The sequence below is a fragment of the Anatilimnocola floriformis genome (genome assembly GCF_024256385.1).
Lineage (GTDB): Bacteria > Planctomycetota > Planctomycetia > Pirellulales > Pirellulaceae > Anatilimnocola > Anatilimnocola floriformis.
The window spans coordinates 5,297,695-5,759,067 of sequence record NZ_JAMLFW010000001.1; the positions used below are offsets into that span (position 1 = coordinate 5,297,695).

Below are 461,373 nucleotides of genomic sequence, written 5' to 3' on the forward strand. Positions count from 1 at the left end.
AGGTGCCATAGCTGACCGCGAACAACGCGCAGCCTTCGACAAGGACTTTAATGCCGCCAAGGCGACCGTTGCCGAAGTCAAACGCTATCAGTTGGCCTTAGAGCAGTTGAAGAAAGATCCGCAGGATGTCGCCGCACAAAAAGTGCGCATTGATGGGCAGTTGAATCGCGGCAATGCCAAGGAAGTCTTGGCCGACATCGCCAAAAGTGAACATCCACTGCAGAGTCTGGCACAAGAAACGGTCGCGTTGCTACAGCAAGGCGCTAATGTGGCGGGCAAACCATGTTTTCTCTGCGCCCAGCAATGGGCCAAGGCTGCTGAAGAGTCACAAAAAGCAAAACGGATCGGCCTGCAAGAATTGGCTCGTGAGCTGACCACGCTGGCCATTTCCGCGCAGAAGGATCCACTCGATCCCTTTGCCATGCAAAAAGCCAAACAACTCGAGAGCACGATTTCCAACAACAAACTCACGGCCTCGGAAGCTACTCCAAAACCAACTACGCCGAAAGCAAGCACCACGGAGACCAAGAACAAAGTGGTGGATCTACTGGCCACGGGCGCGAAGACCAGTGTCGTGAAGGGCAAATTAGAAAAGACCAAGAACGCACTCGTCGCCGATCGCGGGATTTTTGAATTTGATCAGGAATTGACCGAACGAACCTATCGTTTGGTAGTGAAGTTTGCCAGAACGAATGGCAGTGATACGACGGGCTTTACGATTCCTGTGGGAACGGAAGCGGTAACCGTGGTTCTGGGTGCCTACAACAACACCATTCACCCTCAGTGACGTGGATCGCAGCGGACCCGATCAAAGTCAAAATCGAACTGGAGTAAGAGGCGTCATCGAGAATAATCGCACTTACACCGCTCAGATCGACGTTCAGCAAGTGACAGAAACAGATTATCACATCGTGGTGTTGCTCGATGGAGCAAAGATCATCGACTGGCAAGGCGCACAAAATCGCCTGGTCCCGTCTGGGGGGACAGAATACGCGGCAACTTCTCGCCGAAAAATTGCCGCGGGTGCCACGAAATGCACGCTGGAAGTGCGCGGCCTCGAAATGTTGGTTCCTCCCGCAAACGTCAAGTCAGCGAATGGTAAGACGCTACCATCCAAGTGAGTTGAGTATTTTAGTTAAGTCAGCCTGCAATTTTGCTCGACACAAATCGATCCGCCATGGGCAAACTTATCCTGTCGATGAACGTCTCGCTCGACGGCTATGTCGATGACCTCGATGGCGGGCTGGTCATGGGGGCGCCGAGCGCGGAAGTGTTCCGTTTCTGGATCGAAGCCATTCGTGATCTCGCTGCCACCATCTACGGCCGGCGGATGTACGAGGTCATGCGTTACTGGGACGAAGACCGACCCGAATGGAACGAATCGCTGCGAGAATTCGCCGTCCTCTGGCGTCGGGTTCCCAAATGGGTCGTATCGAGCACGCTGGCGAATGTCGGCCCAAACGCCACGCTGATCACCGGCGACATCGAAACGCAGGTCCGCGCTCTCAAGGCCCGCACCGACGGGCTCATCAGCGTCTCCGGCCCCCAGACTGCCGGCCTGATGACCCGACTGGGCCTGGTCGACGAATATCATCTGGTGCTGCGCCCCTTTGTCCTCGGCAAGGGCAAGCCATTATTCGCCGACGCCCGCCCGCCGCTGCGGCTCGTCTCCAGCAAACAACTCGACGACAACACACTGCACCTGGTCTACGAACCCCTCTAAGACACTGCCCGACCAGGCTGACACTCAGATCTTTCGTCGGCGTGTCGAGCCCAAGTAGATCTCTCTGGATTCAAAACGTGGTCGTTCGCGCAGGTAATTCGCTGAACCTTTCGCTGTCGAGAAAGTGATCAAAGCCGCGACTTAATCCAAGCGATGTCGGCCGGCGAAAAATGGTTCGCATCAAGATTCAGCTCTTTGCCATTGTCTACTCTGCGCAACTTCACCTTGCCTGCGCCGAATGAGATGAATTCTGCTTCTACAGTGAATTTGCCATCCGCGGATGTCCATGTTCGCACTGGTCGCGTCGGCTTGAGCGTATCTAATATTGGATGCGGATCTGGTTGAGACAGCGGCAATTGATTGTTCTCGGCACCATCGTGTTTGTTTGCCGACGCGGTGTCTACGGTGATCTGCCGATGCAATGTCGACGGCACTGGCAGTTTGCGAGAGTTTTCTGAAGTGCTGATGCGATGTGCCGCAGGAATATCAACGGGCTGTGGCTGCGAGCCAAACGCATTCCTCGGCGAATGCTGATGTGGGAGGTGATCCCGAGTTGTCAGTGCACCGAGACTCAACAAACCTCCGCAACCAACAAACACTCCAAGCGCAAGAACTCCTCCAACGACAACGCAGCCAATGCAACCTGTAGAGACGCCGCCGCCACTTGCTGGGCTCTTGTGGGATTGAGCGTTGGAACCAGCCTTCGCAGCTCCGAGAATTAAACCAACCAAGGCAAATAGGCCGAAAGGACCGAACTTACGACGACGGCCGCCGCGGGTTGTTGGAATTCCCGTAGCCCGCGCAAGTTTCTGCTTCGCGGCCGTGATTCCCAAGGCACGCTTCCAAGAGAAGCTAACACCAGGAATTCGAAATCCTTTTTTTCTACCCATTGTTTGGTGCCAAGTTGATTTCTACAAGTTCTCGCAAAGGCAATACAATGTTGCTGCTAATTTAGTTCAAGTTTTTCTTTGAATCGTTTGAATTGTCGACTCAAACTACACTCATGACCTTAACGGTTGCTTCAGCGACAGCCAGATCCTGAACGGCCGCGGCGATGGCCTCCATCCGCTTGGCCTCGGCCGCGCGGTGCGAAGCTTCTATCACATTGAGATCCTCTATGGCAGACTGCAGTGCCTGCGTGAGCGGTAGTAATAATGGCGCGTAACGGCTACCAACTCGCTTCCTTTCTGATTCGGGCAATCCCTGTTGGGGCCGGAATGTTGAGGCGAGTTTGTCTCTCCACTCGAAGAGACGCTGGCTAAGGACCTTTCCAATCTTGGGCACTTTCAGATCTTTCAATCTTGGCACGTCCTTAGCTGTTTCAATGCCAAAGGATGCTAATGACAGAACGCAGCCGCTATTGATGCCCTTTAGTTTTGCGCGACGTATCAGCGATTTGTCGAGGTGCTCGTCTAACTGAACCATCTTCGAATTCGACTCGGCAAGGCGTAAATCCCTCTCGTAATCCTGTCGCGCGCCTTCATGGGACTTGAGCACCCGTTCGATCTCGACCTTTCGCTGCTGGAATCTCGATACGCTCATGCTTCGCTGCGCTAGGAGCTCATCTTCCAGCCGTTTGATCTCCAACTCAGCGAACGATTTGCGGTCGCGCCATCGTTTCTGCTCGTCAACCCACGGGGCATTTGCGGCCTCCCATGCCGCAGTGGTTTGTCGATTTTCGGCGTCGACCACTGCGCATTTTTGGCGATATTCCAATTGGCGAGAGGCTGTCACTGCCTCCCAGGCCACTGTCCGCTGCTGGTTCTCCAACTCAACCCTTCCACACGCCTGAACATAGGCTGTCCGAATAGCCTCCTTCTGTGCTTCCCAATCTAAGAGGACCCGGCGATTTGCCTGGATGATCCCTTGTGTAATTCGCGCGTGTTCGGCCTCAATCGAAACCTTGATGGTTTCCCAAGGGGCGAGCCTGACGCGATTCTCGGCATCGACAACCTTGCACAACTGAGCGTGTACGTGGGCCTTGGTCGCGTTCGCCGTGTTCCAGGCGTCCAAGATCTTCCTATTCGCATTCTCAATTAACTTGAGTTGCTCGGCATATCCGAAGTCGATATGCGCGCACTCCGCCTTGTACTCTGTTTTCAAAGACTTTAGGAGCATCGCACGACGCAGCCCGTGGGTTACCTTCATGACTAGCCACCACATCCCGAAAGCAAGCATCATCATCAGACCAACGGGCTTGGCGAACAAAAATATCGGCACCCCGGCCAAGGCTCCTGCGAGACTGAGCGTTGCCAAGAAAGGCTCCGACGAAGCCGGTACTGGTGCGGGTGGTGGGTAGACTGGCGGTGAAGGTTTTTCGTGCAGCCTGGGAAGGGGCAGCTTTTCTGGTGCGGGCGGATGGGGCCGAAGTCGGGGAGCCGTTGGCAAAGCAGGAGAGCCGGGCAGGAGGCGAAGTATCGGCTCGGCCAATGGGGTGGGCTGAGGCGGAAGGGGTAGAAGCACGGGCTGCTGCACCGCCGCAGGCGGAAGTGGATGAGTCAGCAATATTGGCTTCGGAATCGAACGCAAACTGGCTGGCAACTTAATCTGGACAGCCAATCGCGGCCTGGGTCGTTTAAGGGATGAAAACACCAGCTGCATGCTGGTGAGTTTAATTACCAGCTTTTGGATGTCTTCGAACTGCAACGTCGCGCCAGCTACGCCTTGGCTGGGGACGAAGAACATCAATCGAGACACCGTGATGAGTTGGCACCATGGGCAATTAGTCCCGGCGGGAAATGAATGTTTGGGGTCGTTCTTACAGCGCTGAAGTCCATTCAACGAAGCATCCAGCGCGTGACGCCACTCTGATGCCGTTGGCCGCTGATGTGAGGCGAACGCCCGCTCGAACAGGTCTCGAACTGGAGCATTCAGCATTGCTAACGGCGGAACATGCGGCGGCGGCTTGAGCTTACTCGCATTCCGCGCGTAGGCGTAAAGTCCGTCCTGAATTGCTTTCTCGATAGGGATGTCAACGTTTACCTGGGGAACGCCCGCGAAGGGGTGTCGTCCCATCATCAGCAGGTGAAAAACCATGACTGCCAAGCCGAACGTATCATGGTTCGCATCGCGATCTACCTCCGTGAACTTCCTGCCGTGAAGTTCCGGCGGCGTGTACTCGGGCACACCCACGCCGCAGCGGAAGATGCGATTTCCTTCTTTGACCTGGAATGAGTCGCAGTCGACAAGGGCGACGATACCCTTCTCCGATACCATCACATTCTTCTGATTGACGTCGCCAACTACGTGGCCGTGGCTGTGAATGCTTTCGAAAGCAATCGCACAATTACGGGCAGTGTGAAGAAGAAAGCCCCAATCCTTGTCTGGAAAATCTTTCTTGCGCTGGGCCACGCTATAGAGATTATGGATCTCTTTGTGGTTGGCGATCCGAGGCATGAGAATGCCTGCTACTGCCGTCGGATTGCCGTTGTTCAGTGTCGCGGTGGGCCAGGCTGCAATCTTCTGTAGATCGGTATTCCACGCCTTCGTCATCGCGCGCAGTTTGTCGCAGCGCTCTTTGCTCTGCGGCTTGCTATACAACTTGGCAACTAGATCGGGCCGGCCCACGACATCGAATACCGCTCCCTCTCCACCTGTAGCGAAGGGTTTGGCCGGTATCGCGACCTCATTCCCAAGATGGTCACGCAGTCGCGTCGGATAAGTTGGGCGAGACATTGGGCGTGATTCGCGCGGCGAGGAGGAGGGTTTTGTCGTCGTCCGTACGTTCGTTTACCCGCTTCGAGTCCATGAATTCCAGGAGCAAGGCCTGTAGAACCGTTTCATCCGGCCCCTTTCTCACCGCCTTGAACAGTGGGGCAAAGAAGCGGTCATGGACTCTGGCTCCGGCCAAATCGAGGGCGAGCATTTGAAGACCATCGGTGAGGACGGCTAATTCGGAAACCTGCCGCGGTATGATTTCAACTCGCAGATGTTGTCGGTAATCTTCGTCGCTCAAAAATCGCGTTGTGTTGGCATACTCACCGTTTTCCGGCCAGAAGGCGAGCTCATAGCCGGCTGGTCCGTCGAACACGATCACACCATCGCCAATTTGCGCAAAGGCTGCCCATCCGTCGCCGACAAGCGCCGCCAGAAATGTACAGGCGAGCTGACGGGGCGCTGAACCGGTCTCCGACGCTGCTTCCAGCAAATTTTCTCGAGCAGAATCGACCCATGCTTCGAGCTGTTCCTTCGTTGGTTCCGCATCGCCGCAGGCCACCTTGATGAAGCGATCCACCGCCGCCTTCGATCCGAGCTGAGAAAGCTCGGCGCTGCCCGCTCCGTCGGCGCACGCAGCCATCACGGTTGTGCCAGAGACAAGACCGGAGCAGTAGTCCTGGCAAGGCATTCCCGACTGGGTATGAGACGTGCCCTGCACGCTGCCAAAGACGAGCTTCCACATGTAATCGTCAGACCTCAGTCCATGTCGGTTGCGTAAGAGCGACCGTGTCACCAGGTGACGATTGGGAGACCGCCTGCATTGATTGAGACAACCACAGAAACATCTCGCGGAAGTTGACTCCCTTGAGCTTTGCCGGCGGGCGAGTTGAGATTTGGGACAGTATGCCCATATTTGCACCCTCAACTGCCACAGTGAAAAAGGCAAAAGACTTTGATGCCTCGCCCTGCTTCACTTGCAACGCGGCTGCCTGCCATGGGTCGCCTGGATCTGGGCCACCGTCAGTTATTAAGAAAATCCAAGGCCGATAGTACGAAATGCCAGCTGCCCGGTAGGTTGCCTTTCGCTTGGCGATCATATCCAAGCCGGCCAAGATTGCTTGTCCCATTGGCGTACTGCCAGAAGTCTGTAGGCGTGGGGGCTGGAAATTCTCGGCAGTTACGAAGTCTTGGATCGTCGTGACAATTCCGCCGAAAGTCACAATCGCAATTTCAGCTCGGCGACTAGCGAGCGAGTCAGAGGCAAGCGTTTCCTTTAGCGTGACTAGCCCCTCGTTCAGCAGTTCGATCCGGGTTTTGCCTCCCGTGACGACGTTGTAGAGTTGCCCGTCTTGCATGACGGTCTCACCGGTAGCGTGCTCATAATTGCCGACCACTTCGTTCATTGATCCGGACGTATCGAGTAGCAGCACGCAGGGTACGCGAGGGTCAGGGTTCTCGGCGAATTCACTCGCTTCAAATCCCGCATATTCAATCTGGTCAGACATAATTCTTCCTATTGGCAGGTAACTAACCCAAAACGAAGGCCGATAAATATTGCGAGAAACCTTATGTAGTCGGCCTGACGCAAAGTTTGCTAGACCAACGGCTCCACGCATTTCTTATTAAAACCGTCGCGGCGGTTGATATTGATGGAATGGAACGCGAAAGTCAACTTGCATTTCTGCTCCCGTGAACTTTCGATTAAACACGAAAACGGGTAAACGTCCGCAGACAATTTTGTGCTTCGGTCACATCGACCTCGGCGCGAGACTGAAGCAGTTATCGCGTCTAGATAGGCATCTTCCGCTCCTTGCCTCCCGGATAGTGCGATGCTCTAACCAGGGAAAGTGAATATCGGAGCGTGCGCTAGCCAGCATACCAGCCAAGCGTGGGAGCCTCGTGATGAAGGGAGCCTGCCATGAAGCCGCGACGGCTGGGGTTTACGTTGGTCGAACTTCTCGTCGTGATCGCGATCATCGGCGTGTTGGTAGGGCTCTTGTTGCCAGCCGTACAGGCCGCGCGCGAAGCGGCGCGCCGTACGCAATGCCAGAACAATCTACGTCAGATCGGCATTGCAACGTTGAATTTTGAGAATGCGCGCGTGGGTTTGCCGCCTCGGCGTCAAACGGTTGCTCCCTTTCAAGGCTGGGGAACCTTCTTGCTCCCCTATCTCGAGCAGACCGCCATCACGAACAAATATGACCTGGACAAGAACTTCTATGATCCCGCGAACGCGCCGCTCATTCGCGTGAAGCTACCCGTGTTTGTTTGTCCGAGTGCCCCCTCGACCAACCGCGAAATCACGGTCATCGATCAAATGAATAATCCGACGGGCGCGATCGGCGCTGCAGGAGATTATTTCGCGGCCAATAGCGTCGATGCAGTATGGTGGCCTGCTGCAGCAAAGGCTGCTGCTGCGGATACGGCGGAGTGCCCCGCACTTGCTGATAACGCTCGGCGACGTTTGTCAGAGATCACCGACGGTACTTCGTCGACGCTCTTAGTCGCCGAGATGGCGGGACGCCCGGACAATTGGATCCGGGGACGCCGGGCCGATACGAATGCTGCGCTGCAGTGGCCCAACTGGTGGGGGCCATGGGCTTCGTACCAGTCTTCGATCTACCGCACGTGGAGCGCCGACGGACTGACGGTGAACGGCGGCAATTGCACCGTGAATTGCAACAACTCCTGGGGCATCTACGCGTTTCATCCCAGCGGCGCCAACGTCCTCTTTGTCGATGGCTCCGTTCGCTTGCTGGCTGTCGGCCTCGATCGAGAAGTCTTTGCCAGCATCGTTACCAAGAGTGGCGGAGAAGTGATTCCTGGCGGCGCCTTCTAAGCAGGACTCGCTGTGCCTTATCCTGTTATCGCTCTGCCACGCAAGTAAAAACTGCCAACTGGAGTTCTTCGAATGAATTCACAATCCCCAGAGAGTCGTCACGCCTTCACGGTGACCGACTTATTGATTGTGCTGATGCTCGGCGCAATGCTGCTCGCTCTTGGCTTGCCAGCGGTGCAGCAGGCCAAAGAAGATGCCGATCGCAAGACGTGCGAAGACAATTTGCGAAAACTCGGTGAAGCCTTTCATTTGCATGCTCGCGACCAAGGAGGCTTTCCTGGTCGACGCAACGGGTACGACATTACGTTTAAAACCTACGGCGGCTGGGGCTCCAACCTCTTACCGTACATCAATCTGGAATTGGCGAAGGACTTCGATCGCGACTACGACTTTTTCGATCCCGTCAATCAGAAGGTCTCACAAACGACAATTCCCACGTTCGTTTGCCCTGCGGCTCCGCGCGATCGGAAAACCACTGTCGTATCGAACGCCTCGGGTAATTCGAAAAATCCCGACAAGGATACGACCTACACCGTGCATTGCGGCCCCAACGACTATCTCGCCTCGAACGGCCTGTTTCTGCCGACTGCTGGTTACGGCGCAATCATCTCCGAAGACATGCGAGCTCGAACTCATCAGGCCCTGACCGACAATGAGAGCATGCGACTGACCGAGATTGTCGACGGCCTCTCCTGTACGTTGCTGATCATCGAGCGCGCTGGCTCGCCACAAACCTGGCACTGGAACAAGCGAATCGATCGGCCGCAGCAGTTTGCGCTGGCCAACAACACGCGCGGCACCTGGGCGGGTTGGGGTTCTTTGTTTTTCGGAGTCTACGACGGGGACGATCCCACCGCGCCGGGCCGCGGAGATGGAAATGATTGCGCAGTGAACTGCAATAACTTTTACGGCATCTATGGCTTCCACGAGAAGGGCGCCAACGTGCTGATGTGCGACGGCTCTGTCCGCTTCATCGGCTTGAAGCTGAACGGACTTACTTTGGCACGGCTGACGAATCGTGACGACGGCCAACTGCTGGCTGACGACGACATTGCGGGTGAGTAAGCAGCCGTTCGGGAAACTCTTTAGCATCAGGCCAAGCCATTTATGATTACCGCCGCTTTGTTGATCCTCTCCGTCGGTCAAGTTCATGCGGAAGGAGCGGCCTCGTTTCTGCGAACCCTGCAGCAGCCGAACGGCGGCTTCATCTCCAACCAACTCAAGCCAGATGAAACTGCCAAGCCCGACCTGCGCACCACGCGCACGGCGGTGCGCGTGTTTCGCTTGCTCGACAGGGAAGTTCCCAATCGCGAGGCGCTCAGCGCCTTTCTCACCGCCTGTTACGACGAGAAAACGGGCGGCTTTGCCGCCGAACCGGCTGGCGTGCCCGATCCGATCAGCACGTCGGTCGGCCTGATGATCATGCAAGAGCTAAAGCTTCCCACCGGCAAGCATCTGCCGCGCGGGCTGAAGTTCATGGATGAACAGACGCAAGGATTTGAACAGATTCGCATGGTGGCTTCCTCGCTGGAGGAGTTTGAAACGACGGTTCCCAGCGCGACGAAATGGGTCCGCGAACTATCGACCAAGAAGCTTGCCAATGGAGCGTTTGGAGAAGGGCCGGGCGCGGCTCGGCAAACCGGTCTGTTCGGAGTCGCCATTCAACGACTGGGAGGCAAGATCGATCGAGACGCCACACTGTCTGTCTTGCGCGCTGGCCAGCGGGCAGATGGTGGTTTCGGCAGTGATTCGCCGGATCTATCAGACCTCGAATCGTGTTATCGAATCGTGCGGCTATTTCACCGCTTGGGAGCGATGCCGGACCGCGTCCACGATCTGCGCGGCTTTGTTGCGAGCTGTAAAAACAGCGATGGCGGCTACGGGCGCACGACGAGCGAACCTTCGTCCTTGCATGGCACGTATTACGCCACGATCATCACTTCCTGGTTGGATGAGCTAGAGCAAGCGGACGTAAATTCCACTCGTCGCCGTTGGCAGTTTGAAGACGTGCCCTTGGGTCAACTCCCCGCACATTGGACGAGCACCAATGCACTGCCAGCGAATTCAGGCAAGTGGGAGGTTGTTGACCGCGCTGGCGATAAGGCTCTTGCGCAGAGTTCCAGCGCCGGAGCCTACAAGCAATTTCATTTGTGCTTGTCCGATTATCGCTGTGTCAACGTCGACATTCGCGTCCAGATCAAGGCAATTTCCGGCGAACTGGACCAAGGGGGCGGCGTGGTCTGGAGGTATGTCGATCCGAAGAATTACTACATCGCCCGTTGGAACCCTCTGGAAGATAACGTCCGTGTTTACAAAGTCGTCGACGGTGTTCGCACGCAACTAGACTCCGCCAAAGTACCTCATCTGGCTGATTGGCAAACGCTCCGGATCGTCACCTACGGTCGCAACATCCGCGGCTACTTGGCTGGCAAGCTGATCCTCGAAGCCGAAGACGAACAATTCTCCCAGCCTGGGTTGATCGGCTTGTGGTCGAAATCCGATGCCGTCACCCAGTTTGACGACGTTCAGGTCGTAGCTGCCTTCAGGAAAGACATCGAAGAGATGGCGACGCCAGCGACCAAATAAGGGCTTCGACAAGCACCAACTTCGCTAATCCCCGCATTTAGCGCAAAACTCATTGTCAATCAAACCGTCCGGACGGTATGATGGCGTACTTGCGTCAACCGGCCCGTCGCCGGGCTTCGCATTCTTCGTTTCCGGAAACTCAACCGTGCAGTCCATTCCAGTTCTGACTTGCCTCACGAATCGCGCTTGGTTGTGGTTCGCAGCTCAGTTGCTTGTGGCGACGATCGTTGGTTGTGCGCCCCCCAATTCATTTCAGCCGCCGCCTCCGCCCGAGGTGCTGATAACGCATCCGACCTTTCAGAACGTCACCAGCTACATCGAACAAACAGGCACCGCGCAAGCGTCGGAGTTGGTCGAAGTGCGGTCGCGAGTCTCGGGTTACATCAAAGAAATCAAGTTCGAGGACGGCGATCTCGTCAAGGCCGACCAGTTGCTGTTCGTCATTGACGAAGAGCCGTTCAGCGTCAAGTTGCAATATGCTCGCGCCAAAAAGAGCGAGGTCTCGGCGAGGTTGCAACGTGCCAAACAGTCGAAGTCACGCGAGATCGCCAAAGCCAATCTCGACTTGGCGAAAGCTGAACTCGAGTTTGCACAGACGTCACACCGACGTATGACCGCTTTGGTCGACCGCAAGGCAACGTCGCAGGCAGAGTACGATCAGACCGAAGCGGCCTTGCAAAAAGCATCGGCGCAAGTGGTCGCGGCACGAGCGGAACAAGATCAAGCCGAAACGTCATTCGAGTCGGATATTTTGGTCGCTGAAGCCGCACTGGCTCTGGCCGTGTCCGAGGAGCGTTCGGCGGAAATCGATTTGGATTACTGTCGAATCAAAGCTCCCTTCAGCGGCTTGATTGATCGCCGGGCCGTCGATGTGGGCAACTACATCGCGATGGATGCTTCCACGGTTCTTTCTCGAATTGTGCAAGTCGACCCGATCTATGCCTATGCCTCGATTAATCAGGCAGATCTGATTCGCTTGAGAACTCGTAGCAGCACTCCCGGCGCTGAGAGCAGCATTCCAGTAACGGTCGGAGTCGATGAGTCGAAAGCGGCGCCGCTCGCGGGCGTGGTCGACTACATTGCCCCGAGCGTTCACCAGGGCACCGGCACCGTGCAGATCCGCGGCATCTTTAAAAATGCTGGCGTCATCACTCCCGGCATGTTCGTTCGCCTTCGCATTCCCGCCGAAGTGGTTGAGGGGGCAGTTCTCGTTCCCGAACGTTCGCTGGGCTACGACCAGGCCGGCACTTATGTCTATGTGGTCAACCTTGAGCAGAAGATCGAACGCCGCTCAGTCACGGCCGGCGACTTGGTGGAGGGGAAGCGAGTGATTCGCGGCGCGATCGACGCCGAGGATCAGATTGTTGCCGACGGACTTCTCAAAGTTCGCCCCGAAATGAAGGTGACCACAAAGTGGCTTGAAACCCGCACGGAAGAGAAACGGGCCGCCCAAAATCAAGCACCGCCCGAGCATGCCAAGCACGCTTCGGCCGGTTCCTAACAAGTCGCCGCCCGTTGTTCTTGCAACGATGCGGCGACCGCACGCTCAGTTCTTCCTATCGCAGTTTGCCTCATTGAGCTCTTCCCATGATTTACCGCTTCTTCATCTCGCATCCGATTTTTGCCAACGTGATTGCGATCGTGACGATGATCATGGGCGTGGTGACGCTGCGCGGCTTGCCCGTCGAGCAGTATCCGCAATTGACGCCACCCACGGTGCAAGTGGTTGCCAACTACCCCGGTGCAAACTCGCGCGTGTTGTCCGATACCGTGGCCGGGCCGCTGGAACTGGCGGTGAACGGCGTCGAGAACATGCTCTACATGAACTCGGTCTGTTCCGACAACGGCACTTACACGATGACGATCACCTTCGAGGTCGGCACCGATCTCGATCAGTCGCAGGTGCTCGTGCAAAATCGCGTTGCGACCGCACTGTCGCGGTTGCCGACCGAGGTGCAGCGGTTGGGTGTCACCGCGCAAAAGCAATCGACCAATATGATCTTGGTTGTTGGTTTGACTTCGCCCGGTGGAGAACATGACGGGTTGTATCTCAGCAACCTGGCCGAAATTCAGATCAAGGACGCCTTGAGTCGCGTTCCCGGCGTCGGCAGCACGCAGGTGTTCGGTAGCAGTAGCTACGGCATGCGGATCTGGCTCGACCCGGGGAAACTGAAAGCCCGCGAACTGACGACCGACGACGTGATTGCCGCCATTGCCCAGCAGAATGTGCAAGTCGCCGCCGGTCAGGTTGGTCAGCGTCCCGCGGCCAGCGAGCAGAACAATCAGTTCACGGTCTCGACGCAAGGTCGCTTCAGCGATCCCAAGCAATTTGGCGACATCATTGTTCGCTCGGTACCCGATGCCGCCTCGGGTGCGCGTATGATCCGCGTGAAGGATGTGGCGCGCGTCGAACTGGGCGCACAAACTTATGCTTCGTGGATGGAAGTGAGTGGGCGCCCCGCAGCCGGTGTGGCCGTCTTTCAGTTGCCCGGCGCCAATTCGCTGCAGGTGGCCACCGCGGTCATGAAGCAGATGGATGACATTCGGCCGACGCTGCCAGAAGGTGTGGAAGTCGATATTCCTTTCAACCCTACCACCTTCGTCGAAGCCTCGATTCACGAGGTATACAAGACGCTGTTCGAAGCCGGCGTGCTCGTGCTGGTGGTGATTCTCATCTTTTTGCAAGACTGGCGGGCCGTGCTCATTCCGGCGACGACCGTGCCGGTAACCATCATCGGTGCGTTTGCAGCCATGGGCGTGATGGGCTATTCGGTCAACATGCTCACCCTCTTCGGCCTCGTGCTCGCCATCGGCATTGTCGTCGATGACGCCATCGTGATTGTCGAAAACGCGGTTCACCATATCGATCGCAATAAGCTTCCGCCGCGCGAAGCCACCATCAAAGCCATGAGCGAAGTGCTCGGGCCGATCATCGGCATTACGCTTGTGCTCATGGCCGTGTTCGTGCCGACGATGTTCATGGCAGGGATCACCGGCAAGCTCTATCAGCAATTCGCGCTAACGATCGCGGCGACTGCGTTGATCAGCGCCTTGAATGCCATCACACTCAAGCCTGCTCAGTGTGCGGTGTATCTCAAGCCGACGCCGGCCAAGAAGAACTTCATCTATCGGGGTTTTAACTACGCTTACGATTGGTGCGAACGGATTTACTTCGGTGTTGTGTCGCGCCTGGTGAAGCACGTCGCGTTGGCGATGATCGTCTTCGTGCTCCTCGCGGCTGGTACGGGTTATTGGTTTCAAAAGCTCCCGACGAGCTTCGTGCCAGTAGAAGATCAAGGTTACGCCATCATGGCAGGACGCCTCGACGACGGCGCCTCGCTCGAGCGGACTGCCGAACTGATCGAGGAGCTCAACGTCGTTTTGCGAGGAACACCGGGCGTCGAAAAATGGTTCACTATCGGTGGCATGTCGCTGCTCGACGGTTCGACGGTTCCCAATGCCGTCACCATTTTTATGACCTTTGAACCGCACGAACACCGCTTGAAAGATCCCAAGAAATCGCTCGGAGCGATTCTCGGGCACGTCGGCATGGCAACCGCGAATATCCCCGAGGCCGTGGTGTTTGCCTTTCCGCCGCCGGCTATCGCGGGCTTGGGACAAACGAGCGGTTTTGAGTTTCGTCTGCAGGATCGCGCCAATCTGGGTCTCGAACAACTACAGCAAGTCGCCGATGAAATGGTCGGCGACGGCAATTCGCAGTCTTCGCTGACGAACCTCCAAACATCGTTCCGGGCGGGTGTGCCGCAGTTGTTCCTCGACATCGATCGCGAAAAAGCGATGAGCCTCGGCGTGCCGCTGCAGACGGTCTTTTCGACCTTGCAAGCTTCGCTCGGATCCGCGTACGTAAACGACTTCAACAAGTTCGGCCGCACCTGGCAGGTGCAAGTGCAGGCAGATCAAAAGTTTCGCCGGCGGGCCGAAGACATTCGTCTGCTTGAAGTACGGAATAAGGATGGCGAAATGATTCCGGTGGCCGCCTTCACCGAGATCCGGATGGCGAACGGCCCGCAAATGATTCCGCGCTACAACATGTTTCCCTGCGTCACCATCAATGGCGAAGCTGCCAAGGGAATCAGCTCGGGGCAAGCAATGTCGATCATGGAACAGATGGCGAGCAAGAAACTTCCGGCCGGCATGGGCTACGAATGGAGCGGCATGTCGTTTCAAGAAAAGCGTGTCAGCGGCCAGGCCATCTTTGTGTTCGGCATGGCAGTGCTCATGGTCTATCTGGTGCTCGCTGCTCAGTACGAAGATTGGTTCCTGCCGGCAGCCGTGATTTTGGTCGTTCCGTTGGCCTTGTTGGGAACGGTGGCGGCCGTCTCACTGCGCGGCATGGACAACAATATCTACACCCAAATCGGCATCGTGCTGATCATCGCGCTCGCGAGTAAGAACGCGATCTTGATCGTCGAATTCGCCCGCGACCTGCGCATGCACGGCAAGAGCATTCTCGAAGCCGCTGCCGAAGCTGCTCGGTTGCGGTTTCGGCCGATCTTGATGACGTCGTTCGCGTTCATCTTGGGCATCGTGCCGCTCGTCATCGCCGAAGGCCCCGGCTCGGCGAGTCGGCGTTCGCTGGGAACCGCAGTGCTGGGTGGTATGCTCGCGGGAACGTTGCTCGCAGTCTTTTTCGTGCCCGTGTTTTATGTCCTCATGCAATCGATCAGCGAAAGGTTGCGACGGCGAAATCGGCCGCTGGAAACAGAAAGTCAGATCGTGAGCACGACTCCTCAGCACGTGACTGCCAGCGAGTAGCAAAGGTAAGTGCGGCCCATGGCCCCCATCAAGCAGCACAAAAAGCAACCTGCCGAAACGCGCCAGCAACTGCTGGCCGTGGCGGGCAATTTGATTCTCGAGCACGGCCTGGTGAACCTGACGCTCGACGCCGTCGCCAAGGCCTCGGGCATCAGCAAGGGAGGTTTGCTCCATCATTTTCCCAGCAAGCAGCATCTGCTCAATGGCTTGATTTTCGATCTGCATGAGCGGTTTCGGCAACGGCTGGCCGAATTGGCTGCGGCCGATCCCGTTCCAGAAGGGCGATTCGCGCGGGCCTATCTAAAGGCCGTGACCATGAACCGCGATGAACCGCGGAACAAGCTGTGTTCGATCTTAGCGATCGAAGCCCGTGGTGAGCCGGCCATGCGTTCCGCCTGGCGCGATTCCACTCGCGAAATGTTGCGAAGACAATCCGAGAGCGGCGCCGATCCCATCGATATGGCCATCATTCACCTGGCGGCAGACGGACTTTGGCTGGCTGATCTGGAAGGTGCCTTTGAGGACTCGCCCGAGCTATTTCAGCGAATTGTGGCGCGTCTCGAGCAGATGACCAGGCGTTGAGTTTTGCTGTTTAGAACCGATACCCGCCGCCGACGTTGGCAAAGAAATTGGGGGCTTGGTCATTGAGGCCCCAACCGACGCGGATGCCGATCTCCCAATCTTGGGTAATCAGGTAATGAATGCCCGGGCTGATAAAATGCTGCGTCGATTCCGTCGCGCGGCCTTCGCTGAACACGCCGAAGTATTCGAGGTGTGCTTTCCAACGGTCACCGAGAGGAACTTTGAGCACGGTGGACGGCGCCCAAACGTTAAAATGATCTTCTTCGAAACTGCCGCTGCTGTAGCGAATCGCAGAGTCCCAAGCCCAGCCGTTGCTCAGCACCCAACCGCTGACATATGTCGCAACGAAATGTGTGTCATTGGCTTCGCCAGCTGTCGGCGTGAAACCTTGCAGCAACAGTGCGGTCCGCGGCTGCCAATCGATCTGCTCGGTCAACGCGAACTTGATCCCGTACGAAACGTTGGCTTCCTCTTCGAGGCCTTTGCCAGGTTCCAGATCATCGGGAATATTCCCGGAAACGGGATTGCCGGCGCCACCTACTTCATAGTTCGTACCGAAGCGGAACTCGATCCAATCCGAAACGCCGTAGCGGACGACGAGTTCGGGCAAGCTGTGCGTCTCCGGAACGCGGCGATTGTCGATGAACGAATACGCCGATTCGACGACCAGCCGCTGCCAACCAACCACCGTGGTTGCTGGCGTGAATGAATCGCGATCCGTTTCGATCTCGTCTTCTTCCTCCTCGGGCTCCTCCAGCTCGCCTTCCATTTCACCAGTCAGATTTGCTTCGGCGGCGAAATTCGGCGACGGCGAGGAAGGTTGCTGCGCAGCCACTGGAACGCAAATCGCCAGCGACGAGATGGCGATGATCCAAGCAGGCAGCGATCCGTGCATGACGACTCCATTCCAGCGCGCAGCCGGCAAGCTCATACCGTTTTATCGGTACTTCAAATGCAGCTTGATACCCTGATAAGGCGGAAAACCCAAGCTTCAGCTGTGTACCGCACACGCAAGGTTTACCCAGGCAGAATACTCGCCTGGATAGTTCGCACGCGGAATGTACAGGCCCTAGCTGGCAAGAAATTAACGTGAAAAAGACCGCCGACGTTGCATAACGACTCGCCCGGCTGGGACTGTTGAAGGATAATCGTTAGTCCCAGGCAAACAGTCAGCCGCAAACAGCCAGCGAAGTCCCAATCACACCCCCTCCTGCCCGGAGTGTTGCGTTCTATGTCCGATGACGTCCGGCGATTACTCGCCGCTTCGGCTGCCGATCGCAAAGCCGCTGCCGGTTTGCTTCCGCTTGTCTATGACGAACTGCGGAAGCTGGCCAGCGCCAAGATGGCGCAGGAACGGTCAGACCATACGTTGAACGCGACGGCCCTCGTGCACGAAGCCTATTTGCGACTTGTGGGAGATAGCGACGAGAATCGCTGGGACAATCGAGGGCATTTCTTCGCTGCCGCCGCTGAGGCCATGCGCCGCATTCTGGTGGAAGCAGTGCGGCGAAAGCAGGCCGAAAAGCATGGTGGCGGCTTGGTGCGGGTGGAGTTCGAGAGCGCAGAACCGATTGCGAACACAACCGAGCATCTGGTGGCGCTCGACGAAGCCCTCACCCGGCTGGCGGTGGACGAGCCCGAGGTGGCAGCCATCGTCGAATTGCGCTACTTCGCTGGACTGACGATCGAACAAGCGGCAGCCGCCACCAAAATCTCGGTGAGCACTGCCAATCGCCACTGGTCCTACGCCAAGGCGTGGCTATATCAAGAACTGGGGCCTTCTCCCTAATTCGAGGTTTTTACTGCGAATTCGCAGAATTCCCGGCTGGCCATGACACAACGGGTCCAGAATTCTCGCATTGATAGAGGAGCCCCTATCTCGGGGTCACAACATGTCTGCACCCAACGTCAAAGCGATTTTTGATCGGGCGATGGAGATAGAATCGCCCGCCGATCGCGAGGCGTATCTAAATTCGGCCTGTGCGGGTCATCCAGAAGTGCGGCAGCGCGTGCTGGCGCTGCTGCGCGCCGCTGCCGATGCGGGAAGCTTTCTCGAAGTTCCGCTCGCGGCAGCCGTGCAAGCGACGGCAGAGTTCACTCCCAATTCCGAAGTGACTCGCAACATTGCGCGCCCAGTCGAACCGATCGACCTTGTCATCGCTGGCAGATACCAGTTGCTCAACCTCATCGGCGAAGGTGGCATGGGCTCGGTCTATCGAGCGCAACAAACCGAGCCGGTCAAGCGCGAAGTCGCCGTCAAGGTGATCAAGGCCGGCATGGATTCGAAGGGAGTGCTCGCCCGCTTCGACGCCGAACGCCAGGCGATTGCGGTGATGGATCATCCTCACATCGCGCGATTGTTCGATGCGGGCTCGACCGACAAAGGTCAGCCATTTTTCGTGATGGAGCTCGTGAAGGGACTCCCGCTCACGGATTACTGCGATCAGCACAAACTTTCGGTCGCTGAGCGGCTGCAGTTGTTTCTGCAGATTTGTTCGGCAGTTCAGCACGCCCATCAGAAAGGGATCATCCACCGCGACTTGAAGCCGACGAACATTCTCGTGGAAACACAGGATGGCCGACCGGTTCCGAAAGTGATCGACTTCGGCTTGGCAAAGGCCACGTCGGGTTTACCGCTCGCCGAAGGGGCGATGCTTACGCTGTTTGGCAATGTGATGGGCACTCCCACCTACATGGCCCCCGAGCAAGCCACGTTCGAAGCGCTCGATGTCGATACCCGCGCCGACATCTATTCCCTCGGCGTGATTCTGTACGAACTCCTCACGGGTTCCACGCCGCTGTCGCGGGCCACGATGAAGCAGGCCGCCGTCGAGGAAATGCTCAAGCTGATCCGCGAACAAGAAACGCCGAAGCCCAGCAGCCGCTTCCAGGACAAAGTTTCCAGCGCCGAAATTGCCGCCCGGCGTTGCCTCGACTCGGTTCAACTCGCCAGGATTCTCCGCGGCGACCTCGATTGGATCGTCCTCAAGGCGTTGGAAAAGAACCGATCGCGGCGGTACGCGACCGCGGGCGATCTGGCCGCCGATATCCTCCGGCACTTGCAACACGAGCCGATTACTGCCCGGCCCCCGAGCAACTTGTATCGCTTGCAGAAAATCTGCCAGCGGAACAAGCTCGCCGTCGCCACTGTGGGAGCCGTCGCGGCTTCGCTGATCTTGGGGATCGCCCTTAGCCTGTGGCAGGCCACGCGGGCGACGATCGCCGAACGGCGAGCAGTCGCCGCCTTGAACGAACTGCGCGAAACAGCACCCGCCTTTGCCGAGCAAGCGCGCGCCCTGACGGCGCAGGAAAAGTTCAGCGAAGCAGTTGCCAAAATCGACTACGCCATCAAGTTGCGTCCCGATCTGGCGGACTACCTCATCACCAAAGGCGATCTGTTGCAAAGCCAGTTGCAACTCGCCGCCGCTGCCGATGTTTATCGCGCTGCGCTACGACTCGATCCCAAATCAACGCGCGCTCAAGAGTCGATCAAAATCTGCGACGAACTTCTCGCCGCCAAACCGACCGCCGAAGGGAAACTCACTAACGAAAGCCTGGCGAAACTTCGCGCGCTCATGCAAAGGCAAAAGCGCTCCGCCGCAGAACTCATGCCCGTCGCGCGCCTCCTGGATAATGAACAGAATCTGCTAGTCGAGTATTGGCTCAAAAAACTCGAAAACTTGCCCGTCGCTGGCGAGCGTCCGTTGCGCAATCGGATCAAGGCATTGGCCGACGGCAGATTGGCGCTCGATCTGCGAGAAACGCAGCTGACCGATATTTCTGCGCTGGCCGGTGCGCCACTGGGATTGCTCGACTTGTCTGAATCGCAGTTCCAAGGAAAGCTGAGCGACATCAGCCCACTCCGTGGCATGGAGCTCGAAGAGCTGAACATCAACAACACGAGCGTGGCCGACCTGAGTCCGCTGCGCGAGATGCGGACGCTGAAAAAACTGGGCATCTCTCAAACCAAAGTCACCAGCCTCGCCGATCTCGCCGACATGCAGCTCAATACGTTGTATATGAAGAACTGCGCGATCAGCGACCTGTCGCCGCTGCGCGGCATGCCACTGGAAACGCTGGACTTGCACGCTTCGCGCGTGACGGATCTAACGCCACTCGTGGGGCTGCCGATCAACGATCTCGATCTGTCGTTCACAGGCATTGTCGATTTCGCTCCCGTCGCTCAGCTGTCGCAACTGGAACATTGCAAATTGCAGCGCAATCGCATTAGCGATCTCACCGTCTTCCGTGGCTTGAAGAATTTGAAAACGCTGGCGCTGTGGATGTGTGCCGACGCGCGCAATTATCGGGTGCTGCAGGAGATCAAGACGCTGGAGAACTTGCTCCTGCCCATCGAGTATCGCAACCTGCCGATCGAGGACTACGAAGCCATCGGCCAACTGCAGCAGCATCCCAATTTGAAGCGACTCGCAGCCAATATCACTGCCCAAAGCACGCTCAACGAGATTGGCCCGAAAGAGGAATTTTGGAAGGACTGGGAGCGCGAGAAAAGTTTCATCCTGCCGCTGCGCAAAGCGGGGATTCAATTCACCTGCGCCAAGTTACCTTCCGGCAAGTATTACGTGGGGATCAAAGATAGCGGGCTGACCGATCTGGCGATGTTCAAGGGAGCGCCCATCGAACAGTTGCACATCGTCAGCGAATTGGTGAACGACCTCTCACCGCTGGCCGGGATGCCGCTCGAAACGCTGTTCATTGTTGGAGATTTTGCCGATCTAAGCCCGCTCCGCGGCATGCCGCTCAAGAACCTCGAAATGGGCGGTCTTAAGGTTACCGATTTCTCGCCACTGGCCGAACTGCCGCTACGGGAACTCTGTGTGCAGTTCTGCGTCAACGCCAGCGATGTGGCGCCGCTGGCGAAGATCGCTTCGCTGGAATTGCTCATGCTCCCGCCCAACGCGGTGAATTTCGACTTGTTGCAATCGCATCCCAAGCTCACTCGCATCGGCTATGAGTTCGGTGGCGATCATTCACCGAAGACCACGACCGCGGAATTCTGGAAACTCTATGGCGAGGAGAGTTGGCTCGGCCAGGTGCGCAAATCCGGCGTAAAGATCAACTCGTTGCGCTGGCATCCTGATGGGACCTGGAATATCGACGTAGCGAATCAGCCGCTGACAGATCTATCGATCTTCAAGGACGCGCCGCTGAACAGCCTGGGAATCGACAACACGAAGGTCACCGACCTGTCGCCGCTGAAGGGCCAAAAGCTCAAGGTCCTGTATGCTCGCGACACGCCGCTGAAAGATCTCAGCCCGTTGCAAGGGATGCCCTGTACCGCCCTATGGTTGAGCGGTTCACAGGTCGACGATCTGTCGCCGCTGCGCGACATGCCGCTGAAAAATCTGTATCTGAACCGGACGAAGGTCGCTGACGTATCACCGCTCCGCGGCATGCCTTTGCAATACCTCGAGATCGTCTACAGCCAGCTCACCGACCTGGAACCGCTGCGCGACATGCCGCTCCGTGACCTGGCGCTGAACGGAACGAAGATTACCGACCTATCACCGCTCGTCGGCTCGCCGCTTACGCGTCTTCGTCTGACCGGTTGTCAGGGATTGACCGACATGTCGCCACTGGAACAAATGAAAGAGCTCGTCGATCTGTCGCTCCCACCCAGAGCTGGCAAATTTGAATTCCTGCGTACTCGTCCGAACCTCGCGCGAATTGCCTTCACGGAGGATCCCGCCAACGGCTATAAACCGGCCACGACTGCTCAGCAATTCTGGAAAGAGTACGACACCCAAGCCTGGCTCCACCCGCTCCGCGATCAAGGCTTCTTGCGCGGCAGCAAACAGTTCCCGGACGGCACGTGGCAACTCATCCTCGACAACGCCCAGCTGACCGACCTCAAACCCCTCAGCGGTCAGCCGATCAGCGATCTCAGCCTCGGGGCAACTCCGATCACCGACCTCACTCCGCTCAAAGGCCTGCCGCTGAAATCACTCGACTTGAAGAACACCCCAGTCACCGACTTGTCTCCGCTCAAAGATCTGAAACTCGAACTCCTCAGCCTGCGCGGCGCCAAAGTCAAGGACTTATCACCGCTGCGCGGACTCCCTTTAAAATCGCTCTGGCTGAGCGGCTGTAAGGAGCTCACCGATCTCTCGCCCCTGGCGGAATGCGAAGAGCTCACGGCAATCACCTTGCCGCCCAAAGCCAAGGACTTTGAATTCCTCCGCAAGCTTCCCAAGCTCGAACGAATCAGTTTTCGTGAAGAAACCAAGCCTGCCATCCGTCCCGCGCAAACGGCAGCCGAGTTTTGGATGGAACGGGATTCGATGAAATAAGCACATGCACTCGCTGATTCAAGAACATTGACAGCCCCCTGGAACCGGCCACAATAGCCCGAACTTGTCGATCACCTTTTTCGAGAACTCGCAGATGAACCGTGGCCTGCTGTTGATTGCTTGGGGACTCCTCTCACTGGTCACTGCGTCTTGTCTGCACGCAGCCGACGAAAAAGATGCGCCACCCAATTGGCTGTCGGATGTCGTGAAGAAGGCCCGCGTCGAATATAACCGCGCCACCGGACAGGCTTTTTACATTCGCAATGAGATTGCCAAGCACCCGCAGGGCAAAGAGCTCGCCAAAAATGCAGCCCTCGAAAAGGCCATTGCGGCCGGCTTGAGAAAAGCCACGGCGCGACAAAAGGAAATCGAAGAAGGGGGCGAGGAACACCCAGCCCCGGAAGTTGCCGCATCGTGGACGATCTTCGACGACTGCAAGGTCAAGCGGCCGAAAGCGGAGTAGACGCACTCATCGGTCTCTCGCGAGCAGTTGCTATTCGCGATCGTTGTCGGTATCGCGCGAGAAAACGGAACCTGAGGAGGCAATTCCCAGGAGCGCTGTCGGCACGTGCACAAAGGGTTGGCCGATGACCAATCCCTTGTCGGTGATGCTGAACTCGTGAAATTGCTTGTCGTGCTGCGAGCCGCGCATCTTGATAATGATCACGCCGCGACTCAGCGCGCCGGCCTTCTCGACATACCGCAACAAGACAATGGCGTCGGTAATGGTCGAGATGTGCGCATCGGTGATCGAATCGCCGCCCGAGAGACTCGGCGACGAACTGGTGAACAGGCTGCAGATTTGATGCTGCTTCACAAAGCCGGTCAAGCCGATCACGAACTCACGAAAGTTCCTGACATTGCCGACGCGTTCGAGCGCCGAGATGCTATCGAGAACCATGCGAGCAGGACGAAACTGCTCGATCTCGCGCTCGATCGAGAATAGATGTCCTTCGAGCCCTTGCGCTTCGGGATACTGGCAAACAATCTTGAGCAGGCCTTTGCGTTCCCATTCTTGAAAATCCATGCCCCAAGAAAGGGCGTTGCGCATCAACTGCGGCCGCGACTCCTCATAACCGAGGAGCAGCACTCGTTCGCCTCGGCTGCAGGCCTCGGCGGCAAAGGTGGTACCCATTAGCGTTTTGCCGCTGCCGGTGGGACCACTGATCAAAATCACGGAGTCCTGGAACAAGCCGCCGCCGGCCATCTCGTCGAGCTTGGGACTGCCGAAGCTGATGCGCTCGGCTGAAGAAGACTGCGTTAGTTCCGCCGCGGAAAGAGGGAGAATGCAGAAGCCCTGCGATTCGATGGTGAACGGAAATTCGTCCTTATGATGGCGATCGCCGCGCAGTTTGTAGATTTGCAGGGTGCGGCGGACTTTCTCGTCGAGCAGCTGATGTCGCAACACGATTACGCAGTCTGAGACGAACTCCTCGATGCCGAACCGGGTAATCGGCCCATACTCTTCGAGCCGTTCGGCGGTCATGAGCGACGTCACGCCCATCTCTTGCAGCTGATCGGTCATGCGCAGGATTTCGCGGCGCAGGATGCCCGGATTTTCGAACTGATAGAACAAGGCTCCGAGCGAATCGAGAATGACAATCTTTGCGCCGACTTCTTTCACCGCGTCGGCAATTTGCGTGATGATGCCCGAGAGATCGTAGCTGCCGGCTTCTTCGACAATGGTGCGGTCCATCGAAGCATCGAGAATGACGAGCTGATTACTTCGCACAAGTTCCGAGAGATTCCACTTCAGCTGTTTGACGTTGCGAATGATGTCCGCGGGTTTCTCTTCGAAGGTGACGAAGACGGCGCTTTGCTTGAACTCGGTGATGGCTCGGTAGAGCAGTTCCGTGGCGAACAACGTTTTGCCGGAGCCGGAGGTGCCGACCAGCAGTGTTGTTCTCCCTTCGACCAGACCGCCCAAACTAATGTGTTCGAAGCCACGAATGCCGGTGGGGATTCGCCTGAGGGGTTCGACGACTAACAGATCGTTCATGCTTACTCCAATACTCATAAGCGAATTCAACTTTCATGACCGGACGAACTATCCGATGGGCGATCGGCCGTCGGCTTGACCATCCGCCTGGCCGTCGAGGTTCAAGAGTCCCAGTTGAGAAATAACCTTCTGCTCTTCGGACAAGTCACCGAGGATTTTCAGAACCGGTGATGGACTCTCGCGGACGAGCATGGGAGTGGCCACGATGCGCTGTTCGCGAGCGCGCCGCGGTTCTTTCACGATGTCCACGATGGTTAACTCGCATCCGCCGGGAATCCGTTGGCGAATGAAGCGATCGAAATTGGCCAGCGCACGCGCGGCAAGGCCGGCGCCGCCGGCGACATAGAGTGTGAATTTGTATTGCTCCATGAATCAAAATCCCTTTGGTGCGGATCCCTACGACTGTGTCGTGGACTCATCCGTCGCGCGCTGCGCATGCATTTCTTGCTGGAACTTGCCGAGGAGCTCGCGCAACCGCGGAAACTCGACGGGCTTAACCAGATGTCCGTAAAAACCAGCGTCGCGTGCCGTTTGCGCGTCGCTTTCGGTGCCGTAGCCAGTAATCGCGATCAGGCGGCACTTGTCGCTGCCGCACAGCTTTTGAATTTGCCGAGCGACTTCATAGCCATTCATTTCCGGCAAGCCGATATCGATGAAGGCAATCTGCGGTTGTTCACGCAGGATCAAGTCGAGCCCCGCGCTGCCCGTGGCCGCTTCCAACACTCGATGCCCTTCCGATTTGAGCAACAGGGCCAACATTCGGCGACCATCTTCGCTGTCTTCGACCAAGGCGATGCTCAGGGGATCTTCTTCCGCCTTGTCAGCTCCATGATCGGCCGGTTCCTGACGATCGTTCGGCAGTAATGGCAATGTCACGATAAAGGTCACGCCGGTGGAACCTTCATTCGCGCGCACTTCAATAGTGCCTTGGTGCAACTCGACAAAGGTGCGCGCGAGCATCAAGCCGATCCCCATACCTCCTTCGCTGCGATCGAGCGTCTGTTCCATTTGCACAAACGGCTCGAAAATCGTCGACATCAGCTCGGCTGGAATTCCGGGGCCGTTGTCTTGAACGCGAACTTCGATTTTGTCGCGCTGAGCGACGGCTTGGAGTTTCAGTTCGCCGGCATTGGCAGTGAACTTTGCTGCGTTGGTGAGCAAATTGACAAACGTTTGTTCCAAGCGAGTTGCATCGCCCCAGACCCAGAGATCATGCCGCGGAATATCGATTTCCAAGACATGGTCGCGTTTCGACACCGTCGGCAGAATCGCTTCGACGGCGTCGCGCAAGACTTGCACCAGATCAACTCGCTGTTGGAGCAGGACGAGTTTGCCGCGCGTAATGCGCGAGATGTCGAGGAGATCGTCGAGAATACGAGTCAGGTGTTTGAACTGCCGTTCCAACACCGATCCCGCATCGCGGCGAGCCGAAGTTGTCAGATCATCGAAGGTCAATAGCTGAGCCGCGTTCTGAATGGCGGCCAGCGGATTGCGCAGCTCGTGCGACAACATCGCCAGGAACTCATCGCGCCGCCGCACTTCATCTCGTGCTTCGGAAAGATGACGCTCGTGAGTGGTAATATCGCGCAGCCGCAGCACCAGTGTGCCGGCGGGCTCGGTTGCCAGCGGCTCGATGCGGAGCTCTACGAGCCGTAACTGGTTGTCGCGCGAGATGACGTTGATCGACGTCGGAAACTCGCCTGGCTTGAGCGGCGAGCCAAACATCTCGCCCACGAGTTCTCGGTGACCATGCCCCAGGAGAAATTCAGCCGCGGGATTGGAATAGCCAATGACGCCACTCGGGTACAAAACTAGCACACCTTCATCTGCGTCGGCGATGATTGCCTCAAAGCAGTGCTTTGCCGAAACGTCGTCACTGCCTGCGAGCCGGTGAGCATGCGCAGCAAACGTACTGTTCTCTTGGTTCATGCGGCCCCATTCACAGTCAAGACGTACTGATCCCTACGACGAAGCCGCTGTCAACGAGCATGGACATGCCGAGCGTCGATTCGGAACGGATCAAAGCAGATTGACGATGGATGGGGCTCCAATCGTCAACTGTTCCGCGACCTTCTCGGCAGCTACGTTGACGCGACATGATGACGCGTGTGCCGCCGTTTTAGCACGCCACACAGCCATTGCAAGCGCCCGGTAGCTCAAACAACAGCAATCGTTGAGTTACTGAGAGATGGCAGCAGCCAACTTGTCGCAGCGGCTCGGCGCATTCCGCGCCGCAAGAAACGAGAGCGGCCTCCAAACTGCGAGAGTAGGAGGCCGCTCGATTTCGCTCTTTGAAAGTTTGCGAACTGCCTCCGCTTTGATCGGACGCTGTTACAACTCTCAAAGAACTAGGAGTTCGTAGTCGGCCCCATAACGGACCTCACTTGTTGCAGACCTGACTGCGTGCATGAGGTCCATGCTCGACTATCTCCTCCGTTCACATCGAGAGAAAAAATACGGCCCAAACGCCCACGAATGCCTCACCTCTCCCAACGGCAAGTTGTTTCACTTGCAGGAGTTAGCTCGGCATCGCCCAGTTAGCGTTTTGGTGAACATCCCTTAGGCAACCGCTGTGCCGCGAACGCACAAACGCGGGTGATGAAGTGCTGCCAAGCCGCAAAAAACGCCGCGTTTTCCGGTCTCAATTCGCAGCCGAAGAAAACCGGTTTTTGCCCTACTCCGAGGAAGTCGCTCGACATCCGGCAAGATCGTGCTGACCGTCCGCAAGCCACGTTGCGCCGCTGCAACTCAGGTTGCTAGCAAGGTTTGCAAAGCAAAAGTCCGTTAGGTGCAAGCCTGCTAATATTGGAGCGGCCGCTTATTTTTCTGCGCGTGCGATCGTTTCGGACGGAAAGTTTCGGCGCTTCGAGCGCGGTGCAAAAGGAACCTACGGAATGTTTGACCGTTGGATGCGCGCAATGCTCGTTAGATCCGGATCCTTCGCGACAACCTGAGCCACTCCGCAATTCGTCATTAGAAAATATTGGCTAATTCCCCAAGATTCTCTCAAGCAGACAATTTGACACCGGAAGAACCTGACATAGGTTTCAAGTGTGCAGGGAGTTAGTGGTCTTCGCGGGCCGCTAACTCTCGGCTCGGTGGTGGTTTGCCTCAATTCCGCTCCGGCGTGAGTTCGCTCTCGTCGGCTGGAGTTCCGGCAGCTGCTGCTGTTGGCCTGCCGCCTCACATCCCCGAAAGGGCAAACCGGTCGTAAGGCCGGGGCGCAAAGCCGTGGGCCGTGGGTCGTGGTCGCTGTTGTCTGTTCTTCGCTCTTCGCATTCCGTTTCGGCGGTGGTGCGGTGGCGGTGTGCGGCAGTGGTGGTTGCGGTTCCCGGAAGCCTGGCTGCCGAACGGATGAACTGTGCTGAGTGGGGTTAAATTCCCTGCTCGGTGCTTCTTTCCTGGCAATTCGATGACGATGGCGAGGCGAGCTTTCTCGTGTTGGATTTTGAGTCAAAACTCGGTGCAAGGCAGGCCGGCGGCGCGTTCTTCGGGGCGCGCCGCAGCACCGGGTGAGGCTCATTTGAACCGTTTTGGTGTCGGACTGGCTCCTGAGAATTCTGCGTATTCGCAGCAACAACGCAGGACCGCCGAACCGGAGAAAGAAAAACAATGAAGAATCTCGCTCTGAAAGTGCAACGTTTTCTCGTCTCTGAAGATGGCCCGACCGCGGTGGAATACGCCGTGATGCTGGCTTTGATCGTGATCGTCTGCTTGACCGCCATTCAGGCGATCGGCACGAACGCGAACGTGACCTTTAACTCGGTCGCTTCGAAGCTCGGCTCGACTGGCGGTTCGTAATCGCGAACCACGCCAGCGAGTCTGCTTCGGCATGACTTGCTGGCCGTCGGCCGTTTGACATCGGGACCCTCTCGTTGCCTTCCTCCGGTTGGCAACGAGAGGGTTCTTTTTCGCGCGCTTGCTCAAGTGCGTGGTCTGCGCTTCACCGTCCGCACCGGACTTCAGCCGCAAACCTCACAACGCGTCCCGCGAAGACGCGTGCGACCGAAGCCCTTCTCTTTTTTGCCAGGGAGTGACAGTGCCCGGCGATTCGCCGCTGCCTGCTTGAAAATTCCTGCCTCTGGTTGTTTTCCCTCAAAGCGTTGTCGTTTTGCCATCGTCTTTGCTTGAAGGATTCAGCCATGAAGTTCTTTGTCTCGGAATCTCTGTCGACCAAACTCGTTCGTTTTTTGAAGTCTGAAGACGGCCCGACCGCGGTGGAATACGCCGTGATGCTCGCGCTGATCGTCGTGGTCTGTCTGACCGCGATCCAGGCCATCGGCACAAACGCCAACGTGACGTTCAACTCGATCGCGTCTCAGCTCGGCTCGACGGGCGGGTCGTAAGGATTCTGACGGTTTTGTCGCGGGGTGGGCGAGAAGCTCTGCTCGACCCACCCTTGAATTGCGACAACCAATCACCAGCTTGCGGCACCTGGCTGCGGTTTCCTGAATGTTTTTTCCAAACAGCGACAAATTCCTGACCTAGTCTTTGGTAAGGGAACGAAGTGTTCCCCCGCTGGATTAGTCGCTTCTCGCCGCGGCTCGCAAAGCAAAAATCACTCATCGAATACAGAGGATCTAGTCATGAAGTTGTTCAATCAAGTGAAGACGTTTTTGAAGTCTGAAGATGGCCCGACCGCGGTGGAATACGCCGTGATGTTGGCCCTCATCGTCATCGTCTGCCTCACGGCCATTCAAGCCATCGGTACGAACGCCAACGTGACGTTCAACTCGGTTGCTTCGAAGCTCGGCACGACCGGCGGTTCGTAATCTGATGCGACGACCAGGCCACTGGCGAAACCTGCTGCCAGTGGCCCGCACGTGGGGCATTCACACTCCATCGGATAACGCGAAACCAGGTACTGCCATGAAGATGTTCCGGAAGATTCATTCGTTTTTGCAGGCTGAAGACGGCCCGACGGCCGTCGAATATGCCGTGATGTTGGCGCTGATCGTGATCGTCTGTCTGACGGCCATTCAAGCGATCGGCACCAATGCCAACGCGACCTTTAACTCGGTCAAGGGCAAGCTCGGCGCTGGATCTTAATTCAGATTTGTTTCGTTACCTAAGACAGAAGTCACACCTATGTATCCCGTAATTCCTGCTGAGGTTTTAATCGGCAGTTGGGAAATGTTGTGCTACGTTTTCACAGCCGCAGCCGCTCTCCTGAGCTGGCTGCTGGCCTGCCGGTGGTAGGAAGAATCGCAGATTGCAGATCGCAAATTGCAGCTTGAAAGACAAGGGCCAACAGGCCTGCTTCTCAATCTGCAATCTGCCATCTGAAATCTGCAACCAGACTTGCAGATAGTTTTTGATTTCAAGGTTTGAGTAAGCGTCAGCGACACGCCCTCAAACAGCGGACTTGCTTTCGGAGATTTGTACGATGCTCGATACAATTTCGGCGCTGGGTGACGTCATCGCCATGCACTGGGAAATTTGGCTGGTCACGGTGGTCATGATTCTGGCCGCGGTGATCGACGGCTTTGAGCTGAAGGTGCCCAACTGGGTCACGTTCCCCTTCATCGCCAGCGGCTGGATCTACAGCGTCGCGGCCTTTGGCTGGGAAGGGCTGTATTGGAGCCTGGCCGGCACAGCGATCGGCCTGCTGCTCCTCCTGCCCGCTTACGCCATCGGCGGCATGGGTGCTGGCGACGTGAAGTTGCTGGCCGGCCTGGGCGCCTGGGTTTACGGCACGCACACGTTGTATGCCTTTGCTTTCACTGCTGTCATCGGAGCGGTGCTCGCGGTGTGCATGGTGCTGGCCAAGAACGCTTGGAAGAAACACCAGGATCAGTTCTGGATGATTCTCAATGAGATCACGGTGGTCAAAAACCCCGAGCAGCTAGCTGCGATTGCGGCCAAACGCAAGCCTTCGATGCTGCTGCTGCCCTACGGTATTCCGATGGCGATCGGCACGATCGTCTACTTCCTGTGGGCCGGCCTGCTGATCTAGGTTCGCTGCGATTACGCAGAGAATCCCCCGCGGTGAGCGAGTGAGTGGCTGGACAGGAAAGACAGAGAAACTTTGATGAAAGGGCTGACTATGCTTACCGCGCAAACTTTGTCACGTTGGGCCGCTCGATTTGTTAAACCCTGCGGATTATTCCGAAAACAACGACGGGGGGCAGCGGCCGTAGAGTTCGCCGTCGTTGCGCCGGTTTTCTTTCTGCTCGTATTCGGCATGGTCGAATACGGCCGGATGGTGATGGTCCAGCAGATCATTGTCAATTCCGCACGGGAAGGATGCCGGGCAGCGGTGCTCGACGGATCGACGACCGCCGGGGTGAAGACCACGACCATCAACGCGATGGCCGCGGGCAACATCACGATCACCACGAGCAACGTAACGGTTAGTCCGGATCCGCCTAGCAGTGCTGAATTTGGCGATCCTGTCACAGTTACGGTAACGGTTCCTTTCAATCAAGTCAGCTGGCTGCCATCGCCAATGTATCTTGGAGGAAAGAGCATGACTGCAGCGACTACCATGCGTCGCGAAACTGTGCAGTAACGAACGAGGATTTGTGGGTTTGGATTCCGGCCACGTAGGGCCGGACAGATTGCACCAAGGATGATCTAACGCGGGCGCACAACGCCCTTCAACGTGGCAGGAAACGATCGATGCGGATGAAATCGCTAGTCTTGATTTTCATTGCCCTGGGCTGCGGCCTGGTTGCGTCGATTGGCATTAGCCAGGTGATGAACGGCCAGGCAAAAGCCGGCGCTCAGATCGAGATGGAACCCATCCTGGTCACGCTCACCGACATCGATATCAATGCCGGTTTCAGCGCGAACAACGTCAAGCTCGAGCCGTGGCCGAAGATGAAGATGCCCGAAGGGGCCATTCGCTCGCTGGACGAAGTCAAAGACAAATTCGCTCGCCAACGGTTCATCAAGGGTGAACCGATCCTGGCGGATAAGATCACCGACAGCAAGCACGGCGTGGCGCTGCAAGTGCCGCCGGGCTTCCGCGTCTTCACCGTCAAGGTGGATGAAGAAAGCGTGATGCGTGGCATCGCTCCAGGCGATCGCATCGACATCAGCCTGTATGTGAAACGGAGCGAGGAAATTTCCGAGCCCGGCACTTACACCATCATGCAAGCCGTGCGGGTGTTCTCGGTCGGCGCCAAGATCGACAAAGAAGTTGATCCCAAGGCCGCCGAGTCGCAGTTCCGCACCATCTCGCTGCTGGTCACTCCCGAACAAGTTCGCCACCTGGCCGGCGCCGTGCAGATCGGCAAGCTGAGCTTTACGCTTCGCAATCCGAACGAACCGATCGATGAAGATGCTCCGGGCGTGACCTCGCTGCCGGACATTCTCAAAGGTAATGCGATCGCCTCGGGTGAAGAACAACCTGCACCAACTGCTCCGCAGCCCGCTCCGGCACCGGCCGCTCCTGCTGGTTCGAGCTTGACTGATATCTTCGGCAAGGTGATCGATGGCCTCAAGACCATGAAGCCGCCAGCTGTCGAAGCCCAGCCGAACAGCGGCTATAAGATGCACATCTACACGAACAGTGAAGTCAAACAGTACGAGTGGCAGGACCGTAATGGCATGCCGCAAGAAAGCACTTTGTTCTCGACCGGTTCGGCCGGTCCTAGTTCATCGCCTGCCGCCGCTCCCGCCGCGGGTGCAGGTGTGAACCATCGTCCTGGCTACTTGCAGGAACGACGCGCTGGTTGGATGACAGAAAACGCTCGCTAAACGGCTTAGGCCTGTCATGACGGCAGGACTATGAACGCGAGTACCACGGAACGGACCCCTTTCGCAACAGATTCGCAAGGAAGCACACGGATGGCAAAGTCATGGCTCCGGGCAGTACATGCCCTTATTGCCGGCGCGGTATTGGCCGCGGGTGCGATCCTCGTAGCGCCCCCCTCCCTCCATGCACAAGAACCTCTCGCCGCTCCCGGCGTGAAGTTTAAGGTCCAAGGTGCCGCCGAGCGGCTCGAGATGACGGTGAATACCAGCCGTATTCTCGAGTTCGAATTCGACGTCCCCAAGATGCTGGTGAATAACCCGGACCTGGTCCGCGTGATTCCCATCTCACCGCGCAGCGTGCAGCTGTCGGCCGTTAAGGCTGGCGTGACGCAAGTCAACGTCTGGGACGACAAGGGGAAAGTTACGTCGATCGATCTCGTCATCCTCGGCGACGTGCAAGAACTCGATCTGATTCTTAAGACCGAGTTTCCCGAAGCGAACATCCGCCTCCGTCCGCTCAACAGCAGCCTGTTCGTCACCGGTTTCGTGCCGAAGGCCGAAATGGTGCCGCAGATCACGCGGATCGCGCAGGACTACTTCCCGCAGATCGTGAATAACCTGACCGTCGGCGGCGTGCAAAAAGTGCTGCTGCACGTCAAGGTGATGGAAGTTAGTCGCACCAAGCTCCGCACGCTCGGCTTCGACTGGGCCGAGCTCAACGGCCAATCGTTCATCTCGCAAGGCGTGAGCGGTTTGCTCAACGGCGTGGGCGTGGTGAACGGTGGTCCTTCGACGGTCCGCTTCGGCATCGTCGACGGCAACAACCAGTTCTACGGCTTCCTCGAAGCTCTACGCCAGAACGACCTGGCCAAGCTCGTCGCGGAACCGACCCTGACCACTTTGAACGGCCGGCCGGCGAGCTTCAACGTCGGTGGTGAAGTGCCGATTCTGGTACCGCAAAGCCTGGGTACCGTAACCATTCAATATCGCGAGTTCGGCACGCAAGTCGACTTCGTGCCGATCGTGCTGGGCAACGGCATGGTCCGCCTCGAGGTTCGGCCGCAAATCACCGAGCTCGATAACAGCTTGTCGGTGACGCTCAACGGCACAAGCATCCCTGGCTTCCGCCAACGCCGCGCCGATGTGGGCGTCGAAATGCGGGCCGGTCAAACACTGGCGGTCGCTGGTTTGATTTATCAACGAACCGAATCGCAAAGTCGTGGTGTTCCATGGTTGGCCGATCTGCCGTACTTCGGTGCTCCTTTCCGTCGCAATACGGAACGTCAGAACGAAGTCGAACTCGTGATCATGGTCACGCCTGAATTCGCCGAAGCCATGGAACCCAACGAAGTGCCGGCTTGCGGCCCTGGTCAGCAGACCACCAGCCCGACCGACACCGAGCTGTACTACAAGAGTTACCTGGAAGTTCCTAAGAAGTGCGACAACTGCAATACGACCGGCAACATCGCTCCGTTCTATCGTGACGATCTGGCTCCGGCTGGCACACAAGCTCGCCGCCAAGCCCCAGTTCAACAGCAGCCGCAATATCAACAACAACCGCAGCAGCAGCAGAATTACGCTCCGATTATCCAATCGTCACAACCGGCCTATGGCGGCGGCACGCCAGCCAAGACGGTGGCGACTGGCTCGGGTGTTCGCACTGCTCTGCAAAGCTCGGCTCCGCAATACTCGCAGCCGCAGCAACAACAGCCCGCTGGCAATGGCAACTTCTCGTACTATGCCGGCAGCTCGCAACAATCGACTCAACCTGCCCGTCCGTCACAACAGGCTCGTCCCACACCTCCGGCCCTTATCGGACCGCTCGGTTATGACGAACTGAAGTAATGCGACAGTTGAAATGATCAAGCGACACGCGTGCCGGTTCTAACGGCGCGCGTGTCGACGTAATTCAACACGATGTGAAAATCTCACCGCCGCTGCAGAGCACGCTCTGAGATTTCGACCTATTTACTAACAGGGCCCGGTAGAGGCAGACGAATTACGTCAGCCCCGCCGCGCTGTGCAAGTAGCCTCGAAACCACGGATTAAGGTTGATCCCGCAGAATGAGCAACGTGCTCCGCATCGCGATTGTCGATCCCAGCGATTCTTCGCGCACCGCGCTGAAGAATATGCTGCTGGGCCTCGATATCGTTTGGCTGGAAGCCGAATGCTCGCGGTATGAATTCTTCGCCGACGTGGTCAGCCAGACCAAGCCCGACATCGGCATCGTCTGCATCGACAGCAATCCCGAAAAGGGTCTGAAGCTCGTCGAAACGCTCCGCGACACTTCGTCGGAGTGTGCGATCCTCGTCGTCAGCGCTTCGAATGACGGCCAGGTGATTCTGCGAGCCGTTCGCGCCGGTGCCAAAGAATTTCTCACCGCCCCAGTCGGTGTGGAAGATCTAGTTGGCGCCGTCGATCGCATTAGCGTTCAAAAATTCGGCGGCGGCAGCGGCGGCACTCGTAGCTGCCAGGTCATCGCTGTGGCTGGAGCTACCGGCGGCGTCGGCACGACCTCGGCGGCGGTCAATCTGGCCTGTGTTCTGGCCGCTGAACCGCGCAACCAAGTGGTGCTCGTCGATCTCGACATGGCCCTCGGCGATGCCGATGTGTTCCTCGACGCCATTCCCGATTACACACTCGTCGACGTCGCGCAAAATATTTCGCGGCTCGACTTCTCGCTCCTCAAGCGGTCGCTCACCAAGCACGCTTCAGGGTTGTATCTGCTGCCGCGCCCGGTGCAGCTGCAAGATTCCTCGCACGTAACGCCCGACGATTTGACGCGCGTGCTGGGTCTGCTCAAGGCGACATTCACGCACCTGATCATCGACCTGTCGAAGAGCTATAGCGAACTCGACTTCGTCGCGCTCAAGAGTGCCAAAGATATTCTGCTGATCACGCAGCTCGACCTCCCTTGCCTTCGCAACGTCGTTCGACTGATGATGTCGTTCGGCGAAACGGACGGTTTGAAGGACAAGGTCAAGATCGTCGTCAACCGCGTCGGTCTCGGCAGTGGCGAAATCAGCTTGAAGAAGGCCCAAGAAACCATGGGCCGAGAAATCTTTTGGCAGCTGCCAAACGACTATCGCACGATGGTCGAAGTTCGCAACAACGGCGTGCCGTTGATCGAACAGGCGCCGAAAGCTGCCATCACGCAGGCCTTCATCACCTTGGCTGACGCTCTCAGCAAGAGTGACGAAAAGGCCAAAGAACCCGACGCCGCCGCGGCTGGCGCCGGAGCCAAGAAGGCCGGCAGCTGGCTGGGCTTCCTCAAGGGTAAGTAGTCGTTACGGCGTGAGCCGATACGGTACTTCAAGCAGCAGCGGCGTGCCGCTCGCTCCCCACATCAATTGCAGCGTCGTCGTCTCCGGCTTCGTCAGCGTAGGCGGCACACGAATCGGCGAACCCGCTGATTCCAACGTCCAGCGATAAGCCCCCGCCGGCAACTGCAACGCGGCCCGAGCTTCATTCGTCACGAGTTGAAACGAACCGTCGCCACCCGTCACTGCAAACCCAATTGCCTGCGGCGCGCCCGATTGCATGTCGTAAATCGTGACCTGCATTTCCGCGAGCGTTTGCTCACCTGACCGCAACACTCCCGCCGTGCCGCCCGTCACCGGCTTTGGTCCGCCGCAACCCAGCAAACAAACCGCCAGGAACGCCGCAGCCGCGCTGCCGATGGCGATGCGCGGCGCTGGCAAACCGAGCCATTTGCGAACCGGCGGAATCCGCCGTAGAAGCAACCATTCGAACAGCAGCACGACAATCAGCGACGTGCCGAACAGCGGCAGGTAAATGCCGAGCGCAACGACGATCGCCAACAGACTGAACGAGACGCGCGGACTAAGAATCGCTGGTGGTGCACCGAGCACGCCTTGGTCGCGTCGTCGCCACCACAGGACCACGCCGCTGAAACAAATCAGCAGCAGACCGAGCACCGTCAGCAAGCCGAGCAATTGATTCGGCCAACCGAATAGCGCGCCTTCGTGCGCAGCAATGCCGATCGCCACGGCTCTGTCGATCCAATGCTTTTGCCGAAAGCCATCGCGGCTGACCACCGTTCCTGTGTCAGGATTGATGGCGATATTCTCCCGCCACGGCCGATTGGCCGTCATCGATTTCACGGCCCAGTTTTTCGATTCACCACTCGGCGGCGCAATGGTGATCGGATGCGCGAGCCCCAGCGGTTGCACGACCGGAATGATGCGATCAACGGCCGATAGTTGATCGGCAGTGAGTTGCTTTCCGGGCCCGCGATTCCGCCCTCCTCCGCCGCCGCCATGATCGCCATGTCCACCAGAGTCGCCGCCGGCAGATTTCTTTTTCGCGGTCGTGTCGCTCGAGTTGCTCCAGTCTTGTTGCGCGACGGCGGTGTTCGTCAATCGCCTCGCCGCTTTCAAATAATTTCCCCACGACTTCGCCCAGGGCAAACCGCTGATGAGCAGAAACAGCGTGAAGCCCGACAGCCAGATGCCGGTCACGGCGTGGATATCGCGCCAGAAAATCTTCTTGCCGCTGGTGAGTCGCGGATAAAGCATGCCGGCGAAACCGGCGTTGCGCGGCCACCACAAATACAAGCCTGTGAGGATCATGATGATCGTCCACGATGCGGCGAGCTCGACAATCATCGAACCGCGGTCCCCCATCAGCAGTTCGCCGTGGATCCGAAAGATGGTTCGGCTGAAGCGGTCGTTGTCGGGAAAGGTGCGCAAGACCTCGAGCGTGCTCGGATGCACATAGCAGCGAATCGCGGCTCCTTGTTTGTCGCGAACAATTACCCGCGCGGCACTCTTCGGCGACTGCGGCAATTCGTATTCGCGCAGCGTGCTATTGGGCACAGCAGCGAGCGCGGCTTGGATTTGTTCGGCCGCGGGTTTCGCCTCGCCAGTGATTTGCAGATCGTCGTAGGCACGTTCGTTCCAGGCTTCGATCTGCGGCTTGAAGAGATAAATGCCGCCGGTGATCGAGAGGATGATGACGAACGGAATGCAAAACAGGCTTGCGTAAAAATGCCAGCGCCAAACGGCGCGGTAATCGGGCCAGGTTTTGGGTTTGGTGGGAGTGGGGACGATGTTGGGAGTCATTTGGTTGAAATATTGGGGGCGATCGCGGCGCGGCCCCTCACTCCAGCCCTCTCCCCGGAGTACCGAGGAGAGGGAGTAGGGAGGCGCAGCTGCGCTGCTTACAAATCTTGACTACTGAAGTTGAGAAGCCTCGCCACCATCGCCACTGTGCAAGGCACGGTGAACGAGGGTGTCGATGCCATTGGGAAGGAGGCGAACGCTGCCGTCGCCCATGGCGGCAACCGCGCCGCCGGCGTGATAGCTCCGCGGCGCGAAGAAGCCCGTGAAGTGAGTCACCACATCCGGGATCGGACTATTTGGCGGCGTGTAGCCGTTGGTGAGCGTGCTCATCGCGCCTGAGTGTGCCCACGATGTGCCACGGCCGCGCAGAGCAGCGCTCGCAGCGCCGCGCCAGTTGGTCATCTGCGGCCAGATGCTCGCCAGGTTCGGGTTTTCAATCACACCACTCGAGCCATTCGTCCAACCGCTCCCCGTGCCGGCGAGCCCTTGCGTCGCTTGCAACGCCGAGTTTACACCCGTCGAGCCATTGAGCGTGGCTTGATAGGGCGCCTTCGGCAGTTGGCCTGCCGGTAGTGTGAAATCGGGACCGACGCTGCGGACCGTTTCGCTCATCAGCACCGTGTTCGACGAACCATCGGTGATGTCGCTGAACCGCACGCCGGAGTTTTCAAACACAAAGCCATCGGTCCGCCAGCGCAGATCGTATTTGGCTCCGCTGCCGCTTCCCATGCTCACCATGTAGTTGATGCCGGAGTACTGCGAACCGCCGGCGCCGGTATTCATGATCGGCGCGGGATCGCTCGGGCAGAGGGCCACTTTAATCTGCGTGGCAAACGCCGCCGCAAACAGCGGGTTCGGCACGAGCGCATTAAACGGCCCGGTAAACGCCGGCTGTGAAAAATCGAACTGGGCCTGCAAGTTCGACTGCTCGATGAACGGCAGGATGCGAGCCTGCGGCGAAAAGCCTTGCACGTTGGGCTGATAGTTCTGCGCATTCGTCATCGCGAAGGCGTTGAACGTATCGTGATAATTATGAGCCGCGAGGGCCCATTGTTTGATCTGGTTGGTGCACTGCGCTCGGCGGGCTGCTTCGCGGGCCGCTTGCACGGCAGGAAGCAACAGCGCCACGAGGATGCCGATAATCGCAATCACCACCAGCAACTCGACAAGCGTGAAGGCACGCTGCCGCTGATGCGGGTGAAACATAAAAACTCCGTCGGTGTGACGAGGCCGATTGGCTGGAGCGCAAAGTCGCCGGGACAGCGAAGCGCGCAGGCGCAATCGAAATGGACCTCGGAAATAAAAAGCAGGTACAACTACGCACTCACGCGCAGCTGCCTACACCGGCCGGAGCAACGGCTCTTGAGCGGGAGAAAAATAGATCGGCAGGACTTCGCTGATAGAGACAGTGGTCAGAACTTCCATCGCGAATTCCACCGGCAACGGCGGCGGAGCAACCATGCCCGCTTGGATCCACTCGACCCCCGTGCCACGGCATTTTTGAGCAGCGATGGCCAGGACCCATTGAAGTTGAACTTCGTCGCTCTTCACTTCACTCTTCGCAACGGCTGACGTACAGCAACTGACTTCTTTCTTCGCACTGCAGCAGCTGGGCTTCTTCGTCTGGCAGCAAGTCTTGGCTGGTTGCTCCAGTTTTGCCGCGAAGGTGAATTCGGTTTTCTCTTCAGCCGTGAGCACGGCGACTTGATCGGGATCGATGTTTCGCTTCACGGCCCAAGCGACTCGTTCGCGCTTGCTATGGCAACAACAACTCGTGCGACATTGATCGGCTGTTTGACAGCCGCAGTTGCTGAACTGGCAAGGAAACGGGCGATCGCTGTTCTTGGCGACGACTTTCCAAACGGGATAGCCGAACTGGGCGAGGCCGAGCGACAGGATCATCAGGAGCGAGGTCGTAGCGCGCAGCGTGAACTGCATTCCCGCCGACCAACCGCTGATGATTCGCAAGATACCCATGGCGGCTAATTTACCTCGCCGCCACGGCTGACACAATCATTCGCCTCAAACCGCGACCGCGGCAGCGTAGTGTCGCGTGATCAAATCGTTCTGCACCCACAGCACCTTATTAAATGCGCGGAGCGTGCGAACTTCCGTCGCCCGGTCGAGGCCCAAGCTGCAAACGGTCGCGATCACGGCATCCGCAACAAAACCCATCAGAGCGTTCATCTGCACCAGCGGCACGTCGAGATCCTTCGAGCCGGCGAGCGGTGTGTGCATGCGGCCGACCATGTCGAGGTAGCTCAGCATCTTGGCGTCGTACGGACGCGTGACGAGTGCGGCCAGGTAACGGCCGAGATGCTGCTTACGAAACTGAATCATCTCGTGATCCGCCGTCAGTGTTTCGACCCCCTCGGGCAACGGCCCGCTGTAGCCCGATTGCCGCGGTACGAAGTGGCGCTTGGTGGCGTCGTAGCTGAAGAGCTTTTCGTAAACTGCGTCGACGAGCTGCGGCACGATCGGTCCGAGAACCGCCGCCGAGCCATGCAGCGCGGCAATGTCGTCGGCGCCAAAGCCCATAAATTCCGTGACATAGCCGACGCGATAAGCCAGATCGGTTTCCAAGCGGGTTTCGTCAATGTGTTTCATCGCCCATACTCCTCACAAGACGTTTGCCTGACACCTGCCATAATTGGACATCGCTGTCCACTTAATGTAATCTATCGGCCTATAATTGGATGTCAATGTCTAGTTTGTGGGTTTGCCGAGGAATTTTCCGTGCTTTCTCAAACCGTTGAATACGCGCTGCGGGCGGTTGTCCACTTGGCGAGCGTTGCTCCCGAGGCCCGCACCACCGAGCAGATTGCCACAGCGACGCTCGTGCCGCGGGCGTACTTGTCGAAAGTGCTGCAGAGCCTGGCCAAGGGTGGCGTGGTCCTTTCGACGCGAGGACTGGGCGGCGGCATGTCGCTGGTAAAGAAGCCGGAGGAACTGACGATTTTGGAAGTAGTGAATGCCGTCGAGCCGATTCAGCGGATCCACACTTGTCCGCTGGGACTGACCGCCCATGGCGTGCATCTGTGCCCGTTGCACCGCCGCGTTGATAACGCTCTCGCCACCATGGAAGAAGCCTTTGGCCAGTCGACGTTGGCCGAGATCCTCGCCGAGCCGACGAAGAGTATTCCGCTGTGTCCATTTCCGAATGAAAAAATGAAAACCAAAAAGGCGAAAGCGTAGTTCCGACCGCGGGACGGACAAAACTGAACTTCTCGGGGCGCTGCTCATGGTGATATGTTGCCGGATGCGGTGAGTGATCAATGCTAGCGTGCAAGGAGTCGCACGATGTTTCGTAATGGATGGACAGCCGTCGTTTCCCTGGGGTTCGCCGTTGCGCAAATTGCGGCCCAGCAACCCGTCGAGCCCAACCGCATCCAGCCCGCGGGCTTCACGGCCAAGCCGATCGATAAAACCGCCCCGCCCGAGCCGCCCGCCGTCGATGTGCCCATCCAGCAACTCGGCAAGCAGTTCCGCTTGCTCGGCAAATTGAAGTTGCCGCTGGGCGAAGTTGCTCGGCTGAAAGGCCTCATCGTTCAAACACCTGGCAAGGGCCCGGAAGATGGCTTGAGCGTGCGCGTCTTCCGCATCAACGGCACGGCCACGCAGGAGTTCATTCAGTTCAAGCTCAGCGATTACTACGGCCGCGATGAATTGCCGGTGCAACCCGGCACCATCTACGAGCTCGAGGGTTTCGAAACGGGGGGCTTCATCGGCATGTCGGCCGAAGCAGTACAGATTGGCGGCCCCGTCACGCGCACCACTGCGTATCGCTTCGTGCACGAGTTCAAAGTCATCCACGCTAGAGAAATCACGCTGCAGCCCTTCTCGCCGGTGGATTTTCTCGGACGAGAAATGCTTGTGCAGGGACAAGCGGTTACCGAAGGTGGCTCGGCTTATATCGCCAGCAACAAGTGGAAGGTGCTCATCGACAACGGCACGCCTTGGCCGAAGAACACCGAGGGAAAAACCGTCGAAGCCCGCGGCGTGATCCGCAACATCGGCAAGTCGGCGACCTACCGCCTCGAAAACGGCGGCAAGAACAACAACGCCCACCTCGTCGATCTCGTCGACCAGGCCGGCAGACAGGTGTCGCTCCGCGGCACGATTATCGAGATCAAAGGCGAAGCCTTCTTTCGCTACCGCGGCGTGGTCATCACCGTCGAAGGACTGCGCCAACTCATTAACCAGGCCGGCTTGGCGATCGATCAGGAAGCGCAATTAACCGGCACACTCGAGTCGAAGCAAACACCCCTGCAATTCAACGACGGCACGACCGAGACTCGCACCAACCTGTTGGTGCGAAAGGGAAACCTCAAAGCAACCGATCCGTTACTGGCAATTGAACGAGCTGAGCCGGTTGAGTAGGGTGACAGGAAGGAGAATCGCATGACCTTCGCTGAGCAAGCCAAACAAGTCTACGAAACCAATTGGCGTTCCGAACTGGAAGCCAGTCATCGTAACCGCTTTGTTGCCATCGAGCCGATCTCACGATCCTACTATCTGGGCGATCAATTCATCGACGCAGCCCTCGCCGCAAAGCAAGCCTGGCCCGATCGACAGAATTTTGTCATTCGCATCGGCCGCGACGCGGCGTTTCATTTGGGAGGCGGAGTTGCGAATTAGTTATCGATGCGGAGATTTCCCCTTTTTCTTGCGTTTGGCCTTTGGGTACTCGTCGCTTGGAACGGTACGTAGCCGCGAAGGTCTGAAGTAGTTCAGCTCGTCTTGAATGGCGAGAGCCTTGGCAGCATCTTCTGCGGTCCACTCGGGCTGATCGAAATGCAGGATCGTAAGTTTGCGACTACCATCCTCTAGGTTCGTAATTCCGATACCGACCACCGCGGAAGTCTGTTTAGCAAGGCTTCTTGCCACGAAGCATCGAAGTTCAAGTTCCTCCAAGGTTTTCTTTTCACCTAACGGCATATTTAGAAACACGTAAGACATCCCGCTCGGCGACTGTGCGAACCGAGCTCGAATCTTCCGGGATTTCACATCATCAACGAAGCTTAGGAATGCGTTTCCTAAACAGCGGCGGCAGAATCGATCCTCACGAGCCATTGCCCTCATGGCTAATTCACACTCTCGCATCCCCGGGCCAACCTCAAGGCCACCTACCAGAATGTCTCGTGAAACCAACTCTATAAGTTCGTCCCATGCATAGCTGTCTTTGTTTGCTGCATCTCTACGCTTAAACTCCGGCCTTTTAATGAGTGCATCCCAAAGGTCGTTTGGCACCATCAAAAAGTCAGCCCCCTTCGGAAAGGAACGTCCTTGGTGCAGGTACAAGGCAAGCAGGTTCTCTTCGCCCTCGAAGATTACCGAAGCTCGCTTAGTTAGGCTTTCTTTTTCGACCAAATATTCCACGAAATCGCTGATTGTATCCAACTCCGAGAGCAGGATCCGAAAAGCGAGTTCGTCGAAGACGTGAACATAACCTTTGCCGAAATCACCGACCGAAAAACCCACTTTACCTTCTGCTCCAAATGCGATTGCAATCCGATGCACGCGCCGGGAGCTTGATTTCGGTATCGCGAGGCCGTTTGAGCCGTCTATTCGAACTACACTCTCTGCGCTGTTGAGCCAACGTTCTGCACCATAAAGCTGCTTCACCGAATCGTCGATCGCGCGTTTTGACCAACGCTCGTGCGCAACTTGCTCACCATCCTGCAGCTTGATGTCCTTAACACTGATGATGATGATGTCCGGGTCGCAAACAATTAGTATGTCGCACAGCTCCTTACCACCCTTTCCTCTCGGGGCAGCGTAGCTCCACAGCGAAAGGAATGACTGCTGGCAAGTCCAGTACACTAATTCCTCGGAAGGATTCAGCTCTTGGGTCATTCATTGGCTCCACGACGTAGTGCTGGACTAATTCAAGGACATCGAAGCTTAGCTTTGGTTCTACTTTGCATGGAAAAAACAACCAAATTCCAATTGCTCATGCCTAGGCACTACCTCTTCCCAAACTTCTCCACCGCCCAATTCTTAAACACGCCCTGGGCTTTGCCGCCGTCGCCGACGAAGCCGGCGTGCTGCACCATCCACACCACGGCAATGCCTTGCTTCGGGCGGATCTCCATGTTGGTCGCATGAGCGCCGCCGTGGCCGAAGAAATCGCCGCCGACCGAGAAGCCCAAGCCGTAGCTGTCTTTCACCGTAGTTGGTGTTTGCCGGGTCGAGTGCTCGCGAATGGCATCTTCACTCAGATAGCGTTTGCCGTTCAGTTCGCCGTTGTTGAGCAACATCTGGCAATAGATGCCGACGTCGTTCGCCGTGGAAAACAAACCGCCAGCCGGCATCGGATAGCGATGAGCCCGGTCCGTTAGCGGATAGATCAACTGCCCGACGGGGAACGCCTCAAGATCGGTCTTCTCTTTGTTGGGACGATACGACTTCGCGACCCGGGCTGCTTGTTCTTCGTTGGGCCAAAACGTCGTGTCCTTCATGCCCAGCGGCGTGAAGAGCCGTTCCTGCATGAAGTCTTCGTACTTCTGCTTCGTCACCACTTCGATGATCCGCGCCGCGGTGTTGATGCCCGCGTTGGAATACTGATACTTCGTCCCCGGCTCGGTTTGCAGCGGCGTCATCGCGTAGGTTCGCACCGCCGTGGCCAGCAGCAGACCATCGAGGGTCGGCTCTTCCGCGGCCGACTTAAACGGCAAGCCGCTCATGTGACTGAGCACATCGCGAATCGTCACCGGCCGCGACGGCTTCTTTAGCAGCACGTGCTCGCCATCCTTCTCAGCAACCACCATCTGGCCGCGAAACTCGGGCAGGTATTTCTCGACCGGATCGTCGAGCTTGATCTTCCCCTCATCAACCAGCATCAGCACTCCGGTCGCAGTGATGGGCTTGGTCTGCGAGGCGATCCAAAACATCGAATCGGCAGTGATCGGCTTCTTCTCACCAATGTCCGCAAACCCGACCGACTCGACCGCGAGCACCTTTTCGCGATCGACCACCAGTGCGACTGCGCCGGCCAATTCATGTTTCTCGACAAACGGCGTGAGCAGCCCAGCCACCTTCGCCGGCGCCTCGGCGTGCAGCGAAACTGGGGCAACAAAAGATCCCAGCGAACAACACCAAACGGCGACAATCGGCAACCAGTTGCGAGACATCGAATTTTCTCACAGAGAGGATTTTCCAGGCAGACACTTTGGCCACCATCATGGGAAGTCAAACTGCGACATGCAACATCCACACGCACTTGTCATCTCGCCACCACCTACACCAGGGGTCACAAGGCCACGAGTTCCACAACAGTTGTTACAGCTTGCGAAATCTCCTAACCCTTTCTCGACCCTAATGTTGCAAAAAACAACCGTGTTTTTCTCACAACCTTTTACAACAACTTTCCCCCGTTTTACAACAACCTGCTGACGTATTCACAACCAAGTGCTAACGAATGCAACACCACGAGCCTCCTGTGACTCTGCGCAGCGGCCATCGGCGGCACGATGCGAGAAACCACACCAGCACGAGCAATCACGGAAGGCCGCAGCGATTTTATACAGATGTCCACTTCCGTCAAGTGACAAATCTGCCAGTCCCGTTTGCCAACCAGTCCACCCGCTGCCCAATTAATTCTAGCGGCCGGATTCGGCTCAAGCCTAAAATGCCTAGATGGACAAGCAGCGAACCGCCTACGCGACGTTAACCCTGACCCTGGGTCTGCTTCTGCCTTCACTTGGCTTGGCCCAGGAAAAATTTGAAGGCGAAGAGCTATTTGGGGAATGGGAAGTTGTGCAGATGGTCTTCAAGGGAAAGAGACAAGCCCCAGAGAAGGGGAAGGAGCACATCAAGTTTGAAAGGGGCGGCATATCGCTGTCTTACGGTGGCGCGCGTGCTTACGCACCAATCAAATGCACATTTCGACCCGGCGAGTTTGACATTACAGCAGAGCCATTTGCGAAGTTCGATATCAAGGCGAAGTACGAAATTGAAGGGAACAGACTGCGAGTCATTTGGCGTGAAGAAGGCGAGCGTCCAACTGATTTTGACGCCCTGAAAGACAAGGGACTGACACTGCGGGTGTTGGAGCGCGTCGCCAAGTGAAGCGCGCTCCGCGAGCTAACTTGTCTGATTTTCGCCGGACACTAGACGGACCTAAAAAGAAAGGCACGCGCAATCAATCGATGCCTGACTCCCACGCAGCAGGCCTCACCTTTCGGTCGATTTGCTCCAAGGGCTACTTCCCAAATACAGCAGCTTAGTTCGGTTGGCTTGCTGCATCGGCCAAATCTTCGGCACGCATCACGCTTGGCAGGCGGCAAAGAACTGCGATCAAAAGCGTGCAGCCAGTCGCCACTTCTATCAGAATGGTGGCGTTCATCGCGAACGTGTGCCGGGAAATATCCGCGATGGCGTAGTGATCCAAGCCGCAAAAACCCAGACTTGCAAACAGAGCCAGCGACAGGTAACCCAACGTCGGCAAACGATTGCGGACGAGGATTCCGCCGATTACTCCAAAGCTTGCGACAAACGCCCACGCGACCATAACTCCCAGCGGAGTGAGCCAGCGAGGCATGTTCGGATAGTCGGCCAAGTAGATCGTGTTGTGAACGTGATGCGCAAAACTTGCAGTCCCGTAGAGGAATGCCAGCGCGAACACGTGGTCGATTTTGGGGTGAGACACGCTAGCCATGATTACTCCCGAACGATGGAGCAGAAAGGTGACAACTAGTCGCTGCCCGCCGCCACGAACTCTAGCGGAGCTTTTTCACGCACTCAATGACTCGTGAACTTCAGCCCCACGATCGCCACTAGCAACAGCGCGAGAAAGAACATCCGGGCAGCATTTATGGGTTCGCCCAGGAGGATGATGCCGAGGATGACCGTGCCGGCGGCGCCGATGCCGACCCACACGGCGTAGGCGGTGCCGATGGGAAGGGTGCGGGCCGCGACCGACAGCAAGTACATGCTGACGACGATGCCCGCGATGGTGGCTACGCTGGGCCAGAGTTTGGTGAAGCCCTCGGTGTACTTCAGGCCGATGGCCCAGCCGGTTTCGAGAAGTCCCGCGACAATCAAGATAATCCACGCCATTACGACGCTCCCTTAGTAAGGGCGTCGTCTTTGCATATCCCGGTACGGCGCGTCTCGTCGGGGGCCAACAGGCCACGTTTCAACTGTAGCAGGCAAGCGGCCGCGGTCAATGTCGGCTGGCCGCAATCACTATGGCTTCGAGCTCAACTCAAAATCAAACTTATTCGAGCCAGCCTTCACTTCGGCCGCAAAGCCGCTCTTGGTGTGCTCGCCATATTTCGCAGGAGTGAGCAACTTGGGAACCGGATCGGCGCCTCCTTCGCCAACGGCGGGCACTTCTGTGGCGCTGATCGCAACCTGGTAGGTGCCGACCGTCAAACCGATCGCCGTGCCGGAGTTGAGCCGGTAGTTTCCGCTCGCATCGCTCTTGCCATAAGCGACCGTACCGCCGCTGGCTGAGGTAGGACGAAAGCTGATGTGCGCATTCGGCAGAGGGGCGCCGTCGAGCATGATCTTGCCCGAAACTGTTGCCGGCAATTCGCCGCAGCCAGTGAGGAGCGCGAGCACGAAACAGACGGCGAGGAGTTGTCCGAGTTTCATCAGGGTTGGGCTTCGATGAAATCAGCCGCAAGGCGCTAGCCCACGGCTTGGTTGTTGGTGGCCGGGTGAAGCCGGAGGCTAGCGCCTGGCGGCTGATGACACAATCCAAAAAACGACGAAGACGAACAACTTGCTACGGCACTTGCACAGCTTCGCCACCCGCGCGTGTGGAGAGCGCGCGCCACAAATCATAGTTGATGTTCTGTTGAATGAACCGCACCGACGCATCGCCGAGCGTGAACTGCAAACCGCCCGGATGCAAGCTGCGAAAGGATATGACGTTTGGCCAATCGGTGGGAGTCGGCGGCTTGGGAAAATAGTTCGGCGGGGCGTGGCATACGGCCCAGTCGCCGTTGGCATTGAAGGCGCCGGAATGGACGTTTTGCGTGGGGAGGTCCTCGCCAATCATCAGCGTGTTGGCCGTGCCGTCGGTGATGCTCTTCAGACCCATCGGCTCGAGATAGTCGTTGCGATAGAACAAGCCGTTGCAACCTTTGGTGTTGTGGCAATCGGGATTGGGGCTCGGGTGAATGCTGGTGTTGTTCAGCTTGTGATCGCCCAGCACCCCTTTGTAATTGGTGCCGGTAATTTCGATGCCCGAAAACTGCGGCTGGCCGGTGACGTACTTCGTGGCGTTGGGATCCGTGGGGCACTGAATCGCCTTCAATCGAGTCTTCAGCAACTCGCGACAATCAGGATGGTTGAGTCCACCGCCGGAGCCAAAGTCGCCGTTAAAAAACGGCTCGAACTTTTGATAGAGGGGCATCTGCTCCATCTGCGGTAGGATGCTGGTGATCCAACCCTTGCCGTTGACCGCAGCGAGCGTGGTGCCCCCTTCGCGGCCGTAGCTAATGCTGATCGGCAAGTAATTCCACGTGTCGTGGTAATTATGAACGGCCAGGCCGAGCTGCTTGAGATTGTTCGCACACTGCGTCCGCCGCGCTGCCTCACGCGCGGCCTGCACGGCGGGCAGCAGGAGCGCCACCAATACACCGATGATGGCAATCACAACCAGAAGCTCAACGAGAGTAAACCCGCGCGAGAAGCGTTGTCGTGGCATGGAGGCGCCAATGCGTCGAGAGAGAGGGGGAGGCAAAGCCCGCGTAATCTACTCCTCGCGCCAGTGAAAATCCATCTGGAAATCACGAAAACCCACCGGGAGCGCGACACCTTCAAGAAACAACTCAGGGGATGCGATCTGGCGATTGCATCCCCTGAAGATTGATTTGGTCGATTCCATCGCATCAGGAAATGATGCGACGGCTGCTTAACTAGGGAGCAGCAGGAGCTGGGGCGGCAGGAGCAGCGCCTTCGGCCGGAGCGGCCGGGGCAGCAGGAGCTTCCGGAGCCGGGGTGGCCGGGGCCGGCGGAGCGGCTGGGTCAACAGCAGGCGTGGCGGGAGCGTCAGCGGGCTTGGCTGGTTCAACAGCGGCCGGCTTGTCGCCTTCCTTCGCCTTCGGCGGGGCCGGATCGCCACCACCGCAACCAACGAACGAAACGCCGCAGCCAGCGATCAACAACAGAGCGAACAACTTCTTCATGTCATCTCTTCCTAGATAGAAACCAAAAACAATACACGATTCGCGGGACGATCCCGCGGAAGTTTCGAATTCGGATAACCGGGGTCAGGCCCACAAAACAGCCCGCTGGAAGTACGAGCCAGCATTTGCCGGCCTTATTCCCAGACCTACGAAAATAATTCCCGGAAATTTCACGGGGCGTTTGCGGGACTAGAATCGCCCCGCTACGGCGAATCTAGGTCGCGGCCGGCGGATCCGTGGCCGTGCTGGCACTTTTTTCCCAAGATCCGTCACCAGCGCGGCGAATTTCGGGAATAATCACGACTTGTAACGGTTCTACCTCCTGAGCGAGGCGGTCAATGGCGGATCGGCCCCGGCCGGATAATACGCATTCCACACCCAACCGAGCGGGTTCTCAGCCCGAGGCGGTTGCGTGTTCGTCGAAAGACGCGTCTGCGGATCCAGCCGACCAAAGGCCATTGCCCGCGCTGCCGGACCTGATCCGCGAGTTTGCCGCGCCGTTGTTTCGTTATGCCTTTCGGCTGACGGGGCAAGCCAGCGACGCCGAGGATTTGGTGCAGCAGACCTTTTTGGTTGCTCAGCAGAAGTTGCATCAGGTGCGCGAAGCCGAGCGGGCTTCGGCCTGGCTGTATGCCGTGCTGCGAAGTTGTTTTTTGAAGTCGCGGCGGAAACCGATTCCGCAAACGATGGAAGACAGCTTCCCGCTCGACAGCCTAACCGATCACCGCGGCGGCGAGCCAGTAAGTGATGACAGCGAACCGTGGCTCGACCGCGAGGCGCTGCAATTGGCGCTGGCCGAGTTGCCTGATGAGTTTAAGATTGTCGTGTTGATGTTTTATTTCGAAGAGCTGTCTTACAAGGACATTGCCGAGCAACTCGAAATTCCCATCGGCACTGTGATGAGCCGGTTGTCGCGCGGCAAAGCTCATTTGCGGCGACGGTTGGAAGTAGAGAAGGGGCTAGGGGCTAGGAATTAGGGACTTGGGAAAGACAGAAAAGCTTTGCATTTCCCCAGCCGCCAGATCCTAGCCCCCAGCCCCTGCCTTAGAACTGACATGATTGAAAAGCCTTCACTTCGCGAACTGCTCGACGCCTGCCGCGCCGATCAGCATGATCCGCAGCGACCTGAGCTCGCCGCGGAACTCGCCCCCCTCGCGCGCGAATTGCAGGCCAATGCTGAGTTGCAACAAGCGGCTGAAAAATCAGAGCGGTTCGATCGCAGTGTGCGCGCCGCGCTCGACGATGTTGCCCTGCCGGCTGGGTTGCTGGAACGAATGTTGACCGGCTGTGAAGCAGCGGTCGTCGCGCCTGCCGAACCTCTTGCAGAAGCCACGGCAACCTCGCGCCGCTTTTCGCGTCGCCAGGCAATCGCCCTGTTCGCCGCGGCTGCGAGCTTACTGATTGCGGTAATGGGAGCCTGGCTGTTTGGGGATTGGTGGAACCGGCCTCGACCAGTTTCGAATGACCAACTGGCCCAATCGGCGATGACTTGGCTCGATCAGTCGGGGCCTGCTGCACAGTGGTCAACAGCTGCCGCGCCGGCCAAAGAATTTCCGCTCGACGCCGCGCTGGTCTATCGGCCTGTTCGCTGGCGTTATCTCGACGCTGCCAAGAAGGACGCCGTCGTCTACGAGATGCGGCACGAGTCGCAACGGGCATTGCTCTTTGTCTATAAGTTGAAGCAACCTCATCCTAACGTTGGGAGCTACCCCTACAGTGCTCTTACGGCCTCAGGTGGCGTTTCGCTTGGAGCCTGGCAGCGCGGCGGCATGGTGTATGTGCTGGCGGTCGTTGGTGGCAACGGGCGACGCCCCGTCGATACCTTTGTTCGCCGGCCGAAATTCACGTAGTTCCGCCGCTGCGGCAGCCTGCTATCACGGCTTTTCGCCGCACTCTTTTCCTAGGCCGTAAAGTTTGACACGACTTTAACGGCTGTGCGCGTTGTATTGGTTTTTTCGCGCAGGACAGGCCGAATTCGAGAAGGAAGCCCGACGCGTAAGCGAGGAAATAGCGGGCGTTAAGTACATCAAAAGATGCTCCCGCAGCAAGGATGTCTGCCATGAAGAAGGTCGTCGTCAGCGTTTGTTTGCTCACGCTCATTTGCGTTTCCGCCGCGCACGGGCAGGATCCGATTCCGTTCGTCGCCCAGGCAATTCCGAGCCCCAGCGACGCGCCTTCCACGCCGCCGTCGATTCCCGGCGTGTCGCCCTCGCAGATGACGCCGCAGATGTATCTCTATCTGCACGAACAAAAACGGCAAGACGACCCGCAGCAGGCCGTTCGCCGCAAAGCCGAACTGAAGACGGCGCAGCGCAATCAGCGACTCGCGGCCCAGAAGTGGTTCGGCGTTTCGAACTCTCGGCCGATGGCTTCGGCTCAGCCCTTCATGGATTTGTACTCGCCCCGCTGGACCGGCAACGGCTACAACTCCTTCGACTGGCAAGGCGCTCAGAACGGCGTGGCTCCGATCGTGGTGGTTGATCCCACGATTCGCCGCTAATTTAGCTGTGAAAACCTATCGCAACTTTTGGCCGCGATAGGTGAATTCCCAGTTGCCCAGCGCCGCGAGCTCTGCCGCGGCGAGCAACTGGTTGATAATCGCTGTGACTCTCTCTGAGCTGAAGTCGCGGTGATTGCGGATCTCGATTTTTCCGGGCGAAACCATGCCGGCCAGCGCGGTGCCGGCCGATTCATCGGCGTAGGAAAGGCCCGGCATTTTCTGGTCTCGATGCTGTTCATGGACCGGAAAGAAAATGGCGCCGTTGTGGTTGAAAACCACTTTCGCCGTGAAGTTTCCATCGGCGATCTGATTTGCCAGAAATTCGACCCCAATGAGTTTCATGGCCTTCTAAACCTGCCATGGCGGCGGATGTAACGAATCGCGTCAGCGATCGTGCGGATCTGGTCCGCATCTTCATCAGAAATCGTCAGCTCAAATTCTTCTTCAAGCTGCATCGCTAGCTCCACGGTCTCGATCGAATCGAAGCCCAGATCGGCAGCCCATTCCAGATCAGGACTGATCGCCGGCAGTCCGAGCTTGTTCCCGAACCAGCCCAGCAGATTCCCACAACTCGGGCAGCAGGCATCTCCTTGCAGCGACGGCTCGATGGCGGTGCGCTCGCCGCAAATCGGGCAATGCAGCGGCGAGCCTTCTGGAGTGCGAGAAGAGATCACGGTGAGGCGGGGCTGGGAACTGGGGAAAACTGCATTCTATCGTCGGTGTGGAATGACGGTCTGCATCCCCTAGATCCTAGCTCCCGGATCTCAGCTCTTTCTCAATCAGACCATCTTTCCTGTTCGACGCAGATTCGTTTCTTAACGTAGCCGTCTCATCTTACCGATATTAAACGTATCAACACCCCGCCAAAGTTGCCTGACCGTCATCCCCCACCGGGTATCCCCGGCAAACTGCAGGCAACTCACCCTTTGATCCTTTCATCTTGCGGAGCCAACATGGTGGCCAGCGCCCTCCCCATCGAAGATCTGGAAGGTTTGCGTCGTTACGTTCAAGAATCCCTGTGTGAGCAAAATCACTTAGAGCTTGGTGCTTTTGAGATGTCCGAACGAATCCTGGTCCGCGGCAAGCGGCCTTGCGGTTTGTTCTTTTGCTTGCACGGTCCTCGCAGCGTCAAGCTGACGGCGATCTGGGAAACCGATCGTAACACGATTTTGTTTTACAACTCGCAAGGCGAGCGAATTCACAAAACGAGCCTGCTGCGGGCTCCGAAGTTCGCTCCGGCGGAAGTGGCCTAAAGCCACGTTGACTTATGGGCCTTCGCGACTGGCGAAGGCAGACGTCTTCTCGCTGCGGGAAGACCTTGGATGGTTCGGTTCGATTGACCCACGCCTTTCGCGGAGCGAAAGGCACAGAAATTCATCACACATTTAATACACGGAGGTAGGTTCCATGCTCGTACTATCGCGGAAAGAGACCGAGAGAATTCGCTTGGGTGATTCGATTGTCGTGACCGTTGTCCGGGTTTCCGGCGACAAGGTTCGACTGGGAATCGACGCGCCCCCGAATGTGGTAGTCCTGCGCGAAGAACTCGAGCCCCTGCCGGCCGCGGATGTGTCGATGGATGAAATGGCGCTGGGGCTGAGCTAGGCCAGTCGTTCGGAGCCGACGCTGCCAGCGTCGGTGATGAATTGGCCATCATTTTGGAGGCGCCGCTGCTGGCAGCAGCGGGTACCAAGCCCCCGCGCCGGCTGCCCTTGTTGGTTGCGGCGCAACATCTTAAGATTACGGCGCGGGGGGAATCTAGCCCGGCGCTGGGCACGGATTTGTTGCTGCGAGTACGCAGGCTTGTTGCTGCGAATGCTTCCTAGCACTGCGTTGCAGCATTGCATTGCCAGGTTCCCGCCCTCGTTGTTTTAAGGAGCGGGTCTTGAGCGGATTGTTAGCTTTTCTCTACCTCAGCACACTGCTGCTCGCACAGGCCTCTGACGACGCCGCGCCGGCCAAAGCCGAAGCGCCGCCAGTTGCCGCCCAGGCACCCGCTGCGAAAGCGCCAGCTACGCAAACGCCGGCTGTCAAAGCAGATGCCAAGCCACGCACCGTCGATGACACGGGCGACCCCAGTTCGGAAGAACCAGCGCCAGCCGCCAATAATGGTGGTGGCGGTTTGACCGACGCTCTGTTCAGCACTTATGCGCTGCCTCTCGGCGCGATGCTGTTGCTCATGTATTTCATGTTGCTGCGGCCTGAGCAAAAGAAGCGGAAGGAAGTCGAGTCGACTCTCTCCAATCTGAAGAAGAACGATCACATCGTCACCATCGGCGGCATTTGCGGCACGGTGGTGAATATTTCGCCGAATTCGACGTACATCACCATCAAGGTAGATGAGTCGAACAACACCCGGCTCAAGATTCTTCGTTCCGCCGTGGCCCGCGTGGGCCAGGTGGAAGATGTGGACAACAAGATCGAAACCAAAAAGGAGTCGGCGTAGAGACGCCCTCCACGAGCAGAGCCTGATCCCAGTTTCGACAGGCCGCTCCTTCTGCCGGCGATGGGCCGGAAGTGTTGATTCATTCCGTTCGTGTTTTGGGATATCGTGACATGCTCTCCCCTTTCTTTCTTTCGCTGCTGGCCGCCGAAAACCGCATTCTGGAGAAACTGCCTCCGATCTTCGGCCTGCCGACGGAACTGCTGCTGCCGTTAGTGCTGATCATCGTGTCGATGATCCTCGGCGTGATGTACGGCAAAAGCATCCGCATGGAAGATCACGGCTGGAAGCTCGGCCTGATCGCGGCCAGCTTTCTGGCTTCGCTGGCCATCATTCTCTTCTGGGAATACAAACTGGGCGTCGACCTGCAAGGCGGGGCGATTCTCGTGTACGAAGTCGACGAAAAACTCACGGCCGACAACCATCCGCAGGGCCGGGCCGACGACTGGAAAATGTCCGACCTGATGGAAGTTCTCAAGCGGCGTTTGAATCCCGACGGTTTGAAGGAAATCGTCATTCGCCCCTTCGGCCCGAAGCAAATCGAAATCGTCGTTCCTGAAGTGGATGCGGCGGAAATTGAAGAGCTGAAGAACAACATCACCAACGCCGGCGTGCTCCGCTTTTTGATTCTCGCCGACAATGCGACACGCGACGGCGCCATCTGGGACGCTGCACGCGAACAATTGCTGTCGAATGAGACGCGGGTCCGCATGGATCGCAATGTGAAAGACCCCAATGATCCCAAGGAAGATAAACGGATCATCGGCTTCTGGGCCGAAGTGAAGCGCAAGCCCGGCACCGCCGAGCCGCAAGACTTTGTCGAAGGCTCGGCCCTCAGCGGCTTGACGTTGCTCCGCGACGGCGACACCGGCGTGCTGATTCCCATCGATCGAACGGTGCAAGATCAACAAGAGTTTGGCGCGAGCCCGGTGCAGTTCTTTTACAAGCGCGGAATCAAGAAGGTGCAGGTCCTGATGGCTTGCGATCCTGAAGTCGACATCCGCGGCAGCGACCTGGCCAGCGCGTCCGAGAGCATGGATGAAAGTGGTCGCCCCTGCATCGATTTTCAAATGAAGGTCGATAGCGTTTGGAAAATGAGCGAAATGACCGGCTCGAATCGCCCGGTTGGCGCGGTGACTCGCAAGCTCGGCATCATCTGGGACGGTGTGCTCGAATCGGCTCCGTCAATCCAAAGCCAAATCAATCAACGCGGTCAGATCACGGGCGCCTTCAGCCACAAGGAAGTGCGTGAAAAGGTCGAACTGCTCCGCTCGGGAAGTATGCCGGTCGTGCTGTCGCATGAGCCGATCAGCGATGACCGCATCGGCGCCACACTGGGCGCCGACACGGTTCGCAAAGGCAGCTCGTCGATCATGATCGCCCTGGCGATTGTGTTCGGCTTTGTGATGTTCTATTACCGCACGGGTGGTGCGATTGCCTGCTTCGCGCTGGGGCTCAACCTGTTGCTAACCGTGGCCCTGATGTTTGCCATGCGGGCGCCGTTCACGCTTCCGGGCTTGGCGGGGCTCGTGCTGACGGTCGGTATGTCGGTCGACTCCAACGTGCTGGTTTACGAGCGACTACGCGAAGAAATGGAACGCGGGGCTTCGCTCCGAATGGCCATTCGCAACGGCTTTGATAAGGCCTTTGTGACGATCGTCGACTCGAACGTGACGGTCTTGCTCACCTCGATCATCTTGTACGTCATCGGTACCGATCAGGTCCGCGGCTTCGGCATGACGGTTATGTTGGGTGTGATCACCAGCATGTTCACCGGCGTGTTCGCCTCCCGCGTCCTGCTCGAAGTGGGCGAGAAGGCTTATCGCTGGACCACGATGGGCATGGTGAAGTGGTTCACGCATCCCAACATCGACTGGATGAAGCTCTTTATTCCGACGTCGATTGCCTCGGCAATCATCATCGTGATTGGCCTCGTGGGCGTCGTTGCCCGTGGCGCCGGCATTCTCGATGTCGACTTGAACGGCGGTACGAGCGTGCAGTTCGTGCTCGATCCCAAGGAATATCCCGATCCGACCGATCCCGAGGTTCGTGAAATCCTGGAGAAGGCCTTTGACAAAGTAAAGGTTGGTAAGGACGGTAAACTTGCCGACACCGGCGATAGCGTTGAACACAACGTTTATCAGACCTTCTCGGGTTCGACAGCCGATGGTGAAAAGGGCAAGGAACTGAAGTTCTGGAAGGTCGACAGTTCACTCACGGAAGTCGCCGATCTGCAAAAGGTCGTCCGCGATGCCTTCCGTAAGGACGGCCGCGAAGGCATTCAAACGTATGCGTTGACGGCTGGCGAAATCAAGGAAGTCGCTGCGGAGACTCCCGTCACCCCGCCAGCCCTTCCTCCTGTCGGCCCAACCACGCCGCCTGACGCTCCGGATTCTCCCAAACTGGAAGCACCGAAGAATGATCCGCCGAAGGTAGAGACTCCCAAGACTGAAACGCCTAAGACCGAAACTCCCAAAGAAGAGCCGAAGGCGGAAACTCCAACGGAACCCAAGAAGGAAGAACCAAAGGCCGAAACTCCGAAAACGGAAACTCCCAAGGCCGAAACGCCGAAGGCCGACGAACCGAAGAAGTCGGAAGGAGAAGATTCGTCCGATTGCCAACCGGCTGAGGAAAAGAAGGACGAACCCAAGAAAGAAGAAGCTAAGTCTGACGACAAGAAACCAGAAGATCCCAAGCCGGAGCCGGCTGCCACTGAACCGGCGAAGCCAGAGCCCGCCAAGCCGGAGCCGACTAAGGTCGAACCGGTTGTCCCGGCTGTTGATCCTGCCGGTCAGATTCCGCCGGTGCCTCCTGTTGTTCCCGCGCAACCGGCAAAGGGCGCCACTGCTCGCTCGCAAGTGCAGATCAACCTCGAAAGCAAGATCAACGCGAACGCGTTGCTCGAACGCATCAGCGCTGCCGCGGAGAAGACGATTGGCCGCAAGGTATCAGCCGAGTTGTCTGCCCGCGGTTGGAACGGCGTCGACAACTCGGCCTACACCGAATGGCAAATCTCCTTGCCGCTCGCCAAGGACGATGCGTCGAAGACGATGGTGCAATTGGAACAAGACCTCGAGAAGGAACCGGTTTGGCAGACATCGAGCAAGATCGGTGGCCAGGTCGCCGGTGACACGCAATATCGCGCGTTGTTCGCGATCATCGGCAGCCTCTTTGTGATGATCCTTTACATGTGGATTCGCTTCCACAAGATCAGCTGGGGCATCGCGGCTGCAGTTGCTCTCGCCCACGACGCGCTCGTGATGCTGGGTGCGATCGCGATCAGCTACTGGCTGGCGCCGGTGCTGGGCTTTATGCAGGTCGAAGAGTTCAAAATCAGCCTTCCGGTAGTGGCGGCGTTTTTGACCCTCATCGGTTATTCGGTCAACGACACGATCGTGATCTTCGACCGCGTTCGCGAACTCCGCGGCAAGAGCCCGGTGTTGACCGGCCAGATGGTGAACGACGCGGTCAATCAAACGCTCAGCCGGACCTTCCTCACGGGCGGTCTGACGCTGGTCGTGGTGATCATCCTGTACTTCTTCGGCGGCTCGGGCATTCACGCGTTTGCGTTCTCGCTCGTGGTCGGCGTGATCAGCGGGTCGTACAGCACGGTGTTCATCGCCGCGCCGCTGCTGGTGTACCTGATCGGTCTCGATCAAGAAGAAGGTCAGAAGAAGAAGCTGCCGCCGAGCGAAACCCGCGGCGCGGCTTAACGACGTAGGCCGGACCGAGCGGTACTCCGCGCTGTTCCGGCATGGACTGCGAAAGAACGTGCAATTGCCAATCCCGCCGGAACCTCGCTGAGTACAGCTAGTTCCGGCCTACAAGGCTACTGCCATGCACGACCGCCGCACCTTTCTCGCCGGAACCGCTGCCACGATCATGGGAGGATCGCTTGTGAGTAGTGCAACAGCAGCGGAAGGGCGCTTCGCAATCGCTCTGCACGGTGGCGCGGGAACCGAGCCCGAAAAGATGACCGCTGACGAACGGAAGGCCATGGAAGCCTCGCTCGGCAAAGCACTCGATGTGGGTCTCGAGATCTTGCAGAAGAAGGGGAGCAGCCTCGACGCCGTCGAGCAAGTGATCCGCGCTCTCGAAAACGATCCGCTCTACAACGCCGGTCGCGGCGCGTGCTTCAACCATGTCGGTAAGCACGAACTCGATGCCTCGATCATGGATGGCAGCAACAAAGCCTGTGGCGCGGTCGCGGTAGTTCGCACCGTTCGCAACCCGATTACGCTTGCTCGCCTTGTGATGACCAAAACGCGGCACGTCCTGCTGATCGGCGATGGGGCCGAGGCCTTTGCCGATGAGATGCAGGTGCCACGCGTCGAGAACAGTTACTTCTCGACCGATTTCCAGCGGAAGAAATGGGAAGAAGCCAAGGCTCGCGAAAAAGCAAAGCAAGCCGATACGACAAAGAAGATGGGAACTGTCGGCTGTGTCGCGCTCGATGTGAATGGGAACCTCGCAGCCGGCACGAGCACCGGTGGCATCACAAACAAGCGCTGGGGCCGCATCGGCGATTCGCCCATCATCGGTGCCGGCAACTACGCCGATAACAGCACCGTGGCCATCTCCTGCACTGGCACCGGTGAGGAGTTTATCCGCCACAGCATCGCCCACGAAGTTGCAGTCCGCGTTGGCTATAAGGGCGAGACGTTGCCCGCCGCCGTTGATCATGTGCTCCGCAAGATCTTGAAGCCTGACGATGGCGGCTTGATCGCGGTCAGCAAGACCGGCGAGATCGTGATGGACTTTACCACCGACGGCATGGCCCGCGCAGCCGCTGACTCGACCGGCAAACGCGAAATCAAGCTCGGCCGGTAGTCGCCGAAGTTTCTGCCGGCAGCAGCGCGAGGGTTTCTCGTAGGCTCGCGCTGAGTTCCGCTGCCGCCGCTTGAACTCGTGGCCAACATTCCGCCACGCGGGCAGCCGAGACTCCTTCCGCGGCAGCTTCCAATTCTTGTGCTGCGTCGACCAATTCGCTGGCATCGAAATTCGCGGCTTGCCCCTTTAGCAAATGCGACGCGCGAGCGAGTTGGCTGAATTGTTGCTGCGTGGCGAATTGCTGGAGCTGCTGCAGACTCTCCGGCAATTGCTCAAGGAAGATCGTTGCTACATCGCGAAACAATTCCCAGTTTCCTTGCAACCGAGCGAGTGTTGCACTCCAGCGCGAGTCATCACGGCTAGCGGTCTCGGATCGCGATTGAACGGATAACTGCTGGCGGAGCTGATCGATGCTCACGGGCTTGATGAGGATGCGATCCACGCCAGCGGCTTGCAGTTTTTCTGCGGCGATGCCTGCCGCGGCAGAGATTGCCACGATCGGCGTGCGCGTCTGCTGCTGCGTTGTCTCCCACGAGCGAATCCGTCGGGCGACATCCAGGCCATCGAGCCCCGGCATGTGCCAGTCGAGCAGGACCAGGTCGAATGACTGTTCCTGAAAGAGGTCCACGGCTTGCATGCCATCGGCCGCCACGACCGCCGTGTGCCCCAGCTTCTGCAGAAAATCGACCAGCAGGCGCTGATTGACAATATCGTCGTCGGCGAGCAACACGCGGCAGCTGGCAAGCGGTTGCTCGACCTCGGTTGCTGCCGGCAAATTCTGTGTGCCTTGCACATCAGCAGTCGGCAGTTCGAACCAAAAGCAACTTCCCGCGCCAGGGCTACTCTCGACTCCGATGCGGCCGTTCATCAGTTCGACGAGGCCGGCGGAAATGGCCAAGCCCAAGCCGACGCCGGAAAACTCCCGCCGCGAACCGTCATCGACCTGCGTGAACGCGGCGAAGATTTTGTGCTGCATCTCGAGCAGAATTCCCGGCCCCGCGTCTCGCACCTCGACTCGCAGCGATTCTTCCTGCTGAGCAATGCTGAGCGAGATGCTGCCGCGCTCGGTGAATTTCACCGCGTTGCCGAGCAGATTCAGCAGCACTTGTTGCACCCGCAGCGGATCGCCCGCCGCGAAGAGTTCTGCAGCAGGCTTCGTATACTCCACTCGCAATTGCTTGCGCGCTGCCAGCGGCTGAACCATCGCGATCGAGCGCTCGGCGAGGGCTCGCAAATCGCAAGCTGTCGGTTGCACCCGCAATTTGCCGGCCTGGATGCAGGCCAGATCGAGCAAGTCGTTGACGAGGCCGAGCAGCGCGCGGGCCGACTCTTGCATGGTGTCGACCTGCATCCGCTGTGCAGGATCCAGCGGCGATTCGAGTGCAAGCTCGGCGTTGCCGAGAATCGCATGCAGCGGATTCCGCAACTCATGGCTGAGCGTGGCCAGGAACCGCGTCTTCTGTTCGTTGGCCGACTCCGCCGCTTCCTTGGCAATTCGCAGTTCGTGGGCAGCTTGATGAATGCTTTGCACGGCGGGGCGGAAGACGAGAAAGCCCTCGCCAATGAGAACGACGAGGGTGAGCGTCAGCAGCAACCACTCGATGCGCTGCAACCGGGCGACGCGAGCCTGGGCCTCGCGATCGAGCTGAAACACCGCCGCATCCATTGCTCCCAGATAAACGGGCTCTCGGGCGAGCAGCGTTTGCAGTTGTGCTTGCTGTACGGCAGGATCTTTCGTGGCGACTAACTTTTCCGCAGCAGCAGCCATCTCATCAATGATCGGCTGCAGTTTGGCGACTTCAGCGCTGGCTGGCTGCAGGCCAAGGTGCGAGCGCTGCCAGAGTTCAAGCGTGCTGCGAATCTCAGTAGCGCGATTGCTTTGTTCGGCCTGGTCAGCAGCGTGTGTCCAAGCCAGCGCGGCCTTGGTCAACTTTTGGCTGAGCATCCGTTGGCGGCCGGATATGTTGACGATCGTCGAATCGCCCCGTTGTTGCTGCAGTGCCCGCTGCACGAGCAATTGCCCCGTGATCGATAGCGCCGCGACGGCGGTGAGAGCTGCGACATAAAGCCAGGTGAGTCGCGCTGTACGGCGATCGAGTCGCAAGTCAGAAGGTGAAGGGCTCATCAACACGGGCCCAGCGTTCACGAGGCGAGTTCTTCGATGTCGTGCGGGCGTTCTTCGTCGGCCGCCTGCTCGTCACTTGTTGCATCATCGCTCGCCGCAGGGAGAATTCCCAGCGAACGGAGCTTCTTCCGCAAATTGCCACGAGTAATGCCGAGGATCCGCGCAGCGCGAGCTTGATTGCCAGCCGTGCTCTCGAGCACGCGGGCGACTACGTGCCGTTCCATCTCGGCGATGGCTTCGCTGTAAACCTGGGTCGATTCGCGCTCGAGTCGTGAATCGACAAACTGCTGCCAGTATTCAGCAGAAAGTTTCCCCGCGGCGGGCGTCGTGGTGCTGGATCCATCGCGGCGGAGCGACTTCAGCAACGAGCCACTGGCGAGAACTGTGCCGGTGTTTTCGATCAACGCCTGATGCAGCACGCTCTGCAGTTCATCGAGATTGCCGGGCCAATCGTGCTCGACGAGAAGTTCGATGGCTTCGGGCGAAACACGCACTTGCTGCTGGTTGTGCTGCGTGCTGAAGTGCATGAACCGCTGCACAAAGTGATCAACCAGCGCCGGCAAATCTTCGCGCCGTTGTCGCAGCGGCGGTAGCGTGATTGAGAGCGAGCGGAGTGCGTAATACAAGTCCGCCCGAAACTGACGTGCGGCAACGAGCGGCTCCAAGTCCTGCGAGGTGGTGCAGAGGAGTCGCACATTGGTCGCAATCTGCCGGCCGAAGTTGCCGCGCTCGAACGTGCCCGTGGTGAGCAAACGAAAGAGCTTGCTTTGGACCAGCGGCGATAGTTCGGAAATTTCTTCCAGCAGCAGTGTGCCATCGTTGCATTGTTCAAGACGGCCGACGTATTCGCCGCTGCCGGGCGTATCGAGGCCGAAGAGTTCTTGATCGAGCTGCAACGGTTCGAAGTCGTTGCATTTGACAACACGAAACGCCTTATCGCTGCGTGCGCTGTTTTGATAGATGGCGCGGGCGGCCAGCGCCTTGCCGGTGCCAGTTTCGCCTTGCAGCAACACGGGCACATCGCGCGCGGACGCACGGCCGATGGCTTTGAAAACTTCCGACATCAGCGGACCGTGGCCGACGAGGGCTTCGAGTGTGTTCTCCCGAGCGGTCATTTCCGCGGCGATGACGACAGGCTCATGCATCAGGCGGCGGGCTTCGAGCGCGAGCTGAACCTGGTGCTCGAGCACGGCGAGATCGAGCGGCTTGTGCAAATAATCGAACGCGCCGCGCTTCATGGCTTCGATGGCAGTCTGACTGGTGCCTCGCGCGGTGATGAAGATCACCGGCAAATGCGGATCCAACTTGCGGGCCTCCGCGAGCACGGCGAGGCCATCGAGATCGGGCAACACATTGTCGAGAATCAACACGCTAGGACGCTGAGCGAGTTGCGCGAGGGCTTGTTCACCCGAGCGCGCCGACAAGTGCGTGAATCGTTCGCCATCGAAGAGGCTTTGCGTCAAACGAATCACCAGCGGGTCGTCGTCGACGACCAGGATGCGGGGAAGACGTTTGCCGCTCGCTGGTTGCATGGGTTGGATTCGCAAATCTAGAAATTGAGACCACCAGCAGTTTAGCAATCGGTATGCCGCTTGCTTGGTAACACACGCAGCACCGCAAAACGGGGCAAAAGTTTGAAAATGAACACTGGCGGCGGGGGAGTGGTGCGCAATTACTGGGCAATACAGCGCAGAGGATGGTCAGCCCCTCTCATCCTATCCCTCTCCCCGTAGTACCGAGGAGAGGGAGCACATTGCGTTAACGTCTTAGAAATTCCAGTGGTACTGCACGTAGAAGAAGTCGGCGCTGTTCGGCAATGCCGGAGCGGTCGAATAGTAGCTCCCCGCCCAGAAGTGCGAATAACCGACGAGCACATCCATGCGGTTGTTGAGCGAATACGTGGCGGTTAGATCGAGCTCATGCCCTAGATCGCGACCACCGCCGGGCGGCGGCACTTGCAAGTAGGGAGTCATGTTCACGTTGTAGGGCGTGTCGTTGCCGTTTTGCAGAAAGAAGTAGTAGTACCACGCGAGCAGCTTCAGCTTCTCGTGCGGCTGGCAGGTGAACTGCACGTTGGGCGTTTCGATGTTGCTCCGGCCGAAGAGATCCATGAAGCCCAGGTACTTGTGAGCCAGCGGAAAGAGTTGATTGAACCCTTGTCCTGCAGCGCGAACATCTCCACCCTCGGCCCAATCGTAGTAGGCCATGATCTGCGGCTTCCAGCAGTGATCGCTCCACTTGCGACCGAAGCCGGCAGTCCAGAAGGCGGCATCGTGACTGCTGCCTGAGGTGTTTTGGCCGAACTGATAGCCCCCTTCGAGTTCCCACAGCCAATCGCAATTGGTACCCAGCCAACGGCCGCCCAGCGTGGTGTACTGAAAGTTTTGTGGGGCCAGCGAATTGTTGAATTGAATCGCGTACAGATCGATCGTTTGATCCTTGATCGCCTTGTAAGTTCCCCACAAGCCGAAGAAGTCCTGCTGTTCGATCGGAGCATCGAAATTGCGTGGATCGACGGCGACCGGCTGCGTATAAAAGCCGTCGATATTCCAATCATCGTCGGTCCACATGAATTTCACGCCGTCAAAGGTGCGGCGAGTATTCGCCCAGTCGAGCGGCGAAATCAAACGCTCGCTGCCGTAAAGAAGTTCCTGCCGACCGACGCGGCCGGTCAACTTGCCACCGCAACAGTCTTCATGAACGACGTAATCGATGAAGCAGTTGAGCAAGTCCGAGCGGTTGACCTCGATCGCCCGCGGCAGAAAGAACTCGTTGTTGCTCTCGGCATCGAGATATTCGACGTAGGCGCGAAAGCGATCACCGATTTTCAAGTTGCCAAAGATCCGTGTGCGTTGCAGCAGAAAGTCGTCATCGTTATTCGACAAACCCAAGCCGCGATGGTTGCGCTCCATGTGGTAGCGGGCCCGATACTGCCCGCCGATATCGAGCGTCGAATTCTGCCCCAGCGGAATCGGAATCTGCTTGAGCGCATCCCCGGGATACCAGTCGTTGTAGAGGGGATTGTTGATGTACGAAAAATTGTTGTCGTAGAAGACGGGCTTGTAGGCCCCCTTCACCGCTTTGGCGAGGGCTTCCTTTTTCTTCTTCAGATCGGCGGCCGCTTTCTTCTTTTGGCATTCCGCGCAGTTGCAGCCGGGCGTCGGTGCCATCTCGGCAAGGTCGGCATGCACTGCCACGGGAAATTCCGCCGTGTCGCCGGTTGGCTCCGCAGACTGGTCTTCTGAGGGGGATTCGATTCCACCCAGGGAAAGGTTCTCGGCCGCAGACACGCGTATCGGGCCGCAGATAGCAACGAGCGACAGGAGCGCAGCAAAGGCGCGCAGCAGGAGACCGGCGTTCATAAGAAACTCTTGGGGGAGTTTGGTGGTAGGTAGTGAACGCTCTCCGCCGAGAGAGACTGGACAAACGCCGAAACGTTTATGCCGGGTATTCCAATCAATCGGGCCGCACGCGCGAAAATTGCATAACCGTGAGCTTGTTGCGACTATCCGGCACAGCCGGCAAACTCACTGCCTGTGAAAGCGCCAGCACGGCAGCAGAATGATTTCGCTGAATCCGCCAGTGGTCTCTTTGACACCACTTTCTACATGACGTAACGGCACGGGTGCTAAGCAACCGTGCTGCGCAACTTTGCAGCAACTGGCGTGAGTGCGCCTGGCGAAATCGCGCAGCAACATTCCGCAACTCGTTGTCGCATCATGGACTTGCTGCATTTCTTGGCGGCACTTGGCGGCTGTGCTTTTTTCTTTGGCACAGTGCTCGCGTAATAAGTGGCAGGCGGATGCGGGCGAGCGCGAAGTAACCAGCCCAGCGCTCGCATCACTCACTTCGAAACTCGGCAGAACAAAAGAATAACGATGCACTCCGCCCCTCGTTCAAAATCACCCTTGCAGCATCGGCGGACGTTTCTCGCAGGCTCGCTAAGCGCCGCAGCTGCCGCACTGCTGGCGGGCTGCGAATCGTCATCCACCGCAACGTCTGGTTCGCCAGTCGCGCCCGGAACGGTGCCCGCCGGCGCCATCGCTGGCGACGCTCCGGAAGTGCCGGAGCTGCGAATCGGCATCATCGCGCTCACCGATTGCTCGCCGTTTGTGATTGCTCATGAGAAAGGGCTGTTCGCGAAGTACGGCATTAAGTCGACGATCAGCAAGGGAGCCAGCTGGGCCGCGATTCGCGATGGCTTGCACAACAACGACATCCAAGCGACGCATTTGCTCTTTGGAATGCCCTTCGCTTCGACCATGGGTCTGCTCGGTGCGCCGAAGCGTCCCGTCGTGATTCCTTGGCTCCTCAATCGCAACGGCCAGGCCATCACACTGAAGGCAGACTTGAAAGGCAAAGTCGCCGCCGATCCGAAGGCTCTCAAGCCGCTGGTCGACGAAGCCAAGGTCGCCGGCAAACCCATGACGTTCGCCATGACGTTTCCACCCGGTACGCATGCGATGTGGATGCGTTACTACTTGGCCGCGGGCGGCATTCATCCGGATCAAGACGTCGCACTGTCGACCGTACCGCCGCCGCAGATGGTGGCCAACATGAAGGTCGGCAAGATGGACGGCTTTTGCGTCGGCGAACCGTGGGGCACACGCGCAATCGGCGATGGCATCGGTTTCACCGCGATCACTACGCAGGAAATTTGGAAGGACCATCCCGAAAAGGTGTGCGCCTTCACCGAGCCGTTTGCAGAGAAGAATCCGAAGACGGTGAAAGCGGTGCTGAAGGCGCTGCACGAAGCGAGCGTTTGGCTTGACGACATGGCCAATCGCCCGGAGCAAGCCCAGATCGTTTCGGCTCCTTCTTACATCAACTGCTCACCGGAAACGATTCTGGGCCGGCTCGAAGGGAAGTGCGACTACGGCGATGGCCGCATCAATAACGACCTGCCATACATGATCTTTCACGATCGCAACTGCAACTATCCACAAGCCAAGTACGGCCTGTGGTGGCTGTCGCAGTTCCGTCGCTGGGGCATGGTCGAAGGTACTCCTGATTACGCAGGCACAGTCAAGCGCGTGTTGCGGGCTGACATCTACGAAGAGGCGATGAAGGAAATCGGCTACTCGCATGGCGGTGCGAATAGCGAACCCGAAACACTCTTTGACGGTGTGACGTTTGATCCAGCGGATCCGGAAGCGTATGCCAAGTCATTCGCTGTAAACAACCTGAAAGGTTGATCGCACTGTAGCTGAATTCGCCAGAATTCAGATCCGTCTTTTTGCGAAAGTCTTCTGAATTCTGGCGAATTCAGCTACTGAGTAACCGCCATGCCTGATAAACGCTTTCCCTTCGATTACATCGTGCTGCCGCTGATCGCCATGATCGGCTGCGTGGTGATCTGGTCACTCATCAGCTCCCACATCGCTCCGGATCTGCCATCTCCGAGCAAAACCTGGGAGCAAAGCAAAGCATACGTCATGGCGCCGTTTGCAAAACGCGGCGAGCTCGATCAAGGGATTCTGCGGTTCACTTGGTACTCGCTGATTCTGGTCGCCAAGGGTTACACACTCGCGATCATCCTCGGCACGCCTCTCGGCTTTTTGCTCGGCATGTCGAAAATGGCCAGTCGGGCGATCGATCCACTGATCCAGATTCTGCGGCCCGTGTCGCCGCTCGCCTGGTTGCCGCTGGGCTTGCTCTTGTTTCAACGCTCAGAGCCCGCAGCCGTCTTCACGATTGCGATTTGCTCGATGTGGCCCACCGTGCTCAACACCGCCGTCGGCGTGCGAGCGATTCCACAGGACTATCTCAACGTCAGCAAAGTCCTGCGACTGTCGAAGTGGACGATGCTTTGGAAAGTGCTCCTCCCCGCCACGCTGCCGTACATGTTCACCGGGTTTCGTCTCAGCCTCGGCATCGCCTGGCTGGTGATTGTCGCTGCCGAGATGCTCACGGGAATTCCCGGCGTCGGTGGTTTTCTCTGGCAGGAATACAACAGCAACATTCACGCTCACATCATCCTCTGCATCCTCACGATCGGCGTTGTCGGCTTCGTGCTCGATCGCCTAATGAACGTCGTCGAGCAACGCCTAAAGGTTTCGATGTCGTCCTAACTACGAACTAAGAACCACGAACAAACAATTCGCATGTCCTACCTATCCCTCAATCACGTCACCAAATCCTTCGGCCCGCCGCAGCGGCGAAACGAAGTGCTGGCCAACGTCAACCTGCAAGTCGAGCGCGGCGAGTTCGTCGCGATTCTCGGCTATTCCGGCAGCGGCAAGACGACGCTCATCTCGCTGATCGCTGGTTTGCAAATGCCCGATCGGGGCGAAGTCCTCGTCGATGGCAAAGAAGTCACTGGCCCGGGCGATGATCGCGGCGTGGTCTTTCAAAACTATTCACTCCTACCCTGGTTGTCAGTTTTCGACAACGTGCTGCTCGGTGTGAACCAATCGCATCCGCACTGGAACACTCAGCAGAAACAGCTGCACGTCGAAAAGTATCTCGCCATGGTCAACCTGGCCGCCGCGCGCAACAAAAAGCCGCAGCAGCTTTCAGGTGGCATGAAACAACGTGTCGCAGTCGCTCGAGCACTCGCCATGAGCCCCGAGATCTTGCTTTTGGATGAGCCTCTGGCCGCACTCGACGCATTGACTCGTTCCACCCTGCAAGACGAGATCGAGCGCATCTGGGAACAAGAACGCAAGACCGTCGTGCTGATTACCAACCACGTCGACGAAGCGCTGTTGCTGGCCGATCGCATCGTGCCGCTCACGCCGGGACCGCGAGCCACTCTCGGGCCATCGTTCGTCGTCGATATTCCTCGCCCGCGCGATCGCAAGGGATTGAATCACGATCGCCGCTTTCAACAACTCCGCAGCGAAGTGACGGAATATCTGCTGAGCGTCAAAGCCAAGAGTTCCGCAGATGGCGTGCGCAACGCAGCTGCCATTGAAGTGCCTCAGCCGATCGAACTTCCTCCGCGTCGTCGCCTGTGGCCTGCATTTTCCTGGAGTGCCTTGACTGGTGCGCAGAAGAGCGTGTGAACAACGAAACTCTCCGCCGAGAGTCGAACTGAATGGCTGGGACTGCCGGGGCAGTATCCAGCAGTCCCAGCCTTCAGCCGTAGCCAGTTAACGAGTAAAGGTTTCCGATCATGGCCGGTTATGTCGAGTTGTTTCGCGTGGGCAAAAGCTATCCGTCGCCGAAAGGACCGGCGGTGATCGTGCACGACTTTTCGCTCAACATCGACCAGGGCGAGTTCGTCGCGCTGATCGGCCATTCGGGCTGCGGAAAAAGCACCGTGCTGAGCATGATCGCCGGTCTGAGCGAATGCACGACCGGCGCCATCGTCGTTGCCAATCGCGAAATCGACGGGCCAGGTCCGGATCGCGGCGTGGTCTTTCAATCGCCGTGCTTGCTTCCTTGGTTGAACGCACTCGAAAACGTACTGCTCGGAGTTGATCGGGTTTATCCGCATATTTCGCGGACGCAGCGGCGCGAGTTGGCTGCTTATCACCTGCAACTCGTCGGCTTGGGCGATTCGCTCGAACGGCGAGCCAATGAAATGTCGCAAGGGATGCAACAGCGCGTCGGCATTGCTCGCGCGTTTGCGATCTCACCGAAGATGCTTCTGCTTGACGAGCCGTTTGGCATGCTCGATTCATTGACGCGCATGGAACTGCAAGAAGTGCTCGCCGATCTGCTGGCCCGCGATCGAAAGACAAGCCTGATGGTGACTCACGACGTTGACGAAGCCCTGCTGATGGCCGATCGCATTGTGATGATGACCAGCGGCCCGGCAGCAACCATCGGCGAGATCGTTGACGTGCCGTTTGCTCGGCCGCGCAATCGCACAGCAGTTCTAAATCATCCCGACTACTATCCGCTTCGCGAACGGCTGATCGAATTCCTCGAAAATCAGGCGCACCAACCAGCGGAGCCCGGTGCCGTCGTTCGTTTTGACTCAGCCGAATCGGCTACCAGTACCCATCAACCTCAAACGGCTGCGGTAGCTCGCCGCGCATAGCATGTCTCTGTTCACTCCACTGCCGAAGATGCCGCCGATCGCAGCGACAAATACTGCGCCGTCGCTCATCGATTTGCTGCTCGCCGAGCAACAGACGTTGCCAGCCGTGCAGCGGTTTGCGGCCTGGCATGACGAGCACGAACAAGCTTGCCAGGTTCCCGCGCCACACGCTGCCTATCGTTCGCTCATCCCCCTCACCACGCCGGGCCCTGGTGAGCAGTACGCTTTTGAAGTTGATCTCGATGCCTGCTCGGGTTGCAAAGCCTGCGTTACGGCCTGCCATAGTTTGAATGGCCTTGATGAACATGAAACCTGGCGCGATGTCGGCCTGCTCCTGAGCAACGACGAGCGTCCCTCGCTGCAATACATCACCTCGGCCTGCCATCATTGCGTCGAACCGGCCTGCCTCGCCGGTTGCCCGGTGAAGGCCTACGACAAAGATCCCGTCACCGGCATCGTGCGGCACTTGGACGATCAATGCATCGGCTGCCAGTACTGCATCCTGATGTGCCCTTACGACGTGCCGAAGTATAGCCATTCGAAAGGGATCGTCCGCAAATGTGACATGTGTCGGCAACGTCTGGCCGCCGATGAAGCACCGGCCTGCGTCGGTGCTTGTCCGAATCAGGCGATTCGAATCACCACAGTGAAGAAGGCCGACATGATCGCCGCGGCGGCATCGGGGGATTTTCTGGCAAGTGCGCCAGATCCTCGGCAGACGATTCCGACCACGCGGTACATCTCGAATGAACTCACGCCAGTCGCGCAACAATCCTGGCAAGCCGCCGATGCAGCGCATGTGAAACCCGCGCACGCACATTGGCCACTCGTGGTGATGCTCGTGCTGACGCAAGCTTCGGTCGGCGTACTGCTGGCGGAGCGAATTCTCAGTTTTGCCACTTCGACTCATTCGCTGATTCTGCTGATCATTGCTTTGATCCTCGGCGGCGCTGGCGGACAAACGGCGGCGTTGCACCTGGGCCGTCCGTTTGGCGCTTGGCGAGCCTGGCTTGGACTGGGGACGAGTTGGCTGAGTCGCGAAATCGTGGTCTTCGGCGCTTACAGCGGACTCTTGGGAGCGGCCGTTGGACTCGAAATTGCTTTCACGCGCGGTTGGGTGGAACGGACTCCACTTACTGCGTGCGTAACTAGCGGTTTGGAATGGACCGCACTCCTGCTGGGTATCGCCGGCGTTTTCTCCTCCGCGATGATTTACGCCGTGACGCGTCGGCCCAGTTGGAACCTACTTCGTAGCGGCGGCAAATTCTTTCTTACTGCGCTGGTCTGCGCCGGTCTGGCCGCTGCCGCCAGCCACGGCGAGTTTTGGTTTGTCGCAATCGGCTTGGCTGTAACCAAGTTGCTGTATGAAGTCATGTGTAACTGGCATTCGCTCGATATGTATGGCCGCGTCAGCGATTTCTATTCGCCACTCGGCCAGGCCGCCCGTTTGGTTCGCGGACCGCTCGAACGATTGCAAGCTTTGCGGACTGCGATCGGTTGCATCTCGATCGGGGCCATGATTTTCACTGCGGCCATCAGCAGCGCAGGTACGAACGACAGGCTCGCTCTGATTGCGGCCGCAATCGTCGCGGTGCTCGTCATCGCGGGCGAAATGTGCGAGCGGACGCTCTTTTTCACGGCGATGTCGGCTCCCAAGATGCCGGGAGGAGTCGCCACATGAGCACTAAGGCAAATCATTTGTTGCGGCAGTGGGATGGCCCGCTCACACGCGATCTGGTTCTTTCGCCCGGCGAGTTCGGTCTCGGCCAGGTGCCGCTGAAGTTGTCGCCGAATCAAACGACGCGCACCGTCTGCGGCTATTGCTCGACCGGCTGCGGTCTGCAGGTTCACCTCCGCGACGGCGAAGCCATCAACCTAAGCCCAGCGACCGATTACCCAGTAAACATGGGGATGGCATGTCCCAAAGGTTGGGAAGCGCTGAGTGTTCTCAGCAGCAGCGATCGCGCCACCAAGCCACTCTTACGAAACGAACACGGCGAACTGCGAGAAACTACCTGGGAAGTCGCTCTCAAGACGTTCTGCGAGCGTTTCAAGCAAATCCAACAAACGCATGGACCAGGAAGCGTGGCACTGCTCGGCACCGGGCAAATCCCTGTCGAAGAAATGGTGTTGCTCGGCATCCTGTCGCGCTTCGGCATGAATTTTCAACACTGCGATAGCAACACGCGACAATGCATGGCCACCGCAGCCGTCGCTTACAAGCAGTCGTTCGGCTTCGATGCTCCGCCATATACCTACGACGACTTCGAGGAATCCGATCTGCTGATTTTCGTCGGAGCCAATCCGTGCGTCGGTCATCCGATCCTGTGGGAGCGCGTCCTGCGTAACCGCCGTGGTGGCAAGATTGTGGTGATCGATCCGCGACATACCGAAACGGCGCAAGCGTCGGACATGCATTTGCCGTTGCTGCCGAAGTCGGACCTGGCGTTGTTCTATGGTCTCGCGAATCAGCTAATTCAGTGCGGCGCGACGAACCACGCATTCATCGACGCGCACACGAACGGCTTCGCTGAATTCGCCGAGTTCGTCCAAGCCTGGCCGATCGAACGCGTCGTTCGAGAGACGGGATTATCTCGCAACGAACTGCATCAGCTCGTCGATTGGATCGCCATGGCCGAGCGAACTTCGTTCTGGTGGACGATGGGCGTCAATCAGAGTTATCAGGGAGTTCGCACCGCCCAGAGCCTAATCAATCTTGCCCTAATGACCGGCAACATCGGCCGACCAGGAACCGGCGCGAATTCGATCACGGGCCAATGCAACGCGATGGGTTCGCGAATTCTGAGCAATACTTCCACCCTCCTCGGCGGCCGCGATTTCGCCAACGCAGATCACCGGCGCGAAGTGGCGAACATTTTGCAGATTGACGAAGCGAAAATCCCAACGAGCAGTGGCTACACCTACGATCAGATTCTCGATGCTGTCGACCGCGGCGAGATTCGTGGGCTGTGGATGATCGCCACCAACACCGCTCACTCCTGGATGCAGCAGGAGAGAACGCGAGCGACGCTCGCCAAGCTCGATTTTCTCGTCGTGCAAGACATGTATCACTCCACGGAGTCAGCCCGGCAGGCTCATCTCGTGCTTCCCGCTGCTGGTTGGGGTGAGAAGGAGGGGACCTTCATCAACTCCGAACGCCGGATTGGCTTGCTGAAAAAAGTGGCTCGCGCGCCAGGGCAGGCTTTGGCGGATTTTTCGATCTTTCGCCTGATCGCGCATTTCTGGGGCTGCGAGGAACTGCTCGAGAACTACGATCAACCGGCGAAGGTTTTTCAGCTGATGAAAGAACTGACTCGCGGCCGCCCTTGCGACTTCAGCGGCATTGACGGCTATGAAATGCTCGAGCGGGCGGGCGGCATTCAGTGGCCGTTGCCGGCGGGAACCGAACTTAAGGAAACGGAACGCCGATTATTCGCCAACGGCAAATTCTTTCATGTCGACGGCCGGGCGAAGTTTCATTTCACCGAACCCCAGGCGATGCCGGAACCGGCCTGTGGGCAATTTCCTTTGGTATTGCTCACAGGCCGGGGCACTGTCTCGCAGTGGCACACGCAGACTCGCACCTCAAAGTCTGCCGTGCTGCGGAAGCTCTACCCCAAAGGCGCCTATATCGAGATTCATCCGCGCGATGCCCGCGAGCGCGGCATCGAATCGCTCGACCCGGTCGAAGTCGTCAGCCGCCGCGGCCGCACCTTGGTGAAAGCAATGGTCACGCCCACCGTCGGTCTCGGCCAGGTGTTTATGCCCATGCACTATCCCGAAACCAATGTCCACACGCTGCCGCATTTCGATCCGCACTCGCGGCAACCTTCGTACAAAGACGCTGCGGTGGAAGTCCGCTTGAGTCAGGAGAAACGCTCATGAGCGACTCAGCTACCGATCAGGGTTTCACGGCCGAACAGCAACAGTACCTGCAAGGGTTTTACGCAGGGTGCGAAGCGCTGCGTGCTTCGCCAGCACTGCCAACATTCGCCGCGACACTGGGCGTTTCGCCCACGGCGAAATCAGATAATTGCCCCGCTGACGAGCGTCGCTTGCACGCGAATGCGCAAGATAAAACCCTCGCCGAGGGAAAGAAGCTGTCGCCGGAAGAGCAAGCGAAGCGATCGAAAGACCCGTTTCAAATGTGGGATGAAATCGCGGCTAATGCTGCGGCCGGCAAGTTTCCCAAAGGGACTGATATCTTCCTGTACAAGTATCACGGCTTGTTCTTTGTCGCGCCGGCGCAGAACTCGTTCATGTGCCGAATGCGTTTCGCCGGCGGCATGACGAACTCGCATCAGCTCCGGGGCGTTGCAGACCTGGCCGAGCAATTCGGCGGCGGTTATGTCGATGTCACGACTCGGGCGAATCTGCAGATCCGTGAGATCAAAGCAGAGCATTCGATGGAGATCATCAACGGCCTGATCGATCTCGGGATCGTCGCTCGTGGCTCCGGCGCCGATAACATTCGGAACATCACCGCCACGCCGACAGCGGGAATCGATCCAGTCGAGCTTTTCGATGTGCGGCCGCTCTGCCGCGAGATGCATCATTACATCATCCAACATCCAGAGATGTACGGCCTGCCACGGAAGTTCAATATCGCCTTCGATGGTGGCGGCACGATCAGCGCGCTGGCCGACACGAACGACGTCGGCTTTTTTTCCGTGCGTGTCGGTGAAGGAAAGTGCCTGCCACCGGGCATCTATTTTCGGATGGAACTCGGTGGCATCACTGGCCATGGTGACTTTGCTCGCGATGCAGGAATTATGCTGAGAGCCGATCAGTGCGTGCAGGTCGCCGCGGCGGTTCTGAAAGTCTTTCTTCGTGAGGGTGATCGCACCGATCGCAAAAAGGCCCGGCTGAAATATGTCCTCGATCGATTTGGTCACGAAGGCTTCTTGAAAGAAGTCGAAAAGCTGCTGCCGCAACCGCTCACGCGGACTCCACTTCACGAATGCGAATCGCGTCAGAAAACAAATCCACTGGCGCACTTCGGCGCTCATCCACAGCGGCAAGAGGGTTTGCATTACGTCGGCGTCGTCCTGCCGGTCGGCCGCCTGCAGTGCGATCAGGTTCGCGGCCTGGCCGATATCGCGCAGCGTTACGGCAGCGGCACCGTTCGGCTGACGGTCTGGCAAAATCTGCTGATCTCCGATATTCGCACGTCTGATTTGCCGGACGTTGAAAAGGCGATCGAAGCCCTGGGACTGACGACGTCGGTGACCAATATTCGCGCTGGTCTCGTCGCTTGCACCGGCAATGCGGGGTGTCGTTTCGCTGCCGCAAACACCAAGTTGCATGCGAAGCAACTCGCCGAATATCTCGAGCAGCGTCTAGAACTCGATCAGCCGCTGAACATCCATCTCACTGGCTGTCATCACTCGTGCGCCCAGCACTACATCGGCGACATCGGGATGCTGGCGACAAAAGTGGCCGTTGGCGAGGAGATGGTTGAGGGCTATCACGTCTTCGTTGGCGGCGGCTATGGCGAGAATCGCGAGATCGGCCGGCAGATTGCGACGGGAGTTCCCGCCAGTGAACTGCCGCAGCTACTCGAGCGAATTCTGCTCCACTATCTATCCCACCGCAGCGACGATGAGCAATCCTTTCGAGATTGGTCTCGCGCTCAAGATCTGACTTCTCTCCTTTCAATCACCTCATCCCTTCAGCTCGCAGGAGCAGCCTGATGCTGACTCAGATTCCCGTCATCCCCGAATCGGCTCCGTTTAATTCGCAGCAGCGCGCCTGGCTAAACGGCTTTTTCGCGGCGATCCTAAGCGGCCAACAGCCGGGAGCAGTTGCCGCGAACGGTGGCATGACATTAAACGCGTCGCCTGCAGTTCCGATTGTCGAAGAAGAGTTCCCTTGGCATGACTCGTCGTTGCCGTTGACGGAACGTTTGTCACTTGCGGACGGACGTCCACTCGAACGTCAGTTGATGGCTGCGATGGCCCAGCTCAACTGCGGAGCCTGTGGCTATCTCTGCCAGACTTATTCCGAAGCCATTGCCCGCGGTGAGGAAAAAGACCTCACCAAATGCTCGCCCGGCGGCGGCGACACGGCGAAGGCGCTGAAACAACTCCTCGCGATCGGCGCGAAGAACGGCACGCCGACGAACGGTAACGGCAAGCCCGTGAATGGAACGGCGAACGGTTCCGCCAACGGACATGTGGCAGCAGCGGCGCAGAAATTCTCGCGCAGCAATCCTTTTGCCGCGAAGCTGGTGAGCAACGAACGTTTGACGGGCATCGATGCGCCGAAGGATACACGGCACGTCGTCATCGATCTCGTCGACTCGGGCTTGGAGTATCAACCGGGCGACAGCCTCGGTATTTTGCCGGCGAATTGTCCGGAACTGGTAAAGGAAGTCCTGCAGCAGTTGTCGGCGACCGGCCAGGAACAAGTGAAGAACGCAGCTGGCGAAATGAAACCGCTCGCCGAAGTGCTTTCGCACGAAGTCACGCTCGCGCGCTCGCGACCCGATCTCTTAGAATTGCTCGCGGGTTGCGCACAAGTCCCCGGTGAGCAAGAACAACTGAAAGTCGCGATCGCAGAAGGGGGTGGCAACCTCCTTGGTTTGGACGTCGCCGAATTACTCGCTGCATATCCTTCGGCGCGTCCGCCCATCGATGACTTTCTTAAAGTGCTCGCCAAATTGCAGCCGCGGTTGTATTCGATCTCGTCGTCGCCACGGCCGAATCCCAAGCAAGTAACGCTGACGGTCGGCGTCGTGAAATACGAGAGCCAGGGCCGCTGGAAGAACGGCGTGGCGTCGCATTTTCTCGGCGTCCGTTCCTTGCCCGGCGATGAAGTGCGAGTCTTCGTGCAGCCGTCGCCAAAGTTTCGATTGCCGAGCGACTCAAACACGCCGGTCATCATGGTTGGTCCTGGCACCGGCATCGCGCCGTTTCGAGCGTTTCTGCAAGAGCGGGCAGCGACCGGCGTGAAAGGTCCAACCTGGCTTTTCTTCGGCAATCAGCATTTTGAATACGACTTTTTGTACCGCGAAGAACTCTCGAACTGGCTAGATCAAGGCTACCTCTCCCGCCTTGATCTAGCCTTTTCCAGAGACCAGGCCGAGAAGATTTATGTGCAGCACAAGATGCTCGACAACGCCGCGGAGTTGTGGCAATGGCTACAGCAGGGAGCTCAGTTTTATGTCTGCGGCGATGCCAAGCGGATGGCTCAGGATGTCGATCAGGCCCTGCAAGCGATCGTCATGACGCAGGGTGGCAAGACCGGCGCCGAGGCAAAGCAGTACGTGGCCCAAATGGCGAAAGACAAACGGTATCATAAGGACGTTTACTAGCGTTCCCTATGCTCCGGAGTCTGCATGTTTCTCGGCATCGAAATTGGCGGCACGAAGCTGCAGCTGGGCGTGAGCGATGGGAAGAACACTCACCTAACTGCGATCGAGCGGCGGGACATTGATGCTCGTCGCGGCGCGGCGGGCATTCTCGATAGCATCGAATCGGTCGGCAGTGCGCTGCTGCAGCGGCACAAGATTCAGCGGATCGGCATCGGCTTTGGTGGGCCGTGTAACGCAGCGACTGGCGTGGTGACGAAGAGCCATCAGATCGACGGTTGGGAGGACTTTCCGCTGGTCCGTTGGTGCCAGGAGATTTTTCAGCTTCCTGCCGTGATTGGCAACGACTGCGATGTGGCCGCGCTCGCCGAGTGGAAGTTCGGCGCAGGTCGTGGCAGCCAAAGCTTGCTCTATGTCACGGTCGGCACCGGCGTGGGTGGCGGTTTGGTTCTGGGCGGCAAGGTGCACGGCAGTGGTCGACCTGCCGTTGCCGAGATTGGTCATCTGCGGCCTGGTTTGCACGACGATCGTCCGGAGATGACGGTCGAGTCGCATTGCAGCGGCTGGGGCATTGCCGCGACTGCGCTCGCGCGCATCAGCGGCGAAGTATCGCGTCGGCTGGAAGTACTGAGCGGCGGTGTCACGGCTGATCATCGACAGCAGATTTTGCAGCGAATGACGCTCGTGGCTGAAACAGAGCGCGAATACATCGCCGATCTCTTGCAACGTTGCCAGCAGGATCCAGAAAAACTCACGGCCAAGATCATCGCGCAGGCAGCCAATGAAGGGAACGACATCGCTCGCGATGTATACGATCACGCTTGCCAGGTGCTCGGTTGGGCGATTGCGCAGACGATTACGCTTGTCGCGCCAGAAGTAGTCGTGGTCGGTGGCGGTGTGTCGCTCGCGGGCGAGCAGACTTTCTTCGAGCCCCTCGGTCAGCAGATCGAACGGTATGTCTTTCCCGCCCTGCGCGGTTCTTATCGACTAGTTCCTGCGGAGCTTGGTGAATTGACAGTGGTCCACGGCGCGCTGGCGCTCGCGGCGACAGCCTAGCAATTTCTCTCTCTTCTCTCGGTGAACCGTGAGACCAACGCAACCAGAATGGCCTGCTTTCTGGTTTCTGGGTGCGATGCTCGCGCTCCACTTCGTCTGGCGGTGCCTCGCCTTTGTCTGGATGCCGATCAATCTGCAAACCTGGCCGGGCGCTTGTGTGGAAGCGTCAGCAATCGCCAGCACCAGTTGCCTGGTCACGTGGCTGATGCTGGCCGATGCGCCGTTGTGGTGGCGGATTGTCATCACACTGTCGCTCTTTGTGCCGCTGCGGTTGTCGCAAGTCCTCGGGATTTATTGGCACGGGTGGCGACTGGAGCAAACGATCATTCCAGAATTAAAAATTCTCAGCGATGTCGACTATCAGGCCGCGGCTTGCTCGTTGGCCGCTGCGGCTCTGCTGCGCTGGCTGACAGGCTGGCGAAACACGCGCTCGTCGAGTCGCGTCACTCAAACAAATGACGAAGCGCCGCTGCAGTTCAAACTGAGCCAACTTTTTCTGTTGACCGCGATTGTCGCAGTGCTGTTCGGCTTGGCTCGCATTAAGTGGCAGAAACAATGGGCCGAGAGCTACGAATCAATCCTCTTTTTGCATGCCAGCACCATCGCCGTGGCCGTTTTGCCGGCGATACTCTGGCTCAGGCCGCGGCTGATTTGGGCGACGCTGGTCCTGGTGATCGTGTGGTTGGTCGAGCCTGTGGCGATCGCTGGCTACTTCCAATTTGCCGGCTGGTTTCCATTCGAATGGGAAATGATCCGGCATCTGATAACGACCGTCGCGGGGCCCGCCGTGACTGCAACGATGCTGGCCTTGGCCTTGCGATCTGCCGGCTATCGCCTCCGTTCATTGCCGCGCGCGACACAGCAGGTTAGCATCGGGGACTCTCCGTAAGTCAGCATTCGTGGAAATCAGCTATGCACTCTCTCCTGATCGTTCTCTCTCTCCTCGCCGCCGATCCGAATCCGCCGAAGATTCATGACGATCGGCTCGAAATCAAGTTGTTTGCGATCGATCCGCAGGTGACCACGCCGACGGGAATCGCGGTCGATGAAAAAGGGATCGTCTACGTTGTCGAGAACAACACGCACTTCAGGCCGAAGGAATACAACCGGCCGGAGCTCGATCGCATTCTGCGAATGCAAGACACCGATGGTGATGGCCGGGCCGACAAGGTCGACGAGTTTTACACCGGCCTGCGGAACACGATGAGCATCGCGTTCGAGGTCGATGGGTCGATGTTGGTCGCCACGCGGATGCAGATCTTTCGCCTGCGCGACAAAGACGGCGATGGTAAGGCCGAAGAGCGAACCGATTTGGTCAAGCTCGATACCAAGGGCGACTACCCGCATAACGGTCTGTCGGGTTTTGCTCTCGATTTCAGCGGCAATATCTACTTTGGCTTCGGTGAAAACCTGGGCGCCGATTACAAGATCAGCGGCAGTGATGACAAAGGCCTAAGCGGCGGCAGCGAGGGTGGCAACATTTATTGCTGCGACCCAGCCGGCAAGAATCTGCGGCTGGTGGCAACTGGCTTTTGGAATCCCTTCCATGTGACTTTCGATACCTACGGCCGGCTGTTCACGGTCGACAACGATCCCGATTCGCGTCCGCCGTGCCGGTTACTGCATGTCGTCGAAGGTGGCGACTATGGCTTTCGCTTTCGCAACGGCCGCAAGGGAGTGTCGCCATTCACGGCTTGGAACGGCGAATTGCCGGCAACGTTGCCGATGGTGGCCGGTACTGGCGAAGCACCTTGCGCGGTGATGGCATATGAGTCGGACAATCTGCCGGCCGAATACCGCGGCGAATTGCTCGTCACCAGCTGGGGCGATCATCGGCTGGAACGCTTCACGCTACAGCCACGCGGCGCTTCGTTCTCGGCGACGATGAAGCCCGTTGTCACCGGCGATCAAAACTTCCGCCCCGTCGGTCTGGCGCTGGCCCCCGATGGTTCGCTCTTCATGAGTGATTGGGTCGACAAGAGCTACCCGATTCACGGCAAGGGCCGCATCTGGCACCTGCGAGCCAAGAATCCCCAGAAGCGCGAACCGCTGAGCGATGATCCCGCGCTCGCGTTGGCCCATCCGCATCGTCCTTGGCGAGAAGCGGCGGCGCGGAAGTTGACTCGCGAGAAGGCGATTGAGATCGCAACTACCGACAAAAATGAACGAGCGCGATCGGCGGCCGCGAAGCAAAGCTTTTCCGACGTCCCGTATTTGGAAGGGGGGCAACCAGCAGAAACCATCGCACGGCTTCAACCACAGTTGTTCGTCACTCTCGCCCGCTTTCACGAGCTCTCCCTCAAAGAGGAACAACGCAAGCAACTTACGCCGGCAGAAAAAGCGGAGTTGGAAAGGCTGGGCCAGAAGGTTGTCAGCGATATTGGCGACTTGAGTAAGCTCGCGGATAAGCCAGAGCTGTTGCAGGCAGTCATTGCGGTCAACGCGCCGCTAGATATGCAGCAACTTCCCACTGCAACCATCTATGCGGATCCTTGGTTGCAACTTGCCGCTTACCGAACGTTCCCGCCGGATCTGCAGAACTCCATTCGCACTGGAAAGGTGTCGCCACTCGATATCTGGGAAGCAGCGGCACTTCAGCAGGTTGACGCGCCGAACTCGAGAGTAATTATTCCTAACCTATTAGATGCCGCAAATGCGGATCTGCGTTTTATCGGCATCCGTTGGGCCGCCGAGAGCAAGCTGACGGATCTCGTTCCCAAGCTCGAAAAGCAGATGGAAAAAGAAGCCGACAACAGCCGTAACTTTGCAGCCCTGCTGCTCGCTCTCGATCGTCTTTCCGGTCGTAATCATGAAAACACCGGCGAGTATTTTGCCGCGAAGTTTTTGATTTCTAATTCCAAGAGCGTGCCTGCCAAGATCATGGCTTTGCGGATGGTCTCGCCGAATCATGCTGATCTGTCGGCCAAGTTTTTGGTCGATCTGTCGAAGCAGGAAGACAAGACGCTGCAGCGCGAAGCGGTTCGCGCCTTGCGATTGCGCGGGGGAGATGAGGCACTCGCGCGACTGCGCGAGATTGCCAGCGATGAAACCGGCGACGTACAACTCCGCAGTGAAGCATTGCTGGCCTTATCGGCTACAGACAAGCAGGATCGTACGCTGCTGCTGGCAATCGCACACCAAGCCAAAAACAATCCGTTGCGAATGGAATCGCTACGGATGCTGACGGGTTCCGAATTGTCCGAGCCGGAGACCCGCGACTTGTTGATATCCATGGGGCAAGTGGATGTGCGCTACAGCGAATTGCTGAAGCGAGTGCTTGAACCCAAGACACCCGCGACAAGGCCTGAACCGAAGGATCAAGCGGCGTGGCAAAAGCTCACCGAAGGGAAAGGTGATCCCACCGTCGGCGAACGACTCTTCTTTCATCCCAAGGTCGCCAGCTGTTTCAAGTGCCACGAGTACAAAGGTCGCGGTGGCAAGATCGGGCCTGATCTATCGACGGTGGCAAAATCGATGACGCGCGAGCGGTTGTTGCAATCGATTGTCGATCCCAGCCGTGAGATCGCGCCGCAGTTCACTCCGTGGGTAATTCAAGCGGCGGATGGCACCGTGAAGACGGGCGTGTATGTCGGCGAAGAAATCGATGGCACGGTTCGCTACGCCGATAGCGAGGGGAAGATTTTCAAGCTGCACCCGCGCGATGTGGAAGACAAAAAAGCCAGCGAAAAATCGATCATGCCTGAGGGGTTAGCGGCGACGCTGACAGCGCAGGAACTGCGCGATCTGCTGGAGTTTTTGCTCCAGCCGTAGTCGTCTTTCCTAGGTATTCCGCAGGTACTTATCCAGCGGATGATCGCCGGTCAGTCGCCACGCGCCGTTCTTTTCCTTACGGCGTGCGCCGGGGCCGGCGTCGTTGTTCGACGTTGAACCCGTCGGTGGCAGCGGTTTGAGTTCGCCGATAAAGCGGAAGCCGGGCCGAGCGCCTTGCCATTGCATCCAATCTTCGAGGAGCCGCTGTGTGTTTCCCTTTTGCGGATGAACGACACGATCCCCTTTTTGGATCACCAGTTCGTGCGCCCCGGTCCAGCCGAACCAGCCGTAGCAAGCAACGTGGACCGGCAGCCAATGGCCTTCGCCTTTGTCATTGGTCAGGTAACACTCGGCCCAATTGTGATTCGGCACCCATACGAGCCGCGCGGGAATCTGCAACGAACGGCAAAGCGCAACAAAGACGGCCGACATCTCCTCGCAGTCGCCCCGTTTGGCTTGCATGGCTTTGGCCACGCTCGTGTAAGCGCCGATTTGGGCTTTGATCGTCTCGCGAATCCAAGCACTGATGGCCAGGGCTTGATCCCAAGGATGCTTGTTTTTTTCGGCGATGGCCTGGGCGACTTTGCGAACTTCGCTGTCGCTGGTTTGAATGCCCGGGCTATCTTGCAGGTAGTTCTTTTTGATATCAACCGGCAGCTTCGGTTGCTTCTCGGGAAACTGTTCCTTGGCGAACCCGTGATACTGCTTGAGCAGCGTCAGCTTCATCTTGGCGATGGCGCGGATGACTTGTCCCTTGGCGATGCCGGGGGCTGCTAGTTCGAGTTGAGCGGCACCGCTGGTGAGTGGTTGCACGCGGGCTTCGCAGCCTTCGGTCAATACTTCGAGAGATTCGATTTTCTGTTCGGGAAATTCGCTCGGGACGGGTGTGGTGGCCTTCAACTGACTCGCCGAGCCGTTGCCCTGAAATTCGAGACCGATCGAGACCTCGAAGGTTCGCGGCTCGAGATAACCCGTTTGATCTTTGGGCGGCTCGTTCCAAATCCATTTGCCATCGCCCACAACGGGCGTGACGCTGTGCGTCGGACCGAGGAAAGACTCATCCTGCAAGCCTGACCATCCGCGCTGAGAAGGCCAGGCAGCAACTGCCGCGCACGCCGCCGCTGTCCGCAACCACGTTCGCCTGAGCATTGCTTATCCTTTTGTTCGAGCCCCGCCAGCCTTCATCGTAGCTGTCGAACCCAAAACCACCAGGACTAAATGTCCGCCCAGGCACATTTGTAACCAAGCAAACGAACTAAGCAGGCTCTGGCGCGCCCGTTCGCAACTGTTCGGCAACCAGCACGAGATCATGGAGCGCCGCTTCGAGTTCCGCGGCCGGCGCCGTGTGCTTGGCTAGTTGTTCTAGCCGGGAAGCGACGGGCGTCAATTGCGGAAAGCCATAGCTGCCGCCGGCGCCTTTGAGCTGATGGGCAAACCGGGCGAGTTCGCTCCAGTTGGCTTCTTCGAGATGCTGCTCGAGCACGGCCAGTCGATCTGGCATCTCCTGGACAAAGAGCTCGATGAGCTCCGTCATGTCCGGATCGTGACAGTAAGTGGAGAAATAACCTGTTGCGACGGCCGCCATGTTCAACCCTTCCACGCAATGTGACTCGCCGCCAGTGACTGACTGCGAGTCGCTGTTTCTGAATCCCAGCCACCAGCGGCGGCGGTTGGGAAGCCTGCCCGAGCAAATCTAGGTCAACGGAATTGGTCCGCCAGCAACCAGCCCGGCAGGAAACGCCGCCGAGCTGGGCGCTTAGAGAGACATTACTGCTAGCAATGGCCTCCCATGCGGCACATTCGGCTCAATCCGGACCGTTGACGTAAGCGGCCCGGGGGCTTGGAGAAAATGGCTGGAAATGTGCCGATTGGTCAAGCAAGGAAAGCGGGGTAGACGATAGCACCTTCAGAACGGTAATTCAAATTACCGGTTCAGTCGCTGAACGTCAGAGTCACGGCTGCCGCACTCCCTTGAGGACTATCAACCCTTGAGCGACGCGGGGCCGGCGGTTCCGGCGACACGTAGTTCCCCGTTGTTTCCGTTTCCGTCTCCCTGTGTTATTGGTTTTTGGAGTTTCCCATGAAGAGCCGTATTGCTGGTTTGTGTGTTGCTGCTGTTATGTTCTGTATCGCGTCGAGCGCTTCGGCGTTTGAACTCCTCGGTGGTTGCGGCTGCGAAGCTGCTCCTTCTTGCCAGCCGACCTGCTGCGTGAAGTACAAGAAGGCTCGTTGCCACCACAGCCGTTGCTGCAAGCCTTCGTGCTGCACGCCGAGCTGCACCGCCGCTGCTCCTACTTGCAGCGCTCCTGCTCCGACCTGTGCCGCTGCTGCCCCGACTTGTGCCGCTGCTGAACCGACCTGCGCCGCTGCTCCTTCTTGCGGTTGCGAAAACAGCTGCTGCAAGCAGAAGTGCTGCAAGCAGAAGTGCTGCAAGACCAAGTGCTGCAAGCAGCCGAAATGCTGCCAACCGAAGTGCTGCAAGCAGAAGTGCTGCAAAGTCAAGTGCTGCAAGCCGGTTTGCTGCGTCGCCGCTGCTCCTAGCTGCGGTTGCGGTGGCTAGTTTGTAAATCACAAGCGACTATCAGCCGCATATACCACTGCGGCTGGTTGATTCGCCTGTAACCATACAAGAAGCCCTCGGTCGCAAGACTGAGGGCTTTTTGCGTTCTTGGTGTCTCAGAACTCAGAACTCAGAACTCAAAACTTAGAACTACTCTCAAAACAGCCCACCGCCGCCGCCGAAGCCGCCCTTCGAGAAGTACGCCTTGTCCACGTTCTCGGCCAGTTCCTTCACATCCGGATCGCTGTCGCGACGAGCACGTTCCACGAGGGGAACCAGATTGGGCGGAATTTTCCAGAGGCCGGACATCTGTGTCGAAGCCGATCGGGCAAACTCTTCTCGCTCGGCGAGAATCTGGCGGATCAGCATGACGGCAGCGCGGCGATTCTCGGGTTGCGAATCATCGAGCGCCTCATCGAGATACGGCGCGATTTCGGTCTGCCAGGTTGCCCGCAGTGGGGCCGTGGAAAGTCGTTGATCACTCGCGCCCAGCAGACTCCACGGCTCTTTTCCAAAGTTTGTGCGGACGATGGGGAGGAGTTCGTTAAAAATCGCCGACCGGTTCGGCGGATCGACGGCGAACATCTTGCGCAGCAAATCGACGGCGGCCTCAGGAGAGTTGATCGCCAACTGGCGACTTTCTTCAAGCAAAGGTCGGAGGTGCTTTTCCCGCGAATTCGGAATGTGGCGATAGCTCTCCCAACGCGCAGCCGCGGCCAATTGCGGCGTGGTCTCGCTGATATTCGCCAAGGCCGCTGCGAACGGCTCGCTCTTGCCACCGACTTGGATCACAGCCAAGATCGCCGCGAACTGCACGTGTGGCTGCTCCCTCTTCGCGGCCCACTTTTCAAGCAACGGCAAAGCGGCGGGACCAAAGTCAACAGCGGTACTGAGCAAGGTCACCTGCTGCGCGATATCTCCCTGCTCGATCCGTTTGGTCAGTTGCTCCAACTGAGCGTCGAACACCTCTTTCGGCAATCCAGATACGTATTGCCGCGCGACGAGCTTCTGCGTTTCGGCAGATCGTTCCTGCCAGTCGCCAGACTTCTTTCCTTGTTGATACTCGCCCGCCGCGATGAGTTCACCTTGCTCGTTCCATTCTTCCCACTTGCCGCTGCGCTCATCTTGATCAAACTTCCCTGCCGCGGCGAGTTTACCGCTCACGTGCCAGTACTTCGCCGGTCCTTGTCGCCGATGGGGTAGCCATTGATCGGAAGTGTGTAGCACATAGGTAACTTCACTCACCTGTTGGCCGTCAACGTCCCACGTCTTCCACACCCCGATTCGCCCGCCGGTCTGCATTCGCCCCTGCACGGCAATTCGGCCGTTGGGATGATAGGTCGTCCACCAGCCATGCTGCTGATCCTGGCGATAGTGACCATCGACGAGCAAGTTTCCTTCGAGATCCTTGATCCGCCAAAAACCGTCGTTGATATGCGTAACCTCAATCGGAGTGGAAAACCCCGCGTTGCCATTGTTCGTGTTCATCACGCCCCGATACTGTCGCTGCAGCACCAAGTATCCGCCCGCGATCTTTTCGTCTTGCTGCTTTGGCAACAGGTAATACCAACACGCCGCGCTGGCAATCGCCATCAGCACCAGCAGCGTCCGCAGGCTGAACTGCCATGGTTTGAAACGGCGGTACCAAGGTTTGGCGACGATGGCCGGTTGATTAATTTCACTCATGAAATTCTCCCACGACCGGAATCGGGCTCGTCCTGTACGGACGCCGTCGTTGCGGAATCGAATTGAAAGGGAGATCGTCAGGCATCGCTGGCAAGGCCTTCCGCTGACCGCTACGCAGTTCACGCAAGGTTTGCTCGATGCGTGCTTTTACTTCCGGTGTACCAAGATGGTAGCAATGCAGCAGGTTGCCGAATTGAAAATGTGCATTCAGAACCGGCTGCCTCGGCGCACTGGCTGCGGAAGAATCCATGGGATATTGAGCCTCTTCCAAAGTGCGGGAAAGTTGCAAGGGAAGCAATGTTCCCCGCGGCGCGACGAGATCATCAACGCAGTACAAATGGGCTACCCAGTCCGGCTGCGGCTCGGCGCCGGTCTTGTCGATCCGCACCACGCCGTCGACGACCACAATCTGCTGTTCACGCGGATCGCCAATTAACTGCTGCAGCACTTCGACGAGCGGCTGTGCTTGCGCATCGATCGAGACCAGATCGGTCACCTTGATGTCGAGTGCCGTAGTTGCATTGGCAGGTACAATCGCATCACCATCGAGGCCGTAGGGCACTTCTTGAAGCACCAGTGGCAAATCAAATTGCCGGGCCAGCTTTAACAGCGCATCACCCCGCGATTCACTCTCGATCTTGAACGTCGCCTTCTCCTGCAACTTCTGGAGTAGCTCGTCCGAACGCTCGACAAACCACTCGCGCTGAATCGCCGCAGCGTCGCTGTCGCCGAATAAATCGAGCGGACTGTTAAGTGCCTCGCCGGCCAACTGCTGGCCTCGCCAACGCTGGTTGCCGCTCGCTGTGTACTCCTCCAACACTTTCAGAAACAGCTTGATGCGAGCCATGACGCGCGGATGTGCACAGACAACCAGGGTCTCTTGAAATTGAGCGCAGCTGCCAAGCCCGCCCAAGTCCTGCCAACTGTCGGGGTCCACTGCGGCGGTTAGCAAATCTCCGACGCTCAACGGTGTATGTTGCGTCGCCAGCCACGGCCGCAGATCAAAGATCTCGCACACTTCCAGCCGAGAGTCGTCGAAGTGGCCGTCGTCGCGCAGTTCCGTAACTTGCTCCAGGTGATGCAGCTCGACATCACTGGCGGCCAGCAGCAGTTGCAGATTCTCCCGCAACGGCCGTTTCGGCAGATGCGCCCACACGCGTCGGGCGTCTGAGAACAAGGCGGCAGGAATGCGAATGTTGCTCGTTTGCGTAGCGTCAGGCTCTCGCACAGCCCGCAGGTCAATTGCTTTTGCCTCGGCCAGCCGCTCTCGCATCGCCGGCAACATTACCGGGAGCGGCCGAATCGGCGAGAGCACTGCGTGACGCACCGCGCCGCTGCGAACTTGTCGCAGCTTCGTAAGTAGCTCCAAGATTGGCTCGCAAGCTTCTAAGTTGTGTGATATCAGCAGCAACTCTCCATCCGCGCAGCTGCTGATCCGACCGGCGCCGCTGACGTCTTTCCACAGTTCAGTACCCAACGTGTTCGTGATTAAGTCGATCAACTCGTCAATAAAGTACTCGCCATCGCGCTTGACCAGATCCGCGACCGGGTACGCAAAAAGTGTTTCCGTCTCAAACCGATACAACTGTCGGCGGTCCTTGCGATCAAAAATGACGAGCAATCGTCCCTCGGCGCCGATTGCAAATTCGAGCTGCAGCTTCGGCTGCCAGGTGCGCAACACATCGCGGAGTGGCACTCCTTGCAGCTCACAGTTGATCAAACCTTGATGGGCAACTTCCTCTTGCGTATTGCGAACCAACACCTCGTTCTCGTGCGAAGTGATTGGGAACTTCGCTTGCGCACTAAGCCGTTCAACAAACTCCGCATAGGGCATGTTGACTGCTTTTAGTATGATTGGGCAATCCAAGGCTTGTTGCAGGCGTTGAAAGGCTTCCCTATCGCAATCGAGGCAGATCGGCTCGCCGGCCACTGCGTTCCACTTCAACGCAGGAACTCGCTCTTTTGCTTGCCGGCAGGCAGCGCTCAGCCGCTGCATAAAACGCTCCGTACGCAGGTGGCCGCGGAGCGGTTGATACGTTGTAACGCCAGCCGGCGTTTCCTCCGCTGCACGCGGTCCACCGACAGAATCCCACTCATCAGGATCGATTTTCGAAGTGAGCAGGTCCAGCCATTCATCAACCGATATCTGGGGACCATCCGGCAGGGCATAGTTCTGCCAGTAACGCGGTTCATCTTTGACTTCACCGTAGAGAATCACATTCCCGTCGCTGCGTTCTCGCCAGGTGAAGTTGCGCAGCTTCCCCACGGTTTCGAGCCATTCGAAGGCAGTCAGAGGCGGCAACTGGCAATCAATCGGCGCCTTCAGATATCGCTTCATCTCCGCACTATCCGAGCGCCAATGGACCTCGATGCCGGTCTGTTGCTTGAAACCCGCAAACAAGTCGAGTAGCGATGTCGCCTTCGAATCGGCGAAGACCACTTCCGTTTGAAATCGCTGGCGCGACTTGACTGCGGCGTTGTACTCCTCGGCCAGGCGTGCCAGGCGCGATCGTTCCGCAATCCAGCGATAGCCAATTACCGTGAGCGCACTCAGCAGCGCCGCGACAATGAGCCAGCGCCAGACGGAACGGAGCGGTTTTTGCGGCGTCTTGCTCATCCAAAGGGATCCAGTGGAATAGGTTTTGGCCTCGCAGGCAGCGGCAACTCGGGACGCACATCGTCTTCTTCCACAGGCAGCGACTGCAACTCACCAGTGCGAAGTGCATGCAGCGTGCGTTGGATTTCGACGAGCTCATCTAACTGGGCGGTCACGCTCAAGAAACGATCGAGACAAAAACGATACTCCGCACGACCTGAGCGAGATGTTTGCCAGTTCTTATTTAGCGTTCGCAGCAATTGCCCCGGCTGCAATGGCCCTGCTGGCTTCACCAAGTCAGCCACATCAAACAAACAGCAGTCTCTCACGCTACCCTTGGCCATGGTGGACTGCCGATCCCAGGTCTGGATCACGCCACCCACGACGATCCATTCTTTGAAACTTCCCGGTCGCAGCAACTGTCGCAGGATTTGGGCCACTGGCTGATCGGTCGCCGTGAGCGAAACCCTTTGATCGGGGTTCACATCGACATAGAGCGAACCTGGGTTCACGACCGGCAAGTGATGTTTGCGAGCGATCTCCAATAAGGCTTCGCGCACGGTAACGTCGGGCAAGGTGACCGAATCGCGCGTCGTCAGCAATTGCTGTTGCAAGTCGCTGAAGGCAGGATCGTTCGATTGGTTTCGCAGCAATTCTCCTCGCAGGAAAGGAGCCGATTGATTCTTGGCCGCGAGCGCCGCCACTTCGGCGGGCTGCAAGAAGTTGTGTTCACGCAGGGCCTGAAAAATGGGCCGTGTGCGCGACAGCACGCGGGGAAAATGTTGCAACACCAGTAGATCGCCCAACCGGTAAGTCTGCCCTTCGCCCCCATTCAGTCGCCAAATGTAAGGATCGAGATTGTGAACTAACTGCTGAATCTGCTCGTTCCTCGCGGGTGCTCCAGCCGTCAATGATTGCAAGTCATGCACTTCGAGGGCGAGCGCTGTGCCGTCGTTGCCACGTGCCGCTTCGTCCTGCGCGGCGATCAGCAAATGATCGTCCTTGACGATGACGGCCAGAAAGTAGGGCTCGAGCAACCGCCGCAGATTGTCGCCGAGCGGCTGCTCTGGCAAATGGCACCACAGGCCTTCACCGGACAAATTTCCTTCGGTCACTTTCTTACTCAGCTTCACGGGCAAGTGAAAGCGTTTCTCAATATCCGCAGCGATCTCAGCGATTGGAACGTTGAGGTAAATCAGCTCGGCGGGTTGCTCGAGCTGTTTTTGCAAGGGATGCGGCGGCAACTCGGGGCGCTCAGACGGGCCGTATCCGGCCAGTGCACGGCGAATCGCGGCGAGCAACTCGCGAACTTGCTGATGTCCTTGCGGAGAACTAGTGATGACTAACGAATCGCCAAAGCGACTCATTTTCTCTTCGGTTCCGCGGCGCGAATCCATCTTCGTGATGGAAATGCTGACTAGTTCGCTGAGTTCACCGAACGACAACGGCTTGTCACCATGCAGCAAGTCGCCAATCGGATACAGCCAGGTCGGCTGACTGAAATCTTTCGATCCTGTGGTTCTCCCGCGGATCACCAGTGCTCGACCATCGCCGGTGGGTGAGATACTCAGCCCGATGTCGCCAAGCCAATCGATCGACGTTGCCTCCTCAACCAGTGTGCGGAGCGTAGCTTGTTGAACATCAACGTTCACTCCCCTGCGCGGTCTCGCAAACGGAAACTCACGGGTGTATTTCGTATCAAGGACGATGGGGAAATTGACTCGTCGCGAGAGTTGCCAGGCCAATTGATCGAATGTCTGATCTTCGAACTGCAAATCAACTCGTTGATCGAGCGCCGCCAGGGCCCGTTGCATTGCCGCGGGATCGGCGCTGATGCAATGCTGCTGCCAAGCCGGATCGTTCGATGAAATGACCGCCAACTGTCGAACTCGCTCTTCCGCTGCTGCCATGCTTTGCAGCCATTGCTCGATCTCCAGTTGAATGGAGCGGCGCTGCCTGACCTGCAACGCGCCGGGCACGGCAATGATCGCATTCGGCTCCGAAAACCAATCGATATGCGCTGTTTCGAGCATCGTGGCCCAATGCTCGGGCGGAATTCCACTGCGCGATAGTGGATAGGTTCTCAGTTCCAGCGGAAACAACTCAGGATTGGCCGTGAGCATGATCCTGCCATCCGCCTGTGGAATCCAATCGAGATAACCCGAGAGTCGCGACAACGCTTGCAGCGACTCACGAGCACTCATCGGCGGCAAGTAAACACGAACGAGGTCTTTCGTGACAATCAACTTGGTACCTGCCGCCAAGTACAACGGCACGCCGGTCTGCCGTTGCCATTCTTTCATCCACTCCTTCAGCTGGAGAGGTTGTTCGGAACGCATGTCAACCGTGACTGCAAGCCGCTCGTCCCAAGCACGCTCGGCCTGCCAGGCTGCGAGTCGCTCGTTGGCGTTGCGACGGGAAAGATAGACGCGGTAGGCACCGACTACCAGCGCCAGAAAGATTAAGACAAGCAACAGCGCGCGAGCAAACGCCGACCGAGGAAGCCGGGCGCTGGCTGCGTTGGAGAGCGCGCGCAGAATCATGCCGCTGTAAGCCGGAAAGAAAGTTGCCCCGGCTGGAGTTTAATCGAGCAGCACGGGACGGGTCAAACTTTCACTGCGGTTACTTCGTGCGGAACTCTGGCAGTTATTCCGCAACTTTTGCCGGCAACAGCAAGTGTTTCCGCGCGAGCGCCGGCAAAGCATCTTCCAGCACCTTCGAGAGAATCACGCGAATCTGATCCATATCGGTGACTGGCTTACCCTTTTCATGCACGACGAGCGTCTTGTCGGCGACGAGCTTCGCCAACGTTTCGATCACGGCCTGCCGATCGCGTGTGCCATCGAGAAGTTTGGCAACCTGCCGTTCGAAATCGCCGAGCTGCACCACTTCGTGCTGCAGATTGGTCACTGCGCCGGGCTGACTGGCTTGCAGTTGCGCGAGGCGCGAGATGGCCGGCAGTTCTGGAACGACCGAAGCCACATCCGGCGGGTCGGCATGCAGGTCGACGTGCGTCGTCGCGTAGCAACGCAATAACGGCCGGGCGAGATTCTTCGCATCGTTGGCGGCCCGCTCGGCATCAATCACCTGCGAACCGGGATGCAACCGGCCGCGGGCTGCCGACAAGAGCTCGCGAAATTGAATGGGCCGCGGCCACGCCGCCCGCAACTCCAGCATCGCGGCTTTCAGCAGCGGCTCTTTAGTCGTGAGGGTGGAACCAGGGCGTTTGAATGTCACCGGATCCCAGCTGCGCGGGTCAAAGTCCTTGCCACCTTCGGCTTCCGAAGACGAAGCAACATACAGATCAAAAATCCGCTCCGCCGGAATCGTTCGATCGAGTACCGCGCTTTTATGACATAGCAGCGTCTGTCGGAAGAGGCGATTGCGCACGAGATCCATGTACTGCTCGGTCTCAATGATGTCATTGGCGAGCTTCTTCAGCGTCGCTTCTACCTCCGGCGGAAAATTGCTGGCCAGCATCGTGCTGTAATCGGCTTCGCCCAAATATTGCAGCTGGTGCGAATGGGCGCGATCCATGAATTGATGGAAGTAATCAGGCTCGTTGACTTCTTCCAGATACTCATGAATGAGATACCAATCCTGCTTCGGCCGAATGTGGTTCACCTCATCGGCCAGCAGAATGCCATACGCGTTGTTCTTGGTCGAAACCGACTCGGCGAGAAAGTCGAGCAGGGCCCGCGATTCGCGGAGCTTTTCGGCGGGATTGCTGATGTTGCGGGCGCGGTAGGTCATGATGTCGCGAATCATGCCGCGCAGCCGCCAACCCGGATTGGTGTTGTAACTGATATACGCAATGCCGTTCGGCGACAGATGCTCCTGGCAGATGCGCAGAATCGCATCTTGCACATTGGCTGGCACCCACGAAAAGACGCCATGCGTGATGATGTAATCGAACTGGCCGTAGTGCTTCGAGAACTTCAAAATGTCTTCGTGCAGCAGCGAGAGATTTTTCAACTGCAGGGCGTTCAGCGTTTCTTTGCCGAGCGCAATTTGCCGCGCCGAAGCATCGATGCCGACGAACTCGCTATCGGGATAGCGCTCGGCCAGCGGCAGGATGTTGCCACCGCTCGAGCAGCCGAGTTCGAGCACCCGGCACTTGTTGAGCGGCGCCGGCGTCATGCCGAAGAGTTTGCCGATCGTCGCCAGCCGGTTCGGATGTGTCTGGGCAAAGGGATGGCTTTCGTACAGCACTTCGTCGTAAGCATTAGGCGACGACATCAACAAATCCTTTAAGGGCTGCAGCGGACAAAAGAGGAGCAACAAACTCTACCCGATTCTTACGGTGACATCGCAATGGAGCCGTTAAATTTTGCCAAACAGTTAAGCCTTATCGATGTTGCGACAAGATGGTGCGCTGAGACGGTTACAACTCGACTCCCCCACATCAAAGGCCTTTCAGTTCGCAGCGGAAATGCCGAAGAATCCTTATATCGGGGAAGGATGCATTCTTCCCGCTAGCTGAATTATGACGGAGGCTGCGAGATGTCGAATGGAATGTGTCTGCCATCGGCTGCGCTAGAAATTCGCGAGCGTCCTCCCGTCCTTCGCGCGCTCGGCGCTCAGGATTTGCCAAGCACCGTCGTCGTGCAGGGCGCAGAGTATCAGTTGCTCGAAACCTTCAAGCACGACACTTGGGCAGCTACGGGCTTGTATGCGGCTGGCGAGCGGCAAATCGTTTGTAAGTTCAATCGCGAGCAATCCATCTTTCTGTTTCCGGGGAGCCTGATCGGCTCGATTCTCGCCCACCAAGAGCGGAGCGTGATGCAACGCCTGGCCGGCATCGAGGGCATTCCGACTGAACTAGGCCCCGTGTACGTAGCCGGCTCGCTCCGCCGCAATGCGGTCGCGCGAACGTTTATTCCCGGCGAGATTCTCACCGGTCAAAAAGTGCCGGCCGGGTTCTTCGGGAAGCTAAGATCGCTGCTGCAACAGTTGCACGGCCGCGGCGTGGCTTACACCGATCTTCACAAAACCGAAAACATCCTGATCGGCGACGACGGTAAACCCTACTTGTTCGACTTCCAGATTTCGCAGATGAGTTCGACCGGCATGCTGGGCATGTTCAGCCTGCCGTCCTTGCTGATTCGGTGCCTGCAACAGAGCGACCTTTATCATTTGCGGAAGCATGTGTTGCGCGATGAACTTGGCGACATTCGAGCCGAGGTCAAGGATCGTCCCTGGTGGATCGAGTTGCACCGCCTGGTCGCGGTGCCGTGGCGCACCTTTCGTCGCCGACTGCTGGTTGCGCTGCGCATTCGCGCTGGCGAAGGCGCAGCGACCAGCGAAGCGCATCCCGAAATGGCCTTTCGTTCCCGAGCGTAGTTCTTAAGCTCACTTCGCGCGCGGCTTCTCGATGCCGCTGTAGGGATACTGCGAAACCGTCTCCCAGGCGATCCGCTGCAAGATCGCGTTCTGCTCTTCGCTCACGCTCCGCTCGATGTTCAGCGGCAGTCCTTCCGGACTCTGGCGATAGATAGCCGCGAAGTTGCAATACGCCGCCAGTGCCATCACGTGACCATTGCCGTGGCCGATCGGATCGCGAAAGAGTTGCGATTGCTTGGTGATGCCCGGAAACTTCTCGTCCACAATCAGCGAGCGGAGTTTCACCACCGCATCGCCGACGGGCACGATGAAGACCGCTTCCTTCTCGTACTTCTTGTTCAAAGCATCGGTCTGCTCTTCGAGCTTCTTCCGCCATTCATCGACCGGAGCTTGCAGGGCGGGAATCTTCGCGGCGTCGCGGGCTGCGTTGTCACGAATAAAGCCTTCCGCCGTAGGAGGCACGTCGTAGGGATACCACGAGGCTTGCAGCAGCAGTCGCAGATTCGGATTGTGCTTCAAGCCGAGTTCCACAAAGTTGTCGATGCCCGGATCGGGAATCATCAAGTGTGGCGCCATGGTGAAGACATCGACTTCACCCGTCAGAAGCGCCTTCTTAGCATTGTTCTTCTCATCCTGGAGATCCCAATGCTGAATCACCTTCGAGCCGCCGATCCCTTGCTTGCCGGCCAGTTTGTGTCCCTCGATCTTGGCGAGCGGCACCATCCGTTCGACCATATCCGGCACGAACATGTGAAAGCTGTGGCCGGTGTAGAAGACGCGCTGACCTTTCGGCGGCGATTGCTTCGCGGCTTCTTGAGCCGTGGCGAAGCTGCTGAGCAAGCACAGAGAGAGGACAAGAAAGTGTCGGCGGAGGTTCATGAGAGGGCTCGCGGAAAATGACGGTGAGAGTTCAACCGTCATACCGCGTTTGCCGGCGCGATGCAAATTTGCAGCGCTGAAGACTAATGCTGGGCTTGCGGCAACTTATCGATGCCGAGCCGCTTCATCTTTTTGTAAAGCGTCGTGCGGTTGATGCCCAGCGCGTCCGCGGTGGCGTTGCGATTCCAGCGGTTGTTCTCGAGCATTTCGAGAATGATCGCGCGTTCGGGAACCGACATCGCTTCTTTCAAAGCCTTGCCGCTAAGTTGATCGAGATTCACCGGCTGACCAGCCGCGATCTGCGGCGGCAGATCTTCGAGCGTGATCTTGTTGCCGCGACCGAGCAGCACAGCCCGTTCGATAGTGTTCTGCAATTCGCGGACGTTGCCTGGCCAGTTATACCGCTGCATCGCTTGCAGGGTTTCATCGGTCAGACCATCGGCCACACGGCCCGCTTCTTCGCAGGTCTTCGCTTGAAAGTGCGCGGCCAGCAACGGGATATCGGCGATCCGCTCTCGCAGCGACGGCAACTCAATATTGATGACGTTGACGCGATAGAACAAATCCTGGCGGAAGCGGCCGTCGGCGACGGCTTCGCTCAGGTCTTCGTTCGTGGCGAGGATCACGCGGCTATCGACTTTGATCGTCTTAGTGCTGCCGACCGGTTCGAACGAGAACTCTTGCAGCACGCGGAGCAACTTGACTTGCAGCGTCGGCGATGCGGTCCCGATTTCGTCGAGGAAGATCGTGCCCTTGTCGGCGTGAGTAAACTTGCCAATCTTTTCACCCACGGCGCCGGTGAACGAACCGGCGGCATGGCCGAACAATTCGCTCTCGAGCAGCGCTTCGGGCATCGCTCCGCAAGCTACTTCGACAAACTGCTGATCGCGGCGGCTGCTGCGGCGATGAATCGCGCGGGCCAGCAAGCTTTTGCCCGTACCACTTTCGCCGGTAATCAAAACCGTCGCGCGAGTATCGGCAATTCGATCGACCAGGTCGTAGACCCGCTGCATGCGATGATCGTGACCAACGATGCTCTCTAAACCGAACCGCAGGTCGAGTTGCTTCTTTAACTGCTGGTTCTCGACGAGCACGCGATTCTGCGAAAGTGCTCGCTGAATCGACATTTCTAATTCTTCATCGATTAACGGTTTTGTTAAAAGATCGAATGCTCCGGCGCGCAGCGCTTCGATGCCGGTCTCGACTGTTCCATAGCCCGTTAGCAAAACCACCATCAGTTCAGGACGGTTTTGGCGCACCCACGCCAACACATCAAAGCCGTCGTCATCGCCGAGACGAATGTCGACGATCACGAGGTCGAACTGTTCTTTGCGCAGTTGCTCGAGAGCCGTCGCGCAGCTTCGCGCGGTCAGGCAAAAATACCCCTGTTCGCGGAGCCAGCTCGACATCGAATCCAGCAAGTGAACATCATCGTCCACCAGCAGGAGACGGCCCGGCTTTGTATTGTCGCGTGCAGCAGTAGCCATAGATTTCTTTTCAGGCAGTAGGGCCGAAACCCGGTAAACGAAGTGCGATTCCCCGCAGATTGGTGCTGACGGGGTACGTCCCGCCCTTGAAGCGCGGTGCTATCAGCGGAACAATAGTGCGTCCGTGGGATATTTAGGTCACACTGACGCGGTGGTCAAATTGCACGCAACTCGTTGCGAATTAGCAACGGATTCATACGAATTGCGGTAGTAAGCGTAACCGCTGTACTGAGTTGTAATTCCGCAATTGAACGGCGGAGAAACCGCATTTTTTCGATACAACCGGATTTTCCCTCGCTTTACCCCCGCAAAAGCGTAGGATATCTAGGTCGATGTCTGCGAATTTCTCACTTGGCGGATTTACCTCGGTAAGAATTATTCCTAGTATTTGTCAGAGCTCCAGCTACGGGAAGAAAAACGCCAATGTGAGCAGATGTGGGGGTGCAGATTTTGCTTTGCAGATTGAGTCGGCTGGATTGACTTTACTGAATCAACCAACGGAATATAGAAGGGCCGCTTATGACCATTAGTTTGCTGATCGCCGATGACCACGAGGTTATCCGCACCGGCGTCAAATCGATGCTGGAAGGTTCGGATATCCAGGTTGTGGCCGAGGCCTCAACCGGAAACCAGGCGATTGAAGCAACGGTTAAGCACCACCCAGACGTGGTGTTGCTCGATGTGCGAATGCCGGAGACCGACGGTCTCGAGGCGCTAGAACGAATCATCGATCGCAGTCCTCGGACTAAGGTCGTCATGCTCACCGGTCACGATAACCCCACCTACATCGCGCGGGCCGTTGCCCTGGGCGCTGCTGGATACCTTTTGAAGGACTCCACTCGCGACGTCATCTTGGGCGCCATCAACCGCGCTCACACTGGCCTGCCGCCAGATGCTGATAGCTTGCTGGGCCGCGTCCGCAACACGATGGCTCGCCGTCGCCCGACCTACGACGACGACATTCCGCTCACCAATCGCGAAGTCCAAGTGCTGCGTCATGTGGCTCTCGGTCTCAGCAACCGCGAGATCGGCAAGTCGCTCGAAATCAGCATCGAAACCGTGAAGGAGCATGTGCAAAACATCCTTCGCAAGCTCGAAGCTGGCGATCGTACCGAAGCAGCTGTTTGGGCCGTGAAAAAGGGCCTCGTTTAGGCCTGTTCGGTTTGCTCGCACAACAACATTGACCTGCAGCTTTGACTCTCCCAAGGCCTCCGGTTTTGCCGGAGGCTTTTTCGTGGAGTGACATTCCCCTAGGAATGCCGTCCTAGAAACTGAGGTGCAGTCACTCACCGACTCGCAACCAAGGCCTTGGACCCAGCGGCACTGCTGCGCGATTCTTGTAATCGCCATGCAGCCCGTACGCGCCAAACCATCGTTGCCGAGTTAGCGACTGACGCGCCTCCAAGATCGTTACGAAATGCGCGCTCGCGGATGAGCGCGCTCGTACACGGCTTTCAAGCCTGCGGTGCTGACGTGCGTGTAGATTTGCGTGGTCACCAGGCTCTTGTGACCCAGCAACTCTTGCACGCTGCGAATGTCAGCGCCGCGGTCGAGCAGATGCGTCGCAAAAGAATGACGCAACGTGTGCGGCGTGGTTCGCCGATCGAGGCCTGTTGTTTTCAAGTATTTTTCCAGCATGCGAGCCACGCTGCGGGTCGTGAGTCGCCGGCCGAACTTATTCGTGAAGATCGGCGCCAGCGGTCCTTGTTTTTCCTTGGGAGAAAGGACCCGTTCTTTCAGCCAACGCTTGAGCGCACCGAGTGCAAACGAACCGAGCGGCGCGAGTCGTTCTTTGCGGCCTTTGCCGCGGATGCGGACGATACCTTCCACGAGGTCGAGATCGCCGCTGTTCATGCCCACGACTTCACTCACGCGGAGACCCGCCGAGTAAGTCGTTTCTAAGATCGCGCGATCGCGTAAGCCCATCGCATTTGCGGGGGGCGCGTCGAGCAGTTTGCCGATCTCTTCGTTCGAGAGAAAGTGCGGCAATTTGCGATCGCGGCGGGGATTCCGCAACGGTTTTGCGGGATTGGCGCTGGCGATCCCTTCGCGCTGAGCAAACTTGAAGAACGTGCGAAGGGACGCGAGTCGCCGCGAGATCGAGGTCTTCGCATAGCCCGCTTCATGCATGGCCGAAACATAGCCGCGCAGATCGAGAGGCGTGATTTCCGCGGGATCTGCAGGCCGTTCGTAGGCTTGGCCCAAGTATTCGTCGAGGGCAGTCAAATCCTCGCGATACGACTTAACCGTGAGCTCGGCCGCGTTCCGTTCGACCTCGAGAAACCGGAGAAACTGCAGAATCGCGGCTTGCATAACCATTACCGGCGGCGCGACGGAAACATTTCTAACGAAACCTAACGGGCGCGACACTTGGGACCCGTGACGCGGTTAGCCGAAATTCGCCTCGCGCACTAATGATTCGCGCGCTAACGATTCTCCGAGCCCGCAAGAACGCGGCTCGGCACGCATGGATCACAGTGACTGCGTCAATGCGCGCCGTCGTGTGCCGCAGCTTATAACTCGTCGTCAGCCAGCTCACTCGCGCTGTCGGCGACGGGAAAATTGAACCGCGGCCGGCTGTGCGGGCGGGGAACCGCCGACGATCCGGAAGCTCCCGGCAGCACGCCAGGATGCCGCTTTTCGATCGCATCATTTTGCGATTCGTGCGACTGTTCGGCGGCTTGTTCATTTTCCGGCACGGTGCTGCGAATGCGCTGGCTGAGAACAGCCGCGTCGTACCAGCTGAAACTCAGCTCGGGATTCGAAGCAAAACGACCGAGGGTCCGCAGGGCTTCGGCACGGCGCTCATCATCGAACAGGAAGATGTAACGCTCTTCGCCTTTGACCAGCGCTAGCACATTGATGTCTGAACTCACGGAGCTGGATCTCCTGGGGGCTGCCAGCGCTATCACTGCTGTGGTTGAACGGGGACCACAGCGGTGAACTCGGGGGAGACTGGCGAAAGAGGATTCCGGTAACCTCTTCCCTATCGACTAATGGGCCAGCGCCACAACACTCGCGATTCCCCAGCCCCACCTCTCGCTGCGAGCGTTTCAGTCACGTGCAAATAGCAACAAAAACGGACGAAGTCGGCGGGACGTTGAAGATATGTTTGCCAACCGCCGAAACGGGCATCGTCGCGCGACTCATAGTAGGCTTCGAGTCGCTGCGTGAACTCTCCGTCTTGTCCGTGAAACAAACGAGTGTGCGTGATGATCGGCTCGTACTGCGGGCGCAAACCTGGCGGGCTTGCTGATGGCGCGAGAGGCACAAAGCCGCGCGGATCAGGCCATGGCGGCACTGGCTCTGCTGCGCCGCCATTGCCATTGACTGCAAGTGATGCGGTTCCTGAGCCGACTGCGTTTTTGCCGTTTTTTCCGGCGTTTTCGACATATTTTGCCGGATCGACGCGTTGTTGATTGAACTGCCGTTCGTCGTACGCTGGCGTTTGTGTTTTCAGTTGCTCACGCGCCAGTGCGAACTCTGCTTCCTTCACTAGCTTGTTCGGAATGAACTCTTCGTCAGCAGTGCCCCACGGCAAGCCGTAGCCTGCGGGGATCGGATGATAGCCCGGATTGGCAGCATACCAATCGACCGAGAGACCGATGCGCGGCGGATAGTAAGGCGAGTAATCGGTGACACTGCCAACAATGACTGCGTCGACGCGCATCAGTCGCGCGAGCTCTTGAAAATCACTCCCCGTCGACGGCCTCATGCGACTCGCTTCGAGGAACCGCTTGGTCACACCCACGGGCATGACTTCGAAGCCCTGGATCGCTTGCAGCTCGTTGTAGTAAGCCAGCGCGATGGCATCGCCATCGACTGTCGGTTCGGTCGACTGATTGAAGAACGGCAAGATCGCGATGCGATGCAGCTGCGGGAACGGGTTATGAAACTCAGGCAAGACATGCCGCGTCGGCACGGCCGCGCAGCCCGATAGCAGCGCAACCAGGGCGCTGATAGCAAGCCAAACGGAAGTTCGTAACGACGAGTGCATGCACCGATACCCCTCACCGCGCGATGACGACCGCTGTAGCAGCAGCGCAATTCACCCGCAGTGTCGGCATTATCGGCAAAGTTTGCCTGACCGCTCCAATCAAACTTTGTTTGTCCGGTTCGCTAGCGATGCCTCCGCGCGCCAATCTCAAGCTCCCTCTCCTCGGTACTCCAGGGAGCCGACTATCCCGTCTGAAAAAACGCCTCCCGCCGAGTCGCTTGCTTGCTGCCAGCTCCTTTCTGAACAGTTCGCGGCGCAACACTTTTGGCCGCCTGGTCACTGCGCGACTGGTCGACGCAACTCATCATGGCAGCTGCAGTTGCCGACTTCTCCACAGGCTCTGCTGACGCCTGTTCACGCTGTTCAGCCGTTGAAAGTGAACAGTCTTTTTCGAGTCGGCTCTGCTCGATCGCTGGCTCGCTCGCGTGCTGACTACCGACTTCGGCCACTACTTGCTGCGGCGTGGGGAGCGACTTTCCCAGCAGGACCAAGCGGGCGGCGAGGGCTAGATACCGGCCGTCGCCGTGGTTGTAGCGAGTCGTGGTGCAGCCCGGTTTGCCTGATTCGTGCGACTTACGCTCGATCGTTTCGGTCCGCTGCGAACGGCGAAAGCATTGGAGGGCCTCGCCGTACAAGTAGTCGAGCCGATCAGCTGCGAATTGTTTCGCTGCCACCAGCTGCCGGGCCTCGTCGTCCTTGCTCAAGAGCGGCGTGGCCGCTGCGACATACGCCGACGTCTCGGCCACGATCTGGCAAACGCGCGTCTGAGAAATTCCATAGATCTCAGCCGCCTGCCGCGTCGACGCTTGCTCGATCTTCACGCAGCGATAAATTTCCCAATCCCGCTCCGTGGGAATCTGTTCGCTGGCTTGCTTCAGATCCTCCACACTGCTCGCAACCTTCCCGCTCATGCTGACTCTCCAATCTGGGGTGAATGGACTCTCACCCCAGATTGAAGCAGCTCGCAGGACAACTTAGGTCTGCCAAAAGGTAGCCCGCAGCGTGAGCGAGGGTTTGGGCGCGCACCCATTAGGTCCACCCAACGTGCGGCAGCACAGCCTTCGCGATTGGAGCTGTCGCACGTTGCCAAGACTACGGTTCCACTCGCCCAAACCCTCGCTCACGCTGCGGGCTACCTTTTCAGCCAACCGCGCGCACCTAAAATGTTGAGATACAACTTCGCACTCCATTCAAATCGCCATGAAACCACACCTGCTACGCATGTTCCGCTACATGACCTGGGCCGATCAGCAAACGCTCGCCGCCGTGCGCGATTGCCCACCCGCGCATGCGGAAGCTTTGCCGCTCTACGCACACATTCTCGCTGCGGAACACGTTTGGCTATCGCGACTCCTGCAGCGCACGCCGCAGTTCAGCGTCTGGCCGACGATCGCGCTCGACGACTGCAGTCGCCTGGCAGAAGAAAACGCGGCCGGCTATCGCGACTTCGTCACGCCGCTCGCCGCCGAAGGCCTGACCGAGATCGTGTCGTATCGCAACATGAAAGGCGATCCCTTCACGACGCCGATCATCGACATCCTCACGCAGGTCCTCACCCACGGCCCGTACCACCGCGGCCAAATCGCCAAAATCCTCGGCCGCCACGGCGGCGCCGTGCCGAGCACCGATTACATCACCTACGCCCGTGAGGTAGAGCCACTCCAGTCCTAACCCGCGGCGTCAGCCAGGGGTTCCGCGAGTGAAGGCAACGCTCATAACCTAGGTGAACTCGATGCGTACGTGTTGGAAAGGTCTGAAATTCACACTGCGCGAAATCGCGCTGGTGATTCTCTTGCTGTGCGTGAGTCTGGCATGGCTGCGCGATCGCAGTAGCCTGGCAGCGAACGTAGACATGTGGAGAGGCAGGGCCCAGTATCCCCTGAGCCAGATGACTGTTGTCGCGATTGAAGATTTCTTGATCCGCGAAGGTTACGCGGTTGAGCACAACAGCAATTCCATCACAATCACCGGCGGCCCGTCCGACGCCGATGTAATGATTTCCAATACCTTTGCTCAATGAGATGTTTGGGCATCCGTAGCCGCTAATCGCAGAATTGCAATTCATTTCTACCTGCGAAATTGCTCGCAATTCTTAGCCACCAGCTTTGGCTGGTGGAACAAACGAATAACACTTCGGCTTTAGCCATCGGATTGAAATGACGCACGGAATGGCTAAAGCCGAGAGAATCTTGTGAGTTTGCCACCAGCTTTAGCTGGTGGCTAAGAGAGTGCGATGCGAAAAAGAAAATGCTTTGGGGCGAATCCTGCGACTTCCAACGCGCTTGTGGGAAGATTGTGCTCTGAAGTGGTGTTAGTCAAGAAACACACTTCCCTCGCCCAATCCCTGGCTGACGCCGCGGGTTGTGACGTGCGAGATGCATTATCCCTCTGCGAGTAAGGTTCGCAGATGCGACCACATGCGAGGTTCGCCGAGGGCACCTAGCGCTGCTTCAAAGTTTGCGGCCTCGGAGCGATACATCTTCAGCTTGTCCGGCGCGCTCCGCGAGGCTTCCACATTGGCGATGCGGTCGGCTAGTTTGAGAGTGGCCGCCGCGGGCAGCGCGCGAATCTTTTCGTAGGCCGAGGCGTTCCGTTCTTTGCGATTTTTGCCAACGCCGGTGACTGCCCATACGAGCGCGGTCACCTCCGGGCCGAACTCGGTTTCGAGTTCCTCACGCGACGTGGGTGTATCCTCGAGCACATCATGCAGCCATGCCGCCACGCAGACGGGCCCCGTGATGGCAAACGACGAGAGGACCGCTCGCACCGCTGCAAGATGCGTGACATACGGCTCGCTGCCGTAGCGTTGATCGGCGTGCCGTTCTTCGGCAAATGCTTTTGCTCGTTGCTCGATTACTTCGCTCATGCGCCGATATTACAGCGAGCATGAGAGAGAGGATACGGGCCCAAATCGCTGTGCACTCGCCCAATCCCTGGCTGACGCCGCGGGTTAGGAACGCAACGCCGCTACGGTGCGCCGCAGGCCTTCGGGGAGGTCGATGGCGGGATTGTAGTTGAGGAAGGCGCGGGCGTGGGAAATGTCGGCGAGGCTGTCGCGGACGTCGCCGGTCCGTTCGGGTGCGAAGGTCGGCGGCAGGTTGGTGCCGAGGACTTTTTGCAGCTGCGAGAGCATGTCGAGCAGGCTGGTGGCTTGGCCGCTGCCGACGTTGAAGGTTTGGCCAGCGGCAGTGGCGACCGTCGAGCCGAGCAGGTTGGCTTGCACGACGTTGTCGATGTACGTGAAGTCGCGCGTTTGCAGGCCATCGCCGTAGATCGTCGGCGCTTCACCGGCGAGCAGTTTGCGAGCAAAGATCGGCACCACGGCAGCATACGGACCGCTCGGATCTTGTCGCGGGCCGAAGACATTGAAGTAGCGCAGGCAAACGGTTTCGAGGCCGTAGCTGTGATAGAACGAATGGCAGTAGTGCTCGGCAGCGAGCTTGGCAGCCGCGTAGGGCGAGAGTGGCGACGGCAGGTCGCGCTCGGTTTTCAGCGGCGTGGGTTGATTGCCGTAAGCGCTGCTCGACGCGGCATAGACGACGCGGCGAACGCCGGCGAGCCGCGCGGAATTCAGCACGTTGAGTGAGCCGGTGACGCAGGCCAGGTGCGTGGCCAGCGGATCGACGATGCTCCGCGGCACCGAGGCGATCGCGGCTTGATGAAAGACCGTGTCGACGCCAGCGACGGCGCGCGTCAACAGTTCGGTGTCGTTGATGTCGCCGACGATGAGTTCGACGTTACGAAGGTTGTCACCGAGGTTCGCCTGGCTGCCCGACACGAGTGAGTCGAGCACGCGCACCGAGTCGCCACGCGCGAGGAGCGCTGCAACCAAGTGAGAACCAATAAAACCGCAACCACCAGTTACAAGAACAGTTGCCATAGTTCGTTACGCTTGCATGCGGAGCCTGCCCGCTCCGAAGAGTTCGTTACGAGTTGGCTGCCTGGGCAGCGATACAGCCTAACACCCTCGCACCCTTACTGCGAAGACGGGCCAGCGTTTGCTGAGCGGGAAGTGCTTCGGTCAAACCGAGCGGCACGGTCAGATAAGTAGCCGTGGCGGCACGTGTGAGGATTTCGAGTCGCGGCTGCGGTGCTTCGATCGCGTTGATCACCACTTGCCGGAACGTGCTGCGCAGACCTTGCAAGGCCTGCGGCCAATCGGCATCGGCAGGCATTTCGCCGTTGCCAGCCGGGAGAAAATAGAGATTGCGAAGGCTCGTTGGTTGAATCCATTTTGACCAGCCGCTGGGCGAGGCGAACCATTGCGACAAGCCAGCCGAGCGCGCGTGACCGAGTTCGAACGACAACGAAGCGCCAGGGCCGCCGCCATCGATCAGCAGGATATCGCCGCCGCGCTCGGCGAGCATGCCGGCAATGCCGAGCGCGAGTTCTGCTTGTCCACGCCACGATTCGATGGCAGCGAGAGCAAAGTTGTTCACATGCCGCTGCGCGATGTCTTGCTCAAGACGATCGATGAGTGCGCCATAGGCATCGGCGAAGCGCGGATCGGCGAGCAATCGCTGAATCGTTTGCTCGAGCGCGGTTGCGGTGGTTTTGGGCGAGTTCCGCTTCCAAGCCGGAGCATCGGCATCGTTCACTTGCGGCGCAGTCACGCTCACGGCGGCCGGAGCAACCGGCGGTGGTGGTGGCTGCGGCGTTTCGACCGTTTCGGGCCGAGGCGTGGTGCGATGCTCGAGATAATCGGCGAGCGAAGGTTGCGGCGGCCGCATCGTCGGTTCGGCGAGAGCAACACGAACGGGTTCGACAATCACCGGCTGTACGACCACTTGCGCACACGACGAATCGACGAGAGCTTGCAGCGGGCCGAAGTAGTGCGGCACGACGGCGGGAGGCAAATCGGTGGGGAATGAGGGCGCGCTCGGAAAGCGTGCTTCGAGATTCTTCAGCGCTTCCCGCATGCGGCTCATGTTTCCACCTTGCTCGTTATCATGTTGTGCGTGTGCTGGACGATTCGTTAGCCGCGCCGCAGATTGCTAAACAGCTGCTTGTAGTCGGTGCGTTTGCCCTTCGCGGCAGGAGCGTGAGCTTTCCGCCGCGGCGTCACTTCTTCTTCGATGATGATCAGGTCACGATCGTCGCTGCCGAGGTCGCTGAGCGGAATCGTCGCGCGGCGAGCCGGTTGTTCGCCGAAGGCGGGTTCGGGATAAACCGGATCCGCGGCAGCAGCGGTGCGCTGTGGGGCAACGATCGGCGCGGGAGCAACCGGTTCGGGTTCGCTCAGCCATTCTTCGCGAATTTCCACGGGCTTCGAAGCCACGACGATCGGCTCGACGAACGTCTTGCTCTCGGTGCGCGCGACTTGCGGCGGCATGACCGATTTCATCGCTTCTTCGCCAAACAGCGCGACAGCCAGTTCGCGGCCTTCGACGCTTTGCACGCGGGGGCGATTGCGGAAGGCGGCTTCGAGTTCGGCGTAGCGATCGATGACCACTTCTTCTTCGTCAAAGCCCTGGCCGAAGGGATCTTTGAAGGTCAGTTCGATTTCAGTGCCGCGTGCCGCGAGCGAATGGAAGTCGTTGGCGTAGCGATTGCCTTGCAATTCGCGATCGAGTTCGCCATCGGGCAGATCGAGCGAGGCGATTTCATCGTCGATTTGATCGAGCAACTCTGTGGCGTGCATGGCTACGTTCGACAGCATGTCGGAATGCGTCGACACCGCGCTCAAACCAGGTTCGTTCAGCTCGCCGAACTCGATGATGCTGCCCATATCGGCTGCGGCGGGAATGCTCTTTTCGCTCCACGGCAGCGGCAGTTGTTGCAGATCGGCCCAGGCTTCTTCGATGCCGGACGAATGCAGCTGTTTGTGGCCGCCGAGCGCGGCGAGGACTAACGAGTGGTCGCACAATTGATTGATCAGCCGCGGCACGCCATCGGTAGCGGTGAAGATGGCTTCGAAGGCCGATTGTGCGAAGAGCGAATCGGGCTTGCCGCCGGTTTGCGTGATTTGTTCGCGAATGTATTGGAAGGTTTCTTCGCGAGTGAGGTGCTGCAAGTAACAACGCGTGGCCAGGCGTTGTTGGAACGACTCGAGCTTCGGGCTGCTGAGGCGTTCTTCGAGCACGGCATTGCCGGCGAGAATAACCCGCACCCGCGATTGGCCACTGTGAACGATGTTCGTCAACTGGCGAATCTCTTCGAGCAGTCGCAGCGGCAATGTGTGGGCTTCATCGATGAGCAACAGCAGGCCGAGCGGGCCACCTTCGCGCGGCTCGAGGTGCTGCATCAGCGACAGGCGAAGCTCACCTTCGTCCATGTCGCGATAGGGAAGCTTCAGTTCAAACAGAATGCTCTGCAGCAGCGCTTTACGCGTACAAAGTTGCGCGCTGTTGAGCATGGCGACGTGAAACTTGTTGCGAAAACCGGCGGCGAGCAACTGCAGCAGCAGCGACTTGCCCGATCCTGCAGGGCCGACGACCAAGCCCACGCCTTCGGCGCGTTCGATGCAGCGCACAAGGTTTTCGACGGCGGCCTGGTGCGTGCCAGTGCGAACATAAGCGGCGGCCGTGGGGGCCGAGGCGAAAGGACGCTGAGCCAGGTGAAACGAGTTTTCGTACATCGGCAATCCTGCAGCTGTTGGTCAGGCGTGACTTGTTGGGTCGAGTCCGGAAACCACGGTGGTCAAGCGAGGGAGACGCCTGTTTGCGTGAGTGATGTGCTGGCTGGCGCTGCTAGCTTGTTGCCGGCAGCGCGGGCCGGCCTACTCACGCTGGACCGAATCACCTTTTGCATCGGCAGTCGCGACTGGCAGACTGCAGCGGCGAGGAAAGAAATCCGGGCAAGACGCATGATGGGGAAAGTTGGTGAATTCGCGCAAGGAAACTCGCGCGAAACGAGCTGAAGGACGGCGACTTTGCGGCGTGCTAGCGGGACTACCCCATCACGCGACGATGCAGCAGGTCGAACGCCTGGCCGAGCGTGCTCAGCGGATCGAGCGTCCACTGCTGGCCGAGGTTGGGATCATTTGTGGTCGCCCAGGCACAGACAATCATCACCGCGAGCAACACAGCAAAGCTGAACTGCGAAACGCGGAAGACCTGCACCGACAAGTTAGTCGGCATGCGTTTGGGTTCCGTCGTGGCGAGCGGAACTTCGCCGATGACGGGGAGCGGCAGGTTTTCTTGCAGTTGAAAGACATCGCTGAGCAAACCGGCCCGGTTAGCGAGGCGGCCGAGTTGCCACACGCCGAGACCACCGGTCACCGCGAGGATGCCGGCGAGCAGCAGTTGAAAAGGAGTCGCGCGGCCACCTTGCTGAGCGTGTGTCCACACGGCGGAAGTGCTCCAGCCCTCGGCATTCAAACCGCGCACCCATTGTTGCTGGGCGTCGTTATATGAAGTTTCAGCCGCGGCCCGGCGAGCGGCAGCGGTCGACCAATCGGCTGAGAGTTGTTGGATTTGTTTCGCGAGCGCCGCGGCTGCATTCGGGGCGTTTTCGCCGGCAGAACTAGCCTGCCGCACAAGTCGCCGCGGTTGGCGAGCCGATTCGGGAATCTCCGGACCACGCAACATCGGGGCGGGAATCGGCGACTTTGGTTCTTCGAGTTTCATCTCGATTTTCGTCGGCTCGCGCGGCGTTTGATCGAGTTGTTCGAGAAGTGTCGTCAGCCGAGTTTGGGCTTCGATCACTTGCGGATGCTGCGCAGTTCGCGCGGCGAGTAGTTGCTCGAGCTTGGCTTGGGCGAGATCCACTTTTTCTTTGAGCTCGACCCAAGCCGGATTCATTTTCACAACGGGCGTGGTCAGCGGCACGTTGGCGACCGGCGGTGGAGTTCGCTCATTGTTTTGCATCGCGAGGGTCAGTTCTTCGTGACGAACGCGGTCGAGCGCGACGCGGGCCACGTCTTCTTCGTCGCGCGCTTGGGCCAACACTTTTTGATAGTGTTGCACGAGCAACTGCGTTTCGGCCTGATCGAGGTTCTTGAGCTGCGACGTGAGCGATTCGCTCAGCTTATTGAGCAAACGACTGGCCAGTTGGCGGTCGTGATATTGCAGATTTAGTTGCCAGCCCGCGCGATTGCCTGCCGTTTCGTGCGGCAGAACTTGCAGGGCACTTCCCAGGGCGGCGATCAGTTGATTTTGGGATGCGAGCGAATCGCGCGGGCAAACTTGCTGCACCGTCGAGGCCAGCACTGCGTCGGACTTCAGCCAGGTGGCAACTTGCTCAGGTGCTAGCGGCGTGTTTGTCGCGGCCCGATCAGCGGAGGCTTGCACGCGCTGGCTGACGACATAGCCGACGAGCGGCGTGCGAGCGAGGATCACGACGATCAAAAAGATCGCGGTGGCGACCAGCAGAATCGGCAGCAGCGGATGCGCTGAGTAGTAGGCGGCGGGCTGCGCAGCGACATTCGAGCCGCTACCGTCCTTTCGCGCCGTCGCTCCATCGTGCATGGCAAGCACATCCTGGCTTGAAGAATCCTGGCGGCCACTCACCAATACGGCCGCTTCCTCGCGTTTCATCGACGCGATAGCAGCCTGCATTGAGTCCCCTGCCAGCACGCGGCAAGACCGTCACAGGCGGCAGGTTGGGCGGCCGGTTATTCCGCGGGCGTAGAGATGGTCGGCGGCGGCGAGACTCCGCCGAGGAACGGCTGAGCATTCGGAGTAGTTGGCGGCGGTGTTGGCATGGGCGGCGCGGGCGGGCAAACGTCTCCCATGAATAGTCCGCCCTGCACCTGTTGCTGGTGGATCTGTTCGAACCGGCTGTGGGCGAGAAACTCCCGCAGGAACGGCACCTTGGCAAACGCTGCCGTCGCCATCGCAAACATCGCCAGCATTAGGCCCGCCGTGGCGAGCGAGAGGCGGACGACTTTGGCCCGGACCGCGGCCAGACCGACCGGGCAATCGCGCGTGATCACCGTGCCATCGGGTCGCTTGAACATGCGAATACAAGTGCGGCCTTCGCGCTGCGCTAGAAACGCTTCGGCTTCGTCGCGGGTCATCTCCGAGATGTTGTAGACTCTCAACTGGCAATCGCCGCAGTGGCGTACGCGATCGTCACCGGCCATGGCCTTCCAGTCGGCCGTGCAGGGCGAGGCGATTTGAATCAGTTCAAGCGACGGAGTTTTACGAGCGACCATTATGAGGCCTCCCTCAGTGACTTCTGATTTGCGCGGTGAACAATCTGCCAGCCGCAGGCCCGCCAGATATATAGTGTGCCGACAGTCACTGCGAACCAAACCACCGACATGAAAGCAACCGGCTGCCAATAAGCGTCCATGTTGAACGCATAGAACTGCCAGAGGCAAAAGAACGTCGCGGCGGCAAACAGCAAAGGGGCTTTCGTGACTGCCGCGCCTGGCGTGCCTGCAGCCCAAACAGCGGCGAAGCAGATGATCGCCGTGATCACGCCATCGACTATCAGGTAAGGAGCGGAACCGGCCGCAGCCCAACCTGCATTGGCACGGAGCCAACTCCCCGCCGCCAGCATCACAGCCACCACCAACGTGACGACCATCAACCAGCGAATGGAGAATTGCCATGGCCCGCTAGTGCTGAGCGCCATTGCATTCCATTCGCCGCGAAACCCGATCAACCGCAGCGTGACAAACGCCACGGCCAACATCGATAGCGGAACGACCATCATCGTGACCGCGTATTCCTGCAGGTAGGGCGGATAAATCAACAGCCACGTTGTGGCCAGAAACGCGAACATCGCAGTTAAGAGGAAGCAACCCCTCCAAGTCAGCCCACCCACCGAAGCGGCAACGATGAGCAGCGTCCATTGACTCGGAAACAGTGAATCCAGCAGCAGCAGATTGTTCCGGCAGCAGAGCCAAGGCGCGACGAGATGCAAAACGACGAGCAATCCCAACAAGATCCGCTGCAGCGCGACAAACCCGGGCCGTTCGATCGGCGAAAAGGTCGTCAGCGGCGTTGGACTTGAGGTCACAGGTTGGTTCTCGGGGCGATCCGCCGGCATGTCTCCACCTGATGTTGACGACGAACCCCCGGCCGTTGTTTCACGACTCCCGACCGGCGGCGTCAATTTTCATTAGAATCAAGGCATCAGGACAGAATAAAGGGAGACAGCTTTGGTGCGGATCAAAATCTGTGGCATCACGAATCGGGACGACGCCACCACGGCGATCGAGGCCGGGGCCGATGCGCTGGGATTCAATTTCTATCCCAAGAGCCCGCGATCCATTTCGCTCGCAACCCTGCAGCAGATCGGCGGCAATCTGGCGGTGAACAAGGTCGGCGTCTTCGTGAATCACGCCGATCCCTTGCAAGTCGCGATTGACGGTGGCCTCGATACGATTCAACTGCACGGTGATGAAACGCCGCAGGAGTTGGTAGAAATCGTCAACGGTGCTCAGTCGCAAGGAAAGCAAGTCTGGCGAGCCTTTCGTTGCAAGGAAAACAGCCTGGCCGATGTCGCCGAGTATCTGGAGCGCTGCGAGTCGCTCGGTGCGTTACCTGCAGCGGTGCTCCTTGATGCTTATGCCCCGGATGCCTTTGGTGGAACTGGCAAAGTCGTCGATTGGAACTCGGTGCGCGAACAACGTCGTCTGTTGCGCGAACTGCCGCTGATTCTTGCTGGCGGTTTGACGCCAGAGAACATCGCCGAAGCGATTCGCACGGCCCAGCCTGACGGCGTGGATGTGGCTAGTGGCGTGGAGAGTTCGCCGGGGAAAAAGGACGCGGCGAAGGTGCGGGACTTTGTCGCGGCGGCGAAGCTGGCGTTTACCGAAATCACCGGCCAATCGTGACATATCTCTGACATCTGCGGTCTATTGCTAGGGTTGCCCATTGGCCCCCTCACTCCCTATCATGGGGCGTTCTCAGTTTCGTGGTTTGCCGTTGTCTTGCAGGAGTTTCCGATCGTGTCTACCGCCGCCGTGCAGCGTCTTCCGTACAAAGTTAAGGACCTCAGCCTGGCCGAACTCGGCCGCAAGAAAATCCAACTGGCCGAAAACGAAATGCCCGGCTTGATGGCCCTGCGGAAGAAATACGGCAAGACCAAGCCGCTTGCGGGCGCCCGCATCGCCGGCTGCTTGCACATGACCATCGAAACGGCTGTGCTCATCGAAACGCTGGTCGAACTCGGCGCCAAGGTGACCTGGAGCAGCTGCAATATTTTCAGCACCCAGGATGAAGCCGCCGCCGCCATCGCTGCCGCTGGCGTTCCGGTTTACGCCTGGAAGGGCATGAACAACGAAGAGTTCGATTGGTGCATCGAACAAACGCTGTTCTTCCCCGACGGCCAACCGCTCAATCTGATTCTCGACGACGGCGGTGACCTGACCAACATGGTCCACGACAAGTACCCCGAGCTGCTTGGCGGCATCAAGGGTCTGTCGGAAGAAACGACCACGGGCGTGCATCGCCTGGCTCAGCGCCTGGAACAAGGCACGCTGAAGGTTCCGGCCATCAACATCAACGACTCGGTGACCAAGAGCAAGTTCGACAACCTCTATGGTTGCCGCGAATCGCTCGCCGATGGCATCAAGCGCGCCACCGACGTGATGATCGCCGGCAAGGTGTGCGTCGTCGCTGGCTACGGCGACGTGGGCAAGGGTTGTGCTCACAGCATGCGGAGCTACGGCGCTCGTGTGATCGTGACCGAAATCGATCCGATCAACGCCCTGCAAGCCGCCATGGAAGGCTTCGAAGTTGCCACGATGGAAGACGCCGCCCCGCAAGGCAACATCTTCGTCACCACCACGGGCTGCTGCGACATCATCCGCAGCGAGCACTTCGAAGTGATGAAGAACGACTCGATCGTTTGCAACATCGGCCACTTCGACATTGAAATCGACGTCGCCTGGCTCGAAGCCCAAGTGAAGGCCGGCAAGGCCACCAAGGTCAACATCAAGCCTGCCGAACTGGGCAAGGTCGACAAGTACACTCTGAAGTCGAACGGCCGCAGCATTCTGCTCCTCGCCGAAGGCCGCCTGGTGAACCTCGGCTGCGCGACCGGCCACCCGGCATTCGTGATGAGCAACAGCTTCACGAACCAAGTGCTCGCTCAGCTCGAACTGTGGCAGCACACCGACAAGTACGAAGTGAGCCTCTATCGCTTGCCGAAGAAGCTCGACGAAGAAGTCGCCCGCCTCCACCTCGAACACATCGGCGTGAAGCTGACGACCCTCACCAAGAAGCAGTCGGATTACCTCGGTGTGGCCACCGAAGGGCCTTACAAGCCGGAACACTATCGCTACTAAATCGAGCGATTGGTCCGTCAACGAACAGAAGCCCGGTCACCAACATGGCCGGGCTTTTTTCGTAATTTCGTTTAGTTCGCAACTCGGCGAAGGCATCCAATTCGTCGAGCACCTTGGCAGCGGACTTTTTCCCAGCTAATTCGCTTTTGTATTCAGATAACGTTCTAGTTAGACTCTGGCGGACGGCAAATTACTTTCGCTGCCGAGTTTTCCTGTCTACACGCTAGGGGTTTCGCATGTCGCAAGGTCCAGTCAATCCGTACGCTTCGCCGCCGCCGGATAATTCTTTTCAGATCAACACATCGGTGGGGCACGACCGCGCGAAGCTGCGCGAGATCGCGACGGCGCAGGTCTTTTTGATGCAGGTTTTGCTGGCTGCGATTGTGGGCGGTATCTTGGCCCGCGTGATTGCGACCTATGCGCAAGGGAATATTGTGATCATTGCTGCAGCAGTTGTCCTGCAGTTGGCGATCTCGGTGCTGCAATCATTCGCCATGTTTCGCCTCGGCAAATCGCTCTACAGCATTGGCGGCGCCATCGGTATGGCGATCATCTCGTTTGTCCCCTGCTTGGGTCTACTCTTTATGTTGATTGCCAATCAGACTGCGACCGGCAAACTCAACCGTGCAGGCATCAAGGTTGGTTTCTTGGGCGCCGACCTGCGGCAGTTCGGCTAAGCGTCGCTGTCCTAAACAGTACTACCGCGCACTCTTTTCATGGTGCGCGTGTGCTGTAGACTCGTGCAAACGCCAACTTTCGCTGACGCCTGGCTTTCGTAGTTGCGAGCCAGTCGGCGCTAGACAGATGGAACACCTGCATGAGCCATGAGCCCAATCCTTACGCGTCGCCCAACTTCAGCGAACTGCCGACAAGCAACTTGGCCGGAGGAAAACCAGAACTCAGTGCCTCGATTCTAGTGCAGCAGCGCGTCATCTCTATCTTGATGATCATTCAAGGAATCTTGTCCGCGATCGTTGGCGGCGGGTGCATCGTCGCGGCCTTCATTCTGCCGAAGATGATCGCCGCCGATATGCGACGTCAGCCAGGCGGGCCGAACCTGGAACAGATGGAACTCATCATGCTGATCACTTACAGCGTGATGGGGTGCAGCGGCATCTTGCCGGGGCTGCTGTTAGTATATGCAGGGTTCCAGAACTTGTGGCTGCGCGGCCATGTGCTGGGAATCGTCGCGATTTGCGGCGGCGTTCTGGCGCTCGGCACTTGCTATTGCCTGCCGACCGCCCTGGCCCTGCTGATCTACGGCTTGATCATTTATCTCAACGAAACCACCAAGCGAGCATTCTTGCTCGCTCGGGAAGGAAAGTCGTACAACGAAATCATGCAGCTAGCAACTAGCTCGCAAAATCGTGGTACTTAGACGCTTAGCGAGCGCCGCCGTAAACATGCACGCCGCCGCCACCAGGGATGGCGCGGTGCAACAACACCGGGGCGACGCGGCTGTGGACGACATGGCCACCCGCGTACGAACGGCCACGAGCCGAGGCCGAGCCAGTGGAAGCGACCGAGGCGGCGAGAACCAGCGCGAGAATCAACAAAGTCTTCATAATCCTGCTCCTAATTGTCTGTTGTGAAATGCTTGTTTAATCAAAAAATGGCAACCGAGTTCACAACGAAGGGCCTCGATTTCACACGGGCAGGTTTGCGCCATCATTAACAATGGCTTGAAACCCTACATCATGATTTTCGGCCCAACTAAACCGCGGGCCAAATCGTAATGCTTAGTCTCTACGCAACCCGCACAACCGCTCGCACCGGCCCCTGAGACCAGGAGCTCTCCCCGAATTGGCCCCCTGCTCAGGTGCACCGGTGAGCGATAAAATCGAACCCTTCGTTGTCACCGCTGCGCCCCGCACCCGCCATGAATCGGGTGGTGGTTAGCATCGGTGACGGCAGACACCTGAAAGCAAGCCGCGGGCCAATCTAGCTCGGCGCCGCGCCAGCCCTTTCCTCTCGTACAACTGGTACCGCAGCAATGCCCACGATCCAAGCCTTTCACGGACTTCGTTACGACCTCGGCCATGTTGGTTCGCTCAGCGATGTAGTCACGCCACCGTACGACGTCATTTCGCCAGAGTTTCAAGACGAACTGTATAAGAAGCATCCGGCCAATTTCATTCGCCTCGAGCTCAATCGCGAAGAGCCAGGCGACAACGATGGCTCGAACAAATACAGCCGCGCGGCGAGGTTCCTGCGCAATTGGCGCAGCGAAGGGGTGATGCAACTAGACCCAGATCCGGCCGTGTATGTTTACCACCAAACCTTTGAAGCTGCTGGGCAAACCTTTACCCGTCGCGGGTTCATGTGCCGCGTGCGGCTTGAGCGCTTCGGCCAAGGCAAAATCTATCCGCACGAAGAAACGCACTCCGGCCCGAAGGCCGATCGCTTGTTGCTCACCAAGGCTTGCAAGGCAAACCTGAGCCAGATCTTTGGCCTGTATCCCGACCCAGCCAACGCCGCGCAGAACCTGCTCGAAGACGCTGTCGCCGGCCAAACGCCGCTGACCGCGACCGACCACCTTGGGGTTGTGCATCGCATGTGGCCTGTAGCGAATATGCGGACCATTTCGGAAGTAGCGGCCATCATGGACGCCAAGCCGATGTTCATCGCCGACGGCCATCACCGTTACGAAACGGCTTGCAACTATCGCGATGAACTCGCCGCGGCAGGTCAGCTCGATGTCAATCACCCGGCCAACTTTGTGCTCACGCAATGCGTCAGCATGAACGACCCGGGTCTGCTCGTGCTGCCGACGCATCGCCTCTTCCGCGGCGTGCAGCCGATCACGTCGGTCGAGCTCGCGGCCAAGTTGCAAGGCAACTTCATTACGCGCCCAATCGGCGTCGGTCCCGAACTGGCTACCGCCCTCTGGCAGGAAATCGCCTCGACCGGTTTGCAGAACAAGCTCGCGTTCTACACCGCGCAAGACGACACCTGGACGCTAGCACTCGCCACCGAAGCCGGCTCGCAGCAGATGGCCAAGCTCGCCTCGGAGCACAGCACCGATTGGCAAGGCCTGGGCGTTTCGATCCTCCATCGCCTGGTGATGGAAAACCTGCTCGGCCTGAAGGAACTGCCGAAGCCCATGTACGTTCACAGCGTGCAAGAAGTGATCGACAACCTGAAGAGCGGCGACCGCGCCGGCCGTGACGCCACCGGCCAAATGGGAACCGGCGGCCGCTTCGAACTCGCCGCCCTCGTGATGCCCGCCACGGTCGACCACGTCCGCCTGATCAGCGAACACGGCGAACGAATGCCGGCGAAGAGCACGTACTTTTATCCGAAGCTGCTGGGCGGCATGGTGGTGCATCCGTTGGAGTAAGACGGGGTGGGACGGGAGGCGAGAGACGAGGGAAACTCAAAGCGTCGCTTCGCGACGTAGTAGCTCCCTCGCCCCGCTTCGGGGAGAGGGCTGGGGTGAGGGGTCTGAAGTGCAACAAGACTCACCTCCAGCCAACGTACCGGAGCCAGGCATCAAGCACTCGCGCTTTGCGCACATTCGCGAGCGTCTCGAAGCCCTCGACCTGCCGCCGGGGCCACTCGCCTGGTCCTACGAGTTCCTCCTCTTCGGTTTCAAGGAAGGTTGGGCCTGTCTCTTCGGCGCCCTGATGCTCGGCCTGCTCTTGGCCACGCGGTTCTTCTATCCCGACAACTCGCCGCTCCATCGCTATGACTTTCTCTCACTCTCGGCGATCGCCATCCAAGTTGGCATGCTCGCCTTTCGCCTCGAGACCTGGCGTGAAGCGCGCGTGATTCTCGTCTTCCACGTCGTCGGCACCGTGATGGAACTCTTCAAGACGCAGGCCGGCTCGTGGCGGTATCCGGGCGTGGAAGAATGCGTCCTCCGCTTCGGCACGGTGCCGGTCTTTTCGGGATTCATGTACGCTGCCGTCGGCAGCTACATCGCCCGCATCTGGCGGATCTTCAACATGCGATACACCGGCTATCCGCCACGCTGGACCACGGTGGTGCTCGTCACCGCGATCTACATCAACTTCTTCTCGCACCACTGGCTGCCCGACATCCGCTGGTTGCTCTTCGCCGCAACCGCCATCCTCTTCGGCCGCACCTGGGTGCTGTTCCAACCCTGGCGAACCACTCGCCGCATGCCGCTGCTGCTCGGCTTCCTGCTGGTGGCCCTCTTCATCTGGTTCGCCGAAAACATCGGCACCTTCGCCCGAGCCTGGACCTATCCCCATCAGAGCGCCCAGTGGGAGATGGTCTCCATCGCCAAGCTCGGCTCGTGGTTCCTGCTGATGATCATCAGCTTTGTGCTCGTGTCGCTTGTTCGCGAGTAGTGTAGTCCTCACGCTCCGCGTGGGGTCGCGCCACACGGAGTGTGGCAACTACGCTCGGCGAGTTGTTTCACGTGAAACTTATCCAGCTACGCTGAGTTTCCTGTTTCACGTGAAACAGGCCAGTCAACCAAACACATGGTGATGCAGCACGCGAATGGCATCGGCGGCGTGCGTGCCCCAGTGAGCTCGAAAATTAAACTCCCATTCCCAGGCAGCCTCGTTCCGATGGCCTGCTCGAAACAGCCGCAGGCCGGTGCACACGTCCCGATAAATGTCGGCGATGTCGTCTGAAAGGCTACCGACCATATACTCGGGCTCGACATCGAGGATCGGCTCGCAGGTGTTGTAGAAGTCGAGCTGCAGCTTTGCAGATCGAGCATAGACCGTCTGCCATTCGTCTCGCGTGACCCGGTAAGGCTCTTCCTGTATATCGCCCGACTCGGGACAGGGCAAGCAAACACCCGCCCCATACAGCCGGGCGATTCGCTGCAGCGCCTCGGTCGCCCCATCATGACCATCCCGTATGCCGCCCTCGGCCCACTGCACAAAGAGTTCGGCTTCGGCAGCAAACTGATCCCACACGTCCATCGAACGCTCCCGGCTCTCGCCTCCCTCACCCCAGCCGACTGCGTTCCCCGTTTTACGTCTTCGCCAGTTGGAGCGAGACACAAGACTTTGAACCTATAGATCGTAGTGGTAAAATGCAAACACGCTATCCATCCCGCGCTTCGGGCAAATACACGATGTCACTCACCACTCAAGAACTCGCTGACTTCAACCACTTCGCTACGGGCAAACTGACGGCGGGGAGCGCAGAGTCGATCGTGGAGTTGGCCCGGCAGTGGGAGTGGGAACGGCGGGAATTCAACGAGACGGTAGCCGAGTTGAGGCAAGGCCTTGCCGACATGGAAGCGGGCAAGGGCCGGCCGCTTGCCGAGTTTGATGCGGAATTTCGGAAGAAGTACAATCTGCCACCGCGCGACTCTAAATGACCCGCCCCGTGCATCAACATTTCCGGGTAGAGGCTGCGCTCGAAGCCGGTTTTTGCTGGTGGGCGAAAAACCGCTCGCCGCAACAGGCGGCTCGTTGGTACTGCGGCTTTATTGATGCGTTGCAGTCGTTGTCAGAAATCGCAGAAAGGCTTCCACTGGCTTCGGAAAATGATTTGTTCCCTTTTGAGGTTCGGCAATTGACCTTTGGCCTTGGAGCGAAGCCCACCCAACGCGCATTGTTCGTGATTCGCCCGGACATGGTCTATGTCATTGCCATCCGCCACCTCTCGCAACAAGCGATCCGCCCAGAAGGTCTTGATTGAGACAAACCGACGAAACCGCTAGCACCTGATCTCTATTTCCAGGCTGTCCGCATCCCGCTACCATCCGCGCAATACGGAGGCAATTGGTGGGAAGGATCCTGTGCATCGCGAATCAAAAAGGTGGCGTCGGCAAGACGACCACCTCCATCAACCTCGCCGCGAACCTTTCGCGCGCCGGGAAGCGCACGCTCCTCATCGATCTCGACCCCCAATGCAACGCGACCTCGGGCTTGGGACAAAAGCCCACGCCGCGGCACTCGCTGGTGCAGCGCACTCCCTTGCATGAAGCCGTCGTGCCCACGACCTACGAGAACCTTTCGCTCCTCCCTGGCAGCCGTTCATTTCAAGATGTCGATGCTCTCGCCAAGAGCGACGACAGCCAGGCCGAAGCCATCCGTGTGCATCTGACGAACGAGCTCGCCGGCTACGACTACGTGCTGATCGATTCACCGCCGTCGCTCGGCCAGCTCACGCAAACCGCCCTCGCCGCCTCGACCGAAGTTCTCATTCCCATCCAGTGCGAGTACTTCGCCATGGAGGGTCTGACGCAAATGATCAACGTCATTCGCGCGGTGATGAAGCGACATCCCGGCCGACTCGAGTTCGGCGGCATCCTGCTGACCATGTACGATCCGCAACTCGAATTGACCCGCGAGGTCGACTCCGAAGTTCGGGATTTCTTTGGTGAGGTGGTTTTTGATACAGTCATCCCCCGCGACGTCGCCGTCGCCGAGGCACCCAGCCATGGACAGGCTGTGATCGACTACGCCCCGCGGGCTCGCGGCACGCGAGCCTATATGGAACTTTGCCTGGAGGTAATGGAACATGAGTAAAGACCGACGACTGGGCCGCGGCCTGGCTGCACTGCTGGGTTCGCCGCTGGACGAAACGGCCGAGATCACGAGCGACACCGCGCCACCGCCGCCGGTGCGCACCACGCCGCGCCTCTTCGACGAAAGCGTACTTGAACACAAAAACGAAGCTGCTAGCAGTGACGAAGACGCCCTGCTGCAACTCGCCGTTGCTGACATTCAGGACAACCCGTTCCAGCCGCGGCGTGAATTCAACGAGGAAGAAATCGCCTCGCTTGCAGAGAGTTTGAAGCAGCACGATCTGCTCCAGCCGATTCTCGTGCGCAAGGTCGACGGCAAGTATCAGCTCATCTCGGGCGAACGCCGCCTCCGCGCCGCGATTCGCGCTGGCTGGAAGTCCATCCCCGCTCGCGTTCGCGAAGCCGATGATCGCCTGGTCGCTGAACTCGCCATCGTCGAGAACCTGCAGCGCAAGGATCTCAACCCAATCGAAAAGGCCCTGTCGTTCAAACGCTATCTCGATGAACACCGCTGCCCGCAGGACGAACTCGCGCGGCGTCTGAGCATTGATCGCAGCACCATCGCCAACCTGATGCGGCTGCTCGATCTGCCGCCGCAAGTGCTCGATAGCCTGCGAAGCGAAAAGCTCAGCGCCGGCCATGCCCGCGCCCTGCTGCCGCTCGGCGACGAAGACGAACAAATCGCGCTCGCGCATCGCATCACCAGCGAAGGCTTGAGTGTTCGCGCAGTCGAACAAATCGTCAGCGAAGCCGTCTCTGCCGACGACGAAGAGACGCCGACGAATTCAGCCGCACCGGCCAAAAAGAAGCGAACCCGCAGCGAGCAAATTGCGTCTCTCGAACAAGAGCTGCGAATTGCTCTCGGCACGAAAGTTGAAATCAAGCAATCGGCCAAAGGCCGCGGCACGGTTGTGATCCACTTCACCGACAGCGACGATTTCGACCGCCTCCGCGACCAACTCGCCGACACGGCCCCGCGCAAACGGGTTGCCTAACGGCATTCCCATCTCCCTCGCCTCGGTACTCCGGGGTGAGGGGCCGAACTGCCGCGGGGGCAAGAACACCGCCATAGTCAAGCCGCCCACTTCACGCTAAACTAACACCACTCGGGATGTAGCTCAGTCTGGCTAGAGCGCTTGGTTTGGGACCAAGAAGTCGTAGGTTCAAATCCTATCATCCCGACTTGAACGTAAGCACAAATCCCGCCCATGGCTGCGAAAGCGACCATGGACGGGATTTCAGCTTTTATAGCTGCGGGCTTTCAACTATCCCGCATCGGGTACGTACGCCGCGATTGACGTTGGCGTCGTTTGCAGCAATCGCTAGATGTGCGGATTGTCGTAGAACTTCTTCAGGCTGGATTCGAGGTTCTCTCGTCCATTCCACACTGAGCGCCACTAACACGTTCCGGTCGGCTCCGCTTTTTGCCGGCGCCATCAGGTGGGTTTGCCCAAACCATTCTTTGAGATTTCGCTGCCCATCACGGCCATTCGCTGCGCGAATTGATTTTGGACCAGTAGCGCGCCGAGAGCCTTTAATGCCCTGCCAGCTACTCTCGGCTAGCAACCAGCTGCCGCGGCTCCGCACTTTGCAAAGGTGAATGGGAAATGAATCTACGATTGTCGCGCACGGCGGCGAGTTTATTGGTCATCGCCGCAGCTCTTCTCATCGCTGGCCGCTGTTGGGCGGTGTTCGTTCCGCTCGGTTCATCGCCGGATGAATGGGGGCTCAAGTACGATATGAAGGTGACTGCCGCGGAAGGTGACAAAGTGAATGTCCTCTTCACCCTCGCGGACGAGGGTCGGCTGAAGCCCGTTTACACGATCACCCTGGTCGCCTTCCATCAAAACTACGATGGTTCGCGAACGTACCTGGCACAGGCCCCGATCGCGATGAAGCCGACGAAAGACGGCGGCCTCGAGGGTCAGACGCAAGTCAGCAAGGAAGTGATCGACCGCACCCAGATTCGAATTCTCACGCTGTCGGTTGATGGCAAGCGGCAGAACGTGGCGGCTTCGTATTACATTCCGCTCAAGCGGTTCCTGACCAAAGCCCCGGCCGCAACTTCGCCCTCGGCAGCACCAGAATCGAGCGCGGCACCGTCAACGGTGAAAGTGCCCGTCTCAAGATAACCCCAGCCGCTATCAGTATTGAAACGATCGAACTGGCAGGCACGCTACTCGCTAACAAAACCGGTTGAACTTCCAACCGCGCGGCCGCGCGATCCCTCCGACTTCGACGGTGATATTCCGTTTTAGGCTTGCGCACCTCCCATCGCCCGTTGATCATCGCCACGCAGCGACGGCGTATAATGCCGGTGTCGCCCGCTTTGTGCGACACGAAATAGGTTTCGGCGCCAGACGGAGAATCGGCCATGGGGTTTGTCACGACCAAAGACGGTGTCGAGATCTTCTACAAAGATTGGGGCCCGCGCGATGGGGAGGTGGTTTTCTTTCACCACGGCTGGCCGCTTAGTTCGGATGATTGGGATGCTCAGCTGCTGTTTTTCGTGCAGCATGGCTATCGGGTGGTCGCCCATGATCGCCGCGGTCATGGACGGTCGAGCCAGGCTTCGGCTGGTCATGATATGGACCACTATGCCGACGACGTCGCTGCGGTGGTGCAGCAGTTGGACCTGCAACGGGTGTTTCATGTTGGCCATTCGACCGGTGGCGGCGAAGTAGTTAGGTACATCGCACGCCACGGCGAGCAACGCGTTTTCAAAGCGGCGTTGATCGCTGCCGTTCCACCGCTGATGGTCAAGACTCCGGCTAACCCCAATGGTTTGCCGAAAGAGAAGTTCGACGAGCTGCAGGCGCAGGTTCTCACCAACCGCGCGCAGTTCTACTACGACCTGCCAGCCGGTCCGTTCTATGGATACAACCGCCCGCACGCCAAGCCGTCGACCGGCACGATTTGGAATTGGTGGCGACAGGGCATGATGGGGAGCGCCCTGGCGCACTACGAAGGGATCGTGGCTTTTTCACAAACCGACTTCACCGCAGATCTGCAGAAGATCACGGTCCCTGTGCTTGTCATGCACGGCGACGATGACCAGATCGTCCCCTACGAAATCTCCGGCCCGCTGTCGGCCAAACTGCTGAAGAGCGGCACGCTCAAAACGTATTCGGGCTTTCCCCACGGCATGCCCACCACGCACGCGCAAACCATCAACGCCGATCTGCTGGCATTTCTGCGGACATAGGTGGTGGTGCGGGTTGGCGTCAGTTTTTTCGGGCAGGTAAGATTCCCTTGCGCCCACAGATAGGTCATCGAGGAGAATCGCATGAAGTTCGGACAAGTCGACGCCCCAGAAGAGTTCGATTTCACAATCCCGCCAGATCCTCCCGAGACCACGAAACTGCTGAAGCAAACTTCGAAATCAGATGATTTCGAAGTTTATGTGGGGTGCGCCAAATGGAATAAAAAGGACCTCAAAAACTTCTTTCCCAAAGGAGTGAAAGATGAGCTCGGTTACTATTCATCGCAATTCAACAGCATCGAGCTGAATGCCACGTTCTATCGCTTGTTTCCCAAGGAAACATTTGAGAAGTGGTATGCAACGGTGCCGGAGAATTTTCGCTTCTTTCCCAAACTCGAACAAACGATCTCGCACTACAAGCGGCTGAAAGAAGTTCAGGAGTCTGTCGACGCGAACGTCAAAAACATGTCGCATCTGCAAGAGAAGCTGGGAATGCCGTTTCTGCAAATGCCCGATAATTTCGCTCCGAAGGATTTCGACCGGGTTGTGACGTTCATTGAGAACTGGACCAATAAAATACCGCTGGCCATCGAGCTTCGTCATACCAAGTGGTACAACGATCCCGAGGTTTCGAACGCACTTTACGCTTTGCTGCAAGCCCACGGCGTGACGAATGTCTTGGTCGATACCGCAGGCCGTCGTGACCTCATGCATATGCGGCTCACGACTTCGACGGCGTTCGTCCGCTGGGTCGGCGCGAACGACGCTGAATCGGATCGCGCGCGACTTGATGAATGGATAAAGCGAATCGTCCAGTGGAAAAAAGCCGGCTTGCAGAAGTTGTTGTTCTTCGTGCATCAAAATGAGGAGCAGGAATCACCCGCTCTTGCCGCGTATCTCATCGAGCGGCTCAATAAAAAGATCGGCACCAATCTGCCTATCCCCAAGACGCTGCCGCCCAAAGGACTCTTCGATTGAGCGAAAGTTGACCTCGAGCTTTGGGCTATTTGCTTACTCCACCTCATCGGGTATTCGACCAAACGCAATTTTTTTCATCGGTTGGCGATAGTTATGACCTGGTCACCGACACAGTACGGAAAGTTCGAAGCCGAGCGCAATCGGCCGATCCGTGATTTGCTGGCCCAATTGCCCGTTGCGAACGTGGCACGCATTGCGGATCTCGGCTGCGGTCCGGGTAACTCAACGGAACTACTCATCGAGCAATTTCCCAACGCGACGGTCATCGGCATGGATAATTCCTCCGACATGCTGACGGCAGCGCGGCAACGGTTGCCCGGTATTCGCTTCGAGGCCAGCGACATCGCTGCCTGGCAAGATGCAGGACCGTTCGACCTGCTGTTTGCCAACGCGGCGCTGCAGTGGGTGCCCAGCCATGAGACTTTGTTGCCGTTCCTCTTTCAGAAACTGGCAACGGCGGGAACGCTCGCCGTGCAAATCCCTGACAATTTGGATGAGCCGGCCCATCGTCTGATGCGGGAAGTAGCCGCGGCTGGCCCATGGGCTGAAAAGTGGCGAGCAGCCACGCAAGATCGCGAGGCGCGTCATTCCGCCGAATGGTATTACCAGATGCTTTCTGGCTTGGGGGCTCGGGTGGATGTGTGGCGGACGATTTACCACCATCCGCTGCCGGGTGGCGTTGCCGCGATTGCGGAATGGTTCAAGGGATCTGGCTTGCGGCCGTTCTTGCAGCCGCTCGATGAAACCGAGAAAGCCGAGTTCCTCACTCGTTACATCGCCGCGCTCGGGCAGGAATATTCAGAGCTGAATGGCGGAGTTGTTTTGCTCCCGTTTCCGCGGCTCTTCTTTGTCGCAACGCGGCTTGCTTAGCAGCTGGCGCCTATTTTTTCTGTCGCGCGACCATCGCCTCGACCCACACGGGCACGAAGGGTGGCGTGCAACCCTTCGACACCGGCCAATCGCGATACAAACCGATCTTCTCGCCGATAGCGATTGCCCGTGGGCGGAGCTCAGCATCGTGAATGCCAATCGCGCCGAGTGTGTTGTTCATGGTCCACTGCACGACGGGATCGGCTTTGAGCATTTCCTTTTCGATGCGATCGAGGAGCTTGGAACAGTCGAGATCCTCGGCCCCTTTGTTCACGCGACTCGCCGTGAAGTGCCAACCCGCGCGGGCGGCCCAGCGATCTTTCTCCTTGGGCTTTTGCCACTTCACGCGGAGGGCTTCTTTCTCCGGATGCTCGGCGACGACGTAGGAGTTCAGCCAATCGGCGACTTGCGCGCAGGTGGTAGAGCGCGTCAGCTTGTCGACTTCGTCAGCAGTCAGCGACGCGGGCTTGATGAGTTGCGTGGCCAGCAACTGGGCATCCACGTTGCCGGTATCCCAAAGCTCGAGCGCGAGTTGCTGATCGGCTTTGGTTTTCTTGGCGAGCGTGCGAATATCACCGAGTTTTACGCCGAATTGATTGTCGGGCGCGCCGGCCTTGGCGTTGTGTTTTCGCCGCACTTCGTTGCCGAGGGTCTTTAGTTGGGCGAGGATTTCTTTGACGTTCATCCGCTGAAGTGTGCCACGGTTCCATTCAGCGTGAAAGTAGGTGCCGGGCGACTTCATTCAGCTACTTTGGGAGATTCCATCAGCGGCTTTTTTGCTGGTAGCGAGCAAGCCGAAGTGCAGCGGCCCGTGAGTCGCAAGCGATTGCGCGCGAAAACTCGATATCCAAGATCGAGCATTTGCGAAACACCGGGCCAACGGCTCAGCCATACCAGCGGACCAAAACCGACTGCGGCATACATTCGCCGAAACACCTCGACACCCTGCACCCAAGTTCCATCCGGCAGGCGACCATGCATTTGGGCCATCAGTTCGTCGTGAGTCTTGCCAGGCTCCGAATTGAGAAAGGCAGGAGCATCGATATCGGTGAAGCGGATCCGGCCCTTGCGATCCCAACGTTTGAGCAGGTTGACTTCGCGCAAGCAGAGTGGGCAACCCCCGTCGAAAAAGACTTCAATCGCAAACGGCTGCGGAAGTTCCTGATTTACTGCGGTCTCCATTTTCCTACCCAGATCGTTGCCTATTCACGAAGAACAATGACTCTTCCTCATCTTAACCGCAACGTCATTTCGCAGTTAACGGGCTCGTTTGCCGTGCAGAACTAGGCTTCACTGGCAGGCTTTTTCCAGATCAGCCGTTCAATCCAATGGCCCTTCCACATCCACAGGCCCGTGATGAGCAACACCGGCATGAAGAAGTATTGAAAGATCGGGCGATAGGGCTCGGTGTCAGCCGATGCGCTATAGACGAGACCGATCAGCGGCAGGCCGAAGATGATGTGAACCCAACGGAGGATGATGCGTTTCATGATGTAGATCAGCTGGTAGATGGAGAATGTAACCAGAGAATTGTTACGAGGGTTTGGCGACCACTTCGGAGAGTGTCTTGAGCATCTTTGCCCAGCCGTACTCGGCGCCCTTGAAAGCGTGCTCGCCGAATGGATGACTCAAGTCGAAGCCGGAATGCTCAAACAGAATTCGCGTGCCTTGGCCGTCTCTTTCGAGTTGAAAGCTGACGTGCGTGTTTTCGACGGGAGCGCCCGCCGACCACGAGAACGCGAGGTGACCGCCGGTGCTATCGCGCGGCGGGTCGCATTCCAGTACTTCGCAGCGGACGGTGAGTCCCTCAAAGTTGAGCTTGGGATTGGCCGGCACGCGGAACGTGAAGTGGTGCCCCACGCGCGGCTCAAAGTCGTTGGGAAACATCCACTCGGCCAGCGTTTCGCTGTCGGTGATGGCGAGCCAGACTTGCTCGCGCGCCTGTGGCACTTGCATTTCGCGGCGAATGGAATTGGTCATGTTCGATCCTCAGTGCTTGTTCTTTTTCGCAAGTAGTTTCTGCAGTCGAGCCAGGCGATCGTCCCAGAACCGCTCGTACTGCGCGATCCATTCCTTCACCACGGCGAGGCGCTCGGGCAAAAAGTGGTAACGACGCTCACGGCCGTGGCGTTCTTCAGTGACCAGGCCGGCATCGAGCAGGATCCGCAAGTGCTGCGAAACGGCAGGGCGACTCATTTCAAAGTGCCCGGCCAGCGCGTTGACGTTGTGATCTTCTTTCGCGAGCAAATCGAGCATCTGCCGCCGCGCCGGATGGCTAATGGCGGCAAAAATATCCGGTTCGGGCTCGGTAGTGGTACGCGACATGGCCTTACTATACGTAAGTAAATGCTTACCAGTCAAGCCCGCCCGTTTTCGCCGGGATGAGGTACACTTACGGTGAATTCTTTTCTGCTCTGCCAAGTCGAAAGGTTCTGCATGAAATTCGCAGTACTCCTCTCCGCCTGCTTGCTCGTTACCACGCTGGCGAATGCCGCCGAACTCGATCGCACAATCTTGCCGATTCCGGCGCCGCCGGTTGTCCCGATCACGACGCTCGACGCTCGCAATGCCGCGGCCCCGCCGCGGTTTCAAGTGACGGCGCCCAAGGGTGCTCCGAACATCGTCATCGTGCTGATCGACGACATCGGCTTCGGCCACAGCAGCGCGTTTGGCGGACCGATCCGCATGCCGACGCTCGAGAAGCTCGCAGGTGGCGGGCTCAAGTACAACCGCTTTCATACGACCGCACTCTGCAGTCCCACTCGCGTCGCGCTTCTCACCGGCCACAACCATCACGCTAACAACGCCGGAGCGATTATGGAACTAGCAACTGCTTTCCCCGGCAACACCGGCGTGCGGCCGAAAGAAATTACCACGCTCGCCGAAATCCTCCGGCAAAACGGCTATAGCACGGCGGCCTTCGGCAAGTATCACGAAACGCCGCCGTGGGAAGTTTCGGTTTCGGGCCCTTACGATCGCTGGCCAACTGGCTCCGGCTTCGACAAGTTTTATGGCTTCATTGGCGGCGAAACCAATCAATGGGCGCCGGCCGTCTTTGACGGTGTGACGCGTGTCGAAACGCCGAAGCGCGACGACTATCACTTCACCGTCGACATGACCGACAAAGCGGTGCAGTGGGTCAGCGCGCAGCAATCCCTGACGCCCGACAAGCCGTTCTACATGTACTTCGCGACTGGCGCAACGCACGCACCGCATCACGCGCCGGCCGATTGGATCGCCAAATACAAAGGGGAATTCAAACAAGGCTGGGATCAACTGCGCGAGGAATCGTTCGCGCGGCAGAAGAAGCTCGGTGTCGTTCCGGCCAATGCTAAACTCACACCGCGGCCGAAAGAGATTCCGGCCTGGGCCGATATGAGCGCGAAGCAGAAACAACTCTTCGAGCGGCAGATGGAAACGTTCGCCGGTTTCGCCGCGCACACCGATCACGAAGTGGGACGCCTGGTTGATCAACTCGATAAGATCGGCGCGCTCGAGAACACGCTGCTCTTCTATGTCGTCGGCGACAACGGCTCGAGCGCCGAAGGTGGCCCGGAGGGAACTTACAACGAAATGATGGCCCTCAATGGCATCCAGGGAAAAGCCGAGCAGATGCTCGATCACATTGATGATTGGGGGAGCCCGAAAACTTTCCCGCATTTTGCCATCGGTTGGGCTTGGGCGGGCAACACGCCGTTTCAGTGGACCAAGCAAGTCGCGAGTCACTTTGGCGGCACGCGCAACGGCATGGTCGTGCATTGGCCGAAGGGAATTGCAGCGAAGGGGGAAGTTCGCAGCCAATTTCATCACGTGGTCGACATCGCGCCGACCGCGCTCGAAGCCGCCAAGATTCCGCATCCGCAGCAAGTAAACGGCGTGAAGCAACGGCCGATGGACGGCGTTTCAATGCTCTATTCGACCACCGACGCCAAGGCGGCCGAGCGGCGGACGACGCAGTACTTTGAAATGTTCGGCAACCGCGGCATCTATCACGAGGGTTGGGTCGCGTGCACGCGACATTCAATTCCTTGGCTGCTCACCAAATTGCCGCCGCTGCAGGACGACACTTGGGAGCTGTACAACGTCGACGAGGACTTCTCCGAGGCCAACAATCTGGCCGCAACGAATCCCGAGAAGCTGAAGGAGTTGCAGGCCGTCTTTCTAAAGGAAGCGGTTCGCAATCACGTGCTGCCGATCGACGACCGCCGCTCGGAGCGCTTTGATCCACGCATCGCTGGCCGGCCCGATCTACTCAACGGGCGCAAGTCACTCACGGTCTATCCCGGTATGACGGGCATGATGGAAAACGCCTTCATCAATGTGAAAGGTGTCCATCACACGGTGACAGCCGAAGTCGAGCTGAAGGACGACAAGACGAGTGGCGTGATCATCGCGCAGGCCGGTTACTTTGGCGGCTGGACAGTTTATTTCAAGGAAGGCAAACCGCATCACGAATACAACTGGTTCGCGATCGAGCGCACGAACATTGCTGGCGATACGGCGCTCGCGCCGGGCAAACATACGATCGGTTACGAGTTCATTCCCGATGCAGCCAGGCCAGGAACAGGCGGCAAATCGATCTTGAGCGTCGATGGCAAGCCGGTCGCCGAAGCGAAGATCCCCAAGACCCAGCCGTTTGCTTTTTCCGCCGATGAAGGGGCCGACGTGGGACTCGATTCGGAAACGAATGTCTCGCCCGACTACAAACAGCACGACAATGCGTTCACGGGGAAAATTATCAAAGTTACTGTCGAGCAAAAATAGACGTCGGCGCGTTTGCTAATTCAAAATCGAGCAGCCACCGTTTATTCTCCATGCCGCCGCCATAACCGGTCAACTTGCCATCGCTGGCGATCACGCGATGGCAAGGAACGATGATGGAAATCGGGTTCCGGCCGTTGGCAGCACCCACGGCGCGCGTGGCTGTCGGTTGACCGACGCGGCGGGCCATCTCGGCGTAACTGATCGTCACGCCGAAGGGAATTTTCCACAGCTCTTGCCAGACACGTTGCTGAAACGGCGTGCCGACGAATCGGAACGGCAGGTCGAACTCTTGTCGCTCACCGGCAAAATATTCCGTTAGCTGCTCGCGGGCTGCAGCGAGCACGTCATCGTTGCGCTGGCAACCACTGGGCAAACCTTTCCAATGCTTGTGAGCGGGCATGTAGAGGCCCAGCAGGGATTTCTGATCGCCCACGAGAGTGATTTCGCCGACTGGTGACTCGAACTGGCTGTAAAACGTTTCCAAAGCTGGCATTCCCGAAAAACATGTCGAAACGGAGTCCGCTCAATCGACTAACTGGCGACGCTGCAATTATATCCCTTTGACTTCGCGGGGCACGCCATGCAAAAGATTACTCCGTTCCTCTGGTTCGACGGCCGGGCCGAAGAGGCAATGAATTTCTACGTCTCGATTTTTCCGAATTCGAAAATCGGCGCCGTCAGCCGCTACGGCGAGCACGGGCCGGGGCCGAAAGGGACGGTGATGGCGGCGACGTTTGAGCTTGAGGGGCAACAGTTTCACGCGCTCAACGGCGGGCCGATGTACAAGTTCACGCCGGCGATTTCGTTCTTCGTCAGTTGTGAGACGCAGCCCGAGGTCGACGAGTTGTGGGACAAACTCGTCGCTGGCGGCCGACCCGACCGCTGCGGTTGGCTGCAGGATAAGTTTGGTTTGAGCTGGCAGATCATACCTCGGGTGCTGGGCGAATACCTCAGCAGTCCCGATCCGAAAAAAGCCGGCCAGGTCATGCAGGCGATGCTGGGGATGGTTAAGCTCGACATTCAAAAACTGAAGGATGCCTATGCCAGCTAAAGTGAAACCCGTCGCAAAACTCGCCAAGCCGACGACCTTCGATGAATGCCTGGCTCGGTTTACTGCCGAGCAGCAGGCAGCCCTTGGGAAACTCCGGCAAGCGATTCGTGCTGCAGCCCCGGCGGCGGTAGAAGGAGTCAGCTACGGCCTGGCCGCGTTTCGTCTGAACGGTAAGCCACTGGTTGCAATCGGCGCGACTAGCAACCATTGCGCGTTCTATCTGATGAGCAACTCGACTGTGGGCGAACACGAGGAGTTGCTTACAAGCTACGACACGAGCCCGGGAACGATTCGTTTTGAACCCGGTTCGCCGTTGCCGTCGGCGCTAGTGAAGAAGCTGGTGAAAGCGAGGATTGTGGAGAACGAACAACTTATCGAAGCGAGGAAGCCAGCCAAGAAAACTGCCAAGCCATCGAAGGCTAAGAGCACGACAGTGAATTACGACGTCGCAAAAGTGCTGGCCGAATTGAAAAAGCTTTCGGCAGAGAAATATCGGCAGGGGATGGAGCGGTTTGCGATTCCCAACGACAACGCGCTCGGAGTGCCGGTGGGCGAAATGCGGAAGCTCGCGAAGAAGATCGGCCGCGATCACGAACTATCGCTAGAACTCTGGAAGTCCAAGGTATACGAAGCGCGGATGATGGCTGCCTTCGTCGGCGAGCCGGAAAAAGTTACCGCGAAGCAAATGGAATCGTGGTGCAAAACATTCGATAGCTGGGCCATTGTCGACACGGTTTGTTTTGCCCTCTTCGATCGCGCGCCGGAGGCTTGGACGAAGGTCAACGAATGGGCCACGCGCAAGGAAGAGTTCGTCAAACGGGCTGCCTTTGCGTTGCTCGCCAGCCTGGTGTTGCATGTCAAGCACTTGGATGACGAGCACTTTGCGGCCGGTCTGCAACTCATCGAGAATGCCGCGGAAGACGAGCGGAACTTCGTGAAGAAGGGCGTGAACTGGGCCCTGCGCACGATCGGCAAAAGGAACAAAACGCTGCACGCCGCAGCCATGGCCGTCGCGAAGAAACTTGGTGACAGCGACAACGCGACCGCGCGCTGGATCGGCAAAGATGCCATCCGCGATCTCAACAGCCCTGCCACCAAACGCCGTTTGGCAAAATGACCCATTGTCGCCTTTCGCTCCGCGAAAGGAAGCATTTTTAGCCCGTCGAGCCCAACCCCGCCGCGAGCGAATTCACGGTGAGGAGCAACTGCGTGAGGAGCGGCTCGGCCTTTGCCGTTTCGCCGGCGTTGTTCAGTGCTCGCCATTCGCGCAGCAGCGTGATCTGCTGTCGATGGAGCGTTCGCAAGCCGTCGCGACGGAGTTGCTGCATCGCGAACCAGTTGGGCCGCCGTTCATCGAGCGGACCGCCGTAGAGTTCTTCGAGAGCGTGCAACGTTCGTTCGTACTCGGTCATGATCAGCTTCATCACACTGTTGCGAACGTTTTCATCCTGCACCAGCCCGGCGTATTCGCGGATCACGTCGAGATCGACAGTGGCGATGCTGGTAGCCGCATTGCTCATGGCGTAATGCAGCGGCGCCCAGGTAAGCAGGTGATGTTTCACGCCGGCGAATTCTTCAGGATGCTCTCGCCGGAGCGTTTCGAGCGCGGTGCCAACACCATACCAACCGCTGATGAAGAACCGGGCCTGCCCCCAGCTGAAGACCCACGGAATCGCCCGCAGATCGGCCAGCGATGGCTTGCCGGTGCGGCGCGCGGGGCGCGAACCAATGCGGCTGTGCTCGAGCACATCGACGGGGGTGGCTTCGCGGAAAAAACTGAAAAAGCCCGGCGATTCGAGCAGTCCTTCGTACGTCTGCCGGCTGACCGCGGCGATTTTGTCCATCGTCGCTTCGAGCGGATGATCCGGATCTGGCGCATACCAATCGAGCAGCGACGCCCGCGTGGTGCCGGCGAGGAGGAGTTCCAATTGATAGACGGCGGTGATCTTGTTCGCGTAGTTTTGCGAAATCGTTTCACCTTGCTCCGTCATCCGCAGATCGCCCGACAGTGCATCGTGCGGCAACGCTTTCAGGAAGCGGTGCGTCGGACCAGCGCCGCGGCTGATCGTGCCACCGCGGCCGTGGAAGAAGCGAGTGCGGACTTTGTGCTTCTTTCCGGTCTCGGTCAAGCGAAGCTGAGCGCGATACAGATTCCACAAGCTGGCGAGAATGCCGCCGTCTTTGTTGCTGTCGCTGTAGCCGATCATGATCTGCTGAACCATGTCGGGCTGGCCGCTTTGTTCGCGTTGAAATTCGAGGCTGCGGCGCACGAGCGGGTGCTGCAGCAGCGCTTCGTAAATGGCGGGGCTTCGTTCGAGATCTTCGATCGTTTCGAACAGTGGCACGACCGGTAGCGGCATCACTGGGCCGGTTGGCGAGGGCTTGAGCAGACCGACTTCGCGGGCAAAGAGATACACGACGAGCAAATCGGACAAACTGCGCGTCATGCTGATGATGAGCGCACCAATGCCATCCGTGCCGTGCAGGCGGATCTCTTCGACGACGACTCGCAAGCTGCCGAGCACAGCTTCGGCTTGTGGACCGAGCTCGGAATCAGGCCGAGTAAATGGCCGCGGCGATTCGAGCTCTCGGCAGAGAAACTCCAACCGCTTCTCTTCGTTCCACTCGTGAAAATCGGAGTCAGGAATGCCCGCCGCGATAAGCAACTGCGAAACGGCCAGGTCGTGAAACCGGCTGTTCTGGCGAACATCGAGGACCGCGAGATGAAACCCAAACGACTGAGCACTGCGAATCACCGGCTCGACCACGAGATCGGCAATCGCCCGCGCACCGCTGGAAAGGAGCGCTTCGTACAACAAGTCGAGGTCTTCGCGCAGTTCGGCAGAACGGCGATAGAGATACTCCGCCGGCTTCGCGGGCAATACATCCGGCGGCATGCGGAGTTGCATCAAATTGCAGAACTGTCGATAGGGCTCCTCGGGATTGCGTTTCACGGCGGCATGCCCCGCATCGCCCAATCGCTCGGCGTATTGCTGCACACGAGCTTCGAATGACGGCGGCGCTTGCCGCAGTGCGCGCGAGATGCTCACACGGCGACCGAGATCGTTGACTTGAAAGCGCAGCAACTTCAACGCCGCGGCGCGCAGCTCGGTTAGCGACTGCTTCGTCACATCGGCGGTCACCAGCGGATGGCCGTCGCGATCGCCGCCAATCCAAGTGCCGAACGAGAGTCGCGGCAGACTGTAAGGCGAGTCGAGTAGTTCGAGCGGGTAGCCCGCGTCTTCCCACGCTTGCCGAATGCGCACATCGAGGAGCGGCAGCACGTCGGGAAAGACGTTCTTCAAATAGTGCAGAATGTTGCGGCGTTCCGACTCGATGTCGGGCTTCTGCAAGTAGATTTCGCCGGTCAGCCAAAGCGTGGTGAGCACGGCTTTGATTTGTTCGCGGGCCTGCTTCTGTTCGAACGGCGTGCGCGATTGATTTTCGAGTTCGACGAGGAGCAAGTACAACCGCCGATGCTGCTCGAGCACCGACTGACGCTTGGCTTCGGTAGGGTGGGCCGTGAGGACGAGCTCGACTTTCATCTGCGGCAGGGCTGCCGTGATTTGCTCCGTGGTCACGCCGCGGTTTTGCAAATCGTCGAACGATTGCCGCCACAACGCTCGCGGCGCGATCAGGCCCTCGTGCGTTTCCAACCCGCGGCGAGCCTGAGCGGCGGCGTTTTCCTCGACCATCGTCAGGAGCTGAAACGCGATCGAATAGGCTTGCACCAGGCGGACCGGTGGATGCAAACCGACGGGCTCGTGCGGCTGATGGGGCGTTCCGCTCCACGGCAGCAGTCGGGCGAGCTCGGCGTCGCCCGCTTCGGCGAGAACCTCGCGAAAGCAGCCCATCAAGAAACGAAGATCGCGTTCGACTTTAGTCGAATCAACGGCGAGCAGGCCGGCTAAATACACGGCGGATTTCCTTCCACTTCGAATGAATTGAGCAAACTCGACCGCCCAGACGAGTTGGCAATCATCCTAATCGAAGAGGCCGTTTGGCAGAACGGGCGGGACGATGAAAATTGCGCAAGGGAGAGTTGACACAACCCGCAGAGTCAGCCCCGGCGATCCAGCAATGGCAATCAGGCCAAATAGTCGAGCATTTGAACACCCGGCTTGGCCGGACGGGTGCGAGGCTTAGTCCGCTTCGTCTTGGATCAAATCATTCTCAGAGAATGGTTGGCCATAGGGCAGTGCAATGCCGTGCTCGTGCAGCACTTCTTGATAGTGCAGAATTCGACGGATGAGCATGTTGTTCAACTCTTCGATGTGCTCGACCATGCTCTCGCTGACAGAATTTCCGACGACAGCCAGTTTTGCCAATCGGCGAACGTCTTCGTACAGCCGCGACAGTGAATCGCCTTGAATGACGCAGCCCGGATAGTTGCGACCGGGTGGTTTAATGATCGCGTAGTTTGAATCCCTTGCGTAAACTTCCAGCGTTTCGTGGAACATTCGATACTCCATTTATCAACCGGTCATAGCGCGAGACCTACTTGCACTTCGGCCCCTCACCCCGACTCTCCCCCGGGAGTACCAAGGAGAGAGAGTTTCCTTGTTGCTAAACCAACAGCAATTCCTACGTAATGTGCGCGCCCTGCGTTTCCACATACACCGCATATAGCGATGTGCTGCCGGTCATGAAGAGGCGGTTGCGTTTCGTGCCGCCGAAGCAGACATTGCTGCAGATTTCCGGCAGCAAGATCTGGCCGATCCGCACGCCGTCGGGTGCGAAGCAATGCACGCCGTCGTAACCGGCGCCGACCCAGCCTGCACTGGCCCAGATGTTGCCGTCGATATCGCAGCGGATGCCGTCGGCCATGCCGGCCTTTTCTTCAACCTTGCCGTTGGCGTCTTTCACCATCAGCTTCATCGAGGCAAACTCGCGACCCTTGACGAGTTTGTTGTCGACGATGTCCCACACCTTGATGTGCTTTTGGGCTTCCTTGTAATGCGATGCGCCGGTGTCGGCGATGTAGATCTTCTTGTAGTCCGGCGAAAAGCACAGGCCGTTCGGCTTGTAGATTTCGTCGGTCAGTTTTTCGACGCGGAGGGTGCGGGCATCAATGCGATAGACGGCTTCCTTTAGTTGCAGGTCGCCTTTGTTCCCTTCGTAATTCATCAGGCTGCCGTAGCCCGGATCGGTAAACCAGATCGAGCCGTCGCCGGGATGAACGACGGCGTCATTCGGGGCGTTGAACGGCTTGCCTTCGAACTTGTCGGCGAGCACCGTGAGCTTGCCGTTGTATTCATAACGCACGACGCGGCGATTGCCATGCTCGCACGAAATCTGTCGCCCTTCGACGTCGAACGTGTTGCCGTTGCTATTGCCAACCGGGCTGCGAAACTTGCTCACGTGGCCATCTTCTTCGAGCCAGCGATATTGCAAGTTGTTAGGAATGTCGCTCCACAACAGATACTTGCCCACGCCGTTCCAAGCCGGCCCTTCGGCCCAGAGCATGTCATTGTTGTGATACAGCCGCTGAATCGGCGTATTGCCGAGCGCGTACTTCTTGAAGCGATCGTCGAGCACCAGGATGTCCGGATCGGGATAACGCACCGGTGCCGCGCCAGGGCTGAAATCGCGCTCGGCGAAGGCGTTGCTGGTGATCGCAGCGGCGGTGACACCCGCGGCTGCGGAAAGGAACGAACGGCGATTCAAAGGTTGGCTCATCGGAGAGGATTCCCAAAGGTGAGAGGCCAGAAATGCTCGCTACAGCTTAGTCAGTGACGAGTGCCGGAAACAACTTTGACCCGGCAATTTTCGCGTGCCCGTGCCGAACATGTTGTGCTGGCGACTGTCTATTCAGCTGCGCACAATACGGTGAAAATCATCCGCAGGGGAGAAAACTCCATGGATCGCTATCTGGAAGTGATTGGAGAAGGTGAGTTCATTGAAACGGCCAAGCGTTTCATTGCGGAAGTCACGTTCGGGGTGCGCGCTGCCAAAGATGAAACGGCATTTCGCGAAGTATCTGCACTCGCTGCCGAAGGAATCGAAGTACTCCGCCAAGCCGGCATCGAAGCCAGTGAACTCGTTGAGGGAGGCTCAGCCTTTCACCAACCCTGGTATTGGAAGAAGCAGGTTGGGCAGACCGTGGAACGGAAGGTCATCCTCAAAGTGTCCGACTTCGGCCGGCTGAACCATGCGCTGGAACAGCTTGAACCACTGCAGTCGCGAAATAAAGAGCGGAGGACCGTCGAGGTTCAAATGCAAAAGCCTGAGTTCGAAGATTCCAGCGACAACAAGGCGACAGTGCTCGCCCGAGCATTCGGGGATGCGAAGACAAAGGCTGCAAACCTGGCCGCGGCGATGGGCTGTACTTTGGGATCGCCGATTTTGGTTGAAGAAGGGGGCTGGAGTCAGCGGAGTTCGGGCTTTGCGGGCGATGCAGACTGGTCTGGCGACAGCGGAAGATTTGGCTATGGCACTGTCATGCTGGCTGCCGCCTGTGGTGGAGCCGCGGAAGCAGCGCCCGATCTGCAACGGCCGACGCGCACCATATTTGTAAAATGTCGTGCGCGGTTCGAGTTGGCCAACGGACCATAAGGCCTAAACATTGCCGGTTGGCTTGAGAATCTTTTCATCGATCGACGACAGCGACCTGGCGATGTTGAAAACGACGATCGCGCATTCGAGCAAGACGCGAATCCAGAGTAGCCAGAGCACGGTAAATGTAAACGAAATCAACAGCATGATGACGCGATAGACCAGTGACATTACCCTGGGATCAATCATTGATTGCTTGGTAGACGAGCGCGGCGGCTGATAAATCGAACGTTGGAACGGGTCCATGCCGACAACGGATTGCGAGCCCGGCCGCTCTGGCTCCAACGACAGAACAAAGTTGATCGTCCAGAGCATGCACCCGATACCGGCGATCGAGAGGACTGCCAACCAAGTAAATCGCACGATCCAGGGCGTGAGATACTTCTCGAACTTCCAGTCAAAAAGATCGAGAGGCGAGGTGGACTCCAAAAAGGGCCGCGGCGCCGCAAGTCGACCCGATCGGCGCGTGTCGGCAGAGGTTTCGATCACGAGATTGGAACTCGGCATCGGCCCGACAACGGGTGGCGGAGCAGGCGCAGGATGAGCCTGGGGAATTGGCTGCGCTGGAGGATGCGGCATTGCTGCGCCAGGTGGCGGGGCATGAGGTATGTTCCGAGGACTGCTAACGAGTGAAATTGGATGGCGGCAGCTAGGGCAGGGAACCGAGCCGGCGAGCGGACCAGGATAGTTCCACTTGCTTCCACAATTGGTGCAGGAAATGATCTGGCTCATACGGTAACAATCCTCAAGACAGAATGGCAGGTTGATATCGCTCGCTGAATATCAGCCATGACATTCTGGATGCCCGCCATGTCAAACTCCACCACAAACGTTTCTATAACCCAATAAAAAATTCTCCTGCGAAATTGACGCTGCCATGCCAGATCCTTTTGACTTACAACGCTTCGTCAACGCGCAGGCCGAAGACTTTGCGAACGCACTCGCCGAAGTCCAAGCGGGCGAGAAAGTCTCACACTGGATGTGGTACATCTTTCCGCAGTTTCGCGGTCTCGGTTTTAGTTCGATGTCACAGCAGTATGCGATCAACAGTCGCGAGGAAGCCGAGGCGTATTTGCAGCACAAAGTTCTCGGTCCCAGACTCATTCGTTGCGTGTTGGCCGCATTGGAAGTGCAAGGGAAGTCTGCGCGGCAGATCTTTGGATCGCCGGACGACATGAAATTGAAATCTTGCTGCACGCTGTTTGACGCCGTTTCGCTACCCGGCAACGTGTTTGAACAATTGCTGGCCAGGTATTACGCTGGCGAGCGCGATGCCAAGACACTGCAGTTGCTCGGCGAACCTTCGTGAAAGCAAAATTGCCATGGACTCTCCTGAGGAAATCACGATCGATATGCGGATCCCCGGCAAATGGTCCGGACCGAAGGAGATCATCGAAGCGATTCCCAAAGACTGCCGGCTGACGGACGAAGCGGAACTCGAACTTCCCGACGGCAAGCGGTTTCTGATGTCACCGGTCCCTGCCGATGGACAGTTCGCCGAAATCTTTCGTTCGTCCTGCCGCCGTGCACCCACTGAGGACGAACGGAATACGATCGTCAACTACACGGCGAATGTACTGATCAGCGGCCCCGGTGGTTCAATGGATGCCGCGCGGTCGATGATGCGGGCCGCGGCGGCGATCATTCGCGCCGGCGGCGCGGGGGTGTTCATCGATAACAGCGTTCTCTCGCACGGAGGGCAGAACTGGCTCGAGTACACCGAAGACGCCAGCATCGAAGCTGTCAGCTTTGCCTTCGTGAGCATCTATCGCGGCGAGCACGAAGTGCACACGATGGGAATGCACGTGCTGGGCTTTCGCGACATCGTGATGAAGCGCGAAGACATCGAGGTGCAGGGCTTCGATATCATCGAAGTCATCCTCTACGTCTGCCGCGACGACAAACCCATCGCCGACGGCCATCTGATCGCCGATCTCGACGGGCCGCGATTTCGAGTCATCTTTCAACCAAGCCCCGCCACTCGACGCGCAAACGCCATGCAGAATCCGTTTGGTCAGATGAAACTGGTGAGCCTGCGCGATATTGCGGAAGGAAACTGACAAGCTCGGCAAGAAACAAAAAAGTCCCCTGACGACAGGCCAGGGGACCATTTGGGTGTAACCGCGGCAGTATTGATGAGCAGATTGTCCCATCAACTGGAAAATCGTAGGGGCTGCGACGGAATTAACTTCCGGCCGAATGCTGAAGGGGCATTGTTTGGTAGCAATCTCAATGGGTCACGGAGATATGTTCTCGGACGTGAGGATCGTCTAGTCGAAAAACTCGACCACCACTGAGATTCGCAATTCGCGTCAAGCGGGCATGTGGCTTCTTGGAAACGACCACATGAATGGTACATCGATCTGACAAGTATTGCAGGAGATCGCAAAAGCCGAGATCTTCCGAGGCAATAATCAACGTATCGAGTCGATTTGCCAAACCGACCAGATCGTAAAGGATCTGACCGTCCGCATTTTCAAACGTATAGACCACTCGAATTCCATGGCGTTCGGCATCGCGAGCTCGCTTCAATAGCGAGCCGCGCGAATCCTTCCGCAAGTAGCCGGCGCCTGAAAAATTCGCGATGCGGAGTTCATTACCTAATAACTCGCGCAGGCGAACGAGTGACCACATAAAGCCGGGTTTCAAGTTGTCGAGATCGACAGCCCAACCCGCATGATGATTGCGAGGAATCGCAATCATCGTTTCATCTCCAAAACGAACATAGATAGGCGCATAAGTTCTCCTTTGCTGCGCCGCGGTCCAACCAATATGCCAAAGATCTGCCCTCATCTTAGAGGGGGCATATTAAAGTTCAAGAAAATGTTGCATTTTTTCTGCCCCGCGGCGTCACGCCGCGGGTTACGGCGGACGACTGCCTGCTTATTTCTTCACCGAGCTCAGCGAAGTCAGGCATTCTTGCGGCGTGATGAAGCCGTCGCCGTCGAGGTCGTATTTTTGAAACTCAGCGGCCGTGGCGTCAGTCCAGGTGGTGGCATACTCGACCATCGCAATCTGACCATCGGAATCGGCATCGCTGCGAAGGAACCAATCGGGTAGGCCCTTCGGCAGGCGATCGGCGGCGGTTTGGAAACGGTAGTCCTTCTTGCTGGCGGTGTTACTCTTGCCGCTCTTGCGTGGGTCTCCGCCGCGAGAATCACCACCGCGCGAGTCACGTGAATCACGCGATCCGTAGCTGCCGCTGCCGCTTCCTTGGCTGGCGCTAAAGGCTTGCAGCTTGACGGCGAGCTCGTCGACCGTGATCACGTTGTCGTTGTTCGCGTCGGCGGCTCGATGTTCGGATTTCAGGTCACCCCATTCATCCCGCTCCAGCTGACCGTTTTTATTGCGGTCGTGCTGCTTGATCAGGCCGGCAGCAAATTCTTTGAACTTGTTGAAATCGCCACCGCCGGAGTTCGAATCCTTCGAAGAGCTGCCACTGCTGGGGCCGCCGCTGCCGGAACCATTGTTCGATCCTGGTGGGCCGGTCAAACCGAACCGGCGGGCAATCCGCTCGCAGAGTTCGGCTTTGCTGAGCTTGCCGTCGCGGTTGGTATCGGACTCTTCAGGCGGCGTCGACCATTTGCCGTCTTTCCATTCGATGTTGTCCACAAAGCCGTCGTGGTTCTTGTCGTAGTCGCGGAGCATCTTGTCAACGTATTCGATGACGCGGGCGTCGTAGCGACTTTCCAGAGATGCGTTGGCGCTGGCGTTCGCTGTCAGCGGCACATCAAAGCCAGATGCCTTCGGCGTGCCAGCGGCAACCCCAAAGCCAGGAGTCGCGGGTGTGGCTGACTTCGACGAACTGCTGCTTCGTTCACGGTCGCGATCGCTGTCGCTCCGTTCACGATCTCCGCCCCGGTAGTCTCCGCCGCGCGAATCGCCACTGCTGGAACCAGGCGAACCTGAACTCGATCCCGGAGGACCACCCGAACCCGGCGGGCCACCTTCGCGAGGAATCTGCGAAGCCGTAATAAACTTGTCGATGGGAACCGGCTGAGTGATGTCGAGGCCACCGCGACGGGCCATGCTTTCGGCAAAGCGGCGCGAACGGTCGTCGAGTTCACTGGGCTCAATAATACCGTTGCCGTTCTTATCCCAGCCTTTGATGATCGCGGTCGCATCGAAGCTACCGCCGCCACCGCGCCAATCGCGTCGTTCGCCGCCGCCCCGATCGCCCCCCCGATCTCCACGATCACCGCCGGGTTGAGCCCAAGCAGCAGTCACCAGCAATGGGCTCGCAATAGCGGCCAACAGCAGCATCCGGCAATTGGTTTTGTTCATGGAAAGGCTCGCGGCGAATAGGCGAGGTTTTGGTCGTATCGCGCAGCGAATAGCGCGATACATCGATTGTATCTGGTTTAAACCCCAGTTACGAGAGAAAGTCTCGCCGCGGCGACCGCATTGCTTCCCCTTGCCAGCATCGATAAACCCAGCTGCGCGTTGATATTAGGCCGCAGCTGTGTTAGCGTGCGATAGTTCGCTCTCTCCCGCCTTGGCCGAGGTTTTTATGCTGCGTTTGACGGATGTCGGCACTGCCCAGACCTGCGACGGCGTGACTCGCCGCGATTTTCTGCAGGTCGGCGCCCTTGGAGCCATCGGCTTGGGACTGCCGGAGTTGCTCGCCGCTCGCGAAGCTGGGGCCGTGAGCAAAGAGCACGACGACCGGGCCTGCATTCTGATTTTTAATCTCGGTGCCCCCAGCCAGATGGATACCTTTGATCCGAAGCCCAACGCGGCGGCGGAAATTCGGGGGCCGTTTCAGCCCATCTCGACTAACGGTGATTTTCAAATCACCGAGATCCTGCCGCGGCATGCTAAACATGCCGACAAGTTCTCGATCGTGCGTAGCTGTTATCACACGGCGGCTGCCGTGCATGACACCGGTCATCAGATGCTGCAGACGGGCCGCTTGTTCTCGGGCGGAGTGAATACGCCGCATGCCGGCAGCGCGGTCGCTTACTTGCGCGGCCGCAAAACCGATTTGCCCGCGTCGGTCATTTTGCCCGAGCCGATGGGCTCGACCGGCGGAAATCTTCCGCACGGCCAGGATGCCGGATTTCTCGGCAAGGCCTTTGATCCCTTCTCGCTGATGGCCGATCCATCGCAACCTAATTTCAAAGTTCCCGATCTGCTGCCACCGCAAGACTTGGGCGAAGCGAGGATGGAACGCCGGCGTCGGCTCCGCAGCGTTGTCGAAGAACAAGTGGCTCAGTTCGAAGCGAGTCCCGCTGCGAAGTTGATGGACAGCAACTTCGAATCGGCTTATCGACTGATGACCAGCCCCCAAGCGCGAGCCGCTTTCGATCTGTCGAAAGAATCGCCCGGCATGCGCGAAAAGTACGGCGTGAATCGCTTTGGCCAATGCTGCCTGCTCGCGCGGCGATTGATCGAAGCTGGCGTGCGATTCGTGACAGTCAACACGTTCCTGACGGTCTTCAACGAGATCACCTGGGACATTCACGGCAGCAAACCGTTCACCAGCATCGAAGGGATGAAGGACATCGTCGCGCCGATGTACGACCAGGCCTATGCCGCGCTGCTCGAAGATTTGCAGGACCGCGGCATGCTCGAGAAAACGCTCGTGTGCAACCTCGCCGAGTTCGGCCGCACGCCGCGGATCAATCCCGCCGGTGGCCGCGACCATTGGCCGCAGTGCTTCAGCGTGTATTTCGCCGGCGGCGGCATTCAAGGTGGTCGAGCGATCGGCAAGAGCGACCCAACCGGCGGCTATCCCGCCGAGCGTCCGACCGAGCCCGCCGAAGTCGTCGCCACGATCTACAAGAGCCTCGGCTTCGACCTGGAAACCGCCCTGCCCGGCCCCGCCGGCCGCCCCTTCCCGCTGGTCGACTTCGGCAAGCATGAAGTGAAAGAGTTGTTTTAGCGTCGGGCCCGCTGCGCGGACCAACTACCGACCGCATCGCGAACGGATCGCTTCAGCGTTTTACTTTTAAGCCTCTGGCTTTAGCCGGTGGTTAGCATTCATCAAGAGTTTCCGGCTTTAGCCATGCCTCGTTTGGGTCGCGCCGCGACTCCAGCAATGGCTAAAGCCGAGCAGATCTTTGAGCCAGAACCGCCAGCTAAAGCTGGCGGCTAAGAAGAACTCCAGGTAACCATTGCCATGTGGCGTTTTTTAATAGCAGCACTTTGTCTCGGCGTGACGACTTACGCGCGGGCGGTTGAACCAGACCTTGTGCTACTGCCGCCGAAGATCTCGCTATCTTCAACCGAAGCACGTCAAACGCTCGTCGTGCAACAACGTGCCGGTGACTTGTTCCAGCATCAACTGCGCGACGGCGTAAAGTTCACCAGCAGCGACGATAAGATCGTCCGTATCGAAGACGGCGTGGCCATTCCTATCGCAAACGGCACGGCAAAGATCATCGCAGAAGCAGGCGGAAAAACAGCCGCCTCGGAGGTAACTGTCGCGAATCTGGAAAAGCCTTTCGCGTGGTCCTTCCGCAATCACGTCGAATCGGTTCTTAGCAAACAAGGCTGCAATGGCGGGGCTTGCCACGGCGCTCGCGCGGGCCAGAAAGGTTTTCGCCTCACGCTGTTTGGCTTCGATGTCGATGCCGATTATTCGTATCTCACACGGCAAGCGATCGGCCGGCGGATTGTGCCCAGCGATCCGGGCCGGAGCTTGATTCTGACGAAGCCAACCGGCCTGCTGCCGCACAAAGGTGGCGTGAAGCTCGACCCGGCGTCGCTAGAATATCGCGTCATCGCCGAATGGATCGCAGCCGGTACGCCGCCACCGCGTGACGACGATCCGCAGATCAAACGGCTTGAAGTGCTGCCGAAGAATTCCCGTCAGTCGCCGGGCAAAGAGCAGCAGCTGATCGTCCTCGCGCATTTCAATGACGGCCATGTGGAAGATGTTTCGCGCTGGGCCAAGTATGTTTCGACCAACAGTTCCGTCGCCGCGGTAAACGAGCGCGGCCTGGTAAAGATCAGCGGCAGCGGCGAGGCAGCCGTGAGCATTTGGTATCTCAATCTCACCGAGATGGCTTACGTTTCGTCGCCGTATCCGAATCAACTCACCGCCACATCGTTTGCCAAGGAAGAGCGAAAGAACTTCATTGATGAGCTCGTGCTCGCGAAGTTGCAATCGCTCGAGATCCCTCCCTCGCCACGCTGCGACGACGCCACCTTCATCCGCCGTGCCTTTCTCGACACGATTGGCACGTTGCCGACGGCGGCTGAAACAAAAGAGTTCCTCGCCGACAAACGCGATCGGCTCGTCGATCAACTCCTCGGCAGGCCGGAGTTTGTCGATTACTGGACGAACAAATGGGGCGATCTGCTCCTCCTCTCTGGCGAACGACTCCGACCGAAGGCGCTCGAGGCGTATCATGCTTGGATCAAGAAAAACGTCGCCGAGAACAAGCCGTGGGATAAGTTCGTCTACGAGATCGTGACTGCGACCGGGAGCACACACGAGAATGGCGCCGCGAATTTTTACGCGCTCCATCAAGATCCCGAGATCATGGCGGAGACCGTTTCGCAGGCCTTCATGGGGCTCTCGATCGGCTGCGCGAAGTGCCACAACCATCCGCTGGAAAAATGGACTAACGACCAATACTACGGCATGGCCAACATGTTCAGCCGTGTGCGAGCCAAGGGCTGGGGCGGCGACTATCGCAACGGCGATGGCCTGCGAGTCGTCTATTCCGATACGCAAGGCGAACTGCTGCAGCCCAGTCGCGGCACGGCACAAACGCCGCGGCCTCTCGATGGCAAAGCAGTCGAGTTCAACGACACTGCCGACCGCCGCGTGAAGCTCGCCGAGTGGCTGGTGTCGAAAGAAAACCCCTATTTCACGCGCGCGATTACCAATCGCGTCTGGGCCAACTTCTTCGGTGTCGGCTTGGTCGAAAAAGTCGATGATCTCCGCGCGAGCAATCCAGCTAGCAACGATGAACTCCTGACTGCTGCGGCCAAATTCGTGCAGGAGCACAACTACGATCTGAAGCAACTCATGCGGCAGATTCTTCAATCGACCACCTATCAACGCAGCAGCCAACCACTCCCCGGCAACGCAGCCGACGAGCGATTCTACAGCCGCTATTACCCCAAGCGTCTGAAAGCCGAAGTGCTGCTCGATGCCATCTCGCAGGTCAGCGGCGCCCCTTCGCAATTCCGCGCGATGAAGCCCGACGGCAAACCCGGCGATGCGGTTGCTGCGAAACGGGCGTTGCAACTCCCCGATTCCTTCGTCGACTCGTACTTTCTCAAAACCTTCGGTCGGCCCGATCGCCTCATTACCTGTGAATGCGAACGAAGCGACGAGCCGAGCATGACGCAAGTCTTCCACTTACTCAACGGCGAAACGGTGAACAACAAGCTGAAGCAAAAAGACAACGCAGTCGACATCGCGCTCAAGCAAGATCCCGCCACGATGCTCGACGATCTGTTCCTCGCAGCGCTCTCGCGTCCACCGACCGAGAAAGAAAAAAGCCAAGCTCTGCAGGAACTGAGTAATGCCCCCGAAGGTGAGAAGCGCGCCACGCTCGAAGACATCTTTTGGAGCGTGATGAGCGGCAAGGAGTTTGTGTTCAATCATTAGCCCATTCCGATTGCGATTAGCCACCAGTTTGAGCTGGTGGTAGCAAAGCAAATGAGAGAGCCGGCTTTAGCCATTCAATGGTAAAGCCGGACGATTGAGAACCTATCCATCCACCATCTAAAGCTGGTGGCTAACGATGCGAGTCCGAAATGTTTCCGAACTATCAAGCGCCAGCTTATCGAGTCGCACTACTGTTCGTTGCTGGTTCAGCAATTCCGAACTTCGCCCAATCCCCCGACTACACCAAACAAATCCAACCGATCCTCAACAAATACTGCACCAGTTGTCACAACAACGAGGACCGCGAGGGGAAGTTATCGCTGGAGAGTTACGACGCGCTACTCAAGGGCGGACCGAAGGGCGCGCTCGTTACAGCAGGCCATGGCGATTTGAGTCGGATGATTCTGGTACTGACCGGCAAGGCCCAACCGGCGATGCCGCCGAAAGATAGCGATCCGCCAACGGCTGCCGAGATCGCGCTGCTGAAAGCTTGGATCGATGCGGGTGCCAAAGGCCCAAGTGGCGCCGCGCCCGATCCGACAATTCTCAACACGCCGCAGATCAAAGTAACCACGCCCGCGCGAAAGAGCGTGAACGCAGTGGCCGTATCGTCCCGGGGAAATGCGGTCGCATTAGCACGCTATGGCGAAGTGGAACTGCAGCGGGGAAACCAATCCCAACTCCTGAGTGGTCATCGCGGTAGTGTGAATGCGATTTCCTTTTCCGACGATGGCCAATGGCTGGTCGCAGGCGCCGGCGAGCCCGGCTTGTTCGGCGAAGCACGCATTTGGAATGTAGCGGACGGCACGCTGCTGAAGACCGTGCAGGGGCACAAGGACAGCATTTACGCGGTGCGTCTAAGTCCCGATCGCAAAGTGCTTGCGATGGGTGGTTACGACGGCTTGATCACGCTGTGGGACACCAACGATGGTAAGCTCCTGAAGAAACTCGAAGGGCACAATGGCGCGGTATTCGAGTTGGCCTTTCGCCGCGACGGTCAAATTCTGGCAAGTTGCAGCGGCGATCGCACAGTGAAGTTGTGGAATGTGGCGAGCGGTGAACGCCTCGAAACGCTGAAGGAAGCGACGAAGGAACTTTACACGCTGGCCTTCAGTCCGACGGGCGATCGGGTAGCCGCGGCGGGTGTCGACAACCGGATCCGCATTTGGCAGGTCAGCGGCGATGGCAAGGAAGGAACCAATCCGCTGCTGACTTCCAAGTTTGCCCATGAAACTGCGGTGCTGCGAATCGTGTGGTCTGCCGATGGCAAGACGATTGTCTCGGCTGGCGAGGATCGGTTGATCAAAGTTTGGAACGCTGCCGATTTGTCGATTCGTCAGACGCTGCCGAAGCAAAGTGACTGGGCCACGGGGCTGGCGAACATGGCGAGCAATACGAAGCTGTTCGTCGGCCGCATTGATGGCAGCAGCCAATCGCTCGACATCGCCCCACCGCCGGCGATCACGACGGCCGAGTTGATTCCTGCTGCCGAAACGCCGCCGGAAGTCGACTACGGCGAACAGCCGGCGATCGATAAGTTGCCGAAGGTGGCTGAAGTCGAACCAAACGACACCCCAGCGGAGGCTGCGGCGTTCAAGTTACCGGGCATCGTCACCGGAACGATTCATCGCGCCGATCGCAACGATGACGTCGATTTGTTTCGTTTCTTCGCCGAGGAAGGCGAGCAGTGGATCTTCGAAACGAACGCTGCCCGCAGCGGTTCGCTGCTCGATAGCAAATTGGAGATCCTCGATACCGATGGCAAACCCGTACCGCGCGTGCTCCTTCGCGGCGTGCGCGATACCGAGATCGAGTTCCGCGGAATGAACAGCGACCAGCGCGGCGTGCGACTCAAGAATTACGAGGAGATGCTTCTCAACGAATACGTCTTTCTCGGTGGCGAGGTGATCAAGCACTTTCAGCAGCGGCGTGGGCCCGATGCCGATGGTAACTTCTTTCCCGAGAACGGCAACCGTTTTACGTTTTTTGAAACGACGCCGCGGGCACACGCGCTGGGGGAACCAGGTTACATGGTGGTTCCTTATCCGGTCGGCACGCAGTTGCCAAATAACGGCTTACCGGTGTTCACGCTCAATTTCGAGAACGACGATCAGTCGCAAAAGAAGTTCGGCAAGGATTCGCAAGTGACCTTCGTCGCGCCGCAAACCGGCGACTATCTAGTGCGAGTCAGCGACGTCCGCAACTTCGCCGGCGACAAGTACACCTATCAACTCATCGGCCGCCGGCCGCAGCCTGGTTTCAAAGTGACCGTGAATGGCATGAATCCGACGGTCAACGCCGCCAGCGGTAAGACCTTTGGCGTGAAAGCCGAGCGGATCGACAACTTCATGGGCGAGATCCGCGTTGATATTTCCGAACTGCCGCCGGGCTTTACGGCAACCTCGCCGCTCGTCATCCCGGCTGGTCTCTACGAAGCCCAGGGTGTGATTAACTGTGCGGAGAGTGCTGCAGCGCCGACGGCAGAGAATGAAAAGCTTTCCAAAGTCGTCGCAACCGCGATCGTTGCCGGCAAAGAACGAACGCAAGAATCTGGCAGTCTCGGCACGATCAAGCGCGCCGACAAGCCGAAGGTCATCGCTCATCTCGAACTTTCCACGCCCGATCCGGTCGCCAATCCCAACAGCCCGCCCGAGATCACTCTCGCTCCTGGCGGCAGCGTGACTGCGAAGCTGCGCATCGAGCGCCAAAATTTCAACGATCGCGTGGCCTTCGACGTGCAGAACCTGCCGCACGGCGTGATTGTTGACGACATCGGTCTCAGTGGCGTGCTGATTGTAGAGGGGCAACTAGAGCGCACGATCTTCCTCCGCGCCGAGCCGTGGGTAAAAGATCAGGATCGCTTGTTCCACGCCCAAGCCAACGTCGAGGGAAATCAGGTGAGCAAGCCGATGTTGCTGAAGATCCGCAAGTAAGATTACTGCAAGTAACGCTTCTCGATCTTCGCCGCCACCGTACCGAAGGCGTAATAGCCGACGCTGATACGGGCCACATGCGTGAGCAGGTCATACGACCGCCAGCGGTCCCAGCCGTAGTCGGCTTCAAGCCAAAGAATCAGCTTCGCAAATGCTTCCGCCGCGGCTCGTTCCATCGGGCAACCGGTGGCGACGGCCATCAGTTCCGTTGGCGATTCAATGCGCGGACCGCTCACTTTCTTGCCCTTGCGCAGTTCAACCGTGATCGTGGTTTCGGCGGGCATTTCCAAACCGCTGGCCGAAAGTTCGCCGTGCCCCATCGCGGCATGTGCATCGCCCAGATAAAGGTAGCCACCTTTGACGAACACCGGCAGATAAATCGTGTTGCCGGGGCAGACCTCGATGATGTCCATGTTGCCGCCATGAATGCCAGCGGGAATCGTCGTCGGCACGCCCCAGTCGGGCGCGGTGCCAATGCAGCCGAGCATCGGCGCATACGGAATCGTGATCTTGTCGCTCCAAAAAATCTGGCCGTCACGAATAGGGCACACATGCGTGCCGTGCGGACACTCCGTCCCCAGCCATTCGGCCAGTTGGCGCGGGTCGCTGGTGCGCGTGGAACACTGCCCGATCAGCGGCTTGATCTCGCGAATGGTCACGGCAAGCGAATCGCCCGGCTCGGCGTCTTCAATCCAGATTGGCCCCGTCTGCGGATTCCCCTGCGGCAACTTCACTTTGTCGCGGCGGTCATCGTTGGTCCGAATCTGGCCGCTGAAGGCGTCTTCGCTTTCGACAACGACGGTTTCGCCTGAGTGGATGTGCAGCCGCGGCTCGTTGTGCCGGCTGTATTCGTAGTAAAGCGGACCGATGGGCAGGCGTTGCATGGGAGTGATATTTCGCTCGCGGCAGAAAATACTTTCACGGAGTGAAAGAAGACAATTGCAAGCAAATGATAGTCGCGATTGAACAGCGTGTTCAAGAACTTCGGATGTCGCACGTCGATCAAACGACGCGCTATCACAGCGTGAAAGACGACAGACCGACTCCGCGGCGTCGGATCAGCGTCAGCCTAGGGTTGCGTTAGCTGCGGCGTTCCCAGGCGTCCTGCAGTCGTCGCAGGGCTTCATGGTTTCGCTCTTTGCGAGTTGCCACGCCGCCGTAGTTGATCTTCAGCGAACCGGCTTTCGACGTTCGCTCTTGCTGGCTCACGAGTCGAAACTCGCCGCCGTATCTTTGGATCTCCCGGGCATGCGTTGTGCATAACCGAGTGTCCGGCAATCCCTCGCGACGGTCCTCATCAATTTCCTCCTGACAGATTTCACAGAATCGTTCAGCCATTCCGTTCTCCTTTCTAGAGTTAGAGACATTACACCGACAGATTCGTTTTGTGACTGCTTTATTCCTGAGTTCATTCGATTACTTCCGTGCGCGCGCGTAAAAAAACCACTGACTTGCTCGAGTCAGTGGTTCTTAAATTTTGTTGTACGTGAAGCAGTCTTGGTGCCTCCGCGTGGGATTATACACAGCGCACGAAGAACGGCAACCGGAAATTCGTGGTCCTTTCCTCCCGAGTATGCATACACTTCAATGTGCGTGCAGTCCCTACACTCGCATTCAGGCGTCATCGCATGCAGCGCATTTGCTTCGCCGTAATTTTTGCTCTGTGGTGCGGCGTCGTCGCTGCACAAGAAGCCGGCAAGGTTACTTGGGATTTCGAAAAACAAACGCTCGGCGCCGAATGGACGGCGGGTGGCAAGATCACGGCGACCCGCGCGATCGGCGAACCGGCACAAAAGCCAAAAGCCAGTCACGAGGGCGATGCGATTCCTGGCGGCCAGGTGGCCACTATCAGCGCACAGCCCGGCGCGTTCTTCGGCTTGAAGAAAGAGTTGCCGCGCGTGCCGTGGGAGCGAGTGCAGCGGATTTCCTTCTGGCTGTCGCGCAGCGAGGAAGAAGCCAAACGCGACCCGGAGTGCGAGTTTGATCTGTTCTTTTTGAATGCGAACAACAAGCCAGTGTTCTCACGCAAGTTTGTCTTCAAGGGAAGCGGCTGGCAACAGTTCGAAGCGCCCACGCTGTGGATCGCGCCGACGACGGGACGCATCGGTTCGTGGTCGGGAGTGCAGCGGTTTACCTTGTCGTTTCGCGAGGAGAGTCATCTTTCACTCGATGCCGTGCAGGTCGATGTCGCCGCGCAGCCGCAGGCTCCCGTCGCGCTCGAAGACATTCTGCCCATCGCCTTTCCGGGCGTGGCGCCGGCTGCGATTAAGACGGCGAAGCGCGGTGGGCTCGTGGTCGCAACCAATGCCACCGATTGCAATCCTGAAAAAGTCGCAGCCATTCTGCAATCGCTGGAAAAGAAAATCGCCGCCGATCTGCCGCTGGGCGATTCTGCGGTGCCGCCGACGCTCTTGATCTTTGCCACGCGCGATGAGTATCAAAAGTTTCCGCCGCGACTGGCCATGCGCTACGGCAAGGACGCAGCCGAGCCACAGAGCGATGGCTTCACCATGCTCGGTTGGGCCACCAGCAGTTGGGATTCGCAACAAGGAGCCGAGCAGCCTGTCTTCGTGCACGAGTTTGTTCATTCGCTGCTCGAACGGCGACTGCAGATCGCCAATCAAGGCGAGTGGTTCCAGGAAGGGATGGCGACGTTCTATCAGCTGCAGCAGTACCCGCAGAAAAACATGGGCGAGGTCATTCAACTCGGGATCTCGCGCGAGCAATATGATCTGGCCGCGGTCACCAGCGGCAAGCACGTCAGCAGCAACGCTTTCTGGCAAGCGGCCACGCTCTGCAGCCTGCTGCTCCGCGATCCGTCGTACGCGCCGAAGCTAAAAGATCTTGTGGCCGGCTTTCAGCGTGAACAGAGCACAGCGCTCGAGCCGCAGTTAGAACCGGTGCTGAAGGTTAGCTTTGAGCGGCTGACGAATGATTGGAAGAAACACTGCCGCGAAGCCTGGCCAGTGCGTTAGCACATTGCCGTCGTTTTCTCCGAAAACGATGGGTTGAGGTTGACCTGATGCATGCCAAGGAACGAGCCCCGCGAAGTTCCGGCGGTGGCGAATATAAGTCAACCTTCGCTCTTAATTCGAACAGACTCCGCTACCACCGATTTCAGAGAAATCGTCGACAATGGAGACCTATTCCTTCGGGAACTTGCTGACCACGTTAAAAGACAGCTGTTCTAGCTCGATCGCGAGATCGACGCCCACGGTGTGGATATGCTTCGGCAATGCCAGCGTGACCGGGGCAAAATTGAGGATCCCCTCAATGCCAGCCGCGACCAGCGCATCGGCCACTCGCTGGGCGACAGGCGAAGGGACGGCCACGATGGCCATGCGGATGTTTTTTTCTTGAATCACTCGGCTGGCGTCGTCGAGGTGAAAAACCTCGACGCCGTCGGTATGCGTGCCGATTTTGGCCGGGTCGGTGTCGAAGCCGGCGACAATTTCAAAGCCCTGCTGGTGGAAGCCGCGGTAGCCGATCAAGGCTCGACCCAAGTTACCCATGCCGACAATGGCCAGGTTCCAGGATTGGTTGGTTCCCAGAATCTTCTTGATCGCGGCGATCAGTTCCGCACAGCGATAGCCGATGCCAGGGTAGCCAAATTGCCCGAAGTAGGCCAGATCCTTGCGCACCTGGGCATCGGTGAAGCCCAGCAGCCGACCGAGCTGCGTTGAGCTCGTCGTTTCGTGGCCGTCGCGCACCAAGTGCTGCAGTTCGCGCAGGTAAAGACTCAGGCGGCTGACAACGGCCTGCGGCACTTGGGGTTCGGCATTCTCTTCGGCGGATTTCTTACCTTCCGTCATGCACCCATCCCAACAAGCACCTATGCGGCCGAAGATGGCCGCCACTGTACTGTAAACCGATTGTGGGAAAGGGGCAAGAAGCCTTGCGTTTCTGCAACAATGGGCCACTTAACCCGCGCGTGGCTCCAAGAAAGCAAAAAGGCCTGATCCGCACGTGCGAACCAGGCCCTGGTTACTTCAACGATGTCTGTTCGTGGCTATGATCGCCGGCCGAACTTACTCGGTGTACAGCGTCGCGTCGTCCAACCACACGTTGCCGGTGGCAGCATGATACAACCAACCGCCGTTGCTGGCGCTCACGTCGGCAGCCGTCGGGGGATTGTTCATGATGGCCTTCACGGTCTGGCTCTTGGTGATCGCATTTTCCGGAATTTCGCGGAGGTACGGGCCATAGATGTGGGCCGTGGTCGTACCGGCGGCGCCGGCCTTGTTCGTTTGCTGAGTCAATTCGATCAACGTGGCGCTCGGCTTCAAACCGTCGTGATTGCTCTTATAGGTTTCGATCTGACCGCGAAGGGTCGACAGATTGAACACAGCCGTTCCCTTCTTGGCATCGGTGGCCGAGTCGGTGAACTGCGGGATGATGGTCGCGGCCAGGATGGCCATGATCACGACCACGATCAGAATTTCAACCAAGGTAAACGCTGAACGGAACTTGCTTTTCATGGGAATCTCGCGAAGGGAAATGTGTTGAACGGTAACCAGTGGTGCAACCGCCTGTCGTCACTCACACTCTCGCCTCAGCAGGAGAGGAAAGTTCGGGGACTGGAGTCGGGTTTGCGGATCAAGGTGTGGAGCAGCAGCGAACCGCGGTGTGTCGCGAACTTGCTCCTGCAATTAATTAGGTTGCAGTCGCAAGGCGGTCAAAAAAATTCCTTGCGAAAACCTTAAGGAGGGGTGCTGGGCGGCGCAGGCGGCAAAGGCGGAAGGGAAAATGCAGAACGAAGAAGGCAGAAGGCAGAATGAAATGCGGACGCCGGATCAGTGGCGCCCAGCCGCAGGCTGCGAATAAATGCAAGAAGTAGCAGAGCGTTCGCGATGCAGAATGTTGTATTTCAATTCTGCATTCTGCGTTCTGCCTCTGCATTTAGAACAGCGGCCGTAAGCGGCCCACCGTCGGCGTCGGCAGATCGGGGGCGGGCATTGGTTTGCCGTAGTAGTAGCCCTGGCCCAGGTCGAAACCCATTTCGCAGCAGCAGCGATGTTCGGCTTCCGATTCCACGCCTTCGGCCAGCGAGGCGCTGCCGAGTTCGCGAACCATTTGCACGAGTTTCGCCACCATCTGCTGATGGCGGGGCGGAGAGAGATGAATGTCGCGAATCAACTGCATGTCGAACTTCACAACATCCGGGCTGACTTCGGCGAGTTCGACCAGACGCGATTGTCCCACGCCGAAATCGTCGTAGGCCAATTTGATGCCGAGCTCATGCAACCGGCGTTTCAGTTCTTTCATCGAAGCCAGGTCGGTCGCCGAAGCTTCGTGAACTTCCAGCGTGATGGCCTGGTTCGGAAAATTCGTGCGGAGTTCGACGAGCGAATCGAAAAGATTCGACGTGACGATTTCCGCCGGATGTGTATTTAAGTAGAGGCTGAGCGAAGTATCGGCCTGCGGCGCGCACTCGAGACCGGCCACTCGCAGCATGGTGCTGAGTTCGGCTTCGAGATCGAGTTGCGAAGCGGCCAGGAACATATCGCGCGGCGTCTTCAAGCCGAAGAGGTTGCTGCGGCCGAGAACTTCGTAGCCGGTAACTTTGCCGTTGCGAATGTCGAGGATCGGTTGAAAGTGTGGCACGACGGCGCGATCGGTCATCAGTTTGTCGAACTGAATGAGCGACAGCGCGCGTTCGGAGGCGCCCGAAGGATCGCACAGGGTCGAGCTTGTGCCTTGCGGCACTTTCATACCAACGCGGAACGGCACGTCGGCAAACTGAATCAGGTCGCCGTCGCTAAGTGTTTCCCATTCGCGCACTTGCTTGCCGTTGACGAACGTGCCGTTCGTGCTGCCGGCGTCGCGAATCTGCAGATAGCCTTCTTCGATCTTGATTTCGGCGTGCAGGCTGGAAACGGTCGCATAAGACAATGACAGCGGCAGGCCATGGCGGCGGCCGACTTGAAACGGCACCACCGAGACGTCAATGCTCTCGACCTTGCCCATGACGCTCAGGCGCCCGGTCAGGTACCAAGTCACTTTCAATGTCGGCGGTGCTACAGAATTCATCATCCAACCGTTACTCGTAAGACTGGCATGTAAAGCCACCGGGTGCAGAACCGGCGCGGCCGTTTCCAGACACCGAAGCCTAGCTCAGAGATTGTCTCCAGGCATAAAAACCCGCCATTCGGTCGATTGCCAGATTCCCGGCTCGGCTAGCTCGGCCTTTGCCCCGTCGCTCCAGAAAAATCCGACACATTCCGCAACTTCTTTGCTTTCGTCACTGTGCATGCATTCGCTAAGGCTCTGCTAGCTGGACGCGATTACCCAATAAAAGAACTCTGCGTAGTTCCCCCATCTCAAGCCAGTTACCCAGACTGACGATGAATTTCCAAGAGAAACCGCTGGGCGGGTGATCTTTTCGTATTACCCGCACAGTCAACGGCCACTTTCTGCCTTCCTCAGGATTGCCAGCGTGTGAGGAGTGCAGGCCAGGCCCCGGAATTCGCCGCCCGGCGAGCGTTTCGCCAACCAGAACAAACAGCGTTTCCCCAGGTACAGCCACAGTGAGACAAGGAGATCGGAAAATGAAAGCCCTCTTGGGTCTGCCGTTGGTAGCGGTTCTGCTGACCGTTATCTCGGTAAACACCAGCTCCGCCGCCTGCTGCGGCGCAGTCAGCTACAAGCACGTAGGCTGCTGCGACCCAGTCGGTTATGAGCCCTGCAAACAGCAGTGCCACACGGTGATGAAAACCGTGCGCGAGACCGTGTACGAACAACAACAGTACACGTGCTACAAGAACGTCTACGAGACGGTCTACGACGAAAAAACCATTGATTGCGTGAAGCACGTCCAAGAGACGCACTACCGCAACTGCGAATACACGGTTTGCAAGCCCGTGTACACCACGCACTACAAAACTTGCTGCTACACCGTCTGCAAGCCTGTGTACACGACTCACCAAAAGGAAGTCTGCTACACCGTTTGCAAGCCGGTCTACGAAACCAAGTACCGCACTTGCTGCTATACCGTTTGCAAACCCGTCTACACCACGCACCAGAAGGAAGTCTGCTACACGGTCTGCAAGCCCGTTTACACGACTCACCAGAAGGAACTGTGCTATACGGTCTGCAAGCCTGTCTACACGACGCACCAAAAAGAGATCTGCTACACGGTCTGCAAGCCGGTGTACGAAACCCGTACGAAGGAATATTGCTACACCGTTTGCAAGCCGGTCTATACGACTCACCAGAAGGAAGTCTGCTACACGGTCTGCAAGCCGGTGTACGAAACGAAGACTCGCACCTACTGCGTGAACGTGTGCAAGCCTGTGTATGAAACCTGCCACCGCGAATGCTGCGAAGTCATTTGCAAGCCGGTTCACTACACCAAGACGATCCAAGTTTGCTGCGGACATTGGGACACGCAAGTGACCGAATGCCCCGGCCCGGTCATCACCAAGTGCGTTCAAGAACCTGGCTGCTGGAGCTGGGATCCTTGCTGCTGCCGTTGCGTTTATTGCCCCGGCGCCTGCAAGCAAGTCCAAGTTCAATGCCCGCCGCGTAAGGTCTGCACCAAGGTGTGGGTCCCGGAAGTGCAAGAAAAGACGATCAACTGCGTTCGCTACGAACGTGAAGTGGTCAAGAAGTCGATCCCGTACACCGTGTGCCGCTACGTGAACGAACAGCAGACCAAGACCTGCTCGTACACCTGCTGCCACATGGTTCAAGAACAACGCACCAAGCTCGTGAACTACACGACCTGCTGCATGGTTCCTGAAGTCGTTCGCAAGACCTGCACCTACCAGGTTTGCACGATGGTTCCTGAAAAGCGGACCAAAATCGTCAACTACACCACTTGCTGCATGGTTCCTGAAAAGCGGACCAAGGTGATCAACTACACCACCTGCTGCATGGTTCCTGAAAAGCGTACGAAGATTGTGAATTACACCTGCTGCCAGATGGTGCAAGAACAACGGACCAAGCAAATCGCTTACCGTTGCTGCCACATGGTGCAGGAACAACGCACCAAGATTTGCACGTATCGCACCTGCTGCATGACGCAGGAACAGCACACGCGCCAAGTTCCGTACACCGTCTGCACGATGGTGGAACAGAAGTGCACGAAGCAAGTTCCTTACTGCGTCTGCAAGCCGGTTCACTACACGCAAGTTGTGAAGTGCCCCCGCTGCGTCTGCAAGCAAGTCCCCTACACGGTGACTCGCTGCGTGCCGAAGTGCGTTTGCACGCAAGTGCCGGTGCAGGTCTGCTGCCCGACCCCTTGCTGCGATCCCTGCTGCGGCCGAGTTCGTCGTAGCTGCGGTTGTGGCTGCGGTTCGTAACTCACTGAAGTAGTTCGCTGGTAACCTGACTGATCTGGTCGAAACGCCGCGGCGGCTCGCTCCCCTGGAACGAGCCGCCGCTTTTTTATTTCTTGGCGATCGTTCCCGCCGCGCGGATCCGCTTTACGGCTTGGCCACAATCGGCAAACGCAAAATCAACGTCTGGGCATTGTGATTGCTGATTGCCAGATGCATGCCATCCGGCGCGAGTGCGCTCGCCGCGATTGACCGATGCATGGCCCCCTCGGCCAATTTGCTGCCGCGGCGCGGTTCTAGTCGCCATTCTTTTTCGATCTTCTCTGCGGCCAGGTTATACAGCACGATGTGGTTCATCGAGCTCACGCACACCGCGTAGTCATTGCCGGCAAAATAAACCGCTCGCGGCCAATGCTCGACTTTGAACTTCGATTTCTCCACCGGCTGTTTGCCGCTGAGATCCCAAATCCGCACGCACTTGTCCAGCGTGCCGCTCGCCAGCCATTTGCCATCGGGGCTGAAGGCCAATGTTTTGAAACCAACGTCAAGCTGAACCAAAACCGTCTCCGCAAGACCGCCGTCAGCAAACTTCCACAATTTGAACTCCGAACCGTACAACGGCCCGTTTCTCGCCTCATTAAAGACGATCGCCGCGAACGTCCCGCCATCCGGCGAAAACGCAAACCCGCTGTTGGCCCCTTCGAGTTTGACCGGCAACGTCTCCAGGCCCGCCGCCGAAATCGCCACGGCCGCGCCGTTGTTATCCTTCTCGCGATAAAACAGATCAGATCGCGTCGGATGAAAGGCCAGGTAGTCGTCGACCGACAACTCATAGCGTGAAGAAAGCTTGGCCCCCTCCGCGGTCACGTCATATACCGAGAGCGCACTCTCGCGCTCATCCCGCCGTTTGGCCAGCACATCCGACTGCACGGCGACCAGGTATTTGCCGTCCGCCGAAAACCGCACCGCGTTGACTGCCGATTTTTTCGAATCGAGTTCAATCGTCTGCGTCTGCCGCGGTTTTGCGCCGCTCAAATCCCACAGCACGGCCTTGCCATCACGGTTGCCGGTCACCAGCCTGCCATCGGGCGCAAAGGCGAGGCTCCAAACCTGCCCCGCCTTTTCTTCCACGCGCGTCGCCGCCACGGTAATGTCGGGCAGCATCGCCGTTTCGAGCGGCGTCAATTCCGCACGATCGAGCTTCGCCAGGGCCGAATGCTTCTCCTGGCCGCCGACTTTGCCGGCGGAGATGCTGGCGATCAGCATCGCCAAGCAATAACCGGTTATGGCCCACTTTGAAAATCGCATCGTAATCTCCTGCCTTGCGCGCTGATTGTAGAAGCCACCCTCATCGACAACAAGCAAACGCCGGCCCTACCAGGCGACGCACCGGTTTGAATTCCTCTGCCGTTCGCGATACCTTCGTGGCATTCCACGAACCTCTGCGATCCAGTTCCGGGAAACTCTCCGATGAAATCGTTCCTCCACTACTTCGCTGGCATGGCCCTCGGCCTCGGCTTGCTGATTCAATCTGCCAGCGCCCAAACTTTTCCTCCCTTCGCCGAGCTCAAACCGCAGAACGCGCTGCCGGATCCGCTGACGATGCTCAGTGGCAGCAAGGTGGAAACGGTTCGCGAGTGGGAAACGAAACGCCGGCCCGAATTGCAGCAACTCTTTCAGCACTACATGTATGGCAAGCTGCCCGCCGCGCCGCAGATGGTCGACGCGAAGACTCTTTTCACGAACGCTAAATTCCTCGATGGCAAAGCCACGCTCCGTGAACTGAGCGTGCGGTTTTCGTTGCCGGGCGTGAAAGCAAACGCGCCGAGCTGGTCGAAGCACACGCTGCACGTCCTCCTCATCACCCCCAACGATCGTCTGACTCCCGCGCCGGCCTTCGTCACCATGAACTTCTGCGGCAATCATTCGATCGTCGCCGACGAGCAGGTGAAGATCCCGGAGAACTGGGTCTACAAATCGTGCAAGGGTGTGGAGAATGATCACGCCACCGCAGCCGGTCGCGGCAGCCAGGCCGATGTGTGGAATGTCGATTTGATTATCGCCAAGGGTTATGCCTTCGCCAGTTTCTACAGCGGCGACATCGATCCCGACACCGCCGATTTCGGCGATGGCCTCGCCGGCGAAATGAAGCCCGATCTGCAATTCGCCCCCGACGATCCCGGCGCCATCGCTTGCTGGGCTTGGGGCTATCACCGCGTGATCGATGCGCTCGAAAAGCAAGTCGCCGCAAAAGCTGCCAATCTAAACCTCAAGCAGGTCGCTGCTGTCGGCCATTCACGTAACGGCAAAACCACGCTGCTCGCTGCCGCCATGGATCCGCGGATCGCGCTGGCCATTCCCACGCAAGCCGGCTGCGGCGGCACGGCCCCGAGCCGTTTTCTCCGCGGCGAATCGGACAAGCAAGTCGAATCGGTAAAGCGGATCAACACATCGTTCCCGCACTGGTTCTGCGACGAGTTCACGAGCTTCAACGACGATCCCATGCGTTTGCCCTTCGATCAGAACTGCCTCGTCGCGATCTGCGCGCCTCGGCCAGTTCTCTTCGCGAACGCAGTAGAAGATGGCTGGGCCAATCCCGATGGTCAGCTCGAAGTGCTTAAGGCGGCCGCGCCGGTTTATGCTCTCTATGGCAAACGGGGCATTGATGCGAATGCAAAACCGGAAGTCGACAAAGTCATCGGCCAAGAGCTGGGCTACTTCATCCGTCCCGGCAAGCACTCGATGAATCGCCAGGATTGGGAAGCGTTTCTGCAGTTCGCCGAAAAACACTTCGCGCCGAATTAGTCATAAAGTATTGCTGAATCGGTACTATCTCCACATCGCATCGGGATAGGAAACTGACTATTTCATGAGGCAAGAATGACCAAGCTATGGAGTCTGAGCACGGATGCAACACTAGTAGGGTATATGATTGCTGAGGACTGGGCATTCATCTTTGATGAGTCGGTGCGATTGTCGAAATGGGTAGTAGATCGCCGGTCTCGAGCAGGTCGCGTTGAGATAAGGTCACGGCGACTACCACCAGATTGGTTCTGTCCTAGCGGAATGTTTGTGGTGTCGCAGCGATTAAAGACGCTGCTTGAGGAGTGGAAGGTACTTGCGGAATTCATAGAAATTCAGCTTGTGAATTCAAAGAAGAGGCCGATCACGAGCGATGGTTTCTTTCTATGTAACATCCTTGACGCTGTCGACTGCTTTGACTTCACTCGCGGCAAATCCACACTTTACGACTCGCCCGTTAAACGTATTGACAGGCTGAAAAAGCTTGTAATTGACGAGAAAAAGGCCGCATCGCACAATCTATTTCGACTTGCCACAGGTGTTGAGGCACTGGCCTTTGCTAGTGACGGGCTTGCGGATGCGATCATCCAACGCGGGATGACGGGGATGCGATTTATTCGCCCAGAAGACTGGCCCAAGATCTGAGTATCTCACGGCCACCCGCACGATCAACAAGGTCAGTGCAGCGAGTTATAGCTGCCAACTTAGCTTCGCAACGTTCGGAAAGGCTCGGCGGGAGCCTCGCCCTCCCTGCGCACGCTACTTCGCCGGATCGACAATCACCTTGAAGTCGTTCGCCCCCTTCTTCACGGTGTAAACCGGCGAGTTGCCGTTGAATCGCGTGTGTTTGGCGTCGATTACCTTGGGAATCTGTTCATCGCCCGATGGCGTGGGGGGCGAGATCACCGCACGATAGTCGCCCACCGGAGCGCCATCGGCTACTGCGTCGGTTCCGAGCGTGAATTTTCCATTCGCGTCGATGAGGCCAGACGGCGAAGGCGTAGTTGCCGATAGCTCACCTTCGCCGACCGCTTTCTGAAACGCGATGGTACCGCCGGCGAGCCCCTTCACGGGTGTGCCGTCGCCGAACACGATTTGCCCCGAAGCAGACTGATGTTTGCTGCCGCAACCTGTCAGCGACAAAACTCCGGCGAGAATCATGAGCGATAGCAGACGGAAAGGAGGTTGCATGGTGCTATTCCTGATGGAGAGGCAGCAGCTGGCTGCGTTGTGTCGAAACGAAGTGGAAGCAAACTTAGTACCGCGCGTGAGCAGGTGGCGGGCGTTTAATTTGCCGACAAAGGCCGCCCCCGTCAATTGATGCGGCCTGCCGCGAATCCCCAAAAGGGGGTTTACGGAGTCGTTATTTTCGGTGATTATCCTTTTTAGGAGCATTTTTCAGAAATTTAGCTAAACTGCTCCTCAGGCCACCTCTCCATCCACGAATTCTCGCGGAGTGCCAGTTCCATGCGGACCCGTTTTTCTTCGAACCGCCAGCGCGGTTTCACCCTCGTTGAGTTGCTTGTCGTTATCGCGATCATCGGGGTCTTGGTGGCGCTGCTATTGCCCGCCGTGCAGGCCGCTCGCGAAGCAGCTCGGCGCACCCAGTGCGTCAACAATCTCAAGCAGATCGGCCTGGCCTGTCAGAACTATCACGATACGTACGGCTTGCTGCCGAACACACGGCATGACGCGAACTTCACCTGGATGACGATGATCCTGCCGCAGATCGAACAATCGGCCCTGTTCGCGCAGTGGAATCTCGGCAACACGACGTTCTATACGCAAACAGCACAATGCCAGCAGGCACGCATCAATGCCTACTACTGCCCCTCGCGCCGCTCCTCTGCAGGCGCAAAATTTGCCGACGAACCGCAAGACAATACGACAGCGCCGTTGTACAAGAGTGCAACGGGCGATTACGCGATCTGCACTGGCGACTCCAGTGTGAACGGCGGCGACTACTGGCAGAACAACGGCGTCGACATTCCGGCCAACGGTGTGGGAATCATCTGGAACGGCAACATGGGAACGACCCCTGCCGTGCTGCCGGGCGGAGCACCCTTCAAGGGCGTTGCCTTCCGCGAAATCACCGACGGCTTGAGCAACACGCTGCTCGTGGGCGACAAGCATGTGTACCTCAAGGAACTTGCCAATCCCGACTACGGTGACGGCGGCGCCTTCAACGGCGACAAGGGCCACTCGCACCGTTGCCTCGGACCGAGCCAGCCCCTCTCGAAGGGACCGCAAGATCCCACGAAACGCCTCTTCGGCAGTTGGCACCCGTCGATCACCAACTTCGTGCTGTGCGACGGCAGCGTCCGCGGCATCCAGAACAACGCCAATTCCACCATGCTTGGCTACTTCGCCGGCAAAGACGACGGCCAAATCGTCAGGCTGGACTAGTGGAATTGGTAGCGGAGTCTGTTTGGATTGAGAGCGAAGGTTGACTTTTATTCGCCACCGCCGGAACTTCGCGGGGCTCGTTCCTTGGCACGCTTCAGGTCAACCTCAACCCATCGTTTTCGGAGAAAACGACGACAATGGCGGCGGCTACAGTTCTGCGACTTCCCCAGTTGTCGTTTTCTGACAAATGCTTAAAATGGTCGCCGTAGTTGGAGCTTGCTCCAGGCTGCGTTCGGGGATGGTGTAACGGTAGCACAGCAGATTTTGGTTCTGCTTGTCTAGGTTCGAATCCTAGTCCCCGAATTCTTCCTGCCTGATTATTGCAGCGGATGCGCTGATTTCTTTTGCTCGCCTTTTTGCATTTATTGCTTTCTCTCTTGGCGGATTCTCTCCCATGAAGCTTCGACTTGGAACGTGCGCGCTCGTCGCTTTTCTGTTCATTTCTTCAGCTTGGGCGGCAGATCCAGCCAAGCCCAATGTCGAAACGAACTCCATCGGTCTGAAGCTCGCCTTGATTCCAGCCGGCGAATTCATGATGGGAAGCCACGAGTCGCTCGAAGAAATCGAGAAGAAATACCCGGGGCTGAATTACAAAGCCAAGCTTGAGCAGAAGATTCTCGATACCGATGAATGGCCGCAGCACAAAGTGCGGATTACCAAGCCATTTCGATTTGGCGTGTATGAAGTGACCATCGGGCAGTTTCGCCAATTCTGCAAAGAGGCCGATTTCAAGTCGCAAGCTGAATCGAAGGAAGTCGATCGCTCCACAGGCGAGATGCGAATCACCGGCGGATACGGGATTTCCGCCAGCGGCAAATTTGAAGGTCGCAAGCCGGAATACAACTGGCAGAACACTGGTTACCCACTGACCGACGACAATCCCGTGGTCAACGTCACCTTCAACGACGCCAAGGCGTTTTGCGAATGGCTGAGTAAGAAGGAAGGCAAAAAATACCGCCTGCCGACCGAAGCGGAGTGGGAATATGCCTGCCGCGCGGGAACCAAGACTCGTTATACGACCGGCGATGATCCGGAATCGGTGGCCAAGGTCGGCAATATCGCCGATGCATCGTCTGTCGAATCCGGCTTGAAGGAATTCAAGGACTACGCGCAGCACGCTCTGAAAGCGAACGACGGCAATTGGACGACCGCTAAGGTTGGCAGCTTTGCCCCGAATGCTTTCGGCTTGTACGACATGCACGGCAACGTGTGGGAATGGTGCCAGGACTACTACGACGAGAACTACTATGGCAAATCCCCCGTTGACGATCCTACTGGCCCCGCCGAAGGCCGGTTGCATGTTCGCCGTGGCGGAGCGTTCCACACGTTTCCGCTCTACGTCCGCTCTTCGTTCCGCAACTGGAACACGCCGCAGACGCGTTATTTGAATTTGGGTTTCCGCGTGGTGCGCGAAGAGTAGTGGTGGTTGCGTTTGAGGCGTAGTTAGGGTGTTCTTTGACGAGACGGGGCTAAACGCGAATTAGCCCCTCACCCCAGCCCTCTCCCCGGAGTACCGAGGAGACGGAGTAATGCAGCTCGCAGCCGCCGAAATTTCCCGTGAAAATTTCGCCAGGGTGGCAAACTGCTCTTGTGGGATTTTGGAGGTTGCACTAAAAGCCTCCCCTCTTCGTATCACTGTCTACCCACAGTGGATTAACTCGTCACAACTGCGTTCGCAAAATCTCGTTCGCCTCACAGCGTTCGCCTCAACACCGGGGAGGGGATCTCGTCGTGCGTCCCTCGATAACATTCGTTCGTATCGTTTTATGCGCTTGCCTCGCTGTCGGTTTGACTTGCGCTGCTGATGCGCAGGCGCAAGCGCCAGCTGCGCGTGGCGGCTCGGCTGGTCCTACACGCAAGGCGATTGCGCAGCCTGCGACTTCGCAAAGCAGTGCGACTGCTCGCGGCGCTCAACGCGCTTCGTATCAAGAGGCCGGCGCGCCGCCAGGAGCAGGCGAATTGCCGGCGCCGAATGGTCCAGCCGTTGTTGACGCGCCGCCTGGTGCGCAGCCCTATTACGATTATTCGCCGGTCGAGCAGACCTGGCTGGATAATGGTCCCGCGCCGATGGGTTATGGCGGCGGAAATTACTGCGGCCCGATGGGCTGTGGCATTCTCGGCGGCTTGTGGGTTCGCGGCGAATATCTCGTCTGGGATACGAAGGGGATGTACGTGCCGCCGCTGGTGATCACCTCGGCAGTCAACAACATTGATCCCGTCGATTTGCACTTAAACGACAACGGCGATCTCGGCGCGACCGATCCCGTGCGAATTCTGTACGGCGGTCAGCAGGTCAATAGTGATGCCCGCAGCGGATGGAAGATCTCGTTCGGCGCGTGGCTCGACAATTGTCAGTCGTTCGGTTTGGAAGCCGACTACTTCACGCTCGAAGATGGCAATGACTCGTTCTTTCGTAATTCGGCCACCGGCACGCCGATTCTGGCTCGGCCGTTTTACAACGTGCTGACCGGTCTCGAGAGCTCGACACTCGTTTCGTTTCCGACGGCCGTCGACGGCGTGACTTATCGCGGTTCGATCGACATCGATACGAACACGCAGTTCTGGGGCGCTGGCGCTCGTGGCATCATCAATCTCGGTAGCAACAGCGGTTGCGGCACGAATTGGTGGAACGGTTGCCCAACGCAAACGATGAGCCGCGTCGACATGGTCCTCGGCTATCGCTACTTGCGGCTCGACGATTCGCTGCGGATCACGGAACGCTCGACGCTCAACCCGGGCGGTGCGTTCAACATTCGTGACGAATTCGGCACCGAGAACACATTCAACGGTTTCGACATTGGCACCATGCTGAAACATCAGCGCGGCTGCTGGTCGGTCGAGTTGCTCTCGAAAATCGCCCTCGGTAATACTCGCAGCCGCGTGAATATCGACGGCGCGACGTCGATCACTCCGACCGGTGGGGCTGCCCAACAGTTTACGGGCGGCATTCTGGCCCAGCGGACGAACATCGGAAATTATCAAGATGATGAGTTCGCAGTGGTGCCTGAATTGGGATTAACTCTGGGATACTCACTAAATCCTTGCTGGAAAGTCACTGCCGGGTACACTTGGCTGTACTGGAGCCGCGTGACGCGGGCTGGCGATCAGATCGACCGGAATTTGAATCCCGATCTGTTTCCTGAGGAAGCCAATCCGCAGACTACCGACCACCTCCAACCGCGGTTCCACATGGTCCACGATGATTTCTGGGCTCACGGCCTGCGGGTTGGTTTGGAAGGTACCTGGTAGTTTTTGTCTGGCATGGAACGTTGTTGCCGCACGCACGGCTTGGAATGAGCGAAAGTTGCCGATTATCGACTGACAGCATGTCGTTGCTATAACTGCGACATGCTGTCGCCCGCATTAATGGCAAAGTTTGCCTCTAGCCCGGGCCGATATCTCCTCCAGGGTTCATACGCGATTGGGGAACGGGGGGCGGCGGTAACAATTTGCTGCGAATGATCTTCGCTTAGCGAGATCTTCTTCAAGCGAGCGGTACTGCCGAAAAAATTCTCTTCCGCGGGAACGCCAGGCGGTTCGTCTACGTCGAACCAGCGCTGCGCGTGCGGGAGAACTTCTCCGCGTCATTCCCATTCGCCACTAGTCACGCAGAATCACTGCGCGCGGCAGTTCATTTGTCGCGGAATATAGTGTTGCGGGGGAGTTTCCTGTCTATGTCACGCCAATCGTCCGGTCCAGAGTCTTCGTTCCTGCGCAGTTTGCTCACCCGGCTGTGGAAACGGCCGGAGTTGAAAGCCGCCTCGCGGCGCACTCGGCGACGGATGTTCATGGAGCCTCTCGAAGGCCGCACGGTGCTGGCGAGCAACCTGGGTGTGATTGAAGGATTGGTGTTCGTCGATACGACTGGCGATGGCTTGAGCATCGGTGAAGAAGTTTCCGGCGCCATCATTAACCTGTACTCCAGCGACGGCGATGCCAATTTCGAGCCCGGCGCCGGCGATGCGCTGATCACCTCGCGCACGACCGACGGCGATGGCAACTACTCTTTCCAAGACCTGCCCGCCGGCACCTATTGGGTGGAACAGCCGGCCCAGACCGTCGGCGGCAAGACACTGCTGGCCGATGCCGTCATTTTGACGATCGATTCGACGATGGCCCAAGGTACGCCGGGGTCGCTGATTGATAGTTTTGCCACGGCTGGTGCGCCCACCGTGGTTGCCAACGATCCGGTAGGAACCACGGCTTCGGGTTTTGCCGATCTTCCCGAGACCGAAACGATCGGTGGCCAGCGCGATTACAAAGTTCAACTTACCGCCAGCACGGGCGGTCAATCGGTTACGTTCACCACCGCCAACAACAAGTTGGAATTGAATCCCAGCAGCGGCGCGCAAGGTAAGTACACCGCCGTGTGGGATGGCGACGCCGATGACGACGGCAACACCATCGACTTCACCGGTCTCGGCAATCGCGACTTGACCGATGCCGGCGAATCGGCGGGCATTTTGCTCGAGGACTTTTTCGTTGACCAGGCCGGCGCGACCGCGACCATTCGCGTTTATACCGACAGCGGAAATTTCTCGACGCGTGTCGTCAATATCCCGGCTAGTGCCACTAGCGACCTGTTCTTCAAGTTTTCTGATTTCACCACGACCGCCGGAACCGGCGCCGACTTCACCGATGTCGGCGCGATCGAACTCGAAATCAATACCACCGTCAACGCGATGGACGGTAACATCGATTTCATCCAAGCCATGGGCTACGACGGTTTCAAGCAGAATGACTTCGACAACTTCGTCGAGAGCGATCTCGAGTTGAGCATGGTGGTCGACGACGCGTCGCCGAATGTGGGCGATGACGTCACGTACACAATCACAGTCGTCAACGGCGGGCCCGATACCGCGCTGAACGTCGCCGTGAAAGATCAGTTGCCCGCCGGCCTGACGTTTGTGTCGTCGAATCCTTCGCAAGGGACTTACAACAGCACCACCGGGATCTGGTCTGTCGGCACGATGACTGCGGGCGCCACCGTCACACTCGACCTTGTGGCCACGGTCTCGTCGCTCGGCGCGAAGACCAACACGGCAGAAATCTCGGCTTCGGGTTCGACCGATTCCGACTCGACGCCGAATAACGGCATTGCCACCGAAGACGACATCGACACCGTTGTCGTCACGCCAGAGCAGATCGATCTGTCGGTGCAGAAGACGGTCAACAATCCCAACGTCACCGTTGGTTCGCAAGTAACCTTTACCATCATCGTCGCCAACGCGACGGGCATGTCGAACGCCACCAATGTGGCGGTGAAGGATCAATTGCCGTCAGGTTTCACGTTTGTTTCGGCCAACCCGCTGCAGGGTACTTACGATAACACCACCGGCATTTGGACCGTCGGCACCGTCAACTCGGGCTCGAATGCCACGTTGTCGATCGTCGCCACCAAGAATGCTGGTGGCGCAGTCACCAATGCTGCCGAAGTGAGCGCCGCCGATCAAGCCGACATCGACTCGACGCCCGACAATCGTGCGACGATTCCTGGCGAAGACGACACTGCTACCGCCGTCGTCAACGATCCTTCGATCGACCTCGTTCTGACGCAGACCGTCAACAACAACAAGCAAGTCGTCGGTCAGCAAGTGACGTTCACGCTCACGCTGGGCAACACCGGCTCGGTGAATGCCACGGGCGTGGCAGTGACCGATCAGTTGCCCGCCGGCTTGACGTTTGTTTCGTCCAATCCTTCGCAGGGCACCTACGACAGCGGCACGGGCATCTGGACCGTCGGCACCGTCAACGCTGCAGGGACCGCCACGCTGTCGATTGTCGCGACCGTCGCTTCCACCGGCGCAAAGACCAACGTCGCTGAAGTAACGGCAGCCGCTCAACCCGACGTCGACTCGACGCCCAACAATAAGGCCACCGCGCCGAACGAAGACGACACGGCTTCGGTTGTGGTCACGCCAGCCACCATCGACCTGGCGTTGACGCAAGCCATCAACAACCCCACGCAGGTCGTGGGACAGAACGTCACCATCACATTGACCCTGGCCAACAGCGGCAGCGGTAACGCGACCGGCGTCGCCGTGACCGATCTGTTGCCTGCTGGTTTGACCTTCGTTTCGTCCAATCCTTCGCAGGGCACCTACGACAGCGGCACCGGCATTTGGACCGTCGGCACCGTCAACGCCGCCGCCAACGCCACGTTGTCGATCGTCGCCAGCGTCGCTGCGACCGGTTCGAAGACCAACATTGCCGAAGTAACTGCCGTCAACGAAACCGATGTCGACTCGACACCCAACAACCGCGGAACAGTCGCGACAGAAGACGACACGACTTCGGCAGTCATCAATCCAGGCGCTATCGACCTGGCGTTGACCAAGACCGTCAACAACAACAAGCAAGTCGTCGGTCAGCCCGTTACGTTCACCATCATCGTTTCGAACACCAGCAGCACCAACGCGACTGGTGTTGCTGTTACGGATCAGTTGCCAGCCGGTTTGACGTTTGTTTCGTCGAACCCAGCCCAAGGCACCTACGACAGCGGCACGGGTGTGTGGACCGTCGGCACGGTGAATGCTGGCGCAACTGCCACGTTAACGGTCACGGCCACCGTGGCTACCGCGGGTGCGAAAACCAACACTGCCGAAGTGACTGCCGCCGGTCAGACCGACATCGATTCGACGCCCAACAACAAAGCCACCGCGCCCACCGAAGACGACACCGCCTCGGTGATCGTCACGCCGGCTTCGATCGATCTGAACCTGACGCAGACGGTGAACAACCCCACGCAGGTCGTTGGTCAGCCAGTGACGTTTACGCTCACGCTGGGCAATACAGGCAGTGGCAGCGCGACCGGCGTTGCGGTGACCGATCAGTTGCCTGCCGGCTTGACGTTTGTTTCGTCGAATCCTTCGCAAGGAACCTACGACAACACGACGGGCATTTGGACCGTCGGCACGATCAATGCCGCCGCCAATGCCACGCTGACGATCACGGCCACCGTGGCCACCACGGGTGTGAAGACAAACGTTGCCGAAGTGACGGCCGCCAATGAAGGGGACGTTGACTCGACCCCCAACAACAAGGCCACCGCCCCCACCGAAGACGATACCGCGTCGGCATCTGTCACGCCCGGCGGCATCGACCTGTCGATCGCTAAGACTGTGAACAACGCCACGGCTGCCGTCGGTTCGACTGTGGTCTATACCGTCGTTGTCACCAACGCGACCGGCGTGAACAACGCGACCGGCGTCGTCGTCACCGACTTGCTGCCGACCGGCATGACCTTCGTCTCGAACACGGCGACGCAAGGTACCTACGTCAGCGGCACCGGTGTGTGGACCGTCGGCGCGATCAATGCCGGCGCGAGTGCGACGTTGACGATCACGGCCACCGTGGCGACCACTGGCGCGAAGACCAACACCGCCGAAGTCACGGCTGCCGATCAAACCGATATCGATTCGACGCCCAACAATAAGGCCACCGCGCCAAACGAAGACGATACGTCTTCAATCGTCGTTACGCCCGGATCGGCGACCACCATTGACCTGTCGTTGACCAAGACCGTCAACACACCCACGCCGAATAAGAACGCCAATGTCACCTTCACGGTCACCGTGAGCAACGCTGCCGGCCAGGCCAATGCCACTGGCGTGGTCGTCACCGACCTGCTGCCAGCCGGCATGACGTTTGTCAGTTCCACGCCTTCCGTCGGTACCTACAACGCCACGACCGGCGTCTGGACCGTCGGCAATGTGAATGCCGGCAGCAGTGCTACGCTGAGCATCGTCGCCACCGTGACCACCATCGGTGCGAAGACCAATACAGCCGAAGTAACTGCCGCTGGTCAAACCGACATCGACTCGACGCCCAACAACAAGGGTACCGCGCCGAACGAAGACGACACTGCCTCAGCCGTGGTCACGCCCGCGGTCGCCGATCTGTCGATCACGAAGACTGTCAACGACTCGACGCCCGATCGCAATCAAAACGTAGTCTTCACGATTACGCTGGCCAACGGCGGTCCGCAAGCCGCGACCAATGTGGCGGTGACCGACGTGCTGCCGGCCGGCTTCACGTTTGTCTCGTCGACCCCGAGCACCGGCACCTACAGCAGCACCACGGGTATCTGGACCGTGCCGACGCTGGCCTCCGCAGCCAATGCCACGCTGACGATCACCGCCACGGTTACCACCGTCGGCGTGAAGACGAACATTGCCGAAGTGACGGCCTCGGATCAATTCGATAGCGATTCGACGCCTGGCAACCGCGCCACCGCGCCGAGCGAAGACGACTCGGCCTCGGTCACACTCACGCCGAACTCCACCGACCTGTCGGTGACCAAGTCGGTGAACGACATCAAGCCCGACATCGGCGACAACATCACCTTCACCATCACGGTGAGCAACACGAGCACGACCGCTGCTACGAATGTCGTGCTGACCGACTTGTTGCCGAACGGTTTGACGTTTGTCTCGTCGAACCCGTCGCAAGGAACGTATGTTGCGGGCACGGGCCTGTGGACGATCGGCACGGTCGCCGCCAACAGCAGCGTCACGCTGACCGTCATCGCCACGGTGACCGACAACAGCACCAAGGTGAACGCCGCCGAAATCACCAGCCTTGATCAATTCGACATCGACTCGATCCCAGGCAACGGTGGCACCAGCGAAGATGACCGCGCCGTAGTCACGGTGCAGCCGTTCATCCTGAGCAAACGCCTCGGCGTGGTGCGATAGTCGGCTTTCACTCCGTGAAAGCACGCATCTTCCGTAGGACGGACCATTGGTCCGCTCCTGGGGGGCGAGTGCGAAAAGTTTAGCTCGGTACCCGCATCCTGGCCGGACCAATGGTCCGGCCTACGCTCGCAGACAAGTTACTTCAGCTCGTTCAGCAATCGCTGACGAGCTTGTTCCAGCGGGAACTTGTCGTAAGTGCTCAGCGACGTAACCTGCGTCGAAAGCGCAATCGTTTTCGTGGAGCTGCCAGTCACGGGGCGTCTGGCCTTCTTCTCCTCAACGCCGACTCGCTTCTCTTTTTTGCCGAGCGCGACGAGTTCCTTGTTCATGTTCTCGAGCTGTCCGCCGAAGTTGGCCTGAGCTCGCGCGGTTCGCTGAGCGAGCACTGCCCGCTGACCTTCCACGGCTTGGCCTTGCCGATTGATGAGCGCAACGTCGCCGGCCAGGCGGTTGGCGAGAAAGGCGAGCTGGTCGATATCGTTGCGGAGTTGACTGCGAATGACTGGATCGCGTTCGCGCGCCGCGCGGGCACTGAGATTGTCGATTTGAATCTGATACGAGGCCAGATCGTTTCTCACGATGTCTTTGCGGGCCTGCAACCGAGCCAGTTCCGCGACCAGCGGCTGATCGAGCTTTTCGATCGCGACAATTTCGTCGTTCCATTCCTTCTGCACGCGAGTGGCATTCGATTCGAGATCATTGGCCCGCGACTCGATCTCGCGACGCGCGGTCTCGACATCCTGCAGCGTCTGATCGGCTTCGGTCTTCCGGGTTTCGACGTTCTTCTTCTCTTCGTCGACCTTGGTATCGGTCATTTCAAAGAACTTCTGCGTCACACCGTCGCGGGCCTGTTCGAAGACTTCCTTGCGCGCGTCGCTCAAACCAATGAGGACCGTTCGCTCGAGCTGCTTGCGCTCGTTCTGATCGATCGAGTCGCCGGCGGGACCGGCCAGGTATCCGCACAGTCGGCCGAGGAAGGCGATTTGATCCTGAGCCATCGCTTCCGCGGCGGCATCTTGCGTGGTTTCCTTCGGCAAGGCGGCGCGGAGTTTCTCCGCCGTGACGATCGCGCTGCCGTAGCTCTTCATGGTCGTTGCCAGCCAAGTCTTGGCTCGCAGCGCGAGAATATTGTCGTCGTCGACGGCCAGCAATTCATCGAGCCGTTTGCCGGCTTCTTCGTAGCGGCGTTGTTGCAGGAGCACGAGCGACGAAGCCGTCAGCAGCCGCACATCGCCAGCCGAGGTCGCTTGCAATTCGATGTACTGCGCATCGGCAGCAGCGCGGGCCGTCGGCGTGACGCTCCAACCCACTTCGAGCATCTTGGTCAGGCCCGCTTTGAGTACCGCATCGTTGGCCGAGGCTGTGCTGCCGAAAGTGATGACGGCGAAAATGGCGATAGCGACAAACGACAAAAACTTGGGACTCACAGCAACCAATTGCCTGGCGTGCATGGCAACGCTCCAAATCGCTGGCGGCGATTCAATTGCAGATTCAAACGATCAGCCCCTGACCACGGCCCTCCGGGGTTCATCGTATCGGGTGGAGCCGTTGCGGGCAAGAAATTGCCGCTCAAGCAAAATCCCGCACCGCCGCAATCAATGCGTCAATCTGTCCCAGCGTCGAAAACGGTCCCCAGCTGGCCCTAACCGTGCCGGCCGGCGTCGTGCCGAGCGCTGCGTGCATGAGGGGTGCGCAGTGAAGTCCCGCGCGCAGCTCCAAGCTCGCCGCAGCATCAAGGGCAGCGGCTACTTCCTGCGGATCGAAGTCGCGAATGTTGAAACTAACCACGCCGACGCAATCTGTGCTGTCGGCTGGACCGTAGAACGTTACATGAGCCATTTCGCGGAGAGAACGAACGAGATGCTCGCGCAACTGCAGTTCGTGCTGATGGATTGCTGGCAGTCCTCGCTCCTGCAGCCAGGCAATTCCCGCACTGAGCCCCGCGATGCCAGGAACATTCAGATTGCCGGACTCGTAGCGATCGGGAAGTGACTCGGGCTGCTCCGGTTCATGGCTCTTTGTGCCGGTGCCCCCTTGGCGAATCGGTTGCAATCGGCCGGTGATGCTCGGCGCGATGTAAAGCATGCCGACACCGAGCGGACCGAGTAATCCTTTATGTCCCGGCGCCGCAAGCAACTGGCAGCCGAGATCGGCGACGTTGACGGAAATGTGGCCGAGCGACTGCGCGGCGTCGACGAGAAACGTTAGCTGGTGTTCTTTCGCGATTCGTCCAACTTCGATCAGCGGTTGAACGGCACCGGTTACATTCGATGAGTGTACGAGCGCGATGAGTTTTGTTTTGGTCGTGATCGCGCGGCGAACAGCGTTCGGATCGATCTCGCCAGCGCCGTTGCAGCCGATGGGCGTGAACTCAATGCCGATCGATTTCTTCAGTGTATGCAGCGGGCGCAGCACGCTGTTGTGCTCGCACACACTCGTGATGACGTGATCGCCGGGCTTCAAGATGCCCTGCAAGGCGAGATTCAGCGAATCCGTGCCGTTGAGCGTAAAAATTATCTGTTCCGGCGCCGGCGCACCGATCAGATCGGCGAGGCGTTTGCGACACTGCGAAACAATTCGCTCGGCTGCTTGAGCAGAGCGATAAACCCCACGACCTGCCGCCGCGCCGTTCGCACGCTGATATTCATCGACAGCGCGGTAAACAGCATCGGGCTTCGGCCAGCTGGTGGCCGCGTTGTCGAGATAAATACGCTGAGGATCGGCCATCGAACTCATCCGCCGATCTGATACATGGCCCGCTGGGGGCGGATGAAGTCAGCCGAATCGATCCCATGGCCAGGCTTCTTCGCCCGCACACAGTCGCGAATCAGTTGCGCTAGTTCTTCATCGCCGACGTTCTTGCGCAGCAGCGTGCGAGCATCCCATTCGACCGTGGAGAACAAACAGTTTCGCAGTTGTCCCTCAGCCGTCACGCGCAGGCGATTGCAGTCATGACAAAACGGCTGCGAGACAGGATTGATGAAGCCGACACTGCCACTGCCATCTTGATAGTTGAAATCCATCGCTGGCTGACTTGGATCGGGGCGCGATGCCGGTTCGAGCGGGCCGATGGCGGTTTCGATTGAACGGCGGATTTCTTCGCCGGTGAGAACCTGGTCGTGTTGCCAGTTTTCCTCGGCATCGAGCGGCATGAACTCGATGAAGCGGAGCTCCATCCCTTCGTGCTTCGCGAATTTCGCCAGCGCGGGAATCTCCGGCTCGGTGATGCCTTTAATTGCCACCGTGTTCAAACGAATCCGCGGAAATCCGACTTCTTTGGCCGCCGCAATGCCGGCCAGCACACGATCGAGACCATCGCGCCGACTGATGCGACGGAACGTTTCTTCGGTCATCGCATCGAGGCTGATGTTCACGCGAGTGAGGCCGGCGTCCTTCAGCGCGCGGGCTTGTTCGGCGAGCAAGATGCCGTTGGTCGTGAGAGCAATCTCGTCGATGCCGGGCACAGCGGCCAATTGTGAGACCAGCTTCGGCAACTCCGCGCGGACGAGTGGTTCGCCGCCGGTGAGCCGCAGTTTGTTCACGCCGAGGCCAGCCATCACGCGGGCCAGGCGGGTGATTTCTTCGAACGAGAGGAGTTCGTGTCGCGGGCGGAAGCGGACGTTTTCCTCGGGCATGCAGTAGAAGCAGCGGATGTTGCAGCGATCGGTGACGCTGATCCGCAGGCTGTTGTGCACCCTGCCGAGGTTGTCGATAAGTGGTCCGCCAGTTGTCATGTTACGTCGTGCCAGTGTCCTTGCCGGGCGTACCCGGATGGACCCATTCGCTCGATCCGTCCTGCCAGTTCTCCTGCTTCCAAATTGGCACGACTTCCTTGATCGTGTCAATGAGCCACTGCCCCGCTTCGAACGCCGCGCCACGATGCGGCGAACTAACCGCGATGGCAATGCTGGCTTCGCTGATCTCCAAATGACCGAGGCGATGAACGATGACGCACTGCAGCAACGGCCATTTCGCGCGGGCTTCGACTTCGAGTTCGACGAGTTTCTTCGTCGCCATTTCGGGATAGCATTCGTAATCGAGCGAAGCCGTTTCGCGACCGGCAGTGAGTTGGCGGGTGACACCGAGAAACAATACAACCGCGCCTGCATGCGGATGGGCGGCCGCAGCGAGGATTTGTTGCGTGTCGATTTGTTCGTTGGTTAGTTGGATCATTGTCACTTTGTTCTCTCGCCCCTGTATTCAGGGGAGAGGGAGTTTCATTATCAACCACCACTCACCGGTGGAATCACTCCAATCTCCTGCGACTCACTCAGCACCACCTCATCCCCGGCAAAATCACAGTTCACTGCAATCCGACAATGCGGCAAAAAATCGGCCAGCGTCGGATACTCCGCAGCTAGCGCCTTGCGCAAATCGGCCACGGTTGCTCCTTCGGCAAAAGCAAAATTCGTCACCTGTGCGCCGGCCCGTTGTTTGGCAGCCGCGAAGAGTTTGACCCAGATCATCATGTAACTAGCAACTCCTCGCCGCGGGCGGTCAGCAGCGCTTCGATCTCCGGCATCAAGCCGTACGCCAGCGCGAGCATCTTCAGCGGATGGATCGTCGGCTTCGTGGTCCCCTGCTCCATCTGTATTTTACATGCACTGCACTCGGTCGTCCCCAAATCAATCAGCGGATCGCGGAGGGCCGAGATAAGCCCCCAGCCGGCGCGAAGACTGGCGCGGTAGTTATCGCGCCGCAAGCCGAAGGTGCCCGCCATGCCGCTGCAACCGCGTTCGATACGGCGGACACTCAGGCCTGGAATGAGCCGCAAGAGGCTCTCGCCAGGCGAACCCACATCGAGCGCTCGCAAATGGCAGGGTTGGTGATAGCCAAGCGTGAGATTGATCGGCCGCAAGTCGAGCTCGAGTCGGCCGACCTCGTGCATCTTCCAAAGATAAGCACAGGCATCGGTCGTATGTTCCGCCACGAGGCGGGCATCGTCATCGTCGAGCAGCGACGGATATTCTTGCGTCAGGCAGAGCGCCGCCGAAGGCTCGGTGCAGACAATTTCGTAACCCTGCCGAACGGCTTCGGAAAGAATCGCGACATTTTTTGCCGCGTGTTTGCGCGCCCGCTCGACATCGCCGAGCGAGATCCGCGCCATGCCCGATTGCAGCTGGCCAGCCGGCACATACACCGCGATGCCGTGATGCTGCATGATCGCAACGAGCGATTCGGCGAGCTGCGTGTCGTACCAATTCGCATAAACATCGACGAAGTACAACACCTTGCCGCCGGTCCGGCGCGCGGGGCGCGTGAGGCGGTTGCGATCGGCGCGGCGCATGAAAGTCGTCGATTGCAGCCGCGGCAGCTTACGTCCTTGGGCGAGGCCTGTCAGTTTTTCGAGCACCCACCGAGTCCAGCGCGTGTGCAAAATCCAATTGGCAATCGGCCCGAAGCGAGCGCCCCAGCGCGAAACCGAATCCAACCGCGCGAGAAACCAATCGGTCGTGTCCAAGCCGTTCGCGACGACGTACTGACTCTTGGCTTCGATCATCAACTTCGGAATATCAACTTCGGCGGGACATTCCAATCGGCATTGATGACAGTTGACGCACAGATCGGCGATTTCTTTGAGCTGTTCGCTGGCTAGCGAACTGGCCGGCAGTTCGCCTTGCAGCACCGAACGCATCAGGTTGGCTTTCGCCCGCGGCGACGATTCTTCGGCCGGTGCATAGCGAAAGATCGGACACATCCGCATTTCGGGCGACATCGTTCGGCAGCGTCCACAGCCGTTGCAGCTGTCGGCTTCGATCTGCGGTAGCTGCCGCCAGACCAGATGCAGATCGACCTTTTCCTTCGGCGGATTGTCGGCGATCTGCGTTTCAGTCAACGGCCGATCAGTGCTTTCGGCCTCAGCCAATCGCAGGTTCTTCGTCAGCGGCTGCGGCACGTCGGCCACAACCTTGCCGGGGTTGAGCAGATTCTGCGGATCAAAAATCCGCTTCACTTCGCGCAGCACATCGTACAGCGCGCCGGTCTGTCGCTTCACGTACCACGTACGACTGAGACCGCAGCCGTGCTCGCCGCTGATGGTGCCGCCGACGGCGAGAACTTCTTCGTAGAGTTGCGTCGCCAGCTCGGGCATTTTGTTCACATCGGCCGTGCTCGTCAGATCGAGAAACGGACGAACGTGAATCTGGCCGTGCCCCGCGTGAGCAAAGAACGACGCGGTAATCTGCCAGGCCTTGAAGACGTTTTGCATCTTCACGAGGAACTCAGGGAGCACGTCCGGCGGAACGGCAACGTCTTCGATAAACGGTACGGGCCGCTCCGAGCCTTGCACGCGAAAGAGCGTGGGCGAAACGCGGCGAGTGAGTCGGCGAAACAAGTCGTATTCGTCGGGCGAGAGCGCGAGGTGAAAGCCAAACGCTAGTCGCCGGCGGCGTTGCCAGCGCATCGCCACTTGCTGCAATGTTTCGAGAACATGGCTCGATTCTTCGGCCTGTTGCTCGACAAGCAGCATGGCTTCGGCTTCGCGCGGGATGGCTTGGGCGTAGCGAGGATCCAAATCGCGAGCCAGCGACAGAATGCGCCGATCCATCAAATCGCAAGCGCTCACGCCGAGCGACTTCGCTTCGCTGGCGGCGGTGGCGGCCGATTCCAGGCGATCGAAGAACAGCAGGCACAAACCGCGCTGCTTCGGAATCGGCTCGATGGCCAGGCTCAACTGCGTGATGAGGGCCAGCGTACCTTCCGAACCGGCGATGAGCTTCGCTAGATCGAGCTGACCATCAGCCAGCACATCGTGCAGTTGGTAGCCGCAGCGATTGACCCACGATTTGGGCTGGTTCGCGCGAATGACCGATTCCTCGCGCTGAATCAATTCGGCCAGGCGGCGGACAAGCTCACGTCGCCGCGGCACCGGATCGAGATACGGATCATCCGTCACCGGATGCCGACCAGCTTCGAACGATTCGCCGTCGGCGAGCACGATTTGCAAGTTCCGCACATGTCGACGGGCAGAACCATAGCGGAGCCAATTGCTGCCGGAGGCATCGAGCGAAACGACGCTGCCGACGGTCGTCACGCCGCCGGTGGCGGGATCGGGAGCGAACTGTTTTCCAAAGCCCGCGAGATAGCGATTCAGTTGGCCGAGCACCACGCCGGGCTGCACAACGACGTGGTCGTGGTTCACACTCACGATCCGCCGCATCCCCTGCGAGAAATCCATCACCAAGCCCGGCCCGAGCGACTCGCCGGCCAGGCCGGTGCCCGCGCCGCGCGCGTGAATCGGCAGCATGTTGTCGGCGGCGTACTTCACGGCCACTTGCACGTCGTAGGCATTCCGCGGCCGCACAACGCCGAGGGGCGCGACCTGATAGATGCTGCCGTCGGTGCTATACATCTGCACGAACGCGTCGTCGCAACGAACCTGGCCGGAGATTAATCCCCGCAGGTCGGCTTGAATGCGTTCGCGCTGTGGATCCATCGGGAGAGCGCCGATTGCTGCAATGCAGTCTGTAGCTGAATTCGCCAGAATTCAGAGCGTGGCCGTGAGACGAAAGTCTGAATTCTGGCGAATTCAGCTACGGCAATCATAGCTACTCGTGCTGCCGCGGCGAACTGCCTGCCGCCACTCCCGCCCGCGCCAGTCGAATCTGTTGTTGACGGTGCTTCTCGTGCACCTCCAGATCAAAGCCCTCGTGATCCTCGAGCGCCCGCAAACCGCGATACTGCGACTGGCATTGATAACACTGCAGGACGTTGCCGACGGTGACATACAAAAGCACATCGATGGCCGCAAACGCAAACAGCGTGGCGTAGGTCCAAACCGGCATGCGATAGAGCCAGAACGCGCTGCTGATGATCATGCCGATCACCACGATGGTCACCCCCATCGTTTGCGAAAAATCCTTCCGCACATACAGTTCGCGGCAAGGGCAAATCAAGCATTGCAGCACATTGCCGTCGCGATAGTTCTCGGCCGAGAAACGGGCCTGGCACGACGAGCAGCCGAAGTCGGCAGCCCCTTCTTCAGCAATCTGCGCCTGGTTGACGGCTTCGCAATGAGGGCAACGAAAGGTGACGTTCATACGGTCGATTATAGCGGAAACGACGCGGCGACGCTGAGCATTTGAGCGCACAGCTCGCCGATGAAAACCAGAATCACGCCGGCGTACAAAATGCCCGTTGCACTCTGCGTATTCGGAATCTTCAGCGTCTGCCAGGTCAGATAAGTCAGCACGAGCGGCAGAATTAGCCCCGCGGTCCACCGCAGGCCAACGAACAGCATCCACGCCGTAGGAATTCCCTCGGCAGTCGCGCTCAGCCGGTTCCCTTCAATCACCGCGCCGATGCCGCTAATCATCATGCGAACGGCAATCGCCACGATGAGCAATACGAGCAGCCGCTTGAGCGGATCGAGTCGCATCGTCGGCGTATTCAAGTACCAGTGGCCGAGCAACATCGCTGTTGTGACGAGGCCAGAAACCGCGCCGCTGGTGATCACTTGCAAGGTGCGCACGGCAGGAGACATGCTGGCCGAATTACTCAAAAAGGCCGGCGCCAAACAAGTGACGAGCGCTGCCGCAGCAACAATGAGCAACGAGGCTTTTCCCGCCGTGCTCGCTTCATACATCCAGATCACCGCGCCAACGTAGCTCACCACGGCAGCGACGATGGCTGCCGAAATTTGCCAGGTCGCGACACTATTACCACTCGGTCCACCACTAAGCGACCAGAGCGCGAGGGCGGCGAAAGTTTGCACGCCCATCAGCACCCAGAGGTGCACGCGAAAGAAACCGCTCGTTACCCACCGCGCAGGAAGCGAAGCCATCGACGCCGCGACGCCGAACGTCAAATGACAAAGAAACTCAACCAGCGTCTGCCAGATCACGACGTTGCCTTTACTTACCGCCGCGAACCGTAAATCAGCTGCATCACTTCCGCCCGGCTCGAGACATTCGACCGGAACAAGCCCTTCATCGCCGAGGTGACGCACGAACTGCCGGGCTTCTTCACGCCGCGAATCGTCATGCAGCTGTGCGAAGCTTCGACGACCACGGCCACGCCTTTGGCGCCGAGTTCTTCGACGAGCAAATTGGCGACCTCTTCGGTCAGCCGTTCCTGCACTTGCGGCCGCCGCGCAACCATTTCGACCACGCGGGCCAGCTTGCTCAAACCGAGCACCTTGCCGTTCGGCACGTAGGCCAGGTGAGCCACACCGGTAAACGGCAGCAGGTGATGTTCGCACATGCTGCAAAAGCTGATGTCCTTCACCAGCACGACTTCGTCGTATTGCTCGGTAAAGACCTTCTGCAAATGGACACGCGGATCCTGATGCAGGCCGGCAAACATCTCGGCGTACATCCGTGAGACGCGGGCCGGGGTTTCGAGCAGTCCTTCACGATCGGGGTCTTCGCCGACCGCAGCAAGAATCTCACGCACGGCCCGTTCGATCCGCGGCAAGTCCATCGGATGCGGCGGCGCAGCCGTGACTGCGGCCCCCTTCAATTGGGCCAGGTCCGCGCTCTTGATGCACGGGTCATCGCTCGCTTCAAAATCCGGAACAGACATCCGCATTCCCCTCAGCCATATCCCCAAGAAATGGGCAATCCTGCATCCTAATTTCGCAGGGCGGAAAGGGGAAGGAGGACCAACCATTCGCCAAGTAGCTGAATTTGCCAGAATTCAGACCGGGCAGTTGAAGGTCACCATCTGAATTCTGGCGAATTCAGCTACATCATTCACGCGGTTTCAATCTCCGCGTACACAATCTCTTCGCCATACAGGCTCTTCGCCGTGGCGATCACCTGGCCGCCGGGGGCGAGGATGGTCGAGAAGCCGTAGCCTTTCCATTTGTTCTTCGGCTTTTGGTCGACGCTCCAGTTGGCGCCGATCACGTAGTGGTTGAAGGGCTTCACGCGCTCGGGCAAGCGGTGCCAGAACCAATCGGCGGGATGCTCTTCATCGACCCAAGCGATCGGATAGAGGAGCGCCCAGATTTTGTGCTTTTGATACTTCTCCAGGATCTCGTGAATGTCGTAACAAATCGCCAGGCCGACTCGGCCATACTCGGTGTCGAACGTTTGCACGCCCCGATCGCCGTCGGTGGCCCACGATTGCTCGGGATGAGGCCAGGGAGTGAGCTTGCGATAATGGGCGACGATCTCCCCTTTCGGCGAGGCCAGACAAACGGTGTTGTAGAGCTTCGGATTGTCGGGGTTGTCGTCAGCCGTTCCCTTCGGCAGTTTCTCGAGAAACGGAATGGTGAGATAAATGCCCAGCCGTTTGGCGAGCGCGGCAAAATGCTCGGTCGCCGGACCGGGAACGGTCTGCGCGAACGGCCGAGGATCTTTGCTGCCGAATTCCTTTTCGATCGGCCAACCGGGAATGTGCCAGTTGGTCTTGAGGTCTTGCGAGAGATAGCCCGTGATCGCGGTCTCGGGGAGCACGACAAATTTCGCTCCCTCGGCAGCTGCCTTCTCGACCAACTTTGTCAGCCGCCGCGTGTTTCCTTCGATGTCGCCCAGATCGCTCGGGCATTGCACCGCGGCGACCTTCACCGTCTTTTTCTTTGGCTCGGAGGCAGGTTTCGTTTCGGCTTGCGCGCCGTTGGCGACCGCCAAGCTGCCGGCCACCACGCTCGTCAAGAAAACACGTCGTTCGTTCATCGCCCTGCTCCACTTGCCCCGTTCGTTTCAAACTAGCTGGACGTGTGGGAACAAGCAATGACGATGTGTATCAACTCGGTAACGGATGGTCAGGTAGCCCGACGCGTGAGCGAGGGTTTGGGCGAGTGGACTCGAGGTTTGCCCTCGTGCGACAGCACAACCGGAAGCGGAGTTGATGCGGATTTCGACAGCGCTTCTTTTGGTGCTATCGCACGTTGGTGGTAACCACGTCGACTTGCCCAAACCCTCGCTCACGCGTCGGGCTTCCTAATTCCTATTTGAACGGGTTCCAGGGCGCGCTCGATCCCGCGAAGATGCGCGAGTATGCCGGCAAGCGGTTTTTTACGCTCGTGAAATTCGTCGCTTGGGCGGTCTTGAATAGCGATGGCATGAGTCGATAGCCGTCCGGCATGCGGCCGAAGCCTTGGTGGTCTTTACGGAGCGGACGCCCAACCAGGCTGGAGTACATGTTGCTGACCGTGACCGTGAGAAAGTCGGAGTCGTCCCACTGCAAACCGTCGGCGGGGTTGTCTTTGTAGCCGCCGAAGTTGTTTTCGAGGACGTGAATCAGTTCGTGCAGCAGCACTTCGTCGGCGCGATCTCCCGCGCCGGCCCCGTTCCATTGCTGCGGCGTGAAGGTAACGGCAGAGTTGGCGTTCTGCTCGGACGATATGAACGGCGTGATGGTGATGTCGCGCACAATGCCGCCGAGCACGGCAGCGCCGAGCGGATTGGCTTTGATCTTGGCGAGGTTGGCTTCGACGGCATCGAGCCAGGCGCTTTCCTTGACTGGCGGATGGCGCTGCTCAGCGCCATGCGGATCGAGAATGAAATTCGGCTTGTGCTTGCTGCGCGGCAGTTTGCCAGCCGCTCGCTCGGTGGCGTGCTTGTCTCCTTTTACGAACTTGACCGGCAGCCACGAAGTAAACTGCCCGCCGCTCGGCAGGAACGCGGCGATCTTGTCGCCGGCTTTCAAGCCGCGGAGATAAAAAGACCGGACCTGGTTTTGATTGCGAAACTCGGCGGCGACAAAGCTGAAATTATTTTCGGCCGCGACCGTGCTGTCGTCCGGCATGCCCCACACACCAATCGCACACGTGCCGTTGGCCGCAGGGAGGACTAATTCCGAAATGCCGGCGTCGCCGGGATTTTTGGGCGCAGGAATGTGCACGAAGTGGGCCATGAGAGCAACTCCGAAAAGAGTGAGGCGGAAGAATAGAGCGTTTGCGGTCGAGCCGTTCCCTGTGAGACACGCAGACGAATAACTAGGCGGGTGACGAGCGAATTTGTTACCGCGTGTCACGCTCTTTTTCTTTCTCTAATCAATGGCTGGCGTCGGCCTTTTCTCTCCCCTCGCCCCGTTTCGGGGAGAGGGGTCGGGGGTGAGGGGATAATGCGCGAGTTTGACTCAATTTTCTGGCGAACTGGTCGGCAATCCATAGTGCGTGCTCATTAGCACACTCTCGCTTCGGTTCACCCCTCACCCCCAGCCCCTCTCCCCGAAGCGGGGCGAGGGGAGCAGGAAAGGATGCTGCCTGCCGAGCGCTCACGATGCATGCATTGCCAGCGTGAAAACGGTTACTCGGCAAAAGAAGTGCGGACCCAAGTTGTCCACGCGGCGTGTCTATTAGATGCCGGAGGCTGGGTGACGACGTGACGCGCGAAGGGGGATGCCATGGGCCAGAGCGAGTTGAAGCGACATGTTCAGGCGATTTTAGACCCGCCCATTTTAACTAGAATACAATGCAATAGGAGAACCCCGATATTGCAGCTGATTTTCGCAGTAAATCGTTTTGGTGTATTACTTTACAGCGAATTCGAAAAGTTGTATCACCTGTTATATTCTAGGGGTATGAAAGGGGGGGTGTTCAGATTGTTCCAAATTGTTGGCTGGCAGCCGGGCCATTCCGTCGCTCGCCGTGACAGCGTCGCTGACGTGAGCGGTTGGGGTTGTTGTGGGAGAAACAATGAAAATAGCGGTTGCGGAATCGCGGGTTCCTTTAAGTGATTTTGATTTAAATGCTTATGACAAAACCAAATGGCGTAAGTGTCGTTTTGTCTGGTTTGGCAAGTGTTGTGGAAAGCCGGCTGCCTTCGAACGTAACACTATATTTTCCAAGGACCTGCGATACGTTTAGCTTCCGCAACAACTGTTGTAACGTCGGGAGCGAACGAAACTTAAGGGAAGATGCATCCGGCAACTCCGCAGTTGGAATTGAGAAATGTTTGCGTAACATTTGGCCCCGGCCAGTACATATCAATCTGTGCCTACCTGAGTCCTTTCCTCCCACCTCCAAAAGGATTTGCCCCATGTTCCAGATCAACTACGGTTCAACCGGTCGGTATTGTGATGGCATGTCGCGGCGGACTGCTTTGAAGCTGGGCTTTGCGGGGTTGGGCGGCATGACACTGGCCGGTCTCTACAGGGCTGAAGCAGCAGCGGGGATTACCTCTTCGAACAAGGCGGTCATCAACATTCACCTGGGTGGCGGGCCATCGCACCAGGACATGTTTGACCTGAAGCCCGAAGCGGCTCAGGAGTTCCGCGGCGAGTTTAACCCGATCAAGACGAACGTCCCGGGCTTTGACATTTGCGAACACTTCCCGCAGCTCGCCAAGATGACGGACAAATACGCCGTCATTCGCTCGCTGATCGGCATGGTCGACGACCACAGCAATTTCCACACGCAAACCGGCTATCCGCGCAGTGACCTGCGGAACATCGGCGGCCGCCCCGGCATTGGCAGCGTGATTGCCCGCTTGATGGGACCAACCGGCAGCGGCGCTCCGCCGTTTATTGCTTACAACGAGAATCCCGTTGGTTATCTCGGCCCCGTGTATATGGCCTATCGTCCGTCCGGCGGCGATCTGCGGCTGACTGGTTCGATGACGGCAGATCGCCTGGAATCGCGGACGAATCTGCTGTCTTCGCTCGACTCGATCAAGCGGGAAGTGGATCACTCGGGCCAAATGAAGGCCCTCGATTCGTTCACGCAGCGAGCCGTGGGTGTGGTTACCTCGGGTGATGTCGCCAACGCACTGGATCTGCAAAAGGAAGACCCAAAAGTTCGCGAACGCTACGGCAAGGACGTCGATTCGTTCCTGACTGCGCGGCGGTTGGTCGAAGCCGGCGTGCGCGTTGTGACCTTTGATTGGGGCGGCTGGGATACGCACAGCGACAACTTCAGCCAACTGAAAAAGCAACTGCCGAAGCTCGATCGGGCCATGAGTGCCCTGATCAGCGATCTGCATGAGCGAGGCATGGACAAAGACGTGAGCATCGTGATGTGGGGCGAATTTGGCCGGTCACCACGGATCAACATGACCTCGGGCCGCGATCACTGGTCGCGCGTGGCCATGTGCTTCCTCGCCGGAGGTGGCATGAAGACCGGTCAGTTCATCGGCTCGTCGACCAAGAACGCCGAAGAAGCCAAGGACCGCCCGATTCACCTGCAGGAAGTCTTCTCGACCCTGTATCACAACATGGGAATCGACTGCAACAAGACCAGCATCATCGACCCCGCCGGTCGGCCGCAGTTTTTGACCGACCACCGCGATCCGATTAAGGAATTGGTGTAGCAAGTCGTCGATCCGCTCCGCGGTCGATGAACGGACTTGGCCGCGGATTTGACTCGGGGTTTTCGTGAACCATCCATCACGATCGTGCGTATTGGGGCTGCCACCAAATACTCGGCCCTGGTGCACCGATGGATATGTATTTCTTCGACGGCAAGCCTAAAACAGCGGCAGCAATTCATCCTTGGCGGTGGCTTAAGCGTCTCACCGCTTTGGCTTTCGGTTGCGTGCTGGTGGCGCACGCCGCTTATACCGCGGCTAGGTTCCCAATCCTCAGGCATGAGCAGAGTATCGCGAAGCTGAAGATCGGCGATACGCGAGCAACAATGATTGAACTGGTTGGCGAGCCGCAATTTTCTAAGTCGAATCCGCAGTGGGGAACCGTTTGCGAATACAGGGTCTATCCGTGGTTCATGTCCCACAGCTACCAAAACAACCGCTTCCGCACTCGGTGGCGAGTTGTGCTCGACGACTCGGACCGGGTTGTCTTTAAAGCACGATTGAATCCCATCGGCTGCTGATTGGGGCGTCAACTCGCCAAAGGCCCCTCACCCCGGCCCTCTCCCCGGAGTACCGAGGAGAGGGAGTAGGAATGACTTCATCGATTCTTCACGCGAGAGCCTCTTTCGGATGAAGACGCTCCATCTTATTGTTGGAGCATGCATCCCCAATCCTGGTTCTGGCGACTCTTGGCATGGCAGGCCATTCTGTGTGTGGGCTTGGTCGTGGCCGCGGCAATGTTGGCCACGCGCAGCGCCGCGGCGGGTTGGTCGTTACCCCGAGTTTTGTTGGTGCTGCTGCTGGTTGCGTTGTGCATTAGCGCGGCCACGATTTGGTTCAGCCTGAAGCGGCTGCATCAGCCGCTCGTCGAACTGGCCCGCTTGGCTCGGCAAATTTCGGCGGGCGATGGCGACTCGGTTCCGTCGTCGCTCCCGGGTGAAGAGCTCAGCGAAATCAGCGGCGCGCTGCAACTCTTTCGCGGCCGGCTTGAGCAGCGGGGCGATCAAGTTCAACAGAACACGCAGCGGCTGCAAACCGTCATGGCGAGCATGATCGAAGGCGTGCTCGCCGTTGGGCCCGATCATACGATTCTGCTCGCCAACCAGGCGGCTCAGCGGTTGCTCGACTTTGCGACGTCACAGCCGCAGGGGCGCTCGCTCCTCGAAGTGACCCGGGCTCGCTCGGTTTATGAAGCCGTGCAACACGCGCTCGAAACGACGAAGGCCGTCGAGCGTGAGTTCGATTCGCCCGGCGTGCAACGGCGAGTGCTGTTGTTGCGAGCCACGCGTTTGCCCGGCGAACCTTGTCCCGGCGTGATGGTCGTTATTCATGATGTGTCGGAACTGCGGCGGCTCGAGAATCTCCGCCGCGAGTTCGTCGCCAATGTTTCGCACGAATTGAAAACGCCGCTCGCCGCGATTAAGGCCTATGCCGAGACGCTGCGGATGGGGGCGGTGAATGACCCGGAGAATAATCTGGCGTTTGTGCTGCGGATCGAAGAGCAAGCCGAGCGGCTGCATCAGCTGATTCTCGACATGCTGCAGATCGCGCGGATCGAATCGGGGCAGCAGACGTTCAACATCATCGACGTCGGCTTGGCCGAGTTAATCGACGAATGCCTGGCGCAATTTGCCGATCTGGCCGCGGCGAAACAGATTGATCTGGTTGGTGAACTTCCCGCCGACGAACTCACGGCTCGCGGTGACGAAGAAGGACTGCGTACGATTCTCAGCAACCTCGTCGACAACGCGATCAAATACACCACGACCGGCGGCGAGGTTTTTATTCGCTGCCAGGCGACGGAAGAGACCGTTACCATCGAAGTCAAAGACAGCGGCATCGGCATCGCTGACAAGGAGTTGGTGCGGATCTTCGAGCGGTTCTATCGTGTCGATCGCGCCCGCTCGCGCGAGATGGGGGGCACGGGCCTGGGCCTGTCGATCGTAAAGAATCTCACGCAAGCTTTCGGCGGCAGCGTGGGAGTGGTGAGCGAACCGGGCAAGGGTTCCACGTTTCGCGTCACTCTCAAACGCTGCAAGCCGGCGACGCCAGCCGTTACGGCAAGTGCTGTCTAAGCACGGCAACAAATTGGGCTGACTTCGCTGGCGCTGAGAGGAAATCGCAGGATGGCGCGGATGCGCATCCGATGAAACGGAAGACTGCCCGCAACTTCGCTGTATTCACTGCTAGCGGATTATTGGCAAGCAGTTTCAAGAAATCACACCTGCCCTCGGTTCTGCCGGCCGAAAAGGATTTCTCGTGTTCATACAACGAATTGCCGCAGCGGCGGCCCTCGTCGTTTGTTGCTGCGTCGCCACGGCAACGGCCCAGGAATATGACGACCTCGGCGAACCAAGCGTGGCCGCGACGGTCTATCAACCAACGGCTTATTGGTACAGCGGCGCCGAGTTTTTGTTCTTGAATGTCAATGCCGACTCTGGCGGTCAGATAACTGTGTCGTTTAGCGATACAACCGCGCCGGGCGTGGCGACGACGGCCTTTCGCGATGGCGAAGGCGTCGCCGATTACGCAGCCGCTCCTCGTTTTTGGCTCGGCCGGCAACTGAACGAAAATTGGGGCCTCCGCGGCAGCTACTTTTCGGCGAGTGCCAGTGAATCGCGCACGCCGCACTTGAATCCCGCGATTCCCACGACAGGCACGAACTTTGGCACTTACACCGCTTGGGGCAACGCACAACTCACCGCCGTCGATCTCGATGTGGTTCGCAGCTTTTACATGTCGGACGATTGGAAGCTCGATGCCTTTGCTGGCGCTCGCTATGGTTCGTTCGACGTCTCCTCGGGCATCGATTCGTTCGGCGTGTTTACAACCGGCAACTTCGTGAACCTGAATCTGCAGAACAACTGCCAGTTTGATGGCGCTGGCGCATCGCTGGGCTTTAGTTCTCGCAATCGATTGTGGGGGAGTAACCTGTACCTGCTGTGGAGCGGGCGGGGCTCGATGCTGTTTGGCCGGTCCGACATGGTGGCCCGCTCGGCTGGCACGGTGGCGAGTTCGCCGAGCGCTCCGCTGGTGGGAGCTGCGAACGATGATCTTGATCGAAACGTTCCCAGCACGCTTGACATCATCGAATCGCAATTGGGTTTGCAATACGAATTTCGTTTGCTGGAGATGCCCTACAACTGCTTCGTGCGCTGCGCCTTCGAATTCCAGCACTGGAATGTCAACAACCAAGAAAATCGTGGCGCCGGCTTCGGCGGCACCATCGGCGAATTGACGACGAATAGCTTTGCTAGCGGCGGCCCCGGAAACGCAACGCTACTCGGCCTGAGTCTGGCGACAGGCTTTACCTGGTAGGCGATTGCTTAAGGCAGCGGTTGTGTGCTGCGTAAGTACGCGAGCAAGTCGCGAACCTGCTGATCGCTGAATTGCTTCAGTAGGCCGGTGGGCATGAGCGAAACGGGCACGGCGCGGAGGTCCTCGATTTCTTCGCGTGGCAGCGAGAGATTCTGGCCATCCACGCCGCGGATGACGACCACCTGCGCATCTTGCTCAGCGATGAATCCACTGAGCGTGCGACCGTCGGCGGTTTGTACGAGGTAATTTTCAAAGCCCTCGCGAATCTCGGCACTGGGATTCACCACGTTCAAGAGAATGCCGCGCAGATCGTCTCGTTTGTAGCTTGTTAGGTCGGGCCCAATCGCACCGCCGTCGGCGAAAAGCTTGTGGCACTTGCCGCAGGAAGTGGCGTAGAGCTTTTTGCCGGCGTAGGGATTGCCGCTGCCGGCCGCAGCGACTTGCAGGAGCTTTTCCACTTCGGCCCGAAGAGCTTCGTTCGACGCACCGGCCAGTTCGCCCCAATGCTTCTTGCAAGCCTCGCGCACATCGGCCTGGTCGCTGAGAAGCAGTCGTCGCACGGTGCTCTCATGAATGCCGGCTGCTTCGATCTGCTTCGCGTCAACGGCAGCGACGAGCAACTTGGCCCAACTGCTGCGGCTAGCGAGAAGCGATTGAGCCACGCCGCGAACCGCTTCTGGCATGTCTTGGTAGGCAGCCACGACCTCCTGGCCGATCTCTGGATTTTTGTAGGATTGCAGCGAACCCAGCGCACTGCTGCGGAGTCCATCGTTGCGAGAATCCTTGACGATCTTCAGCAGCACGGGGACCGATGTCGGTTGCTGAATGGTGCCGAAAATCGCAATCAGCTGTTCGCGCTTGGCGGCATCGAATGACTCATTGCCGATTTGCTTGAGAGCTTCCGCAACTGCGGCGGGATCACCTTGCCGCAACCGCAACGTCGGCGAAGCCGATCCGGCGGCGGCCATTGCGGAGAGCAGTTCCGGCGGCAAGGCATTCATGCTGCGACCTTGAAAGGCTGCTTCGATGCCCGCCATTACTTTGGCTTTGGCGTCTTTGCTCGGCAGTGTGGTGAGCAGCTGCGCGCAGGCGAGCAAATCCTTACGCTGCCCCGACGTTGCAAAACGACGAGCAAGGCGTTCCACGATGTGTTGCGATGCCAGCGGCAACTCATTGTTTTTCTTCAGCCACTCGATCACAGCATCGCGGTCGGAATCGGCTTTCGCTTCGATCGCCCACCACAACAGCAGCGGCAGATGGATATCGGCAGCGTCCTCCTGATGCCCTGCCAATCCCGCGGAGATGGCTAGCGTGTGTTCGCCGCTCAACCGCCGCGAGGATGCGGCGAGTTGACTCCGCACGCGGACGTCTTTTTCCGTTTTCGCCAGTTCGACTAACTGCTGCGCAATGGCCGAACTGATTTCGCCATCGTCGCAGACGAGGCGAATCGTCCACTCTCGCACCAGCGGTTCGTGGTGTTTCAACAACAGTGCGGCCTGCTGATCGCCCAATCCGCCGCTGGCTTGCAAAGCCCACAAGCAGTTTAGCGCGTGCTCGCCTTTCTCGCCGTGGATTTCTCGAATGAGCCGTTCCTGCACACCTTCCGGCCTGCGCTGAGCGAGCACCTGCAACGCCGTTTGTCGCTGCCAGCGATTGGCTTCATATACACCGACATTCAGCAGTTCACTATCGATCTTTTTCGTGAGATCAACGGCCGCTGGCGGTTTACCACCCTTCGCCGAGATCCGCCAGATGCGACCACTCTCTTTGTGCACTCGTCCTTGATAGTGACTGGCATGATCGATTCGCTGCTCGTACATATCGACGACATACACAGCGCCGTCGGGGCCGACTTGAATATCGACCGGCCGCACCCAGGGATCGTCACTCGTCATCAAATGGCCGACGTCGGTGGTCTTGAAACTCGACCGATCGGCTTCGAGCGTGCTGAGCGTGACGTGACTCTGCAGCGGCGCAACGCCCATTAGCAAATTGTTGTACTTCTCGGGCAAGGCAGCGCCGCCGTAGATGACGAAGGCGTGTGTGAACCGCGGCACCTTGGCGTGAGCCATGGCTTCGAAATAGCCAAAGGCGAAGGGATTCGAGAGTTCACCGTGCTTGCCGAATCCCTTTTGATAGTAGCCACCCTGCACGTAATGAAAGCCACGGGTGTTGCCGCCGTTGTGGCCGCTGAAGATTCGGCCTTGATCGTCGAACTCCACTCCAAAAGCATTGCCGCCACCTTCGGCGAAGATCTCATATTTCTTTGTCGGAGGATGATAGCGCCAGATGAGTTGCCCTTGCGAGTGAATCGCCTTTTTCTCGCCAGGCCGTTTCACCGCGCCGGTGACGGTGCTCCCTTGCGCGGCATACAGCCAGCCATCGGGTCCCCAACGCAGGTTGTTCGCGACCGAATGCGAGTCTTCAATGCCGAAGCCCTCGAGATGCACTTCCGGATCACCATCGGGAACATCGTCGCCATTTTTATCGGGATAGAAGAGCAAGTACGGCGGATTGAGCACCCACACGCCACCGTCGCCGAAGGCAAACGATGAGCAGACACTCAAGCCGTCGAGAAAAGTCTTGTGCTGGTCATATTTACCGTCGCCGTCGGTGTCTTCGTGAATCGTGATCTTGTCTTCGCCGCGAAAATGATTCGGCGGGGCCGGCGGAACTTTGTCGTAGACCGTGCGAAGAAATTTATCGCGGCTGATCGCGGTCAAACCGGCGGGATGCGGATACTGCAAGTACTGCACGCACCACAGCCGGCCGCGAGCATCCCATTTGATCGACAGCGGTTGCCGTACATGCGGCTCGCCGACAGCGAGGTTGATCTGTAAGTCATCGGCGACTTTGATCTTGGCCAGCGACTGCTCCGGCGGCAGCGGCCCTTCTTCACCTTGCAGTTTTTTCAGTTCGCGATCGACCACAGCAGCGACTTCGAGTTTGGAAAAAGCCGGGACTTTCGCGAGCGACTCTTTGTCTGCATTCGCCCAGGCAACGTCATCACCCGTTCGCACTTGCCAATCGCCACTGAGGCGAATCGCCTGCTCGCCGCCGAAGAGAACAGGCGCGGCGACATTGAATCCGGATCGGCCATCGACGACGCAGACGCGAATTGCAATCAGCTGCAATTCGCCGGCTTTGATTTTTTCGGCAGGGATTTTGAATCGCTGGGTTTGGCCGATGCCACTCAAGTACTGTGGCGGAAAAGTTCCCAAGCCACCAATCTTTTCGCCGGCGAAGTAGATTTCGCGAGCGTCATCAACGGCTTCGACGGCGAGAGTTACTTCCCGCCCTTTCCACTCGGCGGGAATTTGGACGGCGGCGCGATACCACAGCCGCACGTCCTGGCCCCCGGGCGAAGTCTTCCACGCAGCGGGAACGGGTACGGTCTTCCACTCGCCATCGGCGGCGGCCGAATGCTGCGCGGCCAGAAACGCCACGGACCAAACCAACAAGAGCGTGAGCAAGCGACGCATCGGTGGGCTCCAACGGGAGGGCGGGATAGCGTGATCATACACGCCTGCTAGGCTGCAAGCGATAAAGTCGCGCGGCTCCACCCGCTGGGCAGCGGTGCCGATTTTGTTAAAACCAATGAAGACGTTTCGCCTCATTTTTACTGAGTTCGCATGCCCGAAGTCTGGTTACGCACGAACCGCCGCGCACTATTGCTCGGCCTGGCCTTGCCGGTCGTTATTGCGCTCGTCGGCAGTGGCTTGCTCATTGCTGCCTGGCTGCTGCATTGGCATTGGGGCGTGTGGGCGCTCGCCGGCGCGATGATTCTCGGCGCGCTCTATCTGACCGGCAACATCCTGTGGATGGCAGCCCAGCCGCGGCTGGCTTACGAAGCCGATTCGCTGCTGGTTTACATCGAGCCGAAGGAACCGATCCGCGTGCCGCTCGATATTGTCGAGTGCTTTTTTCTCGGCCAAGGTGGCGCGAGCGAGCTGCCGAAGATCGATGGCATGGAACCAGAGACGAGCAACGTCATCGTGCGGATTGCCGAGCGGGCCAAGGATTGGCATCATCGCGACGTGAAGCCCGCGATCGCGCATTGGTGCGAAGGGTACATCACGCTGCAGGGTGCCTGGTGCGAACCGATCAACGGCGAAGCGCTGAAGGAGCTCAACCATCGACTGGCGGCTGCTCATCGCGAACAACGAGCCCGACAGGCGGCCGGCGCATGAGCAAAAAGAAGCAAGCAAGGACAAAGCTGCTGGTAAGCGTCACGGGCGCCGTCGAAGCGATTACCGCCATGGAGAATGGCGCCGATCTGATCGACATCAAGGATCCGTCGCGCGGTTCGCTCGGCGCTGCGAGCCCCGATGTCTGGCGCGAAGTTCTCGGAGTCGTCAACAAGCAAGTTCCCGTGAGCGCCGCGCTCGGCGAGATTCGCAACATCGACCTCGAAAAACTTGCCACAGAAACTCGTGGTCTATCTTTTGCCAAGGTCGGCATGAGCGATGCCACCACCAACGGCGTGTTCGACTGGCGATATTACTGGCGGCAATGGCGATCGCTGCTGAAGCGTGGTACGCAGCCCGTCCTCGTTGTCTATGCCGACTGGCGCGACTGCGGCGCGCCATCGCCCGCCGAGCTGGTGCAATGCGTGCCGGAGTTTCGCGTGCCCGTTGTGCTCGTCGATACCTACGACAAGAGCAACGGCAACTTGCGCGAGCACTGCAGCGACGCGCAGTTGATTCGCTTCATCGGCGCCGTTCGCGATGCGAAAGCCCAGGTCGTGCTTGCTGGTTCGTTGCAACTCAGCGATTTGCCCGATCTGCTGCCACTCGCGCCAGACTATGTTGCCGTGCGCGGCGCGGTTTGTCGCGGCGCGCGCACCGGCCGACTCGATGGTGCACTCGTGCGCGAATGGGCGACGGCCTTAAGCACTTCGCGCAAGTAGTGTCAAGCGCGAGTCTGTGATTCTCTGCGCAGCGCATCTCGACTGTGAAATTTGTAACTTGACGCGCGCGGTAATTCAGTTCGATACTGCTGAGCGCTGTCCTGCTCTCATCTCAGTCACTTCTCTGCGAGCGCTCGTTTCGCCTATCACAGGAGAACTTCACGTGCCTCGTTCCGTGTTAGAAGCCATTCGCGATGGCGAGTGGAATTACGAACCCGAACTGCAGGCTTCTGAAGGAGTGGAAGCAACGCGTGCCTTGCCAGGCACCACTGAAAAATTGGATGTGCTCGCCAGTCGCCTTCGTCAAGGATTGCCGCTTTGGCATCCGCGCGATCGGATCGATTACGAAACGCCCAGCGAGCGCTAGCCGCGAAGTCGCGCGGACCTTGGCTACAAACTTCGCCCGACATCCACACGGTTGTCGAAATCGCTTTAGAATGAATGCCGGCAAATGTGAGGATGCATTTGCCGTTTTCATTCTTCGATTGCAAAAGTATTCCTATGGCATCGCTCTCCGTGCAAGTTCCCCATCAGCTTCCCGTCGCCGAAGCGGTGCAGCGACTGCAAGGTTTTCTGGAAGAAGTTCGCCGCGATCACGCCGATCGTGTGAGTAACGTGCAAGGCGAATGGCTGGGCGAAACGCTGAAGTTCGGCTTCACGGCGATGGGCATGCAGATCAAAGGTGACCTCGTCGTCGCTAACGATGAGGTCCGCGTGAGCGGCAACCTACCGTTCGCTGCCAGCCTGTTTCGCGGCACGATTGAATCGACGATTCGCACCGAGTTGGAAAAGCTGCTGCGATAGAGTTGCCTTTCCTGCGCAAAGTCGCTTTGGCACGCATAAGCGGCCCGGCGTTGAAACTTTCATCCACTCCTCATCGATTCCCCTCGCGATTTTCTTACTTAACCGGCAAGCTTTGCCGATAGAGAAATTGACTGCGCGCTGTTGGCGGGTGCTGGAGTGCTCCCGGGCGGCGAAATTGGGGCAGTTTTATTTCGCTCAACAGGTATTGAGAGGACGCTGGGGTTATGCCGCTTTTTGACGCTACTCTGGCCGAACGTGTCGGTTCGGCGATCGAGACCAATCCGTACTTGAGTGGCAGGAAGCTGCGGTTCGAGGCCCAGGAAGGGCGAGTGACGCTGAACGGCGTGGTGGCTTCTTATTTTCAGAAGCAGATGGCTCAGGAAGTCATCAAACGCGTCGAAGGCGTGAAGCAAATTGAGAATGAGCTCGAAGTGAGCTGGTGCTAAGCGGTTTGCTTGATTTGTAGGACGGACCATTGGTCCGTCTCGAACTCTGAGTTTACTCGTTCGGCGATTCTGGACGGACCAATGGTCCGTCCTACGGCCGCATTGCACTTCTTCTTTACCGCGGTTTGGGCCGATAGCCCATTACGGCGGCGCCGCGGTCGGCGTATTGCGGAAAGCGATCGTCGAGTCGCACCGTCTTCAGCACTTCGTGATTGCTGTCCGATACCCCGCACATCCGCATCAAGCCGTCGCGCGAGGTAACGCGCTTGTGCAACAGCGCTAGTTGACCGACGAGCCAGCTGCGAAGCATGGGCACCTGATCCATTTCGATCACGACGCGATGGCAGAATTGCTGCTCCATCCGCTCCCAGATCGCCTCGGCCAGTTCCACTTCCACGCCCAGTTTGTCTTTGGGCGGCACCGGGCGAATGAACAGCCAATCGGGCCCACGATCCATCTCCAATGTCCAGCCGGGAATTAAATCGACCACCATGGCGATCCTCCGCGCAAAGAGAGCCAGGCCGAATAGAAGCGACCTGGCGAATTAGAAAGTACCCCTACCCTCTAGGCGTTAATCTTAAGAGGCGTGCGGCGGGATGCAATTCGATTCTGGCGAAGTGGCGACGGATTCTGGATTTGTAATCGTGGGAGTTGCTAGCGAGGCAAGCTCAGCTTCGAGCTTTTTCAGCAAGCGGCGCAGCGAATCAAGCGCCACCTCTACGCCTGGCGTTGGGAACGATTTCAGCAATCGCTCCTTGCGGCCGATTGCTTCTCGTGTTTGGCCGATCGCAGTTCGCAAGTAATCAGACATGTGCTGTTTCCCCTCTACAATCTTAACACGACAATCCCTTGTGGTGAATTATTCCGGCTAGTCCCCCAAAGATTCTTCCAGAACAAGTAGTCGTTTAAAGTCTCTTCATGGCGCGGATCAGTCACAGAAAAGATCGTCGAAATGTACGCGTCGACTCCGTGCGTGATTTGGAGTCTATCGAACCACTTCACTGCTTCACGCTGAATCTTGTTGCCCTGTTCCAGTAGTTCGGCTTTGACGTAAAAACAGACGTCCAGATCACGTGGGTTCAATTTTGTCGTGACGAAACTTCCGTCAACCCAGAGTTCTCCGTTGACATTCGCCAACGTCATTCGCTCGGCAATCATTTCAAGTCTATTCATCCACTTGTCGCGAACAGTTGAATTGCGAAACTGCTCGGCCGTGACGCAGCGCAAACGAATTTGACCAAGATCGCAGAAGTGAAACCCTGCCGGCCAAAGTGAAGTGTAGTTTCCTGGATTTGACTCTGATTCCATCGCATTCCAATTCCATAGTCGACGAACACCCCTCTACGCCCCGCGCTTATACCGGTAGAATTCTGCTCTCGCAACCGCGCGAAATCACCCGTCGTTTCCACGAATTCAAGGATCTCACACATGTCCCGTGCCGCCGCTGTTACGTTCAAAGGCACCCCCATGACCCTCGCCGGCGAAGCCGTGAAGGTCGGCCAAGCCGCGCCTGATTTCACCATTCACTTCTTCGAAGGCGGCCTGAAGACGATCACCCTCGCCGACCTCAAGGGGAAGGCCACCATCCTGAGCGTCGTGCCGTCGCTCGACACTGGCGTGTGCAAGATTCAAACGAAGAAGTTCAACGATGAACTGTCGTCGCTGGCCGGCGGCATCAACGCCGTTGCCGTCAGCCTCGACCTGCCGTTCGCGATGAACCGTTTCTGCGGCGCCGAAGAAATCAAGAATCTGAAGGTCGGCAGCGATTATCAGAATCGCAACTTCGGCCAAGCCTATGGCGTGCTGATCGAAGAGCTGAAGCTCCTTGCTCGCAGCGTGTTCGTGATCGACAAGGACGGCAAGATCGCCTACGCCGAAGTCGTGCCAGAAGTCACCAGCGAACCGAACTACCCAGCCGCTCTCGAAGCACTGAAGAAGTCGCTGTAAGAGTTTTTCTGCAAGAATTTGCTTGATTCACAAAGGGCGAGGCCGTGGCTTCGCCCTTTGTTTTTGCGCATTTTCAAAACTTGGAAATTGCTTGCGTTCTCGTTAGACTCAACGCATCGGTTTGCCACGTTCCTCCCACTCGCAACTGCCAGATTCGTATGGTGAGGCAAATATTCTTTTTGTTTGCGCTGCTGTCGTTCCCGGTATTGAACGCCGTGAATGCCCAGCCCAAGACTGCTCCCCAGCAATCGGCACAACGGCCCGATTTGCGCCCAGGTGACAAGCTCGAAGTGATCGACATGGGCCGGCTGCGCGAAGCCGAGTTCGTCGAGTTCACGCCCGTTGGTTTGATCAAAGTGCGATTCGAAGACGATAGCCAAGTGCCGTTTCGTCCGCAGTATGTTCGCTGGGCGAAAGGGATCAATCCGCGAGATCCGGCTGCCGTGGCTGCCGCAAACAGCAAGCGTCAGAATCCCAATCCGGCCCAAACAGCAAGCAAACTCGAAGCTGCAGAAAAACCGGCCACAACTCCCGCCCCCAAACAGCCACGAAATTTCAAACGTACCTGGCAAGACACCTCGGGCAAGTTCTCCGTGGAAGCGGAATTCATAGGGCTTGCCGATGGCAAGGTGGATCTCAAGAAGGCCGACGGCAAGGTTCTTTCGATTCCACTCGATCGGCTCTCAGAGACCGACCAAGCCGCTGCCCGGGCGATGGTCGAGAGTCTCCCAAATCCGTTTGAATCCAACGTGCAGCAAGGAGTGATCGGCTCATCCTCGCCTACGGCAGTCTGGCAGGGAGTGACGGAAGCGGAGATCTCGTTCGCTAATCTCACCCCGGCGACCTACATGCGAGCAGCGGCTTATGCAGCTCCGTGGAATGTCAAAGCCGATAAGGTTACTCCCCATTTTCCGAGGCTGTCTCCGAAATTCGTCTCGTTCGAAACCGAAGGCGTACGCAGCGACGATATCTACGAGTACTTGTTCAATGAGGCGACGGAAACCATCTGGATATCGCAGGCCAATCGCCAGTGGGGCCTCACTCGAATTCAGCGGGTGGATTTGGTGCAGGGGAGATTGCTCCCCATGATCGAGTTTGCTGGATACAACCACTTACTGGCCGTCAATCCGAGCGGCAATCTCGTTCTTACCAATGGAGATCAGAATCGAATCAATGTCTGGAAGGTGGGAACTCAGGGACTAACGGCAATCAAATCTATCTCTCTAACGGGCAGGAATGACCAGGAATGGGTTGCGCATTTTGTTGACGACAATCGGGCCTTGATCTCGACTTCCCGCGGCTCAGTTTTGGTTTCGCTACTGGACTACACCGCCAGCAGTTCGCGGCCGGTAAATCCGCTTCAATTCAGCCCCAATCGCAAACATTTCCTGACCTGGTTGAACGACCAATTGATCATGGTCGATTCGCTCAGCGGAAAGGTACTTGGCACGTTTGCTCCCGGCGGCAAGACACAAACCACGGCCGCCCAGGACGGCTGCGTTTATCGAATTGCGTTCACGCCCGATGGTAGTCAGGTGGCATATGCATCCACCGACACGCTGTACTTCTTCGACGCCCAAACTGGTAAGGAATTAAAGGCCCTACCGATCCCGAATTTGCCGATGTTCGGACTTCTTTCCTTTAGTCCCCAAGGCTACGCAGTGCTCTCGGGCGAATACGCGATTGAGCCCGTTCAGGGACAAGTGGTGGCGCACGTCAATGTGGGAACTGAGATGAGAGTTCCATACGGCGGACAGCAATGGTATCTGAAACGCTCGACCGCAAACGGCAAGACAACTCTTACCCTGGAACACTGTGAACTTCCCAGCGCGGAGATGATCACTCGGCTCGCGCAGTCGCGGATCGACGACCTCCAGAAAGTTAAACCTGGCTCAACTCTGTCGTTACAAACCAGCCCTGAGTTGCCAGCCGCTGAACAACAACAAATTCGTCAAGCGATGGCGAAGAAATTGGAAGGGACCCGACTTTCGGTCGCCCCAGAAGGCGAGATGGGTGATTGTGTCCTCACCATCGAGCAGGTCAAGCAGGAGAACTTGGGGGTCGAAATCACGTTACGAATTTCCTCAGACAAAGGTGCTTCCTTGTGGACTTTCAAATGCCCCATTCGACCTGAGGAAACGCAATTGCTCACCGGAGAGTATTTTTCGCTGCTCCTGGGCAAGGTCATGCCGCGACAACTCTCCGATGCCATTTTTCAGGCGCAGATCACTCCTGAAGGGTTGAAAATTGAATAGTACTGTCCCTCGCCAATTGTTTGGAAGTTGGCGAATTCCTTTATAGAATCTGCTTCTCGATTCTCGTCGTCTTAGCCGAAGTTGGCTCGCTTTCGAGGAAGGCTCTCTCATGTTTGGTTCCCTCGTGCGTTCCTGTTTGTTGACCGCCCTGCTTTCTTTGCTCTCAGTCAGTTCGCTGTTCGCCCAGCCCGCGGGTGTGAAAGCGGGGGACAAGATCGAATACTTGGATGGCCGCGGCGTCGTGCAAAAGGGCGAATTTATCGAGATGGTCGGCGCGTCGGTAAAGGTCAAGCAAGAGGACGGTCAGACGAAGATTTTTCCGGGTACTCGGGTGCGTCTACCCGGCGGCGCTGCTGCGAACCGGCCGAGGCTCGGGCCCGCTGGCGGCGATATTCCAATTCCTAGTCGACCAGCGGCAACTGCGCCGGCCAATCCCTTTGAAGCGGCCGCCGCTGAGGTTCGCACCTGGACCGATGCCACCGGTAAATTCAAAATCGAAGCATCCTTTGTCAGTCTCGATAAGGACCAAGTCCAGCTGAAGAAGACCGACGGCAAGTTCATCACGTTGGCGATGGACAAACTGAGCGCCGAAGATCAAGTCGCCGCTCGCGAGGCCGCCGACAAGGCCAAAGCGCCGCCGATGAAGGACGAGAATCCCTTCGAAGCCAACGTTACCGACAAGCCGCAGATCGCCGGCCTGGGCGCGGAACGAAAGACGAGCTTGAACGGCGTGCCGTTGCTGACGCTCGACGCGCCGGCTGCCTGGGGTGCGGCAGCGAATCCCTCGACGGTTGCGCTGCCGAAGATCAGCAATCGTGCGGCGTCGATTCCGCCGCGCGCAATCGCTGGTCCGAATGGTCGGGTCGATGACTTCTTCGAAAAGGCCGAAGGGATGATCGTCGATCCCGCCCACGGCTGGCTGTGGATTGGCGTGAAGAACGAGCATGGCGGAAAAAACTGTCGGCTCGAGCGAGTCGAAATCGCCAGTTCTGCGGCGATGCCTCCGCTCACGATGCCGACGCTCCTCAGACCCATCAGCGTCGATCCCACCGGGCGGTTGCTGCTGACGAGTCGCGATGATGATTTTCAAACCCGCAACAAGCACCTCGATATTTGGGAGATCGATGGGAACGAAGTTCGCGCGACATCCAGCTTCAAGCCGTTCGACGATGGCGAAGGGAAGCATTTCAGCGTCAAAGCATTCAAATGGGCCGAGTTCGTCGATTCCACACATCTGCTCACGCTGGGCGACAGCGGCAAACTGGTGATGTGGGACCTCAGCACGGCGGGCGTGATTCGCGGGCTATATCAAATCGATCTCGGCAGCGGTTGGTCACTCAGCTGCGCACTCAGCCCGGGCCGCAAGCAACTCGCCGTCGCCACCAGCAGCGGTGTGTATGTGCTCGAGCCGATCAGCGGCAAGGTTCTCGGCAAATGTGAAATGAAAGACGACGGCGCATCTCGGCTCAGCATTTATCGCATTGTCTTCAGCGACGATGGCGCGCAGCTGGCTGCGGCTGGTCCGCTCAATCTGTGGGTTTGGAATGTCGCCGATGGAAAGAATACGGCGGCTGTTTCCGGCACTTCCATGCACATCAGCCACGAGACCGCCCTCTCTTTCGGCTCGCACAATCATCTCATCATCGACCATCGCTACGCCTTCGATATCGAGCGCGGCCTGATGACCTGCTCGTTCAGCGGCAGCACTAGTTCAACGGCGGTTTCGTTTGCCGGTCGTGAATGGTTCCTGAACGAGGACCGCGGCAGCGGCGGCAAGTCCCGCAGCATCATCAGCTTTGCTTTGCCGGGCGAAGAAGTTGTCCGCAAAGCTGCCACCGTGAAGGAAGAAGAACTCCTTGCCATCAAGCCGGGTTCCAAGATCGGGCTCGATCTGGCCCTGCCGTTTGACGGCGCGGAATCGGAAAAGATCCGCACGTCGATCACCACCGCCTTCGTCAACAACGGCTGGGCGATTGCCGCGCCGGGCGAAGCCAGCGATTTCGTGCTCACCGCCCGCGCGATGCCGGGCGAAACCAAGGAAATCGAATACCGCATGTTCGGCCGAGGCTTCGCCACAACCAAGGTCTCGGTCACTTATCAGCTTGGCGAAATGTCCCTCAAATCGCCAGGCTCCGATAAACCTGTCTGGCAAAACAAAGCCAGTTGGGGTCCTCCCTTCAATATTCATCTGAAGGAAGGCCAGACCATTGAGGAAGCAACCCGCACCACCCCCAACGCGGCGTTCTTCGCCAACCCCGGCATTCCCCGTCGGTTGATGAAGTATCCCAACGGCGTGTCGATTGTCACGGCGACACTGGCGCCGAGCGGTATCACGGTGCAGTGAGGCGAATGCAGAACGCAGAAGGCAGAATGAAAAATGCCAGATAAACACCTGTCTGCATTTTTCCGTTATTCTGAATATTCCTTCTGCTTTCTGCCTTCTTACTTCTGCCTTCCCCTATGCGCCAACTGACCGTTCTCAAGGATGAAGCCGCCGCGCGCAAGTTTGCGGCTTGGCTGGTGGTGCAGAATATCGAAGCTCGGGCCGACGCCGAAGCGGATGGCTGGTCGATCTGGGTCATCGACGAAGATCAGTTGCCAGCGGCCAGGCAACATCTGGCTCAGTTTCAAGCCGATCCGAATGATCCCCGTTTTCGAAATGCTCAGCAGCAGGCCGCGGCGATCGAGCGCGAGGAACAACAGAAGCGCGAGCGAGCCCAGAAGAACACCATCGAAATGAACCGCCGCTGGGGAACTGGCGGGCAGGTCGCCCGTTCTGCACCGGTTGTGCTGGCGATGATTGCCATCTCGGTGGTTGTGTTCATTCTGACTGATTGGGGCGAGCAAGCCGGGCCGGGCGTGAAGTCCTGGGTGCAGTTCTCGAGTGGCATCGCGGATTTCCAGAAAGTGGATATCGATGGCCAAAAGATGATTCGAGGAATCAAAACCGAGGCCTGGAAAGACGTGCAGGCCGGTCAGATCTGGCGGCTGGTCACCCCCATGTTCCTGCACTTCGGCGTCATGCACATCGTTTTTAACATGATGTGGCTGTATGACTTGGGTGGGCAAATCGAGAGCCGAATTAAGAGCCGCTGGTTTGTGGCCCTGGTGCTGCTGATCGCAGCGACGTCCTGTGTTTCGCAGGTCGTCGTCGACTCGTGGCTGGAGGGGACGACGCTGTTTCCCGACATTGGCAACTTCGGCGGTATGTCGGGCGTCAACTACGGCCTGTTTGGCTTTATCTTTGTGCGATCATACGTGCTGCAAGACCGTAGCTACTTCCTGCACTCCACCACGTCGCTGCTGATGTTCGGCTGGTTGCTGGTTTGCTTTGCGAGCAACTACGGCGTGATCAATCTAGGCCTGGGCTCGGTGGCCAACACCGCGCACGTCGCCGGCATGCTGGCCGGCATGGCGCTCGGCTACGTGCCGCAGCTCGTACGCAGGGCATAGCGATTTCGCAGGCAAATTCAGCGGCCAAATCAACTTGTCGCGCTGCGCTGTGTCAGCAGCTCAAACTGCTTCACGATCAGCGACCAGTGTGACTGCGAACTGTTCACGCGCGTTGATCGCAATGTCTCCAAGCTGCAGCGCTGCGCGTTCCTATCGTGTCGTTCAGCGCGATCAAGCATGTCGCGCGGCGCGATGACGGGCCCCGCGCGACCGTGAAGATGCCGTCACAAACGGCAGCGATGGTAAAGTGTGCAGCCTGCACCGGAATGTAATTCTAGAGAAGAGATGCGGACGATAGTTGTCTTTGTCAGGCGATAGCATTGCTGGTAACTACTGGAGTAGCCAGCCATGCGGCGACAAAGTTCAGCTAACCAGGCAGGTCATCTGGTAAGCGAGCCCTGACAAACGAGTTGCCGGTGAGCAAGGTCACTCACCGGGAACAGGCCGCAGCAACCATCCCATCCAATCATCCCGCAGATTCATCATTTCCGCGCCCACCGCGTGGCGTGTGTAGAGGAAGGAGCCCCCCATGTTGGTCTTGTCGAGGCACCGTGACGAAAGCATCATGATCGGCGACAACATCGTCATCACGATTGTCGATATCCGTGGCGACAAAGTACGTCTGGGCATTGAAGCCCCGTCGGACATTCCGGTTCACCGCCAGGAAGTATACGAAGCCATCCAACGCGAAAATCGCAAAGCCAGTCAACTCCGCCCAGGCGACACCAAAGACCTGGGCCGGACGAACACTGGTACGTAAGCGAGGAAACTGTCTCGCGAAGTTTCCCGGTCAGGATGTTGCTGCCAGCCAGCAATTCCTCTCCCTGGCCACAGCCGCGCTTCAGTATTGTCGGTTGGTTTGAAATTCAGGTGACCGGAGCGCCCGCCTCTCGCGCTCCCTTCGCAATCGTCACCCATCACGGAAGGTGGGGTCGGGATTCCTTCGCGCGGCAAGCGATCGTCCCGGCCCCCGTCTCGGCTTTCGACTTGAAACTCGCTTGTAACAAGTCGATCACCAACAGTTGAATCCCCTGCGAGTTCGGCTACGTTAGGTTGGCCGCAGGAATTCCGTCGCGGAAGCTCCGTTGCGGCCCTCTCCTCTCTGGGGCCAGCCGATGAACACCGCGTTTCGCTTCTGCTGTTTCATGTTGCTCGCGCTCGTTTTACTCGCGCTCGGTGCATCTGCCGCCGAATACAAGAACTTCGACGATGCCCTGCGTGAAGGGACGAAGCTCGCGCGCGACAAGCAGTTCGCCGAGGCGCAAACCGCGCTCGAGACGGCGCTCACACTCGCCAAAGATGATGAAGCGCGCTTGAAGGCTTATCAGGCGCTCGTTGTCCCTTACCGCCAGCTTCCTGAGATCGACAAGATGCTGGTCGCGCAGGACTTTATCATCGCACACAGCGATCAGCGTTCTCGGCGCTCGTTGGCCGCTCGCGATCTCGCTTCGTTCCTGCACCAGCGCGGCAAAGTCGATACCGCCGTCGAACGCTACGAAGCTCGCCTGCAAAAGGATCCGCGCGATCTGCTCGCTCTCAACGTCCTGGCCGTCATTCACAAGAACATTCGCGACGACAAATTGAAAGGGAGCGAGTTTCAGCAGCGGCTGGAATCGGTCAATCTCGAGTGGGCCGAAAAACTCGCCCTGAAACACGAAGCAGCCGCCGCGGCGGCCACGCAGTTGCAAGCCTGGCACTGGAAAGAGGCGGCCCTTGCCTGGGTCGATGCCAACGACAAAGAGAAAGCTCTCATCGCCGCGAAGAAGTCAGCCAGCGCTCCGCCGGAAATGCGATCCGACATTCTCGCGTTCTACTGGCGCGAAGGCTTGGGCCAGGCGTTTCTCAAGGCGGGCGATGCTAAGTCAGCGATCACCCATCTCGAAGCCGCGGCCACTCTCGCGCCGAGTAAGATCCATCGGGATGAAGTGGAAAAGAAGATTGCCGAGGCGAAGGGAACTCCATAGACGAGCCACGGAGCGACTCGGCTATGAATTCAGCCACAGCTCTTTGAACCACTTCAGCTCCGTCGCAATTCCGTCGGCGAGTTCCGCAGGCCGCAGTTCTTTCGGCAGCACGGTCCAGGCGTAGGTTTCCACTTCGTAGTGCCGGCAGTTGCTGTATTCCCACGCGGCTTGCAGGCATTGGCCGATTTGTTCTTGCGTCGACGACAGCCTGCCAAGCTCTTGCTGATAGATGGGAACATGGAAATGGATCCGCCATTCCCCCAGCGATCGGCCTTGCCGCAGATTTTCCTGCAGCAGTTGGCTTTCGCCGGCGAGGGCGAGATGCAGGTCTTCGTAGAAAACGTCTTCGTCGATTCCTTCTTCATTCACGCGGCGAACGGAAGTTTGGTGCAAGTACCGCGGCTCGTTAAAGCTCGATAGATCGTTCAGCGGAATACTCGCCGCCGTGGGCCGTTCGAGGGCATTGAGATCCATCCGCAGCGCGGCCGAAACCTGGATCTTGCCGACCTCGATGCCGGCATCCTGGTACCGCCGCAGCACATCGTCCTGATCTTCAAACATGACGGCTGCGTGGCAAACGTCATGACAAAGGCGGATGTGCCGGCGAACAATCTCTTCATCCTCGCCGCGAAACAGGTTCCACTGGAAGAAGTGAATCGCGTCATCGGCCAACGAGAACACGCAGCCGGGCTCAGGCTCGATGCAGATATAAATCAACCGGCCGGTCCGTTGTTCCAGATCATGCAGGTAATGTGCGACCTGCTTGAGCTGCGCCGCCGCGAGTTGATTCTGCTCGCGATCGGGGCACGGCTGCCCCCAGCCGATCGGCAGCGTCGAGATGCTTCCTTCCTCACCGGCCGGCAGCAACGCGTGCAAAATGTCGATCAGTTGCAGCGTGTAAGCGAGTCGATCGGCATCCCACCAGGTCGGATGATACACACGATGCTTGACCACCTGCTGGTGAAAGTCGCCGTACGGAAAACCGTTGAACGTATACGGCAGCAAACCTTGATCGCGCAGCCAACCGGCAAACGCATCGACTTGTTTTGTCTGCACTAGTTCTCGCGCGCTGGCAGCCGACAACCACAGGCCGATCCCCATCGGCGCGTCGGGCGAATACAGCTGCTTCACGCGAAGCGCATGCTTCTGCAAGTTCGCACGAGTCTCGTCAAGATTCGCGCCGGCGTGAACGTTGGTGCAATAACCAAGAGTGGGAAGCGGAGGCATGAGTGCGGCGCGGAGGGATGAAGGTGGAAGAGAGGAAGGGATGAAGAGAAATACAACGGAATGATTGGAGTCGCCGAATGTTGCTTCAGCTCTTCGTCTCTTCCTCTCTTCGTCCCTCTCCAGCCATCCTAACAAACTCGCAGTGACGCGCGCTACGCGGCTTTCCGCACTAACCGTTCGATCGTCTGCACCAGCGGGCCGTAATGAAACGGCTTGGCAATGAAACGATTGGAGGAAGTCGATTGATCTGGGCGAATCGTACCGAGCACAATCAAGCCGCTGTTCGGCTGGCGGGTTTCGGCGGCGAACTCGTTTTGCAAACGATCGTCGACGGCCGGTTGATCGAAGTCGAGCACAATCACATCAGGCCGTTCCTCGCGAGCTAGTTCGAGCCCCCGCTGCGGCTCGTCGGCTTCAAAAATCCGCAGGCCGCGCAGCTGCAAAATGGTCGCCAGCACTTCGCGAGTCTCTGGCGAAGGCTCGACCAACAGCACGCTGGGAGAATCGGTATTGGGAACGATATGCACGGCAGGCTCCAAGGCGGAGTAAATCAGTCGGCGGGATGTTCGGGCGGGTGGGGAGAATAGCTGCCGCCAGCCGGCGTGTCAAAGCGAGTTTTCCGGCGGAAAAATGCGGCCTGAAAGAGAAAGTGCCGCCACTGCCAGGTCAAGAAACCGAGAGCTGTCCCCTTAGTTGCCTTTAGAGAGCTACCAAGGGGACAGCAGGTTGAGTTGTTCGCCGTCGCTATCGTTCGATTTCAGTATGCTTGCCGTTTTTCGGATTTCAAATTCGGTCGACGGATTTTCGAAAATAGGCAGCGGCGGGCACCCTTGGAAGTGGCGAAATCGGCGGCCGGCGACAGCGTTCGAGCCGGGGTTGAAACAGGCAGCGAAATACGTGTCGCAAATGCCCTGATTTCAACCAGTTGCGGCGACCGCAAACTGCGATCGCCCCTTTGTGATTGCTCGCGAAATTTGCTAAAATTCGAGCCTTCTGCGAGCGCTGATTTGGGAAGCATTTTCAGGCTAATTTCGGGCGCTCCTGCCGGTGGGTTTTCTGGCTCGCCGTTGCTGCTGTTTTTGAAAGGACTCGGTCTTGGCTGACGACGATTTGCCCCCAGTGGATCCCACTGATCCGAATGCGGCTGGCGATGCTCTTCCTCCCAAGGATTTTCGCGATCGGGCCACCGACCAACCGATCGAAGACGAACTCAAGGATAGCTATCTCACGTACGCGATGAGCGTTATCGTGAGCCGCGCGCTGCCGGACGTGCGCGACGGCCTGAAGCCTTCGCAACGGCGCATTTTGGTCGCGATGAACGACCTCAATCTCGGCCCTACTGCCGGCCGTGTGAAGTGCGCCAAGATCTCGGGCGACACCAGCGGTAACTATCACCCGCACGGTGAAGCCGTCATTTATCCGACTCTCGTCCGCATGGCCCAGGAATGGAACATGCGCCATGTGCTAGTCGACAAGCAAGGAAACTTCGGCTCGATCGCCGGTCTCCCTGCAGCCGCCATGCGGTATACCGAAGCCCGGTTGTCGGCCGTCGCTTCGATGATGCTCGAGGATCTCGATCGCGACACGGTCGACTTCCTGCCGACCTACGACGAGCGCAATCTCGAGCCCACCGTGCTGCCGAGCAAGTTTCCCAACTTGCTGGTCAACGGCACGCAAGGGATCGCGGTCGGCATGGCCACCAGCATTCCGCCGCACAACCTGCGCGAAATCTGCGATGCCATGGTCCGCGTGATCGATGAGCCCGATGTCTCGATCGACGAACTGATTGAGCTCGTCCCTGGCCCCGACTTTCCCACGGGGGGCATGATCTGCGGCCGCGCGGGCATTCGCCGCGGTTACATGACGGGCCGCAGCACGATCATCGTCCGCGCTCGGGCCAAGATCGAAGAGTACAAGAAGGAGCGCTTCCGCATCGTCATCACCGAGATCCCTTACCAGGCTCTCCGCGATGTGGTGATGGAAAAAATCGCGGCCCTGGTGAACGAAGACAAGATCAAGGGCATTAGCAGCGTCACCGACTACAGCGATCTCAAGCAGCCGGTGCACATTGTCATCGAGCTGAAGACCAAGACCGATCCCGAGGTGGTCCTCGCTCAGCTGTATCAGTTCTCGCCACTGCAAGATTCGTTTTCAATCAATCTGCTCGCCCTCGTCGACGGCAAGCCGCGTCTGCTGACGCTGAAGCAGATGCTGGAAGAATTTATCCGGCATCGCGTGACGGTCATTCGCCGCCGGACGCAGTTCCTGCTCAGCAAGGCCCGCAAGCGCAAGCACACCATCGAAGGTTTGCTCCTCGCGCTGGCCAATATCGACGAAATCATCCGCATCATTCGCCAGTCGCGCACGGTGGCCGAAGCGAAGACCGGTTTGATGAACGTCGAATGCCCCGCACCAATGATGCAACGGGCCCTCGGCGACGAAGGCTTTAAGGTCTTCGCCTCCGAGCGGGGCGTCGCCGATGCTTACCGTCTGACTGCGGTGCAAGCCGATGCCATTTTGCGGATGACGCTCGGTCAGCTCGTCAATCTCGAACAAGAACGCCTCGGCGGCGAACACGCCGAGCTCTTGAAGGAGATGGGCGAGTATCTGCGGATCTTGTCCGACGAAGCCAACATCCGCGCGATCATTCGCGACGACCTGCTCGAGATTCGCAAGAAGTTCGGTGAGGAACGCCGCACCGAATTGAGTGGCGCCGAGATCGGCCACGTCGATCTTGAAGATCTGATCACCGAAGAAAACATGGTCGTGTCGCTCTCGCACAAGGGCTACATCAAGCGGACCACTTCGAGCGTCTACAAGGCGCAGCGCCGTGGCGGCAAGGGCTTGAAGGGGGCCGATGCCGAGGATGAAGATCCCATCGAGCACCTGTTTGTCGCCAGCACGCACGCTTACCTGATGTTCTTCACGAACATGGGCAAAGTATATTGGCAGAAGGTCTACGACCTGCCCGAAGCCAAGCGCGACGCGAAGGGGCGAGCGATCGTCAATCTGCTCAACCTCGCCGAAGGGGAAAAAGTAGCCGAGTGCCTCGCGGTGCGCGATTACGACTTGCCCGATCATTACCTCATCATGACCACCCGCAACGGCTTGGTGAAAAAGACGCCCCTCGCGCAATACAGCCGGCCGAAGAAGACCGGCATCATCGCCATCAACCTCAAGGAAGGTGACGAGCTCGTCAACGTCGCGATCGGCAAGCCCGGCGACGAACTGATTCTTTCGTCCGCCAAGGGACAAGCCGTTCGCTTCAAGCAATCGACGGTTCGCAGCAGCGGCCGCAACGCGCAAGGCGTAAAGGGGATCAAGCTTCGCAAGGGAGACACCTGCGTCGGCATGGTCGTCGCCGACCCCGATGCCACGCTCCTCACGGTCTGCGAAAAGGGTTACGGCAAGCGCACGCCGATCGGCCCCAACAGCAGCATTCCGGATGTTCCTGAAAGCGAGCTGCCCGAAGGCGAAGAAGCCGCCGAACCCGTTGCCGAGGTCGAAGAGCCGGAGGCCGAGGGTGATGAATCGTCGAGCAACCGCTACCCAACCAAGGGCCGCGGCACGATGGGCGTGCGCGACATCAAGACCACCGACCGCAATGGTCCCGTGGTCGCCGTCGCCGTGGTGCGCGAAACCGACGAACTGCTGATGATGACTGCCCGCGGCAAGCTCCAACGCCTCGCCGCCGGCGACATCAGCGTCATCGGCCGCAACACGCAGGGTGTGCGAATCATGTCGCTCGACGAAGGAGACTCCATCGTCGCCGCCGTCCGCGTGGCCAAGGAAGAAGAAGCGGAACCGGCAGCTGGAGAAACTCCGCCGCCAGCTCCGGCGACTTAGTGATTGTCACCGCCCGTGGTGAAATCACGCCTAAAACGATACTATGAAAACTGGCGGTTGAATTTGTTTTTGCTTCTCGAGGTTGGATCATGCCTGCAGACGATATTTTGCTCGATACCGAAGAACGCATGGAAAAAGCCATCAGCGTGCTGAAGAACGCGCTCGGTGGCATTCGTACGGGTCGCGCGAACCCGGGCCTGGTCGATTCGCTGCGGGTCGAGGTCTACGGCTCGCCCACGCCGATGAAGCAGGTCGCCTCGGTTGGCGCCCCCGAGCCGCAGCAGATCGTCATTCGCCCTTACGACGCCGGCACGATCAAGGACATCGAAAAGGCGATCATCGCCAGCGGCCTCGGGCTTGCGCCGCAGAGCGACGGGCGCGTGATCCGCCTCAACATTCCCCCGCTGACGACCGAAACCCGCCGCAAGCTGGTCGCTCGCATCAAGGAACTGACCGAGGAAAGCAAGGTCGCCATCCGCAACGTCCGTCGCGACGGCAACAAAGCCGCCGACACGGAAGAGAAGGACAAGCTGCTGAGCGAAGACGAGTGCAAGACCATCAAGGATCAGATTCAAGAGCTGACCAAGCAGTATGAAAACACCGCGACCGAAATGGCCAAGGCTCGCGAGACGGAAGTGATGGGGGAATAGCACTCCTCCGTCGGCAGTTCTGAGTTCTGAGACAAGATTGGTCGTTGGTTCGCGAATAGCTTTCAAGGTGTTTCTATTTCTTGATCGCGAGGGACCAATCCTGCGATGGAATGGCTGTTGTCGATTTGTCTCGGTGTCGGTCTTTCCGCAGCGTGCGGCTTTCGGATCTTTGTGCCGATGCTCGGCTTGAGCATCGCGGCCCAGGCCGGGCATTTGCAATTTGCCCACGGCTTTGAGTGGATCGGTTCGCCGGCCGCGCTAGTTTGCTTCGGCGTGGCCACGGTGATCGAGATCATCGCCTTCTATGTCCCCTGGCTCGACAACGTGCTCGACACCATGGCCACGCCGGCCGCCGTGGTAGCCGGCACGATTTTGACTGCCTCGGTCGTCACCGATATGTCGCCGCTCATGCAGTGGAGCGTGGCCTTGATCGCCGGCGGCGGCGCTGCGGGCGTGGTGCAGACGGGCACGGTGCTCTTGCGAGGAGCTTCGACAGCAACCACCGGTGGCACGGCGAATTTCATGGTGTCGACCGTCGAAGCCGTCGGTGCAACGGGCACGACGATTCTCGCCATCGTGCTGCCGGTCTTGGCAGCCCTCGGCGTGCTCGCGCTGATCAGCTATGTTCTGTATCGCCTCGTGAATCGTCGGCCGGCTAGCGATCCGGTCGCTGAAAAGTCTCCGCCCAAGCAACTGCTCCTCTAGAAGCGACTCCGCATGCTCAGCCGCCCGGTATTGGCCGATTGGTACGACTACCCACAGTACTACGACCTGGCCTTTCAGGACGATACGAAACCCGAAGCCGATTTTCTGGCGGCGGCGTTCGCGAAATATGCACAGCGGCCGGTCAAACGCGTGCTGGAACCCGGTTGCGGCGGTGGCCGGCTGATCGTGGAACTAGCCAAGCGCGGCTTCTCGATGGTCGGCTTCGATACGAGCGACATGTCGCTCGATTATCTGCAAAAGCAACTTGCGAAGAAGAAGCTGAAGGCCGAAATCTATCGCGACGACATGACGAGTTTCACCGTCAAGAAACCGGTCGACGCGGCGATCTGCACGTTCAACACCTTCCGCCATCTGACCACGGCGGAATCGGCCCGCAGTCATTTGCAAAGCGTGGCCGCATCACTCGCACCGGGAGGCATCTACATCCTCGGCTTGCACCTGCTGCCGCCGGATGCCGACGAGGAGAGTCTCGAACGCTGGACCGCGACAAAAGGGAAAACCAAAGTCGTCTTCACCCTCCGCGTGCTCGATTTCAACCGCCGCAAACGGCTAGAAAAACTGCGGGCCACGATGCTCGTCCGCAACGGGCACAAAGAACTGCGCCTGGCCAGTGAGTTCGAATTCCGTCTCTACACCGCAGCGCAAATCAAACAGCAATTGGCTGAAGTGCCAGAGTTCGAACTCTGCGATGTGTATGACTTCTGCTATGAGATCGATCATCCGTTGAAGCTCGATAACGAGCTTTCGGATACGGTGTTTATCTTGCGGAAGAAGGCCGACTAAGGTTGGGGCGAACGAAACGCAGCCCCTCACCCCAACCCTCTCCCCGGAGTACCGGGGCGAGGGAGCAAGACCTCTTACTTCTTATCCTTCTTCGGCGCACCTTGCGTTTCGGCGTCGATCTTCACCATCTTCAGCGCGCCGCGGGCTTTGTCGAGTTCGAACTTGAAGTTGCCGAGGAACGACATACCGAGCACCGGATTGGCCGCGATCGCGGCGGGATCGAGGACGACGACTTCGACGTCTTCCACACTGAACTTACCAACGCGGATGCTGGCTGCCTTTTTCAAGTAGCCCGGAAGTTCGCGGCCGTCGGCCATCACCAGCGAGATCCGTTCATCGGTGCTGGTCGGTTCCAGGCCCATGTCTTTGGCCATGGGGAAGGGAATGCCGATGAAGGCCGAACCAGAGCTGACGACGAAATCCTTGGTGTGCTTGCCATTGACGACGACCGAGGCCCACAACTGATTGCCGTCGTCGCGCAGCTTGATATTCTCCGAGAGAACCTTGTCCTCATACGTGGCGAGCTGTTTCTCCGCCGCAGTGTAGACCGCCGTGGGCTTGAAGTTGAGTTGCTTCTTTAGGACCTCGTTGACCTTGTTGAGCGCGGCTTGATTCTTTGGATCGGCTGACGCTTTCGACCACAATTCCTGCACCTTGTCCGCTTCGGTGCGGAGGCTGAGGAGCTTTTCGATGTAGGCCTCGCGCGATTCATTGGCTTTGGCGCGGGCATCCTTCACCTTTTCCGCCGACTTCTTTTTCTGTTGCATGCCGAGATCGCGTTGACCCGAAAGGGCATTCAGCGCGCCGACCAGGCGATTGTGATTTTCGATCGTCAAGCCGCCAGCGGCGAGGGCCGAGTTGTATTTGATCTCTTCTGTCTTCAGCTGATTGATCTGAGCATCGACTTGGTCGACTTCCGCTTCGGCGGCGGCCAGTTCTTTTTCGACGGCCAAAAATGTCTTGCGCACTGCGAAGACGTCGCGCACCATCTTGGCAAAGTCGGCTTCGGCTTGAAGAGAAATGCCGGTCACGCTCACCTTGAAGCCTGCCGCCTCGAGCGTGGCTTTGGCTTCGGCGGCGCTCAGGTCTCCGGTAGGTGCCGCTTCTTGCGCTGGCAGTTGATTGAGGAGCGCGAGGAAAGTGAGGCAAGACATGAGCAAAGCTGGCGACTTCATAACTCATCCTTCAGAGGCGGGATCACACTATCAATGACCTCACCAATCTACTTGGAATAACGGCCTGCTTCCAGGGATTTACGCTTAACACTGAAAGTGTATGGAACGCTGCTGCCAAGGAAATTTCAGTACAATAAACAGATAAATTAAATGGCTGCCTCACTCTCCTGCCGCGCCCGCCTTACACCGACTGCCCGCCGTGAACGCTTCTGCCCCTGCCTCTCCACATTTGACATCGCAGCGCTGGCTCGGGACTTTCTTCGGCCTCGCTTCAGCCGTGGTTTATACGGCGGCGAACGGCTTTTTACGGGCAGTCAGCGATTGCGATCCGATTTGGGTCTCGGCAATGAAAGCCGTTCCCACGGCGGCTTGCATGTTGCCATGGCTGATCGTTTCGCTCCGTCGCGGCGAAGGCTTGCCGAAGTTATCGATCTGGCTGGCCATTGGTGGCGCTGCGTTAGTCGGGCAACTGGGCGGGAATACTTCGTTCCAATATGCCCTCGGTCAGATCGGCTTGGCGCTAACCGTTCCGCTGTCGCTGGGCGGAATGATCGTGGGATCGACGCTGCTCAGTCGCATCTGGTTGCATGAGAAGATCAGCTTAACTGCCGCGACGGCGGTGGGCGTTCTCTTATTATCGATCGCTGTTCTATCGCTGGGCGCCGATAAAGCTCGCGAGCGCTTATTGGTCGAGGCGACGGCCAACCCCTGGCAACTGGCGCTCGGCGTGTCGGCAGCCTGCGGCTCGGGACTCGCCTATGCGGTGCTGAATGTCGTGATCCGTTTTTGCATTCAGCGCGGAGCCACATTGCCGGCGACGCTGCTCACCGTTTCGATCGTCGGCATGATTAGCCTCGGCTTGCTGTCGGTGCAAAGAGTCGGCGTGCGCGCGATGCTGGCTACCGACCAGTTCGACTTTGTGATGATGTTGCTCGCCGGCATTTGCAATGCGGTCGCGTTCGTGGCGCTAACACGTTGCTTGCAGTTGACGAGCGTCGTCTATGCGAATGCTCTTAACGCCGCTCAGGCCGCACTCGCAGCGCTCACCGGCGTCCTTATTTTTCGTGAGCCCGCATCGGCGGCGCTCACGGCGGGCGTGGGACTCACCGTTCTCGGCCTGGCGATTCTCACGCGTCAACCGCACGCCGAGATCGATGCTGCCCAGCGCCTGGCCAACAAGACCAACGACTAGGTCAGCCACTTAAGTGCTCGACCTGAGCGTTGTATAATTCCTGCGGCTAATCTGGCCAACGGGCGATTCGTGGAACGACTCGCTAGCGAAGGAGATGTTTGTGGCAGACGACGATGAATTGTTGCCGGACCCGGTGATTCCCCGGTTCAACCCCGAAGGAGCCGCCACCGGCTCCGACGACGACCGCCTGCGGCATATTGAAGACCTGATTCAAACCATCAAGGAATCGGCTGACAAGCTGGCCGCCGATGGGAGCAGTCGCGGCGACCTGAAACTCATCAGCCGCACGCTGCGAGAACTGCGCTACGCGTTCAAGGTCTTTTCGCCCTATCGCAAGCGGCGAAAAGTGACCGTCTTCGGCTCGGCTCGCACCAAGCCGGAAGAACCCTCCTATCAAGAAGCGGTGAAACTGGGCCGGGCCTTTGCCGAGCAGGAATGGCTCGTCGTCACCGGCGCCGCCGCGGGCATCATGGAAGCCGGCCATCAAGGCGCCGGCCGCGAGCACTCGATGGGGCTCAACATCATGCTCCCCTTCGAGCAGGAAGCCAACCCCGTCATTCGCGACGACCATAAGCTCGTGCACATGAAGTACTTCTTCACGCGCAAGCTGATGTTCGTGAAGGAGTGCGATGCCGTCGTCTGTTTACCCGGCGGCTTCGGCACGCTCGACGAGGGAATGGAAGTCATCACGCTGCTGCAAACCGGCAAGCGCGACATGGTGCCGGTCGTACTGCTCGATCCCCCCGGCGGGAAGTATTGGGCCGATCTCAATCAGTTCCTGATCACGCACTTGCTCGGCAATCGGCTGATCTCGCCCGAAGACCAGTACCTCTACAAAGTATGCGACAACTACGAAGTCGCGCTGCAAGAAGTACTGCAGTTCTTCAAGGTCTATCACAGCATGCGGTATGTGAAGCGCGACCTGGTGTTGCGACTGAACGAGCCGCTTGAGCCGATGCTGCTCGATGCGATCAACGCCAACTTCAAAGACATTCTCGTCGAAGGAAAATTCACGCAGCGCGACATGCTGCCAGCCGAAAAAGACGAACCCGATCTGCTGCAAAAAGCCCGCTTGGTCTTCACCTTCAACCGCCGCAACTTCGGCCGGCTGCGGTTGCTGATTGATAGCATCAACCTGGGCGAGATCGCGCCGACGCGATTTGGGAACAAATAAGCTGCTGGCTGAGCCTTCGCTAGCATGTCAACTTTCCATCTAGCTCTCCGCAACGCATCCTTCTAAACTCCGCGCGGTTCGCGGATCCTCGGAGACTGGCCATGCGTTCGATTGCGGTGATGAATCAAAAGGGTGGCGTGGGCAAAACCACGTCGACGGTCAATCTGGCGGCAGCCCTGGCTGCGGCGGGAAAGAAGGTGTGCGTGATCGATCTCGATCCGCAGGCCCATGCCTCGTTGCACCTGGGCGTATCGGTGCGGGACGGCCAGCCGTCGGTGTACGACGTGCTGACCGGCGAAGCCATGTTTCCCGAAGTGCGGCAGCAGATCGACACCAACCTCTGGCTGTTGCCGGCGCATCTCGACCTGGCGGCGGCCGAAGTGGAACTCGCTAGCGAAGTGGGCCGTGAAGTGATTCTTCGCGACAAGCTCGCTCAGGACGATCAGCAGTTCGATTACATCATCGCCGATTGCCCGCCGTCGCTGGGGGTGCTGACGATCAACGCCCTGACCATGGTCCGCGAAGTCTTCCTGCCGCTGCAGCCGCACTTTCTCGCGCTGCATGGTTTGTCGAAGCTACTGAAGACGATCGAGATCGTCAGCAAGCGACTCAATAAAAACCTGCGACTCAGCGGCGTGCTGTTTTGCATGTACGACTCCGGCACGCGGCTGGCCGCGGAAGTATCGAGCGACGTAACCGCCTTTTTCCAGGGCGATCAGGCTCTCGGAATTGCCGCCAACGCCAAGGCGTTTGAAACGCGGATCCGCCGCAATATCCGCCTCGCCGAAGCGCCGAGCTTCGGCCAATCGATCTTTCAATACGCTCCGCAATCGCCGGGCGCTGACGACTATCGCAACCTGGCCGCCGAAGTCCTCAAGATGGCAGTGGCCGAAATGCCGCAGCTCCGCCGCGCCGCGTAAAGCGTTTCAATCCCGCGCTTCAAATGCATTCTTGAAGTGCTCAATCACCGGCTGGCCTTTGCCAGCCTCGGGCCAGGTGATGGCGATCACGTCGAAGCGGGCCGCCGTTTCCATCAAGTCGTGGCGACGGCGATAAGCCGAGGCCGCGCGAGTTAAGCGGCGTTGCTTCTCAGCATCTACCGCATCAGCGGGATGACCGCCATCGTGAGCACTCCGGGTCTTCACCTCGACGAAGACCACGGTTCGGCCATCGACAGCAATCAGATCGATTTCGCCGAACTGATCTCGTTCGCCGTGAGCGATGATCGTGTAGCGCAGGCGGCGGAGATACTTGGCCGCGGCTCGTTCGCCTAGCTGACCAAAAGAGAGTGGCGCAAACCATTTGTTGCGCCACGTTTGTAGAAACTGCGTACTCGCAGCAATCAGGTCGCCCAGCCGTTGCCAGACAGACATGAGGACCTCAACGCAGGCGAGGGCACCAATGATCCTCGCTGAAGTTCGTGATCTCTACAGGCCGACTTAGGCGTCGGACTTGAGAACCTTCTTTTCACGCAGCTTGACGCCCTTGCCGACGCGATCGCGCAGGTAGTAGAGCTTCGCACGGCGGGTAACGCCCGAGCGCTTCACTTCGACCTTTTGCAGGTCGGGGCAGTGCAGCGGGAACTTGCGTTCCACACCTTCGCCGCCGACGATCTTGCGAACGGTGAACATCTCGCGGCTGCCGCTGCCGTTGCGGGCAATGACGGTGCCGGTGAACGTTTGAATCCGGTACTTCGGCTTCTTCGTCTTGGCGTCGATTTCTTCCAAGATCCGCATGTGCACGTCGACGGTGTCGCCGATCGAGAACTTCGGGGCGGCTTCCTTCAAGTAGGGTTGTTCCACAGCGGCGAGCAACGCCTGGCCCTTCAGAGGTTTGTCTTTCTTTGCTTCGTCACTCATGGTGATCCCTAGCGTTTCAAAAAATGATTTGGTTTGTTGGTTTAGGTTTCGCCAGCATCAGTTGGCGGTTGTTGTTTCGCTTTTGTCCGCAGAGTCTTCCGCGGTTGGTTGGCGTTTGGCGTTTGGGGCTGATGGGTGCTTGGTTCGATCAGGTCAGTTCGTTTTTCGGTCGTCTTTTTCAAGCTTTGTTCGGCTCGCCAGCGGGCCACTTCGTCGTGATTGCCGCCGAGGAGGACCTCGGGAACTGCGTGGCCTCGGTATTCGCGAGGCCGCGTGTACTGAGCAAAATCAAGCAACCGGTTGCCGGAGGAAAATGAGTCAAAGGCCTGGCTATCGTCGTCGCCGATCACACCGGGAATGAGCCGGCTGACCGCTTCGATGATGGCCATCGCCGCGACCTCACCGCCGTTGAGGACATAGTCCCCGAGTGACACTTCCATCGGCTGGAGAATGTCGCTCACCCGCTGATCGAATCCTTCGTACCGGCCACACAAAAACAGCAATCGCGGCTCTTGCGCCAATTCCTCCACCAACCGCTGATCCAACTTGCGGCCTTGCGGCGACAGCAGAATCAGCTTGCCCGGCGGCGTGCTCATCGTCTGCACCGCTTCGGCACATTCGACGACCGGCGCCACCCGCAGCACCATGCCCGGACCACCGCCGTAAGGGCGATCGTCCACTTTGTTATGTTTGTCGTTCGACCACTGCCGAATATCGTGCAAATGCACGCTCAGCAGTTGCCGGTCAATCGCCTTCTTCAACAAGCTCTGGCTCACAAACCCGGCGAAAATCGCGGGAAAGAGCGTCAGCACGTCGAAGCGCATTGACGCCCGTCCTTAGCTCGCGGTCTCGGCAGGAGCGGCTTCACCTTCGGCGGGGGCTTCAGCAGCCGGCGCTTCGGGTTCTGGCGGCTTCGGCGGCGGGGCCCACGGGGCCGGAGCGGTTGGACGGCTGACCTTCAACCGTTCGAGCGCGGCCTGCTGTTGGGCCAGGTGCGAGCCATTCAGGCCGTACTTCTTGATCAAAACGCGAACGTTGTCCGAAGGGAGAGCCCCCTTGGCGATCCAAGCGTTGATCCGCTCACCCTTGAGCAGGGCACGAGCGTCGGTGTCTTTGACCATCGGGTCATAGCTGCCGAGTTCTTCCAACACCTTGCCGTCACGCGGGGACCGCGAGTCGATCGCAACAATGCGGAAATAGGGACGATGCTTCCGCCCCAGTTTCTTCATACGAATCTTAACTGCCACTGCCAAAACTCCTTGAAACTCGTTGCCGGTACCCAGCTCGTTGCCAGATGTACCCGTGACATCGAGCGATGCCACGCATGGTTCCCTCGCTCGCAAGCGTGGCCGATTGGGCCGTAGGGAATCCGGTATTGTGCAGCGATTCCGCGGTTTGCGAAAGCCCTAATTAGGGCATTTTCGCGGGAATTTTCCCACGTATGGTGCCTTTGGGGTAAGACAACGGGGCGGAGTCGGTCGCTTGATTTGATAAGTGGACATCCATGCAATTTTCGTTGGCGACGACAGCCCCGAATTAATTCGCTGGCGAATCAATTGCCCGTTATACAGCGGTTATGGCGGGTTATAACGGGGTTATATTTGCCAACGAGGAGATAAGGGATGGCAGTCGTAAAAATCGCCGTAAATCACTGTCTTAAAGAGCTTTACGATCCAGGAATCAGGCACAGCACCTCAAAAACGGCGATGTTATAAAGTGTTATACAGCTTTGCGACCAAATTGACGTAAGTGACGAACCTGATTTGCTTTTCGCACGTTTGAAAAGTGCGCAAGGTGTTATAAAACTCGCGAGCGAAGGTTTTTTATGGCAAAGGCCACCGGCAGCATGCCGGTGGCGAAGACATCAATCGATCGTTCGACGCCTACGGGAACTGCAGCACCGTTGGGGCGAAGGCGAAGACGTTGAACGCGCTGTTCGTCAGCGTGTCGGTTCCCAGTCCACCGTTGACGACTACCGAACTGAAGGTGCGGACGAAGTCGTTGGCGTCGATTCCCAGCCGGATCGTATCGGCGTCGGCACCGAGGTCGATCGATACCACGCTATCGAACCGCGAACCGATACCGTCATTTTGGTTGCCGTTTTCGACGTTCACGGTATCGTTGCCGCCGGCCGTCGTAACGGTCACAGCGCCGCGGAACCGCGAGTTGTCGAGTTGAATCAGGTCGGCTCCTTCACCGGTGCTCACGTACGTCGCGCCCAGCACGTCCAGGCCAAACCCGGTGATTTCATCGGCGCCCCCCAACGTGTTGATGGTCAGGTTGGTCCGAACCGTCGTGGCTCCCTCGTTCATCAGCACTTCATTGTCGCCAGCGCCGAGGTAGAGCGTAATCGCGAGGGCATCGAAGGAGTCGGTGTCGAAGTCGAACGTGTCATTTCCCGAACCGCCGGTGATGGAAACCACCCCGCTGACATTTGCATGCTCCGAAGCAAATTCGATGAAGTTCGTGCCATCCCCCAACGAGGCTGTAATCGAGCCTAGCACGGTAAATTGTGGGTTGGGGCCAAAGTCACCTGGCTCGAAGTTGTCGGAACCAGCGCCACCAGTCACGAGCATACCGCCATTGACCGTGATGTTGCCGTCGAGAAAGAAGCTGTTGCGGCCTTCGCCGCTGTTCACCGTGATGAATCCCGTGGTGACCCGCGTGTCGCCGAGGTCGATGAAGTCCTCGCCGCTGCCGCCGGTGATCGAGGTCAGGCCCAGCACTAGTTCCACGGTGGGATCGAGATCGGTGCTGTTATTGCCGTCGCCATTGAGGGCGATGAAGGCGCTGCTCGCCACGAATCGGGCGTCATCGACGTCGATTCGGTCGTTGCCGGCGCCCATGTTGGCCGTGACTCTGCCGAAGGAGTTGGAATCGCCGTTGTCTTCGCCAAAGCGGAGCTGGTCGTCGCCATTGCCGCCGGTAAAGCTGAGCGCGCCAGCAATTTCCGTTAGGACAAAGGTCGTGGTGTCGTCGCCATCCCCCAGGTCGATGAAGATGTTCTGAATGCCCGCGGCAGTGAGTTGGCCGTTGGCCGTGCCATTGAGCGAGGTGCCAACGCCCGCCACCTCGACCGTGCCGGCGAGAACGCCTTCGATCCGCAACTCATTGGCGAGGGCATCGCCGGTGATGTAGAGGTTGGGGCCTATGACCGAGGCCACGACATTTCCGGCCATGTTCAGCCGGCTTTCGAGCGATTCCAGAACAGGGCGAAAATTCGAACGGGGCGCAGCCTTCTTCGAGCGGAGAATCATCAGTCACTACTTTCTAAATAACGGGTGTGCAGATACCCAGCAAGTGACCAAAAGCGTAGACTCGCCCTAAAGCTGACACAAGCGGCAAACTAGGCGATTTGCACAGATTTCAAATTGGCTCCCGGTGACACCGGGGTCTCAGAATTCGACAGCCTTCGATAACCGGCTATCAGGCCGTCCGCGGCTCGACCAAATCGAAGCAAACGGATCCTCAGAAATCACTTGCGGACTACTCGTCGCCGCTCTCGCCCGGCTTGCGATCTTTCTTATCCCGCTTCAGCTTTCGCAGCATCTTTTCCCGCTTCTTGGCTTCATCCTTGCGCTGCTGTGGGGTCATCCGCTTGCCGGTATCGCCCTTGGCTTTTTGCAGCTGGGCGCCGGGGTTAAAGGCGCCGCCGCTTTGCATTTGCTGCATCATCTTCAAGGCGTTTCCCATGCCGCCGCCGGCCATCCCTTTTACCAGCGGGCCCATGATGTCGAACATCTTGATCACTTCATTGACCATCGGCACCTGCACGCCGGCCCCCTTGGCGATGCGGTTGCGGCGGCTGGGGTCGATGAGCTTCGGATTGCGGCGCTCGGCTTTGGTCATCGCGTCGATGATGCCAATCTGCTGGCCGATTCCCTTCTCAGCGTTCGAATCCTTCATCATTTTGCTGATTTCGCCCATGCCGGGCATCATCATCATCATCTTCTGAATCAAGCCCGGCGACCGGGCCATCATCAGCTGCTTGCGAACGTCGTCGAGCGTGAACTGCCCGGCTTGCAGCCGTTCTTGCAGCTTTTTCTGCTCTTCCTCGTTGACCTGATCCTTGATGACATTGATCAGGCCGACCATGTCACCGAGGCCGAGGATGCGGTCGACCATCCCTTCGGGCCGAAAGGCTTCGAGGGCGTCGAGCTGTTCGCCGGTGCCGAGAAATTTGATCGGCACGCCGGTGACGTGCTTCACTGAGAGGAGCGCACCGCCGCGAGTGTCGCCATCGAGCTTCGTCATGATGACGCCGTCGAGCTCGAGCGCTTCGTTAAACGCCTTCGCCGAGTTCACCGCGTCCTGACCGGTCATGCCGTCGACCACCAGATAGGCCTGGTCGGGCTGCACGCGGTTGTCGATGCGAACGAGTTGCTCCATCAACTCTTGGTCGATGGCCAAACGGCCGGCCGTATCGAGAATGACCACATTGCAGCCGGCTTCCTTGGCTTTTTTCACGCCGTCCTGGCAAACCTTGACGGGGTCTTGCGCGCCGAGCTCCGAATAAACGGGCACTCCCAGTTGCCGGCCGATGACGTGCAATTGCTCGATGGCCGCCGGACGTTGCAAGTCGGCCGCGACGAGAAATGGCTTTTGCTTTTCATTGAGCAACAAGCGCGAGAGCTTGCCGCAGGTGGTCGTCTTGCCCGAACCCTGCAAACCGCAGAGCATGAGAACGGTCGGGCCATTGGCCTTCAAATGCAGGGCCGAATCGACGGGCCCGAGAATCTTCGTCAGCTCATCGCGAAAGATGCTGATGAACTGCTGCGTGGGATTAAGGGCCAGCAGCACTTTTTCGCCGAGAGCCCGTTCGCTGACGCTGCCGACGAAATCCTTCACCACATCGAAGCCGACGTCCGCTTCGAGCAGCGACTGCTCGACCATGGCCAGGCCTTCGCGCATGTTCGCTTCGGAGAGCTTCCCCCGGCCTGCCAGATTTTTGAGAGCTGACGACAGGCCGTTTTGCAGAGATTCGAACATGAGGATCAGTCTTTGCCGGGAGAAAGCCGCAATGTGCGTTGGTCGAAACCACCGATTTTAGACGAAGAGCCCCGCACATCGTAAGGGGAACGGAGCTGGAATGGCTTGAGAGGGCGAGGCAGGCGAAGTTCCCGCTTGCCCTCCCGGCATAATCACTTCTCGAGCACAAAGCACTCGTGCTGCAACCATTGAGGTTGTCCGATATCGCAGCGGAGACTGAGGAACTGCGTTGGCGGCGTCATATCGATCCCTTGGGTTGGCAGCGGGCCGAGGGGCAGAAGGGCGCCCCCTTCGTCGGGCAACGTGATGAACCGCGTTAAGAACGGCTCGATCGTGACTTGGTCGACGGGGCCGGCAGCACTTTCGAAAATGCCGAGCCGTGCGGTGGCGAGCGAGGTGGCTGCATCGAGCGACAACGGGGGCTGTTGGGGAGTGGCCAATAGCTGCTGCTCGAGTTGATCACCGGCCGACTTCAATGCTGCATCGGGTGCAGTGCCGATGAGAGCGAACACGCGCTGTTGATAGCGGGCCACGCGGCGCTGATTGCCAGGACTGATCGGCACGATATCGGTCACGACAATCGTGGGCGCCGGACCGGCAGGGAGAATTGCAGGTAGCACCTGATCGACAGAGTTGACCAGTTGCGCACGGGAAATGTGCTTCGACCGTTCCGGCAGAATCGTCTGCGGATTGGCCGGTGGGCCGGCAACTTTCGTCAGCCAGTCGTGCACAGGCTCGGCTTTGGTCGCAAGTGCTTTGGCCTGCGAGCGAGCAAGGAATCGCTTCCAGCCGAGAAGCGGTTCCATGGCAGTGCGATAAGCGGCGACTTCTTTGTCGAGGCCGGCTTTGGTCGCGAGCGCAGTGAGCGCTGGAGTGAACGCAGTATCGAGCTCTTGGCGTGAGCCAATCGCGCACAAGCCGGCCGCTGCGGCTACGTATTGCGGATAGAGTGTGCTGGCGTCGGGTGCAGCGGCGCGCAATGCATCACTGCTAACAATGGCTGCCAGCAAACCGGGGAGTGATTTGGCGAATTGCTCCTGCGCGGCGGCAAGCGTCTGATATTGATTCGGGTTGGAATCGCGAATGAAGTCGCTGGTCCAAGTCGCCATGGCGGCTCGCTGGAGACCGGCTTGCACCTTGGGCCATTTCAATTGCCAGGCGGCGAGAAACTCCGGACCGCTCAACATCTTCCCATCGGCAGAGACCTGACCGGTGGCGCCGATTTGGGTGGCAGCTTGAGTCAGTTCGTTTTTCAGATCAGCCACCTTGGGCGCTTTGTCGATAATGTCCTGCAGATCGGCGAGGGCCTGATCGCGGCGCTGCTGACGAGGCTGAGGAAAGTCGCGCAGGAACGGCTTGAACATTAAATGGAGATCGGCCCCCGGAAACCAAACGGCGCTTGACGACATTTCGTCGAGGATCTCGAACAACTCCCCTTCAGCTTGCACGAACTTTTGCTGATTGACGAGCGCTTCGATGCGTGGCAACTGCTTCAGGCCCGCCGCATGCGACTTCTCAAGTTGAGCCTGAGGAGACTTGGTGCTCATTCCCGGCAGCGTGAGAATTTTGGCAACGACACTTTCGATCAACCTGTTGTAAGTGGAGACCCGCAAGGCCAGGTCGTGGCCGGAAGCCTCGCCACGCAACGCGAGATAATCGGCATCGCGTTTCAACTTCGCCGTGAGTAAATACAGCGGCGCGATTTGCTTGGCATCGCCGAGAGTCAGTTTGTCGGCAGCGAGTTTGCCGGCAAGTTCATCGGCGATTTTCCTGGCCCGAGCATAGCGTTCGGAGATCACCTTGTAGTCAAGCGTAAGGTAGTCGTTCGCGACTTCTTTGCCGGGATAGATTTTTAACAGCGTTTCAGGAGTTTTGGTGGCTGGGTTGGCGGACAAATTCGCCAAGCCCACCACAAAGCACAGGGCGACGAGCGCAACACAAGAGTATCGATTCATGAATGGTTCTCCAGGTTAAGTGAAATGGCGGAACTAGGGCTGCACCGCGCCGACGAGCGTTCCCGCGACCGGCACGGTCAGTGCCTGGCCAGTGGGAGACGGATCGAGGCTGGTGAGTTCCGCGGCCTGGAGCTGACAGGTCACGATGTTGTTTTCGAGCTTCATGATTTGCAATTGAACCGGCTTGTCTGCCGTCGATTGAAAATGTCCTTGCGATTCACTCTTCGCCACGAAGACTTGCGCGGGAATCGTTTGACCCACGAGTCCTTGCAGACTGGCCGCAGTGGTCGGCGCGTGAATGAACACGGCGGGGAAGCTCTTCGGTCCCGAGGTTACACTGGTGCCGATTTGAAAGACGCCCGGACGACCATTGGCGGGTGCGAGGAAGCGCGCGGCGCAGGTGGTGGCGTTGAGCGGAGTATCGAGTGTCAGTTTGATATCGCCCGCAGTTACGGCAGCGACTGCCCCCGGCAGCTTTTGCATCTCTTGAGCGCCCTTCTGGACACTCTGCGAAACATCGTTCGCTTGTTTCTTGGCTCCTTCGATGCCTTGCTTCGCTTTCGCGGCCAGGTCTTCGAGTTGTTTGTTGCCACAGCCGCTGTTGCCGATCAGCAACAGCAGGAGCAGGGCAATGATGCACCGCCACCGCTCCCAAATCTCATGAGTCATAAAAGCTCCTCGGGTTCGTCAGGCGAACCCCCGCATGCGGGCAGAAAAATAAAAATGATAAATGCAGTGCCCACCCGTGCTGCTACTGCGAATACGCAGACTGCATTACTTTTATAAGCTGCTTCACGGAATGGCTCTATCTTTGCTGGCAGGAAGTCGCCACATTTTTGCCGAGAAAAAGTTTGACTCGATGCAGTCACAGGTCTAGATTTGCGCTTGGCTGATCGTGCTCTCGATTAGTCACTTCGGTCGCTGCTGCTTCGGCAACGGCGGCTCGAAATCCCAGGCGGAAGCAAACGTATTACGGGCTGTTCAGCCCATTAGTTTGAGGGTTGGGCCGGGTTCCGCGGCTTGCCTCCTTGTCTCGCTGGCACATCGCAATTGGCTGGCACAAGGCGTTGCTGCTCTCGGTCCTTTTGTCGCTGCGTGTTCGTTCTGAGCCGCTGCGAGAAGGAGGTTCCCATGAGCAGCGTTGTGATGACCCGCACCGTCACCGTGAATGCGGCGTTTCTGCAGGAGATCAAGGAAGTCAACACCGAGCTCTGGCACCGGCTGGAAGAACTCCGCCATCGTTGCCAACGGCCGATTTCTCCGGCCAACTGTCGAATGTTGGTCGATCGCCTCTCGCAAATGCGCGATCAACTGGCCCTGCACTTTGCCCTGGAAGAAGCCTACGGCTATTTCGACGATCCAGTCGATGTCGCGCCGCGGCTGAGCTATGCGGCTGAAAATTTGCGGAGCGAGCACCGCACCTTGTATCTAGAACTCACCAACATCGTCGATCGGGCCGAACGGCTGATCCACTGCGAACAACTCGCCACGCTGGCCCTTTGGTTCGGACCTGAGTTCTTGGAATTTGATCAAGCGCTGCGCGACCACGAATCGCGTGAGAACGAATTGATCTATGAAGCTTACGAAACCGACATCGGCACCGGCGATTAGCCGGAGCGAAGAAGAAAGTTCTGAGTTCTGAGTTTTGAGTTTTGAGACAGGAAGTTGCGAGCAAGGTTTCTCTTGTCTCAGAACTCAGAACTTCATCCCCGCTTCCAATCGGACCAATGGTCCGGCCTACGTAGGAAGGCGGGCTTCTTCTTGTGCGGGCAGTTCTGTGTCTCAGAACTACAATCTCAAAACTCAAAACTTCTCCCACCGCTGGCAGTTGGCGAACCGCCGATTCCTGGGCATAATGGCGGATTCCCCAGACAGCTGTCTAATTTTTCCGTTCGTGTCGTCCCTGGCTCACGCCATGGCCCATGACGAGTGCGAACGCGTCCGTGAGGAGCCTCTCCCCTGAGTACTTATCGCGTTACTGTTGGTTGGTGGGTGGTCGCGGCGATCGTCGCCCTCCGCGTCGGCGTGGGCATCCACTTCTACATGGAAGGGACCACCAAGCTAAAGGACAAAAAGCCGTTCTCGGGTCCATTCTTTGCCAATGCCAAAGGCCCGCTGGCCGAAGCCTTTCGCGGCCGAGTCTGGGATATCGATGGCACGTGGCGGATGAACTCCAAAGCCACCGAAGCTCATTGGAAAAACTACGAGGAAAAAGCTGCCAGCCACTTCGGCTTCGATGATAAGCAGAAGAAGAAAGCCGAGACGCTCGTCAAGAATTACAGCAAGCGGATGAACTCCTACCTGGGTTCGAAGCGCGACGAGATCGACGAATATTACAAGCAGCTCGATCGCCGCGACGCCGATCGCAATGTCGCTTATCGCCAGGCCATGACTTCGATGCAGGCGCACGACGCCCGTATCGAATCGGATCGCAACGCCCTGAAGATGCCGATCCTCACCTTTGTCGACAAAGTCTGGATCGATCTCCAGAACGACATGAACGCAATCGCCACCGACAAGCAAATGCTGCGGCATGGCGTGCTGAAGATTGGCAAGGTCGGCCAACGCTTCGGCGATACCGAATTCATGGACGCCGTGGTCCCGTACTTCGATCTCATCATCGGGCTGTGCCTCATCACCGGCCTGTTCACTCGCGTGGCCGCGATCGCTGGAGCGATCTTTCTCGCTGGCGTGTGTGCCTCGCAGTGGCCCGGTTACGGCGGAGCGCCGATCTTCAATCAGTTTGTCGAAATGCTCACGCTGCTGGCCCTCGCGGCCCTCGGCGCTGGTCAGTTCTGTGGTTTGGATTACGTGATCACCGGCTTGCGACGCATGACTCGCAAACCTGCAGCCAATACGCCCGCCAAAAATTCAGCAGCCTCTCGACCAGCGCCCGCGCTGGCTTCAGCCAAAGGAGCCTAAGGTATGAATCTCACTCCCGAAGAACGTGCAGTTGGTCAGGATAACTATCACGCCGCGATGGACGCTTACGACCGCAGCCCAGCGGCCGAGCCGTTCAATCGGCGCGACTTCCTCAAGGGCGTGGTCGGCGCAGGGATTGTCTCCGGTGCAGGCCTCGGCGCGACCTATTTCTGGAAGCAGAAAGAAAAGCTCGCCAGCCCCGTTCGCATCGCCGTGATCGGCGCTGGCGACGAAGGCCAGGTGCTAATCAACGCTTGCAATCCGGAATATGTCGACGTCATTCAGATCTGCGACATCCGGCCGTACAACGTCCATCGCGCCTTCCACGGCGACTGGGCTGGCGACGTGGCGCTAGCCAATCGTCAAGGCTTGATCAAGCGGTTTGGCTTTGCGGATGAAGCGGCAGCCAAGGAACACATCAAGGTTACGGAAGACTACAAGGAAGTCCTGAAGAACCCCGAAGTCGAAGCGATCATCATCGCCCTGCCGCTGCACTTGCATGCGATCGTCGCCATCGAAGCCATGCAAGCCGGCAAGCACGTGCTCACCGAAAAGCTGATGGCCCACAACGTGGCCCAGTGCAAACTGATGGGCCGCGTGGCCGAAAAGACCGGCAAGATCCTTTGCGTCGGCCATCAACGCCACTACAGCGTGCTCTATGACAACGCGGTGAACCTGCTCCGCTGGGGCGTCCTCGGCGAATTGCATCACATTCGCGCTCAATGGCACCGCGGCAACTTGCCTGGAAACGACAGCTGGCAACAGCCCCTGCCCTGGGAAGTCGATGCGGTCACTAAGGACGGCAAGGAGACGAAGATCAACTTCGTGCTCAAGAAGCTGAAGGAACTCGAAGCCGAATTGGGGAGCAACCCATCCGACGGTTCGAAGGTTGCCAAGCAAGTGGCTCAGTGGAAGGCCTGGCTGCTCGACGCCGAAGTCGACGCCAAGAAGTACGGCTATCAGGATTTCCACATTGGCAAGGGCAAGCTCCGTGAAGCTCGCGAAGAGCTGGCCCGTTGGCGGTTGTTTGCACGCACGGGCGGCGGCTTGATGGCCGAGCTCGGCAGCCATCAGCTCGATGCCTCGACCATCTTCTGCACCGCCCTCCGCAAGGACGGCAAGAAGGCCCACCCGCTGAGCGTCCACGCAGTCGGTGGCCGGCATACCTTCCCGCTTGATCGCGATGCCGAAGATCACGTCTATTGCATGTATGAGTTCCCGGGCCCGGGTTACGAAGCGGGCTTCGACGTGGGCTATTACGATCCGGCCATGAGCTATCCGAAGGGTGGCATCCCGGCCTACGACGCCGTGCAAAACCCTGAGAAGAAGATCGTCGTCACTTACTCGTCGATCAACGGCAACGGCTGGGGCGGCTACGGCGAAACCGTGATGGGAACGAAGGGAACGCTGCTGCTCGAACGCGAGCAAGAAGTGCTGCTGTTCAAGAACAGCGACACCTCGACCAAGATCGGCGTGAAGGACGACAAGGGTGGCCCGACGCTCGACACGCAAGCCAGCGGCAAGGGGCCAAGTCTCGCTAAGGCCGCAGCCACTTCGGGGCCTGTCAGCCGCGGTTACACCGAAGAAATCGAGCACTTCGCCTGGTGCATCCGCAATCCTGCTCCGGAAAATCAGCCCCGCTGTAATCCGAAGGTCGCCCTCGGCGACGCCGTGATCGCGCTCGCCACCAACGTCGCCATCGACAACGCCAACAAGGGCAAGGGCGGCTACCTGGCGTTCAGCGAAGATTGGTACGACATCCACAACGACGCCACGCCCGACGGCAGCAACATCAAGGAAGAAGCGGGCAAGATGGGCGCCGAAATGGCGTGAGGGGAAATGCAGAAGTGAGAACGCAGAATGCAGAAGTGAATTCCGAATTCAGAAGGCAAGAAGAGGAATTCGCTTTTGCGAATGTTTTGCTCCCTCGCCCCGGTACTCCGGGGAGAGGGTTGGGGTGAGGGCTGAAGCGGAGCGAAACTCACCATCTTCGAGCGACTCCGAAACTGGTGGCGTCGCCTCGCCGGTTGTTGCTCAAGACGTTCGTCGCGATATGATCAAATGGCAAGTCATCCACGGCGATCTGCTTGATATCTCCGCCGATGGCTTGATCTGTTCCGCCAACCCCAACTTGAATCTCTCCGGCGGCGTTGGCGGCGCGTTCTCCATGCGTTACGGCGGCGAGATGCAAGAGTTCTTGCACGCGCATCTGCGGGAACAAAAGCTGCGCGTCGTTCCGCCGGGAACCGTCGTTATTTCGCCCGGCTTCAGTTCGCCTTTTCCTCACGTCGCCCACGCAGTCGCCATTGATGTCTTCTATGACACGAATGCCGAATTGATTCTGCAAACCTATTTCACTGCGATTCAGCAGCTGGCCGCGGCTGGCTGTCGTTCCATCGCCGCCGCTTGTCTCGGCTGCGGCTATGGCCGATGCCCCGAAGCGGAATTTCTAAAATCCATCGAGCGCTTGATCGCCACACTGATTGCCACGCCGCTGGAAAATGTCGACCATATCACTCTTGCTACCACGAACGAAGCGCTCGCCGATTCGCTGCGGCAACTTCCCGCCTTTCATTCTGCATTCTGACTTCTTCATTCTGCCTTTCCGGAATCTCCCATGCCCCGCGCTCTCATCACTCCCGCCGTTTACGCGAACGGCCAAGGTCCTTGGCGTGAAGTTCTCGATGCGGCGGGCGTGGAGGTGGTGATTCCTCCGGTCGATTGCACGACGCTGACCGAAGCCGAGTTCATCGCGCAACTGCAGGGAATCGATTTCACGCTGGCCAGCATGGAGCGCTACACCGAGAACGTGTTCGCCGGTAGCAAACTGCGCGCGGTCGCTCGCGTGGGAGTCGGCTACGACGCCGTGGATGTGGCCGCAGCGACCAGGCATGGCGCCGCGGTTTGCATTACTCCCGGAACGAATGAGCACTCGGTCGCCGAGCAGGCCATCGCGCTCATCACTGCCGTCTTTCGCGACACCTGTCGGCGCGATCGCGAAATCCGCGGCGGCAAGTGGCGTCGCGATTGCCCGCGGCGTCTGGCGGGCAACACCATCGGTCTGGTCGGCCTCGGTCGCATCGGCCGGGCGATGACTCCGCGCTGCCAGGGGCTCGGCTTGAAGGTAATCGCCTACGATCCCTACGCCGATGCTGCCTTCGCGGCCCAGCGCGGCATCGAGCTCGTGTCGTTTCACGAACTGCTCGCCCAAGCCGACATCGTCAGCCTGCACATGCCTTGCACGCCCGAGACGACCGACATCATCAATGCCAAAACGCTCGCCCTGATGAAGCCCAACAGCACACTGATCAACACGTCGCGCGGCGGCCTCGTCGATGAAGATGCGCTTTGCGATGCGCTCGCCAGCGGCCATTTGTTTGGCGCGGGTCTCGACGTTTGCAAGACCGAACCGCTCCCAGCCCTGAGCCGGCTGCGGCAGTTCGACAATCTCGTCTTTGCGCCGCATCTCGGCGGCATCGATCAAGACGCCCTCGATGCCATGGGCCGCCTCGCCGCGCAGTGTCTCGTTGATCTCTCGCAGAACCGTTGGCCGACGGGCTGCGTCGTGAATGAAACGCTGCGGGCCGGCTGGTCTTGGTAAAACACACGTCGGGCGTTTACGACTCATCCGCAGTGGGAGGACCGCCCGCACCCACCAGCACTTTCACCTTCCAGCGATCTCCGCGGCTGGGGGTGAGCACGGCAAACAGCCTGCCGTCCGGCGCGATTCCGGCGACCTCGGCGTCGCTGGCAAATTGGGTGGCCTCCAGCGGTAGATCAAACAGCACACCCGTCGCAGTAAGTTCTGCGACCTGTTGTTCACTCAGCGGCGTGCGCTGCATCGCTCCCACGGCCAGCAGCGACGGCAGCAGATGTTCCAGCAGATTGTCCTTGTTGATTTGCTCGGGCGCAACGGCCTGCGAAAGCAGAAACGGCCCGATGACGGTGCGCGAGAGTACCGACATGGCTGCTTCGCTGCCGACCGCGCGGGCCAGATCGCGCCCCAGCGACCGAATGTACGTGCCGCTGCTGCATTCGATTTCGGCTTGCAGCTCCGGATATTCGTAGCGTGTGATTTCCAGCCGATGAACATCCACCGGCCGAGCATTCAACTCCACCTTCTTCCCTTTGCGGGCCAGTTTATAAGCTCGCTTGCCGGCAACTTTCAACGCGGAAAAAGCCGGCGGTTGCTGCTGAATGGTTCCCAAAAACATCGGAACTGCCGCATCGAGTTCCGCGCGCGACGGAGCTCGCGCGTCCGTCAGCATCGTGACGTTGCCCGTGATGTCTTCGGTATCGCTCGACCGCCCCAGCAGAAATGACGCCCGGTACGTTTTCGGAAAACGATGTAGATAGTCGATCAGTTTCGTTCCGCGACCCACGCCCACTACCAGCACGCCCGTCGCCATGGGATCGAGCGTTCCCGCATGACCGACGGCAAGTGGTTTGAGCGCGTGTTCGAGTTGCGTCACGACATGCCGCGAAGAAACACCGGCTGGCTTGGCGATATTCAGCAGGCCGTGGGTACGGGACGAGTTCTGAGTTCTGAGTTCTGAGTTCTGAGACAAGAGTTGGTCGTTCATCGCAAATTCTCCTTCCTGTCTTCAAACTCAAAACTCAGAACTACTTCCCCACCAACTCCGGCTCGATCACTCGCATCTTCCGCCAGCCGCCGTGCAGGAAGCGCAGCAGATAAACGACCGCCATCGCAAAGATCCAAGCCGTCATCACGTACCACCAACCCATCACGCCGAAGTGTAGGTACATTTCCGCGACGCGGCCGCCGACGATGAACACCGCCGTGAGGGCCACCGCAGCATACAGCACAAACCGTGTGTCGCCCGCGCCCTTCAGGGCGCTGACGAACGTCATTTGCGTAGCATCGAATAAGCAGTAGACGGCCACGAACCGCAGCAGCACGATGGTCAGGTCGCGGACCTTGCCGAATTCGCTGGCGCTCGCCCCTCGCTCGTGAAAATAGATGAACCAATCGGGAACGAACCAATATGCCGCGGCAAACAGCGCGCTAAATCCGAGCGCGAACTGCAACCCGGTCCACGTCGAGCGCGCAGCCAGCTCTTCTTTGTTTTCACCCAAATATTGCCCAACGAGAGTCGACACACCGATCCCCAAACCGATCACCGGCACGAAGGCGACCGCATTGACATTGAAGGCCAGCGAAGTCGCCGCCCCTTCGACATCGCCGATTCCTGTGATGAACCGCGTCAGCAGGGCAAATCCAAACGACTCGATCAGCATCGGCAAGCCGCTCGGCAAACCGAACCACAACAGTCGCGACATTAGCGGCCAGTCGAACCGCAACGAGTCGGCCAGGCCGTACTCTTTCCATTCCACGCGGCGCAGCATGAGCACTGCGAACACGATCACATTGAACCAATGGCCAATGCCGGTCGAAATTCCCGCGCCGATGATTCCCCACGCAGGAAAGCCAAACTTGCCGAAGACCATCGCGTAATCGAGAAATAAATCAACCGAGCTGCCGGCGATATTCACGGCCATCACCAGGCCGGTCTTGCCTCGACCGGTGTAGAACGCGCTGAGCGCGTTGCTGATGACCATCGCCGGCGCACCAAAGAGCAGCGATTGAAAATAAAGCGTCTGAAATTTCACCTGCACCGGATTCTGCGACGCTCCCGCGAAGATGTACGGCGACAACGGTACGAGGAGCGCAAATAGCGGCAGACAAAGAATGGCAAACCACACGCCTTGCCCGACGACGTGGCCGATCCGCCGCTGCTGCCCAGCGCCGTAATACTGCGCGACGAACGTATTCACATACGAAGCCACCCCCGACGGCAAACAAACGATCGTCCAGTGCAGCATGCCCGCTGGCATCGACGCAGCCATGGCCTGGTTGTCGTACCACGTGAGGAACAACCGATCGAAGAACCAACTGATCGCCCAAAAGCTGGTGGAAATGATCAGCGGCAGCGAGAGCGCGAGCACCTCGCGCCCGCCGGCTGGGCGATTCCACCAGTTGAATCCGTTCTGCTTGCTCATGGGCTCTTCGTTCGATTGCCGGCCTCAGCCGGTGAATTGTAGAGTCCGCTCGGCGGACCAAAGACGGCGCGAAGGACGATACGCAGAGCGGACCCTACGAAGCGCGCAAACTATCCCTAAGACTCAGACAACAGCCCTTGCAGCAGGTTCACATACCGCTGATTGAATTCCCCATTCGACATCGTCACGCAGCCAGCCGCGGTCGCCTTCTCTAACAATTCATGATCGACATGCGGACCAAAGGCGATGATTTTTGCATGCGGCGTGGCTTGCTGAATTCCCGTCACCACTGCCATCAGATCGGCGGCAGCGCTCGAACCAAGATCGATCATCGCCAGTCGGCAATCTGCCGGCAGTTTCGTCGCCACCTCGGCGGCAGACCGCAAAATAACCAACGGCAACCCCAGCGTCTTCGCCGCCGCGGCGATTCGCATCGCGAAAAACATCTCACTGGAAATTACGACGGCGGTGGGCATGAGAACGAACCATTTGCGGAATCGAATGCTCTTGATGTCAGCTTCGATCTTAGCCGAAATGCCTCACATACTTCAGGCGGGAGAGGCGAAAGGAGTAACGCTGTGAATGCAATCATTATTGCGAACTCCCTAAATCCGGCACTCCAGCCGAAGGCTCGATCTGTATCTGCTTATTCTCTTCATCAATCGCCAGCCAGCGTGTGACTTCTTCTGTTGGAAGCAATGTCTCCCAAGCAATATCTGCTTGCGCCTCGTACGATTTGTCCAGGAACAAAGTGAACCGCCACTTCTTTTGCTTCGGCCCATCGCAGATCCAGGCCCGACCTTCGATCCTGGGCTCGCCGTCGCCAAGGAGATATCGTTCAGGGATAAAGCCATCACACCACCAATTCCGCCGGTGCCCCTCAGCAAGCCCGGCAAATTCGCGGCCAAGTCGGTATTCGAGCGCGATCCAGTAGTGGCCTTCGTCCATTTTCTCATTCTACCTGCGCTTCAATCCCAGGACTTCGGATCGAGAATTGGTTACATTGAACCTTCCGATTTCGAATTTCACCGGCAGGGATTTGGCACAGATGAGCGAGCAGCCTTGGTATCACGCGGGCTTGCGGTTTGAATGCACGCAGTGCGGCGATTGCTGCACGGGCGCGCCGGGCTATGTGTGGGTCAACAACGAAGAGATCGCCGCGATCGCTGCCGTCGTCATGCCCGAGGATCCCGAAAAATTCGAGGAGCTCTACGTCCGCAAGGTTGGCGTGCGCAAGAGTCTCAAGGAATTTCCCGACGGCGCGTGTGTCTTTCTCGATCCGGTGAAGCGCAATTGCACGGTCTACACCGCCCGTCCCCGCCAGTGCAAAACCTGGCCCTGGTGGGACAGCAATCTCAAGAGCCCGGCCACCTGGAAGCAAACCTGCGAAGTCTGCCCCGGCAGCGGCGAAGGCAAGCTCCATCAGCTCGGGCACATCGAAGAGCAACGGAAGATCATGAAGGTGTAGGTTATCGCACGAGGAAGCCTGTCATCCTCGGCCGTAGAACGCTGTTTCGGCGCCGATGATCGCTACCATGAGAAACCACGTCCACAGCAGAAAGCGATAGTGGAAATAAGGGCCGACGGCGAGTGGCAGCAGGAGCGTTAACAGCCACGGTATCGGAATCATCAACATCATACTTCGGTCCTCTTGGCCAACCGTTGATGTGGAATTCAAACGCGCCGAAATAGGTCGGGCAAACAGGATTAGGCTCGGCAAAGAATCCACGCTCTCGATCGTCGACCAAATAGGTCACCAGGCGAATATTCGCATCGACGCCCACAGCGCTGTAGCTTCGTCCCGTAAAGATGCGGTGCCAACCAAAAACGCAGAAGATGCTCGCAAGCCAAGCCGCGACGAGCACCACCATCATCGCCAGCGGCGAATAGCGTAGCGCGAACAGCAGCAAGTTGAGAACCTTATTCATCGCCTCAATGTAGATTCTGGGCGATCGCTAACCAATCGTTCGCCCGTAGAACGCGGTTTCCGCCCCGACGATGGCGACCATGACGAACCAACTCCACAGCGGAAAGCGATAGCGGACTAAGGGTCCGACGGCGAGCGGTAAGAGGAGCGTGAGTAGCCAGGGAATGGGGATGGAAACGACGTTGGGATGAACGGAATCGTCGTAGATAGTCTCTTTCATCCAAGCCGAAGCCACGAACTCAAATTCGCCGAGCTGTTCCCAGCCGCGGGAATTCACTGCTATCGTCTTGAATCCCGGAGTTTCTCCTAAGGAGTCGATTCCAATGTAGCGCAGGCTGCCGATACGAAAGAACACGCTGTGACTACGTTCCGGCCCTACATATCGCCAACCGTAGATGGCAGTCAGGCTGAAATACCAGCCAACCGCCAACAGCACCATGATCGCCAAAGGCGAGTACCGTAGTGCAAACGACAAACTGGCGCGGGCGAACTTCATCGCCGCATTATACAAGCCTGAAGCGCAAGCGAAGGATCCGGCGTTCCTTCGCTTGCGCTCCAGACGAGTGACATCGCCGAAACTTATTCCAAATCCTTCTTCTCAATCTTATACAGCGGCAAGTAACGGTAGTAAACTTCGAGTGTCAGGCACGAAAGGCTGGTGCACATTAAGCGGCCACCTTGGCGGCCCCAGGCATCGGGCGTGGGCTTGATTGGATCCCAGCTCCCCGCTTCGCAGCCATTCTTGGCTTGCGAGTTGATGAGGAGCGACCGCATGTTGCGATTCCACACATCCCACTCAGGCCCTTGCACGTTGTGCATCACCTGCGTGGCGTAGTACCAGTAGTAAATGTTGCGGCGATCGAGCGACGGCTGATTCTTGGAGAGATATTCGACGCCGCCGGTGATGACCGGATCGTCGCGGTTAGCGCCCAGGTATTGAGTGGCAAGCAAACCGACCGAAGTCATTGGCAGCGTCGGTCCACCGCCCGGCATGTAGCCGAACTGCTCGCGATAACGGCCTCCGGTCGCCACCAGCTTCAAGTAGCTCTTCGAGCCGGCAATTGTTTGCTCGCTGACTTCCAGGCCAGCCATCTGACCACTCTTGAGCGCCATCACTTGCCAACCGTGCACGCTAGTATCGGAATCATCCGAACCATGCGAGTACCGCCACGAGCCTTCTCGATTCTGTCCCGTTTGAATGAAACGAATCGCCGCCTGAGCAGCCAAGCCGATGCGAGAATCTTGCGACATGCCATAGGCTTCGCACAGGGCGATCGTGGCCAGGCCGTGCGTATACATCTGCGAGCTGCTGCCGGCCGAAAGATCGCCATTCTGTTTTTGATTACTGATCAACCAGATGAGCCCGCCTTCGACGTTTCGCCGGTAGACTCCCTTGCCCTGATGCGTTTGTCCCGCCGCGAGAAATGGCAACAGCGCGAGCGCCGTGGCCGCGGCATCGCTGTTGATTTCACCCTGCCCGCTGCAGCCACCTTTGTCGCAACTGGCGCGATGATCGAGGCTCCAACTGCCGTTCTTGTTTTGATGGCGGGCGATCCAATTGAGCGCCAAAGCGACCGCGCGTTCCGTAGGCTTCGTAGCGCCGCTGATTCCAATTCGGTCGCCGGTGCCTCTTGGCCCAAAGCCTTTGCCGTGACCACCTTTCCCCATAGTATCGCCAGACCCACCGCCACCACCGAGGCCCGTGGGCCCGGGAACTCGAGGACCGAAAGGCTTGAATGAGGGGATGCCGTTGCCGGTGCTGAGCGCACGCTCGTTGTCGCCCGCGGTGCCGCCACCACCATACTGAAAGTTAGGGCTGCTATCGTTGTGTTGCGCTTCGATCGTGATTGGTTTGGTGTCGACGATCGTCTCGAGGTCCAGAATTGTTGGCTCCTCAGGGATCGGCGATGATTCAAATGCCATCAAGGTTGGTTCCGGCTGCGTGTCTTCATTAACCGCCGAAAACGATGGCGCGCTCGTCACTGTCCGCACAACTTGAATGGTGCCAAGCACAAGTGCCATGCATAGCAGCACGATGAGATGCAACATCATGCTCGCCAGCCAGGCCTGCGCGCTGGCGCCCATGATCCACTCGCTCAGGCTGTGAGTGAGCGACGGCGAATCAGACTCTTCCACAACAGCATCGTCGGCTGGTTTGGATGCGAAGAACATCAGGACACCTCTGGCGGAGTGTGTGCGCGCAGTTGCAGACAGTTACGAAATCGAGCTGGATCCTGCGCAAGGAAATGGCAGTAAAGGAACGCCGGCGCGCAATGCGGATATGCGCGCACTTAGGCCGAATAGGTTTTGATGAGATCGAATTTAGTTCGAGCTCAATTGCTGAGGACGTGTATTAAGTCCTCGCCCCTTCATTCGCGGGCAGTGCTGGTGTTTATTCCCGCCGCGAACGAAATTTTTGCTACGCGGCTAGCAAGACGATTAGAAGCTGGATCGAGCAAATTGCGCATAGAACGCCAATTCGGCCGCGACGACTGCCATGAAGAAGAACCAAGACCAGAGCGGAAAGCGGAATCGCCAGATGGCCCCCGCGGCGAGCGGAATGAGTCCGGTGAACAGAACGGCGAACGGAATCATGATCACATTGGCGTTGTATGGCCCGTAGAGTCCCGACGGCCGGGCTGCAATTTCGAATTCGAACCTGCCCATCGGCTTCTGATGCAGGAGATACGCGAGCCTTTCGTTCCCGCGCCACTCGGCCACGAAGCCGGGTTTACCGACCATGAGATATCCGCGCTAGCGAGGCGTAAGCTGCCATCGACGCAAAAAACGCTTGCGTGAGTGGACTTGCCCTGCCAGGTCCAGCCATACGAGTAAAACAGGGTGAAGCCCCACAGTACGCACACCAGTACAACCAGCGCGCTGGGAAAATACTGCAGTGATTGTAGAAGCGTCCGCATGCCGACATCATAAGCTCTAAGTTGAATCACAAGAAATAAAGAAGGCCAGGTAGAAATCTACCTGGCCTTCCGAATGGTTAGCTGTTGCGAGTCACGGAGTGACTACGCCTACTACTTCGCGCCGACGAGTTGCTTCGATTGCTTCTTCTTCTCGGCGATGATTTCTTCCTGAACGTTGCTCGGAGCCTTGGCGTACTTCGAAAGTTCCATCGTGAAGGTGCCTTGGCCCTTGGTCATGCTGCGGATGTCCGTTGCATAACCGAAGACTTCGCTCAGTGGCACTTCAGCGATGATCTGGCAGACACCTTCGCGGGTGTCGCTGTTCATGATGATGCCGCGGCGACGGTTCACGTCGCCGGTGACGTCACCCTGATAGTTGTCCGGGCACTCGATTTCGACCTTCATGATCGGTTCGAGAATGGCCGGCTTCGTATCGATGAAGTGCGTCCGCAAGCAGTCTTGAGCACAAATCTGGAAGGCACGATCCGACGAGTCGACGTCGTGGTACGAACCATCCGTCACGACAACCTTGAGACCGACGATCGGATATTCCGCGAGCGGGCCTTTGTTGAGGAGCGCGCGGAAACCCTTTTCGATCGAGTTTTCGAATTCGCCTGGAATGCGACCGCCGGTCACTTTCCATTCGAAGACGAAGTTTTCGGTCGAGTCAGCTTCGAGCGGTTCGAAGTAACCGACGACGTGACCGTATTGGCCCGAACCACCGGTTTGCTTCTTGTGCTTGTAGTTGTACTCATACTTCTTGGTTGGCGATTCGCGATAGCTCACCTTCGGCGCACCGACTTCGAGCTCGACCTTGTATTCACGACGAATGCGTTCGACGTAAATATCGAGGTGCAACTCACCCATGCCCGCGATGATCGTCTCGCTGGTTTCCTCGTCGTTGAAGACGCGGAAGGTCGGGTCTTCCTTGCGGAAGCGTTGCAAAGCCTTACCCATCTTGTCGGAGTCCGCACGGCTCGTCGGCGTGACGGCGACCTTGATCACCGGCTCGGGGACGAACATGCTTTCCAGCGAGCAATACTTGTTCTCCGACGCATAGGTATCACCACTCGCACAGTCGATGCCTGTGATCGCGACGATATCGCCCGCCTCGGCTCCGTCGACAACTTCACGCTTGTTAGCGTGCATCTTGACGATTTGGCTGAAGCGGTCTTTCTTCTGCGTACGTTGGTTGTAGTAAAACTCGCCCTTCTTGATCGAACCTTGATAGATTCGCAAGAAGGTCAACTGACCGAAGGGATCTTCGACGATCTTGAACGCCATGCCGACGAAGGGGGCCTTCGGATCGGGCTTCAGTTCCATGGTCTCGGCCGGATTGTCCCACTTCTTGGCCGTCAGCTCGCGTTCGAGCGGGGAAGGCAAGTAGCGAACGATGGCGTCGAGCAGCAACTGCACGCCCTTGTTCTTATAAGCCGAGCCAATCATGACCGGGGTCATGCCCTGCTGTTGGGTCGCCTTCTTGATCACGTCGTAGACCAACTGAATGGTTGGTTCTTGCTCGCTGAGCAGGATTTCCATCAGTTCGTCGCTGTACATGGCCAGCGCTTCGAGCATTTTGTGCCGCCATTCCTTGACGGGAGCTTCGTATTCGGCGGGGATTGGCTCCTCGCGAACGACTTCGCCCTTGTTGCCGTCAAAAAAGTAGGCCTTTTGCGTAATCATATCGATGACGCCGGCGAAGTCGTCGCCGCCGCCCATCGGATATTGAATGAGCACTGGATTGGCGTTCAGCTTGGTCTTCAGATCGTCGAGGATCGAGAGCGGACGAGCACCGGTGCGGTCCATCTTGTTGATGAACGCGATGCGGGGAACGTGGTACCGCTTCATCTGGCGATCGACCGTCATCGATTGCGATTGCACTCCGCCGACCGCGCACAGCACGAGCACGGCGCCATCGAGCACGCGGAGCGAACGTTCGACTTCAATGGTGAAGTCCACGTGCCCGGGGGTGTCGATGAGGTTCATGACGTGCATGTGGCTCTCATCGCCAGGAAACGCGGGGTCGTTCCATTCCAAGTGCGTTGCCGCGCTGGTGATGGTGATGCCGCGTTCCTTTTCGAGTTCCATGTGATCCATGGTCGCGCCGTCGCCGCCACCCTTGACCTCTTCGATCTTATGGATGCGGCCAGAGTAGAACAGGATCCGCTCGCTGAGGGTCGTCTTACCCGAGTCGATGTGAGCCGAAATACCGAAGTTGCGAACTTTTGTGAGATCCATAACTACACCTAAAACAGAATGTTGCGTTCGTCAGCAACAACGCTGCGACTCGCACCATCAAAACACGACGCCAAAAAAGCATCGAGACGCCAAAACGGCAGTCCCGAATCTTCCAATCTACACGAATCCTCGGCTTAGCAGGGTTACCCAGCCGGAGAGGCTCCGCCTGAGTACGACCAGCCTTGGCCACTCGCACTTAACTCGCTTGCTGGACGAGAGTTGCGACTTTAGCGAGAAACGTTGGCCGAGCTTGGAACCGAAGTTCCTTCGCAGGCGATAAGCCACCTGCAACGCAACGGAGTTTTTGGCCCATTGTTTCTGCTCCTTTCTCAAAGAGCAAAAGTCAGGCCCAGAGTTCGGCCACTCGTCGCGAAAAAATTCGTCCTCGTAACCCTCAATCTTATCCGAAAGCGCCCCCACGGAAAGGTCAAATTCGCAGCCGCGCCAGCGAAGGGAGGGGAATTCGCGGAAGATTTACATTGGGATTCAATCGTTAGCGGCGGGCCAGATCGAGACTCGGAGCAATTCGCTGACTGGACATCCAAACTCGGGCAGCAACGTGCTGGAAAGCTGGTCGCCACCTCTCAAGACCACGTAGTCTTCGGCTCCGCGAAATTGATGAACTTCCTTGCTGCGCGGATAAATGTACCAAACCTCTTGAACTCCGCCTGCAAAGTACGCCATTGCTGAAGAACGACGGCTCACGAAATGGCTAAAGCCGCGTCCGACTTTGATGTAGGTGCCACCGACTAAAGCCGGTGGCTAAGAAGCATTCCCGATGGCGATTTCAATCTCACCCTTAACTTCCAAATGAGGCTCCACGACGATCCTTGCTTGCAGAGCGGTTCTCGCGGCGTCACCTCCGATTTTCCCAAGCGCCCAGGCAGACGCGCCGCGGATCAGTGGTTCGTTGTCATTCAAGCCGCGGATAAGCGCCGGAATAGCCGCTTCATGCTGCTGATTCCCGAGCACAATCGCCGCGTTGCGAAGGATGCCGCGGCGTTTCGATCGCCAGAGCGGGGAGTGGCGGAAGCGGGCTTTGAAACCGGCATCGTCTAGTTCGAACAGGGCGATGAGATCGACCGGGTTTTCATCGTCGCGCGGCTGGAAAGAAAGTTCGCCGGACAACGGCGCGCGGTGATTCCAGGGGCAGACATCCTGGCAAACATCGCAGCCGAAGAGCCAATCGCCGAGGCCGGGTCGCAACTCTTCTGGAATTGCTTCCCGCAGTTCGATGGTCAGATAGCTGATGCACTTCGTCGCATCGAGCACGTAAGGCTGCGGAAAGGCCTGCGTCGGACAGGCATCGAGACAAGCCCGACATGTGCCGCAGTGATCGGTCGCGAACGGCGCGTCGGCGGGAAGGTCGAGATTCGTCAGCAGGGCTGCGAGAAAGAAATAGCTGCCGGCCGGCTTGTTCAGCAGCAGCGTGTTCTTACCAATCCAGCCGAGACCAGCGGCGACGGCAAATTCCCGTTCGAGCAACGGCGCGCTATCGACCACGCCGCGGCACTCAGCGCCGGAAACCTCCGCTCGCAACCAATCGGCCAAGGCGTGCAACTTGTCGTGAATCACATCGTGATAGTCGCCGGGCCCCCACGCATAACGAGAAATGCGTCCTTCACCGGGTTGGCATTCCTTTGGCTCCTCCGTCCGATACGGCATCGCGAGCATCAGCACGCTGCGAACCGACTCGAGCACACTTCGCGGATGCCGATAGGCTTCGGCGCGGTTGCTCAGATAGTGCATCTGCCCGGCGTAACCACTAGCCAGCCATTCCTGCAGCTTCGGATAGCCCGCCGCGTCCCTGGCCGGGCAAACGCCGGCCAGCGCGAAGCCGAGCTCGGCGGCGCGGGCTTTCAAATCGGCAGCGACTAAGGACGGGTTCAACGGAATTTGAGTTTGAAGTTTGCAGTTGAAGTTCGTAGTTGTTACATCTTATCAACTTCGAACTCCAAACTTCGAACTCCGAACTTATTGCGTTACGAAAGCACATCCCGCACAACCTTCCCACCCTGATCGGTCAGCCGCACATTCAGTCCTTTGAAAGGCAAGGCAAGCTGGCGGTGGTCGAAGCCGAACTGGTGCAGGATGGTAGCGTGAAAATCGTTGACGTGAACGGGATTTTCCGTCACCGACCAGCCGAGCTCGTCCGTCGCGCCGTAGGTGAGCCCCGGCTTGATGCCGCCGCCGGCCATCCACAGGCTGAAGGCGCTGGGATGATGATCGCGGCCGACTTTGTCGGGAAGTTTGCCGCCACGATTCTCGGCGAGCGGCGTGCGCCCGAACTCGCCAGCGAAAATCACCATCGTGCTGTCGAGCAGGCCGCGCTCTTTCAAATCCTGCACGAGCGCCGCCAGCGGCTGATCGGCCATACCGGTGTTGTGAGCGAGCTCTTCGTCGAGATTGCTGTGATGATCCCACGAGGCATGCACGAGGGTGACGAACCGCACTCCGCGCTCGACGAGCCGCCGGGCTAAAAGGCAGTTCCGCGCGAATTGCTTGTACACATTGGGCCCGCCGCCGCGATAGCTGTTCTTCGCCGGCTCGGGGCGATCGCAGCCGTAGCGATCGAGCGTGGCTTGCGTCTCCTGCGACAGATCGACCAGTTCCGGCGCCGCCGACTGCATGCGAAAGGCGAGCTCATAACTGGCGATGCGACTTTCAATCTCTGGGTCATGCACTTCCTGCAAGTGACGCCGATTCAACCTGCCGAGCGAACCGAGGCTCCGCTCCTGCATCTCGCGAGTCACTCCTGGTGGATTGCCGAGATTCAATACGGGGTCACCCTTGTCGCGAAACAACACGCCCTGATAAGTCGACGGCAGAAAACCGCTCGACCAGTTCGACACGCCACCACTGCCGCCGCGGCCCGCAGTCAGCACGACATATCCAGGCAGATTTTCCGATTCGCTGCCGAGACCATACGTCAGCCACGATCCCATGCTCGGCCTGCCGAACCGCGGCACACCGCTCATCAGCATCAGCTGGGCCGGGTGGTGATTGAACGCATCGGTGTGCATCGAACGGACAAGTGCGATGTCGTCGGCACACTTGCCGAGATGCGGCAGATAATCCGAGAGCTCCATGCCGCACTGACCATGCTTCGTGAACTTCCGCTTGCTCCCCCACAGAACGGCAGTCTCTTTTTTCAGAAACGCGAAGCGAACTTTTTCGGTGAGCGACGGTGGCAACTGCTGGCCGTGCTGCTCCTGCAACTTCGGCTTGGGATCGAAGAGATCGATGTGGCTCGGCGCGCCTTCGGGCAGAATAAAAATGCAGGCCTTGGCCTTGGCTGGATGATGCGGTTGCTTCGGCGTAAGTGGATTGGCGGAAGCTTCACCCGCCAAGAGGCCTTCGCGTTGCAACAGCGACGACAACGCCACGAGGCCGAGCCCTGACGCACTCGAGGTAAGGAATTTGCGGCGAGCGGATTGAATGAAAGGGTGCATAATAGTCGTCGATTCGCTCCGCGATCGATGAATGGAGGTAGCCATCGGTTTGAAGTACGACCGTGCAGCAAAAACTCGAGTTCTTTCATCGACCGCGGAGCGTTCGACGCCTATTCCCGTGTCACAAATTCATCGAGGTTCATCAGCGTCCGCGAAACATTTACCCACGCGGCAAGCTCGCTGAGAGTCGCTCCTTCGGCAGGTTGATTTCCAGCAACGGCAACAGACGCGGCGCTGTTTGCGCCGGCAAGTTGAAGCTGATCTTGATACAGCGAAATCACATCATCGACCTCGGCCTGGCTGGGAACGCGGCCGATGCATAATCGCAGGGCATGCGTGGCTCGCGCGCGGACGGTTTGTTCCGCGCTCATTCCAGCCGGCACTTCGCGGACAACTCGTCGAGCAAGATGCTGGGCCGATTCGAAGAAGACGGTGTCGTTCCACAGCGTGAGCGATTGAATCGGAGTATTGCTTGTTTGCCGTTTGACGGTGCATTCCGTGGAATCAGGCGTGTCGAAGGTTGCGAGGAGTGGATACGGCGAGGTGCGCTGGAAAAACGTGTACAAACCACGGCGATAACGATCGGCCCCTTTGCTGTCGACCCACTTTGCACTGCCGGCGTAGGTGAGGCTGGCATAATCGGAGGGCTGCGGCGGATGAACGCTGGGGCCGCCGAGTTTGCCGACGAGCAGACCGCTCGTCGCGAGCGACACATCGCGGAGAATTTCTGCCTCGACGCGCCGCCGTGTTTGGCGGGCGAGAAGTTCGTTGTCGGGGTCGCGCATACGCAGTTCGCGGCGGGCTGCTGACGATTGTTGATAAGTGGCCGAGGTGACAATGCGGCGATGGAGTTGTTTTAAGCTCCAACCCTGCGCGCGGAAGTCGTTGGCGAGCCAATCGAGCAACTCCGGATGCGATGGCTTGTCTCCCTGCCGGCCAAAGTCATCGCTGGTGGCGACCAGGCCGCGGCCGAAGAGTTGCTGCCAGTGGCGATTGACAGTCACTCGCGCGGTGAGCGGGTTTTCGTTGCCAACCAACCAGCGGGCGAGATCGAGTCGCGTCAGCTTTTCAGCAGAGTTCACGGCAGGCAGGATCTCGGGCGTACCGCGGTGCACGACATCACCCGGACTCAGAAAATCACCTCGCTGATGCAGACGTGTTTCGCGCGGCTGAGCGAGCTCCGTCACCGTCTGCGCCATCCGTTGCGGCGGCAACTTTGGCGACTTGGCCTGATGATCGGTGAGCGTTTTATTGAGCTTCGTCCATTCCTCATCCAGCAGCCGATGATGCTTTTCTAGCTCGGCTTGCTCCGCCGGCTTGCGATCTTCCTTCGCTTTCGCAAGCGTCTTGATGATTTTCGGCGGGGTTCCTTCCGGCGGTTTGCCGGCGTCTTTCGCCGCTTGCTCCCAGGCTTCGAGCGCCGCGGGTTGCAGGTTCGTTTCATACGCCGTGAGCGCGGCTTTTAGCTCAGTGGTCTTCGCCGAGTGCACTTCCTTGTCGGCCGCGAGCTTGGCTGCTTCTTCGGGCGTCGGCGCTTCGAGGTCGTGTTCTTGAATGCTGTTGAAGAGAGCGTAGAGCGAGAAATATTCGCGCTGCGTGATCGGGTCGTACTTGTGTGAATGGCACTGAGCACAGCCGAGCGTGAGTCCGAGCCAAACCGCGCCGAGCGTATTGGTGCGATCGACCGTTTTCTTCACGCGGTCTTCTTCGGGATCGATGCCACCTTCGGTGTTGTGCAACGTGTTGCGATGCAAGCCGGTCGCTATCCGCTGCTCGACGGTCGCGTTGGGCAGCAGATCGCCGGCAAGCTGCTCGACGGTGAACTGGTCGAAGGGCATGTCGGCGTTGAGGGCTGCGATCACCCAGTCTCGATAGCGATAGGCGAACGGCCGCGGCTTGTCTTTTTCATAACCGTCGCTGTCGGCGTAGCGGGCCTGGTCGAGCCAATGTCGGCCCCAGCGTTCGCCGTAGTGGGGCGAGGAAAGCAGGCGATCGACGAGTTGCTCGAGTGCATCAGGCCGCGGATCGGCGATGAAGGCATCCACTTCCGTTGGCGTCGGCGGCAATCCGAGTAGATCGAGCGACAACCGGCGAATGAGCGTTGCACGATCAGCCGTGGGCGATGGTTCGAGATTTTCTTTCGCCAGGCGAGCAATCACAAAAGCATCGATTGGCTGCCGCTGTTCTTTTGCGTGCGCGACAAGCGGCGGAACCGGCGAACGAATCGGTTGCAACGACCAATGCCGGGCGGCTTGCAGTTGGGCTAGCGATTGATCGGGCCAAGCCGCGCCTTGATCGATCCAGGCCCGCAGAGTGCCAACGTCTTTCGCGCTGAGTCGTTCACCTTTATCAGCGGGCGGCATGATCTCGTTGTCGAGACCGGCCACGAGATGAATCAACCGACTTTCTGCGCTTTTGCCCACCACAATCACCGCGCCACTGTCGCCGCCGGTGAGGGCATGTTTTTTGACATCGAGTCGCAGGCCGCTTTCGGCCTTCTCAGCGCCGTGGCAGTTGAAGCAGTGCTTTTGCAAAATCGGCAGCACGTCGTCGACGAAATCAACCTGGCGATTCGCCGGCGCGGGGAGCTTGCCCGGCTCGGCAGCAATAGTCGCTGCGCAGCAGAGCAAGATCGTCCAGAAGAAGTAGCGAAGCATGAGAGCTTCCTAGAGCGACCGGCGGAGGGAGGGAATAGTGGCGGGACGCAGGTAAGTGAGTTATTAGAACTGGCGTTTTCAGGTGGGGCAAATCAATTTCTGCTGCGCAAACTCGCCAGGCAATTTGCCTACTTGAATCCCTCTCCTCGGGTGGTTGAGAATACCGCCTCTCCTCCGCTTTCTTTCTTTCTCGTAAGGCAGCTCATGATCGCCATTCGTGGAAAAGCGCTCGGAAGAAAAAAGCCGTTGTTTGCCGACTTCTCGATCCCTCTGCCGCCCGACTTGGGCGATGGCGGGGCACTCACGTTGCGGAGTCTCATCGAGCGGATCGTTCGGCAGGAAGTGATCGCCTTCCGGCAGCGACAAACCGACCGGCAACTCCTCAAAGCACTCTCGGCAGCACAGATCGAAGCCGGCACGGCGGCGGGCAAGATTACGTCCGGCGAAAGCGAAGTCGCGCCGCAAGAGGTCGACGAAGACCAGGCGATCGGCACCGCATTGCAAGCCTTTGAGGACGGCATTTATCTGGTTGCCATCGATGGCAACGAGCAGCGAAAGCTCGAAGACCAGATTTTTCTCCGCGACGATTCGACCGTCACGTTCATCCGCCTGACGCTCTTGGCCGGCGGTTGATTTCGATTTTGCTCCGTGGTTTCCATCCTGTCACTTCCTCTCTACCCCTGCGCAAACATCATGCTCAAGCCCGAAGCCGCTCAGAATCAACTCGAAAAGTGGAAAATCGAAGATGGCCATGCCAAGGTCATCGCCGCCATGAAGAAGGAGCCTGCCAAGATCCGCAGCATCGGCATGGCGATTCTTCAACAAGATGAAAAGGGTAAGCCCTACGAAATGAATCGTTGGGCCGAAAAGAGCCGCATCCAGAGGGAACAGAAGGAGGCCCTCGAGAACCTGAGCAAAGGGGATCGAGCGAAGCTGTTCAAGACGCTGTATGGCGCGCTCGGGCCAGCCGTGGAATTGACCTTTGAGCATCTAAAGACCACGCCCTATCAATCGCACGACTCTGGTACGCGGCGGTCCTTTCGCGCGCCGAGTAACCCAGCCGCTTCGCGCGACATGCGGTTCAGCTGGTTGCAAGATTTGATTCACACAACGACCGATTATCAGCCGCAGATTCAAACACCCGAGTGGTATGCGGCCTGGACGCCGCATCATTCGAGCTATGGCGGCGGCGAGATCGGCCGACTGCTGGCCGCGGTCATCGATGGCGGCGGCAAAACGGGCCAGGCCGTGTACGACATTTTGTATCAATCGGCGACCAACGAACACGAAATCGGCATCATGGGCCGGCACGTGACCCACGGTCTGCTCGGAGCCGCCCGCGAGGATGGCTGGCAGCTGATGGAGAAATTGTTGCTCGCAGCGCAGCGACAAGAAGGCTTGCGGCAGGTCGTGCTCGAAGCGGTCGACGAAGCTCATCCCACGGCGTTCCGGCGGATGCTGCGGATCATCGTCGATCAAAAGCTGGCGCGATTTTCCGCCGTCGCCCGCGCGGTCGATGTCTGGTTCGGTCTGCAGTGGGACCCGGCGAGTGTGACGACGATCAACAACACCTGCGAGATCGCGCTGCAATTACTCGACAGCAAAAAGGCCCGCGACGAAGCCCTGCAATCGAAGTCGGCCGAGCAAGTCTTCTATGGGCTGTGGGCCATGGCCTTTGACGATGTTACTCCTTCGATCAAAGCCGCAGAAAAAATTGCCCAGCATCGAGAAGCGGGGCATCGTCTGGTGGCTGCTTATCATCTGAAGCAGGCGAGCATTGACGAAGCTCAGCCGCAACTGCTCAAGCTGCTCGATGACCCGGAACTGCAGGTGGCGCTGCAAGCACTCCAGGGAATCGGGCGCCGCGATGAATTTGGCGACGAAGAACCGACCGGCAATTCGAAAACGGCCGCTGTCACGTTCGCCGCGCTCGAGCGACTCTTCCAACGTTTGCCGACCAAGTCGATCAAGCTCAAGGCTCTCGTCTTTCCCTGGACGGCTCGCGAGACCGATCGGAGCGAAGTCGCGGCCAGCATGATCAACTGCCTGGCCGATTTGCCTCCTTCCAAGTTGCTCCCTTACTTGCAGGAGTTCGATGCTCAGACTCGCTGGCGAGCTTGTCGCTTTTTATCCGAACAAGACAAGTGGGACAACGAAACGCGCGAGAGCCTGGTCGGGTTGATCGGCGATTCGTCGAAAGACGTTCGCTGCTCTGCGATCGAAGCCTTTGCGAAAAAGCCGCTCACGCCGGCCGAAGCGGAGCGGGTCGAAGGATTTCTCAGTCGCAGCGCCAGCGATTTGCGCCAAGGGGCGGTGCGATTGCTGCTCTCGCAAAAAGATGCGCCCGCCCTCGCCAGTTCGCGGCGGCTCGCGAGTTCGAAGAACGCCAGTCAACGACTCTCCGGCTTGGAACTCCTCAAGGAGCTCGCCGAGGCCGATCGCGGGCGCAAGGAGTGCCTCGTCATTGCTCGCGAGTTTCAAACGAGCCAGAAGAAGCTCAGCAAGGACGAAGAAACTCAGCTGAAGGTGATTCTCGCCTCGGGCGAAGAAAAAGTAACGCTCGACAACGGCTTGGGGTTGTTCAACCCCGCCGAGCGCTCGCCTCGCAAACAGCCTCAAAAGCACAAGGTTGCCGCCGTCACCACTGCCGCGATGAAGCTGCTGGCGAGTCTCGACGAGCTCGTTCACAAGCATCGCGCCGAACCGATTCAGACCAAGAATTGGCGAGACGAGGTGAACGAAGAGCCGCTGGGCGGCATTCGTTATGGCTTTCCCACGCCCACGTGGGATAAGTCGGCAAAAGACCAATTGGAAAAACTCCCGCTCAAACAGATCTGGCTCGACTGGGAAAAGAACCGGCCGGCTGCACTCCGCGACGACGACGGCGGTGAACTCTTTCGGGCGCGGTACACGTTGAAAATGCGCGACGGCTGGCGCTGGGATGACAGCAAGGAATGGTTGAAGAAACGGAAAGAACTGCAACAGTTCGTCGTCGGCAGCGCGGCCTTTCCCAAGATCAAGTACGAAAGCGTCGTCGACGATTTGCTCGATTGGTTTGTCCGTCTGCAAGCCGAAACTTCGCAAGGGGCCAAGAACCTCACGCTGAGTCAGGATCTGTGCGAAACCTTCTTTGCCCTGATTCCGCCGAATGACCACAAGTTCCTCGTAGAACTGAGAAAGAAGCGCGGTGGTCGTGATCACGACTACGACGACGATGAGGCCGACTGGCGTGAAGCAGATCTGCACGACGAATGGCTCGATAGTCCGACACGTCTGCTCTTGCCGGCGGGGCGCGACCGAGAATTGCCCGCAGCTCCACGCGCTCGACAATGGCAACTGCTGCATTGGCTCGACGAGCCAGTCGAAGGCGCCGCGCGCAAACGCCCAGGACTGACGGAGCTCCTCGCGGCTTATTCGGCCGGTACTGCCAACCTGGCCGATCTGATGGATCAACTGATTGGTCCCGACAACAGCCGGTTTGATTGCCTGGAATCGATGACCGCGCCGCGACCCAGCGCAGAGCTGGCGAAGTTTTTCAAAGCACATCCGGAAGTGACCGAGGGCATGGATCGTATTCGGGCTCGCGTGCTCGACATCGAGCTGGCCCGCGGCGATTTGCCCACGCCTGCCACCGAGCCAGCGGCGTCGTTGGGTTCACTCTACGGCGTGGCCACTCTAGTGCGAATCCTGACCACGCTGGGTAAGGAACGTTTCAAGCAGGAACGCTACTCGTGGCGGAGCAGCGGCGGAAAAGCCGAGAGCCTGACTTCGCTCGTCAAGGCTTGCTATCCCACCGCAGCCGATACGAGTGAAGTCTTCAATCGCCTACTGAAAGCAGCCATCAAAGAGGGAGCTTTCGGCGAAGAGAAAGTCTTGCAACTGGCGTTTCTCGCGCCGCAGTGGACACAACTCGTGAAGGACTACTACGGCTGGGAGGGGCTCGACGAGGGCTTGTACTGGTTCCTCGCGCATATGCGGTTCGTATCGGGTGGCGAGGAAGCGGCCCTCGCGGCGGGCGTGGAAGACGACACGGCCGAGGAAAGTGAATCGTCGGACGACGACGATGGCGATGATTCGCCGAGCGGAGAAGCCAAGCCCCGCAAGCTATCGGCGTGGGAGCGCTTGGTTCTCGAGCGCACGCCGCTCAGCGACGAGGATCGCAACAACGGCGTTGTTGATGTCGCCTGGTTTCATCGCACTTTTGAACAGCTGGGCCGCAAAAAGTGGGAAGCGATTGCCGAGGCTTCGCGATTCGCGGCTTCTTCGGCGCAGTCGAAGCGGGCGCAGTTCATCGCCGACGTGCTCCTTGGCAATGTCAAGAAAACAGAACTGATTACCTCGATTCGCGACCGCAAGTTGAAAGAACAAGTGCGCTTGCTCGGCTTGTTGCCGCTGGCGGATGGCGCCAAGCGTGATGCTGATCTGCAAGATCGCTATCAAGTGCTGCAGGAGTACAAAAAGTATGCGAAGGGGCTGAGTTCGCTCTCGCGCCCCGATGCGGAACTCGCCGCGCAGATCGGCCTGCAGAATCTCGCGCAGCTCGCAGGCTTTCCCGATCCGCTGAGACTCGAATGGGCCATGGAAGCCGAAGCGACGCAGGACTTGCTGAAGGGGCCGATCGTGCTGTCGAAGAAGGGGCTGACGATGACCCTGTCGCTCGACGACCGCGCGCAGCCGCAAGTCAGCATCGAGAAGGAAGGCAAGGTCATGAAGTCCCTGCCGAAGACGCACAAGGACGATAAGGACTTTGCCGCGCTCGCCGATCGCAACAAGGAACTCAAACGGCAGGCTTCGCGCGTGCGTGGTTCGCTCGAAGCGGCCATGCTCCGCGGCGACGAGTTCACGGGCACCGAGCTAGGCCAGATCGCGCGTCACGCGTTGCTCAAACCGATGCTCGAACGCCTCGTGCTGATCGGCGAAGGGATCATGGGCTATGCCGACAAGCAGGGGAAAGCGCTCCGCAGTCACGATGGTTCGCTCGAACCCGTGAAGAAGAACGAAAAGTTCCGCGTCGCGCACACGCACGATCTGCTGGCCTCGAAGGAGTGGGACCAATGGCAGAAGGAGTGTTTTCAAGCCGAACGGCTGCAACCCTTCAAGCAGATATTTCGTGAGTTGTATGTCGTCACCAGTCCGGAGAAGTCAGATAAGACGAAGTCGCAGCGATACGCCGGTCAGCAGGTGAATCCCAAGCAAGCCTACGCGCTGTGGGGTTCGCGCGGCTGGAAGGTCGACGAAGGCGTGTTCAAAGTTTTCCATGGCGAAGAGATAACCGCGATGGTCAACTTCAACTACGGTGTGACCACGCCCTTGGAAGTGGAAGGGCTGACGCTCGACACCGTGCAGTTCTTCGGCAAGGGATACAAGCCGCTCGAACTGACGAAAGTGCCGCCACGGATCTTCAGCGAAGTGATGCGTGACATCGACCTGGTGGTGAGCGTTGCCCATCGTGGCGGCGTCGATCCCGAAGCCTCGGCTTCGACGGTGGAGATGCGGACCGCGCTCTTGAACGAAACGTGCGAGTTGCTTGGCATCAAGAACGTGAAGCTCAACAAGTCGCATGCGGTCATCAAGGGTCACTTGAGCGACTACACCGTTCACTTGGGAAGCGCGGTGGTGCATCGCATGCCGGGCGGCTCGGTTTGCCTGGTTCCCGTGCATGCTCAGCACCGCGGCCGACTGTTTCTGCCCTTCGCCGATGATGATCCGAAGACTGCCGAAGTGATCAGCAAGACGCTGCTCCTCGCCAAGGACAAAGAGATTCTCGATCCGGCGATCCTGGAGCAACTGCGGGCGTAATCGTTACGTCTCGTCGCTCGGCGATTCGTCGCTGAAGACGCGGAGATGATTTTTCGGCCGCGAGAGCAGAATCTCGGCCTTGCTATGGGCACGAAACGCCTGTTCGTGCTCTTCGGCTTCGTTGTCGCGACCTTGCTGGCGGAGAACCTCGGCCAGCGTGTGATGTGAATCGGCGTGGGTGGCGACGAGTTGCAGTGCGCGGCGAAGGGCTGCTTCGGCAACGTTCCAATCGCCACGATGGGCCGCGATGCTACCGAGGTTGTGCCACGCCATGGCGAAGTTGGGATCGAGCTGCGTGGCCCGCTCGAAGGAAGTTCGCGCGGCAACCTGGCGGCCCAGTTGAAAGAGGACGTTGCCCAGATCGAAGTGCAGCGTCGGATGCTCCGGCTGCAGTTCGAGTGCCCGCTCGTACGTTTGCCGGGCTTCGTCCCAGCGGTTTTCCTCTTCGAGCACGAGGGCCTGATCGCACAGATCGTGAAAATTGCTTTCGATCGATCTGGCGTAGAGCGTTGCTTCTTCGTCCGAGTGATTTTCGAAATCAAAATACTGCTGGCCGGTTTGATCGACGAGCTGATCGCGCAAACGCAGCAACACTCGGCCGTCGTGTTCGATGTTGGCCCATTGCTCGAAGAGAGCTGACCGATGCGGCAGCAGATCTTGCGTTCGTTCCACGCCACGACGAATGGCAGCGAGCGACGCGCCACCTTCGAGCAGGTCCTTCAGGTGCTTGATGAACGAAACCTGGTGGTAATCGAAATAAGGAATGGAATACTGCGTTGCCACCGGCCGCAGCAAACCGGCCCGCAACCAGCGGCGGAGTTGCACCGTCGGGATTTCCAGAATGCGGCTGAGATCGCTGAGCGTGTGAGGGCCGCGGATTGCGTTGGCAGAATTGCCGAGGCCCATCCGATCGAGAAAATCTTCTTCGCTGATGAATTCAACGGGATAGCCGTAGGCTTGCAGTCGGCGGGCACGCGTGACGGTTTGGCCCAGCGAAGGTGTGTGCTCTGGCTCTTCGGAATTACGACGTCGGGCAGCATCGCCCATGACGAGCAGGAAACCGGTTCGCCGCGGATGGTGCAGGAATTCGCCGCCGCAAGCCGTGACAAGTTGACCGAGCTCAGCATGCGTCATCGAAGCCAATCGGCCGGCAACGCAGACGCGGCGGTCTTTTAAAGCTTCGGCGTTGAGGTGCGCAAGGTCATCCATGCGACCATCGTACTCGCGATGATTCGCCGAGTGGACTAACCGAACTGTTGGCGATTGGCTTGCCGAGTGGGAATGCTGCGCGACAGTCGCGGCGCGATGCGGGACGAGGCCTGCTTGGCCGGGTAGTACCACTCGGGCGATTCTCCCGCGCCGGTGCGATAGCCATCCTCGCGGCAGGCTTCCAGCACGCGCTCGGCATCGGCTTCGACGAGCTCCCAAGCCATTTCCTTGCTCACTTCCAATCCATCGGCGGGGATTTCGTTGCCCGCGGCATCGAAGTGATTCACAGCAACAATGTCGACGGCTTCGATCGTTGGCCCCCAGGGAGCATGAGGATCGTCAGTCGGATCGTAGTCGTTCCAGGAGTAATGCACCCGCAGCTCCAGGTTGCGGCCGTGCGGGGCAAAGTCCTCATCCTCCAGAACGTATTCGAGGCAGCCGGCAAACTTGCAGCGGCCTTCCCCACGAGCACGCGGATTGAAATGAGGTTGGTTCATGAGGTTTCTCGCGGGCGTGCGGCGACCTGAACTACAATCAAGCTCTACTTAAAAATAGTGGCTGTTCGCCGCTGCCAGCAATGCTAGCATCGATTATCTGGCAAGACAATTTCGTGGCGGGCGTTGCGTTGTGCGGGCTGTAGGGAAATCGCAGGCTAGGAATCGGATGTCTGAATACTTCGACCGGATTGGCGACGAATGGCGGCAGCGGGCCGCAGACCTGGCCGATTGGTCGATGTTGCACCTGGTGAATCGCACCGACGTCTGGGGCCGCTACCTATCGAAAAAGCAGCGGAAGACGGAGTTCGGCCTGGCGAACACTGCCATCACGGCGCCGTTTCGCGAAGAGCGGGGCAAGGTTTTTCTCAACGCTGAGTCGCTGAAGAAGCACTTCAAAACACGCGACGTCGGCGGCGTGCTCGGCTTGCATAGCATGAGCGCAGATCTGACTTCGCGCTGGCTGGCGATCGACATCGACTTGCACGACGAAGACGACCTGTCGGCGAGCCCGCAGCAAAATTTCGTCGCCGCGCGAGGTTGGCACAAGCAACTCGTCGAGTTGGGCTGCGATCCGTTGCTGTTCGATAGCAACGGCAAGGGCGGCTTTCATCTGTTGACGATTTTTGCCGAGCCGCTGGAAACAAAGAGCGTCAATCGCTTCGGCAAACAGCTGGTCGCTGATTTTGAACTTCGCGGCCTCGATCAGGAGCCCGAGATTTTCCCCAACACCCCGACGTGGGATCATTACGGCGGTTGGCTGCGCTTGGTTGGCCGGCACCACACGCGAGAGCACTATACGCGGGTCTTCAACGATGAACCGTGGGCCGAGGGGGATAATCTTTGGCTCGAAGGGCACGATGCCATCGACCGAATTCTCCGCACGCAACCACTTGCTGCCGAAGCGGCCGAGAAGATCGGCTTGGTGCGGGCACGACGAACGGTTTGTCTCGATTTCGACGGCGTGATTCACTCGTATCGCTCGGGTTGGTGTGGCGCCGAGATCATTCCCGATCCGCCGATTCACGGCACACGCGAATCGATCGCTCAGCTGCGCAAGCGGTTTCGCGTGGTGGTGCATTCGGCCCGTTGTGCAACCGACGCCGGCGTGGCTGCGGTTACGGCTTGGCTGGTGAAGCATAAGATCGAGGTCGACGAAGTCTGCCGCTTCAAGCCGCCGGCTGCCGTTTATGTTGACGATCGCGCCGTGCCGTTTCGCGGCGACTGGCAAGCGGCGATTGCCGAGATTCATGAGTTCCGTAAATGACGGCGAACCTGCGACGTCACCGTTTGAAATCGATCTGGCTCCATTGGGTCGTGGCGAGTACGGCAGGCGCTACAACGCTCGTCAATTGGGTCCTACTTTTGGATTGGCTGTGCCCTAATCCTCAGCTGTTGGCGATCGTCTTCCTCTGGGCGTCGGTCCTGGCCGTTTTCGGCGGGCTTGGTTACGGGCAACAATTGATTCTGCAATCAGCGGGCGTGCGGGCGAAAAGGTGGGCTTTGGCTTCGCTGGGCGGAGGTTTTGCAGGTGCGTTTTTCGCCTATTTGAGCGGGGGCTTTATGTCTTCCCTAATTGGCCCATATCTCAATTTTTGGGAAACCATCACCTTCAGCCTGCTTGCCGCCTCCCTTTCGTTCGGCATCGTGCTGGGCGTGGTGCAATATGCCGCGGTCGGCGGCAGCAATTGGCGGCATTTCTTTTGGACGGTCAGCAGCGGACTAGGAATGGTTTCTGGTGTGGCCACCGTCCTGGCTTCAGAGTTCATGGTGCCAAGTCCCGTGGTTCGCTCGCTGCTCTTTGGCGGAGCGTATGGGATTGTCACTGGCACCACTTTGGCAATCTTTCTCGCGCAGAGAACTACGAAAGACGACGCGTGATTTTCTGGTGAATTCCCCGGCAGACCGCTAAGATAAGAGTCGGTCCTCTCCCTCCCGCCAGCTTGCGCTCGCCATGAAATTCTCGCCGCTTTGCTTGCTACCGCTGTTTGCCGTTTCGCTGTCAGCCGCGGAGCCCGTTGATTATTTGCGCGATATCAAGCCGGTCATCCAAGCTGCCTGCGTCAAGTGTCACGGCAAACTGACGCAGAAAAGCGATCTCAAGCTCGACACCGCCGCGGCGGCGATTGCCGGTGGCGTGAGTGGGCCTTCGATCGTGCCCGGCAAAAGTGCTGAAAGCATTTTCATTCAGACAATCGAGGGCAAGCACGACTACGTGCCGAAGATGCCGTACAAACGGCCGCCGCTAGATGCGGCCCAGGTCGCGCTGCTGAAGCGGTGGATCGACGAAGGAGCCAAAGCGCCTGCCGATGAACAACCAAGCGACGATCGCCACTGGGCTTTCATCGCGCCCAAGAAAGCGCCGCTGCCAGACGTCGGCGTGAAGCATCCGATTGATGCGTTCGTTGTCGCGCGATTGAAGCAAGACAAACTCGAACTCTCTTCACCGGCCGCCAAGCACACCCTGATTCGCCGTTTGTATCTCGATCTGCTCGGCCTGCCGCCCACGCCGGCGCAGGTCGCGGCCTTCGTTGCCGATGACAGTCCGCAGGCCTGGGAGCGGGCGGTCGACCAAGTTTTGGAATCGCCTCACTACGGCGAACGGTGGGGTCGCTGGTGGCTCGACCAGGCCCGCTACGCCGATAGCAATGGCTATAGCATCGACGCGCCGCGGCAGATCTGGAAGTATCGCGACTGGGTCGTCAGTGCTCTCAACCGCGACTTGCCTTTCGATCAATTCACCGTCGAGCAACTCGCCGGCGATCTGCTGGCCGATGCGACCGAGCCGCAGAAGATAGCGACCGGTTTTCATCGCAACACACAGATCAATCAGGAAGGTGGCATCGATCCCGAGCAGTTCCGCATCGAGAGCGTGATCGATCGCGTTGGCACGACGGGCACGGTTTGGCTCGGCTTGACGATCGCTTGCGCGCAGTGCCACGACCACAAGTTCGATCCGATTTCGCACAAGGAGTATTACCAGCTCTTTGCGTTCTTCAACAATCAAAGCGAACCGACGCTGCGAGTGATTGACGGCGATGTCGATCCTAAGGAAGTCGATGCCGAGATCAAGGAACTCGAACAAAAGCTGAAAGCGTACTTCAAAAAGTACGCCGACGATTATGCGAAGTGGGAAGAAGAGCTTGGCCCGATGTCGCGCTCGCTCTTCACGCCCGAAGCGACGAAGGCCATTGCGATCGAGAAGAAAAAGCGATCTTTCGAACACACGCGGGCGCTGTTTCAAGTCGGTCCGGGCGCTGCCGATCAGGATTATCGAGCCATCAACGAGCGGTATCTCGAACTCGTCGCGCTGCAAAAGGGTGGCGTGACGACGATGGTCATGGAAGAGATGAAGCAACCGAGGAAAACGACGATCTTTCTCAAGGGAGATTTCACTCGGCCTGATGCGGAAGTGACCGAAGGTGTTCCCGCCGTGCTGCCACCGCTGAAAACCGAGAAGCGGCCGAACCGGTTGCAACTCGCCAACTGGCTGGTGACCGCTGAGAATCCGCTCACCGCGCGGGTGATTGTGAATCGCGTCTGGCAGCAGTACTTCGGCCGCGGACTGGTCGAAACCGAGAACGACTTTGGCACGATGGGTTCGCCGCCGACGCATCCGGAGTTGCTCGACTGGCTGGCGGTCGACTTTCGCGACAACGGCTGGAGCCTGAAGAAGCTCCACAAGTTAATTGTCACGTCGGATACTTATCGTCAATCGAGCACGGTCACGCCGCAGAGCCGTGGCCTCGTGGTCGATCCGAAAAACTATCTCCTTTGGCGACAAACTCGGCTGCGACTTGATGCCGAGATTGTGCGCGATGTTTCGCTGGCAGCGAGTGGTCTGCTCGCCGAGAAACAAGGCGGCCCACCCGTTTATCCGCCGATTCCCGAGGGCGTTCTCGGCCTCGGCCAGGTGAAGCGTCCTTGGCCGCTGAGCAAGGGTGACGATCGTTATCGCCGCGGCCTCTACACCTTTGTCTTCCGCGCCACGCCACCGCCATCGCTCAGCGTGTTCGACGCGCCGGAAGGTTTTAGTACGTGTACGCGCCGCATCCGCAGCAATACGCCGTTGCAAGCGCTCTCGCTGCTCAATGATGCCGCCCATTTTGAATTTGCCCAGTCACTGGAAAAGGTGATTCAAAAAGATGGCCTCGTTGTGGCGTTTGAACGCTGTGTTTCGCGGCCGCCGACGATGCAAGAGAAAGAACTGCTGAGCAAATTGGATACGCTCAGCCAGGCACGAGTGTTATTGAATTTGGATGAGACCATCACAAGAGAATAAGGATCACGTAGTCCGCAGCCATGCTGCGGACCAGTGAGCCCGGCCCATTTTGCAAAAGAACGTCCCGTCTCTCGAAGCATGGCTTCGAGCTACGGGACCTGGAATCTGTGCTTCCCATGAACATTCCATCCAATACGCTCCGCGATATCACCCGTCGGCATTTCTTCCAGCAATGCCCGCTCGGCATCGGCGCGCTCGCGCTGACAACGCTGTTGCAAGAACAATCGTCGGCAGCGCCGGCGCTGGCTCGTCCGCATCACGCGCCAAAAGCGAAGAACGTCATTTACCTCTTCATGGCCGGCGGACCTTCGCAGCTGGAACTGTGGGATCACAAGCCGAAGCTTGTCGAATTGAACGGCCAGCAGATTCCGCAGAGCTATGTGGAAGGCAAACGCTTTGCCTTCATGAACACCAGCAACGGCTTGAAGCTGCTCGGCACACGGAAAAAGTTTGAGCAGCATGGCCAGTGCGGCACGTGGGTCAGCGACATGCTGCCGTACACCGCGGGCATTGTCGACGACATCAGCGTTTTGAAAACTTGCCAGACTTCGCTCTTCAACCACGCGCCGGCCAAGCTCTTTATGAACACCGGCAGCGGCCAGTTCGGCAGGCCGTCGATGGGCTCGTGGGTGACGTATGGCATTGGCAGCGAATCGCAGAATCTGCCGGGCTTTCTGGTGCTGCAGAGTGGTCCGCGCGGACCCCGCGGCGGCGCGGTGAATTGGGGAAGTGGTTTCTTGCCGACCACTTATCAAGGGGTTCCTTTGCGCGGTCAGGGCGAACCGATCTTGAATTTGACGAATCCCAAGGGAATCGATCAGGAGAAACAACGCGCCGCGCTCGATGCAATTCGTGGCCTCAACGCGCTGCGACTGAAGGAAACCGGCGACGACGAGATTCAGACGCGAATCAATGCTTATGAAATGGCTTATCGCATGCAATCGAGCGCGCCGGAACTGATCGATATCAGCGATGAAACGCAAGGGACGCTCGACATGTATGGCGTCGATCCCGCCAAGCCGTCGTTTGCCCGCAACTGCCTGCTGGCCCGCCGACTCGTCGAGCGTGGCTCGCGGTTTGTGCAGCTCTATCACACCAACTGGGACAGCCACGGCGGCGCCGGCGAAACGCTCGAGGACGATTTTCCCAAGGTGGTGAAAGAAACCGACCAGGCCTGCGCGGCGCTGGTCAAGGATCTCAAAGCCCGCGATTTGCTCAAGGACACGCTGGTGATTTGGGGCGGCGAGTTCGGCCGCACGCCGATGGGCGAGAACCGCGAGAAGACCGGCCGCAACCACCACATCGATGCCTTCACCATGTGGTTTGCCGGCGGGGGCGTGAAAGCGGGCCAGACGATCGGCCAGACCGATGAACTAGGCTTTGGTGTGGCCGAGTATCCGGCGCACGTGCATGACATTCATGCGACGATCTTGCATCTACTAGGAATTGACCATAAGCAGCTGACTTTTCGCTTCCAGGGGCGCGACTTCCGCCTGACGGATGTGCACGGCGAAATCCTGACGAAGTTGTTAGCCTAATAAGCCTATCTTGGCTGAATTACGCCAATTTGTCGCATTAGATTACACCTTCTTCATCGAATTTGTACTGTGCGAAATATCTGATTATCGTGCCAGAAATCCCTGCGTTATGCGCGAGCGCGGCCAATCGTATAGCCAGATTGCCGTGCCGATGTCGCGCACCTGCGGAAGGAGCAACGGCATGTCTCGTATCGTCGTATTGGTGTTGTTGTTGAGCTTTGTCAGTACGGCGGTCGCCGGCAACAATCGCAACTTTGGTTACGGCAATCAGGTCGGTGGTGTATCGATTAGCGCGGAAGGCGCGATCGGCAAAGTCGATCCGCTGGCTCTGAAAGAAACGAACGACGTCTTTCAGGAATTGCTGCAGGGTCCTTCGGCGAAACTGAAAAAGCCGGTCGAACTCCGCAAGATTTCGCTCAAGGCGATCGAAGAGACCCTCTCCACGCTCGGCCAGGCGCCGATCTCGTCGTTGCCCGAAGAAATCAAATACATGGCCGGCATTCAGCGGCTGCAATATGTGCTGCTCTATCCCGAAACCAACGACATCGTGCTCGCTGGTCCCGGCGAAGGCTGGAAGCTCGACGGCAAGGGAAGCATGGTCGGCGTGACGACGGGCCGACCGGTGTTGTACCTCGAAGATTTGCTCATTGCGTTTCGCACGGTTGAAGCCGCTCGACGCGGACAACTCTCCTGCTCGATCGATCCGACGGCGGAAGGGCGGCAACGCTATGAGCAACTCATGTCAACACAAAAGACGTTCACGCCGGCGATTGTCGGCGCCATCGAAAAGGCCTTTGGCGATCAACAGATCACCATCAGCGGCGCGCCGGAAACTTCGCACTTTGCCTGCGTGCTGGTAGCTGCCGACTACAAGATGAAACGGATTGGCATGAAGCTGGAAGCATCGCCCGTGAAAGGTTTGTCGAGCTTCATCGACATGGCCCCGGCCCGTCTCGACAACATGATGCCGCGCTGGTGGATGGCCTGCAATTACGAACCGATGGGCCGCAGCGAAGATGGCCTCGCCTGGGAACTGCGCGGCCAGGGGGTGAAGGTGCAGACCGAAGATGAATTTGTGAACAACGCCGAAGGCACGGTGCGCGGCAGCGGCAAGGCGAGCCCGGCGGCTCAGAAATGGAGCGACCAGTTCACGGCAAAATACGATGAGCTCGCGGTGCATGAGCCGGTGTTTGGCGATCTCCGCAACCTGATGGATATGTGCGTGATCGCGGCTCTCTTCTCCAAGGAGAATCTCGCCGCGAAAGCGAAATGCGATCTGCCTCAGCTGACGTCGGCCAAGGGTTCGACATCGCTCGATAAGTGGAACGCCCCGAAAAAGGTCGCCACGCAATCGAGCGCGACGAAAAAGGGGAGTAACTGGGTCATTACTGCCTCCGGCGGCGTGTCGATCAACAGCTGGGAAGCCGCGGACAAGTCGGTCGTGCAGCCGGCGGTTGCCGTCACCCGCGACAAAGCCAAGGCCGTCGCCGGGGCTGGCGAAGGGCTGTGGTGGAACTAAGCTAACGATTCCGAAATATTCCGCCCGATTTTGCCGTACGACCGCCCGGATTTCGCCGATTTCTGGCCAAATTGTCGTAGTTGGCGAGCTTCTTGATTGTGTTGAAAACGACGAACAATTAACGTTGGAGGAAATGGCTTCAGGGGCTTTGTCGCCATAAAACTGCCGGGTAGGTGGAGGCTACTTCCACAGCGCTCGGCATGGGCGTTTCTTTGGTGAGGAGTCCTTATCCATGTCTTGGCGTGTCTCTGTTCTGGTGGCGTTTTTGTGGACGGTGGGTTTCGTCAGCGCGGCCTTCGCCGGCAACCGCAATAACAATGGCTTCGGCAATCAGGTCGGTGGTGTATCGATCAGCGCCGAAGGGGCGATTAGCACGACCGATCCCCTGCAGCTCAAGCAGGTGAACGAACTCCTGCAAGAACAATTGCAAGGTCCCTCGGGCAAGCTCAAGAAGCCCGTGGAACTGCGGAAGATTTCGCTCCGCGCCATCGAAGAAGCCCTGGCGATGAACGGCGGGGCGCCGGTCACCAACCTGCCCGAAGAAATTCGCTTCCTCGCCGGCATTCAACGGCTGCAATACGTCCTGCTCTATCCCGAGAGCAACGACATCGTCCTGGCTGGTCCCGGCGAAGGTTGGAAGCTCGACGGCAAGGGCAACATGGTCGGCGTGACCACGGGCCGGCCCGTTTTGAATCTCGACGATTTCATCGTCGCCTTTCGCACCATCGAAGCCGCTCGGCAAGGTCAGCTCTCGTGCTCGATCGATCCGACTGCCGAAGGTCGGCAGCGTTTCGAACAGCTGATGTCGGCGCAAAAGACGTTCAGTCCAGCGATCGTCGGCGCCGTGGAAAAAGCCTTTGGCGATCAACAGGTGACGGTCAGCGGTGCGCCGGAGACTTCGCACTTTGCCTGCGTGCTGGTCGCAGCCGATTACAAGATGAAGCGGATCGGCATGAAGCTGGAAGCCTCGCCCGTTAAGGGCCTCAGCAGTTACATCGACATGGCTCCGGCCCGCGTCGACAACATGATGCCTCGCTGGTGGATGGCCTGCAATTACGAACCGCTGGGCAAATCGGAAGATGGCCTGTCTTGGGAAATTCGCGGCCAAGGGGTGAAGGTCGAAACCGAAGACGAATTTGTGAACAACGCCGCCGGCACGGTGCGCGGCAGCGGCAAGACCAGCCCAGCCGCTCAGAAGTGGAGCGAGCAGTTCACGTCGAAGTACGATGAACTCGCCGTGCAGGAACCGATCTTCGGTGAACTCCGTAACGTGATGGACATGTGCGTCATCGCCGCCCTCTTCGCGAAAGAAGACTTTGCCGCCAAGGCCAAGTGCGAACTGCCGCAGCTCACCTCGAGCCAAAGCAAGATCGCGCTCGACAAGTGGCTCGCGCCGAAGAAAGTAGCGACTCAAAGCAGCGCGACCAAGAAGGGTGCCAACTGGGTGATCACGGCTTCGGGCGGCGTATCGATCAACAGCTGGGAAGCGGCCGATAAGACCGTGGTTCAGCCAGCCGTTGGTGAAGTTCGTGGCAAGGCGAAGCAAGTCGCCGGCGCCAGCGAAAATCTGTGGTGGAACTAGCCGCCACTGGGGTGGGCGCTGTGCCTGAGTAATCCGGAACTCTTTCGTTTATTTGCAACGAAAGAGCATCCCCGTCTACTTCTTTGTTGTATTACCCAGCAGCAACCAGTAAGGTTGGTTCATGGCTTCAGGGACTATGTCGCCATAACCACTGTCGCGCAAGTGGAAATTCTTTCCACCGTTCTTTGCGCTGACAGGCTCTTTTGGTGAGGAGTCCACTGATGTCTGTTCGCGTCTGCGCGGTGCTTGCGCTCGTACTCTCTCTCGTTGCCTGCACCTCAGCTTTTGCTGGCAACAACCGTGGTAACGGCTATGGCAATCAAGTCGGCGGTGTTTCGATCAGCGCCGAGGGGGCGCTTGGAAACACCGACCCGCTGGAACTCAAACAGCTGAACGAATTGTTGCTCGAGCAACTGCAGGGGCCTACTGCTAAGCAGAAGAAACCGACCGAACTTCGTAAGATTTCGCTCCGATCCATCGAACAAGCCTTGAGCGAGCATGGCCAGAATACCTGCCGCACGCTGCCGGAAGAAATCAAATTCCTGGCCGGCATTCAGCGGTTGCAGTATGTGCTGCTCTATCCCGAGAGCAACGACATCGTGCTGGCAGGTCCGGGCGAAGGCTGGAAAATGGACGGCAAGGGAAACACCGTGGGTGTGACCACAGGTCGGCCGGTGCTCAATCTCGAAGATCTGCTCGTTGCATTTCGCACCGTCGAATCGGCACGGCAGGGGAAGCTCTCTTGCTCGATCGATCCGACTGCGGAGGGGCGTCAACGATACGAGCAACTGATGTCGACTCAGAAGACGTTTACGGCCGGTATCGTCGGCGCCATCGAAAAGGCCTTCGGAGATCAGCAGATCACGATCAGCGGTGCGCCGGAGACTTCGCACTTCGCCTGCGTGCTGGTCGCAGCCGATTACAAGATGAAACGCATCGGCATGAAGCTCGAGCCTTCGCCGGTGAAAGGGCTGGTGAGTTTTATCGATATGGCCCCAGCCAAGATCGACAACATGATGCCCCGCTGGTGGATGGCGTGCAACTACGAACCTATGGGGCGCAGCGAAGACGGCTTGGCTTGGGAGCTGCGAGGTAAAGGAGTGAAAGTTCAGACCGAAGATGAATTTGTAAACAACGCAGCCGGCACAGTTCGCGGCACCGGCAAGGCCAGCCCGATCGCGCAAAAGTGGAGCGACCAGTTCACTTCCAAGTACGACGAACTCGCCGTGCAGGAGCCCGTCTTCGGCGAACTCCGCAACGTAATGGACATGTGCGTCATCGCCGCCCTCTTCGCCAAGGAAGGTCTACCCGCCAAGGCCAAATGCGATCTGCCGCAGCTCACTTCCACCTCAAGCAAGAGCGGACTCGATAAGTGGAATTCGCCGAAGAAAGTCGCCACGCAATCGAGTGCAACGAAGAAGGGAAATAACTGGGTCATCACGGCGTCGGGCGGCGTGTCGATCAACAGCTGGGAGGCAGCCGATAAAACGGTTGTGCAACCAGCAATCAGCGGTACTCGCGACAGCGCGAAGGCCCGTACCGGCGCTGCTGAAGCCCCGTGGTGGAATTAGCTCGACTGAACTAGCTCGGTGTGAGCCAGTCGATCGTGGGCAGCACAACCCGTTGCAAAAACGGTTGGTGAAATAACAGCCCCAGCGGTCCGAGCACGAAGAGTGCAGCGAATGCTCGGCCGCGCCAACCGCGGCTGAGTTGCCAACGTTTCCCGAGCGGGCTTCGTTCGAAGAGTACCGCAACTCCCTGCAGCAGGAAGTAGATCGTCGGCAATCCCCAGCCGCCGCGGGCAGGAATCGACATCGCCAGATCATGGATGACGCCCGAGAATAAAAAGACGGCCATCGTCGCCGTCGGCCAGCCGAAGCGCTTCGCGACCGGCCGCCAAACAAAGATCCTGCCGATGTCATGAAACGGCAAGTTCCATCGCGCGCCCCAAAAGTCAGCCAGCGACGTTGCTCGCATCGGCTTGTTCATGATCGGCTGCGCATCGACACCGCAAATTCGCCAGGCGATCGAGATTGTCTGGGCGACGCCGAACAGCAGAAACAAGGCAATCGCTACGAGGGCGGTCCAGCCGCGCACTTCCGTCGAGAGCGGGAGCGTTGGTAACGCAAAGATCGTGATCAGCCCCAGCAGCATCAGCGCCGCCGCCGAAGCAACTTCGCGGACGTTCGGTTGCGTCACTGGACGCTCGGTCAAAAACGCATCCGCATCCATCCCCGGCCAGAGAAGCAGAAACAATAACGAATCGCGCCGCGATGCCCGCCGCGCGACCGATGAGTTGGCGAAGGCGAGCCACTTGAATCCAACATAGATCGACGCCGCCAACAACCACGCCGACACCGCCGGATGCAACGACGCGCCGCACAGCAGCACGATGGCAATCAGCGCCAAAAGTGGCACCCACGGCAGCACGCGATCGCGGCGCGCAGGGGCATTCGACATGTGACTGGCAACGGCACTCATAGTGGTTCTCTGCCATCAGAACCGCAAATGGAATGCCGGGATCACAGACACCGATCGCCACTCCGAATTAGGGGGAGATCAGCGTTAAATTCAGTTCCAACAGTTGCATCACTTCCTTGCCGGGAATTTCTAATGCCCGCAGCGTGAGCGGCCCGCGGCCAGCCTGTAACTCCAGCGTGCCGAGCGACAAGGAGCGGAACGGCTTCATTTTCGACTCCCCTGCCGGCCGTGCAATCGTGTCCTGATTGGTGTACAGCGGCGGATCCCAACCGGGCGCGACTTTGCCCGCTAGCTTGTTTTGTTGATGCGTCAACTCGATCGTCGAGCCCGCCGACTCCAGCGGACAGGTGTAAAGAATCTCAACGGCATACTTGCCGGTCGTCAGCACGTCGATTTCCCAAACGAGCGAATCGTCCTTGCTCGTCCAGTTCACAAAATACGAACTGTTCGGCGCACTCGAACTTCGTTTCACACCGCCATTCGGTTCGCCATCGCGGGCCGGCAGCCAGGTGCGCGGCAGCGGTTTGTAGCCCACGGGAATCGGTCGCGGATCGACGCTCTTCTTCGCCCCCTTCGGCGTCTCCATTGGTTGTGCTCCTAGGCCGACGTCTTTTTTCCAGGCCTTCACTTCAGCGAGCAACTTGTCTGCGACGGCCATATGCTCTTTCGTCACCGCGGTCATTTGACCGGGATCATTTGCGAGATCGAACAACTCGCCTTTGTTATCGAGACGATACTGTTGCGTTCGCGCGCTCACATTGCGATTCCAACTCGAAAAGATCGTCCGCTCCGGCCACTCGCTGCTCGTTCCCAGCAACAGCGGCGACAGATCACGGCCGTCGAGTGGTTTATCACCAACTCGCTCGATGCTCACGAGTGACAACAGCGTCGGCAGCAGATCGATCGCGCCGGCGATTTCTTTCACGGTGCGATCCTTCGGCAATCTCGCCGGCCAGCGCAGGAAGCAAGTCGAGCGCACGCCTCCTTCGTCGGTCGTTCCCTTCTTCCCTTTCATGCCGCCGGTCCAGCGCGGCGTGCTCGGGCCGTTGTCGCTGAAGTAGAGCACGATGGTGTTGTCGCTCAGTTTCAGTTCATCCAGTTTCGCCAGCACGCGGCCGACGTTGCCGTCTTGGTTTTCGAGCATGGCCAGAGCGCAGCGCGTTTCGTCGAGGTCTTCCTGCGGTCCGCCGCGCTGCGTGATCGGCTTGTCTTTGAAGCGGGCCCAATCTTTTTCCGGCACCGCCCAAGGCGAATGAGGCGTGGTGAAGGGGACGTAGCAGAAGAATGATTTCTCGCGGTTCTTGTCGATGAAGGCGAGCGCTTGATCGGTGCAGAGATCAACGATGTAGCCCTTGCCGCGAATGGCCTGCCCGTTGTGCTCGAGCGGCGGGTCGAAATATTCGCCCCAGTGGCCCGAGGTGTAGCCGTAGTACTCATCAAACCCGCGGGCCAGCGGATGGTAGGGTCCCTGGCTGCCGTTGTGCCATTTGCCGAAGGCGCCGGTTGCGTAGCCGGCGCGTTGAAATGCTTCGGCGATAGTTCGTTCGTCGAGGTTCATCCGCTCCTGGCCGGTCGACACGCCATGCACGCCGGTTCGCGGATGGTACCTGCCAGTGAGGAACTCGGCCCGCGTCGGTGCACAAACGGGGCAAACGAAAAAGCGATCGAGCGTCACGCCGCTCGCCCCGATCGAATCGATGTGCGGCGTAGAGACCTGCCGGTTGCCGTTGCGGCTGTAATCGCCCCAGCCGGCGTCATCGGCCAGGAAAATCACCACGTTGGGCCGTTTTTCGGCAGACCGCAATTCACTGCAAATAACCAACAAGTTCAGTAACAACAGCAGTGGCAGCGACCAACGGATGGCAGTAACACGCATTGCAGATTCCCTCGCTGAATTCCTGAGCTCATTTCCTTGGCCGCGAATTGGCTCTACATTTTGAGGGTATCTTTTCGCGTCTCGCAATCCCATCCTCCCCGTCTGGCGAGTTCCATGAAGTTCCCACTGTCATCGTTCGTTGTCCTGATTGCACTCGTTGGCCTCCTTTCGCCGGCGCTGGCACAGCACAAAGAGGATCACTCCTATCCGCTCTATTCCTACCTCACGGCCAAGGAAAATCCGGGCCGGATGATTTGCTATACGCCCGCCGAGCTCGATCCGCGCAACGAAGCCAATCAGGGGAAGTTGCTGACGAGCTCGATCCGTGCCGATCTCGCGGCGTTGCGGCCGGCCTTCGATGGCTTGGTGCTGTACGGTTATCACGAGCAATGCACGCCGCGCGTGCTCGGCGTGGCCAAGGAACTGGGCTATCGCGCAGTGCTCCTCGCCATTTGGAATCCGAAATCGACGAATGAAATCGACGGCGTCGCTGCTCTCGCACGACAATACGATGGCAAGCTCGTGATGGGCGTGCTCGTCGGCAACGAAGGGATTACTTTCAAACGCTATGAGCTCGAAGATCTCGCCATTGCCGAACAGCGCATCCGCCCGTTGCTGCCGAAGAACGTGCCGATTAGCACCAGCGAACCGCTGCACGGTTACACGAACGACGTGATCCTCAAGTTCGGCGAGTTCTGCTGCCCGAACATTCACCCGGTCTTCGATCGCAAAGACCTCGCCGCTGAAAAAGCCGCGGCCTGGACTCGCGAGGAAGCCGCCAAGATCGCCAAGCGCGCCGGCAAAGCAGTTCTCGTGAAAGAGACCGGCTTTCCGCACGCCGGCAATGCGATGTACACGCCCACTTCGCAGAGCGAGTACTGGCATCACTACACCGCCGCCGGCACCATCGCCGTGATCGACGACAAACCGACGGCCCCGGTCTGGGTCAGCCACGGCATCGGCTTCGAAGCCTTCGATCTTCCGTGGAAGAGCCAGGAATCGAAACTCGAAATCGAAAAATCCTGGGGCCTGCTTGATCCCAAACGCCAACCGCATCCGGCATTTCGCGTGTGGAAAGAACTGGCGGAATAAAGTCGATACGTGGCCCCGAATGAATCAGCATGCGGGCCACGCCGAGAATCAAACCGCTGCTGCGTCGAAATCGTCAGCCCGAGAACGGTGCTCCGCGAGCATCGTTCTCGCTGCGAAAATTTCTGCTATTCGGCGTTGGCATGTCCGTGCTGTTTGGTCTGCGCTGCTTCGTGCCGGCCCTGTGCTTATTTGTTTATGCAGTCATTTTCTATGGATGCCTGGGGCTGGGCGCGAGCCTGACCCGCCAGGATCCGCAGGCTGCACAACTCTCGTCGATCGATATTCGCAATCGGTTCACTCTGCCAGCACTCGGCACCGTGATTATCTGCACCGTCGCGAGCCATTTTCTTTGGACTCTGTTCATTCTCTTTCTTCCGCTGGATGCGGATATGAAACACGCGTTTCTTGAAGTGCCCGTGGTCGGCGGCTTCGCATTGTTCCAGGTTCAACAATGGCTGTATGCGCTGCTACATACGGCGTTGCTCTTTTCCTTCTTTGCCAACTGCTGGAATGCAACCCGGGTCGATGGCTGCGAATGTCGCACGACGGCGGCCTTCAGCACGCTGTTGACGTTCAGTCATTTCGCGCAGCCCTACTTCGCCAAGTATTGGTTCGAATTTGTCTGCGGCACTCTTTCTCGCTAGAACCGCTTGCCGAGCAGCCTGGAAGTGTCACTCCGTTCACAGTAAACTGATTCAAACTGGCCGCTTGGTGAAATTGGCAGACACGCAAGACTTAGGATCTTGTGCCGAAAGGTGTGTGGGTTCAAGTCCCACAGCGGCCACTGTCCCCCCTCTTCCAGCTACGGCTGCGCGACGATTTCCTTCCTTTGACGACTGCCAATTTCTGCGGTACAACGGAGCCATCGCTTCCGCCCGCGTCTTCTTTCGCGTGAGTCCCGTCATGAGCACTGCCTTCTGCGAGAATACTGCGCAAACTGCCCTAGAACTCAAACATCCGCTGGTGCAGCACCACCTGGCCCGACTCCGCGATCAGACGACGCAGCCCGAAGAATTTCGGCAGCTCATTCAGCGCCTCGGCGTGCTACTGGCCTATGAAGCGACCAAAGACCTCGGCACGGAACCGGTCGAGGTGCAAACGCCCCTGACCACCACCACCTGCCACACGCTCGCGCAGCGGATCGGCCTCGTGCCGATTCTGCGGGCTGGGCTGGGTTTGGTCGATCCGATTTTAAATTTGATTCCGTGCGCCGAAGTCTGGCACCTCGGTTTGTATCGCGACGAAGCCACCGCCACACCCGTGGAGTACTACAGCAAACTGCCGATGTCGCATCCGGTTGACGTAGCTCTGGTGCTCGACCCCATGCTCGCCACCGGCGGCTCAGCCGTGGCCGCCCTGCAAGCCTTGCAACGCTGGGGCGTGAAGCAAGTCAAGCTTCTCTCGGTCATTGCCTCACGCGAGGGTGTCGAAACCGTGCAACGCGAATTTCCCGATACGCAAATCTATGTCTGCGTCATCGATCCGGAACTCAACAGTCGGAAGTACATCATTCCGGGCTTGGGTGACGCGGGGGATCGGATTTTTAATACCGGTTGTTAAGGCGCTGCGAATGAATCGTCGACCAGTTGTCCTCGCATTGTTGGTAACCCTGCTGGCACTCGTTGGCTGCGGCGGCGCATTGGATCGCGATCGGACGGTGAACGTCCAAGGCGACGACGCCGAGATGAACGCTGCCATTGAAAAAGCCCGCGAAACTCTGCCGAATTTCTGGGAGGCCTTTGAGAAGCGCGATCGCGGCGTTGGTGACTTTGCCATCAAGGTGAGAATCACCGATGCCAACGGAGTGGAGCATTTCTGGGCCAACAACGTCGAACGCAAAGATGGCAAGATCTTCGGCGTGATCAACAACGATCCGAACACGGTGAAGAGCGTGAAGATGGGCGATCGCATCGAGATCCCCGAAGCCGACATCTCCGATTGGCTCTACATGCGAGCCGACGGCAAAATGGTCGGCAACCGCACGCTCAGGCCGTTGCTGAAAACCTTGTCAGCCGATGAAGCAGCGAAGCTGCGGAGCATTCTGGCCGAGCCGTAAGCAACTGGCTCAGTCTTTGCTTTCTGCCCGGTGAGGAGACCGAAACTCTTCAACAAACAGCCCGCTCTCGTCAGCAGCACGACGGGCCTTGGGGCAAGGCTGCGGCACGCCGATAGTCATAGCCGACGTGAACAAAGGCGTTGTCGGCTTCGAATCGGCACCAGAATTCCTCGCGCAAAACGCCGCGCAATGCTTCGCGGAGTTGCTCGATCGTCAGCTGCTCACCTTCAGCAACCGGCGGATAGTCAATCAACGCGAGTTCGAGCCCGCAAACGGTAACTTGTGCCACCTGTGCTTCACTCAGAAAGGCAGCCGCCGCGCCGAGGTAGGCATCTTCTACTCGCTGATATTCCGCGAGAGTTAACTCGACGCCTTCATACACTCGACCAATATCGCTGCGCGACGTCCATTCGCTGCGCGAGTATGTACCCCGCGGCGTACGGAACTGCGGGTTGTACTTGGTGACGCGGAATTCGTGCATGTCGATTCTCGAATCAAACAGGCCACCTTGCCCGAAACCAGAGCAAGCTATCTTTCCAATTCTCCAAACCCGATTCTTTGTCGCGGCGGTAGACGAAAACAATGAGGTCGCCAAGTTGCCCAAAATGCGAGATGTCGGTTGCTACTCCGGTCTCCTTCGCCAGTTCTGGAAAGTAATCTCCGACCAGTCGAGGTTCGTGGCCTGCGATGGCAACTTCCTGTTCGATTTTCATCCCTTCGGTGTCGACTGCATAGACTCGTCCTTCGTTGGTGCCGGCTAGCGCCCATCGATCGTCGAGCCAGGCAAAGGATTCGGAGAACATATCGTCATCATCGTCCAGCGTCGCTTCCGCGAACTTTACCATCGAGTCAAAGTCAAAACGAACAATCTCCAGCCTCTCGGTGAGGAAAACCTGAAAGCTGCGACCACTGGGCGAAAAGACTGGCGGTGTAGTATTCGCTAGGTGTTGAACTAACGTGCAGGAAATTCCACTCTCTGTTTGCTGCAACCAATATATTTGCTGACCGTCTTGTCCCGCGCCCAACCACAGCGCGATCATTCCTGCGTAGTTGCCGACGTGAAACGAACAATAGCTGCCGGAGAAAGGGTCGTCGATTATTGTCTTCCCAACAATGTCACCCGACCGAGACTCGACGAGTTGGATTTCGCAATGTTCGCTGTCACGATTGGCAACGAGCCATAAGTAATCGCCCGTCGAATCAAAATGACAGTCCTCCCAGCCCTGTAAGGGCCAACTTTCCGAGCCGGGCAGGTGCTTTGTAATTTGAGTCCCAGTCTCGCCAAAATCATGAATTCGAAGCGAGCCGGTAGTTGCATCAATCCACGCAAAGCACTCCAACGTTGGATGCGGACAAACCGCCCGAATCTTTTCAGGCAGTTGAATGAGTTGCACTGATTGCGAACCGGGATGAACAATTGAAAGCAAGCGATCGTGAGTGGTTGCCAAGAATCGTTGCTGACTGCCGCGCAGAAAGAACGTTGCTCGATGCTCAAGATCAACTCCGCCATCTGGCTTTAGGTGCAACACGCCGATCTCCAATGACGCGCTCGCACGAACCTAGGGGTTCGTGCTACGCGACTTGACCTTTGCGACTTTTAGTTCATCAACCATCCCACAATTATTGAACCAATCCAAAGCAGTGCCGGAATCACGATGGCGAGCATGATAAATGATACGAGGCACGAACCTGGGAGTCTGCTTAGCAGATGACGGTACCAGGCCGGCTCAGGATCAAACGGGTCGGGCGATAAGTTTGGATCCGGATTCATTCGTTAACGCTCCGATCACGGGATGATGCCACTCGATTTTACCAGCCACAGCAGCGCGTCGTTACCTAAGAAAGGCTTCGATTTTGCGTGGCATTGCGGTACGACCTCGTGCAAAATTCATCGGCATACATGGGTAGAACCCATGCCACCCTGCCGAGCTGGGGATTGTCCCAATTAGATAGGAGTTTGTGATGGTAATAGAGACACGACTTGCTTGGCAAAAAGGTGATTTCGCAAAGTATGCTGAAGTCGCTCTAGAGGTTTCTGTATTGGAGGCTACGGGGCTCCAGGTGACCTACAGGCGTGAACTGACAGCGGCGCATCGACTTGCGATTGAATTTGGCGCAGCGATGTTTATCGAACGCTACAGCGCTGTTCTGCCGCACTGCCGTCAGTGTAAAATTGACGTAGTTAGCGTCCGAACCGCAGAGCCAGATACCACGTTGCAGTCGATTGCGTACGTAGTTTTTCAGGCATTGTGTAAGTTTTTCCAAGTTGGCAGCGGCGACTCATTCTATTTTTGCACCGAATCAGGCTGTTTTTCGACAAGGTAATTTCGGCACCACGATACACCGATCCTCGAGTTTGCTCGCGGCCCATTGAGTTTATTCGATCTCGCTCGCACAAACCTAGGGATTCGTGCTATGTGACTTTGTTAGCAAGTGATGGCCGTTGCGGCTACCAAAACCGCCACCACGGTTTTCCTTGCGGTGGCGTCGATGTCTTGAGCGGAGTTGCTGTGGCAGCTGGCTTTCGTTTTTTCTCTTTCGCCGCGTCTCTCACTGCTCGTTCAACATCGGCGCGAAACTCCTGTAAGCTCGCAGGCGGAGCCTCGCCTTCGTAGCTAACCACGGCGTCAAAAGATTCAGCCAGTGCAAATGATGCGATCATCGCACACGCGCACTCGCGCATACTCCCACCCCAACGAAACGTGATGCAGCAGTCTCGCGAGCCGACGAGGTGGCGATAGGAATTCATAAAGTCGGCCGCATTTTCGAAATGCATCTCCACGCCGGAATCATCGCCGTTGAGTTGGCACGGAACATATCCAACCACCGTGCGAGGCTGCAGCGCCGGATTCAGCTGAAGGTCAAAGCCGGCTTGAGTTATCGCCAATTGCCACTGTTCACGCGCGGGCAGCTTGCTCGACTGCAAAAACGCATGCTGTTCGTTTGCCATAAGGGGCGTCTCTCGGCGGAGTACCGACCTGATCTACCGAAGCTTAGTGTCGTTTATTTTGGGCGGGTATTCGTTGGAGGTAATGAGATTCGACCTCAGTGATTTAGTTTCGATTTCGCCCGGATTTCTGTGGATAGACGATTTCGAGTTTGCAAAACGGGCAATTTTCAGCTTCCAATTCGCTACCGTCGGCGATCCACGACTTGAACAGACCATTGCAACGCTTGCAAATTCGAGCTGTATGCGTAGTTACGCCTGTTCGAAAGCTCTGCTCAATTTGGTAGTTCAGCAATTGCAGAAACTTTGCGGTGCTTGCATGAGAAAGTCGCCTGTCATGGCGATAGTCCAAAATCATGTTGCCTAAATTTTTGATTTCCTCTTGCTCTGAATTCCTCATCTCCTCGACAACGCGGCAGCGCTCGTAAACCTGTTCAAGTTGCGCTAATTGTGCGGTTCTGTATTCAGCAAACGGTATCATCCCTTGGAACCTGGAGAACTGGTACGGTAATTGACGAAGCGAATACAAGTAGTGCACGAGGCGATGGACCAATCCGACCGTAAAGATGATCCGCTTTGTCGACGTCCGATTTTGAGCGAACCTGAGTAACTCCCGGTCATTGCAGTTCGCAATGATATGGTGATCGAACCAATCTGAATCCTCCTCCTGCAGATGAGCAAACTCTTCGTCGACTTCGCTCGTTTCTGCCCAGCGAGTAATCTCCTCGATTGTGAGTTTCATAGTCACTGTGATTACTCCTCAACAGGGGCGCAAGATGTGGGCCGCGAGTTTCCTCGCGGCCCGTTGAGTTTCGATGATGCACGCTCGCACGAACCTAGGGGTTCGTGCGGAGCGACATGTTTGGCGAACGCTACTTAGCGAGCACCAGCCGTGACGCCGGCTGCTTCGGCGAGCTTGTCGGCGAGGTCGGTCTTTTCCCAGCTGAAGGTGGCTTCGTCGCGACCGAAGTGGCCGCCGGCGGCGGTCTTTTGGTAGATCGGACGGCGGAGATCGAGGTGCTTGATGATGCCCTTCGGCGTGAGCGGGAAGAACTTGCGGATGAGACCGCAGATCACTTCGTCGTCGACGCGGCCTGTGCCTTGGGTATCGACGTGCACGCTCACCGGGTCGGCGACGCCGATGGCGTAGGCGAGTTGAACTTCGCAGCGATCGGCCAGGCCGGCGGCGACGATGTTCTTGGCGACGTAGCGGGCCATGTAAGCAGCCGAGCGATCGACCTTCGTTGGATCCTTGCCGCTGAACGCACCACCACCGTGACGGCCCCAGCCGCCGTAGGTGTCGACGATGATCTTACGGCCGGTGAGACCGCAGTCGCCGTGAGGACCACCGACTTCGAAGCGGCCGGTCGGGTTGATGAAGAACTTGATGTCGCCTTGGTTCAGTTCGGCCGGCAGTTCCGGAATGATGACGTTGTCGCGCACAAACTTGGTGATGTCTTCGTTGCTGACTTCGGGCGTGTGCTGCGTCGAGACCACGACGGCGTCGATGCGAACCGGCTTGTCCCCTTCGAATTCGACGGTGACTTGGCTCTTGCTGTCCGGACGGAGCCAGTTCACTTCCTTCTTGAAGCGGGCTTCGGTCAGGCGGTTGATGATGCGATGCGAGAGGGCGATCGGCAGCGGCATCAGCTCGGGCGTGTCGTTGCAGGCATAGCCAAACATCAGGCCTTGGTCGCCGGCGCCATCGCGATCGACACCCATGGCGATGTCGGGGCTTTGGCTGTGGAGGCGAACCTCGACCTTGCAGGTGTCGGCGCTGAAACCGATCTTGTCGTCGGTGTAGCCAACTTCGCGGATGACCTTACGGGCGACTTGTTCGAAGTCGACCTTGGCCTTGGTGGTGATTTCGCCGGCGAGGCAGCAGAAATCGGTGGTGACCAGCGTTTCGCAGGCGACGCGGCTCGCGGGGTCCTGGGCAAAGATGGCGTCCAAAATGCCATCGGAAATTTGGTCGGCCAACTTATCCGGATGGCCCATGCTGACAGATTCGCTCGTGAAAAAGTATTTGCCCGCGGCCACTGCTACGCTCCTGACGAAACAAGAAAAATTCGGAAGTGGCTGATTATAGAGCTTGGGATAGGCACTTCACAACGGCTAATTGGGGGATGGAACGGGCTTTGCCCAGTAAGCCCTAGCCAGCGGTGACTAGTTAGGAAACAGCGGTTTGCTGGTGGGGTGGCGTGGCGCTCGCAATTGCTTGCGGTCAATTCACCGCCCAAGCGCAACGCCCATAGCAGTATCAGCCAGAACTAATCGCGCAGCGTGAATTTCATCGCCCGATACAACCCTCGTATGAAAGAGCTCAGCCGGAGCGACGGCCAGCCATGATTGTGATGACGTTTCATCATCGTTTATCAATCTGCGTCGTCGGTCCGCTTTTGTACTCAATGACTCTCGCTCTCTCTAACAAGCTCTTCAGTTCCGCGTTCGCTGCATCTCGTTGCCTCAACTGGGTACGCAGCCGTCCTTCGGCGGCACGCGACAGCCACAAAGCAGTTCCCAGTCCCACGACTAAGATTAGCCAAAACAGATCGCGCAGGTTGAGTTGCATGCACGTCAGTCTACCCAGTTCGTCAAGCTGAACGCCAATCCGACTTGTTGGGCAACGGGGCTTATTGGGCAAAGCCCGCTGGAACGCGGACAAAACATCCACGCACTTAGACAACTAATTACCCCCGGCGAGGAACTAATTGGCCCGTCCGGATAAGGCGCTCTCGCTCTGCCCGCTGTTCCTTGCGGTTCATTTCCCGCCAAACTCGCCGATCAATTGTCTCTAGCGGCCAGAAAAAGCGGTTGGCCCACAATCCACAGTAGCGATAGTTGCTCTCACCATTCCGCCACCGGGAGTATTTTTCAAACTTTTCCGCCACTGGGTCGACTAGCACCAGATAGCTTCCCACGTAGATCGCCATGATCAAAAGCACACTTGCGAAGATCGGTGGGACGGCGCTACGCATCCTCGCTTTCATGCGAAATCACCTTCCACTTGCCGGCTACGAACGTGACTCGCCAACGCTCAACCGCACCGGAGACTCCATTGCCAGAGCGGAACATTATCATTATCTCCCCATCATGATCTTGGTTTACCCTGGCGAGGCGGAAATGAGGACCGACATCACTGTTCTTGCGGGCAAATTCAACCGCATCAATGAACGGTGCGGGAATCAGCGCTGACACACGCTGGTATTCGCGGCGCACCTTGGAAGTTTCAGTCCACCAGCCAATCGCAATTGCGATCACCAAAAGCAGCCAGAACAAATCGCGCAGGTTTAGTTTCATTAGGCGGGCTCTGATTGCACGTATGCTTTGATGACCAAGAGCGAATTGACAGTTACAATCGCGGCGACGAAGACCAACCCAAATCTCGCACCGTGAGTTCCACTTGTCAATTTACAAACGGCAACGTCACGAGAGTGGCACTTTCCCGTTGATAATCGCCCGCCCACGGCGAACAATGAAAGAGTTCGTGTGTCTGTTAGTGCGAGTCGCATGGATTTACCAGGAATAGCCTTATGGCGAGCAATGCTCCCCAAGTCGCCAGTTTTGCCCCGGCCGTCCGCACTAAGCGGAGCGGCAACGGGCTGCCGATCTGGGCCAAGATCGTGCTCGGTGTGCTGGGCACGCTCTCCTGCATCGCCATGGTCTATGGCTTTGTGAGCCTGTTTGGCCGGGTGCATGGGACAGAGTTGTGCGCCGAGACGCTCGAACGGCGGTCGTTTTCGTTCCTCGAGGTGCCGTTCATCGGCTGGCAGATTCAAGCCACGAAATATGTCGACATCAGCGGCACGCTCGAAGGCTACCTGGCCACGGAAAAGCTCGTGCCGGCTCCGCCAGCCGCGAAAAAGACCTGGCACCTCATCACTTTGACTCGTGGCATGACCAGCGTCCGTCGCGGCCAACCCCAAATTCTCTGCCGCTATCTCGACGCCCTCAACAGCAAACACGAGAGCGCCTGGCTGGCCTGGAGCAAAGACAACCCGCAACTCGCCCCGCATGTCTGGCAAGGCGTGTGCGATCTGGCCTTGGCCGGTGAATACACGGCAGTGCCCGACCTGATGGAGCTGCCCCGAGGAGCTACCGATGCCGTGGCTCTGCAAAAGGAGATTCAGCGGGTGGTAAAAGAAGCGGTGACGGCGCCAGCACCAGTGGAACCGAAGAAATAGCAAAAAGCCATCGCATAAATGGCATATCGGGCAGGTGTTATAAAATGTTATATTCTGGACCGAATATAACACTCCATTTTCGGCGCAAGTCGTTCTCTACAAACGACTTTTACAAGAAACAGAAAATCTCGCCGGGTGTTATATAACACCCCCTCGGTATAGCGTGATCGCTGGCCCGCGGCAAGTTAGGCAATACCGCGCTTGCGGAGTTCGCCGACGACGTTTTGGACGATCCGCGCGACGTGGTCGGCATCGACCGGCGGCGGCACCTTGCAACCGCCGGCGGGCTCTGAGGTGAAGCCTTCGGCAGCGAGGAGGCATTGCAACTGGTCGCTCAGTTTGCGGAGCTGGTCGAGCTGCACATCAGACTTCGGTTGGCGACTCGGGCCGGGATCGATGCCGCGGAGCTTGAGCGCAGCGCGGAAGCCGTCGGGGAACTCGGCCGAATAGAGCATGGTGTCGAACAGCGGTAGCAGGCGATATTGCAGATCGCGGGCTTCGTCGATCTTGCCGGCGATAGTCAGTTCGTAGAGCTTCTTGGTGATCTCGGGTGCCACGCCGCTGGTGGCGTTCGTTCCGCCATCGCAGCCGATCAGCAGCATGGGCATGAGGGCGGCATCCCAACCAGTGAAGAAGCTAAAGTCGGGCCGCAGCGACCGAACGGCGGCGATCATGCGCATCATGTGCGGCAGATCGCCCGAGCTGTCTTTGATGGCGACCACGCGCGGGCACTCTTCGGCCAGACGTTGCACGGTCGGCACGTCGATGGGCGAGGCGAACATCGGGATGTTATAGAGCGTGATATCGATCGGGCTGTTGTCGGCGATCTCTTTGAAATAGGCATACACGCCGGCCGGCGACAGCTTGTAATAAAAGGGCGAAACAATGGCGACGGCGCGGCAACCCAGCGTGTGGTAATGCTCGCAAGCCTTGATCGTTTCGCGAGCGTTGGCTTCGGCGGCCCCGGCGAGAATCGGCACGCGGCCGCGAGTTTGATCGGCCATGATCTCGATCACGCGGCGGCGTTCCTCGACCGTGAACCGCGTGAACTCGCCGGTGCTGCCGTTGGGATACAAGCCATGCACGCCGTGATCGATCAGCCAATCGACATACCGCCGCAGCTCGGGCTCGTTGATGTCGGCGTTCTTATCGAGCGGCACGATGTTCGGAGTGAAGATGCCGCGAAGGCGGTTGTCGGCGGTGGGCATGGTGGTGAATCGTGCGGGGAGGAATATTCGGGCGGGCTCGATGCGAATGCGAGTCTTGCGGAACAATACAGGCTAATTCGGCTGGCGACCGCTGCAAGTTTTCGCAAGCTGCGGTTCATGCTGCTGGTATCGAAAATGCCGGCCAGCTAGTACAAAAAGCACTGCGAACTCGACACTGCTCAGCATAGCGTAAATGTCCTTTCCCGAGGTTCCTCTCCGTGCAATCAGGCCGTTCACCGAAAAAACGCCCGCGGCCCGGCCGCGAGGATTTGCCCCGCAAGGAACCGGCCCGCGAAGAAAAACCACGCGAGGCCGCAGCCATCGCTCGGCAGCAATTTGAATCCAGCGAATTGCTCGCGCGACTAGGCCTGCGCTGGACGGGCACAGCAGCCATCCTGGCCGGCATTCTTTTTTTCTGGACCTGGCTGTTTCTCGATAGTGCTAACCGCGGCACAATCTTGCTCGGCATCATGCGGCCGGAAGATCTGATCGGCCAATGGTTGGGCCATATTGGTCACGCCAAACCGCCGCTGGGATTTTTCGATCGCGCGCCGATCGTGCTCACGGCTTTATTCATTCTGGTGGCGAGTCTCGGGCCTGGCTCGCTGCTGGTGAGTTGGCTCACGGGAAAAAAAGTCGAAGACAAACTTGAACACATCGTGCTCGCGCTCGGCGCGGGATTGAACCTAGGCTCGCTGCTGGTGCTCGCCGGTGGCATGTCGACACCGGGCGCACTGCGCGAGCCCTGGTGGATTTGGCTGGGACTGCTGATCGGCCTGTTATTGCTGCCGGTTGCCGTGTGGAGATTGTTGGGAACTGCCGACGAGAACGTGGAGCAAATCCCGCTCACGAAAGACGAGAAGCAAAGCTGGCTGGCTCGCTGGGGTTGGATTTTTATCGCTCTGCTGAGTCTGCCGTATTTGTTCGGCGGTGTGCTGCTGTCGTGGGACTTCGACGTACGCGAGTATCACCTGCAAGCGCCGAAGGAATGGATGCAGCGCGGGCAGATTGAATTTCTGCCGCACAATGTCTATGCCAACATGCCGCTCGGAGCCGAGATGCATGCGATCACGGCTACGTCGATTCTCGGCGCCGGCGATGAAGCCTGGTGGCTCGGCGGCTTGACCGGCAAGCTGATCGTTTCGCTCTACGCGCCGCTCACCGCACTGTTGCTGTGGAGCATCGGTCGGCGACTGGGGAACGTGCAAGTCGGACTGATTGCTGCCGTTTGCTACTTGACGCTGCCCTGGGTCGGGCACGTTGCCATCAGCGGCTTGAACGACGCGGTCCTCGGCTTTTATCTGCTCGCTTGCTGGTGGGTTTGGTGGCGGGGCGAAGCAAATTGGCGGGCGCTGTTGCTGGCTGGTTTCTTTGCCGGAGCAGGCGCCGCCGTGAAATATCCCGCGGCAATCTTCGTGGTCATGCCGCTGGTGATCGAGACGCTGCTGCGAAAGTTCCGCCTCCGCGGCGGTCAGGCCGCGCAGGTCTCACACCTAGAGAAACTTCGTCAGGCCGCGATCGCCATGGTCTTGCTGCTGATCGGTGGTCTGGCCGGCAGTGGCCTGTGGTATGCCAAAAATGCGATGCTGACCGGCAACCCGGTTTATCCACTCCTCGCCAAGACGCTCGGCGGCGAAACCCGTACGCCGGAGAAAGATGCCCGCTGGGTCAAAGCCCACGCCGTGCCGGAGGATAAAGCGGGGCGCCGGTTCACCGTCGCCGATGTCATCCAGCGAGCGAGTTCCTTTGCCATTCGCTCACCACTAGCCAGCCCGTTGCTCGTGCCGCTGGCCCTCTGCGGTTGCCTCGCGGTGCTGCAACAGTGGCGTTCCAAGTCGCGGCAGTCACAAACGATCGAGCGATTCGCCCGGCTTGCCGTCGGCCTCGTCGCGTTTAATTTTGTCGCCTGGTATCTGCTGACGCACCGCATCGATCGATTTCTGGTTCCCGCCCTGCCGCTGCTTGCGCTCTTGGCGGGGTTTGGTTATGCCTGGCTAAAGGACAACGCCGGCTCAGCCATCGCCCGCACATTTCTCGCGGTTGGTTTGCTTTACAGCGTGCTCGTGCTCACCGGCTTTGCTGCCGTGGTCGATGCTCGGTGGTTCGTCGCGCTGAAGTATCTGCGCGAGGATCCGGTAATCTCCAATGACCCCATGGACCTCGCACTTTTGCGTCTCACGCCAGCCGAGCACTGGCTGAACGAACGTCTGACCGGCGACGGCGGCGTGCTGCTGGTCGGCGGCGCCTGCGTGTGGGATTTGAACGGCAAGTCGCAAGCGACGAATGTTTATTACAACACGTGCTTCGACGATTGCGTGCTGCTGAATTGGCGATCGGGAAAAAAGACCGTCGAGGAATTTCGCGAGGAGTTCACCAAACGCAACGTGAAGTATCTCTGCGTCGATTGGAACGAACTGCGGCGATACATGAGCGAGGGGAACTACGGCTACGATCGACGTTTCTCGGCCAAGGATTCGCTGAGTCTGTTCAACAATTTCGAACACACGCGACTGCTCAAGCAGGAGATCAGCTTCGGCGAGGAGCGGGAATTTCTCGGTTTCGCGCCCCGGCCGTCGCAGGTGATCTATCGCGTGCTGACGGCAGCCGAAGCAGCGTCGGAAGCGGCGGCTGAGCGTCGCCAGAAAGCGGCGACGAAAAACATCAAGCCCACTCCGCAAGCGGAGCCGCCGAAGTCGGCGAACCAATCGAGCACGTCGGAATGACGGCCGACGAACGACTGAGTCCACTCATCCAGACCGCCGTAGGCAATCACGAGCAGGAACACGCCGAAGTAACCCCACTCCCGCCGCGGTCGCCAGGTTTCATAGGCCGAGCATAAGAGAATGGTGAGGACGCAGAACGCACTCGAGTGCTGATATTTGTCGAGCGAGTTCGCCGCCCCCGGCAAGGCGATCGGCACGTGGGTGGCAATGAACTGCAGCGTCCACCAGGCTCCCGCCACCAGCGACAGCAAGAACAGCCGCGAGCGAAAAGCATGGGCCGGCTTGGCGTAAGGTGGGTCGAAGGTGCTCATGATCGGCGAATCGACCGGCGCGGCAAGAAAATCGGCTCAGAACAATGGAGTATAACATTGGAATCGAAGTTGGCTCAGGCTTGATGCTGCGTGACGCAGTTCGCGGGATGATTTATGACGGTTTTGGTGACAGGTGGCGCGGGTTTTATCGGCAGTCACCTAGCGCATGCGCTTTTAGAGCACTCCGCAGCCGCAAATTCGCCGCTGGCCAGTTCTACGATCGTCGTCCTTGATAATTTCAACGATTACTACGACCCGCAGCTAAAACGCCAAAATGCTGCCGAACTGGCGAAGTCGCCTCGGGTGCGGATTGTCGAAGCCGACTTCTGCGATACTGCCGCGATGGAGCAACTGTTTGCTGAGCAGCGTTTCACGCACGTCGTGCATCTGGGTGGTTCTCCGGGCGTCCCTTACAGCGTGAATCATCCGGCCGAAGTGCTGCACAACAATGTGCAAGGAACGCTGTCGTTGCTCGAAGCTGCCCGGCGACATCCGGTCGAGCGGTTTTTGTTCAGCAGCAGTTCGACGGTCTACGGCCCGGGAGCGAAAGCGCCGTTCGTCGAAGACGCGCCGCTCGGCACCCCGGCCAGTCCCTATGGCGTGAGCAAGCGCGCCGCGGAATTGCTGGGACTCAACTACGCCAAGCTCCACGGCGTGCCGTTTGTTTCGCTCCGGCTGTTCAATGTTTACGGCGTGCGGATGCGCCCCGAGTTATCGCTCGCGGCATTTGCCACTGCCGTGAAAAACGAAAAGCCGATTCGCCTCTTCGGCGATGGAAGCGTGCTGCGCGACTTTACGCACGTCAGCGATATTTGCCGCGGCGTGATCAGCGCGCTCACCGCGCCGAACATCGCGGGCGAATGCCTGAACCTCGGCCATGATCAGCCGGTGATGATGCGCGATCTGATCACGCTCATTGAGAAATGCGCGGCGAAGAAGGCGCTCATCGAGCGCCTTCCCGCGCGATCGGAAGACATGCCGCTGACACACGCTGATCTGACGAAGGCCCGCCGGCTGCTGGGATATCAACCGGCGGTTTCGCTCGAACAGGGCGTGCGCGATTTTGTGAGCTACTAGCGAACGGCCAATTGGGCGCGCGACGCACGGAAGAAGCCGAACTTCTCCAGCGACTTATAAACTTCCTCAAGCGTCTTCTCGCCGAAGTTGGCGATGCTGAGGAGCTGCGACGGGGTGCTGTTGAGCAGGTCGCGGACAGTGAAGATGCCGCGCTCTTCCAGGCAGTTGGTGGTGCGGACCGAGAGGCCGATTTCGGCCGTGCTCATTTCCAACCGTTCCTTTTGTTGGCGAGCTTGTTCGTCTTGGCGGCTGAGCGGAATGCGGGTACGGCTCATGGGGTTCCCTCCCGAAAAACTGGGTTCAAACTGCAAACCTGGCTGGGCGTCCAATCGTTGGAAGCCAATCAGCCGGGCGAAAGTATAATGGCTCGTCACTCATTTTCCACATGCTAGCGTGAATTTTTCCAAGAATGATTCATGAAGTGACAGCAGACTTATGCTAGCTCGCCTCCGCCGCAAACGGCGACGAATTTGGTAAAATCGAAGCATGGACGCCGAGCAAAACCACCTCCCCCTGACGGATCTCTTCGCCTCGCTGACTGCCGCCCAACTGGCCGCTGTGGAGCACATTGATGGCCCGATGCTCACGCTGGCCGGGCCGGGATCGGGCAAAACCCGCGTCGTCACGCATCGCATCGCAAACTTGCTCCGCCACGGCATTCAGCCGCGGAGCATTCTGGCGCTGACCTTTACCAACAAAGCAGCCGCCGAAATGAAATCCCGCCTCGCGAAGCTCGCGCCTGGGCAGCCCGTGTGGATGGGGACGTTCCACCGCTTTTGCGCTCGCATGCTCCGCATCTACGCGCGGTATGTCGGCCTCGGCGAGAACTATTCCATCTACGACATGGACGACAGCCGCAAGTTGCTGAAGCTCGTGCTCGAGGAGCAACAGGTCTCACTGTCGCACACCTCGCCCGATGCGATTGCCCACGCCATCAGCACGGCCAAGAACAATCTGATCACGCCCGACAAGTATCGCGAAGCCTCGCTCTACGGCAGTTCGCTCAGTCACACGGTCGATCGCGTTTATCCCGCGTATCAAAAGGCGTTGCTCGCCGCGAACGCGGTTGATTTCGACGACATGCTGCAACACGTCGCGGTGCTGCTGCGCGAGAGTCCTGAGGTACGGAAGAAACTCGACTCGCAATATCGCTACATCCTGGTCGACGAGTATCAAGACACGAACCTGGCTCAGTATGCGATCATTCGCGCCTTATCGATCGACCATCCGAACCTGAGCGTGACCGGCGATCCCGATCAATCGATCTACGGCTGGCGCGGCGCGAGCGTGCGAAACATTCTCGAATTCGAGCACGATTTTTCGAACGTGAAAACAGTGCGGCTCGAGCAGAACTACCGCAGCACGCAGGCGATTCTGCGTGTGGCCGATGTGCTCATCTCGCACAACACACGGCGGAAGAAAAAGAAACTCTGGACCGAAAACCCTGAAGGTGAAAAAGTTCGGCTGACCTGCTACCCCACGTCGAACGACGAAGCCGAGCAGATCGCTAATCAGATTGCGACCTACGTGCGGCAGGGGCGGTATCGGCCGCGCGACTTCGCGATTTTCTTCCGCACCAACGCGCTTTCGCGGCAGTTCGAGCACGGCCTGCGCGAGCACGTCATTCCGTATCAAATCGTCAACGGCCTCGAGTTCTATCAGCGGATGGAAATCAAGGACGTGATGGCTTATTTGCAACTGCTGAACAATCCGCGCGACAACGTCGCGCTGCGGCGGATCATCAATACGCCGACCCGCGGCATTGGCAAAAGCACGCTCAACAAGCTGCAGGACCATGCAGGCCGCAAAAACATCTCGATGCTCGAAGCCGCCCGCCAGGCCGGAGTTGTCGAAGGGCTGCCGAAAAAATCGGCAGTGGCCGTTGCCAAGTTCGTCGCGCTCGTCGACAAGTTGAACGTCGCCCTCACAGCCGAGGTCGAACACATCGTCGGCTTGGTGTTGAGCGAATCGGGCTATCGCGAAGTGCTGCAGAATTCCGAGAGCGAGGAAGACCAAGAACGCTTGGCGAACTTGGAAGAACTCCTCACGGCAGCGAGGCAGTTCGACGTAACGCATCCCGAAGGTGGCAAGCTCGAAGCCTTTTTGGAAGAGACCGCGCTCGTCTCCGATACCGATGCCTTCGATTCCGAAAACGACCGCGTCTCGCTGATGACGATGCACGCGGCGAAGGGCCTGGAATTTCCCGTCGTCTTCATCGTCGCCTGCGAACAGGGCTTGCTGCCGCACGAACGGAGCCGGCATGACGAAGAAAAACTCGAAGAAGAACGGCGACTGCTGTTTGTGGGCATCACCCGAGCTCGCGAAGAGTTGCAGCTGAGTTACGCCGGGTACCGCATGTTCCGCGGTGTGAATGCGCCGACCGTGCCGAGCTCATTTTTGAATGAACTGCCGAAGGAAGAGATGCAGCGGCAGTTGCCGAGTAGTTCGTTACGCAGAGCCTGGCAGGATCCCGAATCGCAGTTGCCCGACGATGACGATTTTGCCGCCGAGTTGCCGCCTGATGAACTGCCGACGCCAAAGTCGAAAACGCGAATCGATCCCGAGGAGGATTTTTCGCAGATCGAACCGCCGGCTGCCAAGAAGAAGGTGCTCGATAAGCGGTTCTCGCTGATGAGCGGCGCCGATCTTCTTTCGCAGCAAGCCGACACTGGCCCCCGTTTTGCACCACATCTGTTCAAGCACGGCATGAGCGTGTTGCACCCTGAGCACGGCCTGGGCACGATCGTGGCGTTGGGCGGCGAAGGACCAAAACGAACGGTCACCGTTCACTTCGAAAAGGAAGGCCGCGAACGGCGGTTCTTTTTGATTCACGCCAAATTGGAACCGGTGGAGATGGATTCATAGATTTGAGCATTGAAAACATCACCCGGTGAATTGTTCGCGCCGAATGCGGATACTAAAGCAGCGACACATTTTTCACTGACAACGAGAGCAGACATCATGAAGGCCTTAATCACTGGCGCGACCGGCTTTGTCGGTAAGCGTTTGCTGCATCGTTTGAACGAACCCGCCGTAGTCCTCTCGCGTAACGCGGCGAAAGCGGAGAAGACGCTGTCGGCGTTCAAGGTGAAGGCGTTTAACTGGGACGCTGAAAATCAACCCGCGCCGGCTGAAGCATTCGATGGCGTGGACGCGGTTTTTCACCTAGCTGGCGATCCGGTTGCCGAAGGGCGCTGGACGGAAGAGAAAAAACGTCGCATGCGGGCCAGTCGCGTCGAGGGAACTCGGAACCTGGTGAATACGCTCGCTCAGTTGCCGAAAAAACCGCGAGTACTCGTAAGCGCGTCGGCAGTCGGCTACTACGGCGACCGTGGCGACGAAGTCCTTACCGAAGATGCCGATCCACGCGATGATCTGCTCGCCGAAGTGTGTGTTGCCTGGGAGCGCGAGTCGCACGCGGCCCGCCACGCCGGCATTCGCGTCGTCAACCCGCGCATCGGGATCGTACTCGGTGAAAAAGGGGGCGCGATCAGCAAAATGCTCACGCCGTTCAAATTCGGCGTCGGCAGCCCGCTCGGCACGGGCAAGCAATACATGCCCTGGATTCACATCAACGATCTCGTCAGCTTGATGCTATTTGCTGCCGAGCGCGATTCCATCAGCGGTCCGCTGAATGGAACGGCGCCAAATCCGGTGACCAACTATGAATTCACCAAGACGCTCGGCCGCGTTTTGAACCGGCCGACGTTCATGCCAGCGCCGCCCAACTTCATGCTGAAGTTGCTCATTGGCGAGTTTGCCAACGTGCTGCTGGCTTCGCAAAACGCCGTGCCGAAGCGGCCGCTCGACGCCGGGTTTCAATTTCAATATCCCACGCTAGAACCGGCGCTGCGGGAAATCTTGAATTAGGCATCTCGTGGGAACTGCACGATGGGATTTTCGATCTCGTACGCGACGACGCGCCCGCTCACGCCGTCTGAAGCAACGCAAATACGCGCCGCAGCCGATGAGTTGATCCAAGGCTACACCTGGCTCAGCTGCGAGCCGGTTTACTTTGGTCAGGATCTGCAGGCCGGTCGACTCAGCGGTTCGAGCAAACCGAATTTCACGCCGCACGAGGATGACATTGCCTCGGCCAGCGCTGAAGACTTACCCGATGGCACGGTGCACGAAATGCTCGACATTCTCTGCGAGCTATCACGGCGTTTTGGCGTCGATTTCGAATGTGCTCACGACCATTCCGAAGGGCCGGCCGGCTACATTCGCGACGGCGAATGCGAAGAAGAGCTCCGCGACCTGATCTCAGCCTTTGCCAGCGTCGTCGATTTTGCCCAGGACGGACTGGATGGCATGGGCCAGGATTTTGACCTGGAGCACCGGGAAGATCCGGATGACGACGACGAGGACCGCGGGCCATCGATTTTCAAGTTTCCTGGCCGGTAGCGCTCCTGACGCATTCACTCCTCGAGATTCTCTCTTCCATTGCGATAGATCCGCTCGAGCAACCAGCCCCAGATCAGGTACTGCGCGCCGATGAGCATAAAGACGCCCGCGCCGATCATCACCACGAGCGAGAAGTAGCCCAGCGTGAGAAACGTCAAGGCCACGATTGCAAACATCAAGCCGACGCCGGCGAGGACGATGGTCCACGCCGACGAACGGGGCTTTTCGTTGAAGTCTGGCGGTGGTGGCTGCGGTGGAACGGGCTTGGCTGACATGCCCCTATGATAGCAGTAGTACGGACCATTGGTCCGCTCCTGGCAGCGGTTAGCTCGCAGAATTTGTTGAACTCGCACATCCGGACGGACCAATGGTCCGTCCTACGTGATGAAACTTCCTTTCGCGAAGCGAAGGCGACTCTAGTTCATATTCTTTTTCTTCTTTTTGTTTTCCTGTTTCTTCGCCGCCGGAGCATCGGGCGCACTGGGCTCGGCTTGTTCTTTGTTCCAAGCGTCGTACAGCGATTGCAACTCCTTCACCTTTTCGGGCTGATCCTTGGCAAGATCTTTCGATTCGCCGATGTCAGCGGCCAGGTTGTAGAGTTCCGGCTTGCCACTGCCACCCTTCGACACTACCAGTTTGTAATCGCCGTGGCGAACGGCCCACTGCTCACCAAACCGCCAGTAGAGCGTTTCGTGTGGGCGGGCTTTGTTTTCGCCGGTCAGGTATGGCATCAGGTTCAAACCGTCGAGCTTGGCCGAGCTATCGACCGGTGCGCCGCAGGCAGCGAGTGCCGTCGGCAACACGTCGAGATTGAGCACCGGAAAGTCATACGTCTGGCCGGCCGGCAGCTTGCCCTTCCACTGGGCGATGAAGGGAACGCGTGGACCACCTTCAAAGGTCGTCATCTTGAAGCCCCGCAGCGGGCCGTTGTTCGAGGTCGTCCCTTGCGTCGGACCGCCGTTGTCGCCGATGAAATAGATCATCGTGTTTTCTTCTTGCTTCAGCTCGCGCACTTTTTCCAGCACGCGACCAATGGCATCGTCCATGGCCGACATCGCCGCAGCGAAGTGCTTCCGCTTTTCGTCGGTGATGTTCGGAAAACGGTCGAGATACTTTTGCGGCGCTTGCAGCGGAGCATGCTGAGCGTTGAACGGCAGATAGAGGAACCAGGGCTTGGTCTTGTTCTTCTCGAGCCAATCGAGTGCTCGTTCGGCGTAGGCTTCGGTGGTGTAGAACTTTTCGTCCTGCACTGTCGAGGCCTGGTTCGAGACGCGGGTATCGACGAAGTTGGTCGGATGAAAGTAGGGCGTGTTGCCCAGCGTGCCGAAGTATTCATCAAAGCCGCGTTTCGTCGGCAGATTCTCGGGCTGATTGCCGAGATGCCACTTGCCGACGATGGCCGTTGCATAACCCTGTGCTCGCAGGCGGTCGGCGAGCGTCGTTTCCTTCGCCGCCAGGCCGACCTTGTTGGCCACGCTATTGAACTCGTGCCCAAACCGCGTGGGATAACGGCCCGTCATCAAGCCGGCCCGCGAAGGGCTGCAGTAGGTCGCCGCGACATAACCTTGCGTGAAGCGCAGGCCGTTCTTGGCGATCGAATCGATGTGCGGCGTAGGAATGTCTTTGCCACCCTGGCAACCGGTTTCGCCCCAACCCAGATCGTCGGCGTAAAGGATCAGCAGATTGGGCTTGTCCGCGGCTTGCGACGAAATCGCCAAGCCCACGCCGAACAGCAAGCAGAATAGAAATGAACCGACTCGCATAACTTCTCCCAATGAACGAAGTGAATGATTGGGCAGCAGTTGTCTGGTCCCGAGACGCGCCGAAAGGCGACGCCGCTAATGGAAGCGGTCGGTAGAAACTTGTCAATCGGCTCGCCGCGGTTCGCGCGAGGAATTCATCGATTTACAAGCCATTTTCGTTATCTCCAGGGCGAAGTAAGCTCCTCTGCCAGCCCCCCACTGACAGGCTGCTTGGCCAGTTCGGCCAGCTGCCGCGCGATGTCGCCGGCCCGACTGGCAACGTCGTTGAATTCCCAGCGATCGTCGGGCTTGGCGTAGAGCTCGAACTGTTCGCCGTCGTCGTTTTGCACAACTCGCAATTGCCAAGCCGACGTCCGCACCAGTTGCTGCTGACCGGCGGCAGCGAGGAGCACATCGCGACTCACGGCGGGTTCGCCACGCACGATGCGCAGCAGGCTTTGCAACTGCGTTGTCTCGTCCGTGGCCCAGCCGTTCGCATCAGCGAGCGTGGCGAAGAGATCGGCCGGCTGACACAGTTCTTGCGTGCGTAGCAGCGCACCTTCGCCGTGCGGAAAACGAACACAGCAGGGAACGTGCAACAACTCACCGTATAGAGCCTGGTCGCATTCGCCTAAGCGAAGATGTTCGCCGAGAGGATAACCACGCGGCGAAGTCACGGCGAAGAGGAGCGAGTCGCGCTGCGGCAACTCATCGATCGCATGCAGGATGGCTTGTAAGCCGCTATCGATCACCGAAACCTGGCCGGCGTAGGCGTGAGCGAGTTGCAACAGCTCATCCGGGTCGTGATCTTTCGCGAGCAACTGTTGCGGCGGTTCGACACTTTCCGACGGTGTGGGATCATCTTCGTCGGCAAACTGCTGGCGAAGTTCCAGCGGCGCATCCCAGCTGCCGTTCATCGCTCGCGCATGAATCCAAAGCAATTGAGGCCGATCAGTTTCCTTCCAGGCTTCGAGTTGAGCGAGGGCCGCATCGAGCAGACGGATGAAAGACGTCTGCTCGATTTCTTCGGCAGGGCGTTTCGCCGGTTCGTGTTTCACCAGGTGCAGCTCATCGAAATCGGCAGCACCGGGCAACTGCGCGATGGCTTCATCGTCGGTCACCAGCACCGTATGACAGCCGGCCAGGCGAGCGAGTTGCGGCAGTGAAGTAGTTTCATTGCCGCCCTGCCAATAGCTGCGGTAAGCGATAGCCAAATCGGGCGAATTGGCCAGCAGATGTTCGCACAGCAGCGACTGACTGGCGAGCCGATTGAACCCGGGCGTTTCGAGCCAGGTGTTGCCATAGGGGCCGAGATAACCGGCGCCGAGACGATCGATGACGAGAACGATTGCGCTGTTTACAGAATTCATCCGGTCAATATACCGCCTCGTCGAGGCAGTGCTGGTGGCTCAGGGGCAATGTCGCGGCATCAACTCATTGCACTCGCCAGGACAATTTCAGCAGGCAAATGGTTCGCGCCGCGCACCTGTGACCGTCTTACTTCGCCGCCACTGGCTTCCAAATCGGCGGCTTCGGCGCCAGGCGATAGGCTTGGGCAAATGGATCCTGGCGGATACGCGTCGAGCCCGACGTCGAAGTCGCAAACAGCGGCAGAATCGGCGTGCCGTCGGAGCGGGTTTCGTACTGCCCCGTGCGCGACTGGCACATCAGCAATCCACCGACGAGACCGCCGGGCGTTTCGCCGATCAGAATGTCGATGCGCGTCGGCCCCTTCACGCCGAACCATTTGCCGGCGTAGGCGGTGCGATTGCCCGAGACGCCCGGACCGCCGAAATCCTGCCGCAGCGATTGATCGTAGCTGCCGCCAGTACCGACGTTGCACATGGGCACCCACGAGCCATCGAGCACGGGTTGCTTGTTGACGTAGACGAGGAGCATGTCGTCGAAGAAGCCGACGAAGCGATACTCGCCGGCGGCCGGCGGAATGACCGTCCCGGAGAAGTGAACCATCCAGCCGCGCGGCTCAACCTTGCCGGCCACGTCGAATTCGGCGGGCCCTTCGTTGGCGCTCGTATTGGCGGGAATCATCAGCTGCGAGTACGACAGCTGGGTATCGGCTTTGTAGTAGCGCGAAGTAATCGTCTCGGCAAAGTCGCTGGCGACCATCGAGTTCACATTGCGGATGTATTCTTCGAACGAACCGCCGTAGTTGAGTTTGTTCTGTTTGCGGTCTTGTTTGAAATCGTAAAAGCTGCCGAGCAAGCCGCGACCGCCACCTCCGCCGCCGCTTCCCGAACTGCCGCCCATGCCCATTGAGGATGAGCCGAACAGCCCTTTTCCCTTGCCCGTGGAACCGCCAGTGCCGGTGCCGCTCAGGGCAAGGCCGGAGCCAATCATCGGGCCGATGCCGAACGCACTGCCGCCTCCCATGCCGCCGCCAGCTCCCGATACGAGCGCTTGAATGCCCTTGTCGTCAGAAAAACCACTGGCGAGATCGGCCGAATCCTTGGCAATGGCAGAGGCCGCCGCGTCGGCATCGACCATACTATTAGCTGCGTCGGCCAACTGCTCGGAAACATTGGAATCGGCTTCGCCCAGCGACTCGTTATCGAACTTGGTCAACTCGACACTTACATTCGTGCCGTAATCGTCCCCGAATAGACTTTCGAGCGACGGCCCGCTCCCCTCACCGGCAGGCCGGTCGGCGATGGCGGGCAAGAAAATAGCGGCCAGGACCAGCAGGGTCGTGTGAAAGAGGAAGCTGTAGAAAGTCGACAAAAAGCCGACGCGGTCCTGAAGAATCTGCATAGGAAGTATCGATAGCGAACCATTTCAGCGCGATTGAAGCACACCACAGATCTGGCGAGCGGCTCCCAATAGCAAGGGCTGTGCCGGGCGGCAAATTGCGCGAAAAGCGAAGCAAACGAGTTCCAAACGGAGAGTTTGCGATAGTAGCCGAGTTGGGTCAGCTAACTCGCTGCGACGATTTCGACGGCGGTGTCGATTCGCTCAACAGATCTAAGGACTTTTGCAGCAATCTCCAGCGGGCCAAGCAGTCCACGCCAGCCCGCCCGTTCTTGACACTCTTTTCCCCCACCGATACATTTTTAGCTGACACGGAGATGTAGGCATTTGGCAGGGCTGCACGGTCGTGCGCCTTCACCAAAGCGGATCGTTTTCGCGTCAGGTTAGTACATTGAGTCGAGCGTTTTAACCGGCGCGAGCTGCTCGATAGGGTAGGTCGCGTTTTTTTGTTGATTGAGGCAAAAATTCAGGTGTAAATCGCGGCGTATGGCCAGCTTGCAACTCCTTGGCGTGTCGAAGGTTTTCGCTTCGAAGCCCACTCGCGAGGTGCAGGCGGTTCAGTCAGTCGATTTGGAAGTGAAGGATGGCGAACTCCTCGTTTTGTTCGGGCCCAGCGGCTCGGGAAAAACGACTCTCCTGCGAATCATCGCAGGGTTGGAGCAGCCGACCGCGGGCAGGGTGCTGCTGGGAGGAGTCGAAGTGACTCAACAGCCGCCCCGCGAGCGGAACGTAGCCTTCGTCTTTCAGCACGGCAGCTTGTATGGCCATTTGACCGTCGAGCAGAACCTAACGTTTGCTCTGGATCAGCAACGGGCGAGTCGAAGTTGGTGGGGTTCAGGCAGTGCAGCGCGGGGCGAGCTGAGTAATCAGCAGATCGCCGCTCGCGTGCGAGAGGTGGCGGAGCAAGCAGGCATCACGGCCTGGCTGGGGCGACGACCGGCGGAGTTATCCGGCGGTGAGCAACAGCGAGTGGCCGTGGCGCGAGCGCTGGTTCGCCAGCCGCAGTTGCTGCTGATGGATGAACCTTTTTCCAGCCTGGATTTGCCCGTTCGGCAAACGCTGGTGCGTGAGTTGAAGCAGCAGTTGCGAGAGCAACAGCAAACGGCAATTTACGTGACGCACGATCTGGCCGAGGCCTTGGCTGTGGCGGATCGAGTGGGTGTGCTGATCGGTGGACAGTTGCGGCAGATTGGTGATCCTCGCGAGGTGTTTGCAAAACCGGCGGGGGACCAGATCGCTGCGTTGTTCGCTCCGCTGCGGCTGACGGAACGGCCGGGCTGGTGGTGGAATGTTGGAGTACCGTCTTCAGGCGGCTGATCGTTCGAACAATTCGGGAAGGCAAACAAATATGAATCCCGCTGACATGCTGCGGATCGTCGATTCGATCCATCGCGAAAAGAACATCGACAAGGAAGTCGTATTTCAAGCCATCGAAGCCGCTCTGGTGAGCGCCGCTAAAAAGAGCTTCGGCGAAACCGCCGAAGTGACGCTGCACATCGACCGCGCGACCGGCGCGATGTCGGGCACGCACAACGGCGAAGCGATGGGTGGCGAAGAAATCAGCGGCCGCATCGGCGCGCAGACCGCCAAGCAAGTCATCATTCAAAAGATCCGCGAAGCCGAACGCGATGCGCTGCTCGGCGAATTCGGCACGCAGATCGGCCAAATGGTCATCGGCACCGTAACCCGCGTCGAAGGTGGCGCCACGATCGTGTCGCTCACCAACAACGTCGAAGCCATTCTGCCGCGTTCGGAACAAATCCCTGGCGAATCGCACAATGTCAGCGAACGGGTCCGCGCCATCATTTTTGAAGTCAAGCCGCAAGGCTCGCGCGTCAAGGTTGTCCTCAGCCGCACTCGGCCGCAGTTGGTGCAGCGCTTGTTCGAACAAGAAATTCCCGAAGTCAGCGAAGGTGTGATCTCGATCAACGCCATCGCTCGCGAACCGGCTCACCGCAGCAAGGTGGCCGTCAGCAGCACCGACCAACGCGTCGATTGCGTCGGCGCTTGCGTTGGTATCCGCGGCAACCGCATCAAGAACATCGTTGATGAACTCGCCGGCGAACGGATCGACATCATCCGCTGGAGCGACGATCCGGAAACGCTCATCCGCGAAGCCCTCAAGCCCGCCGAAGTCGATCAAGTTCTGCTCTGCGATATGATCGGCCGCGCGATTGTGCTGGTCCGCGAAGATCAGCTCTCGCTGGCCATCGGCCGCAAGGGTCAAAACGTTCGCCTGGCCAGTAAGCTCTGCGGCTGGGACATCGAAATCATGACCAACGACGAGCTCGAACAGCAAATCGACCGAGCCGTCGCTGGTTACATGCAGATCGAAGGAATGACCGAAGAGTTGGCCTCGCGGCTCGTCGAACAGGGCTACCTGTCGTACGACGATCTCGAAGTGATCGAGCCCGATGCCCTGATGGAAATGGGCGGTCTCGACGAAGAGCAAGTCGACAAGATCGTCAAGCAAGCCGAAGACCTGGCCGCCACGGCCAACAAAGCGGCCGAAGTCGAGAAGGCCCGCAAGCGGCTCGAAGAAATCGAAAGTGGCGCCCGCGACGCAAAGGGAAATCGGAAGCAGCCGCCGAAGAACGCTCCCAAGCCGCCACCGGCGCCCAAGGCTGAAGAACCACCACCAGCCCCGCCGGCTGCTGAGTAGTCAATTCTGAAACTCCCTCGCCCCGATATTCCGGGGAGAGGTTGGGGTGAGGAGCTTCCTCGCTCCTTTCTTACGCGGTAATTCTGTGCCTGTCCCGGCATGCTGAGCCCTTACGCGCCCCGCATTACAAAAATGCTAGCACGACATAACGGCCATTGTTAGAATCACCCCCTTGCGGTTATTTCAGCACTAATTCGCAGGGAGATTGCGCATGAACTGGGGTAAGATGGGTGCCGGCCTGTTGATGGTCGTTGGCGGGCTGTTGTGGCTGGTTTTGGGCCTGATGGCGAACCGGCTGTTTTTCTATCCGGTCATTCTTTGCGGGATCGGGTTGTTCACGATCGCTTCGGGTGCGCTAGGCAGCAGCGAGTAGCTGCTCGCTTCACCGGACTCTACACGCGCACGGCCTTCAGCACTGCCGAAGTCGCCGGGGATTTGTTCAGCACGTAGAAGTGCACCCCGGGGATGCCGCGGTCGATAAGCTCTTGCACTTGCTGCGTGGCGAACTCGACGCCGACTTGGAACTGCCAATCGGCGTCGTCTTTTTCACTCAGCTTGGCGATGAACGCTTCCGGCAGGCGAGCTTTGCAGAGTGACGTGATCCGCTGAATCTGGCCGAGGTTGGTCACCGGCAGAATGCCTGGAATGATCGGCACGCGGATGCCGAGGGCGGTGCAGGCGTCGCGGAAGCGGAAGAAATCGGCGTTGTCGTAGAACAGCTGCGTGATGATGCAATCGGCGCCGGCGGCGACTTTGCGTTGCAGGTTCTGCAGATCGACCTCGAAGCTCGGCGCTTCCTGGTGTGTCTCTGGATAACCGGCCACGGCCACGCCGTAGCTGGGAAACTCGCCTTTGACGAGCGCCAGCAGTTCGTTGGCATAGCGCAAGCCGCCGTCGACTGGCTTGAACGTCTCCTGACCCTTTGGTGGATCGCCACGGAGGGCCACGATATTGTCGACGCCGCGGCCACTGGCTTCTTTCAAGTACTCGCGCAGCTGATCCACCGTCGAGCCGACGCACGTCAGGTGCGAAGCTACTCGCACGCCGAAGCGGCGTTTCACTTCGCTGGTGATCTCCAGCGTTTTCTTTTGCGTGCTGCCACCAGCGCCGTAGGTGCAGGTGATTACGTCGGGCCCGAACGCCATCAGGTGTTCGACGTTTTCATACATGGCCGCTTCGGCCGCCGCGGTCTTGGGAGGAAACAGCTCGAACGAGAGCGTGAAATTTTTGGCTGGATAGAAAGTCATGGAGCGAATCGTGCTGGGCGTCGCCAGCGTCGGTGAAGAGGAAGTTATCTTTCCTCACAGTGTACCCAGTTGTGGCCGATGCTGGCAGCGTCGGCAGGGGGAGCTACGCAAACTTCTCGATCTCCGGCTCGCGAACTTCCTTGATCAGCTTCTGGATGATGTCTTCGTTGGTCATCCCTTCGGCCTGTGCCTGAAAATTGGTGCTGATGCGATGGCGGAGCACGGGAACCGCGATTTTGCGGATGTCTTCAAAAGCCACGCTGAAACGCCCTTCCATGGCAGCGACGGCTCTGCCGCCGTTGATCAGATTCTGACCGGCGCGGGGACCAGCGCCCCAGTCGACAAGTTCTTTGACGAACTTCGGCGCTGTTTCGTCCTTGGGCCGAGTGGCGCGCACCAGCCGGGCCGTGTATTTGATGATGTGCGGGCTGACGGCGACGGCGGCGACCAGCTTTTGGACCTGCACGATCTGCCGGGCGTTAAGGATCTTTTTGACCTCGATTTTTTCCTGCCGAGTCGTCGACGACAGAATCCGCTCTTCTTCTTCCAGGTTCGGATAACCGACCTTGATGTTGAACATGAAGCGGTCGAGTTGGGCTTCCGGCAGCGGGTATGTTCCTTCCTGATCGATCGGGTTCTGCGTCGCGATGACGAAGAACGGCTCGGGCAGATCGTAGGTCGTGCGGCCGACGGTGATTTCCCGTTCTTGCATGGCCTGCAGCAACGCGGCCTGCGTTTTCGGCGGCGTACGGTTGATTTCGTCGGCCAGCAGAATGTTGGTGAAGACGGGCCCTTCGACGAAGCGGAAGTTTCGCTTGCCGGCTTCGTCTTCCTCAAGCACGTTCGTGCCGGTGATGTCGCTAGGCATCAAGTCGGGCGTGAATTGAATCCGCTTGAAGCCGACGTCGAGAATCTTGGCCAGCGTGCTCACCATCAAGGTTTTGGCGAGGCCCGGAACGCCTTCGAGCAGGCAATGGCCGCGGGTGAAGATGGCCGCGAAGAGCTGCTCGATGACGTCGTTCTGACCGACGATCACCCGCTGCAATTCCTGGTGCATCACCAAGCGATGGCGAGCAAAATCCTGCAGCATTTCCCCCAAGCTTCTCGGTTTATCGCTCATAGTTCTGGCTTTGGGGAGTCCATTCGAGGTGTGGCCCTGGGGTGGCTGAACAGTCGATTTTAGGGGTGATGCCCGATGGCGACAACGGCAACCATGCTGACACCGACAGCGTGGGCTGATAGCTTTGGGCAATCAAGGAACCCTGCAGTTGAATGAATGTCCGCCAAAACCCGAGCCGAAGTCGTCGTTCAGCTGGTCGCCGCTGGGGTGGCCGCTTCCCGTGCGCGTGGTGCTCGGCGTCACGCTGGGAGCGATCATCGGCTTTTATGCCGGCGACCGCGACATTCGCTACGGCTGGACGACGGCGCATCTCGGTGAAATCGCCAAGCTCTATATCCAACTCCTCACCGCGCTCGCCACGCCGCTGATTTTCTTTGCGGTGATCGAAGCCTTTGTCAAAACGCAGATCAGCGGCGCACAAGGGTTGAAGATGTTCGTCGTTTGCGCGGTAAACATCGCTTTTGCATTTGCGGTGGGACTGTTGATTCTTAATGTCTTCAAACCGGGCCTGAGTTGGCGAAAAGATCTAACGGAAGCGCTGCAAAAAGAGAAAGACAAAGAGAAGGAAAAAGACAAAACCGCCGCGAGTGAAAAGGCTCAGCCTGGCAAAGGCCCCAGCATCAGCGATGACGCCAAGAAAGTCTCGCTCTCGCCCCTGGAGATTTTGAAGTCGTACATTCCCAAAAGCGTGCTGCAGCCGTTCAGCGAGAACATGGTGTTGACGGTGGCCGTGCTCGCGATCTTGATCGGAGCGGCTCTTCGTTCGCTGAAGCATGCCGACGATCCAGAGCTCCTGCCTTCGCTCGTTGTCTTCGAGCATCTAATCGTGGCCATCTATCAGATCATCATCAAAATGCTGATGTGGCTGATCGAACTGGCGCCGTATGCCATCTGCTTTGCCGTGGCAGGCGTGGTCGGTTCGACAGGCTTGAAGGCCTTCAAGCAGGTGGGAGTGTTCTTCCTTACCACAACAGTCGCGCTCAGCATTCATGCCTTCATTTACTATCCGCTCACGGCTTGGCTGATTGGTGGGAAGAGCCCGCTGCGGTACTTCAGCGAGGGGATCGGCGCGATCCTCACTGGCTTTTCGCTCAACAGTAGTCTGGCGACTGCTCCTCTCACATTGCAAGCGCTTGAACGTTTGCAGGTCAGCGAATCTTCGGCCCGCTTGAGCGCCTGTGTCGGCACGAACTTCAACAACGATGGCATCACGCTTTATGAAGCGATGACTGCTCTCTTCATCGCGCAGGCTGCCGGAATGGAGCTGACCATTGCCCAGCAGATCACCATTTTGCTCGCTGCGCTGGCCGGCAGTATGGGCATCGCCGGCATTCCCAACTCCGGCTTGATTATTCTCACCTTGGTGCTAAAAGCAGCGCAGCTCCCCGATGAAGTGGTGAATTACGCTCTGCCGATCGTATACAGCATCGACTTCATCATCGCACGTCTCCGCTCGGCGGTGAACGTGATGGGAGATCTGCAAGTGGCTATTCTTCTCGACGCTGGCCAACAGCAGGGCATGCCTCCCCAGGAATGACCGTCGCCTGCTTGCGACTTACCGCAACCTGAATAATTCCACCGACAATACCGAACCATTTGCGCAGTAATCGATATTATTTGCTAGACAAGCGGCGCACTCTCTTTCTCATCACGCGCCGTATCTAAAGGAACTGGGGGCTACATGCAACGGGCGACGATCCGGCCTAACAGGCCGATGGGGTTTACGTTGGTTGAGTTGCTGGTGGTGATTGCCATCATCGGCGTACTCGTGGCTCTCTTGCTTCCTGCCGTGCAGGCCGCCCGCGAATCGGCTCGCCGCATGCAATGCAGCAACAACGTGAAGCAACTCGTGCTCGCTTCGCACAATTTGCACGACACCTATCTCGTGTTTCCGCCGGCTGGTGCTGCCGGCAATGCTTGGAACGGCCGCGTTTCTCGTGAAGGTCCGTTCAAGGGACTGGCCGGTTCGTGGTTCTTTCACATCCTGCCATTTATCGAGCAGAGCAACTTGTACAACGGTGCGGTTGGCGCGGGCGGCGGCATGGATAGCACCTACAACGGTAAGCTCGTTTACAACTATCAGCTGAAGGCCTATCGTTGCCCATCCGATCGCAGCCCTGGTTTGCAGCGCAACTATGGCAATCCCGCCGGCCCCGATGCAACTCACGCGTTGAGCAATTACGGCGCGAACTATCTGGCTTTCGGCGATCCGATGACTGGTACGCAAGAAGGCGCCTCGAAGATGGCGACCTTCACCGATGGCACTTCGAATCTGGTCTTCATTGGAGAACGCTACAGCTGGTACGGCACCACTCCGCTGTCGTGCTTGTGGGCCAATTCCGAAAATCGCTGGAGCCCGCAGATCTGCCGCGCTCCCGGCTCGAGCAACAGCACGACGGCCGGCTATGCCCCGTGCCCGAAGTTCCAAGTGGCCGTCATTTACACGGTGGCCAACGACTCCACTTCAGGCGGCCAATCGTCGCATCCGGGCGTGATGAACATCGGCATGGGCGATGGCAGCGTGCGTGGCATTAACGGCTCGATCGCCGCCACCACTTGGGCCTACCTGTGCGATCCGCAGGATGGCAATCCGATTCCTGGCGACTTCTAATACGGTCTTTACCTCTCCCCATTTGAGTTCTCGATCAGCAACATGATGAAGCCTGCTCAGTTTGCGCTCCCACTCCTGGTCTGTATTGTCACTCTCACTGGTTGCGGCAAAGGTGTTCCCTCGGCCGTTTCGGGCAAGGTGCTGCTCGACGGCCAACCGCTGGCGGGAGCTTCAGTGCAATTGATTGCCAGCGGCAACGATGTGCTGGGAATGTATTCGCAAACGACCGACTCGGCCGGCAACTTTCGAATTTCCGAAAAAGGAAGCTCGAATAATCCGATCAAGCCGGGGAGCTACGTGGTGCTGGTCAGCAAGACCGAAATGCCAGCCATGGGCCAGGTGAACGAGCTCGTGCCGGTCATCTATATGGATCGCACCAAGAGCCCGCTGAAGGTGGAAATCACCAATGCCAACACGCAACTGCCGCCGCTCGAATTAAAGAGCGATGCGAAGTAGCTCCCAGCCAGCTTAGAATGACGGCAACCCCAGATTAGCAACAGATTTCGTTGCGGTTGCCATCATGACCTCCTCTTCCGAAAGCGATCGAGCGACGCCTGAAAAAAACGCGACGGCAAGTCGTCGCGCAATGATCGGCTGCCTGGGCATTCCGGCGCTCCTGCTTGTGCTGATCATTCTCGGGCTGGGCGTCTGGTATCAGGTCGAAATGAGGCAGGCGCGTCGCGCCTTGGCGACCGAGCTGAAGTACGTTCGCGAGCGTGGCGTGCCCCTTACCTCGCTCGATCTCGAAGACTCTTATCGACTCGATCCGCAGCGCGAAGACGTGACTGCAGAACTGCTGAAATTGTTGGCCATCGCCGACGATCGACAGTTGCAAACGCTGGCCGCTGCGTTGCCGATTGTGGGGAATGGCGCCAGTCCGCCGTCGCCGGGAAAAGACTGGCCACAACTGGACGAGGTCGAAGCGTATCTGGGCAAACATCAAGCAATGCGCGATTTCGTAGCCACATTGCCGAACCGTCCATTCACGGTGCGCTATCCCGTCGATCTGACACAGGGCATGAATGCGAAGCTCCCGCACGTGCAGCAAGTGCGACACGCCGCGCGCCTGCTGCAGTTGCAATGTCATGTCGATCTGCATCGCAACCTTCCGGCCGAAGCGGTCAAGCGAATTCTGGAAGTGCTCGCCCTCAGCGACACGCTGGCCAACGAGCCGATCATCATTTCGCAGCTCGTTCGTTGTGCGTTGCAAGGCGTGGCGCTGCGCATGCTGGCCGACACGCTGCAGCACGCCGACGTGAGCGACGCCGATTTGCTCCGCCTGCAAACTGCGTTGCAGCAGTTCGACGGTCAGCAGTCCTGGCGACAAGGGCTGCAAGGCGAACGCGCAATGGCTTACACGGCGAGTACGTTGCCGCTGAACAAAATTGGTTCGCCAACGCTGACCCGTGCCGATCTCGAGCGTTTTGCCAGTCGTCAGCCGCCGCGCCCGCATGATGCAGCTCTCACGCTGCGCATCTTCCGTCAAATGGAAGTTGCCACCGACGAGTCGCTGCTGAAAGCCATTGAAGCAGGAGCAGAAACCGATAGCGAAGTGAAGCTAATCGCCGCTCACCCGGTGAAGCGAGTCGTTCACATGCAGTCACTCCTCTACACGCCGGCCCTCGGAACCGGCGTGCAAGCTGCAGCCCGCACCGACGCCAGCTTGCAATCCGCCGCGACTGCCATCGCCGCCCTCCGCTTTCGCCGGGCCAATCGAGTTTGGCCCCAGCAGCTGAGTCAGCTCGTGCCGGAGTTTCTCACGGCCGTTCCCACCGACCCTTTCGACGGCCAGCCGCTGCGAATGGTCGTTACCGACAGCGAATTTAAGGTCTATTCGATCGGTAAGGACAAGGTCGACCAGGGTGGCGATCTCGCCGAGCCGCAAATGCGAGATCTGGGGTTCGTCGCGCCGTGGCGGGATGCGAAATGACGCAAAATAATTACAAATTTCCCAGATCTCTGCCAAAGTAAGCCTATTTCCAGCTCGTTCGATTGGAACGACCGGATTCCCGTCGTTACACTAAAAGTGTGTCCCTTGGAGTTTCGCCGCCAGGAGAAAACTCCCTCCCACTGGGTCCGCCCAAGTAAAGCATCCACCCGAATGAGCGCCGCAGGTTGCTGCGGCCCAGAAACGCGCCGGAGGCGTGCAACAATGCGATTTGCTGCCAGTCCCCGAACCTTTGCGCATCGACCGCGACTGGCAGCTCGCGCTTTCACCCTGGTTGAACTCCTGGTGGTGATTGCCATCATCGGCGCCCTGGTCGCACTCTTGCTGCCGGCAGTCCAAGCCGCCCGCGAAGCCGCCCGCCGTTCGCAGTGCACCAATAACCTGAAACAAGTCGCCCTTAGCTCGCACAATTTTCACGATACCTTCGGCAGGTTTCCGGCAGGCACGCTCGGCACACTCCCCACGCTCCCGGCCACGGGCGTTGATCTGGACAACGATCAATGCATTGGGGCCATCGCGTCGTTGCTCCCTTACATCGAGCAACAAGGCGCGGCGAATATGATTCATCGCAAGCTCGGTTACGACCAACGTGAGTCCTTCTGGGCCAATGATTCTTCGACCCTCGACGCAGCCCGCATGAAGACCAAGGTGCTCGTCTGCCCTTCGACCAATCCCTACGAACATCAGGCCGACAACACGATCGTGATGCAGTATCCGGTCGAAACGCAGCCCGCCGGTCCTTCGCCAACTGCCATCGTCTATTTCCAATACGCGATGCCTGATCCGGCCGGTCGAACGTTGGGCCGTACCAATTACGTCGGCTGCGGCGGCCTCGGCGCTGATATCCCTGGCTGGGAAAACTATCGCGGCGTTTTTTATAATCGCAGCAATACGCGCATGAGCGACATCACCGACGGCAACAGCAACACGCTGCTGTTCGGCGAAGCCATCGGCGGCAAACCGACTCCCAGCGCCAGCTCGCGGCAATACGGTTTCACTTGGATGGGCGTGGGATATCTGGCCAACTACCAAGGCCTGCGCGGCAAGTCGTGGAGCAGCTTCAGCTCGGAGCATCCCCGCGTGGTGCTGTTTGCATTAGCCGACGGCTCGGTGCGGCCGGTCAGTATGGGCATCGATCTCTACAACTACTTCGACGCCGCGAGCATCGCCGACGGCAGACTCACCAAGCTCGATCCTTGAGGTCGCGTACAGGATCCAGCTCATGTCATCCACAATTCGCTTCACTCTCGCGTCTCTCTGCCTCTCAATTGCAGTAGGTTGCGGCTCCAAGATTCCCGAAAGCCCGCCTGGTCCAGGGCCTGTCGGCGAAATCCGCGATACCGCCACGGGCAAAGTCATCATGCAGGCTCCCACGGTCAGTCCTTCCGGCACTCCCGTCCGTCAGCAGTTCCTCAGAAATCCCACACCGGCAACAGACAGCGCGCCACTTGATACACTGCCCAGTGGAGAGAAGCTGCGTTACACCCCGCCGAAGAGATAGGTCCTCATGCTGCGTCCATGCTGTTTGTTTGCAGCCATATTGCTGGCGGCTGCTGCCGGATTACCGACAGTGTGCCGCGCGCAGACCGACGAATCGCGCCTCGAGCTGCAGACCCAGGCCGTGCGCGCCATTCAAAACAACAATCATCAGCAAGCCATCGATCTCCTGGATGCTTTGCTGCGAGAAGACCCCAAGAACGCCAACGCTTTCTACCTGCGTGGCCGCGAAAACTTTTGCGTCGGCAATGTGAAAAAATCGGTGGCCGATCTCGATAAGTACGTCGAACTCGAGCCAGCGGCTGCATCGCGGCAATGGGAGCGCGGCATCTCATACTACTATGCCGGTGAATACGAAAAGGGGGCGAAGCAGTTCGAGCTCTATCAGACCTACCACAATCAGGACGTAGAAAATTCGGCATGGCGCTATCTGTGCGTCGCCGCGAAGGACGGCGTCGCTGCGGCCCAGAAGAACATGTTGCCGATCGAAGAAGATCGTCGCGTGCCGATGATGCAGATCTACGATCTCTATCGCGGCAAACTGCAGCCCGATGATTTGCTCAAAGCGATCGAAGCCGGCAGTCCACCGAAGGATGAACTGAACAAGCGAAACTTCTACGCTCACCTTTATCTCGGTTTGTGGTATCAAGCCGCTGACAAACGCGACCTGGCAAAGAAGCACATCACGCTCGCCGAGCAACACAAGATCGGCCATTACATGTGGGACGTTGCCCGCATCCACGCCGAGCTATTGCGGATCGAAGCTAAGAACTCGCCCGCGAAGACCGAGAAAAAAGACTAAGAAAAGCAAAGTGATGATCGATCTGCCCACTGACTTTGGCGACTTCGAGGAAGAACTGCCCGAACTGCCGATCAGCCACGAACGCTTCATGCGGATGGCCCTCGCCGAAGCGGAACAAGCCCTCGCCGAAAACGAAGTCCCCGTCGGCGCGATCATCGTGCAAGGCTCGCGCGTCATCGCCTCGGCCCACAACCAGCGCGAACAACTCAAAGATCCCACCGCCCACGCCGAGATGATCGCCATCACCCAAGCGGCAGAATCGCTAGGCGATTGGCGGCTCGAAGGTTGCACGCTCTACGTCACGCTCGAACCCTGCATCATGTGCAGCGGCGGCATCCTGCAGTCGCGCATTCCGCAGGTCGTTTACGGCGCGACCGATCCCAAAGCCGGCGCGGTCAACACGCTCTATCACCTGCTGAGCGACACGCGACTGAATCACCGCTGCCAAATCATCCCCGGCATTATGGCTCCGCCCTGCGGCGAGATCCTGTCGCGGTTCTTTCAGGCACAGCGGCGGTTGGGGAAGAAGTAAGACGCTGGCTATAATGAATTAGCCAAAGAGGTGATGATGAACATTCAACTAACCGACGATCAGTGGGCCAGCATCAAGCAGGATGGCAACTATCCGGTGCATGTGAGCGTTCCCGTGGATCAGGCGGCGTTTGTTTTGTTGCCGGCCGATGTCTACGAACGCTTTAAATCGCTGTTTGAAGCGGACCCACCGAGTGCGCAGGAACGTCAGCAGCATTTGCAACAGTTTGGTCGTCGGGCAGGCTGGGACGACCCGGCCATGAACATCTACGACGACCTCGATCCCCGCAGCAAGTCATGAGAGTTGCGCGCGGACAAATCGTGCTGGTCGATTTTCCCTTCAGCGATGGCACGGGAAGCAAGGTTCGCCCCGCAGTCGTCGTACAGAGCGATTCTTTGAATCAGCGCATCGACGATACTATTCTGGCCTCGATCAGCCGTTCGACGCATCGCGCTTCGGCAACCCAAATCCTCGTCGACTTGGCGACAGCGGACGGACAAGCTACGGGGCTGCGGCAAAACTCAATGATTCAATGCGAAAATCTGCTGACCTATGATCAGAACCTGATTGTCACCGCCATCGGCCAGTTGCCTGCAACATTGATGACTCGCGTAGAAGCAGCCCTCCGCATCGCCTTGGAAATCTAAAGCCTTTTAGTATTCCGGCCCGCACACTCGCAGTATGATTGCCGTTGGGGCGGAGGCTGGCACGTGACATTCCGACTGCGCGACGTCTTTTGGCTGATCTTTGTCATTGCGCTCGTTTGCACTTTTTGGCGAATGAGAGTTCACACGCAACGCCTCAGCATGGAGGCGCGCTATTATCGCTCGGCTGCTCCGCCGCTTGAGATCATCGACATGCCGATGCCCGAGTTGCTGGCACAGCTCGAAGCCAGCCACGGCGTGAAAATCGAAGTCGACTGGCCAAGTGTCACAGAAGCGACCGGTCTGGACCTAAACAGCAAAGTCACGCAAAACCTGGTGGATGCTTCGCTCCCCTGGGTTGTGGAGCGGGTCTTCTATAACTTGGTTGTGATCGAAGGAACCGATCAGGGCATTCGCTTGCGCGGTCGCGATCCAAAACGAGACGGCCCGCCAAAGTCCGGCTGGGAAACTCGGCGACAGATCTTCAAGCGCAGGAGCACGCCATGAAACTTGAGTTTCGTGACCGCTGCTGGATTTTCGTGACGCTGATTTTGCTCGGCTTGATTGGTTGGGAATGGCGACGGTCGCTATTGATTTCCAGCGATATTCGCGCAGCGAGCGCTGCCGATCGGCCGCTCGAAATCTTCAACTCGCCGGTGAGCCAGGCAGCCTACTTTTTGTCTGCCATGTATAGCCGCGACGTCGACATCGATTGGCGGAGCCTGCAACCCCTGGGCCTGTCGCCAAAGACCTTGGTGACTCGATCGATCCAAGCCAACAACGCGAAGGAGGCTTTCGAACAACTCTTCGGCGAGCAAGTTGAGATCGTTGAGAAGCAGCCTCGCTACCTCATTCAAGCGAAGAAAGTGCCTTAGCGCCGATAGGCGCGATGTTATATTGATTTGCATGCCCATCGCCGAATCCAGCATGCTCGAAGTCCTGCAAAAGCACTGGGGCTATAGCACTTTTCGGCCGCTCCAGCGCGAGGCGATGGAAGCGGTGCTCGAACACCGCGACTCGGTGGTGGTGCTGCCGACTGGCGGTGGCAAGAGTCTTTGCTATCAGGTGCCGGCCATTCTGATGGATGGCCTGGCGGTGATTGTGTCGCCGCTCATTTCGCTCATGAAAGATCAGGTTGATGGCCTGCGCGAGAGCGGCATTGCGGCTGCGGCTGTGCATAGCGCGCTCGATCCTGCCGAGCGACAGCGGATTGCCAATGAGATTCGCGGCGGCAACTTGAAGCTGCTGTACGTCGCGCCCGAGCGACTCTGCACTGAACGGATGCTGAGCTTTTTGCAGGAACGCAAAGTTTCGTTCATCGCCATCGACGAAGCACACTGCATCAGCGCCTGGGGCCATGATTTTCGGCCTGAGTATCGAATGCTCGGCGAACTGCGCGAGCGTTTTCCCGGCATCGGCGTGCATGGTTACACCGCGACGGCGACGGAGCACGTGCGCGGCGACATTGCCAAGCAACTGGCCCTGCGCGACACGGAATATCTCGTCGGCAATTTCGACCGGCCCAACTTGATCTACCGCGTGCTCCGCCGCGAGAAGAGCGGCGCGCAGATTCACGATGTGCTCGAACGCCACAAGGGTGAAGCTGGCATCATCTATTGCATCTCGCGCAAAGAGGTCGACTCCCTCACGCAATCGCTCCAAGCCGCCGGCTTCCGAGCGGCCGCTTATCACGCGGGATTGTCCGATGAAGACCGTCATCGCAATCAAGATGCATTCCTCAACGAACAAGTCGACGTCGTTGTCGCCACGGTCGCCTTCGGCATGGGTATCGACAAATCGAACGTCCGGTTTGTGATGCATACCGGCGCTCCGAAATCGCTTGAGCACTATCAGCAAGAGACCGGCCGCGCGGGGCGCGACGGCCTCGATTCGGAATGCGTCCTGCTACACGGCGGCAACGATTTCATGATCTGGCGCAAGCTCAACGACCAGGTCACCGGCGATGCCCGCGTGCAACTCGAACGCAACCTCCGCGGCATGGAAGGCTTTTGCACGTCGGTGGTTTGCCGCCATCGCGCGCTCGTCGAACACTTCGGCCAGACTTATGAAGGCGAGAATTGCGGCGCGTGCGATGTCTGTCTCGATCAACAAGAAGTGCTCCCCGATGCGATGATCGTCGCGCAGAAGATCCTCTCCTGCGTGGTGCGCGTCAACGAAAACTTCGGCGGTGACTATGTGGCGCAGGTCTTGGTCGGCTCGAAGGAGCAGCGGATTTTAGAAAACAATCACGATCAACTCTCCACCTATGGTCTGCTGAAGGAGCATCGCAAAACAACGGTTCGCGAGTGGATCGAGCAACTCTGCGGCCAGGATTTTATTGCTCGCGAGGGAGAGTATCGCGTGCTGAAGGTCACCGCGACCGGCCGAGAAGTTCTCCGCGGCCAACGGACGCCGCGACTATTGGCGACGGATAAGAAGGTCGAAGCGACGAAGGACACGCCGAAGAAAAAAGACTTCTCCGAAGGAATGGACGCCGGGCTGTTCGAAGCACTACGGATCCTGCGGCGGCAGATTGCCGAGGAGCAAAAGGTGCCGCCGTATGTCGTGTTTACCGATGTGACGCTGCAGGACCTTTCGCGCCGTCGGCCGACTTCGGACGCTCATTTCCGCCTGGCCCACGGCGTGGGTGAGCATCGCGCGAAGCACTACGGCGAACGCTTTCTCGCCGAGATTGCTCGCTACGCTAGCGAGCACGGGCTTAGTACCGATGTTACCGTTTTCGCAAAATCCCGCGAGCAGCAAGCCGTGGAAGCACTGCGCGAGTCGTCGAAGAACTCGGGCACCAAAACCGCCGCTGCGCCGCTGTTTCGCGAAGGGAAATCGCTGGCCGAAGTCGCAGAGCAGCTGGGGAGGGCGACTTCGACGGTGAACGACTACCTGACCGAGTTCCTTGCCGACGAAGGTTATATGTCGCCCGAACCTTGGATCGATGGCGAAACCTTTGCCGCTATTTGTGCAGCCGCCAACGAAGTCGGTGCAGAGCGGCTCAAGCCGATCTTTGACAAGCTCAACGGCCGCGTTTCCTACGACCAGATTCGCCCCGCACTCGCCTGCTGGCGAAATCAACAGGCCCAAGCCGAGTGACGGCCGGTCACATCTTCGTAACACGCTCGCCCAACAATTGTTCCCGCCCGAGCCCCTACCTATACTAAATCGGACGAGGGATCGATCTACTCCCGGCCGACCGGATCGCACATAAGGACCGCTTGCATGTCGCTGGCTACCGTTCGCGGATTGTTGCTCTGCTGTTTTATCAGCGGCTTGCTGGCTCCGCTCTCCGCGCAAGAAACGAAGTCCGACGCCAAAACCGAAGCGAAGCCGGCAGCCAAGCCTGAAAAGGAAGCCCTCGATTACGAACTCATCAAGCTCTTCACCGATTCGCTCGACCAGGTCGAACGAAACTACGTCAAAGAGATCGATCGCCGCGAACTGCTCGAAGCAGCCATCAAGGGAATGCTGACGAAGCTCGATCCCTACTCGCAGTACATCCCGCCAAACGAGCTCGAAAAATTCCGCAGCAGCGTCGAGAACGAGTTCGGCGGCATTGGCATCACGGTCTCGGTCGAGTCGGGCGAACTGACCGTCATCAGCCCGATCTTTCGCACGCCGGCTTACAACGCAGGCATTCGTGGCGGCGACATCATCCTCGAGATCGAAGGGCAGTCGACCAAGGGAATCACGCTCGACGATGCCGTGAAGCGGATGAAGGGCAAGATCGGCACCGCCGTGAAGGTGAAAGTGCAACACATCGCCGACAATAAAGTCGCAGAGCTGGAGGTCAAGCGCGACCTAATCCGCGTCGATAGCGTGCTCGGTGATCATCGCAAGGACGACTTCAACTGGGACTACATGCTTGATGGCGACAAAAAGATCGCCTACATCCGCATCACCAATTTCGGCCGGCACACTGCCGATGAACTGCGGAGCGTGCTGAGCGAACTGACCGCCGCAGACATGAAAGGACTGATTCTCGATTTGCGATTCAATCCTGGCGGCCTGCTGAGCACCGGCATCGACGTGTGCGATCTGTTTGTCGAAGAAGGCAAAATCGTCAGCACCGCCGGCCGTAATGCTCCCGAGCGATTGTGGAAGGCGAAAAAAGAAGGGACCTTCAGCGAAGTACCGATGGTGGTGCTGGTGAATCATTACAGCGCGAGCGCCAGCGAAATCGTCGCGGCTTGCCTGCAGGATCACGACCGCGCGATCGTCATCGGCGAACGAAGCTGGGGCAAAGGAAGCGTGCAAAACATCGTTGAGCTTGAACAAGGCAAGAGCGCACTGAAGCTCACCACGGCGGGTTACTTGCGGCCGAGCGGCAAGAACATCCATCGCCAGGAAGGAGCCAAGGAAAGCGAAGAATGGGGCGTATCGCCGAACGAAGGCTTTGAAGTGAAGACCTCGAAGGACGACGACAGCCGTTGGCTCGAAGATCGCCGGCAGCGCGATGTGATCAAGGTCGCCAAGCCGCGGCCGCCGATGGCGCAAGAGCCACCCGTTGAGCCGTATGTCGATCAGCCATTGCAGAAAGCCAAGGAATATCTCGTCGACAAGGCCGCGAAAGTGCTCGCGGCAAAGCAGGCAGCGGCCAAATGACGTTGCCTGGATCCGACTCGAAGTATCTGCTCGCGATCGAAACAACCTGCGATGAAACTGCCGCCGCTGTGATCAGCGACGACTTGCAGGTGTTGTCGTCGGTCGTGGCATCGCAGGAAGAACTACACCGTCGCTATGCCGGTGTCGTGCCCGAGATCGCCGCGCGAGCGCATGTCGAACGGCTGTTGCCGGTGATCGATGAAGCGTTACAGCGGGCCGCAATCGAACCGGCTCAGCTCGATCTGATTGCAGTCGCGCATACACCAGGCCTCGCAGGTTCTTTGCTGGTGGGTGTTTCGGCGGCAAAGGCACTGGCCGTCGCGCTCGACAAGCCGCTGGTCGCCCTCAATCACTTGCATGCGCACATTTACGCCTGTCGCCTGGCAGCGGCCAAGGAGATTTTTCCTTGCCTCGGTTTGATCGTGAGCGGCGGTCACACCAGCTTGTATCACTGCCATTCGCCGACGAATTTTGAGTCGCTGGGCGGCACGATCGACGACGCCGCCGGCGAAGCCTTCGATAAAGTCGCCACGCTCCTCGGCCTGTCGTATCCGGGTGGTCCGTCGATTTCGAAAGCAGCCGAGAGCGGCAATCCCAAGGCCTATCGTTTTCCGCGCGGCCTCGCCAATCAGAAGCACCGGCTCAACTTCAGCTTCTCCGGCTTGAAGACCGCCGTGCGCTACGAAATCTGGGGACCAGGTCAGCCGGTCGCCGGGCCACCGCCGTTGTCGCCGCAGCAGGTCAGCGACATTGCGGCCAGCTTTCAATTCGCCGTGGTCGAGAGCATCGTCGAGAAGACGCTCGAGGCGCTAAAACAAACGCGGCTCAAGCGGTTGTGCGTCGGCGGCGGAGTGGCAGCCAATCGCTTGCTCCGCGAACGACTGCAGCAGGAAACTGCGCGACTGCGAGTAGAACTCCACATCGCGCCGCCAGCTCTCTGCACCGACAACGCCGTGATGGGGGCTATCGCCTGGGAGATGTTCCAGGCGGGCCAACTAGCCGACCTGGAACTCGATGTGCTGCCAGGTCTGGTGCGCGAGTAGCGCGTCAGCCAGAGCCGCAAAAGAATGCTAAGCCGCTTTCTTGAGCGGAATTTCTTCCACCGGCGCCGGAGCTAGCGTCGGTTCGGCCAGCTTGTCTTGCGGGATTGCCGATTTGAGAACGGCTTCGATTTGATCGTTCAGGGCATCGAGCGCTGCCAGCACTTCGTCCTGCTTGGCATCGAGCTCGGCCAGCAGAGAGTGGCGCAGGGCCGCATTTTCCGTCGATTCAGCACCGTTCATCGGTCATGCTCCGGGTTGCTTCGTCCTTGAATGCACCGTGGCCTGAATGTCATCGAACCGGCGGTCGGTTGGCGATTACGCGACTGGAGAAGTTGCTGCCTGTAGAGCGCTGGTAAGAGATGCCGCTCAGATAAACGTTGCGGCCTGATTGCCAATCAACGGCGGATAGCATTGGTTGCTTCAGCAACCAATGTCGCACAGCGACTGGAGGCATCCTGTCGCCATTGACCTGCCGCCGTTGCCGGACATCAACCGGATAGGCGACCACACAGCAAACCACCTCACCGCACGCTATGCCTATTTTCGCTGGCGCGACATCGATTGCTGAAGCAATCGATGCTATCCACGACGCTTACTTCGCGCCCATGCGAATGGCGCCGTCGAGGCGGACAACGCTGCCGTTGAAGTAGGGGTTTTCAAAGATCTGTTGCACGAACTGCGCGAACTCTTCGGGCCGGCCGAAGCGCGAGGGGAACGGAATTTGCGCGGCGAGGGAATCGCGGACGGCGGTAGGAGCCGCTTGCATCATGGCCGTTTCGAAGACGCCGGGCGCGACCGAGACGATGCGGATCCCTTGCTTGCCGAGCTCGCGGGCGATCGGCAGTGTCATCGAAGCTACGCCACCCTTCGATGCGGCGTAAGCGGCCTGGCCGATCTGGCCATCTTCGACGGCGACCGAGGCCGTGCACACAATCACGCCGCGTTCTCCTTCGGCGTTTGGCGTGCCGCGGCTCATCGCGACGGCGGCTAGGCGGATCATGTTGAATGTGCCGATCAGATTCACTTCGATCACGCGGCGGAAGAGATTCAAATCGTGTGGACCCTCTTTGCCCAGCACGCGACTCGCGCCAAGAATGCCAGCGCAATTGATCAAGCCCTGCAAACCGCCGAAGCGCTGCACCGCGAGATCAACCGCGGCTTGGCCACTCTCGGCCGAGGTCACATCAGTTGCATGAAAGGCAGCGTGCGATTCGCCGAGCTCCGCAACCAGCGCATTTCCTGCCGTTGCATTCAGATCGGCGATCACCACGTTGCCGCCGTGCTGCACCAGTCGCCGCGCACAAGCCTGGCCCAATCCCGAAGCGCCACCGGTGATCAGGAATGTCTGATTATTTACTTGCATCGAACGTCGACTCCGGCTGAAATTGCGATGAGATTGCGCCGCCTTCCTTCCCACCTCGAGGATTCTAGCCGATGCCTCTCTCCTTCGCCCGCCTCAGCTTCCTAATCCTCATTGCTTGCTTCACGTTCACTGCAGCGAGCCGCGCTCAAGACGAAATCGCCTGGCCGCCGCCACTGAAGGGGGCGGTGAAGGGTGTCGTGACGATCGAAGACAAATCGTTTCTCGAAGTGCCAAAAAACGTCGCCGAGCTCGCCGCGAAAGAAGGCTCGGCGAAATTCAGCGTGGCCAAGACGCCGCCGAAAGTTCAGCTGGTTCTTCACGACGAGCTTGGCGAAAAAGCAGCGACGCGCCGGCTGTGGTCATCGTGGGGCGACATCTGCCGGGCGAAAGATGGCAGCGTGTACGTGGGCATCGGCGATCATGGCGACGACATTGGCGGTGATGCTCGCTGCTTTATTTATCGCTGGGATCCGGCGACGGCGACGCTCAAGCAGGTCGTCGATATGAACAAAGTCATTCCGCCGAAGGCAGGACAACCGGCCTGGTCGAAGATTCATGCGAAAATCGACGAAGGGCCCGACGGCGGCATTTATTTCTGTTGCACGCTGAACGACGGCAATCGCGCGAAGCTGCCGCCCGTTGCCGAAAATCCGAAGAAACAGCTGAAGGCGTACGGTTTTCACGAAGGCCTACCGGGCGGGCAGTTGTACCGCTTCGATCCGGCGACGGGTACAACGAAGGTGTTCGCCAGTCTGCCGCCGCGGCGTTGCACGGCAACGTCGATTCTCGATCTGCAGCGCAACGTGTGGTGGTGCAATCTCGAAGCCGGCGAAGGAAATGCTCTCTGGTGCCTCGATCTGCAGAGCGGCAAACCGATCTTTCAGGGCGAAGATAAAAGCGTCGGTTTCAATCGCAATTTTGCCTTGCTCAACGACGGCTCGATTCTGTTTAACGGTGATCTCGTCGGCGAAGACGCGCCGCTGATGAAGCTGAGCGTCGCCAGCAAAGCGATCTCGCCCACGAAGTCCGTCTTCAAGGACTCGCCCGGCATGCGCGCGACGACGCGCGAGACCAAGGATGGCCAGATCTTCGGCATCACGTACAAGAACACGCAGCTGTTTCGTTATGACACGAAGAAAGATGACCTTGAGATTATCGGCCACGATTGGCTCGCCGGTTCTTATGTTGCCGTTTGCGAACTTTCACCTGACGAACGCTTTGTTTATTACCTGCCGGGCGCGCACGGCAAGGCTTGGAACGACGGCACGCCGGTGATTCAGTATGAAATCGCGACGCGACAGCAAAAGGTGATCGCCTTTTTAGCGCCGACGCTCGATCGCGAGTTCGAGTATGTTCCGGGCGGCACGTATGGCATTAAATTGAGCGCCGACGGCAGCACGCTGTATGTCAATTTCAACGGCCATCCTGGTGATAGAATTCGCCCGGAGAAAATGAAGCCGATCGGCTTTGGTTTGACTTCCTTCGCGGCGATTCACATTCCGGCATCAGAACGCTAACGGTCCATGTCACAAGATTTCTACCAGCAGTCGGAGTTCGTCAAACCCACGGAAATGCCGTCTACGGGGCTGTTTCGCGACGGCAAGCAGCTGGTTGTGGAGCTGGGCGACCATCAATTTCCCGATCGCTGCTTGAAGACCGATGTGCCGATCAGCGGCGCTCATGCGTTGATCAAACTGCTGACGTACAACGTGCTGGCCGAAGAATTGAATCTGATTCGCGGTCTGGTCGTTGCTTCGACGAATCAGTTGCCGACGATTCGCGAGAGCAAGGGGAACAATGTCACGGTGCAGCTCGGTGTGCCGCTCGCTCCGACGCAGGCCGCGCGGCTGCGGTCGAGTTGGCCACTCTACACTGCGATTTTTTTCGTCGTATGGACCGTTGCTTGCTTCGCCGGCTTGTACGTTTGGAACCAACCGAATCAAGCAGCGATTTTTCTCGGGCTGCTGATCGGCGTGTTGCTCGGCATCATCGGCATGGTCGTTGGGTTTACGCAGATGGCGCTGCGCACGAGTCATGTGCTCGCCATCAAACGCCTCGCCGATCGCAAAGTCTGGCTCACCGGCGTGCATGCCGATTGGCTGGCGCGGCTGCCCGTTTATGTCGCGAGCACGGGGCTGCTGCAGCGGGATTTGCAGCGGGCGGTGTCTTCGCAGTGGTTATCGTTCGCCACGGCGATCGGGTTTGGCCTGGCGACGCTTGTTTGCGGACCGATGGCGCTGCTGGGATACAGCAAAGGTATGGCCAGCCAAAGTTGGCCCGAGGCGGAAGCCTCGATTCAGCACGCCGAGATGCACCACCACAGCACTTCGCGACGCGGCCGGCGGAGCGAATGGTGGACGATCGATTTCCACTTCAACTTTCAGGTCAACAACAGGCCGTACAGCGGCGAAGGCCAGCAAAAAGAAACGTCGGAAGCGGCTGCGCGGAATAACCTGCAAGGCAAACCACCGGGAACGAAGATCACGGTGTTCTACAATCCAGCCGATCCCAATGACAATCGCATCGAGCGCGGTTTGACCAATGGCGAGATCGTGTGGATCGTCATGGCATCGATCGTGAGCGCGATTGCGCTGTTAGCGACGATCTACGGGATGGCGGCCCGAGCTCGCAAAGCCGGCCTGCAAGCGCAGCTTGATGAGCGGCTGGCCCGCGTATGATTCCCGATCGCGATGGCGTTTGGCGAGACGGCAACGCGCTGGTCATCGACCTGGCCGGGCATCATTTTCCGCGGCGGTGTGTGAAGTCGAATGAACTCGTCGAGCCGCCGTTCTCGCTGGTCTCGCTGACCTGCCATTCGCCCGGGTATGCGGAGTTGAAACTGTTGCAGGCGGAGCCACGGCGGTTCGCGCGGACGAAGTATGTGGTCACTAGCGGCCATAAACAGGAGACGCGGATTCATTTTGAGCTGCCGTTGCCTTTGACGCCACGCTGGCGAACGATCGTGCAATCGAAGTGGGGCGTGCGACTCTTGTGGATCGGCGCGGCAATGCTCATGGCCACTTACGCGGCCTGGGTGCTGCTCCACAACAGCTTTGATTGGGAGTGGATCCCGCAACTATCGCTGGCCGTATCGATCTTAGTGCTGATCTGCGGTGCTGCCGTACAACTCCATCAGCGCTCGACACTCACGGTGCAAAAACTGTTCGACGGCAAGATTTGGATCGGCGGCGTGCATGGCGATTGGCTTGCGACGTTGCCACCGTTCACGCCGAGCAAGCGGATGCTGACGGAAGAGGTTCGCCTCCTCAGCTGGTCGTTCTGGATCAGCGCCAGCGGCGGTCTGGCCTTACTCTTGCTGTTTCTGATCAATAGCCTGAGCAGCGGCACCGAAAGTGCTGAGTATCGGAACGTTCGCTATGCGTTGCTCACCGCCGCCGCGGCAGCATTACTGATGGGCAATCGCGCTCGACTATTGCTACTTACAGAGCGGGCGAAGCTGCACTGGTTCTATCCGGTGCTCACCCGCAGAACATTTCGGCGACAACGCAGACGAATGAGAAAGTCGCGACGGCGGTGAAACCGGGGCGAGACTTGACGACCCGCCACCCAACCTGGTGCTGGGCGATTAAGTGGACCCGTTTTCGATTGGCACGGGAAGTGCCTAGGGCGGCGGCTCACTTCGCAATTTGTCTTGCCAGTTTGGCGCATCGCCCCACGTCTCAGGCCGGACTCGCCGGTCGAGGAATTCCAGCGGCCAGAAGAACCGATCGGTCTTTGGATAGCCAAATCGGTAGTTAGACCACGTCCAGGACGGTTCTAGCGTTTGTTGGTCCACATAATTCGGTCGAACAACGCTGCGGCCACTTGGCACGACCAGCGCCAAATAGCTCCCCACATACACCACCGGCAAGAGCAGCAGCACGATAGCGACGATCAGCGGTGCGCGGGATTCGCGTTTCATGTTATTTCGGCGCACCCTCCACAGGATCAGCTGCCAGGAGCGAGGGCGGCTGTACGAGCGCTGCCTCAAACATCTTAAGCGTGTTGACCAAGGTGTCGAATTCAAGCTTCGTGAGCTTTGACGGAACATTCAGCCATGCGACCTTGAGCGATGGCATCGTGATGGGCAAGTTAACGGTTTCGGCGACCACCCCCATGCTCGGCATGATCGGGTTTGTCGGCAAGTGATAAGTCGTTGTCGTCATTTGATTTGGAAGCGGAGCTTGGTTTCGCCCCGCCGTATTTGGGTATGACGTTGCTGAGTCGCTCGATTCATGCGAGTCCAGATCGTCATCATCGTCTTCAATTGTATCTGGTTCCGCGACGCGAGCATAGGCAACAGTTTGAGACAACTGCCGTATGAACTTATCAACATGGGCATCATTGAACTCCATTTCGCGGATCAGAAACGCAGATAGCGAAGCATTTGACGGCAGGTGTCCACCGTACTTTTCCCAGATCTTTCGATGTAGCGGGGGTGAAAGGGCAGCTGTCTTGATGGCCTTAAGCCGTTCCGGAGAAGACTCGTTTTCGGCAATCAGAATATCTAACGCGAGATTTGACAGTCGCACCTGACGCGACTCAGTTCCGCCGTCTTCCTCGACCAAAAGGCCAAATTGCTTCAGCGCAGCAACTGCACGAAGTCCGCCGCTGCTTGCAGCCGTTTCGTAGCCGAAATGCTCGCAGACTACAACATCCACTGGGACTGCATGCCGTTTCTCGTGGCGGTAAATGACCGAAGCCTTTTCGATTGCCTCTTGCAGATTGATTGATGGGTATGCTGGGCTGCGCAGTCGCTGTTTTTTCCGGTCGTCGGCCATAAATAGATCCTGGTTGAGTTCCTGTCTGATCGGTATCTGAGCCATATCATTGCAGACAAAACAGATTTGTCAAGAAACATCGCAGACAGGGGCTAGACTCGTGCCTCGACGACGGGTAAGATTTGGAAGTCGCAGCAATGGAAAGGATGGTGCGCGATGGCTAGAAGGGAACGCAGGATCAGCCAGTTGGTTGTCGCTGGTTGATCTGCCGCAGGCTCAGAAATGAGCGAGTCAGAAGAGGGGCCGGGACCGCAAATCGAGGCTACCCAAATCTGGCGAGATGACCTTTTTCAAGATCGTTAGAGTGGTGAATCGTTAATCCTGGTGCTGGTCGTGTCACCGACCAGATGACCGTCCAAAGGATCAGGACGGAGCTTCCAAAACTTCGCGATTCACCGCTCGCTTTTGCTTGCTAGTGCAAACATGGCTTTTCACTATCATATACAGCCTCGCTTTTCGAGGCTATGGCGTCTCCGCTGATTTTGTGGAGACCGGCCCGCGTCTTGGTGGCGCAGCAGATTTATAAACTGCCGAAGGGTACGGCGTCGCCGTTGGGATCGTAACCCCCGCTCTCCGCTCAGCCCTTCTTGCTAAGCAATTCGCGAATGGCAATTGTGACCGCCTGTGAGCGGTTCCAACCCTCTTTCTCGCGTAGCTCATCGAGTTGTGCCACTACGTCACTCGGCACTGTAACGGCCACCAGAACGGCCTTTGCGTCAGGGTCAATTGGCTTCCGGCCAGCGCCCTTCCGTTTGCCGCCGTGCGCCTTTTTCTTCCCTATTTTCCACTCCTTGAAAGAAATATAATCGAATCATGTTGACGGCGAACATGATTCTAATATAATAGAAATCAACGCGGGCCGGCAAGCCCACGAAAAAAGCCCAGTCCAACCCGGCAAGGTCGAACTGGGCCAGCAAAGAAAACCAGGCTGTTCGCCCGATTCCCCAGCGTAGTAACTGGAATCATAAGCGAGGCAGCCGCAACTTTGAAGGCTGTCCCTATGATCGGTCTCCCAGAATGCAATCACCCCCGGAGCAAGAAGAGCGGGATGACGAAGTGCGGAACGCAGCGCTACAAGTGCTTGGAATGCGGTAAGCGGTTCACGCACAGCACGAAGGTGCTCAGCGGCATGAGGCTTGGAGTTGAGAAGTCGGCGCAGGTCATCAGCATGCTTTGCGAAGGGTTGAGCATCCGTGCTACTTCGCGTTTGTCGGGTGTCTGCAAAGACACGATTCTCGAATTGCTGCTGACCGTTGGCCAGCGCTGCAAGACATTCCTCGAAAACGTGATCGTCGGCCAGCCAGTGAAGGACGTGAGCGTCGACGAACTTTGGAGCTTCTGCATGATGAAGGAGCGGACCCGCAAGATTAACAGCCTGCCGGTTGGCAGCTGCGGTGACAACTACTGCTATGTCGGCTTCGAGCGCAACACGCGGCTCATCCTCGCTTGGCATTCAGGCGAGCGGACTCACCAGAACGGTTTGGAGTTCGTGCAGAAGCTCCAGCGGGCTTGCGAGAAAGGCCGCTGCCAGATCAGCAGCGACGGTTGGAAGCCCTACAAGCACCTGATCCCGAATCACTTCCCGAACGCCGACTACGGCATGGTCATCAAGATATTCGCGAGCGCTGGCGATCAGACCCGCTACAGCCCCGCGAAGATAGTCGAAATGAAACTGCGGACTATCGCTGGCAAGCCAGACGAGAGCCGCATGAACACCAGCCACAGCGAACGTTTCAATCTGACGATTCGCATGGGCATGCGTCGGTTCACTCGGTTGACGAACGGCTTCAGCAAGTCGCACGAGCACCACGAAGCGGCCTTGGCTTTGTTCTTCATGCACTACAACTACGTCGCGATGCACGGCACGATTAAGTCGACGCCAGCACAAGCGGCAGGTCTGGCAGATCGGCAGTGGACGATTGCCGAAATGATCGAAGCGGTTGGCACCTACGTGAAGCCTGAACCAAAGCGACCATCGATCATCGAAGCGATCGAGCGGATAGGCGACAACTAGTCGCCAGTCGGCCCCGTCAGAAATGGCGGGGCTTTTTCATTTCTTGTGGTAAAATTATTTTCAGATTTTTCGCAGGTCCACTTAGTCGACCACTACCCCCAACCTCGATAATGAACATAAGTTCACATGCCCATTGGCCGCGCTCCAGGAGCGTAGGGTCTCGATTGTTGCTGCGCGGTAAGAAAATCCGCAGCGGTGAAGTGAGATAGCAGTTGCGGCTAGATCGCGCGGTTATGAAGGTGCGCGAGTGGGGTTATAAAAGGTTATAGGCTCATGAGCATTAATCTCCGTAAGCCGCTGCTACACAGCGACTTACAGACGAAGCGAATTGCAATAACCTGTTATAATATAACAGGTGAAATGCCACTGCCCAAGCGCGCGTTATGGCTTGCTGAGGAGGTCAAACTTCGCTAGGGGTGCGTTCTTTTGGACGTCCAGTTCCAACGTCGTCTCGGCGTTGTATTTGCGAGGGATGAGCTCGACCACCTTGTCGCGCATCATGCTATTGGACCCCGGATAAACCGGTTCCTGGCCGATCACTTTGCTGGCGGTGATGCGGACTTTTGCTTTACCGACTGCCACATCCAACTTGAATTTGCCGTCGTGGATTTTGTCGCCCGCGGTTGGGTCATCGCCGTTGCTGGGTTCGAAGCGGATGTTCCCTTCGGCCAGCGGTTGGCCATCGAGGGTCACATCGCCGGTCACGGTTGCCATGGGCGGACCTTTGGGACCGCAGCCGGCCACTACCAACGCCAGCCACAAGAAACAGAACACACCCCAAGAGCCAAATCGGATCACGTTGCGTCTTTCGTCGTCTGGTCGTCGTTAATCTACTTCAGCGCCGTTCATCGTACCCATCGCCCGCCACGAAGTGAGGCTGATGTTATCGGTAATGAATCGTTGCGAGCCGTCGGCGAACATCACGTTCACACCGCCTGGATGCTGACTACGGGCTGCCTTCGAACGATTGGCGCCGGTGGTGCAAGGCAGTTTGTGCTGCGTGTCATCCACGCAGTAATTGGGCGCCATGGTATCGGGCGTCCGAGAGTTCGGCGGATCGTTGGTCATGAAATAGGTGCAGGCTTCATCGTCGTTCAGCATGTCGCCGCGATGATCCATGTGAGTATTCACGATCGGAGCGCGCATTTCGGACATCAGCATCGTCGAAGACGTGCCGTCGGTGATTTCGGCCAGCTTGCTCTGCCGCGGCTTGTCACGCGAAGCGAAGTCGGTGTAACCAAAGGGCGAAAAGGCCACGGGAGTGGTCAAAGCTGGCTGGGTCACATCGCCCCAGTTCAAGTTGTAGTTGCCCTTGGCCCGAAACGAAGGATCGCCCGGCGCGAGCTGCATCGCATTCACGCGGTCGCTCGGGCAGTAGTAGATGTTGATGCGCTTGCCGACCGGCGAATCGAGCGAATTTTGAATCGTATTCGGAACGTCCGAAAAATTGAGATCGAAACGGTACGAATCGAACAACGCTTTTTGTTCGACATAAGGCCACAGCTGCGGCACCCACACCGTGCGCGGATTCGACTTCGCAGCGTAAGGGAGCTTTTCGAAGGTATCGACGTGCAAGTGCATGCCGAGGCCCCATTGGCGCAAGTGATTAAGGCACTGGGTTCGGCGGGCTGCTTCGCGGGCCGATTGCACGGCCGGCAGCAAGAGCGCCACCAACACGCCGATAATCGCAATCACCACCAGAAGCTCGACCAGGGTAAAAGCACTTTGGGTCTGCTGCGGACGACAAGCTCGCACGCGAAAGAGAGACGAAGACTGGCGAATCATTGGTGTACTCAGGGAGAGCTTGGTACCTACGGAAGCAGGTCGGTATAGCCTACCAACGGGGGCGGGTAGATTCAATCTAGTTAATTTTTGCAAAATCGTTACGAAAAATGTTCGCCGGACTCGCGCTGGTGTTTGGTCGCGAGTTTTAGCCCAATTTCGCCCTGTTTGAGGGAGTGCTGCGTGTTGCCGCACTGGGGGCGAGCCGGGTCGCGATCTGTTCGGCCGCGGCGTAGCGTTGCAGCAGTTCTTTCATTCGCCGTTGGCGATGGGCTTCGCATTCGACGGCGATGTTTTCGACGGACCAAACTCGCACGGCCGAGCGGGCTTCGTCGGCGAGGTCTTCGCGGACGATGGCATCGAGCCAGGCGAAGGCGAGGGTCGGAATGGCGATGGCGGCGCCGACTTCGACTTGATATTCGGCGACCGCGGCGGCGACTTCGCGCAGTTCGCGGCTAGGTTGATCGGGCGTATCGAACAGTTGCAGCATGTCGGCGAGGACATCGCACAAGAACTCAACCCGCACCTGGCTGGTCAAGCGGAACTGCTGGCCGTCAGCGCGAACCCAGCCGGTGGCGAGAATCGCCTCGCGCAAGAACTCCAGGGGAAAACCTTCCCGCAGCAGCAGCGAACCTTGTTGCGCCGGGGCCGAGGCGAGTTGCAGCACGGCGAGGCGATAGGGTTCGTCGTAGATCAGCGTCAGCTTGTCATCGAGCATTTGGCACCACCTCTTGGCGTGATCGGTGGCATCCAAGCCCGCTGGTTTTGCTGCTGCAAACACCGGCATATTCCGAATAAACGATACCCTTTGCGCAGCTTCTGTGCAATTTTCAGGCGACAGCGCATTCCGTGGGATTTTGAATATTCATTCGGCTCGGAGAGGGGGGTATACTCGAACTGTCTTGGCTGAAAACGATCATGCACGACTTGCCGCCTCTTCAGGCAAGTTGCACGGACGACTTTGCGTGTTCTGACTTCGTCCGTCATCTAGTCCGCAGATCATTTCGTCAACGCAGGTGCTTCGTGGCCAAACCGCTCGTCTTTCAGTGGGGTGACACCGACCTGTCGTTTCAGCTCAGCAAAGTCGATCGCAGCAAGCTCTACGGCTACAAAGAAGTCGAAGTGCTCGGCGAAGGTGGAGCGGTGTGCGAACTGGCCACGCTGGCCGATGACGGCCGCACCGTAGTGGGCCGCGGCGGCACCGGGCTGGGCTATGTCGATGCCGATGGTCTGTGGAGCGACAAAAGCAAGCTCAAGCCGGTCGATGTCGAAGGGAATGAAATCAAGCCGGTCGCATCGTCGTTCAGTGCGCCGATCAAGCTGTTTGAAACGGTATCGGCCGATCATTATTTGAGCCACAACATTCGGATGCTCTATCAGCTCGAGTGCGAAGGCGATCTAGAAACATTGCGCACCGAGCTCAAGCTTGGCACGATCTTTTCGTTCCCCTACAGCTTTCGCGGCGGCCTCGAAGCCAACGCGGGATTTTTGCTGCTGGGAGACGATGGCAATATTTTCCTGGCCGTGGGCGATCCGACGAAAGTCGAATTCATCGGCCTGGCGCAAGTGGCAGTGTTTGAAGAGGAGGAAGGTGGCGACGAGACGGACCTCATGGATTTCGACATGATCTAGGGGAAGTTCTGAGTTTTGAGTTTTGAGTTCTGAGAAAAGCAAGAAGCTTTTCTCCCGTCTCAGAACTCCGAACTTAGAACTCAAAACTGGCAAAACCGCGAGGGAACCGTGGGAACGATCAATCTCCTCAACAGCGCCGGACGCGACGCTGTCGTGACAACCGAAAGCGTGCGCAGTGCGCTCAAGGTCCGCTGGGTCGACGATAAAGGCCGGCAAGCGGCGAGCGTTCGCGTCGTCAAAGCAGCCGTCGATCGCAGCATCGATGCGCTCCGCGATTCGCACCAAGGTGAACTCTCGGCAGTTGCGCAAGCGATGCTTGATGGCGACCCGGAAATCGACCTCGAAACGACGGGCCGTGTGCTGGGTGAGACGTCGCGGGTCTATGTGAATCCCAAACGCGACATTGTGCACAAGGTCGAGTTCTTCGAGATCATCCATAACCCCGACGGCAGCGTGCGTGATCGCCGGCCGCGGAAAATGCCGGAGCCGAACCTCGGCGGCGAAGTTCCGCTCCGCTGGTCGGGCGTCTACATCGACAAAGCCGAAGCGATCAAAAAGTTTGTCTTCAGCGGCAAGGTGCAACTGCACCACATCAACGGTTTGACCTACGACTTCCTCTTTGGCATGGCCAAGGAACTCGAAACGCGCAACGCCCTGATGTTGCTCGGCGCCGGGCCGAAATCGAACCAGCCGCTGATCCTTCGCCGCGGCTCGACTCCCTACAAAGGTTTTCTCGAAGGCCGCACGCAGGGTGACAAGTATTGCCTGCTGCTGCACTTCTCGAATCTCGAACTGAAAGCTCCCGCCAAGACGGAAGCCAAAGAGGACGCCGAATAGTGAATATGCTCCTCGATAAATCGCGGGTTGAGATCAAGCTCGGCGACTATGGCGTAGCCCCGGCGACGGCGTTGTCGGACTCCGGTTTGCTGCCAAAAGTGCAGGAATATCGCCGTTTGGCGTCTTCGCGGATGGTCCCGCTCGAGCCAGAGGAAATCGAAAAGCGGATCCCCAAAGCCGGCTACTTCGTCAGCCGCAAGGTCGACGGCGAATTCACGGTTCTCATCTATCGCGACGGCCAATGCGTTACCTGCAATCCGGGCGGCACGGTGCGCAAGGGATTGCCGTGGCAGGATGAAGCAGCCAAGGCGCTCGCCAAAGCAGGCATCAAGAGCGCGCTGATCGCCGGCGAACTCTATGTCTCCGTCGATGGCCGACGGCCGCGCGTGCACGATGTGACAACCGTTGCCCGCCAGCCGCAGGGGGCTGCCGATCTCAAGCGTTTGCGTTTCGCCGTCTTCGATATTCTCGCGATCGACGACGTTCCGGTGCAGCGACCATACGCCGAGACCTGGAATCAAATCGAAAAGGTCTTCGGCAAGGGAACGAGCGTTCATCCCGTCGAAACCAAGCAAGCCGCCGACGCGGGCGAAATCCGCAAGCTGTTCGCCGATTGGGTCGAAGACTCTGGCGATGAAGGACTCGTCGTTCGCAGCGATACGGCAGGGATTTTCAAGATCAAGCCGCGTCACAACCTCGATGCGGTGGTCGTCGGCTTTACCGAATCGGTCGATGATCGCCGCGGCATGCTGCACGATCTGCTCCTCGCGGTGAAGCGTCACGACAACACGCTGCAGATTCTCACTCGCGTCGGCGGGGGTTTCAGCGACGATGTTCGCCGCGAAATGCTGAGCGACCTCAAAGACATGGTCGTTCACAGCGACTATGCCGAGGTCAATTCCGACCACGTGGCCTATCAGATGGTCCGGCCCGATTGGGTTGTGGAGATCAGCTGCCTCGATCTCATTTCCGAAACGACCCGCGGCGGCCCGGTCAACCGCATGGTGCTGAACTTCAGCGGCGTCAACGGTCATTCCAAATACGAGCCGGTTCGCCGCTTGCCACTCGCTGCCGTCATTTCGCCACAGTTCATCCGCCAGCGCGAAGACAAATCGAATCACCGGCAGGACGTGCGGATCGAGCAGGTCAGCGAGCGCGTGGAAGTGACGCTGCTCGAGCGCGATGCCCGGCAAATGACGCTGCCGAAGAGCCAAATGCTGCGGCGCGACGTTTACAAAAAAGTCGCCAAAGGAGAGACGATGATCCGCAAGTTCGTCACTTGGCAGACGAACAAGGAAAACGACAGCGAAGAGTTCCCCGCTTACGTGCTCCACTTCACCGACTTCAGCCCCAACCGCAAAGACCTGCTGGAGCGTGAAGTCCGTGTCTCGAGTTCGCTCGACCAGATCAACGCGCTCTTTGCCGAGATGGTCGCCGAGAACATCAAAAAGGGTTGGGGCCTACACTCCTCGCAGAAGTTCGACGTCGAGCCCCGACCAGCAGCCGTCGAAGTTGCTGTCGCAGTCGCTGAGGTAAAGACGCCGGAACTGGAACTCGTTGCCGTCGCAGTCGAAGCCGTGGTTGCTGCCGAGGAACCGGCGCCGACAAAGAGCCGAAAGAAGGCCGCGCCGAAGCTCGCGTCGTCGGAGCCGACGAAAAAGACCAGAAAGAAGTCGGGCTAACAACGGTCTTTGGCCCGGAGAATGGCCTGTCGAGCGGCTGCGGGGAATAATCCAGTTGCCCCCAGCCGAATCCATCGTAACGGGCCTGCCAGCCAGAACCAATAAAGCGATGGAGACGGATGTTGCGGTCGCGACGACGGTGGCCAACCCAGAGCTGCGGATTGACTGCTCTTTGAGGGGGTGCCTGCGGAAGTAGCTGGCTCGTTGAGGCCGGCGATTGCCCGGGATCGTTCGTTTTTGCCGTTCGCTAAACTGTGGTTTTGACTGATTTTGTAGCGTTTCGTTGAATTTGCCAACTGGCGAAATTATACTGCAGGGACGTTCTGCTCTTCTGTCGCAATGGGCTCGCTGGTGCTGGTCAAAAACCGGTGCTGGCATGGATCTTGAGCCCGGTGCGAGATTGCGGCTGCGATCCAGAATGTTTCGCCACAGCGTTGTCGCTGCGAATGTACAGCGCTAATCGCGTCCTTGGTTAAGGTAACCAGCCATGACTCTCGTCGGAAAGATTTTCACCGTTTTGATTTTCGTCATGAGCATTTGCTTCATGACGGCCTCGGTGATGGTCTTCGCCACTCATAAGAATTGGAAAGACTATGCCACCGCGACCACGGCCGCGGCCGGCAAGCCTGTGGGTCTCGAGACGCAGCTGAAAGATCTGCGGCTGCTCGAAACCGGCTTGAAGGAAGAGCTCGAACGGCTCAAGAAGCGGCTCGAAGAAGAACGCGTCGCTCGCCGGGCTGTTCTCGGCAGCCTCACCGCCCGCCTGGTGAAGGCCGAGAGCGAACTGCTCGTCAAGCAACGCGAATATGAAACGGTGGTTGCCGCGCTCAATACTGCAACCGAAACCGCCAAGTTGGCGCAATCGCGACTCAGCACGCTCGAAGCTGAAATCGCCCTCACCCGCGGCAAACTGCGCGACACCGAACAAGACCTCGACGACAAGTTCAACAAGGTCGTCACCCTGCAGGACGAACTCAACCAAGCCAACAATCTGAAGTCCAACCTCGGCGAACGCAACAATCAGTTCGCTCAACAAATCACCCGCATGAAGCTTGTGATGGACTATCACGGTCTGGATGAAATGAGCCCGGTGCGGCACATCGCTCCGCGAGTGACGGGCGTGGTTCTCGCCATCAACAATTCGGACCTGATCGAAGTCTCGATCGGCTCCGACGACGGTCTCAAGCCGGGTCACGTGCTGCAAGTTTATCGCGGCAATCAATACCTGGGTCAAATCACCATTCGCACCACGGGACCCGATCGGGCCGTGGGTCAAATCGACAAGACGCTGCAGCGCGGCAAGATTCAGAAGGGCGACAATGTCACTACCAAGCTCATCTAGTCCCGGTCAGCCTGCAGTGCAGAAGCAAGCGATCAACGTCTATACCGTGATGTTGATCCTGTCCTTCCTCGCGCTGGTCACTGGCACCGTGCTCCTCTCAATGGAACTGAACCGCTACGGCCAATACCCGTGGTGGAAGACTCCCGCGAGTGCTGTCGGCAGCGGTTCTTAAGAAATTAGGCCACTGAAGTAGCCGGCCGAATTTCTTTTGCAGTCGCTTCTGCCGCCGCTAAAATGGGCGTTGTCTCATCTCTGTGGACAACGCTTTTTCTTAAGCTGGCCGCATGGCAAGTATTTCTCCGACGCATATCGTGATCGCGACTTCGCTCGCCATCGCCGCGGTCGTACTTCCTCTCGGCCCGGTTCTGCTGGCTCTTCCCTGGTTGGCGGTCATCTGCTGGGCCTATTGGCGTGAATCCAAGCGTCAACGGTTGGCGTCAACGCTACTGACCTATCTAACCATCACCACCGTGGTCTTCGTGGCAGCGATCGTCGCGCCGGTGAAGACTGTCGATCGGGTACTCGACACGAAGGTGGTGCTGCCCAAAACCGAGATCTCTCTGGCCGAGATGAATGACGACGACTCTGACAATCGCTGGTTATCGCGATACATCCGCGTGGGAGCGACGCAAGAAAATGCGGCTCAAGTAATTCACTTTCGCGAACGAGAAATCACACTTCGAGAGTTTATCGAAACTGTGGAAACGCAATCCAACCTAAAACACAGCGTTGCTCATTGCGGCAACGGCTACTCGATTCTGTACGGCGGCGACTGCTGTTTTGGACTAAGAATGAGCGAACCTCGCAAGTCGCAGTGGCCGCCGGCATAACCGGCACAATCGTTAAAGCTTGCCTCGTTTATTCGCCGATCTCCCTGGAGGAACCACACTTCGGGGGCGGCTGATGTTCTGTTTACCTGCCAGGTACTATCGCACCGTTGCCAGCATTGGGCTGGCGTTGCTCATTGCACATTCTGCGTTCGGCCAGGCATTTCCGCCTGCGCCACCGATAGAGGATGCTTACAGCGATGCCGTACCGCCGCCGGTGATCGTTCCTGCAGCGAGATACAGCATCGAATCAGCGGCCGTGGCCGAACAGCAGTTGGCTCCTCAGCCGGCGTGCCCTGATTGTGTTTGTCCGCAGTGTCAGTGCGGCACGTGCATCTGCCCAGTCAAACCGGCGCCCTGCCAGCCTTGTCCGCACGTGTCGACGCTCCTGCCGTATTGGAACGTCAACATCTTTGGTGCGTTGCAGGGAAACATGATGTTCAGTACGGCCCGGCCGATCGCGCCGGGCATTCCGCTGTTTCTGGCGCCGAACTCGGCGGAACCGGAGAACACCGTCGACATTCATGCCCGCTCCAGCAGCCTGGGAGCCGTTTTCAGTGGGCCCGACGTCGGCAATTTCAAAGCCGGCGGCATGGTGCTGGGTTTGTTCTACAACGACGCACTGATCGTCGATCGCTACGGCTTTTTGCCCATTCAAGGGTTCGGCGAACTGCGCAATGAAGACTGGCGGATCGCGGCCGGTTTGCAATTCAATGTCTTTGCCCCGAACCTCCCCACAATGCTGACGTTCTCGTCGATGTTCGCGTCGGGTAATGCGGGCAACAATTTTCCCGGGCAGTTCCGCATCGAGCGGTATCTGCATCCCACGACTGATTCGCAGTGGACAATTCAAGCCGCTCTTTCCGATCCCGTGCCGACGGGCGTCACTTCGAATACACCCATTTCGAGCATCATCACCGGCGCACCGCCACTGCGAATCACCGAGGACAACGGCTGGCCGACGATCGAAGGTCGCGTGGCTTACTCAGTCGGTGAAATCAAACAGGAAGGACTCGAGGCCAAGCGTGCGTTCGAGGTTGGCGTCTCTGCAGTCGGCGGTCAGCTCCGCTCTGCATTGCTGCTACAGCCCAACGTCGTCGCCAATACCTACGGCTTGGCCCTGGATTTTCGTTGGCGGATCAACGACCAATGGGGCATCGTCGGCGAAGCCTTCACCGGTGAAGGGCTTGGCTATCAAAACGCCGGCGTGCTGCAGAGCGTCAACTCAGCAACCTTCAACAGCATCCGCACTCGCGGCGGCTGGGCCGAGATCTATCACTACCTCACGCCCTGCCTGCACACGCATTGGGGCGGCGGCTTCGATAACCCGCTCGATGCCGATCTGAACCTGGCGCAAATTACTTACAACCAGACGCTCTTCGCGAATCTGATTTGGGACGTGACCCAACAATTTCGCGTCGGCTTTGAGTTGACGCATCGCAAGACCGACTACGTCGCACTGCCGAACAACCAGGGCGTCGGCTTCCATACTCAGGTGCAGTGGTCGTTCTAGGCGTGCATCACTTCACCTTTTCAAAATCGTCCGGCTTCCACGATTTGTCGAAGGCCGGCGCTTCGGGGCCGTAGATGCGGAAGTACGCGAACCAGCCGCGGCCCGGTGTGGTCTTGATCCACTGCTTCTCTTTCCCTACCGGCGCCTTGGGACCGAAGTAGAGTTCAGTGGGTTCTGTCTTCGAAACATCTTTGAGCTCGAACAGCGAGCGCAGCGCGGCTTTGTTCTGATCGGTCTGCACCTCCGACCGCGTTTGCGCATCGTAGGCCGTGACCGACCAGAAGAGGCCGGCTGGCACGGGCTGCGGAACCTTCAGGCGATAAGTGCTCCCGCCGTCGAGATACTCGCCTTCTTTGTCGCGATGCCCCAGCCAGTAGAGTGAACCAGCTCCCGCGCTCCGCTTGAACATCGCGGGCGACGTGACAATCGCCTGCGCAAACCAGCGATCGCGGGCCTCAAGATCGATGCCGCTGGCCGTTTCGAACTGAGCACTCCCCGGCACCAGACCGACCCATTCCCATTTGCGATCATCCCAAGCCAAACGGTCCGGTCGGCGACTGGCGAAAGCGGCTGCGAGCATCTGATCGCGGCCTGCTTTGGCAGCGGCGGTTAGCATTTTTTTCTGTTCCGCTGTGGGAGTGAACGGCTTTCCTTTTTCAATTCCGATCGCAGCCAGTAAGCCGTACATGGGCAGATATTTTTCGACGAGCGGTTCGGCATCGATCACGGCGTGCAGTTTTTCCCAGTACTGAAGATTGTCTTCCCACTTGAGGCAAGTGCTGTCGAGATCCTTGTCGCTGACATCGATAAACGTGGCGAGCTTGGGACTTTCAACTGTCGAGAGCGGATAGATTTTCACCTTACGCAAAGCATCGAGTGCGCCCTGCACGTCCCCATTTTGCGGCAACGCACGGAGCGCGATGAGCACTTTGTTCGAAGTCGATTTGCCGATCTGATATTCCGGCGGAACGAGCACGTTATTGCCAGGCGGCATGATCACGTGCTTGCCACCCTTCGGACCAAACGGCCCGGGAATTCCCAGGTCGAGAATCCAGCCCTGGTGATGATCGTTGGCCAGGCCGATGAATGGCCCCGGTGGGATCTCAATCACGATCGGGCCATTCGAAAGATCGAGCGCACCGGCGCCGTAGGGCGTGTCGGAGTTCGGCGTGAAGGCCACCTGCCGCGGTGTGCAGGCCATGATCAAGACACTTTCGTTGTCTTTCACTCCTGCCGCTCGGGCTCCGTTGAACATGCCCTCGCAAGAAACCGTGGGATACCAGAAGCGATACGCCACGATCGCACGCTGCAGCTCAGCATCGCCATTCGCCGCGCGAGCTTGCTCTACGCTCGGAAAGCCGAGCGGCATTTTGTCCTGACCGAAACTCACCACTGGAACGAGAATGAGTGCCGCAAAGAACAGGCGAGTGAACATCATCGATTCCTTCTTCGTTAAGGGACCAATTCCAGATCCGGCAGCGACCACTTCTTTTCGAACAGTTCTTTCTTGGGGCCATAAAGCCGGAACAAGACTTCGAACTTCCGCTTCGGATCCGTCGGCACCCAATTCGTTTGCTTCCCTGCCGGCGCGCTGGGGCCGAAATAGATTTCCGTCGAGCCGTCGTCGTTCTTTATCACGGCGGCATCGTTCGAAGCCAGGCTCGGGCGCGACATGCCGCGAATCAGCGCATGTGTCTCGCGATCATAGGCCGTGGCCGACCAGTACTGCTCGATCGGGGCGTTGGCAGGAACTTTCAAGCGATAGGTTTTGTCTCCTGCGAGCGGTTTGCCATCGCGATCGCTGATATTAATCAGGTAAAACTGACCGCCGCCGAAAACCTTCGGGCTGAAGTAGGCCATGTGATACATCACCGCCCGGCCGTCGACGCCGTACTGATTCGGATCGGCGAACATGTTGCCCAATCCGTCGCGCGTCTCGGGCGGAACTGGCACGCCCCAGCCGGTGTTGTCGAAGAATGCGGGCGAGAATCCCGCTTCATATTTCAGGGCAATCACCTGATGGGCTTCGCGCACAGCTGGCTCAAGAATCCCCTTTGTTTTTGCATCTGGCTTGAACGGCTTGCCTTTTTCGATGCCGAGCGTGCGGAGTTGATCGATCATCACCTTGTCACGCGTCAGCCAGGGCTCGAATTGCACAAAGCGATCGAGATGCCCGAAGAATGTCGCGTCGTAGGGAATTGTCGACTCAAACGGCTTGTCGTAGCAATCGACAAATACAGTTGACTCGGGGTTGCCGCCGAGGGGATGGAACCTCACTCGCTTGCCGTGCGCAACGGCAGAGGCAATATCGGCATCCGAACGGCTCTTGAAGTTCGAGCGCAGGATCACGAAGCCCCGGAGCGTTTCGGATTGTAGCGCAAAGTAACCCTCGGGCACTTTTTCTTTGTATCCAGGCGGCAGAATTAGATACTTGCCTCCTTTTCCTTTGTCGAGGCCGGCTGGGCCAACATCGGCGAGCGCGTTCTGCCAGGCGACATCAAAGCTGCCGACGATCACGTTGTTGTCGTCGGCAGGAGGTAGCTCCAGCACCATTGGACCGTGACTGGTGTCGTAAAACGGATTGAGATAAATCGTATCCGGGTTCGGCGTGAGAGTTTGATTCTTCCAGTTCACCGGCTTGGACCAGTAGACGACTTGGTTGATTTTCGCGCCGTTTTCGATGGCGGCTTGCAGCATCCGTTCGTAATTTACGGCTGGCATGCCCCAAATCACGGCTTCGACAGCGCGACGCTGCAACGATCGTGCGGCCAGTTCATCGGCAGAGAAATCCTGTGACCAAGCAGAATTCAGGCTGCCAGCGCAAGATAGCGCGCTGGCAGCGAACCAAATCGCCAAGCGATGCATTTTCATTTCCTCAAATCAAGACTGGCCTACTTCGTCGGTTCAACGAGCAACGGAAACGCTTGCTCGATCTTTTGCTTCGCTTTGATTTCGCGCAACTTTTGCTCGAGAATGTTCGCGGGATTAAAGGACGGCGGCACCGACCGCGGCGGGAACTCATCGAACGTCTTGGCGAACTTAAAGACGTCATCCATCACCCCGTACATCGAGGCGACATGGTCGAGTTGCCAATCCCAGAACGTATTGGAGGTGATATCTGCTCGCTCAAACGGATCTTGCATCAGATTGAAGATCTTTTGCAGCCGCAGGGTCGTAAACGGCTCGGCCCACACCCCCATGGTCCCTTGCTTCCGCTGTTCCGAATATACGTACTTGTAATCACCCTTGCGCATGGCAACGAGCAAGCCATCGTCGTCGGTATAGAAGAAAACATTGCGAGCGCTCTTTGCGCCATTGTTCTTCCCGACGGTTCCTTCGACCGTGGTGATGAACTTCGATTGATCAAAGCCATCGAGGTGGACCTTGTAATTAATGCCGTTCGCGGTGTAGCCCTGCTTGCACTTACCGACGACGTCGGCTTCGCCAGCGATGGCGCACAGGGTGGGAATCCAGTCATTGTGACTCATCAGCTGATTCGTCACGGTGCCGGCTTTGATCTTGCCGGGCCAGCGAATGAGGCACGGCACGCGGAAAGCGCCTTCCCAGTTCGTATTCTTCTCCGAGCGGAACGGCGTCATAGCGCCATCCGGCCAGGTATTCATGTGCGGGCCATTGTCGGTCGTGTAAACGACGATCGTGTTGTCGGCGATCTTCAGTTTGTCGAGTGCATCGAGAATCGTACCCACCGTTTCATCGTGCTCGATCATGCCGTCGTTGTATTCGCTGTCGCCGTGAGTGTAGCGGCCGCGATGTTCCTTGCGGACGTGCGTCCGCAAATGCATGCGAGTACTGTTGAACCAGCAGAAAAACGGCTTGTCGGCCTTGCTTTGTCGCGTGATGAATTCGATGGCCCGGGCCGAGGTTTCATCATCGATCGTTTCCATCCGCTTCTTCGTCAACGCGCCAGTGTCCTTGATGGTTTGCTTACCGACCTTGCCAAAGCGGGGATCGGTCGTGGGATCGTCGACGTTCGTTGCTTTGCAATCGAGCACACCGCGGGGACCAAACTTTTGCAGGTAGCCCGGTTCTTTCGGATAGTCCGGCAGCTCTGGTTCTTCTTCCGCGTTCAAGTGATAGAGGTTGCCAAAGAACTCATCAAACCCATTGACCGTCGGCAACGATTCATTCCGATCGCCGACGTGGTTCTTGCCGAATTGCCCGGTAACGTAGCCCAAATTCTTCAGCAAGCCACCGATGCTAGGATCTTTCTGACTCATCCCCATCGGTGCGCCAGGAAAACCGACTTTCGTCAGCCCAGACCGAATTCCATGCTGACCAGTCAGAAACGCTGCTCGGCCGGCCGTGCAACTCTGCTCGCCGTAGTAATGCTGGAAACGAATGCCCTCCTTGGATAGGCGATCGATATTCGGCGTTTCATAACCCATCAGCCCGCCGCTGTACGCGCTGACATTCGTCGTGCCGATGTCATCACCAAAGATGACCAAAATGTTCGGCTTCCGCTGTTGCGCAGCGGCATCCTGCACTGCAATTCCGCAGAATACGGCTCCCAGTAGCAATAGAAATACTTTGGTACCAATCGCCAATCTGTGATACATGGCAGCTGCCTCCCAGAAGAATCATCTCACGCCAAGCGCTAGCGACTGAGCCGTCGCAACAGAGAGCGCCGTCCACATTAAAACAGACGGCGTGGGTCAGCCGCCAGCAGGCGCAAGAGAGTGAGTCGACGAGAGTGACTCAAGATGTCAGCGGTTGCCGATCAAATAATCAACCGCTGATATTTACAAGAGCGCGCACAACCTCTCCTCGCTTTTCTAAAGCGAGGAGAGGGGGTTAGCAAAAGAACTATTCGCCCTGCGATTCTACGGCGTAGGGGCTCTCAGAACGCCGACGCGGGAGGTTACCTTGGGTCCGTTGCGGGCGGCGGAACCGAGGATCGTTCAGCACGCTCGATTCGCCGGGGCGAACGCGAGTTTCGATATTCTGGTCGAGCGAGTCCAGGGTATCGACGATGCGGCTCGTGCTGATCCGTTCATTGTTCGCCAGCGGATTCTTGCCGTTTTGCGGATCGAAGAATTCCGAGAGCTGCATGAACGCTGGGCTCATCAGGATGATGAGAGCGGCCGGTGCGAAGCAGAACAGCAGCGGGAACGTGAGGAACACCGGCAGCCGGTTGGCTTGCAGGTTGGCCAGGTTCTTACGGGTCGTGCGGAAGTGGTCGGCTTGTTCGAGCAAAGAGCCGCTGATGCTGGCGCCCAGTTGATCACCGCGAGTGAGCAACGTGGCGACCTGGCGAACTTCCGGCGAGTCGATGCGGTTGGCCCAGTCCGACAGAGCCATACGCAGGCTGCCAACATCGGCCTGGCGACGCATGATCTGCAACTCTTCGCCGAGCGCGGGATAAGCAGTCAAGTTCTTCGAAACGTGATCGAGGCTGTGCGACAACGGCATGCCACCGCCGAGACACATGCCCAGCATATCGAGCATGTCGGCGAGACCGGCATTGATCTGAGCCACTCGCTTTTGCCGCCGCAGATACACCCACATACGAGGCGTGATCGAGAGAATCGCAGTAATCACGCCGCCCACGATCAAGATCCGCCAGGTCTGGCTCGGCGGCGAGGCGATTGCGAGCAATCCCGTGCAAAACAGCGGGAAGACTAGCAGGATAAAACGGTAAGCGTAAATGCTTTGGCGAGCGGTGGGGCTGTACAAACCAGCCTGCCGCAACATCTGGCCGAACTCGACGCGTTCCTTTTCCGATTCCGGAATCTGCGAGGCGAGAGCCTCGGTCAGCGGACCAAACACACCACCGCTTGATCGACGCGGATCGGCGGGTTGCTCTGGCGTCGCGTCCTGCTTCTTGCTGAAGAGCAAGCGCAGCACGACCGGAACAGCGAGCAATAAGCAAGCGACACCGAACCAGGCCACCGGGCTTTGCAGCCACTCGGGAGCACCTTGATCGGCGAGCCAGGCTTGAATGTCTTGGATCATGGTTGGTTCCGTATGAGGTAGCCCGTAGCGTGAGCGAGGGCGTGTTCTTGAAAATCGTGAGCGAACGAGGACTCCCTCGCTAACGCTACGGGCTTCCTAGTAGCTAGTGCGAAGGATGCGCCATACCCACAGGCCACCGATGGCTTGCAGGATGAAGGCGGTGGCCAGCAACCACGGGCCCTTCGAATTGGCCATGAACTTGTTGATGTAGTCGGGCTCGATCCAACCCAGGATGAAAATCGCGAGGATGGTGCCGACGAACATGCCGATCGCCGAAAGGCGACCACCAGCCGTGACGGCCATCATGTGACTGCGAACTTCCTGACGATCGCGAGCGGCTTTGCTCATGCGCTCGCTGAGGAGCGACAAGTTACCACCCGCGCGACGGTGAACCACGACCGCCGTGCTGAAGATCCGGAACTCCGGCAGCGGAATGCGGCGGGCCATGCGAGTCATCACGCTCACGGGAGCATGACCGAGCTCAAGTTGTTCGTGGGCATAACCAAATTCGGCACCGAGCGGGCCTTTGATTTCTTTCGAGACCAACGAGCACGCTTCTGACAGCGTTTGCCCCGAGCGGATCGAGTCCGAAACGGCTTGCAGAGCTTGCGGCAGGGCGTTCTGCATCTTCCGCAAGCGGAAGAAACGAACGATGCTGAAATACAAAATCACCAGCGAAATGCCGAGGACCATGCCACCGGCAGCACCGAGCAAATTATCGAACAGCAAGAACGGCAAGCCGGCCGCAGCCAGGCCGACACCGAAGGTCAGCATCAGCGCGGTGGACATATCCATCGCAACGCCCGATTGCTCGATCAGCCGGAAGAACCAACCGTCGATGCCGCCAGTGGGCTCTTCGGCAGCGAATTCCAGCCGTTGCCGGCCCGTCTTGGTTTTCGTAAACAGGTCGCGCAGGAACAAGCCGATGGCGGCGAGTCCGGCTGACACCGAAGCGAAGGTGATGGTGATGAGTGCGAGTTGTGCGGTCATGCGAGGTTCCCTTGCAGAGCCAAAGCAGCCGTTCCTTCGGCAACGGTCATCGGCCCGATCGCTTGATCGGCGCTGAGTTTGCGAGCTGTGAACAACCGTTCGTTGAGTTCGATGCCGGTTTCATTCAGGCGGCGGAGGAAGTTCGGCTTGTTGCCAGTGGCAAAGAAGTGGCCACGAGCAATGCCTCGTTCATCGACACCCGTTTGCTGGAAGCCGAACAAGTCCTGAACCGTGTAATCGTTGTTATCGAGCGAAGTGATTTCCGAAACCTTCATCACGCGACGCACGCCACCCTTGAGGCGAGCGAGATGCACCACGACGGTGATGGCCGACGCGATGTAACGACGAGTGACGCTCACCGGCAGCTCGAAGCCGCTCATGCTCACCATCACTTCGAGACGCGAAAGAGCGTCGCGAGTGTCGTTGGCGTGAATCGTGGTCATCGAACCTTCGTGACCTGTATTCATAGCCTGAAGCATGTCCAGAGCTTCACCTCCGCGGACTTCGCCCAGGATGATGCGGTCAGGACGCATACGCAGGGCGTTGCGAACCAGGTCGCGTTGCGACACTTCGGCGGCGCCTTCGGGATTCTTCGGACGGGTTTCCAGCTTCACAACGTGCTTCCGTTGCAAATTGAGTTCCGCCGAATCTTCGATCGTCACCAAACGTTCGTTCGCGGGGATATAGCGCGATAGAATATTCAGCATGGTCGTTTTACCGCTACCAGTACCACCACTGATCATGAGGTTAATGCGACCTTCAATGGCTGCTTCGAGGACCTGCATGATTTCGGGGCAAACCGAGCCGCGGAGCATGATGTCGTTAATTTGCAACGGACGATGTCCGAAGCGGCGAATTGACAACACCGGGCCGCCGAGGGCCAGTGGCGGAATGATGGCATTCACGCGGGAGCCATCGGCGAGGCGGGCGTCGACCATCGGCGAGTGTTCGTCAATGCGGCGGCCGACGCGAGCGGCGATGCGCTGGATGATTTGCAGCAAGTGTTCTTCGTCGGCAAAGACAGTGTTCGTCTCTTGCAGCCGACCGAGGCGTTCCACATACACTTCGCCGGGGCCGTTCACCAGAATATCGGTGACGTCCGGATCCTGCATGTAGATCTCGAGCGGGCCGAGACCGAACGATTCGGCGATCAATTCATCGACCAGGCGTTCTTCGTCGATCGGCGGCAGCTTGCGGCTGCGAGCCCGCATCATCCCTTCGGCGAGATGACGAATGTCTTCGCGCAGCTCTTCTTCGGTCAGACCGGCGATGCGCGACAGATCGAGCGAGTCGAGCAGTTCGCGGTGGATGCCGGTTTTCAGCCGCTGAAATTCGGCTTCGACGGTTTCCGCGTGCAGCAGCGCATCGGTTTGGCTAGTGCCGTTTTTCTCACCGGTGTGCCGGGACGATTGCAGAAACATGCTGTGAGCTCCTTCGAACGATTGGGCTACTTCGCTGCGGCGTGCTTAACGCGTGAGGCGAATCTTGTGGATGTATAAATTTTCTGGAACGCTGGTCGCACCCGGAAAAGTCCGCTGGGTTTCGACCGTGCTGTGAATGACAAAATCGGGTTGCAGACGCACTCGCAACCGACCGCCAGCGGCATCGGCATTGAGAACGCGAGCGCCGATGAAACCGACGATGCTGGAGGGATCGGTAAACGCGCCGTTGTAAATCGGAAACGCCCGGCGGGGATTGGTGCTGGCCGCCACGCCGTTGAAGGCCGCAGCAATATTCGTCAAATCACCGGCGGGGCTCATTTGCGTCGAGTCGAACAGCAACGGAGCCGCATTCGTCAACGGACCAAGCGTTCCCGTCACGTTGTTCACGTCGGCTGGGCCGATACCATTCGTCACTTGGTTGGCCACCGCACCTGTCGAGAGGGCCGACAAGTTGTTCAGGCTGATTAGCGCACTGTTCGCCGTGCCGAGACCGCCCGAGGTGAGGAGCGTGAAATCGAGCTCGAGGCGACCGTCTGGCAATTGCGAATCATCTGCATTGGTAACCCGCGTGGTGAACCAGGCAGCGGCGTTGAGTGCGAGCGGCGCGACGGGCGAACGCGTTGCGGTCAGCGGGCGGAAGCCCACGACGCGACTGTCGAGCGTGGCGTACGAGGCACTCGTGATCTTGGCTGTTTGATCCGAACCCTGCCCGCGGAAGATTAGTTCCACGGGGTTCATGCTGTTCGGAGCCCGCAGGATTTCGACCACCAGCGTGTTGTAAGGCTGGCCGGCAGCAGGGGTCGTGGTGTAGTTGCTGGGGGCAGCGACGGCGGCTGCAGCGTTGTCGATGCGGGCCGCAGTGATTGTCAACTGATTGGCTGCCGGCCGCAGATTGGCGCCCGCGGCAGCATTGTTGCGAGCGAGGAAACCAGTTCCCGCCGTCGTGATCTCGGCTTGAGCCTGCGTGATGTCGTCGGTCTGCGTGCCTGGGAAGGCTTGCGTGTCGGACAACACTTGCTCGTCGAGCAAAGCTTTGACCGCGGTCAGCGACAGCGAGTCGCTCAGCCGGAGCGTATGCCGGCTGACGAGCACGAGGTAGGTCCAGTTCACGACCAGCATCAGAGTGACGATGCAGATCATGATGAACATGATGGCAAACAGCGACGAGAAGCCGCGGCGCAACCTCCGACCGGCGCCGCGCGGCCGCAGAGCGGTCGCGAGCAAGTCGCAGGTCGTTGTGGTGGTGAGGTGGCTCATGGTTACGTTAGGCAAGAGACGTTGCTGTTGAATCAGACTGGATACTGGTTACCGCGTAGCGTTTACTGCTCGAGTACTTCAGCCGGCACTTCCGCCGGCAGATCCACCGGTTCGGTGACACCGCTGGGGATGTAGCTCGTGTTGAACTTGGGTTCGGCCGGCGGAGCCGCAATCGGCTTGCTGGTCGTATTCACATCGCGTGATTCCTTCACGCGGTCGTCGCTCATTTCGACAACGTTCAAGCGGCCACCGCTCCACTTCTCGACGACGTACTTCTTCGCCGGTTTGGCGGGCACAACTTCCTTCAGACCCAGCAATTGGCGACGAGTGACGATGTCCGAACCTTCAATCGGTTCAGCTTCCAGATCCTTGGCGGCAACCAGGTTGACGCTGAGGACGCCGGTCCGCTGAGCCACGACCAGTTTGTTGGCATCGGCCGGCTTGACAGCGACGGTCAGCGTTTGGACGTTCCGCTGCACGCGAGTATTCACGCCACGGATGAGCGGCCGGCTAGCGGCGGAATCCACGACGAGGACGTTCCGCATCAGCGTGCGAGTGGCCACTTCACCGATCTCCGGGTGAGTTCCTTCGACGGTCAGCGAGATATCGACATAGTCACCTTCGCCGAAACGCTTGCCGCCGGATTCTGTGTTAGCGACGCTCACCGTCACCGCTCGCATACCAGCCGGAAGCCGATCAGCCAGGTCTGGCAGAGCTTCGCCGATTTCAAGCAGGTATTCTTCGCGAATCGCCTGGCCAGCCTTGATGATCTGGTTGGTGATTCGCCCTTCGGCGATTGCCACGTTGGCAAAAGTTCCCTTGGCCGCCTTCGACGTACGAGGAACGTATGCGATCAAGAGGTCCGCCGGGAGCAGCTTGCCGCTCTTGGGAATGTTGTTGCGGGCAAACACGACCTGCACGCCCGGATCGATCGGAGCCGGAGCCGGCGGAGGTACAACGACCTTCGCGACTGGAGGTTTGTGCATCGCCTGTTTGACGATGTAAGCGGCCACGAGGCCGAGTACCAGGGCCATCACGCCAAAGGTCACGGTTGCGGGACTAATTCGTTTCACTGCAAAATCTCCTCACCACTGCGAATGCTGTAAATTCCGAAAAGATTAGTTATTCCTTGCGAGTCACGTACGTTGTCGTGATCTCTTTACCAGCCAGGCTAATGCCGAAGTACTTAAGCAAATCCGGGGCCGCCTGATCCGACTCGACGTTCACCGTCACGCTGACGATCGAACCCGAAGGAGCGCTCGACAGCACTGTGCCGGATATGTCTTTGACAAACCCGCCGCCGGAATCGACGTAGATCACCGTTTCCTGAGCGCTCTGCCAGATGTAACCGTCAAGTGCGGCATTTACCGCAGCTTCAACGCTGGCTTTGCTGGAGCTAGGCAAGGCCGAGTTGCGGCTGCCGTGAGCGGCCGCTGCTCCCACGCCTTGCGACGACATGAGCAGAATGCCGAACTCGACCGTGGCCAGCAGGACCATCAGCAGAATGGGCAGGACCATAATCAACTCGAGCGCGAGCACAGCTCCCTGGCGTGTGCGGCGTTTTTTAGTGAATTGTTTCATGATCTTTACTGAGTGAATTGATTTCGAAAGTCGTGAGGTATCGCGTCAACGTTTCGCAACACTTTGTTGCCATTCAGCAACCGAAACCTCGATTTCTGCCAGCTGGAATACTGTTCTTAACTCCGAAGCAACATCCAGGCCAAAGTCAGGTACGTGCCAATCGCAACTGGAATGGCGAAGGGGAGAACACGTTTCGTTTTCTTAGCCTTCGCGTCGGCATTCACGGTTCCGCCGTTAGCGCCGGCCGTGAGGAATTTGCGCTGCGTGCTGCTGATGCCGCTGGTGACAACGCTGCCGAACATCAAGCTCATCGCCATCAAGGCCGCGATCCCCGCGCCACAAGCAAAGGCCACCAGAATGCCGATCGGTCCCAGCCAGGATCCAAGAGCGGCCAGCATCTTCACGTCGCCCATGCCGCCGCCGCCGAGCAACCACGGCAACAGGAGCAGGCCGAAGCCGATCGCAAATCCGGCGAGCGCCATCCACGGGCCAAAGCCATTGGGCGCAAAAGAGTGATAGAGCAGTCCCAGTACTGCGGTCGGCACCGTCAGCCAGTTCGGGATCTTGCGTGTGCGATAGTCGGTGAAGGCCGCGGCGGTGATGAAACCGGCCACGAGCACGACATAGTCATAACCCACAATCATCGGCGGCCTGCCTTGATAGTGAAAGCGGAAGTGAATACACGGAAAACCCACCGGGCGCACGAATGCGCACCGGGGGCACCTTGCTCTGCAACTCTAGGTTGAACTTTAGGTTTTTCCGGCGGAGGTGCGGCTTCATGCCACTCCCTCATCCGAATGTTGCCCGTGGGCAACGCTCACTCCCGAAGAAATGCTTGCACTGCGCGGAATAATCGTTACGAAACGAAATTCTTCCGCCTGGAAGCAAAATTAGGAATCGCTGTCGTCCCGCGGGAACTGACCGATCACACCGCCGCGATCGCAATCCTGAAAGGTATGCGTGGGCTGCGTATAGGTGATTGCGGGAAACGGCCCAAAGGCCGCGAGCGTAAAGCTCTGGTCGATATTCAGATAGGCCTCGGCCACATCGCCGAGCTCATCAATGATGGCATCGCGACCTGCGGCCAGGCCGCCGACAATTCCGAAGACAACGAGGATGCCCAGGATCGTCCACTCGAAGGAAAGCACGCCGTCGGTTTCCTGCCACAGGGCAGAGATAAACTTTTGCATGAGGAACACCTGCAGTTGAAAGATGAGATCGTTCAGAAGTGGCCGAGACGCAATTCGATTACGAATCGCTGTCCGTCACTCCCTGCGGTGTTTGACCGATCGGCGCCGCCGCGCGAGTGCAATCGGTATAAACAAAGTCTTTCGCTTGTTCCTGAAAATCGCTCGCCGGCGTAGTGAAGTCGGCCGTACCGTTGCCGTCGAAATCGATCGACAGGCCTGCCAGACTAAAGCTCTGGTCAATACCTTGAGCGGCTTCGGCAAAGTCGCCCAACTCATCGATGATTGCATCGCGAGCGCCGGCCAGGCCGCTAACAATGCCGATCACGAGCAGCGTTAAGAGCATGGTCCATTCGAACGAAAGGACAGCGTCTTGTTCGACCCACATCTTCTGGAGGCAGCGTTTCATGTTGCTTTTTTCCATCGCATGAAGCGCGCCGGCAACATTGCCGACGCATCGGTTAACCAACAAATTCAGGAAGCGGCTTTCTCGATGCGCTCTGTGTTTCTGCGGCCGCTGTCATCGTGACCTGCGGCAATTTTGTTCGGCGAACGGTGTTCGCCAGGGGCAACATGGCCTCGTGATCCAGCTCTATTGCAAGCCGGATGCCAAAAGCCAGCGATTGATTACGAATCGAAGTCGTCAAGTTCAGCGTGCTCGAGCGAGCTCTGGTTCGGCAGGACGTTGTTGCCCAGACGATCGCAGTCGGTGTAGATCAAAGCGTCGGTAAACGACGAATCGCTGGCCGAGCTGGTGGTCGAGGCGTGGACTTGGATGAGCAGCGGGAAATCGATCGTGTACGACTGATCGATCGAAAGCATCGCCTGTGCGGCGTCGCCAAATTCGTCGATGATCGCGTCACGGGCCGCGGCGATGCCAGAGACGATGCCAAAAGTCAACAAAGTGATGAGCAGCGTCCACTCGAACGAGATCACGCCGTCGTCTTCATTCCACATATTCGCGAGCAGGTGCATGTAAGTAATCCTGAGGGGTTGCGATTGTCTTCTCGTGCCAATCCTGGCAATTGTTCCGTTGGTTATGTCCGTTTTGCGTGCTGCAAGGAGCAAGCACGAGCCGTTGCTTAGGAGTCTGAGTCTGCTACGTTGCGCGGGTTCTGCCCGACAAACGCCGACCGGCTGCAATCGGTATATCGAATTGCATCCTGGAAACCGCTGTCGCTGGCGCCGCCCGTGCTGACGCCGTCGATGAGAAACACGAGGGGAAAGTCGATCGTGTAGGACGCATCGAGTGCCTGCATGGCCTGGGCGACGTCGCCCAGTTCGTCAATGACCGCATCACGCCCCGCTGCCAAACCGCCCACAATGCCGATGCACAGGAGCGAAGTCAGCAGCATCCACTCAAACGAGAGAACACCGTCTTGTTCCTGCCAGAGGAGAGTTGCGAACTTCTTCAGCGAGCTTGCGTTACGTTGCATGACTTTTCCTTTTACGTTCAATCCAGTTGTTGCCTGTGAACTGCGGAGGCAAATCGCCCGACGTGAACTCACCCGACCAAATTGGCCGGGTGAGTTCGTCGCCGTTCAGGCGATTCCGATTAGGAATCGACGTCCTGCACTTGTTGCGGACTCTGTCCAGTCGGCGCAGCCGAACGGGTGCAGTCCGTATACGTCAAAGCATCGGTGAACGACGAATCGCTCGCCGAGCTTGTCGTAGCGGCGTGCACTTGAACCAGCAGCGGGAAATCAATCGTGTACGATTGATCGAGCGCCAGCATGGCCTGCGCCACGTCGCCGAATTCGTCGATGATCGCATCACGGGCAGCAGCGACGCCCGAAACGATGCCAATCGTCAACAAAGTCAGCAGAAGGATCCACTCGAAGGAGAGGACGCCGTCCTCTTCCTTCCAAACACGAGCCAGAACTTTCTTCATCCCAAACTCCTAGTACCAGGAACACGGAAAACACGCGTGGAGCGAACCAACATGGTCCGTTCCCGTCGGCGCTAGTTGTGCCCAAGCGCCGACTTTCTCGTGCCGAGGTGCTATGCACCGGCCATGCCGCGCAGCAAAACACATCAACATTTTTCTGTTGATGAGGGCAACGCTACTGCAATTAGCTGTTATGTCGATTGGGCTTAGAGAAGATTACGCCGTGCTCAATTTTTCTCGCGGCGGAATTGCAATATCCGCATGTGTTGCCATCGCGATACATGCTGTGCACGAGCGCTGAAGCGCAATGTTTACGCCAGGCAACAGGCACGTTCAAAAAGCAGCACGGAAAAATCGCTATATTCGCTACGAGATGACTGCGATTGCGTGCGTAATTCGCGCATTTCTGCTGCGCATGTAGTAATGACGAAGGCAAGAAACAAAAAACTCCGCTGCTGGAGAACCAGCAGCGGAGTCTGCTTTCCGTGAACCAGCCGCCGCTTCGAACACTTTCGCCTGGTACAGCGAAAGAGTGAGTCTGAGATAACCTGACGGGGGGCACTCCCATCCTGGCTATCTATCATGCGGGCGTACAGTCACGACACTTCGTAGGAGGTTGGTAGCTGATTAAAATTCGAGGTTGAGCGCTTCAATGTATTGTTGTGAAGTCTAGCTCATGTTTCAGACGGTGAACCGTTGCTTACCTTTTTCGATTCTGCCTTTAACAACACTGCCGGTTAGGGCGATTTTTCTGAACGCTTTGTCAAGCGTTGTTACTGAGGGGCTGGAGCAGCTTCGGCTGGATCAACCAGACCTGCAGGGCCAGTGAGGCCCGGGCCGCCTGCACGCCATTTGAACTCTTGCACCTTCGGACCACCGCGGCTGCAATCACTGTAGGACATCGCATCGACAAACCGCGAGCTGGCGGCCGACGACGGAGTGTTGTTGATGCCATAGGCCCAGTCGTGCACACCGATCACCAGCGGGGCGTCGATGAAGTACGACTGATCGAGGCAGAGCATGGCCTGCGACAGATCGCCGAACTCGTCGACCGTGCTATCCCGCACCGCCGTGATACCAGCGACAACCCCGACAGTCAGCAAAGACGTCAACAGCGTCCACTCGAACGACAACACGCCATCCGTATCGTGCCACATCTTCCACAACAGATTCTTCACGGAAAAGCTCCTTAACCTCAGGCTGCACGCCGCCAGGTAAATCGCTGGAAACACTCCAGTCAATCTTTGGCGACTCTTCAGGGAAAACATCGTAAACATGTTAACCGGTCTTACCGGCATGTTTACTATCATTGGCAGAATCCGTACCAAATGCAAAACAGGCGCGAAGAAATCTTGTCACAATGTTCGCAAGATGAACATCCGTAAAGAGTTAAAGACACTAACGAGTGTTTCGCGCAAGAGACAAGATGTTCAGCCGATGTAAAGCGATCTTAGCGCTGCTGCGCGGCGTGCTTGACACGATGTTCAGAAAACTGAACAGCGGGCTTAACATTCGAGGCGAAATGTCAACGCGCGGGCGCGCCGCGTTTGAAAACCGAATCGCGCGGCGCTAAGCAGATTGAAGTTCAGCGGCCTGAACAACTCAAACGGCGACCTCGCGCGGCCGTTTTCTGAAATTTGAACATTGCCGGACGGATCGGGACGGCCTTATGCTACCGATTCCTCTCGTCGCCCCGCTTCTTCTAGCCAGGTTCAAATCATGAAATCCCGGTTCGCCATCATGTTGGCGTGCGCGATCACTTCGTCACTTCTGGGCTGCAGCGCAAAGCAGCCTGCGTTCGACCCGCTGCATGTGGTTGCCGGCAAGGTACAACGAGCAGGCACTCCGCTGGCCGGCGGCTTTCTCCGCTTCAATCCCATTCCCGACAAGCAAGAGTTCATCATCAACAGCAGCGTCGGCGCCGACGGAGCATTCAAGCTCACCACGGTCCGCACGACAGACTCCAAGGGAGAACGCCGCCCAGGCGCTCCCGCCGGCGAGTACTCTGTGGTCTATACGCCAGACTCGCCCGATCAAACCGCCGCCAATCCAATCACCTTGCCGCAGAAAGTCGTAATCGAAGCCAAAGAGAATACGCTCACGCTGGAAGTGCCAGCCCGTTAATAAGAAGAGGTATCGGGAGGAAGATTACCGGAACGATATGCTATCGCTCCCCCTTTGACGAGCGAGTAAGCTAGTACGCAATCGAAGTACTTTGCCAGACCACCTTTCTGAGCGCGAAACCTCTTCCCTATGTCGCAGCAACATCGATCGGCTCACCGAGGTATTCCCAGCCCTTCAGCGCGACAGCGCAATCAACAAACGGGAAAGCGGCACACTCGGCTGATCTACGAAGCGCTCGAGAGCCGCTTTTGTTTGAATTCCGATCTGGGATTGGCGTTTGCGCTGACCGGCAATGAGATTTATGGCGTGTCGGATATGGACCGGGATGCGGCGGGGAATTTTGTCGTCGCCAGCGATCAGAATTTGCAGAAGTATTCGGCAACGGGAACGCTGTTGTGGAACATTCCCGTGGTGTCGGCCTACTTCAAGCATGTCGACATCGATGCGGCTGGTAATGTTTATGCAGCAGGCATTTACTTCAGCACTACGTTGACAATCGGCGGAGCGTCGGCGACCACCAATGGGCAAGTCGATTGGTTCCTCTTCAAGTTCAATAGCGCGGGGCAAGCTTTGTGGGGCCGGTCAATTGGCGGCATCAAAGGGGACGAGATCTACGACATCTCGGTCGACAGCGCGGGAAACGTTTACGCCGTCGGCGAATTCAGCGACACGATGACGTTTGCCGGCAACACGATGACGAGCGCGGGTGGCACCGACGCTTACGTGGTGAAGGTATCCCCGAACAATGTGCCGCTGTGGGGACGACGACTGGGTGGAACCGGCGACGACGATGCCATTCGCGCCGACGTCGACTCCAGCGGCAATATTTACTTCATCGGCGAATACAACAGCGCGGTCACCGTATCGGGCAGCATTTCGCTTCCTGCCGCGCAGCAGTTCGGCAGCCGCTATGTGGCGAAGCTCACGTCGACGGGAAATTTTGCCTGGGCTCAAGGACCTTATGCCTATGACGGTGGCCTCGAAGATGGCGCGATCGCCGTTGATCCGGCGGGGTCGGTCGTCATCTTCAGCAACTACGACGGTACTCCCGATTTGGATCTGGGGCCCGGCGAAGCGATTTTGTCGCAGCAAGGTCCCAGCGGCAGCGACTTCGACAGCTATGCCCTGAAACTCTCGCTCGATGGCCAGTTCATTTGGGCCAAGGGGTTCGGCGGCGATTCGTTTCAGGACTTTTGGCGAGTGGCGATCGGCCCAGCCGGCAACATTTATGTGGCCGGTGTGTTCCACGGCCAGCATTCAGACTTTGACCCGTCCGAGCGGCAGTTCTTTTTGGCGCCTGATACTTACGACGCATACCTCCTCACCTTATCGACGAATGGCGACTTCATCGCCGCGCGCAATTGGGGCGGCGGCAGCGTGGATGAAGCCACCGGACTAGCTGTCGATTCACAAGGCCGCGTCTATCTCGCCGGCAGTGTTGGCAGCGGCGGCACGGTGGATATGGATCCCGGGGCCGGGACGTACAACTTGACCTTTGGCAACAGCGGCAACTACATCATGCGGCTGGATCCCAATAGCAGCTCCGTGGAAACGCGACTGTGGAACGACCTGGATGGCGACGGCTTGCAAGATGCCGATGAGCCGGGACTCGCGGGCGCTGTGGTGCAACTGTATGCCTCGCCCGATGCGGTGATCGGGGGCGACGATGGAATGCGCGCGTCGGTCATTACCGATGAGACGGGCCGCGTGCGCGTCGATGGCTTGTTGAGCGGTAACTATTACTTCGTGGTGCGCACGCCTGCTGGCCTGACCATTCCGACAGCCAACGTGGGGAGCAACGAACTGCTCGATAACGATTTGCTGCCGACCGGCAACACGGCGATGTTCACGCTGGATCCTGGCGAATTGAAAGTCGATCAGGATCTGGCCCTAACCGGCACGCTGCGGAATTTCGGTATGGCGTTTCAATACGACAAGCCGGATAGCACGGCCACGCACGAGATTTTCACCGACGCGGCGGGCTATATCTATTTGCTGGGGAAGTCGAGTTCGTCGAACGCCGATCTTGATCCGGGGCCGGGCACGCTCATCACGAACGCCTTCACGAATGGCGCTTTCGTCGCCAAGTACACTCCCAGCGGCGCGCTCGTCTGGTATCGCCCTTTTGACAGCAGCACCACGGCCACCGATCTGGCCTTCGATGCAGCCGGCAACATTTACGTCTTGTCGCACTTCAGCTCAACGCTGGCCGACGTGGATCCGGGAACGTACAAGACGCGCGAGATCGCTTCGGCAGGGAGCACCGATATTCTGCTGGTGAAGCTCGACAGCGACGGGCAGCTCGTGTGGTTCAAGCAATTTGGCAGCACCGGTGCGGAGGTCGCGGGTGGACTCGAGTTTGATGCCGCGGGCAACCTGGTGATGACTGGGCGGTTCACGGGCACCGTCAATTTCGCTTTCCTGCCAACTGACTCGGCCACGCTGACGAGCGCGGGTAACACCGATGCCTTTGCTGTCAAAATCGATTTGAATGCCGGTGTCGTGTGGGCGAAAAACTGGGGCGGCACCGCGCTCGATGCGGTGAGCGATGTGAAGCTCGATGCCCAGGGAAATGTTTATCTCGCGGGCTTCTTCAGCGGTACTGCCGATTTCGATCCCAACGCAGCGCAGACAACCAACCTGACTTCGGCTGGGAGCTCGGATGCGTATCTCTCGAAGTTGAATGCCGACGGCACGTTTGCCTGGGCAGTGCGCTATGGCAATACGTCAACCGACGATGTGATCTCGCTCGCGCTCGATCCGAGCGGTAACGTGATCACCGTCGGCAGCTTCAGCACCACGATCAATATCGGCGGCACATCGCTGACGACCGCTGGGAGTACGGATGGCTACATTGCCAAGTGGAATGCGAGCGGCAGCCTGCAATGGTTGCGGCAATTTGGCGGCACCGATGGCGATAGCGCGCTGGGCGTGACGACGGATGCTGCCGGCGCGGTGTATGTCAGTGGGTCGCACGGTCGGAATGGGAATTTTGGCGATGGTACGACCGTCGTGCCATTTACTAGTGTGGGGACCACGAACGCGTTTGTCGAGAAGTTTTCCGCGAGCGGCCAGTATCAAACGCTGTACGACCTTCCTTCATCGAAGGACGGGCGCGCCAATTCCGTGGTGATCAATCCGCTCAATCACCGCATCCATGTTGCCGGCGAGTTCATTGGGACCGTCGACTTCGATCCCGCCGCGGGATCGTTCCCGCTGACGAGCGCGTCGACCTTTCAATACTCAGCGTTCGTCGGGCAGATCATTCCTGATAGTGAGCAACCGCAGCTGTCGCTGCCGGCGAACAGCGTGACCGAACAACAGGGGATTCAGCCGATTGCCCCGCTGATGATTTCTGGGAGCACGCATGAGACGTACACGCTGCGAATCGTATCGGGGCCAGCCGGTGTGTTCTCGATTTCGGGGAACAACCTCATCGCCGATTCGCGGCTGATTAATTACTCGCTGACTCCGATGTTGCAAGTTGAAGTGCAAGCGATTGGTTCGCATGGTTCGCTTTTGCAGAAGCAGTTCACCATTAATGTGCAGGACATCAATGTCGCGCCCGTGGTTGCCGAGATCGCCGAGCAGAATGGTCAGATCAACGTGCCGGTCGCGGTGAATGGTTCATTCAGCGATCTCGATGCTGGCGACGTTTGGGAAGTGATGGTCGACTACGGCGATGGCGACGGCATCGAACCTTTGGCGTTTGATGGGAACACGTTCGCGCTCAATCACACCTACACCAGTGGCGGTTACTACCAGGTCACGGTCGTCGTGAGCGACGCGGAGGGACTGACGGATGCGATCACCTTCCAAGCCGTCATCAATCCGCTGCCGCTGCCGGTGATTGCTTTTACGGCTGGCAGCCACTGTGGCGTGCGCGGCGAAACGCTGCAGTTCGCCGCTTCTGCCACCGGAGGTACGTTGCCGGCGGGGGCGAACACGATCACTTGGAATTTCGGCGATGGTTCGCCGCCGCTCACATTGCCCGTCGCTTCGGCTTGGCAGAATCAAGCGCATCTATTCTCCGTCGCGGGTGAATACACGGTAACGGTAACGCTGAATGCCGGTGATGGTCGAACGGTGTCGGCGGAATACGACGTGACTATCTCGCCGGTCGAGGTGCGGACGGATCCCGGCAATGCGGATTATCAAACGCTGGTCGTTGGTGGCACTACTCGGCCGGACGTATTGCGCGTCGTTCCGGGCAGCGCTGGTGAGCTGAAGGTTTTTGTCGGCCGGACGCTGATTGGCACTTATCAAGACGTGGAACGCGTGGAACTCAACGGCGCCGACGGCGACGACATGATCATCGGTGCTGGCGATGTCGACTTCTGGCTGCAAGGCGGCGCTGGCAACGACACGCTGATGGGGAATAGCGGCAACGATGTGCTGCAAGGCGGCAGTGGTGACGATCTGCTCCGTGGCGGCGCCGGACGCGACATCCTCGTCGGCGGTACGGGCATCGATCTAATCGATGCCGGCGACGGCGAGGATTTGCTCGTGGCCAGCGAATTGAATCTTTCCAATCTGGCAAGCGGACTGATCGATATCCATAAGGAATGGACCTCGACGCGCACGTTTGTCGAACGAGTCGATAACCTCAAAGGCGACAATAGCGGCCCGCGCGACAACGGCACCACGTTGCTGCTCGTCAATCAAACCGTCGTTGACGATGTCGATGCCGACACGCTGCTGGGGGGCGCTGACAACGATTGGTTCTTTGCCGACGAGGGCGAAGATGCCTATCCCGATTTGATCGCTGGTGATGTGCTAGATCTGCTCGGTTAAAACCGCGTGGGAGCGAATTGCTTCACTCCCACGCTTCGGATCACCACCAGCGATTCACGGAATCGCCGTCACCACGCCGCTGCCCACCGTGCGGCCACCCTCGCGGATCGCGAAGCGGCTGCCGATGTCGACGGCGATCGGTTTATCGAGCGACACATGCACGAGCGCGTTGTCGCCCGGCATTGCCATGCCTTGATCAGCCGGCAGCTGAATCTCACCGGTGACGTTGGTCGTGCGAAAAAAGAATTGCGGCTTGTATCCGCCGAAAAACGGCGTATGACGGCCACCTTCTTCTTTGCTCAGCACGTACACTTCCCCCGTGAATTTCACCCGCGGCGTGATCGTGCGCGGCTGGGCAATCACCTGGCCGCGCTGGATCTGCTCGGTTTTGATGCCGCGCAGCAGCAGGCCCACGTTCATGCCAGCCACACCTTCGTCGAGCGGTTGCTTAAACGCTTCGACCGCCGTCACCACGCTGCCGAGCACTTCGCCCAGGCCCAAAATTTCGACGGGTTGCCCCGCCTGGATTCGGCCCTGTTCGATCTTGCCCGTCGCCACGCAACCGCGACCTTCGATCGTGTGTACCCCTTCGATGGCCATGAGGAACGGCCTGTCGACGATGCGCACGGGATCAGGAATGTGCCGATCGAGCGCGTCGAGCAGTTCGACGATACAACGATTCGCTTCCGGATCGCTCGGGTTGTCGAGCGCGCCTTTGGCATTGCCACGAATCACCGGCACGCGGTCGCCGTTGAAGCCGTGCTTCGTCAGCAGTTCACGCGTCTCCAGTTCGACGAGCTCGAGCAAGTCGGGATCGTCGACCAGGTCGCACTTGTTCAAAAACACGACCAGCTCCGGCACGCCGACCTGCCGCGCGAGCAGTATGTGTTCGCGCGTCTGCGGCATTGGTCCATCAACGGCCGAAAGCAGGAGCACGGCGCCGTCCATTTGGGCAGCGCCGGTGATCATGTTCTTGATGTAGTCTGCATGGCCGGGGCAATCGATGTGGGCGTAGTGACGCGTCGCCGTTTCGTAAGCCACATGACTGGCCGTGATGGTGACCGTCTTGGTGGGATCGCGAACGATGCCGCTCTTGCTGATTTCGCCGTAGCTCTTGAGCCGGGCCAGGCCCTTGGTTGCTTGCACCGCCAGGATGGCGGCTGTGAGGGTGGTCTTACCGTGGTCGATGTGACCGATCGTGCCAACGTTGACATGAACCTTGTTCACGCGAGAAACTCCCTGGCTGCAACGAGCAGCCGTCATGGGAAAGTGGCTCTTTCGCCCAACCGCGTCCTGCTTTAGTTTTTAAAAATCGCAGGCGGGTCTTTTCTCTACAACGAGTAAACCCAGGGCGTCTGAAAACCACGAAATGCCGACAGGCGAAGAGATAGACACAGCAGTTCATTGCAAGGTTCACCGCCGTTTTGGATTTTATCTCACTACGCAATTTTGCCAGCAATTGAACTACTCTCGGCAATTCCCAACACAGCAAAGTACTCCATGCAAATCGTCACCACCAACTGCTCCCGCTATCATCACGCCGAGTTCGTGCTGGAAGCAAAGCACGACTATTTGCAGCAAACTCTCCAATCAGTGGGGACGACGATCGAGCAAATGGTAGCGTCCGGCTCTCGTTTCAAACCGAACCAAACTTTTCAAATCGGCTTGTCGCAGACGATGGTCAAGCCGTTCGATCAATGGCGACTCACGCTCGTCGAACCCGACATGGTCAGCTTTCCGATTGCCTGGACGTCGGGGATTTCCTGGACGGTGCAGCAGTTATTTCTGCAGAGCAGTTGCCTGGGATCGGTTGGCCTAAAGCCTGAGTTGCAGAACGTGGTGCTCAATAAATCGCTGATTGTTTGTCGCCGCTATGCGGAAGCCGGTTTTCTCATGCACCGTTCCGAACCGAGTGATCAAAACGACAGCGGCTGGTACTTGGGCTGCAATGACGAGGGCCATAACCATGATGACCCGCGCAATCTCGAGCGAGTTTCGCTCTACGCGGCGCTCTTAAGGCAGCCCAGCATCGGTGCCTTCCTGACCTTTCCCTTCGAATCGGAGATTCAGATCGACCCGCAGCGCGGCCTGCGACTCTCGCTTCACGAGCAGCCGATTGCAATCCCGCCAGGTACTTTTCTCGCGGAGTGGTTCAAGCGAAAGTAGGTTCATGAAACAACTACTCTTCCTCTGCACCGGCAACTACTACCGCAGCCGATACGCCGAGATACTGTTCAACGAACTAGCACCGCAGGCCGGACTTGCCTGGCAAGCCTTTTCGCGCGGACTGGAGCCCGATCCGCGCAATGCCGGGCCGATGTCGCAGCACACGATGGCCGCCCTCACTCGGCAGGCAATCAAGTTCGATCAGCACCTGCGCATGCCGATTCGTGTGACTGCGGCTGATTTTGAACTGGCCGATCATGTCGTGGCCGTGAAGGAAGCCGAGCATCGGCGGATGATCGAACAGGGATTTGCGGCCTGGTTGCCGAAGGTGGAGTTCTGGCACGTGCACGACGTCGACTGCTGCGGGCCTGAGGAGGCGCTGCCGCACTTGGATCGCGAAGTGGCGACGCTGGTCGAACGGCTGAAAGCCGCGCACACTCCAGCTTGAATCAAGATTCTTTTGCACAGCGAGACACCTTCATGTGGAATCTCAGCGCCCCATGGTACGAATTCGTCATTCGCGCCATCGTTGTCTTTGCGTTCTTGCTGCTCCTGTTGCGGCTGGCTGGCAAGCGGCAAATCGGTCAGATGACACCGTTTGATCTCGTGCTGCTGCTCGTTATCAGCAATGCCGTGCAGAACTCGATGAACGGCGGCGATAACAGCATCACTGCGGGGCTGATTCTCGCGGCCACGCTCGTGGGTATCGATTCGGCGCTGGGCTGGGCTGCCTTCCGCAGCAAGCGGATCGATCGGCTGCTGGAAGGAAAGCCTCTCATTCTGGTCCATAGCGGCAAGATCGATGCCGACGCCCTAGCCGAAGCAGAGATGACTCGCGAAGACCTGCAAGCCTCGCTCCGCGCGAATGGCTATACTGCGGCTAGCCAGGTACATCTCGCGATTCTGGAAACGACCGGCCGAGTCTCCGTCATTCCAAAGCCTGCCGAAAATGAAAAATCACCGACTTAGCCGACTCCAGGATTGCGTGCGATGAAAATCTATCTACTTGGTTTGCTCTGTCTCACGCTAGCAATTCCACTCAGCGCCGCTGAACCGGCTCGCAAAGTTCTTTACATCGGCATCGATGGCACGCGGTTCGATGCCATCGAAAAGGCCGATACGCCGCAGCTCGATGCACTGATGAAGGACGGTTGCTATTCGCCAACGTGTTTGATTCTCGGCGAGCGATATCAAAAGAACGACACCGTCAGTGGGCCGGGCTGGTCGTCGATTCTTACCGGCGTGTGGGCTGATAAGCACGGTGTCAATGACAACCGTTTCGTCGGCAGCAAGTACACGGAGTTCCCGCACTTTTTTGTGCGACTCAAAGAGGCAATTCCCACCGCCCGCACCGTTTCGCACGTCACCTGGGAGCCGATTCACAAGTTTGTCACCGCCTCAGCCGACGTCTCGGTGAACTACGAAGAGAGAGCCCACGGCGTGCTCGATTACGATCGCTACGACAACGCCGCTGTCGCTGCCTCGGTGAAGGAACTGAGCGAAGGAAATCCCACCGCACTATTCACCTACATCGGTCAGGTTGACATCGCAGGACATACGCATGGTTTCCATCCGAGTGTGCCGCAATACATCGAAGCCATCGAACGGGCGGATAAACTCGTTGGCCAGCTCATCGCCGCGATGAAGGCTCGCAAAACCTTCGCCGACGAGAACTGGCTGGTCGTCGTCATCAGCGATCACGGCGGTAAAGGCAAGGGGCACGGCAGCGGCCACAAGTCGCCCGAGATTCTCAACAGCTTCTTGATCGTCAGCGGCGCGAACGCCGAGCGCGGCGAAATCGACGGGCCGACGTATCTCGTCGATGGGCCTGTTACCGTGCTCACGCATCTGGGTGTCAAGCTAAAAGACGAATGGCAGCTCGACGGTCAACCTCGCGGGCTGAAGAAATAGCCGGCTGGCGATTATTTTTCGATTTCCGGCTTCGGCTGCTCTGCCGGCTTCTTTTTGCTTGGCAGGAATGGGTAAATCCATTGGCCGAAGTAACTCTCCGGCACGTCGTTGCTATGCACACCGTAATACGCCGGCCAGCGATTGCCGGGCAAGTGAAACGTACCGAAAACCATGTCGAGCAGCGGAAAGTGGACCGCGAAGTTCTTGTCGATCGCTTCCCGCTCGGCGCCGTGATGCCAGTGATGAAACTGCGGCGTGGCAAAGATGTAGCCGAGCGGCCCAAAGTTGAACCGCAGGTTGGCATGAATGAAGACCGAATAACACTGCCACAAAAATGATATACGCAATCATCGGCCCTTGATTGAAACCCAGCACATACGCCGGCACATAGATCAAGCTACGCGTCAGAGCCAGATCGACCAAATGAATGCGATTGCCTGCCATCCAGTCCATCACCTCTGCTGAGTGATGCACCGCGTGAAACTTCCACAGCCAGGAGATTTCATGAAACATCCGGTGTACCCAGTACTGCACCAGATCGGCGAGGAACATGATCTCGAGAAACTGCAGCCACGTCGGCTGACTGCGAATCCAACCTTGCACCGTTGGATTCACTGCCCAACCAAACAGCACAAACGCCGGTTGCAACGTGAGATAAGCCGTGATCTGCACCATCAGCGCGCTGACAAAGAAGTACGTCAGGTCAATCGCCCAGCCTTTGCGAAAAACGTCCTGATGCAAACGGCCGAACAGCCTTTCGAGCGGAATGAACACCAACGAATAAACGACGAGCACCAACAAGCCGTAATCGAGTCCTAGATAAACGTCCTTCTTATCCCAATCGCCATCAATTGGAACCGTCGACCCGCCGAGCAACGCAGCCACAAGCACCAGACAAATGCCGAGCATGCCGAGCGTTTTGTTGTGCCGCAAAACCACGCTCAGCATGCCGAGCGCGAATGAACCGACGAGGATCAAGTGAATGAGCGCGCGAATGATCGGCAACGGATAATGCTCGCGGACATCCGGCACGGTCAGATACTGCGGAAAGTGCAGACAGAGCACGGCGCCAAGGCCGAGCACGCCGAGAGCAACCGACAACGTGCCGCTGATCCAACCGGTGCCGAAGTGGCGAGGGGAGTTTGTTTCTGTGGCTTCCGGCATGACCCCGCTCCGTTGTGTATTCGCCAACAACGCTCGGCAAAAAGTTTAACTAATCCTACTTTTTGTAAACGTCACCCGGCTCGACCATTCTTGAGGCCACCACGCGCACTCCGTTTTCATCGACTTGCCGGAAAAAACAGTTGCGATAGCCTTCGTGGCAGGCTGCACCCACCTGATCGACCTTCAGCAGGATCGTATCGGCGTCGCAATCGATATAGACCGATCGCACCGTCTGCCGATGGCCGCTCTCTTCCCCCTTTCGCCAATATTTGCCGCGGCTGCGGCTCCAATAGGTCGCCTGACCGGTGCGAATGGTTTCTTCAAAGGCTTGCTGATTCATCCAGGCCAGCATCAGCACTTCACCGGTCTCGGCATCTTGCGCGATGGCCGGCAGCAACCCATCGTTGCGCGAGAAATCGGGACCGGTGACGTTCGTAGCGGTGGCAGACATGGTCTAACTCTTCTTCCGTTTCTGCGGTGCTCTTTTGGCGACCTTTTTCGTGGCCACCTTCGACTTCGCGGTCTTCTTTTTTGGCTTGCTCTTCTTCGCCGCGCGGGCCACTTCAATCGATTTGGCAGCCCAGGCCGACAATTCAGCAGGGCGTTCGATCACTTCCAACGGCACTTCATAGTACTGCATCACCATCCGTTCATCGCCGAACGGACAGAACGGGCTCATTCCCGCCGCGACAAAGTCGGCCCGATTGGTATCGTCGACTTTCAAGTACAAGCGATCCTCGGCCAGCAGGGCAAAGAACAACTCACCGGCATAAATGCCCACGCCGCCGAACATACTCCGATCGCGCAGTTGGCGAACGTTGGGGCGGAGTTGTTCGGCAACCCACAAGCGAAATGTTTGACTGACCGGCATGGCGGCTATTTGGCGGTGCACATGGACTCGTCAGTCTATTGTGAACCATTGCTATGGGGCTCACAACCGACGCCAGATGAAAGCGACAGCCGGAGCTAATCGCGGGTTCGCGCCTGGGACGATGCCACTAATCGCTTTGGCGGCGAGTACCACTGCTCCCCCGTGTCTGAAGGCGACCACTCCGCGAGCCCCGGCTACGCTTCCTGGTCGAACGTTCTTCAGCCGGGCCGAGCGGCTTGCCGCCCACTCTTCTGCGAGGCACCCTTGAATAACACGCTCAGTCTGATCATGCCCGTGCGCAATTGCGAAGGCACGCTGGCCCGGCAAGTGGCACGCTGGATCGAAATCATTCCGGAACTCACCCAGCGGTTCGAAGTGCTGATCGTCGACGATGGTTCGACCGATCACACGTTCGACGTCGCGACTGAGTTGTCGCGCGAGTATCCGCAGATCCGCGCTCTCCGCAACACCGTCAGCCGAGGCTCGCAACAAGCCGTTCGCACCGGCATCGAACAAGCCCGCGGCGAAGTGGTCTTCGTGCAGGACGAAGACGCTTCGATCAGCAGCAACGATCTGCGTCGCCTGTGGGAAATGCGGCAGGATAAGCAGCTAGTGATGGCCCGCACGCCAGCCAAGCCGCTGAACCTGAAGCCCGAGTTGCTCGATCGGCTAACCGCTTGGGGAGAAGCCCTGAAGCAGCACGCCAGTGAAACCAACCAAGCCGGTGCCATCCATATGATCCGCCGGGGCGCGATTGAAGAAATGCGTTCGGAAGACGCCGAGCCTGTCGTTGCCATGCACTCGCGAACCGATGCCAACCACGAAGGTGGCATGCAGCGCGGAGTGCGCAGCTTTCTCGGTCACCTGCGCGAACTGGCGCTCGGTGAATAACAGTGTCGTCGATCACTCCGTGCTCGTGGGTTGAGATCAACCGACCGCGCGCCGCCGGAAGAGCTCCGCGACTTTCGGCGTGTTTGGCAAGCGGAGGGACGCGAAAATCGACGATAATGGTCACTGCGGCAAATCGTGCGCAATATCCCCCGCCGCGGTAAACATCCGCACGACGCCGGGGCGCAAGCCACGAAAGGCTGCCGCATAGCGATTCGGGTCGTTCTTCGGGCCCGGCAGGCTGCGAATCAGGATCTGCTTTACCTGGTTCGGAAAATGACGCGCCGCCGCGCCGTAGATCTCTGGATCGGCTTCGACGCTGTCGCCGACGAGCACGAATTTGCGTTGCGGGAAGAGCTTGAGCAGCGAGTGAATGACAACTGCTTTCGTCGGCTTGCGCAGTAGCAGCTTACGCAGCAAATGATCGCGCAGCCGAAACGCGCGCAGGTGGAACGAGCCAACGGGAAAACCCGACGCGCCGAAGAGCGCCTGCAAGTGCGGATAGAGCTGCCAGGGGCAAGACGAGACGTAATGAAACGCCGCGCCCTGCGCTTCCCAAGACTGAAACAGCTGTGCCATGCCGGCGATTGGTTCAAATTCCTTGAGGAAGGTATTCGCGAGCAGCGTGCGGCGGCACATGACATGCGAATGCTTTAGCGTGTCGTCGATATCCGAAATGATCGACACACCCTGCGGATCGACGAGGTGAACTTGCCCTTTCAGACCCAGCGTGTCGCCGGCCTGTGTGCAGACCTCGAGGGATACCTGCCGGTGGTTGGGCGACGTCGCGGTGATTAGCGGCGAGAGGTGCTCATCGGCGACCTTCAGCGTGCCGACGAAATGGCCGTTGGGTCGGGTCTTGCGCGGCAACGTATGGACGGCATCGCCTAGTTTGACGGCGATTTGCTTGCCGGCTTCATCGTGAGCCAGAAACCGCTGGATGCGGTGTTGGAACAGTTGCGTTTCAAAAGCTCCCGCCGGAACCCGCATGACCCGCTGGAGCACCTTCAACAAAAACCGCTTACCGAGGCCGACGGGTCGCTGCGAAAAGACGTCGCCATGCACCTGCACGTGCCATGTCCGTCCGTCGGCTACTCGGTAGCCGATCGTGGGAAAGAGAACGACTTGGGCGTTGTTCTCGCGCAGGTTGGACGACGCGTTAGAACCAGTCGCACTGGTGCGCCGCGGCAACATTCGTGAAAGCACTTTGGCCAGAACTCCTAAAAACCGTCCCTAGCTCGACTTGACTAGACCTTTCTCGGGGGTCGTTGTCAAGTTGAAGTGACGAAGTTGAAATTAGCGTCCCTCTCAGGCTTAGCATGAGGCGCGTCACTAGGACCGCGGCGACTACACAGACTTGAGTTGCGCTCATTGGAGTACGTACAATAAGAGCTCCCCGCCCATCTCACTCCCGCCGGCAACACCATGCTAAACCTTGCTTGCCGCTGCCTTTCGGGAATCTTACTGCTCTGCTTCACAGCCGTCGCGTTGGGAGCCGAACCGCCGAAAAAACTTAGCTTTGAGCTCGATGTGCAGCCGGTCCTCGCCGCCAACGGCTGCAGCGTTGGTGCCTGCCACGGCAAAAGTCGCGGCCAGAACGGCTTTCAGCTGTCGCTCCTCTCGTTTGATCCCAACTTCGACTACGACGCCCTCACCCAGCATGCCCGTGGTCGTCGACTCTTTTTGGCTGCTCCCGAGCGCAGCCTGCTGCTGCAAAAGGGTGCCGGCCTCGTCCCCCACGGCGGCGGACAGCGACTCGATCCCGAAGGAGCCGATTTCGCACTGCTGCGCGACTGGATTGCTGGCGGAGCCGTGCGGCGGATCGAAAATGAACCGACACTCGTCGGCGTAACACTCCAGCCGACGCAGGTCGCGCTGGCTGCTCGCGAAAAACTGCAGATCGTCGTGACGGCGACGTACTCCGATGGTTCGCAGCGCGACGTGACCGCGCGCACCGCCTTTCAATCGAACGAACCTGCCATCGTCGCCGTCGACAAAGGCGGCTTGATCACCGCCGGTGCTCTGCCGGGCGAAGCGACGCTCATGGCGCGCTACATGACCGTCATCGCAACCTGCAATGTGGCCATACCCGTGAGCGGCGATGTCGATGCAGCTCAATACGCCGCACTGCCGCGCAAGAATTTCATCGATGGCCTGGTTTGGAACAAATTGCAATCGCAAGGACTGCTCCCCTCGCAACCGTGCGACGACGCTACGTTCCTCCGCCGCGCTCATCTCGATGTTATCGGTCGTCTGCCGACGGCGGACGAAGTGCGGAGTTTTCTCGCCGATACGAAAAGCGACAAGCGTGAGAAGCTCATCGACGATTTGCTCGCACGACCCGAATACGTCGATCACTGGGCCGGCAAATGGGCCGATCTGCTGCGGCCGAATCCGTACCGAGTCGGCATCAAGACCGTAATGGCGATGGATACTTGGATTCGCGACAGCCTGCGCGAGAACAAACCGTACGATCAATTCGTGCGCGAGATCGTGACCGCCGAAGGGAGCACCTGGAAAAACGGCGCTGCCGTGGTCTTTCGCGATCGCCGTGAACCCGCGGAACTGACCACGATGATTTCGCAACTCTTCCTCGGCACGCGGCTCGATTGTGCGAAGTGCCATCACCATCCGTTTGAAAAATGGAGCCAGGACGACTTCTACAGCTTTGCCGCGTATTTCTCCCGCGTCGGCCGCAAGGGCACTGGCCTCTCGCCGCCGATCTCCGGCAGCGAGGAATTCATCCTCCTCGGCAAACCCGTGAAAGTTACACACCCTGCCACCGGCGCCGAAATGTCCCCGAAGCCGCTCTACGGATCGGCGCCGCCGATCGAAGAAGGGGCCGATCCTCGCCGAGCGCTAGCCGATTGGATCACGTCGGATCAAAACGAGTTCTTCGTGCAAACGATTGCCAACCGCATTTGGGCCGAACTGATGGGCCGCGGCCTGGTCGAGCCCGTCGATGATCTGCGAGCCACCAATCCGCCGTCGAACCCCGCCCTCCTCACCGCCCTCGGCAATCACCTGCGCGAACAAAAGTACGATCAGAAAAAGCTGATCCGCGCGATCTGCACCTCGCACGTCTACGGTTTGAACGTGAAGCCCGAAGGCTCGAACGTCCAAGACACCAAGAACTTCTCCCGCCGTTACCGCACTCGGATGCGAGCCGAAGTCCTCGCCGATGCCATTTGCGATATCACCGGCTTACCCGAAAAATATGAAGCCATGCCCGCCGAATCGCGGGCCAGCCAACTGTGGACCACGCGGATCGACAGCCTGACGCTCGATACCTTCGGCCGGCCCGATCCGAATCAGGATCCGCCCTGTGAGCGCCTCGCCGACGGCGCCGTGACGCAGGCCTTGCACTTGATGAACTCGAAAACGATCCAAGGCAAAGTCACCTCCGACGACGGCGTGGCCAATAAACTTGCCAAGAGTGAGCGCTCACCCGATCAGATCGTCGAAGAACTCTACATGCTCTGTTACGGCCGCTTACCCGACGCTGCCGAGCGCGACATCGGCGCGCAGGTGTTCGCCCGTCCCGAAACTTCTCGTCGCCAATCCGCGGAGGACCTGCTATGGGCATTGCTCAATACGCCCGAGTTTTTCTTCCAGCGATGATGGTGTGCGGACTGCTCGGCAATGCGTTCGCGGCTCCGCCTGATGTCACGTCGTTGTTCCCAGTTGGCGGTGCGCTCGGCGAAACGCCAGAAGTCACCATCACAGGCACCTTCAACAACTGGCCGGTCAAATTCTGGTGCAGTAACGATCGGCTGAAAGCCGATTGCGGCAGCAGCAAGGGAAAGCTCGTCATCAACATTCCGAATGACGCTCCCTGCGGCATCGCCTGGATTCGACTAATCGATGACGAAGGAGCTTCGCAGCCCCGGCCGTTCATCGTCGCGGCCCAACCGAGCGTGCGCGAGAAGGAACCGAACGATTCGTTCCGCATTCCGCAGGATGTGCCCCTCCCTGCCGTCGTTCACGGCAAGTTCGACAAGAAGAGCGATACCGATACTTATCGCGTGGAACTCGACGCGGGACAAACGCTGGTCGTCGCGCTGCAGTCCTACGAAATCCTCGGCTCGCCCGCCGATGCCGCGTTACAGATTTGCAACGAGCGCAATCAGGTCCTCGCGATGAACCAGGATGCGAGCGGACTCGATCCGATGATCACGTTTCGCGCTGAGACGGCAGGTTCCTATCTCATCCGCACTTTTACCCTGCCTGCCGCGCCCGATAGCACCATCAACTTCGCCGGCGGCGAACTGTTCGTCTATCGACTGTTGGTAACGACGGGCCCTTACGTCGATCACACACTGCCGCTGGCTGTTTCGCGCTCGCAGCCGACGGAAGTTCAGCCCAGAGGTTGGAATCTGCCGGATGAGAAAACCACGCTCATCGCACCAGCTGCGAGAACGAGCGAGCCCTGGTTCTGGTCGCCGCAACAAGCCGTCGGTTTGGTGCCGCTCGCAGTGGTCGAAGTGCCGCTGGTTGTGACGAATCGCGATGCCATAACTGCGACGGGCCAGGGAATCACCGTACCGTGTTGCATCAGCGGCGTGCTCGAGCGGCGGCACTCGGCGCATCGCTATCTCTTCACGGGAACGAAGGGGGCCAAGCTCTCGATCACGGCCGAGTCGGCGGCATTGAACTATGAACTGGATCCTGCGCTGAAACTGATGGGCCCTGACGGCAGCGTCATCGCCGAAGCTGACGATTCGGCCAAGAATCCGGATCCATCGCTCAGCGCGACCCTTCCCGCCGACGGCCAGTATATTTTGGAACTGCGCGACACCTTTCACGGCAGCGGCCCGCGACACGTCTATCGCCTGACGATCGGGCCGCAGCAGTCGCGCGTGACGATCAGCGTCGCGGCTGGCAATTTTGTGATCGAGCCGGGCAAGACGGTCGAGATCCCTGTGACGATCAACCGGCAGAATTTCAGCGATGAAGTGACGGTGACGGCTGCCGACCTGCCGGCCGGAATCACCGTGGCCGAAGCGAAGTCGCAAAATAAAGGGGACACGGCGAAAACGGTGAAGCTGATTTTCACCGCCAGCGAAGAAGCCCAGGCCGGCCCGCTGCGGATCGTGGCGAAGAGTGGCTCTGAAGAAGCTGCCAGTGAACTCGCCACTGCGAGTTTTTCTCAAACGCTCGGTGGCAGCACCTTTCAGCATTTTCAGCCGTGGCTGGCTGTGAAGAAAGCGAAGTAGCTTCGATGGATCAACCACTCGACCGCGCCGCCGCGCTCACGCTGATGCAGGAATACGTGCAGAGCGAATCGCTCCGCCGGCACATGCTCTGCGTCGAAGCGGCGATGCGAGCGTACGCTCGCAAGTTCGGCGAAGATGAAACGGCCTGGGGCATCGTCGGCCTCTTGCACGACTTCGACTATGAACGCTGGCCGAATCCGCCCGATCATCCGCTCCAAGGCGCCGTGATTCTGCGCGACCTCGGTTATCCCGAGCACATCATCTACGCGATCAAGTCGCACGCTGTTTATTTGCCCGATTGCCCGCGGGTGAATCGCGTCGACAAAACGCTCTACGCCTGCGACGAGCTCTGTGGCTTCCTCATCGCCTGCGCTGCCGTCCGGCCCGAAAAACTCGACGGCATGGAAGCCAAGAGCGTGCGGAAAAAACTGAAGAACAAGAACTTCGCCGCGGCCGTGAATCGCGACGACATCGACCGCGGCGCAGCCGACCTGGGCGTAGATCTCGATGAGCACATTCAATTCTGCATCGCCGCACTGCAGCAGATGCCGGAATCGAACTGAGCCATGCGTGAATATCTCCGGCCCATGTTGCCGATGCTGGCGGTGCTGCTCATCCCCATCGTGCCGTTCCTGCTCTTTGCCTGGCTGTATCCCGGCTGGGAAGATCAGGTTGCAAAATGGGGCCAAACGAACCAATCGCAGTGGTGGACGGCCATCATCATCATCGGCCTGCTCGCCAGCGATATTTTTCTGCTGATTCCGTCGAGCGTCCTCTGCACAGCAGCCGGTTGGCAGTTCGGCTTGCTACTCGGCACTCTTATCGCCTGGACCGGCACTTCGCTGGGCGCAGTGATCGGCTTTGCAGTGGCAAAAAGAATCGGCACGCCGATCGTGTCGTGGCTGACAACACCGAAGGAACTCGCCCGCGCGGGAGAACTCACGCGGCAGTTCGGGCCGTGGCTGCTGGTCATCGCTCGCGGCATTCCGGTGGTCGCCGAAGCGAGCGTACTGTTCGTCGGGCTACATCAAATGCCCTGGCGAACATTTCTGCCGCCAGTACTCTTCAGCAATCTGGTCCTGGCGTTTTTGTATGCCGCATTTGGGCGCGTAGCCGAGCAGTTCCAACTGCTGCCGCTCGCCATCGGCGTGTCGATTGGCGCGCCGGTGCTGATGATTGCAGCGTTCAGGCTATGGTTGTGGATGCGGAATCGAGAGAGCTAAGTCTCGCATCCCGCTTCTCTCATTCCCGCTCCTACCACCCCAACCACGCTGGCAACTTATCCGCTGTCGGCATGGGAATGACGCGGACCGTTTGAATGCTCGGATGGGCGAGGACTTCGTCGATCGCTTCCTTGGGCGGAACCGAGTCGAGATTGAGCACTCCGACTGCGGTACCACCGGGAGCAGCGCGACCAACGGTCATTTGACCGATGTTGACCTTGTGCTTGCCAAAGATCGTGCCGACGGCGCCGATGATGCCCGGCACGTCGCTGTGGGTGAAGACCAGCAGGTTGCCGTCGATGTACGCTTCGAGCCGCCAATCGTCGAGGCGAACCAGCCGCGGCATGTTGTTGCCGAAGAGCGTGCCCGATGCCACATGCGACTGACCGCCGACGGTCACTTCGACCGACATCGACGAGCTGAAGGCTCCCATGTCGGCTCGGCTTTCTTCGGTCAGCTGAATGCCGCGTTCGCGAATCAGCAACTCGGCGTTGACGATGTTGACGTCTTCCTCGAGAGCCTTCTGCAGCAAACCTGCACAGAATGCCGACGTGAGGAGCTTTGTATTTCGCTGCGTCACTTCGCCGCGATAAGTGATATGGCACTTCGACGCACCGGCCGGCTGCCATTCAGACATGAGCAGACCAAGACGCCAAGCCAAGTTCAGATAGCCCTTCATCGCTTGCAGCGTGGCCGGATCGACCGAAGCCATGTTCACTGCATGGCGAACTTCGCCGGTCGAGAAGTAGTTGATGAGCAACTGCACCGCTTCTATCGCAACTTGCTGCTGAGCTTCTTCGGTGCTGGCGCCCAGGTGGGGCGTGCAGAGAACGTTCGGCATCTTGATGAGCGGGCTGGTGGTGTTCGGCTCTTCGACGAACACATCGAGGGCTACACCGCCGAGCTTGCCACTCTTCAGGCCTTCGACAAGGGCTGCTTCGTCATAGATACCGCCGCGAGCGCAGTTGATCAAACGGCAGCCGGGCTTTAGCTTCTCGATCGTTTTCGCATTGATCATGCCGGTCGTTTCCGGCGTAAGCGGCGTATGAACGGTGAGATAGTCGATGTGCGGCAGCATGTCTTCGACTTTGTCGAACAGCGTCACGCCTAGCTTGGTGGCTTGTTCCTTCGACATGTAGGGCTCGACGCCGAGCACCTTCATCTGGAAGGCCATGGCCCGCTTGGCAACTTCTTGACCAATGCGACCGAGGCCAACGATGCCGAGGGTCTTGTCGGCGATTTGCGAACCCATGTACGTCTTGCGATCCCACTTGCCGCCCGCGAGCGTCATGTGGGCTTCGGCGACGCGGCGCGACAGCGCGAGCATGAGCGTGAACGTGTGCTCCGCCGTGCTCAGCGTATTGCCGGTCGGCGTGTTCATCACGACGATGCCGAGGCGCTTCGCCGTGTCTTTGTCGATGTTATCGGTGCCCACGCCGGCCCGGGCGATGGCTTTCAGTCGCTTGTTTCCTTCGAGTTCAGCGGCCATGATCGTCACGCCGCTGCGGCAGATCGCGCCATCGAACTCCGCGAGAGCACTCTTCAGGGCCTCGCCCTTGAGCTTGGTGCGGACCTCGTACTCGATGCCGGGAGCGGCAGCGAGCATATCGAGACCTTCTTGGGCGATGTCGTCGAGAACAATGATCCGGGCCATGAGATTGCAGATTTCAGATGGAAGATTGCAGATTGAAGGGAACAGCGATAAGGAACATTAGCCGTTCGACTTTTGGAATTCACGCATGAAGGAGGCGAGTTCTTTGACGCCTTCAACGGGCATCGCGTTGTAGATCGAGGCGCGAATGCCGCCGACGCTGCGGTGACCCTTCAAGCCATCGAGACCGCGATCCTCGCCGTCCTTGCAGAACTTCTTTTCGAGGGCTTCGCTCGGCAAGCGGAAGGTGACGTTCATCAGCGAGCGATTGGCCGGCTGAGCGTGCCCCTTGAAGTAGCCGTTGCTGCCGTCGATCAGGTCGTATAGCAACGCGGCCTTGTCCTTGTTCCGCTTGTGCATCGCGGCCAGACCGCCGACGTCATCCTTCAGCCAGCGAAGGACGAGGTTCATCAGATAAATGGCAAAGGTCGGCGGCGTGTTGTAGAGCGAATCTTCCTTGACGTGATTCTTGTAGTTGAGATAGCCGGGCAGATTGTCTTGCGAGCGTTCGAGCAGATCATCGCGAATGATGACACAGGTCACACCAGCGGGGCCGGCGTTCTTTTGAGCACAGGCATACACCAAGCCGATGTTTTTGAAATCGAGCGGCCGATGGAGGAAGTCGCTCGAAGCATCGATCACCAGCGGCGAGCCACCGGTTTCGATTTCCTTGTCGAACTGCACACCCTGGATCGTTTCGTTGCTGCAGAGATAGGTATAAGCGGCTTTCGGATTCAAACCGGCTTCGGCAGCCGTCGGCAAACGGTCGTAGTTGGTGGCTTTGCCGTCGTAAGCGATCCGCACTTGGCCCTCGCGCTTGGCTTCGTCGACGGCCATCTTGCTCCACGAACCGGTGCTCAAGTAATCGGCCGCTTCGCCTTGGCCGCGGAGCAAATTGATCGGCACCATCGAGAACTGCAACCGCGAACCACCCTGGAGGAAGACGATTTGGTAGTTGGCCGGGATGGCGAGAAGCTCTCGCAGCAGTTGCTTGGTCGAGGCCAGGATATCGAGGAACCCCTGAGCCCGGTGGCTCATTTCCAGAATGCTCATGCCGTAGCCGGGGAGCGAAACCAAATCGCGCTGGGCTTGTTCGAGGACCGCGAGCGGCAGCACGGCAGGACCAGGGGAGAAGTTGAAAACACGCTGGGCGGCGGCGGTGGTCGACATCGGACGTCTTCTCCCGAGCAAATGAAGCAAAAGTGGAAACAAAGATTTTAGGATGATCGGCCCGGGTCGGGGAGGGGACGGAGTGGCCGCAGGAAACCCGCCGGATGCGGGAACCTGCAAATCTGCTGGGCTGAATTGGAGGGGCGAACAATACTCGACAGAGGCTGTCTATGCGATTCTCGCGGCGTGTTATGCTGCCCCGATTCTTGGACACCGTTTCCTTTCCCAGGTTCGCCGATGGAATCTTCGCAGCCCACCTCTGCCGAAATCTGGCGAGCACGTCTGCTCGTGTTGCTGGCGGGGTTGCTGTGGAGCAGCAGCGGCTTCTTTGCCAAGGCACCGGAGTTTGCGGCTTGGCGAACAAATCCGCTCGGCGGGCCGACGCTGGCGTTCTGGCGGGCGGTTTTTGCCTGCGTCATCCTGCTGCCGATGGTTCGCAAGCCGCAGTGGTCGTGGAAGCTGATTCCGATGACCATCATCTTCGCGGTGATGAACTACACCTATCTCACCGCCATGGCCAAGGGCTCGGCCGCCAACGCCATCTGGTTGCAGAACACCGGGCCGATGATCGTGCTCCTCGTGGGCGTGCTGATTTTCAAGGAGAGAAGCCGCGGCCTCGATTGGGTGATGGCCGCACTGTCATCGATCGGCGTGGGAATGATTCTGTACTACGAATCCAAAGGAGCGAACTTTGAAGCCGTGCTCTACGGCCTGGCTTCGGGAATCACTTATGCAGGTGTCGTTCTCTCGCTGCGACTCTTGCGCAATTTCGAAAGCGCCTGGTTGATCGCGCTCAATCACATTGTGACTGCTATCGCGCTCGCGCCGATTGCATTGCGACCCCTCGTTGATCCTTCAACTACCATACCTTGGCCCGAAGGTCGCCAATGGCTGATGCTCGCCGCCTTCGGCGTGTTTCAGATGGGCCTGCCGTATTTTTTGTTTGCCAATGCCTTGAAGAAAATCCCTGGCCACGAAGCGAGCGGCATCGGCCTGATCGAACCGTTGCTCGTCCCGGTGTGGGTTTGCTTGGCGTGGGGCTATGAAGAGCACTTTCCCAAATGGTGGACGATCACGGGAGGTGCGTTGATTTTTACGGGGTTGGTAATTCGCTATGTGGGATCGATCAGAGAGAAGCCAATCGTGCAACCAAGCGAAAAGGGCTGAATTCCCGCTCCTGATATAGGGCGGGCTTTCAGCCCTTCGTATTCTTCGTTTGACTTAACCTTGGGCTGCGCCCAAGGCTTTGATAGGTCGCACCTGAGGTGCTGCGGTTTGTGCGACTATCGCGTTACGCTTTCGCTTTCGCAGGCGTATCGCCATTCCGGCTCACCGGCACTTCAGCGGATGAAACCGGCGAGGCATCGCTGCCGAGCTTGACGAGCGATTCGGGCAGTTCCACGCCGCCGATGTCGCGCATCACTTGCATCATCGGCGGTAGGCTCTTCGCCATGCCGCTGAGGAAGTTCGCCGTGCTGCTGCGACCGTCAGTGCCGCCGCCACCTTCCCACACCACCACCTTGTCGAACTTGATGTTCGAGATCGCCTTGGCCGAGGCTTCGGCCAGGTTGTCGAGGTGTTCGAGCATGAGCATCTGGAAGGCCTGATTCGAGCCACCGCACGCCGCCACAATCTGCTTCAGACCTTCGCCCTTCTTGGCGAGGATTTCGTACTGACCGCGGGCTTCGGCTTCGAGCTTGAGGAAGATCGCGTCGGCTTCGGCCTTGGCTTCGATGCGGCGCTTTTCGGCGATCGCTTCGGAGTCGACAATCTGCTTGGCCTTCTGAGCCTTGGCCGGGGCTTCGAGCTTGGCGCGTTGTTCGGCTTCGACCCGCTCCGCTTCGGCAACGGCCGCCTTGGCCATCGCGATATTTTGGATCTCCATCACATTCGCTTCGGCCTGCTTGCGGCGACCTTCACCGCGTTCGTAGGCTTCGGCCTTCTTGATGGCGAGTTCGGCTTGCGAAGCAGCAACACGGGCCGCCGAGCTGTTTTCGCCGTCGATGGCCGAGGCGTCGGCTTCGGCGACTTGAATACGCATGTGGCGTTCGGCGTCTTTCACCGAGGCTTCGCGTTCGAAGGCCGCTTGCTTCTCACCCACCGCCTGATCTTTTTCGAGGGCCGCGACGCGCACGAGCTGATCGCGCTGCGCTTCGCGAGTACCGATGGCTTGTTCCTTGCGGGCGTTCGAAACCTGAATCGACTTATCGCGCTCGGCAGCGGCGACGCGAGTTTCACCCATCTTTTCATTGTCAGCCACGTCACCGCGGGCCTGTTGAATCGCCAGCGAAGCCGCCTTCTGACCGATGGCGTCGATGTAGCCCGACTCGTCGGTGATATCGGTGATATTCACGTTGATCAGCGTGAGGCCGATCTTGGCGAGTTCCGGTTCGAGTGAGTGCTGCACGTGTTCGAGGAACTTATCGCGGTCGCGGTTGATCTCTTCGATACCCATCGAAGCAATCACCTGGCGCAGCTGGCCGAAGATCATTTCTTCCGCTTGCTTGCGAACTTCTTGCACCGACAAACCGAGCAAGCGGACGGCAGCGTTCTGCATCACGTCGGGCTTGGTATCGATCGCGACGGTGAACACGCTAGGAACGTTGACGCGGATGTTTTCCGACGACAGCGCGCCGCGGAGCGGCACTTCGATCTGGATGGGCTCGAGGCTCAGGTAGGCATAGTCTTGCACCAGCGGCCACACAAAGGCAGCGCCGCCGTGAATTGTCTTGCTGGCCTGGCCACCTTTGCCGGTGCGGCCAAAGATGACGAGCACGCGGTTGCTGGGGCAGCGCTTGAACTGCTTGAGCAGCGTGATGATAAAGCCGAAGAACAAGATCGCCACAAAGACGATGATGATGCCCAGCAAGCCAGCCATCGTGGCCACATCGGCCAGCAGCAGAGTTCCTGACATGACGTTTTCTCCCGAGTATGTGTTCATTTTCAGTTAGGTTCTTGTGGTCTGCGCAGGTTCGGGCGCAGCTCCGGCCGGGCCGGTTCCAGGCAGCGATCTGAGTGAGCTATAAGATTCGCAAGCGGTCACGGCCTGCGATTATTTTGCGATCGGGTTTCAATGCCGCGTCTTAGGCCGACTTGGCGAGCGGCATGACTTCGAGCACGTCTCCCGCCACGCCGACCACGCGCACGTGAGTGCCAGTCGGCAAGCGATCGGCGGCGTCGGTCACCGCGGGATATTCCAGCAGCCGGTTTTGCAACCGCAGCTGAATCTTGCCCGCCTTCGATTTGCCGCCGGGAATCGGAATGTAGACGGTCGCTTCCTGGCCAATCGCCCGTTGGATGCGAACGGTCCCATCTTCCCCCAAACGGCCGATCAAGCGCATGATCCAGTGTACCCCATACATAGCGCCCAGGCCGCTAATTGTCCCCACGACGAGCTGCAAAGGCAGCCCCACGCCACCCTGCTGAGCGGCCAATCCGGCTAAACCGAAGAACGTACTGGCCGCGACCAGCGTGCGGAACGAAATGACTCCAAACAACCAAGTCGAGACATGATCGTGGCTGTGATCCTGCGCGGCATCGCCCGCAGGATCGCTACTCGCCTCACCGCCGTGAAAATCGCCCCCATGATCCACCGACAGATCGTCCGGCACATCATGATTTCCGCCCAGCCCCACCAGCGTGAGCACAAACTGGCAAATCAGAACCGTGCCCCCGGCCACCGCGAAGAAGAGAAACAGATAAGTCATGGCTTGGCTCCGTGGAGTCTCGTCACCCCGATTGGCGACTTGTCGTTAGTTGTTGCGTTGGCAGTACTTCGTCGCTGTCTACCAATTATTGCCGCAAAATCGCCGATTCGCGAACGCGGTGAAACTCGAAGCCGCAGCGAGTGATCTCGCGTCGACGTAAGTCGCACTTCACCGACGACTTACGCCCGTTAAGTCCCTGGCCGAAGCTGCGTCGCATCGCCCCTCTCCATCAGCGGCAAGCCAGGCAATCCGCACAACCCAGGTCGTACAACACTGTTTTCAGAATTTGAAACCCACTAAGAGCATTATCCAGAAACACGTTACGCCAAATCGACCTGTTTTTCTCACAACACTTCACAACAGTTTTTCATCGCTTTACAACACATTCCGCATTGTCTCACCACTACTTCCACATCACTTGGCTACCACTTCGCTGTCGATTCACAACCATTTTCCCCACCTCGCCGCGTTTTTGGGGTCAGCAGACGCACCAAGAAATAGCTACAAGCGACCGACCAAGCGAGTCAATCGCCGATTTCAATCCCAACCGTTTTGCCAAACAAATGCCGTCACCTCGCGGTAACAAATAATATACATTAGTTCACTAATTGTCAAGTTCATTTTTGGGCTTGGCAGCGTGCCTAGTCTGATTGCCGATAAACCTTCGCCGCCGCCACATAATGCTCTGCGGCATGTCGAATCTGGGCGGTGTGACGTTCACTCACAGGACGAACAACTTTGCCCGGGTTGCCCAGGACGATGCTTCCCGGCGGCACTTCCATTCCTTCGAGCACGACGGCACCGACGCCCACGATGCTGCCGCGGCCGATCCGCGCACCGTTCATTACCACGGCTCGCATGCCGATCATCACGTCGTCTTCCAAGATGGCCCCATGCACGATCGCGCCATGGCCGAGCGTCACGCGCTCGCCGAGCACGCACGGCTTGCCTGGATCCGCATGCAAGATGCAACCGTCCTGCACGTTGGTACCGGCGCCGATCGTGATGGCTTCGCTGTCGCCGCGAATCACCGCGTTGAACCAAACGCTGGTCTCGGCGGCAAGCGTGACGTTGCCGATAACAACCGCCCCAGTGGCGATGAACGCCGATTCGTGAACCAGTTCGGGGCGATGGCGGGTTTGTTGTGGATCGATGGTCATAATTTCTATCGGGCTGTGCTTTTGCTCAATATGAACGGACTCCACTGAGCTTGCTCAGTGGTGAAACGATTTTGCACCAGCCACGATCGGAAGGATCTTTGCCCCCACCGACCTTGCTCGGTGGAGCATGTGTTGAACCGCCACGTGAAATCATTCGCTCCACCGACGCAAGGTCGGTGGGGGCGAGGCCGCTAGAGATAAAACTAGCTAGTGCAAAATCACGGCTCCACTGAGCAAGCTCGGTGGGGGCCAATTCGCTCGTTTGCATCGCGACTGTCTCTATCGCACGAACGTAACAAGCGTTAGTTTAGCGGCATGACGCGGGAACTACCTACGATTGCTCGGGCGGCGGAACTGATTCGCGAAGGGGAGATTCGACCGCTCGATCTGGTCGAGCTCTGCCTGGCCAATATCGATCGCCACGAATCGGCTGTGCAAGCCTGGGTCTCGGTCGACCGGGCCGGCGCGCTGAAAGAAGCCGAACGCCTCGGCCGTTTGCTGGCGCGGGGCGATGAACCGACCAGCCCCCTCTTCGGCATTCCGCTGGCCATCAAAGACATTATCGATGTCGCCGGTTGGCCGACGAAATGTGGCTCGCCCTTGCGAGGTTCGCAGCCCGCGCTCAAAGATGCTCCCGCCGTCGCCGCCCTCCGCGAAGCCGGCGCGATTTTTCTCGGCAAAACAGTCACGACGGAGTTCGCTTCGTTTGATCCGCCGATCACTAAAAATCCTTGGAACCTCGCTCACACTCCCGGCGGCAGTAGCAGCGGCAGTGCAGCCGCGACCTCGCTCGAAATGTGCTTCGGTGCCCTCGGCACGCAAACCGGCGGTTCAATCATTCGGCCGGCGTCGTTTTGCGGCGTGTCGGGTTTCAAACCCCCCTTCGGCGAAGTGAGCCTCGAGCAAATCGAGCCCCTCGCCTTCCATCTCGATCACGTCGGCCCGATCGCGCGACGAGTTTCCGATCTCTATTTGATCTATCAGCAGCTCGCCGCCCGCGCGAGTGGCGGCGTCGAAGCGACGGTCACGCGGCCGTGGGCCGAACACGATCTCGAGTATTGGCTTGAGTGCTACAGCGTCTATCGCACACTGTTCGTCGTCGAAGGGCCGCTGCTGAATGCCGCCGATGAGCAAGTTCGCAAAGTCACTTCGGCTGCGCTCGATCGTTTGAAATCTTCGTTCGAAGTTCGTCCCCTCGGCTTGCCGCGCGCGTTCGAAAAAGTCGTTGCCTGGCATCGCACCATTATGGCCGTCGAAGCAGCCGAACATCACCGCCAGCAGTTCGCCGCGCAACCCGATAAATTCGGCCCGCGGATTAGCTCACTGATGCGCGAAGGCCTGGCGACATCGGCCGTCGACTACGCCGAAGCGCTCCGCATGCAGGAAAACGTCCGCAACGAGCTCGCGCAATTATTGCACGTGCAGGGCGACCTGCTCGGTTGCCTGGTGATGCCCTCGACCACCACACCCGCGCCGGACACTTCATCAACGGGCGGCCCGGAATTTAACTCGCCGTGGAGTTACCTCGGCTTGCCGACAATCACGATTCCCTGCGGCCTCGCCGAAAACGGCTTGCCCTGTGGCTTGCAGTTCATCGCGTTCACTTCGCCGCAAGTTTTCGCGATGGCCGGCATGTGCGAACGGATTTTGCATCAATATGCACGGCCAGCGATGTTGGAGACGTAGCCAGTTTGCGGCCCGGCAAAAACGATCGGTTTGGAAATTGATTTGTTAGCCACCAGCTTTAGCTGGTGGTGATAGACGAAAAGAGCAACCGGCTTTAGCCATTCCACGATCAACGTGATTTCATGGCTAAAGCCGATCCATTTTAGAACTCGATCCCCCAGCTAAAGCTGGGGGCTAAGGCAGGCAAACGGAGGCCCCCTATGCGCTCAATCATCTGCATTTTCACGGCGGCTCTTTTCGGCACATCGCTTTCGTCGATCGCCGCCGATATCCCCGATCCGCTTCGCCCTGCCGCGATTTCCACCGAGGAAGTTCCCGCAGTGCCGCCGGCGCTCGCCAAGCGGTTGCAGCAATATCAAAGTCTCCGCGCGGCTGCATTCACGGGGTGGGATCCAGCCGGCAAGGGAATTCTGATTCGCACCCGCTTCGGCAATTCGGTGCAGTTGCATCGCGTTTATCAGCCCGAAGGGCGTCGCGAGCAGATCACGTTTTTCGATGAGCCGGTCTACGGCAGGTTCATTCCCAAGGCGACCGATGAAGGCATTCTGCTCACGATGAGCACCGGCGGCAACGAGAACACGCAGCTCTATCTGCTCGACCGCCATCGCTACGAAACGAAGCTGCTAACCGACGGCAAGAGTCGCAACAACCCTGGCGCGATTCACCCCGACGGAACCAAGATCATCATCAGCAACAACATGCGGAACGGCCGCGATATGGATCTGTATATCGCCGATTGCCGTGCGGGTGGTTTGGAGATGTTGCTGCAGGTGGAGGATGACACCTGGACTCCGCAGAAATGGTCACCCGATGGAAAATTTTTGCTGCTGGAGCGCTATCGCTCGGCGAATGAGTCTTACCTGGCGCTGTTCGACATTGCGAACAAGAGGAAAATCAATCTGCCGATGCCGGTCGGCAAGGAGATCGGCGCTTTTGGTCCGCTCGCTTTTGCGCCGGATGGACGCAGCATTTTTCTAGCGATCGACACGCAAGGTGAATTTTGCCAACTCGCTCGCCTCGACATCGAGAGCGGCAAGTACGAATGGCTGTCGCAAGACATCGAGTGGGATGTAACCGATATTGAAATTGATTACACGACCGGCGAGATCGTGTTCGCCGTGAATGCCGATGGTGCGAGTCGTGTCTTTCAGTTGGTGGGGAAACCGACCATCGATGGCAACTCTGTCAAAATCGTCTATGAAAAGCGCGAGCTGGAACTGCCGCTCGGCATCGTCAACTTTCTCGAATTCTCGCCCGATGGCAAGTCGCTCGGTATGACGATCTCGCGGCCCGACGCGCCGTCGGATGCGTATTCGTACGAACTGGAGACGAAGAAACTCACGCGCTGGACGGTGAGCGAAGTGGGCGGGCTCAATCCGGCGACATTCGTCAAGCCGACGGCGATTCGCTTTCCGTCGTTCGACGACCGGCAGATTCCGGCCTGGTATTACAAACCGCGCAACGCGTCGGCTGACAAGAAGGCCGCCGTGGTGATTAACATTCACGGCGGGCCCGAGGGACAATCGCAGCCGTTCTTCACCGGCGGCACGCAGTTTTATCTGAACGAAATGGGCGTCGCCGTGATTCTGCCGAACGTCCGCGGCAGCACTGGCTATGGCAAGACTTATCTCAAGCTCGACAACGCCGAGAAACGCGAAGATAGCGTGCGCGACATCGGCGCGCTGCTCGATTGGATCAAAGATCAGCCCGAGCTCGACGCCGATCGTGTTGCCGTGACCGGCGGATCGTACGGTGGTTACATGGTGCTCGCGTCGCTCGTCCACTACGGCGATCGCCTGCGCGCCGGCATCGACAACGTGGGCATCGCCAACTTCAACACGTTCCTGCAAAACACAGCCCCCTATCGCCAGGATCTCCGCCGCGCCGAATACGGCGATGAGCGCGATCCCACCATGAAGGCCGTCTTCGAAAAGATCAGCCCGGCCAATCACGCCGAAAAAATTCAATCCGCATTGCTTGTCGCTCACGGCAAGAACGACCCGCGCGTGCCGTTCAGCGAAGCCCAGCAGATCGCCGAAAAAGTTCGCGGCAAAGGCAAATCGGTCTGGACCGTCTACGCCGACAACGAAGGCCACGGCTTTGCGAAAAAAGACAACGCCGATTATCTGCGGGCAGTGGAAGTGCTGTTTTTGAAACAGCATCTGAAAGTGGAGTGAGGGGGAAAGAGGGATGAGGGATGCGAGGCGCGGGATGCGAGTAAGAAAGTCTCGTTTTTCCCGCACCTCGCATCCCTTTCCCGCCTCCCCAGTCAACGCCCCTTGTCCCGGATGCGGGATACGTTCCTAATAGGTAATTACAAATTCACCCTCTTCCATACAAAGGCCTGGGCCATGAAAGTTGCGACGATCGAAACCAATAAGGGAACCATCAAGCTCGAACTGTTTGGCGACAAGACGCCGAAGACGGTTGAGAATTTTGAAACGCTGGCCGGCAAGGGTTTTTACAACGGCCTGAAGTTTCACCGCGTCATTCCGGACTTCATGATCCAGACCGGCTGCCCCAAGGGAACCGGCACGGGCGACGCCGGCTACAAGTTCAAGGATGAGTTTCACAAGGATCTGAAGCACACCGGCCCGGGCATTCTCTCGATGGCCAACGCCGGCCCGAACACCAACGGCTCGCAGTTCTTTATCACGCACGTCGCCACGCCATGGCTCGACGGCAAGCATAGTGTGTTTGGCAAAGTGATCGAAGGCCAGGATGTGGTTAACAAGATCGCTCAAGGCGACGTGATGAAGAATGTGTCAGTCGCTGAAGTCGAAGCCAAGAAGTAAGCAGGTTCCCCACGCGGAGCGTGAGGACGACACTACTCTTCAAAAATTCCATCACCAAAGCCGGGCTTCTTCGGCTTGTTGGTGTTCTCACGCTGTTCTTTGGCGAGACCTGAGTGCGGAGTTTGTGGCCCTTGCGGTGGCGAGGGCTGCGGCAGCATGTGCGGCGCGCGGATTTCGTTTTCAGCGGGTTGAATCTGCGTGTGCGGCGGCAGGATTGGTTGTTGTCTCACTTCCGGCTGCACGATATCCGCGGCATCGATGTCGTCGTCGTAATCATCGTCGTACTTCGAGACATAGCCAGGCTGTTTGGCCCGATCTTGCTCGACGCGAAAATCGGCGATCACGCGACTCTGAATCATTTCGCGGCAAGCTGAATTGATCGGGTGCGCGATGTCGGCATAGAGCTTTGCCCGTCCTTCTTGATCGCGGACGGTGCGGTCGTCTTTCAGGCGGCTGCCGCATTGGTTGCAGTAGCCGGCCTTGAGGTGATTCTTGCAGCCACATTGCGGGCAATGGCTGGTGAGCTTGCGGCTGGGCATGGCGACGAAGGGGCCGCTGCTCCCTTCGATGATTTTCAGATCGCGCACGACAAAGCTGTCGTCGAAGGTGATGGAACAAAAGCCCTGCAGGCGATCGTCCGAGTCCTCCATGAGTTTGATTCGCACTTCGGTAATCTGCATTGCCGCATTCCCTTCCCGTGGCACGCACATGCAAGCATCCCGCTCCTTCGGTCAACCGCGAACTTGGCCACTTCGCGAGTCGAACAACGGCGACGTTGCATTCAATCGTATTCTTATCTTTTCAATGTATCACTTCAGGGCAAGTGCTGCCCGTTTCTGGTTTGTATCTCAAACTTGCTGACTGGCTTTTGCGGCTGCTTGCAACGTGGTGCTTACTGTTTCTGCGACCATCACCGCGCCCAAATTCATACTACGTAAGCGGCGAGCAATTCGTTTGGCCTGCCCCACATGCCAGCAGAGGCCGAAGTAGCTCGAGCCGCTGCCACTCATCTGATGGCCGAGGCAACCAGTCGTTTCGAAGGCTCGCCGCAACTTGCTGATCCAGGGCGATAGCTGCTCGGCAGGCTGCTGCAAACCATTGTGCAACGCTCGCGCCGCGGCGGCGGAATCGCCACGAGCGAAGTCGCGCAGCATGTCGCTCGCTGCCTGCCGAGGTGACGAGGGTTGACAGCGTTTGAAAACGGCTGGCGTGCTCAAGCCGGTCGGCGGCCGCACAATCACTAGCGAACAGCGTGGTGCGCGCACGACTTCAATCTGTTCGCCGCGACCACGACAAACGGCTGCGCCACCAGTAAGAAAAAATGGCACATCGCTGCCGAGCTGCGCAGCGACCTCGGCGAGTCGTTCAATGGGCCAGTGCAACTGCCAGACTGCATTCGCCGCGAGCAACGCCGCAGCAGCATCGGCCGATGCGCCGCCGAGACCAGCTTGGGCGGGAATGCGTTTAATGACATCGACCCGCACGCCGCGAGTCACGCCGGCTGCGATTCGCAAGCGCTCGAGCGCTTTCCAAACCAGATTGTCATTCGTTGCTGGCAACGGCTGCCAGATCTCGATGCTTTGCGCGAGCAAGCCAGCCGCCCATTGGCAACGAACATGCAATTTAGAATCGTCGGTCGGTTCGCAGATCAGCGTGTCACAAACCGAGACCGCGAGCATCAGCGTTTCGAGCTCATGAAATCCATCGGGCCGACGGGCCAGGATTTCGAGCGTGAGGTTCACTTTCGCGGGCGGGTGGAGCGTCAGCCGCTCCCCGGTTTGTCGCCCGGCGCCGCCGAGTTGAGTGCGAAGTGAATACATCCCTGCTGTTGCCTTCGAAAGAAAACTAGCGAAGCAAAACCAGGTGCAGATCGATGAGGTGCCACGATTGTAGCGAAGCAGCAACGAGGGTCAACCAACGGAAGTGGTCTAAGTCGGCAGAGGGAAACGAGCGGCGATTTCCTTAAAGGCTTGTAGCAGAGGCTGCGTGCCACCTTGGATGATTACTTCTTTGCCATCGTGCTTGATGAAGTGGATCATCGGCGGCTTGTCGGTCACTTTTGCTACGTACGCCACTTCGTGAAAGCGAACGTGCCGGCGAAAGAACATCAACGAATCAACAGAATCTGCATAGATGCGAGTTCGTTCGAAAAATGCAATTACACCGGCTACCGAAATCCAAAACAAGCAACCATGAAGTCCCCAATTTATCCAAGGGGATCTTGAGAGCACAGTTCCCGTCCACCACTGGTGACCCAGGTCCAGCATCAAGAAAATCGGAATTCCCAGACCCATGATCCTAACGATGAGTTGGTTGGTGGGACCTTCAACAACCGGCGTCCGCAGATCGTCAGTTGAAGCAGGGGCGGCAAAAGGATTCGGCGTCACAGTTCACCAGGATTTAATCTCCACCGCCGCCCATCACCATGTTTCCCAAACCGCCGAGGTGGTTCAGCATGCTTCCTTCATCCTTATTTCCCTTGCTGCCGGCGTGGGCAAGCACACGACCTGCGAGCCGTGAGAACGGCAGCGATTGCAGCCACACTTTGCCGGGGCCGGTGAGCGTGGCGAGGAACAAGCCTTCGCCGCCGAAGAACGTGTTCTTGATTCCGCCGACAAAACCGATGTCGTAGTTCACGCTCGGCATGAGAGCGACGATGCAGCCAGTGTCGACCTTGATCGTTTCGCCCGGCGCGAGATCCTTTTCATACAACGTGCCGCCGGCGTGCACCATGGCGATGCCGTCCCCCTGCAACTTTTGCATGATGAAACCTTCACCGCCGAAGAGGCCGACCATCACCTTCTTTTGAAAGGCGATGCTGATCTGAATGCCCCGCGCGCCGCAGAGGAACGAATCCTTTTGGCAGATCAATTCACCGCCCAAGCGATCGAGGTGCAGCGGAATGATCTTGCCGGGATACGGCGCCGCGAAGGCCACCTGCTCGCGGTGATTCGTCGTGGCAGTGAACGTCGTCATGAACAGCGACTCGCCGGTCATGAGACGTTTGCCGGCCGACATCATTTTGCCCCAAAAGCCTTGATTCTGCTGGCTGGGATCGCCGAAGACGGTCTCCATCTCGATGCCGTTCGACATATACATCATGCCGCCGGCTTCGGCGATCACCATCTCGCCCGGGTCGAGCGTGATCTCGCAGAACTGCATCTCGCTGCCGTAAATCTCGTAGTCGATCTCATCCGCGCGACGGCCACCGCGATTCACGTTCGGCCCGGCCGCACCACCAAAACCACCGGCCACCGGGTAAGCGTCGACCACATCCAAGCCATCGGGCGTGGCCGCAGGAACCGCGAACACGTTGCCGCAAGCCCGACAGCGAACTTGCTTGCCGGCGATCTCGGCCGAGTAGGGATATTGCTTGCCGCAGGTGGTGCAGGAAATGGTCGACATGATGGCGCGCTCGGGGATGAAACGGAATGATCAACGACAATTCGCCGCTGCCGGACGAATCTTGGATTTCAGCGCTGTGCAGTCCTCACGCTCCGCGTGGGGCGCGCCACGCGGAGCGTGGCGACTACACTAGCCGACATTACTTCACAATCTCACGCCCCTTCAGCCAGCGCAGGCAGGCCTCCGACCAGTCGCCAGTGCCAGGAATGTTCTTGCCAAGCCCCACGCCGTGGCGGCCTTTTTCATACACGTGCAGTTCGCCGGGAACTTTGTTCTTCAGCATGGCCTGGTAGAAGACAATGCTGTTTTCCGGAGGCACGCCGGTGTCTTCGTAGGTGTGCCAGAGGAAGCACGGCGGCGTTTCCTTGGTGACTTGCTTCTCGTTCGACAAGCTGGCCACGAGTTCGGGGGCCGGGGCATTGCCGAGCAGGTTGTTCTGCGAGCCGCGATGCGTGTACGGCTGATCGAAGGCAATCACCGCGTAGCACAGCACGCCGAAGTCGGGCCGGCAGCTCAGCCGAGCGATTGGATCTTCGGCTTTTTCATCGCCGGCATCGAAATGCGTCACTGCCGTCGAGCAAAGATGGCCGCCGGCCGAAAAGCCGAGGATACCGACTTTGTTCGGTTCATAACCGAGCTCTGTCGCTTTGCTGCGCGCGGTGCGAATCGCCCGCTGCGCATCTTGCAACGGAGCGGGATGGCCATAGCCCTTGCCGCGATGGCGGTAATCGCAAATCAGGGCAGTAATGCCGTGGCTATTCAGCCATTCGCCGATTTGTTTTCCTTCGTGATCCATGGCCAAGCCACCGTAGCCGCCGCCGGGACAAACGACGATTGCCACGCCGCAGTTCTTCTCTTTTTCGGGCGACCAGATGATGAGCTTCGGTTTGTCTTTTTCGTCGGTCCCCTTAGCGTCGGGAGCGCCGTTGGGCCAAAGCAATTCCGTCTTCGGCTCGGCATGGGCGAACGATGAAAAGCAAACGAGCAAGGCAAAACAAGTAACCACGCGAACAAGCGACATAGTTGAGCTCCAGGAGAGATAATGTGGGCGAGGCTATCGTAGCCCTTGGCGCGGGGAGGCTCAATCGGCGAAGCTTTTAGTCTCGCGAGAGCAAGTTACTCCCTCTCCTCGAAACTTAGATAACACCATGCCAACCGACTACTCTCAAATTCACGAACTGGCCGGCGACCTATTTACCCTTCCCAAGTCGGCCGGCGAATGGGATCGCTATCGCTTGACCGACGAACAAGTCACGTTCTTCCGCGAGCAAGGTTATCTCGCCGGCATTCGGATTCTGACCGACGAGCAAATCGAAAAACTGCGCGGCGAACTTACTCAGTTCTTCGATTCGCAGCACGACGGCCGCGACCTGTGGTACGAGTATCACACCAACGAATCGGCCAGCCCCGACACCGTGCTGTTTCACGCGCTCGGCGCCTGGCGATTGCGGCCAGGCTTTCACGATATTCTGTGGCATCCGGCGTTCACGGTCCCAGCGAGTCAGTTGCTCGAGGGGGCCGTTCGCTTCTGGCACGACCAGCTCTTTTGCAAACCGGCGAAGCACGGCGGCGTCGTAGCCTGGCATCAGGACTATTCGTACTGGACGCGGACACAGCCGATGGCGCATCTCACGTGCTGGATCGGTCTCGATGACAGCCGGAAGGACAACGGCTGCCTGCATTACGTTCCCAAGAGCCACCTCTGGCCGCTGCTGCCGATCACCGGCCTAGCGGGAGACATGCATGCGATTCGCGAAGTGCTGTCGCCTGAGCAGTGGGAACAGTTTCAGCATCCGGTGGCGATCGAATTGAAAGCCGGAGAAGCCTCGTTTCATCACCCGCAGCTGGTTCACGGCAGCTTCGAGAACAAGTGCGATCGGCCGCGGCGAGCGACAGTCATCAACGTGGTGCGCGACGGCGTAAGCAGTCAGAGCGATCAACCACTGCTATCTGGCGTGCCCGTGGTTCCGCCGGGGCAGACGCTCGACGGGCAGTTCTTTCCGTTGCTGTATCAACGGTAACGATTGCCGGGAGAGGGCGAGGTGCCTCGCCCTCTCGAAAAGCCGCCGACCTCAAGAAAAAAAGGCCCCGCGATCCGAAGATCGCGGGGCCAGATTATTAACTGCGTTTTCGCAGCCGAAGGACTAGGTGGACCGGGTTCATTAAAAATCCGGAATCACGCCGCCGTCGTCACGAATCGCGAGCCGCTTCAGGATGTACGTGGCAGTTTGCTTGGTGAGCAGCAGCACGTGGCCATCCAAGAAGCCGACCATCGCACCAGCCGGGTGAGCGGCCAGCAGCGGGTTGTTCGGACCACGAGGGCCCACGCCCATCGTACCCCAGGCATAGGCGGTGGCGTTCGTGTTGCGATTGTTGACGCCAACCGGGTGAGCCACCGTTTGAAGGTTGCCCACGCTCGAAGCCGCGAAGCTCGTACCACCGCTAGTAGCTAGGTTAGTGATGGTCGCACCACCCATCCAACCTAAACCTTTGCCAAGTGAAGGATTCTGGCGAGTCGGCGAGGTCGTGGTCCCGGTCCAATCGTAGAACCAGTCGGAGCATTCGCCCACAATGATCGTGTTGGCAGTTCCATCGGTGCATGCCGCAAACGTCACCGCATCATTGAGCTGCAACATACCATTGCCACCAAAGCCAGTCGTGGTGGCCGAAGACGTGGGAGCCGACGTCGTGTTGACGCGAGCCTCAGTCACCACGTTGGCAGCCACAACTGGACTGCCACCGAGGTCCGAGCAGCCACCCGCGATGCCCGCATACGAAGGAATCAGGATCGAGCTCGTGCCGAGCGTTTCCATTTCCGGCAATGGACTCGATGGGCAGAGCATGTACTTGATCTTGGCATTATTCGCTTGCGTCAATACCGGGCTTGTCGACGTGCCGTAATCATTGGCGGCACCCGCAATGTCCGAGGCAACCATCTTGTCAAACATCGGTCGTTGTTCGCAGAACGACAACGTGGCAGTCAACCACGACGAACCCCAGTTCGTAGAACCACCGCTCGTACGCACCCGCGCACCATACGGCAGGTACAAGAACGTGTCGTGGTAGTTCTGCAGACCCAAGCACAACTGCTTGACGTTATTGCCGCATTGCATGCGGCGGGCGGCTTCGCGAGCCGCTTGCACTGCTGGAAGCAGCAGTGCGACGAGCACGCCGATGATCGCGATGACCACCAGCAGCTCGACGAGGGTAAAACCCTTACCGAGATGTCTTTTCATAACCCATTCCCTATAACGAAAAATAAGAACGTGGGCGCAAACGCACCCTACATGGTCCTAAAGTTCGCACAGATGCAAAGAAAAGTCAACGAAAAACCCTTGGCAGGGAAATTTTCACGGCTTTTCCAGTTTCTGCTGGGAATCGGGCGTCGCCGGGCGGCAACTATGAAAAATCAGGGGTGGGGAGGAACGTCGTACGAAGCTCCTTAACAAACCGGCTGGAATGCGGGGCCAACCTGCCAATGAATGGCATTCAGGCCACCAATGTTACACGAGAAAGATGGAAATCGAGCACTAATTATTGTCGAAACGCTGAAATTTCTGAACTTGCTTCAAAGGGCCCCGCGATCCGCGGATCGCGGGGCCAATCTGTGCTAACTGCCTTTACGCAGCCACTAACCGACTAGTTGGACCGGGTTCATTAAAAATCCGGAATCACGCCGCCGTCGTCACGAATCGCGAGCCGCTTCAGGATGTACGTGGCAGTCTGCTTGGTGAGCAGCAGCACGTGTCCATCCAAGAAGCCGACCATCGCACCAGCCGGGTGAGCGGCCAGCAGCGGGTTATTCGGACCACGAGCGCCGATACCACCCGAGCCCCAAGTGTAGGTGTTCGCGTTGCGATTGTTGACACCAACCGGGTAAGCCACCGTTTGAAGGTTGCCCACGCTCGAAGCCGCGAAGCTCGTACCACTGGCGACAGCTTGGTTAGTGATGGTCGCGCCACCCATCCAGCCTAGGCCTTTGCCAAGCGAAGGATTCTGGCGAGTCGGCGAGGTAGTGCTCCCGGTCCAATCGTAGAACCAGTCGGAGCATTCGCCCACAATGATCGTGTTGGCAGTTCCATCGGTGCAAGCGGCGAACGTCACCGAATCATTGAGCTGCAACATACCGTTGCCACCGAAGCCACTCAGGGTGGCCGAAGACGTGGGAGCCGACGTCACATTGACGCGAGTCTCACTCACCACGTTGGCAGCCACAACTGGACTGCCACCGGCGTCCGAGCAGCCACCGGCGATGCCCGTGTACGATGGAATCAGGATCGAGTTTGTGCCGAGCGTCTCCATTTCCGGCAACGGGCTCGAGGGGCAGAGCATGTACTTGATCTTGGCATTGTTCGCTGGCGTCAATACCGGGCTTGTCGACGTGCCGTAATCATTGGCGGCCCCCGAAATGTCCGAGGCAACCATCTTGTCAAACATGGGCCCCTGTTCGCAAAACGGCAACGTGGCAGTCATCCACGATGTACCCCAGTTCGTAGAACCACCGCTCGTACGCACCCGCGCGCCATACGGCAGGTACAAGAACGTGTCGTGATAGTTCTGCAGACCCAAGCACAACTGCTTGACGTTATTGCCGCACTGCATGCGGCGGGCGGCTTCACGAGCCGCTTGCACTGCTGGAAGCAGCAGCGCGACGAGCACGCCGATGATCGCGATGACCACCAGTAGCTCAACGAGTGTAAAACCGTACCTCAACCCCTGTCTCTTCATGCCTCTCTCCTCTGTAACCGTAAAAACGAAAAAGAATGAGTTCCTATCCAATACTCAACACCGCGTGAGTTGGTCTGGTTTCTAAAATAGTCACGATTCGGCGACAAAATGTCACACAATTAGAAAAATAGTTCATGTTGTGATTTCTGTCGAATTCGAAAGAATGTCGTGAATAAAATTAAGAGTGCGAATCAAATAAACGCCGTAATTTCCTTGATAATTCACATTCGCCGAGTATCCCGAGCAAAACCTCACCAAGGACGCAAATCCATTCCTTCGCTGGCAAACGAATCGCCGCCGCGGACCGTTTGCGCCGCCGATGGTTACCCGCCCGATCGAGCTAGTCACCAAATAGAGTTCAAAACGCCGAGGAGTCGCCGTCATATCCGGCAGCCCTGACGGGGGCGACCGCTCGTCCCTGATGGTCCCGCTGAAGTCGCTTTGCTAAGATGCCGCGGTCTTCGCTCTCCCGACTGCTACAGGCCCCGCTCAGGTTTCGGAGCACCCATGAAATTCATCGAAATGACCGGCAAGGTGCTCAAAGAAATCATCAAGGAAGATGAACTGCACGTAGCCGACCTCGGCTCGGCCGGCATCGCCGATGACACGATCGTGCGGATCAATCAGCAGGGTGATATCGAGGTCCGCCGCACCGACCGCTGGGATTGCATCGGCGGATTGCTAGGCAACTACGAACATCGCCTGCACAAGCGCACGGGCTTGGACTGGGCTTAGCTTCTGCCTGGGCCTAACCTCTGCCCTGCGCGAGATCTGCGGCTTCGACGCGATGCAACCAGCGATCGAACACAATCGGCCCCAGCGGAATGAACGCCGCCGCAAGTGCCGCACCCCAAAACAGCGGCGACCACCAGGGCCGGCGAATCGTCACTTCGGCGACGCTGAGCAAAAACAGCACGAACAGCCCACCATGAATCCAGCCGGTGATTTTCACCGCCTCGGGAATACCACCGAAGTACTTCAGCGGCATTGCAATTAGTAGCAGCACGAGGAACGAAGTTCCTTCGGCCAGACCGATCATGCGCAACCGTCGAAGCGGCGTATTCAACATCTTCATCTCAGTTTCGAAGCGAGCGAGCAAATAGCAGCCACGAAAGATTATCATGAGCGGCCCGGCTTGTGTTTCACTTTCAGGAATGTCGCATGGCTGCAAAGAAAATCCTCGTGATGGGGACCCGCAATCGCAAAAAGCTTGGCGAACTCATCGACCTGCTCGAGCCGCAGGGCTTTGAGCTGCGCACGCTTGCCGACTATCCGAACTCACTGGAAGTCGAAGAGACCGGCACCACCTTCACCGAAAATGCCGCCTTGAAAGCAACTCAGCAAGCCCGCGCCATCGGCGAATGGGTCCTCGGTGAAGACAGCGGCCTAGCCGTTGATTTTCTGAAAGGCGCGCCTGGCGTTTACTCGGCCCGTTTCTCGGGCGACGGAGCGACCGACGCTTCCAACAATCAACTACTGCTAGAAAAGCTCAAAGGCGTGCCGCTCGACAAGCGCACCGCTCATTACGTTTGTCATGCGACCCTCTCGGATCCCGCCGGCAACATCGTTGCCGAAGCCGAAGATTACTGCCGCGGCCGGATCCTTGAAACGGCTGCCGGCAGTGGCGGCTTTGGTTACGATCCGCTGTTCGAAGTCATCGAGTGCCATCAAACCTTCGGCGAGCTATCGCCAGCCGTGAAAAGCGTCCTTAGCCACCGCAGCCGAGCCATCCGCGCGCTCGTGCCCAAGATCATCGCGCTCATGAAATAGAAGTAGGCCGGAACAAACTGTACTCAGCGCAGTTCCGGCATGATCTTCAGGACGACAAGGCCTGACACCGTTTCTGCTGGCGGGTTAGAATTAACCACTCCCACCGCTCGCTTTTTCCCGAGATTTCCCAATGCTAAACCATACCTTGCGCGGTTGCTGCCTTCTCGCGCTGCTGCCTCTCTTCGTTTCGCTCCAACCTGCTGCCGCCCAAGCGCCGGTTGTCATTGGCCTGTCGAAGGACAAACCCGCCAGCGGCCGCTTTGTCGAAACGCCGCAGGGCTACATGGTTCCCTACGAAGCCACCATCCCTGGCACGATGGTCACCTACAAAATGCAGCCGATCCCCGGCGGCAAGGTGAAGGTCGGCAGCCCCGATAGCGAGAAGGGACGCCAACCCGACGAAGGCCCGCAGTTCGAAGTCGCCATCGAGCCCTTTTGGATTGCCGAGCACGAAGTGAGCTGGGCCGAGTACAAGGTCTACATGTCGATTCACGATCGGGTGAAGCAGCTCTATCAAGACAAGATCCGCACGGCCCCGGCCGATGGCGGCGAGAAGATCGTCACGGCGCCGTCGAACCTCTACGAACCGACGTTCACCTTTATTAAGGGCGCAGATCCCGAGCAACCTGCCGTCACCATGAGCCACTTCGCCGCCCGCCAGTACACCAAGTGGCTCAGCGGCATTAGCAATCAATTTCTCCGCTTGCCTAGCGAAGCCGAGTGGGAATATGCCTGCCGCGCGGGCACCACCACGGCTTATTCGTTCGGCAACGACCCGAAGGAGCTAGGCGATTACGGCTGGTACTTTGCCAACAGTGGCGAAAAGATGAATCACGTCGCCAAGAAAAAGCCGAACCCCTGGGGCCTGTACGACATGCACGGCAATGTCGGCGAATGGGTTCTCGATGAATACATCGCCGATGGCTACAAGGCTCATGCTGGAAAAACTTTGACGGCCGCCGAAGCCATCGCCTGGCCGACGAAGCTCTATCCGCGCGTGATCAAAGGCGGCGGCTGGGACAGCGACGCCGAGAAGTGCCGCACCGCTGCGCGACGCGGCTCGCACGACGACGATTGGCGGAAGCGCGATCCCAACTTCCCGCAAAGCCCCTGGTGGCTGACGGAAGAACCCGCCCTCAGCGTCGGCTTTCGCCCGATTCGTCCGCTCATCGCACCGACGACCATGGCGGACAAGAACAAGTTCTGGGATGCCGATCTGCAAGATACTCGCGATGTGGTGAAAGCGAGGATCAACGAAGAAGGCCGCGGCGCTCGCCTGATCGCCGATGAAACACTCCCCGGCGATTTGAAAAAACTCGAAGCGCAGAAATAGACAAGCATGGTCGGCGCGGTTGACAATGATAGTGGTTATATGTACACTATCGCATCGACAACTGACGTCGCTGCGCACTTGATTCTGCCTCCCAGGTTCACACCATGGCTCGCAACGAACAACTCATCCGCCAGCACAAGTTGCTGCAGATCCTAGAAGCCTATCGTTTTGGCAAAACGATCGAGGAGTTGAAGACGGAACTGGTTGAATCGCTCGGACTGGGAACACTACACGTCCGCACCTTGCACCGCGATCTGCTCGCCCTGCAAGCCGCTGGCGTCGACGTCGATGTGCACGAGACCGGCGATCGCAAGGTTTGGAAGTTCGGCCCGCGGGCTCGCAACTCCGTGAAAATCACGGCCAGCGCGACAGAACTAATCGCCCTCTCGATGAGCCGCGACCTCCTCTATCCGCTCGCCGGCACACCCTTCTGGCAAGGGATCGAATCGTTCTGGCAAAAGCTGCAAGAAGAGCTCCCCCCGGGCGTGCGGAAGCATTACCAGGAATATCGCCAGACGCTCTACGTCCGCGGCATGCCGGCCAAGTCGTATCAAAAACAGCACGGCATGCTGGCCACCATTCACCGCGCGATTCTCGAGCATCGCGTCCTCGAGATCGAATATCAGCCGCCGGGCAAAGATCCGCAAAAGCGAAAGATCGAACCCTACGCGGTCGTCTTCTACAACTCGAGCCTGTACATTCTCGCGGCTGCCCATGAGATTCCCGAGGGGCAGGATCGCATCCGCCATTTAAAGCTCGACCGCTTCCTCAGCACCGACGACACCAACGCGTCCTTTAAGATTCCCGCCGACTTCAATCTCGAAGAGCATCTTGGCCAAGGGACCGGCATTTTCTCCGGCGATAAGCCGCTCAACTTCAAGGTCCGTATCACCGCCCGCGGCGCTCGGTGGGTCACCGAAGATCCCTGGCATCCCGATCAGCAAGTCGAAGCCCAGCCGAACGGCGGCATCATCCTTACCGTCAAAGCGGCCCACGAACTCGAAATCATTCCCCGCATTCTCGCCCTCGGCACCGAAGGGGAACTTCTCTCGCCGGAATCCTCCCGCAAGAAACTCGCCGCCCTCTTACGCCAGGCCGCGAATCAATACGAGTGAACGCAGTATGTCTCTCGCCATCTCCATCGGTGTTCTCACTCACGGATTGGAATCGGAGGCGGCTGAGTATGACCTGCAGAATTTTCGGAAGATCAATCGACTGCTCGCCGCGCACGAACTCCCGCTGCACGACGAGCCTCAGACTTTGCCAAAGTTCAGCTGGCGAGGCGAATTGACATCCTTTCCCTACGCTTGGCTGCCCTACCTGCTGCGAGCTGTCGCTTTTTCGCGAAGGGCACCCGCGCAATTCATTCCCGTGCAGGATGGCGAAAATCCAGCCAAACACCCACACCTTGATGCCGAGCTTTACACATTCGCCGAGTCGCATCTCATCTGCCACTCGCGAACCGAAGGTTATTTCGTGCCGATCGATTTCGAGTTTCCGCTGTGCGACAACCATGACGAGGGACTCACTGGCAGAGTTCTCGGATCGAGCCAACGCGCCCTCGCGGAACTCATCAAGACGGCTCCGCTGCTGGAGATCACGCTGCAAGACAAGCAATTGCCCGACGTAATAGCCCAGAAGATCGCGCAGGAACCCGACGAGTCGCATCCCTGCTGGATCGAGCGCAAGGTTTGGTTCGCGCTGTACGAGTCTTTTCGTACGAGCGTCGATTACAAATGTGCGGTGGTCTACGGATAGCATGGCTGCTTCCGCAATCCACCCTATCCACCCGACAAAAACGCCGAGCGGTCGCCATTTACAAACACCAGTCGAGCCGAAACTGCAGCGGATGATAGTTCATACAACCGCGCGACAGCAGCGCAATACGCTGCCAACTGCGGACGATAGGTTTCGACGCGCGATTCGAACACGCCGTCCTGACTAATGTCGTCGGTTTTGAAATCGATCACTTGCGCGCCGATGATTTTGCCACCGGCGATTTGCAGAACCAGTCGATCGATAGCGCCACTCAGAAGTCGCTCGCCGTCACGCAGCGCGAAAGTCCGTTCGCGATAGACGCGGAACTCGCACGACGCCAAATCAGGACGGGCGGGAAGTTCGGCCAGCAAAGACCGGCGATATTCCTCGCGGCGAAACACCTGCGTGAGCGCCGGCTTTTGCAGCATCGCGGCAAAACGCTGGATCGCTTCGTTCTGATCAAAGCTCGGATCGTTCGAGCCTTGCAGCGTCCGCTGCATGATTTTTCGCAACAGCGTTTCGTCCGGCAGACCGGCATCTTCCCACTCGATCAATTCAATCCACTTGTGAATGAGATCTCCCATTCGCAAGGCTGCCGAAGATTCGCGAAATACGCTGGACAATCGGGCGCTGTTGCCTCCTTCGAGTTGCGATGGCGCCACCCGCTCGAGTCGCCGCGGCAACTTACTCTGCGCTGCGAGTTGAATCGGCGCACTGCTGCTAGTCTGCGGCGTTTCTGCCACTTCCACGACTGGCTTCTTCCAACTGCGATACCAATCGGGATCGCCATGTTCGAACAGCACTTTGCCGCCGAGCGCCGGTTGATCGGGCGCGAGCGCGGCGCGGAGTAACCCCCCCGAGGTCTTCGGCGGATTCTTTTCGTTCGGCTTACCCGGTTCCAAGATGATGTGCATCGCGTGGATCGCGCGAGTCAGTGCGACATAAAGCACGCACAGCGATTCATCGACTTTTTGTTGCGTCGTTTTGTCGAACAGCTTCTGGAACTCCGTCGGTAGCAACTCGACCAGTGCCTGGTTGGCGTAACGGCAGACGATGTTCACCGGCTGCGACGGACCGGGCCGACCCGTGACAAACTGGTCGGGCTGTCCGGAGATTGGCGACTCAATTTCAGGCAGCACGACGATGTCGAACTGCAATCCCTTCGACTGGTGAATCGTCATCACGCGGATTTGCGTCGGCTGCGGATCGGCGACTTTTTCGGCCGTCACCAGGTTGATGAAATCGACCGTCCGCAACGTGCTCCGCGGCTGAAATGAAAACGCCATTTCGACCAGCTGTTGCAGCCGAGCCAGATCGCGACGATCGCAGTTCGGCGCCAGCCACTTGGCCCAGCGATAGACAACCGGCCCGTAACCTTGCTCAATCAACTCTCGACGCAGTTTCTGCGCAGCAGCAGCCGCCTCGTACGGCAAGCAAGGCCATTTCAAACCGACGTGCTCGGCGAGCGGGCTGTTGCCAACATGAAACAGCGAAGTGGAATCGCCCGGATGATCGGCGAACTGCAGCAGCGACATCAGCAGCGTAACGGCTGGCGAATCGAGCAACGAATTGCCACCCTCTTCGCTCGCAGGCACATCCAATTTGCGCAGCAGGTAAATCAAATGCGCGACCATCGCATTCGAGCGCACCAGCACGCCGATCGAACAACCCGGCGAATTTCGCGCGAGCTCCGCAATCCGCTCCGCAACAAATGGCCGATGATGATCGGCCTTATCATCGTCACTTTCAGCCGCCGGCGAAGTAGCCAATGTCACGTGCCCGGCAAGCTCCTTCCGCGCGGTCGTGTGCGGCGGAAAGGCGCGCTGCCAGGCGAGGATCGAGCCTTCATAACGTTCCAGATTCGGATGCTTCGTCAGATTCTGAAAGACCTGATTCACCACATCAATGATCGGTTGCGCAGAACGGCGACTCTCAGCGAGATTCTCATTCTGAATGCCGGAAAGTTCCTCTTCGAGCGCACCAAAGATTTCTGCGAGGCCGCCGCGCCAACCGTAAATGGCCTGTTTCACGTCGCCGACGCAGAAGAATGAACTGCCGGTTTGCGCTGCGGTGATGATCTGCGCGAGAGGCCGTAGCACCTGCCATTGCTGGAGCGAAGTGTCTTGAAATTCGTCGAGCAACAGATGCGATAACCGCCCGCCCAGGCGAAACGACAAGCGGTTGTTGCCCGCTTCTTCCATCTGCGAGAGAGCCAGCGTTACATCGTCGAACCGCATCAGCCGGCGTTCCTGCTTCAGGTGCTGAAACTCGGTGTTGAAGCGATCGAGCAGTTTGTAAGTCGCTTCCGTTTGCGCGGCGAGCCGCTTGATGAGCAGGCTGCGCGCATGATCGAGCAATGCGCGATACGGCCGAATCACCTCTTCGGGAAAAACCCACGAGTAATACTTTTCAGCACCTGTATTAATCCGGCCACCGATACCGTGGGCGATGAAGCTCTCCCAGTCCCCTTCGCTGGCCAGCAGAATGTCTTCCTGCCAGGCCTTCACGATCGACTTGTGCGCCGGCATTTCGAGTTTTTGAATCTCGCTGATCGTGGCTTCGAGCTGTGCGGGAGTCAGTGGTGGATTTGGCGCCAGCTTTGTCCAAGCCGATGGGTTGGTTTGCAAAAACAACGGATACAAATCTTTCACAGTGGCATCGATCAACTCGCTCACGCCGCGCTGTGTTTCTCCCTTGGCGAGCAAGTGCAACAGCGCGAGTAACTCCGGCAGCTCTTCGCGTTCCAGCACGCGCTCGATGGCTTCCGCTTGTAGTTCAGCATCTTCTTGCGTTTCAGCAATTCGCCAACCGGCAGGCAATCCCAACTCCAGGGCGAACGCACTCGCCAGTTGCGCGAAGTAACTATCGAGCGTGCCGATCCGCAGGCGATGCTGATTGGCGAGCGTCGTGGTGAGCAGGTCGCGACACTGCTCTTGATTCATGCCGGGAATTTGCAGCGCCTGCCCGAGTTTCTCGGCAGCAACACGATCGGTGGCCGCTTCGGCCAGACGATGGAGAACGCGATCGAAGATTTCACCGGCAGCTTTGCGCGTGAAGGTGGTGGCCAGGACTTTTTCGGCCGACACACCGCCGGCGAGCAAGCCGAGGTAGCGGTTGGTGAGTTGATAGGTCTTTCCCGTTCCCGCCGAAGCGCGGATCAACAGGTGTGGAAAGGCGACGCTGTCAGTTTTGGGACGTTTGATGGCAACGCGAGTCACGGCGATTCCTCCACGATGGTGAGCGCAGTGGCGGCATTGCGGCCGAGCGCGTTGTCCTGGCAGATCGCCGTGAATTCGTCCTCGTAAGCCGGCGGATCGGGATTCGGCGGCCAGAAGACGCCGGCGCGGAGATTGCGAATCACTTCGCGAGCTTTTTCATCGGCCGCTGCCAATTCCAGCGCCGACCAGCCAGCGATGCGATCGCCAGCGCCACCTGGATCCTTTGGCAGAGTGATGTAGCCGAGCTCGATGCCCCCTTCGCGCACGTCGCCGATCGGCAGATTCTCGATGGCTTGATACAAATGGCGATACAGAGGCAACTGCAGATCGACCCATTCGCCGCGCGAACGATGGACCTGCTCGGGCCGCTTCGCGGTATCACCCGTTTTGTAATCGAGGATCGAGAGGGTCCGTTCGCGCGGATGATAGTCGATGCGATCGATCCGCCCCTTCAAATAAATCGGCATGCCGTCGACATCCCACTCGTGCAGCAACTGCGTGCCGATCTCTTCGGTGTAAACAATTCGCCAGCCCGCGGCCGTCCGATTTGCTTGCCACTCGGCAAAGGCATGCAGACGCTGGCGAGCTTGTTCCACCTGCACGCGCACCGCGGCCCGAGCATGCCGCGGTTTGCAACGGCTGGCCGCGACGGCATCGAGGCGATCGTCGAAGTACTTTCGCAACTTGCGGGTGTCTGCGCTCGTGTTAATTTTCTCGCGGCCGAATTCCTCCAGCACTTCATGCAACAAATTGCCGAAGGCGAGGGCATCCATTTCGGCGGCCTGATCGCTGCGGGCTTCGAGCTGCAGCACGTAACCGAGATAAAAGCGATACGGGCACGCGAGGTACGCTTTGAACTGCGTGACCGTGATCTTTTGCAAGATCTGGTTAATGCGCTCGGTCCAATCCTGCGGCATGGGTTGCGGGATCGGCAGCTTGGTTTGTGCAGGAATCTTGCCGCGCGGCAGGAGCAGATTGGGCCGAGGTGGCGTTTCGGGAGGAGCCGAAAACCAGCGCAGTGCCCGCTGCGCGACGACGGCGGGTTCGCCGGTGAAGAGCAGACGGCTGGGCGCGAGAGGATCTTTGTTCGTATCGCGCCGCGCCGAGATGAGTCGCAGTTCTTTGCGTGAATGAGCGAGAACTTGTAGCGCGTAGGCATCGCGAGCATACCGCCGGCCGTCGTGATTCAAACCCAATTCGCGGCGGAGATTGTCTGGCAAAAATGCATCGACGCGCGACGACTTGGGAATGAAGCCTTCGTTGACCGTCGTTACGATCAGCGCCGGCGCATCATCGAGCGGCAGTTCGAGCCAACCGAGCATTTCCACGGCAGAAAAATCAGTCGGCGGCGCGATGGCAGTGTCTTCGAGAGGTTCGAGGGCCAGCTCGATGGCATCGACGAGCGTCAGCGTTGGTTGCAGCGAGGGAGGAAGTTCGGCGAGATCCAGCAATGATTGCTGCACTTCTTCCAGGCATTTCAACAGGTAGCGACCTTGAGATTCAAACTTATCAACGATGAGTTCGCCATAGATGGTCTTCAGCAACAGCCTGGCGTGCTGCATCCAAATGCCGATCGGCTGCGGCGTCGTGGGCCAATTCTTGAAGAGCGTTTCTAGCGTGCGGACGAGCGCGATCATCCGCGGCGCGATTGAATCGCGCTCGTCATGATCGGCGAGATCGGCCGCGTCGAGCCAACTCGACAATCGCTTTTCGTAATGCAGATCAAGCGTGGTGAGGAGAATGTCTTTGACCGTGCGATCGAAATTCGATTGCTTTTGCAGCCAATCGTAAATGTCGGGATGACGAACGCAGGCCGCGAGATCGGCAAAGCGACGACGGTCGGCGTATTTCGCAGCGACGTCGAGCAATTTGTAAGGAGCCGACTCGGCGACTTTTTTTCCCTCGACCCAGCGCGAGTGTAAACCTTGCTGCGCGATTTCGCGCTGCAGATGTGGTACGAGCGATTCATCGGCGACGCCGACGATGACTTCCTCGGCAGCATACTGACCGTTCAGTTCGCGGAGCCAATCGACAACCGCGCCGGCTTGTTCGGCAGGGCCGTCGACGCGCTGCAGTTGCTGTTCGCCGATTGGCAGCGGCAATTGTTGCCACGATTCGGGAATTAAACAGCCATGATCGTCGAAGTGAGCCCCTTCACTTTCGGGCGCGACGATCAGGGCGGTGACTTGCGGCGACACGAAATCGAGCATCTTCCGCAGCGTGGTGTTCATATCGACCATGCCCAGGAGGATCACGTCACAATCGGTCTGGGGCTCTTTCTTTTCAATGGCAACGAGCCGCGCGGTTTGCGCGTCCCACAGTTGCAGCGCGTCGAGCTGATCGAGATACGACCGCTGCAACTTGGCGAGCGTCTTCCAGCGGTCGGTTTCGGTGAAACCTTCCCAACGAGTGGCGCGGCGAAGAACTTCGTTGAAGTCGATGCCATCGGCGGCGAACTCGGCGTGCTGTTTGCGAAAGAGTTCGGCAAGCTCCAACCAGCGGAGCGGATCGTCTGCCGCCGGCGGATGCGGCACGAGGGGCCGCAATGACGAGAGCGACATTTTCTTGAGAGCTTGCAGCCAGGTGAGTTGCTGCACAACCACCGACGCCAACGGCCGTTTGAGCTCGTACAACAGCTCCGGCAATTTTCCTTCGGTCACCGTTTGCGGCGGAGTAAGGAGCAGCTTTTTGGCTTCCGCTTCGGCGACGAGCATCTCCAGCAAGCGTCGCCCCGCGCGAGCGCCTGGCGTGACGACGATGACGTTAGCGAGATCCCACACACGTTCGCGCGCGTAGCGGCGGTGAAGAAATTCCGTGGCCGAAACGAGCGCAGGCCGTCGCCAGCCGAGGAACTCTCGCTGAATTCCCATTCCCAAAAAAGTACGTTGAACAGCCATCCCCAATTCCCTGGCGGCGTTGCAATTTGTCGCTACGTCATTATCACGATTGCGTTGACAACTTAGGTCAATGAGCGGCCGTTTATTGAAGAATTTCTGGTAGGTCTTGAAGAGTTGCCGGCGTGGTGAGGCCGCGCGATTGCGGCTATCATGACCACTGGCGAGTCTTTTCGGCCGCCGCGACTCCTGCTGCCAACACTTGCTTCTCCCGAGTAGTTCATGATTCGCGCTTCCTTGATTGCGTTTTTGCTGGCGCTGCTCGTGCGGGCGACGGCGACGTTGGCAGCCGATCCGCTGCCGGTAGTTTATAGCGAAGATTTTGAAAAAGGTGCCGACAACTGGCAGCCGTTCGATCCCGGCCAGTGGAAAGTAAAGAAAACCGAGCAGGGGCAGGTCTACAGCCAGTTTGAGAAGAAATCGAAGTACCAGCCGCCGTTCCGCAGCCCGACGAATATCTCGCTGCTGAAGGATGTCGCCGTCAGCGATTTTGAATTGAAGACCAAAGTACACAGCACGCACGAAGATTACGCTCATCGCGACGCGTGCCTCGTGTTCGGCTATCAGGATGCCTCGCACTATTACTATGTGCATCTCGGCAAGGCGACAGACGATAACGCCAATCAGATCTTCATCGTCAACGACGCGCCGCGGAAGAAGATTTCGCTCACCACGACCACCGGCACCAACTGGCAAGAACGCTGGCACGATGTGAAGATCAAACGGAACGTCGAGGAAGGAACGATCGAAGTCTTTTTCGACGACATGGAAAAGCCCGTGATGACCGCCAAGGATAAGACCTTTGCCTGGGGCCAAATCGGCGTCGGCACGTTTGACGACACGGCGGATTACGACAATCTTGAGCTGCGAGGCGTGAAAGTGTCGAAGCCTGCGAGCGGGGCAGGTAAGTAAGCACGTGACTTCAGCTCTCAACACCTGGTGGATGATCCTGCGGATATCGCTGCAGGAGCGACTTGTTTACCGCGGCGATTTCGCGCTCGGCACGTTGATGCGCTTTCTGCCGATCGTGACGCAGGTCTTCTTGTGGTACGCAATTTTTCAGACGCTGGGCAATCGCAGCATCGCTGGCTATCGGTATGAAGAGTTCGTCGCGTACTACTTGCTGACAATGGTGACTCGCGCCTTTTCGAGCATGCCAGGCTTGTCGTCGCAGATTGCCGGACAGATCCGCTCGGGCGAGATCAAGAAGTTCTTGATTCAGCCGATCGATCCGATTGGCTTTTTGCTACTGAGCCGCATAGCGCACAAACTGGCGTATTACTCGGTTGCAGCGGCGCCGTTTGCACTCGTGTTTTTTCTGTGCCGGAATTATTTTCCCGGTTGGCCCGATGCGACAACGTTTGCGGCGTTTCTCGTATCGCTCGTGCTCTGTTTTTTGCTCGGCTACTTCTTGGAAGCGTGTCTCGGCTTAGTTGGCTTTTGGTTGCTGGAAGTCAGCTCGCTGCTCTTTGTGTACATGCTCTTCAGTTTCTTTCTGTCGGGACACATGTTCCCGATCGACATGCTGAATGATGCAGAACCTTGGGCGACGATCGTGAACACGTTGCCGTTGCAGTACCTGGCCTATTTTCCGTCGGCGGTCTTGCTCGGAAAAATCAAAGGCTGGGCGCTCGTGTATGGACTCACGCTCGAGGCATTGTGGGTTCTCTTTTTTATTCTGCTCAGTCGCTATTTGTGGCTACGCGGTACACGGCGTTATAGCGCATACGGAGGCTAAGCCATGAGCAGTGCAAATACTCCCGCGCTCGCTAAGATCCGGCATCCGTCATACCTCGGCGTCTTCCTGACGTTCGCCCGCAATAGCCTTGTGCGGGATATGACGTTTCGCGGCAACTTCCTGATCGAGTGCGTCACGTCCGTTACCTGGATGGCGATGAACCTCGGGTTCTATCTGATCATTTTCAAATACACGCGGCAGATCGCCGGTTGGGATCAGTACGAGTTCTTTGCGTTCCTATCGACGACGATGATCGTCAACAGCCTGGTGCAGTCATTCTTCATGCCGAACTGCGAAGAGGTGAGCGAGTTGATCCGCACCGGCGGCCTCGACTTCGCACTGCTCAAACCGATCGACACCCAGTTCCTCATTTCACTGCGCAAAGTGGAGTGGGCCGGCCTGTCGAACTTTTTCGCCGGCGTGATTTTGTTGAGTTACAGCTTGGTGATGATGGCCCAGCGAAGCGACACGCCGCTGATCCTCTCGCCGCAATCGCTGTTGCTCTACACGCTGTTTTGCCTGTGCGGCGTGGCGATTATGTATAGCGTGATGATCAGCCTGGCCGCGACCAGCATTTGGCTGGGACAGAATCGCTCGCTGTACGACTTTTGGTTTTACATCACCAACTTTTCGCGCTACCCGATGGAGATCTACGAAGGGCCATACGGTCGGCCGCTGCGAATGATCTTCACGTTCGTGCTGCCGATTCTGCTGGTGGTGAACGTTCCCGCGCGAGTCATCGCCTGGCCGTTCGGCACCGACGCCGAGCAATCGAATCTGACGATGTATCTCGCCGTGTTCACGCTGTTCGCGACGGGGCTGAGCTTGCTCGCATCGCGGTGGCTCTTCACGGCAGCGTTACGTGGCTACCGCAGCGCCAGCAGCTGATTTAACTGGCTTCTTGCCTTCAAAGCAATGCTTCCACGCTAGCCAGCGTTTTTCATAGGCGTGCCAACTCACCCAGGCGATGCCGGCCGTGAGGAGCGACATGCTGAGGATGAAACCAATCCGGCCGATCGCGGCGGAACCAGTTAGCTCCGTGATGGTTCCGGCAGTGAAGAAGCTCGCGAAACCAACGAGCAGCAAGTTCTGATAGACGTACATGCCATAGCTGTATTTGCCGAGCCACAGCAATAGTTTCGAACGGCCCAGGAACGACAGCCAGCCTTGCTTGGCCGAAGCGACGGCCAGGACGATGAACGCGGCGAAGAAAATCGCATAGAGCGTGGTCGGAATCGTTTTCAATTGCAGCCGCATAGCAATCAACGGCAACAGCATCGCGCCGATCGCAACAAGCACCGCGCGAGCCCACGGCACCATGTTCGTCAGGCCATCTTCGCCGCGAGCAGCGAGTGCGATCCACGCGCCAGCGCACAACGCGTCGAGTCGGAAGAGCGTGAAGACTTCCGCGGCTGCGCCATTGCCGCCGGTCAGCATCCACAGCACGCGAGCCCCCGCCGAAGCGAGGAATGCCGTGATGCACACTCGCATCGCCCACTTGCGCGAGCAGGCGAAAATCACGAGCGGCCAAACGAGATAAAAATGTTCCTCGACGCACAACGACCAAAAGTGATTCAGCCCACCGAAATTCCACAAGCCGGTCTGGCTCATGCGAATGTTACTGCCATACCACCACAGGCTGTTCAAATCGCCGGTGGCGTTGAGCCACGAAATGCCGAGGCCGAGCAACGGCAAACCAACGAGCACCAGCGCGAGCGTGCCGTAATAGAGCGGGAAGATCCGCAGCGTTCGCCGCGCGTAGAAATTGCGAAAGTAATGAGCTTCACCTTTGGCATCAAAGAGAATGCCGGTGATCAAAAAGCCGGAGAGGACAAAAAACAAATCCACGCCATGCGTGCCGAACTCCATCGCGGGCTGCAGCCAGCTGGGCAGACCGCCATCGTGTGTGCCAGCGAAGCGATAGATCGTCACCAACAGAATCGCCAAACCGCGAATGCCATCGAGCGCAGGAATATGCCCGCGCGGCAGCGGGATCGGCTCCTGCACGGTCGCGGTGGAAAGGCTCGATTTGAAAAACGGCAGCGCGAGGCCCATGGCGGCTTTCCAGGGATGACATCCAGCTAGGCTGGAAAAATAACGTTTCAGAAATTTACCCCATGGTGACGCTCAAAGACGGCAAACTTCGCCACTATGACCCGGCTCGGGAAATCTCTGCCGCCGCAAACCGTATAGGCGGCCTATTCGGTAAAGCCGCGGAACTCTCGGCTCCCCCGCTCGGGCACTTTTGTGAGGAGCACGCTGTTCGAACCCCAGCCAACGAGTTCGAGGCGAGACTGGTGCGACAGAATGTCCTTGCTGAATTGAGCAACAACGTTGGCTGCATCGGCGATGGTAGCGTCGTCGATTTTTCCCGTCACCAAAGCGACTGGGCCGCGGAAATTTCCAGGCCTCACGAGCACTGCTCCCGGCATGTGATGGTGCAACCTTTCGAGATGATCTCCTTCGGCTGCGTTCTTGGCGACAACGAGATGGGCTTGTTCGCCGCGCCACAAATGGCGCCCCACCTTTAACGTCATGTAGAGATGGGCATGGGGATGCGAATTGATCTTCAGCATCCGCGCGAGGCGGGCTGCATAGGTTGGTTCGAGCAGTGCACAGCCGGCGAGATGTCCTTTCGGTTCGGTCAGTTCCCATTCTCGCGCGAGTTTGAGTTGCTCTTTCCTCGCTTTGCCATGCCAATCGAAAAGGAGATTGCGATCGACCCAGCCTTCGACCTCTGGCTTTGTCGGCGGCAGTAACTTCGCCGACAAAGGCCGCAGCAATAGATCATCCGCCTTGCCGTGATAAGCAATTGTTTCGAGATCGCACGAGCGGAGACTGCTGGGCCGTTGGCCAACGACTTCGCCGGAAATCAAAAACGCTGCACCGAGATACGCGAGTTTCTCCCGCATGCGTGCGACCATCTGGCTGCGGCAATCGAGGCAGGGGGCCATTCCTTCGGCGAAACCCAATCGCGGCCAGATAATCGACGAGGGCAATGAGTAATTCGGCTCGAACCGCAGTTCGATTTGCAACCGCCTCGCAGCTTCGCTGGCTCCACTGATCAGCAGTGGATGCGAAAACAGTGAGTAATAACAAAAGCCGACAACTTCAATCCCTTGCCGCTGCATGAGTCGCACGGCGATTTGTGAATCGAGTCCACCAGTGAAAAGAGCGAGGCAACGCATGATGGACTTCAGACTGCAGCGGCGTTTCGGTGAAAACGCGATTGTAGGAGTTTAATGCAGCTGCATTTTAGCCATCGGCTGAAGCCGGTGGCTAAGCACGAAAGCACTGACGTTGAGCGTATTGGACCAACGCGATTTGCTGCAGCTGTGGCCTTTCGCCTGTTTGGCAGCAACTTACAATAAACAGCGGTTCATCGCCCTACTTCTCTCCAGAGGATTCCCCCTTGGCTGGCCTGGTGCTCGACGGCAAGAAAATTGCCACGCAAATTGAAACGGAATTGGCCGTCGAAGTCGCCGATTTTGTCGAAAACAACGGCTATAGCCCGACGCTGGCCGCCGTGCTGGTCGGCGACGATCCGGCGAGCGCGGTCTATGTGCGGAACAAGGGCCTGGCCTGCGATCGCGTCGGCATCGATAGCAAAATGCATCGCCTGCCAGCCGAAACAGGCGAAGAAGAACTGCTGGAACTGATTGCCACGCTCAATGCCGATGAAAACGTCAACGGCATCCTGGTGCAGTTGCCGTTGCCGCCGCAGATTCGGGCATCGCGAATTCTCGACGCGGTACATCCTCTGAAGGACGTTGATTGTTTTCATGCCGAGAACGTCGGCCTGCTCGTGCAAGGCCGACCGCGCTATTTGCCCTGCACTCCGCACGGCGTGCTGCAGATCATAGATCGCAGCGGCTTGAGTGTCGCGGGCAAGCATTGTGTTGTCGTGGGCCGAAGCGATATCGTCGGCAAGCCGATCACGACACTCCTCGCGGCCAAGGATTCTCCTGTCGGTCCGAATTGCTGCAATGCAACGGTCACCATGTGCCACAGCCGCACGGCCGATCTCGCGGCGATCACGCGCACTGCCGATGTGATCGTTGCCGCCATCGGTCAGCCGAAATTCATCAAAGCCCACATGGTCAAGCCGGGCGCGATCGTGATCGACGTCGGCATCAATCGCACCGACGCCGGCATGTGCGGCGATGTCGATTACGACGCAGTCCGCGAAGTCGCCAGCGCGATCACGCCAGTGCCGCGCGGCGTCGGCCCGCTCACCGTCGTCATGCTGATGCACAACACTCTCTCCGCGGCCCGCTGCCAACTGACGTAAGATCCAATCATGCCCAGCGAACACGTCGATCCACCCCAAAGCATCCGCCGCGATCATCCCGCCGGCGCGCTGCAGATCACCTGGCACGATGGCCTTGATGTCGCCGTGCCGTATCGCGTCGCCCGCGCGGCCTGTGGTTGTGCTCATTGCGTTGACGAAATGACCGGTGAACGACTGGTGTTCATCGATGACATCGATCCGAATGTGATCGCCAATGAACTGCAAGCTGTCGGCGCTTATGCGATTCGCATCCAGTGGAGCGACGGTCACAACACCGGACTGTACACCTGGCCTCAGTTGCGAGCCCTCAGCGAAGATGCCTCGCGGCCGAAGACTGAAAAAAATACGACCGGCAACTGATTTTCTAAGTGAGCTTCAAATGAATCGCCTCTCGCTGGTTGCGTTGTTGTTGCTGGCGATAGTCAGGCAAGCTCAGGCCGGCGATTGGCCACAGATTCTCGGGCCGCAGCGTAACGGCCAGGCGGAAAAAGAAAAGCTGTTCGATACTTGGCCGGCCGCAGGGCCGAAGTCGGAATGGAGTTACTCACTCGGCAGCGGCTACGCCGGCCCCGCCGTTGTCGGCAAGCGCGTGATTGTGTTTCATCGCCGCGAAGACCAGGAAATCGTCGAAGCCATCGACCTGACCACCGGCAAGCCGCTGTGGAAGGCAGAGTTTATCGCGACCTATAGCGGCGGTATCGATAGCGACAAAGGGCCGCGCTGCGTGCCCGTTGTGAAGGACGGCCGCGTGTTTGTCTACGGCGCTGCCGGCGACTTGCACTGTGTTTCGCTCGACAAAGGCGAGGAACTCTGGTCGCGCAGCCTGATGGCCGACTACGCCGGGGATGAAGGCTACTTTGGTGCGGGAAGCACGCCGCTGGTGATCGGCGATTATGTCGTTACGAACATCGGCGGTCGCGGAGCGGGGCTCGTCGGCGTTGACGTGAAGACTGGCAAAACGGCCTGGCAGTCGAGCAACGAGGGAGCGAGCTACGCAGCGCCGACTTCGGTCACCGTCGGCGGCAAGGAACAAGGGTTGTTCGTTACGCGACTCAACGCATTGCTCGTCGATCCAGCAACCGGCAAGACCAGCCCGCTGCTCCCTTTCGGCAAGCGCGGGCCGACGGTGAACGCTGCCACTCCGATTGTGTTCGACGGCCAGGTGTTTCTTACTGCGAGCTATAACATCGACGCCGTGCTGGCCACGGTCGCCTCACCTGCCGAAGTTCGTTGGCAAGACGGCGACACTCTTAGCAGTCAGTATGCGACCCCCGTTTATCGCGACGGCTATCTCTATGGCATCCATGGGCGTGAAGATCAGCCACCAGCAGGAGCCCTACGCTGCATCAATGCCAAGACGGGCAAGGTAAAGTGGGAGAAGCCCGACTTCGGCATCGCCCACGCCATTCTCGTCGGCGACAAACTGCTGCTCACCAAAGTCAGCGGTGAATTAGTGCTAGTCGCTGCATCGCCCGATGGCTACCGCGAACTGGCAACATTCACGGTCGCTCGCCCACGTGATCCCAGCCACAACATCCTGCGGCCGCTGCCGGCCCTCTCGCAAGGTCGCTACCTGACGCGAACTACGGAGGCGGGCCAAGGAAAGTTGATTTGCTTGCGCGTGGGAGAATAAGGGAATTCTGGCAGCTATGCAGCCAATCGTGAAAATGCTGTTGCGCGGCGCTGTGTTGCTGCTGATCGCGGCCTTGGTCTGCCTCGGTTATCTGGCCTCGCACTACCGCGTTTACAGCCTCGCAGGATTGAATTCCTACAGCGCGATGGCCAAAGAGTGCCCTGCGGCTTGGAGAGAGTTTCACTTCCGACGCTTTCGCGCAGGGGCAGATATCGAGGAAGTCATCCGCGTAACCAAACCGCTCCATGTTGAGCGTCACAGAGATTGGGTGACGCTGCAGTACCAGGCTCCGGGCTCTTCTAGTGGAATTACGGCCCATGCCCACCACGGCCAACTGGTCCTCGCGTATGCCTGGAGCTGCGCGTGGATCCGACTCTTCGTCGACGATCTGTCGGAAGGGGAATCGCAAGAGCTGATGGGCGTTTCCAAACGTGATCCACGGCGATTCGGTATTGTGCCCGTTTACCGCTGAGATGGCTTACTCACGCGCTCGACCTACGCCTTCCGTCCCAGCATCCGATCCATCGCATCGCTGGTGTGATAGACAATCGCTTCAGGCCAGTGCGGGAATGGGTTGAAGTATTCGAACGTGAGATAGCCGCGATAGCTGGTCTGGTCGAGTGCTTCGAGGACCGCGGGCCAGTTCGTCGTGCCGTCGAGAAGTAAGCGGAAGGTGTTGAGGTTGAACTCATGCACCTTTTTGCTGTACTCCTTAAGGTGAATGTTCTGGATTCGTTTACCAAGCTGCGGGATCCAGTGCTCCGGGAAGTGATACTGCATGATGTTGCCAGTATCGAAGTGAACCTTCACCCACTTGCTGTGGAATGAGTCGACGAACTGGTTGATCTCTTGCGGGCTGTGCAGAAAGCCGTTGGCGAAGATGTTTTCGATGTTGATGTAAACCTGATTTTTCTCGGCCGCGGGGAGCATCTTCTTCACTCCTTCGGTCGCGCGCGCGAGCGCTACGTCGTGAGCGACGGGCGGTTCGTCGGGAATCCACGGCGCGTAGACGGAGCCCGGCACGCAGAGCAGGTTCTCGGTGCCGACCAGGCGAGCGGCTTCGATCATCTTCAATGCGAGCTCTACGCCCTTCTTACGGCGATCGGGATCCTCGTGCGTGAACGCATAGGGCCAAAAGAGAAACGAGCACACGCCGCTGATCTCGATGCCGATGCGGCGGGCCTGTTCGCCGATCGCTTTGATCTGCTCGGGAGTTGAATCGGGCGACAAGTCGCCGTCGAGTGCGTAATTCACTTCGACCGCATCAAAACCGGCGTCCTTGCAAAGCTTGAAACACTCGACGAGGGACATCTTCTGCGGATACGGCAACGCCCAGAGATTGATCGACTTCTTCATCTCGTATCGCTTCGTCGGCTTCGCATTTCCACCGACCGAAGCCGGTCCCGGCGTTTTCGTCTTATCATCGGCGAGCAAACCTTGCGTTGCCAAAAACGAAGTACCAAACGCCGCCGAGTAAGCGAAGATTTCGCGACGGCTGAGCGAGCTTTGCGCGGCGAGCGAGTCATCAGAAGAGGCAGTCATAGCGCAGTTTCCTCGGGCTATTTCGCGGAGAGGGAAGGTCGATACGGCGCAGCGTACTGTCTGTCTCGGCGCAGCGAAAGCTGCGGTGCGGGCAGCTAGCGCTTACTTACGAGACTTTGCAAGATAGAATATAGGTATGACCACTGTCTCCCTTTCCGAGTTAAACGCCAACCCCCTGGAACTAATGCGCCGAGTCGCAGCAGGCGAGACTCTGCTTGTCTTGGATGGAGAGAAGGCAGTGGCCGAGATTCGCCCTGCTGAAGTTCGCCGTCCCTCGGGCTTGTGCGCTGGTCAGTTCGTTGTGCCAGATGATTTCGATGCACCGCTGCCGGATGAAATCCTGCGCGACTTTAACCTGCAATGAAGTTGCTACTAGATACGCAGATTTTTCTTTGGCTGATCGCTGGTGACCCCCGGTTACCGAGGGCGTGGCATGTCGCGATCACGGACAATTCGGCCGATGTGGCCTTGAGTGTTGCTTCGATTTGGGAAGCAACGATCAAGTTCCAAATCGGCAAACTGCCGTTGCCAGGGCCTGCCGAGATGTTTCTTCCAGCCGCACGCGAGAGTCATCAGATCAGTTCGCTACCCATCAATGAGGAAGCGATTGTCGAACTCGCGAAACTTCCATTGTTGCATCGCGATCCATTTGACCGAATCATCGTTGCGCAGGCGATTCAAGATCAGCGCATTCTGGTAACTGCTGATCAGACGCTTCGGCAGTATCCCGTTCGTTGCCTGAGCTAACCTACATCTCAAACGTCTTCACCACTTCGGGCGGCGCCGGAGCGTACATGAGGGGTTCCATCGAGCAACTGGCGCGGCCTTGGCTCAGGCTGCGCATCGCTGAGGAATAGCCGAAGAGTTCTTTCAGCGGTGCGTGGGCTTCGATGGTGGTGAGCGTGCCACGGTTGTCGGTGCGAGAAATGATCGCGCGGCGGCGTTGCAGGTCGCCGACGAAGTCGCCGTGGTAATCGTCGGGGGTGACGATGTCGAGCTTCATGATCGGCTCGAGCAGGACCCTGCCTCCCTGCTCGAGTCCCTTTTCGAAGGCATCGGCGGCCGCGACTTTCATGGCGACGTCGGTGGTTTGTTCCGGGTTCCACTCGCCACCCAGCACGCTCACGCGGATCTTGATCAGTGGGAAACCCGCGATCAAACCGCCCCCTTCGCCCTTGCCCTTGAGTTCATCGACGGCAACGGTCATCAGCTCCGCTGGCACGCCATCAACAGGATTGAAATTGAGGACCTGCACCGGCGAAGCTGCCCCGCTGACCGGTTCCATCTTGAGCCGGACTTTCGCAAACAACTGTTTGCCGTTGATCAGGCGGTTGCATTCCCCAACGACTTCCACCGCGTGATCGATCGACTCGCGATAGCTCACCTGCGGCTTGTGGAACTTCACGTTGAGCGCAAAGTCACGCAGCAGGCGGTTCTTCACCACTTCGAGATGCAATTCACCCATGCCGCTGATCAGCGTTTGGCCGGTTTCGCCGGAGATGACCGAGAGCGTCGGGTCCTGCCGCTTGAGCATGTCGAGCGTGTCGTTGAGCTTCTTCCGTTCGGTGCTGTTCTCGGGCTCGATCGCCATCGAGATAACCGTCTCGGGGAACTTGATCGTTTCAAGCAGGATAGGCTCGCGCGTGTCACAGATCGTATCGCCGGTGATCGACTGCCGCAGGCCGATGATGCCGACGATGTCGCCGCAGCGGGCCTCGTCGACTTGCTCTTCCTTGCGGGTCGCATGAATGTGCCACAGCTGCGCGACGTTCTCTTTGATGTCTTTGCCGGGATTCAGCACGCGCGAGTTCGACTTGAGCACGCCCGAATAAACGCGGACCCAGTGCATGTCGCCCGTCTTCGCCGGCAGCACCTTGAACACCAAGCCGCAGAACGGCTCGTCGGGTTTTGGTGCGCGCTTATCCGTCGCAGATTTTTTCTTCTTATCGCCGACGGCTTCGCCTTCGACGGGCGGCATGTCAGCCGGGCTGGGCAAATAGTAGCCGACTGCGTCGAGCACAGGTTGCACACCCATGCCGTGCAGCGCACTGCCGCATAAGACCGGCTGAATCTGCATCGCCAGCGTCGCTTCGCGGAGCGTTTTGCGGATCAGTTCCGGCGGGATCGGTTTTTCTTCGAGTGCGAGACTCATCATCTCGTTGCTAAAGCTGTAGAGCTTTTCGAGCATCTGTTCGCGCCAGGCGGCGGCATCGAGCGCGTGATCTTCCGGAATTTCGCCGACGTAGATCTCGCGAACAAGCGGATCGGCGGGGAAGGTGATGCACTTCATTTCCACGAGATCGATCACACCGCGAAACGGGCTGGGATAGTGCGCCGGGCCGATGCCGACCGGAATGGCGATGACCAGCGGATTGCCGTTCAGCCGGTCGGTGATCTGACCGACGACGGCTTCGAAGTTGGCTCCTTCGCGGTCGAGCTTGTTGATGAAGCAGATCCGCGGCACTTTGTATTTGTCGGCTTGTCGCCAGACAGTTTCGCTCTGCGCTTCGACACCTTCGCGAGCACTGAAAACCACGACAGCGCCATCGAGCACACGCAGGCAACGCTCGACCTCGGCCGTGAAGTCGACGTGGCCGGGAGTATCGAGCAGATTGACGACGATGTCCTTCCAGTTGAACGTCACGCACGCGGCGTAGATCGTGATGCCGCGTTCCTGCTCTTCGGCATCGTCGTCGGTCGTCGTCGTTCCCAAATCGACGCCGCCCGGACGGTGCTTGGCGCCGCTGTAAAACAACATCTTCTCCGTAACCGTGGTCTTGCCGGCGTCGATGTGGGCAATGATGCCGATGTTGCGGATTTTTTCGAGAGTACGAGAAGCCATGGCTGGATCAATTCAGTTCTGAGTTTTGAGTTTTGAGTCCTGAGACAGAAAGAGGATGAGTTGCTGTCTTGTCTCAGAACTCAAAACTCAGAACTCAGAACTGCTTTCCGTCGGCGCACGAAAAAGCCGCGAATCGTTTACACGCGCCGCGGCTTTAAGTTTATCAGATTGACTACCAGGCGAAGTGAGCGAACGCCTTGTTGGCGTCGGCCATGCGGTGCACGTTTTCGCGCTTGGTGAAGGCGACGCCTTCCTTGTTGTAGGCGGCCATCAGTTCGTCGGCCAGCTTTTGGAACATCGGGCGACCCTTCTTCTCGCGGCAAGCAGCGAGAATCCAGCGGATGGCCAGCGATTGCTGACGGTTACGATTGACCTGCATCGGAACCTGGTAAGCAGCACCACCGACGCGGCGGCTGCGAACTTCGACGTAGGGCTTCACGTTTTCGACGGCAGCGTGGAAGACCTCGATCGGTTCCTTGTCCGGAATCTTTTCCTTGATCTGGTCGAGCGCGTCGTAGAAGAGCACCTGAGCGACGCTCTTCTTACCGCTGAACATCAAGCAGTTGATGAACTTGCCGGCCAGGACCGAACGATAACGTGGATCCGGCTTGAGGGTGGTCGCACTGGCAGTAATCTTGCCCATACAAAATCCGAAACAAAGGCGTTGAATTGTTGAAAGCAATCCGCCGTGCAATTCACGGCGGTGAAATGATCTGGGGACGAGCAGCGATTAGCTTAGCTTCCCTTAGCCCCGTACTTACTGCGGGCCTGTTTGCGGCCCGAAACGCCCAGCGTATCGCGGACGCCGCGGACGACGTGATAGCGCACACCCGGTAGATCGCGAATACGGCCACCACGCACGAGCACGATCGAGTGTTCTTGCAGGTTGTGACCTTCGCCTGGGATGTACACGGTCACTTCGCGACCGGTGCTGAGGCGCACGCGAGTGATCTTCCGCAGAGCCGAGTTCGGCTTCTTGGGAGTCATGGTGCGCACAATCAAGCACACGCCCTGCTTGAAGGGGTTCTTCTCCAGCACGGGCGACTTGCTGAACACGCGCTTCTGGCGGCGTGGTTTGCGGACCAATTGATTGATCGTGGGCATACGTACGTTTCTTACTGTCTCTGAACTTTCAGGGTCAGGGGAATCCAATAGCCTATCAGTCTGGCCAGGGCTGTCAAGGCAAGGTGACGGCCTTTTCGGGGTGTGTTTGAGGAAAAGAGTCCCACACGCAGCCAGGGGAAATGGTCCGGGGCTCTCGGCAGTTGCTAAGCCACCTTCCGCAGCACCAAACTCGTGTTACTACCCCCAAAACCGAACGAATTTGACATCACAACCCGCACATCTGCCGCCTGGCTCTGGTTGCGGATATGGCAGAGCTCGTGCTCCGGGTCGTCCAAATTGATGGTCGGGGGAAGAGCCTGCCGCTGGATGGCGGTAATGCTAGCAAGGGCCTCGAGCGAAGCAGCCGCACTCAGCAGATGGCCGGTGATGCTCTTGGTCGAGCTAACCGGGGTCGATGCCGTGTGCGCGCCGAAGACGCCCATCAGGGCTCGAGCCTCGGCGTCGTCGCCAACCGAGGTGCCCGGGGCGTGCGCGTTCACGTAGCTGACCTGGTCGGGCGTGATCTGAGCATCGACCAGCGCGCCCCGCATTGCGGTCATCGCGGGCTGTGGATCCTTGCTGGGAATAATCATGTGAAAGGCATCGCTCGACGCCCCAAAGCCAGCCACTTCAGCGAGCACGTTGGCGCCGCGACGGCGGGCTACATGCTCCGATTCCAAGACGTGCGCGACGGCTCCCTCGGCCATCACAAAGCCATGGCGTTCCTTATCGAACGGCCGCGAGGCTCGCTGAAAGTTGTCCACGTTGCGCGACAGCGCCCGCAGGTTATGAAACGTCGCGCGGCAGATCGGCGTGACGACTTCCACCGCCCCGGCCACACAGACATCGACCAAGCCCTGCTGAATCCAATTGCGGGCCACGGCGAGCGCATAGTTGCCGCTGGCACAGGCAGCCGCGACAGTGCTGCTGGGACCACGCAGTCCGAGCCGAGCCCGGGTCAAACTGACGATCGATTCTGTCTCGCGCGATTCGTAGAGATCATTACCGCCGACAGCGCAGTCGTTCTCCCAGTGATTCACCCATTCGCCGCCGCAACCAAGCACGATTCCAATTCGCACGTCGTCGCGATTCAACCAACCTGCATCGGCGAGCGCCGACGAACAACTCCAGAGCGCGGCTTGTTCTCCGGGCAACAATTTGCGGAAGTCGCTCTCCGTCCAGCCTGCCGGCACGGGGATCGGCGGCAACAAGCAGCCGGGCGAGCGAAACTCGTGATCGCCGACACGGTCGACCACGATCTGCACCGGCGAGCGCCCGGCCAGCAAGTTGTCGCTGAAGGTCTCGCGATCCGAGCCCAAAGACGTCGTCAGGCCAACGCCAGTAATCCAAACGCGAGGTGCAGTCATGTTGCTTCTTTTAAAAATGAACTCGTTCGACTATGCCGCCCGAACCAACGACTGCGCCGGCTGCGCCAATTCCACCTCGATCGCTGCGCCCCAATTCAAGTTCCAAGTCAGCTGCAGTGGCTGTCGCTTGACGTCGGCCGCTTGCAGTTGGCGAACGAGTTGCGGCGTGGTGATTTCTGGATGAGTCGTTGCGGCGCTCGATTCCGTGCGCAGTTGCAATGAACCACACCTTTCCTGACCCGCAGGCTGAGCAATGAGGGCAAAGGCAAAACACTCTGGCTCGTTCGTGCAATTGCCCGTCTGATCGATAATCGGTTCGGGATCCCAACCGGTGCCGACCAGCAACACGCCGGGGATATCCAACTGGCCAAACATGGTGAGCAGCGTGACGAACGCATCGTCTAGCACATGAGGCCCGCCGCCGACGCCCACGTTCGGGCCTTGGCAGCCGAGCAGCACGCTGATGGCACCCGATACGCTGTGCAGCGAGTGCTGCGAGATGATGTGCGGCGTGACTCCCTGCGCGCCATCGCGGCGGTAGCGGCGAATGACCGCTTCGCCGGCCGCTCGGCCGAGAAAACGGGGAGCCGCGAGCACACCAAACTTCGCCAACGACTTCGGATCGAACCCATGCCGCTGGATTGCGTCATCGACGGCCTGCGCCGCGAGCATCGACTGCTCATCGGCGTGCTTGAAGAAGTGGCCAGGTGTGCCTTCCACAGCCCATGCCGGCAGCGAACGCCGCAGTCCGGCGAATTCCGCCAGTTGCATTCGCGCGTAACCCCAGCCCATCACTTGAATAGCCGAGCCGAAAGTCATGAGGACACCGCGCAATCCATTGCGAAGAGGTAGCTGCCGCTGACCGCGTCATGCGAGCAGGGCTGGAATGGCCAGGCAAAAATCAGGCGGCCTTGGTCTTCGGCCGGGCGGCGATCTTGGCTTGCAAGAGATTGAGCAGGTCGCCGAAGGTCTTCACGCCTTCGAATTCATCGGAGCCAATCGCGATGCCGAATTTGCGTTCGGCGTGCAGCGCCATGCTGAGCAAGTCGACCGAATCAATCTTCAAGCCGGTGCGTAAATTGGTGGCGTCGGTGACGTGATCTACTGATTCAAACGTTTCGAGTTGCAGCAGTTCCAGCAAGCTCGCGCGAATGGCCTGACGATCCATGGAAATCCCTTTCCTGAACTCAAATGGTAATCCTTGCCAACAATAGGAATACCAAAGATGGCCCAAATGGGATACCTGAGTTTTTCGCGCAGCCGTGCGTCAGGCGGCCTTCTTGTTCGCTGCTGGCTGTGCTGGCATTTCCGGTGGAGCGGCATTTCTGCCTTGCACGCGAACGCGGGCGGCCCACTCCTCGGCCAGTCCGCTCACGCGTTCCAGTTCCGCTTCCAAGTGCAGCCGCCAGTGTTCCAAGCCGGCGCGATCGAGATCAGGCGGAATGCAAACCGGTGCGCTGGCAACCGCGCAGATGTGACTGCCGGGAACCGGCACCGCAAAGCGATCCCAACTATTGGCCCGCCAGGCGCGCGAGTAACCAATGCCCAAGAGCACAACGGGAATGCCCGTGGTCGAAGAGACCCAGACCGCGCCCGATTGCATCTGCCGACGAGGGCCGCGCGGGCCATCGGGCGTGACGACGATGTTGTTGTTCGAGCCGCACTCCTGAATCATCGAATGCACTGCCTGGCAACCGCCACGCGTGGTGGAACCGCGAATGACTCCCAGCCCCAGCCACTGACAGACCTGCGCAATCCACTCGCCGTCGGCATGCTGACTAATGAGAACCTTGCATTGCCCCGGATCGCACAGCGGCCCGAGATGCGCCTCATGCCACAGCGCATACAAGTACTGCTCGCTGGCAGGATTCGAGGGATGGTGACGGCCGTCGACACTGAACCGGGAAAAACGCATCGTCCGCAGCCAGCACCAAACCAGCGCCGCGACTCCGGCAGAGAGGAATTTGATTAGCCAACGATTACGAAGTTTCATAGGGGCGCGACGACTAAAGGACGGATCGAGGATGGCGTTTTGATCGATCCGGGCGGACGTGGCAAGATCAGTTCAGTTGCTAGCGATTCAGTGGTGCTGACGATACGAAAAAAGGACGGTCGATTTGCATCGACCGTCCTTCGGATTGGTTAGTGATCATCTCGCAGAGCGAGCTGAGTACCAGGTTTATTCCTTGCCACCGCCGAGGAGCGATTCCAGGGCGTTGCTCGGGGCCGGCTTGGTGCCAGGGGCCTGTGCTCCACTGTTGCCATTGCCGTCGCCTTGGGCGAGCAGCGGGAAGGCCGATTCGAGCACCTTGTCCTTCTCGAGCGACATGGCAGTGAGGGCTTCCGGACGGTAACGAACTTCCGAGTCCTGGAACTGACGGAAGCCAGTACCAGCAGGAATCAAGTGACCGAGGATCACGTTTTCCTTGAGGCCCACGAGATGGTCGACCTTGCCGGCCAGAGCCGCTTCGGTGAGAACCTTCGTGGTTTCTTGGAAGCTCGCAGCCGAGATAAAGCTGCTGCTTTGCACGGCTGCCTTGGTGATGCCGAGCAACTGCGTGCTCGCAGTCGCGCTCTTCGGCTTCACGCCCTTGGCTGCCTTGCCATGCAGCGACTCGATGCCCGTGTTGGTCTGTTCGATGGCTTCCTTCGGCACGATCGAACCATCGGCGTACTCCGAATCTCCCTTGTCGGAGATCTTGAGGCACTTCGACAGGTTCGTGTTGACCGAGCGGAAATCGAAGCGGTCCATCACGAGGCCCGGCAACAAGCTGGTGTCGCCCGAGGTTTCGATGCGGACCTTACGCAGCATGCGAGCCACGATGATTTCGATGTGCTTGTCGTTGATTTCCACGCGTTGGCTGCGATACACACCCTGAATTTCGTGCAGCAGGTATTGCTGCAGGGCTTCTTCGCCCGAAATCCGGAGGATGTCGTGCGGCACGAGCGGACCATCGACGAGGGCCTGGCCGGCCTTCACATGGTCGCCGGCATGCACGAGGAACCGCTTGCCGTGTGGCACGAGGTGTTCGCGTTCGATGCCGCTTTCGCTGCGGACGATGATCGTCCGCTTGCCACGCCGCTTCTCTTGCAGGATTTCGACAATGCCATCGACCTCGGCCATAACGGCTGGATCCTTCGGCTTGCGAGCTTCGAAGATTTCCGTAACCCGCGGCAAACCACCGGTGATGTCGGCGATGCCCGTGGCTTCGCGAGGCGTCTTACCGAGGACCGAGCCGGCTTTCACGATCTTGCCTTCTTCGACCACGATGTGGGCTCGTTCCGGCAGGTAGTAAACTTCGACCGGCTTGCCTTCGGCATCTTCGATCACGATCTGCGGGTGGAGCTCACCCTTGTGATCCATGATCATCCGCCGCATGTTGCCGCTTGTGTCCTTTTCGACACGCAGCGTTTCGCCTTCGATCACGTCTTCGTAGCGGACCTTGCCCGCGACTTCGGCGAGAATCGGAATCGAGTGCGGATCCCATTCGAGCAGTACCTGACCTACCTTGACCGCCTCGTTTTCGGCCACCTTGAGGATGGCACCGTTCGGCACGTCGTACTTCTCGAGTTCGCGGCCCTTCGGATCGAGCAGCGTGATTTCGCCGTTACGAGTGAGGACCACGTCCTGACCTTCTTCGTTCTTCGCCGAACGAATGCGGGTCAGCTTGACGATACCTTCGCGCTTCGACTTGGTTTCGTGCTCTTCGACTTGACCGGTGTGCGTACCACCGATGTGGAACGTACGCATGGTCAGCTGAGTACCAGGTTCGCCGATCGACTGAGCGGCGATGATACCGACGGCCATGCCTTCTTCGACCATCGAACCGGTCGCGAGATCCATGCCGTAGCACAGCCGGCACACGCCGAGCGGAGCTTCGCAGGTCATCGAGCTGCGAACTTGGATCTTCTCCAAGCCCATGTCTTCGATCCGCTTGGCGACTTCGGGAGTGATGAGCTCGTTTTCCTTCACCACGGCTTCGTCGGTGATCGGATTGACGATGCTCTGGCGGCTGACGCGACCATGAATGGCTGCGGACAGCTTCACTTCCACCTTTTCGCCGCGATAGATCGTCCCCTTGGTAATGCCCTGGGTCGTCTTGCAGTCGTAGGTCGTGACGACCACGTTCTGCGCGACGTCGGCCAGCTTACGCGTGAGGTAACCCGAGTCGGCCGTCTTGAGGGCCGTATCGGCGAGACCCTTGCGGGCACCGTGCGTCGAGCTGAAGTACTCGAGCACCGTCAAACCTTCGCGGAAGTTCGACTTGATCGGCGTTTCGATAATTTCACCGGTCGGCTTGGCCATAAGACCACGCATGCCGGCTAGCTGACGGATTTGTTCGATACCACCTCGGGCACCCGAGTCCGCCATCAAGTACACCGGGTTAACGTAACCGTGACCGCCGCGGTCGTCGGTACGCATCGCTTCACGCATTTCGCTCGTGATCGCTTCGCGAGCGTGCGTCCAGGTGTCGAGCACCTGGTTGTAGCGTTCTTTTTCCGTGATCACGCCACGTTCATACAGCTTCTTGAACCGCATGACCTTCTTTTCGGCGTCGCTGATGTGGTTGACCTTGGTATCAGGTGTCACCAGATCGTCGGTGCCGAACGATAGACCGCTGCGAGTCGCTTCGCGGAAGCCGAGCTGCATCATGTCGTCGAGCAGCTGGATCGTCGGCTTGCGGCCGAGTGCTTGGTAGCAGTCGCTGATGCAGCTCGCCAGGTCCGAACCCTTCATCGCCTTGTTGTAGAAGTCCATCCCCTTGGGCAGGATGTTGTTGAACACCATGCGGCCGTAGGTGGTATTGATGATGGCGCCTGACTTGTGCTTTTCATCACCTTCGGTCTTCAGCTTTTGCCACTTCGGCAAGCGCACCTTCACCTTGGCGTGCAGGTGGATCTTGCCCATCGCGAAAGCCATTTCGGCTTCGCCGGCCGAAGCGAAGGTCATGCCTTCACCCTTTAAGCCGGGAAGTTCGACAGTTACGTAGTAGCAACCCATAACCATGTCCTGCGAAGGGCTCATGATCGGGCGGCCGTTGCTCGGGGCAAAGATGTTGTGCGGCGACAACAACAGCGTGTGAGCTTCGACCTGGGCTTCGATCGACAGCGGCAAGTGCACCGCCATTTGATCGCCGTCGAAGTCGGCATTGAAACCTTTGCACACCAGCGGATGCAGGTGGATGGCGTTACCTTCGACCAGCACCGGTTCGAAGGCCATAATACCCATGCGGTGGAGCGTGGGAGCACGATTCAGCATCACCGGGTGATTCTGAATGGCCGATTCGAGGATATCCCAAACTTCCTCGTCCTTCCGTTCGAGCATCTTCTTCGCGCTCTTGATGGTATCGGCGTGGCCGAGTTCCTTGAGCTTGCGAATGATGAACGGCTGATAGAGTTCGAGGGCGATCTTCTTCGGCAGACCGCACTGATGCAGGCGAAGACGCGGACCGACCACGATGACGGAGCGGGCCGAGTAATCGACGCGCTTACCGAGCAGGTTTTCGCGGAAACGACCTTGCTTACCCTTGATCATGTCCGTGAGGGACTTGAGAGGGCGATTGCTCGAACCGAGCACCGGCCGCTTGCAGCGGTTGTTGTCGAACAGAGCGTCGACCGATTGTTGCAGCATCCGCTTTTCGTTGCGAATGATGACTTCCGGCGCGTTCAGATCGACCAGCTTCCGCAGGCGGTTGTTGCGGTTGATGATGCGGCGATACAGATCGTTGAGATCGCTCGTCGCAAAGTTGCCGCTGTCGAGGAGCACCAGCGGACGCAGATCCGGCGGAATGACCGGCACGACGTCGAGCACCATCCACTCGGGACGGTTTTCGCTGTCGCGGATCGATTCGACGATCTTCAGCCGATTGATGAGGTCTTTCTTCTTCTGCTTCGAGTTGGTTTCGAACAGATTCTTACGGAGCGTGTCCGACAGCTCGACCAGGTTCAGACCACCGAGGAGCTTGCGCACCGCTTCGGCGCCCATGTCGGCTTCGAACGAACCTTCGCCGTACTGAGCGCGGGCGTCGCGATATTCTTCTTCGGTCAGCAGTTGTTCGCGTTCCAGGTTGGTCGAACCCGGATTCACAACCACGTAGTCCTGGAAGTAGATCACCTTTTCCAAGCTGCTGGTCTTCATATCCAGCAGGTTGCCGAGGCGGCTCGGCATGGCTTTGAAGAACCAGATGTGCACGACCGGCGCGGCCAGTTCGATGTGACCCATCCGCTTGCGGCGGACGCGGCTGTGCGTGACTTTCACGCCGCAGCGATCGCAGATCATCCCCTTGTACTTCATGCCGCGGTACTTGCCGCAGGCGCATTCCCAGTCCTTTTCAGGTCCGAAGATGCGTTCGCAGAACAAGCCGTCCTTTTCGGGACGATACGTGCGGTAGTTGATCGTTTCCGGCTTCTTCACTTCGCCGAAGGACCAGCTACGGATATCGTGCGGCCGGGCCAGGCTGATCTTGACCGAAGCGTAGTCATTAATGCGGTCGTAATTGGTGTCGCCGATGGACGCGTTCGACATTTCTTGCTCCTAAATTGCACCGGTGCTGCTGGTGCGTTGCTAACTGGCTCGAATGGATAACTGGGACTGGGGTGTTTGCTGCGAGGTCGCAGCACGGCTGGGGCGAATGGATTCATTTGCCCCAGCAAACGACGTTGCTACTGAGGAAACTCAGAGCCACGTCACACGCGTCGTTTCTCCAATTGGATGTTCAGGGCCAGCCCGCGGATTTCGTTGCAAAGCACTTCGAAGCTGGCGGGCGTTCCGGCTTCGAGTGTGTTTTCTCCCTTCACCATCGATTCGTAGATCTTCGTGCGTCCTTCCACGTCGTCGCTCTTAACCGTGAGGAGCTCCTGCAGAATGTAGGCAGCACCATAGGCTTCGAGCGCCCAGACTTCCATTTCACCGAATCGTTGACCGCCGAAGCGGGCCTTACCACCCAGCGGTTGCTGAGTAATGAGCGAGTACGGACCTGTGCTACGGGCATGCACCTTGTCGTCGACGAGATGGTGCAGCTTGAGCATGTAGATGTAACCGACCGTCGTTTCCTGCTGGAGCAGGTCGCCGGTCCGGCCATCTTGCAGCCGTTGCTTGCCGTGGGCTGGCAACTTGGCATTGGCCAGGCACTTGTTGATGTCCTGTTCCGTGGCGCCGTCAAACACCGGAGTAACCGCCTGGAAACCGAGCGCCGCAGCGGCCCAGCCCAAGTGGGTCTCGAGAATTTGACCGACGTTCATACGCGAAGGCACGCCCAGCGGATTGAGCATGATCTGCAAGCTCGTGCCGTCCGGCAGGAACGGCATGTCTTCGACCGGCAGGATTTTCGCGATCACACCCTTGTTACCGTGGCGTCCGGCCATCTTATCGCCGACCGAGATCACCCGCTTCGTCGCGATGTAGACCTTGACCATCTGCAACACGCCGCTGCGAAGCTCATCGCCGCGCTTCATGCTGTTCAGCTTACGGTCGCGGTTGTCGGTCGCCAGTTCGACGTTCGGCCAATGCACCTTGTAAGCCTTTTCGGCTTCGGCGATTTTGTCTTCGCTGCGCATCTTGCTGGTGTGGACCGACAGGCGGAAGTTCGCGGCCTTTTCGGCGATGAACTTCGGATCCTGATCCTTGGCCAGCGGGGTGCCGTCTTCATCGGTCAGCGTCTTGCCGATGATTCCTTCGAGCTCTTCGACGAGCGTGGTGAAGGCCTGCGAAACCCACTTGTTCCCTTCGGTTTCCGCGTCCTTCAGTTCCTTTTCGAACTTCTTGCGCTCATCTTCCGACAAGCTCATGCGGCGCGAGAACTTCTGCGTGTCGATCACGATCCCTTCGATGCCCGAAGGCACTTCCAGCGAATCGTTCTTCACATCTTCGCCAGCGCGACCAAAGATCGCGTGCAGCAGTTTTTCTTCCGGCGTGAGTTCGGTCTTGCTCTTCGGCGAAACCTTACCGACGAGGATGTCGCCCGGCTTCACGTAAGTGCCGACGCGGACGATGCCGCTCTCGTCGAGGTTGCGGAGAGCCTTTTCGCTGACATTCGGAATGTCGCGCGTGAACTCTTCGCGGCCAAGCTTGGTTTCGCGAATTTCGACGTCAAACTCTTCGATGTGAATCGAAGTGTAGGTGTCGTTCTGCACCAGCTCTTGGCTGATGATGATCGCGTCTTCGTAGTTGTACCCATCGAACGACATGAAGCCGACGAGCACGTTGCGGCCGAGGGCCAGCTCGCCCTTGTAAGTCGCAGGGCCATCCGCCAGCACTTGGTTCTTCTCGACCTTGTCGCCGACGTTGATGATCGGCTTTTGGTTGAGGCAGGTCCGTTCGTTCAGGCCCTGGAACTTACGCATGTGGTAGATGTCGCTGCCGATTTCGATGCGAGTCGCATCGGCATACGAAATCTTGCCGGCCCGTTTGGCGCGGACGACCATCGAGCTGTTGCGAGCGACGTCGAGTTCCATGCCCGTGCCGACGATCGGCGGCTCGGTAACGAGCAGCGGCACGGCTTGGCGTTGCATGTTCGAACCCATGAGCGCGCGGTTGGCATCGTCATGTTCGAGGAACGGAATCAAACCAGCCGACACACCCACCATCTGGCTCGGGGCAACGTCGATAAACGACACCTGCTCGGGCGTGACGATTTCGAAGTCGGAACGGTGACGAGCGATCAGCGACGGGCCAGGGACGATGCGATTGTCTTCGACCTTGGTATCGCACGGCGCCACGTAGGCGTCGGCTTCTTCGTCGGCTCGCAGCCACAGGATTTCGTCGGTCAACTTCCCCTTCGCCACCTTGCGGTACGGCGACACAAGGAAGCCGTACTCATCGACGCTCGCGTAGATCGCGAGGCTGCTGATGAGGCCGATGTTCGTACCTTCAGGCGTCTCGATCGGGCAAATGCGGCCGTAGTGAGAAATGTGAACGTCGCGGACTTCGAAGCCCGCACGCTTACGATTCAAACCACCTGGGCCGAGCGCCGACAGACGACGTTCGTGAGTCAACTGCGACAGCGGATTGGTCTGGTCGACCACTTGCGAGAGCTCACCACGGCCAAAGAAGTATTCGATGGCAGCCGAGATGCTCTTCGGATTGACCAGGCTCCGCGGCGTCATGTCCTCAAGGTCCTTGAGGCTCATGCGTTCTTGCACCGTACGACGCAGCTTGAGGAAACCCTTGCGGAGTTCATCGGCTGCCAGTTCGTCGATCGTGCGGAGACGACGATTGCCGAGGTGATCGATGTCGTCGATCTGGGCCCGGTCGTTTCCTTCGAGCAAGTCGATCAGGTACTTCACGGCCGAGATCAAATCTTCGGGCCGCAGCGTCATTTCCTTGTCGGCGACTTCTTGCTTCAACTTGCGGTTGAGGCGGAAGCGACCGACGCGGCCGAGGCGATAGCGGTTGACGTCGAAAAACTTTTCATTGAACAGCGTGCGGGCTTTTTCCAGCTGCGGAGGATTGCCCGGACGAAGCCGCTGATAAATCCGCAGCAAGGCTTCTTCGTGGCTGCTGGTGGCATCTTCGGCCAGGCTGTTGAACACCACCTGCACCTTCGGCACCGGGCAAACCTCGACTTTGGTCACGCCCGACGTGCAGATGATTTCGGCTTGCGTCTTGGTGATCTTGTGGCCGGCCTCGACGATGATTTCGCCGGCACGGTCGGAACCGACCGGATAGCAAACGTCATCGACCGAAATCTTGCCTTCGACCTTCACCACGCTCCGGCCGTCACTGATCTTCTCGATCGTCGTTTCATAGAACGCGCGGATCAGGTCGGTGTCGGTGCTGTACTTCGGGCTCATCGCGCGGAGCAACGTCACCGCGCTGAACTTGCCACTTTGATCGATACGAACGTTGAGGGCTTCTTTCTTCGTGACATTGACTTCAATCCAGCTGCCGCGCTCAGGAATGATACGGCACGACGGCAACTTGCGATCGCTCGTCCCTTCGAGCTCCATCACAAAGTCGACGCCGGGGCTGCGGTGCAACTGGCTGACGACGACGCGCTCGGCGCCGTTGATGATGAACTCACCGCCGCCGAGCATCACCGGAATGTCGCCGAGGTAAACCGATTCTTCAATCGGCTGCTCTTTGTTCAGCCGGAGCGACACATGAAACGGCTTGCCGTAAGTAAGCCGAAGTTGGCGGCATTCGTCGGGCGTGTAGCGCGGCTTGCCGAGCTCGTAGCGGAGGTATTCGAGCTTGATCGTCTTGTCGTAGCTCTCTACCGGAAAGATCTCGCGCAGCACCGATTCCAAACCGTGGTCTTTGCGCTTCTCGGAAGAGACTTCTTCCTGTAAGAAAGCCGCATAACTGTCGGTTTGAATCATCGTCAGATTCGGAATCGGGTGCTGCTCACGGCCCGAGCCAAAGAGACGAGTTTCGCGAGGAATAATGCGGCGCTGGGTAGGGATTGCCATAAGCCGAGAACACTCCCAATTGGAGAAATATGGACAGCTAGCCGCCGACCGTCATCCGTGATCTATCAGCGAGAACGAACCGGGTACTCCCGGCAACGATCCGGGCATGCCCGGAAATAACGAATCGGGTCGCGCCGCATATTTCCCACTACAGGAATGCAGCCCGCCCGACACAAACGGGGTGATCTAAACGAGGGAAAACCTGCTGCCACGAAAGCAAAGAGCAACGCGACATCGGCGCGCAATACAACCCCGCTCCTGTCCAGTAGCGAAAAACCGCTGGATGGGTCCGGGGTTCTAATCAACTCTGCCTGCCTGAGCCGCGATAGCAAAAAACCACCTGCGGCGCCGAGGTTTAGAAGCAACAGATAAAGAAACAACATCCGCTCTGGTTAAGCGTACGCGTAAAACAATCCGGGGGCCAGTGGGGGCCCCCGCTTTTTTGCCAAATGCTGCTCGACGAAAAGTCAAGCTGGCGAACTACTTGAGCTCACCCAAGCCGAACTACTTCAGCTCGACCGTGGCACCAGCTGCTTCGAGTTCAGCCTTGGCCTTGTCGGCGTCAGCCTTCGAAGCCTTTTCCTTGATCTTCGCCGGCGGGGCGTCGACCAGCTTCTTGGCGTCCATCAGCGAAACGCCGGTGATGGCCTTGACCACCTTCACGACTTCCAGCTTCTTGTCGCCAGCGGCGGTCAGAACGACGTCGAACTCAGTCTGAGCTGCAGGAGCGGCAGCGCCACCACCGTCACCGGCAGGAGCGGCCATCATCACACCGCCACCAGCGGCTGGCTCGATCTTGTACGTTTCCTTGATGTAGTCGCTCAATTCCTTCGCTTGCTTCAGCGTGAGGTTGGCGATCTGATCACCCAATGCATTAATGTCAACTTCAGCCATGACTCAGAACCCTTTCAAAACCTGCGGCCGGCTGATGCAACAAGCACCGGCCGCTTTCACCGCTGAAAACCACGAATTGCCAAACGCCCAACCAAACGCAGTGGGCGACTTTGTATTAAACAACGAGCCAATTAGCTGGCAGCGGGTTCGCCGCCATCTTTGCCTTCGGCTGCCTTTTCCGACAGCTTCTTGAACTGGCTCTGGAGCGCCCCACCAGGGGCATTGATTTGCGACAACAGCTGCGCCCCGGGCGACAAAATCTGCCCCAGCAGCAAGCTGATCTGACCGACGCGATTCGGCCACTTCGCCACTTCCTTGAGCTTCTCGGGCGAGAGCTTCTCGCCGTCCATCACGCCGCCGCGCGACTCGACCTTCTCATATTCCGGCTTCTTGTGTATCGCCACCATCTCTTTAGCCAGAGAGATGAAATCCTCACCGCCGTAAACAACGGCGACACTGCCCGAGCTTCCTTCGAAAGCCGGAGCCAGGGAAGTGCCTTCAGTGGCACGAGCAGCCAGGCTCGACTTCACAACCAGCAGGCTCAAACCCTTCTTACGCAGGTCGCGCCGCAGGTTGTAGGTATTCAGCGAGTCGAGGCCAATCACATTGACCACAACAGCGTCAGTGACGCCGGACAACCGCTGCTTGATTTCTTCGGTAATCAGTCGCTTGAGTGTCTTGCTCATTCCAGCACTTCAATTTCTAAAAACCAGCACTGCTCAACAAATTAGACTGCGATGCGAACCGAAGGGCTCATCGTGGCACACAGGGCAACGCTCTTCACGTACACACCCTTCACCGAATTGGGCTTGAGACCCACTACGTAGTGCACGAAGGCTTCAATGTTTTCTTTGAGCTTCGGAGCATCAAAGCTCGCCTTGCCGACGATGGCATGCACGATGCCGCCGTTGTCATTGCGGAACTCAACCTTACCAGCCTTGTATTCCTTGACGACCCTGGCCACATCAGGCGTGACAGTGCCAGCACGAGGCGACGGCATCAAGCCACGCGGACCGAGCACGCGGCCGAGAGGACCAACCAGGCCCATCATGTCCGGAGCGGCGATGCAGACATCAAAATCCGTCCAGCCATCCTTGACCTTCGTGGCCAAGTCTTCTTGACCAACGAAATCAGCACCAGCAGCAGTCGCCGCGGCAGCCAAGTCACCCTTGGCAAACACCAGCACCCGCTGAGCCTTGCCAATACCGTGCGGCAACACAACGCTGCCGCGGACGATCTGGTCGGCCTGCTTGGGATCGACGCCGAGACGCATATGGATCTCGATCGCCTGGTCGAATTTGGTGTTGCCAAACTGCTTCAAACGCTCGACGGCCCTATCCAAGGAAACAGTATCCTTGGTCGGCGGAGCGACCTTGAGCAGGGCACGAAAACGCTTCGATTGCTTTGGCATGAAACAGAGAGCCCCGGGCTCTCCTCGCAGAAAGGCGACTTATGGGGAATCGAGTATCCTAGCGGCCTGTCAAAAAGTGAGCAAGGCCTACGACGATAAAATCCAGTGACGAAAGCAGAAATGCGACGCGAGCCGCACTCGTTGCCTGGCACAAGACACTGCAAAGGCCCTAGCCTTCGACCACAATGCCCATGCTGCGGGCAGTTCCTTCGATCATCCGAGCAGCACGCTCTGGATCGGTCGAATTCAGCACGTCTTCCTTCTTCTTGACGATTTCCAGCAGTTGCTTCTTCGTCACCTTGCCCACTTTGTCCTTGTTCGGGACGCCGGCGCCCTTGGCACAACCGGCAGCCATTTTCAGGAGGGCCGAGGCCGGCGGGCTCTTAGTGATGAATTCGAACGAGCGATCGTCATAAACGGTCACAACCACGGGAATCGGAATCCCCATGAACTCGCGGGTTCGTTCGTTGAACTGCGACACGAACTGCCCGAGATTGATACCGAACTTACCGAGCGAGGTACCAACTGGCGGCGCGGGAGTCGCCTGGCCACCCGTCACCTGAAACTTCGCCTGACCCTTGACTTGCTTGACCTTAGCCATGACCTGCTGCCTTCACGAAACAAAATGGAAATTTGATGGAGATCGGATTGATGGTAAAAGACCAGGGAGCAACCGTTACACGAGTTCAATCTGCCAGTGCTGGAACTCGACTTCCGTGGTCCGCCCAAAAATCTGAATAAGAACCTTGACGCGCCCGTTGGCTTGATCGACACCGCCAACTTCGCCGTCGAAGTTCTGGAAATTGCCTTCCTTGACTCGAACCTTGTCGCCCTTCTTGAACGGAATGGTCGACTTGACCGGCGTGGCTTCGTCGGTGAGCACCTTGCTCTTCCGCAGAATCTGCTCGACATCGCGCGTCAACATCGGCGTGGGCTTGCCGCCCGAACCGGTGAAGTCACCAATGCCCGCCGTTTCGCGAATCGCAAACCACGACTCGTCATTGACGGCCATGTTGATGAGCAAGTAGCCCGGATAGAGCTTCTTCTTCACGACACGACGTTTGCCGGTCTTGGTGAACTCAGCGACGTCTTCCGTCGGAACCACGACTTCCTTGAAGTACCGCTCTACGCCGTTCATTTTGATGCGGCGGAGCAAGGCATCGCGGATCGAGTCTTCGCGGTTGACTTGAATTTTGAGAATGTACCAATCGAACTGCAGGTTATTGTCGGCCTGCGATTCGTCGATGAACTCCAGCGGATCTTGCGCGGGATATTCGACCTCGGGCTCGTCTTCGACTTCTTCCTCTTCGGCTTCGGCAACAACTGCAGCCGGCTCATCGCCAGTCTGGCTGGCAGCGGCTGCAACCTCCGGAGAAGGAGAAGATTCAGGAGCCGGATTATCGGCAGTAGCCGCGACGGGCTCGACCGGCGGAACCGGATCGCTAGACGTACCGGGCCCGACGGCGGCGGCACCGGCTTCTTCCGGGGCAACTGGTTCGGGATTTTCGGGGCTGTCGGGATACATGTTCAAGCCTTCACCGGTATTCAATGCCAACGCCAGGGCAACAACTGCTTCTTAATTACCTGGGGGTTACGCCTAAGGTCTGCAACAGGAACTGGAAAATCGCGTCGAGACTGAAGAGCACCGCCGTGAGCCCCACAATCAAAACGATCACAACCACCGTGCTCCGCGACAACTCGCGCCACGTCGGCCACGAGACCTTGTTCATTTCCGCTTCGACCGCAATCAAAAAGTCCGCAAAGGGCGGATAGTTGACCAAGCGATAAGCGATCCACATGCCGACGACCAGAATTGCAGCAGGCACACCGTAGCGTACCGGCGCTTCCATACGATTGAGAACCGCCGCCGACATCCGCCAACAGCCAATCGCCAGGACGAGCCAGATCACCAGGCAGGTAATCTGCCGCGCCATCCGCCCCTGGCTACGCTTGTACAGCGCAACACTCGTTAATTCTTGTAGGAAGACACTCCCCATCGTCGGCGCTTTATCTTTTGACATTGGTTGTTGATCCAATCATTTGGCCGCGGCAGCCTTGCCTTAGCCGCAGTGCATTTCAGCAGGGGCGAAGGGAATCGAACCCCCAACCGCTGGTTTTGGAGACCAGTGCTCTACCAATTGAGCTACACCCCTAAGCAAATACCCGGACCGCGAAGGGCCCGGGCAGCGTAGACAGCTAGAACTTGCCAGCTGTCACAGTCAACGCATAACTTAACTATCCGCCAGCAGTCGCAACACCCCAAAAATGACGATTGCGACCCGCAGATGAATAACTACTCAAGAACCTTGGTCACAACGCCCGAACCGACGGTCTTACCACCTTCGCGAATAGCGAAGCGGATACCATCATCCATGGCGATGGGCTTGTGCAGCGTGACCACAACCTTGACGTTGTCGCCAGGCATGCACATGTCGGCGCCAACCAGATCGGCGGTGCCGGTCACGTCCGTAGTACGGAAGTAAAATTGCGGGCGATAACCGCTGAAGAACGGCGTGTGACGGCCGCCTTCTTCCTTCGACAAGCAGTAAACTTCAGCTTCGAACTTGGTGTGCGGCGTGATCGAATTGATCTTCGCGAGCACCTGGCCACGTTCGATATCTTCGCGGCGAACACCACGGAGCAAGCAACCGACGTTGTCCCCTGCACGACCTTCGCCGAGTTCCTTGCGGAACATTTCGACGCCCGTAACGATCGTCTTCTGCGGTTCCTTGCTCAGACCAATGATCTGAACTTCGTCACCGACCTTGACCATACCGCGCTCGATACGACCGGTGGCGACAGTACCGCGACCTTCGATCGAGAACACGTCTTCGACAGCCATGAGGAACGGCTTGTCTTCTTCGCGCTTCGGCTGGGGAATGTAGCTGTCGATCGCGTCGAGCAGGTCTTCGATGCACTTACGCGACTTCGGATCGGTCGGATTTTCGTAAGCCGGCAGCGACGAACCACGAACGATCGGAATGTCGTCGCCAGGGAAGCCGTTCTTATTGAGCAGCTCGCGAATTTCCATCTCGACGAGCTCGAGAAGATCCGGATCATCGACGAGGTCGATCTTGTTGAGGAACACGACGAGAGCCGGCACATCAACCTGACGGGCCAACAGCACGTGTTCGCGAGTTTGCGGCATCGGGCCGTCAGCAGCCGACACGACCAGGATCGCGCCGTCCATCTGGGCAGCGCCGGTGATCATGTTCTTGATAAAGTCGGCGTGGCCGGGGCAGTCGATGTGAGCGTAGTGGCGCTTTTCGGTTTCGTATTCGACGTGAGCCACGGCGATGGTCACGGTCTTCGTAGAGTCACGAACCGTACCACCCTTGGCGATGTCCGAATACTCCTTCTTTTGAGCCAAACCCTTCGCGGCGCACACCGAGAGGAGAGCCGCAGTCGTGGTGGTCTTGCCGTGGTCAATGTGGCCGATCGTGCCGACGTTGCAGTGCGGCTTGGTCCGCTGAAAAGTTTCCTTGGCCATTGCTTTCTACACCTACATTACTTTGTGAATCGATGCCTAAAACCCGAATTGCTGTCAATTAGGATACGGACTTCGCGGGGTTTTCACCACGGGGCACATTCCGCGACACGCACGGCAATGCCCCACAGGAAACCACGAGGTACTCCTCGCAAAACTCGCGACGCCAGGAGTCCGATCACTAGAGCTGCTGTCGGGACTTGAACCCGAGACCTCTTCCTTACCAAGGAAGTGCTCTACCAACTGAGCTACAGCAGCTTATCCAAACCAAATCAACCAACCATCCATCTATCCGAAAGAGCGGGTGAAGGGAATCGAACCCTCGTCATCAGCTTGGAAGGCTGTTGCTCTACCATTGAGCTACACCCGCATCAACCGACTCGATTCCGTTCTTCTTAACCGCCTATCGCAAACCACCTGCCCGCAGGCAAGTGGGGAGTGAAGGATTCGAACCTTCGAAGACCGAAGCCAACAGATTTACAGTCTGTCCCCTTTGACCGCTTGGGTAACTCCCCGGAAACACAACCACGAACCGCTTTTTCGAATCCGAGCCGTGAAACCGGCGGAAAGGGCCGTTCAACGCTGGCGCGAACGAATTAACAGAGCCAGCGGAGGGACTTGAACCCACAACCTACGGTTTACAAAACCGTTGCTCTGCCAATTGAGCTACGCTGGCCTGATCGGTGAAAATGCCCTGCCTCAACGGCAAGACAACCTCAGCTCGGGACCCTGACTCAAAGTCGAAACCAGTAAATATAGTGAGCCAGCCGAGTTACGCAAGATGACTTCGGGGTGAATTCAACCCCTCCTGACAAAAGAGCCTGCAAAGCCGCAAAAGGTTCACGATTCGGGCGTTTGAGAAAAGTACCATCGGCTATTTCGACCCCTTCGCCGCGGTATTCCTGCGGGCGAGGTTACAGCCAAAACAGCAAGACTACGTTCTCCGCTCGCAAAGTTCGGCACAAGCGCCAAATCCTGCCGGGCTACATCAATTTCGCCAACTGCATCCCTACCCACACCAGCAGCAAGCCGAAACCGAGATTCGCCCCGATGTTGGCGAGGCCGATGAACTGCTGCGTGCTGTTTTTGTCGACGAGACGACTGACTGACTCCCAGCCGAAGGCCGAAAACGTCGTTAAACCGCCGAGAAAACCGACCATCACGGCGACTCGCAGCAAGTGAGCCAGCGCCGGGTTGTTGCCTGGCGGTTCGAGCTGCGCGACCCGTTGGCCGACGAAACCGATGATCAAGCAGCCAATCAAATTGGCCGTCAGTGTTCCCCAGGGAAAGCTCTTGCCCAGCAAATATTGCGTTGAGATTCCCAAGCCATAGCGGGCAAAACTCCCCAGGCCGCCGCAGAGAAAGACGAGGGTGATATCGCGCAGGTAGTTCATGCGTGTAGGACTACTTCCCCGCCCCGTGCAACGCTGCAGTCGTCACGATCTCGGCCAGCAGATTGCGAATGTGGAATTCGTTGGCGACGAACTTCTTGGTGAGGTCGGTCCGCAGCGTCGGGCTGTAAGCTCGCCACGGCTGCTTCACCACAAAGTGAAACAACTGCTCGACAAAAGCCGAGTGCGATTCATCGCTGGTGGCCAAAAAAGCCGCCAATTCGCGGGCATTTTTGAACTGCTGCTGCTGACCAGCACGAGTCAGGTACGAACCAGTGGCGTCGACGGCCTTCCCTTTTTCCTCAGCCCGAAAACGACCGATGGCATCGAAGTTTTCGAGCGTAAAACCCAGCGGATTGATCATTTTGTGGCAGCTATTGCAGGCCTCGGCTTTGGTCTGCAAGGCAACGCGTTCACGCGTGGTCAGGCTGGCGTGCAGATCGGGCGCGAGGGGCGCGACGGCTTCCGGTGGTGGTCGCAGCGAACGGCCGAGCAGGCTGCGTGAAATGAACACGCCGCGATGAATCGGGCTGCTGTTGGCCGTGTAAGCAAAGCCGGCGAGCAGATACGGATGCGACATCACGCCGGCCCGCTGTTCGGGATTGAGGGCCACTTTTTCGAAGCCGGCATCGGCGGGCAAATCGGCGCCATAGAGCTTCGCCAGACGGCCGTTGAGATAGAGCGAATCTTCGTTCAGCAGCCGGCGAAAATCGGATTTCTCGCTCCACACGATGTCATCGAGCATGATCTCGAGCGACGAGCGGAGGTCGGTTGCGATGGCTTGATCGAAGTTCGGAAACAGCTCGCTGTCCTTCGACAGATCAGGGGCCTGATCGACGCGCAACCACTGCATGAAAAAGGCCTGCAGCTTGGCGTGCGTCCGCGGATCGGGCATCATCCGCTGCACTTGTTTTTGCACCTGCTCGCGCGTCAGCAACTTCCCCGCCGCGGCTTCTCGCAGCAGCGTGTCATCGGGAATGCTGTCCCACAGAGCGAAGGAAAGTCGCGCGGCCACTTCATAACTATCGAGAGCTTGCATTTCCTGCGCGTGAGCCACTTCTTGATAGAGAAATCGCGGCGACTTCAGCACAACGAGCACAAACCGTTTCAAGCCGAGCTGCAAATCGCTGGCGTCGTTCAGCTGCTGATCGATGTAGAGCTGCTGCTGGGCTTCATCGAGCGGCCGGCGAAACGCCCGTTCGGCGAACTTCAGGCAGAAGGCGCGGAGCTTGTCGCGCTGATCGGATTTGCTCAGGTCGACGCCGGAAAGGTCGCGCAAATACTTCACGATGTAGGTCGCGGCTTCGAGCGCGCTGTCGGTGGTGGCCGCATCCCAGGCCTTGCTGATCGAGGTGCCGCGCTCGTAACCAATGCTGCGGTCATCGGGCGGAAAAGGCGTTTGCGGAATGTATTGCGTGGCGAAAACTTTCGGCGTGAGGTTGCGGGCCGGAATCACTTCCTGAGCCCGCTGCGGCGGCTGCCACTCGAGGGCGATCATCGCGGGTTTAGACGGCTTTTCCTTGGCTTTTTTCGAGTCATCAACCCCTTGGTTGGCTTTGATGAACTCAAGTCGCAGTGGATAAACGCGGCCAGCCAGCAGGCGGATCGTGCCGCGATATTCGTTATCGTTGCCGCTCTTTACCTTGGCATCGATCAGCGGTTCGCGAAGGTCATTCACCCACAGCTGCATGGCGTGATCGGTTTTGACCACGATGTCGTAGCTGCCGGTTTCGGGGGCGAGGAGCGAGCCTTCCCACTTGATCGAGAACTCTTGCGGCTCGGGCATTTTTTCGGCGTCTGGGCTTTTGTCGCCGAAGTCAAAATTCACCACCGGATCGGTCCGCTCGATCACACGATCGTTGTTGCGGCGGCTACGCGTCTTGAAATATTCGCCACGCAAACCACGCTGTTCCGGCCAGGCCTGGGCCAGGCGAAAGCTGCCGATGAGGTCGGCGACGCTGTTTTGATATTGGCGAACGGTCAAGCGCGAGAGTTCGATCCGGGCCGATTGATTGCGAGCTTGCGCGACGGGCGAATAGAACGAATCGTAGACAAACTTCGCGACGTTCTGCGTTTCCTCGCCGTTGACTGCTTCTGGCTCGCCTTCGGGCATCGTTTTTTCGATCAGATCGGTCAGTTCGACAAGCGATTTATCGCCGACCAGCGGCTGGGCGTACTCGGTTTTAACTCCCTCGCCCTTCGCACCGTGGCAACTGGCGCACTGGGCCTGGTAGATCACCTCGCCAGAGCGCGGCGGAGCGGCGAGAACAACGGCGGGAAGCATTGCCGTGGCAAACGAAAGAATACGAGCGAATCGGCTCATCAGAACAAGTCCAAAAGGGCTGCAGCAGATCGAACAGCCTAGGCGGGAGGCGGGCGGGTTCTTTCATCGTAAACCGCGGCGAAAAATCTGGCAAAGGGTTTTTGGCCCAGGCAGTCGGATGCGCCTGGTTCGACGAAACGCCTCCGCAAACCGGCGGGTATCATTCGGTATGAAACCGCCTCACCCTGAAAAATCACTGTTCCGACAGAACCTGCTCGGCATCTTCTGCCTAGTGATGGCTATCGTCGCTTTGGGTCTCGCCGTGATTCCGGGAATTGCCTTCGATCGGCCGCCGCAGCCGTTTGTCGTGAACGAGCCAACTGCCTTGCAGCCCCCGATCTCCCCCTCGGAAACAACGGGCGGTTTGACACTTCGCTACAAAGGCTTGGCGGTGAACTTTGGCGGTAAAACAAAGCCGGCCGAGCCGACGACAGCCGAAGCGGCAGCCATCGAAGCCGCCGCGGTCGCCAAGGAATCGCAGGCCCAGCGTGATCACATGCTGAAGTGCTTCATGCTCGCTGCAGCCGGCTGTTCGATGCTCGCCCTGGTATGCGGGCCATTCGCTTGGGTACAGGAAAAACAGCCGGCAATCTCTGGACCAGCAATGTTGATCGCCACGGTCGCACTCACTTGGCAGTACATTGCCTTCGGTATCGCTGTCGGCATGGCCATTGCGATCACCCTGCTGATCTGCGGGGCGTTTTCGTAGTTGCCACTTGACTGCTGCCACTGCCAGCAGCGAACGAAAGCTCCCCAAACCGCCAAAATCCCGCCGTTTATTACGATTTCTGCCTTTTTGCTAGGGCGGCTATTTCCTTCCAGTTCCGCAACTCGCTAGAATGTGGTGGTTGAGGATTGAAAACCGGCATTACCTTATCAACCATTGCCCCCTTCGCGGGCACCGCCGGTTCGATATCGGTCGAACGTATCGTCACATAACTCGTCATTGAACTACGTAATGGGTCCGGCGCAGGCTATTGCTGCGAAGATCCAAATCAGCTCGTTCCGGTTGCAGCGGCGTTTTGTCGTTTGCATCTGGCCGGGTGAAGGGCAGCGCATGAACCCGGCGGCACTAGCAACGCTTCGGCCTGCATTTTTTGCAGATCGGCTCGTGCTGGTTTCGCGGGACAAAGTTTTTCGTGGCCGCGAGCAGGAACTGAACAAGCCGAGTTCGCGGCAGGGACAGGTTGCAAGGAACGGAATTCCTGAACCTTTTTTCGTGACTGGTTTCACAGCTGGCTACGAAGGTTCGCAGAGAGGCAAATATGATTTCTACCGTGATGAAAGCCGTGCTAAACGACTCTAACAACGACGAACCGCGTGAAGACGAGGGCCCACAAACGGTGGATCCGCGCACATTGGAGCGACTCCCCGCCGAAACGGGCAAGGAGCTGGTACAGCTCTTCAAGCTCCTTTCCGACGAGACGCGGCTTCGCATTCTGTACTTCCTCATGCAACAGGAAGAGCTGAATGTCCGCACGCTGTGCGACCTGCTCCAGCAAAGCCAACCGGCAGTCAGCCACCACCTGGCACTGCTGCGCGTGGCCGGCATCATCGAATGCCGCCGCGACGGCAAGCACAACTTCTATCACTTGGTGCCGAAGCGGTTCCAGCACTTCCTCGACATGCTGTTTGTCATCGAAAACGGCCAGCCGCGGCGGATTCGGATCGAAAACGCCCTGCTGACGTATTCGCACGACGAAGCGGCCAAGTAATTTGGCCTGTTCTGATCGTTGAGCTGTTACCCGCTGGCATCTGGGTTGCGCCGCGGGTCACAATTGAGAAGCCGTGAACCTTAGCGACCGCTGGGTGTCTACAGCGAGTCGCTTCACCTTCTCAAGATTCTTACGACGATCGCCCTCATGTACGTCCCTGGTGCGTTTCAAGTCGCGGATTCGGAACAGATTGCGGCATTCATTGCCGAGCACAGCTTTGCAGCGGTGATCACGCAGCACGCCGGCGCTCCGTTCGCCAGCCACGTGCCGTTGCTGTACGAGCAAACCGCCGGGCCGCTCGGAACACTTGTTGGCCATCTAGCGCGGCCGAATCCGCAATGGGAAGACGCCGCTCACGAGCCGGCTGGCATTCCAGCGCTGGCCATTTTTAGCGGCCCGCATACCTACATTTCGCCCACTTGGTATGCCGAACCGAACACGGTGCCAACCTGGAATTACATCGCCGTGCATGCCACCGGCCGGCTGAAGTTGATCACTGATCAGGAGCGTTTGCTGCAGCTGCTCGGCCGCACCGTCGACTTTTACGAGTCGCCGCAGCCGCAGCCTTGGCGACTCGAAGATCAAAATGCCGAGTTCATCGAAAAGCTCTGCGGCGGGATCGTTGGCTTTGAGCTCGTGATCGAAAAGCTCGAAGGGAAATGGAAGCTGAATCAGAACCACACGGCAGCTCGCCGCGAGCGGGTGATGCAGGTGCTGGAAAAATCGTCCCGCCGAGATGACCAGGAAGTAGCCGCGGCCATGCGGAAATTGCCGAAGTAGGGCTTCCCTCGCCTCCCGCCTCCTGGCCTTTGCACCGTATAATCGTGCGCTCTGCATTCTGCCTTCTTCCTTCTGCCTTCCCGAGAGCTCCCATGCCTGTTGTTGGCACTTTCCCTACGTTGCGTTCCGAAATCGCCGGTGTCAAAGTGGTCGACCTGGCCCAGCAGTTTGGCACGCCGACCTATGTCTACGACGCCGCGTCGATCGTCGAGCGTATCAACGATCTGAAGCAGTTCGACGTCATTCGCTTCGCTCAAAAGGCCTGCTCGAACATCGCCATCCTCAACCTCTGCCGGCAGAACGGCGTGGTGGTCGATGCGGTCAGCGGCGGTGAGATTCACCGGGCACAAAAAGCCGGTTACAAGCCCGGCAACGTCGAACATCCCGAAATCGTTTACACGGCTGACGTCTTTGATCGTGATACGCTCGACCTGGTCGTGAAGCTGAAGATCCCGGTCAACTGCGGCTCGCCCGACATGATCGATCAGCTCGGCGAAAAAGCCCCCGGCAGCTCGATCACGCTGCGGATCAATCCCGGCTTTGGTCACGGCCACAGCCAAAAGACGAACACTGGCGGCGAACAATCGAAGCATGGCATCTGGCACGAACAGCTCGACGACTGCGTCGCCCGCGCCGCGAAAGCCCAGATCAAGATCACCGGCATTCACATGCACATCGGCAGCGGCACCGACTTGCATCACCTGTCGCAAGTTTGCGGCTCGATGGAAAAAGTCGTCGAAAAGATCGGCGCCTCAGTCGACACGATCAGCGCCGGCGGCGGCTTGCCGATTCCGTACAACACCAAGCAATCGTACGTCGACCTCGATCAATATTTCCAGCTGTGGGATGCTTCGCGCAAACGCCTGGAAGCCAAGCTCGGTCACAAGATCACGCTCGAAATCGAGCCAGGCCGATATCTCGTCGCCGAGAGTGGTTACCTCGTCAGCGAAGTCCGCACCGTGAAGAAGATGGGGAACAACACGTTCTACCTGCTCGATGCCGGCTTCAATAACCTGGCCCGGCCGATTCTCTACGGTTCGTATCACCCCATGTCGCTGGCCCCGGTTAGCGGCGCGACGAACCTGCCGGAACAAGACGTCGTGGTCGGCGGCCCACTCTGCGAATCGGGCGACATCTTCACGCAAGAAGAAGGTGGCTTCGTCTGCACCCGCAAACTGCCGCAAGCCAAGGTCGGCGACTACCTCGTGCTCGAACGCGCCGGCGCCTACGGCTTTGTGATGGCTTCGAACTACAACAGCAAACCGCTCGCGGCTGAAGTCCTCATCCAAAACGGCAAGCCGCATTTGATCCGCGCTCGGCAGACGTTTGAAGATATTACTCGCGGCGAAGTGATTCCGAGCTAAGTCGTCGAACCGCTCCGCGGTCGATGAATGAATTGAGAGCACACGTAATTTTCGCGCACTGTGCTCTATCGCAGGATAGAATTCAAGTATGACCAGCATCAGTCTGCAAGAATTCCAGCGAGATCCCGCCTCCGTCCTTGAACGGATTGTCGCTGGCGAGAGCTTTGTCCTTACAGACGGGAGCCGTATGGTTGCTGAAGTACGCCCCGTTGATCCACAGCGCTCAGCGCCGCGGCCATTCGGCTTAGCTAAAGGGGAGTTTGTCGTTCCCGCTGAGTTTGACCTGCCACTGCCCGAAGAGATCCTGGCTGCATTTGAAGGCCGATGAGAATCATTCTTGATACTCACGTTTTTCTGTGGTTCGTCTCAGGTGATCCTCGACTCCCGACCCGTTATAGGTCCGAGATTCAATCGCCTGAGAACGACATCTTTTTGAGTGCAGCTTCTATCTGGGAAGCAGTGATTAAAAACCAACTTGGCCACCTTCCTCTACCCGAGAAGGCCAGTGTGTATTTGCCTCAGCAGCGACTCATGCATGGCATTCACTCGCTACCAATTGATGAAAACGATATGGCTGCACTTTCAAACTTGCCTGCTCATCATCGGGATCCCTTCGACCGAATGATTATCGCGCAAGCCGTCAAGCATTCGTTGGTGCTGGCATCTTTGGATTCGCAATTCAGCGCTTATCCTGTGGCACTGCTTCCTTCCACGTGATGCGACTTTGCCGCCGTGAAGCTACGAGTTCAAGGTGCCAGCGGAATCTTCTGCTCCGCGAGTAACTGACTGAGCGACTCCTGCAACTTCGGTTCGTGAGCGATTTGCAGGGCGTGTTGCTGTTTGCCGCCGACGATATAGTTGGCGTTCGAGCAGTGGAAGCAGATGAGCAGGATTACTTGCTTGCCCTGGTGCTCGACCGTGATCGCATGCCGCGGAGCAAAGCAGGCCGCGCCGCTGTGTTGATCGGTGGCGGTGACGGCTTGTTGCAGTTCGGCCAGCAGCTTTTTTCGCACCGCAGCGTCGGTGATCTTTAAACTGCCCAGGGCCGGATATCCCTGGACCTTCGGCATGTCTTGCGGATAGGGCTCGGACGGTTCGACCCAGCCGGGATCGATCGAAGTGAGCTCCCAGGTTGCGGCTTGTTCCAAGGGAACCGCGAGGTCGTTCGGCAAGCCGGTTGAGCGCGAAGCACCGCAGCCGGCGCTGGCCAGCGTGATGAGAATGACGACGAGAACGATAGTGGTTCTAAACATGCGCAATGGATTGGCAGTGACTCAGGGAATCCAGCAGGATGAGCCGGTAATGATAGAGCGTAAGGCTCGCGGGTGGGCATTCTACTCGGGCACGAAATTGCAGCGTGGAGATCGCAGTTTGCTCGGTTCGCCGCCGCTCTGCGGGCACTTAGTGAGGTGCTGCCCCGCTTGAGCAACCGCGATTAAAGCCACCCGATTTAGCGGCAATAAAGTACGATATTCTACTTGCGATATCACCTTCAAATATTGACATAAAGTATTCTAGGAAAAGAACTTGCGAACCGATTCGAATTTTGCATCAACTGCAATATTCTCGGGGTACGAAAGTGGGGGATCGGTGAGAGCTGCAGGGCGCGATCGGCTTCGATTACTAGGCTGTCAGAATGGTCGCGGCAGACGTCTTGGAGGGGCGAGTTAGGTACCAAAGCAGCGCTGCCTGTGGGCCCGAGATTTCTTCTTCTAATCCCGGTTGTTTTCCCCCTTGTCACCGAACCGAATTTTGGCACAATGGGGCGTTTCCCCACGTACCAAAGTCGGGGCCGGGCGTTTGCGTTGTCGCGTTGAGCCGGGCTAGTTGGAAGAAGATAGGAAGCGGTCATGTCGGATACGCTGGTTGTCAAAAAGCGTGCAAAGCTCGGCACTTCGGCCACTCGTCGCCTTCGTTGGGAAGGCTCGATCCCGGTCAATTTGTATGGCCACGGCGAAGCCAATGCCTCGCTGGCAGTGCCGCTGGCTCAGGTCGTCGCGGTCATCAAGCACGGTGGTAAGCTCGTAAAACTGAGCGGCGACATCACCGAGACGGCGTTGCTCCGCGAAGTCCAATGGGACACCTACTCGAAGGAAATCATTCACATCGATCTGCTCCGCGTTTCCGAGAAAGAACTCGTTGAAACGACGGTCGCGGTCGAGCTCAAGGGAACGGCCCCGGGCACTGGCGAAGGTGGCGTGCTGCAGTTTGTGCTGCATGAGCTTCACATCGAATGCCCCGCCATTTCGATTCCCGAAAAGCTGTACGCCAATATCAACGATCTGCACCTCGGCAAGGCCATTCACGCCAGCGACATTCAGCTGCCGGAAGGGGCCAAGCTCGCCAGTGATCCGCACCTCGTCATCGTCAGCTGCGTTGCTCCTCACAAGGAAGAAGAAACAGCTGCCGGCCTCGAAGGCACGGTCGAGCCCGAGCTTATCCGCAAGGAAAAGACCGAAGAAGACGCTGCCGAGTAAGTTCGCAGGTAGTCATGTTTGCGTGGCTGCGAGGTTGGTGGACAGCAAAAGAATCAGATGCCATGCCGGCGGGAATGAAACTGATCGTCGGCTTAGGCAACCCGGGAAAGCAATACGACGGGACGCGGCATAACGTCGGCTTCGCGACTTTGGCGAAGCTGATTGCCACGCGAACCAGCGGCCCTGGCAAAGGAAAGTTTCAAGGCGATTTGTACGAAGCCACGATTGCCAGTCAGCGAGTTTTGTTGCTGCTGCCCCTCACTTACATGAACGGCAGCGGCGGCAGTGTGCTGGCGGCTCGTGATTTTTATAAGATCGAAACAAACGACATCCTGGTGATCTGCGACGACTTCGCCTTGCCCCTCGGCAAGCTCCGATTTCGAGCGAAAGGGTCCTCCGGAGGTCAAAAAGGGCTCGACGATGTGATTCGCCGACTAGGGACCGATGATGTCCCTCGGCTGCGAATCGGCATCGGCTCGCCCCCCGCGGGACGCGATATTCCCGGTTATGTCCTCGGCAAGTTTGCTCCCGATGAGCAAGCAGCTGCAGAACAAGCCATTCAGCGTGCCGCGGAAAGTGCCGAAGCCTGGGTCGAAAAAGGCCTGAGCTTTTGCATGAATCAATACAACGCAGCTTAAATCGCCCCGGGCAACCCTGGCGGCGATATTTCCGAAACACCACCACCGGTAATTTTCAGTTCAGTTCGAGGATTTTCCCTTGGCAAGCAAAACTAGTGTCTACGAGTGCCTGGTCATTTTCGATTCCAACAAATACGCGCAAGACCCGGCCAAGGTCGGCAATCAAATTGCCGCTTTGGTGCAGAAGCTCGAGGGCGAAGTCCTGGTCAGCCGCTTGTGGAATGACCAGAAGTTGGCTTACCCAATCGATGGCCATCGCAAGGGCACGTACTGGCTGACTTACTTCAAACTCAACGGCCAACGGCTCACCGAATTCAATCGCGACCTGGCGATCAACGAAACGGTTGTTCGTTCGCTGACGCTGCACGTCGATCCTCGCCTGGTCGAAGCGCTGGTCGAACACGCCAAGGGTGGCCTCAAGCCGCGTGCTCCCGAGCCGACCGTTGGTGCTCCAGAACGCGTGGTGGAAATGCCCGACCTGGAAGAAGTGGGCGAGCTCAACTAGTTCACCCGAAATCGCGCACAGGTTGCGAAGCGGCACGGCAGCCCCTACACTGCAGTTGGTTAACTTTTGTGCAGTTAGGCAAGTTCGGCCACACCAGCAACACCTGAATGAGGAGTTCCCATCATGGCTAGTTTCAACCGAGTGATCCTGCTGGGAAACATCACGCGCGATATCGAAGTCAAGCATTTGCAAAGCGGCATGGCCGTGACCGAAATCACGCTTGCCGTCAACGATCGCCGCAAGGATCAAAGCGGCTCGTGGATCGAAGAAACAACCTTTGTCGACGTGACGCTCTGGGGCCGGCAAGCAGAAATCTGCGCCGAGTACTTGGGCAAAGGCTCGCCGATCTTGATCGAAGGTCGGTTGAAGCTGGATCAGTGGGAAAAAGACGGCCAAAAACGCTCGAAACTGCGTGTGGTCGGTGAAAAGATGCAACTCATGCCTACCGGTGGTGCCAAGGGTGGCGGTGGTGGTCGAGGTGGCAACCGCGGTGGCATGGGTGACGACGGCCCTGGCTTTGATGAATCCGAATACGGCGGCGAATCGTTTTCGGCTCCTGCCCCGCGTGGTGGCGGTGGCGGCCGGTCGCAACCTTCGCCTCCGCCCAGCGACGATATTCCGTTTTAAGTAATTGCCGGGTACACCCGGCGCCAATCAACTGCAGCAATCAACACTAATTTGTTAGTTCGAGAACGATCATGACCAAAAGTGCTCTCGCCGCCCGCGGCAGTTTTCAAGAACTCCCCAAGGGCCCGCACCACACTGTGCAGCTGCTCCTCATTCAATCGGTCGATCACCTCGGCAAGCAAGGTGACATCGTCCATGTGAAGCGCGGTTACGCTCTCAACTACCTGCTGCCGCAAGGCCTGGCCACGATCGCCACGAACCATCACAAGCGGATGGTCGAAAAGCACCGCGCCAAGCTGCAAGAAATCGAGAAGGCTCGCCTCGCGACGCTCCGCCAACTGGCCGACGCCATCGGCAAGCAGAGCATCACGATCGAAGCCAATGCCAACGACGAAGGCCACCTCTACGGCAGCGTGAATGCTCACGAAATCGCCCACGCTCTCAAGCAGGCGCATTTCAACATCACCACCGATCAGGTCCGCCTCGAAGGCCCGCTGAAGGAACTCGGCCTCTATACGGTCAAGATCCACCTCCACCACGAGATCAATGCCGAACTCAAGGTGTGGGTCGTGCCGACCGTCGTCACCGAACCGGCCGCCGACAAAAAGAAGGCCGACAAGCCGGCTGAAAAGAAGCCCGAAGCGGCTCCGAAGGCCGAAAAGAAGTAAGTGCTCGGCCGGGGCTCTTTCCCCGGCATTCGAGTTGCACCGACTCGTTGGAATATTGCGATTCACGTAATATTCCAACCCAAAGGAGTCGGTCATGGCGAGTTTAGAAGCCATCGGCAGCGGTTTGGCTGGTGCACTGGCACTCACCGCGGTTCACGAAACAGCACGCCAGCAAATCTCCACCGCACCGCGGATGGACATGCTCGGCATGCAAGCCATCGAAAAAGGCTTTCGCAGCGTTAACGCGCAGCCACCGCAAGGGAAGTCGCTCTACGAACTGGCCCTGGCCGGCGATGTGGTCTCGAACGCCATGTATTACAGCATGGTCGCGCAAGGCAAACCTGAAGATGCCATCCGCCGCGGCGTGATGCTCGGCTTGGCAGCGGGCATTAGTGCCGTTGTTCTTCCCAAGCCCATGGGCCTGCAACCGCAGATCAATCGCACGGCAGCCACACAGGCGATGACCATCGGCTGGTATCTGCTTGGCGGCGTGGCAGCGGGTGCCGCATATCAGTTGCTTTCCAAAATCGCCCGCCGCTAATTCGCATTGCGGCAGACGCAAAATCACTGCGCCGCTACAATGGTGTACATCAGTACCTGCGGCGCGATCGGGCAAAAGGTTTCATGGAAGTTCGCGACAAACTAGCCATCCTGGCCGATGCGGCGAAGTATGACGCTTCGTGCGCGAGCAGCGGCGCGAAACAAACCCGCGCCGGCAGCAAGCTCGGCACGACCGAAGGTATGGGCATCTGCCACAGCTACACGCCCGACGGCCGGTGTGTGTCGCTGCTGAAAATTCTGCTCACGAACTTCTGCATCTACGACTGTCAGTACTGCGTCAACCGCGTCTCGAGCGATACACCGCGAGCCCGCTTCACGGTCGATGAAGTGGTGTCGCTAACGATTGAGTTCTACAAACGGAACTACATCGAAGGGCTGTTTCTCAGTTCTGGCATCATTCAAAACTCCGACTACACGATGGAGCAACTGATCGCCGTGGCGAAGACGCTCCGCACGCAACAAGCCTTCGGCGGTTACATCCATCTGAAAACGATCCCGAATGCCTCGCCACTGCTCCTCACCGAGGCAGGTCGTTGGGCCGATCGCCTGAGCGTGAATATCGAGTTGCCGACGGCGGGCGACTTGCTGCAACTCGCGCCGGAGAAGAAACGGGAGCAAATTACTGACGCCATGCAGGGGATCGCGGAAACGATCACCGAAACCAAATCCGAGGAGCAGGCCGGCTTGCATCCGCCGCGCTTCGCGCCCGCCGGTCAGAGCACGCAGATGATCGTCGGCGCGACCGATTCGCCCGACGCCGACATTTTGCAAACGGCGACCGAACTCTACGACAAGCATCAGCTCCGCCGCGTCTACTACTCGGCTTACAGTCCCATCCCGCACGCCGATGCACGCTTGCCCGGCAAGTCACCGCCGCTAGTGCGCGAGCATCGCCTCTACCAGGCCGATTGGCTGATGCGCTACTACGGCTTCGATACGCAAGAGTTAATCGTCAGCCCCGATCGCAATCTGTCGCTCGAACTCGATCCCAAGCTCGCCTGGGCTCTCGCCAATCGGCAGCAGTTCCCCATCGATGTGAACCGAGCGCCGCGCGAGCTACTCCTCCGCGTTCCCGGCTTCGGCGTGCGGAATGTCGAAAAGATGCTGAGCGTCCGTCGGCACCATCAGCTGCGGACGGAAGACTTACGAAAGCTGCGCGTCGCCTGGAATCGCGCCCGGGCTTTTGTCATCACCGCCGATCACAATCCCGCGCTCGCGGATCTCGACAAGCTCGATCTGGCGCGTCGCACGCAACCGCGACAGCGGCAACTCCTTCTCTTCGAAGCGGCAGAGTCAGCCCGCAGCGGAGAGGTCTGATGCGGTTCGTGCAAGCCGAGCGATTCGATGATTGGCGAGAGACTGCGCGCGAGCTCCTTTGCGCTGAAGTGCCGCCGGCCGAAGTTCATTGGTCGGCCGAAAGCGATTCGCTGCTCTTTGCCGATGAACTTGCTCCTGCCGCGCCGAAAACCATTCACGTGCCGCCGCAGTTTGTCGCGCTCGCGAAAGACGTGGCCTTTCATCGCGACTCTCGCCGCTGGGAAATTCTGTATCGACTCCTGTGGCGGCTCACGCACGGCGAGCGACAGCTGCTCGAGATATCGACCGATGACGACGTGCATGCCGCGACGCAGATGCAAAAAGCAGTCAAGCGAGATGAGCACAAGATGCACGCCTTCGTCCGCTTCCGCCGTGTGCTCGAGGGCGAGAACGAAAGTTACGTGGCCTGGCATCGGCCCGATCACCTGATCGTCCGCCTCGCTGCTCCTTTCTTCGCGCGCAGGTTCAGCGCGATGCAGTGGTCCATTCTCACGCCCGACGAGTCCGTGCATTGGGATGGTCACGAGCTCCGTTACTCGCCCGGCGTGCCGGCGACCATGGCGCCGCAACAGGACGCGCTCGATGAACTGTGGCGGACGTACTACGCTCACATCTTCAATCCGGCGCGCGTGAACGTCGCGCAGATGAAGAAGGAAATGCCTGTTCGCCATTGGGCGACGCTACCCGAGGCTCAGTTAATTCCCGAATTGATAGCGCAAGCCGAATCGCGCGTCCGTACGATGATCGATACGCGCGAGGGTTTCGCCACTTCCGCCCAGCAGTTCATTCCAGCTCAGTACGATCTGTCGTCGCTCGCAGCGGCTGCCCACAATTGCACCGCTTGCGACTTACACTGTCACGCGACGCAAACCGTCTTCGGCCGCGGACCAGCAACAGCGCGCATCGTGCTCGTCGGCGAACAGCCCGGCAATCAAGAAGATCAGCAAGGCCAGCCGTTTGTGGGTCCGGCCGGGCAGTTGCTCGAAGAGACGCTGACGCAGGCCGGTCTGCAGCGATCCGAGTTGTATTTGACCAACGTCGTCAAGCATTTCAAGTTCATCCTCCGCGGCAAACGGCGATTGCATCAAAAGCCTGGCAGTCGCGAAATCGCCGCCTGCCAGCCGTGGCTCGCTGCGGAGCTGAAAGTGCTGCAGCCTGAGTTGCTCGTGTGCCTGGGGAGCACGGCAGCGCAGGCTATCTTCGGCCGCGGTTTCCGTCTGACGTCGGATCGCGGCAAGTTGATCACCACGCAGTTTGCACCGCGTACATTGGCGACCTGGCATCCTGCGGCCATTCTGCGGATGACGAATGAAATCCGGCAGCAAGAGATGCGCGAACAACTCGTGCGGGATTTGACGATCAGCGCGGCAATGCTTGCCTGATCAGAAAATCTTGCCAACCGTCGTGCCGCTGGTCGATGAAGACCCTATGACGACGCGCCCCCCCTCAATCGCCTCGTCGCCGGAACGGAAGCTTGCGCCGAATTCTCCCAACTTCACCTTACCGCTCGGCTGGCGGATCGGGCTGAGCGCGCTGCTGCTCTTCCATCTGCTCGCGGTCTTTCTGCCGCCGTTTCAGTTTGCCTGCCGCGTTGGTAACGGCTCGTCGTCGCCGGTCGCCGATGGACTGGTGAGTTGGTTCCGCCCCTACATCGCGGCGATGTACCTCGACCACGGCTATTTTTTCTTCGCGCCCAATCCAGGGCCGACGCATCTTGTTGACTACAAAGTGGAATTTGCCGACGGCAGGCCGCCGGTGACGGGCCGCTTTCCGAATCTGGCCGAACACACGCCACGCTTGAAATATCACCGGCACTTCATGATCTCGGAAGCGCTGAACAACCAATACGAACCGCCGACTCCGCCGCCGGAACCTTCGCCGCCGGCGCTCAATGCCCAGCAAACGGACCGCGAACGCAAGATTCAGGTGCAGCGCAAAGAAGCCCATCAGATCGCGCTCACCGAGTGGACGCATCGCCGCAAACAATACGAAGCCATGAAGAGCTCGATCGAAGAGCACCTGCTGAAAACGTACGGCGGTTCGAAGGTGACGATCACCCGCGTCGAACATCGCTTGCTCAGCCCGTTCGATGTGAGCGACCTCGGCATGCGGCCGGGCGATGCTGAAACGTATGTCAACCTGCCGGAAACGCCGGTCACCACAGGTCCCCTGCCGCGCAATCTCGGCAATGAACCCGCTGCGGGAGCCAATCGATGAACGCCCTAGTTGCTGCGGTGCTGAACTGGTTTGTCGGCGTGTGGACGGCTTGGAACCGCTTTTGGTTTCAGCCAGCGTTGCCACACACGATGGCCGTGCTGCGGATCTTCGGCGGCGGCATGCTGCTGTACACGCAATTGATCTGGACCATCAACCAAGGGATGTTCCTTGGCCGCGATAGCTGGCTCAATGCCCAGACCGCGCTGCTGCTAAACACATCGTCCGACGGCCAGCGTTACGCCTGGAGCTATCTGTATTACGTTGATTCGCCCTGGCTGCTGTCGCTGCTCAATGTCGGCGCGCTGATCGCATTCGGCATGCTCGTCGCCGGTTGGCACACGCGAATCGTTTCGATCCTCTCGATGATCATCACCCTCGCGTACTGCCATCGTTTGACCGGTGCGCTCTACGGCCTGGATCAAATCAATGCGGTGATTGCCACCTACCTGGCTGTGGCCAACTGCGGCGGTGTGTACTCGGTCGATCACTGGCTGGCCAAACGTCGCGGCCTGGGCGAGATTTTTCCGACTGTCGATACCAACATCGCCACGCGATTGCTGCAACTGCACATGTGCGTGATTTACCTGTTCGGCGGCATCGGCAAAGCCCGCGGCGAACTCTGGTGGGACGGCAGCGCCTGCTGGTTTGCGCTGGCCTGCAAGGAATACCAAAACTTCGATCTCACCTGGCTGGTCCGCTACCCGTGGTTCCTCGCCACGTTGACGCACATCACCGTGTTTTGGGAAATGTTTTACTGCTTTTTCGTCTGGCCGAAGCTCACCCGCCCCATCTGCCTGGGCCTGGCCGCGGCCGTGCATCTCGGCATCGCACTGTTCCTCGGCATGCCGACCTTCGGCTTGATGATGCTGTTTGGCAACCTGGCGTTTGTCTATCCAGAAACCGTCGCTGCGGTCGTGGGTTTGAAATGGCTCCGCGGCGAGGTGAAAGAACCAGTTGTCGCGACGCTCGTGAATGACTCACCCGTGCGGAAAGCCAAGTCGGTGAGTGAGACGACGATCGAACCGCAAGAACGAATGCGGATCGTGGCGCGGTAGACTGTCCGCGTCCGGCTCTGCTGTTGCCGATCGGCAAGAAGAGTTCTAGCTGCTGCTCAAAAGTGGCAACGTTGCAGCTCATTGCCGGTAGCATGCGGAATATTCTCGCGGTCTAGGTCCGAAGCAGCAGCATGGATGTGAAATTTCGGCATTTCGAAATCGCGATTCTCGTCGCCAGTATTCTGTACGCGGTGAATATCTCGCCCGTTGTGTACCGCGGCATCAAGTCATGGGACCGTTACGCCACTCTGGGCTGGCCTGTTGAGGGCGATGAGTATGTTATTCGGGTAGACGATAGGACTGATGGCGAGCCCGACTACTCACACTCAAGATTTAGACTCGAAAAAACGCAAAGAGAAGCCTGGATCCTCAACGGTCAAATCGCACTCGCCATGCTGGCGGTGGCGATGTTGGCCATGCCGCGCCAGAAGGTGATCACGCTTTGCGTCATCGGCGCTGTTGTAGGGTTGATTCGCTGGCCACCGCTCATTCATCTATGGCTGCTCGGCGGAATATTCTGGCTATTGATTCCTGCTTATCGTCGGCACTTTCCGTCGCAGATCACAGCTGACGGCCAGTTTAATTTGCGCGATGGTCTTCTGCTGACCATTGCGATTGCCGCCGCTCTCGGTTGGTCGATTCGCGCATTCACGAATGCGCGTTCTGGCGTGCCATCTTTGGAATGGATCGATCGCACCACTGCCTCGGCTTGCGCGATCCTGCTGGCCTTCCGAAGTCGCCTTGCCTTTGCGGATCGACAGCGAATTGCAGGTGCCGTCCTGGCTATGGGGTGCGTCTTGTTCGTGCTGGCGAACACTTACATGCTGCCCGCGGAGTACTTCCATACTTGGTGGGGCCGTGCGCCTAGGCTGGGCCCTCGGTGGCCGACGCTATTGCACTATCTTACAGTCACTTCGCTGTTTCCCTTTGGCTTGATCTATGCCGTACAGCGGATGAATGAATTTTCCGAACATTGGCCTCCTAGTAGCCAACTTTCAGTCGCGAATCGATCAGAGTTGCAATTCTGGTCCGGCATTTTGCTGGCAACTGGCGGCTTGGTGGTCTGCGTTGCTTGTTCCTGGCTGGATCTGCCGCGGCCATTGATTGCACTATTGCAATTGCCGGTATATGTCACTTGGCTGCGCGCGGCATGGGGAACTCCTCGTGCCTAAATGCGGAATCGCTAGCGCTCTTCCGGCGTAACTTTCGCGGAGCGAAAGTCGACTATGGGTGCGGCGGCGCGGCGTCTTCGGTTGTCGCTTCTGTCTTCTTCGTTCCCGACTTGGCTCCCACTAGCCATTGGATGACGTAGAAGAAAATCGGCGTCAGGAAGATGCCGAACATCGTTACGCCGAGCATGCCGCTGAAAACGGCGACGCCGAGCGTGCGGCGCATTTCGGCGCCAGCGCCGTGACCAAGCATCAGCGGCACCACGCCGAGGATGAACGCGAACGAGGTCATCACGATCGGGCGGAGGCGAACTTTGCTTGCCTCGATCGTGGCGTCGAACAGCGACAGGCCGTCCTTTTCCATTCGCTCCTTCGCAAACTCGACGACGAGAATCGCGTTCTTACACGCGAGCCCAACGAGCACCACGAAGCCGATTTGCACGAAGATGTTCATATCCATCCGCGCGATGAAGATGCCAATGAGGGCGCACAGCACGCACATCGGCACCACAAGCAGGATGGTCCAAGGGAGCGTCCAGCTTTCGTACTGCGCCGCGAGAATCAGGTAGACGAGCACGACCGCGCCAATGAGAGCGGTAATTGGACTATTTCGCAGGTCTTGGATTTTGACGATGCGGGATGCCTGCCGTTGCAGGAAGGAGATTTCCGTCCACTCGGGCACCATCGAGTTCGGCAGTTCACGAGCACTGAGGGCTTCCATGTTTTTCAAAACGTCGCCGGTGCTGACCAGCGGCGAGTTCACACCGTTGACCACCGCGGCGGGATAAGTGTTGAAGCGGTTGATTAGCACCGGGCCCGTCGTGTCTTGAATGGTGGCCACGGAACCGATCGGCACGGCGTGCCCTTCGCGATTGAGGACCTTCAGCCGGCGGACGGTATCGGCGTCGACGCGGAACTCGGCCGAGGCTTGCACGTTTACCTGCCAGGTGCGGCCGAAGTTGTTGATATCGTTGACGTAGACGCTGCCCATGTAGATCTGCAGTGCGTCGAAGACTTGCTTCAACTCGACACCCATCGATTTGCATTTCACGCGATCGACGTCAATGTAGAGCTGCGGAGTGTTCGCGCGGAAGCTGTTGAAGACGACAAGCATGCCGGGCATTTTCCTCGCCTCATCAGCAAGTTTGTCAGCTTGCGCTTGTAACGCTTCGAGACCGATGTTGCCGCGATCTTCAACCATCAGTTTGAAACCGCTCGCATTGCCAAGGCCATCGACCGGCGGCGCGCCGAAAATCGAAATCCGCGCATCGGCGATCGTGCTCAAGCGTTTTCGCAACTCCGCAGCTACGGCATCGGCCCCTTCGGCATGGCCGTTACGATCGTGGAACGGCTTGAGGATGATAAATCCGCCGCCGTAGTTAGAGCTGATTGCATTCAAAATGAACGACTGGCCGCTGACGTCGAGAATGTGGCCCACCCCGGGCGTTTCGAGGACGATCTTCTCCACCTGCTTCATCACATCGTCGGTCCGTTCCAGCGCCGCCGCGTCGGCGAGCTGCACGTCGAGCAGCAGATAGCCCTTGTCTTGATTCGGAATGAACCCGGTCGGAATCTTCGTGAAGCCGATGCCGGTGAGCACCAGCAGGCCGCCGTAGACGAAGAGCACGATCACGGCGGTTCGAACCATCCCCTTCACCAGCACGCCGTAGCCGTTCGTGATCCAGTCGAAAACCTTATTAAAGCCGCCGAAGGCAACTTTGAGGCTCTTGTTTACCGGCTGGGCGAGCGCGAAACCGATGATCAAACCGGGGACGAGCAGCATCGCCCGCAACGACCAGAGTCGCAGCGAGCTAGTGGTTTCGCCAGCCTCGCCGTGGCCATGATCGCCGCCACCCATGCCGAAGAGACCACCGAAAAAAGTCTCGCCGATCCAAAGTGTGAGCAAACCGGCGAGGAACATAATGCCCCACCAAGGCAAGGCTTCGCGATGGTCGTGATGTTCGCCGGGAACGGGATCGCGGAAGACCGACGTCGCCCGCGCGGGAGTCATCGTCATCGCGTTGATGGCTGAAATCACCATCGACGCTGCGATCGTCAAAGCAAACTGCCGGAAAAACTGCCCCGTGATGCCGCCGAGAAAAGCGCTCGGCAGAAACACGCTGCTAAGAACGAGCGTGATCGCGATGATCGGCCCGGTGATTTCATCCATCGCCCGAATGGTAGCTTCGCGGACCTTGTAGCCCATGCCGATCCAGCGCTCGATATTTTCGAGCACCACGATCGCATCATCGACCACGATGCCGATGGCCAGCACCAAGCCGAAGAGCGTGAGATTGTTGAGCGAGAACCCCATCAGTGCGAGAACCGCCAGCGTACCAACCAGCGACACACCGACGTCGATCAGCGGCAGAACAAGGGCTTTCCAGTCCTGCAGGAAGAGGAGCACGACGATCGCGACGAGAATCACCGCGTCGCGCAGTGTTTTGAAAACTTCGGCTACCGATTCGCGAATGAAGGGAGTGGTGTCGTAGTCGATGCGGAATTTCAAACCTTCGGGAAAGCGCGGCTGGAGTTCTTTCATCCGTGCGCGAACGCGATCGGCGGTGTCGAGAGCATTGCTGCCGGGCAACTGCCACACAGCGAGGCTGGCGGCTGGCAGACTGTCGAGCCGGCAAGTCGTGTTCATGTTCTTCGCGCCGAGTTCAACGCGGCCGATGTCTTTCAGCCGCGTGATCTTGCCGCCGTCGCCGGTTTTGATCACGATTTCGGCAAACTGCTCGGGCTCGGTCAAACGGCCCAGCGTGGTCATGGTCAATTGAAAGTCGAGGCCAGCGGGGACGGGCGGTTGACCTACCTGGCCCGCGGCGACTTGCACGTTTTGTTCTTGCAGCGCTTTCACAACGTCGCCGCCGGTCAGCTCGCGACTCGCGAGCTGATCGGGATTTAGCCAGACCCGAATGCTATAGTCTTGCTGGCCGAGAATCGTGACGTCGCCAACTCCTTCGAGCCGCGCGAGTTCATCGCGGACCTGAATCGTGGCGTAGTTGCTGATGTAGAGCTGATTGAACGGCGGCGGTTCGGTGGGACTCTTCCCTTCAGCAAACAAAGCCACGGCGAGCAGAATGTTCGGCGACTTTTTCTTGGTCGTTACGCCCGTCTGCTGCACGATGTCGGGCAACTGCGGCAAGGCTTGCGCGACGCGGTTTTGTACGAGCACCTGGGCCATGTTCAGATCGGTGCCGAGTTCGAACGTCACGGTGAGCGTGTAGCTGCCATCGCTCGCCGATTGCGATGCCATGTAGAGTGCGCGTTCGACACCGACGACTTGTTGCTCGATGGGCGCGGCGACGCTGTTCTGCACATCGACCGCGCTTGCGCCGGGATAGACGCAGGTGACTTGCACGGTCGGCGGCGCAATATCGGGATACTGCGCGATCGGCAGGATGTAGTTGCAAATGATCCCAGCGAAGACGATGACGATCGAAAGCACCCAGGCGAAGATCGGGCGATCGATAAAGAAGCGAGCCAGCACGGAGTAAGTCCTTGTTGCGCGGCAGGTTTTGGCTACGAGTACGCAAATAATTGCTGCGAGCACGCAGGCAGATCAGCGAACAGGCGGCTGGGTCAGGGATTGGCGCTCGGGGGTGGCAACGGTTTGGCGGGCGTGTCCGGAACAATCGGAGGAGGTGTTCGGTCCGGCGCTGCTTGAATGGGAAGCTCCGGCGGGGGAGCGGGTTTCGCAGGCTCTGAATTCTCCATCGCGGTCGGCGGCTTGGGGAGAGCTGGCAGCGACGAGATGTCGACAGCTCCCTCTTCGGGAGTTACTGGCAAACCAGCCCGGACAAGCAAGCCGCCGCTAATCACCACGCGATCGCTCGCGCCGAGACCACTTTTTACGACACGCAGTTTGCCGTGCTTGGTGCCGAGGACGACGTTCCTTCGTTCGGCGATGTTTTTGTCGTTGATGACATAGACAAACTTGTCGCTTTGATCAGTGTTGATCGCTCGCTCGGGAATCAACACGGCCTGGTAGGCGTCTTCGGATGCAATGTGCAACCGGACGAACAGTCCCGGCGTGAGAGCTCGCTTTGGATTGGGGAAGGAAGCCCGCACGGTAATGGTTCCGGTGCTCGGATCGACGGTGTTCGAGGCAAAGTCGATCAAGCCTGCTTCGGAATACGTCGTGCCGTCGGCCAGCGTGATGGTGACGACGATCTTTCGTTCTCGCAAGTGCGTCGCTTCCATCTTGCCGTCGCCGGCGACGCGTCGCTCGGTGTATCGCAGGAAGGCGATTTCGTCGGGATTGAAATAGACATAAACCGGATCGACCGAAACGATCTTCGTGAGCACCGGCGATAGCGCGCCGGCTTGAACCATGTTGCCGCGGGTGATGTAGGTGCGATCGATGCGGCCGGAGATTTCGGCTTTGATTTGCGTAAACTCCAGGTTCAGCCGCATTGTCTCGGTATCGGCGAGAGCCGATTCGCGGGCTGCGAGAGCCTCGGCTTCGGAAGCCACCGATTGATCGAATTCTTCCTGAGCCACGGCCTTGGCTTTGAGCAGGCTCTCGTTACGAGCGCGAATCGTGCGAGCCAGGTTGTACTTGGCGTCGTAGAGCGTGACGCGGGCTTTCGCCTGGTCCCACTCGGCGCGGTAGGTGCGAGGATCGATTTGATAAAGAACCTTGCCGCGTTCCACAAAGTCGCCGTCGGCGAAGTAGACCTCATCGAGAATGCCGCCGACGCGGGCATGCACTTCGACGGTTTGCGTCGACTCAATCCGGCCGGTGTAATCGTCGATGTCGCGCACCTCGCGAACCGCCGGAACCGCAACGGTCACCTTCGGAGGTTGCGGAGTGGGAAGATTGCCCGCGGCAGAACCGCAGCCAGAAGCGGCCACCGCCGCAGCGCCCGCAAGTAGTAGAAAAGCGAGTCGCATGGTAAAACCTCTCGGTCTTCAAGCAGATTATCATCGAATGGTGATAGCATACCCTGATCGTTGAGCCACAGCCATTACCAAGGACGAGTATGCACTTGCTCATCGGCACCGACGAAGCGGGCTATGGGCCCAACCTGGGACCTCTCGTCGTCGCGGTGAGCGCCTGGCAAACGCCGAAATCTGTCGCGCCAGAAAAACTCTACGAACATCTGGCCACAGTGATCGCAGAGGAAGAATGCGATGATGACGATTTGCGTCTGGCCATCGCCGATTCGAAGGCACTTTATTCGCCCGGCAGCGGACTAGCCGCGATCGAGCGCGGTGTGCTGACGTGTCTCGCTTTGCTGGGTCAGCAACCCACTTCCACCGTGGGGTTGTGGACTGCACTCGCTGCCCATTGCCAGACAGACCGAACCGCACTGGCCTGGCATGCAGAGGAAGAAGAAGCGGTGCCGCTCGATGCGTGCAGCGTACAAATCGGCAAATGTCTGCAGCATTGCAGCGCAGGAATGAAGCAGGCCGGCGTGGAACTAAAATCGCTGCGCGCCGCAGCAGTGTTTCCTGAAATGTTCAACGCTGAAGTTGATCGGCATGAAAACAAGGCGACGGTCCTGTCACTAGTCACGCTCGAACTCCTGAAAGACGTGCTCGACGAGCACGCCGAGTTGCCGGCCACGGTCACTTGCGACAAGCACGGCGGCCGCGATCGCTATGCTCATCTCATTCAGCATGTCTTTGGCGATGAGCCCGTGCGTACGGTCCGCGAATCGAAAGCCGAGAGCGTTTATCGGCTGAATTACGCTGGCCGCCCGTTGGAATTGCGGTTTCTCGCCAAGGGAGAACGGATGCTCGCCGCGGCCCTGGCGTCGATGACGGCAAAGTATCTCCGCGAGGTTTCGCTGCGACCGTTCAACCGCTTCTGGCAGTCGCATGTACCCGGTCTGAAAGCGACGGCGGGCTATCCGAACGATGCGAAGCGTTTCAAATCGCAAATCCTCGCCGTGCAACAAAAGCTCGGCATCGACGATCGCGTGCTGTGGCGGAATCGCTAGTCGTCGATCGCTCCCGCGATCGATGAATCGATTCGGGAGCGTTATCGAAGATCGTCAACAAGCAATCCGCGTCCATGCATCGAGCGCTGAGCGGTTGACGACTACAGCTTGCCTTCTACGGCCAATTGGTGGAAGTAATGCTGCACCTTGTCTTGATTGTCGAGCAGCCAATCAATCGATGGTTCGTTCCGCATCGCCTTGCCGATCGCTTTGGCTGTGGCTTCGCGATTGGTTTTGAAGAGCAACTCAAAGTCGACCTTTTCTTCGTCGACGATCGACGGATCGAGCCAAACCGAAACGATAATTCCCAGATCGTTGGCTTTCTTCTTGGGAATGTCGCCGGCCCGCACTGCATCGAGCACACCGTGAGCGATCGCGGATTGCACGGTGCCCATCAGGATGTTGGTGTACTTTGAACTCTTGACGGTCACCTTGCTAACCATCAGTGTCGTCGGCCTGATCTGCACGTCGCTATTGAGAATCGCAAAGACCTTGGTGTGCCCCTTCACCTGATCGCCGATCAGATTGGCGATGGCATAACCGACCGGGCCATCAAGCTCGCCAATCACCACTTCCGGTTCTGCCGCCGAGTAAGCCGGTTCGCCTTCGACGAGGGCTTCGCCGGTGCGGAGGATGATGCGGTCGTCACTTTTCTTTTTCGAATCTTTTTTACTTGGCTTTTTCTTGGCCACGGTGCGGTTTCCTTGCATTGAGAATCGTTGACCCGGTTGTCAGGGTCATTCATGATAAAGTATCGAAGGCAGGTAACGGAGATCTGGCGCATTCGCGATGAGTAAGTCTTCACAATTCGATGCGTACCACGAATTACTCGGGATTCCGCCCGCGGAACAGCCTCCGAATTTGTATCGGCTGGTCGGCATTAGCCTGTTCGAGAACGTCCACTCGGTCATCGAGCGCGCTGCCGATCGGCAGATGTCCCACCTTCGCAGCTTTCAGGTCGGCAAGCATGCAGTCGATAGCCAAAAGCTCCTGAACGAACTTGCTCGCGCGCGACATATCCTGCTGGATGATGCCGAACGGGCTGCCTACGACGCCAAACTTCGCAAACAACTCGAGCCCAAGGCCGCACCGAAGCCAGCGCCTGCCGCCGCGCCGAAACCGGCGGCAGCCAAGCCAACACCTGTTGCCCGGCCGCAGCAACCTGCCCCTGTGCAGCCTAGGCCGCAGGTGCAACAACCACTGCCACAGCAACCACCTGCGCCGCAGTACCCCGTTTATCCGGAACTCTCCGCGCCGGCGTCTGCGTTTCACTCACACACGCTGGGGCCCGCGCACGGCGGCAACGACTCCATCATGAGTCCGGCCCTGGTTGCCGCGATTGTGGCGGGAGTTGTCGTATCGCTGGGCATCATTGTGTTGTTCGTGAGCCAGATGGGCGGTAGTACGCCGCCAGTCCCAGTGGCAATCGCGCCGGATGTACCCGCACCACCAAATCTCCAGCCAACGATTCCGCAGCCTCCGCTGCATCAAGTGCCCGGACCGCCCCATCCAACAATCCCACCGGCAGCAGTTCCGCGAGAGATGACACCGGACCCTTTTGTGGTTCCTCCGGCCTCCGAACCGCCGCCGACGCCGACAACGCCAGAATCGGAACCGACGGAACCCGTGTCAGAGCCCGTGTTGGAATCGAAACGCGAGCCGCTGGAGTCTCATACGTGGATCGAATTGATTCCGCTGGTCGAATTCGATCACGATCTGGCCAGCGGAGAATGGACTCGCAACGGCAACCAACTGAGCGTGACCGGCATCCGCAATTCACGGCTGCGGTTTCCGGTGATTCTCACCAACTGCAGCTACGATTTTGAAACCGAGTTCAAACTAGGTGTGGATCATGACGACATCCACCTGATCATTCCCGTTGGCGACCAAAACGTCCTCGTCAGCACCGATTCATATGGAAATCGCAAGTACAGCTATCTCGATCGAGTGGCCGGCAAAGAGGCGTGGGAAAATCCCGCAGCCGTCGTCGCCAACTTGCTCCAACCCAATACACTGCATCGCATCAAGATGAGCGTGCGGTTGACCGGCGATCATGCGCAGGTGGCCTACACACTCGATGGCAAGCAGCGGTATATGTACGAAGGGCCCACGAGCGATCTCCAGGTTGCTCCCGCGTGGAGCATCGGGACCAAAGCCCAGCCGGCGCTCGCCATTTACGACACTCCTGCCACGTTCACGACGTGCCGCGTCAAGCTTCTCGAGGGCGAGGGCTTTTATGGCCGAGCCGCGCCGCTGCTGCAACCCATCCCCGAGCGCTATGCCGAGATGAGAGCGACCTCACTCACCTCGCTTACTCCCGCGATCAAGACTCACTTCGAAGACAAATTCGGCATCAACGCGGGGACCAACCCGATCATCAACGGTCAGCCGTGCACTGACTTCGTCTATGCTCACGCGCCTTCGCGTTTGACCTACGCCATTCCTCCCGGCACGAAAGCGTTCACCGCGATGGCCTATTGCGCCCGCAGCGGCAGTGTGAAATTCATCGTCAGCGCCGACGGCCAGGAGCTGTACTCCGTCGAGCGCCGCGCCATCGCTCCGGTCGCTGTCAACATTCCTGAGGGGGCCAAAACGCTGACGCTCGAGTGCGACCCGCTCGATCGCTCGTGGGACGACGACAGCTGCTGGTGCTTTCCGGCGTTTCGGGAATGATCGCGCGCCGGCAAATTACCGGCGGCCCTTCCGCTTCGACTTCTTCGGCTTCCCAAAGCTCTCGGCCCGGTGCGAGCTGCCGCCGCGCGACATGTCGCCGGAGCTACTGCCCGAGTTGCCACCCGACGACCGACCGCCGAATGATTTACCGCCGCTCTTGCCGCGCGGGGGACGGCGGTCCTTAATCATGTCGGCATCTTTGGACCGGCGCCTTCCACCGAGTGATTTGCCGCCGGCGCGTTCGACGGTTTCCATTCGTTTGACGACGCGGAAGTCGAGTTCGCGCTTGTCGATGTCGACACGGGCTACTTCGACTTCGATTCGATCACCCAGCCGGAAGCGATTACCCTGGCGATAGCCCACCAGACTATGGCTGGCCGAGTCATAGCGGTAGTAATCGTCGCCGAGGGCGTCGGTGCGGATCAAGCCTTCGGCTGGCATGTCGATGCCCTGCGCGAACATGCCCCACTCTTCGACGCCGGTGATAACAGCCGACATCCGCAGGCCAACCTTCTTGGCGAGGTAGGTTAGGAGTTTGACCTTCGTCAGTTCGCGTTCGGCCTTCTCGGCTCGTTGCTCGCGATCGCTGCAATGTTCGCCCAGCAACATCTGCCGTTCGAAATCAGCCGCCGGTTTTTTGCCGAGGCAAATCGCTTCGATCATCCGATGAATCGTGAGATCGGGATATCGCCGAATCGGCGATGTGAAATGGCAGTAGTGTTCGCTGTTGAGCGCGTAATGCCCTTCTTCCACCGGGCTGTAAACCGCCTTCTGCATGCTGCGGAGCACTGCGTAGTTCACCGCATGCTCTTCGGCTTTACCTTCAACTTCCTTGATGATTCGCTTCACTTCGAAGCGGCTGTGCAAATCCTCGCACTCGATGCCGAGCTCCTTGATGAAGCCGTTCAGCGCGTCCATCTTCCGCAAGTCGGGCTGCTCGTGAATTCGTCGCAGGAATGGCACTTCGCGCTCGGTGAGGAGTCGCGCGGTCGCCTCATTCGCGGCGAGCATAAATTCTTCAATGATCTGATGGCTGACCGTGTTGATCACGCGATGCGCGCCAACCACTTCGCCACGGCGATCGAGATCGATCTTCACTTCCGGCAGCGTCAGTTCGATCGCGCCTTTGTCCAACCGCCGACGGCGGAGGATCATGGCCAGCTCGTGCATCATGCCGAGCAGATCGAAAACCCGCGGCTCGAGCTTGGCTCGCCACGGTTCGGCGTTGGCTAGATACTCGTCGACCTCTTCGTAAGTGAAGCGGCGGCAGCTCTTGATCGCACTGCGATAGAACTCGCTGTGAACCGGCACTCCCTCGGCCGAGAACTCGATGAACGCGGTTTGCGTGTAGCGAACTTTGTTCGGCTGGAGGCTGGCCAGGTTGTTGCTGATGATCTCGGGCAGCATCGGAATGACACGATCCGGCAGATACACGCTCGTGCCGCGCTCGCGGGCTTCGCGATCGAGGGGTGAGCGGAACTGCACGAAGTGCGACACATCGGCAATATGCACGCCGAGTCGCCAATGGCCATTTTCGAGCCGTGTGAGCGAAATCGCGTCGTCGAAGTCGCGGGCGTCGACCGGATCGATCGTGACGACCGTCGTTTCGGTCAGATCGAGACGATCGCCGATGGCTTCGTCGAATCGCTCAGCTTCTTCGCGGGCAGCGATGACGACTTCATCGGGAAAATCTTCCGGCAGGTCGAACTCACGCAGGATCGACAGCGTGTCGACGCCCGGCTCACCCTTCTTACCGAGGACCTCGGTGATGACCGCTTCGCCGTCGCCGTAGTGCGTGGGGAACTGCACCATTTCGATCACAACTTTATCGCCCGGAGCGGCGCCCTTCGCGCCGGGATCGCCGACCGGTACCGGCTGGGCAAAGAGCTTACCGTCGACATCAACGAAGGCGGCCCCTTCGACTTCTTTGTACAAGCCGACGAACTGATGCGTGCTCCGTTCGACGATCTTGGTGATTTCGCCGCTGATCTTCGGCTGGCCCTTTTCGTCGCGGTTGCTGCGATCGCGCATCACGCGAACCGTCACGACGTCGCCGCTGGCAGCATCGAGCGTGTTCTTGAGCGGGATGAAAATATCGAAGTTGCGTTCGGCACTGCGAGGTGTTCCCAGCGGCCGAACGAAGCCAAAGCCTTTGGCCGCGCGGCGGAACTTGCCGGTGACGAGGCCGCGGTCGACTGGTCTGTCGGCGGACTTCTTCTCCGACTGTGGCCGCGTCTTTTCACGGGGTTCTAGTTTTTGAATTGGCGTCGCAGCCACCGCAGTCGGTTGCTTGCTCGCCGGCTTCACCGGCGGTCGCACAATATGGCCGCTGCCGAACGACAGCTTGCCTTGCTTCACGAGCCGGCGGATGCAGATCTTCAGGGCCTGGTGCTGTTCGCTCGGCAGCTTCAACTGCTTGGCGATCACCCGCGGCTTCACGGGTTGATATTGCTCGCGCAAGACGTGGGCAAGCACGAGCGGCTCGAGCTTGCGAGCGGCGGGAGAGGCTTTCTCTCGCGGCGCGGCTTGTTCAGCGGCTGCTTCGTCGCCTTCTTCATCGGTCGCATCTTCGGCGACATCTTCAACTTGCTGCTCGAGCAATTCAGGCTCAGTCGCCTGGGGTTCGGGGGCAGCTTCCTCCGCTTGATGGCCCGCATTCGCGTCGGCCGAGGTGGGGAGGGATTCTTCGTTCTCTTCTGGATTCATCATTCCTATAGTCTACAAAACCATCCTGCCAGCTGTGAAAAAACTTGGGCCTTCGCGGGCAGGATACTGACGCGAGGCGGAAACGCCGAAACAATCTCGTTCGGCGAGGCAGGCCAGCGAAACATCATCGCGGTGCAGTTTTCGGGCGATTCGTGCTAGGGAGAATCGAGCCGGAAAACCGGGCCTGAAAGCGAGAAAGTACCTGCGTCTTCGCAGTGTAGTCTCGCGGCGGTTGGCTGCGGCCAGCGTGGCCGATGCAACCTGTGATTGAGTACAGAGACAGCGAGCCCACATCAAAGGTTCGGGCTCGGGACAATCTTTTCTTGCGATCACTGCTGTAAGTATAGCACGCCGGTGATAGCTGAATAGGAGGAAAACTCGCTGTCAGCGGCTGCTTTTGGCTGTTCGGCAACCGCCGTGGCCGAATTTCGCGCGCTCCGCGATCGATTGCCGCACAACTGAAGGCAAAATCGCGAGATTTGCAACATTTCCCGCGTGGCACGAGCATTGCAATCCAATCGTTCCGACAAAGACAAACAAAGCGAGGCGGCGAAATCAGTCGCCCCTCGCTGTTGGAAGCCAAACGAGGAGCCCTGCACGGGAAACAAGTCATGCCGAACGCTCAAACATTGCAAGGAAACTGGAACGAAATCAAAGGTAAGCTCCGCACCAAATGGGGCCAGCTGACGAACGACGATCTCGGCGCGTTCAACGGCAACGTCGATCAGTTGGTCGGCATGATCCAGCGGAAGACCGGCGAAGCACGCCAAGCCATCGAGCAATTCCTCGATTCGTTTAATAAGGGTGGCTCGTCGATCGCCGGCCAAGCCGCAGAATATGCCAGCCAAGCCACGAACCGTATCGCTGAGTACGCTCAAGGCGCCGGCGAATACGCGACCGACTTTGCCAGCCATGCCGGCGAACGGGTTCAACAAGGGTTCCAGCAGGGAACCGAACAGGCGAACGAAATGGTTCGCCAAGGATACAAGCAAGCCACACGCGTAGTGAGGCACAACCCAGCCGAATCCGTAGCAGTCTGCTTCGGAGCCGGTGTTCTGGTTGGTCTCATGTTTGGAATGATGCTCAGCAACCGGTAGAACCAGTCCGGAACTGACAGTCATTCAGGTATTGAAGACGCGTGAGGCAAGCAGCCACGCTCGGTAAAAGAGCAGATTGAACCGACTACTCGATCGAGAATTGAGTAGCCGACTCAGTCTCCCAATTACTGGGCGTGGCATTTTTTATGCGCACATCTCAGCGCAACAGGCGAGGAACCTATGACTACGCAAGCGGCGGCACTACCCTCCTATGCTCCGATGCTGAAGGCGTTTCATCGCGAGTTCGCCCGCGAACTCCGTTCGATGATCACGAAGCTGCCGATTCACGCCGGGGCGCAGGTCTTGGAAATCGCAACTGGCGACGGCAAGTTTGCGATCTGGCTCGATGAGATGGTGGGCCGGGCTGGCTCGGTGACGGCCGTCGATATCTCTTCCGCTTGGCTGAGCGAAGCCTCACGCAATGTGGACCGCTCTAATGCAAGCGACATTGACTTGGAACGCGCCGATGCGACCAAGCTGCCGTACAAAGATGAGACCTTCGATTTCGTGTGGTGCGCGCAGAGTTTGTACAGCCTGCCGCGAATCAACGCCTGCCTCGCAGAGATGCAGCGAGTTCTGCGGCCCGGCGGAAGAATTGCCTTGCTCGAAAACGACTCGCTGCATCACATTCTCTTGCCGTGGCCCGTCGATTTGGAACTTCACATCCTGGCCGCCGAGCTAAAGCACTTTCAGGCCACCGCCAGTCGACCTGCCAAGTTCTATGCGGGACGCTGGCTATCGCGTTTGCTCCGCCAGGCGAAGTTCGTTCGGCCGCAAGAGCGGAGCTTTGCTTTCACCCGACAGCAACCACTGAGCGCCCACGGCGAAGAGTATTTTCAATCGTTTCTGCACAGCCTGCGCGAACGCGTCGAAGCTTGCCTGAAGCCGAAAGCGCTGCGCCGACTCGATCGTTTGATCGATCCCGACAGCCGTCACTGCATGTGGAAACAGCCTGACTTTGTGGCCGTCTGCATCGAACGCGTGGTGTGGGCCGAGAAGCGGTAGTTCTGGTGAATGGACCATGGCAACCCATGGTCCGTCCCACTTTTTTCGGCCGATCAAGAGGCTCTTACTCTTTCGCAATTGCCGAGTGATCGAGCAAATACGCCCGACGTTCGCGGGCGAATTGCTCCAGGCTGTGGCGGCTCGTGGCGCCGCCGGTCGCTGCTTCGAACTCCGTGAACGGCGACAGCTTGCGCGTGTCAGCCGCAACTTCTTTCTCGATCAACTGCGAGTATTCCTTCACGATCGGGCCGAGGTTGTTCCAATCGAGCGATTTCTCGGCGATGGTCCGGACGTTGGCCAGATACTTCGCGCGATACTTCGGCACTGCGAGCAACTTGCTCCGCAGCGGCTTACTCGTGTCGTACAAACCAACGAGCGGATCAACCTTGTAACCGCTGTTGCCAGCGCCGCCACCACCACCCATTGGCGGACCACCACCGGGTCCGCCAGGACCGCCGCCCGGTCCACCGGGTCCGCGACCACCAGGGCCTCCGGGTCCGCCGCCTGGGCCACCCATGCCCGGTCCCATACCGGGCATCATCGTTTCGTTCATGTCGTGGGCGATAATGTGAAACTTGCCGTCGCTATCGCGGAAGATGCTGTAATCGCTGGCCCGAATCCAATAGCCGTCGCTGTTGACCAGGGCGTTGTCGAGCGCCAGGAACCACAAGGCACCTTCGACATCGAGCAGCGGTTCAATCGCTTTTTCGAGTTCTTCGGGGGGCGTTTCGTTCAACGTCTTCGTGAGCTGAATCAGCGCCTTCCAAGCCTTCTCGTCATCATTCGACTTCATCTCATACAGCCGCTTGTAGCTGTCGAGGTTTTCGCCGAGATAAGCCAGCGAGCCGCCGCCACCGGGGCTGCCGCTTACCTTCCAGCGCGTTCCCTTTTCCTTCTTCGGAAAATTCTCGGCGACGAAAACTTTGTCGAATTGCTGAGCGTTCACATACACGCCCCAGCTCTCGCCGTTGACGACGACCTTCACTAGGTTCGCCTTCGGCGCGGGGATGTGCTCGCGGCTGATCTGCGAGAAGAGGACCGTGTGCAGGAACGTTGGGTCATCGTTGGCGTTGAGCAAGTTCAACGTCTTGTAGCCGTACAGCCGTTGATCCTTCTGCACCATGTCGAGCGACAAATTCATCGACCGCTTCGAGCCGCGGGGAATGCTGCCGTACGACGACATACCTCGGAAGTGAATGCCCACGTTCGGATACTGCTTGCCGTCGACAGTCAGCGTGGCCGGCACTTCCACATCGGTATTGTGAAAGGCTTCGAGCTCTTCTTCCCAGTCGCTGTTTTCGAATTCGATGAAAATCGTTCGCAGCACGTTGGGTGCATACAGCGGAGCATCGGGAATCGGCTTTACATCGGTGACCGCGACCTTCGGACCGGGTTTGCCCGGTTCACGACGTCCACCGCCAGGGCCGCCCATCATGCGACCACCTCCCGGGCCACCAGGTCCACCACCACCAGGTCCACCACCACCAGGTCCACCACCGCCAGGTCCACCGCCGCCAGGTCCACCGCCGCCAGGTCCACCGCCGCCGGGTCCGCCGCCTCCAGGTCCGCCTGGGCCACCACCGCCCGGGCCACCCGGACCGCCGCCTCCTGGAGGACCAAAGCCGCGCTGTTGCGGTTGGGTCTTGAGAAACTCACGGGCCACTTTTCGTTCGGCGACATTCAGCACGCCGTTGTCATCTTTGTCGTATTCCTTGAGCAACTTCCGTTCAGCACCACCGAACGGCCCACCACCGGGCCCACCCGGACCGCCGCCGCCGGGAGGACCAAAGCCGCCAGGACCACCTGGACCGCGCCCCGCATTCCCCGCCGGTTGTGACGTGAACTTGAACGGCTTGCCACTGAGCTCAGTCCATTGCTGTTGCTGATCGGTTGAGAGGACCGCGAGCATATCGGCATACGCTTGTGGTGAAACCACAGCGGGGCCCATGCCGGCAGAACTGCGGGCCTGCACTTCGGTCAGCAGTTTTACTTGCTTCTCCGAGAGCTTCAGCTTGTCGACATTTTCAGGCCGAACAATCGCCGAGGCGCCTTCGCGCTGCAGCCGCAGTTGATCGAGCCGCTTGGTTTGTTTGGTCGACAGGATCCTCCGAAATGTATCATCGGCTCCTTTGTTCGCGGCTTCCGACTTGGTCCGCATCTCGGCAAAGAGCTTGTTCCGCTCGTCTTCGCTCATATCGCCCATGCGACGTGGATCGAAGGCACCCACGGCGGCTTGCGTCGTCTTGTTCAGCTCTTCGACCGCGGCAGTGATCGCTCGCTTTTGATTGGCCGAAAGCTCGAGTTCTTCCTGAACCTCAGGCATGCCGAGCAACGTCGCCGTGGGATGCTGCGGCTGACCGCCGGGGCCACCGGGACCGCGAAAGAAACCACCCGGTCCACCCGGACCTTGACCGGGACCACCGGGCCCTTGGCCTGGGCCGCCGCCACCAGGCTGACGCGGCGGCGGTTGAAAACCTTCTGGCGTCTGAGCGAGCGCCAAAAGAGAAATGCTGCCGAGAGCTACCAATCCCACCGCAACTGCAATTCGCACGCTGAGCCTCAATTTCATTGCTGCGGCTCAGCGACAGTTCAGCTGTTCTCCCAGCCCAAGTCTGCTGTGCCAAAAATCAGATCGACATCCTCGGTCTGCGTCGGCCGGGCGGTTTCGGCCACTTCCGTCACGGAAATATGGTCATTCGCCCACAACCGAATCAGCTCGTTCACTTCTGCAAACACCGCCTGCCGCGGAAGGTTTCTTTCCGTCAGGCGGGTACCATCGTCAGTACGCAATCCGGCTTGGGAGGGAGAACGGCTGAGGGCTGCGAATATTGCACCCGCGAAAAAATCCCCCGCTGCGGTCAGCCGTGACGCGCCGTTGCTGCTGGAACTAGCCGAATTTGCTGCAACCAGATTCGCTGAAGCCGGCCGGGCGAAATTATCGGCCGCGGCCATGTTCACGGTGTATCCCAGATCGGCGAGCGAAGCGACCGTGATGCGGCTGAGCGGATTTGACCCGGCATTGATATAGCCGGTCATGATTTCGTTGTTGAAGACGCTCTCGCGCCAGTGCGAATCGCGGGTCCCACTGCCGCCGTCATTTTCCACCGGCACGCCGGTCGCATTCGTGCCAAAGATCGCGTTATACGCCGCCGTCGCTTGCGGGCCGATGAAAATCGGATTGCTCGTCCCCGCGCCCACCAACAGCCCCTTCGATTGCCACAACGTGCCAATACCCAGCACGTGACCAATCTCATGCGTGATCACGCTCAGCAGCGAGCCGTCGGCTTCCATCTCGGCCAGGTCAGCGGAGTCAAACTCCATGCTGCCGTGGTAGGGCAACCGCGTGCCGCTGGTCCGGGCGCGATCGTAACCGGCCTGGCCCAGCGTGCCGCCCGGGCCGTCGATATCGGTCGAAGTCGCATTGATTAGCAGATCGTCGACAATCGCGCCGTTGTAAATCGCGCTCGGTAAATCGCCGACGATGATCGATTCCCACTCAGCAGCGGCCCATTCAAAAATCGCTCGCTGACTCGCCGTGAAACCGGTGTAGTTGATCTGAATATCGAACGCACCGCCGCTGCTGACCGGCGGCGGCGTCGCAGGTTGCGCCGGCGCGTTGATCGACAGCGAGTAATTGGGATTGGTCGCGCCGGTGGCGCTGTACACGCGCACGAAGTACGTTCCCGCCGCACGACCCGAGAGCGACACCGATTCGGTATTGCCGCTCCCATTCGATGTGGCCAGCACAATGCCGTTGGCGTTGACTAGTTGCAGCGCGAGATTGCCCTGCGCGTTTTGAAAACTGATCGTTGCTGTGTTCGCTGTCGTACCCGTCGCTGTGGTCGTGAACTTGAACCAATCAGCCGAGTCGCGCAGCTGCAGATTCGAGATCGTCGTGTTCGTCGAAAGCGTTCCCAAGTTTGCCGCAACGGCTTGCGTGTCGTTGTTTTCGTATTGATCATCCGTCGGCGCCTGCACCGCGCTCGGCAAATTGATCGACAAGCTGTAATTCGGATTCGTCGCGCCGCGATAGCCATACACACGTACGTAGTACGTTCCCTTGGCCAGGCCCGAGAGCGAAATTAGTTCGCCATCGCCGATCCCCTGCGAGACCTTCAGCCGCGTGCCAGACGAGTTGTATAGTTCCAGATCGAGATCGCCGCGCGAATGCGTGAAGATGGTCGACACCGTCGCGCCGGCCGCTGCCGTCGCCGTCGTGGTGAACTTGTACCAATCAGCCGCGTCGGCTTGCACCAGATTGTTGATCGTCTTGCTCGCCGTCAGCGTACCCAGGTTGCTCGCTGTGGTGCGCGTGTCGTTGTTTTCATAACTGTCGTCCGCGACACCCGCGGCGAGATTCAGAAAACTGGTCGCAACATCAGCTGCCAGGAGCGACCGATGCTCCAGGAGTTCAAATTGCATTTTTCGTGCGGACCGGACACGCATCATGCGCATGGAGTCTTCCCTGATCGAACGAACAAACTCAAGCCTTGCACGCCTCTTGCGTGCGGGCGAACTATACCGCGAGCCGCGAAAAGCCCGGACACCACTTACGGAAAAGAATCGGCTTTTTCGCGGTCCAAATCATCTTTACCGATCGATGCCCTACCAATGTCCGTTGTTGCGGGGGCGACACCCCTGAGTCGCCCCCGCAACTTGTCGCACTAGCATCCTTTTACCGGCGCAAGCTGGAGGTAGAAGTCGTGCCGGTGCTGCCGCTGCCACTGCTGGTTCCGCCACCAGCTCCGCTCCCCGCTCCACCACCAAATCCGCCGAATCCACCAAAGCCGCCACCGAAACCACCAGGGCCACGACCACCGCGCGGCCCGCCTGGACCACGATGTCCGCCGCCTTGACCACCACCGCCACCCATCGCCACGCCGAGATTAATCAGCTGTTCGCCACCAACCGTCGCCGTATCGGCCACCGTCACCACATCGTCTGCGTTCGAACTCGTAACGCGCAAATCGCCGTCAATCGTCCCGTCGTCCGTCAGCGTGTTGCTGCCGCTGCCAAGTTGAGCCGACAAATTGCCTTCGATCGTCGCATCTGAGGTGACCGAGACCGTGTCGTTCCCCGAGCCGCCGCAAATATTCACGTTGCCAGTCACGTCACCGGCAATCGAAACCGTGTTGTCGCCGCTGCCGACGCTCGTCAACAACGAACGACCCACTGTTGCCGCGGCCAGAATGCTGATCGTGTCGTCGCCGCTGCCGGTCAGAATAGCTGCATCGCGCGTCACATCGCCGTCGAGCGAAACATCGTTGTCGCCGTTGCCAAGATACGCCGCAAACATTCGGCCGATGACCACATCCGTAGCCACCGCCACACTGTCGTCACCCGCGCCGGCTTGCACGCTCAGGTCACGACCGACGTCGCCGTTCACCGTCGCACTATTGTCGCCCGCGCCCAAGCGCAGCGCGACCGACTTCTCAACATTCGCATCGTCGGCGATCGTCACGTTGTCATCGCCATCGCCACCCTTATAGAGAAAATCCCCCGCCATCGTCCCGCCGGTCAGCGTGAAATCGTTATCGCCGCCGCCGAGATCGACCATCAGCTTGTCGATCGATTGGCCGTTGAGATCGAGCGTCACCTGGTCGTTCGCATCACCACTCGCATCAATCTTGATGCGAATGTCATCAGTCACGCCATCGAGCGTGGCGACCACTTCGTTGCCTTCCTTCACTTCGTACGTATCCGCATCGACGGCAGTGATCGTGACGGCGGCGGTTGCATCGCCAGTCACAATCAAATCGCCATCGTCGACCACCGCGGCCACCGTCAACGCATACCGGTGTTCCAAACCCTCGATCATCGGTTTGAATCGTTTCATCGCTCGCCTCACTCGCCTGTTCCAAAAGAAAAGATGTTCGGCCCCGGCTTGTTAGGACGAGCGTGGCGGCAGCATGTCACGGGTGAAATTCGAAAGGGAGAGCGAGGTAGGAGGTGTCAGAGTTGGAGAGATCGGGCGATGGGGGTGATTGGGACAAGACTTGGCGCTGGACCACAACTTTACAACACCTTTTGGAATTTCGATTTCCCCGTAAGACATTGACAACCAATGCCTTACGCAAAATGAAGCCAAAAGTTTCACAACACTACTCCGGAGCCTTCGATTGCTTAAAAACTCGCGGCAACTCCTTGCCAGGCTGAGAGTTTCGCAAAATGTCGACTCTACATTCAAAACAACTACACACAACAGTTTCACAACAAATCGCACAACAGTTCTGTATCTGAAAAACAACAAATTCCTAGTATTTGCCAACAGCCTGACAACCACGCCGCGACTTTTTCCCAATGCGCAGCAGTTATTAGCTCCAAGCGCGTACACTTCGCGTCTGAGTTTGGTGCTGTTTCAGATTGTCTGCTGTGATATCCTTATTAGACAGCGACGCCGGACAACTCAGGTCAAAACGGCCTTCGCAATTCCACCTCAGCGGGAGCCGCCTTCCCGGTTGCTCGACAACAAGAAAAAACACCGCGGCGTGCGAAGTTGGCCTTCGTGCGCCGCGGCGAGAGAGGTTGTTCGAGTTCCAAGACAACTGCTTAACGACCCGGGAGAATATCGAGCGATTGACTCGCCGAGATCGGGCTGTAGAGCGAACCGTTGTTCGACGCGAGCAACTTGCTCGCCGAGTTCGGCGTGGCAGCCGGAGTCTTCAGCTTCTGTTCGCGACGCTGGGCCGCGAAGTACTGACGCTTGGCCAGGTTTTCGGCTCGGCGAGCCTGATCTTCCATTTGTTTTTGATAGGCCTGCATGGCCATCTGACGAGCAAGCGCCTGACCGAGCATTTGGTCATAGGCCCATGAGCCCGGGCCGCTGTACATCGAGCCGCCGCCGCGATTTGTGGCGATGCCGCTCCCCATGCCCATGCCGCTCCCCTGCGAGCTGCCGCCCCCGCGGCCTCCGCCACCACCCTGACATTGGGCGTGCACGCTGCCTGCCAGCA

408 protein-coding genes, 8 tRNA genes, 2 pseudogenes and 2 riboswitches (2 of these 420 cut by a window edge) are annotated in these 461,373 nt (G+C 58.4%); of the genes and pseudogenes, 212 read left to right on the forward strand and 206 right to left on the reverse strand.

Annotated features, from left to right (window positions below):
• The 3 genes in view from M9Q49_RS20835 to M9Q49_RS20845 are tightly spaced (at most 56 nt apart) and all read left to right on the forward strand, a layout consistent with a single transcriptional unit that may run on beyond the window.
• Window positions 1–787 carry the 3' portion of a hypothetical protein gene (locus tag M9Q49_RS20835; protein ID WP_254510762.1) on the forward strand. It extends 758 nt beyond the left edge of the window, so only the last 787 of its 1,545 coding nucleotides appear in the window; its start codon lies off the left edge, out of view; the stop codon is at window positions 785–787.
• A 1-nt stretch (window position 788) separates the two neighbouring features.
• The gene (locus M9Q49_RS20840; protein WP_254510763.1) at window positions 789–1,121 is read left to right on the forward strand and encodes a hypothetical protein; all 333 of its coding nucleotides are present in this window, start codon (window positions 789–791) and stop codon (window positions 1,119–1,121) included.
• A 56-nt stretch (window positions 1,122–1,177) separates the two neighbouring features.
• A complete protein-coding gene (locus M9Q49_RS20845) occupies window positions 1,178–1,723 on the forward strand; it encodes a dihydrofolate reductase family protein (RefSeq protein ID WP_254510764.1) in 546 nt (181 codons plus the stop codon).
• A 128-nt stretch (window positions 1,724–1,851) separates the two neighbouring features.
• Here M9Q49_RS20845 and M9Q49_RS20850 read toward each other — a convergent pair whose 3' ends face one another.
• The 4 genes from M9Q49_RS20850 to M9Q49_RS20865 all read right to left on the reverse strand — a co-directional run bounded on the left by M9Q49_RS20850 (window position 1,852) and on the right by M9Q49_RS20865 (window position 6,885).
• On the reverse strand, window positions 1,852–2,556 hold the full coding sequence (locus M9Q49_RS20850; protein ID WP_254510765.1) for an SHD1 domain-containing protein: 705 nt from the start codon (window positions 2,554–2,556) through the stop codon (window positions 1,852–1,854).
• Between the two features lie 157 nt (window positions 2,557–2,713).
• A complete protein-coding gene (locus tag M9Q49_RS20855; protein WP_254510766.1) occupies window positions 2,714–5,398 on the reverse strand; it encodes a helix-hairpin-helix domain-containing protein in 2,685 nt (894 codons plus the stop codon).
• Window positions 5,364–6,122: a PP2C family serine/threonine-protein phosphatase gene (locus M9Q49_RS20860; RefSeq protein ID WP_254510767.1), complete on the reverse strand. Its 759-nt coding sequence runs from the start codon at window positions 6,120–6,122 to the stop codon at window positions 5,364–5,366. The genes M9Q49_RS20855 and M9Q49_RS20860 overlap by 35 nt, the downstream gene beginning before the upstream one ends.
• Before the next feature lie 7 nt (window positions 6,123–6,129).
• Window positions 6,130–6,885 (reverse strand): vWA domain-containing protein, encoded by a 756-nt coding sequence (locus tag M9Q49_RS20865; protein ID WP_254510768.1) that lies wholly within the window; start codon window positions 6,883–6,885, stop codon window positions 6,130–6,132.
• Between the two features lie 413 nt (window positions 6,886–7,298).
• Between M9Q49_RS20865 and M9Q49_RS20870 the strand changes: the two genes are divergently transcribed.
• The 6 genes from M9Q49_RS20870 to M9Q49_RS20895 all read left to right on the forward strand — a co-directional run bounded on the left by M9Q49_RS20870 (window position 7,299) and on the right by M9Q49_RS20895 (window position 16,163).
• Window positions 7,299–8,219, forward strand: coding sequence for a DUF1559 family PulG-like putative transporter (locus M9Q49_RS20870; RefSeq protein WP_254510769.1), 921 nt, complete (start codon window positions 7,299–7,301; stop codon window positions 8,217–8,219).
• Window positions 8,220–8,291: 72 nt separating this feature from the next.
• Window positions 8,292–9,284, forward strand: coding sequence for a DUF1559 family PulG-like putative transporter (locus tag M9Q49_RS20875; protein WP_254510770.1), 993 nt, complete (start codon window positions 8,292–8,294; stop codon window positions 9,282–9,284).
• Between the two features lie 42 nt (window positions 9,285–9,326).
• The gene (locus M9Q49_RS20880) at window positions 9,327–10,805 is read left to right on the forward strand and encodes a prenyltransferase/squalene oxidase repeat-containing protein (protein ID WP_254510771.1); all 1,479 of its coding nucleotides are present in this window, start codon (window positions 9,327–9,329) and stop codon (window positions 10,803–10,805) included.
• A gap of 145 nt (window positions 10,806–10,950) precedes the next feature.
• Window positions 10,951–12,306 (forward strand): efflux RND transporter periplasmic adaptor subunit, encoded by a 1,356-nt coding sequence (locus M9Q49_RS20885; RefSeq protein ID WP_254510772.1) that lies wholly within the window; start codon window positions 10,951–10,953, stop codon window positions 12,304–12,306.
• Between the two features lie 86 nt (window positions 12,307–12,392).
• Window positions 12,393–15,581: an efflux RND transporter permease subunit gene (locus tag M9Q49_RS20890; RefSeq protein ID WP_254510773.1), complete on the forward strand. Its 3,189-nt coding sequence runs from the start codon at window positions 12,393–12,395 to the stop codon at window positions 15,579–15,581.
• Between the two features lie 18 nt (window positions 15,582–15,599).
• The gene (locus tag M9Q49_RS20895; RefSeq protein WP_254510774.1) at window positions 15,600–16,163 is read left to right on the forward strand and encodes a TetR/AcrR family transcriptional regulator; all 564 of its coding nucleotides are present in this window, start codon (window positions 15,600–15,602) and stop codon (window positions 16,161–16,163) included.
• Window positions 16,164–16,173: 10 nt separating this feature from the next.
• On the opposite strand, the gene M9Q49_RS20900 is transcribed toward M9Q49_RS20895, so the two are convergent.
• Window positions 16,174–17,058: a transporter gene (locus tag M9Q49_RS20900; RefSeq protein WP_254510775.1), complete on the reverse strand. Its 885-nt coding sequence runs from the start codon at window positions 17,056–17,058 to the stop codon at window positions 16,174–16,176.
• Between the two features lie 336 nt (window positions 17,059–17,394).
• Here M9Q49_RS20900 and M9Q49_RS20905 point away from each other — a divergent pair, with 336 nt between their 5' ends.
• From M9Q49_RS20905 to M9Q49_RS20915, 3 genes are all read left to right on the forward strand, one after another.
• Window positions 17,395–17,952 (forward strand): ECF-type sigma factor, encoded by a 558-nt coding sequence (locus M9Q49_RS20905; RefSeq protein ID WP_254510776.1) that lies wholly within the window; start codon window positions 17,395–17,397, stop codon window positions 17,950–17,952.
• A gap of 103 nt (window positions 17,953–18,055) precedes the next feature.
• Window positions 18,056–22,474, forward strand: coding sequence for a protein kinase domain-containing protein (locus M9Q49_RS20910; RefSeq protein ID WP_254510777.1), 4,419 nt, complete (start codon window positions 18,056–18,058; stop codon window positions 22,472–22,474).
• A gap of 94 nt (window positions 22,475–22,568) precedes the next feature.
• Window positions 22,569–22,937, forward strand: coding sequence for a hypothetical protein (locus tag M9Q49_RS20915; protein ID WP_254510778.1), 369 nt, complete (start codon window positions 22,569–22,571; stop codon window positions 22,935–22,937).
• A 30-nt stretch (window positions 22,938–22,967) separates the two neighbouring features.
• Here M9Q49_RS20915 and kaiC read toward each other — a convergent pair whose 3' ends face one another.
• From kaiC to M9Q49_RS20930, 3 genes are read right to left on the reverse strand one after another with little or no spacing between them, the layout of a single operon-like run.
• Entirely contained in the window at window positions 22,968–24,473 is a 1,506-nt protein-coding gene (gene kaiC / locus M9Q49_RS20920) for a circadian clock protein KaiC (RefSeq protein WP_254510779.1), read from the reverse strand.
• 48 nt (window positions 24,474–24,521) lie between these two features.
• Complete coding sequence (locus M9Q49_RS20925) at window positions 24,522–24,842, reverse strand: circadian clock KaiB family protein (protein ID WP_254510780.1); 321 nt, start codon at window positions 24,840–24,842, stop codon at window positions 24,522–24,524.
• A gap of 27 nt (window positions 24,843–24,869) precedes the next feature.
• Window positions 24,870–26,402: an ATP-binding protein gene (locus M9Q49_RS20930; protein ID WP_254510781.1), complete on the reverse strand. Its 1,533-nt coding sequence runs from the start codon at window positions 26,400–26,402 to the stop codon at window positions 24,870–24,872.
• 1,259 nt (window positions 26,403–27,661) lie between these two features.
• A riboswitch (cyclic di-GMP riboswitch) is annotated at window positions 27,662–27,824 on the forward strand.
• 261 nt (window positions 27,825–28,085) lie between these two features.
• On the opposite strand from M9Q49_RS20930, the gene M9Q49_RS20935 reads away from it, so the two are divergent.
• The 9 genes from M9Q49_RS20935 (at window position 28,086) to M9Q49_RS20975 (ending at window position 35,459) form a co-directional block, all read left to right on the forward strand.
• Window positions 28,086–28,274 (forward strand): Flp family type IVb pilin, encoded by a 189-nt coding sequence (locus M9Q49_RS20935; RefSeq protein ID WP_254510782.1) that lies wholly within the window; start codon window positions 28,086–28,088, stop codon window positions 28,272–28,274.
• A 341-nt stretch (window positions 28,275–28,615) separates the two neighbouring features.
• On the forward strand, window positions 28,616–28,819 hold the full coding sequence (locus M9Q49_RS20940) for a Flp family type IVb pilin (protein ID WP_254510783.1): 204 nt from the start codon (window positions 28,616–28,618) through the stop codon (window positions 28,817–28,819).
• A gap of 240 nt (window positions 28,820–29,059) precedes the next feature.
• A complete protein-coding gene (locus M9Q49_RS20945; RefSeq protein WP_254510784.1) occupies window positions 29,060–29,245 on the forward strand; it encodes a Flp family type IVb pilin in 186 nt (61 codons plus the stop codon).
• 97 nt (window positions 29,246–29,342) lie between these two features.
• Window positions 29,343–29,522 carry a Flp family type IVb pilin gene (locus tag M9Q49_RS20950; RefSeq protein WP_254510785.1) on the forward strand — a complete coding sequence of 60 codons (180 nt, stop codon included), beginning with the start codon at window positions 29,343–29,345 and terminating at the stop codon, window positions 29,520–29,522.
• Window positions 29,523–29,859: 337 nt separating this feature from the next.
• On the forward strand, window positions 29,860–30,429 hold the full coding sequence (locus tag M9Q49_RS20955) for an A24 family peptidase (RefSeq protein WP_254510786.1): 570 nt from the start codon (window positions 29,860–29,862) through the stop codon (window positions 30,427–30,429).
• A 90-nt stretch (window positions 30,430–30,519) separates the two neighbouring features.
• Window positions 30,520–30,984: a TadE/TadG family type IV pilus assembly protein gene (locus M9Q49_RS20960; protein WP_254510787.1), complete on the forward strand. Its 465-nt coding sequence runs from the start codon at window positions 30,520–30,522 to the stop codon at window positions 30,982–30,984.
• Window positions 30,985–31,100: 116 nt separating this feature from the next.
• On the forward strand, window positions 31,101–32,177 hold the full coding sequence (cpaB, locus tag M9Q49_RS20965; protein ID WP_254510788.1) for a Flp pilus assembly protein CpaB: 1,077 nt from the start codon (window positions 31,101–31,103) through the stop codon (window positions 32,175–32,177).
• 90 nt (window positions 32,178–32,267) lie between these two features.
• Complete coding sequence (locus tag M9Q49_RS20970) at window positions 32,268–34,019, forward strand: type II and III secretion system protein family protein (protein WP_254510789.1); 1,752 nt, start codon at window positions 32,268–32,270, stop codon at window positions 34,017–34,019.
• A gap of 219 nt (window positions 34,020–34,238) precedes the next feature.
• Complete coding sequence (locus M9Q49_RS20975) at window positions 34,239–35,459, forward strand: response regulator (protein ID WP_254510790.1); 1,221 nt, start codon at window positions 34,239–34,241, stop codon at window positions 35,457–35,459.
• A 3-nt stretch (window positions 35,460–35,462) separates the two neighbouring features.
• Here M9Q49_RS20975 and M9Q49_RS20980 read toward each other — a convergent pair whose 3' ends face one another.
• The 4 genes from M9Q49_RS20980 to M9Q49_RS20995 form a co-directional block, all read right to left on the reverse strand.
• A complete protein-coding gene (locus M9Q49_RS20980; RefSeq protein WP_254510791.1) occupies window positions 35,463–37,259 on the reverse strand; it encodes a PepSY-associated TM helix domain-containing protein in 1,797 nt (598 codons plus the stop codon).
• Between the two features lie 111 nt (window positions 37,260–37,370).
• Complete coding sequence (locus M9Q49_RS20985) at window positions 37,371–38,465, reverse strand: DUF1559 domain-containing protein (RefSeq protein ID WP_254510792.1); 1,095 nt, start codon at window positions 38,463–38,465, stop codon at window positions 37,371–37,373.
• A 132-nt stretch (window positions 38,466–38,597) separates the two neighbouring features.
• Window positions 38,598–39,236, reverse strand: a complete 639-nt coding sequence (locus M9Q49_RS20990; protein WP_254510793.1) for a hypothetical protein — start codon at window positions 39,234–39,236, stop codon at window positions 38,598–38,600.
• 45 nt (window positions 39,237–39,281) lie between these two features.
• Window positions 39,282–39,866: a protoglobin family protein gene (locus M9Q49_RS20995; protein WP_254510794.1), complete on the reverse strand. Its 585-nt coding sequence runs from the start codon at window positions 39,864–39,866 to the stop codon at window positions 39,282–39,284.
• Between the two features lie 129 nt (window positions 39,867–39,995).
• Between M9Q49_RS20995 and M9Q49_RS21000 the strand changes: the two genes are divergently transcribed.
• The 3 genes from M9Q49_RS21000 (at window position 39,996) to M9Q49_RS21010 (ending at window position 41,897) form a co-directional block, all read left to right on the forward strand.
• Entirely contained in the window at window positions 39,996–40,454 is a 459-nt protein-coding gene (locus M9Q49_RS21000) for an RrF2 family transcriptional regulator (RefSeq protein WP_254510795.1), read from the forward strand.
• Window positions 40,455–40,559: 105 nt separating this feature from the next.
• Window positions 40,560–41,639 carry a hypothetical protein gene (locus M9Q49_RS21005; protein ID WP_254510796.1) on the forward strand — a complete coding sequence of 360 codons (1,080 nt, stop codon included), beginning with the start codon at window positions 40,560–40,562 and terminating at the stop codon, window positions 41,637–41,639.
• A 21-nt stretch (window positions 41,640–41,660) separates the two neighbouring features.
• Window positions 41,661–41,897 (forward strand): hypothetical protein, encoded by a 237-nt coding sequence (locus M9Q49_RS21010; protein ID WP_254510797.1) that lies wholly within the window; start codon window positions 41,661–41,663, stop codon window positions 41,895–41,897.
• Here M9Q49_RS21010 and M9Q49_RS21015 read toward each other — a convergent pair whose 3' ends face one another.
• Together M9Q49_RS21015 and M9Q49_RS21020 are read right to left on the reverse strand one after the other, a co-directional pair.
• Entirely contained in the window at window positions 41,898–43,115 is a 1,218-nt protein-coding gene (locus M9Q49_RS21015) for a hypothetical protein (RefSeq protein WP_254510798.1), read from the reverse strand.
• A 110-nt stretch (window positions 43,116–43,225) separates the two neighbouring features.
• Window positions 43,226–44,392 (reverse strand): serine hydrolase domain-containing protein, encoded by a 1,167-nt coding sequence (locus M9Q49_RS21020; protein WP_254510799.1) that lies wholly within the window; start codon window positions 44,390–44,392, stop codon window positions 43,226–43,228.
• A gap of 505 nt (window positions 44,393–44,897) precedes the next feature.
• On the opposite strand from M9Q49_RS21020, the gene M9Q49_RS21025 reads away from it, so the two are divergent.
• A complete protein-coding gene (locus M9Q49_RS21025; RefSeq protein ID WP_254510800.1) occupies window positions 44,898–45,329 on the forward strand; it encodes a hypothetical protein in 432 nt (143 codons plus the stop codon).
• Between the two features lie 154 nt (window positions 45,330–45,483).
• On the opposite strand, the gene M9Q49_RS21030 is transcribed toward M9Q49_RS21025, so the two are convergent.
• The 5 genes from M9Q49_RS21030 to M9Q49_RS21050 all read right to left on the reverse strand — a co-directional run bounded on the left by M9Q49_RS21030 (window position 45,484) and on the right by M9Q49_RS21050 (window position 48,400).
• Complete coding sequence (locus tag M9Q49_RS21030; protein ID WP_254510801.1) at window positions 45,484–45,918, reverse strand: hypothetical protein; 435 nt, start codon at window positions 45,916–45,918, stop codon at window positions 45,484–45,486.
• Between the two features lie 83 nt (window positions 45,919–46,001).
• A complete protein-coding gene (sugE, locus tag M9Q49_RS21035) occupies window positions 46,002–46,319 on the reverse strand; it encodes a quaternary ammonium compound efflux SMR transporter SugE (protein ID WP_254510802.1) in 318 nt (105 codons plus the stop codon).
• Window positions 46,320–46,337: 18 nt separating this feature from the next.
• Window positions 46,338–46,398: riboswitch (guanidine-III (ykkC-III) riboswitch) on the reverse strand.
• Between the two features lie 50 nt (window positions 46,399–46,448).
• Complete coding sequence (locus tag M9Q49_RS21040; protein WP_254510803.1) at window positions 46,449–46,859, reverse strand: carboxypeptidase-like regulatory domain-containing protein; 411 nt, start codon at window positions 46,857–46,859, stop codon at window positions 46,449–46,451.
• 133 nt (window positions 46,860–46,992) lie between these two features.
• A complete protein-coding gene (locus M9Q49_RS21045; RefSeq protein WP_254510804.1) occupies window positions 46,993–47,919 on the reverse strand; it encodes a DUF1559 domain-containing protein in 927 nt (308 codons plus the stop codon).
• 211 nt (window positions 47,920–48,130) lie between these two features.
• Entirely contained in the window at window positions 48,131–48,400 is a 270-nt protein-coding gene (locus tag M9Q49_RS21050) for a hypothetical protein (protein WP_254510805.1), read from the reverse strand.
• Window positions 48,401–48,738: 338 nt separating this feature from the next.
• Here M9Q49_RS21050 and M9Q49_RS21055 point away from each other — a divergent pair, with 338 nt between their 5' ends.
• From M9Q49_RS21055 to M9Q49_RS21065, 3 genes are all read left to right on the forward strand, one after another.
• On the forward strand, window positions 48,739–49,377 hold the full coding sequence (locus M9Q49_RS21055; protein WP_254510806.1) for an RNA polymerase sigma factor: 639 nt from the start codon (window positions 48,739–48,741) through the stop codon (window positions 49,375–49,377).
• A 78-nt stretch (window positions 49,378–49,455) separates the two neighbouring features.
• On the forward strand, window positions 49,456–50,250 hold the full coding sequence (locus M9Q49_RS21060) for a hypothetical protein (RefSeq protein WP_254510807.1): 795 nt from the start codon (window positions 49,456–49,458) through the stop codon (window positions 50,248–50,250).
• A gap of 209 nt (window positions 50,251–50,459) precedes the next feature.
• Window positions 50,460–50,900, forward strand: coding sequence for a hypothetical protein (locus M9Q49_RS21065; protein ID WP_254510808.1), 441 nt, complete (start codon window positions 50,460–50,462; stop codon window positions 50,898–50,900).
• Between the two features lie 15 nt (window positions 50,901–50,915).
• On the opposite strand, the gene M9Q49_RS21070 is transcribed toward M9Q49_RS21065, so the two are convergent.
• A complete protein-coding gene (locus M9Q49_RS21070) occupies window positions 50,916–51,242 on the reverse strand; it encodes a hypothetical protein (RefSeq protein WP_254510809.1) in 327 nt (108 codons plus the stop codon).
• Window positions 51,239–51,574 carry a phosphopantetheine-binding protein gene (locus M9Q49_RS35800; RefSeq protein ID WP_315861187.1) on the reverse strand — a complete coding sequence of 112 codons (336 nt, stop codon included), beginning with the start codon at window positions 51,572–51,574 and terminating at the stop codon, window positions 51,239–51,241. Before M9Q49_RS35800 ends, M9Q49_RS21070 begins: the two co-directional genes overlap by 4 nt.
• 282 nt (window positions 51,575–51,856) lie before the next feature.
• On the opposite strand from M9Q49_RS35800, the gene M9Q49_RS21080 reads away from it, so the two are divergent.
• The 5 genes from M9Q49_RS21080 to M9Q49_RS21100 all read left to right on the forward strand — a co-directional run bounded on the left by M9Q49_RS21080 (window position 51,857) and on the right by M9Q49_RS21100 (window position 58,173).
• Entirely contained in the window at window positions 51,857–52,153 is a 297-nt protein-coding gene (locus M9Q49_RS21080) for a hypothetical protein (RefSeq protein ID WP_390844519.1), read from the forward strand.
• A gap of 154 nt (window positions 52,154–52,307) precedes the next feature.
• A complete protein-coding gene (locus M9Q49_RS21085) occupies window positions 52,308–52,505 on the forward strand; it encodes a carbon storage regulator (RefSeq protein WP_254510811.1) in 198 nt (65 codons plus the stop codon).
• 280 nt (window positions 52,506–52,785) lie between these two features.
• Window positions 52,786–53,346, forward strand: coding sequence for a preprotein translocase subunit YajC (gene yajC / locus M9Q49_RS21090; protein WP_254510812.1), 561 nt, complete (start codon window positions 52,786–52,788; stop codon window positions 53,344–53,346).
• A 110-nt stretch (window positions 53,347–53,456) separates the two neighbouring features.
• Window positions 53,457–57,056, forward strand: a complete 3,600-nt coding sequence (gene secD, locus M9Q49_RS21095) for a protein translocase subunit SecD (RefSeq protein ID WP_254510813.1) — start codon at window positions 53,457–53,459, stop codon at window positions 57,054–57,056.
• A gap of 124 nt (window positions 57,057–57,180) precedes the next feature.
• The gene (locus tag M9Q49_RS21100; protein ID WP_254510814.1) at window positions 57,181–58,173 is read left to right on the forward strand and encodes an isoaspartyl peptidase/L-asparaginase family protein; all 993 of its coding nucleotides are present in this window, start codon (window positions 57,181–57,183) and stop codon (window positions 58,171–58,173) included.
• On the opposite strand, the gene M9Q49_RS21105 is transcribed toward M9Q49_RS21100, so the two are convergent.
• The 4 genes from M9Q49_RS21105 to M9Q49_RS21120 all read right to left on the reverse strand — a co-directional run bounded on the left by M9Q49_RS21105 (window position 58,157) and on the right by M9Q49_RS21120 (window position 64,182).
• A complete protein-coding gene (locus M9Q49_RS21105) occupies window positions 58,157–60,319 on the reverse strand; it encodes an ATP-binding protein (RefSeq protein ID WP_254510815.1) in 2,163 nt (720 codons plus the stop codon). The two genes, M9Q49_RS21100 and M9Q49_RS21105, sit on opposite strands and share 17 nt — an antisense overlap.
• Window positions 60,316–61,830: a sigma-54-dependent transcriptional regulator gene (locus tag M9Q49_RS21110; protein WP_254510816.1), complete on the reverse strand. Its 1,515-nt coding sequence runs from the start codon at window positions 61,828–61,830 to the stop codon at window positions 60,316–60,318. Before M9Q49_RS21110 ends, M9Q49_RS21105 begins: the two co-directional genes overlap by 4 nt.
• Window positions 61,831–62,064: 234 nt before the next feature.
• Complete coding sequence (locus M9Q49_RS21115; protein WP_254510817.1) at window positions 62,065–63,660, reverse strand: alginate export family protein; 1,596 nt, start codon at window positions 63,658–63,660, stop codon at window positions 62,065–62,067.
• Window positions 63,661–63,825: 165 nt separating this feature from the next.
• Window positions 63,826–64,182, reverse strand: a complete 357-nt coding sequence (locus tag M9Q49_RS21120) for a hypothetical protein (RefSeq protein WP_254510818.1) — start codon at window positions 64,180–64,182, stop codon at window positions 63,826–63,828.
• Here M9Q49_RS21120 and M9Q49_RS21125 point away from each other — a divergent pair.
• The 11 genes from M9Q49_RS21125 to M9Q49_RS21175 all read left to right on the forward strand — a co-directional run bounded on the left by M9Q49_RS21125 (window position 64,177) and on the right by M9Q49_RS21175 (window position 80,427).
• On the forward strand, window positions 64,177–65,493 hold the full coding sequence (locus M9Q49_RS21125) for a CmpA/NrtA family ABC transporter substrate-binding protein (protein WP_254510819.1): 1,317 nt from the start codon (window positions 64,177–64,179) through the stop codon (window positions 65,491–65,493). The two genes, M9Q49_RS21120 and M9Q49_RS21125, sit on opposite strands and share 6 nt — an antisense overlap.
• A 90-nt stretch (window positions 65,494–65,583) precedes the next feature.
• Complete coding sequence (gene ntrB / locus M9Q49_RS21130) at window positions 65,584–66,369, forward strand: nitrate ABC transporter permease (protein ID WP_254510820.1); 786 nt, start codon at window positions 65,584–65,586, stop codon at window positions 66,367–66,369.
• A gap of 33 nt (window positions 66,370–66,402) precedes the next feature.
• Window positions 66,403–67,305 carry an ABC transporter ATP-binding protein gene (locus M9Q49_RS21135; protein WP_254510821.1) on the forward strand — a complete coding sequence of 301 codons (903 nt, stop codon included), beginning with the start codon at window positions 66,403–66,405 and terminating at the stop codon, window positions 67,303–67,305.
• A 110-nt stretch (window positions 67,306–67,415) separates the two neighbouring features.
• Window positions 67,416–68,288 (forward strand): ABC transporter ATP-binding protein, encoded by an 873-nt coding sequence (locus M9Q49_RS21140; RefSeq protein WP_254510822.1) that lies wholly within the window; start codon window positions 67,416–67,418, stop codon window positions 68,286–68,288.
• Between the two features lies 1 nt (window position 68,289).
• Window positions 68,290–69,969 carry a DmsC/YnfH family molybdoenzyme membrane anchor subunit gene (locus M9Q49_RS21145; protein ID WP_254510823.1) on the forward strand — a complete coding sequence of 560 codons (1,680 nt, stop codon included), beginning with the start codon at window positions 68,290–68,292 and terminating at the stop codon, window positions 69,967–69,969.
• Window positions 69,966–72,173, forward strand: a complete 2,208-nt coding sequence (locus tag M9Q49_RS21150) for a molybdopterin oxidoreductase family protein (RefSeq protein WP_254510824.1) — start codon at window positions 69,966–69,968, stop codon at window positions 72,171–72,173. Before M9Q49_RS21145 ends, M9Q49_RS21150 begins: the two co-directional genes overlap by 4 nt.
• Window positions 72,170–73,981 (forward strand): NirA family protein, encoded by a 1,812-nt coding sequence (locus M9Q49_RS21155; RefSeq protein ID WP_254510825.1) that lies wholly within the window; start codon window positions 72,170–72,172, stop codon window positions 73,979–73,981. Before M9Q49_RS21150 ends, M9Q49_RS21155 begins: the two co-directional genes overlap by 4 nt.
• On the forward strand, window positions 73,981–75,603 hold the full coding sequence (locus M9Q49_RS21160; protein WP_254510826.1) for a sulfite reductase subunit alpha: 1,623 nt from the start codon (window positions 73,981–73,983) through the stop codon (window positions 75,601–75,603). The genes M9Q49_RS21155 and M9Q49_RS21160 overlap by 1 nt, the downstream gene beginning before the upstream one ends.
• A 24-nt stretch (window positions 75,604–75,627) precedes the next feature.
• Window positions 75,628–76,656 carry an ROK family protein gene (locus M9Q49_RS21165; protein ID WP_254510827.1) on the forward strand — a complete coding sequence of 343 codons (1,029 nt, stop codon included), beginning with the start codon at window positions 75,628–75,630 and terminating at the stop codon, window positions 76,654–76,656.
• A gap of 28 nt (window positions 76,657–76,684) precedes the next feature.
• Window positions 76,685–77,545 carry a hypothetical protein gene (locus M9Q49_RS21170; protein ID WP_254510828.1) on the forward strand — a complete coding sequence of 287 codons (861 nt, stop codon included), beginning with the start codon at window positions 76,685–76,687 and terminating at the stop codon, window positions 77,543–77,545.
• 23 nt (window positions 77,546–77,568) lie between these two features.
• Window positions 77,569–80,427, forward strand: coding sequence for a PVC-type heme-binding CxxCH protein (locus M9Q49_RS21175; RefSeq protein ID WP_254510829.1), 2,859 nt, complete (start codon window positions 77,569–77,571; stop codon window positions 80,425–80,427).
• A 9-nt stretch (window positions 80,428–80,436) separates the two neighbouring features.
• Here M9Q49_RS21175 and M9Q49_RS21180 read toward each other — a convergent pair whose 3' ends face one another.
• The 3 genes from M9Q49_RS21180 to M9Q49_RS21190 form a co-directional block, all read right to left on the reverse strand.
• A complete protein-coding gene (locus M9Q49_RS21180; RefSeq protein WP_254510830.1) occupies window positions 80,437–81,576 on the reverse strand; it encodes a transglutaminase-like domain-containing protein in 1,140 nt (379 codons plus the stop codon).
• 106 nt (window positions 81,577–81,682) lie between these two features.
• A complete protein-coding gene (locus M9Q49_RS21185) occupies window positions 81,683–82,012 on the reverse strand; it encodes an Hpt domain-containing protein (RefSeq protein ID WP_254510831.1) in 330 nt (109 codons plus the stop codon).
• A gap of 473 nt (window positions 82,013–82,485) precedes the next feature.
• Window positions 82,486–82,830 (reverse strand): hypothetical protein, encoded by a 345-nt coding sequence (locus M9Q49_RS21190; protein WP_254510832.1) that lies wholly within the window; start codon window positions 82,828–82,830, stop codon window positions 82,486–82,488.
• 6 nt (window positions 82,831–82,836) lie between these two features.
• Between M9Q49_RS21190 and M9Q49_RS35505 the strand changes: the two genes are divergently transcribed.
• Entirely contained in the window at window positions 82,837–82,968 is a 132-nt protein-coding gene (locus M9Q49_RS35505) for a hypothetical protein (protein WP_261365080.1), read from the forward strand.
• A 175-nt stretch (window positions 82,969–83,143) separates the two neighbouring features.
• On the opposite strand, the gene M9Q49_RS21195 is transcribed toward M9Q49_RS35505, so the two are convergent.
• From M9Q49_RS21195 to M9Q49_RS21210, 4 genes are all read right to left on the reverse strand, one after another.
• Entirely contained in the window at window positions 83,144–84,673 is a 1,530-nt protein-coding gene (locus tag M9Q49_RS21195) for a toxin-antitoxin system YwqK family antitoxin (RefSeq protein ID WP_254510833.1), read from the reverse strand.
• The gene (locus M9Q49_RS21200; RefSeq protein ID WP_254510834.1) at window positions 84,666–87,290 is read right to left on the reverse strand and encodes a hypothetical protein; all 2,625 of its coding nucleotides are present in this window, start codon (window positions 87,288–87,290) and stop codon (window positions 84,666–84,668) included. Before M9Q49_RS21200 ends, M9Q49_RS21195 begins: the two co-directional genes overlap by 8 nt.
• The gene (locus M9Q49_RS21205) at window positions 87,287–89,812 is read right to left on the reverse strand and encodes a hypothetical protein (RefSeq protein WP_254510835.1); all 2,526 of its coding nucleotides are present in this window, start codon (window positions 89,810–89,812) and stop codon (window positions 87,287–87,289) included. Before M9Q49_RS21205 ends, M9Q49_RS21200 begins: the two co-directional genes overlap by 4 nt.
• A gap of 103 nt (window positions 89,813–89,915) precedes the next feature.
• Window positions 89,916–91,508 carry a class I SAM-dependent methyltransferase gene (locus tag M9Q49_RS21210; RefSeq protein ID WP_254510836.1) on the reverse strand — a complete coding sequence of 531 codons (1,593 nt, stop codon included), beginning with the start codon at window positions 91,506–91,508 and terminating at the stop codon, window positions 89,916–89,918.
• A gap of 264 nt (window positions 91,509–91,772) precedes the next feature.
• Between M9Q49_RS21210 and M9Q49_RS21215 the strand changes: the two genes are divergently transcribed.
• Window positions 91,773–92,612: a hypothetical protein gene (locus M9Q49_RS21215; RefSeq protein ID WP_254510837.1), complete on the forward strand. Its 840-nt coding sequence runs from the start codon at window positions 91,773–91,775 to the stop codon at window positions 92,610–92,612.
• Between the two features lie 9 nt (window positions 92,613–92,621).
• Here M9Q49_RS21215 and M9Q49_RS21220 read toward each other — a convergent pair whose 3' ends face one another.
• Window positions 92,622–93,491, reverse strand: coding sequence for a hypothetical protein (locus tag M9Q49_RS21220; RefSeq protein ID WP_254510838.1), 870 nt, complete (start codon window positions 93,489–93,491; stop codon window positions 92,622–92,624).
• 83 nt (window positions 93,492–93,574) lie between these two features.
• Window positions 93,575–94,978, reverse strand: coding sequence for a sigma-54-dependent transcriptional regulator (locus tag M9Q49_RS21225; RefSeq protein WP_254510839.1), 1,404 nt, complete (start codon window positions 94,976–94,978; stop codon window positions 93,575–93,577).
• Between the two features lie 519 nt (window positions 94,979–95,497).
• Between M9Q49_RS21225 and M9Q49_RS21230 the strand changes: the two genes are divergently transcribed.
• A complete protein-coding gene (locus M9Q49_RS21230) occupies window positions 95,498–96,130 on the forward strand; it encodes a response regulator (protein WP_254510840.1) in 633 nt (210 codons plus the stop codon).
• Window positions 96,131–96,388: 258 nt separating this feature from the next.
• Here M9Q49_RS21230 and xerC read toward each other — a convergent pair whose 3' ends face one another.
• The 4 genes from xerC to M9Q49_RS21250 all read right to left on the reverse strand — a co-directional run bounded on the left by xerC (window position 96,389) and on the right by M9Q49_RS21250 (window position 99,886).
• Window positions 96,389–97,291, reverse strand: a complete 903-nt coding sequence (gene xerC, locus M9Q49_RS21235) for a tyrosine recombinase XerC (RefSeq protein ID WP_254510841.1) — start codon at window positions 97,289–97,291, stop codon at window positions 96,389–96,391.
• Window positions 97,292–97,491: 200 nt separating this feature from the next.
• Window positions 97,492–97,854 (reverse strand): hypothetical protein, encoded by a 363-nt coding sequence (locus tag M9Q49_RS21240; protein ID WP_254510842.1) that lies wholly within the window; start codon window positions 97,852–97,854, stop codon window positions 97,492–97,494.
• A 110-nt stretch (window positions 97,855–97,964) separates the two neighbouring features.
• Window positions 97,965–98,975 carry a hypothetical protein gene (locus tag M9Q49_RS21245; protein WP_254510843.1) on the reverse strand — a complete coding sequence of 337 codons (1,011 nt, stop codon included), beginning with the start codon at window positions 98,973–98,975 and terminating at the stop codon, window positions 97,965–97,967.
• A 182-nt stretch (window positions 98,976–99,157) separates the two neighbouring features.
• Window positions 99,158–99,886 (reverse strand): hypothetical protein, encoded by a 729-nt coding sequence (locus M9Q49_RS21250; protein WP_254510844.1) that lies wholly within the window; start codon window positions 99,884–99,886, stop codon window positions 99,158–99,160.
• Between the two features lie 289 nt (window positions 99,887–100,175).
• Between M9Q49_RS21250 and M9Q49_RS21255 the strand changes: the two genes are divergently transcribed.
• Window positions 100,176–100,646: a DinB family protein gene (locus M9Q49_RS21255; RefSeq protein ID WP_254510845.1), complete on the forward strand. Its 471-nt coding sequence runs from the start codon at window positions 100,176–100,178 to the stop codon at window positions 100,644–100,646.
• 61 nt (window positions 100,647–100,707) lie between these two features.
• Window positions 100,708–100,995, forward strand: coding sequence for a hypothetical protein (locus tag M9Q49_RS21260; protein ID WP_254510846.1), 288 nt, complete (start codon window positions 100,708–100,710; stop codon window positions 100,993–100,995).
• Window positions 100,996–101,355: 360 nt separating this feature from the next.
• Here M9Q49_RS21260 and M9Q49_RS21265 read toward each other — a convergent pair whose 3' ends face one another.
• From M9Q49_RS21265 to M9Q49_RS21295, 7 genes are all read right to left on the reverse strand, one after another.
• On the reverse strand, window positions 101,356–101,841 hold the full coding sequence (locus M9Q49_RS21265) for an HD domain-containing protein (RefSeq protein WP_254510847.1): 486 nt from the start codon (window positions 101,839–101,841) through the stop codon (window positions 101,356–101,358).
• 84 nt (window positions 101,842–101,925) lie between these two features.
• Window positions 101,926–102,855, reverse strand: coding sequence for an SDR family oxidoreductase (locus M9Q49_RS21270; protein WP_254510848.1), 930 nt, complete (start codon window positions 102,853–102,855; stop codon window positions 101,926–101,928).
• A 46-nt stretch (window positions 102,856–102,901) separates the two neighbouring features.
• Window positions 102,902–103,903 carry a hypothetical protein gene (locus M9Q49_RS21275; RefSeq protein ID WP_254510849.1) on the reverse strand — a complete coding sequence of 334 codons (1,002 nt, stop codon included), beginning with the start codon at window positions 103,901–103,903 and terminating at the stop codon, window positions 102,902–102,904.
• A 47-nt stretch (window positions 103,904–103,950) separates the two neighbouring features.
• The gene (locus tag M9Q49_RS21280) at window positions 103,951–105,552 is read right to left on the reverse strand and encodes an ExeA family protein (protein WP_254510850.1); all 1,602 of its coding nucleotides are present in this window, start codon (window positions 105,550–105,552) and stop codon (window positions 103,951–103,953) included.
• Window positions 105,553–105,865: 313 nt separating this feature from the next.
• Window positions 105,866–107,452, reverse strand: a complete 1,587-nt coding sequence (locus M9Q49_RS21285; RefSeq protein ID WP_254510851.1) for a hypothetical protein — start codon at window positions 107,450–107,452, stop codon at window positions 105,866–105,868.
• Between the two features lie 77 nt (window positions 107,453–107,529).
• On the reverse strand, window positions 107,530–108,072 hold the full coding sequence (locus tag M9Q49_RS21290) for a hypothetical protein (protein ID WP_254510852.1): 543 nt from the start codon (window positions 108,070–108,072) through the stop codon (window positions 107,530–107,532).
• Window positions 108,072–108,884 carry a hypothetical protein gene (locus M9Q49_RS21295; RefSeq protein WP_254510853.1) on the reverse strand — a complete coding sequence of 271 codons (813 nt, stop codon included), beginning with the start codon at window positions 108,882–108,884 and terminating at the stop codon, window positions 108,072–108,074. Before M9Q49_RS21295 ends, M9Q49_RS21290 begins: the two co-directional genes overlap by 1 nt.
• A gap of 145 nt (window positions 108,885–109,029) precedes the next feature.
• Here M9Q49_RS21295 and M9Q49_RS21300 point away from each other — a divergent pair, with 145 nt between their 5' ends.
• The 4 genes from M9Q49_RS21300 to M9Q49_RS21315 all read left to right on the forward strand — a co-directional run bounded on the left by M9Q49_RS21300 (window position 109,030) and on the right by M9Q49_RS21315 (window position 112,537).
• On the forward strand, window positions 109,030–109,704 hold the full coding sequence (locus M9Q49_RS21300) for a phosphoribosylanthranilate isomerase (protein ID WP_254510854.1): 675 nt from the start codon (window positions 109,030–109,032) through the stop codon (window positions 109,702–109,704).
• A 114-nt stretch (window positions 109,705–109,818) separates the two neighbouring features.
• Complete coding sequence (gene ahcY / locus M9Q49_RS21305; RefSeq protein ID WP_254510855.1) at window positions 109,819–111,159, forward strand: adenosylhomocysteinase; 1,341 nt, start codon at window positions 109,819–109,821, stop codon at window positions 111,157–111,159.
• A 236-nt stretch (window positions 111,160–111,395) separates the two neighbouring features.
• Window positions 111,396–111,836 (forward strand): hypothetical protein, encoded by a 441-nt coding sequence (locus M9Q49_RS21310; RefSeq protein ID WP_254510856.1) that lies wholly within the window; start codon window positions 111,396–111,398, stop codon window positions 111,834–111,836.
• A 140-nt stretch (window positions 111,837–111,976) separates the two neighbouring features.
• The gene (locus tag M9Q49_RS21315) at window positions 111,977–112,537 is read left to right on the forward strand and encodes a hypothetical protein (RefSeq protein ID WP_254510857.1); all 561 of its coding nucleotides are present in this window, start codon (window positions 111,977–111,979) and stop codon (window positions 112,535–112,537) included.
• Between the two features lie 4 nt (window positions 112,538–112,541).
• Here M9Q49_RS21315 and M9Q49_RS21320 read toward each other — a convergent pair whose 3' ends face one another.
• Window positions 112,542–112,724, reverse strand: a complete 183-nt coding sequence (locus tag M9Q49_RS21320; protein WP_254510858.1) for a hypothetical protein — start codon at window positions 112,722–112,724, stop codon at window positions 112,542–112,544.
• Between the two features lie 428 nt (window positions 112,725–113,152).
• Here M9Q49_RS21320 and M9Q49_RS21325 point away from each other — a divergent pair, with 428 nt between their 5' ends.
• Entirely contained in the window at window positions 113,153–114,499 is a 1,347-nt protein-coding gene (locus tag M9Q49_RS21325) for a DUF1015 domain-containing protein (RefSeq protein ID WP_254510859.1), read from the forward strand.
• 109 nt (window positions 114,500–114,608) lie between these two features.
• Window positions 114,609–115,475 (forward strand): DUF817 domain-containing protein, encoded by an 867-nt coding sequence (locus tag M9Q49_RS21330; RefSeq protein WP_254510860.1) that lies wholly within the window; start codon window positions 114,609–114,611, stop codon window positions 115,473–115,475.
• Between the two features lie 123 nt (window positions 115,476–115,598).
• Here the strand turns inward: M9Q49_RS21330 and M9Q49_RS21335 are convergent, their stop codons facing one another.
• The gene (locus M9Q49_RS21335; protein ID WP_254510861.1) at window positions 115,599–116,063 is read right to left on the reverse strand and encodes a DUF5063 domain-containing protein; all 465 of its coding nucleotides are present in this window, start codon (window positions 116,061–116,063) and stop codon (window positions 115,599–115,601) included.
• 155 nt (window positions 116,064–116,218) lie between these two features.
• On the opposite strand from M9Q49_RS21335, the gene M9Q49_RS21340 reads away from it, so the two are divergent.
• The 9 genes from M9Q49_RS21340 to tam all read left to right on the forward strand — a co-directional run bounded on the left by M9Q49_RS21340 (window position 116,219) and on the right by tam (window position 122,672).
• Complete coding sequence (locus M9Q49_RS21340; protein WP_254510862.1) at window positions 116,219–116,467, forward strand: hypothetical protein; 249 nt, start codon at window positions 116,219–116,221, stop codon at window positions 116,465–116,467.
• Window positions 116,464–116,790: a hypothetical protein gene (locus tag M9Q49_RS21345; protein WP_254510863.1), complete on the forward strand. Its 327-nt coding sequence runs from the start codon at window positions 116,464–116,466 to the stop codon at window positions 116,788–116,790. Before M9Q49_RS21340 ends, M9Q49_RS21345 begins: the two co-directional genes overlap by 4 nt.
• An 86-nt stretch (window positions 116,791–116,876) precedes the next feature.
• On the forward strand, window positions 116,877–117,623 hold the full coding sequence (locus tag M9Q49_RS21350; RefSeq protein ID WP_254510864.1) for a ParA family protein: 747 nt from the start codon (window positions 116,877–116,879) through the stop codon (window positions 117,621–117,623).
• Window positions 117,616–118,617 (forward strand): ParB/RepB/Spo0J family partition protein, encoded by a 1,002-nt coding sequence (locus M9Q49_RS21355; protein WP_254510865.1) that lies wholly within the window; start codon window positions 117,616–117,618, stop codon window positions 118,615–118,617. Before M9Q49_RS21350 ends, M9Q49_RS21355 begins: the two co-directional genes overlap by 8 nt.
• A 112-nt stretch (window positions 118,618–118,729) precedes the next feature.
• Window positions 118,730–118,804: transfer RNA gene (locus M9Q49_RS21360), tRNA-Pro, on the forward strand.
• 425 nt (window positions 118,805–119,229) lie between these two features.
• Window positions 119,230–119,754: a hypothetical protein gene (locus tag M9Q49_RS21365; RefSeq protein ID WP_254510866.1), complete on the forward strand. Its 525-nt coding sequence runs from the start codon at window positions 119,230–119,232 to the stop codon at window positions 119,752–119,754.
• A 242-nt stretch (window positions 119,755–119,996) separates the two neighbouring features.
• On the forward strand, window positions 119,997–120,827 hold the full coding sequence (locus M9Q49_RS21370; RefSeq protein WP_254510867.1) for an alpha/beta fold hydrolase: 831 nt from the start codon (window positions 119,997–119,999) through the stop codon (window positions 120,825–120,827).
• Window positions 120,828–120,908: 81 nt separating this feature from the next.
• A complete protein-coding gene (locus M9Q49_RS21375; protein ID WP_254510868.1) occupies window positions 120,909–121,802 on the forward strand; it encodes a DUF72 domain-containing protein in 894 nt (297 codons plus the stop codon).
• 93 nt (window positions 121,803–121,895) lie between these two features.
• Window positions 121,896–122,672 carry a trans-aconitate 2-methyltransferase gene (gene tam / locus M9Q49_RS21380; RefSeq protein WP_254510869.1) on the forward strand — a complete coding sequence of 259 codons (777 nt, stop codon included), beginning with the start codon at window positions 121,896–121,898 and terminating at the stop codon, window positions 122,670–122,672.
• A gap of 10 nt (window positions 122,673–122,682) precedes the next feature.
• Here tam and M9Q49_RS21385 read toward each other — a convergent pair whose 3' ends face one another.
• From M9Q49_RS21385 to M9Q49_RS21405, 5 genes are all read right to left on the reverse strand, one after another.
• Window positions 122,683–123,414: a DNA alkylation repair protein gene (locus tag M9Q49_RS21385; protein WP_254510870.1), complete on the reverse strand. Its 732-nt coding sequence runs from the start codon at window positions 123,412–123,414 to the stop codon at window positions 122,683–122,685.
• Window positions 123,411–123,854 carry a thiol-disulfide oxidoreductase DCC family protein gene (locus tag M9Q49_RS21390; protein ID WP_254510871.1) on the reverse strand — a complete coding sequence of 148 codons (444 nt, stop codon included), beginning with the start codon at window positions 123,852–123,854 and terminating at the stop codon, window positions 123,411–123,413. The genes M9Q49_RS21385 and M9Q49_RS21390 overlap by 4 nt, the downstream gene beginning before the upstream one ends.
• Before the next feature lie 101 nt (window positions 123,855–123,955).
• Window positions 123,956–124,162 (reverse strand): hypothetical protein, encoded by a 207-nt coding sequence (locus M9Q49_RS21395; protein ID WP_254510872.1) that lies wholly within the window; start codon window positions 124,160–124,162, stop codon window positions 123,956–123,958.
• A 43-nt stretch (window positions 124,163–124,205) separates the two neighbouring features.
• A complete protein-coding gene (locus tag M9Q49_RS21400; protein ID WP_254510873.1) occupies window positions 124,206–124,652 on the reverse strand; it encodes an SRPBCC family protein in 447 nt (148 codons plus the stop codon).
• 9 nt (window positions 124,653–124,661) lie between these two features.
• Entirely contained in the window at window positions 124,662–124,997 is a 336-nt protein-coding gene (locus M9Q49_RS21405) for an ArsR/SmtB family transcription factor (protein ID WP_254510874.1), read from the reverse strand.
• Window positions 124,998–125,108: 111 nt separating this feature from the next.
• Here M9Q49_RS21405 and M9Q49_RS21410 point away from each other — a divergent pair, with 111 nt between their 5' ends.
• Window positions 125,109–127,436, forward strand: coding sequence for an arylsulfatase (locus M9Q49_RS21410; RefSeq protein WP_254510875.1), 2,328 nt, complete (start codon window positions 125,109–125,111; stop codon window positions 127,434–127,436).
• Here the strand turns inward: M9Q49_RS21410 and M9Q49_RS21415 are convergent.
• Window positions 127,417–127,929 carry a methylated-DNA--[protein]-cysteine S-methyltransferase gene (locus tag M9Q49_RS21415; RefSeq protein ID WP_254510876.1) on the reverse strand — a complete coding sequence of 171 codons (513 nt, stop codon included), beginning with the start codon at window positions 127,927–127,929 and terminating at the stop codon, window positions 127,417–127,419. The two genes, M9Q49_RS21410 and M9Q49_RS21415, sit on opposite strands and share 20 nt — an antisense overlap.
• Before the next feature lie 87 nt (window positions 127,930–128,016).
• Here M9Q49_RS21415 and M9Q49_RS21420 point away from each other — a divergent pair, with 87 nt between their 5' ends.
• Together M9Q49_RS21420 and M9Q49_RS21425 are read left to right on the forward strand one after the other, a co-directional pair.
• Window positions 128,017–128,487, forward strand: coding sequence for a VOC family protein (locus M9Q49_RS21420; protein WP_254510877.1), 471 nt, complete (start codon window positions 128,017–128,019; stop codon window positions 128,485–128,487).
• Complete coding sequence (locus M9Q49_RS21425) at window positions 128,477–129,604, forward strand: DNA alkylation repair protein (RefSeq protein ID WP_254510878.1); 1,128 nt, start codon at window positions 128,477–128,479, stop codon at window positions 129,602–129,604. The genes M9Q49_RS21420 and M9Q49_RS21425 overlap by 11 nt, the downstream gene beginning before the upstream one ends.
• 37 nt (window positions 129,605–129,641) lie before the next feature.
• On the opposite strand, the gene M9Q49_RS21430 is transcribed toward M9Q49_RS21425, so the two are convergent.
• From M9Q49_RS21430 to M9Q49_RS21440, 3 genes are all read right to left on the reverse strand, one after another.
• Window positions 129,642–132,404 carry a phosphoenolpyruvate carboxylase gene (locus tag M9Q49_RS21430; RefSeq protein WP_254510879.1) on the reverse strand — a complete coding sequence of 921 codons (2,763 nt, stop codon included), beginning with the start codon at window positions 132,402–132,404 and terminating at the stop codon, window positions 129,642–129,644.
• A gap of 225 nt (window positions 132,405–132,629) precedes the next feature.
• On the reverse strand, window positions 132,630–132,947 hold the full coding sequence (locus M9Q49_RS21435) for a DUF6959 family protein (RefSeq protein WP_254510880.1): 318 nt from the start codon (window positions 132,945–132,947) through the stop codon (window positions 132,630–132,632).
• A 124-nt stretch (window positions 132,948–133,071) separates the two neighbouring features.
• The gene (locus tag M9Q49_RS21440) at window positions 133,072–134,166 is read right to left on the reverse strand and encodes an SMP-30/gluconolactonase/LRE family protein (RefSeq protein ID WP_254510881.1); all 1,095 of its coding nucleotides are present in this window, start codon (window positions 134,164–134,166) and stop codon (window positions 133,072–133,074) included.
• Between the two features lie 180 nt (window positions 134,167–134,346).
• Between M9Q49_RS21440 and M9Q49_RS21445 the strand changes: the two genes are divergently transcribed.
• Complete coding sequence (locus tag M9Q49_RS21445) at window positions 134,347–135,042, forward strand: SIMPL domain-containing protein (protein ID WP_254510882.1); 696 nt, start codon at window positions 134,347–134,349, stop codon at window positions 135,040–135,042.
• Window positions 135,043–135,045: 3 nt separating this feature from the next.
• On the opposite strand, the gene M9Q49_RS21450 is transcribed toward M9Q49_RS21445, so the two are convergent.
• Window positions 135,046–135,549 carry a DUF4282 domain-containing protein gene (locus M9Q49_RS21450; RefSeq protein WP_254510883.1) on the reverse strand — a complete coding sequence of 168 codons (504 nt, stop codon included), beginning with the start codon at window positions 135,547–135,549 and terminating at the stop codon, window positions 135,046–135,048.
• A 370-nt stretch (window positions 135,550–135,919) separates the two neighbouring features.
• On the opposite strand from M9Q49_RS21450, the gene M9Q49_RS21455 reads away from it, so the two are divergent.
• Window positions 135,920–136,351, forward strand: coding sequence for a DUF1810 domain-containing protein (locus M9Q49_RS21455; RefSeq protein WP_254510884.1), 432 nt, complete (start codon window positions 135,920–135,922; stop codon window positions 136,349–136,351).
• Window positions 136,352–136,364: 13 nt separating this feature from the next.
• Window positions 136,365–137,102, forward strand: coding sequence for a hypothetical protein (locus M9Q49_RS21460; RefSeq protein WP_254510885.1), 738 nt, complete (start codon window positions 136,365–136,367; stop codon window positions 137,100–137,102).
• Between the two features lie 169 nt (window positions 137,103–137,271).
• Here M9Q49_RS21460 and M9Q49_RS21465 read toward each other — a convergent pair whose 3' ends face one another.
• Entirely contained in the window at window positions 137,272–137,835 is a 564-nt protein-coding gene (locus tag M9Q49_RS21465) for a hypothetical protein (RefSeq protein ID WP_254510886.1), read from the reverse strand.
• A gap of 90 nt (window positions 137,836–137,925) precedes the next feature.
• Window positions 137,926–139,326, reverse strand: a complete 1,401-nt coding sequence (locus M9Q49_RS21470) for a hypothetical protein (protein ID WP_254510887.1) — start codon at window positions 139,324–139,326, stop codon at window positions 137,926–137,928.
• Window positions 139,327–139,552: 226 nt separating this feature from the next.
• Here M9Q49_RS21470 and M9Q49_RS21475 point away from each other — a divergent pair, with 226 nt between their 5' ends.
• The 3 genes from M9Q49_RS21475 to M9Q49_RS21485 all read left to right on the forward strand — a co-directional run bounded on the left by M9Q49_RS21475 (window position 139,553) and on the right by M9Q49_RS21485 (window position 146,544).
• Complete coding sequence (locus M9Q49_RS21475; protein ID WP_254510888.1) at window positions 139,553–140,926, forward strand: DUF1501 domain-containing protein; 1,374 nt, start codon at window positions 139,553–139,555, stop codon at window positions 140,924–140,926.
• A gap of 237 nt (window positions 140,927–141,163) precedes the next feature.
• Entirely contained in the window at window positions 141,164–143,611 is a 2,448-nt protein-coding gene (locus M9Q49_RS21480) for a DUF1549 and DUF1553 domain-containing protein (protein WP_254510889.1), read from the forward strand.
• Window positions 143,612–143,760: 149 nt separating this feature from the next.
• The gene (locus M9Q49_RS21485; protein WP_254510890.1) at window positions 143,761–146,544 is read left to right on the forward strand and encodes a WD40 repeat domain-containing protein; all 2,784 of its coding nucleotides are present in this window, start codon (window positions 143,761–143,763) and stop codon (window positions 146,542–146,544) included.
• Window positions 146,545–146,546: 2 nt separating this feature from the next.
• Here the strand turns inward: M9Q49_RS21485 and M9Q49_RS21490 are convergent, their stop codons facing one another.
• Window positions 146,547–147,428, reverse strand: coding sequence for an acetamidase/formamidase family protein (locus tag M9Q49_RS21490; RefSeq protein ID WP_254510891.1), 882 nt, complete (start codon window positions 147,426–147,428; stop codon window positions 146,547–146,549).
• 196 nt (window positions 147,429–147,624) lie between these two features.
• Window positions 147,625–147,882: a hypothetical protein gene (locus tag M9Q49_RS21495; RefSeq protein ID WP_254510892.1), complete on the reverse strand. Its 258-nt coding sequence runs from the start codon at window positions 147,880–147,882 to the stop codon at window positions 147,625–147,627.
• A 290-nt stretch (window positions 147,883–148,172) separates the two neighbouring features.
• Between M9Q49_RS21495 and M9Q49_RS21500 the strand changes: the two genes are divergently transcribed.
• The gene (locus tag M9Q49_RS21500) at window positions 148,173–149,519 is read left to right on the forward strand and encodes a hypothetical protein (protein WP_254510893.1); all 1,347 of its coding nucleotides are present in this window, start codon (window positions 148,173–148,175) and stop codon (window positions 149,517–149,519) included.
• Between the two features lie 168 nt (window positions 149,520–149,687).
• Here M9Q49_RS21500 and M9Q49_RS21505 read toward each other — a convergent pair whose 3' ends face one another.
• The 3 genes from M9Q49_RS21505 to M9Q49_RS21515 form a co-directional block, all read right to left on the reverse strand.
• The gene (locus tag M9Q49_RS21505; protein WP_254510894.1) at window positions 149,688–150,401 is read right to left on the reverse strand and encodes a redox-sensing transcriptional repressor Rex; all 714 of its coding nucleotides are present in this window, start codon (window positions 150,399–150,401) and stop codon (window positions 149,688–149,690) included.
• A gap of 171 nt (window positions 150,402–150,572) precedes the next feature.
• The gene (locus tag M9Q49_RS21510) at window positions 150,573–151,022 is read right to left on the reverse strand and encodes a type II secretion system protein (RefSeq protein WP_254510895.1); all 450 of its coding nucleotides are present in this window, start codon (window positions 151,020–151,022) and stop codon (window positions 150,573–150,575) included.
• A 421-nt stretch (window positions 151,023–151,443) separates the two neighbouring features.
• A complete protein-coding gene (locus M9Q49_RS21515; RefSeq protein ID WP_254510896.1) occupies window positions 151,444–152,577 on the reverse strand; it encodes an EAL domain-containing protein in 1,134 nt (377 codons plus the stop codon).
• Window positions 152,578–153,092: 515 nt separating this feature from the next.
• Between M9Q49_RS21515 and M9Q49_RS21520 the strand changes: the two genes are divergently transcribed.
• Window positions 153,093–154,847, forward strand: a complete 1,755-nt coding sequence (locus M9Q49_RS21520) for a hypothetical protein (protein ID WP_254510897.1) — start codon at window positions 153,093–153,095, stop codon at window positions 154,845–154,847.
• 123 nt (window positions 154,848–154,970) lie between these two features.
• On the opposite strand, the gene M9Q49_RS21525 is transcribed toward M9Q49_RS21520, so the two are convergent.
• Window positions 154,971–156,131, reverse strand: a complete 1,161-nt coding sequence (locus M9Q49_RS21525) for a WD40 repeat domain-containing protein (protein WP_254510898.1) — start codon at window positions 156,129–156,131, stop codon at window positions 154,971–154,973.
• A gap of 162 nt (window positions 156,132–156,293) precedes the next feature.
• On the opposite strand from M9Q49_RS21525, the gene M9Q49_RS21530 reads away from it, so the two are divergent.
• On the forward strand, window positions 156,294–157,628 hold the full coding sequence (locus M9Q49_RS21530) for a glucuronyl esterase domain-containing protein (RefSeq protein WP_254510899.1): 1,335 nt from the start codon (window positions 156,294–156,296) through the stop codon (window positions 157,626–157,628).
• 75 nt (window positions 157,629–157,703) lie between these two features.
• Window positions 157,704–158,270, forward strand: a complete 567-nt coding sequence (locus M9Q49_RS21535; protein ID WP_254510900.1) for an imm11 family protein — start codon at window positions 157,704–157,706, stop codon at window positions 158,268–158,270.
• Between the two features lie 114 nt (window positions 158,271–158,384).
• On the opposite strand, the gene M9Q49_RS21540 is transcribed toward M9Q49_RS21535, so the two are convergent.
• Entirely contained in the window at window positions 158,385–158,816 is a 432-nt protein-coding gene (locus M9Q49_RS21540; protein ID WP_254510901.1) for a hypothetical protein, read from the reverse strand.
• Between the two features lie 276 nt (window positions 158,817–159,092).
• Between M9Q49_RS21540 and M9Q49_RS21550 the strand changes: the two genes are divergently transcribed.
• The 5 genes from M9Q49_RS21550 (at window position 159,093) to M9Q49_RS21570 (ending at window position 168,727) form a co-directional block, all read left to right on the forward strand.
• Window positions 159,093–160,031, forward strand: a complete 939-nt coding sequence (locus M9Q49_RS21550) for a DUF1559 domain-containing protein (RefSeq protein ID WP_261365083.1) — start codon at window positions 159,093–159,095, stop codon at window positions 160,029–160,031.
• A 232-nt stretch (window positions 160,032–160,263) separates the two neighbouring features.
• Window positions 160,264–160,334: transfer RNA gene (locus M9Q49_RS21555), tRNA-Gln, on the forward strand.
• 91 nt (window positions 160,335–160,425) lie between these two features.
• Window positions 160,426–161,451 carry a formylglycine-generating enzyme family protein gene (locus tag M9Q49_RS21560; protein WP_254510902.1) on the forward strand — a complete coding sequence of 342 codons (1,026 nt, stop codon included), beginning with the start codon at window positions 160,426–160,428 and terminating at the stop codon, window positions 161,449–161,451.
• Between the two features lie 311 nt (window positions 161,452–161,762).
• Complete coding sequence (locus tag M9Q49_RS21565) at window positions 161,763–163,280, forward strand: BBP7 family outer membrane beta-barrel protein (RefSeq protein WP_254510903.1); 1,518 nt, start codon at window positions 161,763–161,765, stop codon at window positions 163,278–163,280.
• A 425-nt stretch (window positions 163,281–163,705) separates the two neighbouring features.
• Window positions 163,706–168,727 (forward strand): beta strand repeat-containing protein, encoded by a 5,022-nt coding sequence (locus M9Q49_RS21570; protein WP_254510904.1) that lies wholly within the window; start codon window positions 163,706–163,708, stop codon window positions 168,725–168,727.
• Between the two features lie 137 nt (window positions 168,728–168,864).
• Here M9Q49_RS21570 and M9Q49_RS21575 read toward each other — a convergent pair whose 3' ends face one another.
• The 11 genes from M9Q49_RS21575 to M9Q49_RS21625 form a co-directional block, all read right to left on the reverse strand.
• Complete coding sequence (locus M9Q49_RS21575) at window positions 168,865–170,178, reverse strand: hypothetical protein (RefSeq protein WP_254510905.1); 1,314 nt, start codon at window positions 170,176–170,178, stop codon at window positions 168,865–168,867.
• Window positions 170,179–170,296: 118 nt separating this feature from the next.
• Window positions 170,297–171,454, reverse strand: coding sequence for an aminotransferase class V-fold PLP-dependent enzyme (locus tag M9Q49_RS21580; protein WP_254510906.1), 1,158 nt, complete (start codon window positions 171,452–171,454; stop codon window positions 170,297–170,299).
• Between the two features lie 5 nt (window positions 171,455–171,459).
• The gene (gene moaA, locus M9Q49_RS21585) at window positions 171,460–172,461 is read right to left on the reverse strand and encodes a GTP 3',8-cyclase MoaA (protein ID WP_254510907.1); all 1,002 of its coding nucleotides are present in this window, start codon (window positions 172,459–172,461) and stop codon (window positions 171,460–171,462) included.
• 1 nt (window position 172,462) lies between these two features.
• Window positions 172,463–172,900, reverse strand: a complete 438-nt coding sequence (locus M9Q49_RS21590) for a molybdenum cofactor biosynthesis protein MoaE (RefSeq protein ID WP_254510908.1) — start codon at window positions 172,898–172,900, stop codon at window positions 172,463–172,465.
• A gap of 50 nt (window positions 172,901–172,950) precedes the next feature.
• Window positions 172,951–173,196, reverse strand: coding sequence for a MoaD/ThiS family protein (locus M9Q49_RS21595; RefSeq protein ID WP_254510909.1), 246 nt, complete (start codon window positions 173,194–173,196; stop codon window positions 172,951–172,953).
• Window positions 173,193–176,162, reverse strand: a complete 2,970-nt coding sequence (locus M9Q49_RS21600) for an FAD-binding oxidoreductase (RefSeq protein WP_254510910.1) — start codon at window positions 176,160–176,162, stop codon at window positions 173,193–173,195. The genes M9Q49_RS21595 and M9Q49_RS21600 overlap by 4 nt, the downstream gene beginning before the upstream one ends.
• Window positions 176,163–176,274: 112 nt before the next feature.
• A complete protein-coding gene (locus M9Q49_RS21605; protein ID WP_254510911.1) occupies window positions 176,275–176,766 on the reverse strand; it encodes a hypothetical protein in 492 nt (163 codons plus the stop codon).
• A gap of 8 nt (window positions 176,767–176,774) precedes the next feature.
• Entirely contained in the window at window positions 176,775–177,569 is a 795-nt protein-coding gene (locus M9Q49_RS21610; protein WP_254510912.1) for a hypothetical protein, read from the reverse strand.
• Window positions 177,570–177,583: 14 nt separating this feature from the next.
• Window positions 177,584–178,147: a GTP cyclohydrolase I FolE gene (gene folE, locus M9Q49_RS21615; RefSeq protein ID WP_254511877.1), complete on the reverse strand. Its 564-nt coding sequence runs from the start codon at window positions 178,145–178,147 to the stop codon at window positions 177,584–177,586.
• Between the two features lie 272 nt (window positions 178,148–178,419).
• Entirely contained in the window at window positions 178,420–179,346 is a 927-nt protein-coding gene (locus M9Q49_RS21620; RefSeq protein WP_254510913.1) for a carbon-nitrogen hydrolase family protein, read from the reverse strand.
• 274 nt (window positions 179,347–179,620) lie between these two features.
• Window positions 179,621–180,529: a hypothetical protein gene (locus M9Q49_RS21625; protein WP_254510914.1), complete on the reverse strand. Its 909-nt coding sequence runs from the start codon at window positions 180,527–180,529 to the stop codon at window positions 179,621–179,623.
• Window positions 180,530–181,656: 1,127 nt separating this feature from the next.
• Here M9Q49_RS21625 and M9Q49_RS21630 point away from each other — a divergent pair.
• From M9Q49_RS21630 to M9Q49_RS21645, 4 genes are all read left to right on the forward strand, one after another.
• Window positions 181,657–182,925 carry a DUF1501 domain-containing protein gene (locus M9Q49_RS21630; protein WP_254510915.1) on the forward strand — a complete coding sequence of 423 codons (1,269 nt, stop codon included), beginning with the start codon at window positions 181,657–181,659 and terminating at the stop codon, window positions 182,923–182,925.
• A gap of 128 nt (window positions 182,926–183,053) precedes the next feature.
• Entirely contained in the window at window positions 183,054–183,443 is a 390-nt protein-coding gene (locus M9Q49_RS21635; RefSeq protein ID WP_254510916.1) for a hypothetical protein, read from the forward strand.
• A 138-nt stretch (window positions 183,444–183,581) separates the two neighbouring features.
• Window positions 183,582–184,997, forward strand: a complete 1,416-nt coding sequence (locus M9Q49_RS21640) for a sensor histidine kinase (RefSeq protein WP_254510917.1) — start codon at window positions 183,582–183,584, stop codon at window positions 184,995–184,997.
• 184 nt (window positions 184,998–185,181) lie between these two features.
• Window positions 185,182–186,240 carry an Lpg1974 family pore-forming outer membrane protein gene (locus M9Q49_RS21645; protein WP_254510918.1) on the forward strand — a complete coding sequence of 353 codons (1,059 nt, stop codon included), beginning with the start codon at window positions 185,182–185,184 and terminating at the stop codon, window positions 186,238–186,240.
• Window positions 186,241–186,248: 8 nt separating this feature from the next.
• On the opposite strand, the gene M9Q49_RS21650 is transcribed toward M9Q49_RS21645, so the two are convergent.
• Complete coding sequence (locus tag M9Q49_RS21650) at window positions 186,249–189,722, reverse strand: PVC-type heme-binding CxxCH protein (protein ID WP_254510919.1); 3,474 nt, start codon at window positions 189,720–189,722, stop codon at window positions 186,249–186,251.
• Window positions 189,723–189,872: 150 nt separating this feature from the next.
• Between M9Q49_RS21650 and M9Q49_RS21655 the strand changes: the two genes are divergently transcribed.
• The 5 genes from M9Q49_RS21655 (at window position 189,873) to M9Q49_RS21675 (ending at window position 192,399) form a co-directional block, all read left to right on the forward strand.
• Window positions 189,873–190,430 (forward strand): hypothetical protein, encoded by a 558-nt coding sequence (locus M9Q49_RS21655; protein ID WP_254510920.1) that lies wholly within the window; start codon window positions 189,873–189,875, stop codon window positions 190,428–190,430.
• Entirely contained in the window at window positions 190,427–191,149 is a 723-nt protein-coding gene (locus M9Q49_RS21660; protein ID WP_254510921.1) for a (5-formylfuran-3-yl)methyl phosphate synthase, read from the forward strand. Before M9Q49_RS21655 ends, M9Q49_RS21660 begins: the two co-directional genes overlap by 4 nt.
• A gap of 163 nt (window positions 191,150–191,312) precedes the next feature.
• Window positions 191,313–191,516: a hypothetical protein gene (locus M9Q49_RS21665; protein WP_254510922.1), complete on the forward strand. Its 204-nt coding sequence runs from the start codon at window positions 191,313–191,315 to the stop codon at window positions 191,514–191,516.
• A gap of 134 nt (window positions 191,517–191,650) precedes the next feature.
• Complete coding sequence (locus M9Q49_RS21670; protein ID WP_254510923.1) at window positions 191,651–191,953, forward strand: polyhydroxyalkanoic acid system family protein; 303 nt, start codon at window positions 191,651–191,653, stop codon at window positions 191,951–191,953.
• Window positions 191,954–192,177: 224 nt separating this feature from the next.
• The gene (locus tag M9Q49_RS21675) at window positions 192,178–192,399 is read left to right on the forward strand and encodes a BON domain-containing protein (RefSeq protein ID WP_254510924.1); all 222 of its coding nucleotides are present in this window, start codon (window positions 192,178–192,180) and stop codon (window positions 192,397–192,399) included.
• Between the two features lie 115 nt (window positions 192,400–192,514).
• Here the strand turns inward: M9Q49_RS21675 and M9Q49_RS21680 are convergent, their stop codons facing one another.
• From M9Q49_RS21680 to M9Q49_RS21690, 3 genes are all read right to left on the reverse strand, one after another.
• The gene (locus M9Q49_RS21680) at window positions 192,515–192,892 is read right to left on the reverse strand and encodes an STAS domain-containing protein (protein ID WP_254510925.1); all 378 of its coding nucleotides are present in this window, start codon (window positions 192,890–192,892) and stop codon (window positions 192,515–192,517) included.
• A gap of 84 nt (window positions 192,893–192,976) precedes the next feature.
• Window positions 192,977–193,210 carry a hypothetical protein gene (locus M9Q49_RS21685; RefSeq protein ID WP_254510926.1) on the reverse strand — a complete coding sequence of 78 codons (234 nt, stop codon included), beginning with the start codon at window positions 193,208–193,210 and terminating at the stop codon, window positions 192,977–192,979.
• A gap of 14 nt (window positions 193,211–193,224) precedes the next feature.
• Window positions 193,225–193,707, reverse strand: coding sequence for a DUF6932 family protein (locus M9Q49_RS21690; RefSeq protein WP_254510927.1), 483 nt, complete (start codon window positions 193,705–193,707; stop codon window positions 193,225–193,227).
• Between the two features lie 120 nt (window positions 193,708–193,827).
• On the opposite strand from M9Q49_RS21690, the gene tpx reads away from it, so the two are divergent.
• Entirely contained in the window at window positions 193,828–194,346 is a 519-nt protein-coding gene (gene tpx, locus M9Q49_RS21695; protein ID WP_254510928.1) for a thiol peroxidase, read from the forward strand.
• On the opposite strand, the gene M9Q49_RS21700 is transcribed toward tpx, so the two are convergent.
• Complete coding sequence (locus tag M9Q49_RS21700; RefSeq protein WP_254510929.1) at window positions 194,307–194,726, reverse strand: hypothetical protein; 420 nt, start codon at window positions 194,724–194,726, stop codon at window positions 194,307–194,309. The two genes, tpx and M9Q49_RS21700, sit on opposite strands and share 40 nt — an antisense overlap.
• Here M9Q49_RS21700 and M9Q49_RS21705 point away from each other — a divergent pair.
• The 5 genes from M9Q49_RS21705 to M9Q49_RS21725 all read left to right on the forward strand — a co-directional run bounded on the left by M9Q49_RS21705 (window position 194,703) and on the right by M9Q49_RS21725 (window position 202,018).
• Window positions 194,703–196,601 (forward strand): SHD1 domain-containing protein, encoded by a 1,899-nt coding sequence (locus M9Q49_RS21705; protein WP_254510930.1) that lies wholly within the window; start codon window positions 194,703–194,705, stop codon window positions 196,599–196,601. The genes M9Q49_RS21700 and M9Q49_RS21705 overlap by 24 nt on opposite strands.
• Before the next feature lie 109 nt (window positions 196,602–196,710).
• Window positions 196,711–198,945 carry an SHD1 domain-containing protein gene (locus M9Q49_RS21710; RefSeq protein ID WP_254510931.1) on the forward strand — a complete coding sequence of 745 codons (2,235 nt, stop codon included), beginning with the start codon at window positions 196,711–196,713 and terminating at the stop codon, window positions 198,943–198,945.
• A gap of 116 nt (window positions 198,946–199,061) precedes the next feature.
• Window positions 199,062–200,054: a rhomboid family intramembrane serine protease gene (locus tag M9Q49_RS21715; protein ID WP_254510932.1), complete on the forward strand. Its 993-nt coding sequence runs from the start codon at window positions 199,062–199,064 to the stop codon at window positions 200,052–200,054.
• A 529-nt stretch (window positions 200,055–200,583) separates the two neighbouring features.
• A complete protein-coding gene (gene csrA, locus M9Q49_RS21720) occupies window positions 200,584–200,814 on the forward strand; it encodes a carbon storage regulator CsrA (RefSeq protein WP_254510933.1) in 231 nt (76 codons plus the stop codon).
• A 355-nt stretch (window positions 200,815–201,169) separates the two neighbouring features.
• Window positions 201,170–202,018: a tetratricopeptide repeat protein gene (locus M9Q49_RS21725; protein ID WP_254510934.1), complete on the forward strand. Its 849-nt coding sequence runs from the start codon at window positions 201,170–201,172 to the stop codon at window positions 202,016–202,018.
• 21 nt (window positions 202,019–202,039) lie between these two features.
• On the opposite strand, the gene eboE is transcribed toward M9Q49_RS21725, so the two are convergent.
• Entirely contained in the window at window positions 202,040–203,245 is a 1,206-nt protein-coding gene (gene eboE / locus M9Q49_RS21730) for a metabolite traffic protein EboE (protein WP_254510935.1), read from the reverse strand.
• A gap of 152 nt (window positions 203,246–203,397) precedes the next feature.
• Window positions 203,398–203,772 carry a response regulator gene (locus tag M9Q49_RS21735; protein WP_254510936.1) on the reverse strand — a complete coding sequence of 125 codons (375 nt, stop codon included), beginning with the start codon at window positions 203,770–203,772 and terminating at the stop codon, window positions 203,398–203,400.
• A 709-nt stretch (window positions 203,773–204,481) separates the two neighbouring features.
• On the opposite strand from M9Q49_RS21735, the gene gyrA reads away from it, so the two are divergent.
• From gyrA to M9Q49_RS21755, 4 genes are all read left to right on the forward strand, one after another.
• Window positions 204,482–207,091 carry a DNA gyrase subunit A gene (gene gyrA / locus M9Q49_RS21740; RefSeq protein WP_254511878.1) on the forward strand — a complete coding sequence of 870 codons (2,610 nt, stop codon included), beginning with the start codon at window positions 204,482–204,484 and terminating at the stop codon, window positions 207,089–207,091.
• An 89-nt stretch (window positions 207,092–207,180) separates the two neighbouring features.
• Window positions 207,181–207,741 carry a ribosome recycling factor gene (gene frr / locus M9Q49_RS21745; RefSeq protein WP_254510937.1) on the forward strand — a complete coding sequence of 187 codons (561 nt, stop codon included), beginning with the start codon at window positions 207,181–207,183 and terminating at the stop codon, window positions 207,739–207,741.
• 105 nt (window positions 207,742–207,846) lie between these two features.
• Complete coding sequence (locus M9Q49_RS21750) at window positions 207,847–208,446, forward strand: DUF4126 domain-containing protein (RefSeq protein ID WP_254510938.1); 600 nt, start codon at window positions 207,847–207,849, stop codon at window positions 208,444–208,446.
• A gap of 12 nt (window positions 208,447–208,458) precedes the next feature.
• A complete protein-coding gene (locus tag M9Q49_RS21755; RefSeq protein ID WP_254510939.1) occupies window positions 208,459–209,250 on the forward strand; it encodes a class I SAM-dependent methyltransferase in 792 nt (263 codons plus the stop codon).
• 74 nt (window positions 209,251–209,324) lie between these two features.
• Here M9Q49_RS21755 and M9Q49_RS21760 read toward each other — a convergent pair whose 3' ends face one another.
• Window positions 209,325–210,425 (reverse strand): retroviral-like aspartic protease family protein, encoded by a 1,101-nt coding sequence (locus tag M9Q49_RS21760; RefSeq protein WP_254510940.1) that lies wholly within the window; start codon window positions 210,423–210,425, stop codon window positions 209,325–209,327.
• Between the two features lie 199 nt (window positions 210,426–210,624).
• Between M9Q49_RS21760 and M9Q49_RS35805 the strand changes: the two genes are divergently transcribed.
• From M9Q49_RS35805 to M9Q49_RS21775, 3 genes are all read left to right on the forward strand, one after another.
• Complete coding sequence (locus M9Q49_RS35805) at window positions 210,625–211,617, forward strand: DMT family transporter (RefSeq protein WP_254510941.1); 993 nt, start codon at window positions 210,625–210,627, stop codon at window positions 211,615–211,617.
• Between the two features lie 94 nt (window positions 211,618–211,711).
• On the forward strand, window positions 211,712–212,791 hold the full coding sequence (locus tag M9Q49_RS21770) for an LOG family protein (RefSeq protein WP_390844568.1): 1,080 nt from the start codon (window positions 211,712–211,714) through the stop codon (window positions 212,789–212,791).
• 101 nt (window positions 212,792–212,892) lie between these two features.
• Complete coding sequence (locus tag M9Q49_RS21775) at window positions 212,893–213,711, forward strand: ParA family protein (RefSeq protein WP_254510943.1); 819 nt, start codon at window positions 212,893–212,895, stop codon at window positions 213,709–213,711.
• Window positions 213,712–213,717: 6 nt separating this feature from the next.
• Here M9Q49_RS21775 and M9Q49_RS21780 read toward each other — a convergent pair whose 3' ends face one another.
• The 8 genes from M9Q49_RS21780 to M9Q49_RS21815 all read right to left on the reverse strand — a co-directional run bounded on the left by M9Q49_RS21780 (window position 213,718) and on the right by M9Q49_RS21815 (window position 222,263).
• Complete coding sequence (locus M9Q49_RS21780) at window positions 213,718–214,164, reverse strand: YraN family protein (RefSeq protein ID WP_254510944.1); 447 nt, start codon at window positions 214,162–214,164, stop codon at window positions 213,718–213,720.
• A 66-nt stretch (window positions 214,165–214,230) separates the two neighbouring features.
• Window positions 214,231–214,650 carry a 50S ribosomal protein L19 gene (gene rplS / locus M9Q49_RS21785; RefSeq protein ID WP_254510945.1) on the reverse strand — a complete coding sequence of 140 codons (420 nt, stop codon included), beginning with the start codon at window positions 214,648–214,650 and terminating at the stop codon, window positions 214,231–214,233.
• Window positions 214,651–214,691: 41 nt separating this feature from the next.
• Entirely contained in the window at window positions 214,692–215,474 is a 783-nt protein-coding gene (trmD, locus tag M9Q49_RS21790) for a tRNA (guanosine(37)-N1)-methyltransferase TrmD (protein WP_254510946.1), read from the reverse strand.
• 12 nt (window positions 215,475–215,486) lie between these two features.
• Complete coding sequence (rpsP, locus tag M9Q49_RS21795; protein WP_254510947.1) at window positions 215,487–215,972, reverse strand: 30S ribosomal protein S16; 486 nt, start codon at window positions 215,970–215,972, stop codon at window positions 215,487–215,489.
• Between the two features lie 561 nt (window positions 215,973–216,533).
• Window positions 216,534–217,907: a hypothetical protein gene (locus M9Q49_RS21800; protein WP_254510948.1), complete on the reverse strand. Its 1,374-nt coding sequence runs from the start codon at window positions 217,905–217,907 to the stop codon at window positions 216,534–216,536.
• A 229-nt stretch (window positions 217,908–218,136) separates the two neighbouring features.
• The gene (gene ffh / locus M9Q49_RS21805; RefSeq protein ID WP_254510949.1) at window positions 218,137–219,639 is read right to left on the reverse strand and encodes a signal recognition particle protein; all 1,503 of its coding nucleotides are present in this window, start codon (window positions 219,637–219,639) and stop codon (window positions 218,137–218,139) included.
• 152 nt (window positions 219,640–219,791) lie between these two features.
• Window positions 219,792–221,594: a hypothetical protein gene (locus M9Q49_RS21810; protein WP_254510950.1), complete on the reverse strand. Its 1,803-nt coding sequence runs from the start codon at window positions 221,592–221,594 to the stop codon at window positions 219,792–219,794.
• 33 nt (window positions 221,595–221,627) lie between these two features.
• Entirely contained in the window at window positions 221,628–222,263 is a 636-nt protein-coding gene (locus tag M9Q49_RS21815; protein ID WP_254510951.1) for a hypothetical protein, read from the reverse strand.
• 462 nt (window positions 222,264–222,725) lie between these two features.
• Between M9Q49_RS21815 and M9Q49_RS21820 the strand changes: the two genes are divergently transcribed.
• The 5 genes from M9Q49_RS21820 (at window position 222,726) to M9Q49_RS21840 (ending at window position 228,117) form a co-directional block, all read left to right on the forward strand.
• Window positions 222,726–223,205 carry a hypothetical protein gene (locus tag M9Q49_RS21820; RefSeq protein ID WP_254510952.1) on the forward strand — a complete coding sequence of 160 codons (480 nt, stop codon included), beginning with the start codon at window positions 222,726–222,728 and terminating at the stop codon, window positions 223,203–223,205.
• A gap of 381 nt (window positions 223,206–223,586) precedes the next feature.
• A complete protein-coding gene (locus M9Q49_RS21825; RefSeq protein ID WP_254510953.1) occupies window positions 223,587–224,516 on the forward strand; it encodes a DoxX family protein in 930 nt (309 codons plus the stop codon).
• Between the two features lie 3 nt (window positions 224,517–224,519).
• Window positions 224,520–226,349 carry a Gfo/Idh/MocA family protein gene (locus M9Q49_RS21830; RefSeq protein WP_254510954.1) on the forward strand — a complete coding sequence of 610 codons (1,830 nt, stop codon included), beginning with the start codon at window positions 224,520–224,522 and terminating at the stop codon, window positions 226,347–226,349.
• 124 nt (window positions 226,350–226,473) lie between these two features.
• Window positions 226,474–227,103: a macro domain-containing protein gene (locus M9Q49_RS21835; protein WP_254510955.1), complete on the forward strand. Its 630-nt coding sequence runs from the start codon at window positions 226,474–226,476 to the stop codon at window positions 227,101–227,103.
• Window positions 227,104–227,133: 30 nt separating this feature from the next.
• Window positions 227,134–228,117 (forward strand): phosphoglycerate dehydrogenase, encoded by a 984-nt coding sequence (locus tag M9Q49_RS21840; protein ID WP_254510956.1) that lies wholly within the window; start codon window positions 227,134–227,136, stop codon window positions 228,115–228,117.
• A 16-nt stretch (window positions 228,118–228,133) separates the two neighbouring features.
• On the opposite strand, the gene truB is transcribed toward M9Q49_RS21840, so the two are convergent.
• From truB to M9Q49_RS21860, 4 genes are all read right to left on the reverse strand, one after another.
• Window positions 228,134–229,099, reverse strand: coding sequence for a tRNA pseudouridine(55) synthase TruB (gene truB, locus M9Q49_RS21845; RefSeq protein ID WP_254510957.1), 966 nt, complete (start codon window positions 229,097–229,099; stop codon window positions 228,134–228,136).
• A gap of 40 nt (window positions 229,100–229,139) precedes the next feature.
• On the reverse strand, window positions 229,140–230,537 hold the full coding sequence (locus M9Q49_RS21850) for an MATE family efflux transporter (protein ID WP_254510958.1): 1,398 nt from the start codon (window positions 230,535–230,537) through the stop codon (window positions 229,140–229,142).
• Window positions 230,538–230,653: 116 nt separating this feature from the next.
• Window positions 230,654–231,013: a hypothetical protein gene (locus M9Q49_RS21855; RefSeq protein WP_254510959.1), complete on the reverse strand. Its 360-nt coding sequence runs from the start codon at window positions 231,011–231,013 to the stop codon at window positions 230,654–230,656.
• Between the two features lie 115 nt (window positions 231,014–231,128).
• A complete protein-coding gene (locus tag M9Q49_RS21860) occupies window positions 231,129–231,485 on the reverse strand; it encodes a hypothetical protein (RefSeq protein WP_254510960.1) in 357 nt (118 codons plus the stop codon).
• A 100-nt stretch (window positions 231,486–231,585) separates the two neighbouring features.
• On the opposite strand from M9Q49_RS21860, the gene M9Q49_RS21865 reads away from it, so the two are divergent.
• On the forward strand, window positions 231,586–232,005 hold the full coding sequence (locus M9Q49_RS21865; RefSeq protein WP_254510961.1) for a YkgJ family cysteine cluster protein: 420 nt from the start codon (window positions 231,586–231,588) through the stop codon (window positions 232,003–232,005).
• 1 nt (window position 232,006) lies between these two features.
• Here M9Q49_RS21865 and M9Q49_RS21870 read toward each other — a convergent pair whose 3' ends face one another.
• From M9Q49_RS21870 to M9Q49_RS21905, 8 genes are all read right to left on the reverse strand, one after another.
• Window positions 232,007–232,465 carry a hypothetical protein gene (locus M9Q49_RS21870; RefSeq protein WP_254510962.1) on the reverse strand — a complete coding sequence of 153 codons (459 nt, stop codon included), beginning with the start codon at window positions 232,463–232,465 and terminating at the stop codon, window positions 232,007–232,009.
• A 27-nt stretch (window positions 232,466–232,492) separates the two neighbouring features.
• Window positions 232,493–232,960, reverse strand: coding sequence for a hypothetical protein (locus M9Q49_RS21875; RefSeq protein ID WP_254510963.1), 468 nt, complete (start codon window positions 232,958–232,960; stop codon window positions 232,493–232,495).
• Window positions 232,961–233,043: 83 nt separating this feature from the next.
• Window positions 233,044–234,636: a hypothetical protein gene (locus tag M9Q49_RS21880; protein WP_254510964.1), complete on the reverse strand. Its 1,593-nt coding sequence runs from the start codon at window positions 234,634–234,636 to the stop codon at window positions 233,044–233,046.
• Window positions 234,637–234,903: 267 nt separating this feature from the next.
• Window positions 234,904–235,206 carry a hypothetical protein gene (locus M9Q49_RS21885; protein WP_254510965.1) on the reverse strand — a complete coding sequence of 101 codons (303 nt, stop codon included), beginning with the start codon at window positions 235,204–235,206 and terminating at the stop codon, window positions 234,904–234,906.
• Window positions 235,207–235,493: 287 nt separating this feature from the next.
• Window positions 235,494–237,620: an elongation factor G gene (fusA, locus tag M9Q49_RS21890; protein WP_254510966.1), complete on the reverse strand. Its 2,127-nt coding sequence runs from the start codon at window positions 237,618–237,620 to the stop codon at window positions 235,494–235,496.
• A 762-nt stretch (window positions 237,621–238,382) separates the two neighbouring features.
• Window positions 238,383–239,510 carry a tRNA epoxyqueuosine(34) reductase QueG gene (queG, locus tag M9Q49_RS21895; protein WP_254510967.1) on the reverse strand — a complete coding sequence of 376 codons (1,128 nt, stop codon included), beginning with the start codon at window positions 239,508–239,510 and terminating at the stop codon, window positions 238,383–238,385.
• 92 nt (window positions 239,511–239,602) lie between these two features.
• Window positions 239,603–241,072: a DUF1501 domain-containing protein gene (locus M9Q49_RS21900; RefSeq protein ID WP_254510968.1), complete on the reverse strand. Its 1,470-nt coding sequence runs from the start codon at window positions 241,070–241,072 to the stop codon at window positions 239,603–239,605.
• Between the two features lie 110 nt (window positions 241,073–241,182).
• On the reverse strand, window positions 241,183–243,729 hold the full coding sequence (locus M9Q49_RS21905; RefSeq protein WP_254510969.1) for a PSD1 and planctomycete cytochrome C domain-containing protein: 2,547 nt from the start codon (window positions 243,727–243,729) through the stop codon (window positions 241,183–241,185).
• A gap of 204 nt (window positions 243,730–243,933) precedes the next feature.
• Between M9Q49_RS21905 and M9Q49_RS21910 the strand changes: the two genes are divergently transcribed.
• Both M9Q49_RS21910 and M9Q49_RS21915 read left to right on the forward strand, forming a co-directional pair.
• Window positions 243,934–244,362 carry a hypothetical protein gene (locus tag M9Q49_RS21910; RefSeq protein ID WP_254510970.1) on the forward strand — a complete coding sequence of 143 codons (429 nt, stop codon included), beginning with the start codon at window positions 243,934–243,936 and terminating at the stop codon, window positions 244,360–244,362.
• A gap of 60 nt (window positions 244,363–244,422) precedes the next feature.
• Window positions 244,423–249,528: a DUF5724 domain-containing protein gene (locus M9Q49_RS21915; RefSeq protein ID WP_254510971.1), complete on the forward strand. Its 5,106-nt coding sequence runs from the start codon at window positions 244,423–244,425 to the stop codon at window positions 249,526–249,528.
• Window positions 249,529–249,531: 3 nt separating this feature from the next.
• On the opposite strand, the gene M9Q49_RS21920 is transcribed toward M9Q49_RS21915, so the two are convergent.
• Together M9Q49_RS21920 and M9Q49_RS21925 are read right to left on the reverse strand one after the other, a co-directional pair.
• On the reverse strand, window positions 249,532–250,737 hold the full coding sequence (locus M9Q49_RS21920) for a tetratricopeptide repeat protein (protein ID WP_254510972.1): 1,206 nt from the start codon (window positions 250,735–250,737) through the stop codon (window positions 249,532–249,534).
• Window positions 250,738–250,772: 35 nt separating this feature from the next.
• The gene (locus tag M9Q49_RS21925) at window positions 250,773–251,234 is read right to left on the reverse strand and encodes a hypothetical protein (protein ID WP_254510973.1); all 462 of its coding nucleotides are present in this window, start codon (window positions 251,232–251,234) and stop codon (window positions 250,773–250,775) included.
• Between the two features lie 166 nt (window positions 251,235–251,400).
• Here M9Q49_RS21925 and M9Q49_RS21930 point away from each other — a divergent pair, with 166 nt between their 5' ends.
• From M9Q49_RS21930 to M9Q49_RS21960, 7 genes are all read left to right on the forward strand, one after another.
• Window positions 251,401–252,498: a TOTE conflict system archaeo-eukaryotic primase domain-containing protein gene (locus M9Q49_RS21930; protein WP_254510974.1), complete on the forward strand. Its 1,098-nt coding sequence runs from the start codon at window positions 251,401–251,403 to the stop codon at window positions 252,496–252,498.
• Entirely contained in the window at window positions 252,495–253,112 is a 618-nt protein-coding gene (locus tag M9Q49_RS21935; RefSeq protein WP_254510975.1) for a hypothetical protein, read from the forward strand. The genes M9Q49_RS21930 and M9Q49_RS21935 overlap by 4 nt, the downstream gene beginning before the upstream one ends.
• A gap of 73 nt (window positions 253,113–253,185) precedes the next feature.
• Window positions 253,186–255,513 carry a PSD1 and planctomycete cytochrome C domain-containing protein gene (locus M9Q49_RS21940; RefSeq protein WP_254510976.1) on the forward strand — a complete coding sequence of 776 codons (2,328 nt, stop codon included), beginning with the start codon at window positions 253,186–253,188 and terminating at the stop codon, window positions 255,511–255,513.
• A gap of 116 nt (window positions 255,514–255,629) precedes the next feature.
• On the forward strand, window positions 255,630–257,051 hold the full coding sequence (locus M9Q49_RS21945; protein WP_254510977.1) for a DUF1501 domain-containing protein: 1,422 nt from the start codon (window positions 255,630–255,632) through the stop codon (window positions 257,049–257,051).
• A 181-nt stretch (window positions 257,052–257,232) separates the two neighbouring features.
• Entirely contained in the window at window positions 257,233–258,570 is a 1,338-nt protein-coding gene (locus M9Q49_RS21950) for a DUF1598 domain-containing protein (protein WP_254510978.1), read from the forward strand.
• Window positions 258,571–258,802: 232 nt separating this feature from the next.
• A complete protein-coding gene (locus tag M9Q49_RS21955; protein WP_254510979.1) occupies window positions 258,803–260,152 on the forward strand; it encodes a DUF1598 domain-containing protein in 1,350 nt (449 codons plus the stop codon).
• 221 nt (window positions 260,153–260,373) lie between these two features.
• Complete coding sequence (locus tag M9Q49_RS21960) at window positions 260,374–261,723, forward strand: DUF1598 domain-containing protein (protein WP_254510980.1); 1,350 nt, start codon at window positions 260,374–260,376, stop codon at window positions 261,721–261,723.
• Between the two features lie 10 nt (window positions 261,724–261,733).
• Here the strand turns inward: M9Q49_RS21960 and M9Q49_RS21965 are convergent, their stop codons facing one another.
• Both M9Q49_RS21965 and M9Q49_RS21970 read right to left on the reverse strand, forming a co-directional pair.
• Complete coding sequence (locus M9Q49_RS21965) at window positions 261,734–262,633, reverse strand: MBOAT family protein (protein WP_254510981.1); 900 nt, start codon at window positions 262,631–262,633, stop codon at window positions 261,734–261,736.
• 67 nt (window positions 262,634–262,700) lie between these two features.
• Window positions 262,701–264,509 (reverse strand): arylsulfatase, encoded by a 1,809-nt coding sequence (locus tag M9Q49_RS21970; RefSeq protein WP_254510982.1) that lies wholly within the window; start codon window positions 264,507–264,509, stop codon window positions 262,701–262,703.
• 114 nt (window positions 264,510–264,623) lie between these two features.
• Here M9Q49_RS21970 and M9Q49_RS21975 point away from each other — a divergent pair, with 114 nt between their 5' ends.
• From M9Q49_RS21975 to M9Q49_RS21995, 5 genes are all read left to right on the forward strand, one after another.
• Window positions 264,624–265,601 (forward strand): hypothetical protein, encoded by a 978-nt coding sequence (locus M9Q49_RS21975; RefSeq protein ID WP_254510983.1) that lies wholly within the window; start codon window positions 264,624–264,626, stop codon window positions 265,599–265,601.
• Window positions 265,602–265,630: 29 nt separating this feature from the next.
• The gene (locus M9Q49_RS21980) at window positions 265,631–266,245 is read left to right on the forward strand and encodes a hypothetical protein (RefSeq protein WP_254510984.1); all 615 of its coding nucleotides are present in this window, start codon (window positions 265,631–265,633) and stop codon (window positions 266,243–266,245) included.
• 58 nt (window positions 266,246–266,303) lie between these two features.
• A tRNA-Leu gene (locus M9Q49_RS21985) sits at window positions 266,304–266,385 on the forward strand.
• Window positions 266,386–266,504: 119 nt separating this feature from the next.
• Window positions 266,505–267,161, forward strand: coding sequence for a uracil phosphoribosyltransferase (gene upp / locus M9Q49_RS21990; RefSeq protein WP_254510985.1), 657 nt, complete (start codon window positions 266,505–266,507; stop codon window positions 267,159–267,161).
• A gap of 10 nt (window positions 267,162–267,171) precedes the next feature.
• The gene (locus tag M9Q49_RS21995; RefSeq protein ID WP_254510986.1) at window positions 267,172–267,657 is read left to right on the forward strand and encodes a YegJ family protein; all 486 of its coding nucleotides are present in this window, start codon (window positions 267,172–267,174) and stop codon (window positions 267,655–267,657) included.
• A gap of 70 nt (window positions 267,658–267,727) precedes the next feature.
• Here the strand turns inward: M9Q49_RS21995 and M9Q49_RS22000 are convergent, their stop codons facing one another.
• Both M9Q49_RS22000 and M9Q49_RS22005 read right to left on the reverse strand, forming a co-directional pair.
• Window positions 267,728–268,138, reverse strand: a complete 411-nt coding sequence (locus M9Q49_RS22000) for a hypothetical protein (RefSeq protein WP_254510987.1) — start codon at window positions 268,136–268,138, stop codon at window positions 267,728–267,730.
• Between the two features lie 13 nt (window positions 268,139–268,151).
• Window positions 268,152–269,186: a hypothetical protein gene (locus M9Q49_RS22005; RefSeq protein ID WP_254510988.1), complete on the reverse strand. Its 1,035-nt coding sequence runs from the start codon at window positions 269,184–269,186 to the stop codon at window positions 268,152–268,154.
• Window positions 269,187–269,619: 433 nt separating this feature from the next.
• Here M9Q49_RS22005 and M9Q49_RS22010 point away from each other — a divergent pair, with 433 nt between their 5' ends.
• Window positions 269,620–269,982 (forward strand): hypothetical protein, encoded by a 363-nt coding sequence (locus M9Q49_RS22010; RefSeq protein WP_254510989.1) that lies wholly within the window; start codon window positions 269,620–269,622, stop codon window positions 269,980–269,982.
• Between the two features lie 124 nt (window positions 269,983–270,106).
• On the opposite strand, the gene M9Q49_RS22015 is transcribed toward M9Q49_RS22010, so the two are convergent.
• The 4 genes from M9Q49_RS22015 to M9Q49_RS22030 all read right to left on the reverse strand — a co-directional run bounded on the left by M9Q49_RS22015 (window position 270,107) and on the right by M9Q49_RS22030 (window position 273,904).
• The gene (locus M9Q49_RS22015; protein ID WP_254510990.1) at window positions 270,107–270,607 is read right to left on the reverse strand and encodes a hypothetical protein; all 501 of its coding nucleotides are present in this window, start codon (window positions 270,605–270,607) and stop codon (window positions 270,107–270,109) included.
• A gap of 103 nt (window positions 270,608–270,710) precedes the next feature.
• A complete protein-coding gene (locus M9Q49_RS22020) occupies window positions 270,711–271,352 on the reverse strand; it encodes a hypothetical protein (RefSeq protein ID WP_254510991.1) in 642 nt (213 codons plus the stop codon).
• A 128-nt stretch (window positions 271,353–271,480) separates the two neighbouring features.
• The gene (metK, locus tag M9Q49_RS22025) at window positions 271,481–272,644 is read right to left on the reverse strand and encodes a methionine adenosyltransferase (protein ID WP_315861188.1); all 1,164 of its coding nucleotides are present in this window, start codon (window positions 272,642–272,644) and stop codon (window positions 271,481–271,483) included.
• Window positions 272,645–273,574: 930 nt separating this feature from the next.
• Complete coding sequence (locus M9Q49_RS22030; RefSeq protein ID WP_254510992.1) at window positions 273,575–273,904, reverse strand: hypothetical protein; 330 nt, start codon at window positions 273,902–273,904, stop codon at window positions 273,575–273,577.
• A 233-nt stretch (window positions 273,905–274,137) separates the two neighbouring features.
• On the opposite strand from M9Q49_RS22030, the gene M9Q49_RS22035 reads away from it, so the two are divergent.
• Window positions 274,138–274,788, forward strand: a complete 651-nt coding sequence (locus tag M9Q49_RS22035) for a hypothetical protein (protein WP_254510993.1) — start codon at window positions 274,138–274,140, stop codon at window positions 274,786–274,788.
• A gap of 185 nt (window positions 274,789–274,973) precedes the next feature.
• Here M9Q49_RS22035 and M9Q49_RS22040 read toward each other — a convergent pair whose 3' ends face one another.
• Window positions 274,974–275,996 carry a dihydrodipicolinate synthase family protein gene (locus M9Q49_RS22040; RefSeq protein WP_254510994.1) on the reverse strand — a complete coding sequence of 341 codons (1,023 nt, stop codon included), beginning with the start codon at window positions 275,994–275,996 and terminating at the stop codon, window positions 274,974–274,976.
• 1,058 nt (window positions 275,997–277,054) lie between these two features.
• Between M9Q49_RS22040 and M9Q49_RS22045 the strand changes: the two are divergent.
• Window positions 277,055–277,420: pseudogene (locus M9Q49_RS22045) on the forward strand (glycosyltransferase family 39 protein); the annotation flags it as partial.
• A gap of 1,160 nt (window positions 277,421–278,580) precedes the next feature.
• On the opposite strand, the gene M9Q49_RS22050 reads toward M9Q49_RS22045, so the two are convergent.
• On the reverse strand, window positions 278,581–279,030 hold the full coding sequence (locus tag M9Q49_RS22050) for a VanZ family protein (protein WP_254510995.1): 450 nt from the start codon (window positions 279,028–279,030) through the stop codon (window positions 278,581–278,583).
• A gap of 114 nt (window positions 279,031–279,144) precedes the next feature.
• Between M9Q49_RS22050 and M9Q49_RS22055 the strand changes: the two genes are divergently transcribed.
• Window positions 279,145–280,107 carry an NAD-dependent epimerase/dehydratase family protein gene (locus M9Q49_RS22055; protein ID WP_254510996.1) on the forward strand — a complete coding sequence of 321 codons (963 nt, stop codon included), beginning with the start codon at window positions 279,145–279,147 and terminating at the stop codon, window positions 280,105–280,107.
• On the opposite strand, the gene M9Q49_RS22060 is transcribed toward M9Q49_RS22055, so the two are convergent.
• Window positions 280,104–280,382, reverse strand: a complete 279-nt coding sequence (locus M9Q49_RS22060; protein ID WP_254510997.1) for a DNA-directed RNA polymerase subunit alpha C-terminal domain-containing protein — start codon at window positions 280,380–280,382, stop codon at window positions 280,104–280,106. The two genes, M9Q49_RS22055 and M9Q49_RS22060, sit on opposite strands and share 4 nt — an antisense overlap.
• Window positions 280,383–280,593: 211 nt before the next feature.
• On the opposite strand from M9Q49_RS22060, the gene M9Q49_RS22065 reads away from it, so the two are divergent.
• From M9Q49_RS22065 to M9Q49_RS22075, 3 genes are all read left to right on the forward strand, one after another.
• On the forward strand, window positions 280,594–282,972 hold the full coding sequence (locus tag M9Q49_RS22065) for an ATP-dependent helicase (protein WP_254510998.1): 2,379 nt from the start codon (window positions 280,594–280,596) through the stop codon (window positions 282,970–282,972).
• 96 nt (window positions 282,973–283,068) lie between these two features.
• The gene (locus M9Q49_RS22070) at window positions 283,069–283,977 is read left to right on the forward strand and encodes a TIGR01777 family oxidoreductase (protein ID WP_254510999.1); all 909 of its coding nucleotides are present in this window, start codon (window positions 283,069–283,071) and stop codon (window positions 283,975–283,977) included.
• Between the two features lie 21 nt (window positions 283,978–283,998).
• Entirely contained in the window at window positions 283,999–284,511 is a 513-nt protein-coding gene (locus M9Q49_RS22075; RefSeq protein ID WP_254511000.1) for a hypothetical protein, read from the forward strand.
• 14 nt (window positions 284,512–284,525) lie between these two features.
• On the opposite strand, the gene M9Q49_RS22080 is transcribed toward M9Q49_RS22075, so the two are convergent.
• The 4 genes from M9Q49_RS22080 to M9Q49_RS22095 form a co-directional block, all read right to left on the reverse strand.
• Window positions 284,526–284,786, reverse strand: coding sequence for a hypothetical protein (locus M9Q49_RS22080; RefSeq protein ID WP_254511001.1), 261 nt, complete (start codon window positions 284,784–284,786; stop codon window positions 284,526–284,528).
• A 141-nt stretch (window positions 284,787–284,927) separates the two neighbouring features.
• Window positions 284,928–286,274 carry a sulfatase family protein gene (locus M9Q49_RS22085; RefSeq protein WP_254511002.1) on the reverse strand — a complete coding sequence of 449 codons (1,347 nt, stop codon included), beginning with the start codon at window positions 286,272–286,274 and terminating at the stop codon, window positions 284,928–284,930.
• Between the two features lie 158 nt (window positions 286,275–286,432).
• On the reverse strand, window positions 286,433–287,623 hold the full coding sequence (locus M9Q49_RS22090) for a sulfatase family protein (RefSeq protein ID WP_254511003.1): 1,191 nt from the start codon (window positions 287,621–287,623) through the stop codon (window positions 286,433–286,435).
• A 127-nt stretch (window positions 287,624–287,750) separates the two neighbouring features.
• Entirely contained in the window at window positions 287,751–289,022 is a 1,272-nt protein-coding gene (locus M9Q49_RS22095; RefSeq protein WP_254511004.1) for a hypothetical protein, read from the reverse strand.
• Window positions 289,023–289,505: 483 nt separating this feature from the next.
• On the opposite strand from M9Q49_RS22095, the gene M9Q49_RS22100 reads away from it, so the two are divergent.
• From M9Q49_RS22100 to M9Q49_RS22110, 3 genes are all read left to right on the forward strand, one after another.
• Window positions 289,506–290,336 carry an ABC transporter ATP-binding protein gene (locus tag M9Q49_RS22100; RefSeq protein ID WP_254511005.1) on the forward strand — a complete coding sequence of 277 codons (831 nt, stop codon included), beginning with the start codon at window positions 289,506–289,508 and terminating at the stop codon, window positions 290,334–290,336.
• A 31-nt stretch (window positions 290,337–290,367) separates the two neighbouring features.
• The gene (nusA, locus tag M9Q49_RS22105) at window positions 290,368–291,681 is read left to right on the forward strand and encodes a transcription termination factor NusA (protein WP_254511006.1); all 1,314 of its coding nucleotides are present in this window, start codon (window positions 290,368–290,370) and stop codon (window positions 291,679–291,681) included.
• A 211-nt stretch (window positions 291,682–291,892) separates the two neighbouring features.
• Window positions 291,893–292,054 carry a hypothetical protein gene (locus M9Q49_RS22110; RefSeq protein ID WP_254511007.1) on the forward strand — a complete coding sequence of 54 codons (162 nt, stop codon included), beginning with the start codon at window positions 291,893–291,895 and terminating at the stop codon, window positions 292,052–292,054.
• 19 nt (window positions 292,055–292,073) lie between these two features.
• Here the strand turns inward: M9Q49_RS22110 and metF are convergent, their stop codons facing one another.
• Complete coding sequence (gene metF, locus M9Q49_RS22115) at window positions 292,074–292,928, reverse strand: methylenetetrahydrofolate reductase [NAD(P)H] (RefSeq protein ID WP_254511008.1); 855 nt, start codon at window positions 292,926–292,928, stop codon at window positions 292,074–292,076.
• A 103-nt stretch (window positions 292,929–293,031) separates the two neighbouring features.
• Window positions 293,032–294,018, reverse strand: coding sequence for an AAA family ATPase (locus M9Q49_RS22120; protein WP_254511880.1), 987 nt, complete (start codon window positions 294,016–294,018; stop codon window positions 293,032–293,034).
• A 178-nt stretch (window positions 294,019–294,196) separates the two neighbouring features.
• Here M9Q49_RS22120 and M9Q49_RS22125 point away from each other — a divergent pair, with 178 nt between their 5' ends.
• The 15 genes from M9Q49_RS22125 to tsaD all read left to right on the forward strand — a co-directional run bounded on the left by M9Q49_RS22125 (window position 294,197) and on the right by tsaD (window position 307,739).
• The gene (locus M9Q49_RS22125) at window positions 294,197–295,585 is read left to right on the forward strand and encodes a dicarboxylate/amino acid:cation symporter (RefSeq protein ID WP_254511009.1); all 1,389 of its coding nucleotides are present in this window, start codon (window positions 294,197–294,199) and stop codon (window positions 295,583–295,585) included.
• Window positions 295,586–295,729: 144 nt separating this feature from the next.
• Window positions 295,730–296,659: a DUF1559 domain-containing protein gene (locus M9Q49_RS22130; protein ID WP_254511010.1), complete on the forward strand. Its 930-nt coding sequence runs from the start codon at window positions 295,730–295,732 to the stop codon at window positions 296,657–296,659.
• Window positions 296,660–296,701: 42 nt separating this feature from the next.
• Complete coding sequence (locus tag M9Q49_RS22135; protein WP_254511011.1) at window positions 296,702–297,115, forward strand: hypothetical protein; 414 nt, start codon at window positions 296,702–296,704, stop codon at window positions 297,113–297,115.
• A 64-nt stretch (window positions 297,116–297,179) separates the two neighbouring features.
• The gene (locus M9Q49_RS22140) at window positions 297,180–298,589 is read left to right on the forward strand and encodes a hypothetical protein (RefSeq protein ID WP_254511012.1); all 1,410 of its coding nucleotides are present in this window, start codon (window positions 297,180–297,182) and stop codon (window positions 298,587–298,589) included.
• Between the two features lie 222 nt (window positions 298,590–298,811).
• A complete protein-coding gene (locus M9Q49_RS22145) occupies window positions 298,812–299,807 on the forward strand; it encodes a DUF1559 domain-containing protein (protein ID WP_254511013.1) in 996 nt (331 codons plus the stop codon).
• Window positions 299,808–299,829: 22 nt separating this feature from the next.
• Window positions 299,830–300,108 carry a hypothetical protein gene (locus tag M9Q49_RS22150; protein WP_254511014.1) on the forward strand — a complete coding sequence of 93 codons (279 nt, stop codon included), beginning with the start codon at window positions 299,830–299,832 and terminating at the stop codon, window positions 300,106–300,108.
• 6 nt (window positions 300,109–300,114) lie between these two features.
• Complete coding sequence (locus M9Q49_RS22155) at window positions 300,115–300,906, forward strand: hypothetical protein (protein ID WP_254511015.1); 792 nt, start codon at window positions 300,115–300,117, stop codon at window positions 300,904–300,906.
• 13 nt (window positions 300,907–300,919) lie between these two features.
• Complete coding sequence (gene tadA, locus M9Q49_RS22160) at window positions 300,920–301,438, forward strand: tRNA adenosine(34) deaminase TadA (RefSeq protein WP_261365084.1); 519 nt, start codon at window positions 300,920–300,922, stop codon at window positions 301,436–301,438.
• A 36-nt stretch (window positions 301,439–301,474) separates the two neighbouring features.
• Window positions 301,475–301,738: a hypothetical protein gene (locus M9Q49_RS22165; protein WP_254511016.1), complete on the forward strand. Its 264-nt coding sequence runs from the start codon at window positions 301,475–301,477 to the stop codon at window positions 301,736–301,738.
• Window positions 301,735–302,085 (forward strand): type II toxin-antitoxin system PemK/MazF family toxin, encoded by a 351-nt coding sequence (locus M9Q49_RS22170; protein ID WP_254511017.1) that lies wholly within the window; start codon window positions 301,735–301,737, stop codon window positions 302,083–302,085. The genes M9Q49_RS22165 and M9Q49_RS22170 overlap by 4 nt, the downstream gene beginning before the upstream one ends.
• Before the next feature lie 63 nt (window positions 302,086–302,148).
• Window positions 302,149–302,589 (forward strand): hypothetical protein, encoded by a 441-nt coding sequence (locus M9Q49_RS22175; RefSeq protein ID WP_254511018.1) that lies wholly within the window; start codon window positions 302,149–302,151, stop codon window positions 302,587–302,589.
• Complete coding sequence (locus tag M9Q49_RS22180) at window positions 302,586–302,957, forward strand: hypothetical protein (RefSeq protein WP_254511019.1); 372 nt, start codon at window positions 302,586–302,588, stop codon at window positions 302,955–302,957. The genes M9Q49_RS22175 and M9Q49_RS22180 overlap by 4 nt, the downstream gene beginning before the upstream one ends.
• 31 nt (window positions 302,958–302,988) lie before the next feature.
• Window positions 302,989–305,187, forward strand: coding sequence for a DNA helicase RecQ (gene recQ / locus M9Q49_RS22185; protein WP_254511020.1), 2,199 nt, complete (start codon window positions 302,989–302,991; stop codon window positions 305,185–305,187).
• 126 nt (window positions 305,188–305,313) lie between these two features.
• Complete coding sequence (locus M9Q49_RS22190) at window positions 305,314–306,696, forward strand: S41 family peptidase (RefSeq protein WP_254511021.1); 1,383 nt, start codon at window positions 305,314–305,316, stop codon at window positions 306,694–306,696.
• Window positions 306,693–307,739: a tRNA (adenosine(37)-N6)-threonylcarbamoyltransferase complex transferase subunit TsaD gene (gene tsaD / locus M9Q49_RS22195; RefSeq protein WP_254511022.1), complete on the forward strand. Its 1,047-nt coding sequence runs from the start codon at window positions 306,693–306,695 to the stop codon at window positions 307,737–307,739. Before M9Q49_RS22190 ends, tsaD begins: the two co-directional genes overlap by 4 nt.
• 27 nt (window positions 307,740–307,766) lie before the next feature.
• Here the strand turns inward: tsaD and M9Q49_RS22200 are convergent, their stop codons facing one another.
• Together M9Q49_RS22200 and M9Q49_RS22205 are read right to left on the reverse strand one after the other, a co-directional pair.
• Window positions 307,767–307,979 (reverse strand): hypothetical protein, encoded by a 213-nt coding sequence (locus M9Q49_RS22200; protein ID WP_254511023.1) that lies wholly within the window; start codon window positions 307,977–307,979, stop codon window positions 307,767–307,769.
• A 352-nt stretch (window positions 307,980–308,331) separates the two neighbouring features.
• Entirely contained in the window at window positions 308,332–309,102 is a 771-nt protein-coding gene (locus tag M9Q49_RS22205) for an SDR family NAD(P)-dependent oxidoreductase (protein ID WP_254511025.1), read from the reverse strand.
• 71 nt (window positions 309,103–309,173) lie between these two features.
• Here M9Q49_RS22205 and M9Q49_RS22210 point away from each other — a divergent pair, with 71 nt between their 5' ends.
• The 3 genes from M9Q49_RS22210 to M9Q49_RS22220 are packed head-to-tail and all read left to right on the forward strand — an operon-like array spanning window position 309,174 to window position 312,640.
• Complete coding sequence (locus tag M9Q49_RS22210; RefSeq protein ID WP_254511026.1) at window positions 309,174–310,619, forward strand: hypothetical protein; 1,446 nt, start codon at window positions 309,174–309,176, stop codon at window positions 310,617–310,619.
• 6 nt (window positions 310,620–310,625) lie between these two features.
• Window positions 310,626–311,780, forward strand: a complete 1,155-nt coding sequence (locus tag M9Q49_RS22215) for a DUF3592 domain-containing protein (protein ID WP_254511027.1) — start codon at window positions 310,626–310,628, stop codon at window positions 311,778–311,780.
• Window positions 311,777–312,640 (forward strand): hypothetical protein, encoded by an 864-nt coding sequence (locus M9Q49_RS22220; protein ID WP_254511028.1) that lies wholly within the window; start codon window positions 311,777–311,779, stop codon window positions 312,638–312,640. Before M9Q49_RS22215 ends, M9Q49_RS22220 begins: the two co-directional genes overlap by 4 nt.
• An 84-nt stretch (window positions 312,641–312,724) precedes the next feature.
• Here the strand turns inward: M9Q49_RS22220 and M9Q49_RS22225 are convergent, their stop codons facing one another.
• The 3 genes from M9Q49_RS22225 to M9Q49_RS36155 all read right to left on the reverse strand — a co-directional run bounded on the left by M9Q49_RS22225 (window position 312,725) and on the right by M9Q49_RS36155 (window position 314,583).
• Complete coding sequence (locus tag M9Q49_RS22225; protein WP_254507837.1) at window positions 312,725–313,024, reverse strand: hypothetical protein; 300 nt, start codon at window positions 313,022–313,024, stop codon at window positions 312,725–312,727.
• Window position 313,025: 1 nt separating this feature from the next.
• The gene (locus M9Q49_RS22230; RefSeq protein WP_254507838.1) at window positions 313,026–313,883 is read right to left on the reverse strand and encodes a hypothetical protein; all 858 of its coding nucleotides are present in this window, start codon (window positions 313,881–313,883) and stop codon (window positions 313,026–313,028) included.
• Window positions 313,884–314,460: 577 nt separating this feature from the next.
• On the reverse strand, window positions 314,461–314,583 hold the full coding sequence (locus tag M9Q49_RS36155; RefSeq protein ID WP_390843458.1) for a ribbon-helix-helix domain-containing protein: 123 nt from the start codon (window positions 314,581–314,583) through the stop codon (window positions 314,461–314,463).
• A 300-nt stretch (window positions 314,584–314,883) separates the two neighbouring features.
• Here M9Q49_RS36155 and M9Q49_RS22235 point away from each other — a divergent pair, with 300 nt between their 5' ends.
• A complete protein-coding gene (locus M9Q49_RS22235) occupies window positions 314,884–315,897 on the forward strand; it encodes an IS1/IS1595 family N-terminal zinc-binding domain-containing protein (protein ID WP_449224115.1) in 1,014 nt (337 codons plus the stop codon).
• Window positions 315,898–316,278: 381 nt separating this feature from the next.
• Here M9Q49_RS22235 and M9Q49_RS22240 read toward each other — a convergent pair whose 3' ends face one another.
• From M9Q49_RS22240 to M9Q49_RS22250, 3 genes are all read right to left on the reverse strand, one after another.
• Window positions 316,279–316,611, reverse strand: a complete 333-nt coding sequence (locus M9Q49_RS22240) for a hypothetical protein (protein ID WP_254511029.1) — start codon at window positions 316,609–316,611, stop codon at window positions 316,279–316,281.
• 111 nt (window positions 316,612–316,722) lie between these two features.
• Window positions 316,723–317,682 (reverse strand): DUF1559 domain-containing protein, encoded by a 960-nt coding sequence (locus M9Q49_RS22245; RefSeq protein WP_254511030.1) that lies wholly within the window; start codon window positions 317,680–317,682, stop codon window positions 316,723–316,725.
• Window positions 317,683–317,827: 145 nt separating this feature from the next.
• The gene (locus M9Q49_RS22250) at window positions 317,828–318,460 is read right to left on the reverse strand and encodes a hypothetical protein (RefSeq protein WP_254511031.1); all 633 of its coding nucleotides are present in this window, start codon (window positions 318,458–318,460) and stop codon (window positions 317,828–317,830) included.
• A gap of 242 nt (window positions 318,461–318,702) precedes the next feature.
• On the opposite strand from M9Q49_RS22250, the gene M9Q49_RS22255 reads away from it, so the two are divergent.
• The 7 genes from M9Q49_RS22255 (at window position 318,703) to M9Q49_RS22285 (ending at window position 325,512) form a co-directional block, all read left to right on the forward strand.
• A complete protein-coding gene (locus M9Q49_RS22255) occupies window positions 318,703–319,311 on the forward strand; it encodes a hypothetical protein (protein ID WP_254511032.1) in 609 nt (202 codons plus the stop codon).
• Between the two features lie 108 nt (window positions 319,312–319,419).
• Window positions 319,420–320,148 carry a hypothetical protein gene (locus tag M9Q49_RS22260; RefSeq protein WP_254511034.1) on the forward strand — a complete coding sequence of 243 codons (729 nt, stop codon included), beginning with the start codon at window positions 319,420–319,422 and terminating at the stop codon, window positions 320,146–320,148.
• 5 nt (window positions 320,149–320,153) lie between these two features.
• A complete protein-coding gene (locus tag M9Q49_RS22265) occupies window positions 320,154–321,830 on the forward strand; it encodes an ATP-dependent DNA ligase (RefSeq protein WP_254511035.1) in 1,677 nt (558 codons plus the stop codon).
• Between the two features lie 487 nt (window positions 321,831–322,317).
• Window positions 322,318–323,172 (forward strand): hypothetical protein, encoded by an 855-nt coding sequence (locus tag M9Q49_RS22270; protein WP_254511036.1) that lies wholly within the window; start codon window positions 322,318–322,320, stop codon window positions 323,170–323,172.
• Window positions 323,150–323,344, forward strand: coding sequence for a hypothetical protein (locus tag M9Q49_RS22275; RefSeq protein WP_254511037.1), 195 nt, complete (start codon window positions 323,150–323,152; stop codon window positions 323,342–323,344). The genes M9Q49_RS22270 and M9Q49_RS22275 overlap by 23 nt, the downstream gene beginning before the upstream one ends.
• A gap of 112 nt (window positions 323,345–323,456) precedes the next feature.
• A complete protein-coding gene (locus tag M9Q49_RS22280) occupies window positions 323,457–324,002 on the forward strand; it encodes a hypothetical protein (protein WP_254511038.1) in 546 nt (181 codons plus the stop codon).
• A 73-nt stretch (window positions 324,003–324,075) separates the two neighbouring features.
• Window positions 324,076–325,512 carry a hypothetical protein gene (locus M9Q49_RS22285; protein ID WP_254511039.1) on the forward strand — a complete coding sequence of 479 codons (1,437 nt, stop codon included), beginning with the start codon at window positions 324,076–324,078 and terminating at the stop codon, window positions 325,510–325,512.
• Between the two features lie 7 nt (window positions 325,513–325,519).
• Here the strand turns inward: M9Q49_RS22285 and M9Q49_RS22290 are convergent, their stop codons facing one another.
• The 17 genes from M9Q49_RS22290 to M9Q49_RS22370 all read right to left on the reverse strand — a co-directional run bounded on the left by M9Q49_RS22290 (window position 325,520) and on the right by M9Q49_RS22370 (window position 341,008).
• A complete protein-coding gene (locus tag M9Q49_RS22290) occupies window positions 325,520–326,947 on the reverse strand; it encodes a DUF1254 domain-containing protein (RefSeq protein ID WP_254511040.1) in 1,428 nt (475 codons plus the stop codon).
• A gap of 17 nt (window positions 326,948–326,964) precedes the next feature.
• On the reverse strand, window positions 326,965–328,377 hold the full coding sequence (locus M9Q49_RS22295; protein ID WP_254511041.1) for a DUF1254 domain-containing protein: 1,413 nt from the start codon (window positions 328,375–328,377) through the stop codon (window positions 326,965–326,967).
• Between the two features lie 26 nt (window positions 328,378–328,403).
• Complete coding sequence (locus M9Q49_RS22300) at window positions 328,404–330,089, reverse strand: arylsulfatase (protein WP_254511042.1); 1,686 nt, start codon at window positions 330,087–330,089, stop codon at window positions 328,404–328,406.
• A 247-nt stretch (window positions 330,090–330,336) separates the two neighbouring features.
• A complete protein-coding gene (locus M9Q49_RS22305; RefSeq protein WP_254511043.1) occupies window positions 330,337–331,485 on the reverse strand; it encodes a type II secretion system F family protein in 1,149 nt (382 codons plus the stop codon).
• A gap of 96 nt (window positions 331,486–331,581) precedes the next feature.
• Complete coding sequence (locus M9Q49_RS22310) at window positions 331,582–332,475, reverse strand: type II secretion system F family protein (RefSeq protein WP_254511044.1); 894 nt, start codon at window positions 332,473–332,475, stop codon at window positions 331,582–331,584.
• Window positions 332,472–333,896, reverse strand: a complete 1,425-nt coding sequence (locus tag M9Q49_RS22315) for a CpaF family protein (protein WP_254511045.1) — start codon at window positions 333,894–333,896, stop codon at window positions 332,472–332,474. The genes M9Q49_RS22310 and M9Q49_RS22315 overlap by 4 nt, the downstream gene beginning before the upstream one ends.
• A 45-nt stretch (window positions 333,897–333,941) precedes the next feature.
• Entirely contained in the window at window positions 333,942–335,174 is a 1,233-nt protein-coding gene (locus M9Q49_RS22320) for a hypothetical protein (protein ID WP_254511046.1), read from the reverse strand.
• A gap of 62 nt (window positions 335,175–335,236) precedes the next feature.
• A complete protein-coding gene (cpaB, locus tag M9Q49_RS22325; RefSeq protein WP_254511047.1) occupies window positions 335,237–336,247 on the reverse strand; it encodes a Flp pilus assembly protein CpaB in 1,011 nt (336 codons plus the stop codon).
• Window positions 336,248–336,296: 49 nt separating this feature from the next.
• Window positions 336,297–336,755, reverse strand: a complete 459-nt coding sequence (locus tag M9Q49_RS22330) for a TadE/TadG family type IV pilus assembly protein (RefSeq protein ID WP_254511048.1) — start codon at window positions 336,753–336,755, stop codon at window positions 336,297–336,299.
• Between the two features lie 116 nt (window positions 336,756–336,871).
• The gene (locus M9Q49_RS22335; RefSeq protein ID WP_254511049.1) at window positions 336,872–337,399 is read right to left on the reverse strand and encodes a prepilin peptidase; all 528 of its coding nucleotides are present in this window, start codon (window positions 337,397–337,399) and stop codon (window positions 336,872–336,874) included.
• A gap of 246 nt (window positions 337,400–337,645) precedes the next feature.
• Window positions 337,646–337,945, reverse strand: a complete 300-nt coding sequence (locus tag M9Q49_RS22340) for a hypothetical protein (RefSeq protein WP_254511050.1) — start codon at window positions 337,943–337,945, stop codon at window positions 337,646–337,648.
• Between the two features lie 58 nt (window positions 337,946–338,003).
• The gene (locus M9Q49_RS22345) at window positions 338,004–338,351 is read right to left on the reverse strand and encodes a hypothetical protein (RefSeq protein WP_254511051.1); all 348 of its coding nucleotides are present in this window, start codon (window positions 338,349–338,351) and stop codon (window positions 338,004–338,006) included.
• Between the two features lie 52 nt (window positions 338,352–338,403).
• Complete coding sequence (locus M9Q49_RS22350; protein WP_254511052.1) at window positions 338,404–338,589, reverse strand: hypothetical protein; 186 nt, start codon at window positions 338,587–338,589, stop codon at window positions 338,404–338,406.
• Window positions 338,570–338,917, reverse strand: coding sequence for a hypothetical protein (locus tag M9Q49_RS22355; protein ID WP_254511053.1), 348 nt, complete (start codon window positions 338,915–338,917; stop codon window positions 338,570–338,572). Before M9Q49_RS22355 ends, M9Q49_RS22350 begins: the two co-directional genes overlap by 20 nt.
• A gap of 107 nt (window positions 338,918–339,024) precedes the next feature.
• Window positions 339,025–339,378 carry a hypothetical protein gene (locus tag M9Q49_RS22360; RefSeq protein WP_254511054.1) on the reverse strand — a complete coding sequence of 118 codons (354 nt, stop codon included), beginning with the start codon at window positions 339,376–339,378 and terminating at the stop codon, window positions 339,025–339,027.
• Window positions 339,379–339,497: 119 nt separating this feature from the next.
• Entirely contained in the window at window positions 339,498–339,833 is a 336-nt protein-coding gene (locus M9Q49_RS22365) for a Flp family type IVb pilin (RefSeq protein WP_254511055.1), read from the reverse strand.
• Window positions 339,834–340,603: 770 nt separating this feature from the next.
• A complete protein-coding gene (locus M9Q49_RS22370) occupies window positions 340,604–341,008 on the reverse strand; it encodes a Flp family type IVb pilin (RefSeq protein ID WP_254511056.1) in 405 nt (134 codons plus the stop codon).
• Window positions 341,009–341,549: 541 nt separating this feature from the next.
• Between M9Q49_RS22370 and M9Q49_RS22375 the strand changes: the two genes are divergently transcribed.
• Together M9Q49_RS22375 and M9Q49_RS22380 are read left to right on the forward strand one after the other, a co-directional pair.
• Complete coding sequence (locus M9Q49_RS22375) at window positions 341,550–341,954, forward strand: hypothetical protein (protein WP_254511057.1); 405 nt, start codon at window positions 341,550–341,552, stop codon at window positions 341,952–341,954.
• A gap of 129 nt (window positions 341,955–342,083) precedes the next feature.
• A complete protein-coding gene (locus M9Q49_RS22380) occupies window positions 342,084–346,748 on the forward strand; it encodes a PKD domain-containing protein (protein ID WP_261365085.1) in 4,665 nt (1,554 codons plus the stop codon).
• 54 nt (window positions 346,749–346,802) lie between these two features.
• On the opposite strand, the gene tuf (M9Q49_RS22385) is transcribed toward M9Q49_RS22380, so the two are convergent.
• Window positions 346,803–348,011, reverse strand: a complete 1,209-nt coding sequence (tuf, locus tag M9Q49_RS22385; protein ID WP_254511058.1) for an elongation factor Tu — start codon at window positions 348,009–348,011, stop codon at window positions 346,803–346,805.
• A 237-nt stretch (window positions 348,012–348,248) separates the two neighbouring features.
• Here tuf (M9Q49_RS22385) and M9Q49_RS22390 point away from each other — a divergent pair, with 237 nt between their 5' ends.
• Genes M9Q49_RS22390 through M9Q49_RS22405 form a run of 4 tightly spaced genes read left to right on the forward strand, consistent with a single transcriptional unit; the run spans window position 348,249 to window position 350,825 of the window.
• Entirely contained in the window at window positions 348,249–348,914 is a 666-nt protein-coding gene (locus M9Q49_RS22390; protein ID WP_254511059.1) for an immunity protein Imm33 domain-containing protein, read from the forward strand.
• A gap of 4 nt (window positions 348,915–348,918) precedes the next feature.
• Window positions 348,919–349,362 (forward strand): arsenate-mycothiol transferase ArsC, encoded by a 444-nt coding sequence (locus M9Q49_RS22395; protein WP_254511060.1) that lies wholly within the window; start codon window positions 348,919–348,921, stop codon window positions 349,360–349,362.
• 32 nt (window positions 349,363–349,394) lie between these two features.
• Window positions 349,395–349,883, forward strand: a complete 489-nt coding sequence (locus M9Q49_RS22400; RefSeq protein ID WP_254511062.1) for a DUF421 domain-containing protein — start codon at window positions 349,395–349,397, stop codon at window positions 349,881–349,883.
• A gap of 21 nt (window positions 349,884–349,904) precedes the next feature.
• Complete coding sequence (locus M9Q49_RS22405) at window positions 349,905–350,825, forward strand: alkaline phosphatase family protein (RefSeq protein ID WP_254511064.1); 921 nt, start codon at window positions 349,905–349,907, stop codon at window positions 350,823–350,825.
• A gap of 11 nt (window positions 350,826–350,836) precedes the next feature.
• Here M9Q49_RS22405 and M9Q49_RS36160 read toward each other — a convergent pair whose 3' ends face one another.
• From M9Q49_RS36160 to M9Q49_RS22420, 4 genes and pseudogenes are all read right to left on the reverse strand, one after another.
• The gene (locus M9Q49_RS36160) at window positions 350,837–351,172 is read right to left on the reverse strand and encodes a sterol desaturase family protein (RefSeq protein WP_390844613.1); all 336 of its coding nucleotides are present in this window, start codon (window positions 351,170–351,172) and stop codon (window positions 350,837–350,839) included.
• Window positions 351,138–351,989, reverse strand: a pseudogene (locus tag M9Q49_RS22410) (sterol desaturase family protein); the annotation flags it as partial. The gene M9Q49_RS36160 and the pseudogene M9Q49_RS22410, both read right to left, overlap by 35 nt.
• A 55-nt stretch (window positions 351,990–352,044) precedes the next feature.
• Complete coding sequence (hisI, locus tag M9Q49_RS22415) at window positions 352,045–352,440, reverse strand: phosphoribosyl-AMP cyclohydrolase (protein ID WP_254511068.1); 396 nt, start codon at window positions 352,438–352,440, stop codon at window positions 352,045–352,047.
• A gap of 3 nt (window positions 352,441–352,443) precedes the next feature.
• Window positions 352,444–352,860, reverse strand: a complete 417-nt coding sequence (locus M9Q49_RS22420) for a TfoX/Sxy family protein (protein WP_254511069.1) — start codon at window positions 352,858–352,860, stop codon at window positions 352,444–352,446.
• A 264-nt stretch (window positions 352,861–353,124) separates the two neighbouring features.
• Here M9Q49_RS22420 and M9Q49_RS22425 point away from each other — a divergent pair, with 264 nt between their 5' ends.
• Window positions 353,125–353,751, forward strand: a complete 627-nt coding sequence (locus tag M9Q49_RS22425) for a glycosyltransferase family 2 protein (protein ID WP_254511071.1) — start codon at window positions 353,125–353,127, stop codon at window positions 353,749–353,751.
• A 120-nt stretch (window positions 353,752–353,871) separates the two neighbouring features.
• Here M9Q49_RS22425 and M9Q49_RS35810 read toward each other — a convergent pair whose 3' ends face one another.
• Window positions 353,872–354,954: an App1 family protein gene (locus M9Q49_RS35810; RefSeq protein WP_254511073.1), complete on the reverse strand. Its 1,083-nt coding sequence runs from the start codon at window positions 354,952–354,954 to the stop codon at window positions 353,872–353,874.
• Between the two features lie 219 nt (window positions 354,955–355,173).
• Here M9Q49_RS35810 and M9Q49_RS22435 point away from each other — a divergent pair, with 219 nt between their 5' ends.
• From M9Q49_RS22435 to M9Q49_RS22450, 4 genes are read left to right on the forward strand one after another with little or no spacing between them, the layout of a single operon-like run.
• On the forward strand, window positions 355,174–357,369 hold the full coding sequence (locus M9Q49_RS22435; protein WP_254511075.1) for a DUF1549 and DUF1553 domain-containing protein: 2,196 nt from the start codon (window positions 355,174–355,176) through the stop codon (window positions 357,367–357,369).
• Window positions 357,327–358,964 (forward strand): PPC domain-containing protein, encoded by a 1,638-nt coding sequence (locus M9Q49_RS22440; protein WP_254511077.1) that lies wholly within the window; start codon window positions 357,327–357,329, stop codon window positions 358,962–358,964. Before M9Q49_RS22435 ends, M9Q49_RS22440 begins: the two co-directional genes overlap by 43 nt.
• A 5-nt stretch (window positions 358,965–358,969) precedes the next feature.
• On the forward strand, window positions 358,970–359,527 hold the full coding sequence (locus M9Q49_RS22445; protein WP_254511079.1) for an HDIG domain-containing metalloprotein: 558 nt from the start codon (window positions 358,970–358,972) through the stop codon (window positions 359,525–359,527).
• Window positions 359,528–359,530: 3 nt separating this feature from the next.
• Complete coding sequence (locus M9Q49_RS22450) at window positions 359,531–360,187, forward strand: TVP38/TMEM64 family protein (RefSeq protein WP_254511081.1); 657 nt, start codon at window positions 359,531–359,533, stop codon at window positions 360,185–360,187.
• Window positions 360,188–360,218: 31 nt separating this feature from the next.
• Here M9Q49_RS22450 and serA read toward each other — a convergent pair whose 3' ends face one another.
• Together serA and serC are read right to left on the reverse strand one after the other, a co-directional pair.
• The gene (gene serA / locus M9Q49_RS22455) at window positions 360,219–361,841 is read right to left on the reverse strand and encodes a phosphoglycerate dehydrogenase (protein ID WP_254511082.1); all 1,623 of its coding nucleotides are present in this window, start codon (window positions 361,839–361,841) and stop codon (window positions 360,219–360,221) included.
• 57 nt (window positions 361,842–361,898) lie between these two features.
• A complete protein-coding gene (gene serC, locus M9Q49_RS22460; RefSeq protein WP_254511084.1) occupies window positions 361,899–363,008 on the reverse strand; it encodes a 3-phosphoserine/phosphohydroxythreonine transaminase in 1,110 nt (369 codons plus the stop codon).
• 237 nt (window positions 363,009–363,245) lie between these two features.
• Here serC and M9Q49_RS22465 point away from each other — a divergent pair, with 237 nt between their 5' ends.
• A complete protein-coding gene (locus tag M9Q49_RS22465; protein WP_254511085.1) occupies window positions 363,246–364,175 on the forward strand; it encodes a DMT family transporter in 930 nt (309 codons plus the stop codon).
• Between the two features lie 124 nt (window positions 364,176–364,299).
• Here the strand turns inward: M9Q49_RS22465 and M9Q49_RS22470 are convergent, their stop codons facing one another.
• The 4 genes from M9Q49_RS22470 to M9Q49_RS35525 form a co-directional block, all read right to left on the reverse strand.
• Window positions 364,300–365,922 carry a flotillin family protein gene (locus M9Q49_RS22470; RefSeq protein ID WP_254511087.1) on the reverse strand — a complete coding sequence of 541 codons (1,623 nt, stop codon included), beginning with the start codon at window positions 365,920–365,922 and terminating at the stop codon, window positions 364,300–364,302.
• Between the two features lie 169 nt (window positions 365,923–366,091).
• A complete protein-coding gene (locus M9Q49_RS22475) occupies window positions 366,092–366,715 on the reverse strand; it encodes a hypothetical protein (protein WP_254511089.1) in 624 nt (207 codons plus the stop codon).
• 85 nt (window positions 366,716–366,800) lie between these two features.
• Window positions 366,801–366,932, reverse strand: a complete 132-nt coding sequence (locus M9Q49_RS35520) for a hypothetical protein (RefSeq protein WP_261365086.1) — start codon at window positions 366,930–366,932, stop codon at window positions 366,801–366,803.
• Window positions 366,933–367,356: 424 nt separating this feature from the next.
• Window positions 367,357–367,875 carry a gamma carbonic anhydrase family protein gene (locus tag M9Q49_RS35525; RefSeq protein WP_315861189.1) on the reverse strand — a complete coding sequence of 173 codons (519 nt, stop codon included), beginning with the start codon at window positions 367,873–367,875 and terminating at the stop codon, window positions 367,357–367,359.
• Between the two features lie 315 nt (window positions 367,876–368,190).
• Between M9Q49_RS35525 and M9Q49_RS22485 the strand changes: the two genes are divergently transcribed.
• The 3 genes from M9Q49_RS22485 (at window position 368,191) to M9Q49_RS22495 (ending at window position 372,356) form a co-directional block, all read left to right on the forward strand.
• Window positions 368,191–369,561: an amidase gene (locus tag M9Q49_RS22485; protein WP_254511091.1), complete on the forward strand. Its 1,371-nt coding sequence runs from the start codon at window positions 368,191–368,193 to the stop codon at window positions 369,559–369,561.
• A gap of 200 nt (window positions 369,562–369,761) precedes the next feature.
• A complete protein-coding gene (locus tag M9Q49_RS22490; protein WP_254511093.1) occupies window positions 369,762–371,738 on the forward strand; it encodes an alpha/beta hydrolase family protein in 1,977 nt (658 codons plus the stop codon).
• Window positions 371,739–371,912: 174 nt separating this feature from the next.
• Complete coding sequence (locus M9Q49_RS22495) at window positions 371,913–372,356, forward strand: peptidylprolyl isomerase (protein WP_254511095.1); 444 nt, start codon at window positions 371,913–371,915, stop codon at window positions 372,354–372,356.
• Between the two features lie 32 nt (window positions 372,357–372,388).
• Here M9Q49_RS22495 and M9Q49_RS22500 read toward each other — a convergent pair whose 3' ends face one another.
• The 5 genes from M9Q49_RS22500 to M9Q49_RS22520 form a co-directional block, all read right to left on the reverse strand.
• A complete protein-coding gene (locus tag M9Q49_RS22500; RefSeq protein ID WP_254511097.1) occupies window positions 372,389–373,036 on the reverse strand; it encodes a SpoVG family protein in 648 nt (215 codons plus the stop codon).
• Window positions 373,037–373,204: 168 nt separating this feature from the next.
• Entirely contained in the window at window positions 373,205–374,176 is a 972-nt protein-coding gene (ispE, locus tag M9Q49_RS22505; protein ID WP_254511099.1) for a 4-(cytidine 5'-diphospho)-2-C-methyl-D-erythritol kinase, read from the reverse strand.
• Window positions 374,177–374,284: 108 nt separating this feature from the next.
• Window positions 374,285–374,464, reverse strand: coding sequence for a hypothetical protein (locus M9Q49_RS22510; protein ID WP_254511100.1), 180 nt, complete (start codon window positions 374,462–374,464; stop codon window positions 374,285–374,287).
• Between the two features lie 292 nt (window positions 374,465–374,756).
• On the reverse strand, window positions 374,757–375,761 hold the full coding sequence (locus M9Q49_RS22515) for a TIGR00266 family protein (protein ID WP_254511101.1): 1,005 nt from the start codon (window positions 375,759–375,761) through the stop codon (window positions 374,757–374,759).
• 139 nt (window positions 375,762–375,900) lie between these two features.
• Entirely contained in the window at window positions 375,901–376,782 is an 882-nt protein-coding gene (locus M9Q49_RS22520) for an alpha/beta hydrolase (protein WP_254511103.1), read from the reverse strand.
• A 127-nt stretch (window positions 376,783–376,909) separates the two neighbouring features.
• On the opposite strand from M9Q49_RS22520, the gene M9Q49_RS22525 reads away from it, so the two are divergent.
• Window positions 376,910–377,782, forward strand: a complete 873-nt coding sequence (locus M9Q49_RS22525) for a phytanoyl-CoA dioxygenase family protein (RefSeq protein ID WP_254511105.1) — start codon at window positions 376,910–376,912, stop codon at window positions 377,780–377,782.
• A 141-nt stretch (window positions 377,783–377,923) separates the two neighbouring features.
• On the opposite strand, the gene M9Q49_RS22530 is transcribed toward M9Q49_RS22525, so the two are convergent.
• Both M9Q49_RS22530 and M9Q49_RS22535 read right to left on the reverse strand, forming a co-directional pair.
• The gene (locus M9Q49_RS22530; RefSeq protein ID WP_254511108.1) at window positions 377,924–378,997 is read right to left on the reverse strand and encodes a DUF1559 domain-containing protein; all 1,074 of its coding nucleotides are present in this window, start codon (window positions 378,995–378,997) and stop codon (window positions 377,924–377,926) included.
• Window positions 378,998–379,418: 421 nt separating this feature from the next.
• Complete coding sequence (locus M9Q49_RS22535) at window positions 379,419–380,489, reverse strand: DUF1559 domain-containing protein (RefSeq protein ID WP_254511110.1); 1,071 nt, start codon at window positions 380,487–380,489, stop codon at window positions 379,419–379,421.
• A 507-nt stretch (window positions 380,490–380,996) separates the two neighbouring features.
• Between M9Q49_RS22535 and M9Q49_RS22540 the strand changes: the two genes are divergently transcribed.
• Window positions 380,997–381,224, forward strand: coding sequence for a hypothetical protein (locus M9Q49_RS22540; RefSeq protein WP_254511113.1), 228 nt, complete (start codon window positions 380,997–380,999; stop codon window positions 381,222–381,224).
• A 13-nt stretch (window positions 381,225–381,237) separates the two neighbouring features.
• Here the strand turns inward: M9Q49_RS22540 and M9Q49_RS22545 are convergent, their stop codons facing one another.
• Window positions 381,238–381,564, reverse strand: coding sequence for a DUF3817 domain-containing protein (locus tag M9Q49_RS22545; protein WP_254511115.1), 327 nt, complete (start codon window positions 381,562–381,564; stop codon window positions 381,238–381,240).
• Window positions 381,565–381,650: 86 nt separating this feature from the next.
• Here M9Q49_RS22545 and rdgB point away from each other — a divergent pair, with 86 nt between their 5' ends.
• The 4 genes from rdgB (at window position 381,651) to M9Q49_RS22565 (ending at window position 385,350) form a co-directional block, all read left to right on the forward strand.
• Entirely contained in the window at window positions 381,651–382,259 is a 609-nt protein-coding gene (gene rdgB, locus M9Q49_RS22550; protein WP_254511117.1) for an RdgB/HAM1 family non-canonical purine NTP pyrophosphatase, read from the forward strand.
• A gap of 130 nt (window positions 382,260–382,389) precedes the next feature.
• On the forward strand, window positions 382,390–383,592 hold the full coding sequence (locus M9Q49_RS22555) for a formylglycine-generating enzyme family protein (protein WP_254511120.1): 1,203 nt from the start codon (window positions 382,390–382,392) through the stop codon (window positions 383,590–383,592).
• A 104-nt stretch (window positions 383,593–383,696) separates the two neighbouring features.
• Complete coding sequence (locus M9Q49_RS22560) at window positions 383,697–384,707, forward strand: helix-turn-helix transcriptional regulator (protein ID WP_254511122.1); 1,011 nt, start codon at window positions 383,697–383,699, stop codon at window positions 384,705–384,707.
• 7 nt (window positions 384,708–384,714) lie between these two features.
• The gene (locus tag M9Q49_RS22565) at window positions 384,715–385,350 is read left to right on the forward strand and encodes a hypothetical protein (RefSeq protein WP_254511124.1); all 636 of its coding nucleotides are present in this window, start codon (window positions 384,715–384,717) and stop codon (window positions 385,348–385,350) included.
• 23 nt (window positions 385,351–385,373) lie between these two features.
• Here the strand turns inward: M9Q49_RS22565 and M9Q49_RS22570 are convergent, their stop codons facing one another.
• Both M9Q49_RS22570 and M9Q49_RS22575 read right to left on the reverse strand, forming a co-directional pair.
• Window positions 385,374–388,568: a UvrD-helicase domain-containing protein gene (locus M9Q49_RS22570; RefSeq protein ID WP_254511125.1), complete on the reverse strand. Its 3,195-nt coding sequence runs from the start codon at window positions 388,566–388,568 to the stop codon at window positions 385,374–385,376.
• Window positions 388,565–391,465, reverse strand: coding sequence for a PD-(D/E)XK nuclease family protein (locus M9Q49_RS22575; protein WP_254511126.1), 2,901 nt, complete (start codon window positions 391,463–391,465; stop codon window positions 388,565–388,567). Before M9Q49_RS22575 ends, M9Q49_RS22570 begins: the two co-directional genes overlap by 4 nt.
• A gap of 219 nt (window positions 391,466–391,684) precedes the next feature.
• On the opposite strand from M9Q49_RS22575, the gene M9Q49_RS22580 reads away from it, so the two are divergent.
• From M9Q49_RS22580 to M9Q49_RS22590, 3 genes are read left to right on the forward strand one after another with little or no spacing between them, the layout of a single operon-like run.
• Window positions 391,685–392,374 (forward strand): hypothetical protein, encoded by a 690-nt coding sequence (locus M9Q49_RS22580; protein WP_254511128.1) that lies wholly within the window; start codon window positions 391,685–391,687, stop codon window positions 392,372–392,374.
• Window positions 392,375–392,405: 31 nt separating this feature from the next.
• Window positions 392,406–393,200 carry an ABC transporter permease gene (locus tag M9Q49_RS22585; protein ID WP_254511882.1) on the forward strand — a complete coding sequence of 265 codons (795 nt, stop codon included), beginning with the start codon at window positions 392,406–392,408 and terminating at the stop codon, window positions 393,198–393,200.
• A gap of 3 nt (window positions 393,201–393,203) precedes the next feature.
• Window positions 393,204–394,088: an ABC transporter permease gene (locus M9Q49_RS22590; protein WP_254511130.1), complete on the forward strand. Its 885-nt coding sequence runs from the start codon at window positions 393,204–393,206 to the stop codon at window positions 394,086–394,088.
• Here M9Q49_RS22590 and M9Q49_RS22595 read toward each other — a convergent pair.
• Window positions 394,059–395,255, reverse strand: coding sequence for an acyltransferase family protein (locus M9Q49_RS22595; RefSeq protein ID WP_254511131.1), 1,197 nt, complete (start codon window positions 395,253–395,255; stop codon window positions 394,059–394,061). The genes M9Q49_RS22590 and M9Q49_RS22595 overlap by 30 nt on opposite strands.
• A 143-nt stretch (window positions 395,256–395,398) precedes the next feature.
• Window positions 395,399–396,388, reverse strand: coding sequence for a hypothetical protein (locus tag M9Q49_RS22600; RefSeq protein WP_254511132.1), 990 nt, complete (start codon window positions 396,386–396,388; stop codon window positions 395,399–395,401).
• A 224-nt stretch (window positions 396,389–396,612) separates the two neighbouring features.
• Here M9Q49_RS22600 and M9Q49_RS22605 point away from each other — a divergent pair, with 224 nt between their 5' ends.
• From M9Q49_RS22605 to M9Q49_RS22620, 4 genes are read left to right on the forward strand one after another with little or no spacing between them, the layout of a single operon-like run.
• Window positions 396,613–397,491: a bifunctional 5,10-methylenetetrahydrofolate dehydrogenase/5,10-methenyltetrahydrofolate cyclohydrolase gene (locus M9Q49_RS22605; RefSeq protein ID WP_254511134.1), complete on the forward strand. Its 879-nt coding sequence runs from the start codon at window positions 396,613–396,615 to the stop codon at window positions 397,489–397,491.
• A gap of 9 nt (window positions 397,492–397,500) precedes the next feature.
• Window positions 397,501–397,851, forward strand: coding sequence for a DUF971 domain-containing protein (locus tag M9Q49_RS22610; RefSeq protein WP_254511136.1), 351 nt, complete (start codon window positions 397,501–397,503; stop codon window positions 397,849–397,851).
• A 19-nt stretch (window positions 397,852–397,870) separates the two neighbouring features.
• Complete coding sequence (locus tag M9Q49_RS22615) at window positions 397,871–399,124, forward strand: PQQ-binding-like beta-propeller repeat protein (protein WP_254511137.1); 1,254 nt, start codon at window positions 397,871–397,873, stop codon at window positions 399,122–399,124.
• Window positions 399,125–399,152: 28 nt separating this feature from the next.
• Window positions 399,153–399,596, forward strand: a complete 444-nt coding sequence (locus tag M9Q49_RS22620; RefSeq protein WP_254511138.1) for a hypothetical protein — start codon at window positions 399,153–399,155, stop codon at window positions 399,594–399,596.
• Between the two features lie 23 nt (window positions 399,597–399,619).
• Here M9Q49_RS22620 and M9Q49_RS22625 read toward each other — a convergent pair whose 3' ends face one another.
• Complete coding sequence (locus tag M9Q49_RS22625) at window positions 399,620–400,666, reverse strand: sugar phosphate isomerase/epimerase family protein (RefSeq protein WP_254511139.1); 1,047 nt, start codon at window positions 400,664–400,666, stop codon at window positions 399,620–399,622.
• Between the two features lie 238 nt (window positions 400,667–400,904).
• Between M9Q49_RS22625 and M9Q49_RS35530 the strand changes: the two genes are divergently transcribed.
• Window positions 400,905–401,030 (forward strand): hypothetical protein, encoded by a 126-nt coding sequence (locus M9Q49_RS35530; protein ID WP_261365087.1) that lies wholly within the window; start codon window positions 400,905–400,907, stop codon window positions 401,028–401,030.
• Window positions 401,027–401,413, forward strand: coding sequence for a type II toxin-antitoxin system VapC family toxin (locus M9Q49_RS22630; protein ID WP_254511140.1), 387 nt, complete (start codon window positions 401,027–401,029; stop codon window positions 401,411–401,413). The genes M9Q49_RS35530 and M9Q49_RS22630 overlap by 4 nt, the downstream gene beginning before the upstream one ends.
• 1 nt (window position 401,414) lies before the next feature.
• Here the strand turns inward: M9Q49_RS22630 and fusA (M9Q49_RS22635) are convergent, their stop codons facing one another.
• From fusA (M9Q49_RS22635) to M9Q49_RS22745, 23 genes are all read right to left on the reverse strand, one after another.
• Window positions 401,415–403,508: an elongation factor G gene (fusA, locus tag M9Q49_RS22635; RefSeq protein ID WP_254511141.1), complete on the reverse strand. Its 2,094-nt coding sequence runs from the start codon at window positions 403,506–403,508 to the stop codon at window positions 401,415–401,417.
• Window positions 403,509–403,680: 172 nt separating this feature from the next.
• Entirely contained in the window at window positions 403,681–404,151 is a 471-nt protein-coding gene (gene rpsG, locus M9Q49_RS22640; protein ID WP_254511142.1) for a 30S ribosomal protein S7, read from the reverse strand.
• A gap of 92 nt (window positions 404,152–404,243) precedes the next feature.
• A complete protein-coding gene (gene rpsL, locus M9Q49_RS22645; RefSeq protein ID WP_254511143.1) occupies window positions 404,244–404,612 on the reverse strand; it encodes a 30S ribosomal protein S12 in 369 nt (122 codons plus the stop codon).
• Window positions 404,613–404,776: 164 nt separating this feature from the next.
• A complete protein-coding gene (locus M9Q49_RS22650; RefSeq protein ID WP_254511145.1) occupies window positions 404,777–405,979 on the reverse strand; it encodes a beta-ketoacyl-[acyl-carrier-protein] synthase family protein in 1,203 nt (400 codons plus the stop codon).
• 30 nt (window positions 405,980–406,009) lie between these two features.
• On the reverse strand, window positions 406,010–406,798 hold the full coding sequence (locus tag M9Q49_RS22655) for a beta-ketoacyl synthase N-terminal-like domain-containing protein (protein WP_254511146.1): 789 nt from the start codon (window positions 406,796–406,798) through the stop codon (window positions 406,010–406,012).
• 82 nt (window positions 406,799–406,880) lie between these two features.
• The gene (locus M9Q49_RS22660) at window positions 406,881–407,147 is read right to left on the reverse strand and encodes an acyl carrier protein (RefSeq protein ID WP_254511147.1); all 267 of its coding nucleotides are present in this window, start codon (window positions 407,145–407,147) and stop codon (window positions 406,881–406,883) included.
• A 99-nt stretch (window positions 407,148–407,246) separates the two neighbouring features.
• Entirely contained in the window at window positions 407,247–407,972 is a 726-nt protein-coding gene (locus M9Q49_RS22665) for a lysophospholipid acyltransferase family protein (RefSeq protein WP_254511148.1), read from the reverse strand.
• Window positions 407,973–408,158: 186 nt separating this feature from the next.
• Entirely contained in the window at window positions 408,159–412,505 is a 4,347-nt protein-coding gene (gene rpoC, locus M9Q49_RS22670; protein ID WP_254511149.1) for a DNA-directed RNA polymerase subunit beta', read from the reverse strand.
• Window positions 412,506–412,666: 161 nt separating this feature from the next.
• Entirely contained in the window at window positions 412,667–416,389 is a 3,723-nt protein-coding gene (gene rpoB / locus M9Q49_RS22675) for a DNA-directed RNA polymerase subunit beta (protein ID WP_254511150.1), read from the reverse strand.
• 504 nt (window positions 416,390–416,893) lie between these two features.
• Window positions 416,894–417,283, reverse strand: coding sequence for a 50S ribosomal protein L7/L12 (rplL, locus tag M9Q49_RS22680; RefSeq protein WP_254511151.1), 390 nt, complete (start codon window positions 417,281–417,283; stop codon window positions 416,894–416,896).
• 131 nt (window positions 417,284–417,414) lie between these two features.
• Window positions 417,415–417,969: a 50S ribosomal protein L10 gene (gene rplJ / locus M9Q49_RS22685; protein WP_254511153.1), complete on the reverse strand. Its 555-nt coding sequence runs from the start codon at window positions 417,967–417,969 to the stop codon at window positions 417,415–417,417.
• Window positions 417,970–418,010: 41 nt separating this feature from the next.
• Window positions 418,011–418,694 carry a 50S ribosomal protein L1 gene (gene rplA / locus M9Q49_RS22690; protein WP_254511155.1) on the reverse strand — a complete coding sequence of 228 codons (684 nt, stop codon included), beginning with the start codon at window positions 418,692–418,694 and terminating at the stop codon, window positions 418,011–418,013.
• A 169-nt stretch (window positions 418,695–418,863) separates the two neighbouring features.
• A complete protein-coding gene (gene rplK / locus M9Q49_RS22695) occupies window positions 418,864–419,295 on the reverse strand; it encodes a 50S ribosomal protein L11 (protein ID WP_254511156.1) in 432 nt (143 codons plus the stop codon).
• A 75-nt stretch (window positions 419,296–419,370) separates the two neighbouring features.
• Window positions 419,371–420,249, reverse strand: a complete 879-nt coding sequence (gene nusG / locus M9Q49_RS22700; protein ID WP_254511159.1) for a transcription termination/antitermination protein NusG — start codon at window positions 420,247–420,249, stop codon at window positions 419,371–419,373.
• 25 nt (window positions 420,250–420,274) lie between these two features.
• Window positions 420,275–420,715 carry a preprotein translocase subunit SecE gene (secE, locus tag M9Q49_RS22705; protein WP_254511161.1) on the reverse strand — a complete coding sequence of 147 codons (441 nt, stop codon included), beginning with the start codon at window positions 420,713–420,715 and terminating at the stop codon, window positions 420,275–420,277.
• Between the two features lie 59 nt (window positions 420,716–420,774).
• Window positions 420,775–420,847, reverse strand: a tRNA-Trp gene (locus M9Q49_RS22710).
• A 140-nt stretch (window positions 420,848–420,987) separates the two neighbouring features.
• Window positions 420,988–422,184, reverse strand: coding sequence for an elongation factor Tu (gene tuf / locus M9Q49_RS22715; protein WP_254511163.1), 1,197 nt, complete (start codon window positions 422,182–422,184; stop codon window positions 420,988–420,990).
• Window positions 422,185–422,366: 182 nt separating this feature from the next.
• A tRNA-Thr gene (locus M9Q49_RS22720) sits at window positions 422,367–422,439 on the reverse strand.
• A 41-nt stretch (window positions 422,440–422,480) separates the two neighbouring features.
• Window positions 422,481–422,551 (reverse strand) — tRNA-Gly (locus tag M9Q49_RS22725).
• Window positions 422,552–422,613: 62 nt separating this feature from the next.
• A tRNA-Tyr gene (locus M9Q49_RS22730) sits at window positions 422,614–422,696 on the reverse strand.
• A gap of 88 nt (window positions 422,697–422,784) precedes the next feature.
• Window positions 422,785–422,857, reverse strand: a tRNA-Thr gene (locus tag M9Q49_RS22735).
• 307 nt (window positions 422,858–423,164) lie between these two features.
• Window positions 423,165–423,575 (reverse strand): fluoride efflux transporter FluC, encoded by a 411-nt coding sequence (locus tag M9Q49_RS22740; protein WP_254511165.1) that lies wholly within the window; start codon window positions 423,573–423,575, stop codon window positions 423,165–423,167.
• 10 nt (window positions 423,576–423,585) lie between these two features.
• Window positions 423,586–425,895: a DUF1592 domain-containing protein gene (locus M9Q49_RS22745; RefSeq protein WP_254511166.1), complete on the reverse strand. Its 2,310-nt coding sequence runs from the start codon at window positions 425,893–425,895 to the stop codon at window positions 423,586–423,588.
• A gap of 169 nt (window positions 425,896–426,064) precedes the next feature.
• Between M9Q49_RS22745 and M9Q49_RS22750 the strand changes: the two genes are divergently transcribed.
• The 7 genes from M9Q49_RS22750 to M9Q49_RS22780 all read left to right on the forward strand — a co-directional run bounded on the left by M9Q49_RS22750 (window position 426,065) and on the right by M9Q49_RS22780 (window position 430,471).
• Window positions 426,065–426,604: a hypothetical protein gene (locus tag M9Q49_RS22750; protein ID WP_254511168.1), complete on the forward strand. Its 540-nt coding sequence runs from the start codon at window positions 426,065–426,067 to the stop codon at window positions 426,602–426,604.
• A gap of 249 nt (window positions 426,605–426,853) precedes the next feature.
• Window positions 426,854–427,201 carry a hypothetical protein gene (locus M9Q49_RS22755; RefSeq protein ID WP_254511170.1) on the forward strand — a complete coding sequence of 116 codons (348 nt, stop codon included), beginning with the start codon at window positions 426,854–426,856 and terminating at the stop codon, window positions 427,199–427,201.
• The gene (locus M9Q49_RS22760) at window positions 427,185–427,610 is read left to right on the forward strand and encodes an ArsR/SmtB family transcription factor (RefSeq protein WP_254511172.1); all 426 of its coding nucleotides are present in this window, start codon (window positions 427,185–427,187) and stop codon (window positions 427,608–427,610) included. Before M9Q49_RS22755 ends, M9Q49_RS22760 begins: the two co-directional genes overlap by 17 nt.
• A 147-nt stretch (window positions 427,611–427,757) precedes the next feature.
• Window positions 427,758–428,390 carry an FMN-binding negative transcriptional regulator gene (locus M9Q49_RS22765; protein WP_254511174.1) on the forward strand — a complete coding sequence of 211 codons (633 nt, stop codon included), beginning with the start codon at window positions 427,758–427,760 and terminating at the stop codon, window positions 428,388–428,390.
• 92 nt (window positions 428,391–428,482) lie between these two features.
• Window positions 428,483–429,754 carry a diaminopimelate decarboxylase gene (gene lysA, locus M9Q49_RS22770; protein ID WP_254511176.1) on the forward strand — a complete coding sequence of 424 codons (1,272 nt, stop codon included), beginning with the start codon at window positions 428,483–428,485 and terminating at the stop codon, window positions 429,752–429,754.
• 88 nt (window positions 429,755–429,842) lie between these two features.
• Window positions 429,843–430,082, forward strand: coding sequence for a type II toxin-antitoxin system Phd/YefM family antitoxin (locus tag M9Q49_RS22775; RefSeq protein WP_254511178.1), 240 nt, complete (start codon window positions 429,843–429,845; stop codon window positions 430,080–430,082).
• Window positions 430,079–430,471, forward strand: coding sequence for a type II toxin-antitoxin system VapC family toxin (locus M9Q49_RS22780; RefSeq protein ID WP_254511180.1), 393 nt, complete (start codon window positions 430,079–430,081; stop codon window positions 430,469–430,471). The genes M9Q49_RS22775 and M9Q49_RS22780 overlap by 4 nt, the downstream gene beginning before the upstream one ends.
• A gap of 29 nt (window positions 430,472–430,500) precedes the next feature.
• On the opposite strand, the gene M9Q49_RS22785 is transcribed toward M9Q49_RS22780, so the two are convergent.
• A complete protein-coding gene (locus M9Q49_RS22785) occupies window positions 430,501–431,007 on the reverse strand; it encodes a hypothetical protein (RefSeq protein WP_254511182.1) in 507 nt (168 codons plus the stop codon).
• Window positions 431,008–431,604: 597 nt separating this feature from the next.
• Between M9Q49_RS22785 and M9Q49_RS22790 the strand changes: the two genes are divergently transcribed.
• The 11 genes from M9Q49_RS22790 (at window position 431,605) to M9Q49_RS22840 (ending at window position 440,991) form a co-directional block, all read left to right on the forward strand.
• On the forward strand, window positions 431,605–432,231 hold the full coding sequence (locus M9Q49_RS22790) for a 50S ribosomal protein L25 (RefSeq protein ID WP_254511184.1): 627 nt from the start codon (window positions 431,605–431,607) through the stop codon (window positions 432,229–432,231).
• Window positions 432,232–432,245: 14 nt separating this feature from the next.
• Window positions 432,246–432,869, forward strand: a complete 624-nt coding sequence (gene pth, locus M9Q49_RS22795) for an aminoacyl-tRNA hydrolase (RefSeq protein ID WP_254511185.1) — start codon at window positions 432,246–432,248, stop codon at window positions 432,867–432,869.
• 79 nt (window positions 432,870–432,948) lie between these two features.
• Window positions 432,949–433,374, forward strand: coding sequence for a 30S ribosomal protein S6 (rpsF, locus tag M9Q49_RS22800; protein WP_254511186.1), 426 nt, complete (start codon window positions 432,949–432,951; stop codon window positions 433,372–433,374).
• 123 nt (window positions 433,375–433,497) lie between these two features.
• Window positions 433,498–434,001, forward strand: coding sequence for a single-stranded DNA-binding protein (locus M9Q49_RS22805; protein WP_254511188.1), 504 nt, complete (start codon window positions 433,498–433,500; stop codon window positions 433,999–434,001).
• 71 nt (window positions 434,002–434,072) lie between these two features.
• Window positions 434,073–434,669: a 50S ribosomal protein L9 gene (rplI, locus tag M9Q49_RS22810; protein ID WP_254511190.1), complete on the forward strand. Its 597-nt coding sequence runs from the start codon at window positions 434,073–434,075 to the stop codon at window positions 434,667–434,669.
• A 94-nt stretch (window positions 434,670–434,763) separates the two neighbouring features.
• The gene (locus M9Q49_RS22815; protein WP_254511191.1) at window positions 434,764–435,210 is read left to right on the forward strand and encodes a hypothetical protein; all 447 of its coding nucleotides are present in this window, start codon (window positions 434,764–434,766) and stop codon (window positions 435,208–435,210) included.
• Window positions 435,211–435,293: 83 nt separating this feature from the next.
• The gene (locus tag M9Q49_RS22820) at window positions 435,294–436,547 is read left to right on the forward strand and encodes a putative DNA modification/repair radical SAM protein (RefSeq protein ID WP_254511194.1); all 1,254 of its coding nucleotides are present in this window, start codon (window positions 435,294–435,296) and stop codon (window positions 436,545–436,547) included.
• Window positions 436,547–437,929, forward strand: coding sequence for a UdgX family uracil-DNA binding protein (locus M9Q49_RS22825; RefSeq protein WP_254511196.1), 1,383 nt, complete (start codon window positions 436,547–436,549; stop codon window positions 437,927–437,929). Before M9Q49_RS22820 ends, M9Q49_RS22825 begins: the two co-directional genes overlap by 1 nt.
• Window positions 437,922–438,764, forward strand: a complete 843-nt coding sequence (locus tag M9Q49_RS22830) for a hypothetical protein (protein ID WP_254511198.1) — start codon at window positions 437,922–437,924, stop codon at window positions 438,762–438,764. The genes M9Q49_RS22825 and M9Q49_RS22830 overlap by 8 nt, the downstream gene beginning before the upstream one ends.
• Window positions 438,761–439,819 (forward strand): HTTM domain-containing protein, encoded by a 1,059-nt coding sequence (locus M9Q49_RS22835; protein ID WP_254511200.1) that lies wholly within the window; start codon window positions 438,761–438,763, stop codon window positions 439,817–439,819. The genes M9Q49_RS22830 and M9Q49_RS22835 overlap by 4 nt, the downstream gene beginning before the upstream one ends.
• Before the next feature lie 131 nt (window positions 439,820–439,950).
• Window positions 439,951–440,991 carry a hypothetical protein gene (locus M9Q49_RS22840; protein ID WP_254511202.1) on the forward strand — a complete coding sequence of 347 codons (1,041 nt, stop codon included), beginning with the start codon at window positions 439,951–439,953 and terminating at the stop codon, window positions 440,989–440,991.
• Window positions 440,992–441,043: 52 nt separating this feature from the next.
• Here the strand turns inward: M9Q49_RS22840 and M9Q49_RS22845 are convergent, their stop codons facing one another.
• Complete coding sequence (locus M9Q49_RS22845) at window positions 441,044–444,481, reverse strand: efflux RND transporter permease subunit (RefSeq protein WP_254511204.1); 3,438 nt, start codon at window positions 444,479–444,481, stop codon at window positions 441,044–441,046.
• 92 nt (window positions 444,482–444,573) lie between these two features.
• Window positions 444,574–445,887 (reverse strand): efflux RND transporter periplasmic adaptor subunit, encoded by a 1,314-nt coding sequence (locus M9Q49_RS22850; protein ID WP_254511208.1) that lies wholly within the window; start codon window positions 445,885–445,887, stop codon window positions 444,574–444,576.
• Window positions 445,888–445,976: 89 nt separating this feature from the next.
• Here M9Q49_RS22850 and M9Q49_RS22855 point away from each other — a divergent pair, with 89 nt between their 5' ends.
• On the forward strand, window positions 445,977–446,939 hold the full coding sequence (locus M9Q49_RS22855) for a hypothetical protein (protein WP_254511210.1): 963 nt from the start codon (window positions 445,977–445,979) through the stop codon (window positions 446,937–446,939).
• 101 nt (window positions 446,940–447,040) lie between these two features.
• Here the strand turns inward: M9Q49_RS22855 and fae are convergent, their stop codons facing one another.
• A complete protein-coding gene (gene fae / locus M9Q49_RS22860; RefSeq protein WP_254511211.1) occupies window positions 447,041–447,631 on the reverse strand; it encodes a formaldehyde-activating enzyme in 591 nt (196 codons plus the stop codon).
• Between the two features lie 97 nt (window positions 447,632–447,728).
• Between fae and M9Q49_RS22865 the strand changes: the two genes are divergently transcribed.
• The gene (locus M9Q49_RS22865; protein WP_254511212.1) at window positions 447,729–449,612 is read left to right on the forward strand and encodes an NPCBM/NEW2 domain-containing protein; all 1,884 of its coding nucleotides are present in this window, start codon (window positions 447,729–447,731) and stop codon (window positions 449,610–449,612) included.
• 15 nt (window positions 449,613–449,627) lie between these two features.
• On the opposite strand, the gene rnr is transcribed toward M9Q49_RS22865, so the two are convergent.
• On the reverse strand, window positions 449,628–452,318 hold the full coding sequence (rnr, locus tag M9Q49_RS22870) for a ribonuclease R (protein WP_254511213.1): 2,691 nt from the start codon (window positions 452,316–452,318) through the stop codon (window positions 449,628–449,630).
• Between the two features lie 611 nt (window positions 452,319–452,929).
• Here rnr and M9Q49_RS22875 point away from each other — a divergent pair.
• Together M9Q49_RS22875 and M9Q49_RS22880 are read left to right on the forward strand one after the other, a co-directional pair.
• A complete protein-coding gene (locus M9Q49_RS22875) occupies window positions 452,930–453,415 on the forward strand; it encodes a CsbD family protein (RefSeq protein WP_254511215.1) in 486 nt (161 codons plus the stop codon).
• 180 nt (window positions 453,416–453,595) lie between these two features.
• Window positions 453,596–454,420, forward strand: a complete 825-nt coding sequence (locus M9Q49_RS22880) for a class I SAM-dependent methyltransferase (protein WP_254511217.1) — start codon at window positions 453,596–453,598, stop codon at window positions 454,418–454,420.
• Window positions 454,421–454,484: 64 nt separating this feature from the next.
• Here the strand turns inward: M9Q49_RS22880 and M9Q49_RS35815 are convergent, their stop codons facing one another.
• From M9Q49_RS35815 to M9Q49_RS22900, 4 genes are all read right to left on the reverse strand, one after another.
• Window positions 454,485–456,971, reverse strand: a complete 2,487-nt coding sequence (locus M9Q49_RS35815) for a CotH kinase family protein (protein ID WP_254511219.1) — start codon at window positions 456,969–456,971, stop codon at window positions 454,485–454,487.
• Window positions 456,972–457,009: 38 nt separating this feature from the next.
• Window positions 457,010–458,842 carry a pre-peptidase C-terminal domain-containing protein gene (locus tag M9Q49_RS22890; RefSeq protein ID WP_254511221.1) on the reverse strand — a complete coding sequence of 611 codons (1,833 nt, stop codon included), beginning with the start codon at window positions 458,840–458,842 and terminating at the stop codon, window positions 457,010–457,012.
• A 253-nt stretch (window positions 458,843–459,095) separates the two neighbouring features.
• The gene (locus tag M9Q49_RS22895) at window positions 459,096–460,256 is read right to left on the reverse strand and encodes a hypothetical protein (RefSeq protein WP_254511222.1); all 1,161 of its coding nucleotides are present in this window, start codon (window positions 460,254–460,256) and stop codon (window positions 459,096–459,098) included.
• Window positions 460,257–460,969: 713 nt separating this feature from the next.
• On the reverse strand, window positions 460,970–461,373 hold the 3' portion of the coding sequence (locus tag M9Q49_RS22900; protein WP_254511224.1) for a hypothetical protein. The gene runs 46 nt beyond the window's last position; only the last 404 of its 450 coding nucleotides appear in the window; its start codon lies off the right edge, out of view; its stop codon occupies window positions 460,970–460,972.

Coding starts and splice junctions, on each gene's coding strand:
- M9Q49_RS20845 (WP_254510764.1), top strand. CDS start 1,178: ATGGGCAAACTTATCCTGTCGATGAACGTCTCGCTCGACGGCTATGTC.
- M9Q49_RS20855 (WP_254510766.1), bottom strand. CDS start 5,398: ATGTCTCGCCCAACTTATCCGACGCGACTGCGTGACCATCTTGGGAAT.
- M9Q49_RS20860 (WP_254510767.1), bottom strand. CDS start 6,122: ATGTGGAAGCTCGTCTTTGGCAGCGTGCAGGGCACGTCTCATACCCAG.
- M9Q49_RS20865 (WP_254510768.1), bottom strand. CDS start 6,885: ATGTCTGACCAGATTGAATATGCGGGATTTGAAGCGAGTGAATTCGCC.
- M9Q49_RS20870 (WP_254510769.1), top strand. CDS start 7,299: ATGAAGCCGCGACGGCTGGGGTTTACGTTGGTCGAACTTCTCGTCGTG.
- M9Q49_RS20875 (WP_254510770.1), top strand. CDS start 8,292: ATGAATTCACAATCCCCAGAGAGTCGTCACGCCTTCACGGTGACCGAC.
- M9Q49_RS20880 (WP_254510771.1), top strand. CDS start 9,327: ATGATTACCGCCGCTTTGTTGATCCTCTCCGTCGGTCAAGTTCATGCG.
- M9Q49_RS20890 (WP_254510773.1), top strand. CDS start 12,393: ATGATTTACCGCTTCTTCATCTCGCATCCGATTTTTGCCAACGTGATT.
- M9Q49_RS20895 (WP_254510774.1), top strand. CDS start 15,600: ATGGCCCCCATCAAGCAGCACAAAAAGCAACCTGCCGAAACGCGCCAG.
- M9Q49_RS20900 (WP_254510775.1), bottom strand. CDS start 17,058: ATGCACGGATCGCTGCCTGCTTGGATCATCGCCATCTCGTCGCTGGCG.
- M9Q49_RS20905 (WP_254510776.1), top strand. CDS start 17,395: ATGTCCGATGACGTCCGGCGATTACTCGCCGCTTCGGCTGCCGATCGC.
- M9Q49_RS20910 (WP_254510777.1), top strand. CDS start 18,056: ATGTCTGCACCCAACGTCAAAGCGATTTTTGATCGGGCGATGGAGATA.
- M9Q49_RS20915 (WP_254510778.1), top strand. CDS start 22,569: ATGAACCGTGGCCTGCTGTTGATTGCTTGGGGACTCCTCTCACTGGTC.
- kaiC (WP_254510779.1), bottom strand. CDS start 24,473: ATGAACGATCTGTTAGTCGTCGAACCCCTCAGGCGAATCCCCACCGGC.
- M9Q49_RS20925 (WP_254510780.1), bottom strand. CDS start 24,842: ATGGAGCAATACAAATTCACACTCTATGTCGCCGGCGGCGCCGGCCTT.
- M9Q49_RS20930 (WP_254510781.1), bottom strand. CDS start 26,402: ATGAACCAAGAGAACAGTACGTTTGCTGCGCATGCTCACCGGCTCGCA.
- M9Q49_RS20935 (WP_254510782.1), top strand. CDS start 28,086: ATGAAGAATCTCGCTCTGAAAGTGCAACGTTTTCTCGTCTCTGAAGAT.
- M9Q49_RS20940 (WP_254510783.1), top strand. CDS start 28,616: ATGAAGTTCTTTGTCTCGGAATCTCTGTCGACCAAACTCGTTCGTTTT.
- M9Q49_RS20945 (WP_254510784.1), top strand. CDS start 29,060: ATGAAGTTGTTCAATCAAGTGAAGACGTTTTTGAAGTCTGAAGATGGC.
- M9Q49_RS20950 (WP_254510785.1), top strand. CDS start 29,343: ATGAAGATGTTCCGGAAGATTCATTCGTTTTTGCAGGCTGAAGACGGC.
- M9Q49_RS20955 (WP_254510786.1), top strand. CDS start 29,860: ATGCTCGATACAATTTCGGCGCTGGGTGACGTCATCGCCATGCACTGG.
- M9Q49_RS20960 (WP_254510787.1), top strand. CDS start 30,520: ATGCTTACCGCGCAAACTTTGTCACGTTGGGCCGCTCGATTTGTTAAA.
- cpaB (WP_254510788.1), top strand. CDS start 31,101: ATGAAATCGCTAGTCTTGATTTTCATTGCCCTGGGCTGCGGCCTGGTT.
- M9Q49_RS20970 (WP_254510789.1), top strand. CDS start 32,268: ATGGCAAAGTCATGGCTCCGGGCAGTACATGCCCTTATTGCCGGCGCG.
- M9Q49_RS20975 (WP_254510790.1), top strand. CDS start 34,239: ATGAGCAACGTGCTCCGCATCGCGATTGTCGATCCCAGCGATTCTTCG.
- M9Q49_RS20980 (WP_254510791.1), bottom strand. CDS start 37,259: ATGACTCCCAACATCGTCCCCACTCCCACCAAACCCAAAACCTGGCCC.
- M9Q49_RS20985 (WP_254510792.1), bottom strand. CDS start 38,465: ATGTTTCACCCGCATCAGCGGCAGCGTGCCTTCACGCTTGTCGAGTTG.
- M9Q49_RS20990 (WP_254510793.1), bottom strand. CDS start 39,236: ATGGGTATCTTGCGAATCATCAGCGGTTGGTCGGCGGGAATGCAGTTC.
- M9Q49_RS20995 (WP_254510794.1), bottom strand. CDS start 39,866: ATGAAACACATTGACGAAACCCGCTTGGAAACCGATCTGGCTTATCGC.
- M9Q49_RS21005 (WP_254510796.1), top strand. CDS start 40,560: ATGTTTCGTAATGGATGGACAGCCGTCGTTTCCCTGGGGTTCGCCGTT.
- M9Q49_RS21010 (WP_254510797.1), top strand. CDS start 41,661: ATGACCTTCGCTGAGCAAGCCAAACAAGTCTACGAAACCAATTGGCGT.
- M9Q49_RS21015 (WP_254510798.1), bottom strand. CDS start 43,115: ATGACCCAAGAGCTGAATCCTTCCGAGGAATTAGTGTACTGGACTTGC.
- M9Q49_RS21020 (WP_254510799.1), bottom strand. CDS start 44,392: ATGTCTCGCAACTGGTTGCCGATTGTCGCCGTTTGGTGTTGTTCGCTG.
- M9Q49_RS21025 (WP_254510800.1), top strand. CDS start 44,898: ATGGACAAGCAGCGAACCGCCTACGCGACGTTAACCCTGACCCTGGGT.
- M9Q49_RS21030 (WP_254510801.1), bottom strand. CDS start 45,918: ATGGCTAGCGTGTCTCACCCCAAAATCGACCACGTGTTCGCGCTGGCA.
- sugE (WP_254510802.1), bottom strand. CDS start 46,319: ATGGCGTGGATTATCTTGATTGTCGCGGGACTTCTCGAAACCGGCTGG.
- M9Q49_RS21040 (WP_254510803.1), bottom strand. CDS start 46,859: ATGAAACTCGGACAACTCCTCGCCGTCTGTTTCGTGCTCGCGCTCCTC.
- M9Q49_RS21045 (WP_254510804.1), bottom strand. CDS start 47,919: ATGCCACGACAACGCTTCTCGCGCGGGTTTACTCTCGTTGAGCTTCTG.
- M9Q49_RS21050 (WP_254510805.1), bottom strand. CDS start 48,400: ATGAAGAAGTTGTTCGCTCTGTTGTTGATCGCTGGCTGCGGCGTTTCG.
- M9Q49_RS21055 (WP_254510806.1), top strand. CDS start 48,739: ATGGCGGATCGGCCCCGGCCGGATAATACGCATTCCACACCCAACCGA.
- M9Q49_RS21060 (WP_254510807.1), top strand. CDS start 49,456: ATGATTGAAAAGCCTTCACTTCGCGAACTGCTCGACGCCTGCCGCGCC.
- M9Q49_RS21065 (WP_254510808.1), top strand. CDS start 50,460: ATGAAGAAGGTCGTCGTCAGCGTTTGTTTGCTCACGCTCATTTGCGTT.
- M9Q49_RS21070 (WP_254510809.1), bottom strand. CDS start 51,242: ATGAAACTCATTGGGGTCGAATTTCTGGCAAATCAGATCGCCGATGGA.
- M9Q49_RS21085 (WP_254510811.1), top strand. CDS start 52,308: ATGCTCGTACTATCGCGGAAAGAGACCGAGAGAATTCGCTTGGGTGAT.
- secD (WP_254510813.1), top strand. CDS start 53,457: ATGCTCTCCCCTTTCTTTCTTTCGCTGCTGGCCGCCGAAAACCGCATT.
- M9Q49_RS21100 (WP_254510814.1), top strand. CDS start 57,181: ATGCACGACCGCCGCACCTTTCTCGCCGGAACCGCTGCCACGATCATG.
- M9Q49_RS21110 (WP_254510816.1), bottom strand. CDS start 61,830: ATGCAACCAGCGAGCGGCAAACGTCTTCCCCGCATCCTGGTCGTCGAC.
- M9Q49_RS21115 (WP_254510817.1), bottom strand. CDS start 63,660: ATGAACGCCGGTCTCCTGCTGCGCGCCTTTGCTGCGCTCCTGTCGCTC.
- M9Q49_RS21125 (WP_254510819.1), top strand. CDS start 64,177: ATGCACTCCGCCCCTCGTTCAAAATCACCCTTGCAGCATCGGCGGACG.
- ntrB (WP_254510820.1), top strand. CDS start 65,584: ATGCCTGATAAACGCTTTCCCTTCGATTACATCGTGCTGCCGCTGATC.
- M9Q49_RS21135 (WP_254510821.1), top strand. CDS start 66,403: ATGTCCTACCTATCCCTCAATCACGTCACCAAATCCTTCGGCCCGCCG.
- M9Q49_RS21140 (WP_254510822.1), top strand. CDS start 67,416: ATGGCCGGTTATGTCGAGTTGTTTCGCGTGGGCAAAAGCTATCCGTCG.
- M9Q49_RS21145 (WP_254510823.1), top strand. CDS start 68,290: ATGTCTCTGTTCACTCCACTGCCGAAGATGCCGCCGATCGCAGCGACA.
- M9Q49_RS21150 (WP_254510824.1), top strand. CDS start 69,966: ATGAGCACTAAGGCAAATCATTTGTTGCGGCAGTGGGATGGCCCGCTC.
- M9Q49_RS21155 (WP_254510825.1), top strand. CDS start 72,170: ATGAGCGACTCAGCTACCGATCAGGGTTTCACGGCCGAACAGCAACAG.
- M9Q49_RS21160 (WP_254510826.1), top strand. CDS start 73,981: ATGCTGACTCAGATTCCCGTCATCCCCGAATCGGCTCCGTTTAATTCG.
- M9Q49_RS21165 (WP_254510827.1), top strand. CDS start 75,628: ATGTTTCTCGGCATCGAAATTGGCGGCACGAAGCTGCAGCTGGGCGTG.
- M9Q49_RS21175 (WP_254510829.1), top strand. CDS start 77,569: ATGCACTCTCTCCTGATCGTTCTCTCTCTCCTCGCCGCCGATCCGAAT.
- M9Q49_RS21180 (WP_254510830.1), bottom strand. CDS start 81,576: ATGCTCAGGCGAACGTGGTTGCGGACAGCGGCGGCGTGCGCGGCAGTT.
- M9Q49_RS21185 (WP_254510831.1), bottom strand. CDS start 82,012: ATGGCGGCCGTCGCAACAGGTTATTTCTCCACTTACTGTCACGATCCG.
- M9Q49_RS21195 (WP_254510833.1), bottom strand. CDS start 84,673: ATGAGTGAAATTAATCAACCGGCCATCGTCGCCAAACCTTGGTACCGC.
- M9Q49_RS21200 (WP_254510834.1), bottom strand. CDS start 87,290: ATGAGCAAGACGCCGCAAAAACCGCTCCGTTCCGTCTGGCGCTGGCTC.
- M9Q49_RS21205 (WP_254510835.1), bottom strand. CDS start 89,812: ATGATTCTGCGCGCGCTCTCCAACGCAGCCAGCGCCCGGCTTCCTCGG.
- M9Q49_RS21210 (WP_254510836.1), bottom strand. CDS start 91,508: ATGTCGTCGCCTAATGCTTACGACGAAGTGCTGTACGAAAGCCATCCC.
- M9Q49_RS21215 (WP_254510837.1), top strand. CDS start 91,773: ATGTCGAATGGAATGTGTCTGCCATCGGCTGCGCTAGAAATTCGCGAG.
- M9Q49_RS21220 (WP_254510838.1), bottom strand. CDS start 93,491: ATGAACCTCCGCCGACACTTTCTTGTCCTCTCTCTGTGCTTGCTCAGC.
- M9Q49_RS21225 (WP_254510839.1), bottom strand. CDS start 94,978: ATGGCTACTGCTGCACGCGACAATACAAAGCCGGGCCGTCTCCTGCTG.
- M9Q49_RS21230 (WP_254510840.1), top strand. CDS start 95,498: ATGACCATTAGTTTGCTGATCGCCGATGACCACGAGGTTATCCGCACC.
- xerC (WP_254510841.1), bottom strand. CDS start 97,291: ATGCAAGCCGCGATTCTGCAGTTTCTCCGGTTTCTCGAGGTCGAACGG.
- M9Q49_RS21245 (WP_254510843.1), bottom strand. CDS start 98,975: ATGCACTCGTCGTTACGAACTTCCGTTTGGCTTGCTATCAGCGCCCTG.
- M9Q49_RS21250 (WP_254510844.1), bottom strand. CDS start 99,886: ATGAGCGGGAAGGTTGCGAGCAGTGTGGAGGATCTGAAGCAAGCCAGC.
- M9Q49_RS21255 (WP_254510845.1), top strand. CDS start 100,176: ATGAAACCACACCTGCTACGCATGTTCCGCTACATGACCTGGGCCGAT.
- M9Q49_RS21260 (WP_254510846.1), top strand. CDS start 100,708: ATGCGTACGTGTTGGAAAGGTCTGAAATTCACACTGCGCGAAATCGCG.
- M9Q49_RS21265 (WP_254510847.1), bottom strand. CDS start 101,841: ATGAGCGAAGTAATCGAGCAACGAGCAAAAGCATTTGCCGAAGAACGG.
- M9Q49_RS21270 (WP_254510848.1), bottom strand. CDS start 102,855: ATGGCAACTGTTCTTGTAACTGGTGGTTGCGGTTTTATTGGTTCTCAC.
- M9Q49_RS21275 (WP_254510849.1), bottom strand. CDS start 103,903: ATGAGCCGCATGCGGGAAGCGCTGAAGAATCTCGAAGCACGCTTTCCG.
- M9Q49_RS21280 (WP_254510850.1), bottom strand. CDS start 105,552: ATGTACGAAAACTCGTTTCACCTGGCTCAGCGTCCTTTCGCCTCGGCC.
- M9Q49_RS21285 (WP_254510851.1), bottom strand. CDS start 107,452: ATGAAACGCGAGGAAGCGGCCGTATTGGTGAGTGGCCGCCAGGATTCT.
- M9Q49_RS21290 (WP_254510852.1), bottom strand. CDS start 108,072: ATGGTCGCTCGTAAAACTCCGTCGCTTGAACTGATTCAAATCGCCTCG.
- M9Q49_RS21310 (WP_254510856.1), top strand. CDS start 111,396: ATGTCGCAAGGTCCAGTCAATCCGTACGCTTCGCCGCCGCCGGATAAT.
- M9Q49_RS21315 (WP_254510857.1), top strand. CDS start 111,977: ATGAGCCATGAGCCCAATCCTTACGCGTCGCCCAACTTCAGCGAACTG.
- M9Q49_RS21320 (WP_254510858.1), bottom strand. CDS start 112,724: ATGAAGACTTTGTTGATTCTCGCGCTGGTTCTCGCCGCCTCGGTCGCT.
- M9Q49_RS21325 (WP_254510859.1), top strand. CDS start 113,153: ATGCCCACGATCCAAGCCTTTCACGGACTTCGTTACGACCTCGGCCAT.
- M9Q49_RS21335 (WP_254510861.1), bottom strand. CDS start 116,063: ATGGACGTGTGGGATCAGTTTGCTGCCGAAGCCGAACTCTTTGTGCAG.
- M9Q49_RS21340 (WP_254510862.1), top strand. CDS start 116,219: ATGTCACTCACCACTCAAGAACTCGCTGACTTCAACCACTTCGCTACG.
- M9Q49_RS21345 (WP_254510863.1), top strand. CDS start 116,464: ATGACCCGCCCCGTGCATCAACATTTCCGGGTAGAGGCTGCGCTCGAA.
- M9Q49_RS21355 (WP_254510865.1), top strand. CDS start 117,616: ATGAGTAAAGACCGACGACTGGGCCGCGGCCTGGCTGCACTGCTGGGT.
- M9Q49_RS21365 (WP_254510866.1), top strand. CDS start 119,230: ATGAATCTACGATTGTCGCGCACGGCGGCGAGTTTATTGGTCATCGCC.
- M9Q49_RS21370 (WP_254510867.1), top strand. CDS start 119,997: ATGGGGTTTGTCACGACCAAAGACGGTGTCGAGATCTTCTACAAAGAT.
- M9Q49_RS21375 (WP_254510868.1), top strand. CDS start 120,909: ATGAAGTTCGGACAAGTCGACGCCCCAGAAGAGTTCGATTTCACAATC.
- tam (WP_254510869.1), top strand. CDS start 121,896: ATGACCTGGTCACCGACACAGTACGGAAAGTTCGAAGCCGAGCGCAAT.
- M9Q49_RS21385 (WP_254510870.1), bottom strand. CDS start 123,414: ATGAAGTCGCCCGGCACCTACTTTCACGCTGAATGGAACCGTGGCACA.
- M9Q49_RS21390 (WP_254510871.1), bottom strand. CDS start 123,854: ATGGAGACCGCAGTAAATCAGGAACTTCCGCAGCCGTTTGCGATTGAA.
- M9Q49_RS21395 (WP_254510872.1), bottom strand. CDS start 124,162: ATGAAACGCATCATCCTCCGTTGGGTTCACATCATCTTCGGCCTGCCG.
- M9Q49_RS21400 (WP_254510873.1), bottom strand. CDS start 124,652: ATGACCAATTCCATTCGCCGCGAAATGCAAGTGCCACAGGCGCGCGAG.
- M9Q49_RS21405 (WP_254510874.1), bottom strand. CDS start 124,997: ATGTCGCGTACCACTACCGAGCCCGAACCGGATATTTTTGCCGCCATT.
- M9Q49_RS21410 (WP_254510875.1), top strand. CDS start 125,109: ATGAAATTCGCAGTACTCCTCTCCGCCTGCTTGCTCGTTACCACGCTG.
- M9Q49_RS21415 (WP_254510876.1), bottom strand. CDS start 127,929: ATGCCAGCTTTGGAAACGTTTTACAGCCAGTTCGAGTCACCAGTCGGC.
- M9Q49_RS21420 (WP_254510877.1), top strand. CDS start 128,017: ATGCAAAAGATTACTCCGTTCCTCTGGTTCGACGGCCGGGCCGAAGAG.
- M9Q49_RS21425 (WP_254510878.1), top strand. CDS start 128,477: ATGCCAGCTAAAGTGAAACCCGTCGCAAAACTCGCCAAGCCGACGACC.
- M9Q49_RS21435 (WP_254510880.1), bottom strand. CDS start 132,947: ATGTTCCACGAAACGCTGGAAGTTTACGCAAGGGATTCAAACTACGCG.
- M9Q49_RS21440 (WP_254510881.1), bottom strand. CDS start 134,166: ATGAGCCAACCTTTGAATCGCCGTTCGTTCCTTTCCGCAGCCGCGGGT.
- M9Q49_RS21445 (WP_254510882.1), top strand. CDS start 134,347: ATGGATCGCTATCTGGAAGTGATTGGAGAAGGTGAGTTCATTGAAACG.
- M9Q49_RS21450 (WP_254510883.1), bottom strand. CDS start 135,549: ATGCCGAGTTCCAATCTCGTGATCGAAACCTCTGCCGACACGCGCCGA.
- M9Q49_RS21455 (WP_254510884.1), top strand. CDS start 135,920: ATGCCAGATCCTTTTGACTTACAACGCTTCGTCAACGCGCAGGCCGAA.
- M9Q49_RS21460 (WP_254510885.1), top strand. CDS start 136,365: ATGGACTCTCCTGAGGAAATCACGATCGATATGCGGATCCCCGGCAAA.
- M9Q49_RS21465 (WP_254510886.1), bottom strand. CDS start 137,835: ATGAGGGCAGATCTTTGGCATATTGGTTGGACCGCGGCGCAGCAAAGG.
- M9Q49_RS21470 (WP_254510887.1), bottom strand. CDS start 139,326: ATGAACAAAACCAATTGCCGGATGCTGCTGTTGGCCGCTATTGCGAGC.
- M9Q49_RS21475 (WP_254510888.1), top strand. CDS start 139,553: ATGCTGCGTTTGACGGATGTCGGCACTGCCCAGACCTGCGACGGCGTG.
- M9Q49_RS21480 (WP_254510889.1), top strand. CDS start 141,164: ATGTGGCGTTTTTTAATAGCAGCACTTTGTCTCGGCGTGACGACTTAC.
- M9Q49_RS21485 (WP_254510890.1), top strand. CDS start 143,761: ATGTTTCCGAACTATCAAGCGCCAGCTTATCGAGTCGCACTACTGTTC.
- M9Q49_RS21490 (WP_254510891.1), bottom strand. CDS start 147,428: ATGCAACGCCTGCCCATCGGTCCGCTTTACTACGAATACAGCCGGCAC.
- M9Q49_RS21495 (WP_254510892.1), bottom strand. CDS start 147,882: ATGGCTGAACGATTCTGTGAAATCTGTCAGGAGGAAATTGATGAGGAC.
- M9Q49_RS21500 (WP_254510893.1), top strand. CDS start 148,173: ATGCAGCGCATTTGCTTCGCCGTAATTTTTGCTCTGTGGTGCGGCGTC.
- M9Q49_RS21510 (WP_254510895.1), bottom strand. CDS start 151,022: ATGAAAAGCAAGTTCCGTTCAGCGTTTACCTTGGTTGAAATTCTGATC.
- M9Q49_RS21515 (WP_254510896.1), bottom strand. CDS start 152,577: ATGATGAATTCTGTAGCACCGCCGACATTGAAAGTGACTTGGTACCTG.
- M9Q49_RS21520 (WP_254510897.1), top strand. CDS start 153,093: ATGAAAGCCCTCTTGGGTCTGCCGTTGGTAGCGGTTCTGCTGACCGTT.
- M9Q49_RS21525 (WP_254510898.1), bottom strand. CDS start 156,131: ATGCGATTTTCAAAGTGGGCCATAACCGGTTATTGCTTGGCGATGCTG.
- M9Q49_RS21530 (WP_254510899.1), top strand. CDS start 156,294: ATGAAATCGTTCCTCCACTACTTCGCTGGCATGGCCCTCGGCCTCGGC.
- M9Q49_RS21535 (WP_254510900.1), top strand. CDS start 157,704: ATGACCAAGCTATGGAGTCTGAGCACGGATGCAACACTAGTAGGGTAT.
- M9Q49_RS21540 (WP_254510901.1), bottom strand. CDS start 158,816: ATGCAACCTCCTTTCCGTCTGCTATCGCTCATGATTCTCGCCGGAGTT.
- M9Q49_RS21550 (WP_261365083.1), top strand. CDS start 159,093: ATGCGGACCCGTTTTTCTTCGAACCGCCAGCGCGGTTTCACCCTCGTT.
- M9Q49_RS21560 (WP_254510902.1), top strand. CDS start 160,426: ATGAAGCTTCGACTTGGAACGTGCGCGCTCGTCGCTTTTCTGTTCATT.
- M9Q49_RS21570 (WP_254510904.1), top strand. CDS start 163,706: ATGTCACGCCAATCGTCCGGTCCAGAGTCTTCGTTCCTGCGCAGTTTG.
- M9Q49_RS21575 (WP_254510905.1), bottom strand. CDS start 170,178: ATGCACGCCAGGCAATTGGTTGCTGTGAGTCCCAAGTTTTTGTCGTTT.
- M9Q49_RS21580 (WP_254510906.1), bottom strand. CDS start 171,454: ATGGCCGATCCTCAGCGTATTTATCTCGACAACGCGGCCACCAGCTGG.
- moaA (WP_254510907.1), bottom strand. CDS start 172,461: ATGACAACTGGCGGACCACTTATCGACAACCTCGGCAGGGTGCACAAC.
- M9Q49_RS21590 (WP_254510908.1), bottom strand. CDS start 172,900: ATGATCCAACTAACCAACGAACAAATCGACACGCAACAAATCCTCGCT.
- M9Q49_RS21595 (WP_254510909.1), bottom strand. CDS start 173,196: ATGATGATCTGGGTCAAACTCTTCGCGGCTGCCAAACAACGGGCCGGC.
- M9Q49_RS21600 (WP_254510910.1), bottom strand. CDS start 176,162: ATGGATCCACAGCGCGAACGCATTCAAGCCGACCTGCGGGGATTAATC.
- M9Q49_RS21605 (WP_254510911.1), bottom strand. CDS start 176,766: ATGAACGTCACCTTTCGTTGCCCTCATTGCGAAGCCGTCAACCAGGCG.
- folE (WP_254511877.1), bottom strand. CDS start 178,147: ATGGACTTGCCGCGGATCGAACGGGCCGTGCGTGAGATTCTTGCTGCG.
- M9Q49_RS21620 (WP_254510913.1), bottom strand. CDS start 179,346: ATGAACGAACGACGTGTTTTCTTGACGAGCGTGGTGGCCGGCAGCTTG.
- M9Q49_RS21625 (WP_254510914.1), bottom strand. CDS start 180,529: ATGGCCCACTTCGTGCACATTCCTGCGCCCAAAAATCCCGGCGACGCC.
- M9Q49_RS21630 (WP_254510915.1), top strand. CDS start 181,657: ATGTTCCAGATCAACTACGGTTCAACCGGTCGGTATTGTGATGGCATG.
- M9Q49_RS21635 (WP_254510916.1), top strand. CDS start 183,054: ATGGATATGTATTTCTTCGACGGCAAGCCTAAAACAGCGGCAGCAATT.
- M9Q49_RS21640 (WP_254510917.1), top strand. CDS start 183,582: ATGCATCCCCAATCCTGGTTCTGGCGACTCTTGGCATGGCAGGCCATT.
- M9Q49_RS21650 (WP_254510919.1), bottom strand. CDS start 189,722: ATGCGTCGCTTGCTCACGCTCTTGTTGGTTTGGTCCGTGGCGTTTCTG.
- M9Q49_RS21655 (WP_254510920.1), top strand. CDS start 189,873: ATGCCCGAAGTCTGGTTACGCACGAACCGCCGCGCACTATTGCTCGGC.
- M9Q49_RS21660 (WP_254510921.1), top strand. CDS start 190,427: ATGAGCAAAAAGAAGCAAGCAAGGACAAAGCTGCTGGTAAGCGTCACG.
- M9Q49_RS21670 (WP_254510923.1), top strand. CDS start 191,651: ATGGCATCGCTCTCCGTGCAAGTTCCCCATCAGCTTCCCGTCGCCGAA.
- M9Q49_RS21675 (WP_254510924.1), top strand. CDS start 192,178: ATGCCGCTTTTTGACGCTACTCTGGCCGAACGTGTCGGTTCGGCGATC.
- M9Q49_RS21680 (WP_254510925.1), bottom strand. CDS start 192,892: ATGGTGGTCGATTTAATTCCCGGCTGGACATTGGAGATGGATCGTGGG.
- M9Q49_RS21685 (WP_254510926.1), bottom strand. CDS start 193,210: ATGTCTGATTACTTGCGAACTGCGATCGGCCAAACACGAGAAGCAATC.
- M9Q49_RS21690 (WP_254510927.1), bottom strand. CDS start 193,707: ATGGAATCAGAGTCAAATCCAGGAAACTACACTTCACTTTGGCCGGCA.
- tpx (WP_254510928.1), top strand. CDS start 193,828: ATGTCCCGTGCCGCCGCTGTTACGTTCAAAGGCACCCCCATGACCCTC.
- M9Q49_RS21710 (WP_254510931.1), top strand. CDS start 196,711: ATGTTTGGTTCCCTCGTGCGTTCCTGTTTGTTGACCGCCCTGCTTTCT.
- M9Q49_RS21715 (WP_254510932.1), top strand. CDS start 199,062: ATGCGCCAACTGACCGTTCTCAAGGATGAAGCCGCCGCGCGCAAGTTT.
- csrA (WP_254510933.1), top strand. CDS start 200,584: ATGTTGGTCTTGTCGAGGCACCGTGACGAAAGCATCATGATCGGCGAC.
- M9Q49_RS21725 (WP_254510934.1), top strand. CDS start 201,170: ATGAACACCGCGTTTCGCTTCTGCTGTTTCATGTTGCTCGCGCTCGTT.
- eboE (WP_254510935.1), bottom strand. CDS start 203,245: ATGCCTCCGCTTCCCACTCTTGGTTATTGCACCAACGTTCACGCCGGC.
- gyrA (WP_254511878.1), top strand. CDS start 204,482: ATGAGCGTTATCGTGAGCCGCGCGCTGCCGGACGTGCGCGACGGCCTG.
- frr (WP_254510937.1), top strand. CDS start 207,181: ATGCCTGCAGACGATATTTTGCTCGATACCGAAGAACGCATGGAAAAA.
- M9Q49_RS21750 (WP_254510938.1), top strand. CDS start 207,847: ATGGAATGGCTGTTGTCGATTTGTCTCGGTGTCGGTCTTTCCGCAGCG.
- M9Q49_RS21755 (WP_254510939.1), top strand. CDS start 208,459: ATGCTCAGCCGCCCGGTATTGGCCGATTGGTACGACTACCCACAGTAC.
- M9Q49_RS21760 (WP_254510940.1), bottom strand. CDS start 210,425: ATGAAGTCGCCAGCTTTGCTCATGTCTTGCCTCACTTTCCTCGCGCTC.
- M9Q49_RS21770 (WP_390844568.1), top strand. CDS start 211,712: ATGTTTGTGGCAGACGACGATGAATTGTTGCCGGACCCGGTGATTCCC.
- M9Q49_RS21775 (WP_254510943.1), top strand. CDS start 212,893: ATGCGTTCGATTGCGGTGATGAATCAAAAGGGTGGCGTGGGCAAAACC.
- M9Q49_RS21780 (WP_254510944.1), bottom strand. CDS start 214,164: ATGTCTGTCTGGCAACGGCTGGGCGACCTGATTGCTGCGAGTACGCAG.
- rplS (WP_254510945.1), bottom strand. CDS start 214,650: ATGAGTGACGAAGCAAAGAAAGACAAACCTCTGAAGGGCCAGGCGTTG.
- trmD (WP_254510946.1), bottom strand. CDS start 215,474: ATGCGCTTCGACGTGCTGACGCTCTTTCCCGCGATTTTCGCCGGGTTT.
- M9Q49_RS21800 (WP_254510948.1), bottom strand. CDS start 217,907: ATGATTCTCCGCTCGAAGAAGGCTGCGCCCCGTTCGAATTTTCGCCCT.
- ffh (WP_254510949.1), bottom strand. CDS start 219,639: ATGTTCGAATCTCTGCAAAACGGCCTGTCGTCAGCTCTCAAAAATCTG.
- M9Q49_RS21810 (WP_254510950.1), bottom strand. CDS start 221,594: ATGAATCGATACTCTTGTGTTGCGCTCGTCGCCCTGTGCTTTGTGGTG.
- M9Q49_RS21815 (WP_254510951.1), bottom strand. CDS start 222,263: ATGACTCATGAGATTTGGGAGCGGTGGCGGTGCATCATTGCCCTGCTC.
- M9Q49_RS21820 (WP_254510952.1), top strand. CDS start 222,726: ATGAGCAGCGTTGTGATGACCCGCACCGTCACCGTGAATGCGGCGTTT.
- M9Q49_RS21830 (WP_254510954.1), top strand. CDS start 224,520: ATGAATCTCACTCCCGAAGAACGTGCAGTTGGTCAGGATAACTATCAC.
- M9Q49_RS21840 (WP_254510956.1), top strand. CDS start 227,134: ATGCCCCGCGCTCTCATCACTCCCGCCGTTTACGCGAACGGCCAAGGT.
- truB (WP_254510957.1), bottom strand. CDS start 229,099: ATGAACGACCAACTCTTGTCTCAGAACTCAGAACTCAGAACTCAGAAC.
- M9Q49_RS21850 (WP_254510958.1), bottom strand. CDS start 230,537: ATGAGCAAGCAGAACGGATTCAACTGGTGGAATCGCCCAGCCGGCGGG.
- M9Q49_RS21855 (WP_254510959.1), bottom strand. CDS start 231,013: ATGCCCACCGCCGTCGTAATTTCCAGTGAGATGTTTTTCGCGATGCGA.
- M9Q49_RS21860 (WP_254510960.1), bottom strand. CDS start 231,485: ATGGACGAAGGCCACTACTGGATCGCGCTCGAATACCGACTTGGCCGC.
- M9Q49_RS21865 (WP_254510961.1), top strand. CDS start 231,586: ATGAGCGAGCAGCCTTGGTATCACGCGGGCTTGCGGTTTGAATGCACG.
- M9Q49_RS21870 (WP_254510962.1), bottom strand. CDS start 232,465: ATGAATAAGGTTCTCAACTTGCTGCTGTTCGCGCTACGCTATTCGCCG.
- M9Q49_RS21875 (WP_254510963.1), bottom strand. CDS start 232,960: ATGAAGTTCGCCCGCGCCAGTTTGTCGTTTGCACTACGGTACTCGCCT.
- M9Q49_RS21880 (WP_254510964.1), bottom strand. CDS start 234,636: ATGTTCTTCGCATCCAAACCAGCCGACGATGCTGTTGTGGAAGAGTCT.
- M9Q49_RS21885 (WP_254510965.1), bottom strand. CDS start 235,206: ATGGTCGGTAAACCCGGCTTCGTGGCCGAGTGGCGCGGGAACGAAAGG.
- fusA (WP_254510966.1), bottom strand. CDS start 237,620: ATGGATCTCACAAAAGTTCGCAACTTCGGTATTTCGGCTCACATCGAC.
- M9Q49_RS21900 (WP_254510968.1), bottom strand. CDS start 241,072: ATGCACCCTTTCATTCAATCCGCTCGCCGCAAATTCCTTACCTCGAGT.
- M9Q49_RS21905 (WP_254510969.1), bottom strand. CDS start 243,729: ATGCTTCGCTACTTCTTCTGGACGATCTTGCTCTGCTGCGCAGCGACT.
- M9Q49_RS21910 (WP_254510970.1), top strand. CDS start 243,934: ATGATCGCCATTCGTGGAAAAGCGCTCGGAAGAAAAAAGCCGTTGTTT.
- M9Q49_RS21915 (WP_254510971.1), top strand. CDS start 244,423: ATGCTCAAGCCCGAAGCCGCTCAGAATCAACTCGAAAAGTGGAAAATC.
- M9Q49_RS21920 (WP_254510972.1), bottom strand. CDS start 250,737: ATGGATGACCTTGCGCACCTCAACGCCGAAGCTTTAAAAGACCGCCGC.
- M9Q49_RS21925 (WP_254510973.1), bottom strand. CDS start 251,234: ATGAACCAACCTCATTTCAATCCGCGTGCTCGTGGGGAAGGCCGCTGC.
- M9Q49_RS21930 (WP_254510974.1), top strand. CDS start 251,401: ATGTCTGAATACTTCGACCGGATTGGCGACGAATGGCGGCAGCGGGCC.
- M9Q49_RS21935 (WP_254510975.1), top strand. CDS start 252,495: ATGACGGCGAACCTGCGACGTCACCGTTTGAAATCGATCTGGCTCCAT.
- M9Q49_RS21940 (WP_254510976.1), top strand. CDS start 253,186: ATGAAATTCTCGCCGCTTTGCTTGCTACCGCTGTTTGCCGTTTCGCTG.
- M9Q49_RS21945 (WP_254510977.1), top strand. CDS start 255,630: ATGAACATTCCATCCAATACGCTCCGCGATATCACCCGTCGGCATTTC.
- M9Q49_RS21950 (WP_254510978.1), top strand. CDS start 257,233: ATGTCTCGTATCGTCGTATTGGTGTTGTTGTTGAGCTTTGTCAGTACG.
- M9Q49_RS21955 (WP_254510979.1), top strand. CDS start 258,803: ATGTCTTGGCGTGTCTCTGTTCTGGTGGCGTTTTTGTGGACGGTGGGT.
- M9Q49_RS21960 (WP_254510980.1), top strand. CDS start 260,374: ATGTCTGTTCGCGTCTGCGCGGTGCTTGCGCTCGTACTCTCTCTCGTT.
- M9Q49_RS21965 (WP_254510981.1), bottom strand. CDS start 262,633: ATGAGTGCCGTTGCCAGTCACATGTCGAATGCCCCTGCGCGCCGCGAT.
- M9Q49_RS21970 (WP_254510982.1), bottom strand. CDS start 264,509: ATGCGTGTTACTGCCATCCGTTGGTCGCTGCCACTGCTGTTGTTACTG.
- M9Q49_RS21975 (WP_254510983.1), top strand. CDS start 264,624: ATGAAGTTCCCACTGTCATCGTTCGTTGTCCTGATTGCACTCGTTGGC.
- M9Q49_RS21980 (WP_254510984.1), top strand. CDS start 265,631: ATGCGGGCCACGCCGAGAATCAAACCGCTGCTGCGTCGAAATCGTCAG.
- upp (WP_254510985.1), top strand. CDS start 266,505: ATGAGCACTGCCTTCTGCGAGAATACTGCGCAAACTGCCCTAGAACTC.
- M9Q49_RS21995 (WP_254510986.1), top strand. CDS start 267,172: ATGAATCGTCGACCAGTTGTCCTCGCATTGTTGGTAACCCTGCTGGCA.
- M9Q49_RS22000 (WP_254510987.1), bottom strand. CDS start 268,138: ATGCACGAATTCCGCGTCACCAAGTACAACCCGCAGTTCCGTACGCCG.
- M9Q49_RS22010 (WP_254510989.1), top strand. CDS start 269,620: ATGGTAATAGAGACACGACTTGCTTGGCAAAAAGGTGATTTCGCAAAG.
- M9Q49_RS22015 (WP_254510990.1), bottom strand. CDS start 270,607: ATGGCAAACGAACAGCATGCGTTTTTGCAGTCGAGCAAGCTGCCCGCG.
- M9Q49_RS22030 (WP_254510992.1), bottom strand. CDS start 273,904: ATGAAACTAAACCTGCGCGATTTGTTCTGGCTGCTTTTGGTGATCGCA.
- M9Q49_RS22035 (WP_254510993.1), top strand. CDS start 274,138: ATGGCGAGCAATGCTCCCCAAGTCGCCAGTTTTGCCCCGGCCGTCCGC.
- M9Q49_RS22040 (WP_254510994.1), bottom strand. CDS start 275,996: ATGCCCACCGCCGACAACCGCCTTCGCGGCATCTTCACTCCGAACATC.
- M9Q49_RS22050 (WP_254510995.1), bottom strand. CDS start 279,030: ATGAGCACCTTCGACCCACCTTACGCCAAGCCGGCCCATGCTTTTCGC.
- M9Q49_RS22055 (WP_254510996.1), top strand. CDS start 279,145: ATGACGGTTTTGGTGACAGGTGGCGCGGGTTTTATCGGCAGTCACCTA.
- M9Q49_RS22060 (WP_254510997.1), bottom strand. CDS start 280,382: ATGAGCCGTACCCGCATTCCGCTCAGCCGCCAAGACGAACAAGCTCGC.
- M9Q49_RS22065 (WP_254510998.1), top strand. CDS start 280,594: ATGGACGCCGAGCAAAACCACCTCCCCCTGACGGATCTCTTCGCCTCG.
- M9Q49_RS22070 (WP_254510999.1), top strand. CDS start 283,069: ATGAAGGCCTTAATCACTGGCGCGACCGGCTTTGTCGGTAAGCGTTTG.
- M9Q49_RS22075 (WP_254511000.1), top strand. CDS start 283,999: ATGGGATTTTCGATCTCGTACGCGACGACGCGCCCGCTCACGCCGTCT.
- M9Q49_RS22080 (WP_254511001.1), bottom strand. CDS start 284,786: ATGTCAGCCAAGCCCGTTCCACCGCAGCCACCACCGCCAGACTTCAAC.
- M9Q49_RS22085 (WP_254511002.1), bottom strand. CDS start 286,274: ATGCGAGTCGGTTCATTTCTATTCTGCTTGCTGTTCGGCGTGGGCTTG.
- M9Q49_RS22090 (WP_254511003.1), bottom strand. CDS start 287,623: ATGAATTCTGTAAACAGCGCAATCGTTCTCGTCATCGATCGTCTCGGC.
- M9Q49_RS22095 (WP_254511004.1), bottom strand. CDS start 289,022: ATGCAGATTCTTCAGGACCGCGTCGGCTTTTTGTCGACTTTCTACAGC.
- M9Q49_RS22100 (WP_254511005.1), top strand. CDS start 289,506: ATGGCCAGCTTGCAACTCCTTGGCGTGTCGAAGGTTTTCGCTTCGAAG.
- nusA (WP_254511006.1), top strand. CDS start 290,368: ATGAATCCCGCTGACATGCTGCGGATCGTCGATTCGATCCATCGCGAA.
- M9Q49_RS22110 (WP_254511007.1), top strand. CDS start 291,893: ATGAACTGGGGTAAGATGGGTGCCGGCCTGTTGATGGTCGTTGGCGGG.
- metF (WP_254511008.1), bottom strand. CDS start 292,928: ATGACTTTCTATCCAGCCAAAAATTTCACGCTCTCGTTCGAGCTGTTT.
- M9Q49_RS22120 (WP_254511880.1), bottom strand. CDS start 294,018: ATGCTGCAGGATTTTGCTCGCCATCGCTTGGTGATGCACCAGGAATTG.
- M9Q49_RS22130 (WP_254511010.1), top strand. CDS start 295,730: ATGCAACGGGCGACGATCCGGCCTAACAGGCCGATGGGGTTTACGTTG.
- M9Q49_RS22135 (WP_254511011.1), top strand. CDS start 296,702: ATGATGAAGCCTGCTCAGTTTGCGCTCCCACTCCTGGTCTGTATTGTC.
- M9Q49_RS22140 (WP_254511012.1), top strand. CDS start 297,180: ATGACCTCCTCTTCCGAAAGCGATCGAGCGACGCCTGAAAAAAACGCG.
- M9Q49_RS22145 (WP_254511013.1), top strand. CDS start 298,812: ATGCGATTTGCTGCCAGTCCCCGAACCTTTGCGCATCGACCGCGACTG.
- M9Q49_RS22150 (WP_254511014.1), top strand. CDS start 299,830: ATGTCATCCACAATTCGCTTCACTCTCGCGTCTCTCTGCCTCTCAATT.
- M9Q49_RS22155 (WP_254511015.1), top strand. CDS start 300,115: ATGCTGCGTCCATGCTGTTTGTTTGCAGCCATATTGCTGGCGGCTGCT.
- tadA (WP_261365084.1), top strand. CDS start 300,920: ATGATCGATCTGCCCACTGACTTTGGCGACTTCGAGGAAGAACTGCCC.
- M9Q49_RS22165 (WP_254511016.1), top strand. CDS start 301,475: ATGAACATTCAACTAACCGACGATCAGTGGGCCAGCATCAAGCAGGAT.
- M9Q49_RS22170 (WP_254511017.1), top strand. CDS start 301,735: ATGAGAGTTGCGCGCGGACAAATCGTGCTGGTCGATTTTCCCTTCAGC.
- M9Q49_RS22180 (WP_254511019.1), top strand. CDS start 302,586: ATGAAACTTGAGTTTCGTGACCGCTGCTGGATTTTCGTGACGCTGATT.
- recQ (WP_254511020.1), top strand. CDS start 302,989: ATGCCCATCGCCGAATCCAGCATGCTCGAAGTCCTGCAAAAGCACTGG.
- M9Q49_RS22190 (WP_254511021.1), top strand. CDS start 305,314: ATGTCGCTGGCTACCGTTCGCGGATTGTTGCTCTGCTGTTTTATCAGC.
- tsaD (WP_254511022.1), top strand. CDS start 306,693: ATGACGTTGCCTGGATCCGACTCGAAGTATCTGCTCGCGATCGAAACA.
- M9Q49_RS22200 (WP_254511023.1), bottom strand. CDS start 307,979: ATGAACGGTGCTGAATCGACGGAAAATGCGGCCCTGCGCCACTCTCTG.
- M9Q49_RS22205 (WP_254511025.1), bottom strand. CDS start 309,102: ATGCAAGTAAATAATCAGACATTCCTGATCACCGGTGGCGCTTCGGGA.
- M9Q49_RS22210 (WP_254511026.1), top strand. CDS start 309,174: ATGCCTCTCTCCTTCGCCCGCCTCAGCTTCCTAATCCTCATTGCTTGC.
- M9Q49_RS22215 (WP_254511027.1), top strand. CDS start 310,626: ATGTCACAAGATTTCTACCAGCAGTCGGAGTTCGTCAAACCCACGGAA.
- M9Q49_RS22220 (WP_254511028.1), top strand. CDS start 311,777: ATGATTCCCGATCGCGATGGCGTTTGGCGAGACGGCAACGCGCTGGTC.
- M9Q49_RS22225 (WP_254507837.1), bottom strand. CDS start 313,024: ATGAAACGCGAATCCCGCGCACCGCTGATCGTCGCTATCGTGCTGCTG.
- M9Q49_RS22230 (WP_254507838.1), bottom strand. CDS start 313,883: ATGGCCGACGACCGGAAAAAACAGCGACTGCGCAGCCCAGCATACCCA.
- M9Q49_RS22235 (WP_449224115.1), top strand. CDS start 314,884: ATGATCGGTCTCCCAGAATGCAATCACCCCCGGAGCAAGAAGAGCGGG.
- M9Q49_RS22240 (WP_254511029.1), bottom strand. CDS start 316,611: ATGGCAACCGTGACCGGCGATGTGACCCTCGATGGCCAACCGCTGGCC.
- M9Q49_RS22245 (WP_254511030.1), bottom strand. CDS start 317,682: ATGATTCGCCAGTCTTCGTCTCTCTTTCGCGTGCGAGCTTGTCGTCCG.
- M9Q49_RS22265 (WP_254511035.1), top strand. CDS start 320,154: ATGCTCCTCGATAAATCGCGGGTTGAGATCAAGCTCGGCGACTATGGC.
- M9Q49_RS22270 (WP_254511036.1), top strand. CDS start 322,318: ATGACTCTCGTCGGAAAGATTTTCACCGTTTTGATTTTCGTCATGAGC.
- M9Q49_RS22275 (WP_254511037.1), top strand. CDS start 323,150: ATGTCACTACCAAGCTCATCTAGTCCCGGTCAGCCTGCAGTGCAGAAG.
- M9Q49_RS22280 (WP_254511038.1), top strand. CDS start 323,457: ATGGCAAGTATTTCTCCGACGCATATCGTGATCGCGACTTCGCTCGCC.
- M9Q49_RS22285 (WP_254511039.1), top strand. CDS start 324,076: ATGTTCTGTTTACCTGCCAGGTACTATCGCACCGTTGCCAGCATTGGG.
- M9Q49_RS22290 (WP_254511040.1), bottom strand. CDS start 326,947: ATGTTCACTCGCCTGTTCTTTGCGGCACTCATTCTCGTTCCAGTGGTG.
- M9Q49_RS22295 (WP_254511041.1), bottom strand. CDS start 328,377: ATGCATCGCTTGGCGATTTGGTTCGCTGCCAGCGCGCTATCTTGCGCT.
- M9Q49_RS22300 (WP_254511042.1), bottom strand. CDS start 330,089: ATGTATCACAGATTGGCGATTGGTACCAAAGTATTTCTATTGCTACTG.
- M9Q49_RS22305 (WP_254511043.1), bottom strand. CDS start 331,485: ATGATCCAAGACATTCAAGCCTGGCTCGCCGATCAAGGTGCTCCCGAG.
- M9Q49_RS22310 (WP_254511044.1), bottom strand. CDS start 332,475: ATGACCGCACAACTCGCACTCATCACCATCACCTTCGCTTCGGTGTCA.
- M9Q49_RS22315 (WP_254511045.1), bottom strand. CDS start 333,896: ATGTTTCTGCAATCGTCCCGGCACACCGGTGAGAAAAACGGCACTAGC.
- M9Q49_RS22320 (WP_254511046.1), bottom strand. CDS start 335,174: ATGAGCCACCTCACCACCACAACGACCTGCGACTTGCTCGCGACCGCT.
- M9Q49_RS22330 (WP_254511048.1), bottom strand. CDS start 336,755: ATGAAACAATTCACTAAAAAACGCCGCACACGCCAGGGAGCTGTGCTC.
- M9Q49_RS22335 (WP_254511049.1), bottom strand. CDS start 337,399: ATGATTGTGGGTTATGACTATGTCGTGCTCGTGGCCGGTTTCATCACC.
- M9Q49_RS22340 (WP_254511050.1), bottom strand. CDS start 337,945: ATGCAAAAGTTTATCTCTGCCCTGTGGCAGGAAACCGACGGCGTGCTT.
- M9Q49_RS22345 (WP_254511051.1), bottom strand. CDS start 338,351: ATGAAACGCTGCCTCCAGAAGATGTGGGTCGAACAAGACGCTGTCCTT.
- M9Q49_RS22355 (WP_254511053.1), bottom strand. CDS start 338,917: ATGCACCTGCTCGCGAATATGTGGAATGAAGACGACGGCGTGATCTCG.
- M9Q49_RS22360 (WP_254511054.1), bottom strand. CDS start 339,378: ATGCAACGTAACGCAAGCTCGCTGAAGAAGTTCGCAACTCTCCTCTGG.
- M9Q49_RS22365 (WP_254511055.1), bottom strand. CDS start 339,833: ATGAAGAAAGTTCTGGCTCGTGTTTGGAAGGAAGAGGACGGCGTCCTC.
- M9Q49_RS22375 (WP_254511057.1), top strand. CDS start 341,550: ATGAAATCCCGGTTCGCCATCATGTTGGCGTGCGCGATCACTTCGTCA.
- M9Q49_RS22380 (WP_261365085.1), top strand. CDS start 342,084: ATGTCGCAGCAACATCGATCGGCTCACCGAGGTATTCCCAGCCCTTCA.
- tuf (WP_254511058.1), bottom strand. CDS start 348,011: ATGACGGCTGCTCGTTGCAGCCAGGGAGTTTCTCGCGTGAACAAGGTT.
- M9Q49_RS22390 (WP_254511059.1), top strand. CDS start 348,249: ATGCAAATCGTCACCACCAACTGCTCCCGCTATCATCACGCCGAGTTC.
- M9Q49_RS22395 (WP_254511060.1), top strand. CDS start 348,919: ATGAAACAACTACTCTTCCTCTGCACCGGCAACTACTACCGCAGCCGA.
- M9Q49_RS22400 (WP_254511062.1), top strand. CDS start 349,395: ATGTGGAATCTCAGCGCCCCATGGTACGAATTCGTCATTCGCGCCATC.
- M9Q49_RS22405 (WP_254511064.1), top strand. CDS start 349,905: ATGAAAATCTATCTACTTGGTTTGCTCTGTCTCACGCTAGCAATTCCA.
- hisI (WP_254511068.1), bottom strand. CDS start 352,440: ATGTCTGCCACCGCTACGAACGTCACCGGTCCCGATTTCTCGCGCAAC.
- M9Q49_RS22420 (WP_254511069.1), bottom strand. CDS start 352,860: ATGCCGGTCAGTCAAACATTTCGCTTGTGGGTTGCCGAACAACTCCGC.
- M9Q49_RS22435 (WP_254511075.1), top strand. CDS start 355,174: ATGCTAAACCTTGCTTGCCGCTGCCTTTCGGGAATCTTACTGCTCTGC.
- M9Q49_RS22440 (WP_254511077.1), top strand. CDS start 357,327: ATGGGCATTGCTCAATACGCCCGAGTTTTTCTTCCAGCGATGATGGTG.
- M9Q49_RS22445 (WP_254511079.1), top strand. CDS start 358,970: ATGGATCAACCACTCGACCGCGCCGCCGCGCTCACGCTGATGCAGGAA.
- M9Q49_RS22450 (WP_254511081.1), top strand. CDS start 359,531: ATGCGTGAATATCTCCGGCCCATGTTGCCGATGCTGGCGGTGCTGCTC.
- serA (WP_254511082.1), bottom strand. CDS start 361,841: ATGGCCCGGATCATTGTTCTCGACGACATCGCCCAAGAAGGTCTCGAT.
- serC (WP_254511084.1), bottom strand. CDS start 363,008: ATGTCGACCACCGCCGCCGCCCAGCGTGTTTTCAACTTCTCCCCTGGT.
- M9Q49_RS22465 (WP_254511085.1), top strand. CDS start 363,246: ATGGAATCTTCGCAGCCCACCTCTGCCGAAATCTGGCGAGCACGTCTG.
- M9Q49_RS22470 (WP_254511087.1), bottom strand. CDS start 365,922: ATGTCAGGAACTCTGCTGCTGGCCGATGTGGCCACGATGGCTGGCTTG.
- M9Q49_RS22475 (WP_254511089.1), bottom strand. CDS start 366,715: ATGACTTATCTGTTTCTCTTCTTCGCGGTGGCCGGGGGCACGGTTCTG.
- M9Q49_RS35520 (WP_261365086.1), bottom strand. CDS start 366,932: ATGCGACGCAGCTTCGGCCAGGGACTTAACGGGCGTAAGTCGTCGGTG.
- M9Q49_RS35525 (WP_315861189.1), bottom strand. CDS start 367,875: ATGACCATCGATCCACAACAAACCCGCCATCGCCCCGAACTGGTTCAC.
- M9Q49_RS22485 (WP_254511091.1), top strand. CDS start 368,191: ATGACGCGGGAACTACCTACGATTGCTCGGGCGGCGGAACTGATTCGC.
- M9Q49_RS22490 (WP_254511093.1), top strand. CDS start 369,762: ATGCGCTCAATCATCTGCATTTTCACGGCGGCTCTTTTCGGCACATCG.
- M9Q49_RS22495 (WP_254511095.1), top strand. CDS start 371,913: ATGAAAGTTGCGACGATCGAAACCAATAAGGGAACCATCAAGCTCGAA.
- M9Q49_RS22500 (WP_254511097.1), bottom strand. CDS start 373,036: ATGCAGATTACCGAAGTGCGAATCAAACTCATGGAGGACTCGGACGAT.
- ispE (WP_254511099.1), bottom strand. CDS start 374,176: ATGTATTCACTTCGCACTCAACTCGGCGGCGCCGGGCGACAAACCGGG.
- M9Q49_RS22510 (WP_254511100.1), bottom strand. CDS start 374,464: ATGTTCTTTCGCCGGCACGTTCGCTTTCACGAAGTGGCGTACGTAGCA.
- M9Q49_RS22515 (WP_254511101.1), bottom strand. CDS start 375,761: ATGTCGACCATTTCCTGCACCACCTGCGGCAAGCAATATCCCTACTCG.
- M9Q49_RS22520 (WP_254511103.1), bottom strand. CDS start 376,782: ATGTCGCTTGTTCGCGTGGTTACTTGTTTTGCCTTGCTCGTTTGCTTT.
- M9Q49_RS22525 (WP_254511105.1), top strand. CDS start 376,910: ATGCCAACCGACTACTCTCAAATTCACGAACTGGCCGGCGACCTATTT.
- M9Q49_RS22530 (WP_254511108.1), bottom strand. CDS start 378,997: ATGAAAAGACATCTCGGTAAGGGTTTTACCCTCGTCGAGCTGCTGGTG.
- M9Q49_RS22535 (WP_254511110.1), bottom strand. CDS start 380,489: ATGAAGAGACAGGGGTTGAGGTACGGTTTTACACTCGTTGAGCTACTG.
- M9Q49_RS22540 (WP_254511113.1), top strand. CDS start 380,997: ATGAAATTCATCGAAATGACCGGCAAGGTGCTCAAAGAAATCATCAAG.
- M9Q49_RS22545 (WP_254511115.1), bottom strand. CDS start 381,564: ATGAAGATGTTGAATACGCCGCTTCGACGGTTGCGCATGATCGGTCTG.
- rdgB (WP_254511117.1), top strand. CDS start 381,651: ATGGCTGCAAAGAAAATCCTCGTGATGGGGACCCGCAATCGCAAAAAG.
- M9Q49_RS22555 (WP_254511120.1), top strand. CDS start 382,390: ATGCTAAACCATACCTTGCGCGGTTGCTGCCTTCTCGCGCTGCTGCCT.
- M9Q49_RS22560 (WP_254511122.1), top strand. CDS start 383,697: ATGGCTCGCAACGAACAACTCATCCGCCAGCACAAGTTGCTGCAGATC.
- M9Q49_RS22565 (WP_254511124.1), top strand. CDS start 384,715: ATGTCTCTCGCCATCTCCATCGGTGTTCTCACTCACGGATTGGAATCG.
- M9Q49_RS22575 (WP_254511126.1), bottom strand. CDS start 391,465: ATGGCTGTTCAACGTACTTTTTTGGGAATGGGAATTCAGCGAGAGTTC.
- M9Q49_RS22580 (WP_254511128.1), top strand. CDS start 391,685: ATGATTCGCGCTTCCTTGATTGCGTTTTTGCTGGCGCTGCTCGTGCGG.
- M9Q49_RS22585 (WP_254511882.1), top strand. CDS start 392,406: ATGATCCTGCGGATATCGCTGCAGGAGCGACTTGTTTACCGCGGCGAT.
- M9Q49_RS22590 (WP_254511130.1), top strand. CDS start 393,204: ATGAGCAGTGCAAATACTCCCGCGCTCGCTAAGATCCGGCATCCGTCA.
- M9Q49_RS22595 (WP_254511131.1), bottom strand. CDS start 395,255: ATGGGCCTCGCGCTGCCGTTTTTCAAATCGAGCCTTTCCACCGCGACC.
- M9Q49_RS22600 (WP_254511132.1), bottom strand. CDS start 396,388: ATGCGTTGCCTCGCTCTTTTCACTGGTGGACTCGATTCACAAATCGCC.
- M9Q49_RS22610 (WP_254511136.1), top strand. CDS start 397,501: ATGCCCAGCGAACACGTCGATCCACCCCAAAGCATCCGCCGCGATCAT.
- M9Q49_RS22615 (WP_254511137.1), top strand. CDS start 397,871: ATGAATCGCCTCTCGCTGGTTGCGTTGTTGTTGCTGGCGATAGTCAGG.
- M9Q49_RS22625 (WP_254511139.1), bottom strand. CDS start 400,666: ATGACTGCCTCTTCTGATGACTCGCTCGCCGCGCAAAGCTCGCTCAGC.
- M9Q49_RS22630 (WP_254511140.1), top strand. CDS start 401,027: ATGAAGTTGCTACTAGATACGCAGATTTTTCTTTGGCTGATCGCTGGT.
- fusA (WP_254511141.1), bottom strand. CDS start 403,508: ATGGCTTCTCGTACTCTCGAAAAAATCCGCAACATCGGCATCATTGCC.
- rpsG (WP_254511142.1), bottom strand. CDS start 404,151: ATGGGCAAGATTACTGCCAGTGCGACCACCCTCAAGCCGGATCCACGT.
- rpsL (WP_254511143.1), bottom strand. CDS start 404,612: ATGCCCACGATCAATCAATTGGTCCGCAAACCACGCCGCCAGAAGCGC.
- M9Q49_RS22650 (WP_254511145.1), bottom strand. CDS start 405,979: ATGACTGCACCTCGCGTTTGGATTACTGGCGTTGGCCTGACGACGTCT.
- M9Q49_RS22655 (WP_254511146.1), bottom strand. CDS start 406,798: ATGACTTTCGGCTCGGCTATTCAAGTGATGGGCTGGGGTTACGCGCGA.
- M9Q49_RS22660 (WP_254511147.1), bottom strand. CDS start 407,147: ATGGATCGTCAGGCCATTCGCGCGAGCTTGCTGGAACTGCTGCAACTC.
- M9Q49_RS22665 (WP_254511148.1), bottom strand. CDS start 407,972: ATGAAACTTCGTAATCGTTGGCTAATCAAATTCCTCTCTGCCGGAGTC.
- rpoC (WP_254511149.1), bottom strand. CDS start 412,505: ATGTCGAACGCGTCCATCGGCGACACCAATTACGACCGCATTAATGAC.
- rpoB (WP_254511150.1), bottom strand. CDS start 416,389: ATGGCAATCCCTACCCAGCGCCGCATTATTCCTCGCGAAACTCGTCTC.
- rplL (WP_254511151.1), bottom strand. CDS start 417,283: ATGGCTGAAGTTGACATTAATGCATTGGGTGATCAGATCGCCAACCTC.
- rplJ (WP_254511153.1), bottom strand. CDS start 417,969: ATGAGCAAGACACTCAAGCGACTGATTACCGAAGAAATCAAGCAGCGG.
- rplA (WP_254511155.1), bottom strand. CDS start 418,694: ATGCCAAAGCAATCGAAGCGTTTTCGTGCCCTGCTCAAGGTCGCTCCG.
- rplK (WP_254511156.1), bottom strand. CDS start 419,295: ATGGCTAAGGTCAAGCAAGTCAAGGGTCAGGCGAAGTTTCAGGTGACG.
- secE (WP_254511161.1), bottom strand. CDS start 420,715: ATGTCAAAAGATAAAGCGCCGACGATGGGGAGTGTCTTCCTACAAGAA.
- tuf (WP_254511163.1), bottom strand. CDS start 422,184: ATGGCCAAGGAAACTTTTCAGCGGACCAAGCCGCACTGCAACGTCGGC.
- M9Q49_RS22740 (WP_254511165.1), bottom strand. CDS start 423,575: ATGAACTACCTGCGCGATATCACCCTCGTCTTTCTCTGCGGCGGCCTG.
- M9Q49_RS22745 (WP_254511166.1), bottom strand. CDS start 425,895: ATGAGCCGATTCGCTCGTATTCTTTCGTTTGCCACGGCAATGCTTCCC.
- M9Q49_RS22750 (WP_254511168.1), top strand. CDS start 426,065: ATGAAACCGCCTCACCCTGAAAAATCACTGTTCCGACAGAACCTGCTC.
- M9Q49_RS22755 (WP_254511170.1), top strand. CDS start 426,854: ATGGGTCCGGCGCAGGCTATTGCTGCGAAGATCCAAATCAGCTCGTTC.
- M9Q49_RS22765 (WP_254511174.1), top strand. CDS start 427,758: ATGTACGTCCCTGGTGCGTTTCAAGTCGCGGATTCGGAACAGATTGCG.
- lysA (WP_254511176.1), top strand. CDS start 428,483: ATGCCTGTTGTTGGCACTTTCCCTACGTTGCGTTCCGAAATCGCCGGT.
- M9Q49_RS22775 (WP_254511178.1), top strand. CDS start 429,843: ATGACCAGCATCAGTCTGCAAGAATTCCAGCGAGATCCCGCCTCCGTC.
- M9Q49_RS22780 (WP_254511180.1), top strand. CDS start 430,079: ATGAGAATCATTCTTGATACTCACGTTTTTCTGTGGTTCGTCTCAGGT.
- M9Q49_RS22785 (WP_254511182.1), bottom strand. CDS start 431,007: ATGTTTAGAACCACTATCGTTCTCGTCGTCATTCTCATCACGCTGGCC.
- M9Q49_RS22790 (WP_254511184.1), top strand. CDS start 431,605: ATGTCGGATACGCTGGTTGTCAAAAAGCGTGCAAAGCTCGGCACTTCG.
- pth (WP_254511185.1), top strand. CDS start 432,246: ATGTTTGCGTGGCTGCGAGGTTGGTGGACAGCAAAAGAATCAGATGCC.
- M9Q49_RS22805 (WP_254511188.1), top strand. CDS start 433,498: ATGGCTAGTTTCAACCGAGTGATCCTGCTGGGAAACATCACGCGCGAT.
- rplI (WP_254511190.1), top strand. CDS start 434,073: ATGACCAAAAGTGCTCTCGCCGCCCGCGGCAGTTTTCAAGAACTCCCC.
- M9Q49_RS22815 (WP_254511191.1), top strand. CDS start 434,764: ATGGCGAGTTTAGAAGCCATCGGCAGCGGTTTGGCTGGTGCACTGGCA.
- M9Q49_RS22820 (WP_254511194.1), top strand. CDS start 435,294: ATGGAAGTTCGCGACAAACTAGCCATCCTGGCCGATGCGGCGAAGTAT.
- M9Q49_RS22825 (WP_254511196.1), top strand. CDS start 436,547: ATGCGGTTCGTGCAAGCCGAGCGATTCGATGATTGGCGAGAGACTGCG.
- M9Q49_RS22835 (WP_254511200.1), top strand. CDS start 438,761: ATGAACGCCCTAGTTGCTGCGGTGCTGAACTGGTTTGTCGGCGTGTGG.
- M9Q49_RS22840 (WP_254511202.1), top strand. CDS start 439,951: ATGGATGTGAAATTTCGGCATTTCGAAATCGCGATTCTCGTCGCCAGT.
- M9Q49_RS22850 (WP_254511208.1), bottom strand. CDS start 445,887: ATGCGACTCGCTTTTCTACTACTTGCGGGCGCTGCGGCGGTGGCCGCT.
- M9Q49_RS22855 (WP_254511210.1), top strand. CDS start 445,977: ATGCACTTGCTCATCGGCACCGACGAAGCGGGCTATGGGCCCAACCTG.
- M9Q49_RS22865 (WP_254511212.1), top strand. CDS start 447,729: ATGAGTAAGTCTTCACAATTCGATGCGTACCACGAATTACTCGGGATT.
- rnr (WP_254511213.1), bottom strand. CDS start 452,318: ATGAATCCAGAAGAGAACGAAGAATCCCTCCCCACCTCGGCCGACGCG.
- M9Q49_RS22875 (WP_254511215.1), top strand. CDS start 452,930: ATGCCGAACGCTCAAACATTGCAAGGAAACTGGAACGAAATCAAAGGT.
- M9Q49_RS22880 (WP_254511217.1), top strand. CDS start 453,596: ATGACTACGCAAGCGGCGGCACTACCCTCCTATGCTCCGATGCTGAAG.
- M9Q49_RS22890 (WP_254511221.1), bottom strand. CDS start 458,842: ATGCAATTTGAACTCCTGGAGCATCGGTCGCTCCTGGCAGCTGATGTT.
- M9Q49_RS22895 (WP_254511222.1), bottom strand. CDS start 460,256: ATGAAACGATTCAAACCGATGATCGAGGGTTTGGAACACCGGTATGCG.